Origin of the sequence: Variovorax sp. 350MFTsu5.1 (assembly GCF_048302515.1) — a bacterium.
Lineage (GTDB): Bacteria > Pseudomonadota > Gammaproteobacteria > Burkholderiales > Burkholderiaceae_C > Variovorax > Variovorax guangxiensis.
Genome location: NZ_CP157620.1, coordinates 4,399,410 through 4,851,988 on the forward strand (window position 1 = coordinate 4,399,410; position 452,579 = coordinate 4,851,988).

A 452,579-nucleotide genomic window follows, 5' to 3' on the forward strand; every position below is an offset into this window, starting at 1 on the left:
CCAGCGCAGGCCGATGGCCGGCAGCGCGAAGAAGAAAAAGAACAGCTGCACGAGGAAGGGCGTGTTGCGGATCACCTCGATGTAGGCATTGATGATGAAGCGCAGCCAGCCCGGCCCCGAGGTCTTGCCCCAGGCGCAGAAGATGGCCACCACCAGCCCCAGCACCGTGGCGACCAGCGAGAGCTGGATCGTGATCCACGTGCCCTTGAGCAGCAGCGGCCAGGCGGCGAAGACGGCGTCGAATTGAAACTGGTAGTTCATGGTGGGCGGACCCTGAAGCTGCGCGGCGCGGACGCGCGCAGACCCTGAAAGCAATGCTTGCAGCTTATATGAAACCGGTTTCAGGATTTCATAGGGATTCCCCTAGATGGTCGTTTTGTCCCACCTTCTGCCTACTTCAATTCCATGCTGAACCCACCCACGGCCGACATGCCCGCAGAGGCGAATGAGCTCTCCCCCGGTACGGCTGCGCCCACCGTGCGGCACTTCAGGCAGGCGCTGCTGTGGCCCCTGCGGCTGATGCCGGCACCGCACGCCGGGCACCATCACGCGCCCTGGCACGTGCTGCGCGAGATGGGCAACGCATCGCCCTGGCGTGAGGAAGTCGACGAATACACGGGCGACAGCAGCCGCTTCCATGAGCGGCACTACAACGAGTTCGTGAGCTTCCTGCCATACGTGCAGCGCTTCCTGTACGGCGAAGGCCGCTCGCGCGGCGGCGGCACGACCGGCGACGGCGACTCGCCGATGCGCATCTTCCGCCGCCACGACGTGGCCGCCGTGCGCCTCGTGTCGAAGCCGGGCGATGCGCCGGTCACGCTCGACGTGATCCATTGCGACCTGTACTTCTTCTTCGACGTCGACGTGGTGATGCTCAACCTCGAAGTCGGCGCGAACGACCTGAGCCTCGCGCAGGCGCAGGACATCCTCTACCGCTTCGGCCGCGCCTACCCCTCGGGCTGGGAGGCCGACGGCTCGGCACTGCACTGCATGACCAGCGTCGAGTGGCTGGGCGCCGACGGCCGCGTGCTCGCGAGCTCCGACGCGCAGCAGCGCGAGGCCTTCCTCTCGCACGTCGCCCAGCACCGCGCGCCGCGCATCGCGGCGCACTGGGCCTACCTGATGCAGCCGCTGGTGAGCGACCATTCCGAAGACGCGGGCGTGCTGCGCTACCGGCAGATCGAGTACTACCGCATGCCGGTGATGGCCTACCTGTCGCTGGACGATCCGCGCCGCCTCACGCGCGACGACTTCGTGCGGCTCGCGCTCGTCACGGGTGCGGGCTCCTCCGACGCACACCTGCCCTACGCGGAGCACCATCTCGCCGACTTCGAGCACAAGTACTGCTACGACCGCTTCTGGGTGAACGCGGGCGCCGCGCCCAACACGCGCTACCTATGCAACGGCCACGCGCTCATCGTGGTGGGCGACGCGCGCTCCGAGTTCTTCTGCTGCCGCGACCGCGGCGTGCTCGCGCAGTTCAGGCACCAGCACTTCCTGCTGTTCCTCATCGCGCACTTCCAGAAGGCCTCGCTGCTGATGTTCTCCGACCAACTGGTGGAAGCACTCAAGCGGCTGGACATCCGCAGCACGCCCAGCGTGAAGCAGTTCAAGCGCGCCATCCGCGCGAGCTTCGAGCGCTTCTTGCGCTTCACGCACCGCTACTGGTTCCACGAGATATCGGAGCAGGCGCAGGTGCGCGCCCTCTCCCACATGTGCGCCACGCACCTCGGGCTCGATCCGCTCTACGACGAGGTCAAGGCGCGCATCGCCGACATGAACACGTACCTCGACGCCGACAGCCTGCGCCGCCAGGCCGCCACGGTGGTGCGGCTCACCGTGGTCACCCTCTTCGGCCTCATCGGCACCATCACCACCGGCTTCCTCGGCATGAACCTGCTGGCCGAAGCCGAGGCACCGCTGTGGCGCAAGGCCGTGTGGTTCGGAGTGGTGTTCGTCGCGACGACCTGGCTCACCATCTACACGATGGTGAAGTCGCAGCGCCTGTCGGACTTCATCGATGCGCTGTCGAACGACAGGCTCGGGTTCAGGGGCAAGCTGGCGGCGCTGGCGAAGGTGTGGCGGCCCGGGGCGGATTGACTGATTTCCCCAGAGCATCGCGCAGAGCACTGATCGTGCTGTCCGCAGCGTCGATTCGCCGTTGCAGCTCCTCATTGACCAGGCGGAACAGCGCGCCGAATTTGGATCGCGTCGGGTAGATCTCCTCGCGCTCGTTCACCTCCATCGGAACGACTAGCTTTTCGAGGCACACATAGGCGCTGTGCACCTGGCGAATGCCCTCGACGTCGTCGCCGGCCTGCAGGGCAGCCGACTCGGCATTTGCATTTGAATAGGGAGGAACCGACTTCGGCGTTGGGCCAGTATCGGTTTTCGGCGCGTGCTTGAGCACGCGAGCAGACTTGGTCACGGACGACCTCCAGAGGTTGCGATTTGCAGAAACCGCCGCACCCGCTGCTAAACGAGGCGGCAGCTCGGACGGGTTAGCAGACCGGGCAACCTCTTGCGAGAAACCGGCAGGGCGCGAGCCCTCCCATCCGAGCCGCCAAAACCGGAAGCACGAATGACAAAGCCGCAGGTCCTGCGGGGAAACTGCGGCTTGCGTCGCAGAGATTGCTTCGGGCTGCTAAACCCGATCACGCCTTGCTCGGCGTGACGGGCGCAGTATAGCCACGCAGCTAGCTCACGGCCGTGTAGGTCAGCATGGGTGTTCATGGTGGCGAACTGGCTCACGGTTCCCCCAGAATCGACGCATGCGCATTGCCATCGTCTCCGACATCCACGGAAACCTTCCCGCACTCGAAGCCGTCATCGAGGACATCGGCCGCCGCAGCGTCGATACCGTCGTCAACCTCGGCGACAGCCTCTCCGGCCCGCTGATGCCGCTGGAAACCGCACGTTTCCTGATGGCGCAGGACTGGATTCATCTCGCGGGCAACCACGAGCGCCAGGTGCTCACCCTTCCTGCCGGCAAACGCGGCGCGTCCGACGAGTTCGCGCACGCGCGACTAGGCTCTCAGGAGTTCGCTTGGATGGCTTCGCTCGAACACAGCCTGCGACTGAACCCCGACGTGCTGCTGTGCCACGGCACGCCGGACAGCGACCTGCACTACTTCCTGGAGACGGTCGAGCCAACGCTGCTTCGACCTGCCACGATGCCCGAGATCGATGCGAGGCTCGGCACGGTCGATGCGCAAGTGCGGCTCGTCGCCTGCGGGCACACGCATGTGCCGCGCGTGGTTCGCGCTTCTGGCGGGCAGTTGATCGTCAATCCGGGCAGCGTCGGGCTGCAGGCTTATGACGACATCCACCCGCATCCGCACGTCGTCGAGACGGGCTCGCCCGATGCGCGCTATGCCATCGTCGAGCGGCTGGCGAACGAAAGCTGGGCTGCGACGCTGATCTCGGTGCCCTACGACCACGCGAGCATGGCGGCGCTCGCGATGACCAATGGCAGGCCGGACTGGGCCGGCGCACTCGCCACTGGCCGGATGCCCTCAGGCCGTTGACGCTAAGCGCGGAATACATGCCGACTCGGCGGGCAAAGAAAAACCCGCCGAAGCGGGTCGATTGCGTCGCAGAGGTTGCTTCGGGCTGCCAGACCCGATCACGCCTCATTCGGCGCGACGGGCGCAGTACAGCCACGCAGTTCGCTCACGGGCCGAGTGCTACCAGCCGCGAAGCCTTTCATTGGCAGCTGAAATTCTCGGCCTTCTCGATGTCGCCCGTGCCCTTGTAGCGCGCAACCTTCGGGTAGGCGCAGAGGGGCCGTGTGCGGGTTGGCGACCAGGCCGCAGGCACATCCCCGTTCACGCCACCCACGTTGCCTGCACCGCGCGCCGAAGCGACGACGGAATCGGCGGCCTCGCCCTTCTCCACCCAGTTGACGAGCGGCGCGAGCATGTCGAACTGGTCGGTGGTCGGGCCGCCAGCGCAGTGGTTCATTCCGGGCACCCGATAGAAGCGTGCGAAGTTGGACGCATCGCCGCCGTTGGCCGCGGCCAGCTGGTCATACCAGTGCTGCGTGTCGTCGCTCGAGAAGATGGGGTCGCTCGTCCCGTGGTAGGCCATGACCTTGGCGCCGCGCTTCTTCAGGCGGCTCAGATCGGTGGGGTTCGGCGGCGTCATGAACGAAAGAGAGTTCTCGGTGTAGAGCCCGTCGGTCGCGGTGATCTTGGAGAGGATCGAATCGATGTTGGCCGTGAGCGTGAAGTTGGGGCCGTTGAAGCCGGACGGGTTCTCGGGCGGCACCTGCCAGACGAAGGCGACCGCGCCCGAGTCGAGGTTCAATGAATTCGAGAACTTCCACGATGACCAGCCGGTGGTGTTCAGGCCTGCATCGAAGGGAAAGCTCGCATAGATCTTCTTTCCGCCGCCGTCGAGCGCACCCGCGAAGAGCTGCCCGATGCGAAGCTTCTGGTCGGCCGAGAGGCATGTGCCATCGCGCGAGCCGCTGCAGGTGGGAACGTCGCGGTCCAGAGAGAAGGCCGCCTGGCATGCGCCGGTGTCCTGCACGAGGCCGTCGGTCGTGCCGTCGAGGGCATCGCACTTGGCCAGGACTGCATTGGAGACCAGGGTGCGTTCGGCCAGCGTGAAGCCCGTGCCAGGGTCGCCCGGGGTGGTTGCCAGGGCGTTGTAGTTCTGGGCGCCGACGATGTTGGCTGAGGCGGCAAGGGGGAGCCGGAAGCCGGGGTCGCCCACCAGGAAGCCGTCGTAGTCGTCCGCATAGCGCGACATGGCAACCATGGTGTGGCGCCCGCCGTTGGAGCAGCCGCCGATGTAGGAGCGGTCCGGGCCCTTGCCGTAGGCCGATGCGATCAACGCCTTCGCCATCGGCGTGAGCTTGCCGACCGCCTGGTAGCCGTAGTCGAGGCGGGCCTGCGGATCGATGCCGAAGAACGGCGTGGGCGCCGCGTGCCCCGCGTCGGAGCTGATCACGGCGAAGCCCTTGTTCAGCGCGTTGTCCAGTACGCCGCCTCCGCCGACCGGCCCGGTGGCGGTGCCGATGCTGCCGTCGAGCCCTCCGTTGGCTTGATAGAAATACCGCCCGTTCCAGTTCACCGGCAAACGCATCTCGAAGCCGATCGCATAGCTCTGGCCATCGACCGGGCTCGTGCGCTGATACATCGATCCGCGCACCTGGCAATGCGCCCCCACCGGCTTGCCCGCGACGCTCAAGGTGCCGGCTGCGATCGAATTGGCTGCGGAGATGGTCGTGTTGGCAAAGGTGAAGCCGGCGAGCGAGGCGCAATCGCCGAGCGTCGCGCCGGTGGCCGCGCCGAGCACCGGCAGCGTCTCGACGGGCGGCGCCGGATTGTCGGGAGGAGGCGTCACGGGATTGCCATTGCCGGCAGGCGGGGTGACTGTCGAAGTGCCGGTCGTCGGGAACGCGCCGACGAAGCCGCCGCCACCACTTCCTCCGCCACAGGCGGTCAGCAATGAAGCGACAAAGATCAGGGATGCGGGGGTCTTCAAGAATGTCTCCTTCGACGCCTGGACGCGGCGCCTATAGTTAATCTACTTAACTATGAAAGATAACCAGTTATGGTTTTCCATTAAGCAGTTTTCACTCCCAAGACGCCACTCCGATCCAGTTAGATCAGACAGTGAATCACCTGGAGGGAGAACGACAATGCCCGGAATGCCCAAGAACAGAAGCAATCCGGTAGACGCCACACCCGCCGGCCGGCTGGTCGAGGCGTCTTTGCATCACGTGCTCGGCTATCAGCTCGCACAGGCGACGATCGTCACCGGCGCTGTGTTCGCCGAGCGAGTGGGAACGCCTTTCGACCTGCGCCCGGTCGAGTTCACGGTGCTGTGCCTGATCCACGAAAACCCCGACGTGTCGGCCGCCCGCCTGGCGAAGGCACTCGCGGTCACGGCGCCCAACATCGCGGCATGGCTCGAACGGCTCGAGAGGCGAGAGTTGATCCGCCGCACTCCGCACGCCACGGACCGCAGGGCCCAGCACCTTCGCACCACCCCGACCGGCGCCACCCTTGCGAGCAGCGCGACACGGTCGGTCATCGAAGGCGAGCAGCTGGCGCTCGGCAACCTCTCCAAGGGCGAGCAAATGATCCTGATCGAGCTGCTGCACAAGGTTGCCGTGTCACGCAGCGCGTGAGCGTTCAGGCAACGCGCACGCGCCCCGTGCGCTTCGTGCAGGCTGTGTTCTTCAGTCGCCGAACGCGACTTCCGCGCTGGCGATTGCGCGGATCGGCACGCCGAAGCTCGTGATGTCCGACAGCGTGGCGTTGTGATGCTCGCGGATCTTCGCGCCGGTGGCGTGCGGCTTGTCGTGCGAAGTGTGCGCATCGGCCGCGAGCACCACGTGGTAGCCCAGCGCGGCGGCGCGGCGCACGGTCGTGTCGACGCAGAACTCCGACGAGTAGCCGCAGACCACCACGCGTTTCACGCCGTGCCCGGAGAGCCAGGCTTCCAGCGGCGTGCGCAGGAAGGAGTCGGGCGTGGTCTTGCGGATGCGCGCGTCGCGCGAGTCGGTGTTCAACGCGCTCGCGAGCTGCCAGCGCTCCGAGTCGAATTCGAGGTCGATCGCGTTCTCGTGCTGGATGAAGGCCACCGGCACGCCGGCAGCGCGGGCGCGTTCGGTGAGCGCGTTGATGCGCTGCATCACCTCGTGGGCCTCATGGGGGCGCGGCGGGTCGTCGCAAAGGCCACGCTGGACATCGATGACGAGAACGGCAGTTTTCATGGGCTGCGGAATCGGCGGGTTCTTGACCGCGCGATTGTGCCCGGCCCCGCCTGACCGGCGCCCTACTGCCGAACGCCTTATTCCCAGGCGCTCACCTCCAGCCGCACCTTGCCGCTGATGCCGGGCGCGGCAGGCGCCGCTCCAAGGCTCGACAGCGGCACCACGAACTGCAGCTTGCCGCTCGCCAGTTGCTTCGGGCTCATGGGCAGCGAGGCGCGGCCGGCGGTGTCGGTCTGCCAACCGTACTTGACGTTCCAGTTCTGCGCCGGGTCTTCGGGCTGGGGCGGCGCGATCTCGATGATCAGCGTGTCGCGAAAGAGCGAACTGCCTTCGTAGTGGCCGTCGAGCCAGAACTTGTTGTTGACCTGGTAGTCGGGTACGCGCACGCCCAGCGTCATCGCGTAGGCCAGCGTGGGCCTGTCCTGCTTCACGCGGGCCCGGTTGGCGAGGAACACGGTCGAGAGGTAGATGGAGCGGCGGTCGGCCTTGGCTGGGTCGGTGAGCTCCTTGTGCGTGCGGCAGGCGGGCGAGTCTTCCTCGGCAATGCGGCGGCTCAGGTACCAGCGCTTGCCTCGAGGTGCGGCCAGCAGTTCGACCTGGTAGAGCGCATCGACGTCGGCGTCCTTTGGCAGGTCGGGCGGCAGCGTGACGCCGTCGACGTCGAACCACAGGTCGACGCGCACATCGCCGAACAGGAAGCGCGTGAGGTTCTGGTAGGCCTCCTCGGAATTGACGATGCCGAAGTAGCCCGAGTGCGAGCGGTAGGTGTAGGCAGTGGCCACCGGCTGCGTCTTGCCGGCGTCGTCGACGGCCCAGAGCGATGCGTTCTCGATGCGCACGAGCCCGTCGCTGCCGTGGCCCGCGAACATGCGCGAGAGGCCCTTGGCGGTCTCGTAGTCGCCGCGGTTCGTGCCGACCATGCAGAAGAAGCGCTCGGGGGGAAAGGCCGCCGCAGGCAGGTAGTCCATGCGGCCGTTGACCGGTGCCGTGGCCAGGAACTCGGACATCTTCTCCCGGTTGAAGGTGTTCATCTCGTTCAGCGTGAGCCAGGCCGGCACGTTGATGCCGCCCATGTCGATGCCGTTGTGGGGCGTGGCGTAGGTAAACACCTTGTCGACGCAAGCGCGCGCGGCCGCGTCGCCGAGCGCGGGGTTCTGCAGGAAGGCGCGAACCACCAGCCCGCCCATGGAATGCGCGACGAGGTAGCAGCGGAAGTCGTCGGGCGCGAAGCCCGAGGGGCCCTCGCGCTGCACCACTAGGTCACGCACGCGCAAGATGAGCTGGCTCAGGCCCTGCGCGTAGATCTTGACGTCCTTCGCCTTGCCGTCGCCCAGCAGTTCGGAGCCCGAGTCGTAGTAGCGGTAGATGATGACCGAGGCCGAGGGAATGCCGTCGACGTCGTTGCCGTTCGCGTCGGGCGAAGGCTTCCAGTCGGGGTCGAGGATGTCCAGGCCGTTCTGGTAGACGCTCTGGTACTGGAAGTCGGCCAGCAGCCGCACCATCGGCGATTCGAATACGAACTTTTGCGCCGGCGCTTCCTTCTTCACGGTGGCGCGATACACGGTGGAGCCGATGTTGAAGCCGCAGAACGGATCGGCCGCGGTCTCGTCGCGCTCCGACTCGGTCATGGCGTAGCCGCGCACGTAGATGATGGGATAGCGGTTGGTGCTCATGGATCTTCAGCCTCCTCAACTCCGGTGAAACCGATGAAGTCCGGCAGTGTGCCGGGCTCGCGCCGCGCCCGCCATACGGCGCATGGCATAGAGCCCCGAATGCCCCTCCTGCCCGAATGTTTCTATCGCTGAAACCATTGAAACACGCGCCTTCGATAGTCTCCATCCATCCCACAAACACAATCCAGAAGGCTCTCCCATGGCTGAAGACCCCGGCTCGCAAGGCTCCTACCTGCCCCAACTCCTGCGCCGCGGCACCGCGCTCGCCGCAGCCGGCTGCGCCTTCGTGGCGGGCTGCAGCGCCGCTGGCGGCGGCGAGACGCGCTACGAGAATTCGCCGCAATTCAAGGACGGCGGCTTCCACAACATGGCCAACCCCGACCTGCCCGCGCAGGCCAGCGCATGGCGCATCTGGTCGCGCTTCATCGTGGGCAGCAAGGTCGACACCGTCCCGGTCGACCCCATCCCCGTGAAGCCGCTGGACAAGCCCACCCTCGACGCGCTCGACACGAAGACCAACCACGTGGTGCGCCTGGGCCATTCGTCGCACCTGCTGAAGCTGCAGGGCAAGTACTGGCTGATCGACCCGGTGTTCAGCGACCGCGCGTCGCCCGTGCAGTGGGCCGGGCCGAAGCGCTTCCACAAGACGCCGATTGCGCTGGAGGACCTGCCGCCCATCGAGGGCGTGATCCTCTCGCACGACCACTATGACCACCTCGACGTGGCGACCATCGAGTACCTCGCGAAGGACGTGAAGCGCTACTTCGTGCCGCTGGGCGTGCGCTCCCGGCTGCTGGCAATGGGCGTGCCGGCCGATCGCGTGACCGAGCTCGACTGGTGGCAGTCGGCCGAACACGACGGCGTGAAGCTCACAGCCACGCCCGCGCAGCACTTCTCGGGCCGCACGCTCGGCGACCGCGACCGCACGCTGTGGGCCTCGTGGGTGGTGCAAAGCGGCGACCAGCGCATCTTCTACAGCGGCGACTCGGGCTACTTCCCGGGCTTCAAGCAGATCGGCGAGCGCTTCGGCGGCTTCGACATCGCACTGATGGAAAACGGCGCCTACGACAGCATGTGGCCCGCCGTGCACATGACGCCCGAACAGAGCGTGCAGGCCTTCGAGGACCTGCGCGGCAAGGTGTTCTTCTCGGTGCACAACAGCACCTTCGACCTCGCCTTCCACAACTGGCACGACCCGCTGGACCGCATCGCAGCCCTTACGGAGGCCAGGAAGATCGAGCTGGCCACGCCGGCGATCGGCGAAGTGGTGACGGTGGGAGCGGCGCGGACCAATACGCGGTGGTGGGTCGGCCTGCGATAGCAGCGATTCACCGCGAATGCGGCCGTCGCAGCTACCTCCACAGAGGTTCTGCCGCAAGAGCAAACCGAGAGTGCGATGCTCTATAGTTCGGCCGCCATGCCCGCCTCCCTCTCACCGATCAAGCCAGCGAAGACCCGTGATCGCGACGTGCGGTCGCTCGTGCTGAGAACCGTGCTGGCCGATCATGCCAACGATGCGAATGCCCGAATCGTTCAGGAACTCGGCCTGGAACATGGCGCATGCCGTGTCGACATTGCGGTCGTGAATGGTTACTTGCACGGGTTCGAACTGAAGAGCGACGCAGACAACCTTTCAAGATTACCCAAACAGGTCGAAGCCTATTCCCGCGCGCTCGACAGAGCCACTCTTGTCGTGGGCACTGCACATTTGTCGGAAGCTCAGGCCTTGATCCCGTCATGGTGGGGAATCAAGGTCGTTCATATGGGCAGCAAAGGTGTCTTGAAGCTTGAGACGCATCGGAGATTGCGCAACAACCCCGACCCTTCGCTCTTTCACATGGCACATCTGATGTGGAGACACGAAGTGGTCGAGGTACTGAAGGCAAATGGCGCCACCTCAAAGGAAATGAGCCTGAATCGCGCCGGTCTGTATCGCTTGCTGGTTGATTCCTTTCAACCAGGCGACGTCCGGCGAAAAATCAGGGAGGCGCTGAAGTCCCGTGAAAACTGGCGACGTCCCGAACAGCCTTCGTAACGTGGTGGTTTGTGGCAACCGAGGGCCAGGTCGAAGGGCCACCCGTTCCCTCCGAACCTAGCGCGCAGCCATGAATGTAGGCATCTCCCCATGAATAGCCAGGCCCCGTGAAATACGGGGGATTTGCATTGATGATGCCTTGGCACATGGCTTGATATTGCCCTCTTCCGAAGCGCTTGACCTGCTTCCCCACGTGCACGATCCATTCATCGCTCAACGTGTATTTGATCTTGGCATTCGGATCTACCATGCGCGGATCGAGTTCTCCCGTATTCGGACTCGATGTGGCGTAGTCTCCGAAAGTGGGCTTTCTCGCGGAAGCTGCGAGTTGCCGAACAAGCTCCTTGTATGCGAGCCATTCGCTTCTGGGAGTCCGTCCGTGCGGGCGATATTGATCGGCACCGAGTGCTCTAGGAAATGACGTACCGACCAAGGTGAGAGTGCGCCAGGGCGTCACTGAAACCTGCGAAAGACAGGTCGACCACGTCGATACCTGAATTGGCAGGACCTCAGAAATTGAGGCCTCAAGGTCGACGACAAGGTCAACGTAGCGGACCGGGATGGCGAGAGCCTGAATCAGTGACTGAAGAGTTGATTGAAGCCCTGGTCCGAAATCATCCCGTTCCAGTCGGACGCAGACTCCGTTTTGCGTCGAGCCAACGATGAATTGGACAGCCCCCAGATAAGCGGGATGCCTTTGCAGGCCAATCACGGGAATCGCCGAACAGCCAGCCTGCTTTGCCTGCAGGAAGATGTGCTGCATATGGTGCACCCCCGTCGAAAGTACGCTTGCACCATCCAGATAGGGACTGTCGATAAAACAGGTCCGGGTGCCCCATTTGGAGAACAGCTTTTCCCCAAAGCCCGCCAAATGATCGTCGAGCGAGCGCAGAGGGGCTTCCGTTTCGAAATTCCATCCTTCGGTTGGTATTTCGAAAAGAGGCGTAACCCAGTCCTTGACGAGCTCTCCCAGCCGCATGAGAGCCTGGTATTCACCCATGCGCCACTTAAGCACAGGCACGTAGTGATTGTGATCGAACATTTTCTTCTCCCTTGCCGAAATTGGCGGACCAATCTTAGAGAGAAAAATATTCAAAAAGGGAAGTATGGCGTTCAGTCTCGCAAATAGCACTTCGTGGAAAGATTGCGATGCGATTCTCTATTCACCGATCACTCTGAACAGCGAGCTTCAGCCACCGCGCTCCTTGCGCTCGCGGGCGCGCCGCACCTGGCGCGTCTCGTTGGCCTGCGAGGCGATGCGGTCCTTCTCGCGCTTCTTCAGCATGCGCTTCTCGCGCATGCGCCGGCCCAGCACGTAGCTGCCGATGCCGGTGACCACGGCGATGAAGACGCCGATGACGCTGATGTCGATGCCGCCCATGGCTATTGCACTCGCACGATGCTGGTCGGCTTGAAGCCCAGGTCGGCCGCCTTGCCCTTGCGTGCGCGGCTGCCGCGTGCGTTGTTGAGCGTGCGGATCTCCAGCGTTTCCTCGCGCTCCTTGCCGCCTCGGCCGATGCCTTCGATCTTCACGCTGCGCGTGTAGGCGGCCGCACCTGCCAGGGTGTCCTTGGGCTCAAGGTCGATCAGCGTGAGGCCGCGGCCGCCCTTGGGCAGGCTCTTGAGTTCGGCGATATCGAAGGTCAGGATGCGCCCGCCCGTCGAGGCACAGGCCACGTGCGTGGCGGCCGGCATCGGCTCGGCGCCGCTCGCGCCGCCCACCAGCGAGGGCCGGCACAGCTGCTCGCCCTCGCCCACGTCGACGAAGGCCTTGCCGCCGCGCTGGCGCGACATCATGTTCTCGACCGTGGCGATGAAGCCGTAGCCGCCGGTGTTGGCCAGCAGCAGGCTCGCGCCGACCGGGCCCGCGAAGAAGTGCGTGACGTGCGTGCCGGCATCCAGGTCGATGAGCGTGGTCACTGGCTGGCCATCGCCGCGACCGCCGGGCAGCGAGGCCACGGACACGGTGTAGACGCGCACGCTCTTGTCCTTGGCGCTGCCGAAGACCAGCAGCGTGTCGACGCTGCGGCACTCGAAGGCGCCGTAGAGCGAGTCGCCCGACTTGAAGCTGTACTCCGGCGCCGAGCCGTTTGCGCCGCCGGCCGCCTTCTCGCTGGCCCAGCCCTTCTGCGCACGGACCCAGCCCTTCTGCGACACGATCACGGTGACGGGCTCGTCGACGACCTTCACCTCGGCCACGGCGCGCTTCTCGGCCTGGATCAGCGTGCGGCGCGGATCTTCGAAACTCTTGGCGTCGGCTTCGATTTCCTTCACCAGCAGGCGGCGCAGCGCGGCGGGGCTGGCGAGGATGTCTTCGAGCTTCTTCTGCTCGTCGCGCAGATTGGAGAGTTCCTGCTCGATCTTGATGGCCTCGAGCCGCGCGAGCTGGCGCAGCCGGATTTCGAGGATGTCCTCGGCCTGGCGTTCGCTGAGATTGAAGCGAGCGATCAGTGCCGCCTTCGGGTCTTCCGCCGCGCGGATGATCGCGATCACCTCGTCGATGTTCAGCAGCACCAGCTGCCGGCCTTCGAGGATGTGGATGCGGTCCTGCACCTTGCCCAGGCGGAAGCGCGAGCGCTTCTCGACGGTGATCTCGCGGAAGGCGATCCACTCGTTGAGCATCTGGCGCAGCGACTTCTGCGTGGGCTTGCCGTCGATGCCGACCATCGTGAGGTTGATCGGCGAGGAGGTTTCCAGCGAGGTCTGCGCGAGCAGCGTGGTGATGAACTCTTCCTGGCTGATGCGCGAGGTCTTGGGCTCGAACACCAGGCGCACGGGGGCGTCCTTGCTCGATTCGTCGCGCACCACGTCGAGCACCGACAGCATCGAGGCCTTGAGCTGCGTCTGCTCCGCACTCAGCGCCTTCTTGCCGGCCTTGACCTTGGGGTTGGTGATTTCCTCGATTTCCTCGAGCACACGCTGCGAGCTCACGCCCGGCGGCAGCTCGTTGACCACCAGCTGCCACTGGCCGCGCGCCAGCTCTTCGATCTTCCAGCGCGCGCGCACCTTGAGCGAGCCGCGGCCGGTACGGTAGGCGTCGGCGATGTCGGCCGGGCTGCTGATGATCTGGGCGCCGCCCGGATAGTCGGGGCCGGGCACGATGGCGAAGAGTTCTTCCTCGCTGAGCTTGCCGTTCGACTTGATCAGCGCCACGCAGGCGTCGGCGATCTCGCGCAGGTTGTGGCTCGGGATCTCGGTGGCCAGGCCGACCGCGATGCCGCTCGCGCCATTGAGCAGCGTGAACGGCAGCCGCGCGGGCAGCAGTCGCGGTTCTTCGGTGCTGCCGTCGTAGTTGGGAATGAAGTCGACCGTGCCTTCGTCGATCTCGTCGAGCAGCAGGCTGGTGATGCGCGCCAGGCGCGCTTCGGTGTAGCGCATGGCGGCGGCGCCGTCGCCGTCGCGGCTGCCGAAGTTGCCCTGGCCGTCGACCAGCGGGTAGCGCTGCGAGAAGTCTTGTGCCATGCGCACCAGCGCGTCGTACGCAGCCTGGTCGCTGTGCGGGTGGAAGCGGCCGAGCACGTCGCCGACCACGCGCGCGCTCTTCACGGGCTTGGCGCCCACAGTGCCGTTGGTGCCGCCGAAGCCCAGGCCCATGCGCGACATCGAATACAGGATGCGGCGCTGCACCGGCTTCTGGCCGTCGGACACATCGGGCAGCGCGCGGCCCTTGACCACGCTCAGCGCGTATTCGAGGTAGGCGGTCTGGGCGTAGTCGGCGAGGGTCAGGGTCGTGTCGCCGTCGGTGGGACCCTGGAGATCGAGCGGAGGTTGGGAATCCATGAAAGAGCTGGTGAGAAAAACTTTTGTTGTTGCCGGCTGCGCGTTCAGCCGAGCGTAAAGGCCTCGTGGACCGCGGACTGTACGGCGCCGCCGAGCACCGCGCCGCCGCCGGCCACGTAGATCCAGTCGCCGATGACGGCCGCACCCACGGCGTGGCGCGGCGTGGTCATCGGGGCGTGTCGCTGCCAGGTGTCGTCGACGGGGTTGTAGCTTTCCATCTGGCCGAACACCTTCGCCTGGCGCGGTACGCCGTCGACGAGGATGCCGCCCTCCCCGCCCATGGCGAAGAAGCGGCCGCGGTACACCACGAGCCCGTGGCCCGAGCGCGCGGTGGGCAGCGGCGAGCGCAGCTCCCAGGTGTCGCGCGCGGGCAGGTAGACGTGGTGCAGGTCGGTGTTGTATTCGAAGGTGTTGAAGCGCCCGCCGATCAGGTGGATCCGGCCGCCGTGCGACACGCAGCCCACGTGGTCGCGCGCGCCGGGCAGCGGTTTACGAGTCGACCAGCGGTCGGCCTTCGGGTCGTAGACCTCGTGCCAACCCACGCTGGCGCGCTCCGCGGCGGGCTCGGACGCGCCGCCGATCAGGTGCAGCGCGCCGTCGAGCATCACGGCGGCTGCAGCGCCACGCGGACGCGGCAGCGGCGCGATGGCGCTCCAGCGGTTGGCGGCGATGTCGTAGACGTAGGCGTTGGTGTCGGAGCGCCGGTTCTGCTCGACGAAACCGCCCAGCGCGTAGACGCGCCCGCCATCGGCGGTCACCGCGACGTGGTTGGCACCGCGCGGCAGCGGCGCGCCGTCGAGCCAGCGGTCGGCCTTGGGGTCGTAGATGTGGTGGTAGTCGCGGTTGACCTTGCCTTCGCCATAGCCGCCGACCACGTGCATGCGGCCCATCGCGGCAGTGGCCCAGGCCATCTCGCTGCGCGGGATCGGCAATGCGGCGCGCGGCTCCCAGCGGCCCTGCGGCCCGGGCGGCGCGGGGCTGTCGGTGAAGCGCTGGGCCTCCTGCTCGGGCGTCATGTGGTGCGGCACGCCGCCCTGCAGGCGCGCATAGGGCTCGGCCGAGGAAGGCACGGCCGGCAGCGTGTCATGCGTGGCCGGATGCTGCGCGCGTGCGCTGCCCGCCACCATGCCGGCAGCGGTCGCGAGAACGAAGCTTCGACGATCCATGGCCTCCTCCCTCCTCCGGTCGATCAGGACATCGGCGTGCCCGGCGGCGCATCGGCCGCGCCCGTGGGCGCCGCCGACGGCTCGGGGATGTCGGGCATGGCCGGCATGTTGCGCGGCGAATCCGACGGCATGTTGCCGCGGCCGAGCGCGCCGCCCTGCGGCACGGTCAGCTCCATGCGGATGCGCCCCGGCGTCTTGCCGCCGCGCACGGCGCCGCTCCCACCGCCCGAAGCCACCGAAGGCTTGAGGTACGCGTACAGCTGCAGCACGGTCTGCACGTAGTTCTGCGTTTCCTTGTAGTTCGGGATCTTGTTGCCCGCGCGCTGCACCGCGCCCTCGCCGGCGTTGTAGGCGGCCAGCGCGAGCTCGATCTGCCCCGGGAACATCGCGATCAGGTCCCGCAAGTAGCGCGAGCCGGCGGCGATGTTGATGCGCGGGTCGAACAGCTTCTTCTCGATGGTCGCGCGCTTGTCCGCCGACACGCCATAGCGCTGGGCGGTGGCCGGCATCAGCTGCATCAGGCCCATCGCGCCCTTGGGCGAAACGGCCTGCGCATCGAAGCCCGACTCAGTGGCGACCAGTGCCTGCAGCAGTTCGTAGTCGATCGCGTGCTTGCTCGCCGCGTCGCGCAGCGCCGACTTGGCGGTCTTGTAGCTGGGCGAGGCCTCGAACATCGCCAGCAGGCTCTGCGAGGCCGGCGGCACCTTGCCGTCGAGCTTGCCCACGCCGCGGCCCAGCGGGGCGATGCCGTTGGCGGTGTCGAAGCTCTGGCCGCCGCGGAAGAAGATCTGGTAGCGCTCGTCGAGCTTCTCGGAGGCGAAGTGCGCGTTGCCCTTGCTGTCGATGTAGCCGTAGATGTCGGTGGCGTGCGCCGGCGCTTGCTGCATGCAAAACAGCAGGACGACCAATGGCAACAAGCGCTTCAAAACCGACATGCGTGCTAGTGGAGGAGAAGGAAAAATCAGACGTCGATATCGACGTCATCGGCGCGCAACTCCATGAGCTCGCGCCGCGCCGCCGCTTCGCCCTTGCCCATCAGCTTGGTGATTTCGCCCTGGGTAGACGTGAAATCGAAGCGGCCCAATTGGACCTGCATCAGGCGCCGGGTGTCAGGATTGAGCGTGGTTTCCCACAATTGTTCCGCGCTCATTTCGCCCAGGCCCTTGAAGCGGCTGATGCTCCAGGCGCCTTCGCGCACGCCGTCCTTGCGGAGCTTGTCGAGCGTGGCGGTCAGTTCGCCTTCGTCCAGAGCATAGACCTTGGAGGCCGGTTTCTTGCCGCGCGCGGGGGCATCGACCCGGAACAATGGCGGCTTCGCGACATACACATGGCCGGCTTCGATGAGTTTCGGAAAGTGCCGGAAGAAAAGCGTGAGCAGCAGCACCTGGATGTGGGAGCCGTCCACGTCGGCGTCGCTCAGGATGCAGATCTTGCCGTAGCGCAGGCCGCTGAGATCGGGCGAATCGCCGGGGCCGTGCGGGTCGACCCCGATGGCGACCGAGATGTCGTGGATTTCGGTGTTGGCGAAGAGCCGGTCGCGCTCCACCTCCCAGGTGTTGAGCACCTTGCCGCGCAGCGGCAGGATGGCCTGGCTTTCCTTGTCGCGGCCCATCTTGGCGCTGCCGCCGGCGGAGTCGCCCTCCACCAGGAAGACTTCGTTGTGGCTGGTGTCCTTGCTCTCGCAATCGGTCAGCTTGCCGGGCAACACGGCCACACCGGAACCCTTGCGCTTCTCGACCTTCTGGCCGGCGCGCTGGCGGGTCTGGGCCGCCTTGATGGCCAGTTCGGCCAGCTTGCGACCGTAGTCGACGTGCTGGTTGAGCCACAGTTCCAGCGCGGGGCGCACGAAGCTGGACACGAGGCGCACCGCGTCGCGCGAATTCAGGCGCTCCTTGATCTGGCCCTGGAACTGCGGGTCGAGCACCTTGGCGCTCAGCACGTACGAAGCGCGCGCGAACACGTCCTCGGGCAGCAGCTTCACGCCCTTGGGCAGCAGCGAGTGCAACTCGATGAAGCTCTTCACCGCATTGAACAGGCCGTCGCGCAGGCCGCTTTCGTGCGTGCCGCCCGCGCTGGTGGGAATCAGGTTGACGTAGCTCTCGCGCACCGGCTGGCCTTCCTCGGTGAAGGCGACGGCCCAGTCGGCACCCTCGCCTTCGGCGAAGTTGTCGGCGTTCTTGTCGGCATGGCCGCTGCCTTCGAACAGCGGAATGACCGGGTCGCTGCTGAGCGTCTGCATCAGGTAGTCGCTCAGGCCGCCCTTGTAGAGCCACTGCTGCGTTTCCTTGGTCTTCTCGTTGACGAGCGTGACGCTCACGCCGGGCATCAGCACGGCCTTGCTGCGCAGCAGGTGGGTGAGTTCGCCCATGGGCAGTGCGGCGGTCTCGAAGTACTTGGCGTCGGGCCAGGCGCGAACCGTGGTGCCCTGCTTGCGCTCGCCGGATTCGAGCTTGCGGACCTCCAGCGCCTCGATCACGTCGCCGCCGCTGAAGGCCAGCTTCGCGACCGAGCCCTCGCGGTGCGTGGCCACCTCGAGCCGCTTCGACAGCGCGTTGGTCACCGACACGCCCACGCCATGCAGGCCGCCCGAGAAGCTGTAGGCGCCGCCCGAGCCCTTGTCGAACTTGCCGCCGGCATGCAGCCGGGTGTAGACCAGTTCGACCACGGGCGCCTTCTCTTCCGGATGCAGGCCGAAGGGGATGCCCCGGCCATCGTCTTCAACACTGACCGAGCCGTCGGTGTGCAGCGTGACCTTGATCTTCTTGCCGTGGCCCGCCAGCGCCTCGTCGGCGGCGTTGTCGAGCACTTCCTGGATGATGTGCAGCGGGTTGTCGGTGCGGGTGTACATGCCCGGGCGCTGCTTGACGGGCTCGAGGCCCTTGAGCACGCGGATGGAGCCTTCCGAATAGCCGGAGGAGGCGGACGATGAGCTGGGGGAAGTCTTGGGGGGAGTCGCCATGGGGGCGGATTGTAGTCAGTCGCGGTTCAAACAACTGGATGCCCATACAGCAGCGGCTTTGATGCGTCCACCGCATCGAAATGCGCCCGATAAATCATCAATGGCTTTGGCCGGCGTGCCACCTGCTGGAGCAGGCGAATAGTTACATTCGAAGTCATGCAATCCCCAGCCGCCCCCGCCCTCTCGGTCAAGCAAGTACTTTTCTGCGGGGCGATGATCGTCACGCTGTCGATGGGCATACGCCACGGCTTCGGCCTGTGGCTGCAGCCGATCACGCAGGCGCAGGACTGGAGCCGGCAGACCTTCTCGTTCGCGCTGGCAGTGCAGAACCTCTCCTGGGGCATCTTCGGCGTGTTCGCGGGCATGCTGGCCGACAGGTTCGGCGCGTTCCGGGTGCTGATCGGCGGCTCGCTCCTCTATGCGCTGGGGCTGTTCGGCATGGCGCATTCGCCGACGCCGCTGCTCTTCACGCTGAGCGCGGGCATCCTGATCGGCGCGGCGCAGGCGGGCTCCACCTACGCGGTGATCTACGGCGTGATCGGACGGCAGATTCCGGCCGAACGGCGCTCCTGGGCCATGGGCGTGGCGGCCGCCGCCGGCTCGTTCGGGCAGTTCCTGATGGCACCCATCGAGGGCCGGCTGATCGGCAGCCTGGGCTGGCAGACCGCGCTCGCGGTGGTGGCGGCACTGGCGCTGGTGATCGTTCCCCTGGCCTTCGGGCTGCGCGAGCCGAAGACGGCGGCGCTGGCCGGCCACCGCGAGCAGTCGGTGATGCAGGCGGTGGGCGAGGCCTTCCGCTACCCGAGCTTCGGCCTGCTGATGGCGGGCTACTTCGTCTGCGGCTTCCAGCTGGCCTTCATCGGCATCCACATGCCGACCTACCTGCGCGACCGCAGCCTGCCGGCCGAGGTGGCGGGCTACGCGCTGGCGCTGATCGGCCTGTTCAACGTGTTCGGCACCTACACGGTGGGGCTGCTGGGGCAGAAGCTGGCCAAGCGGAAGATCCTGGCGGCCATCTACTTCGCGCGGGCAGTGTCGATCGCGCTCTTCCTGATGGCGCCGATCTCGCCGATGAGCGTGTACCTCTTCTCCGCGGCGATGGGCTTCCTGTGGCTGTCCACGGTACCGGCCACCAACGCCATCGTGGCGGGCATCTTCGGCGTGGCGCATCTTTCGATGCTCAGCGGCTTCGTGTTCCTGAGCCACCAGGTCGGCTCCTTCCTGGGCGTGTGGCTCGGGGGCTACCTGTACGACACCACGGGCAGCTACGACGTCGTCTGGTACATCGCGATCGCGCTGGGCGTGTTCGCGGCGGTGGTCAACCTGCCGGTGAAGGAAAGCGCCATTCCGCGCGGTCCGCAGCCGGTAGGCGCCGCGGGCTGATCCGCAGCCGGTTGCGTGTAAAACAGGGCCATGACTCCCCGGATGCGACATCACATCGTCCACGCAGGCTGGCTGGCCGCCGCGCTGGCGGTGCTGGGCGGCGTGTTCGCGCTGTACGTGCATCCGGACTTCCTGGTGACGCTGGTCGACCAGATCTGGTCCTGCTTCTGAGCCTCATTGCTATGAAAGAAATAGCGCCGATGCACGGCCTGGGTGCACCTTCCGAATGGATCGTCCGGTGGTCGCACCTGCTTGCGACCGGCGCGTCGGTGCTGGACGTGGCCTGCGGCGCCGGGCGGCACATGAAGTGGTTCGCCGGACGCGGGCACGCGGTCACCGGCGTCGACCGCTCTCCCGAGGCTGTCGAGGCGGCAAGCGCGTTCGGCAAGGTGATCGAGGCCGACATCGAATCCGGCTCCTGGCCCTTCTCCGGCCGGGCCTTCGGTGCCGTGGTCGTCACCAACTACCTCTGGCGCCCGCGCATGGCCGACATCGTTGCCGCCGTGGCGCCGGGCGGCGTGCTGCTCTACGAGACCTTCGCCACGGGCAACGAAACCGTCGGCAAGCCCTCGCGGCCCGACTTCCTGCTGGAGCCGGGCGAACTGCTGACGGCCTGCGCCGGACTGAGCGTGGTGGCCTACGAGGACGGGTTCATCGCGCAACCGGAGCGCTTCGTGCAGCGCATCGCGGCCGTTCGCCCGCCCGCGGCCGATTCCGGTCTGCCGGCGCGCCGCTTCCTTAAGGGAAACTAAGGGGCCCGGGTCCGCTGTCTGGCGGGGCGCCGGAGTAAGTAGAATCGGCGCTTTCGTCCACCGACAAAGAGATTCCCCTTGGAGCAACTGACAGGCAGCATCGTCGCGCTCGTCACGCCGATGCACGACGACGGCAGTGTCGACTACCCCGCCCTGCGGCGACTCATCGACTGGCACATCGAAGAAGGCACCGACTGCCTGGGCGTGGTCGGCACCACCGGCGAATCGCCGACGGTCGATGTCGAGGAGCACTGCGAAATCATCCGCGTCTCGGTCGAGCAGGCCAAGGGCCGCGTGCCCGTGATGGCCGGCTGCGGCGCGAACTCCACCAAGGAAGCCATCGAGCTCGCCAAGTTCGCCAAGGGCGTGGGCGCCGACTCGCAGCTCCAGGTCGTGCCCTACTACAACAAGCCCACGCAAGAGGGCCAGTACCAGCACTTCAAGGCCATCGCCGAGTCCGTGGGCGACCTGCCCATCGTGCTGTACAACGTGCCCGGCCGCACCGTCGCCGATATGGCGCACGACACCGTGCTGCGCCTGGCGCAGGTGCCCGGCATCATCGGCATCAAGGAAGCCACCGGCAACATCGAGCGGGCCCAGTGGCTCATCCGCGAAGTGCCGAAGAACTTCGCCGTCTATTCCGGCGACGACCCGACCGCGGTCGCGCTCATGCTCTGCGGCGGCCAGGGCAACATCAGCGTCACGGCCAACATCGCGCCGCGCAAGATGCACGAGCTGTGCGTCGCTGCGCTGGCTGGCGACGTGAAGCGCGCCATGCAGATCCAGTTCGAGCTCATGCCGCTGCATCGCAACCTGTTCGTGGAGCCCAACCCGATCCCGCTGAAGTGGGCGATGGCGAGGCTCGGCCTGTGCGGCGGTACGCTGCGCCTGCCGCTCACCGAACTCGGCGAAGCGAGCCGCCCGGCGGTCGAGGGCGCCCTGCGCGCCACCGGCCTGCTCAAGGGCTGAACGCCTCTTCCAGCACGTCCCGGACCTGCCTTTCCCCCGGCCGCAGCAAGGTTAAGCAACCTTTTGCCCGAACCGCGCTCAGAGATGGCGGCGGGCACTGCGGCCCCTAGATTGACCGAACCATTCCAACAAGGAAGACGACGTTGAAGAACCTTTCGCGACTTGCTCTGCTGGCCCTCGTTGCCAGCCTCGCCGCCTGCTCCGTGCTCGAGAGCGACAAGATCGACTACAAGAGCGCCGGCAAGGCCCCGACGCTCGAAGTCCCACCCGATCTCTCCCAGCTTTCGCGCGACAACCGCTACGCCATCCCCGGCGGTGCCGTGAGCGCCAACTCGTACCAAGCAGGCATCGCCAACGCCCCGGGCATTCCCACCGCGGTGGCCAACATCGGCGACGTGCGCATGGAGCGCTCGGGCACGCAGCGCTGGATCGTGGTCAATCGCACGCCCGACCAGCTCTGGGACCCGGTGAAGGACTTCTGGCAGGAAAACGGCTTCCTGCTGACCACCGACCAGCGCAACCTGGGCATCATGGAAACCGACTGGGCCGAGAACCGCGCCAAGCTGCCGCAGGACATCATCCGCGGCACGCTGGGCAAGCTGGTCGACTCGGTCTACTCCACCGGCGAGCTCGACCGCTTCCGCACCCGCCTGGAGCGCACCACCACCGGCACCGAGATCTTCATCAGCCATCGCGGCATGCAGGAGGTCTACAACAACTCCCGCCAGGACCAGACCGTGTGGCAGCCGCGCCCCAGCGATCCTGAGCTCGAGACCGAATTCCTGCGCCGCCTGATGGTCAAGCTCGGCGTGTCGCAGGAGCAGTCGAAGATCCTGGCCGCGACCACCGCGACGCCCAAGACCGCCACCATCGCCAAGGTCGGCAACCAGCCGGTCGTGCAGATCAGCGAAGGCTTCGACCGCGCATGGCGCCGCGTCGGCCTCGCGCTCGATCGCACCGGTTTCACCGTGGAAGACCGCGACCGCAGCGCCGGCGTCTACTACGTGCGCTACGTGCCGCCGAACCCCGACAAGAAGGAGCCCGGCTTCTTCGGCAAGCTGTTCGGTGGCTCGAGCAAGGCCGAGGCGCCCGCGAAGTTCCGCATCTCGGTCAAGAGCCAGGGCGAATCGACCACGGTGTCGGTGCTCAACGAAGCCGGCGCACCCGAAACCTCGGTCAACGCCGAGCGCATCGTCAAGGTCATCGCCGACGACCTGAGATAACCCGCATGCTCCGCTTCCGAAGCCTCGGCAGCGGCAGCACGGGCAACGCCGCGCTGGTCGAGACGACCAGCGCCGGCCGCACCTCCCGCCTCCTCGTCGACTGCGGCTTCGGCCTCAAGCAGCTCGACCTGCGCCTGGCCCAGGCAGGCCTTGCAGCCAGCGACATCGACGCGGTCTTCGTGACCCACGAGCACGGCGACCACATCGGCTGCGCCCATTCGCTGTCGCGGCGCAATCGCATTCCCGTCTGGATGAGCGAAGGCACGTGGCTCGCCACCGGTGGGCGCGACTTCGAGGGCCTGCTGCACCTCGCGCGCGACGATGCCGAGTTCACGGTCGGCGACCTCTGCGTGCAGCCCTTCACCGTTCCGCACGATGCGCGCGAACCGCTGCAATTGCGCTGTACCGACGGCAATCGCACGCTGGGCGTGCTGACCGACCTGGGCCATGCAACGACGCACGTGCTGACCCGGCTGGCCGGCGTGCATTCGCTGCTGCTGGAGTTCAACCATGACAGCGAGTTGCTCGCGAACTCGAGCTACCCGCCCTTCCTCAAGCACCGCGTGGGCGGCAACTACGGGCACCTGTCGAACACCGCCGCGGCCGAGATCGCACGCGCGCTGCTGCACGACGGCCTGCGGCATGTGGTCGCGGCGCACCTGAGCGAGCAGAACAACCGGCCCGAGATCGTGCGGCGCCTCATGGCCGAAGCGCTGGGCGGCAACGAGTCGGAGATGCTGACGGCCACGGCCAGCGCAGGCTCGCCCTGGCTCGACGTCTGAGCGCCAGGGCCCTCACGCTCTCCTAAGAAAAAAAGCCGCCTCATGGCGGCTTTTTCATGGCTGATGCAGCGCTTGCTGCTTACTGCTTCGGCGCTTCATTCTTCTTCGCGGCCTCGGTGGCTGCGTTCGCGGCATCGAGCGCCGACTGCGAGCCCGAAGAAGGCGCGGACGACGACGAGGACGATGCGCCCGGATCAGCCGATGGCGCGGGAGCGGGAGCAGCGGGCGCGGGTGCGGGTTCAGTCACGGGCGCAGGAGGCGGCGTCACTACAGCCGGCGCTGCATCCTCCTTCTTGCCGCAGGCGACGAGCGCGGCAGCGGCAATCAGAGAGGCGATCAGGACGGACGATGACTTCTTCATGGAATCTCCTTTGGCAATGAAGGTCTGGAACGAAAAAATTCTAGACCTGCATATCCGCCTGAATATGTCTCGCGGCCGCATTCGCGGCATTGGCTTACAAGCCGAGTGTCGATGCCGGAAACGCGGGCCGGCCCATGCGCCAGCACTCTTCGATGGCCTCGCGCAATTCGCTGCGCGCGCGTGCGTCTGCGCCGCTCACGCCCCTGCTTCGTTCTGGGTCGATTCGATGCGCGAACCATGAGGGCGTCCAGATGGCGCTCGGCACTTCCATGCCCGATGCCTTGCCTGCGGCCCTGCATTCGATGATGTGGTCCCACATGCGGCGCCATGCGACGAAGCGCGCATGGCCGCGTTCGAGAATGTCGTAGCGCTGCGCGAGCAGGATCAGGCGGCGGCCGCTCGCGGCCCAGGCCTGCAATGCCTCGATGGTCGCGCGCTCGCCGAGGGGCCAGTCGGCGAAATCGGGGTCGCTGAAGACGATCTCCTTCCAGCCTTCGCGCGCCGCGGCCGAGAGTGCGTTGCGCAGGAGCACGTCGAAGGCCTCCCGGCCATCGAAGCGGCCCTCGGGCAATGACGGGCCGGGCGCTTCATCCGGCATGGAGCCACCCTGCTTCGCACCACTCGCCCAGCAGCGCAAGAGCGCCTTCGCTCGCTCGCGAGAGTTCACGCGCGCCGAGCTCGCGGCGGTCGGCCAGCTTGCGCATCAGCGTCGCATCGGCGCCGCCCGCGCGAAAGCTCTCGCCGTTGATGTAGATGTGTCGCGCGTCGTAGAGCATGCGCGTGCGGCGGTCGAGCTTCACGTGCTGCATGGCCGCTGGTGCCTCACCGCTTTCATCGAACCAGACGTTGGCCTTGGGCTCGGTGAGCGACTCGCCAAGGGCACGGTCGATGGCATCGGCATCGCGCAGCGCCGCCTCGATGGCTTTGCGCGCGAAACCCTGCAGGGCCGCGGGCATCGCGGCGGGCGCATCGACGGCGGGCTGCGTCGGATCGCGGTACCGCGCGAGTTCGGCCGGGCCCGCGTCTTCCAGGTCTTCCGCATAGGCCTGCGCCATGCGCGCCAGCAGGTCGGCACCCAGCTCGCCCAGGGCCGACGAGCGCAGGCCGATGGAATACGTCATGCAGTCGCCGCCCACGGCCACGCCGTCGTGGGCGTATCGCGGAGGCAGGTAGAGCATGTCGCCGGGCTCGAGCACGAAGCTCTGCTCGGGCTCGAAGTTCTCGAGGATCTTCAGCGGCAGGCCCTGCTGCAGCCGCAGGTCGCTCTGCTTGCCGATGGACCAGCGCCGGCGCCCGTGCGCCTGCAGCAGGAACACGTCGTAGCTGTCGAAGTGCGCGCCGACGCCACCGGTATCGCTCGCGTAGCTGATCATGAGGTCGTCGAGGCGCGCGTCGGGCAGGAAGCGGAACTGCCGCATCAGCTCGTGCACGCCCTCGTGGTGCAGGTCGACGCCCTGCACCAGCAGCGTCCATGCCGGCTGCTTCAGCGACGGCAGGGCGCGGCGGGCAAGGGGGCCGTGCTTGAGCGACCAGCCGGCCTTGCCGTGGCGGATGAGGCGCGATTCGACGTCCTCACGCTCGGCCAGGGCGAACAACTCGGAACGCTCGATCGGTGGCACCATCGCGGGTATCGCCTGCCGCACGAGCAAGGGTTTTTTCTGCCAATGCCGCCGCATGAACTGCGCGGCGCTCAGGCCGCCCAGCAGGGGCAGCGGTTTGTTGATCTCCATGGGAGAATTCTGCAATGGAAATCTCTGAACAATGCGTGGTCGGCCTGACCTGGACGATGAAAGACACGCTCGGCGACGTGCTTGATGTGCTCGACGAGCCTGTCGAATTCCTGGTCGGCGGCGACGATCTCTTCGACGTGATCGAAGCGGCCCTGCAGGGCCATGAACCCGGCGCCCGGGTGCAACTGCAGATCGAGCCCGAACAGGGCTTCGGCGACTTCAACGACCAGTTGCTCTTCCTGGAGCCCCGCTCGCTCTTCCCCGAAGGCACCGAGGAAGGCATGACCTTCGACGGCTCCGCACTGCCCAAGGGCGTGAATGCCGACATTCCGAAGGACACGATCTACACCGTGGCCGAGATCTATCCCGACCACCTGGTGCTCGACGGCAACCATCCGCTGGCGGGCATCGCGATCCGGCTCGACATCACCGTGCGTTCCGTGCGCGAGGCTACCGAGGAAGAAGTGGGACGCGGCACGGCGGGCACGGGCTTTTTCAAGGTCGCTCCGATGGCGCCGGGCAACCAGACGCTGCACTGACGCGCCGAATCCGGCCGGAGGCTGCGCATACGAAAAAAGCCGGGCGATGCCCGGCTTTTTCACGTCTGAAACAAGCGCGGCTTACATCCGCGAGATCTGGCCGTTGTCGATGCGCACGCGGTCGCCGATGCGCAGGTCGCCGGGGCTCTGCACGTCGAAGGCGCGATAGCCGCCGCGGTCGGTCTGCACCGAGACGCGGTACATCTCGTAGACGCGCGGACCGTTCTGCTGCGCCTCGATGGTGTTGCCCAGCAGGGCACCGCCCACGATGCCCAGCGCGGTCGCCGCGGCACGGCCATTGCCCCGGCCGAACTGGTTGCCCACCACGCCGCCGATGACGCCACCGGCGACGGCACCGCCGCCCGTGGTGCCGGTGCCGGCGGTTTCGCTGCGCAGCACCTCGATGTTGGCCACGTGGCCGTACTCGACGTAGGAAGCTTCCTGGTAGGGAATGGCCTGCGGAGGCGCCTGGTAGGGATAGCGCGAGGTCTGGTAGACCGGCGCCGGTGCCACGCACGCCGTGAGCGTGGCCACGGCCAGCACGGAAGCGGTGACGGAAACAAAGCGCATTGAGATCTTCATGTTGGAGGCTCCTCGGAAAGAACGATGCAAGGATGATGAATGCATGCACCCTGCGTGTGCCTGACTAACGCCGCAGCATCGGCCGCGATGACGCCGTTCACACACTGAAACCTTCGAGGCCGTACGGCCCGGGCTGGTTCCGCTCTTTACCGCCCGGACACTCAGCCGATCTTCAGGATTCGCTCAATGTTTGCCGGTGGAGCCGTAGCCGCCCTCGCCTCGTTGCGTGGGTGCAAATTCTGTGACCACTCGAAACTGCGCCTGCACCACCGGCACGATTACCAGCTGCGCCAGCCGCTCCATCGGGTTCAGCACGAAGGGCGTGTCGCTGCGGTTCCAGGCGCTGATCTTCAGCTCGCCCTGGTAGTCGCTGTCGATCAGGCCGACGAGGTTGCCCAGCACGATGCCGTGCTTGTGGCCCAGCCCCGAGCGCGGAAGGATCAGCGCCGCATAGGCCGGGTCGGCCAGATGGATGGCGATGCCGGTGCCCACCAGCTGCCAGCCGTTGGGCTCCAGCGTGATGGGGGCATCGAGGCAGGCTCGCAGGTCGAGGCCGGCGCTTCCGGGGGTGGCGTATGCGGGCAGTTGATCCACCATGCGCGGATCGAGGATGCGGACGTCGACTTTCACTAGTTATTGCCTTGCTTTTGTTGCTGTTCTCTTTGCTTTCGGGCCGCTTCTTCCAGCACCTGCTGCCACTTGGCAACGCCGGGTGTGAGCTTCAGGCCCTTCAATTTCCTGCCGAACCAGGCGGCCAGCGCCGCCAGGACGATCAGCACGCCGAACGGCACGCCCGCGGCCCAGAGCACGAGGAACGCCACCGCGCCGAAGATGCCCAGCACCTTGAGCAGCGCCGGATCGAAGGAGCCAGGCTGCTTCCTGGGCACTTCGCCGTTGGGGAGCTCGGCGCGCTGCATCGCGGCGGTGACGGGCCCCTGCGCCTGCGGACCGGAGGTCGGCGTCATGCCGATGTCCAACCCGTGCTCGCCGGGCGCTGCGGCGGTCCGCTTCGGCAGCGCCGCCTGCGCGGACAGCCGCTCCACATAGCGGGCGAAATCGCCATTCGGCGGTGTGTTCCATTGGGGATTCATCAGACCCTCCAGTCGGGAAGACGCGCTGCGATCTCGGTCATGAGCTCGCGCGCCAGCGTGAGCTTGGGGGCGCGCGGGAGCTCGCGCACGCCGTTGGCGTCCACCAGCAGCAGCGCGTTGTCGTCCCGGCCGAAGGTCAGCGGGCCGATGTTGCCCACCAGCAGCGGGATGCCCTTGCGCTCGCGCTTGGCCTTGGCGTGTTCGGCGAGGTTCTCGCTCTCGGCGGCGAAGCCCACGCAGAAGAGCTTCTTCGACTGCGCCCGCTCGCTCTTCGCGACGGAAAGGAGGATGTCCGGGTTTTCGGTGAAGTTCAGCACCGGCGTCCTGCCGCTGCCGTCCTTCTTGATCTTCTGCTCGCTCTGGCTGGCTGGGCGCCAGTCGGCAACTGCAGCCGTAGCTACGAAAATGCTAGCACTCTGGGCTGCGCGGGTGGTCGCTTCGAGCATGTCCAGTGCGGAGAGCACGTCGACGCGCGTCACGCCGCGCGGCGTGGGCAGGTGCACGGGCCCGGCCACCAGCGTGACTTCGGCGCCCGCCTCGCGGGCCGCGCGAGCAATGGCAAAGCCCATCTTGCCCGACGAATGATTGGTGATGCCGCGGATCGGGTCGAGCGCCTCGAAGGTCGGGCCGGCCGTGACCAGCAACTTCTGCCCCGCCAGCAGCTTGGGGCTGAAGAAGGCGGTGACGTCCTCCAGCAGCTGCGCCGGCTCCAGCATGCGGCCGTCGCCGGTCTCGCCGCAGGCCTGCCAGCCGTTGCCCACGCCCAGCACCGTCGCGCCGTCGGCCGCAACCTGCATGAGGTTGCGCTGCGTGGCCGGATGGGCCCACATCTCGCGATTCATGGCTGGCGCGATCAACAGCGGGATGCGGTCCATCGGGCGGGCCAGGCACATCAGGCTCAGCAGGTCGTCGGAGCGGCCCTGCACCAGCCGGGCGATGAAGTCGGCGCTGCAGGGCGCCAGCACGATCGCGTCGGCCTCGCGGCTCAGATTGATGTGCGGCATGTTGTTAGGCTCGCGCGTGTCCCACTGCGAGGTGTAGACGGTGCGCCCCGAGAGCGCCTGCATGGTCACGGGCGTGATGAACTGCTCGGCCGCCTCGGTCATCACGACCTGGACGGTCGCGCCCGCCTTGACGAACAGCCGGCACAGCTCGGCCGACTTGTAGCAGGCGATGCCTCCGGTGAGACCGAGGACGATGTGTTTGCCGGCGAGATCTTGCATGGGCTGTATTGTTGCTCACATGCCATCCGACCCGCGCCAACAAGCCCTTGGCGGAAGGTGTCGCGAAGGGCACACCTATAATCGCAATTTCCCACTGCCCGGATTGCAAAGTCCGGAACTGGCATGACCAAATTTGTCTTCGTCACCGGTGGTGTCGTTTCTTCCCTTGGCAAGGGAATCGCCTCCGCCTCGCTCGCCGCGATCCTCGAATCGCGCGGCCTCCAAGTCACCCTCATCAAGCTCGATCCGTACATCAATGTCGACCCCGGCACGATGTCGCCCTTCCAGCATGGGGAAGTGTTCGTCACCGATGACGGCGCGGAGACCGACCTCGACCTCGGGCACTACGAGCGCTTCATCAACACGCGGATGCGCAAGGCCAACAACTTCACGACCGGCCAGATCTACAAGACCGTGCTCGAGAAGGAACGCCGCGGCGACTACCTCGGCAAGACGGTGCAGGTGATCCCGCACATCACCAACGAGATCCAGGAATACATCAAGCGCGGCGCCGGCATCGGCACGGCGCACGAGGTGGACGTGGCCATCGTCGAGATCGGCGGCACCGTGGGCGACATCGAGTCGCTGCCCTTCCTGGAGGCCGTTCGCCAGATGAGCCTGCGCATGGGCCCGAACAACTCGGCCTTCGTGCACCTGAGCTACGTGCCCTGGATCGCCGCCGCCGGCGAGCTCAAGACCAAGCCCACCCAGCACACGGCGCAGAAGCTGCGCGAGATCGGCATCCAGGCCGACGCCCTGCTGTGCCGTGCCGACCGCCGCATCCCCGACGACGAGCGCGCCAAGATCTCGCTGTTCTCGAACGTGCCCGAATGGGGCGTCATCTCGATGTGGGACGTGGACACCATCTACAAGGTGCCCCGCATGCTGCACGAGCAGGGCCTGGACGGCCTGATCTGCGACAAGCTGCGCATCAACACCCCGCCCGCCAAGCTGCAGCGCTGGGACGAGTTGGTCTACGAGGTCGAGCATCCGCAGAAGGAAGTCTCGATCGCCATGGTCGGCAAGTACGTCGACCTGTCGGACAGCTACAAGTCGCTCAACGAGGCGCTGCGCCATGCCGGCATGAAGAACCATGCCCGCGTGAAGATCGACTACATCGACTCCGAGACCATCTCGCCGCAGGACGTCTCGCGCCTGGCCAAGTACGACGCCATCCTGGTGCCCGGCGGCTTCGGCCAGCGCGGCGTGGAAGGCAAGATCTCGGCCGCGCGCTTCGCCCGCGAGGGCAAGGTGCCCTACCTCGGCATCTGCCTGGGCATGCAGGTGGCCACCATCGAATACGCCCGCCACGTGGCCGGCCTGAAGAACGCCAACAGCACCGAGTTCGACCCCGAGACGCCCACCCCCGTGATCGCGCTGATCACCGAGTGGAAGGACGCCGACGGCACCGTGAAGATCCGCGACGAGAAGTCCGACCTCGGCGGCACCATGCGCCTGGGCGCGCAGAGCTCCGACGTGGCGCCGGGCACGCTGGCCCACAGCATCTACGGCGACGTGGTCACTGAACGCCACCGCCACCGCTACGAAGCCAACGTGAACTACCTCGACGAGCTGCGCAAGGCCGGCCTCGTGATCTCCGCCCTCACCCAGCGCGAGCACCTGACCGAAATCGTCGAGCTGCCGCAGGACGTGCACCCGTGGTTCATGGGCGTGCAGTTCCACCCCGAGTTCAAGTCGACTCCGTGGGGCGGCCACCCGCTCTTCAACGCCTTCATCAAGGCCGCGCTCGAGCACAAGGAAAAGGGTTCGGGCAGCACCAACAAGACGCTGAAGGCGGTTGCATGAGCGCCGCGCCGGGCCGCCCCAAGCAAGCTCGCACCGCAGTGCGGAGCACGGAGGTATTCGAATGAGCAGCGGCTACGTCATCGCACATGTCGAGGTCACGAACCCGACGCAGTACGAGGAATACAAGAAGTGGTCGACCGTCGCCATGCAGGCGCACGGCGCCGAGGTGTGCGTGCGCGGCGGCCAGGTGCAGCCGCTGGAGGGCGACTGGAAGCCCACGCGCATCGTCATCCTCAAGTTCCCCAGCTTCGAGAAGGCGAAGGCCTTCTACGAGACGCCCGAGTACCTCAAGGCGCGCGAGGCGCGTGCCGGCGCCGCGATCATGAACATGATCGCCGTCGAGGGCCTCTGATCTCCTGCCCCGTTTCCCCATCTATTCATCCGCCCAAAGAGACCAGAAAGAGAAAGACAGAAGATGAGTGCAATCGTTGACATCGTCGGCCGCGAAATTCTCGACAGCCGAGGCAACCCCACCGTCGAATGCGACGTGCTGCTCGAGTCGGGCACCATGGGCCGCGCGGCCGTGCCCTCGGGCGCATCGACCGGCTCGCGCGAAGCCATCGAGCTGCGCGACGGCGACAAGAGCCGCTATCTCGGCAAGGGCGTGCTGAAGGCCGTCGAGAACATCAACACCGAGATCTCGGAAGCCGTGCTCGGCCTGGACGCCAGCGAGCAGGCCTTCCTCGATCGCACGATGATCGACCTCGACGGCACCGACAACAAGGGCCGCCTGGGCGCCAACGCCACCCTCGCCGTCTCGATGGCCGTGGCCCGCGCTGCTGCGGAAGAATCGGGCCTGCCGCTGTACCGCTACTTCGGCGGCATGGGCGGCATGCAGCTGCCGGTGCCGATGATGAACGTCATCAACGGCGGCGCGCACGCCAACAACAGCCTCGACCTGCAGGAATTCATGATCATCCCCGTGGGCGCCAAGAGCTTCCGCGAGGCCGTGCGCTATGGCGCCGAAGTGTTCCACGCACTCAAGAAAATCCTGGGCGACCGCGGCATCAGTACGGCAGTGGGCGACGAAGGCGGCTTCGCTCCCAGCGTCGAGAGCCACGAAGCAGCCATCCAGCTGATCCTCGAAGCCATCGACAAGGCCGGCTACACCGCCGGCGAACAGATCGCCCTGGGCCTGGACTGCGCGGCCAGCGAGTTCTACAAGGACGGCAAGTACGTGTTGTCGGGCGAGAACCTGTCGCTCACGGCCGAGAGCTGGACCGACATGCTCGCGACCTGGGTCGACAAGTACCCGATCATCAGCATCGAGGACGGCATGCACGAAGGCGACTGGGACGGCTGGAAGCTGCTCACCGAACGCCTGGGCAAGCGCGTGCAGCTGGTGGGCGACGACCTTTTCGTCACCAACACCAAGATCCTGCAGGAAGGCATCGAGAAGGGCATCGCCAACTCGATCCTGATCAAGATCAACCAGATCGGCACGCTGACCGAGACCTTCGCCGCCATCGAGATGGCCAAGCGCGCGGGCTACACCGCCGTGATCTCGCACCGCTCGGGCGAAACGGAAGACAGCACCATCGCCGACATCGCCGTGGGCACCAACGCCGGCCAGATCAAGACCGGCTCGCTCTCGCGTTCGGACCGCATCGCCAAGTACAACCAGCTGCTGCGCATCGAGGAAGACCTGGGCGACATCGCCGTCTACCCCGGCCGCGGCGCGTTCTACAACCTGAAGTAACGCCGGACGCCACGCGGCATGCGCGCCCGCCTCGTTCCACCGATCGTCCTGCTGCTCCTGCTGGCCATCCTGCAGTGGCAGCTGTGGAACGGGCGCGGCAGCGTGCGCGACGTGGCCCAGCTGCGGACCAAGCTGGCCGACCAGAAGGAAGCCAACGCCAAGGCCGCGCTGAACAACGAGCGCCTGAGCTCCGAGGTCAACGACCTCAAGGACGGGCTGGAGATGGTCGAGGAGCGCGCGCGCGCGGAACTCGGCATGGTCAAGCCGAACGAGGTCTTCGTGCAAATTGCGCACTGACCTCGGCCATTCTTTCCCCTCTCCCTTTCCTCTTCTTTCTTCGCCTCAGAGCCGATGACCGAGCTTCTCTCGGCCCCCGCGTTCATGCTCTGGGGCTCTCCCGTGAGCTGGCTCGAGCTCGTCGCGTCGACGCTGGCGCTCGCCATGGTGGGCTGCAACATGCGCGAGATCCACTGGGGATGGCCGCTGGCCATCGTCAGCTCTGTGCTTTACGTGGCGGTTTTCGCCAAGGCGCGCATCTACGGCGACGCCTCGCTGCAGGTCTTCTTCGCGCTCGTCGCCCTTTGGGGATGGGCGCAGTGGCTGCGTGGCCACCGGGCCGACGGCAGCGCGCTGCGCGTCAGCCGGCTTTCTTCGCGCGGCGTCGCGCTCACGCTGCTGGCCTGCGCAGTGGCATGGCCGGCGGTCGCCCTCTTCCTGCGCCGCTTCACCGACACCGACGTGCCCTGGTGGGACGGCTTCGCCACCGGCCTGAGCCTGGTCGGGCAGTTCCTGCTCGGGCGCAAGTTCATCGAAAATTGGCTGATCTGGCTGGCAGTGAACGTGGTGAGCGTGGGCCTCTTCATCCACAAGGGCCTGTGGCTCACGGTGGGCCTGTATGCGGTGTTCGCCGTGCTCAGCGTGGCCGGCTACCTTGCCTGGCGCCAGCGCATGCCGTCCAGCGCCGCAGCGGCCGTGCGCGCATGACCCCCGTGCTGCCGACGGGCTGCGTCATCGCCCTCGTGGGTGCCGAAAGCACCGGCAAGACCGAGCTGGCCCGCGCCATCGCGCAGCGCCTGCAGGACCGCGGCGTGCCGACCACCCTGGTGAGCGAGTACCTGCGCGAATGGTGCGAGCGCGAAGGCCGCACGCCGCGCCCCGACGAGCAGCAGGCCATCGCCGACGAGCAGACCCGCCGCATAGCGCTCGCAGCCGCCACCGGCGTGGTGGTGGCCGACACCACCGCGCTCATGACGGCCGTCTACAGCGAGCAGCTCTTCGCGGACACCTCCCTCTACGACAGTGCGCTGGCCGCCCAGCGGCGCTACGCCATCACGCTGCTGACCGCGCTCGACCTGCCCTGGGTGGCCGACGACATGCGCGACGGCCCGCATGCGCAGCAGCCGACCGACACGCTCGTGCGCGCCGCGCTCGCGGGCGCGAAGCTCTCGTATGCCGTGGTGCACGGCAGCGGCGGCGAGCGGCTTGCCAACGCCTGGAACGCCGTCGTTTCCATCGCAGGCAACGAGGGCCGGCCGCGCACGCGCGCCAGGTCCGACGCGAAACCCGCCTCCTGGTCGTGGCCTTGCGAGAAATGCTCCGATCCGGAATGCGAACATAGGCTCTTCAGCGATCTCATCGCACGCCGCGAGTAGCGGCCCTCCCTTTCCCATTACCGGAGACCCGATGCCCCTTTCGACCGCCGCGCGCATCGCGCTTCTTCCTTCCGCTCTGGCCGCCCTGCTGCTGTCGGCCACCGGCCCGGTCCACGCGGCACCTGTCGCGGCCACCGTCGAGAACGGCACCACCACCACCGCCTGCGCCGAGGAAGACAACGTCTCGCTGACCCTGCGCGGCGAAGGCATCCGCCACATGCGCATCGAGGCGCTGCAGCCCGACTACCTCGACAAGATCGGCAACGACGTCACCGCACCCGACTTCTCGGGCTGCAACTTCGACGGCGGCGAGCATCCCACCGACCCGGCCTATCGCTTCCGCAAGCGCACCGTGGTGCTGATGGACAACGCCCGGTGGCGCATCGTCGGCATGACCCTGCCGAGCTTCTGGCGCCCGCAGCGGGTGCCCGTGCAGGTGGGCAAGCGCAAGGACCGCGGCTTCCACCTGCTGCAGGTTTTCAGGAAGGAGAACGGCAAGCCGCTCGAAGCCATCGTGCTCTATCCGTCGGATGGCTACTGGCGCATCAAGCCGCTGCCCGAGGCGCGCTTCGGCGACGGGGTGTACGGCTCGTCCTTCCTGCTCGGCCCGGTCGAGGCCGCCGCGCGGCCGGTGGTGAACATCGCGTCGATCCGCATCGTGCCGCGCCCGCTGGCCATCCACGTGCGCTTCACCGACGGCGGCAGTGCCGCGGTGAAGGTCGAGGAGATCAGCCGCGCGCGCACCGCGCTCGACGTGACGCTGTCGAAGCCCACCGCGAACGCCCAGCCCTTCGCGGTGCTGCGCTCGATGTACGTCACGCCCGACAACGCCGACGTGAGCGAAGTGCGCTGGCAGGCATCGCCCCAGGCGGCGCAGCAGGTGCTGCCGCTGCCGGAAGTGAAGAGCCTCCAGGCCACGCAGGTGCGCTTTGGCCGCAGCCTGCCGTCGAAGCACAACACGAGCGCGCCGGACATCTCGTTCGGCGGGTTCGACGATGCGGCACGCTAGCCCGCGCGCCGCACTTCGCCCGGCGTGACGCCGAGCACACGCCGCATGCAGCGCGCCATGTGGCTCTGGTGCGAGAAGCCGCTCTCCAGCGCCACGAGGCTCGCCGGCATCTCGCTGCGCAGCAGCAGGCCGCGCGCACGGTCGACGCGGCGGTGCACCACATACTCGTGCACCGGCAGGCCGATGGAGCGCTTGAACTGCGTCTTCAGGTGCGAGGCGCTGAGGCCTGCGATACCGGCCAGCGCGGCCAGCGAGAGATCGCCGTCCAGGTGTGCTTCGATGTACTCGGTCACGCGGCGCAGCTGCGGCCGCGTCAGCTCCTGTGCCGATGCCGTGCCTGCGGCGGCCTCCTGCCCCGCGAGCAGCTGCACCGCGAGCGCGGTGCCCAGGCTGTCGGTGTAGAGCCTGCCGTTGGGAAAGCCAGCGCGGCGCTCCGCGTCGAGCGCCCAAGCGACGTGCTCGATCCGCGCGTCACGGAACTGGTGGCGCTGGTCGAGCACGGCCCGCTCGGGCGGCAGGCCCATCTCGTCGGCTGTGCGGCTCAGCAGCGAAGGCGGCATGCGCACCACGACCGAGGTGCTCGGCGCTTCCTCGTGCCAGACGTCGGAGATGCCGGCCGGCAGGATGTCGAGGTCGCCGCGCGTGTAGAGGAAGCTGTGCAGCCTGCAAGCCCCGGCCACCGGACCGCCGGTGTGTAGCTTGATGCGATGGTCGGGCAGCGCGTCGTAGCCGACCACGCCGCCGGGCGTCTGCCGCAGGTCCACCTGCAGGCGGGTGTCCGTATCGGTTTTGCTCATCGGAACATTATCGAGCGCCGCCTTGCACGGCGCTGTCCGTTCGTGCTCCGGCGCGGCCGAACGTGCGCGACCGCAAGAGCACCGATCCGGATCATTCGCAGCCTTGAACTTCATCCATTGCAAGGCACGCGAATCATCATGACGAACGACATCTACGGCGGTAAAAAGGCCGTCATCACCGGCGGAACCATCGGCATGGGCCTGGCCACCGCACAGGCGCTGCTCGCGGGCGGCGCCGAAGTGCTGGTGACCGGGCGCAACCCCGCGAACCTCGAAGCTGCGCGGCGCACGCTCGGCGCGGGCGCCCACGTGCTGGCGTCCGACGCCGCCTCGCTGGCCGACATCGACACGCTGGCGGCCACGGTGCGCGAGCGCTTCGGCCGCATCGATCTGCTGCACATCAACGCCGGCATCTCCACGCTGGAGCCCTTCGAACAGGTGACGGAGGCCGGCTACGACCGCGCCTTCGCCATCAACACCAAGGGTCCGTTCTTCACCGTGCAGCGCCTGGCGCCGCTGATCCGCGAGGGCGGCGCCATCGTGGTCACTTCATCGATCGCGGACGAAGGCGGCATGCATGGCATGAGCGTCTACAGCGCCACCAAGGCCGCGCTGCGCTCCTTCGCCTCGGGCTTCGCGGCGGAGCTGATGGCGCGGCGCATCCGCGTGAACGTGGTGAGCCCGGGCTTCATCGACACGCCCACGCTGGGCGTGGCCGATGCGACGCCGGAGGAACGCGCCGAATTCATCCGGCTGGGCGACCAGATCACGCCGATGCGGCGCCACGGCACCGCCGACGAAGTGGCCCGCGCGGTGCTGTTCTTCGCCTTCGAGGCGACCTTCACGACCGGCGCGCGGCTCACCGTCGACGGCGGGCTGGGCCAGAAGCTGACGCCGGCCGCGGCCTGACTGCACCTGATCGACACGAAAACATGGAACGGAGAACGACATGACCGACGTATCCCTCATCGGCCTCGGCCCCATGGGCATCGCGCTCGCGCACGCACTGCAACCGAAATACACGCTGACGCTCTGGAACCGCACCGCCGGGCGCGCCCACCCGCTGCTGAACCAGGGCACCCTGCTCGCCACGGATGCGCGCAGCGCCGCCGAGGCGAGCCCCATCGTGCTGATGTGCGTGGCCGACTACGCCGCGGCCCGCTCGATCCTCGCCCAGCCCGGCGCGATGCAGGCCCTGCGCGGCAAGGTGCTGGTGCAGCTGAGCACCGGCACGCCGCAGGACGCGCGCGACGCCTGGGCCGCCGCGGACGGCGTGGCCTACCTCGATGGCGCCCTGCTCGCCACGCCCGGCCAGATCGGCCGGCCCGACACGCCGCTCTTCATTTCGGGCGAGGAGCGCGCGCTGGCCATCTGCCGCCCGGTGCTCGAAACCATCGCCGGCCGCCTCATGTACATGGGCGAGCCGGTCGGCAACGCCGCGGCCTGGGACCTCGCGACGCTGTCGTGCATGTTCGGCGCGATGAGCGGCTTCTTCCACGGCGCTCGCATCTGCGAGGCCGAAAGGCTGGGCGTGGGCGAGTTCGGCCGGATGATCGGTGCGATATCGCCGGTGCTGGGGGAGATGATCCGCGCCGAGGGCGATGCCATCGAGGCCGGGAGCTACGGCGAGCCCCAGAGCTCGATGGCCACCTGCGCGGGCTCCGGCCGGCTGTTCGTGAAGCAGGCGCGCGAGGCCGGCCTGGACGGGAGCTTTCCGGCTTTCCTGGCCGGCATGTTCGACCGCGCGCTGGCGGCCGGTTTCGCGCACGAGCGCCTCGCCGCGATGATCAAGGTGCTGCGCTGACTGAAAAAGAGGCGGCGACGGTGCCGCCTACTGCACGACGGAGCTGCCCGGAACCCGGTCGCCCACCGGCGTGAAGATCTGCGCGGCGTCGACAGCATCGAAGCGGTACTGCTTGCCGCAGAAGTCGCAGCCCACCTCGATGTTGCCGCGCTCGGCGAGGATGCTCTCGGCCTCCTGCTCGCCGAGGCCGCGGATCATCTGCGCCACGCGCTCGCGGCCGCATGTGCAGGCGAAGCGCGGTCCGAGCATGCCGGCCTGCGGCTCGAAGCGCAGCAGCTTCTCTTCCCAGAACAGGCGGCGCAGGATGGTCTCGACATCGAGCGTGAGCAGTTCGTCGCGCGTGAGGCTCGACGCGAGGATGGAGATGCGGTTGTAGTCCTCGTTACGGCCGATCTGGTCTTCGTTGGCCTGATCGTGGTCCTTGTCGGCGGTGCCTTCGAGGTTGCCCTCGCCCTTCACCGGCAGGCGCTGGATCAGCAGGCCCGCGGCCACCTTGTCGTCGGCGGCCAGCACCAGCGTGGTGTCGAGCTGTTCGCTTTGCAGCATGTAGTGCTGAAGCACGTCGCTGAGCTTGCCGAGCTTCTCGCCGTCGTCGCCGAAGAGCGGCACGACGCCCTGGTAGGGGGTGGTGCCCGGCAGCTTGTCCTTGGGGTCGAGCGTGATGGCGCAGCGGCCCTTGTTGTTCACGTTGACCATGTCGGGCAGGTGCGCGTCGGCCGGCAGCTCGCCCATCACCTTGGCGGTCGCGCGCAGGCTCAGGTCGGGCTTGGACTCGGCCACCGCCACCTTGACGGGGCCGTCGCCGAAGATCTGCAGGATCAGCGCACCGTTGAACTTGATGTTGGCCTGCATCAGCGTGGCAGCCGCCGTCATCTCGCCGAGCAGTTCGACCACCGGCTCCGGATAGGCGCCGGTGGCGGTATTGGAGGCGCGCCGCGCGAGGATCTCCTGCCACGCGTCCGTCAGGCGCACGATCATGCCGCGCACCGGCAGGCCATCGAACAGGAATTTGTGCAGCTCGCTCAAAACGTCTTCTTTCTGTGTGTGTGCCTGCGACCGGGATGGTCAGGCGATCTTCTTCAACCCTTTGGCAAAGCGCCGGGCGTTTTTCACGTAGTTCTCCGCGCCCTGGCGCAGCTTGGCGGCGGCCTCGTCGTCGAGGGTGCGCACCACCTTGGCGGGCGAGCCCATGATGAGCGAGTTGTCGGGAAACTCCTTGCCCTCGGTCACCACGCTGCCGGCGCCAACGATCGAGTTGCGGCCGATCCTCGCGTTATTCAAGACCACCGCCTGAATGCCGACCAGCGTGTTGTCGCCGATGGTGCAGCCATGCAGCATCACCTGGTGGCCGACGGTCACGTTGTCGCCGACGGTCAGGGGGCAGCCGATGTCGGCGTGCAGCACCGACAGGTCCTGGATGTTGCTGTTGCGCCCGATGCTCAGCGTCTCGGTGTCGCCTCGCAGCACCGCGCCGAACCACACGTTGGCGTTCTCCGCCAGCCTGACGTTGCCCATCACCTCCGCGGTGTCGGCCACCCATGCACCTTCGCCCACCTGGGGTGCCACGCCGTCGAGTTCGTAGAGCGCCATTGTTCCGGTCCCTGCAAGGTCAAAACCTAGAATTGTAGGGATGCACCCCCGATTGAGCGCGCTGGCCGCGCTTCGCCTTACAGACCCCGATGAAAAGGTGGCCGCCACCCGTGCCATCCCGCTGGACGGCGCTACCGAATCCATAGCAGCCCAGGCGATCCGCACGCCCGGCGACGATCTCGGCGTGCCGGGCCGCCCCGAGCGCCCGCTGCGCGTGGCCGCCACCGCCGTGCAGAAGCGCTCGCCCTTCACCACCGAGGGACGCGCGGCGCTGGTCCATTCGATCTGCCACATCGAGTTCAACGCCATCAACCTCGCGCTCGACGCCGTCTGGCGCTACGACGGCATGCCCCAGGCCTACTACCGCGACTGGCTGCGCGTGGCCCATGAAGAGGCGCTGCACTTCACCCTTCTGCACGCGCACCTGCAGGACATGGGCTGGCGCTATGGCGACTTCCCCGGCCACGACGGCCTGTGGAACATGTGCGAGAAGACCAAGGACGACGTGCTCGCCCGCATGGCGCTGGTGCCGCGCACGCTGGAGGCGCGCGGGCTCGACGCCACGCCGCTCATCCAGGGCAAGCTCAAGCGCGTGAACACACCCGATGCGCTGCGCGCGGTGGAGATCCTCGACATCATCCTGCGCGACGAGGTGGGCCACGTGGCCATCGGCAACCACTGGTACCGCTGGCTGTGCGAGCGCGAGGGCATCGACCCGGAAGCGGCCTACCCCGGGCTCGTGGCGCGCTACGACGCGCCGCGGCACAAGCCGCCGTTCAACTTCGAGGCGCGCGGGCGTGCGGGCTTCAGCGCGGAAGAGTTGCGCCAGCTCTCGCAGACGCAGGACAAGGCCTGAGGCCGCCGCTCTTCTTTCCTCTTCGGCTCAGGCCGGACGCGCCTGCACCACCAGCTTCGGCATGAAATGCTGGAGCACGTCGCCATGCTGGTTGAGCGTCTGGCAGCGCATCGCCACCATCGCGCGGCCGGGTTTGGAGCGCGAGGGCACGATGTCGACGACCTCGCCCTCCACATGCAGCACGTCGCCGGGCCGCGTCGGCTTGGGCCACTGCAGTTCGCCGCCCGAGCCGATGATTCCGTCGGCCAGCGGAAGGCCGCTTTCGACCAGCAGCTTCATCGTGAGCGCAGCCGTGTGCCAGCCGCTCGCCGCGAGGCCGCCGAAGAATGTGCTCTTGGCAGCCTCTTCGTCGGTATGAAAGGGCTGCGGATCGAATTGCTGCGCGAAGGCCTTGATCTGCGCCGCGTCGAGCGCGTGCTCCGCGCTCTTGAAACGGTCGCCGACCTTCAGGTCTTCGAGATACAGCTTGGCCATGGGGTCTCCTTTGTCGTGGGTGGCGATCGCCATTCTCGCGGGCGGCGCGGCCTTCAGACGCGCTCGAGGATCGTCGCGATGCCCTGCCCTCCGCCGATGCACTGGGTGGCCAGCGCGTAGCGGCCGTTCTCGCGTGCCAGCAGCGACGCCGCCTTGCCGGTGATGCGCGCACCGGTCGCGCCCAGCGGATGGCCGATCGACAGCCCGCCGCCATCGAGGTTGATCTTCGCCGGATCGAGCCCGAGGTCGCGGATGCAGGCCAGCGCCTGCGAGGAGAAGGCTTCGTTGATCTCGATCACGTCGAGGTCGGCCGCGCTCAGGCCCGCGCGCGCCAGCGCCTTGCGCGTGGCGGGGATCGGGCCGATGCCCATGATCGCCGGGTCGACGCCCACGGTGGCGAACGAGCGGATGCGCGCCAGCGCCTTCAGGCCGTGCTTCGCCGCGAATTCGTCGCTGGTGACGAGCACTGCGGCCGCGCCGTCGGTCAGCGGAGAAGAGGTGCCTGCCGTCACCACGCCGTCAGGGCGGAACGCGGGCTTGAGGTTCGCCAGTGCCTCGGCGGAAGTGGTCGGACGGATGCAGCCATCGGCATCGATCACGTCGCCCGAAGCCAGGCGCACCGGCACGATCTCGCCGGCAAGCCGCCCCTGCGAACGCGCCTCGGCCGCCTTGCGATGCGACTCCACCGCGAAGGCCTCCTGGTCGGCGCGGCTCACGTTCCAGCGCTGCGCCACGTTCTCGGCGGTCTCGCCCATCGAGATATAGGCGTCGGTGTTCTCCTTGAGCTCCGGGCTCGGTGAGAAGTTGAAGCCGCCCTGCGGCACCATCGTCATCGACTCCACGCCCACGCACAGGAACGCATCGCCCATGCCCGCCTCGATCTGCGCGGCGGCGATGTGCACGGCCTGCATCGACGAGCCGCAGAAGCGGTTGACCGTCATGCCGCCCACCTCGTGCGGAAGGCCGGCCAGCAACCCGACGATGCGCGCGAGGTTGTTGCCCTGCGAGGCCTCGGGGTAGGCGCAACCGAGGATGACGTCTTCGAGCAGCGCGGGGTCGAGGTCGGTGCGCTGCAGCAGGCCGCGCACCACGCCGGCGGCCAGCGTGTCGGGGCGCACCTCGGCGAGCGCGCCTTTCTTCGCGAAGTGGAACGGGGAACGGGCGTAGGCGGAAATGACGGCTTTCATGAATGCTCTCCAGCAGATTGACTACCTTCCAATCGGTAGGCTTCGAGGTCGAAAAATAAGCACGCCGAAGCGTGCCTGCACGGGGCCGGGCGCTCAGCCCGGCAAGGAACTCCTGAGTTGGGCGATGGCCTCGTCGAAGTCGTCGACGCGGCCCGTCATGCGCGCCGACAGCAGCGCGCCCTGGCAAACGGAAAAGACGTAGGCGGCCAGCGAAGCCACCGACGCGCCGGTCTTGCGCTCCGTCATCAGCGCGCCCAGCACCCCGGTGAGCCACGTCACCTGCGTGTTGCGCAGCTCCTGCACGGCAAGGCGAAGCTCGTCGTTGATGACGCCCCAGCCGGGAGCCACCGCCCCCGCGGGACACATGCCCGAGCCGGCCCTGAGCGTGTTGCGGTACATGCGGAAATACGATTCGAGCGCGTCCTTCGGGTCGCGCGCCCGGGCGGCGTCCCAGTCCTTGAAGCCCTGCGTGGCCGCGCGGATCACCGCGACGCCCAGCGCCTCCTTGGTCGGGAAGTGGTGGTACAGGCTGGCCTTGCGCACGCCGACCGCGTCGGCCACGTCCTGGAAGCTGAAGCCCAGGTAGGAACGGGTTTCGATGAAGCCGCGCGCCACCGCGAGGATCTGCTCGCGGGTGCTGCCAGCGGCGAGTGCTGTGGCGTTGGTCATCTACCTACTATAAGGTAGGCAAGGCCAAGCCACAAGCCGGAGTGTCATCCAGGCGTCAGCGCGCCTTTGCGGTTTTTCAATCGGCCTTGATGCCCGCCGCCTTGACGATGCGCCCGTTGCTCTCGAACTCGCTGGCGATTTCCTTCGCGAACGCGGCCGGGGTGCCGCCGGTCGGCACGTTGTCGGTGGCCGTGAGCTTGGCGCGCAGCTCGGGGGTGGCCAGCGCCTTGTTGATCTCGGCGTTGTACTTCGCGACCAGCGCCGGCGGCGTGGCCGCCGGCGCGAACACGCCGAACAGCGAATTGATGTTCGCCGCCTTGTAGCCCAGTTCACCCAGCGTGGGCACCTGCGGGAGGCTGTCGAGCCGGGCTGGGGCACCCACCGCCAGCGGGCGCAGCTTGCCCGACTGGATGTGCGAGGAGAGCGTCGGGCTAGCGTTGGTCGAAAGAATCTCGAACTGCCCGCCGATCGCGTCGTTGAGCTGCTGGCCGCCGCCCTTGTAAGGCACATGCGTGATGTCCACGCTCGCCGCCGCGCGCAGCTGCTCCAGCACGATGTGGCCCAGCGAGGCCGGCCCCGAGGTAGCCCAGCGCACCGCGCCCGGATGCGCCTTGGCATCGTCGATGAGAGCGCGGAAGTCCTTCGCCTTGCTCGCCGGCGTGGCGATCAGCAGCACCGGCGAATACATCACGCTGGCCACCGGCGCCACGTCCTTCAGCGGATCGAAGGGCAGCTTGCCCAGGTGCGGGCTCAGCACCAGCGGGCTGATGGCCGAGAAGCCCAGCGTCGCACCGTCGGGCGCGGCCTTGGCGACGGCGTCCATGCCGATGGCCCCGCTCGCGCCCGCGCGGTTGTCGACGATCACCGTGACGCCCATCTGGGCCGCGAGCCGGTCGCCCAGCGCACGCGCGACCACGTCGCTGACGCCGCCCGCCGGATAGGCGACGATGAGGCGCACGGTCTTGGGCACGGCCTGCGCGAAGGCGCCGGATGCGGCGCACAGCGCGGCGGCGGCGAGGAGTCGGGTCGCCGTGCGGCGCGAGGGCTTCGGGGAAGCGAGGAAATTCATGGTGTCGTGTGTGGCAGCCCTGGTCGTCTGCCTGCTTGCGTGATGGATGGCGTCAGTCCAGTTGCAGCTTGCGCTCCTTGATCAGCCTGGACCACTTCTCATTGTCCGCCTTCACGAAAGCCGCGAACTCGGCCGGCCCGAGCGAATGCACCTCGGCGCCCGCCGTCGCGAACTTGGCCTTGATCTCGGGCTGCGCCAGCGCCCTGGCCAGCTCGCTGGAGAGCCGGTCGACGACTTCCTTCGGCATGTTCGCCGGCCCGACCAGCCCCTGGAAGCCGACCGACTCCATGCCCGCCAGCCCCAGTTCCTTGACCGTCGGCACGTCGGGCAGCTGCGGATCGCGCGCCGGGCCGGTCACCGCCAGCGCCTTGAGCTTGCCGCCCTTCACCTGCGGCAGCAGCACGCTGCCCGCGTCGATGAGGATCTGCGTCTGCCCGCCGATCAGGTCCTGCACCGCGGGGGCGCTGCCCTTGTACGGCACGTGCGTCATGTCGAGGCCGGTCACCTGGTTCATCAGCTCGCCGTTGAGGTGCGTGGAGGTGCCGTTGCCGCCCGAGGCGAAGTTGACCTTGCCCGGCTGGCCCTTGGCCCAGGCGACGAACTCCTTGAGGTTCTTCGCCGGATGGTCGGGCCGCGTCACCGCGATGTAGCTGCCCTGGCTGATCTGGCCGATGTAGGTGAACTGCCTGATCGGGTCGTAGGGCGGCTTGCTCTGCAGGTACGGCGCGATGGCGAAGGGCCCCGTGTTGGCCAGCAGCAGCGTGTACCCGTCGGCAGGCTGGCGCGTGAGCTCGGTGGCCGCGATCATGCCGCTCGCGCCGGGCTTGTAGTCGACCACGAGCTGCTGCTTGAGCGCCTCCTGCAGCGGCACCTGCACCGTGCGCGCAGCGAAGTCGATGCCACCGCCGGGCGGATAACCGACGATCAGGCGGATGGGCTTGGCGCCCGGAAAGGCCTGGGCGGCGGCGAGGCCGGCGGCTGCGGCCATTGCAAGGCCGAGCCCAAGGCCGGCGCAGAGTCTGTTGAATTTCACGTTCCGTCTCCTCTTGTCGATGATTGATTTTCCAGCAGCCGCCGCAGCGTCAGCGCGTTGCCCGTGGCCTCGCCGCCGGCCGTGTTGTCGAACACGCACCAGCACTGCGCACCCTCCTCTTTCGCGCGCTGCAGCCGCCGGGCGAGGCGCGCGAGCAGTTCCTCGTCGTAGGCGGACCAGTAGCGCCGCGGCGAACCGTGCAGCCGCAGATAGACAAGGCCCGACCAGCCGCCGGGGGCCGCGGCTTCGTCGAACAGCACCGGGTCCGCGAGCACGCGGGCCACTTCGAAATCCGACAGGAGCCCGTCGGCCTGCGGCGTGAACCAGCTGCGATGGCGCGGCTCCAGCACCACCGCGCCCCGGTGCCTGTGCCGCAGCGCGGTGAAGAAGCCGCGCACCGCTGCAGCATCGAACGCCAGGCTGGGCGGCAACTGCACGACCAGCGCACCCAGCTTGCTGCCGAGGCCCTCGACCTGCGCGGTAAACGCCTCGAAAGCCGGCATCGCACCGACCAGCCGGCGTTCGTGTGTCACCGTCTTGGGCAGCTTGACCGCGAAGCGAAACCCTTCGGGCGTGCTCGCGGCCCAGCGCTCGTAGGTCTCGCGCCGGTGCGGCCGGTAGAACGAGGAGTCGATCTCGACCGCGTCGAAGCGCTGCGCATAGCGTTCCAGGTGCGAGCCCTCGGCCGGAAACACCGGCCACAGCGCGCGCGGCAGGCTCCATCCGGCGCAGCCGATGCGCCAGTCCTGCGAAGGCTCAGCCGCGCGGATGGTGCTGCGCATGCAGCTGCTTCAGGCGCTCGCGCGCCACGTGCGTGTAGATGGTCGTCGTCGAGATGTCGGCATGCCCCAGCAGCAGTTGCACCGCGCGCAGGTCGACGCCGTGGTTCAGCAGGTGCGTGGCGAAGGCGTGGCGCAGCGTGTGCGGCGACAGCGGAACGTGGATGCCAGCCGCGGTCGCGTGCTTCTTCACGATGATCCAGAACATCACGCGCGTCATGCCCGAGCCGCGCGCCGTGACGAACAGGTCGGGCGTCTGCTGGCCGTCGAGGATGGCGGGGCGCGAATCCTCCAGGTAGCGCTCGATCCAGCGCCTCGCCTCGGCGCCGAAGGGCACCAGCCGCTCCTTGCTGCCCTTGCCGAGCACGCGCAGGACGCCGTCGTTGAGGCTCATGTCGGTGGCCTTGAGCGCCACCAGCTCGCTCACGCGCAGGCCGCTGGCGTACATCAGCTCCAGCATCGCGCGGTCGCGCAGGCCCAGCGGCGAATCGACGTCAGGCGCGCCCAGCAGGTCGTCGACCTGCTTTTCGGAAAGCGTCTTGACGGCCCTCGGCATCTGCCGCGCCGGCATGAGCCGGATGCTCGGATCGGCCGCGATACGCCGCTCGCGCAGCGCCCAGCGGTAGTAGCGCTTGAACACCGTGAGCCGGCGGTTCGCCGACGTGGCCTTGCCCTTGGTCGACAGGCGCGCGCCCATGTAGGCCTGCAGGTCGGTCTCCTTCGCGGTGTCGAGCGCGGTGCCGCTGCGCTGCGCGCCGAGCCACTGCGCGAACAGCGTCAGGTCGCGGCGATAGGCGGCCAGCGTGTTTTTCGAGAGTCCATCCTCCAGCCACAGTGCGTCGATGAAGTCGTCGATCTCGGGTGTGGTCTGCGTGGCTGCCTCTGTGCTCATGCCTTGCAAGATAACAAAAAGAAAAAGCCGCCCGGCATGCGGGCGGCTTCCCTGGTGCGAGGAGCGATCCTCAGTCGAGCTTCAGGTTCTGCTTCTTCACGACCTGCTTGTACACGTCGTACTCGGCCTTGATCTGCGCGGCGAACTGGTCGGGCGTGTTCGCCACGATCAGCGAGCCCGTGTCCTCGATGCGCTTGCGCACCGCCGGCTCTTCCACCGCCTTCTTCACGCCGGCGCTGATCTTCTCGACCACTTCCTTGGGCAGGCCCTTCGGGCCGAGGATGCCGTAGTAGGCCATGCGGTTCACCGGCTCCAGGCCCACTTCCTTGAAGGTGGGCACGTTGGGCAGCGCGGCCAGGCGCTGCGGCGCGGACACCACGATGGGAATCAGCCGGCCGCTCTGGATGAAGGGCATGGCCGAGGGGATGTTGTCGAACATGATCGGCACCTGGCCGGCCACCACGTCGTTGAGCGCCGGGCCCGCGCCGCGGTACGGGATGTGCGTGACGAAGGTGTTGGTCAGGCTCTTGTAGAGCTCCATCAGCAGGTGGCCGATGCCGCCCGTGCCCGACGAGGCGTACGAGTACTTGCCGGGGTTCTTCTTCAGCTCGGCCACGAACTCTGCGTAGTTCTTGGCCGGGAAGCTGGGGTTGACCGCGATGATGTTCGGCGTGGCCGCGATGTTGATGATCGGCGTGAAGTCGTTGATCGGGTCGTACGGCGTCTTCGGGTTGATGGCCGGGTTGGCCGCCGTGCTCGACACCGTGGCGATGCCCAGCTTGTAGCCGTCGGGCGTGGCACGGGCGGTTTCGGCCGCGCCCACGATGCCGCCGCCGCCAGCGCGGTTGATCACCACCACCGGCTGGCCCAGCACCTTGCCCAGCGGATCGGAAATCACGCGCGCCACGATGTCCGTCGTGCCGCCCGGTGCGAACGGTACGCTCAGTTCGACGGGCTTGTTGGGATAACCCTGCGCAAAGCTCTGACCCGCCACTGCAATCAGTGCCGCGGCTCCCACCATCGCGCTCCATTGACGACGTTGCATCAAAAACTCCTTGTTCTGCTGTATGTCGAAAAAACGAAGCCCGGATGCTAGCGGCTCGGGGGCCGTATCCGTGCTCTGGATTACCCATGGTCAAGCGGGTTTATCCTCGAAGCGGTGAATTACGCGCAGCTGCTCTTCCCCGACTTCTCCCTCATCGCCATCGGCTGGCTCCTGTGCCGCTACACAGCCCTCGACCGCCGCGTGTGGGACCAGGTCGAGAGCCTTGTTTACTACTTTCTATTTCCTGTGCTGCTGTTCCACTCGATCGTGCGCAGCCCGCTCGACTTCGGGGCGACATCGAGCCTGCTCACCGCAGGTGTCGGCGTGGGCGTGTGCGGCATCGTGCTGGCCTATGCCCTGCCCTTCGTTCCGGGCCTGCGCACGCACATCGACCGGCGCGACCACGCGGCGAGCGCGCAGATTGCCTTTCGCTTCAACTCGTTCATCTGCCTGGCGCTGGCGGAACGGCTCGGAGGCTCCGAGGGGCTGCTGCTGATCGCGGTGCTGATCGGCGTGTGCGTGCCGATCTTCAACATCGCGGCCGTGTGGCCGATGACGCGGCATGCGCAGACGGGGTTCGTGCGGCAGCTGGTGCGCAATCCGCTGATCGTTGCGACCGTGGCGGGGTTGCTGGCCAATGTGCTGGGGCTTACCGTGCCCACTTGGGCCACGCCTACGTTGACACGGATCGGGGCTGCTTCGCTGGCGCTTGGGCTGCTGGCTGCGGGGGCGGGGATGAAGTTCTCCACCTTGGGCACGGGCAAGGTGCTGGCCGTGTCGGTGCTGGTCATCCGGCATCTGTTGCTGCCGTTGGTGGCCTGGGTGCTGGCTCGTGCGCTTCGGCTCGATGCTGCGCAGGGGGCTGTGCTGATGGCTTTCTCTGCTGTGCCTACTGCTTCCAGCGCTTATGTGCTGGCTGCTCGCATGGGGTACAACGGGCCTTATGTGGCTGGGTTGGTGACTTTGTCTACCTTGCTGGGGGTTGCCAGCTTGCCGTTTGCTTTGACTTTGCCTCGGTGAGGGCTGTTGGGTGTTTGCTTCCCGGGGCCGGGTCTCGGCCCCGGGGAAGGAATCGCTCAGCTACGAGAAAGCAAAGCCGGAACAGCAGAAGCCAACAGCGCAACCCCGGAAGCAGTCAACAACCCCAAAACAATCTTCCGAAACGCAACCTCACTGATCCCGATATAAAGCCGCGCCCCCAATAACACAGGCACAGCCACCGCCACCGCCACCACCCCCAGCAAAGGCAAGAGAGAACGCCCGATATTCCCGCTGAACAGGTGGATGCCGAACGCCACCAGCAACATCGACAGATTGAAGTTCTGGATCACCGCCCGCTGCGTATCCCGCTGAAACCCGCGCAACGTGCACCACAGCGTGGGAATGGTCCCCGAGAACCCGCCGATGCCGGCCATCGCACCGCCGATGGCCCCTGCAACCCCATCGGCGACGCGCCCGCCGAACGAAAGCTTCGGCAGGTGCTGCGACATCAGCATCGCCGGGCACCACAGCACCAACAGTAGCCCGAGGCACAGCTTGAAGACGACGAGATCCAGATGCGGCAGCAGCCAGACGCCGAAGGGCACGCCCACCAGTCCGCCAAGCAGGAAAGGCCAGAGAACGCTCTTGTCGAAGGAACGTCGCACGGTGACCGCGGCGATCACCTGCCCCGTCATCGCGCCGAAGAGCGCGAGCAAGGCGGCGAGCCGGGGCTCCAGCGTCCAGGCCCAGACGGACATCGCCACCATGCCGAACGCAAAGCCGGAGAGGCCCTGCACGAAACCCGCCAGCACGGCGCCGACGATCACATAGACATACAGGGCTTGCATGCGGCCGATGATATCGGCCGGGGTTCTTCAGCTTCAGGCCGGCACGAGCGCCGTGCGCCGCACCCGGCGCACGTTGAACGCGCTGGCGATGAGCACGCCCTGCACCAGCGCCAGCCCCACGATCACGCTCGTGTACTGGCCGTGATCCATCAGCCGGCCGAACACCAGCGGCGCCACGGCCTGCCCGATGTCGAGGCCGGCGTAGACCACGCCGTAGACACGGCCGGTGGCGTTGGGCGGCGTCGACTTCTTCACCAGCAGGTCGCGCGAAGGCCCGGCGACGCCCGAGACGAAACCCATCGCACCAAAGAGTGCCGGCACGATGACCGGCGGGAAGTCGGCAAAGGCCAGCAGCAGCGCCAGCGCGGCGGCCAGGCCGAAGCCCACGCCCACGATGCGCTCGCAGCGCGACGGATCGGATGCCAGGAAACCGCCAGCCACCATGCCCACCGCGCTCGCCACCATGTAGACAGTGAGGCACACGGCCACCAGCGCCACGGGCACCGCGTGAAGGTGCCCCGCGGCCACGGGCGCGAAGGTCTGCACCACGCTGATGACCACGGCATAGAAGAAGAAGAAACCGAAGCACATCCACACGGCCGGGATGCGCAGGAAGTCGAACTCGCCGCCGGCGGGCGAGGACTCGCCCTGTCCAGTGGCCTTGTGCACGGCCGCGGCGTCGAGCGACAGCACGCTGCGGTAGATCCACAGCACCAGCAGCACGACCAGGGCAACCGCGCCCGCCGAAGCCAGCGCCACGCGCCACGAGAAGGCAATGGCGATCGGCACCACGAAGGCCGGCGCCAGCGCCCAGCCCAGGCTGCCGGTGATGCCGTGCACGCTGTAGGCATGGCCCAGGCGCGTGGGCGCGACCTTGCGGTTGAACAGCGTGTAGTCCACCGGGTGGAACACGCCGTTGCCGATGCCGCCGACCACGGCGCACACCAGCAGCATCCAGTAGCTCTGCGCCAGGGCATAGCCGAAAGCCGCCAGCCCCAGCGCCCCGAGCCCCACGAAGAGCACCGGCCGCGGACCCAGCTTGTCGACGATGAAGCCCGAAGCCGCCTGCACGATGCACGAGACCACGAAGAACACCGTGAGCACCGCGCCCAGCTCGACATAACTCACGTTGAACGCGTCCTTCAGCCACGGGAACAGCGGCGCCAGGATGAGCTGGCTGAAGTGGCTGACCGCGTGGGCCAGGCCGACCAGCCCGATCAGCTTGGCGTCGGTGCCCAAGGTATTGGAAGAAGGCGGGGAAGCGGGGGCAGAAGCGGCGCTCGCGGGCGAGTTGGAAGACATGGATTGCTACAAAAAAACGGGGCAGGCACCGATGCTATGCGCCGGGGAAGCGGCAGAATGGCGATACAGCGACAACATTTGTCGAAACCATGCCAAGCGCCGCCTCACCCCCCTCCAGGAGCGCCGCGACCGCCGCCAGGCTGCGCGGGCCCACCCCGATCAACAGCGTTGCCTCCCTCACGCCGCACCTGTACGCGCCCGACGCGGTGCGGCCGTTGCGCGCCAAGGAGCACTTCCTGAGCGCCGACACGCTGGTCGAGCTGCACGAGCACCCGTGGCCACAGCTCACCTTTTCCACCCGCGGCGTGATCCGCCTGAGCACGCAGGACGGCAGCTACATCGTCCCGCCCTCTCGCGCGCTCTGGGTGCCCGCCAACATGCCGCACAGCATCACGCTGATCGAAGATGCCGAACTGCGCACCGTCTACCTGCACGCCTGGATCGCGCCCTCCTGGGAGAAATGCGAGGTGCTCGAGATCAGCCCGCTGTTGCGCGCATTGATGCTGGCGCTCGACACCACGCCCGACGGCCTGCCGCCGGCAGACGTGCACGCTCCGCAGCGCGAGCGGATGATCGCGCCGCTCCTGGTCGACGAGCTGGAGCGTGCCACGCAGATCCGCATCGACGTGCCGCTGCCCACCGACAAGCGCCTGCGCCAGCTCTGCGAGACGCTGCTGCGCAACCCGGCCGACCGCGCCACGCTGGCCGAGCGCGCCGCCGCCATCGGCGCCAGCGAGCGCACGGTGGCGCGCCTGTTCCGCGACCAGCTCGGCATGAGCTGGCAGCAATGGCGCCAGCAGGCCGTGATGGCGCACGCGCTGCCGCTGCTGGCGCGCGGCATGGCGGTGAGCCAGGTGGCTGCCGCCAGCGGCTACGCCACCGACAGCGCCTTCTGCGCGATGTTCAAGGCCGCCACCGGCCGCTCGCCCACCTCGTTCCAGCACCGCAAGCGGCCCGCGCCCGCCTGAGCGGCGCGCCCCGGGCAACCGGGGTATCGAGGAATGGATGCTTCACGTCGCTCTGGCAAGATCGGCGCCCGACAAGCAACACCATGCACTCACCGATCCCCCTGCATCTGGCGCCCGGCGCCCAAGCTTCCACCTGGACCGCCGACATCTGGCTGCGCGTGCGCCGGCATTTCCTGCTGAAGGCGGTCGGCACCACGGTCTTCACCTGGCTCTTCTTCATCGGCTACTTCCACCTGCTGCGCAATCCGTCCTTTCCGGTCGAGGTGATGCCGCTGACGCCGCTGGACCGCCTGCTGCCCTTCCAGCCCTACCTTCTGGGGCCGTACCTCTCGCTGTGGGTGTACGTGGGCATCGCGCCAGGGCTGCAACTGACCTTCCGCGAGCTGGTGGTCTACGGGCTGTGGATCGGCGGGCTGTGCATCACCGGCCTGGGCATCTTCTACTTCTGGCCGACCCAGATACCCCCTTTGGCCATCGATGCCTCCGGCTACCCAGGCTTCACGATGCTGCAGGGCGTGGACGCGGCCGGCAACGCCTGCCCTTCGATGCACGTGGCGGTGGCCATCTTCACGGCCATCCGCATCGAGGACGTGCTGAGCGAAACCCGCACCCCCGCCGGGTGGCGGGTGCTGAACTGGGCCTGGTTCGCCGCCATCGCCTATTCGACGCTGGCGGTCAAGCAGCACGTGGCGCTGGACGTGGCCGCCGGGGCGCTGCTGGGTATGGCTTTCGCCCTGCCCTCGATGCGCTGGAGGCCGGGCGCCCGGCAGCGGGACGATGTCCCTCACTTGGGAGCGGATATCATCCGTAAACACTGACCACTCACCACTGGCCGACGAGGAAGGGATCGATTGACTCAAGGACCGCACAGGGCGGCGATCGATCGGCGGCACACGACGACAGGCATTGCACGATGAGTTCGCTGAAGGAATTGCAGGACCTGATCCACGAGAAGTACGGCATCGAACCGTCGAAGCTCGACCCCCACGCCTCGATGCGTGAAACCGGCGGACTCGATTCGCTGGCCTTGGCCGAATTTCTGTTCGCCATCGAAGACCACTTCGGCATCGTCATGCCCGACGAGGACGCGAGCATCGACACCCTGGCCGAACTGTCCGTGCTGGTCGACAAGGTCAGGGCCGAGAAGGCCGCGTCGGCGTCGTGAACCACGAAGTCGCCGTCACCGGGCTGGGCGTCGTGGCGCCGCACGGCGACGAGCCCGGCGCACTGTTCCAGGCCCTGCTGCAGGGCCGGTCGGCCATACAGCCCGTTTTCCCTGAACTGCCCAAGCCGGCGGCGGCGGCCACCGTAGCCTTCGACGAGACCCGCTGGTTCACCAAGCTGCAGCTCGCCGGCGTCGACCGCGTGAGCCAGCTGGCCGTGGCCGCCGCCGACATGGCGATGCGCGACGCGGGCCTCGCCGTGTCCGACGCCGACCCCGAGCGCGTGGGCGTCTTCTCCGGCTGCGGCATGGGCGGCGCCGCCGCGCTCGAGGCGGCCTATCGCGGCAACGGCCGCGTCTCCCCGCTCACCATCCCCGCCTTCATGCCCAATGCGCCGGCCGCCCACGTGGCGATGCGCCAGGGCGTGAAGGGCCCGGTGCTCACCTATTCGGTCGCCTGCGCCTCCTCTTCTGCCGCGATCGCCGAGGCCGCCAAGGCCGTGCAGCGCGGCGAGGTCGACATCGCCATCGCCGGCGGCAGCGAGGCGCTGATCGTGCCGGGGGTGGTGGTGGCCTGGCAGGCGATGCAGACGCTGGCCGGCTTCCAGCCCGGCGAAGCGGCTGGCGCGGTGCGGCCCTTCGCCACCGACCGCAGCGGCTTCGCCCTGGGCGAAGGCGCGGCCTTCCTCGTTCTCGAATCCGCCGAGCGCGCTCGCGCACGCAACGCCCGCAGCTATGCCACGCTGGCCGGCTGGGGCCTCAGCAGCGACGCCACCCATCTCACCAAGCCCGACGCTCCAGGACAGGCCCGCGCGCTGCGCGCCGCCCTGCGCCAGGCGGGGCTGCAGCCGCGCGACGTGGGCTACTGCAACGCGCACGGCACGGCCACGCGCATTGGCGACGTGGTCGAGCGCAACGCGCTGGCCGAGGTGTGGGGCGATGACTTCGACTCTCTGCGCGTGAGCTCGACCAAGGCGCTGCATGGCCACATGCTGGGCGCGGCCGGCGCCATCGAGGCACTCATCACCGTGATGGCGCTGCAGCAGCGGCAACTGCCGCCCAGCGCCAACTGCCGCGAGATCGATCCGGAATGCCGGATGAACCTCGTCATGCAGGACGACACCGCGGCACCGGCGCTCGAAGCCGCCATCAGCAATTCCTTCGCCTTCGGCGGCACGAACTCGGTGCTGCTCTTCCGCCGGGCCTAGGCGGCCTTCAGCTCACGCGGCGCGGCCTGCGCGGCCGCCGCGCACAGCCATGCCACGAAGGCGCCGACCAGCGCGTCGTCCGTGCGGCTGGGCGCCACGAAAACGCTGTAGCCCCGGCTCGACGGTGCTCTGTGCGGACAGGCCAGCACCAGCTCGCCCGAACGCAGCTCGCGCTCGACGAAGTAGTCGGGCACGAGCCCCACGCCCAGATCGGCGCGCACGGCCGCGACCAGCGAGGAGAACAGGTCGAAGCGGTGCCCCGCCACCAGGTTCTCCGGCGCGCGCAGATGCGGGGTCTGGCCGAACCACTCTTCCCACGCCCCCATGCGCGTGCGCAGCTGCAGCAACGGCGCCGTGCGGAAGTCGCCGCGCGCCATGGCCGGCCGCCCCTTCGCGTTGGGCGAGCACACGGCAACGCAGGATTCGCCCATGAGCGGCAGCGCGTTTGCGCCCGGCCATACCGCATCGTCGTACTGCACGCCCACGTCGAAAGGCTGGTCTTCCATGTAGAGATGCGTGGGGAACACCTGCAGATGCAGGCTGCAGCCCGGGTTCTGCCCGATGAACTCCGGCAGGCGCGGCGTGAGCCAACCCTCGGCGAGCACCGGCACGGCGCCCACCAGCAGGCGCAGGCCGTCTGTGCGCTGCGCCATGGCTTCGAGCGTGTGGTTCTGCAGCCGCAGCAGGTCGCCCGAGATCTGCCCGTGATAGCGCCGGCCGGCCTCGGTGAGCTCGGTGCCGCGCGCGGTGCGCTGTACCAGCCGCACGCCGATCTGCGTCTCCAGCTGGCGCAGCTGCTGGCTCACCGCGCTGTGCGTGAGGCACAGCTCCTCCGCGGCCTTGCCGACGCCGTGGTGGCGGGCCACCGCGTCGAAGATCAGCAGCGCGCGGGTGCTCGGAATATGGCGGCGCATGAGGGCTTCGTTAGAAAAACTGACAACGCGGCAGATTAAACCAGAGCACGCGCCTAACACAGCCATAAGAATCGCTGACGACGGCGTTGCACCGGCGGCGCCGATCTCGATCTGGCCCGCTTCAAAAAAAGGACACCTTCCATGCTCCGCACCGCCTCGCTACGCCTCGCCCCCCTAGTCCTCGCCCTTGCCTCGGCCGCTGCTGGCTTCGCGCACGCCCAGGGCGGCAGCGTCGCAGCCACGCCCACGCAGGTGCGGCCCGAGGTGGACAAGGCCTACACCCAGCTGATGGCGTCACCCGCCATCCAGAAGCTGCTGGAAGCGGTCAAGGCCGACCACGACCGCTCGGTGGAAGACCTGAAGATGCTCACCGAGATCGAAGCGCCGCCCTTCAAGGAACAGAAGCGCGCCGAAGCCTTCCTCGCACGCATGAAGGCGCTGGGCCTCGCCGACGCGAAGATCGACGCCGAAGGCAACGTGGTCGGCCTGCGCAAGGGCACGGGCAACGGGCCCAAGCTGCTGATCTCGGCCCACCTCGACACCGTGTTCCCCGTCGGCACCGACGTGAAGGTGAAGGAGCGCGACGGCAAGCTCTACGCGCCCGGCATTTCCGACGACACGCGCGGCCTCGCGGTGCTGCTGTCGTGGCTCAAGGTGCTAAACGACAACAAGATCCAGACGGTGGGCGACCTGCTCTTCGTCGGCAACGTGGGAGAGGAAGAGCTCGGCAACCTGCGCGGCATCAAGGCGATCTTTCGCGACAACCTCGACATCGACGGCATGGTCGGCCTGGAGCCCGCGCCCGATGGCTCGGTGCTGATGCTGGGCACCGGCAGCCATCGCTACGAAGTGACTTTCAAGGGCCCCGGCGGCCACAGCTACGGCGCCTTCGGCCAGGTACCCAGCGCCATCCACGGCATGGGCCGCGCCATCGCGAAGATCGCCGACATCCGCACGCCGAGCTTCCCGAAGACGACCTTCACCGTCGGCACGGTCGGTGGCGGCACTTCGGTCAACACCATCGCGCCGGACGCACGCATGGCGGTGGACATCCGCTCCGACGAAATGGCGCCGCTGCTCGAGACCGAGAAGAAGATCCTCGCCGCCATCGACGAAGCCGTGGCCGAGGAAAACAAGCGCTGGAACGTCAACACGCTGAGCGTGAGCACCAAGCTCATCGGCGACCGTCCGGGCGGCCGCACGCAGTCGAACACGGTGATCGTCGAGGCCGCCACGCGCTCGAACGCGGCCTTCGGCCACAAGACGCTGCTGACGGGCGCGAGCACGGACGCCAACGTGCCGATGTCGCTGGGCATCCCGGCCATCATCATCGGCGGCGGCGGCAAGACCGGCGGCTTCCACGCGCTGTCGGAGTGGATCGACGTGACCGATGGCTGGAAGGGTGCGCAGAACTCGCTGGTGACGGTGCTGGGCCTGGTTGGCGTGCAAGGCACCAGTGCGCCGCTGCTCGAAAAGCGCCCACCGCGCACGAAGTAAGAGCGCGCGTGCAACCGGGGCTTCGCCCCCGGCGTCTCCGTTATGCTGATGGCCGCTTTCCACCACGCGTACCGACAGGAGGACGACATGCACGCCCGTTCAACCCTCATCGCCCTGGCGCTGCTCGCCGCGGGCGCCTCGGCGCAGGCCAACAACCTGCTCGACCAGCTCAAGGAAAAGGCCGGCGAAGCCGCCACCGCCGATTCGCAAGGCAGCGGCGGCAGCACGGGCGGATCGGCGCTCGGCAACCTGGGCACCAGCCTCGGCTTCAAGATGCCCGCCATCGGTTCCAGCACCATGGGCAACGCGGCCGGTGTGCTGCAGTACTGCGTGAAGAACAACTACCTGGGCGGCGACGCGGCCTCGGTGAAGGACAAGCTGCTCGCCAGGATCACCGGCCAGAAGAAGCAGGAGACCGGCTTCGCCAGCGGCGCCAAGGGCCTGCTGCAAGGCGGCGACGGCAAGTCGCTGAACTTCAAGGGGCTGTCGTCGAAGGTCAAGGAAAAGGCCTGCGACTACGTGCTGAAAAGCGCGACATCGTTGATCTGACCCGGCTCCACATTCCGCATCGCTTTCGCGCGGCGCACCGCGCATGTGCCTGCAGTTCTCTCCAGTGCGCCCGCAAACATCCATGACCCCGGCTGCCCCCTCTCCCTCCCTGCGCCAGCGCCTCTCCCGCTGGGTTCCGTGCCTCGCCTGGCCCCGCCCTTCCGCCGCGCTGCTGCGCAACGAGGCGATGGCCGGCATCACCGTGGCGCTGATGGTCATCCCGCAGGGCGTGGCCTATGCGGCGCTGGCGGGCATGCCACTGGTCACGGGCGTCTACGCGGCGCTGTTCCCGGCGCTGATCGCGGTGATGTTCAGTTCCTCGCAACGGCTGTCGGTGGGGCCGACGGCTCTCACCAGCCTGCTGGTGGGTGCCTCGCTCGCGCCGCTGGCGGTGGCGGGCAGCGCCGAGTGGGTGGCGATGGCGGTGTGGCTCACGCTGATGTCGGGCGCGATCCAGATCGTGCTGGGCGCCGGGCGCTTCGGCTGGCTGCTGCGGCTGGTGAATTCGCCGGTGCTCATCGGCTTCACACAGGGCGCGGCAGTGCTGATCGCGATCTCGCAGCTGCCTGCCCTGCTGGGCTTCACGGGGCGGACCATTCCGCAGGTGCTGCAGGGCGGGCCATTGCCCGACCTGGTGGCCATCGCCTTCGGGCTGGGCAGCATCGCGGTGCTGTGGCTGGGCAAGCGCCTGCTGCCGCGCTTTCCGACAACGATGGCGCTGGTGGCCGGCGCGGCGGCCATCAGCTGGCTGGCCGACTACGCGCTGCGCGGCGGCGCGGTGGTGGGCACGCTGCCTTCGGGCCTGCCTTCTTTCTACTGGCCGGGCCTGCTGCCGCTCGGCACCTTCAGCGCGCTGGTGCTGCCGGCACTGATGATCACGCTGGTGAGCTTCCTGGAAACCGCGTCGAGCGCCAAGGTCGACAACGCGCGCGCCGGCACGCTGTGGAACGAAAACCAGGACCTGATCGGCCAGGGCCTGGCCAAGCTGGCCTCGGGTTTCACGGGCGCCTTTCCCACGAGTTCGTCGTTCTCGCGCTCGGCGATCACGCTGTACGCCGGCGCGCAGACCGGCTGGGCGACGCTCTTCAGCGTGGTCGTGGTGGCCGGCGCGCTGCTGTGGCTGATGCCGCTGCTCTATCACGTGCCGCAGGCGGTGCTGGCGGCGGTGGTGGTCACGGCCATCCTCGGGCTGGTGAAGCCGGCGAGCTTCACCGCGCTGTGGCGCATCTCGCGCATCGAGGCGGGCATCGCCTTCGGCACCTTCGTGCTGACGATCGCGACCGCGCCCAGCATCTACTGGGGCGTGCTCGGCGGCTTGCTGGCGGCGCTGGCGCACTACATGTACCGGCACCTGCATCCGCGCATCATCGAGGTGGGCCTGCACCCCGACGGCAGCCTGCGCGACCGCAACCTCTGGAAGCTGCCGCCGCTGGCACCGAACCTCTATGCGCTACGCATGGACGCCGAACTCGACTTCGCATCCGCCTCCACGCTCGAACGCGCGCTCACGGTGGCGCTGGCCGAGCGGCCCCACCTCACCGACGTGTGCCTGTTCGCGCAGCCGATCAACCGCATCGACATCACCGGCGCCGAGGTGTTCGGCTCGATCCGCCGGATGATGGAATCCAAGGGCATCCGCCTGCACCTGAGCGGCATGAAGCTGCCCGCGATGCAGGTGCTGGAAAGCGCCGGCCTGCTGGCGCCGGGGCCGATGCTCTTCAGCTACCGCACCGACGGCGAGGCGCTCGCGGCGCTGATGCCGCGCGTCGAGGTGCCCGCGCAGCAGGAAGCCGCCGCCTGACGCGCCAGCCCCTATGAAGACCACCATCGAAGAACTCGTCGCGTTCCGCACGGTGGTGGACACGGGCTCGATCACTGCCGCGTCGGAGCAGCTCTCGCAGACCGTCTCGGGCATCAGCCGCGCCCTGAGCCGGCTCGAGCAGAAGCTCGACACCACCCTGCTTCGCCGCACCACGCGCAGGCTCGAGCTCACCGAGGAAGGCGCGGCCTTCCTGCAGCGCACGCGCGCCATCCTCGATGCCATCGACGACGCCGAAGAGCACATGGCCGCGCGCCGCGAGCAGCCCGCGGGCCGGCTGCGCGTGAACGCGGCCTCGCCCTTCATGCTCCACGCCATCGTGCCGCTGGTGCCGGAGTTCCGCCGGCTCTATCCGCAGATCAGCCTAGAGCTGGACACCGACGACCTGCCCATCGACCTGCTGGAGCGCCGCACAGACGTGGCGATCCGCATCGGCCCGCTGCGCGACTCCACGCTGCACGCACGGCCGCTGGGCACGCACCGGCTGCGCGTGCTCGCGAGCCCGGCATACCTCGAAGCGCACGGCAAGCCGCGCAAGGTGGCCGACCTGGCCGAACACACGCTGCTGGGCTTCACGCAGCCCGAGTCGCTGAACCGCTGGCCGCTGCGCGGCGTGCATGGCGACGAGTGGAACATCGCGCCCTCGCTGGTGGCGTCCAGCGGCGAGACGCTACGACAGCTCGCGCTGGCGGGCGTGGGCATCGCCTGCCTGTCGGACTTCATGACGGGCATCGACCGCGCCAGCGGCGCGCTGGTGCAGGTGCTGGCGAAGGAGACGGCCGACGTGCGCCAGCCGGTGAATGCCGTGTACTACCGCAACACGCAGTTGTCGGCGCGCATCACGTCGTTCCTGGATTTCCTGTCCCAGCGCATGGGCGGCTGAGCGCGGCCGCTCATTGCGGCTGCCTGGGCACGAAGCGCTCGACCGAGGCCGACCTGATCTCGTAGCCGCTCACGCCCATGTCCGCCGACGAATAGCGCGCGGCCTTCAGCGTGCCGCTGACGTACACCGTGTCCATCGCGTGCAGCCCTTTCACGGCCGAGGCCGCGACCACGTGCACGATCTGGTTGGCTGGCGGCGGGGGCGTGTGGATGCAGGCGCCGAAGTACGGCACCAGCAGGAACTCGCGGATGCCCTCCTGCGTGTTGTCCAGCGGAACGACGAAGCCGGCGAGCTTGCCCGGCTTGCCGTCGAGCGCCACGTTGACCGGAGCGTTGTCCCAGACGGCGCGCATCTCGTCGAGCATCTGGATCGCGCGGGGATCGTTGTCGCGCAGGGCTTCGAGGCTGATGTTGCGGTAGCGCCTGGTCGGGTCCCAGCTCTTGGGAATCAGTTCTTCCCACTTGAGTTCGGGGGCTGCGGCGGTGCGTGCTTCCGGTTGCGCTGCGGCTCCCGGGCCGCATCCGCTCAGGAGCGCCGCGGCCGGTGCCAGCAGGAACGCGGCCAGCACGGCGCGCGGAAAGAGCCTTCTCATGAGTGCGATTGTCCTCGGGAGATGTTTCAGGACCGTAAAGCAGGGCCTTTTGCACTCAATTCATCCGAGATTGCGCGAATTCGCTGCGAACCATCAGAATGCCGCACCACGACACGAGGAGATCCGCATGGCACCGACAGGATGGCTGGGACTCACGTCCCTGGGCACCGTTCACACCGCGATCAGCCTGATCGCCGTCGCCGCGGGGCTGGCGGCCCTGTTCCGCTGCAAGGAAATCACGATGCGCACCGGCCTCGGCCGGCTCTTCGTGTGGACCACCGTGCTGACCTGTCTCACCGGCTTCGGCATCTTCCAGCACGGCGGCTTCGGCAAGCCGCATGCGCTGGGCATCATCACGCTGGCTGCGCTGGCAGTGGGCGCACTCGCCGGCCGGGGCTTGTTCTTCGGGAAGTGGGCGCGTTACGTCGAGGCCATCGCGTTCTCTGCGAGCTTTCTCTTCCACTGGATTCCGGCCTTCACCGAAACGCTCACGCGCCTGCCGCTCGGCGCCCCGCTGCTGCCGAACGCCGATGCGCCGGAGCTCAAGGCGATCACCGGCGTGCTGCTGGTGCTGTACCTGATCGGCGTGGGCCTGCAGATCCGCAGGCTGCGCGGCGGCACCGGAGGGATCAGTCCCGCACCGGTCCGCGCAGGCTCTTGATCTGCGAGCGCTGGCTCTTGCCTTCGAGCCGGCGCTGCTTCGAACCGTAGGTGGGCCTGGTCGCCCGCCGCACGCGCGGCGCGACGGCCACGCTGTCGACCACCGCCTGCAGCCGCGCGAGCGCGTCTGCGCGGTTCATCTCCTGGGTGCGGTGCTGCTGTGCCTTGAGCACGAACACGCCTTCCTGGGTGATGCGGCTGTCGCGCAGCGCGAGCAGCCTTTCTTTCACATCGGACGGCAGCGAACTGGCGTGGATGTCGTAGCGCAGATGCACCGCGCTCGAGACCTTGTTGACGTTCTGTCCGCCCGCGCCCTGCGCCCGGATGGCGCTGAAGTCGACCTCGCCGGGATCGATCAGGACAGACGGGCGGAGCATGCGATCAGACCCGCTCGAAGATGGCCGCGATGCCCTGCCCGCCCCCGATGCACATCGTGACCAGCGCATAGCGCCCCTGCACCCGCTGCAGCTCGGCGATGGCCTTGGTCGTGATGATCGCGCCCGTCGCACCCACCGGATGCCCCAGCGAGATGCCAGAGCCGTTCGGGTTGACCTTGGCAGGATCGAAACCGAGCTCTTTGATGACCGCGCAAGCCTGCGCCGCGAAGGCCTCGTTCGACTCGATGACGTCGAGGTCGCTCACCTTCAGGCCCGTACGCTCCAGCACCTTGCGCGTGGCCGGCACCGGGCCGATGCCCATGTACGCGGGCTCCACGCCGGCATGCGCATAGCCCACCAGCCGCGCCAGGGGCTTGAGCCCCAGCGCCTTCACACGGCCGCCTTCGGCCAACACCACGGCGGCCGCGCCGTCGTTGATGCCCGAGGCATTGCCGGCGGTGACGAGGCCGTCCTTCTTGAACGCGGGCTTCATCTTCGACAGCGTCTCGACGGTGGTGTCGGCGCGCACGTGCTCGTCGGTGTCGAAGAGCACCACGCCCTTGCGCGTCTTGACCTCGACAGGAACGATCTGCTCCTTGAAGCGGCCCGCGGCAATGGCGGCTGCCGCACGCTGCTGGCTGACAACGGCCAGCTCGTCCTGCTGCTCGCGCGTGATGCCGTAGCGCGCGGCCACGTTCTCGGCGGTGATGCCCATGTGGATCTTCTCCCACGGGTCGTGGAGGATGCCGAGCATGTAGTCGACGAGCTGCACGTCGCCCATGCGCGCGCCGTAGCGCGCGGCGGTGTCGAAGTACGGGCCCCGGCTCATCGACTCCGAGCCGCCGCCGATGGCGATGTCGCAGTCGCCCAGCGAGATGGCCTGCGCCGCCGACACGATGGCCTGCAGGCCCGAGCCGCAGAGGCGATTCACGTTGAAGGCCGGCGTCTCGATGGGGCAGCCCGCGTCGATGGCCGCCACGCGGCTCAGGTAGGCGTCCTTGACGTCGGTGGGGATCACATTGCCCATGACCACGTGGCCGATGGCGTCGGCCGCGACGCCGCTGCGCTCGATGGCGGCCTTGACAGCGGTGGTGGCAAGCTGGGTGTTGGGCACGTCCTTCAGCGAGCCGCCGAAGGTGCCGATGGCGGTGCGGGCGGTGCCGACCACGAAGATGTCGCGCGAAGTCATGGAATGTCTCTCCTGGATGAAAGCAGAAAGCCGCGGCTGGCGAGCCGCGGCTCCAGGAGGACGATTCTGACGGCGAACGGCGCGACCGGCTGTCGCGCCTGAAATAGCGCCGGCGGGCCGCCGGTCAGCCGCGCGGGGAGACCGATTTCGGCGAAACGTCGGTCACGTCGCTGACGCTGCCGCGGATGCGCACGGGGCGCTCCACCGACTCGCCGCGGGCACGGGCGTTCGCCACGTCGGCAGCCGTCGGTTGCGAGGGCTGTGCCGCATTGCGAAATCGGTCGAAGCCGGAGCGCGGGTTGAAACGCATGACCCACGGCGTCACGGGCTTGCCCGTGAGACGCCCCCAGGCGTAGCGAACACCCCACACAGCCGCCAGCAGCATGACCGCCACGGCCAGGCTGGCCGCGAAGACCAGCCCCAGGAGCAGAAGAATGACGCGTATTACGAAGTTCATCATCCGACTTTAGGCCGAAGCGGCCGCCGTTGGTTCCCCCGCCTTGCGGAAGGAGAACTGGCCCGGCGACTGGATCGGGTCGGTCGTGACCTCGATCGTGTCCTTCGGCCCGAAGCTTCCGTCCAGCAGCAGCTTCGACAGCGGGTTCTCGATGCGCTGCTGGATCGCGCGCTTGAGCGGTCGCGCGCCGAACACCGGGTCGAAGCCGACCTTGGCGATCTCCGCCAGCGCAGCCGGCGAAACCTCCAGGCCCAGGTCCATCTTCGCGAGCCGCGCCTGCAGCACCTTGAGCTGGATCGCGGCGATCGACTCGATGTTCTTCGCGTCGAGCGCGTGGAACACGACCGTCTCGTCGATGCGGTTCAGGAACTCGGGGCGGAAGTAGTTCTTCAGCTCGTCCCACACCGCTTCCTTGATCTCTTCCGAGGGCTTGCCCACCATGGCCTGGATGATGGGCGAGCCGATGTTGCTCGTCATCACGATCACGGTGTTCTTGAAGTCCACGGTGCGGCCCTGGCCGTCGGTCAGGCGTCCATCGTCGAGCACCTGCAGCAGCACGTTGAACACGTCGGGGTGGGCCTTCTCGACTTCGTCGAGCAGCACCACGCTGTAGGGCTTGCGGCGAACGGCTTCAGTGAGGTAGCCGCCCTCCTCGTAGCCCACGTAGCCCGGCGGCGCGCCGATCAGGCGGGCGACCGAGTGCTTCTCCATGAACTCGCTCATGTCGATGCGGATCAGGTGCTCTTCGCTGTCGAACAGGAAGCCCGCGAGCGCCTTGCACAGCTCGGTCTTGCCCACGCCCGTGGGGCCGAGGAACAGGAACGAGCCGGTCGGGCGGTTCGGATCGGACAGGCCCGAGCGCGAGCGGCGGATGGCGTTGGCCACCGCGCCGATGGCCTCGTCCTGGCCGACCACGCGCTCGTGCAGCTTGTCCTCCATCACAAGCAGCTTGTCGCGCTCGCCCTGCATCAGCTTGGCAACCGGAATGCCGGTGGCGCGCGCCACGACCTCGGCGATCTCCTCGGAGCCGACCTGGGTGCGCAGCAGCGTGGGCGCACTCGACTTGCCCTTGCTAGCCTCGCTGGCCTCGGCCTCTTTCAGGCGCTTCTCGAGCGCCGGCAGCTGGCCGTACTGCAGCTCGGCGACCTTGTTGAAGTCGCCCTTGCGCTTCCATTCCTCGATCTGGAACTTGATCTTGTCCACGTCCTCGCGCACCTGCGCACTGCCCTGGGCCTGGGCCTTCTCGGCCTGCCAGATCTCGTCGTAGTCGGCGATCTCCTTCTGCAGCTTCTCGATCTCGCCCTCGATCAGGCCCAGGCGCTTCTGCGAAGCCTCGTCCTTCTCGCGGCGCACGGCCTCGCGTTCGATCTGCAGCTGGATCAGGCGGCGGTCGAGCCGGTCCATGACCTCGGGCTTGGAGTCCATCTCGATCTTGATCTTGGCCGCTGCCTCGTCGATCAGGTCGATGGCCTTGTCGGGCAGGAAGCGGTCGGTGATGTAGCGGTCGCTCAATTCGGCCGCGGCCACGATGGCCGGGTCGGTGATCTGCACGCCGTGGTGCACCTCGTACTTCTCCTGCAGGCCGCGCAGGATGGCGATGGTCGCCTCCACGCTGGGCTCGCCCACGATGATCTTCTGGAAGCGGCGCTCCAGGGCGGCATCTTTCTCGATGTACTTGCGGTACTCGTCGAGCGTGGTGGCGCCCACGCAGTGCAGCTCGCCGCGCGCGAGCGCCGGCTTGAGCATGTTGCCCGCGTCCATGGCGCCCTCGGCCTTGCCGGCGCCCACCATGGTGTGCAGCTCGTCGATGAAGACGATGGTCTGGCCCTCGTCCTTGGCGAGCTCGTTCAGAACGCTCTTCAGGCGCTCCTCGAATTCGCCGCGGAACTTGGCGCCCGCCAGCAGCGCTGCCATGTCGAGCGACAGCACACGCTTGCCCTTGAGCGAGTCGGGCACTTCGCCCGAGACGATGCGCTGCGCCAGGCCTTCGACGATGGCGGTCTTGCCCACGCCGGGTTCGCCGATGAGCACGGGATTGTTCTTGGTGCGGCGCTGCAGCACCTGGATGGCGCGGCGGATTTCCTCGTCGCGGCCGATGACCGGGTCGAGCTTGCCCAGCCGGGCGCGTTCGGTGAGGTCGAGGGTGTATTTCTTGAGGGCTTCGCGCTGGCCTTCGGCGTCGGCGCTGTTCACGCCCTGCCCGCCGCGCACGGCGTCGATGGCCGATTCGAGCGACTTGCGGCTCAGGCCGTTTTCCTTCGCGATCTTGCCGACGTCGGCCTTGCTGTCGGCCAGTGCCAGCAGGAAGAGTTCACCGGCGATGAACTGGTCATTGCGCTTGATGGCTTCCTTCTCGGTGGCCTGCAGCAGCTTGCCGAGCTCGGGGCCGACCTGCACGATGTCGTGGCCCTGCACCTGAGGCAGTTTCTTGATGGCGGCCTCGGCCGCCTGCGTCAGGCCGGGGACGTTGACGCCGGCACGCTCCAGCAGGGCGCGCGGGCCGTCGTCCTGGCGCAGCATCGCGACCAGCAGGTGGGCCGGTTCGATGTAGGCGTTGTCGTTGCCCAGCGCCAGGGACTGTGCGTCGCCCAGCGCTTCCTGAAATTTGGTGGTGAGTTTGTCTTGTCGCATGGTGGTATTCCTGCATCCAAAATAGGGCTGTTCGGGCACGATTCAAGGTTGCCGGTCCTTCCGGCGCTTCCCGCCGCTGCGGGCACGGGTATTGCACCGGACCCGGCCTCTCCCGCCCGTAGGCATTTCTCTCTCTCGAATGGAGTCGATCATGGTTTTTTCAATGCGCGTTCAACCGGTGCGCCGGGCGATCAGCGTGGGTCTCTTTATGGCTGCAGCGGGGCTTTGCAGCCTTGCGCAGGCGCAAAGCGGTACGCCCGTGCGCCTGCTGGTGGGCTTCCCCGCCGGTGCCGGCACAGACGCCATCGCCCGCACGCTGGGCGAAAAGCTCAAGGACGTGCTGGGCGTGCCGGTGGTGGTCGAGAACCGCGCCGGCGCGGGCGGCCAGATCGCCGCGACGGTGCTGAAGTCTTCCCCGGCCGACGGCCACACGCTGTTCCTGTCGCACGACCACACCATCTCGATCCTGCCGCAGGTGGTGAAGAACCCGGGCTTCAACCCCGCCACCGACTTCGTGCCCGTGGCCGGCTTCGCCACCTTCGCCAACGTGCTGGCCGTCTCGGGCGGCACGCCGGCCAAGAGCATCGACGAATACGTGAAGTGGGTCCGCACCCAGAAGGGCGGCAAGGAGACCATCGGTATCCCCGCGCCGGCATCGATCCCCGAGTTCCTGGTGAAGATGATCTCGGACAAGTACAAGATCGACGTGCAGCCCGCCCCCTACCGCGGCAGCGCGCCCATGACGGCCGACATGCTGGGCAACCAGATCACCGCGGGCATCGCCTCGGTGCCGGACTTCATCGAGAACCACAAGGCCGGCAAGGTCCGCATCGTGGCGTCCATCGGCGCCAAGCGCCAGGCCGTGCTCCCGAACGTGCCGACCTTCACCGAGCTGGGCTTCTCGAACCTGGAAGACCTGCCCTACTACGGCATCTTCGCGCCGGTGGGCACGCCGCAGCCGATCATCGACAAGTACGGCGATGCGCTGCAGAAGGTGCTGGCCATGCCCGACGTGAAGCAGAAGCTCACGACGATGGGCCTGACGGTGGGCTACGAGCCCCAGGGCCAGTTCGCCGGCCGCGTGCGTACGTACACGCAGACCTGGGAAAAGATCATCCAGTCGAGCGGCTTCAAGCCACTCTGAAGTCTTGCTCCCTCTCCCCTCGGGGAGAGGGTTGGGGTGAGGGCCAGCGGCCTTCGCAAGAAGAGCAAGTCGTCGAACGAGTGCTGCTGCCCTCACCCTAACCTTCTCCCAGAGGGAGAGGGAACAGATTCAAGTCAGGCGTTCGGGGCGCTGATGCCCCAGCGCGCCAGGGCCGCGTCGTCGGCCACGCGCGCATCGACCCAGCGGGCGCCTTCGGGCGTCTGCTCCTTCTTCCAGAAGGGCGCCTGGGTCTTGAGGTAGTCCATCAGGAACTCGCAGGCCTCGAAGCTCTGGCCGCGGTGGGCCGACACCACCGCCACCATCATGATCTGGTCTTCCGGCTGCAGCAGGCCAACGCGGTGGATCACGCGCGCGCCCAGGATGTCGAAGCGGCGATGCGCCTCGTCGATCATGGCCTCGATGGCCTTCTCGGTCATGCCGGGGTAGTGCTCCAGCTCCATCGACGAGACGCTGCTGCCGTCGTTGCGGTCTCGCACGGTGCCCACGAAGCTGCAGACGGCGCCCACGCGTTTGTCGCCGGCACGCAACGCGGCGACTTCCCGCGAGAGGTCGAAATCGTTCGTCTGGATCGAAACACGGGCAAGGCTCATGTCCGAATTGTGTCATCGCGATAGACTCTGCCGATGCCCTGCCTTGCCACGCCCACGCTCTTCCCGGTGCCTTCGCGCATCGAAGACCGCCGCGCCGGCCAAGGCAGCAGCAACGACAAAGCCAAAAAACCAAAGCTCGTCTGACCGGAGCCGAGGTTCCGTCGTCGGATGAGCGACGGAACCTGCAGAAGGCTTTGGCCCCTCACTGGGTTGCGCGCGCATCGGACGATGGTTCTTTCCATCGGTCGATTCCTGAAAGGAAGCCCCGCGTGCCTCATCAACAACAGAACCCCGCCACCCCCGATTTCTCCGGCTTCTGGGTGGCCCTCGTCACGCCGTTCCGCGACGGCGCGGTCGACCATACCGCTCTCTCCGCCCTGGTCCGCCGCCTCGCCAGCGAAGGCGTGACCGGCTTCGTGCCCTGCGGCTCCACCGGCGAGGCCGCCGCGCTCGACGAAGCCGAGCAACTGGCGGTGCTCGACACCGTGCTGGCAGCAGCCGGCGGTTTGCCGGTCGTCATGGGCATCTCGGGCTACCACCTGGGCAAGGCCACCGCGTGGGCCCGCAAGCTCTCGGAGCGCCCGATCGCGGGCCTTCTGGTGGCCGCGCCCCACTACGTGCGCCCCTCCCAAGCCGGTTTGCTCGAGTGGTTCCGCGCCATCGCCGACGCCAGCTCGGTGCCCGTGCTGGTCTACGACATCCCCTACCGCACCGGCGTCACCATCACCCGCGAGACGATGCTGGCGCTGGCCGCGCACCCCCGCATTCGCGGCATCAAGGACTGCGGCGGTGACATGGGCAAGACACGCGCGGTGATCGCCGACGGCCGGCTGCAGGTGCTGACGGGCGAGGACCACCAGATCTTCGGCACCATGGCCGAAGGCGGCGCGGGTGCCATCGCGGCCAGCGGCAACGTGCAGACGCCGCGCTTCGTGCGCCTGGTGCGCCTGCTGGCGGAGAACCGCCTGGCCGAGGCGCGCGCCGAATGGCAGCCGCTGCAGCCGCTGGTGGAAATGCTCTTCGCCGAACCCAACCCGGGCCCCTTGAAGGCGCTCCTGGCGCACAAGGGCGAGATGGCCGACGAACTGCGCTCGCCGATGACCCGGGCCTCCGACGGCCTGCGCGAGCGCCTCGTGGCGCTGGACGCGCGCCTCAGCCGCCCGTGACCGGCGGGAAGAACGCGACCTCGCAGCCTTCGCTCAGGGCTGCGGCTTCGTCGCTCATGGCCTGGTCGAGCGCCATGCGCACCGCCTTGCCGCGCGCCAGTGCGGTGGCGTAGGCGCCGCCCCTGGCGACGAGCTCGTCGCGCAGGGCCGCAAGCGTCTCGGCTCGCGTCTCGACGGCTTCGCCGCTGCTGGAAAGCGCCTCGCGCACCGAGGCGAAATAACGGACCTGGACTTTCATGCGGCTCAACCCAGCAGCGATGCGAAGGGAATGAATTCGACGAGCTCGCCCGACTTGATCGTCCTGCCCGCAGGGTTGTCGACCACGCCGTCGCCCCAGACCATCGAGGTGAGCACGCCCGAGCTCTGGTTGGCGAACAGGTCGAGGCCGCCGGCCGCGTTGCGGCGCACGCGCAGGAACTCGCGGCGCTTGTCGGCGCGGGGCCAGTCGAAGTCGGCGCGAATCTGCACCGCCTCTGGTGCGACGCGCGTAGCGCCCTGCAGCGTCAGCAGGAAGGGGCGCACCAGCATCAGGAAGGTGAGGAAGCTCGACACCGGATTGCCCGGCAGCCCCGTCACGTGGCAGGCGCCCTGCCCGCTGCTGCGCGCGATGGAGCCGTAGGCGAAGGGCTTGCCCGGCTTCATCGACAGCGACCACAGCTGCAGCTCGCCCAGCGCCTGCAGCGCGGCGCGGATGTGGTCTTCCTCGCCCACCGAAACGCCGCCGGTCGTGATGATCAGGTCGCTCGCCTCGGCCGCGTCGCGCAGTGCGACGACGGTGGCTTCGCGGTTGTCGGGCACGATGCCCAGGTCGTTCACCTCGCAGCCCAGCCGGTGCAGCAGGGCCCGCATGAAGAAGCGGTTGGAGTTGTAGATGGCGCCGGGCTTCATCGCATCGGGCGCGACCTCGCCGGGCATCACCAGCTCATCGCCGGTGGAGAGCATCGCCACGCGCGGCTTGCGCGCGACCTGCAGGCGGTCGAAGCCGACGCTGGCGGCAAGGCCCAGTGCGGCGGGCGTCAGGCGCTCGCCCTTCCGAAGCACCACGTCGCCGGCGGCCACGTCCTCGCCCGCGCGGCGAATCCACTGGCCGGCCGCCGGCACGATGGCGATGCGCACCGAGCCCAGGCTGCCTTCCTGCGGCACAGCTGCCGTGTCTTCCTGCATCACGACGGCGTCGGCGCCCTCGGGAATCTGCGCGCCGGTGAAGATGCGCGCCGCGGTGCCGGGCGCGAGCAGCGTGCCGACGGTGCCGGCGGGAATGCGCTGCGCCACCTTCAGCTCGGCGCCGGGCGCGGCGCAGTCGGCCACGCGCACGGCGTAGCCGTCCATCGCGCTGTTGTCGCGCGGCGGCACCGTGAGGCCGGAGACGAGGTCCTGCGCGAGCACACGGCCATCGGCGTCGAAGGTGCCGACACTTTCGGTGGGCAGCACCGGCTGCGCCTTCGCAAGCAGCACCGCGATCGCCTCGTCCAGGGGCATCAGCGGCGGGCGCGAGGAAGAGCCGGCGAAGGGAACGGGTGAATCAGCCATGGTGATCGGGGTTGTATTCGAAGCGCTCACCGCTGTCGATCAACCACTTCGCAATGGCCTCGGCGTCGTTGAGGTCGAAGAGCGGCCGCCCGGTGGGCAGCGGCAGGCTGGCCGGCGCATCGGTGGCCACGGCGACGACGAAGGGATCGTCGGGGTACAGCACGGGCCGCACCGGCTCGCTCGCCTCGGGCTCGCGCCAGATCTCGATCTTGAGCACGTCGCTGTGCCGGAATCCCTCGACCAGCACCCAGTCGGCCACCGGGTGCACCTCGGCCAGCAGCTGGTGCACGCTGAGCTCGACCGGCGCCTCGAACTCGCGCATCACTGCAAGCCGCTTGTCGGAGGCGACGACCACCTCGAAGGCGCCCGCTTCGCGGTGACGGTACGTGTCTTTGCCGGGATGGTCGATGTCGAACTTGTGATGCGCATGCTTGACGACCGACACGCGCTGGCCCAGCCGCTTCAGCGCGGGAATGAGGCGCTCGAGCAGCGTGGTCTTGCCCGCGCCGGAGTAGCCGGCGAAACCGACGACCTTCATGCGCAGCCCTCGCCGTGGTCAGTCACAGTGTTCCGCGATGTAGGCCTTGACCGCTTCCGCGTCGGCCGGCAGCTTGACGACGCGCTTGGGCAGCGCCTCGATGCCTTCGAACTTCTTCGGGCGCGCGGGCTCCTCGCCCAGCGCCTCGACCAGCGTGGCCGCGAACTTGATGGGCAGCGCGGTCTCGAGCACCACCATCGGCACGCCGGGGCTGAGCTGCTCGCGCGCGGCCTTGAGGCCGTCTGCGGTGTGCGGATCGACCAGGGTGGCGAACCGCTTGTCTGTGTCGCGGATGGTGGCCAGGCGATCGGCATGCGTGCTGCGGCCGCTGCGGAAGCCGAAGCGCGCGGCGGCCTGCGCGAATGCGGGATCGGCGCTCAGGTCGAAGCTGCCGTTCAGGCCCAGGTCGTCCACGAAGAGCTTGCGCAGTTTGGCCGTATCGCGCCCGCCCAGGTCGAACACGAAGCGCTCGAAGTTGCTGGCCTTGCTGATGTCCATCGACGGGCTGGAAGTCTCGTGCGTGTCGACCGCGCCGCGCACGCGGTACACGCCGGTGCGGAAGAACTCGTCGAGCACGTCGTTCTCGTTGGTGGCGACCACCAGCGTGTGGATCGGCAGGCCCATCATGCGCGCCACGTGGCCCGCGCAGACGTTGCCGAAGTTGCCCGAGGGCACGGTGAAGCTCACCGGCTTGTCGTTGGCCGCCGTGGCCTGGAAGTAGCCCGCGAAGTAATAGACGACCTGCGCCAGCAGCCGCGCCCAGTTGATCGAGTTGACCGTGCCGATGCGGTACTTGCGCTTGAAGGCCAGGTCGTTCGACACGGCCTTGACGATGTCCTGGCAGTCGTCGAACACGCCGGTGATGGCGATGTTGTGGATGTTCGCGTCCTGCAGGCTGAACATCTGCGCCTGCTGGAACGGGCTCATGCGGCCGTCGGGCGAGGTCATGAAGACGCGCACGCCCTTCTTGCCGCGCATGGCGTACTCGGCCGCGCTGCCGGTGTCGCCGCTGGTGGCGCCCAGGATGTTGAGCTCGGCGCCGCGGCGGGCCAGTTCGTACTCGAACAGGTTGCCCAGCAACTGCATCGCCATGTCCTTGAAGGCCAGCGTGGGGCCGTTGGACAGGGCCTCGAGGTACACGCCGTCTTCCAGCTCGCGCAGCGGCACGATCTCGTCGGTGCCGAACACTTCGGCCGTGTAGGTCTTCGCGCAGATCGCCTTCAGGTCGGCCGGCGGAATGTCGTCGATGTACAGCGAGAGGATCTCGAAGGCCAGCTCGGCGTACGACAGCTTGCGCCACTTGGCAAGCGTGGCGGTGTCGATCTGCGGGTATTGCTCGGGCAGGTAGAGGCCGCCATCGGGCGCGAGGCCTTCGAGCAGGATTTCGCAGAAGCGCTTGCGGTCGGGGTGGCCGCGGGTGCTCAGGTAATTCACTTCAACTCTTCCTTGCGGATGCGCACGATGGGTTCGAGCACGGTCGGCAGCGCCTGCAGCTCGGCCAGGACGTCGTCGACCGTGCCCTCGCGCGCGTCGTGCGTGAGGATGATCAGGTCGGTCTGCGTGGAGCCCTCGCCGCCCACCTCGTCGGCTTCGCGCTGCAGCACGGCGTCGATGCTGATGCCGGCGGTGGCAAGCAGGCCCGTCACCTTGGCGAGCACGCCGGCCTGGTCGGCCACGCGCAGGCGCAGGTAGTAGCTGGTGACGACTTCCGACATCGGCAGCACCTGCAGGTCGCTCAGCGCATCGGGGTGGAAGGCCAGGTGCGGCACGCGGTGCGCGGCATCGGCCGTGTGCAGGCGGGTGATGTCGACCAGGTCGGCGATCACCGCGCTGGCGGTCGGCTCGCTGCCGGCGCCCTTGCCGTAGTAGAGCGTGGTGCCCACTGCGTCGCCATGCACCACCACCGCGTTCATCGCGCCTTCGACATTCGCCAGCAGACGCTTCGACGGGACGAGCGAGGGATGCACGCGCAGCTCGATGCCCTTGGCGGTGCGCTTGGTGACGCCCAAGAGCTTGATGCGGTAGCCGAGCTGCTCGGCGTACTTGATGTCCTGCGCGGCCAGCTTGGTGATGCCCTCGATGTGGGCCTTGTCGAACTGCACCGGGATGCCGAAGGCCAGCGCGCTCATCAGCGTGACCTTGTGGCCTGCGTCCACGCCTTCGATGTCGAAGGTCGGATCGGCTTCGGCGTAGCCCAGGCGCTGCGCTTCCTTGAGCACGGTCGCGAAGTCCAGGCCCTTGTCGCGCATCTCCGAGAGGATGAAGTTGGTGGTGCCGTTGATGATGCCGGCCAGCCACTGGATGCTGTTGGCCGTGAGGCCTTCGCGCAGCGCCTTGATGATCGGGATGCCCCCGGCCACCGCGGCCTCGAAGGCCACCATCACGCCCTTGGCATGCGCGGCCGCGAAGATCTCGGTGCCGTGCACCGCCAGCAGCGCCTTGTTGGCCGTGACCACGTGCTTGCCGGCCGCGATGGCCTCGAGCACGAGCTGCCTGGCGATGCCGTAGCCGCCGATCAGCTCGATGACGATGTCGATCTCGGGGTTGGCGATGACTTCGCGCGCATCGCTCACCACCTTCACGCCCTCGCCTGCCACTTCGCGGGCGCGGGCGGTGTCGAGGTCGGCCACCATGGCGATCTCGATGCCGCGGCCGGCGCGGCGCTTGATTTCTTCCTGGTTGCGCTGGAGCACCTTGAAGGTGCCGCTGCCGACCGTGCCTGCGCCGAGCAGGCCTACTTGGATGGGTTTCATTGGGAGAGTCGCACTCATGGCGTTCAGGGTTTGGATGGGGTGGCGGACGGCTCGGAGAGCTCCACGCGGGTGACGTAGCGCGGCAGGCTCCAGGCACCGCCCGCGAAGCCGCGGCACATGCCGTCGCCCGCGGCGGCGGTGCGCACGAAGCCCTTGCCGTCGAAGCTCCAGGTCTCGCTCGACCAGCAGTCGCCGATGCCGCGGCCCTTCATGGAGGAAGTGACGCTGCCGTCCTTCTCGTCGAAATCGCCGTTGGCTTCGATGGCGACAGGCGCATAGGGCGGCTTGTCGTTGGCGATCCAGAGCAGGCTGGAGTAGTTGTAGGCGCCCATGCCGCAGCCGAAGGACAGCAGCACCTTGCGATCGGTCAGGCGCGTGACGTTCAGCGACTTGGCGTTGAAGTCTTCGTGGTTGTTGCAATCGTCCTTGGCGTCGGACTGCTTCAGCGACGGGAAGATGCGCGCGGCCAGCGCGTCGTCGCCGGGCCTGGCCTTCGGCGGCACGACGGCCTTCACGACCGGCGCCGGCACGGGCGGCAGCACCGATGATTCGGGCTTGCTGCCGCGGCGCACCAGCGCGCCCGGCGTGCCGACGCGGCCCTGGACCTCGTCCATCTTCAGCAGCACGGCATTGAGGCCGGAGAGCGAAAGAACCCACTTCTGCCCGCCGCGGTCCGTGAGCGTGGCGTCGTCGTTCCTGAGCAGTTCGGGGAGCACTGCGCGGACCTGGTCCTGGTCGAGGCTGGCGGCGCTGTCCTTGAGACCGGACAAGGTGGCCTTGCCGACCTTGAAGCGCACCGGACCCTTGGCAGGCTTCTCGCCGCCGGTCTGCAGTTCGATCTCGACGGATGTGTCCGGGCCCGCCTTGCGCGTGATGAGCATCGACACCGGCTCCGTGATGTCCGCGCCTTCAGACTGGTAGCCGGCGGCACGGCAGGTACGCGTGTTGTCGCAGGCCAGTTCCCAGTCGTTGTGCGAGAACGAGACGCCCTCCTTGCCGGCCGCACCAGCGGCTCCAGCGGCTCCAGCGGCGCCAGCGGCTCCAGCGGAAAGCGCGGCGAACGACAGCGCCGCGGCGGCAGCGATGCGGACGAGGTTCATTGGCGCGACTTGCGGCGCAGTCGGTACTGCTCCAGGAACTTCGCGATGCGGTTGATGGCCTCGCGCAGGTCGTCCTCGTGGGGCAGGAACACGATGCGGAAGTGGTCGGGCGTCGCCCAGTTGAAGCCGGTGCCCTGAACCAGCATCACGCGGGTTTCTTTCAGCAGCTCGAGGAAGAACTGACGGTCGTCCTCGATGGGATAGACCTCCGGATCGAGCTTGGGGAACATGTAGAGCGCAGCGCTCGGCTTGACACAGCTCACGCCCGGAATGGCAGTGATCAGTTCGTAGGCCAGGTCGCGCTGGCGGCGCAGGCGGCCGCCCTCGCACACGAGGTCGTTGATGCTCTGGTAGCCGCCGAGCGCCGTCTGGATGGCCCACTGGCCCGGCACGTTGGCGCAAAGGCGCATGTTCGAGAGCATGTTCAGGCCCTCGATGTAGTCCTGCGCGCTGCGCTTGTCGCCCGACACCACCAGCCAGCCGGCGCGGTAGCCGCACGAGCGGTAGCTCTTGGACAGCGAATTGAAGGTGAGCGTGAGCACGTCGGTCGACAGGCTGGCGATGGCGGTGTGCTTCACGCCGTCGTACAGCACCTTGTCGTAGACCTCGTCGGCGAAGATCACGAGGCCGTGCTCGCGCGCGATGGCCACGATGCTCTTGAGCAGGTCGTCGGAATACAGCGCGCCCGTCGGGTTGTTCGGGTTGATGACCACGATGCCCTTGGTGCGCGGCGTGATCTTGGCGCGGATGTCGTCGAGATTCGGCATCCAGCCGTTGGCCTCGTCGCACAGGTAATGCACCGGGGTGCCGCCGGAGAGGCTGGTGGAGGCGGTCCACAGCGGGTAGTCGGGGGCCGGAAGCAACAACTCGTCGCCGTCGTTGAGCAGCGCGTTGGTCGACATGGCGATCAGCTCGCTGGCGCCGTTGCCGAGGTAGATGTCGTCGAGGGTGACGCCCGCGACGCCCTGCTTCTGCGTCTCGTGCATCACCGCCTTGCGTGCCGCGAAGACGCCCTTGCTGTCGGAGTAGCCGGCCGAGGTGGGCAGGTTGCGGATCATGTCCTGCTGGATTTCCTCGGGAGCATCGAAACCGAACACGGCCAGGTTGCCGATGTTGAGCTTGATGATCTTCTGGCCGTCTTCTTCCATCTGCTTGGCGGCGTCCATGATCGGGCCGCGGATGTCGTAGAGGACGTTGGCCAGCTTGGCCGATTTCTTGAGCTGCTTCAAAGGGCCCTCCCGGGCGCGGGTTAGAGTTTGCTTACGCGGAATCAAAGGCCCTTGCGAGCCCCGTGGCACTAGGGAAAACCTATAATTTGACCACAGTTCCCAGTGCCCAGATGAAGCTACAGCCAGACAAATCCGACGCTCAGTCTCTCACCGCACACGGTCCCGGCTGGGTGGCGATCAACAACGAAAAGGTCGAGGGCAGCGTGGTGGTCGGCTCGCGCGGCGAGCGCTTCGAATGGAATTGTTCGAGCTTCGACCAGATCGGCCCCGAACATTTCGCGCAATTGGCATCGCTGGGCGCCGAATTGATCATCTTCGGCAGCGGAAACCGGATCCGCTTCCCCCAGCCAGTCTGGCTCAAGCCGCTGATGGCCCAGCGCACCGGCGTGGAGACCATGGACACCGCGGCAGCCTGCCGGACCTACAACATCCTGGCCGGCGAAGGCAGGCACGTGATCGCCGCCCTCCTCGTGGAGAGCCCCGTGGGTGGCTGATGGGGGGTGTTTTCGGGGTAAAATACCGGGTTGCGAACAGGCCGGCTACCCCAAAGTTAGCAACGACCAATCCTCCACTCTTTGAGCAAGCCCGGTGCGAAACGGGGCGAGAGGGCTCAGGAGCGGAATCTAACGGAGAAAACAAGTTTCATGGCGATCGTTGTCAACAAACCCATTCCTGAATTCGACGCCAACGCCACGGGCGGCATCAAGGTCTCGAATACCTCGCATCTCGGCCACGTGCTGGTCATGTATTTTTACCCGAAAGATAACACTCCGGGCTGCACCACCGAAGCGATGCAGTTCCGCGACCGTTACAAGGATTTCGAGAAAGCCGGCGCCACGGTCTTCGGCGTGTCCCGCGACAACATGAAGTCGCACGACGAATTCAAGGCCAAGCTCGAGCTGCCCTTCGAGCTCATCGCCGACACCGAGGAAAAGATGTGCCACATGTTCGGCGTGGTCAAGAACAAGATCATGTACGGCAAGAAGGTCAAGGGCATCGAGCGCAGCACCTTCCTGATCGGCGCCGACGGCATCCTGAAGGCCGAATGGCGCGGGCTCAAGGTCCCCGGCCATGTCGACGACGTGCTCAAGGCCGTCAAGGCCCTCAAGAAGGCTGCCTGAGAGCCTTCCGGCGAGCCGGCGGCGCGCTTTTCCGCTGTGGCGTGGGAAATGCCCCACGCGGTGCGTAAAGAGCTCCCGGCGCGTCATCCGCGGTGTGCATAATGGCCTCATGCCGTTGAGCTCCACGACCGCATCCTCCGAACAAAGCCGCCTTGGTCTTCAGGCGGCTTTTTCGTTTTCTGGTTCCCACTTCCTGCGAGCGATCTGACACATGCCACTGCCCCCCGCCCCCACGAAACGCGCTGCATTGCTCTCCCCGGACGCACTCGATGCGCCCGCCCGGTCCTCGCACCGGGGCTCGCGCCGTTCCGGTGATTCGCGCGCCGACGAAGCCGCGGCGCGCAGCCCGCAGCCGCTGGAACTGTTCGACAGCGTCGGCGCCGAGAGCGCCGGCGGTGCTGCCGCCGTGCGCCCTGCCCGCCGGACCAGGTCGAAAGCAACGCCCCCCCCCGTGAGCGCACCGACGCCCCAGGCACTCATCCAGGTCGAGACCAAGGCCCCGGTCGCCGAACCCGCTGCGGCTCCTGCAGTGGCAGCGGCGCCGCAGGCCCCTGCACGCGCCAAGCGCAGCAAATCCACCGGCCCGGCCAAGCTGTTCGTGCTCGACACCAACGTGCTGCTGCACGATCCGATGTGCCTCTTCCGCTTCGAAGAGCACGACATCTTCCTGCCGATGATCGTGCTGGAGGAGCTCGACGGCCACAAGAAGGGCACGACCGAAGTCGCCCGCAACGGCCGCCAGACCAGCCGCACGCTCGACGCCCTGGCCGCCGCCCAGGACGCCGACATCGACAAGGGCCTGAAGCTCGACACCACCGGCCACCGCGAAGCCGGCGGCCGCCTGTTCTTCCAGACCGCCCCGCTCGACTATTCGCTGCCGATGAGCCTGCCCCAGGGCAAGGCCGACAACCAGATCCTCGGCGTGGTGCACGCGCTGCGCGACGAGTACGCCAAGGACCGTCCGGGCCAACCCAGGCGGGAAGTCGTGCTGGTGTCGAAGGACATCAACATGCGCGTCAAGGCGCGCGCGCTGGGCCTGGCCGCCGACGACTACCAGAACGACAAGACGCTGGAAGACGGCGACCTGCTCTACGCCGGCTCGCTCGCCCTGCCCGCCGACTTCTGGACTCGCCAGAGCAAGACCGTCGAGAGCTGGCAAAGCGGCAGCAGCACCTTCTACCGGATCAGCGGCCCGCTGGTGCCCAACCTGTACATCAACCAGTTCGTGTACTTCGAGGCTCCGGGCGAACCGAGCATGTACGCCCGCGTCACCGAGATCCGCGACAAGACCGCGGTGCTCAAGACGCTGAAGGACTACAGCTCCGGCAAGAACGCCGTGTGGGGCGTGAACACGCGCAACCGCGAGCAGAACTTCGCGATGAACCTGCTGATGGACCCGGAGATCGACTTCGTCACGCTGACCGGCACCGCCGGCACCGGCAAGACCCTGATGGCGCTGGCCTCCGGCCTCACGCAGGTGCTGGACGACCGCCGCTACACCGAGATCATCATGACCCGCGCCACCGTGAGCGTGGGCGAGGACATCGGCTTCCTGCCCGGCACCGAAGAGGAAAAGATGGGCCCCTGGATGGGTGCGCTCGACGACAACCTCGAGTTCCTGGCCAAGGGTGACGGCGGCGGCGCCGGCGAGTGGGGCCGCGCGGCCACCAACGAGTTGATCCGCAGCCGCATCAAGGTCAAGAGCATGAACTTCATGCGCGGGCGCACCTTCCTCAACAAGTACGTGATCATCGACGAGGCACAGAACCTCACGCCCAAGCAGATGAAGACGCTGATCACCCGCGCCGGCCCCGGCACGAAGATCATCTGCATGGGCAACCTCGCGCAGATCGATACGCCGTACCTCACTGAAGGCTCCTCGGGCCTGACCTTCGCGGTCGACAAGTTCAAGGGCTGGCCGCACGGCGGGCATATCACGCTGGCGCGCGGCGAACGCTCGCGCCTGGCCGACTTCGCCAGCGACGTGCTCTGACCCTCCGGGGGGCAGCGCCCCGGACAAGCCCGCGCACGCTCCCCGAGCAGCGCGGGCTTTTTTCATCCGTGGTGACAGGCTACTGACAAGACGCTGTCAGTAGGGCGCCAGCACCATCCGGGCTCCTTCCAACGCAACGAAAGAAAGAGAGTCCCGAATGCAGAACGCCATCACCTGGTTCGAAATCCCTGTCGCCGACATCGATCGCGCACAGGCCTTCTACGAAACCGTGCTCGCCCGCAAGCTGCGCCGCGAAGACTTCGGCGGCGAGACGCTGGCCATCTTCCCGCACGACAAGCCCGCCACCGGCGGCGCGCTGCAGGCAGGCGCCAATGCCAGCGCACGCGCCGGCACGGGCATCCGCATCTACCTCGACTGCAATCCAAGCATCGATGCCGTGCTGGCGCGGATCGAAGCCGCCGGCGGGCAGATCGTGTCGCCCAAAGCGGCGCTGCCGCCCGGCCTTGGCTTCATCGCCCACCTGCGCGACACCGAAGGCAACGAAGTCGGCCTGCATTCGCTGGAGTGACTCGCGATGGCGCAACGCAACTGGATCGCCGTGGCCAGCGCCGAGCACGCGCGGCGCGGGCGCGACCACCGGCCGCTGGGCTTCATGCAGGTCGGCCACGGCAAGCACGCGCCGCTCAAGCGGCTTTCGGCGGGCGACCGCGTCGCCTACTATTCGCCGGCCACCATGTTCGGCGGCACGGACAGGCTGCAGAGCTTCGTGTCGATCGGCATCGTGCAGCCGGGCGAGCCCTACGAATTCGACATGGGCAACGGCTTCGTGCCTTGGCGGCGCGACGTGGTCTACGCCGCCGGGCACGAGGCGCCGATCGCCCCGCTGATCGAGCGGCTGGCCTTCATCGAGAACCCCAGGCAGTGGGGCTACAAGTTCCGCTTCGGCATGTTCGACATCAGCGACGCCGACATGAAGCTGATCGCACAGGCCATGAAGGCCGACCTGAAAACACTATCGCTTTGAGGAGAGAAAGCACATGGAACCAGTCCGCCAACGCCAGGATGCATTCCGCGTCTCGGGCCTCACCATCCGCACCACCAACCGCGAGGAACGCGACCCTGCAACCGCCCGCCTCGGCCAGTTGTGGGGCCGATTCTTCGGCGAGGAAACCTATGCATCGACGCCACAGCGCACCGCCGACATGCGCATCTTCAGCGTGTACACGGCCTACGAATCGGACGAGGACGGCGCGTTCGACGTCACGGCGGGCGTCGCCGTGTCGGGCGGCGAGAACAGCCTCGCCGTGGAAGCCGGCGACTACCTGGTCTTCAACGGCGAAGGGCAGATGCCGCAGATGGTGATCGCCACGTGGGAGCGCATCTGGCAGTATTTCGAGGCGCACCCGGAAATCGCACGCCGCTATCGCAGCGACTTCGAGGCCTACGAAGGGCCGGACAAGGTGGCGATCCACATCGGAGTTTCATGAGCATCACCCCCAAGAGCCGGCGCGACCCGCCCGCACGCCACCCTCGCCCGCTCGCCAGGGCCTGCTGATGCGCCGCGCCGACCGCCTCTTCCAGCTCGTGCAGCTCATCCGCGGGCGCCGGCTGACCACGGCCGCGTTCCTGGCGCAGCGCCTCGAGGTGTCGGAGCGCACGGTGTACCGCGACATCGCAGACCTGCAGCACCAGGGCGTGCCCATCGAGGGCGAGGCTGGCGTGGGCTACCGGCTGGGCGCGGGCTTCGAGCTGCCGCCGCTGATGTTCACGCAGGACGAGGCCGCGGCGCTGGTCGCTGCAGCCCGGCTCGCGCAGAGCTGGGTCGATCCGGCGCTGGCGCGCGACATCGAGACCGGGCTCGGCAAGATCCTGTCGGTGCTGCCACCCGCGGCGCGCGTCTCGGCCGAGGCGCTGGCGCTCTACGCGCCCGGACTGGGCCTGGACGACACCCTCCGCGCGCGGCTGCAGACGCTGCGCGAGGCGACCCAGTCGCACAACAAGCTGCGGCTGCACTACCGCGACGTCTCGGGCGACGCCAGCGAGCGCACGGTGCGCCCGCTGGGCTGCTTCTATTGGGGCAAGGTCTGGACGCTCTCGACCTGGTGCGAGCTGCGCGACGATTTCCGGGGCTTCCGGCTGGATCGCATGGACGCGATCGAGGTGCTGCCCGACCGCTTTCGAGACGAGCCGGGCAAGACGCTGGCCGACCTTCTGCGGCAGGTCAATGCCGAGACGGCGCATGGCAAGGTGGTGCCGCAGAAGCCGGACGGCCAGCCGTCGTGGTCCAGCAGCAACAGCGGCAGCGGTAGCGCGGCCAGCTGACTTAGGCGCCGCCGGGTCAGTACTCGTCGTTGTTGCTGTAGCCGACCAGGTTCTCGAACTTGGTCAGCGGCTTCAGGAAGGCCAGCTTGACGGTGCCGGTGGGGCCGTTACGGTGCTTGCTGATGATCACCTCGGCCACGCCCGGCTCCTTCGACTCCTTGTTGTAGTAGTCGTCGCGGTAGATGAACATGATGATGTCCGCGTCCTGCTCGATGGCGCCGGATTCGCGCAGGTCGCTCATCATGGGACGCTTGTCGGTACGGCTTTCCACGCCGCGGCTGAGCTGCGACAGTGCGATCACCGGGCACTTCAGCTCCTTGGCGAGCATCTTCAGGCCGCGCGAGATTTCGCCCACGGCCGTGGCCCGGTTCTCGTCGCCTGAACTGCTGGTGGACATCAGCTGCAGGTAGTCGACCACGATCAGGCCGAGCCGCCCGTACTGGCGCGCAAGGCGGCGCGCATTGGCCCGCAACTCGCTGGTGGAAAGGCCCGGGGTCTCGTCGATGTGCAGCGACACGGTGCGCAGCTTCTCGATGGCCTCGGTCAGACGCGGCCACTCCTCGTCGGTGAGCTTGCCGGTGCGAAGGTGGCCCTGGTCGATGCGGCCGATGGAGCCCACGATACGCACCGCCAGCTGGGCGGCGCCCATTTCCATGGAGAACACGGCCACCGGCAGGCCTTCGTCGAGCGCCACGTGCTCGGCGATGTTGATCGCGAGCGAGGTCTTGCCCATCGAGGGACGCGCGGCCAGCACGATCATGTCGCCCGGCTGCAGGCCGGAAGTCATCTTGTCGAAGTCGTTGAAGCCGGTGCGAACGCCCGTGATGTCGTTCGGGTTCTCGGCCATCTCGGTCACGCGGTCGAGCAGGTCGACCACCAGGGCATCCATGCTCTGGAAGCCCTGCTTCATCCGCGTGCCTTCTTCGCCGATGTTGAAGATCTTCTGTTCGGCCTCGTCGAGGATCTTGTCGACCGCCTTGCCCTGCGGATTGAAGGCGTTGGTCGCGATCTCGTCGCTGGCGGAAACCAGCTTGCGCAGGATGGAGCGCTCGCGAACGATCTCGGCGTAGCGGCGGATGTTGCTCGCGCTGGGCACGTACTGCGCGAGCGAGTTCAGGTACACCAGCCCGCCGATCTCGTCGGCCTTGCCGAGGTTCTGCAACTGCTCGTAGACCGTGATCACGTCCGCCGGCTTGCTGGCGTTGATCAGCCCGCCGATGGCCGCGTAGATCAGCTTGTGTTCGTGGCGGTAGAAGTCGCCGTCGACCAGCAGGTCGCCCATGCGGTCCCAGGCGCCGTTGTCGAGCAGCAGGCCGCCGAGCACGCTCGATTCGGCCTCGATGGAGTGAGGCGGAATGCGCAGTTGGGCGACTTGGCGGTCGGCCGACGGATCATTGTCGGCATAGGAGAAAACGGCGGACATGGGGCCTTGAAAGTTAACAAAGCATGCTACGCGCGCTGCGGCCGCGACGCCATGCATAACGCTGTGTACGTGCTGTGCAAAACCCTGTGGACAGTCACTGAACAAGCCTTGAAGAACAAAAACAAAAGCCGCCCGAAGGCGGCTTTTGCGCAGCGCACGAGGCGCTGTGGACGATCAGGCGGTTTCGCCGTAGACCGTCACGGTGATGTCGACCACCACGTCAGTGTGCAGGGCCACGCTCACGGTGCTGTCGCCGACGATCTTGATCGGACCGTTGGGCAGGCGCACTTGCGACTTCGCAACCTTGTAGCCCTGCTTGCCCAGCTCTTCAGCGATGTCGCCGTTGGTGACCGAGCCGAACAGACGGCCGTCCACGCCAGCCTTTTGCGTCAGCTTGATGGTCGTGCCACCGAGCTTTTCGCCTTGAGCTTGCGATTCGGCCAGCTTGGCGGCCGCAGCCTTTTCGAGCTCGGCGCGCTTGGCTTCGAATTCGGCCTTGTTGGCAGCGGTGGCGCGGCGGGCGCGGCCCGACGGAATCAGGAAGTTGCGTGCGTAGCCGTCCTTGACCTTGACGATGTCGCCCAGGGCACCGACGTTGACAACCTTGTCCAGAAGAATGATTTGCATGGTGTCGACTCCTTAGACGCGGTGCTGGTCGCTGTACGGCACCATGGCCAGGAAGCGTGCGCGCTTGATGGCGGTATTCAGCTGGCGCTGGTAGATCGCGCGGGTGCCGGTCAGGCGCGCGGGGATGATCTTGCCGTTTTCGCTGATGAAGTCACGCAGCGTGTCGATGTCCTTGTAGTCGATTTCCTCGACGCCAGCGACGGTGAAGCGGCAGAAGCGCTTGCGCTTGAACAGCAGCGACTGGGTGTTGCGCTTCGGGCGCTTGTCTTTGTTGAATTTCTTGAACGTGGCCATTTCGGGACCTCTTGTCGAAAATTAATCTTGCTGAAAATCCTGGATGTGCAGGACCGGATGCTTGCCGTTGCCCGGTGTCGCGAGGAAGCCCTGAAAACGCCAGAGACTTCCCATCGACTGTCTTGCGAGCCGTTCGGCGATGGCACCGAAGGCAACGGCCTTGAGGGCCGTCTTCACCTGCCTGGGCTTTCCTGCCTCCTGGAGCGTCGACTCGTGTTCGAGCTTCAGGTCTAGGGCGGGCAAGCCGGCTGGCGTGAATCGCAGGTTTCCGAGTTCGGCAACGGAGGCGGTCAGCAGCAGCTGGTTGACCCCGGTTGCCGCAGCGGCGGCAGTCACGCCATCAGTTGTTGTTGGCGGCGTACTCGGCCTGCTGGGCCTTGCGGGCCTCTTCGCGCTCGACCGTCTTCATCATCGACGAAGGACCGGTTTCGGCCTTCTTCTTCTGGACGGTCAGGTGACGCAGCACGGCGTCGTTGAACTTGAACGCGTGTTCGAGTTCGCCCATCACGGTCTGCTCAGCTTCGATGTTGACGCACAGGTAGTGGGCCTTGTTGAGCTTGTTGATCTGGTAGGCCAGCTGACGGCGGCCCCAGTCTTCGACGCGGTGGACCTTGCCGCCGCCGGCCGTGATCAGGCCCTTGTAGCGCTCCAGCATGGCCGGAACTTGTTCGCTCTGATCCGGGTGGATCAGCAAAATGATTTCGTAGTGACGCATGGCACTCCTTGTGGATTCTTCCGAGGAAGAGGAAAAGCCACCTGCAGCGTCGGGCGCAGTGTGGCAAGGCAAAGCCGGCGATTATAGCCCTGTCGGAAGCGATCCGGCAAGACTCTCAGTCGTTGAGCGCCTTGTCGAGCGCCGCGGCCTTCTCGGGCCCGACGGCGGCGCGGATCTTCGGGGCCAGCGCCAGCAGGTCTTCGTAGCTGGTCGTGCCCTCGACCTGCAGGTTGAGCCGGAAGCCCTTCAGGCCGAGGCTGCCGGTCAGCTGGGTCGCGATCGGGTAGGCGTCCTTGTAGCGCTGCTGCCTGCTGCGCCCGGAGGAGCCCTGGGCGGGCGCCGCTGCAGCGGCCGCCGCCTCTGCGGGAGCCGTCGCGCTGCCCGCCACAGGCTCCAGCACGCCCAGGCCGACCATCTGGTCGATGTCTTCGCGCACGATGCCCATGCCCGCGGCCAGCACGTCATCGACCGATCTTTTGCCGTCGAACAGGATGAACGCCGAGCGCTGCCGCGGCGACAGCGGGATCGAGCGGTCTTTCAGCGCCTGGTGGCCTGCTTCAGTCTTGACGAGGATCATGGTGTTCTTCCCTTCCGGGATACGCCCGTGAGTCCCGCCAGTCTGGCATCAAATAAGCAATTTGTTGCAATATCACCCACGGTTCGCGGGAATCCCCCCATGGGGATTTCCGCAATCCGGGCGCTCCGCGCGCCTCAGCGCTTGGCGAGCTGCTGCCAGGTGTCGATCACGCTGTCGGGATTCAGCGAGATCGATTCGATGCCCTGCTCCGCCAGCCACAGCGCGAAGTCGGGATGGTCGCTGGGGCCCTGGCCGCAGATGCCGACGTACTTGCCCTGCGACTTGCAGGCCTTGATGGCGCGGCTCAGCATGGCCTTGACGGCCGGGTCGCGCTCGTCGAAGTCGGCGGCCAGCAGCTCCAGGCCCGAGTCGCGGTCCAGGCCCAGGGTGAGCTGGGTGAGGTCGTTCGAGCCGATCGAGAAGCCGTCGAAGTACGCCAGGAACTCGTCGGCCAGCACGGCGTTGCTCGGCACCTCGCACATCATGATCAGCTTGAGCTCGTTCTCGCCGCGCTTCAGGCCATGCTCGGCCAGCAGGCCGGTCACGCGCTCGGCCTGGCCAAGGGTGCGCACGAAGGGCACCATGATCTGCACGTTGGTCAGGCCCATGTCGTTGCGCACGCGCCTGAGGGCCTCGCATTCCATGGCGAAGGCCTCGCCGAAGTCGGCGCTCAGGTAGCGCGCGGCGCCGCGAAAGCCCAGCATCGGGTTCTCTTCCTCGGGTTCGTAGCGGCTGCCGCCGATCAGCTTGCGGTACTCGTTCGACTTGAAGTCCGACAGTCGCACGATCACCTTCTTCGGCCAGAAGGCCGCGGCAATGGTCGCGATGCCCTCTGCCACCTTGTCGACGTAGAAGGCGCGCGGCGAGGCGTGGCCGCGGGCCACCGACTCGACGGCCTTCTTCAGGTCGTTGTCGACGTTCGGGTAGTCGAGGATCGCCTTCGGGTGCACGCCAATGTTGTTGTTGATGATGAACTCCAGGCGCGCGAGGCCCACGCCGTGGTTCGGCAGTTGCGCGAAGTCGAAGGCGAGCTGGGGGTTGCCCACGTTCATCATCAGCTGGATGTCGATCTCGGGCATCACGCCGCGCTGCACTTCGGTCACCTCGGTCTCGAGCAGGCCGTCGTAGATGAAGCCGGTATCGCCCTCGGCGCAGCTCACCGTGACCAGCGTGCCGTCCTTCAGCAGGTCGGTGGCGTCGCCGCAGCCGACCACGGCCGGAATGCCCAGTTCGCGCGCAATGATGGCCGCATGGCAGGTGCGCCCGCCGCGGTTGGTGACGATCGCCGAAGCACGCTTCATCACCGGTTCCCAGTTGGGGTCGGTCATGTCGGTGACGAGCACGTCGCCGGCCTGCACCTGGTCCATCTCGCTGATGCTGTGCACCAGCCGAACCGGGCCGGTACCGATCTTCTGGCCGATGGCGCGGCCTTCGGCCAGCACCGCGCCCTTGCCCAGCAGCTTGTAGCGCTGCTCGGCCTTGCCCTGCTGCTGGCTCTTCACCGTCTCGGGACGCGCCTGCAGGATGTAGAGCTGACCGTCGGTACCGTCCTTGCCCCACTCGATGTCCATCGGCCGGCCGTAGTGCTCCTCGATCACCAGCGCGTACCTGGCGAGTTGCTCGACCTCGGCATCGGTCAGCGAGTAGCGGTTGCGCTGCTCGGCCTTCACGTCGGTGGTCTTGACCAGCTTGCCGGTGGCCTTCTTCTCCTCGGGCGTGGCGAACTCCATCTGGATCAGCTTGGAGCCGAGGTTGCGGCGGATCACGGCCTTCTTGCCGGCCTTCAGGGTCGGCTTGTGCACGTAGAACTCGTCGGGATTCACGGCGCCCTGCACCACCGTCTCGCCCAGGCCGTAGCTGGAGGTGATGAAGACCACGTCCTCGAAGCCCGATTCGGTGTCGATGGTGAACATCACGCCGGCGGCGCCGAGGTCGGAGCGCACCATGCGCTGCACGCCGGCCGACAGCGCGACCACGTCGTGCTCGAAGCCCTTGTGCACGCGGTAACTGATGGCGCGGTCGTTGTAGAGGGAGGCGAACACCTCCTTCATCTTGTGCAGCACGTCGTCGATGCCGACCACGTTCAGGAAGGTTTCCTGCTGGCCCGCGAAGGAGGCGTCGGGCAGGTCTTCGGCGGTGGCCGAAGAACGCACGGCGAACGAGGCGGACGGGTTGCCGGCGCTCAGCGTGGCGAAGGCGTCGGTGATGGCCTTCTGCAGGTCGGCCGGGAACGGCTGGGCCTCGACCATGCCGCGGATCTCGGCACCGGCGGCGGCCAGCGCTCGCACGTCGTCGACGTTCAGGGCGGCCAGGCGCTTGCTGATCTTGTCGGCCAGGCCGTCGTGGGCCAGGAACTGGCGGAATGCGTGCGCCGTGGTCGCGAAACCGGTAGGCACCCGCACACCCTGCGGCAGCTGCGAGATCATTTCGCCGAGGCTGGCGTTCTTGCCGCCAACCGCCTCGACGTCGGTCATTCTCAGGTTTTCAAACGGTACGACCAGGGCGGTCGCGTCGAAAAGTGCAGACATGGGAAAGCTCCAGAAGTTGAAACCGGTGCCGCATGCAGACGGCGCAGCACGATCGTTCTCGTTGCTTTGGGTGCGGGCGCGGCGTGCATGGAGAGAATTGGGTTGGGAAAGCGGATTCCCGATAATGGCCCTCATTGTAGGCGGGGCAAGGTGGTCCGCGCCGCAGGACAAGGCCGCATGACTATTCCTTCACGCACCGTTTTCTTCATTTCCGACGGCACCGGCATCACCGCCGAGACCTTCGGCAACGCCGTTCTGGCCCAGTTCGAGATGAAGCCGCGCCACGTGCGGCTGCCCTTCACCGACACGGTCGACAAGGCCCACCAGGCGGTGCGGCAGATAAACCACACCGCCGAGATAGAGGGCGTCAGGCCCATCGTCTTCACGACGCTGGCCAACATGGACGTGCTGGAGGTGATCGAGACCGGCTGCAAGGGCATGCTGCTGGACATGTTCGGCACCTTCGTGCGCCCCCTGGAAATCGAGCTGGCCGCGAAGTCGAACCATCGCATCGGCCGCTTCAGCGACGTCAGCAAGAGCAAGGAATACAACGACCGAATCGCCGCCATCGACTTCAGCCTGCAGCACGACGACGGCCAGAGCAACCGCGACCTGGAAGGCGCCGACGTGATCCTGGTGGGCGTGAGCCGCAGCGGCAAGACGCCGACCTCGCTCTACCTGGCGATGCAGCACGGCCTGAAGGCGGCCAACTACCCGCTGATTCCGGAGGATTTCGACCGCCGCCAGCTGCCGCCGGCCCTGATTCCGCATCGCAAGAAGATCTTCGGCCTGACCATCCAGCCCGAGCGGCTCAGCGAGATCCGCAACGAGCGCCGCCCGAATTCGCGCTACGCCAGCATCGAGAACTGCCGCCACGAGGTCGCCGAGGCCGAGGCGATGATGCGGCGCGCGGGCATCCGCTGGCTCTCGACCACCACCAAGTCGATCGAGGAAATCGCCACAACGATCCTGCAGGAGTTGCGGCCGGAGCGGCTCGTCTACTGATATCGCTATCTTTTAGATAGCAAAAAGCGCCCCGCCGGGGCGCTTTTTGCGCTTTGCATCGCCGGAATGGCGGCTTACGCAGGAGCCGACGTGCGGATCAGGTGGTCGAACGCACCCAGCGCAGCCTTCGCGCCATCGCCGGCCGCGATGATGATCTGCTTGAACGGCACCGTGGTCGCATCGCCCGCCGCGAACACGCCCGGCACCGAGGTCTGGCCGCGCGCGTCGACGATGATCTCGCCGTGCTTCGACAGCTCGACCGTGCCCTTGAGCCAGTCGGTGTTGGGCACCAGGCCGATCTGGATGAACACGCCTTCGAGCTCGACCTTCTTCGACTCGCCCGTCGCACGGTCCTTGTAGATCAGGCCGTTGACCTTCTGGTCGCCGGTGATCTCGGTGGTCTGCGCGTTGGTGAACACGTCGACGTTCTTCAGGCTCTTGAGCTTGCGCTGCAGCACGGCGTCGGCGCGCAGTTGCGTGTCGAACTCGATCAGCGTGACGTGGCCGACGATGCCGGCGAGGTCGATGGCTGCCTCGACACCCGAGTTGCCGCCGCCGATCACCGCCACGCGCTTGCCCTTGAAGAGAGGACCGTCGCAGTGCGGGCAGTAGGCCACGCCCTTGTTCTTGAACTCGTGCTCGCCGGGCACGTTGATGTTGCGCCAGCGCGCGCCGGTCGAAATGATGACCGACTTGCTCTTGAGCGAGGCGCCGCTCTCGAGCTGCACTTCGATCAGGCCGTCGCCCGGCACGAGCGCCTTGGCGCGCTGCAGGTTCATGATGTCGACGTCGTAGTCGCGCACGTGCTCTTCGAGCGCATGGGCGAACTTCGGCCCCTCGGTTTCCTTGATCGAGATGAAGTTCTCGATGCCCATGGTGTCGAGCACCTGGCCGCCGAAACGCTCGGAGGCCACGCCGGTGCGGATGCCCTTGCGCGCCGCGTACACGGCCGCTGCCGCGCCGGCGGGGCCGCCGCCGACGATCAGCACGTCGAACGGGTCTTTGCCGGCGATCTTCTTCGCTTCGCGTTCGACGCCGCTGTTGTCGATCTTGGCGAGGATTTCCTCCAGGCTCATGCGGCCCTGGCCGAACTCGGTGCCGTTGAGGAATACGGTCGGCACGGCCATGATCTGGCGTTCCTTGACTTCGTCCTGGAAAGTGCCGCCTTCGATCATCGTGGTGCGGATGCGCGGGTTCTGCACGGCCATGAGGTTCAGGGCCTGGACCACGTCGGGGCAGTTGTGGCAGGTGAGCGAGACGTAGATCTCGAACTCGAAGTCGCCGTCGAGTGCCTTGATCTGGTCGAGCACGACCTGCTCGACCTTCGGGGGATAGCCGCCGATCTGCAGCAGGGCGAGGATCAGCGAGGTGAATTCATGGCCCATCGGCAGGCCGGCAAAGCGCGGGCCGTGGTTTTCGCTCGGGCGGTTGACCGAGAACGAGGGCTTGCGGTGGTTGTCGTCGCGACTTTCGGTCAGCCTGACCAGCGGGGACGATTCGGCAACGTCCTTCAGCAGCGACAGCATCTCGCCCGAGGCCTTGCTGTCGTCGAGCGAGGCGACGATCTCGATCGGCTGCGTGGCGCGCTCGAGGTAACTCTTCAATTGGGCTTTGGTGTTTGCGTCGAGCATGAGGGACTCTCTTTCGATAACGTAAAACTATCAAATGGGGCTGAAAAAGCCCGGGGGCCTATGAGCGCCCGGGCTTTCGCGCGGGTGACGCTCAGATCTTGCCGACGAGGTCCAGCGACGGGGCGATCGTCTTGTCGCCTTCATTCCACTTGGCCGGGCAGACTTCGTTCGGGTGGGCGGCGGTGTAGACCGCTGCCTTCAGCTTGCGCAGCGTTTCCTTCACGTCGCGGGCGATTTCGTTGGAGTGCACTTCGGCGGTCTTGATGATGCCTTCGGGGTTGATCACGAAGGTGCCGCGCAGCGCCAGGCCTTCTTCGGGGATGTGCACGCCGAAGGCGTTGGTCAGCACATGGGTCGGGTCGCCGACCAGCGGGAACTTGGCCTTGCCGACGGCGGGCGAGGTGTCGTGCCAGACCTTGTGCGAGAAGTGCGTGTCGGTGGTCACGATATAGACCTCGGCGCCCAGCTTCTGGAACTCGGCGTAGTTGTCGGCCGCGTCCTCGACTTCGGTCGGGCAGTTGAAGGTGAAAGCCGCCGGCATGAAGATCAGTACGGACCACTTGCCCTTGAGCGACTCGTCGGAAACTTCGATGAACTTGCCGTTGAGGTAGGCCTGGGTCTTGAAGGGCTGAACTTGGGTATTGATCAGGGACATGTTGATTCCTTGGATGCTGCGGATGAACAAAGATAAGGGCGAGCCATGAGTATAACTACCAATCCTCCAATATTCATAGCTATCACCTATTAAAAGTATTGGGACTCGCTATGTTTTCGATGAGTGCGAAATACGCCTGACACACCATCAATACGAACGTGTATCACCATCACACGCATGCAGACCGGCGCAGCATGGGATTGCTTGCAAGCGCTCCTTTCCGCCTCTGACAATCACCGCTTTCAGAACAAGGAAAAAGCCATGAAGGGCGACGCAAAAGTCATCGAACACCTGCAGGCTCAGCTCAAGAACGAGCTGACCGCGATCAACCAGTACTTCCTGCACTACCGCATGCTCAAGCACTGGGGCCTGGACAAGCTGGCGAAGAAGGAATACGAGGAATCGATCGGCGAGATGAAGCATGCCGACAAGCTCATGGACCGCATCTTCATGCTCGACGGCCTGCCGAACCTGCAGGACCTCGGCAAGCTGAACATCGGCGAAGACGTGCCCGAACTGCTGCGCTGCGACCTCGGTGCCGAGACCGGCGCGCAGGCCACCATCAAGGACGGCATCGCGCATTGCGAATCGGTGCGCGACTATGTCTCGCGCGACCTGCTCCAGGAGATCCTGGACGACACCGAGGAGCACATCGACTTCCTCGAAACCCAGATCGACCTGATCGACAAGGTCGGCCTGCAGAACTACCTGCAGTCGCAGATGGGCGAGCTCGAATAAGGCCGGCTTCGCTGCCGCCAGCAAAACGGGACTTCGGTCCCGTTTTTTATTGCTTTACGTAACTTAACCCGCCACGAATAACAGTCATTCTCATTCGCACGGATAGAATCCGCGCCTTCGATGACTGCGATCCGCCCCGACAACCGCCGCCGTGCCTATTGGCTCAAGACCCTGCACGAATGGCATTGGGTGAGCTCGGCCATCTGCCTCATTGGCATGATCCTGTTCAGCGTGACGGGATTCACCCTCAACCACGCCAGCCAGATCGAGGCCAAGCCGGTCGTCACCCGGCTGAACGGCTCGATCGACGAGGCGCTGCGCGCCCAGCTCGAAAAGCAGCTGCCCGCCGCCAAGGCCCTCAAGGGCAAGGCTCCCCTGCCCCCAGAACTCCAGGCCTGGGTGCAGAAGCACTGGGACATCTCCACCGCCAGCCGCGAGGCCGAGTGGTCCGACGACGAAATCTACCTGTCGCTGCCCCGCCCCGGCGGCGACGCATGGCTGCGCCTGAGCCTGTCCGACGGCGAGATCGAGTACGAGCGCACCGATCGCGGCTGGCTCTCCTACTTCAACGATCTCCACAAAGGCCGCAACACCGGCGCCGCGTGGAGCTGGTTCATCGACATCTTCGCGGGCGCGGCCCTGGTCTTCTCGGTCACCGGCCTCTTCATTCTCAAGATGCATGCGGGCAACCGGCCGTTCACCTGGCCGATGGTCGGCATGGGGCTGGTGGTGCCCGTGCTGCTCGCGCTGCTGTTCATTCACTGATTTCGTTCATCAATTCATCCAGATCCAGGAAAGAGGTTTCCCGTGCACGTTCGCTACTCACTCGCGCCGCTGGCCATGTCGGCGCTGTTCGCGGCTCCGGCCTTCGCGTCGGGGCTGGCCGTCAATATCGAGATCCCACGGCTGAACGTCTCCGAGTACCACCGTCCCTACGTGGCAACCTGGATCGAGCGCGCGGACAACACCGTCGCCGGCACGCTGGCCGTGTGGTACGACGTGCGCACCAAAACCAACAACCCGGAGGGCGAAGGCACCAAGTGGCTGAAGGACATGCGCCAGTGGTGGCGACGCGGCGGCCGCGAGCTCTCGGTGCCGGTCGACGGCGTGACGGGGGCGACCAAGCCTGCCGGCAAGCACCAGTTGAGCTTCACCGAAGGCACGGCGCCCATGCCCAGGCTCGCGCCCGGCGCATACAAGCTCGTGGTGGAGGCCGCGCGCGAAGTCGGCGGCCGCGAAGTCGTGAGCATTCCCTTCCAGTGGCCCCCGACGGCAGCGGCGCAGCCGACCGCCACGGGCAAGGAAGAACTCGGCGAGATCAGGCTCGAACTCAAGCCTTGATCTCTTCTGTCCTCCAACGACCAGCCCGCCGCATCACAAAAGGAACCGCCATGACCCGCTTCAACCTGCGCCTCGCCTCCCTCGCCATCGCCCTCTTGGGTGCCGCATCGCTCGCCCAGGCGCACAACGCCTGGCTGCTGCCATCGTCCACCGTGTTCTCCAAGGCCGACACCGTGACGGTCGATGCCGCCGTGTCCAACGACCTGTTCGTCGCCAACCACGCGCCGCTGCGCCTCGACGGCCTGCAGATCACAGCGCCCGACGGCAGCACCGTCAAGCCGGAGACCGAAGCCAAGCTCAAGTTGCGCAACGTGTTCGACGTGAGCGTCGCGCAGGCTGGCACCTACCGCATCGCCGTGATCAACGCCGGAGCTTTCGCGAGTTGGAAGGACAAGGCCACGGGCCAGACCAAGCGAGCGCGCGGCACGGCCGAGACCATCGGCAAGGAAATTCCGGCAGATGCGCAGGACGTGAGCGTCACCCAGTCGTCGGGCCGCATCGAGACCTTCGTGACCGTCGGCAAGCCTTCCGCGCTCAAGCCGGTCGGCCAGGGCCTGGAGCTGATCGCCGCCGGCAGCCCGACCGATCTGGTCAAGGGCGAGAAAGCCACCTTCACGCTGAACCTCGATGGGCAGCCCGCCAAGGGGCTCGAGGTGACGGTGACCGCGGGCAACACGCAGTACCGCGACAAGCTCGAGGAAATCAAGCTCAAGACCGACGACAAGGGCCAGTTCAGCGTGACATGGCCGACCGCCGGCATGTACTGGCTCGACGCCAGCACCAAGGACAACAAGACCACGGTGCCGCAGGCCAGGGAGCGCCGCCTGAGCTACGCGGCCACGCTCGAAGTGATGCCCTGAGGCTGCGATAGAGCGAGCTTCTCCCTTGGGCCTTTCGTTCAGCACCTGGCGCGCTGGCGGCTACGCCAACGCGGCCGTTCCACGCCCCGCCGATCCCGCGACGCTCCAGCAACTGGGCGGCGAGACCATGGGTACCACCTGGTCGCTGCGCTTCGACAATCCGCGAATGCTGCCGCTGGCGCGGGTAAGGGAGGCCGTGGAATCAGCGCTCGGCCGCGTGATCGCGCAAATGAGCCACTGGGAGCCGGACTCGGACATCAGCCGGTTCAACCATGCTCAGGCCAGGTCCCGCCATGTGCTGCCGGCGGAATTCGCCACCGTGATGCGATGCGCTTTCCGGTGGGCAGCGGCAAGCGGCGGCGCGATCGACCCGAGCGTGGGTCCGCTGGTCGCGTGCTGGGGCTTCGGGCCGGAAGCGGAACAGGCGGGCCTGCCCGGCGAGGCCGCGCTGGCCGAAGCGCGCGGGCGCGTCGGCTGGTCCCGGCTGGCGTTCGACGAAGCGGAAGGCTCGCTCCTGCAGCCCGGGGGCGCAACGCTCGATCTCTCGGGCATCGCGAAAGGGTTCGCGGTGGACCACGGCATCGAAGCCCTGCGCACACTGGATATCGCCGACGCGCTTCTCGAAATCGGCGGAGAACTGCGGGGCATTGGCAAACGCCCTGGAGGACACCCCTGGCAAGTGCTCGTCGACGGCGATCCTTCCGGCGCGCGCCGCGTGGCGCTCGCGGACATGGCCATCGCCACATCGGGCGACCGATGGCATCGGCGCTCGCACGAGGGACGCCACTGGTCGCACACCATCGATCCGCGAACCGGAGAGCCGGTCGCGCACCCGCTGGCCAGCGTCACCGTGCTTCACGCGGAGTGCATGCAGGCCGATGCGCTCGCCACCGTGCTGACGGTGCTCGGGCCGGAAGAAGGATTCGACTTCGCGCAGCGGCACGAGATCGCCGCGCTGTTCGTGAGCCACGGCGATCCGGCACCAGAGGCGAAGACCACGCGCGCCTGGCCCGCAGCGGCCGCTGCATGAGCGACTTCGCCTGGCGCGCACTGGGCGCGGGTTCCACCGTCGCGGCGTATGCAGCGCTCTGTGCGTCGATCTACCTGCGCGAGCGCAGCCGCAAGGCCGAAGCCGCGCGCGACTCGGCGGCGTTATCGGCAGGCAGCGGCGAAGCTCCTGTTCTCGTGCTGTTCGCCAGCCAGACCGGCCAGGCCGAAGCCATCGCGTGGCAGACCGCTCGGCAGCTGAGTGCGGCGAATACGCCGGCGCGCGCGATGGAGCTGAACGCGCTCGATGCATCGACGCTGGCAGCCGCCCCGCGCGCGCTCTTCATCGCGAGCACCTATGGCGAAGGCGATGCGCCGGACGGCGCCAGCGTGTTCGTCGAACGGGTGATGAATTCATCGCCGGCACTGTCTTCGCTGAGCTACGCCGTACTGGCGCTCGGCGACCGCCAGTACGCCAACTTCTGCGGCTTCGGTCGTGCGCTCGACGAGTGGCTGCAGGCCGCGGGCGCCAGGCGCGAATTCGATCGCATCGAAGTCGACAACAGCGACCCGGCCGCGCTAGGCGCATGGCATGCGCATTGGGGAGACCCGCCCGCATCCGCAGGCGATGCCGAAGGCGCGGGTTTCGCTCCATGGCGGCTCGTCTCGCGCGAGCATCTCAACCCGGGCAGCGCGGGCTGGCCGGTCTTCCATCTCGGGCTGGTGCCTCAGGCCGGCGGACCGCTGCCGTACTGGGCCTCGGGCGATCTTGCGCAGGTGGTCGTCGCGAGCGACCCGAAACGCCCGCGCGACTACTCCATCGCCTCGGTGCATGCCGACGGCGAATTGCAGTTGCTCGTGCGGCAGGAGCGGCATCCGGACGGCACGCTCGGCGCGGCCTCGGGACTGCTCACGTCCACCCTGGGTATCGGCGACACGGTTGCGCTGCGCGTGCGGGAGCATCGAAGCTTCCGCCTCGACGGCAACGAAGCACGGCCGCTGATTCTCATCGGCAACGGCACAGGCATCGCCGGGTTGCGCGCGCACCTTCGCACGTGTGCAGCCATGGGCAGGCACGACAACTGGCTGGTGTTCGGGGAGCGCCAGGTGGCGCACGACTTCCTCTATCGCGATGAGATCGAGGCATGGCAGGCCAACGGAACGCTGAAGCGCCTGGACATGGTGTTCTCGCGCGACCAGGCCGATCGCTTCTACGTGCAGCACCGGCTGCTGCAGTCGGCGGACACCGTGCTGCAGTGGCTGCGCGATGGCGCCGCCATCTACGTCTGCGGCAGCCTTCAAGGAATGGCCTCGGGCGTGGATGCGGCGTTGCGCCAGATCGCGGGTGAGGCGCAGCTCATCGAACTCGCGGTCAGCGGCCGCTATCGGCGAGACGTCTACTGAAGAAGGCCAACTGCTTCGCTCGCGTTGTTGGGCCGCAACGAAACTGACACAACTTTCGGCTTAGTTTCGCTCGGATGTCAATTTTAATATTGAGAACCAATATCATTCGCAGCGATTTGCGAACATTCGCAAATCGACTCACCCAGCCAGTCCTCCCTCGTGTTTCTCCAAGGAATCCAGGTCGTGCGGACACCGCCAGTCGAGTCCTGACGCCCGCCCTTTTCGGAGAGAACTTCATGGCCTACATCAAGAGCCGCAAACACCCTGTTGCGCGTGCCGTTCCACATCTTTCTGGCGCCGCCGCCGCAACGCTGATGGCCATTGCGGCTCCCGGCGCCCTGGCCCAATCGGGTGGGGCGCTGCCTGAAGTGCGCGTGCAGGACTCCGCAGTCACCGACTACAAGGCCGACAACTCGGCCAACCCCAAGTTCACCGCTCCTCTCGTGAACACGCCCCAGACCATCCAGGTCATCAAGGAACAGATCATTCGCGACCAGGGCGCGACCACGCTGACCGAGGCGCTTCGCAACACCCCCGGCGTGGGCACTTTCTTCCTCGGCGAGAACGGCAACACCAATACCGGCGACGCTGTCTTCATGCGCGGCTTCGACAGCTCCAGCGCGATCTTCGTCGACGGCATCCGCGACCTGGGCTCGGTCTCGCGCGACATCTTCAACATCGACCAGGTCGAGGTCGTGAAGGGCCCGTCGGGCACCGACGTGGGCCGCACCTCGCCCACCGGCTACATCAACCTCGTCACCAAGAAGCCGTCGATGGAAGACAGCTTCCTCGGCTCGCTGAGCTTCGGCAGCGCCGACTTCAAGCGTGGCAGCGTCGACTGGAACAAGTCGCTGAGCGGTGCCAACGGCATCGGAGCGGCTTTCCGCCTCAATGCAGTGAGCGAAGACGGCGGCGTGGCCGGCCGCGACTTCGTCAAGAACAAGCGCTGGGCGATCGCGCCTTCTCTCGCCCTCGGCCTGAACAGCCCGACGCGCATCTTCCTCGACTACCTGCACGTCAAGCAGAACAACGTCCCCGACGGCGGCGTGCCCACCATCGGCCTGCCGGGCTACACCACGCCCGATGCCACCGCGATCAACCGCGGCCTGGCCCGCCGCACCTACCTGAACTACGCACCGCGCGTCGATTCGAGCAACTTCTACGGCACCAGCTCGGACTTCGACAACGTGACGGCCGACATGTTCACCGCGCGCATCGAGCACGACCTCACGCCCGACATCACCATCCGCAACACCACGCGCTACGGCAAGACGTCGCAGGACTACATGCTGACGTCGTTCATGGGCGGCGGACTGACCTCGACGAACGGCGTCGGCACCCTGCCCGCCGTGAATTCCGGCTTCATCAACACCGTCATCCCGACGATCCCCGCAAGCTGGACGATCACGCGCAACCTGCCCACCAACAAGGACCAGGAAAACACGATCTTCACCAACCAGACGAGCGTGTCGGCCAAGTTCAACACGGGCAGCATCAGCCACTCGTTCAACGGCGGCATCGAATTCATCCGCGAGAAGCAGACCGCCAGCAACTTCTACGCACCGGGCTACGCGAGCGTGGGCACCACCCTCGCCGCGGCCGGGTCGTGGCCCGCTGCCAACCTGTACAACCCGAACCCGTACGTTGCCGGCTACAACCGCATCGCCAACGGCACCGGCTCGGAGGGCAGCACCGACACCATCGGCCTGTACGCCTTCGACACGCTGAAGTTCAACGAGCAATGGCAGCTCACCGCCGGCCTGCGCTACGACCACTACTCGACCACGTACAACGCCACTGCGCTGACGCTGGCGCGCACCGGCAACGGCCCGCAGACGTCGACGGTCACGCCGACCAACCTGAAGCTGTCGGACAACCTGCTCTCCGGCAAGATCGGCCTGGTCTACAAGCCGACGGAGAACAGCAGCGTCTACGCGGCCTACGGTACCGCCGCGCAGCCCCCGGGCGGCGCCAACTTCCAGCTGGCCGCCGGCGGCACCGGCAACAGCGCCGGGCGCACCGACTTCCTTCCGCAGAAGGCCAAGACCTACGAACTCGGCACCAAGTGGGACGTGCTGAACAAGCGCGTGGCCCTGACGGCGGCGCTGTATCGCACCGACGTGAGCAACGAGGTCGTGCAGGACTCCGTCACGCAGCAGTACTTCCAGACCGGCAAGAAGCGCGTGCAGGGCGTGGAACTCGGTGTGTCGGGCGCGCTGACCGACAACTGGGGCGTGAGTTCGGGCTTCACCACCATGAACACCCGTGTGCTGAGCGGCCCCTCAGTGCTGGCGGACGGCTCGACCGCGCTCGCCTACACGCCGAAGAAGGCCTTCACGCTCTGGACCACCTACCAGTTCCCGTTCGGCCTCACGCTGGGCGGCGGCGCGCGCTACAACGGCAAGCTGCAGCGCGGCACCGACGGCGCGGTGGGCACGCCAGCATATGTCGACTCGTACTGGGTGTTCGACGCGATGGCTTCCTATCGCATCAACAAGAACATCGACATCCAGTTGAACGTGTACAACCTGTTCAACAAGGACTACGTGGCGGCCATCAACAAGAGCGGCTACCGCTACACGCCGGGCATCCCCCGATCGGCCAAGATCACCGCGAACTTCGCGTTCTGACGGTCCTTCTCGCGTGCACCGGGCCAACCCGGTGCGGTGCGACACTCGAGCCCCGGCCCGCGCCGGGGCTTTTCTCATTGCGGAGTTCCTGAAAATGATGCTGCATGTGCCCGAAGTGCTGAGCCCCGAGCAGGCGCGCGAGATGCGCGCCGCACTCGACGCCGCGCAATGGACCGATGGACGCGAAACGGTGGGGGCGCAAGGGGCGCAGGTCAAGCGCAACCGCCAGCTGCCGGAGCATTCTCCTGTAGGCAAGGAGTTGGGCAGCATCGTGCTGGCGGCACTGGCGCGGAACCCGCTCTTCTTCTCGGCCGCTCTTCCATCGCGTTTCGTGCCGCCGCTTTTCAATCGCTACGAGGGAGGCGAGCACTACGGCGTCCATGTCGACGGCGCGGTGCGAGCCTTGCCTGGCACCGGGCAGCAATTGCGCACCGACCTGTCTTGCACCCTCTTCCTGTGCGATCCGGAAGACTACGAGGGGGGAGAGCTGGAGGTGATCGACACTTACGGTTCGCACGAGGTGAAGCTTCCGGCGGGAGACCTCATCCTTTATCCGGCGAGCAGCCTTCACCGGGTGCATCCGGTGACTCGCGGTGCGCGGATCTGCTCCTTCTTCTGGCTGCAGAGCATGGTCCGCAGCGATCAGCAGCGCGGGATGCTTTTCGAGCTCGACCAGAACATCCAGAAGCTTCGTGCACGCCTCGGCGAATGCGAGGAAACCGTGGCGCTGACAGGGCACTACCACAACCTGCTGCGGCTCTGGTCGGAGGTCTGACGCCAGGAAGCCGGGTGTTGCATGAATCAGTAACACATAGTTATTGTGAATGCGATGGATTCTTATTTATAATCACCCACATCCAACAGCCAGCCAACTGCCGCTTTCACCGCCATGATCGTTTGTGTCTGCCGCCGAGTCTCCGACCGCGAAATCGCACGCCATGTGCGCGCCGGGATGACTTTCGACGAAGTGCAATTCGAGCTTGGCGTCGCCACCCAGTGTGGCCAATGTGAAGGTTGCGCGCGCGATATCGTCGCGCAGTGCAGCGCTTCGCACCCGGTTGCCGCATTGAATTGCGAATCGGGTCCGAGAGCGATCCAGCTTGCCAACTCCATCAAGGAAAGCAAAGCATGGAACTCGTCTCGGCACTCGGCGGCAGCCTGATCTTCGTCGCAGGCTCGGTCTGGTGGATCTTTCGCAAGTAGCGCCTGTGGCGTCTTCGTAGCGGTTTTGCTGCAATCGGGGCACCTTTGGGGGTGCCCGCATTCGAATGGTTGATCGTGTCTGACCGCTTCGCCCCCCCTCCTTCCCTCTTCGGCCTTTCGCGCAATGTCGTCATTGCCGGCGGGGTCGTCCTGTTTCACGCCGCCGCGCTCTGGGCGCTCCAGAGCGGGTTGCTGCGCCGTGCCGCCGAAGTGGTGATCCCCGTGGAGATCATCAGCCAGCTCGTCGAACCGCCCAAGCCGGCGCCACCTCCGCCGCCCCCACCTCCTCCGCCGGAGAAAAAGGTGGCCAAGGTGCCACCGCCCCCGCGGCCCCAGGCGATCCGGGAGCCCAAACCGACGCCCGCGCCGAACGCCCCCACGGGCAGCGTCGAGCCGCCTCCGCCTCCAGCGCCCATTCCGCCACCCGCTCCGGAGCCGCCGCCGGCGCCGCCCCCCGCACCGCCGGCGCCCAAGCTGGTCGAGATCAGCGAAGGCCAGACGCAATACGTGCGCGAACCGCGCGTCGTGTTCCCTGCAATGAGCAGGCGCCTGGGCGAATCCGGCGTCGTGGTCATCGCGGTGTATTTCAACAGCGCGGGCATTCCCAAGCGGGCGGAAATCTTCAAGTCCAGCGGTTACGAGCGGCTCGACCAGGCCGCGCGCGAAGCGTTGATGTCTTCGCAAGTGACGCCATTCAAGCAACCGGGGGCCAACGAGGCCACGGTCTACATGCTGAAGGCGCCAATCCGGTTCAATCTTTCCCAGTAATTTTTTGGAGTAGTACGCATGGATTCTCAATTCGGCTTGATGAACGTCTGGAATCAGGGCGATTTCGTCACGAAGGCCGTGGCAGTGCTGCTGATCGGCATGTCGCTCGCGTCGTGGATCGTCATCATCGTCAAGGCGCTCGACGTCATCCGTTACAAGCGTCTGGCCAAGCACTCGCAGGACTTCTGGCACAGCGAAGACTTCGCCACCGCCCTGAACAAGCTGGGCAAGGACGACAGCAACCCCTTCCGCGCACTCGCCCTCGAAGGCCGCGAGGCAGCCGCGCACCACCGCAACACCAAGGCCCACCTGCACGATGCGCTGGATGTGAGCGACTGGATCACGCGCGCCCTGCGCAACGGCATCGACGCCTTCACCGCCCGCCTGCAGACCGGCCTGGCGATCCTGGCTTCGGTCGGCTCCACGGCTCCATTCATCGGGCTGTTCGGCACCGTCTGGGGCATCTACCACGCGCTCATGAGCATCGGCTCGGCCGGCCAGGCGACCATCGACAAGGTGGCCGGTCCGATCGGCGAAGCGCTGATCATGACGGCCCTCGGCCTTGCCGTCGCCATTCCGGCAGTGCTGGGCTACAACGCGCTGGTTCGCGGCAACAAGTTCGTGCTGACCAAGCTCAACGCCTTCGCCCATGACCTGCACGCCTACTTCGTGACCGGCGCGCGTGTGCAAAGCGGCGGCAGCGACGCCATCGTCGTTCCGCTCAAGAAGGGCTGAGCATCATGGCCTTCGGAACACAAGACGAACCCGATGAGGTGATGAACGAGATCAACATGACGCCGCTGGTCGACGTCATGCTGGTGCTGCTCATCATCTTCATCATCACGGTGCCGGTGATGAAGCATGCAGTCAACATCGACCTGCCGCGCGCCACCAGCGAGCCGGAACAACCCAAACCGCAGAACATCCTGTTCAGCGTGACTGCCGACGGCGCCTACTACTGGAACGAGCAGAAGATCGACGACAGCGAGTTGCCCGGTCGCTTGGCCGCAGAAGCCGCCAAGGAGCCGCAGCCCGAGCTCCACATTCGCGGCGACAAGGCTGTTCGCTACGAGCGAGTGGCCAAGGCGATGTCGGAAGCCCGCGAAGCCGGCGTGCGCAAGATCGGTTTTGTCACGGAACCCGACCCCAAGTGAGCTGAAAGAAAGAGAGCAAGCAAAAAAAGTTGATCGCGGCGATTGACTTCTATTTGCGAATCATTATCATTCACTCATCGCTTCGATAAGGGAACCACAGATGCCAGCCACACCGAATGCCTTTTCTGTTCTGAACCATCCTTCGCTCGACCAGTCGGGTGGCGGCCATGCGTCGATCCAGGCAACGCGTCCGGTGCCGATGCTCGAAAGCACGGAGCTTCTGAAAGGAAACAAGACCATCGGCATCATGCACAACGGCTCCCTCTATCGGCTGCAAGCCACCAAACTCGGCAAGCTGATCCTGACCAAGTAAGTCATCCAGCCCGCCCTTCGCGCAAGTTTCATCGTGGGGCGACTCAAGGAGATTCATCTCCGAAGGGTCGTTTTTTGCTAGCCAACGGTTCGCCGACTAGCCAAGCTTTTTTTCCACGCTGAAGCAGCCCAAACAAAAACGCCGACCTCGAAGTCGGCGTTTTGCTTTGTGCGGAGAAAACTCAGAGGCCCAGAGCCGCGATGCCGGCCTTGGCGACCTGCGCGTCTTCATTCGACTTCACGCCGCTCACGCCGACTGCGCCGATCACGTGGCCGTCCTTCACGATCGGCACGCCGCCTTCGAGCAGGCCCTGCACTTCAGGCGCCGTCAGGAACGCGGTGCGGCCGCCGTTGATGATGTCCTCGTAGACCTTGCTTTCGCGTCGCCCCATGGCTGCCGTGTGGGCCTTGGCGGGAGCGATGTGCGAAGACAGCGCCGCCGCGCCGTCCAGGCGCTGCAGCCAGAGCAGGTTGCCGGCGTCGTCCGAGATCGCGATGGTCACTGCCCAGTTGTTCTTGAGAGCCTCGGCTTCGGCCGCTGCGGCGATGGTCTTGACGTCGGCGAGTTCGAGGAATGACTTGGTCTTCATGATGGATGAGCTCAGTTTGCGTGAAACCCGAGAGCATAACGGCCACGGCGCCAGGGGCGCCTCCAGGGCTTGGGAACACCCCGCATACGGTTTTTCCGGTACCCCCTCTTGCGGCCCCCTAGAATGCGCCCAACTGCGTCATGCAGCAACCACAGGAGCTCCGGCCATGAACGACCGCGTTACCACCCTAGACACTTCTTCCGGCTACGGCCAGCCATTGGCGCAGGCCGAGCGCCAGCGCGTGCTGCGCAATACCTACTGGCTTCTCGCACTGAGCCTGCTGCCCACCGTGCTGGGCGCCTGGGTCGGCGTCAGCACCGGCATCACCCGCTCGCTCACCGGTGGCCTGGGCCTTATCGTCTTCCTCGGCGGTGCCTTCGGCTTCATGTTCGCCATCGAGAAGACCAAGAACTCCGCGGCCGGCGTGCCCGTGCTGCTGGCATTCACGTTCTTCATGGGCCTGATGCTGTCGCGCCTGATCGCGATGGTGCTCGGCTTCAAGAACGGGTCCGAACTCATCATGACGGCATTCGGCGGCACCGCTGGCGTGTTCTTCGTGATGGCCTCGCTGGCCACCGTCATCAAGCGCGACCTGTCGGGCATGGGCAAGTTCCTGTTCGTCGGCGCAATGGTTCTGATGATCGGCGCGATCATCAACGTGTTCGTCGGCTCGACCACCGGCATGCTGGTCATCTCGGTTGCCGCCATCGGCATCTTCTCGGCCTACATGCTCTATGACCTGAAGCAGATCATGGACGGCGGCGAAACCAACTACATCAGCGCCACGCTCGCCCTGTACCTCGACCTGTTCAATGTGTTCCAGAGCCTGCTGGCACTGCTGGGCATCTTCGGCGGCGAGCGCGACTGAGCGACGCACACGCGTCCAACGAAAAGGGCCCCTCTGGGCCCTTTTTCATTCCAACTCGAAAACCGCTATCGACTCCACGTGCGCCGTGTGCGGGAACATGTTGACCACCCCCGCATGGGTGCAGCGATAGCCCGCCTGATGCACCAGCAGCCCCGCATCGCGCGCGAGCGTCGATGGGTTGCAGCTTACGTACACGATGCGCTTCGGCGGCGTCCAGCCGTCGGTGCGCAGCTCGGGCTGCTGATGAAGATCGGCGATGGCCTTGGCCAGCGCGAATGCGCCTTCGCGCGGCGGATCGACCAGCCACTTGTCGGCGCCGCCGTCGGCCACCAGCATCTCCGGCGTCATTTCGAACAGGTTGCGCGCCACGAACGTCGCAGGCGACAACTCGCGGCGAGCCGACGTGGCTGGCTGATTCCTCTTGAAGTTGTCGGTCGCGCGCGCCACCAGCGTGTCGCTGCCTTCGATACCCAGCACCTCGCGCGCCTTGCTGGCCAGCGGCAGGGTGAAGTTGCCGAGGCCGCAGAACCAGTCGATCACGCGCTCGTCAGGCTGAACGTCGAGCAGGCGCAACGCCTTGCCCACCAGCGCCCGGTTGATGTGCGGATTGACCTGCGTGAAATCGGTGGGCTTGAACGGCATCGTCACACCGAACTCCGGCAACCGGTACGCCAGCGGCGTGCCCCCCTCTTCCAGCAGCTTCACGGTGTCCGGCCCCTTGGGCTGCAGCCACCACTGGACGCCTTCGTTCTTCTCCGCAAAGGCCTTCAATCGGTCGATGTCCGCGCGCGAAAGTGGCTCCAGGTGGCGCAACACCAAAGCGATCGTGCCGAGCCGCGTGGAATCGGGCGCGTCGCCGCAGGCCAGCTCGATCTGCGGGCAGGTGTCGCGCGCATCCATCGAGCCGATCAGCTCGCGCAACGGCATCAGCATCTCGCTGACCTGCTTCGGCAGCACCGGGCAAACCTGCATGTCGGCCAGATAGCGGCTCTTGCGCTCGTGGAACCCGATCAGCACCGTGCCCTTCTTGACCACATGGCGCACCGACAGCCGCGCACGATAGCGGTAGTGCCAGGCCGGCCCCTCGAGCGGCCGCAGCAGGTTCTCGGGCTTGACCTTGCCAAGGTGCCAGAGGTTGTCCTCCAGCGCGCGCTGCTTCACTGCCACCTGGGCGGCTGCATCGAGGTGCTGCATCTTGCAGCCGCCGCAGGCACCCGTATGCAGGCCGAAATGCGGGCAGCCCGGGCGCACCCGCTGCGACGATTCGCGGCGGATGGCAGTGACCGTGCCCTGTTCCCAGTTGTTCTTGCGGCGGTGGACGTTGAACCGCACTTCCTCGAACGGCAGCGCGCCTTCGATGAACACGACCATGCCGTCGGCCTTGTGCGCCACGCCCTGCGCATCGAGGTCGAGGGACTCGACCTTCAGCCATTCTTCGCCTGGATTCGCGGGGACTTTCTTTTCTTCGATGGATTCCGTCATCCCCCGATTGTCTCAGCGTGGCCGGATACCCCTAGAACAGCGCGTCGCGCCCCACGCCGGAGCGGGCGAGCTGGCGCCGCATCTTGGCCAGCGCCTCGTTCTGGATCTGCCGCACACGCTCCCGCGTGAGCCCCAGGCGCACGCTCAGCACCTCCAGCGTTTCGGGCTCGCGGTCGTGGAGGCCGTAGCGGCCCTCCAGCACTTCGCGCTCGCGTGCGTCGAGGGCCTGCACCCACTGGTCGAGCAGGCGCTCCACCTCGCGTGTGTGCGCCACGTCGGTCGGGCTGCCCTGCTCGTCCTCGGAGGCCACAGTGTCGGCCAGCGTGAACCCCTCGTCTCCCCGAGCGTCGCCAGCGTCCAGCGAGCGCGGGGCTTCGGACAGCGCCAGCAGCTCGGCCACGGACTGAACATCGCGCCCCAGCAGCGCCGCGATGTCTTCCACCCGAACGCCGTCCGGCCGATGCACGAGAAATTCGGCGTCGCCTTCGAGCGTTCGGCGGGCCTTCAGCACTTGTTGCAGCTCGCGCACCACGTGCACCGGCAGGCGGATCGCGCGCGCCTGCGTCATGACCGCACGCTCCACCGACTGGCGGATCCACCAGGTCGCATAAGTCGAAAAGCGGAAGCCGCGCTCGGGCTCGAACTTGGTGATGGCGTGCATCAGGCCCAGATTGCCCTCCTCGATCAGATCGGACAGCGGCACGCCCCGCCCCAGATAGGCCTTGGCGATGTTGACCACAAGCCGCAGGTTGTGCTCGATCATCGACTGCCGCGCGGCGAAGTCACCGGCACGCGCGGCGCATGCGGTCTGGTATTCCTCGGCAGGCGTGAAGAGCTCGGTGCGGCGCACCTGGCGCAGGTAGATGGTCAGCGCGTCGGCGCCTTCGCCGCCGACCAGCTCACCCACGGCGCCCATGGCGCTGTTCGTCGGCAGCGGAGCGTCTGCAGCCGACGCGTCCACGTCGTCTTCGGGAACGTGCGCACTCTCGCCGGCAGGCTCGGGATGGCCGTTGCCCGAAGGCATGCTGCCCCTGCCCGCCGACCCGCGCACAGGCAACTGCGTGCGGCGGGGGCGGGAGTCAGCCATGGCATCACCGGCTGGGCAGGTAGCGCGAGGGATCGACGGGCTTGCCCTGGCGGCGGATCTCGAAATGCAGCTTCACGCGATCGGCATCGCTGTTGCCCATTTCGGCGATCTTCTGGCCCTTCTGAACCGACTGGTCTTCCTTCACGAGCAGCGTCTGGTTGTGCGCGTAGGCCGTGAGGTAGGTGTTGTTGTGCTTCAGGATGATCAGGTTGCCATAGCCGCGCAGGCCCGCGCCCGCATAGACAACGCGCCCGTCAGCGGCTGCAAGCACCGGATCGCCCGCCTTGCCGGCGATGTCGTAGCCCTTGTTCTTCGCTTCGTCGAAGCCGGCGATCAACGAACCGCTCGCCGGCCAGATCCAGCCCACGTCTTCGTCACCCGAACCGCCGCTGGCGGGGCTGGCCGGCGAAGCCGTGACCGGAGCCGACGGCTTGGTCGCGCCGCTGGACGGCGTGGACGGCACCACCACGGGCTGCGGCGGGACCGGCTTCGTGACCGCGCCTTCGGAAGGCGTTGCGGGCGCGGCCGCGACGGCAGTGCCCGAGCCGGTGGGCGGGATCACACGCAGCACCTGGCCGACTTCGATCAGATCGGGGTTGTCGAGATTGTTCCAGCGGACGATGTCCTGCCAGCGCTGGCCGGTCTCGGCGCCGATGCGGCGGATGGTGTCGCCGGGGCGCACTGCGTAGTAGCCGGGCTTGCCGTAGTTCTCGATGCCGGCAAGCGGCCTGCCATTGGCGTCGGTGGTGATCGGTGGGCCGCCGGGCACAGTCGCGGCTGGCGCGCGCGTCATGGTGCCGCGGTCTTCGACTGGTGCCGGCCCGCGAGGTGTGGAACAGCCCGCGATCACGAGCACAAAGGCCAACGTGACGCCAGCGAACCAACTCCGATTGCCAAAACCCTGCATTTGTTATTCCTTCAAGCGATACCGGATTTTAGGGGGACAAAGTGAACAGCCTCAAGAACGAGGCGCTCCAGTCCACGGGGAGTCTTGTCGATGACGACAAGGGCCTGGCCACCCTTCGCGGAATGCGTTGGCGCCACGATGCGGCCGCCCACCGCCAGCTGCTCGATCCACGCCTCGGGCACGGCCTCGCCACCTGCAGCGGCGATGATGCCGGCATAGGGCGCACCCTTGGCGTAGCCGATCATTCCGTCGCCCAATATCAGGTGGACGGTTGCGAGCCGGAAGGGCCGCAGGTTGGCGCGCGCCCGCTCATGCAAACCGCGCAGGCGCTCGATGCTGTAGACTTCGGTCGCCACATGATTCAGCACTGCAGCCTGGTAGCCGCAGCCAGTGCCGATCTCGAGCACCCTGCCGAGCTTGCCCTCGGGCTTTCCCGCCAGGGCAGGAGCGCCCATGAGCAGTTCGATCATGCGAGCCACCACGTTGGGCTTGGAAATGGTCTGCCCCAGTCCGATGGGCAGGCTGGTGTCCTCATAGGCCTGGTTGACCAGAGCGCTGTCGACGAAGCGGTGGCGCTCCACTGCGCCCATCGCGCGCAACACGCGCGCATCGGAAATGCCCTGCGCCGCGAGCTTCTGCACCATGCGCGCCCGCACGGCGTCGGACGCCATCGAAGGCGTGGACGGCACCACAGGCTTGACCGGCGCGGCGGGCATACGCCCGCGCGTGGCGGCCGAGGCGGTGGGTGTCAGGCGAACAGGAAAACCGGGCCGCTGGGTGGCCATGTCAGTTGCCGAGACGGGCCACCGTCTCGCGCCATTGGCCAAGGTTGGCGTGATCGGTCAGGTCGATCTGCAGCGGCGTCAGCGCGATGTGGCCGGCCGCGGTGGCGTGGAAGTCGGTGCCTTCGCCGCTGTCCTTGGCGCCGCCGGCACCGGCGATCCAGTACATCGTCTCGCCGCGCGGGCTGTCCTGCGTGATCACCTTCTCGGCCGCATGGCGCCTGCCAAGGCGGCAGACCTTGACGGGCTTCAGTTCGTCGAACGGCAGGTTCGGCACGTTCACGTTGAGCAAAAAGGCTCCACCTTCGTGCATGCGCTCGCGCTCGATCTGCTGCACCAGACGCCGCGCCACCTGGCCGGCCGCATCCACGTGGGCCCAGCCCTTCTCGATCTGCGAGAAGGCAATGGCGGGAATGCCGAACAGGTAGGCCTCCATCGCCGCGCCGACGGTGCCCGAATAGATGGTGTCGTCGCCCATGTTGGCGCCGTTGTTGATGCCGGATACCACCAGATCGGGCCGGTAGTCGAGCAGGCCCTTGAGGGCGATGTGCACGCAGTCGGCCGGCGTGCCCGTCACGTAGCGGAAACCGTTGTGCGCCTCGCGCACGTAGAGCGGCGCCGCCAGGGTCAGCGCGTTCGACTTGGCGCTGTTGTTGTGTTCGGGTGCGACAACCTCGACTTCGGCAATGTCCTTGAGCGCGTCGTGCAGAGCGACGATGCCCGGCGCCTGGAAGCCGTCGTCATTGGAAATAAGTATCTTCATGGTGCTTCTGGATGCACCGGATTGTAGGCGTCGGGTGCGTCGCAGCAGGGACAAGCCCGCCCTGCCGCGACCCCTATCATGCCCGCAGTCATTGCCCCAACATTACCTGTCTGAAGGAGACCCCTGGCATGCACGCATGGCTTTGCGAAAACCCCGTCGGCGTCGACGCGCTGACCTGGAAGGAACTGCCCACCCCCACGCCGGGCCCGGGCCAGGTGCTCATCGAGATCAAGGCGGCGAGCCTGAACTTTCCTGATCTGCTGATCGTGCAGAACAAGTACCAGATGAAGCCGTCGCTGCCCTTCGTTCCGGGCTCCGAGTACGCGGGCGTCATCCAGGCGGTGGGCGAAGGCGTCACGCACCTGAAGGTCGGGCAGAACGTGGCGTGCCTCTCCGGCACGGGTGGCTTCGCCACCCACACTCTGGCACCCGCGGCGCTGTGCATGCCGCTGCCCGAGGGCTTCAGCCATGTAGACGCGGCCGCGTTCATCATGATCTACGCCACCTCCTGGCATGCGCTGATGGACCGCGCTCAACTGAAGGCCGGCGAAACCGTGCTGGTGCTCGGCGCTGCCGGCGGCGTGGGCACCGCGGCCATCCAGATCGCGAAGGCCGCCGGCGCCAAGGTGATCGCTGCCGCCTCCACGGACGAGAAATGCGAGCTCTGCCGCTCCATCGGCGCCGACGCAACGATCAACTACACGACGCACGCCCTGCCCAACGGTTTTCGCGATGCCATCAAGGCCGCGACCGACGGCAAAGGGCCGGATGTCATTTACGACCCCGTCGGCGGCGATTTTGCGGAGCCGGCCTTTCGCTCCATCGGATGGCGCGGCCGTTATTTGGTCGTCGGTTTTGCGTCGGGCCCGATTCCGTCTCTGCCATTGAATCTGACGCTGCTGAAAGGCGCCTCGCTGGTCGGCGTGTTCTGGGGCGATTTCGCCAAGCGCGAGCCCAAGGCCAATGCGCAGATGATGGCCGAATTGGCGCAGTGGTACGGCCAGGGAAAGATCAAGCCAGTGATCGACAGCACGATGCCGATGGCCGAATTGAAGGCCGCGTACACCCACATGGGTTCGCGCGGCGTCAAAGGAAAACTGGTGATGGTGAACTGAGCGCACCGCCTTTCTGCGCTTCTTGCGCCCCAATAAAAAAGCCCGCATGAGCGGGCTTTTTTATTGGGCATCTGCCCAGCGAAAACAGGGGCACTTACTTGATCTCGTAATCGGAAAGAGACTTGCCCGCAGCCAACGCCTCGGTCACCCAGCGCGGCTTGCGGCCACGGCCGCCAGACCAGGTTTCGCCGGTCGGGCTGCGGTATTTGGCGGCGGCCTTGGCCGGAGCGGCGCTTGCACCGCGCTTGGCGGAACCAGCAGCGCGGCCGGTCAGTTTCAGATCGGTGGCCGTCAAACCGTATTCGGCGATCTTCCGGCGCACCTCTTCGATCACGCCGGCGCGTTCCTGGTTGCGCAGGTCTTCGGCCTGCTTGCGCAATTGCGCAATCTGCTCGTCGTGCTTCTTGATCTGGGAATTGATATCGGCGAGGGTCGAAGCCATTCTTGGACTCCTGAAATTGAAAACGGGGCGATTTTAATTCAGTTTACATTTGACACAAGTGCCTTAACGAGTGAAAAAACGGCGCCGCATTGCATTAGTGCAACAACTCGCAACATAAAGCGATGGGCGCCGGTGAGCGGCCTATAGCTGGGCAAGAGAGAAAAAGAGGCTTCGGCGCGAAGGGACCGCAGAAGATGCGGGGACCGAAAAAGACAACGCCGGGACAAACCCGGCGTTTTTGTTCCTTTGAATGTGCTATTGCGCAATAGCACAAAGGAGATATTTTGGGGTGGCTGATGGGACTCGAACCCACGACGACCAGAATCACAATCTGGGACTCTACCAGCTGAGCTACAGCCACCACAGAGCCTACGATTGTAGCGTTAAAAATCGCGGTTTTGACGGCGCAATGCACAAAGAGCCCGAAAGAGCAGCATTTCACCCCGCAATCGCCGATCCGCCCGGTGGCACGGCACCCGGAATCCTGATCGATCCATCGGATCTTTCGTGAGTACCGACCAGCAGTCCGCTGGCGACGGCATGTTCGCGCAAGCCGTCGACGACTTCGTCTCTTCCGGGCGTTTCGGAGAACTCGGGACGACTTGCCAACGCAAACAGCTGGAACGCATACCGATGCACTCCATGCCCAGGTGGCGGATCGGGCGGCAGCCAAGCCGCCTGCAAGGCCGAATTGCGTCCGACATGCAGCCCCTCTGCGCCCTCGTTTCCCTGGCTTGGAATCGCTCCTTCTGCCAGAGCCCCACTCTGCGGCTCCAGGTCCACCACGATGGCATGCACCAGCGGATTCGGCGTGGGCGAATCGGCGTCCTCCACGATCAGCAGCAACGATGTCGTGCCCACAGGCAGACCACTCCACTGAAGCGGAGGCGAGACACCTTCTCCATCGGCGGTGCAGCGCTGCGGCAGCGGCGCATGGTCGGCGAACGCCATGCTGGCGAGTTCGATCGATCCCAGTCCCTCGCGCATTCCGAGCGTATTGAAGACGATGTTGTCCAGACCGGCACGCACGCCCTGCAGGGCCTGCCCAATGACTTCGGGTAGTTTTTCCAGCATGCGAACGGTGTACCGCCGCGCCAGTGGCGAATCTGTAGGACGCCGCGCAGCACCTGCGTCACGAAGTCGGGCACAAGTTCTCGGGCGCAGCGCCCGCTGCGCGGCGGCATCGGCCGGCACGCACAGCGCTCCGCTATCATGAATGCGCCCCTTGCGCAGGGGCATGGCTTACGGCCAGTTCCACCACTTCACCACACCAAAGGAATATCTTCATGAGCATCGTCTGGACTATCCTGATCGGGTTCGTCGTGGGTCTTGTGGCGCGGGCAGTCAAGCCGGGCGACGACTCCGCTGGCTTCATCGTCACCACCATCATCGGCATCGCCGGCTCGCTGATCGTCACCTACGTCGGCCAGTCGCTGGGCTGGTACACCGCGGGCCAGGGGGCTGGCTTCATCGCCTCCGTGCTGGGCGCGATCGTGTTGCTCTTCATCTACGGAATGATCAAGCGCAAGAGCTGATCGATAAAGGAAAGAAGGCCGTGCCGCCTCGTGCGCACGGCCGCCCAGCGATGCCCCGCAAAGCGCGCGCCAAGCATCATGTGTATGTGGTCGAGCTGGACGACCGCGTATGGAACAACGGCCGCTTCAGGCGCGCCAACCCCGACTACCAGCTCGGCAAACCCTTCGTCTACGTCGGCATGACCGGCCTGGACCCGGACATCCGTTTCGACAAGCACAAGGCCGGCATCCAGGCCAACAGCTTCGTGCAGGAGTTCGGCCTGCACCTGCTGCCCGCGCTCTACGAGCGCTACAACCCCATGACCTACGAGGACGCCCGGCTGATGGAAGTCGACCTCGGCATCGCGCTGCGCAAGGCCGGCTACGGCGTCTGGCAGGCCTGAGGCTCAGCCTGGCAATCAGGCGCCAGCTCTTCAGGAGTAGGTGACCCAGTCCTCATACGCCGGCCCATCCAGATGCGGCAGCGTGTTGTACGTGACGAGCATGTGCCGCTTCGGCGTGAAGGCGAACTCCGTCACCGAGGTATTGCGGATGCGCAGGTTGAGCTCGATCGTCGTCTCCGCGCTCGTGCCCAGCACATGACCCACCGCCGTGCTGATCGGCCCACCGCTCGACACCACCAGCACCTTCGCGCCGTGGTGCCTGTCGCGCACGTGGTCGAGCGCCGTCGTCACACCCGCGAGAAAGTCGACATAGCTCGGCATGCCTACCGGCGAAGTCCTGCCCTGCATCCAGGCGCCCAGGCCTTCGCGCAGCAGACGGAAGTGATGGCGGTACATCTCGGGCGTATCGGGCTTCTGCAGCTTGCCTTCGTGGATGGTGGCGATGACCGCCTCGCTGTCGTATTCGTTGAGGCCGGGCCACGGCAGCACGTCGTCGCGCTCCAGGCCGAGCCCCTTGGCGATGCCTTCCCAGGTCTGGCGATGGCGCCTGAGCGTGCCCGTGATGACGGCATCGAATTTCATGCCGCGCTCGCGCCAGTATTCGCCGAGGCGAACAGCCTGCCGATGCCCGAGTTCGCTCAGGTTGTCATAGTCGGCAGCGCCGAAGCTGGCCTGCCCGTGGCGCACGAGGTAGAGGGTTCCCATGGGCGGAATTCTGGCAAGAAGCGAAGGTGTGGGTTGTCCCTCGTGCGACCTGTTCGCGCGGCGAAGAAAAAGGCCCGAGCCATTGGCCCGGGCCTTGTCTGCTCGTTCGCGGGGAGCGAAGCGCGTATCAGCGGCCCGCTGCAACCGGCAGCGTATCCGCCGGCTTCGGCACCAGGATCTCCGCCTTGAAGCGGTCCTTCAGCAGGTTGTAATAGGCAGCGTCTTCAGCGGCGGCCACGGACTGGCCGACCTGCGCCTGCTCCTGCTTCGCGAGCTCGGCCGGCGGCGGCGTGCGCGGAACCACCTTGGTCACGCGCACCACCGTGTAGCCCTGCGCGCCCAGGTCCACGCCAACGAGCACGGGCAGCTTGGAGGCGTCGGCACGCAACGCGGCGTCGATGACCGGCAGCGGCTGCGATTGCGCATCGCGGCGCGACACCGTCACGGGCGCGCCGAAGGTCGCGCCATCGGCCTTCGCAGTCCACGCGGCGAGCTTCGCTTCGCCTTCGGCCTTGGCCAGCACGGCGGCGCGCTCGGAGACGAGCTGCGCGCGGATCTTGTCCTTCACGTCAGCCAGCGGCACCGGATGCGCCGCCGTGTACTTCGTCACGCGGCCCGACGCGAGCTGGCTCGGGCCGACTTCGATCGCCTCGGTGTTCTGCTTGCGCTCGAGCGAGTCGGCAGCGAACAGCGCGCTCAGGAAGTTGCGGTTCGCCAGCGGGCCGTTGGTGCCCGGCGCGGGCGTTCGCGCGACATTGTCGGCCGTGCGGATCGTGAGCTTCAGCTTCTCGGCCGCCGGCTTGAGGCTGTCGGGCGTCTGGTAGACCGCGTCGGTGAAGGTCTCGGCGGCCTTCGCGAATTCCTGCGTGGCCTGCTGCGAGCGCATGTCGTTCTCGATGGTCGCGCGCACCTGCTCGAAGGGCGGGATCACTGCCGGCTTGATGTCGGTCAGGTGGATGATGTGATAGCCGAATTCCGTTTCGACCACGCCGCTGATCTCGCCCTTCTTGAGCGCGAACATCGCGTCTTCGAAAGGCTTGACCATCGCGCCCTTCGTCACGAAGTCGAGATCGCCGCCCTTCTCCGCCGAACCCGGGTCCTGCGAATTCTTGCGCGCCACTTCGGCGAAGGTGTTGGGAGCCTTCTTCACTTCGGCCAGCAGTTGCTCGGCCTTCGCCTTGGCCTTCTCGCGGTCGGCAGCGGATGCGCTGGCCGGCGCGGTGATCAGGATGTGGCTCGCGCGGCGCTCTTCCTTCGTGCCGAAGCGCGAAGCGTTCTGCTCGTAGTAGGTCTTGAGATCCGCCTCGTTCACGACGACGTTCTTCTTGGCCGCGTCGAGATCGAGCACCAGGTACTCGATGCTGGCCTGCTCGGGCGCCTGGAACTGCGCCGTGTGATCCTTGTAGTAGGTCTCGATGTCGGCATCGCTCACCGTCACCTTCGAGGCGAAGGCATCGGGCGCGAAGCGGGCGACCTGGATCTCGCGAGTGTCGTAGAAGGCGTTGATGGTGGTCGCGGCCAGCGCGGGCGGCGTGAAGGCCGTGGCCGAGATGCCCAGCAACACCTGCTGCGTCGCCATGTCGGCGCGCACGGAGGCTTCGTATTGCTCGGGCGTGCGGCCGGTCACGCGCTGGAAGCTTTCGCGGTCGAACTTGCCGTCGGGCGTGCGGAAGGTGGCGAGGCCCGGGTCCTGCGCGAAGATGCGCGAGAGGCGCTCTTCGGACACCGTCATGTTGGCCTTGGCCGCCGCAGCAGCCAGCACGCGGTCGCGCACCATGCGCTCCAGCGTGGCATAGCGCATGGCGTCGGACTCGAGGAGCGTCGGGTCGACGTTGGGCGACTGCTGGCGGATGCGGTCCGTCTCGACGCGGTGCTGCTGATCCCACTCGGGCTTGGTGATGTCGTGCCCTTCGATGCGCGCGACCTTCTCGTCGCGACCGAAGCCCTGATAGCGCTCGACGCCGAACAACACGAACGACGGAATGATCAGCAAGAACAAGATGATCATCACGATCTTGTTGTACTTGCGGAAGGTATCAAACATGCTTGAACACTCTTTTTCGACAGCAGTCGGACGGCAATAAAAAAGGCGAACTTGTGGTTCGCCTTTGCATCGGGTGGTGGTGGGTGCTGAGGGGCTCGAACCCCCGACCTACGCCTTGTAAGGGCGCCGCTCTACCAACTGAGCTAAGCACCCCACCGGAAAACTCTCCGAGTCTAACGCCTCAGTTCAGCGCGTCTTTCAGCGCCTTGCCGGGACGGAACTTCGGGATCTTGGCGGCCTTGATTTTAATCGCGTCGCCGGTGCGGGGATTTCGGCCGGTGCGGGCCGCGCGTTTGCCTACTGCGAAAGTGCCGAAACCGACGAGCGAAACGGAACCGCCCTTCTTGAGCGTGGTACGAATGGCGCCGATGGTGGATTCGAGCGCGCGGGTCGCTGCGGCTTTGGAAATGTCGGCGTTCTTTGCGATGTGCTCAATCAGTTCGGTCTTGTTCACAAGGGCCCCTTGTAGAAGAAAAAGTTGGTCGGCTTTCGTCAGCTGCGACCTGGCCGCAAACGGTGCGACACAAGAACCTGGCAGGCCTGACGCCTCGGCAGCGCGCTGCCAGCGAGGATTACAACCACTGGTCTGCAGGGTGTCAATAAGACGCGAGGCCATGCAGAGCAGCGGAGCGCGCGATTTTAGGGGCGTTTCGTGAAGTCCTTTTTCAAAGGCTCTCAAAGCGCATCGGCAATGGCCTTGCCCAGGTCGGCGGTGCTGGCAGTGCCACCGATGTCGGGGGTGCGCGGTGCTCCGCTTTGGGGCGCGAGCACCTTCTCGATGGTCGACAGGATGGCGTCGTGCGCCTGCTTGTGGCCCAGGAATTCCAGCATCATCGCGCCGCACCAGATCTGCCCGATCGGGTTGGCGATGCCCTTGCCGGCGATGTCCGGCGCCGAGCCGTGCACCGGTTCGAACAGCGACGGCATGGTGCGGTCGGGGTTGAGGTTGGCGCTCGGCGCGATGCCGATGGTGCCGGTGCAGGCCGGCCCGAGGTCGGACAGGATGTCGCCGAACAGGTTGCTCGCCACCACCACGTCGAAGAAGTCGGGCCGCTGCACGAAATGCGCGGTGAGGATGTCGATGTGGAACTTGTCGAGCTTGATGCCGGGGTAGTTCCTGCCCATCTCGGCCACGCGCTCGTCCCAGTAGGGCATGGTGATCGAGATGCCGTTCGACTTGGTGGCGCTGGTCAGGTGCTTCTTGGGCCGAGACTGCGCGAGCTCGAACGCGAACTTCAGCACCCGGTCGACGCCCACGCGCGACATCACCGTCTCCTGCACCACGATCTCGCGCGGCGTGCCCTGGTACATGCGCCCGCCGATGCTGGAGTATTCGCCCTCGGTGTTCTCGCGCACGATGTACATGTCGATCTCGCCGGGCTCGCGCGGCGTGCCGTCGCGGCGCACCACCGGCGCGACGATGCCGGGCATCAGGCGCGCCGGACGCAGGTTGATGTACTGGTCGAACTCGCGGCGGAACATCAGCAGCGAGCCCCAGAGCGACACGTGGTCCGGAATCTTCTCGGGCCAGCCCACCGCGCCGAAGAAGATGGCGTCGTGGCCGCCGATCTGGTCCTTCCAGTTGTCTGGCAGCATCCGGCCATGCTTCTCGTAGTAGTCCCAGCTCGAGAAGTCGAAGTGGTCGAACTTCAGGTCGATGCCGAATTTGCGCGCCGCAGCATCGAGCACGCGCAGCCCTTCGGGCATGGTTTCCTTGCCGATGCCGTCGCCGGCGATGACTGCGATTCTGTGGGTGCTCATGGAGTGTCTCCTGCGTGTGCGTGTTGCGAAGATGGAAGAAGAGGAAAGAAGGCCAGGGCCTCGGCGAGCAGCTCGTCCGGGGCCTCCTCGGGAACATAGTGGCCGCAAGGCAGGGCCAAGCCTGACACATCGGCGGCGCGCTCGCGCCACAGCGCCAGTACGTCGAAGGCCTTGCCGACCGCGCCGTGCTCACCCCACAGCACGCGCAAGGGCTGCCTCAGCTGCAGCCCGGCGGCGATGTCGGCCCGGTCGTGCACGAGATCGATGGTGGCGGAGGCGCGATAGTCCTCGCAGATGGATTCGGCGGTGCCGGCAATGGCGGCGCAGCGCTCGTATTCGGCCAGCACTTGCGGCGCGAAGGGCGCGAGGCCGGCGTGCCGACCGCCCATCACACTGCGCACGTAGCGCACCGGGTCGGATGCGATCAGCGCCTCGGGCAGCGGCGGCGGCTGGATCAGGAAGAACCAGTGCCAGTAGGCCTTGGCGAATGCTTCCGAGGTCCGCTCGTACATGGCGAGCGTGGGCGCGATGTCGAGCAGCAGCATGCGCTCGACCGCCTCGGGATGGTCCATCGCAAGCCGGTGCGCAACGCGAGCACCGCGGTCGTGCGCCAGGACGCCGAAGCGCTCGAAGCCGTGGTGCCGCATGGCCGCGAGCGCGTCGAGCGCCATCTCGCGCTTGCTGTAGACCGCATGCTCGGCATCCGCCGCCGGCCGGCCCGAATCGCCATAGCCGCGCAGGTCGACCGCCACCACCGTGAACCGCTCGGCCAGCGCCGGCGCCACGCGGTGCCAGATCGCATGCGTCTGCGGATGGCCGTGGAGCAGCAGCAAGGGAGCCCCCTGCCCCCCGGTGCGTCCGTGAATGCGCACGCCGTTGCGCTCGATATCGAAAGTGGGGAAGGAAAGAAAGGAAGTGGCCGTCACGGCGACGATTGTGCGTTGCGCCCCTCCTGCCATCAAGCAACAATCGGCCAATTCATACTTTCCGATCTGGCATGAATCAACCTTCGATGGAACGAAGCGACCTGGCGCTTGTGCTCGCGATCCGCGACCAGGGCAGCCTCGCGGGCGCGGCTGCCACGCTCGACGTGGTGCCATCCGTCGTCACCAAGCGGCTGGGCGCGCTGGAGGCTCGCCTGGGCCAGCGCCTGTTCGAGCGCACCACGCGGCGCCTCAGCGCCACGGCCGAGGGCGAGGCCATCTGCCTGCATGCGCGGGCCCTGCTCGAAGGGTTCGCCGCGCTGGAGAGCGAGCTTGGCGAACGGCAGAACGAGCTGACCGGCACGCTCCGGCTGGCTGCCACCTTCGGCTTCGGCAGGCTCTGGCTGGGCCCGGCGCTGGCCGCCTTCCAGGCGCGGCATCCGGCGCTGCAGATAGAGCTGGTGCTCACCGAGCAACTGCCCGATCTCGGCGCCGAGGGCTACGACGGCGCGGTGTGGCTCTGGGCCGTGCAGCAGCGCCACGCTGCCGACTGGGTCTCGCGGCGCATCGCGCGCAACCAGCGCGTGCTGGCCGCCTCGCCCGACTACCTGAAGCGCCGCGGCACGCCCGCCACCATCGAGGCGCTGTCCTCGCACGACTGCCTGGTCGCCCGCGAGAACGGCGACGCCGGCGGCCAGCGCCAGCACGCGGTCTGGAGCCTGCGCCACGCGCGCGACGGCAGCACTGCGCGCGTGCGCGTGCAGGGGCCGCTGGCCAGCAATTCGGGCGAGATGGTGCGCGACTGGTGCATGGCCGGGCACGGCATCATGCTGCGCAGCCTATGGGACATCGCACCGCAGCTCGCGAGCGGCGAGCTCGTGCGCCTGCTGCCGCAGTACGCGATGGCGGAGGCCGACATCCACTGGATCGCGCCCTGGCGGCCGAAGACACCGCGCCGCGTGCGCCTGCTGGTCGATCACATCGTCGAGCAGTTCCGCAGCGAGCCCTGGAAGCCGGGCAAGGCCGAATCACGCTAGATATAAGAAAGGAAGGCAGCTCAGCGGCTGCCGCTTCGCACCACGAGGCTCACCCCCACGGCGGTAAGCCCGATGCCCAGCACCGTCACCAGCGTGATCGGCTCGGCGAACAGCAGCCACGCCATCACTGCCGTACAGGGCGGCACCAGATAGAGCAGGCTGGTGACGGCGGTGGCCGTTCCACGCTGGATCAGCATGTAGAGCAGCGAGCTGCCACCCAGCGACAGCGCCAGCACCGACCAGGCCATCGCGCCGCCGGAATGCAGGTTCCACTGGATGCTGTCCGTCTCCAGCGCCGCGAACGGCAGGGTGACGAGCACGGCAGCCGCCATCTGCACGGCGCTCGCGCTGCGCACGTCGCAGGGCGCGACGAAGCGCTTCTGGTATAGCGTGCCCGCGGTGATCGACAGCAGCGCCATCAGCGCGAGCGACATCGTCTCCACGCTGACCTCGCCGCCCTGCCCCAGCTTGCGCAGCACAACCAGTACCAGGCCGGCGAAGCCCAATCCCAGCCCGACCCACTGGCGCCCCGTGATTCGCCCGCCGGTGAAGGAGAGCCACACGGCCGTCAGCACCGGCTGGATGCCGACCAGCAGCGCCACCAGCCCCGCGCCCATGCCTTCGCGCACTGCGGCCCAGACGCCGCCGAGATAGCCCGCCTGCATCAGGATGCCGGTGACGGCCAGATGCGCCCACTGGGCCCGCTGCTTCGGCCATTCGACCCGCGCCAGCGCGACCCACGCGGCGAAGCAGGCCAGCGACAGCGCGAAGCGCACGGCGAGGAACTTGAGGGGTGGCGCATACGGCATGCCGTAGCGCGCGACGATGAAACCCGTGCTCCAGATCAGCACGAAGACCGCGGGCATCGCCCGCAGCCAGCCCGCGCCGCGGGCCGGGGTTGCCGATGTCATTTGATTATTTGGTTCGGGCCCGGATTTCCGGAATGGCCTTCTGCAGGTAATACACCATCGACCAGATGGTGAGCACGGCCGAGATCCAGATCAGCCACTGGCCCCAGACGCCGGTGTCGATCACCTTGAACAGGCGCCCGTCATAGAGCAGGAAGGGAATGGCGATCATCTGCACTGTCGTCTTGACCTTGCCGATCATGTGCACCGCCACGCTCTTGCTGGCGCCGATCTGCGCCATCCATTCGCGCAGCGCCGAGATGGCGATCTCGCGGCCGATGATGATGAGCGCCACGAACACGTCGGCCCGGTTCAGGTGCACCAGCACCAGGAGCGACGCGCACACCAGGAACTTGTCGGCCACCGGATCGAGAAAGGCCCCGAAGGCCGAGGTCTGGTTGAGCCGGCGGGCCAGGAAGCCGTCGAGCCAGTCGGTGGCGGCGAAGACGATGAACATGACCGTGGCGATCAGGTTGCGCATCGGCTCGGCCATCGGCAGGTAGAACACACCGACGATCAAAGGGATCGCGACGATGCGCGTCCAGGTCATGATGGTCGGCAGGGTCCAGAACATCGCTTGATTGTGTCATGGCCGCGCCACCCCCTCGCGGGGGTCAGGCGCTCAATGCAACGCCTTGTAGATTTCTTCCGCCAGGTCGGAGGCGATGCCCTCGACCGAGGCGATGTCCTCGATACTCGCCGCCGCCACGCCCCGGATGCCGCCGAAGCGCTGCAGCAGGCGCGCGCGCCGCTTCGGCCCTATGCCAGGGATGTCTTCGAGCTGGCTGCCGCCGACGCGCACCTTCGCGCGCTTGGCCCGCATGCCGGTGATGGCGAAGCGGTGCGCCTCGTCGCGGATCTGGGCCACCAGCATCAGCGCGGCCGAGTCCTTGCCGAGGTAGACCTTCTCGCGGCCGTCGGCGAACACCAGCTCTTCAAGGCCTACCTTGCGGCCCTCGCCCTTCTCGACCCCCACGATCAGCGACAGCGGCAGGCCCAGTTCGCCGAACACCTCGCGCGCCATCGACACCTGCCCCTTGCCGCCGTCGACCAGCACCAGGTCGGGCATGCGGGCGGTGCGCGGCTTGGGCGGCGCCTCGCTGCCGTCGCTTTCGGCATCGCCCGGAGGCAGGGCGTCGGTCTCGGCGGCCATGGCCTCGGCCAGCTTGCCATAGCGGCGGTGCAGCACCTGGCGCATGGCGGCGTAGTCGTCGCCGGGCGTGATGCCCTCGATGTTGTAGCGGCGGTACTCCTTGTTCTGCATGGCGTGGTGCTCGAACACCACGCAGGAGGCCTGCGTCGCCTCGCCCGCGGTGTGCGAGATGTCGAAGCATTCGACGCGGAAGTTGTCGAGGTCGTCCGAAGCCAGCTCCAGCGCGTCGGCCAGCGCGCGCGTGCGCGCCTGCTGCGAGCCCTCTTCGGCCAGCAGCCGGGCCAGCTGAAGCTTGGCGTTGGTCTCGGCCATTTCCAGCCAGTGGCGGCGCTGCTCGCGCGGCTGGAACACCGCCGTCACGCGCGAGCCGGCCTGCTGCGAGATGGCCTCGATCAGCTCCCGGCTCACCTGCTCGCTCAGCACCAGCGTGGCAGGCACGGGCACGTCGATGTAGTGCTGGGCGATGAAGGCCTCCAGCACCTGCACCTCGACCGGATCCGCGACGGCGGGCGGCGCGCCCTCTTCGTCGTCGAGCTCGCCGTGATGGATCTGCGCCGCGTCTTCCACGTGCACCGGGAAGTACGGCCGGTCGCCAAGATGCCGCCCGCCGCGCACCATCGCGAGGTTCACGCAGGCCTTTCCGCCCTGCACCTTCACCGCGAGGATGTCGACGTCCTTGTCGGATGCGATCTCGATGGACTGCTGGTGCAGCACGCGCGAGATGGCCGACATCTGGTTGCGCAGATCGGCCGCCTGCTCGAATTCGAGCTTCTCGGCATGCGCCGTCATGCGCTGCTCGAGCTTGGAGAGCACGAGCTGCGTGTCACCCATCAGGAAGGCTTCGGCGCTGGCCACGTCCTGCGCATAGGCCTCGGGGCCGATGTGGCCCACGCAGGGCCCGCTGCAGCGCTTGATCTGGTACAGCAGGCAGGGCCGCGTGCGGTTGGCGTACACCGTGTCCTCGCAGGTGCGCAGGCGGAACACCTTCTGCAGCAGCTGGATGGATTCCTTCACCGCCCATGCGCTCGGATACGGCCCGAAATAGCGGTGCTTCTTGTCGACCGCGCCGCGGTAGTAGGCCAGCCGCGGAAACTGGTGCGAGGCGATCTTCAGGTAGGGGTAGCTCTTGTCGTCGCGAAACAGGATGTTGTAGCGCGGCTTGAGCGTCTTGATGAGATTGTTCTCGAGCAGCAGCGCCTCGGCCTCGGAGCGCACCACCGTGGTTTCCATGCGCACGATCTTCGAGATCATGTGCCCGATGCGCGTGCCGCCGTGGTTCTTCTGGAAGTAATTGGCGACCCGCTTCTTCAGGTTGCGCGCCTTGCCCACGTAGAGCACCGCCCCGGCCGCGTCGAAATAGCGGTACACGCCGGGCAGTTGCGGCAGGGCCGCGACTTCGCTGAGCAGTTGTTCGGAATGCACGTCTGACATGGCGGCTATTGTGGCGCGCGCCATGCGGCCCCGGCGGCCGCCTGCGCGCAAACCCCGACACCGACTGGAACGGAATGTGCTGAAGATAGGGCACGGGCGCGAGGAGCGCCCGTGGTTTTCACACATACCTACTCGGGAAATCTCATGACTCAAAACAACAACAGACGCGCCGTCTGGTGCGCGCTCACGCCCGTCGCTCTCTCGCTGAGCCTGGCGGCCTGCGGGGGCGGCTCCAACAACAACGATGCGCAGAACACGGCGGCCGCCCTCGCGGTCATCGCCGCGATCAACGCAGCGAACCAACCGGCTCCGGCCGCACCTGATAACGGCTGCCTCATCCCAAGCGGCAGCTCGTCCGTGGTGGTCGGCTCCGGCGACGCCGGCGACCCCGCAGCCCCCGAGCCTGCATCGGGCTACGTGCCCGGGCACAAGCTGGTCTACGCCAAGAACTACATGGTGGTCGCGAACCATCCGCTGGCCACCCGCGCAGGCTGCGACGTGCTGAAGGCCGGCGGCAGCGCCGTCGACGCGGCGGTAGCCGTCCAGGCGGTACTGGGCCTGGTCGAACCGCAGTCCAGCGGCCTGGGCGGCGGCGCCTTCATGCTGCACTATGACGCGGCGACGAAGAAGGTACAGGCCTACGATGGCCGCGAGACCGCACCGGCTGCCGCCAACGAGAACTACCTGCGCTACATCGACCCGACCGGCGCCGACACAACCCCGCCCAAGCCCGGCGGCGCGCGTGCCAGCGGGCGCTCCATCGGCACGCCGGGCGCGGTGCGCATGCTCGACATCGCCTACCAGGACCACGGCAAGCTGCCGTGGAAAGACCTCTTCAGCTACGGCATCACGCTGGCATCGGACGGTTTCCAGATCGGTGGACGCATGGCCGCTGCCATCTCGTCGTCGGCCACCAGCCTCAAGCGCGACGCCGAGGCCACGGCCTACTTCTTCAACGCCGACGGGTCACCGAAGACGCTGGGCACGAAGCTGCAGAACCCGGCCTATGCGAAGACGCTGAACGCCATCGCCACGCAAGGCGCCAACGCCTTCTATACGGGCAGCATCGCGCAAGGCATGGTCGACAAGATCGGCATCACGACCGCCGCGAACGACGGCTCGGCCATCACGCCCGGCATGACCACCATGGCCGACCTGGCCAACTACAAGGCCAAGCGGCGCGACCCGGTCTGCGGTACCTATCGCGATTACTACGTGTGCAGCATGTCGCCGCCGTCATCGGGCGGCATCGCGGTGGTGGCCAGCCTGGGCATCCTCGAGACTTTCAACATGAGCCTGTACAAGCCGACGGCCATCGACATCGAAGGCGGCAAGCCGACCGTGATGGGCGTGCATCTGGTGAGCGAGGCCGAGCGCCTGGCCTATGCCGACCGCGACAAGTACGTGGCCGACACCGACTTCGTGCCGCTGCCGGGTAACTCGGTCGACACCATGATCAACAAGCCCTACCTGCAGAGCCGCGCCAGCCTCATCAGCCTGTCTAAGAGCATGGGCCTCGCGCAGGCCGGCAACCTGGGCTCGGTTCCGCTGGGCATCGACAAGACCGAGGAACACGGCACCACGCACTTCACCATCGTGGACAAGAATGGCAACGTGGTCGTGATGACTACCACGGTGGAAAGCACGCTGGGCTCGTTCCACATGACGCAGGGCTTCATGCTGAACAACCAGCTCACCGACTTCTCGGCCAACCCCGACGACACCAGCGTGACTCCGAGCGTCAAGGTCGCCAACCGCGTCGCCCCCGGCAAGCGTCCGCGCAGCACGATGGCTCCCACGCTTGTGTTCAGGAAGAACGCCGACGGCAGCATGGGCGAGTTCGTCATGGGCACCGGCTCGCCAGGCGGCGGCACGATCATCCAGTACGTCGTGAAGACACTGGTGGGCGCGCTCGACTGGGGCCTCGATGCGCAACAGGCCACGTCGCTGGTCGACTTCGGCGCCACCAACTCTCCCGCCAGCGCCGGTACCAGCTACAGCGCCACCAACGTGGGCGGCGAGCATCCCAACGTGAACACCGGCAACAACGGCAACGACGACCCGCTGATCGTGGGACTGCGTGCCCTGGGTCACACGGTGAACTTCGGCGCCCAGTCCAGCGGTGTCAGCACCGTCATCCGCACGAACGTCGGCGGCAAGACGGTGCTGACCGGCGGCGCCGACCCGCGGCGCGAAGGCATCGTGCTGGGCGACACCTTCACGCCCTGAACGGGCCGCGTACTACGCCCTACTTCGCGAGTTCGCTGACCAGCCGGTACAGGAACTCGCGCCCGTCGTACAGGCGCTGGATCTCTATGCGCTCGTCCAGCCCGTGCGAGCGCGCGTCGGAGGGCTCCACGAACAGGCCGCTCACGCCGTACATCGGGATGCCGGCGTTGCGCATGAAGCGGCTGTCGGTGGCGCCGGTGCTCATCGCGGGTATCACCGGCACGCCGGGCCACATCTGCTGGGTGATCGATTCCACCGTCTTGACCAGGTCGCCGTTCAGCGGCGAGGCCGGGCTGCGCAGCGGCTTGCCCATGTTGCGCACCACGATCTTGTCGTTGCCCACGACCTGGGTCAGTTGGCGCTCGACTTCTTCCGGGTCGTCGTGCGGCAGGATGCGGCAGTTGACCGTGGCCTTGGCCGACTGCGGCAGCGCGTTCTCGGCATGGCCGGCCTGCACCATCGTCGCCACGCAGGTAGTGCGGAACTGGGCGTTGTAGGCCGGGTTGGCCGACATGCGCTCGATCACCGACGCATCGGGGTTGCCGCTGCCCACGGCGCGCATGTCCTCGGCGAGCTGGCCAGTGGCAAAGGGTGCGCTGCGCGCGAAGTAGGTCTTGGTGACGTCGGCGAGCTTCACCGGAAAGCTGTAGTTGCCCAGCCGCTCCAGCGCGCCCGAGAGTGCGTAGATCGGGTTGGTCTTGGTCGGCACCGAGCTGTGGCCACCCACGTCGCGCGCCTCCAGCATGTAGGTGGTGTACATCTTCTCGGCCACCTGCATGCGGTGCAGGTTGGGCTTGCCGCCGCGCAGCTCGCCGCCGCCGCCTTCGTTGATGCCGAACTCGGCCTGCAACAGCTCGGGCTTGTTGTTGATGAGCCAGAAGGCGCCGTTGCTCAGCGCGTCGCCGCGTTCCTCGTCGGCGGTCAGCGCGAGGATGACGTCGCGCTTCGGCCTGAAGCCTTCCTGCTTGAGCTGCCCCACCACGGAGACCAGCGCCGCGGCCATGGCCTTGTCGTCGATGGCGCCGCGCGCGGTGAAGTAACCGCCGGTCTCCTGCAGCTTGAACGGGTCGGTCTTCCAGTCCTCGCGCCGGGCCTCGACCACGTCGATGTGCGCCAGCAGCAGCAACGGCTTCTTGCTGCCGTCGCCCTTGAAGCGCAGCACCATGTTGCCCTTCTTGGGGAAGGGTTCGAATATCTGGATGTCGCCGGGGGCGAAGCCCGCCTCGATCAGACGCTTTTCCATGGCCCACGCCGCCGCGGTGTTGTCGCCGACCGAGTGGGTGGTGTTGATCTCGATCAACTCCTTGTAGATGTCGTGGAAGCGCTGCTGCTGCGGCGTGAGCGACTGCGGCGTCTGCGGCTGCGCCGAAGCGGCTGTCATGCCGCAGATACCGCAAAGGGCCAGCGAGACGGCGAGCACGGACTTGGCGGCACGGAAGGTCTGCATCCTCATGGGTTCTCTCTCTCTCCGGTGGTTGTCGTCCGGGCAGCATAGCAAGCGCGGCGTGCGAACACGGGCACACTCGCGACCATGCAATACAGCCAATCGAAGCAGTGGGACATCTTCTGCAAGGTCATCGACAACCACGGCGACCTGGGCGTCTGCTGGCGGCTTGCCCGCCAGCTGGCCGCCCTCGGCGAGCGCGTGCGGCTATGGATCGACGATGCGACGGCGCTGGGCTGGATGGCGCCGTCGGGCCACGACGGCGTGCAAGTGATCGACTGGCTCGATCCCTCGGCGCTGCGGGCGGCCGTGGCGCAGCCAGCGCCCGACGTGCTGATCGAAGGCTTCGGCTGCGACCCGGCGCCGGAGCTGGTCGCCCGTTTCGCCGAGCGACCGGGCATTGCCTGGATCAACCTCGAATACCTGTCTGCGGAGCCGTACGTGGAGCGGCTGCACGGCCTGCCCTCGCCGGTGTTCAAGGGCCCCGGCTCCGGACTGACAAAGCGCTTCTTCTATCCCGGCTTCACGAGCGCCACCGGCGGACTGCTTCGCGAGCCCGACCTGATGGAGCGCAGGTCGCGCTTCGATCGCGCATCCTGGCTGTCGGCACGACAGATCCCTTGGCGGCAGGACGAACGCCTCGTCTCCCTCTTCTGCTACGAGCCCCCCGCGCTGGCCGGACTGCTGGCTCGCCTCGCCGAAAGCAGGCAGCCCACTCGCCTGCTGGTAACGGCCGGCCGTGCCGCGCAGGCGGTCCAGGCTCTGCAGGGAAGCGCGCCGCTGCTCCATGGCCGCGGCGCGCTATCAATTTCATACCTGCCCTATCTCACCCAGCCCGACTTCGACCACCTGTTGTGGGCCTGCGACCTGAACTTCGTGCGTGGCGAGGATTCGCTGGTGCGCGCGCTCTGGGCCGGAGCGCCGCTGATCTGGCAGATCTATCCGCAGGACGACGACGCCCACCATGAAAAGCTGAACGCCTGGCTCGACTGGCTAGGCGCACCGCCCTCGCTGAGGCTTTTCCACCACGCGTGGAACGGCTTTGGCGACGCAGCCCTCCCCGAGCCGGAAATGCACGGCCCGTGGCTGGAAACAGCCCGGGACGCCCGCGCGCGGCTGCTCGCGCAGGACGACCTGATTACCAAATTGCGGAAATTCGTCACCCAAAAAAGCTAAAATAGTGGGCTTTGCGGATTTCGGCCCGGGTTTCATCGATCCGGAATGTCTTCCGCTAAACCTGCCGCGGGACATGTACCGCGGGGCCAGCCGAACGGCAAACCAAAGCCCCGCGCACCGAGCGGCCAACATCCAGAGACCCTGTTATGAAAATCGCTCAAGAAATCCGCGCCGGCAACGTCATCATGCACGGCAAGGACCCGATGGTCGTCCTCAAGACCGAATACAGCCGCGGCGGCCGCAACTCCGCCACCGTGCGCATGAAGATGAAGAGCCTGATCGCCAACTTCAACACCGAAGTGGTCTTCAAGGCCGACGACAAGATCGACCAGATCGTGCTCGACAAGAAGGAGTGCACCTACTCGTACTTCGCAGACCCCATGTACGTCTGCATGGACACTGAATACAACCAGTACGAAGTCGAAGCCGAGAACATGGGCGACGCCCTGAACTACCTCGAAGACGGCATGGCCGTCGAAGTGGTGTTCTACGAAGGCAAGGCAATCTCGGTGGAACTGCCGACCAGCGTCGAGCGCGAAATCACCTGGACCGAGCCAGCCGTCAAGGGCGACACCTCGGGCAAGGTCATGAAGCCCGCCAAGATCGCCACCGGCTTCGAAGTGCCGGTTCCGCTCTTCGTCTCGCAAGGCGACCGCATCGAAATCGACACGCGCACCGGCGAATACCGCAAGCGCGTCTGAGTCCCGGCTTCGCCGGCTGACCACCACCCCGAAAAGGCTCCGCAAGGAGCCTTTTTCGTTTCCGGGCATGATGGTTGCGACGCTGCACAATCACCCGGACAACCTGTCCGCTTTCTCCATGAACAACACGCACAACCTTCACGACAAGCGCCTGGCCGATGCCTGGGCCACGCTCCAGGCCCATGCGGACCAGGGCCTTCCGCTCGACCCCGATCCTTCGCGCATCGCCTTCGCCGACCCCGAATTCCTGCTGCGCCGCGAGACGCGCGGCATCCGCATGCAGCTCGAGCTGATGAAGCCCGACATCGAGCAGCGCGCCCATGGCATCGAGAACACCGTGGTGGTGTTCGGCAGTGCGCGCTTTCGCAGCGAGGAAGACGCAGCGGCCATGATCGCGCAGGCCGAACTCAGCGGCGACACGGCCGCGTCCGAGCGCTGGCGCCGGCTGGCGCGCAACTCGCACTACTACGAGAAGGCGCGCGCCTTCGGCAAGCTGGTGGCCCAGTACAGCAACGACAGGGAGCCGCAGGACAAGCTCTTCATCTGCACCGGCGGCGGCCCCGGCATCATGCAGGCGGCCAACCGCGGTGCGCACGAAGGCGGCGGGCTTTCGGTGGGCCTGGCCATCGCGCTGCCGATGGAAGAGGAAGCCAACCCGTACGTCACGCCGGCGCTGAGCTTCAAGTTCCACTACTTCGCCATCCGCAAGATGCACTTCATGATGCGTGCGAAGGCGCTGGTGGCGTTCCCGGGCGGCTTCGGCACGCTCGACGAACTGTTCGAGGTGATCACGCTGGTACAGACCAAGAAGTCGAAGCCGGTGCCGATCGTGCTCTTCGGCTCCGACTACTGGAAGCGGCTGATCGACTTCGACTTCCTCGTCGACGAGGGCGTGATCTCGCCGGGCGACGTGAAGCTCTTCGAATACGTCGATGCGCCCGAGGATGCCTGGAGCGCGATCAAGCGTTTCTACAAGCTCTGAACGACGCCTGAAGCCGCCGCTTCATCGCCTCGGTCGATGCATCAATCGGCGCTGTCGTCCTCATCCTCCGCCGGATGCAGCGCCTGCTCGAAGAACCTCGTGAGCGCCCGCGCGCGGCGCTTGCGCTCCGAAGCGCCGGTCTGCCCGGTCGCCACGGCATCGTCGGCCACGCCGTGCAGCGCATTGAAGAGGATCACGGCCGTGAGCGTCGCATCCTCCACGTCCCAGAAGCCGGCGCCATCGCCCTGCTTCAGCAAGCCCGCCAACTGCGCGATGACGGCGTTGTCGTTGCGCATGCGGCGGTCTTCGGGGCGGTATTCGTGGAAGACGACGTCGTGCAGTGCGACGTTGTCGAGGTAGATCTCGAGCCCCGTCTCCACCCAGGCCTTCAGCCGGGCGTGATAGTTGCCCGGCCGTTGGCGGTCCATGGCCTCCTGCAGCCGCTCGCAGAAGATGTCGACGAAGCGCTGCTGCAAGGCGCCGAGCAGCGCCTCCTTCGACGGAAAGTACAGATAGAAGGTGCCCTTGGCCACCTGCGCGCCGGCGGCGATGTCATCGATGCTCGTGGCGGCGATGCCCTTGTCGATGAAGAGGCGCTGGGCCGCCTCCATCAGCGCGGCGGCGCGCGTCTCGGGGGCCTTGGTGCGCCGGCGCTGAGAGAGCTCGCCATCGGTGCCGGGGGGATTCGTGGCGGTGTCGCCGCTCGGGGTCATCTATCGTCGCCTTCGGGTCGTTGATGAAGGCCTGGATACTGACTTCGGGTCAGTAGATTGTCAAAGGGATGGGAAGTACTCGTGTCCCGGATGTGGATTACGAGCCACGCGCCCGCCGGGTCAAATCTTCAGGCCCCAGGTCGCTCTCGCTCCGATCGCCACCACGCCTCCCACCACCCAGAACACACCGGCGATGCCGATCAGCGCGCCGAGCGAGCCGAACAGCATCGGCATCGCCACGCTCGACGCGTTGATGGTCATCAGCCGCAGCCCCAGTGCCTCGCCGTGCCGTGTGTGCGGCGTGATCTGGTGGAGCATGCTCATCACCATCGGCTGCACCGCGCCCAGGGCGAAGCCGAGCACCACAGAGCAGATGCCCATGGTCCAGGCCGAATCCAGCAGCGGATACACCGCGAACACCAGCGCCGTGACCGCTGTCGAGGTCAGGATCACGTTGCGTTCCGAGGCGCGCGAGGCGATCACCGGCAGCACCACGCGGATCACCGCCGCCGCGATGGCGAAGGCGCCGAGGATCGAACCGATCACCGAGGCGCTGATGCCGCGGTCGTGGCCCAGGATCGGCAGCACGAAGGCATGCACGTCCCAGCTTGACGACTGCAGCCAGTTCACGAACAGGAGGCGCCGGAACATCGGCTCGCGCAGCAGGTCCCAGGCGCGCGTCGGCTTGGCCCCCGCCACCGGCGGCACGGGCGGCTGCTCGTGGGCTCCGCGCGCGAGCAGCCAGCAGAGAACGGGCAGCGCCGCCATCACGCCGAAGGAGATGCGAAACGCCAGCATGTCGGCGGGCGCGCGGCCCGCGTGGTCGATCAGCATCCCCGCCAGGAAGGGCCCGACGAAGTTGGCCACCGCAGGCGCGATGGCCAGCCAGCTGAACACGCGCTTGAGCTGCGTCGGGTTGGTGGCCGAGCGGCCCACGTGCCGCTGCAGCGCGATCACCGTCGCGCCGGTGGCGCCGCCGGTCAGCAGCGCCGCGAGGCACATCACCGGGAACACCGGGAAGATCACCACCAGGCCCGCACCCACGACCGCGGCGACCACAGACAGCCACAGCGGCCGCTTGAAGCCGTGCCGGTCGGCAAAGCGACCCGCCGGCAGCGCGAGGAAGACCTGGGTCAGCGCGAACAGCGAGATCAGCACGCCGACGGCGGCTGCGCTGTAGCCCTGTTGAAGCGCCAGCAGCGGCGTGGCGAGCCGCATGCCGGCCATGGTCGCGTGCAGGCACACCTGGGCGCCGATCACACGCAGCAGTTCAGAACCTTTCACGGGGAGTTCTCGCCCTCTTCTTTCTCGTTGTTGTCGGCTTCGGTGCCGGAGGTGGTGGGCGGCAACAGCGCCTGGGCCTGTGCCTCTGGCAGTGCCTCCACCTTGCGCAGCGCCAGGCGCATCTGCCGGGCGCGCGTGTCGGCCTTGTCGATGGTGTCGGAGGCCTTGGCCACCTGCTCCTTGATGCGGGCGACCCACTCGCCGTAGCGCTCGAATTCGGTCTTGACCGCGCCCAGCACCTTCCAGACCTCGGAGGCCTGCCGCTCCAGCGCGAGCGTGCGAAAACCCATGTGCAGGCTGTTGAGCATCGCGAGCAAGGTGGTGGGGCCGGCCAGCGTCACGCGGTGCTGGCGCTGCAGCGCGTCCATCAGGCCGGGCCGGCGCAGCACCTCGGCGTAGAGGCTTTCCACGGGCAGGAACAGGATCGCGAAATCGGTGGTGTGCGGTGCCGCAAGGTAGTTGTCGGCGATGGACTTCGCTTCGGTGCGGATGCGCGCCTCCAATGCCTTCGCCGCGAGTTCGACGCCCGCCGCATCGGCGCGCTCGTGCGCGTCGATGAGCCGCTCGTAGTCGTCGCGCGGAAACTTGGCATCGATGGGCAGCCACACCGGCGCGCCATCGTCGCCGCGGCCGGGAAAGCGGATGGCGAAGTCCACGCGCTGCCCGCTGCGCGGCTTGGTCTCGACTTGCCTGGCGTACTGCTCGGGCGTGAGCACCTGCTCGAGAAGCGCTTCCAGCTGCACTTCGCCGAACATGCCGCGCGTCTTCACGTTGGTCAGCACGCGCTGCAGGCTGCCGACGCCCACGGCCAGCGTCTGCATCTCGCCCAGGCCCTTGTGCACCTGCTCGAGCCGGTCGGCCACCTGCCTGAAACTTTCGCCAAGGCGCGCTTCGAGCGTGGTCTGCAGCTTCTCGTCGACGGTCTTGCGCATCTCGTCGAGCTTGGCGGCGTTGGTCTGCTGCAGCTGCGCGAGCTGCGCCTCCATGGTCGCGCGCACTTCCGACAGGCGCCGCGCGTTCGATTCGCTCAGCCCCTGCAGCTGGTTGTTGAGCGTGTCCGCCAGCGTCTTCTGCAGCGACGCGAGCTGCAGCGCGAAGGCGTCGAGCTGCGCGTTCTGCGTGCGCGTGGCCTCGGCGCCCTGCTGCACCAGTGCCCGCTGGAAGGTGGCGAAGGCCTGCGCGGTTTCCTGCCGAGCACCGCGCGAGCTCTCGCCGATGTCGTTGCGCAGCTCACGCTCGGTGCGCTCGTTGGCCGCGCCCAGCGTGGCCAGCATGCGCGACACCTCGCTGAGGTCGGGCGGAGGCTGCCGGCGGGCCAGCAGCCAGATCACCAGCACGAGCTGGATGGCCGCGAGCACGGCCAGTCCGACGAGGATCAGCGAGGAGTCCAAGGTCCGGTTGCGCTCCTGCTGCTTACTTGCTTGCCGCCGGAACCGGCGTCACGGGCGTCAGCGGTCCCTTGCCGCCGAAGTACGCGATCAGGTTGTCGGCGGCGAGATCGGCCATGGCGCGGCGCGTGGGCACGGTGGCGCTGGCGATGTGCGGCGTCAGCACCACGTTGGGCACGGTCAGCAGGTCGGGATGGACCTTGGGCTCGCCCTCGAACACATCGAGGCCGGCCGCGGCGATGCGCTTCTCGCGCAGCGCGATGGCCAGAGCGGCGTCGTCGACGATGCCGCCGCGCGCGATGTTGACCAGCGTGGCGGTCGGCTTCATCAGCGCGATCTCGGCCGCGCCGATGGTGTGGTGCGACGCCGCCGAATACGGCACCACCAGCACCACGTGGTCGGCCGTCTTCAGCAGCTCTTCCTTGCTCACGTAGCTGGCCTTGCATTCGGCCTCCAGCGCCGCGTCGAGCCTGGAGCGGTTGTGATAGACCACCTTCATGCCGAAGCCGTGCGCGCCGCGCTTCGCGATGCCCTGGCCGATGCGGCCCATGCCGATGATGCCGAGCGTGGAGCCGTGAATGTCGGAGCCCGCGAACATGTCGTAGCTCCACTTCTGCCACTTGCCCGCGCGCAGGAAGTGTTCGCTCTCGGAGATGCGGCGCGCTGTGGCCATCAGCAGCGCGAAGCCGAAGTCGGCCGTGGTCTCGGTCAGCACGTCGGGCGCGTTGGTGCCGAGCACGCCGTGCGCGGCCATCGCGTCGACGTCGAAGTTGTTGTAGCCCACGGCCATGTTGGCGCAGATCTTCAGGTCGGGGCAGGCGTCGAGCACCGCGGCGTCGATTCGCTCGCTGCCGGTGGTGAAGGCGCCCTGCTTGCCCTGCAGCTTCGCGATCAGCTGTTCCTTGCTCCAGCTCTCGTCGGTCTGGTTCGACTCGACCTCGAAATGCTGCAACAGGCGCTCGATGGTCTCGGGAAAGATCGCGCGCGCGACCAGGATCTTGGGCTTGCTCATGATTTGTTTGTCTCTCAGCGGAAGAAGAGGAAGGTGGACAGGACGAACAGCGGAACCAGGATGGCGCACGACCACGCCATGTAGCCGAAGAAGCTCGGCATGCGCACGCCGCGGCTCTCGGCGATGGCCTTGACCATGAGGTTGGGTGCGTTGCCGATGTAGGTGTTGGCGCCCATGAACACGGCGCCGGCGGAGATGGCGGCGAGCGTGCTCGCGTAGGTGGTCATCAGCGCCGCCGGGTCGCCGCCCGCGGTGTTGAAGAACACCAGGTAGGTCGGCGCGTTGTCCAGGAAGGAACTCAGCACGCCCGTGGCCCAGAAGTACGCCGCCGGATCGGGCTGGCCGTCGGCGCGCGTCACCGCCGAGACGATGGCGCCGAAGGGCCCCTGCGTACCAGCCTTCAGCATCGCGATCACCGGGATGATGGTCAGGAAGATGCCCGCGAAGAGCTTGGCCACCTCGGCCATCGGGCCCCATTCGAACTGGTTGTCGGCGTGCACCTTGGGCGAGGTCAGCTTGTACGAGACCACTGCGATCGCGATCAGCCCGATGTCGCGCACCAGCCCCGGCAGGCCGACCTCGGTGCCGAACACGTCGAAGACCACCGGCGACTTCCAGAAGCCGCTCAGCAGCACCAGCGCGACCACGCCGCCCAGCAGCCAGAAGTTGGCGGCGCCGTCGAACCCGATGCGGGGCGTGTCGGGCGTGGGGTCGACCGGCAGCACGCCTTCCTTGCGGTAGTAGTGGCGGTCGATCGCATAGAAGAGCGCCAGCAGCAAGCCGACGATGAAGAGCGTCTCGGGCAGGATGTGCTGCACGGTCCAGAAGAAGCCCACGCCCTTCAGGAAGCCGAGGAACAGCGGCGGATCGCCCAGCGGCGTGAGCGAGCCGCCGGCGTTCGACACGATGAAGATGAAGAACACGATCACGTGCGCCTTGTGCAGGCGGTTGTCGTTGGCGCGTATCAGCGGCCTGATCAGCAGCATCGAAGCGCCCGTGGTGCCCATGAAGCTCGCAAGCACCGCGCCGATGGCGAGGATCGCTGTGTTGAGCCCCGGCGCACCGTGCAGGTTGCCCCGGATGTGGATGCCGCCCGCCACGGTGAAGAGCGCCGTCAGCAGGATGATGAACGGGATGTACTCCGCCACCAGCGCATGCACGAACTGCCCGCCGGCCAGCGGCAGGCCGAAGATCGTGGCGAAGGGCACCAGGAACGCCAGCGCCCAGGCCGCCGAGACCTTGCCGTAGTGGTGATGCCAGAAGGAAGGCGCGAGCAGCGGCAGCAGCGCGATCGACAGCAGGATGCCCGCGAAAGGCACACCCCACAGCGGAGAGAGGCTGCCGCCGTCGAATTCAGCGGCCGAGGCCAGTGCGGGGAACAGGAGCAGGAATGGCAGCGCGGCCGCCTTGGGTGGGGTCTTCTTTTGCATGGGGCCGTACCGTACCAGACGGGTCAGTACAGCTTTCAGGCCGGGGGTTGTTCGATCTCGAACACCTGGCGCAGGTAGGCCAGGTACTTCTCGTCCTCGCACATGTTCTTGGACGGCGTGTCCGACAGCTTGGCCACCGGCTGGCCGTTGCACTCGATCATCTTGATGACGATCTGCAGCGGCTCGTAGCCCAGGTCGTTGGTGAGGTTGGTGCCGATGCCGAAGGCCAGCTGGCAGCGGCCGCGGAACTGCTGGTAGAGCTCGATGGTGCGCGGCACCGTGAGGCCGTCGCTGAAGATCAGCGTCTTGGTGCGCGGGTCGACCCGGTTGGCGATGTAATGCGCCAGCATGCGCTCGCCCCAGACGAACGGGTCGCCGCTGTCGTGGCGCGCGCCGTCGAAGAGCTTGCAGAAGTACAGGTCGAAGTCGCGCAGGAAGGCGCTCATGCCGTACACGTCGGACAGCGCGATGCCCAGGTCGCCGCGGTACTCGCGCGCCCAGCTCTCGAAGCCGAAGATCTGGCTGTCGCGCAACCGCGGGCCCAGTGCCTGACAGGCCTGCAGGTACTCGTGTGCCATGGTGCCCAGCGGGATCATGCCCAGCTTCATCGCGTACAGCACGTTGCTGGTGCCCGCCAGCTGCGGCAGCCGCGCGCCCGGCTGCGACTGCACCGGCGGCGAGGTGACGGCGCCCAGCCGCGCGGCCGAAGTGCGCAGCACTTCTTCGTGCCAGTCCTTGGAGAAGCGGCGGCGCGTGCCGTAGTCGGCGATCTTCAGGTCGCCGAGGCCGGCCTCCTGCAGCTGTGCCAGCTTGGTCTCGAGCCGGCGGCGGCCTTCCTCGAAGTCGGGCTTCTTCTGCGTGTTGCGGAAGTAGACCTCGTTGACGATGGCCAGCACCGGGATCTCGAACAGGATGGTGTGCAGCCAGGGCCCCTTGATGCGGATCTCGAGCTCGCCCGAGGGCTGGGGAATGATGTTGATGTACTTCTCGTTGAGCCTGAAGAGCCCGAGGAAGTCGACGAAGTCGCTCTTGATGAAGCGCATGGAGCGCAGGTAGGCGAGCTCTGCGTCGCGGAACTGCAGCGAGCACAGGCTGCGCACCTCTTCGCGGATCTGCCCGGCGAACTGGGCGAGGTCGACGCCCGGGTTGCGGCACTTGAAGCGGTACTCGACCCTTGCCCCGGGGAAGTGATGCAGGACCACCTGCATCATCGTGAACTTGTAGAGGTCGGTGTCGAGCAGGCTGTGGATGATCATGGTGCTGGGCGCGTTGTCTCAAACTTTCGGCGGCCGTTCGATTATCACGGGACGCGTCGGCCTCTGCCTACGGGGGGCGAACAGCACGTCCTACCGACGCGGCGAATCCTCGCGGCGACATTGTTTTCACGGCGGCGGACAAGCCCCGCCGGCTCAACAGTCCCAAAGGAGATTCGCATGAACAAGGACACCATCGAAGGCAACTGGAAACAGCTCAAGGGCAAGGTCAAGGAGCAATGGGGCAAGCTGACCGACGACGACTTCGACGTCATCGCCGGCAAGCGCGACCAGTTGCTCGGCCGCATCCAGGAACGCCACGGCATCAGCCGCGACGAAGCCGAGAAGCAGGTCAAGGACTGGGAATCGCGTGACGGCCGCTCGCCGGACGCGCTCTGGTTCGAGCGCAACTGAGCGCCGCCGGGCATTCCCTGGCATCCCTGCCGAATCCGATCCATCCAATCCCCGAAGGAGAACATCCCATGAAAAAGCACCTTCTCATGCTGGCCCTCGCATCCACCTGCTTCGTGGCCACCCAGGCCAGCGCAATGACCAAGGACGAATACAAGGTCGCCAAGGAAAAGATCGAGGCCGACTACAAGGTCGCCAAGACCCAGTGCGACACGATGAAGGACAACGCCAAGGACGTCTGCATGAAGGAAGCCAAGGGCAAGGAAGACGTTGCCAAGGCCGAGCTGGAGCAGCAATACCAGCCCAGCGACAGCCACGCCCGCAAGGTGGCCGAGGAAAAGGTGAAGGCCGCCTACGAAGTCGCGAAGGAAAAGTGCGACGACCAGAAGGGCGAAGCCAAGACCGCCTGCGAGAAGCAGGCCAAGGCTGACGAAGCCCAGGGCAAGGCCGAGATCAACGCCATGAAGAAGAAGATGTAAGGTCTTCGTTCGAGCCCAGTGAAAACGGCGCCCCGGGGCGCCGTTTTCCTTTGCGGAAACGGCTTCAGGAGTCTCGAGACTTGAGCGAATCGACCACCTGCTGGAGAGCCTCGGGCAGCGGCACCGGGCGCTGGGTGGAGCGATCCACGTAGACGTGCACGAAGTGGCCCTGCGCCGCCGCGGTGTCGCAGCCCTCGGCGAACAGGGCGATCTCGTAGCGCACGCTGGAGCGGCCCGCCTGCGCCACCCGCACGCCCGCCTCCACCGTCTGCGGGAAGGCGATCGGCGCGAAGTAGTTGCACTGGGTCTCCACCACGAAGCCGATGGTCTTGCCATGGTGGATGTCGAGCGCGCCGCGCTCGATGAGCAGGGCGTTCACCGCCGTATCGAACCAGCTGTAGTAGACGACGTTGTTGACGTGGCCGTACATGTCGTTGTCGGCCCAGCGCGTCGGGATGCTGCGGAATGCGCGATAGCCGTTGCGCGAGTGGGGAGTGGGTCTGGTGGTCGGTGCGCTCATCGCGCGGCATTCTGCCAGCAGCTTTTGCGGCGGAAGGCAACCTTGGTGACCGGTACTCAGCCAGCCGGCAACCGCTGCGCAGCCGAATTTAGAAGGCCGCTTCTAAATTGCTGCATGGCAGCAAAAACCCCTTGATCGCAGAAACCAGCTGCCTATACTTGAGCCCATGCTGCACCGCAACATTGACGGCGAGACAGCGCAACGTGAACCGACCACTCAATCATCCCTTCTGGAGATCCCAAATGGCCCTGACCGCTGACCAAATCCTCGCCGCTCAAAAAGCAAACCTCGAAACCCTGTTCGGCCTGACCACCAAGGCTTTCGAAGGCGTCGAGAAGCTCGTCGAACTGAACGTGACCGCCTCGAAGGCCGCCCTGGCCGAAGCCCAGAACACCGCCCAGGCCGCCCTGAGCGTGAAGGACGCGCAAGAGCTGCTCACGCTGCAAGCCAGCCTGTTCCAGCCCCTGGCCGAGAAGACCGCCGCCTACAGCCGTCACCTGTACGACATCGCCCAAGGCACCGGCGCCGAGTTCACCAAGGCTTTCGAAGCCAAGGCCACCGAAGCCCAGCAAGCCTTCGTCGGCCTGGTCGACAGCGCTTCCAAGAACGCTCCCGCCGGTTCGGAAACCGCCGTTGCCGTCCTGAAGAGCGCCGTGGCCGCCGCCAACAACGCTTTCGAATCGGTTCAGAAGGCCGTCAAGCAAGCTTCGGACGTCGCCGAAGCCAACTTCAACGCCGTGTCGAGCCAGGCCGTCGCCGCTGCCAAGACCGCTACCGCCTCGCGCAAGCGCTAAGCAAGCGACCGACCACCACCAGTTGTCTCCTTGGGTCCTCACGGATCCAATTCAGGGGCCTCATCTCCGGATGAGGCCCTTTTTTTCGTCCTGCGAGCGTCTTCGATAATGGCGGGCTTATCCCAGGAGACTTCTTATGCAGATCGACGGCAAGGTTTTTATCGTGACCGGTGGCGCTTCGGGCCTCGGCGAGGGCACGGCGCGCATGCTGGCCGCCAACGGCGGCAAGGTGGTGATCGCCGACATGCAGGTTGAAAAGGGCGAAGCCGTTGCCAAGGAAATCGGCGGCGTGTTCGTCAAGTGCGACGTGAGCCAGGAGGCCGACGGCCAGGCTGTAGTCGCCGCGGCGCTCAAGCTGGGCAAGCTGGTCGGCCTCGTCAACTGCGCCGGCATCGCTCCGGCCGAGAAGACCGTGGGCAAGAACGGCCCGCACGCGCTGGCCACCTTCAGCAAGACCGTCACGGTCAACCTGATCGGCAGCTTCAACATGATCCGGCTCGCGTCCGACGCCATGAGCAGGAACGAGCCCGAATCCACCGGCGAGCGCGGCGTGCTGATTTCGACCGCCTCCGTAGCCGCCTACGACGGCCAGATCGGCCAAGCCGCCTACAGCGCCTCCAAGGGCGGCGTGGTTGGCATGACCCTGCCCATCGCCCGCGACCTCGCGCGCAGCGGCATCCGCAACATGACCATCGCGCCCGGCATCTTCGGTACGCCCATGCTTTTCGGCATGCCGCAGGAAGTGCAGGACGCACTGGCCGCCAGCGTGCCCTTCCCTTCGCGCCTGGGCACGCCCGAGGACTACGCCAAGCTGGCCAAGCACATCATCGAGAACGACATGCTCAACGGCGAGGTGATCCGCCTGGACGGAGCGATTCGACTGGCTCCCCGCTGAGCCTTTCGGATTCCGGCACCCTGGTGGTGCCGGTGCGGTCCAGACGCTCGTAGTTCGCGATCACCTGGGCCCCGAGCAGCACCAGCGTGGCGGCGATCTCCAGGCTCAGCAGCACCACGATGGCCGTGGTGAGCGAGCCGTAGACCACGTTCACCTGCGAGAGCGTCGAGAAATACCAGATCAGCACGCGCCGCGTGGCCTCCCACAGCAGCGCGGCCGTCACCCCGCCCAGCAGCGCATGGCGCAGCGACATGCGCCCGGCCGGCATCACGAGGTAGAGCGAGGTCAGCATGAAGATCTCGCCGCCCAGTCCCAGCAGGTAAAGCAGCAGCCCCGATACGCCCGACAGCGACCAGCTGCGCCCCAGCAGGTCGACGCTCTCCTGCCCCACCAGCTGCAGCGCCCCCGACACCAGCGTGACCAGCAGCAGCCCCACGCACAGGCACAGGATGTAGATGTAGGGCATGGTCACCGACACCAGGAAATGGCGCTTGTGATCAGCCTTGCGGTGGTGAAAGATCACCGCCATCGCGCTTTCGAGCACGCTGAAGGCCAGCGAGCTGAAGAAGATCATCGTCACCAGCAGCACCGGCCCCAGCACGTCGCGATGGTCCAGGAAGCTCGAAAGCTCCGCCACGATGGCCTTCGACTGCCCCGGCAGCAGCCATTCGAGGTACCGCCCGATGGTGCGCAGCAGCTCGGCCTGCTCGATGACGTGCGACAGCGCGATCACGCTCACGATCAGCAGCGGCACGATGGACAGCAGCGCGTAGTACGCCACGGCACCAGCGAGCAGCAGGCCCTGGTTGGCGCGGAATTCCTTGAGGGCTTCCCAGATGAACCTCAGGGGGTGGCGCAGCAGCGGCGCGACGTGTTGCAGGGGTTTGGGCGTCGTCATGCGTGAATCCGGTCGCTTTCAGTATGCCGCCCGGCAGTGAACGTTCGGCTGCTTGCGTATGATTTGCCGCTCTTCGCCTACATGACCATCCCCGCTTCATTCATCCAGGAACTCATCGCGCGCGCCGATGTGGTCGAGGTCGTCGGCCGCTATGTGCAGCTCAAGAAGGCCGGCGCCAATTTCATGGGCCTGTGCCCGTTCCACGGCGAGAAATCGCCCTCCTTCTCCGTCAGCCCGACCAAGCAGTTCTATCACTGCTTCGGCTGCGGAGCGCACGGCAACGCCATCGGCTTCCTGATCGAACATGGGGGCATGGGCTTCGTCGAGGCGGTCCACGACCTGGCCGGCCAGTACGGCCTGCAGGTGCCCGAGGACGACGTCTCCCCCGCAGAGCGCGCCCGCGCCGCCAGCCAGCGCCAGAAGCAGGCCACGCTGACCGATGTGCTCGAGAAGGCCGGCGACGCCTACCGCAAGCACCTGCGGCAGGCGCCCGGCGCCATCGAGTACCTGAAGGGCCGGGGCGTTTCGGGCGAGATCGCCAGGCAGTTCGGCATCGGCTATGCGCCGGCCGGCTGGCGCGCTCTGGCCAGCGTGTTCCCCGACTACGACGATCCGCTGCTCGCCGAGAGCGGGCTGGTGATCGTCAACAACGAGGAAGGCAAGCTCAGCGAGGAAGAAGCCAAGCGCTACGACCGCTTCCGCGACCGCGTGATGTTCCCGATCCGCAACGTGAAGGGCGAATGCATCGGCTTCGGCGGCCGCGTGCTGGGCGACGAGAAGCCCAAGTACCTGAATTCGCCCGAAACACCCGTGTTCAGCAAGGGCCGCGAGCTCTACGGCCTCTACGAAGCCCGCGCTGCCTTCCGCGACAAGGGCTATGCGCTGGTCACCGAGGGCTACATGGACGTGGTGGCGCTGGCGCAGCTCGGGTTTCCGAACGCGGTGGCCACGCTGGGCACGGCCTGCACCACGGACCACGTGCAGAAGCTATTCCGCTTCACCGAGTCGGTGGTGTTCAGCTTCGACGGCGACGCCGCCGGCCGCCGCGCCGCGCGCAAGGCGCTCGACGGCGCCCTGCCCTATGCCACCGACGTACGCAGCATCAAGTTCCTGTTCCTGCCGGCGGAGCACGATCCCGACAGCTTCATCCGCGAGCACGGCGCCGAGGCCTTCGCCCGCTTCGTCAACGAGGCCACGCCGCTGTCGCGCTTCATGATCGAGGCCGCCCGCGAAGGCTGCGACCTGACCACCGCCGAGGGCCGCGCCCACATGACGAGCAACGTGCGCCCGCTCTGGAGCGCCATGCCCGACGGCGCGCTCAAGCGGCAGTTGCTGAGCGAAATCGCGACACTGGTGCAACTGGACGCGCCGGCGCTGTCGGAGCTGTGGGCCTCCACACCCGGTCCGCGCAAGGCCGGCGGCGGGCCCGCGCAGCAGCAGCAGCGTCGCCACGACGAGCCTCCGAACTACGGCGACGGTGGCGCGGACGACTACTACCCCGACATGCCGCCGCCACAGGACTACGAACCTGCGCGCTACGAAAACGATAGCAAACCCAAGTTCCAGCAGCGCAAGTTCACGGGCAAGGGCGGCAAGCGCTGGGGCGGCAAGTTCGAGGAGCCGATCGAGCCCCTGCGCGGCCGCGGCACGCCGCCCAGCCGGCCGGACGTGGCGGTGCGGCTGCTGCTGTCGAACATGGCGCAGTGGGAGGCGCTGTCGCACGAGCTCCACGTGATGCTGTGCGACCTGCCGGGCCAGCACGGCGCCCTCTTCACGTGGCTCGACAGCCAGTTGCACGAGCACGGCGTCCAGCCCTGGGCGGCCCTGCGCGAAGGCCTGCGCGGGCTCGAATTCGAGCCGCTGGCCGAGCGGCTGATGTCCGTCGCCGAAGCCGGGCCCGTTCCCGAGGGAGAAGAAGCGCAACACCTGGCCGATGCCGCCCGGGAGCTTGCCAGCGTGCTCGACTTCATGCTCGAGGAACTCTTGAAAAAGCAGGAAAACGAGGCAATTGCGGCTTTCGGGAAAGACCCGGACGCGCCGAACCGTTTCAGGGCAATTCAGGCAAGGCGGCTCGAATTGCGCACCAGATTGCGCTCCTCGGGCTCAGAAATTGCTTGAAATTTGCGCAACACGCTATAATGTAGGGCTTCGCAATTGGCGAAATATAGGCAAGAGCGACAGCAGCACCTCCGGGCCGACCCCTAGCGCAATGCACTCCAACGGTAGATTCCGGCGGAAAGGGTCAATAACCGCAAGGACTGCACACCAAATGTTCGCCCGACATCTTGCCTGTTGAGGAATCACTTCCTCTTTCCCATTTGTTTCCAGTCCGTGCCTGTGCACGGGCTTGGTGGCGCCGTCCGCATGACGGTGCGCCTGTGATTCCGCTTGTCTTTTCTTGCCGTAACGAGGTCGTATGCCCAGTTCAAAGAAGCCTGCTCCTTCACTTGCAAAAAGCGTCGCCACCAAGCCCGCAGCAGAAAAACCGTTGAAAGCCGGTGCGAAACCGGCAACCAAGACGGCCGCCGCCGCATCCAAATCGGCCGCCGCTACGAAAGTGAAAACCGTGCCCACGAAATCGACCTCCCTCGAAGATCCCAAGAAGGCCGCCGCCCCGGCCGCCAAGAAGGTCGGCCGCCCGCCCAAGGCTGCCGGAACCGTGTCGGCCACCACCGGCGCCAAGCGCGGCCGCAAGCCCAAGGCCGACAAGGAAGCCCCCGAGAGCGACATCGACCTGTCGGACATCGAGGACGACCTGGCGGGTGACGAGCCCGCGGCTGCGGCGACCGAAGAGAAGGTCAAGCCGCTTCGCATGAAGATCAGCAAGGCGAAGGAACGCGCCTTGATGAAGGAGTTCGGTCTCGACGAGACCGTGCTCTCCGAAGAAGACCTGGCCAAGCGCCGCTCGCGCCTGAAGACCCTGATCACGCTGGGCAAGACCCGCGGCTACCTCACGCACGGCGAAATCTCCGACCACCTTCCCGACAAGCTGGTCGACGCCGAGACCATGGAAGTCGTGGTCACCATGCTCAACGACATGGGCGTGGCGGTGTACGAGCAGACGCCCGACGCCGAGACCCTGCTGCTGAACAACACCGCGCCCACTGCCACCACGGTGGAAGAAGCCGAGGAAGAAGCCGAAGCCGCGCTCTCCACGGTGGACAGCGAATTCGGCCGCACCACCGACCCGGTGCGCATGTACATGCGCGAGATGGGCACGGTCGAGCTGCTGACGCGCGAAGGCGAAATCGAGATCGCCAAGCGTATCGAAGGCGGCCTGATGGCCATGATGGAGGCCATCTCGGCCTCCCCCGCCACCATCGCCGAGATCCTGCGCCTGGCCGGCGAGATCCGTGAAGGCAAGGTCGTCATCTCGACCATCGTCGACGGCTTCTCCAACCCCAACGAGGCCGACGACTACGTTGCCGAGGAAGACTTCGACGAATTCGACGAGGAAGACGACGACGACGGCAAGGGCGGCTCCAAGGCGCTCACCAAGAAGCTGGAAGAGCTCAAGAACGAGGCCCTCTCGCGCTTCGACCGCATCGCCGAGCTGTTCGAGAAGATCCACAAGATCTACGAGAAGGAAGGCTACGGCACGCCGGCGTACGCCAAGGCCCAGCAGGCCGTGTCCGACGAACTGATGACCATCCGCTTCACCGCGCGCACCATCGAGAAGCTGTGCGACCTGGTGCGCACGCAGGTGGACGACGTGCGCAAGAAGGAACGCGAGCTGCGCCGCATCATCGTGGACAAGTGCGGCTTCCCGCAGGACGAGTTCATCCGCGACTTCAGCGGCTACGACAAGAACGGCAACCGCATCGCCTCCAACCTGCTGAACCTGAAGTGGGTCGAGAAGCAGGCCGCCGCCGGCAAGCCCTGGAGCTCGGTGCTCGCGCGCAACATTCCGCCGGTGCAGGAACTGCAGCAGAAGCTTGCCGACATCCAGTCGCGCGTGGTGGTGCCGCTGTCGGAGCTCAAGGACATCAACAAGCGCATGAACGAGGGCGAATCGTCCTCGCGCGACGCCAAGAAGGAAATGATCGAGGCCAACCTGCGCCTCGTGATCTCCATCGCCAAGAAGTACACGAACCGCGGCCTGCAGTTCCTCGACCTGATCCAGGAAGGCAACATCGGCCTGATGAAGGCGGTCGACAAGTTCGAATACCGTCGCGGCTACAAATTCTCGACCTACGCGACGTGGTGGATCCGCCAGGCCATCACCCGCTCGATCGCCGACCAGGCGCGCACCATCCGCATCCCGGTGCACATGATCGAGACGATCAACAAGATGAACCGCATCTCGCGCCAGCATCTGCAGGAGTTCGGCTTCGAGCCCGACGCCGGCATCCTGGCCGCCAAGATGGAGATCCCGGAAGACAAGATCCGCAAGATCATGAAGATCGCGAAGGAGCCGATCTCGATGGAAACCCCCATCGGCGACGACGACGATTCGCACCTGGGCGACTTCATCGAGGACAGCAGCAACACGGCCCCCATCGAGGCCGCGATGCAGGCCGGCCTGCGCGACGTGGTCAAGGACATCCTCGACAGCCTCACGCCGCGCGAAGCCAAGGTGCTGCGCATGCGCTTCGGCATCGAGATGAGCACGGACCACACGCTGGAAGAAGTCGGCAAGCAGTTCGACGTGACCCGCGAGCGCATCCGCCAGATCGAGGCGAAGGCCCTGCGCAAGCTCAAGCATCCGTCGCGTTCGGACAAGCTGCGCAGCTTTATTGATACGCTCTGATCCGGTCTCCCGGTATTTCCCCGACGAGGAGGCGCCCGCAAGGGCGCTTTCTTTTTTGGTACTCGCAAGACTCGCATAAGAAGAATGGAGCAAACCTCACCATGAATCCCGATGCAGACAAACTCTGGCAGGCCCCGCGCTGGGCGCTTGCCGTGCTGCTCGCCGTGCTGGGCATGCTCGGGCCCTTCTCCATCGACACCTACATCCCGGCCTTCTCGGGCATCGCGCAGTCCATCGGCGCGACGCCGGCCGAGATGCAGCAGACGCTGTCGGCCTACCTTTTCGGCTTCGCGTTCATGAACCTGTTCCACGGCGCGCTGTCCGACAGCTTCGGCCGCCGCCCCGTCGTGCTGTGGGGGCTGGCGGTGTTCACGCTGGCCTCGCTGGGCTGCGCGCTCTCGCAGAACATCACGCAGCTGGTGCTGTTCCGGGGGCTGCAGGGCCTGTCGACCGGTGCCGGCATCGTGGTCTCGCGCGCGGTGATCCGTGACATGTTCCCGCCGGCCGAGGCACAGCGGGTGATGAGCCAGGTCACGATCTATTTCGGCGTGGCTCCGGCCATCGCGCCCATCGTGGGCGGCTTCCTCTTCGTGCACGCGGGCTGGCACGCGGTGTTCTGGTTCCTGGTGGCGGTGGGCGTGGCGCTGTTCGCGGCCAACTACAAGCTGCTGCCGGAGACGCTGCACAAGGACCACCGCCAGCCCTTCCAGGTGCGCCACCTGATGCGCGGCTACTGGAGCCTGTGCTCCGACCCGCGCTTTCTGCTGCTGGCCTTCGCCAGCGGCGTGCCCTTCAATGGCATGTTCCTCTACGTGCTGGCCGCGCCCGCCTTCCTGGGCGACCACCTCGCGCTGCAGCCGCAGCAGTTCTTCTGGTTCTTCCTGCTGACCATCGGCGGCATCATGCTCGGCGCGCGCGCCAGCGGGCGCATGGCCGGCAAGGTGGCGCCCAAGCGGCAGATCCGCGACGGCTTCGTGATCATGCTGGCCACCTCTGTGGTCAACGTGGTGGCCAACACCTTCTTCCACGCACACGTGGCCTGGGCGCTTTGGCCGCTGGCGGTGTTCGCCTTCGGCTGGGCGCTGATGGTGCCGGTGGTCACGCTGCTGGTGCTCGACCTGCACCCCGAGCGCCGCGGCATGGCCTCGTCGCTGCAGGCGGTGATCGGCTCCACCGCCAACGGCATCGTGGCCGGCGCGGTGGCGCCGCTGGTGATGCACTCCACGCTCGCGCTGGCGCTGACCTCCATGGGCATGCTCGCCATCGGGCTGGTCGCCTGGGTGTGGCTGCACGGCCGCTGGCCGGACATCGGGCGCAAGGTGGCGCACGAGGGCTGAGCACATGCGCTTCGCAGCCCTCCTCACCCACGCGCGCGCCTGGCTGCCGGGCCCCACCACCGTCGACGCGCGCGAGCGGCTGCGCGCCGTCCTGGGCGCGGGCATCGGCCTGCTGGTGGCCGCGTTGCTGTCGCACTGGCTGGCCGGGCCGCTGCACGCCTCGGTCTGGCTGATCGCGCCGCTGGGCGCCAGCGCCGTGCTGGTTTTCGCGGTGCCGGCGAGTCCGCTCGCGCAGCCCTGGTCGGTGATCGGCGGCAACACGCTGTCGGCGGTGGTCGGCATCGCGGCGGCCAACTGGATTCCCCAACCCGAGCTGGCCGCCGCCGTCGCGGTGGCGGGCGCCATCGGCCTGATGTTCAGCGCGCGCTGCCTGCACCCGCCCGGCGGCGCGGCAGCGCTGCTGGCGGTGCTGACCCACACCACGCATTTCTCGTCGGCCCTCTTTCCCTTCTTCACCAACTCGCTGCTGCTGGTGCTGGCCGGCGTGGCCTACAACACGCTGACCGGGCGGCGCTATCCGCACGTGCAGGTCGCCGCGCGCCCGCCGGGCTCCGATGCGCGCTTCAGCCAGGCCGACATCGACGCCGTGCTCGCCCGCTACAACCAGGTGCTGGACATCAGCCGCGACGACCTCGAATCGCTGATCCGGGAGACCGAGCTGGAGTCGTACAAGCGCCGGCTGGGCACGCTGAGCTGCGCGGACATCATGTCCAACGTGCCGATCTCGGTGGAGTTCGGCACACCGCTGCAGGAAGCCTGGGCGCTGATGCACGAGCGCCGCATCAAGGCCCTGCCCGTCACCGACCGCACGCGCCGCGTGGTGGGCATCGTCACGCAGGCCGACTTCTTCCGCCAGCTCGACCTGCAGCACCACGAAGGCATCGCCGCCAAGCTGCGCGACCTGATCCGCGCCACCCGCACCGTGATGTCGAGCAAGCCCGAAGTGGTGGGCCAGATCATGACGCGCCAGGTGCGCGTGGCCAGCGCCGACCGGCCCGTGGTCGACCTGGTGCCGCTGTTCTCCGAGGGCGGCCACCACCACATTCCCATCATCGACGACGAAAAGCGGCTGGCCGGCATGATCACCCAGTCGGACTTCGTGCGCGCCCTCTACCGCGCCGTGCGGCCCGAACCCAACTGAAGCGAAAGGAGCACGCGCATGGCGTGGATCGTGTTGTTCATCGCGGGCCTGCTCGAAACGGGCTGGGCCATCGGCCTCAAGTACACCGAGGGGTTCACGAAGCTCTGGCCCTCGGTGGGCACCGCGATCTCGATGGTGCTCAGCGTGGTGCTGCTGGGCTGGGCGATGCGCTCGCTGCCCGTGGGCACGGCCTACGCGGTGTGGACCGGCATCGGCGCGGTGGGCACCGTGGCCCTGGGCATCGTGCTGTTCGGCGAGCCTGCCAACGCAGCGCGGCTCGTGTGCGTCGCGCTGATCGTGGCCGGCATCATCGGGCTCAAGTTCACGAGCCAGGGTTGAGTTCTTCTTCCCTTCCTGCCTACTCGACCGTCACGTTCGCCTTCTTCACCAGCGCCGCGTAGCGGGCCGCCTCGCTGCGGAAATAGCCGGCGGCCTGCTCGGGCGTGGTGGGCCTGACGACATTGCCCTGCTTGTCCATCGCCTCGCGCACCTCGGCGCTGGAAAAAGCCGCGACCACGGCGGCATGGATGCGGGCGACGTCCGCCGGCTGCATCTTCGCCGGCCCGATCAGCGCGAACCAGCCCTCGACCGCGTAGTTCGGCAGCCCCTGCTCGGCGATGGTCGGAATGTCCGGCGCGGCCGGCGAGCGCTGCGCGCCGCACAGGCCGATGGCGCGCAGCGCGCCGCTCTTGATGTGCGACTGCACCGCCGGCAGCGCCACCACGCCCAGCTCGACCTGGCCGCCGATCATGTCCGTCATCATCGGCCCGGTGCCCTTGTACGGAATGTGCCGCGCCTTCACACCAGCCTCATCCATGAACATCTCGCCCGCCAGATGGATGATGGTGCCGTTGCCCGACGAGGCGTAGTTGTAGGCGCCCGGCTTCGCGCGCAGCAGCGCAACCAGCTCGGGCACGTTCTTCGCCGGCAGCTTCGGGTTGGCCAGCAGCACCAGGGGCGTCGCGCCCACCACGCTGATCGGCGTGATGTCGTTGATCGCGTCGAAGGGCATCTTCCTGAAAACCGCCGGGTTGATGACGTGGTTGTTCGACACCATGCCCAGCGTGAGCCCGTCCGGCGCCGCCTTGACGATGGCCGCCGCGCCGGTGATGCCGCCCGCACCCGGCAGGTTGTCGATCACCACCGGCTGGCCGAAGGCCTTGCCCAGCGCGGGCGCGGCGGCGCGCGCGATGGTGTCGACGCCCGAGCCCGCGCTGATCGGCAGGATCAGGCGGATGGGCTTGTCCGAACCCTGCGCGAACGCGGGGCATGCGGCCAGCGCGGCTGCGCTGGCGCCGAGGCCGAGCACCGCGCGGCGGTTCATCTTCAGGGGAGGCGTGTTCGTCATGGTCTTGTCTCTCTTCTTTATGTTTCTGGAAAGGCGCCTTGCTCAGGCCACCGCCGACTCCGCATGCATCGCGTCGACCTGCTCGCGTGCATAGCCAAGTTCGGCCAGCAGTTCGCGGGTGTGCTCGCCCAGGGTCGGCGGATGCAGCCGCACGCCCAGGCGCTCGCCACCCAGCGTGATCGGGAACAGCGTGGTCTGCGCCATCTCTCCGGCGCGCTCGCCGTCGGGCAGGCGGATGTCGGCAAGGCCGCCCGTGGCCCTCAGGTGCGGATCGGCGTAGAGGTCCTCGGGCCGCGTGATCGGCGCGAAAGGCAGGCCCTTCGCCTCGAAGATCGCCGACAGCTCCGCCGCCGAACGCTGCGCGAGGCGCTGGCGCAGGTCGGCCAGCAGCGTGGGGCGCATGCGCACGCGGTCGTTGTTGGTGGCCAGCGTGGGGTCGGCCTTCAGGTCGTCGAAGCCGAGTGCATCGCAGAAGGTCTTCCACTGCGCGTCGCTCACCGCGGCCAGGAAGATCTGCTCGCCGTCCTTCACGGTGAACACGTCGTACAGCGCCCAGGCCGAGATGCGCTCGGGCATCGGCGCGGCCGCCTGGCCGGTGATGGCGTACTGCAGCATGTGCTGGCCGACGAGGAACACGTTGTTCTCGAACAGCGCCGACTTCACCTCCTGCCCCTTGCCGGTCTGCATGCGCTGCATCAGAGCGGCGATCGCGCCGATGGCGCCGAACATGCCGCCCATGATGTCGTTCACGCTGGTGCCCGCGCGCAGCGGATCGCCGGGGCGGCCCGTCATGTAGGCGAGGCCGCCCATCATCTGCACCACCTCGTCGAGCGCGGTGCGGTGCTCGTAGGGGCCGGGCAGGAAACCCGCATGGTCCACGTACACGAGGCGCGGGTTGAGCTTGCCGAGCGCGGCGTAGCCCAGGCCGTACTTGTCCATGGTGCCGGGCTTGAAGTTCTGCGCGACCACGTCGGCGCTCACGCACAGCCGCAGCGCTGCCTCGAGCCCCTGCGGATTGCGCAGGTCGAGCGCAATGCTCTTCTTGTTGCGGTTGAACATCGGGAAGAAGCCCGCGCCCGCGCCCAGCAGGTGCCGCGTGCGGTCGCCCTCGATGGGTTCGACCTTGATGACTTCCGCGCCCAGGTCGGCCAGCACCATGCCGCAGGTCGGCCCCATCACCATGTGCGTGAACTCGACCACGCGGATGCCCGCGAGCGGCAGGCGTTTGGCTTGCGTATCGCTCGTGCTCATGCCGCAACGCCGTCCGTGGCCGTGAAAGTCTTCGGGAAACCCGCGCGCCACACCGTGCCCTGCAGCGTCTCGCCTTCGAGCCAGCCCGCCACGCGCCTGCGCAGGTCGAGCAGCTTCGGCAGGTCGACGCCGGTGACCACGCCCATGCTTTCCAGCATGAAGACAAGGTCCTCCGTGTCGACGTTGCCGCTGGCGCCGGGCGCATGCGGACAGCCGCCGATGCCGGCGAGGCAGGCGTCGAAGCGCGTGATGCCGACTTCGAGCGCCGCATAGGCGTTCGCGAGCCCCAAGCCGCGCGTGTCGTGGAAATGGCCGCACCACAGCCGGTCGCCCGCGATGCGCAGGGCGCGCTCGAACAGGCTGCGCACCATTGCCGGATCAGCGTAGCCCACGGTGTCGGCGAGGCTCACGCGGTCGGCGCCGGCGTCGAGCAGCGCCTGCATCAGCCGCAGCACTTCTTCGGGATCGACGTGGCCCTGGAGCGTGCAGCCGAAGGCGGTGCCCACGCCGCCGTCGATGAGCGTCTTCGAGCCCGCGGCGTCGCGCGCCGCGCGGATGCGGCCGACCTCGGCGACCACCTCGTCGGGCGTCTTGCGCAGGTTGGCGAGGCTGTGCGCGTGGCTGGCCGACAGCGGCACCACCATCAGGTCGGCGCCGCCCTCGATGGCCCGCTCGGCGCCCTTGAGGTTGGGCACCAGCACCGAGGCGAAGAGCCCCGGCAGCGTCTTCGCGTAGGCCAGCAGCTCGGCCGTGTCGGCCAGTTGCGGCAGCAGGCGCGCCGGCACGAAGGAGCCGACCTCGATCTCGCGCTGGCCGGCGGCGTGCGCGTCGCGGATCCATTCGAGCTTGTTTTCGGTGGAAAGCACTCGCGCGATGCTCTGGAGGCCGTCGCGCAGGCCCACTTCGCGGACGACCGCGCGCGGCGGCAGGAAGGCGTGAATCAAGTCTTGTCTCCGTGGTGATGCTGGGTGATCCAGGCTAGGGCACCGATGGTAGGAGTTCCAATTCGATCCAGAAGGTATATTTTGGAAGCCATCCGATTCCAGAATGGAACATCATGAGAGACCTCGACCTGACCACCCTGCGGCTCTTCGTGGCCGTCTGCGAAACGCGCAGCATTGCGCGCGCTGGCGAACAGGCCGCCATCGTCGGCTCGGCCATCAGCAAGCGGCTGGCCCAGCTGGAGGAAACCGTCGGCACGCCGCTGCTGCTGCGCAAGCGCCGGGGCGTGGTGCCCACGCCTGCCGGGGAGACGCTGCTGGAGCACGCCCGCGCGATGCTCGGCAGCGTGAACCGCATCGAGCGCGACATGGCGGCGTATGCGGGCGGCGTGCGCGGGCACGTGCGCATCCTCGCCTCGGCATCGGTCATGGCCGAGTCGCTGGCCGAGGACGTGGCCGACTTCCTGCAGGACCCGGCGCACCGCAACATCCGCGTGGACATGGAAGAGCGCGTGAGCCCCGAGATCGTGCGCGGCATTCGCGAGGGCAGCGCCTCCATCGGCCTGTGCTGGGACGCGGCCGACCTCGAGGGCCTGGAGCGTCGCGACTACCGCTGCGACCACCTCGCCATCGTGGCGCACCCCTCGCACCCGGTGGCGCAGCGCGAGAGCGTGCGCTTCGAGCAGGTGCTCGACCATGAATTCGTCGGCATGCCGGCGCTGAGCGCCGTGCAGCTGATGCTGGCCCGCGAGGCCGCCGTGGCGGGCAAGCCGCTGGTCTACCGGGTGCTGGTGTCCAACTTCGATGCTGCGCTGCGCGTGGTGCGCGCCGGGCTGGCGATCAGCGTGGTGCCGGCGGAGGTCGCGCGCCCCTTCGCCGAAGCCTTCGGGCTGCGGCTGATGCCGTTGACGGACGCCTGGGCGCGGCGGCGCTTCGCGATCTGCTTCCGGGGCGACACGGAACTGTCGCCCTCTGCGCAGCTGCTGGTGGCGCATCTGGAACGCCGTGCCACGGACTGATTCGACCGGATTAAGAAACTATTCGTTGTGGATCGTCGAGTTTTTGTTTCGATTCGCGCAACCTAATATTCGAGGCATTCAGCGCTGTCACCCATCCACACACGCATAGAAAGTCCGTTTTCATGTTCCGCAGAGCCCTACTCTCCTCCGCCCTCGCCGTCACCTTCGGTCTCGCCGCGCCGCTCGCCGCCCAGGCCGCCCAGCCGCTCAAGCTCGACGTGTACAACCCCGGCGCGAAATCGATGTTCCCCGTCTCCTCGGAGATCGTCACCGGCCAGACCGACGCGGTGCTCATCGACGCCCAGTTCCAGCGCAACGACGCCGAGGCGCTGGTGCAGAAGATCAAGGCCACGGGCAAGAAGCTCACCACGGTCTACATCAGCCACAGCGACCCCGACTACTACTTCGGCCTCGACGTGATCCAGGCCGCCTTCCCCGACGCGAAGATCGTCGCCACGCCGCAGACCGTGGCCGCCATCCAGGCCTCCAAGGATGGCAAGCTCGCGCACTGGGGCCCGGTCCTGAAGGACAACGCGCCCAAGGCACTGGTGGTGCCGCAGCCGCTGGCCGGCGACAGCATCGAGCTCGAGGGCCGCAAGATCCAGGTCGTAGGCCTCGACGGCCCCACGCCCGAACGCAGCTTCGCGTGGATTCCCTCGCTGAAGGCCGTGGTCGGCGGCATCCCCGTCTCGGCAAACATCCACGTGTGGGTCGCCGACACGCAGACGCCCGAGTCGCGCCGCGACTGGATCAAGACGCTGGGCCGCATCGAGGCGCTGCACCCGAAGACCGTGGTGCCCGGCCACTACCTGCCGAACGCGAACGGCAGCGCACCCTACTCGCTCGCTTCGGTGAAGTTCACGCGCGATTACCTGAAGGCCTTCGAAGTCGAAGCCGCCAAGGCCAAGGACTCGGGCGCGCTCATCGCCGCGATGAAGAAGCGCTACCCGAAGCTGGAAGACGCCTCGTCGCTGGAACTCGGCGCGAAGGTCATCAAGGGAGAAATGAAATGGCCGCAATGAACGACGCACGAGGCGCAGGCGCGACGCTGCACTACATCTTCGACCCTCTGTGCGGCTGGTGCTACGCCGCCGCGCCACTGGTCGATGCGGCGCGCGAGATGCCGGGCCTGAAGGTCGAGTTCCACGGCGGCGGCATGATGACCGGCGCCAACCGGCGACCGATCACGCCGCAGTGGCGCGACTACGTGCTGCCGCACGACCACCGCATCGCCGAGATGACCGGCCAGCCCTTCGGCGAACGCTACTTCGAGGGACTGCTGCGCGACACCGGCGCGGTGATGGATTCCGAACCGCCGACCACCGCCGTCCTCGCGGCCGAGTCGCTGCGCCCGGGCGGTGGGCTGGACATGATCCACGCCCTGCAGCGCGCGCACTACGTCGATGGCCGCCGCATCGCCGATGTGAAAGTGCTGAAGGCGATCGCCGCCGAACTCGGCTTCGACGCACAGGCCTTCGCATCGGCTTTCGAGCGCCAGTCGGGCGAAGCCACCTCGCGCCACATCGCCGAGAGCCGCCAATTCCTGCAGCGCGCGGGCGGCCAGGGCTTTCCGACCTTCGTGCTGGTGCAGCCCGACGGCAGCGCCGGCCGCGTCGACATCGGTCCCTGGCTCGGTCGTGCGGACGAATGGAAGGCGCAGCTTGCGAACGTGGCCGGGGCATCGAAGCCGGCCCCGGCAGCCACGGACGCCTCGGCGCCGGCCTGCGGGCCCGACGGCTGCGCCATCTGAGAGAAAAAGCTTCCGGCTATCTCGCCACGCCCAGCAGCCGGTCGAGCACCTGCGGCTGGGAGCGCAGCGAAGCGGCACTGTCCGTGTGCACGATGGTGCCGTGATCGAGCACCACCGCCTCGTCGGAAATCGCGAGGATCGCCTGCGGGTGCTGCTCCACGATGATCGCGGACAGGCCTTCGTCCTGCGTGATGCGGCGGATGGCGCGCAGCAGCTCTTCCACGATGATCGGCGCCAGCCCTTCGAGCGGCTCGTCGAGCAGCAGCAGCCTCGGGTTGAGCACCAGCGCGCGGCCCACGGCCAGCATCTGCTGCTCGCCGCCCGAGAGCTGCGTGCCCAGGTTGGTCTTGCGCTCGGCGAGGCGCGGGAACATCTCGTACACGCGCTGGGGTGTCCACTTGCCCGGCCGCTCCACCGCAGTGAGGTTCTCGTGCACGGTGAGCGACTTGAAGATGTTGCGCTCCTGCGGCACCCAGCCGATGCCGGCCGCCGCGCGCTGGTGCGGCGCGAGCTTGTGCAGCGCCTGCCCGCCCAGCGTGATGCTGCCGCCGTGCTGGCGCGTCGCGCCCGCGAGCGTGTTGATCAGCGTGGTCTTGCCCGTGCCGTTGCGGCCCAGGAGCGCCAGCGTCTGGCCCTCGCCGAGCGTGAAGGCCACGTCGTGCAGCACCACGGCCTCGCCGTAGCCCGCGCTCAGGTTTTCTATTCTCAGCAGCTCAGACATGGGCAGCCTCCGTTGCCGTGCCATGGCCCAGATAGACCTCCTTCACCTTCGGATCGTTGGCGATGGTCTCGGGGTCGCCCTCGGTCAGCAGGGTGCCGTTGACCAGCACCGTCATGCGGTCGGCGAAGCTGAACACCAGGTCCATGTCGTGCTCGATCAGCAGCACCGACACGTCGGCCGGCAGCGCGGCCACGGTCTGCAGTAGTTCCTCGCGCTCGCCGGCGGGCACGCCGGCCACGGGCTCGTCGAGCAGAAGCACGCGCGGCTCGCAGGCCAGCGCGATGGCGATTTCGAGCAGCCGGCGCTTGCCGTAGGCCAGGTGCTTCACCTGCTGCTGCGCCACGTCGCTCAGGTGGAACTGCTCCAGCAGTTGAGCCGCGCGCTCGGCGATGGCCTTGCTCGAGCCCAGCGGCTTCCACCATTGCGCGCCCGCGCCCTGGTGCTGCGACACCACCAGCGCGAGCGTCTCCAGCGGCGTCATGGAGTCGAAGAGCTGGTTGATCTGGAAGGTGCGCACCAGCCCGCGCGCCACGCGCCTGTGGGGCGCGAGCCGGGTGATGTCCTCGCCCATCAGCGTGATGCGGCCCTCGGTGGGCGTGAGCACGCCGGTGAGCTGGTTGATGAGCGTGGTCTTGCCCGCGCCGTTGGGGCCGATGAGCGCATGACGCGCGCCGCGCCTGAGCTCCATCGACACGTTGTTGGTGGCGGTGATGCCGCCGAAGCGCATCACCAGGCCGTGGGTGGAAAGCACGGTGTCGCTCATGCCGCACCGCCTTTCTTGCCGCCTGCGCCGATCCAGGTCCAGGGCTTGAGCAGCCTGTCGCGCCCGACCAGCACCAGCAGCACCAGGATCAGGCCGATCCAGAACATCCAGTACTGCGGCGTCACGGCCGACAGCCAGGTCTGCAGCAGCTTGAACACGATGGCGCCCGCCACGCCGCCATAGAGCCAGCCCACGCCGCCGATGACCAGCATCAGCAGCACGTCGGCCGAACGGTCGAAGGCCAGCACGTCGAGCGAGGCGAAGCCGGTGGTCTGCGCGAGCAGTGCGCCGGCCGCGCCGGCGATGCCGGCCGCCACGGTGTAGATCACCACCAGCCGCGACACCACCGGGATGCCGATGGCCATGGCGCGCAGCCTGTTGTCGCGGATCGCCTTGAGCGTGGCGCCGAAGGGCGAATGCACGAGGCGGCGCATGAGCAGGAACAGCACCAGCATCACCGCCAGCGAATACCAGGCGGCCGTGCGGCCGTAGAGGTCGAACTCGAACATGCCGAGCACCGGCCCCATCACCACGCCCTGCAGGCCGTCGGCGCCGCCGGTGAGCCAGTCGAGCTTGTTGGCGAGTTCGAGCAGCAGCAGCGCCGTGCCCAGCGTGACCATCAGCCGCGTGAGGTCGCTGCCGCGCAGGATCGTCACGCTCGCCACCATGCCCAGCAGCGCGGCCAGCACGGTTGCGAACAGCAGGCCCACGGTCGGGTCGGGCATCACAAGCTTGGCGAACAGCGCAGCCGCATACGCACCGAAGCCGAAGAAGGCCGCATGGCCCAGCGAGACGATGCCGGTGTAGCCCAGGATCAGGTCGAGCGACATCGCGAACAGCGCGACGATGGCTATCTCGTTGACCAGCAGCGAGTGCGAGGGCATCACGAGCGGCAGCGCGAAGGCCGCGGCCCAGACGACGAATTCGAGCGGGCGCCAGCGCGCCTTGCGCAGCAGGGCCGACTGGAAATCGGCGACGACGGGAAGAGGCGTGCTCATTCAGCGTCCTCCCTTGCGCGTGAAGAGGCCTTGCGGGCGCCACATCAGGATCAGGATCATCAGCAGGTAGACGGTGAACGCGCCCATCTTCGGAATGAAGTACTTGCCCGCCACGTCGGCGATGCCCAGCAGCAGCGCCGCCGCGAGCGGCCCGGTGATCGACGAGGTGCCGCCGACCGACACCACGATCAGGAAATAGATCATGTACTTGAGCGGGAAGGTCGGATCGAGCCCCAGGATCTCGGCGCCCAGCGCGCCGCCCAGCCCCGCGAGCCCCGAGCCCACCGCGAAGGTCAGCAGGAACACGACGTTCACGTTGATGCCCAGCCCCGCCGCCACGCGCGGGTCGTCGACCGCTGCGCGAAGCCGGCTGCCGAAGCGCGTCTTCGACAAGATCAGCTGCAGCACCACCGTGAGCACCGCGCACACGCCGATGATGAAGAGCCGGTAGTGCCCCATGCCCAGCAGCAGCGCGCCGTCGCCGATCTCGGTGCGCCCGCGCAGCCACTCGGGCAGCTGCACGTTCTGCTGCGAAGAGCCCACGAAGTAGTCGACCGCCGCCACCGCCATGAAAGCCAGGCCGATGGAAAACAGCACCTGGTCGAGATGCGGCTTGCCGTACATCGGCCGGTAGAGCGTGCGCTCCAGCACCGCGCCGGCCAGCGCGACGACGATGAAAGCGAGCGGCAGGCACGCAAGGAACGGCACGCCGGCCTTCTGCATCGCGAACACCGTGAGATAACCGCCCGCCATGGCGAAGGCGCCGTGCGCGAGGTTGATGAAGTTCATCAGCCCGAGCGTCACGGCCAGGCCGACGGCGAGCACGAACAGCAGCATGCCGTAGGCGATGCCGTCGAAAAGAATGGTGAGCATGCGAGGGTCTTCGATGCAGTCGCGAAAGCGGACAGCCGAACGCAGAAGGAAGACAAAAACTACGCGAAAGTCGCAGAGAAAACCATCTTTGGTTTCCTTCTGCGACTTTCGCGGAACCTTCGCGACTTCTGCGTTCGGCTGCCCGATCCCGTATTACTTGGCTTTGCCCGGGTCCTTGACGCCCTTGATCACGTCGAATTCGACGTTATAGAGCTGCCCGTCCTTCTTCTCGACCTTGCGCAGGTACACGTCCTGCACGATGTCGCGCGTCTGCGCGTCGATCAGCACCTGGCCGCGCGGGCTCTCGAAGACTTGGCCCTTCATGGCAGCCAGCAGCGCCTCGCCGCCGCCCTGGCCCTTGGTGGCCTTGAGCGCTTCATAGATGACGCGCATGCCGTCATAGCCGCCCACGGCCATGAAGTTGGGACGCATCTTGGGGTTGGCCTTCTCGAAGGCCTCGACGAACTTCTTGTTCAGCGCCGAGGGGTGCGCGGCCGAGTAGTGATGCGAGGTGACCACGCCCAGCGCGCCGTCGCCCATGTCGTTGAGCTGGTCGTCGTCGGTCACGTCGCCGGTGGCGATCATGCGGATGCCGGCCTTGTCCATGCCGCGCTCCAGGAACTGCTTCATCACCGCGGCGCCGGCGCCCGAGGGCACGAAGACGAAGAGCGCGTCGGGCTTCACGTCGCGCACCTTCTGCAGGAAGGGGGCGAAGTCGGGGTTGCGCAGCGGCACGCGCAGCTTGTCGAGCACCTTGCCGCCGTTGAGCTGGAAGCGCTCGGTGAAGAACTTCTCGGCGTCGTTGCCGGGGCCGTAGTCGGCCACCAGCGTCACCACGGTCTTCACGCCGTTCTTCGGCGCCCAGTCGCCCATGGCCACCGACACCTGCGGCAGCGTGAAGCTCGAACGGACGATGTAGGGCGATGCCTCGGTGATGCTCGACGTGGCGGCGGCCATCACGACCTCGGGCGTCTTCGACTGGGTGGCGATGGGCGCCACGGCGAGTGCCAGGGGCGTCAGGCCGAAGCCGGCCAGCACGTTGACCTTGTCGTTCACCACCAGCTCCTGAGCCAGGCGCTTGGTCACGTCGGGCAGGCCGGTGTCGTCCTTGACGATCAGTTCCACCTTCTTGCCGGCCACGGTGTCGCCGTTCTGGGCCATGTACAGGCGCGCGGCGGCTTCGATCTGGCGGCCCGTGGAGGCCGACTGGCCCGTCATCGGAAGGATCAGGCCGATCTTGAACTTGTTGTCCTGGGCACTGGCCAGCGACATCGAAAGTGCAAGAGCCGACAGGGCGGCGGTCTGGATGAGATGGCGTCTTTGCATGTGTTTTCCTTAGAGGGGCGGAACGCGAACCGGGGCTATTTTCAACACTTTGCAACATCCGGCGCAGCAGGCAATCACCTAGCCGGCCACAGTCGCTGACCTTTGTTGCGCGATTGACAAATGAACTGCGCGATCATCGCGCAAGGCAGTCTTCGGCCCGTCACGGGCCGCTTTCATCAGCTGTCGGCGCGGTAGGCGGAATCGAGGGTGAGCGTGCCCACGGCGCGCGACACGCAGGCGCAGATGCGGGTGGTCGATTTCTTCTCGTGCTCGCTGAGGAACACGTCGCGGTGGTCGACCTCGCCGTCGACGGCGATCACGTCCATGGCGCACAGGCCGCATTCGCCGCGCCTGCAGTCCGAGAGCGTCTGCACGCCCGCCGCATCGAGCGCATCGAGCAGCGTGCAGTCGGCAGGCACGGTGATGGTCAGGTCGTGGCGCGGAATGCGCACCTCGAAGGACTGCGTGGCCAGCCGGCCGCTGCTGCCGAAGGTCTCGAAACGCAGGTCGGCGATGGGACGGCCCGCCGCCTGCCAGGCGCGCTTGAGGGCCTCGAGCATCGGCACCGGGCCGCAGGTGTAGAGCTGGGCGCCGGGCGGCAGCGCGGCGATGGCGGCTGCGAAGTCGATGGGTGCTGCACCCTCGTGGGCTTCGACGCCTTCGTCTCCCAGCGCCTCGCGCAGGTGCGGGAGGTAGCCGAACTCGTCGGCGTTGCGAGCGCCGTAGAGCATCTTCACCGGCACGCCGGTGCGCTTCGCATGCGCGGCCAGCCGCTGCGCCATCAGCACCAGCGGGGTGATGCCGATGCCGCCGGCCACCAGCAGGTAGCCCGGGGCCGACAGGTCGAGCGGAAAGTGGTTCTGCGGCGCGCTCACCTGCAGGCGATCGCCCACCGCAAGCCGCCACATCGCGAGCGAGCCTCCGCGGCCGTCGTCCAGGCGCTTGACGGCGATGCGCCAGCAGCGGCCGTCGCCCTCGCCCACCAGCGAGTAAGAGCGCGTCTGCACCCTGCCCTGCGCCGTGAGCACCTGCACCTGGAGGTGGGCGCCGGGTTCATGGGGCGCGGCGAATCCGCTCTCGGGGCGCAGTTCGAACTCGCGCACGGTGGGCGTCACGTCGCGCAGAGCGACGACCTGCGCCTGCATCCATTGAAGATCGCTTTTCATCGGGGAACACCAAGGGAGAAAAAGAAAGAAGCAGGAATAGGAAGGGAAATCAGCCGCGCCGGCGGATCAGCTGCACGCCCGGCAGCGGACGCTGCTCGGCGGTGGGCGTGCCGTGCAACGCTTCGCGCAGGTTGCGCCGCGCGATGCGGCTGTGTTCGCGCATCAGCGCCTCGGCGCGCGAGCCCTCGCCGGACTCGATGGCATCGAGCACCTGCACGTGCTGGTCCTGCGCTACCACGAGCATGTCGCGCGCGGCCGGCGAATTGGCCTGCACCACGACGAAGCCCGAGGGCGAGGCGAAAGGCAGGTTGATCACGCGCTCCAGCTGCTGCGCGATGACGGGGCTGGCCGCCATCTCGCACAGCAGCGCGTGGAAGCGCTCGTTGTGCGTCACGTAGCGCGAGAAGGCGGCGTCGTCGAGCGCGGGCTCGCGCAGCAGTTCGTCGATGCGCTGCAGGCAGGCGCGCGCCTCGCGCAGCACCACCGGCGCGGCGCCGCGCTCGGCCGCGAGCCGGGCCACCAGGCCTTCGAGCGTGCCGCGCAGTTCGATGGCGTCGGCCACGTCGCGTTCGGAGAAGGTGCGCACCGCATAGCCGCCGTTGGGCAGCGCCTCGAGCAGGCCTTCCTGTTCGAGCCGCATCAGCGCGGTGCGCACCGGCGTGCGCGACACGCCGAGCTGCTCGGAGATCGCCACCTCGGCGATGCGCGCGCCGCCGGGCAGCTCGCCCGCGAGGATCATCTCGCGCAGCCGCAGCTGTGCCTTCACGGCCTGCGAGCTGCCGCTGTCGCCGGGCTCGGCGGCAGCGGAGACGGCCGCGACCTTCACACGGCTCACGCGGCCTCCTTCTCGGCCGGCCGGATCGGGATCGCCGCGCGCGCGGGCCTCTCCTTCTCGACCATGCGGTCGATCAGCTTGCGCGCCCACATCGAGCCGGCGTCGATGTTGAGGTTGTAGAACTGGTGGTCGGGGTGCTCGTCGATGGCCTTCTGCTGCGCCTCGAGCACGAGTTCGTCCTCGCGGAAGATGCCGGCGACGCCTTCGCGCAGCTCGTGCGTCAGGCGCTGCTCTCCCAGGCAGTAGTTGCGCGCGAAGGCCCAGAAGTACAGGCAGGTCTTGTCGGTCTCGGGCGTGATGGTGTTGAGCACGTAGCCGTTGACGCCCTTGCTGCGGTCGCCCGGGTTTCCGTCGGAGGGCACCGCGCCGCTGCCGGCCTCGGCCACGCCGACGTCGATGTTCACCGTGCACGGGCCTTCGAATCGGATGATCTGCCAGCGGTCGACCTTGCCGGTGTAGCCGCGCGCATGCCTGATCTGGCCGCCCCAGAACGGCGGCGGATCGATGTTCTCCATCCACCGCGTGACGGTGGCAGAGCGGTCGCCGTGCGTGGCGACGAAGGGCGCCTCGGCCACTTCGCGGTTGCCGATGGAGGAGCCGTGCACGAAGGTCTCGTGCGTCAGGTCCATGAGGTTGTCGACCACGAGGCGGTAGTCGCAGTGGACCCGGATCATCTTGCCGTCGCCGGCCCAGGCCGGGTCGTCGTTCCAGTGCATGTCGGGGATGAGCGCCGGGTCGGCCTTGGCCGGGTCGCCGGGCCAGATCCACACGAAGCGGTGCTTCTCCGCCACCGGGAAGCTGCGCACGCAGGCCGAGGGGTTCAGCGTTTCCTGGCTGGGCATGTGCGTGCAGCGGCCCTGGCTGTTGTACACGAGGCCGTGGTAGCCGCAGACCACCTCGTCGCCTTCGAGCCGGCCCAGCGACAGCGGCATCAGGCGGTGCCAGCAGGCGTCTTCGAGCGCGGCCACCTGGCCGTCGGTGCGGCGAAAGAGCACCATTTTCTGGTTGCAGATGGTGCGTGGCAGCAGCGCGTGGCGCACTTCGACGTCGTAGGCGGCGGCATACCAGGCGTTCAGGGGGAAGGCAGTCGTGGGCGTTTTCATGAATACCCAATGTATACATAAATGGCGAAATTTCCAGCGAAATTGAGCAATTCGAGGGTAAACACCGAGTTCACTGTATACAGTCATTAACGTTTCTCAGGCGCTACGATGTTCCGTTCGTTCCTCCCAAAGATCACGACGGAGTCATCCATGTCACAGCACGCCGCCTTGCCTGCCCGCTACGACCACGTGGGCAGTTTCCTGCGTCCCAAGTACCTTCTCGAAGCCCGTGAGCAGAATGCCAAGGGCGAAATCACGCCCGAGCAGCTTCGCCTCGTCGAGGACAAGGCGATCACCGAGATCGTCAGGTTCCAGGAAGACATCGGCCTGAAAAGCATCACCGACGGCGAATTCCGCCGCACCTACTTCCACATCGACTTCCTCGACCAGCTCGGCGGCGTGAAGACCGACATCCCGGTCACCATCCGCAAGCCCGACGGCACCGAGGAGCTGGCCCCACCGGCGATGCGCGTGATCGACAAGGTCCGCCACGTCAAGGACATCCAGCTGGCCGACTTCCAGTACCTCAAGAGCCAGGTCTCGGCGGGCCGCACGCCGAAGGTGACGATCCCCTCGCCGACCATGCTGCACTTCCGCGGCGGCCGCGCGGGCATCAGCAAGGACGCCTACCCCGAGCTCGATCCGACCTTCTACGACGACGTGGCCAAGGCCTACGGCGACGAACTGCGCTCGCTGGCCGCCGCCGGCTGCACCTACGTGCAGATGGACGACACCAACCTCGCCTACCTGTGCGACGAGCACATGCGCGAGGCCGCCCGCAAGCGCGGCGACGACCCCAACGAACTGCCGCACCGCTACGCCGCCTTCATCAACAAGGTGGTGGCGCAGAAGCCGCCGGGCATGCTGCTGGCCATGCACCTGTGCCGCGGCAACTTCAAGAGCACGCACGCCGCCGCCGGCAACTACGAGCCCGTGGCGGAAGCGCTGCTCAAGGAGATGGACCTCGACGCCTACTTCATGGAATACGACGACGCCCGCTCGGGCGACTTCAAGCCGCTGCGCTACCTGCCCAAGGGCAAGACGGTGGTGCTCGGCCTCGTGACCACCAAGTTCGGCGAGATGGAGGACAAGGACGAACTCAAGCGCCGCATCGAGGACGCCGCCAAGTACGCCTCGCTCGACCAGCTCGCGCTGTCGCCTCAGTGCGGCTTTTCCAGCACCGTGCACGGCAACAACATCGCGGTGGAAGCGCAGCGCAACAAGCTGCGCCTGGTGGTCGAGACGGCGCAGGAGGTCTGGGGCTCGACCTGAGACCGGCTTTCTGTTGAAGTCGGGGGATGAAAAGACTCGCCCCCAGGCTTCGCGGACTTCGTGTCGCTTCGCCCGCCCCCTCGCCGGGGGCAACACCAGTGGCCCGGCAAAGCCGGTTCCTCGGTGTTCCTCGAACAGGCCGGCCCGGCTTCATGCGAAGCGGGTCAGGCGACGCAATGGAGGAAGCGCAATGACGCGAATCTATTCAGGCCCCCTCAGCATGTTCGGCGCCAAGGTCGAGATCGCGGCACGCGAGAAAGGCGTGCCCTTCGAACTGGTCATGGTGCCCTTCATCGAAGGCGACCACTATGAGCCCAAGCACCCCGAGGTGCTCCGGGTCAACCCGGTCAAGCAGCAGGTGCCGGTGCTGGTCGACGACGAGGTCTCGCTCTTCGATTCGACGCAGATCTTCGAGTACCTGGAAGACCGCCATCCCAGCCCCGCGCTGTGGCCCAAGGGCATTGCCGATCGGGCCCGTGCGCGGCAGCTGGAGCAGAAGTCCGACGAGGTCTTCTTCCCGAACGTGATCAAGCTCTTCGGCCTGCAGGAGGCCATGCAGAGCGCTCCCGCGATCGCGGCCTGTGCCGGTTGCGCGCGCTTCTACGAGGAGATGGAAGGCCTGCTCGCCACGCGCGAGTACCTGGCCGGCCCCTACTCCTTCGCCGACATCGCCTTCTACATGGCCTGCGTGTTCGCCGACCGCAAGGGCGCGGGCATGACCGAGGCCACGCCGCGCCTGCTGGCATGGCGCACGCGCGTGGGCGACCGGCCCGCGGTTCGCGCGTCGGTCGATCCGATGATGCGCTTCCTAGCCTCGCAGGGACGGGGCGTGCCGGCCTTCCTGCAGCGCTGAAGGGACACTGAAGGCACCGCGCCAGGCGCTGAGGCATCATCCCAGTCCATGCCGACCAAAGAGTTCGACTGGCTGCCTTCTCCCTCGCAGCACTTTCTCGTCGTCACTTTCGCGCTGCTGGTCTATGTGCTGACCACGCGCGCGCGCCGCGAGCAGCGCGCTCCCACCACCGCCATCGCCTGGGTCATGGGGCTGGTGCTGATGCCCTATTTCATCCTGCCGATGTACCTGCTGTTCGGCCAGCGCAAGTTGCGCCCGGCGGGCTCGCCCCGGCCGCCGCGCTCGGTGCCGCCGGGCCACTGGGCCGCCGACCTGATCGAGAGCTTCGGCCTCGCGCCGCCGGGGCGCAGCGCGATCCGCATGCATGCCGACGGCGAGGCCGCGCGCGAGGCGCTGTGGGAGGTGATCGACGGCGCGCGCGAGCGCATCGACGTGTGCACCTTCATCATCGGCGACGACCCGCTGGGCCACGCGGTGCTGGAGCGGCTCGCGCAGCGGGCGCGCGAGGGCATCAAGGTGCGGGTGCTGCTCGACGGCTTCGGCGCGCTTTCGCTGCCGCGCCATCACTTCGACCGGCTGCGCGCGGCGGGCGGCGAGGTGGCGGTGTTCCGCCCCTTCTTCAGCCTGCGCCGCATCGGGCCGCGCAACCTGCGCAACCACCGCAAGTTCACCATCGCCGACGACGGCTGGCTGTGGTCGGGCGGACGCAACCTCGCCGGCGAGTACTTCACCGGCAACGACGAGCATCCAGAGGCCTGGCGCGATCTTTCCTTCGACCTGCGCGGCAGCGTGGCGGCCGCGGCGGCGCGCCAGTTCGACCACGATTGGGCCTCGGTGCGCAGCCGCAAGGCGCGAGCCATCACCGCGCCCGATGCGGAAGGCCCTGGCACGGCCATGGCGCAGTTCCTGCCGAGCGGCCCCGACCAGACGGAAGACACGGCGCATGCACTGCTGATCGACGCCTGCTTCCGCGCCGAGCACCGCATCCTCGCCATCACGCCCTACTTCGTGCCCGGCGACGGCCTGCGCGATGCCCTGCGGCTGGCCGCGCGCCGCGGCGTGCAGGTGACCATCGCGATGCCCGCCCGCTCCAACCACCGGCTGGCCGACTTCGTGCGCGCACGCGCCATGCGCGACCTCGCGCGCGCGGGCGTGAGCTTTCGCATGCTGCCCTTCATGGCCCACGCCAAGGCGGTGGTGGTCGACGAAGAGCTCGCGATGTGCGGATCGATCAACCTCGACCTGCGCAGCCTGCTGCTCAACCACGAGGCGGCGGTCGTGTTCTACGGGCAGGACCACATCGAATGGCTGGCCGAGTGGATCGAAACCACGGCTTCGGCCGGCGAGCCCTATCGCGCGCGGCGCCCGGGGCTGCTGCGCGACGTGGCCGAGGGGCTGCTGCTCACCGTTGCTTTCCAGCTCTAGGCGCCCGAGGGCCGGAGCGGGGTCTGTAATCCAAGATGTACAGATGCAACAAATCTGAAACCAATTGAACAAGCACACTAAAATACCCACCGGTTTCGGGGATTGACAAACCTTCACGTCCCGCCGGGTCATCACCGGACGGGCACCGGCGGATCTCCCGGCACCCCCTGCCTGGCGGGGTAGCCCGCTCGGGCGCGGCCCTTCACCGGGCCCCGCCGGAGCGCCGTTCGTGGAGTCTTGCGCCCCGGTCCCCGGGGAAAACCGATGCGAGCTTTCTTCTCGCTGCGCGCCCTGGCGAATCTGGCGAACCCGGCCCTGATGCTGGCGACAACGCTTTTCGCACTGTCCGGAATCCCGTCGACCGCCTTCGCCGCCATGGACGAGATCGGCCGGGCCGCCCCGAGCACCCATCGCCTGAAGTTCATCGTCGATCCGGAACTGGCCGCCGACATCGGCCCCGCTGAAGCCGGCCGCCGGCTCGCGCAGTACGTGGCCGACGTCAACACCGTGTTCACGCGCGAGACGGTGCGCAGCTTCTCCTTCGACCCCGCCGCCGACCTGCAGTTGACCGCGCCCGCCAACGCGCCGCAGTGCAGCTACAGCGGGTTGGTCAATGGCGAGGTGGTGGTGTGCGTCTCGAAGTCCACCCGCGGCTACAGCCACGGCGGGCTTTCCACGAGCTGGACCTTCCCGCAGAAGGGCGTGGCCTGGAACCTGAACTGGATCGCCATCCACGACCCGCTGCGCCTGACGCGCGCCCCCACGCCGGGCGCGCCCGAGTCCACCGAGAAGGACTACCTCGCCCGCCAGCTCAAGACCCTGCTGCACGAGCTGGAGCACGTGTTCGGCGCGGGCTCGGGCGAGTACTACAACAGCGTCGCGGTGACCGACACCACCGGCGTCGCGCCCGTCACCGACCTCGCGCTGGCCAGCGACAGCGACCGCTACTGGTGGAGCCGCCAGCACTGGCGGCTCGACCCGCTGCTGGGCACCGTCTTCGAGCAGCGCCGCGACCCGGCCTCCAACCGCGTCGCCACGCTGGAGATGATCCGCTTCACCGCCGGCACCAAGGCCAACATCGACACCGACTGGACCGACTGGCCCAAGCTCGGCAGTTCGAAATTCATGGCGGGCACCGCAGCCACGCAGGTGCGCGTCACCGACCGCGACACCGGCGCCGCCCTGCCCGGCGCACAGGTGTCGGTGTGGCGCAACCCAGGCCCCGGCAAGCCGCTGGTGATGTTGTCGACCGGCGTGGCCGACGCCTCGGGCCGCTACCAGTTCGACTGGGACTGCGGCTTCAGTTGCTTCGCCGTAGGCAAGACCACGCTGCTGGTGAAGGCGCGCTCGGCCAACCGCGCGCCCGGCGCGACCTGGTTCACCATCTTCGATGCCTTCGAGCAGAAGGCGGTGCACGGGCAGACGATGTTCACCATCGACCTCGCTCTCGGCAGCCCCGACACCACTGCGCCCACCGTGTCGGTGGCGGCGCCGTCGATGGCCACGGTGGGGCAGCTCACCGTCATCGCGCCCGCGGTGGTCGACAACGCGAGCATCGTCGGCGTGAAGGTGGTGGGCCGCGACAGCATTCCGATCTGCACTTTCACCGCCCCGCCCTACACCTGCAGCTGGACGCCGAGTGCGCCCGGCGTGCAGACCATCCGCGTGATCGCGCTCGATGCGGCTGGCAATTCGGCTGTGGCGTCGGCTAATGTGATAGTCAACGCGCCTTCGGACATCGTGCCGCCGGCCGTGGCGCTGGCGGTGCCGCCCAGCGTGCCGGTGGGCGTGCCCGCAAGGCTTTCCGCCAACGCATCCGACAACGTGGGCGTGGCCGAGCTGAAGTTCGTCGTCGACGGCAGGACCGCCTGCACGCTGCGCGCCGCGCCGTATGTCTGCGCATGGACGCCGAAGCGCCCCGGCGCCGCGAACATCGAAGTGCGCGCCATGGACGCGGCGGGGAACATCGCCAGCACCTCCGCCGGCATGCGCATCGAGGGCCTGCGCGCCGAAGACCTCTGAAGCGGCTCAGTCCCGGTTGGTGAAGCTCGCGTTGCCCAGCCCGGTGCCGATAGTGAGCACGCCCCAGTGCCGCACGTCGCGCATGAAGGGCAGCTCGCTCAGGCCCTGCACCACCGCGTCGTTGTGCATCAGCACCAGCGTCGGGCCCGAACCCATCATCGGCATGCGGCGCCACAGCTGGCTGGGCAGGTGGAAGGCGTGGCCTTCCCAGTCGCCCGGCAGGTTCTGCGCGCCGCGCGCAATGGAGCCGTCGGGGCGGATCAGGCCCGGGCAGCCGATGCCGATGAAGGGCGCGAGCCGGATCTTCTTGCGCTCGCTGTAGAGGATCATGTCCTCGAGCATGCAGGCGATGTGATCGACCATGCCGCCGCGGTTGGGGCCTTCGTCGGCATGGCGCCACTTCTCGCGCCGCACCACCTTCGCGAGCGAGAAGTCGGGTGCCTTGCGGTGGCGCGTCTTCACGATGCCGCAGCGCACGTTGGTGCCGCCTATGTCCACGGCAAGGATCGCGTCGTGCCCCTTCAGCATGGCCGGCGGCACCAGATGCACCCAGCCGATCAGGCCGCCGTCGTCCACGTCGTGCGAGAGGCGCGCGATCTGCACGTGCACGCCCAGCTCCTCGAGGATGGCGCCGGTCTGCAGAATGGCGCGCTCGCCCACGTCGCTCTCTGGAAAGCCGCCCCCGATCACGATGCGCTGCACCTTCTTCCACGAGGGCTGGCGCATGAAGCGCTGGATGACCTGGGCCAGCTCCTGCGCGAACTCCTCGATGGCCACGTGCATCAGGTCGGTGGCTTCCGACGCCTTCTTCTCCTGCAGCACGCGGTCGAGTTCCTTCTTGCCGAGATCGCGCGAATGCGAGTTGCCCAGCGGATCCTTGCCCTTGCGGCGGCGGCGCTTGCGCCAGTGTTCGAGCAGTTCGCGGAAGGCTGTCTGGCTGGCCTGGTCGCCGACGAAGCCGTCCTTGTCGCGCAGCTGGAGGCTGTAGCCGTCCACCTGCAGGCCGGGCAGTTCGCGCAGGCCGTGGACGTCGGGGCCGGGCAGCTGGGCATCCTTCGCGGCCTGGGTCTTGGGGGTCTTTTTCTTCATCGCGGATCACTGTGATCCCGAACGGCCGCCAGCCCCATCGGCACCGCACACCAGGGCGTGTAGGAGATCGACGGGTACGCGCAGCGGGAGCTTGTCTATACACTGGCCCGGATGCACCTGCCCCGCAGCCTCCTGCGCGCCGCCCTGCTCTTCGCCCTCGCCTGGATTGCCCTGTGCGGCATCGCGCGGGCGGCGGACGAGACGTTGCGCGTCGGCTCCAAGCGCTTCACCGAGTCATACATCCTCGCCGAGCTGCTGGCGCAGACGGCGGCGCCACACACGGCCACGCCACCCGTCGTGCGGCAGGGGCTGGGCAACACGGCCATCGTGTACGAGGCGCTGCGATCCGGCGCCATCGACCTCTACGCCGAGTACACCGGCACCATCGCGCTCGAGATCCTCAAGGGCGCGCCGGCAGGCACGCGCGAGGAGATGAACGCCGCGCTCGCGCCGATGGGCCTGGGCGTGGCGATACCGCTGGGTTTCAACGACGGCTATGCGCTCGCGGTGCGCGCCGCCGACGCCGACCGGCTGGGCCTGCGCACGCTGAGCGACCTCGCGAAGCACCCGGAGCTGAAATTCGGCCTGTCGAACGAATTCATTGGCCGCGCCGACGGCTGGAAGGGCCTGGCCGGGCGCTACGGCTTCACGCAGACGCCCACCGGCCTGGACCACGGCCTGGCCTACGACTCGGTGGCCGCGAAGCAGATCGACGTGATCGACATCTACACCACCGACGCCAAGATCGACCACCTCGGCCTGCGCGTGCTGGAAGACGACAGGAAATACTTTCCGCGCTACGACGCCGTGGTGCTCTACAAGCTCGACCTGCCCAAGCGGCTGCCCAAGGCCTGGGCCGCGCTGAAGACGCTCGAAGGCAAGGTCGACGAGCACGCAATGATCGCGATGAATGCGCGCGCCGAACTGCAGGGCGTGCCCTTCGACGTGATCGCGCGCGACTTCCTGGCGAGCGCGGGCGGCAAGGACGCGAAAGCGCAGCCGAAGGAAGAACGCCGGGGCTTCACGGCCAAGCTGTTCGGCCCCGACCTGTGGAAGCTCGCGCGCCAGCACCTGCTGCTGGTGGCGCTGTCGGTGGGCATCGCCATCCTCGTCGGCGTGCCGATCGCGATCCTGGTGTTTCCGCACATGCGGCTGCGCGCGGTGGTGCTGGGATTCGCCAGCCTGCTGCAGACGGTGCCTTCGCTGGCGCTGCTGGCCGTGCTGATCTCGATGCTGGGCGCCATCGGCGCGCTGCCGGCGCTGATCGCGCTCACGCTCTACTCGCTGCTGCCGATCATGCGCAACACGGTGACAGGCCTGGCCGAGGTGCCCAACGGCCTGCGGCTGGCCGGCACCGCGCTGGGCATGACGCCGCCGCAGAGCCTTCAGCTGGTGCTGCTGCCGCTCGCGCTGCCCACGCTGCTGGCGGGCGTGCGCACGGCCACGGCGATCGCCATCGGCACCGCGACCATCGCGGCCTTCATTGGCGCGGGCGGCTTCGGAGAACGCATCGTCACCGGCCTGGCCCTCAACGACCGCGAACTGCTGGTGGCAGGCGCACTGCCGGCGGCGGCACTGGCCCTGCTGAGCGAAGGCGTCTTCGAACTAGTCGAATACCTCATGCGCAGGCGCCGCCGGGCACCGCCATCGTCGATGCCAACTTGACGCCGTCGCGAAGACGGGAGCGGACAGCCGAACGCAGAAGAAATACAAAGCTACGCGAAAGTCGCAAAAGAACCCGAATACCATTTTTTGGTATTCCTTTCGCGCCCTCTGCGTCCGGCTGCCCGCTCCCGATCCCGATCCCGATCCCGATCCCCGATGCTCAGGCCAGCGTGTAAGCCGTCTTCACCGTCGTGAAGAACTCCTGCGCATAGCGGCCCTGCTCGCGCGGACCATAGCTCGAGCCCTTCCGGCCGCCGAATGGCACGTGGTAGTCCACACCCGCCGTCGGCAGGTTGACCATCACCATGCCGGCCTGGCTGTGGCGCTTGAAGTGCGTGGCGTACTTCAGCGAGGTGGTGGCAATGCCGGCCGAGAGGCCGAACTCGGTGTCGTTGGCCGTGGCCAGTGCCTCCTCGTAGTTCTTCACGCGGATCACGCTGGCCACCGGGCCGAAGATCTCTTCCTTGTTGATGCGCATCGTGGCGGCCGATTCGCTGAAGAGGGCCGGCGACATGTAGTAACCGTCGGTCTCCAGCTTCAGCAGCTCGCCGCCCGCGGCCAGCGTGGCGCCTTCGCTCTTGCCGATGGCGACGTATTCCATGTCCTGGTCGAGCTGCGACTTCGACGAGACCGGGCCCATGTCGGTGCCCTGCGCGAGCGCGTCGCCCACCTTGATCTTCGCCATGCGTTCCTTCATGGCGGCGATGAACTTCGGATAGATGCCTTCGGTGACGATCAGCCGGCTCGACGCGGTGCAGCGCTGGCCGGTCGAGTAGAAGGCGCTCTGCACGCTGAGCTCCACGGCCTGCGCGAGGTCGGCGTCGTCGAGCACCACCTGCGGGTTCTTGCCGCCCATCTCGAGTTGCACCTTCTTGTGGTTGGTGACGCACTGCACCGCGATGTTGCGGCCCACGCCCACCGAGCCGGTGAAGCTGATCGCATGGATGCCGGGGTGGTTGACCAGCGCATTGCCGATCACGCTGCCGCGTCCCATCACCAGGTTGAACACGCCGGCCGGAATGCCCGAGCGGCTGATGATCTCCGCGATCGCCCACGCGCAGCCCGGCACGAGGTCGGCGGGCTTGAGCACCACGCAGTTGCCGAAGGCCAGCGCGGGCGCGATCTTCCAGGCCGGAATGGCGATGGGGAAGTTCCACGGCGTGATGAGGCCCACCACGCCCACCGGCTCGCGCGTGATCTCCACGCCGATGTTCGGCCGCACCGAAGGCAGCACCTCGCCCGACAGGCGCAGGCACTCGCCCGCGAAGAACTTGAAGATGTAGCCCGCGCGCGCGGCCTCGCCGATGCCCTCGGCCTTGGTCTTGCCCTCCTCGCGCGCCAGCAGCGTGCCCAGCTCTTCCTTGCGCGCGAGGATCTCGTTGCCGATCTTGTCGAGCGCGTCGGAGCGCGCCTGCACGCTGCCCGTGGCCCAGGCCGGGAAGGCCGCCGTGGCGGCGGCCACGGCGGCATCGACGTGCGATGCATCGCCCTGCGTGTACTGGCCGATCACGTCGGACAGGTTGCTCGGATTGACGTTGGGGCTGTAGCCGGCGCCTGCACGCCATTCGCCGCCGATGAGGTTGTCGAAGTTCTGCATCTTGGGTTCCTTGCTGCTCGATGGATGAAAAAAGAAAGAAAGAAGCCGGAGCGAGGGCTCCGGCTGCGGGATGTGAGAAACGGAGCCTACGCCTCTACCTGATCATGCAGGGTTTCTTGTTGTCGAAAGTCCATCCCGGGATCAGGTACTGCATCGCCTGTGCATCGTTGCGCGCCCCAAGGCCGTGCTTCAGGTACAGCTGGTGCGCCTTTTCGACCGCATCCATGTCGAGCTCCACGCCCAGGCCGCCGCGCGTTGGCACTTTCACGAAGCCGTCCTCGATCTTCAGCGGCGCCTTCGTCAGATGCTGGCCGTCCTGCCAGATCCAGTGCGTGTCGATGGCCGTCACCTTGCCCGGCGCGGCCGCCGCCACGTGCGTGAACATCGCGAGCGACACGTCGAAGTGATTGTTGGAGTGCGAGCCCCAGGTCAGGCCCCAGGCCTGGCACAGCTGCGCCACGCGCACCGAGCCCTGCAGGGTCCAGAAATGCGGGTCGGCCAGCGGGATGTCGACCGACTGCAGCGACAGGCTGTGCACCATCTCGCGCCAGTCGGTGGCGACCATGTTGGTGGCGGTGGGCAGGCCGGTGGCGCGGCGGAACTCGGCCATCACCTCTCGGCCCGAGAACACGCCCTCGGCGCCGCACGGGTCTTCGGCATAGGCCATCACGCCGTGCAGGTCGCGGCACAGGCGAATGGCGTCCTGCAGCAGCCAGCCGCCGTTGGGGTCGAGCGTGACGCGGGCCTTGGGAAAGCGCTCGTGCAGCGCGCGGATGGCTTCGACTTCTTCCTCGCCGCGCAGCACGCCGCCCTTGAGCTTGAAGTCGGTGAAGCCATAGCGTGCGTGCGTGGCCTCGCCCAGGCGCACGATGGCCTCGGGGGTCATGGCCTCCTCGTGGCGAAGACGGAACCAGTCATTGTCGGCGCCGGGGTCGCTCTCGTAGGGCAGGTCGGTCTTCCTGCGGTCGCCCACGTAGAAGAGGTAGCCAAGCATCTGCACCGCGTCGCGCTGCTGGCCTTCGCCGAGCAGCGCCGCCACGGGCACTTCGAGGAACTGGCCCAGCAGGTCGAGCAGCGCGGCCTCGACTGCCGTGACCGCGTGGATGGTCACGCGCAGGTCGAAGGTCTGCAGGCCGCGCCCGCCGCTGTCGCGCCCGGCGAAGGCGCTGCGCATGCTGTTGAGAATGGCGTTGTGCCGGCCGATGGGCTGGCCGACGATGAGGTCGCGCGCATCCTCCAGCGTCTGGCGGATCTTCTCGCCGCCGGGCACTTCGCCCACGCCGGTGTGGCCGGCGCTGTCGGTCAGGATCAGCAGATTGCGCGTGAAGAACGGGCCGTGCGCGCCGCTCAGGTTCATCAGCATGCTGTCGTGGCCCGCGACGGGGACCACGCGCATGCCGGTGACGACGGGGGCGCCTGACGGCGACGAAGTGGAATCTGAAAGCGTCATCGTTGAATCAATCCAAAACCTTTGCTGCCCCATTCGGGGAACACCGCGGAACCGGCTTTGCCGGGCCGCAGGTGTTGCCCCCGGCGAGGGGGTTGGCGAAGCGACACGAAGTGCGCGAAGCCTGGGGGAGTGCCATTAATCCGCGGTGATGTGGCGGGCTTCGATCAATGTCTTCCATCGCGTCCATTCGCGCAACTGGAAGGCGGTGAATTCCTCGGGCGTGCTGGCGACGATCTCCAGGCCCTGGTCGAGCATGCGCTTCTTCGTCTCCGGGTCCTGCATCGCCGCGATGACGGCGTCGCTCAGCTTCTTCTTCACCGCGGGCGGCAGGCCCTTGGGCGCGGCCATGCCCTGCCATGAATAGACCTCGGCGCCCTTCACGCCGGCTTCGGCCAGCGTGGGCACGTCGGGCAGCACCGGCGAGCGCTTGTCGCCCGTGACGGCGATGGCGCGCAGCTTGCCGCCGCGGATGTGCGGCAGCACGGCATTGACGTTCTGGAACGAGAAGTCGACCTGGTTGCCCAGCAGGTCGTTGACCGCCGGCGCGCCGCCCTTGTAGGGAACGTGCACGCCTTCGGTCTTCGTCTGCTGCCAGAAGAGCTCGGCCGAAAGATGGTCGGACGAGCCGTTGCCCGAACTCGCGAACGAGACCTTGCCCGGCGTCTTGCGCAGCAGCGCCAGCACGTCGGCCACGGTGTGTTCGGGTCGCGCGGCGTTCGCGACGAGCACGTTGGGCGCCTGAACGGGCACGCTGATGTAGTCGAAGTCCTTGGTCGCGTCGTAGGGCACGCTCTTCTGCAGGTGCGGGGTGACGACGAAGGCGCCGAGAGAGGAGACCAGCAGCGTGTAGCCGTCGGGCGCGGCGCGCTTGACCTGGCCGGTGCCGATGGTGCCGGTGGCGCCGGGCCGGTTGTCGACGACGAAGCTGCCGCCGAGCTTGGTCTGCAGTTGCAGCGCGATGGTGCGCGCGACCATGTCGGTGGAGCCGCCCGCCGGGAACGGCACGATGATGGTCACGGGCTTCTGCTGGGGCCATGCATCGGCTTGCGCCGAGGCAGGCAGCGGCAACAACGCGACCGAGGCGGCCGCGAGGGCGGCCCCGAGAAGGACTCTCTTCTTCATTCGGACTAGATCCTCACGGCCTGACGGGCCAGCAGCTTCCAGCTGCCGCCCTGCTTCTGCCAGACGCCGAGGATCTTCAGCGCCACCTTGCCGGGCTTGCCCGAATCGTTGGTGTCGGCCGTGAGCGTGTGGCGCACGATGGCGGTGTTGCCGTCGACCACCTTCACGGTCTGGTCGGTGATGGCGATGGTCACGAAGTCGGACTTGCCGTCGAGCAGGTCGGCGATGAAGCTGGTCTTGGTGTCGACCTTGCCGCCGGAGTGGCCGTAGCTGAGGTCGTCGGCCACCAGCGCGCCGAGCGCGGGGCCGGTGGGGTCGATCATCGCGATGCGCAGGCGCTCGGCGGCGGCGGCCACCTCGGGCGCGGCCGACGCGGCATTGCCCGAGGGCATCACCGAGCAGGCCGAGAACAGGGCCGCCGAGGCGGCGACCAGGAAGAGCTTCTTGAGGAACATGGCGTCTTGTCTCCGCTGTTGTGATGAGGGTCGGTTCGTCCGCCGGGTGCCGGCTTACTGCGGACCGAGCGAGTCGATCAGCGCCTTGAGCTGCTCCATCTCGGCGGGCTTCAGGTCGGTGAGCGGTGCGCGCACGGGGCCGGCGTCGTGGCCGACGATCTTCGCGCCGGCCTTCACGATGCTCACCGCGTAGCCCGGCACGCGGTTGCGCAGCTCGAGGTACGGCATGAAGAAGTTCTTCAGCAGGCGGTGCTGGGTCGGCAGGTCGTCGGCGGCGACGGCCTTGTAGAAGTCCATGGCGGTCTTCGGAATGAAGTTGAAGACGGCCGACGAATACACCGGCGTGCCCATCGCCTTGTAGGCGGCGGCATAGACCTCCGCGGTGGGCAGGCCGCCCAGGTAGGCGAAGCGGTCGCCCATCTTCTGGTAGATGGCGACCATGGCCTCGATGTCGCCCACGCCGTCCTTGAAGCCGACGAGGTTGGGATTGCGCTCGGCCAGCGCGACCAGCGTGTCGGGCTTCAGGCGGCTGGTGGCGCGGTTGTAGACGATCACGCCGAACTTCACGCTCTTGCACACGGCCTCGACGTGCGCGGCCAGGCCTTCCTGACCGGCTTCGGTGAGGTAGTGCGGCAGCAGCAGGATGCCGTGCGCGCCGGCCTTCTCGGCGGCCTGGGCGCACTGGATGGCGAAGCGCGTGGGGCCGCCGGCGCCCGCGATGATCGGCACCACGCCGCGGCAGGTGTCGACCGCGGTCTGGATGATGCCGGGGTACTCGTCGCCGGTCAGCGAGAAGAACTCGCCCGTGCCGCCGGCCGCGAACAGCGCGCTGGCGCCGTAGGGAGCCAGCCATTCGAGGCGCTGCTGGTAGCCCTTCTTGTTGAAGTCGCCGTTGCTGTCGAAGTCGGTCAACGGGAACGAGAGCAGGCCGGAGCCCATGATGGTCTTGAGTTCTTGCGGGTTCATCGGGAAGAGTCCAGTGAAGATTTGGGAAAGGAAAAAGATGGATGAGGCCGGTCAGTCGAGCCTGACGTTCGCCTCTTTGATGACCTGCGCCCAGCGCGCGCGCTCCTTGGCGAAGAACTGGTCCTGCTCGGGCGCGGTCATGGTCACGACCTCGGCGCCCTGCCCCGCGAGGCGGGCGCGGATGTCGGCGGTGCGGATGATGCGCACCAGCTCGCGGTTGAGCCGGTTGATGATCGCGTCGGGCACGCCGCGCGCGGCGACCATCCCCTGCCAGGTGCCCGACTCGTAGCCGGGAGCGCCCTGCTCCGCGATGGTCGGCACGCTGCCGATCAGCGGCATGCGCGTGGCCTTGGACACGGCGATCAGCTTGAGCTTGCCGGCCTGCACCTGCGGGTAGGTGGCGAGCATGCCGTTCATGAGCACCTGCGTCTGGCCCGAGACGGTGTCGAGCACGGCCTGCACGCCGCCCTTGTAGGGCACGTACTCCCACTTGGCGCCGATGCGGCGCTGCAGCTCGATGCCCGCGAGGTGCGCGGTGCTGCCGCTGGCGGTAACGGCGAAGTTGAGATCGCTTTTCTTCGAGAGCTCGACCAGTTCCTTCAGCGTGTTCGCCTGCACCGAAGGGTGCACCACCAGCAGGTGCGGCGAATAGGCCAGCATGGAAACGCTGCGCAGGTCCTTCGACGGATCGAAAGGCAGCTTGGGGTAGAGCGACGGGCTGATGGCCAGCGCGCCCAGGTCGCACAGCATCAGCGTGTAGCCGTCGGCCGGCGCCTTGGCCAGCAGGTCGGCGCCGAGGTTGCCGTTGGCGCCTGCCTTGTTGTCGATGACGACGGGCTGGCCCAGCGCCTCGGACAACGGCTGGCTGATGGCCCGCGCGATGATGTCGGACGAACCGCCCGGCGGGTACGGAACGATGATCCGGATCGGCTTCGAGGGCCAGTTGCCGGTGCCGCCCTGCGCGCCGGCCGCGGCCTGCGCGAAGGAGCGCGCCGGCAGGCTGGCGGCCAGGGTGGTTGCCAGTGCGGCGCCGAGTGCGCCGCGTCGGGAGATGGTCATGCTGCCTCCAGTTGTTCGATGGTCGTCATGGCCTTGCGCGCGACGAGCCGCACAAGTTATCAGTCATCGTACAACTAGAGAGATGACTTGTCCAGCATGGCGGACAAGAAAAATATCAGTGAGAGGAAGCGCCGTCGGTCGACGGCACGGCCGCATCGGCGGCACCTGCCGCGGATGCATCGGCTTTCGCCTTCTGCTGCGCCGCCTCCTGCGCCATGCGCAGCCGCTCTCGGCTGTTGGTCAGGTGGATGCGCATCGCGGCGCGCGCCGACTCGGGGTCGCGCCGCGCGATGGCCGCGTAGATCTCTTCGTGCTCGCGGTTGACGCGGCTCAGGTAAGGCGCCCCGCCCTCGTGCGTGCGGATGGCGCTGATGCGCGTGCGCGGAATGAGCGTGGTGCCCAGGTGCCGCATGATGTCCGCGAAGTACGGGTTGCCGGTCGACTCGGCGATCTGCAGGTGGAAGCGGAAGTCGGGCCCCACCGTGTCGCCCGCCGCCACCACGTTGCGCTCGAAGTCGTCGAGCGCCTGGCGCATGGCCACCAGCTGCTCGTCGGTGCGGCGGCTGGCGGCGAGGCCGGCCGATTCGGTCTCCAGGCTGATGCGCAGCTCCAGCACGGCGAGCACGTCGACCGACGCGGCGATCTCGCCCGGATCGAGGCGGAACACCCCGCCGGTGCGCGGCTGCAGCACGAAGGTGCCGACGCCGTGCAGCGTCTCGACCAGTCCCGCTGCCTGCAGCTTCGACAGCGCCTCGCGCACCACGGTGCGGCTCACGCCGTAGGCCTGCATGATGGCCGACTCGGTCGGCAGCTTGTCGCCCGGCCGCAGCGACTGGCTGCGGATCTTCTCGCCCAGGTCTTCCACCAGCCCGTGCGCGAGGCCGCGCGCGCGCTGGCGCGGACGCCCCACGAAGGAAGAAGCCGAAGAGCCCGCCTCCGCCGGAGCGTCCGACACCAAGGGATTACCCGCAGTCGTCTGAACCATGGCCACGATGATAATCTCCAAACTAGTTGTACGACAACAGATAACTTATCACTCAACTCCCAAGCGTCGCGGGCTTGTCCGCCAGCGGCCTTCGGTTTCCACGGCACCGAAATGCAGCGCCTTTTCGACCTAGCGACCTCGACCTTGCTTCACCGGCATCGTACCGGTCGCTTCCGCGAAACCGCCGCGACGGCGGCCCCTCGGAAACCATGACTCCTGCATGCAAGGACGGCCAACCATGACAGACAACAACAAGATGAACCGCCTCCTGCTGACCGGCGCGGCCGGCGGCCTCGGCAAGGTGCTGCGCGAGCGGCTCAAGCCCTATGCGAACGTGCTGCGCCTGTCCGACATCGCCTCGCTGGCACCGGCCACCGGCGCGAACGAGGAAACCGTGCCCTGCGACCTCTCGGACAAGGCCGCGGTGCATGCGCTGGTGGAAGGCTGCGACGCCATCGTCCACCTGGGCGGCGTGTCGGTGGAGCGGCCGTTCGAGGAAATCCTCGAAGCCAACATCAAGGGCGTGTTCCACATCTACGAGGCCGCGCGCCGCCATGGCGTGAAGCGCGTGGTGTTCGCGAGCTCGAACCACGTGATCGGCTTCTACAAGCAGAGCGAGCACATCGACGCCCATGCCGCACGCCGGCCAGACGGCTACTACGGCCTGTCGAAGTCCTTCGGCGAAGACGTGGCGCAGTTCTACTTCGACCGCTGGGGCATCGAGACGGTGAGCATCCGCATCGGCTCCTCCTTCCCCGAGCCGGCCAACCGCCGGATGATGAGCACCTGGCTGAGCTACCGCGACCTGACCGCGCTGATCGAGAAGTCGCTCTTCACCCCCGGCGTGAAGCACACGGTGGTCTACGGCATGTCGAACAATCGCGACGTGTGGTGGGACAACAGCGCCGCCGCGCACCTGGGCTTCGTGCCGCAGGACAGCTCCGAAGTGTTCCGCGACAAGGTCGAGCAGCAGCCTCCGGTGGCACCGACCGACCCCAACGCCATCTACCAGGGCGGCGCCTTCACTGCACAGGGGCCATTCGGCGATTGAGGCGATGCAAGCTGAACTCGTCCTCGACGCTCGCAACGGCACCGGCGAGAGCCCGGTGTGGCATGCCGCCGAGCAGGCGCTGTACTGGGTCGATATTCCCGCGCGCACGCTGAACCGCTGGCATGCGGGCGAAGGCCACGCGCAGTGGAAGGCCGATGAAATGATCGCCTGCATCGCGCCGCGCGCCGACGCGCCCGGCGAGTGGATCGCCGGCATGGAAAGCGGCCTCTTCTCGCTGAAGCCGCAGGCCGACGGCACGCTGGCCTGCGCGCCGCTCGCTTCCGTCGACCACGCCGCGCCCGCCATGCGCTTCAACGACGGCCGCTGCGACCGCCAGGGCCGCTTCTGGGCCGGCACCATGCTGCTGGACATGGCGGCTGGCGCACGCGTCGGCCGACTCTACAGCTACGCCAGCGGCAGCGCGAAGGCCGACCAGCGCCTCGACGACTTCATCGTGCCCAACGGCCTGGCCTTCAGCCCCGACGGCCGCACGATGTACATCTCGGATTCGCACCCCACGGTGCAGGCCGTCTGGGCCTTCGACTACGACATCGCCACCGGCACGCCAGGCAACCGCCGCCTCTTCGTCGACATGAAGCCCCTGCCCGGCCGCCCCGACGGCGCCGCCATGGACACCGACGGCTGCTACTGGATCTGCGGCAACGACGCGGGCCTGGTGCACCGCTTCACTCCCGACGGCCGGCTCGACCGCTCGCTCGAAGTGCCGGTGAAGAAACCCGCCATGTGCGCCTTCGGCGGCGCGGGCCTCGACACCCTGTTCGTCACCTCGATCCGGCCCGGCGGCATCGACCTGTCGGACCAGCCGCTGGCCGGCGGCGTGTTCGCGCTGCGGCCCGGCGCGCAGGGCGTGCCCGAGCCGGCCTTCGGCAGCTGACCCCCTTTTTCAACAACCACCAAACCAGAGGACGAGACAAATGAAATTCGCCAAGAAGACCCTGATCGCAATTTCCGCGTGCGCAGCAGCCGCGCTGACCACCATGGCTGCACACGCCACCGAGTTCCGTTCGGCCGACATCCACCCCGACGACTACCCCACCGTGACCGCGGTGAAGTTCATGAGCGAGCGCCTGAAGGCGCTGTCGGGCGGCAAGCACAGCATCAAGGTGTTCAACAACAGTGCGCTCGGCAGCGAGAAGGACACGATCGAGCAGGCCAAGATCGGCGCGCTGCAGATGGTGCGCGTGAACATCGCGCCCATGAACAACATCTGCCCCGAGACGCAGGTGCCGACCATGCCCTTCCTGTTCCGATCGGTCGACCACCTGCACAAGGTGCTGGACGGCCCGATCGGCGAAGAGATTCTGAAGTCGTGCGAGAAGCAGGGCTTCGTGGGCCTGGCCTACTACGACAGCGGCGCGCGCTCGATGTTCACCGCCAAGAAGCCGGTGCGCAGCTTCGCCGACATGAAGGGCCTGAAGGTGCGCGTGCAGCAGTCCGACCTGTGGGTGTCGATGCTCGAGGCCATGGGCGCCAACGCCACGCCCATGCCCATGGGCGAGGTCTACACGGGCCTGAAGACCGGCCTGATCGACGCCGCCGAGAACAACTACCCCACCTATGAAAGCGCGCGCGCCTTCGAAGTGGCCAAGTACTACAGCAAGACCGAGCACTCGATGGCGCCCGAGATGCTGCTGTTCTCCAAGCGCGTGTGGGACAAGCTCTCCGCCGAGGAGCAGGGCTGGATCCGCCAGGCCGCCAAGGAGTCGGTGCCCTACATGCGCAAGCAGTGGGAAGAGCGCGAAGTGAAGTCGCTGGCCACGGTGAAGGCCGGCGGCGCCGAGATCATCGAGGTCGACAAGGCCCCGTTCCAGGCGGCGATGAAGCCGGTGTACGACAAGTTCATCACCGACGCGAAGCTCAAGGACCTCGTGAAGCGCGTGCAAGAGACGAAGTAAGCGAACCGCCCTGCTGAACCAACTCCTTCCCCCTCTGGGGGAAGGCCGGGATGGGGGCACGACGGCGCTGGCATAGGGACGCCGCTAGCCCCCACCCCTGCCCTCCCCCAGAGGGGGAGGGAGAAACAGAGAAAAACCTTCATGTACACCAAACTCTGCCGCACGCTCGCCCGTGCCTGCATGTGGTTGGGCATCCTCGGTCTCGTGGCGGTCATCTGCGCCGTGAGCTGGCAGGTGTTCGGCCGCTACGTGCTCAACAACACCCCCACCTGGGCCGAAAGCCTCGCGCTGCTGCTGGTGCTCTACGTCACCATGCTCGGCGTGGCCGTGGGCGTGCGCGACGCGGGCCACATCGGGCTCGAATCCTTCCTCGTGCTCGCGCCCGACTGGCTGCGGCTGAAGATGGAATACCTTATCCACGCGCTGATCCTGCTGTTCGGCCTGGCCATGGCCTGGAACTGCGCCGAGCTGGCCGGTTCGGTTTGGGAATACCGGCTGCCCACGCTGTGGATCTCCGAGGGCTGGAAGTACGTGCCGGCCTCGGTCGCGGGCGTGCTGATCGTCCTCTTCTCCATCGAACACATCATCGCCCTGGCCCAAGGCCGCGAAGTGGAACCCGCCTGGGGATAACGAATGCACACCCCCAGGCTTCGCGCACTTCGTGTCGCTTCTCCAACCCCCTTGCAGGGGGCAATGCCTGCGGCCCGGCAAAGCCGGTTCCGCGGCATTCCCCGAACAGTCCATAGCGCCCCCACCACCGGCGAGGCGGCCAGATCATGACCATTCCCCTTTTGATTCTCTGCCTCTCGTTCACGCTCTTCCTCCTGCTGGGCGTGCCGGTGGCTTTCTCCATCGGCCTGTCGGCCCTGGCCACGCTGCTGTATGAAGGCCTGCCGCTGGCGGTCGGCTTCCAGCAGATGACCTCGGGCATGGGCATCTTCTCGTTCCTCGCCATCCCGTTCTTCATCTTCGCCGGCGAGCTGATGCTCTACGGCGGCATCGCGGACCGCATCGTCAACCTGGCGCGCGACCTCGTGGGCCACGTGCGCGGTGGCCTCGGCATGTCGAACGTGGTGGCCTGCACGCTGTTCGGCGGCGTCTCGGGCTCGCCCGTGGCGGACGTCTCGGCCATGGGCGCCGTGATGATCCCGATGATGAAGAAGGAGGGCTATCACGCCGACTACGCGGTCAACGTGACGACCCACGCGGCACTGGTCGGCGCGCTGATGCCGACCAGCCACAACCTCATCATCTATTCGCTGGCCGCGGGCGGAAAGGTGTCGATCGCGGCGCTGATCCTCGCGGCGCTGCTGCCGGCGGCGGTGCTCACCGTCAGCAACCTGGCGGCCGCCTACCTGGTGGCAGTCAAGCGCGGCTACCCCGCCGGCACCTTCCCGGGCTGGGCCATCGTGGCGCGCTCGTTCGCGGCGGCGCTGCCGGGCCTGTTCGTGGTGCTGCTGATCCTGGGCGGCATCCTGTCGGGCATCTTCACGGCCACCGAGTCGGCGGCGGTGGCTGTGCTCTACGCGCTGGCCCTCACGATCTTCGTGTACCGCACGCTGAAGTGGGAGCACTTCGTCAAGGCGGCCTCGAAGGCTGTGCGCACCACCGGCGTGATCCTGCTGCTGATCGGCATCTCCAGCACCTTCGGCTACCTCATCAGCCTGTACGGCGTGGCCGAGCTCACGGGACAGATGCTGTCGCAGGTCACGAGCACGCCGTGGGTGATCTTCCTGCTCATCAACATCATCCTGTTCGTGCTGGGCACCTTCCTGGACATGGCCGCCACCATCCTGCTGTGCACGCCGATCTTCCTGCCCATCGCGCAGCAGTACGGCATGACCTCCGTGCAGTTCGGCATCGTGATGCTCATCAACTGCGCGCTGGGCCTGAACACGCCGCCCGTGGGCACGACCCAGTTCGTCGGCTGCGCGATCGGCGGGGTGTCGGTGGGAACGGTGATGCGCACCATCTGGCCGTTCTACGGGGCGCTGATCTTCGCGCTCGGCGTGGTCACCTTCGTGCCCGCGTTCTCCACATGGCTTCCCAGCATGTTCATGGTGGTGAAATGACGCACACCCCCAGTCTTCGCGCACTTCGTGTCGCGCGCGCCTTCCCCCTTGCAGGGGGCAACACCTGCGGCCGGCAAGTCCGGTTCCGCGGTGTTCCACGAAAAGACCGCGCTTTTTCTGTCGCCTTCGAAGCCTGATATGTCCGAGACCGAAAGACCTCCGCTCTACATCCGCATCCACGCCGCGGACAACGTGGCCATCGTCGCCAACGACGGCGGGCTGAAGGCCGGCGCGGAGTTCGCCGACGGCCTTCGGCTGGTGGACAACGTGCCCCAGGGCCACAAGCTCGCGCTGGTCGACCTCGCCGAAGGCGATGCCATCCGCCGCTACGACGTGGTGATCGGCTACGCACAGAAGGCGCTGCCGCGCGGCAGCTGGGTGCACGAGCGCGTGATGCGGATGCCGACCGCGCCCGAGCTCGACGGCCTTCCCATCGCCACGGTCAAGCCCCCTGCCCTGCCGCCGCTGGAGGGCTACACCTTCGAGGGCTACCGCAACGCCGACGGCTCGGTGGGCACGCGCAACATCCTGGCCATCACGCAGACGGTGCAGTGCGTGGCCGGCGTCACCGAGTTCGCGGTGCAGCGCATCAAGGCCGAGCTGCTGCCGAAGTACCCCAACGTCGACGACGTGGTGGCGCTGGAGCACACCTACGGCTGCGGCGTGGCCATCGACGCGCCCGACGCCGTCGTGCCGATCCGCACGCTGCGCAACATCAGCCTCAACCCCAACTTCGGCGGCGAGGTGATGGTGGTGAGCCTGGGCTGCGAGAAGCTGCAGCCCGAGCGGCTGCTGCCGCCGGGCAGCATTCCCATCGCCGACCAGCGTGCCGGCACCACGCCCGATACCGCGCTCGACGTGGTCTGCCTGCAGGACGACGCGCACGTCGGCTTCATGTCGATGATCGATTCGGTCATGCGCCAGGCCGAGGAGCACCTCGCCCGGCTCAACGCGCGCAAACGCGAGACCGTGCCCGCCAGCGAGCTGGTGGTGGGCGTGCAGTGCGGCGGCAGCGATGCCTTCTCGGGCGTCACCGCCAACCCGGCGGTGGGCTTCTGCACCGACCTGCTGGTGCGCGCGGGCGCCACGGTGATGTTCTCCGAGACCACCGAGGTGCGCGACGGCATCGACCAGCTCACCTCGCGCGCGTCCACGCCCGAGGTGGCCGAAGCCATGATCCGCGAGATGGCCTGGTACGACGCCTACCTGAAGAAGGGCATGGTCGACCGCAGCGCCAACACCACGCCGGGCAACAAGAAGGGCGGGCTCTCCAACATCGTCGAGAAGGCGATGGGCTCCATCGTCAAGTCGGGTTCGGCGCCCATCACCGGCGTGCTCGCGCCCGGCGAGAAGGCGAAGCAGAAGGGCCTGATCTACACGGCCACACCCGCCAGCGACTTCATCTGCGGCACGCTGCAACTGGCCGCCGGCATCAACCTGCACGTGTTCACCACCGGCCGCGGCACGCCCTACGGACTGGCCGAGGTGCCGGTGATCAAGGTCGCCACCCGCAGCGACCTCGCGCGCCGCTGGCACGACCTGATGGACGTAAACGCGGGCCGCATCGCCGACGGCGAGGCCACCATCGAGGACATCGGCTGGGAAATGTTCCGCCTGATGCTCGACGTGGCCAGCGGACGGAAGAAGACCTGGGCCGAGCACTGGAAGCTGCACAACGCGCTGGTGCTTTTCAACCCCGCGCCCGTGACCTGAGCAAGGCGCTGCGCGACGCGCGGGTTCACGTCTTTCTGATTTCCTTTCTAAGACCTGTCTCTTCATCAACGGAGCCCCTCATGGAAGACCTCAAGGACAAGACAGCCCTCGTCACCGGCGCCAGCACCGGCATCGGCGCGGCGGTGGCCATCGCCTTCGCCGCGCGCGGCATGCGCGTGGCGGTGCACTACAACAGCTCCGCCGACGCGGCGAACCAGGTGGTCGACACCATCCGCGCGGCCGGCGGCACCGCCTTCGCACTGAAGGCCGACGTGCGCGACACGGGCGCGATCCGCGAGTGCGTGAAGCAGGCCTCGTCGCAGTTCGGCGGCCGCATCGACGTGCTGGTGAACAACGCGGGCAGCCTGGTCAAGCGCGTGCCCATCGCCGAGTTCGACGATGCACTCTTCGACGAAGTGCTGCACATCAACGCGCGCTCGGTGCTCGCTTTCTGCCGCGAGGTGGTTCCGCTGATGCGCAAGAGCGGCGGCGGCAACATCATCAACGTGACCTCTGTCGCGGCACGCACCGGCGGCGGGCCTTCGGCCTATCTGTACGCGGGCTCGAAGGGCTTCGTGAGCACGGCAACGCACGGGCTGGCGAAGGAGCTGGTGGGCGACCGCATCCGCGTGAACGCGGTGGCGCCGGGCGTCATCCAGACGCCCTTCCAGGACCGCTTCTCCACGCCCGCGATGCTGGAGAACTTCCGCGCCGGCATTCCGATGGGCCGCATCGGCACGCCGGATGAATGCGTGGGCGCATTCCTCTACCTCGCATCGGAACAACTCTCGGGCTACGTCACCGGGCAGGTGATCGAGGTGAACGGCGGGCAGTACATGCCCTGACGCGCACCCACACCTTTCAACACTTCAACGCTCAACCACAACAACGGAGACAAGGATCATGAAACGCAAGCAGTTCATTCGCGGCATCGCCGCCCTCTCGGCCACGGCCGCCCTCTCGCTCGGGCTGGCGGCACCGGCCGCCGCACAGGCCGATTTTCCGAACCGCACCATCGAACTGCTCGTGCCCTACCAGCCCGGCGGCGGCACCGACGGCCTGGCGCGTGCCTTCTCGGAAGCGAGCCGCAAGCACATCTCGCAGAGCATCGTGATCGTCAACCGTCCCGGCGCGGGGGGCGCCATCGGCTGGACCGAGGTGATCAACTCCAAGCCCGACGGCTACAAGCTCGCCGTGCTCACGGTCGAGCTGCTGACGCTGCCGCACCTGGGGCTGGCCAAGTTCAACTACGACGACTTCCAGCCGATCGCTCAGCTCAACGCCGATCCGGCCGCGATCACGGTGAAGGCCGACGCGCCGTGGAACACCATCGAGGAGTTCCTGGCCGCCGCGAAGAAATCGCCGGAGAGCGTGCGCGTGGGCAACTCGGGCAACGGCTCGATCTGGCACCTTGCCGCCGCCGCGCTGGAAGACAAGACCGGCGCCAAGTTCGGCCACATCCCGTTCCAGGGCGCGGCACCCGCGGTGCTGGCGCTGCTGGGCGGCCACATCGAGGCCGTGGCGGTGAGCCCGGCCGAGGTGACGACGCACGTGCAGGGCGGCAAGCTAAAGGTGCTGATGGTGATGGCCGACAAGCGCGTGAAGGGCTTCGAGAAGGTGCCCACAGCCAAGGAGCGCGGCATCGACCTGTCGATCGGCACCTGGCGCGGCCTGGGCGCGCCGAAGAACACGCCGCCCGAAGTGATGGCGAAGCTGCGCGAGATCACCGCGAAGACCGCCGCCGAACCGCTGATGCACGAGGTGATGGACAAGCAGAACCTGGGCTATGTCTACACCGACGGCGCGGTGTTCAAGGAAACGCTGGCGAAGGACAACGTGTACTTCAAGCAGCTCATCACCAAACTCAACATCAAGCCCTGAGCCCCGGCCATGAAGAAGACGACCATCGCATCGCTGCTGTGGCTGGCCGCGGCGGTACCCGCATCGGCCGCCACCTGGGTCTACGTGTCGAACGCCGACAGCCAGGAAATCTCGGTGCTCGAGCTCGACAGGAGCCAGGGAGCGCTCAAGCCGGTGCAGACGCTGAACGTGGGCGGCACGGTGATGCCGATGGTGGTGAGCCGCGACAAGCGCGTGCTGTACGCCGCGCTGCGCTCGCAGCCGTTTCGCGTGGCCGCGCTGTCGATCGACGGCGCCAGCGGCAGGCTGCGGAAGCTGGGCGAGGCGCCGCTGGCCGACAGCATGGCCAACATCGACCTCGACACGAGCGGCAAGTGGCTGTTCGCGGCCTCCTACCAGGGCGGCAAGATCACGGTCAACGCGGTGGGCAAGGACGGCACGGTGGGGCCGATCCACCAGCTGATCCAGACGGCGCCCAACGCGCACGCCATCCACGCCGACGCGAGCAACCGCTTCGTGCTCGCCACCAGCCTGGGCGGCGACAACGTGTCGAGCTGGCGCTTCGACGCGGAGAAAGGCCTGCTCTCGCCCAACGATCCGCCGCTGACCACCACCGCCGCGAAGTCGGGCCCGCGCCACTTCGTGTGGGACAAGGCGCAGCGTCACGTCTACCTGCTGGACGAGCTCGACGCCGCGCTGCACGTGTTCGCCTGGGACGCCGCGCGCGGCACGCTCAGGCTCGAACAGAGCACCACCACCCTGCCCGCCGGTTTCACCGGCAAGCCCTGGGCCGCCGACCTGCACCTGACGCCGAACGGGCGCTTCCTCTACGCGTCGGAGCGCACCTCGAGCACGCTCTCGACATTCAAGGTCGACGCCGCTACGGGGCAGCTGCAGCCGCTGGGCCAGACGCCGACCGAGAAGGGGCCGCGCGGCTTCGCCATCGATTCCACCGGCCGCTACCTGATCGCGGCGGGACAGGAATCGAACGGCATCTCCCTCTACGCCATCGACGCCGACACCGGCGCGCTGGGCACGCCCCAGCACCTGGAGGTGGGCAAGAACCCGAACTGGATCGAGATCATCGACCTGCCCTGAAGGGCAGCCGGCGCCAACTGACAACCCAAGGAGACTTCGCATGCAACGCCGCACACTCATCCGCACCGCCCTCGCCTCTTCGGTCGCCGCCGCGCTTCCGGCGGCATTCGCCCAGGGCAGCAGCAACTGGCCCACGGGCAAGCCGATCACCTACCTCGTGCCCTTTCCGGCGGGCGGCACCACCGACGTGCTGGGCCGGCTGATAGGACAGAAGCTGGGCCCCGCGCTGGGCACCACGGTGATCATCGACAACAAGGGCGGCGCCGGCGGCAGCGTGGGCTCCGAGATCGGCTCGCGCGCCGCGCCCGACGGCTTCACGCTGGTGGGCGGCACGATCAGCTCGCACGCGATCAACGTGAGCCTGTACCCCAAGCTCGGCTACGACCCGCAGAAGTCGTTCGCGCCGGTGACGCTGATCGGCACCAACCCGGTGGTGCTGGTGGTGAACCAGGCGAGCCCCTACAAGACGCTGAAGGACGTGATCGCCGCGAGCAAGGGCAAGGCGGGCGGGCTCTCGTCGGCCTCGGCCGGCACGGGCACCTCGCAGCACCTGGCGCTGGAACTGCTGGCCTACAAGTCGGGCGTGAAGTTCACGCACATCCCGTACAAGGGCAGCGGCCCGGCGATCCAGGACGTGATCGGCGGGCAGGTCGACATGATGTTCGACACCACGGTGGTGGCCGGCCCGCACATCCAGAGCGGCAAGCTGCGCGCGATCGCGGTCACCTCGTCGAAGCGGCTGGCCTCGATGCCCGACGTGCCAACGGTGGCCGAGTCGGGCGTGCCGGGCCTGCAGGACTTCGAGGTGGTGTCGTGGCAGGCGATCTTCGTGCCCGCGCACACGCCCGCGCCGGTGGTCGACCGGCTGCACACCGAGATCCGCAAGATCCTCGCGACGCCGGAGATGCAGGACAAGCTCAAGGGCCTCGGCATGGAGCCGGCCGACCTGAGCACGGTGCAGATCGCGGCCTTCCAGAAGGCCGAGGTGGAGAAGTGGGCGCAGGTGATCAAGGCTGCGGGAATCAAGCCCGACTGATCCGGCGCGATCGGCGGGGTCGGCCGGAAGAACCAAGGGAAGCTTCCTACGTCCCGGGCGAAAAGCCCTTTATAGAATGCCCCTCCGATCCGCTTTCCAGATCATTCCCACGTGTCCGACCGCTCCGCCGTACTGCCCCAATACCTGTTTCCCAAGCAGGCCCTGACCAATTTCGCCGGCTGGGTCGCGGGCAAGGAGCGGGGCGCCGTGACGACGTGGATCATCCGGCGCTTCGTGGCCAAGTACGGCGTGGACATGGGCGAGGCGCTCGAGTCGGACATCAGCCACTACAAGAGCTTCAACCAGTTCTTCACGCGCGAGCTCAAGCCCGGCGCCCGGCCCATCGCCCAGGCCGACCTGATCTGCCCCGTGGACGGCGCGATCAGCCAGTTCGGCGCGATCGAAGGCGACCAGATCTTCCAGGCCAAGGGCCACAACTACACGACCACCGCACTGGTGGGCGGCGACGCCACCCTGGCCGCGAAGTTCGCGCACGGCAGCTTCGCCACGCTCTACCTGAGCCCGAAGGACTACCACCGCATCCACATGCCCTGCGACGGGCGGCTGGTGCGCATGATCCACGTGCCGGGCGACCTGTTCTCGGTGAACCCGACGACGGCGCGCGGCGTGCCCGGCCTCTTCGCGCGCAACGAGCGCGTGGTGTGCGTCTTCGAATCGGCGCGCGGGCCCTTCGTGCTGGTGCTGGTGGGCGCCACCATCGTCGGCAGCATGGCCACCGTGTGGCATGGGGTGGTCAATCCGCCGCGCGTGGGCGAGCTGCGCGAGTGGCACTACACCGACCAGCAGATCGACATCCGCAAGGGCGACGAGATGGGCCGGTTCTTGCTGGGCTCCACCGTCGTCATGCTATTCCCGGCGCCCGCGCTGGCTTTCAACCCGCAGTGGTCGCCCGGCCGTGCGATCCGGTTGGGCGAAGCCATGGCCGAATACACCAATTTGTGAGGCTTTGTCTCACAAGCCGCATCCAGCTTGCCTTGACAGCTACAAAACTAGTAGCATCCTCATCGATTGCGCTATAGTCGCCGCCCAACGAGACGGTTCATAACCAACCACAAGAACGCGAGGCATCGCCCTGTCCCCGCAGGTCGACGGCCCGCCCAGCTTCGAGGAGATGATGTCGATGAGTACCAAGGAAAACGCAGCCATCAGCCAGCTGCTCGCCCTGCTCGAAGCCCGTTATGCGCTGCGCGTGCTCTGGGCCCTGCGCGACGGCCATGCGCAGACCTTCCGCCTGCTGCAGGACAGCGTCGGCGGCATCACCCCCAACACGCTCAACACCCGCATCAAGGAACTGCGCGAGGCCGGCCTCGTGGGCCATGGCAGCGACGGCTACAGCCTCACGCTCAGCGGGCAGGACCTGCTCAAGCGCCTGTCCGACCTGCAGGCCTTCGCCGGCAAATGGCAGCTCGGCCAGCAGAAGAAGGCTGCGGCAACTGCGCCGGCCGCAACCGCCTCCGCCGCTCCCGCCATGGCTCCCGCTGCGCCCCCGGCAGCGCCCTCTCCCGAACCTCCTCCGGCGCCTGCGCCTACACCCGCGCCGTCCGGCGACGACAGCAGCCACGGCTGACGGACGGCGGGGCCGCCCGCCGGGCCTCGGTAAACTCCGCGCCTTCGATCCACGGATCTCACATCGACGCAAGGAGCGTTTCCCATGCCCACCACTCCCTCCGGCCTGCAATACGAAGACACCGAAGTCGGCACCGGCGCCGAAGCCAAGGCCGGCCAGCACGTGCACGTGCACTACACCGGCTGGCTCTACAACGACGGCGTGCAAGGCGCCAAGTTCGACTCCAGCCGCGACCGCAACGACCCCTTCGCGTTCTCGCTGGGCGCGGGCCAGGTCATCAAGGGCTGGGACGAAGGCGTGGCCGGCATGAAGATCGGCGGCAAGCGCACGCTGATCATTCCCGCATCGCTGGGCTATGGCGCTCGCGGCGCGGGCGGCGTGATCCCCCCCAATGCCACCCTGAAGTTCGACGTCGAACTGCTCGACGCCCACTGAGCCTCCCAGCTGACGGCTCCAAGGCCCGGTTTCGGGCCTTTTTCGTGTCTCGGAGGTCGTTTCGACCCCATTTTTTCGCTTGAAATGCCTTCGGCCAGCCCCATGTGGCTGGCTATCGTTTGTTTTCCGGCACGTGCCGGTTCTTTGAAAAATGTCTGACCCGCAACAATCCGCACAGAATTCTCAAATGCTGCAAGGCGAGCCCAGCCCCGAAGAACTGGAGGCAGCGCAAGCCGCCAACGAAGCCGAGGCGCTCGATGCCCTGGCCGTCGCCCAGGGCGAACTCGCCGCGCTGCAGACCAAGAATGCCGAGCTTGCCGATCAGTACCTGCGCGCCCAGGCGGACGTGCAGAACGCCCGCCGCCGCGCGGACGAGGAAGTCAGCAAGGCCCGCAAGTTCGCCGTCGAGGCCTTCGCCGAAAGCCTGCTACCGGTCACCGACAGCCTGGAAGCCGGCCTGGCCGTCAAGGACGCCACGCCCGAGCAGATTCGCGAAGGCGCCGAAGCCACGCTGCGCCAGCTCAAGAGCGCGCTCGAACGCAACAAGGTGATCGAAGTGGCCCCCGCGCCCGGCACGAAGTTCGACCCGCACCAGCACCAGGCCATCTCGATGGTCCCCGCCGACCAGGAACCCAACACCGTGGTCACCGTGCTGCAGAAGGGCTACACCATCAACGACCGCGTGCTGCGCCCGGCGCTGGTCACGGTCAGCGCCCCGAAGTGACCCGCCGTTCGGCGACGCACAAGATTCCCACAGGAAATCCCCGCTTCATGCCTTGAATCGCGACGGGTTATCCACAAGTTCATAACAACATATTTTTCAGGCTTTCAGGAGTAAGAACATGGCAAAGATCATCGGCATCGACCTCGGCACCACCAACTCGTGCGTGTCGATCATGGAAGGCAACACCACGCGTGTGATCGAGAACTCGGAAGGTGCGCGCACCACGCCGTCGATCGTCGCGTACCAGGAAGACGGTGAAGTGCTGGTCGGTGCCTCGGCCAAGCGCCAGGCCGTGACCAACCCCAAGAACACGCTGTACGCGATCAAGCGCCTGATCGGGCGCAAGTTCGAGGAAAAGGAAGTCCAGAAGGACATCGACCTGATGCCCTACACCATCGCCAAGGCCGACAACGGCGACGCATGGGTGGAAGTGCGCGGCAAGAAGATCGCCCCGCAGCAGGTCAGCGCCGACATCCTGCGTAAGATGAAGAAGACCGCCGAAGACTACCTCGGCGAGACCGTCAGCGAAGCCGTGATCACGGTGCCCGCCTACTTCAACGACGCCCAGCGCCAGGCCACCAAGGACGCCGGCCGCATCGCGGGCCTCGACGTCAAGCGCATCATCAACGAGCCCACCGCCGCTGCCCTGGCCTTCGGCCTGGACAAGCAGGACAAGGCCGACCGCAAGATCGCCGTGTACGACCTCGGCGGCGGTACCTTCGACGTGTCGATCATCGAAATCGCCGACGTCGACGGCGAGAAGCAGTTCGAAGTGCTTTCGACCAACGGCGACACCTTCCTGGGCGGCGAAGACTTCGACCAGCGCATCATCGACTACATCATCGGCGAGTTCAAAAAGGAACAGGGCGTCGACCTGAGCAAGGACGTGCTGGCACTGCAGCGCCTGAAGGAAGCCGCTGAAAAGGCCAAGATCGAGCTGTCGAACAGCGCGCAGACCGACATCAACCTGCCGTACATCACGGCCGATGCATCGGGTCCGAAGCACCTGAACATCAAGCTGACCCGCGCCAAGCTGGAGAGCCTGGTCGACGAGCTGATCGAGCGCACCATCGCTCCCTGCCGCCTGGCCATCAAGGACGCCGGCATCAGCGTGGGCGACATCAACGACGTGATCCTGGTCGGCGGCATGACCCGCATGCCCAAGGTGCAGGAGAAGGTGAAGGCCTTCTTCGGCAAGGAACCGCGCAAGGACGTGAACCCCGACGAGGCCGTGGCCGTCGGCGCCGCCATCCAGGGCCAGGTGCTCTCGGGCGACCGCAAGGACGTGCTGCTGCTGGACGTGACCCCGCTGTCGCTGGGCATCGAGACCATGGGCGGCGTCATGACCAAGATGATCGCCAAGAACACCACGATCCCGACGAAGTTCGCGCAGACCTTCTCGACCGCAGAGGACAACCAGCCGGCGGTGACCATCAAGGTGTTCCAGGGTGAACGCGACATCGCCGCAGGCAACAAGCTGCTGGGCGAATTCAATCTGGAAGGCATTCCGCCGGCATCGCGCGGCACGCCGCAGATCGAGGTGAGCTTCGACATCGACGCCAACGGCATCCTGCACGTCGGCGCCAAGGACAAGGGCACCGGCAAGGAAAACAAGATCACCATCAAGGCGAGCTCGGGCCTGTCGGAAGACGAGATCCAGAAGATGGTGAAGGATGCCGAGCTGAACGCCGCCGACGACAAGAAGAAGCTCGAGATCGTTCAGGCGCGCAACCAGGGCGAAGCCATGATGCACAGCGTGAAGAAGTCGCTGGGCGAACACGGCGCCAGCCTCGAAGCCGCCGAGAAGGAAGCGATCGAGACCGCGATCAAGAACCTGGAAGAAGCCCTCAAGGGCGAGGACAAGGCCGCGATCGAGGAAAAGACGAACGCGCTGATGACCGCAAGCCAGAAGCTCGGCGAGAAGATGTATGCCGAATCGCAGGCCGCGGCCGGCGCCTCGGCAGCCTCCGGTGCCGCTGGCGCGGAAGCTGCATCGCACGCCCAGGCCGACGACAACGTGGTCGACGCCGAAGTGAAGGAAGTCAAGAAGGGCTGATCTCCAGCCCGCCGACCAAGGCTGGAACACCTGCAAGGGTGCTCCAGCCTTTCTCGCTTCAAGTCACCCGAGTTCCCGCTGCTTCCCTGATCTCCCGATCGACCTGCCATGGCCACCAAACGCGACTACTACGAAACCCTCGGCGTCCCCAAGAACGCCAGCGAAGAAGAAATCAAGAAGGCTTATCGCAAGCTCGCGATGAAGCACCACCCGGACCGCAATCACGGCGACACCGCGAAGGAGGCCGAGGCCAAGTTCAAGGAGGTCAAGGAAGCCTACGAAATGCTGTCCGACGGCCAGAAGCGCGCGGCCTACGACCAGTACGGCCATGCCGGCGTCGACCCGAACATGCGCGGCCCGGGCGCGGAAGGCTTCGGGGGCTTCGCTGAAGCCTTCGGCGACATCTTCGGCGACGTGTTCGGCGGCGGACGCCGTGGCGGCGGCCGGCAGGTCTTCCGCGGCAGCGACCTGAGCTACGCGATGGAGATCACGCTCGAGGAAGCAGCCGAGGGCAAGTCCACCGAGATCCGCATCCCCACCTGGGACGAATGCGAGACCTGCCACGGCTCGGGCGCGAAACCCGGCACCAAGCCCATCACCTGCACCACCTGCCACGGCGCGGGCGCGGTGCAGATGCGCCAGGGCTTCTTCAGCGTGCAGCAGACCTGCCCCACCTGCCACGGCAGCGGCAAGATCATTCCCGAGCCCTGCACCGCGTGCCATGGCCAGGGCAAGATCAAGCGCAACAAGACGCTCGAAGTGAAGATCCGCGCCGGCATCGACGACGGCCAGCGCATGCGCGTGACCGGCAGCGGCGAGCCCGGCGTCAATGGCGGCCCTCCGGGCGACCTGTACATCGAGATCCGACTGAAGAAGCACGACATCTTCGAGCGCGACGGCGACAACCTGCACTGCGTGGTACCGGTGAGCGTGACCACGGCCGCGCTCGGCGGCGAGATCAACGTGCCCACACTGAAGGGCGCGGCGGCCATCGACATTCCCGAAGGCACGCAGAGCGGCAAGCAGTTCCGCCTGCGCGGCAAGGGCATCAAGGGCGTGAACTCGAGCTACCCGGGTGACCTGTACTGCCACGTGCGTGTGGAGACGCCGGTGAAGCTCACCGAGTACCAGCGCAAGCTGCTGAAGGACCTCGACGATTCGCTCAAGAAGGGTGGAGAGAAGCACAGCCCCACCGACAAGGGCTGGTTCGACAAGGCGAAGGAATTCTTCAGCTGATCGTCCTGTACACGCCGGGCCTGCCGCTGCGCAGGAGACCGGCGTCGTGCTTCGGGCCGGCTGCCATGGCCGGCTTCGGCACGCTCAAGCCCCGCTGAAAGGCTGGCCCTGTCTACTTGAGGTTGAACAGCGAACCGGGGCCGCTTCGCTGAACACGGGGGCTCGAAAGCAGCCTCCCCGCTATCCCCACCTATCCCTGGAGCAGACCGGTCACCTTGAACTGGTGCGCCGGTCGCTGCCCCTCGTCGCACCGAGGCGGTGCATCCGCACCAGGAGGATCAGGCCGACCCTGTCCCGGGCGCGATACCGACACCGACTCACGCGAGTCACCTATCCGAAGGTGGCTCAGGGTTTGCTTTTATATTTTTTTGGGTTGAGCAATAAACCGAACGGCAGATCGCGCGTTATTGCAACAGGAACGCCTGTTTTTTGAGCCTCGAAGCTCAATAGGCGATTTTTCCCGGAGAAAAGGCAAAAACGGACGATGGCCATTCGGCATAGGTGTTTTCACCCGGAGAGAATCAAGAAAGCGAGCCTTTGAATTTACCTGAAATCTGGAAATTTGTTCCTTGCTTTTTGTGGAACTTTACTTGGCGTCGTGGTTCTGAATTAACAAATGATTTGCCGGGTTCAATCTTTGCTTTATGCTGATTGTTAGCAGATTGTTGTAAGGGAGTTTTCCACGGCATGCAGCCATGGGCAGGCACACCTTTAAATGTTGCGCAAGGCCTTTGCTGCACGCCATCGGGCCAAAAGCCCACCGACCTGAAGGAGGCGTGACCATGGATGTGATCAGCAACTTTGCCGCCCGCTACGAGCGCACCCGCGAGGAAGTCATCTCGCTGCAGGATTACCTGGACACCTGCAAGCGTGATCCCATGGCGTACGCCACTGCCTCCGAGCGCATGCTCAAGGCCATCGGAGAGCCCCAGCTGGTCGACACCCGCAACGACCCCCGCCTTTCGCGCATCTTCGCGAACAAGGTCATCAAGATCTATCCGGCATTCAAGGAGTTCTATGGCATGGAAGACGCCATAGAACAAGTGGTGTCCTATTTCCGCCACGCCGCGCAGGGGCTGGAAGAAAAGAAGCAAATCCTTTACCTGCTGGGCCCGGTGGGCGGCGGCAAGAGCTCCATCGCGGAGCGCCTGAAGCAGCTCATGGAGCACGTGCCCTTCTATGCCATCCAGGGCTCGCCGGTGAACGAATCGCCGCTGGGCCTCTTCAGCGCGGTCGAGGACGGCGAGATCCTTGAAAAGGAATACGGCATCCCGAGCCGCTACCTGAATCGAATTCTCTCTCCCTGGGCCGTCAAGCGGCTCGAGGAGTACGGCGGCGACATCCGCCAGTTCAAGGTGGTCAAGCGCTTTCCCTCGGTGCTGCGGCAGATCGCGGTCGCCAAGACCGAGCCCGGCGACGAGAACAACCAGGACATCTCCTCGCTGGTCGGCAAGGTCGACATCCGCAAGCTTGAGACCTTCGCCCAGGACGACCCCGACGCCTACTCCTACTCCGGTGGCCTGTGCCTGGCCAACCAGGGCCTGCTGGAGTTCGTGGAAATGTTCAAGGCGCCCATCAAGGTGCTGCACCCGCTGTTGACGGCCACCCAGGAAGGCAACTTCAAGGGTACCGAAGGCTTCGGCGCCATACCCTTCGACGGCATCGTGCTCGCGCACAGCAACGAGAGCGAGTGGAAGGCTTTCCGCAACAACAAGAACAACGAGGCTTTCCTCGACCGGATCTACATCGTCAAGGTGCCCTACTGCCTGCGGGCCTCGGAAGAGATCAAGATCTACGAGAAACTGGTGCGCAACTCCTCGCTCGCCAACGCTCCCTGCGCCCCCGGAACGCTGCGCATGATGGCCCAACTCTCGGTGCTCACCCGCCTGAAGGAGCCGGAGAATTCCAGCACCTTCAGCAAGATGCAGGTGTACGACGGCGAGAACCTCAAGGACACCGACCCCAAGGCCAAGTCGATCCAGGAGTACCGCGACTACGCGGGCGTCGACGAAGGCATGAGCGGCGTTTCCACGCGCTTCGCGTTCAAGATCATCTCCAAGGTCTTCAACTTCGACAGCTCCGAGGTGGCCGCCAACCCGGTGCACCTGATGTACGTGCTCGAGCAGCAGATCGAGCGCGAGCAGTTCCCGCCGGAAGTCGAACAGAAGTACATCAGCTACATCAAGGAGCTTCTGGCGCCGCGCTATGCGGAGTTCATCGGCAAGGAGATCCAGACCGCCTACCTCGAGAGCTACAGCGAGTACGGCCAGAACATCTTCGACCGCTACGTCACCTACGCCGACTACTGGATCCAGGACCAGGAGTTCCGCGACGTGGACACCGGCGAAGTCTTCGATCGCGCCTCGCTCAACGCCGAACTCGAGAAGATCGAGCGGCCCGCGGGCATCGGCAACCCGAAGGACTTCCGCAACGAGATCGTCAACTTCGTGCTGCGCGCGCGGGCCGGCAACGCGGGGCGCAACCCGGCGTGGACCAGCTACGAGAAGCTGCGCTCGGTGATCGAGAAGAAGATGTTCTCCAACACCGAAGAGCTGCTGCCGGTGATCAGCTTCAACACCAAGAGCAGCGCCGACGAGCAGAAGAAGCACGAGGACTTCGTGACCCGCATGGTCGAGAAGGGCTATACGGCCAAGCAGGTGCGCCTGCTGTGCGAGTGGTATCTGCGGGTGCGTAAAAGCTCATAGAAAAACGGCCCTTCCGATCGTTCTCTCTTTGCAAGGAGCGTTGACAACATCGTGGCCATCCTGCAGCAGATCATCGACCGCCGCCTGTCGGGCAAGAACAAGTCCATCGGCAACCGCGAGCGCTTCCTCAGGCGCTACAAGGGGCAGATCCAGGAAGCGGTGAGGCGCGCCGTCAGCGGCCGCAACATCCGCGAACTGGAGCAGGGCGAAGATGTGACGCTGCCGCGCCACGACGTGTCGGAGCCCGTGTTCGGCCACGCCCGCGGCGGCGACCGCGAGTACGTCCACCCCGGCAACCAGGAGTACCTGAAGGGCGACCGCATCAAGCGGCCTGAAGGCGGCGGCGGAGGCGGCTCCGGCAGCGGAGAGGCCAGCGACAGCGGCGAAGGCGAGGACGATTTCGTCTTCCGTCTCACGCGCGAGGAGTTCATGCGCGTCTTCTTCGACGACCTCGCGCTGCCGCACCTCATCCGCACGCAGATCGCCGATGTGCCCGAGTGGAAGAGCCACCGCGCCGGCTTCACCAGCGACGGCTCGCCCAACAACCTGCACGTGGTGCGCTCGATGCGCGGCGCCCTCGCCCGCCGCATCGCGCTGGGCGGCGAGCCGCGCAAGGAGCTCAAGCGGCTGGAGGCGCACCTCGAAAGCCTGCGCAAGCATCCGCAGGTCGAGCAGCCCTTCATCCAGAAGGAAATCCGCGAGACGGAAGAGCGCATCGCCGAAGTGCGCCGCACCATGCGGCACGTGCCCTACATCGACCCCATCGACCTGCGCTACCGCAACCGCGTGAAGACACCGGTGCCCAGCGCCAAGGCCGTGATGTTCTGTCTCATGGACGTGTCGGGCTCGATGGACGAGGCGCGCAAGGACATGGCCAAGCGCTTCTTCATGCTGCTGTACATGTTCCTCACGCGGCACTACGAGAAAATCGACCTGGTCTTCCTGCGCCACCACACGCAGGCGCAGGAAGTGACGGAGGAAGAGTTCTTCCACGCCACGGAAACCGGCGGCACGGTGGTGTCCAGCGCGCTGGTGCTGATGGACGAGATCATCAAGGCGCGCTACCCCAGCGGCGAATGGAACGTGTACGGCGCGCAGGCCAGCGACGGCGACAACTGGCACCAGGACAGCGGCCGCTGCCGCGAACTGCTGGTCGAGAACATCCTGCCGGTCGTGCGCTACTACGCCTACGTGCAGGTGGCCGAGACCGAGCAGAACCTGTGGCAGGAATACCAGCAGCTCGAAGGCGTGGAGCCCAACTTCGCGATGCGCAAGGTGTCCGACGCACAAGACATCTACCCGGTCTTCCGCGACCTGTTCAAGAAGGAAGGGGTCACGTCATGAACACCGCCATCACCGCCCCTCCTCCGGCCACCAGCCTCCCTCGACTGGACCGCCTGCCCAGCCCTTCGGACTGGACCTTCGAACTCATCGAGACCTACCACTCGGAAATCGCCAAGACGGCCCGGGGCTACGGCCTGGACGTGTACGCGAACCAGCTCGAAGTCATCACGGCCGAGCAGATGATGGACGCCTACGCCAGCGTGGGCATGCCCATGATCTACCGGCACTGGTCGTACGGAAAGCAGTTCATCTCGACCGAGAAGAACTACAAGCGCGGCCATATGGGGCTGGCCTACGAGATCGTCATCAACTCCGACCCCTGCATCGCCTACCTGATGGAGGAGAACACCATGGCCATGCAGGCCCTGGTGATCGCGCATGCGGCCTACGGGCACAACAGCTTCTTCAAGGGCAACTACCTGTTCCGGATGTGGACCGACGCCTCGTCCATCATCGACTACCTGGTGTACGCGCGGCACTACATCGCCGAGTGCGAGGAGCGCCACGGCCTGGACGCGGTGGAAGAGCTGCTCGACTCCTGCCATGCGTTGATGAACTACGGCGTCGACCGCTATCGCCGCCCGCAGAAGCGCTCGCTGGCACAGGAAGCCGCCCAGCGCGCCGAACGCGAGCGCCACATGCAGCAGCAGGTGAACGACCTCTGGCGCACGCTGCCGCGCAAGAGCGAGCAGGCGGCCGAGGCCGACGCTGCCAAGCGCTTTCCGTTGGAGCCGCAGGAGAACCTGCTCTACTTCATCGAGAAGAACGCCGCGCTGCTGGAGCCGTGGCAGCGCGAGGTGGTGCGCATCGTGCGCAAGATCGCGCAGTACTTCTACCCGCAGCGCCAGACCCAGGTCATGAACGAAGGCTGGGCCACCTTCTGGCACTACACGCTGCTCAACACCATGTACGACCGCGGACAGCTCGCCGACGGCTTCATGATGGAATGGCTCAGCTCCCACACGGGCGTGATCTTCCAGCCGCCGGTGGGCCACCGCGCCTACAGCGGCATCAACCCGTACGCGCTGGGCTTCGCGATGTACACCGACCTGCGGCGCATCTGCGAGAAGCCCACCGAGGAAGACCGCCGCTGGTTCCCCGACTTCGCGGGCACCGACTGGCTGCGCACGCTCGACTACGCGATGCGCAACTTCAAGGACGAGAGCTTCATCGGCCAGTTCCTGAGTCCGAAGACGATGCGCGACTTCCGCTTCTTCGCGATCCGCGACTTCCAGAGCGAGTCGGAACTGGAGGTATCGGCCATCCACGACGACAGCGGCTACCACGCGCTGCGCGAGTCGCTCTCACGTCAGTACGACATGGGAAGCCGCGAGCCCGACATCCAGGTGTGGAACGTGGCCATGCGCGGCGACCGCTCGCTGACGCTGCGCCATACGCAGCGCAACAACCTGCCGCTGCACGACACGGCCGAAGAAGTGCTCAAGCACGTCGCCCGGCTCTGGGGCTTCGACGTGCACCTGGAGAGCATCGACAGCCAGGGCCGCATCAGCCGCAGCTGGAAGGCCTCGGCGCCCAAACAACTCTACTGAGCGCGCCGCGGGCTCGGGTCAGGCCGCCAGCGCCGTGATGGCGAGGATGTAGCCCTTCACGCCCAGCCCCACGATGATGCCCTTCGCCGCCGGCGAGATGTACGAGTGGTGGCGGAACTCCTCGCGCGCATGCACGTTCGAGATGTGCAGTTCGATCAGCGGCACGCTCGCGCCCTTGATGGCGTCGTGCAGCGCGATCGAGGTGTGGGTGTAGGCGCCGGGGTTCATCACCACGCCGATCATGTTGCCCGCCGCCACTTCGCGGCCGGCCTCCTGGATCCAGTCGATCAGCACGCCTTCATGGTTCGACTGGCGGCATTCGATCTCGACGCCGAACTTCGCGCCGGTTTCCTTGCACAGGCGCTCGACATCGGCCAGCGTGTCGCGTCCGTACTGTTCGGGCTCGCGCGTGCCGAGCAGGTTGAGGTTGGGGCCGTTGAGGACGAGGATCTTCTTCATGATGGTTGTCTGGGGGAATCTGGCGAACGGAGGCCGATTATGGTCTCGCGGCCGTCCTGCGCCTGCGCGCGGCGGACGAGCCGACGTAGTAGTTGTACGAGTCGATGTCGACCACGCAGCGCGCCATCAGATCGACGAAGGAGCGCAGCTTCCGCCCCATGTAGCGCTGCCGCTGGTAGGCGCAGTAGATGCGCCGCGGCTCCGGCTGCCACTGCGGCAGCACCGGCACCAGCACGCCCTGCTCCAGTTCGGGCCGCACGAAGAAGGCGGGCAGCAGCGCGATGCCCAGGCCGTCGATGCAGAAGGTCTTCATCACCCAGTGGTCGTTGGTCTCGAAGGCCGGCTCGGGGCCGAACGCGAAGCTGGCCGCGCCCGACACCAGCAGCACCTGCGAGCGCTCCGAAGGCTCCTTCATCACGATGGACTGGTGCGCCACCAGCTCATCGGGTGACGAGGGCACCCCGTGCCGCGCCAGGTACTGCGGGCTCGCATACAGCCCGTAGCTCAGCCGCCCCAGCAGCCGAGCCACGAGGTTCGGCGCATCGGGCGGCTCGGAGCACACGTAGCAGTCGACGTCGTCGATCCGAGGCGCATGGAAGCCGCTCGCCACGTCGAGTTGGCAGCGCACGTCCGGATGCTCCTCGAGGAACAGCTTGACCACATGGCAGACGAAGGAGGTGCTGAACTGCGTGTCCGACAGCAGCGAGAGGCTGCCCGACACGCCCGTCGTCAGCGCGTGGACCTCGGTGCTGGCCTCTTCGAGCCGGCCCTTCACCTCGTCGAGCAGCCCTTCGCCGCGCACAAGAAACGCGCGGCCGGCCTCGGTGAGCGAGATGCGGCGCGGGCTGCGCAGCAGCAGTTGCGCACCCAGCAGCTCCTCCAGCCGCGTGAGCTGCCGGCTCAGGGTGGCCTTGGAAACGCCGGAGAGGCTTTCGGCCTTGGTGAGGCTGCCGCTCCTGGCGATCAGCACGAAAGCCTCGACCAGGGCGAGATCGATGCGGCTCATGCGGCCCAGCGTTGCAGGAATGAAAAGCAGCGTCTCTTCATGTGACTTTCATCGGTGCGGCGGAAGCGGTACGGTATCACCGGCGAACAGTTCGCTTCCCACGATCCCTCCATGAACACTCCACAACACACGGCCGCGTGGCGCCCCGTGGCACGCTCAGCCGACCTGCGCCCGGGCGCCAACATCGTCGCCGGCTTCGCCGAAGGCCAGGAACTTGCGCTCTGGCGCGCCGCCGACGGCACCGCCCAAGCCTGGGAAAACCGCTGCCCCCACCGCAGCGTGCGCTTCACGCTCGGGCAGGTCATCGACAACCGCCTGGCCTGCGCTTACCACGGCTGGCAGTACGAGGCCGGCAGCGGGCAGTGCACCAGCATTCCGGCGCACCCCGCCATGCAGGCGCCGCGCAACGTCTGCGCGAAGACCTTCGGCACGGCGGAGGCGGCCGGGATGCTGTGGGTGAATCTTTCGCCCGAGGCTGCGCCGGTTCCAGACGAACTGCGCGATGCCGTTCCCACCGGCTGGCACTTCTGCCGCACGCTGACGGTTCGCGCGCCCGCCCAGGCCGCTCGTGAAGCGCTGGAGAGCCACGGCATGGCCAGGGTTTCCTCCTCCTGGCGGGGCCGGCTCGGCGGCACGGAAACCGTCGCCCTCGTCCTCGACGCCCAGCCCCGGCTCGCCTTCATCCACCTGTGGACGGAAGCAGCCTCCGGTTCGGCCGCCATGAAAGCCTTGCACGCAGCTGCCCGCCAGCTGCGCACCGAAATCGAAGCCCTGCCCCAGGGTTGAAAGAAGAGAAACCCATGCCCTTCGTCACCGACGATCCCAACATGCTCGACGACTGGCTGGTCGTCGGTCCCGCGCCGGCGCCAACGGCCTCGCGCGAAACCCGGCTGCTCGGCGAAACCGTGCGGCTGTCGACCGATGCCGACGGCACTCACCGCTGCAGCCTCGGCGACACCCCGCTCGCCGTGCAATCCAGCTACGGCTATCTCTGGGTCTGCCCGAGCGGCCGCCCCGCCCGCCCGCTGTTCGACTTTCCCGAATACGGCGAACCGGGCCGCCGCCGCGTCGACTGCGGCGGCATCGGCGTCGCGGTGTCGGGCCTGCGGGTGATCGAGAACTTCCTGGACATGGCGCACTTTCCCTTCGTGCATGCCGACTACCTCGGCAAGGTGCCGCACACCGAGGTCGCGCAGTACCAGGTGCAGGTGGAGCCCGCCACCGGCGAGATCTGGGCCACCGACTGCCGCTTCTGGCAGCCTCGCGCCTCCGCCGCGCACGACGCCTCGGGCAGCGAGGTGCTCTACAAGTACCGCGTGATGCAGCCCTTCTCGGCCATGCTCTACAAGAGCAGCTTCCGCGCGGGCGAGCTCGATGCGATCGGCATCTTCCTGCAGCCGGTCGACGAGGAACACGTGATCGCCCACACCCTGCTGGCCTGCTACGACGACCACTCCACCGACGCCGAGCTCATCGCCTTCCAGCACACCATCTTCGGGCAGGACAAGCCCATCCTGGAGAACCACGCCTTCAAGCGCATGCCGCTCGAAGGCCGCGCCGAGACGCCCACGCGCGGCGATACCTCCTCCGTCACCTACCGGCGATGGCTGCGCGAGCGCGGCATGCGCTTCGGCGTGAGGGCCGCGGCATGAGCACGGCGACACTGAAGCTCTACGACTACCCGCTCTCGGGCAACTGCTTCAAGGTGAGGCAGATGCTGGCCTGGCTGGGCGTGGCGTACCAGGCGGTGCCGGTCGATTTCTTTCCCGGCCGCGAGCACAGGTCGGCCGCGTTCCTCGCCAACGTCAATCCACTGGGCCAGCTGCCGGTGATCGACGACGACGGCTTCGTGCTGCGCGACGCGCAGGCCATCCTGGTCTACCTCGCGAGCCGCCACGACCCGCAGGGCCGCTGGTATCCCGCCGACGCGAAGCTGCGCGGCGAAGTCGCCCAGTGGCTCGCCACCGCCGACGAGATCACCCGAACCGCCTCGGCCGCGCGGCTGCACGATGCGCTCGGCTATCACCACCTCGACATCGATGCCTGCCGCGCGGGCGCGCGCGCCGTATTCCGCGTGCTCGACGACCACCTCGCCGAGCGAGCCACCGAAGGCTTGCGCTGGCTCGCGTCGGCGCCGGAGGCCACCGTTGCCGACCTCGCCTGTTTTCCCTACGTGGCGCTCGCGGGCGAAGGCGGCATCTCGCTCGACGAGTTTCCCGCGCTGCGAAACTGGGTCTGGGATTTCCGCCACCTGCCGGGGTTCATCGGCATGTCGGGTATCTTCCCTGCTGGCCCTGCCTGAGAATCCTCTCCCATCACCGCTTCCGAGACCGAACATCATGAAGACCAAAGCCGCCGTCGCCTGGAAATCAGGCGCCCCGCTCACCATCGAAACCGTGGACCTCGAAGGCCCGAAGTTCGGCGAAGTGCTCGTCGAGATCAAGGCCACCGGCATCTGCCACACCGACTACTACACTCTCTCGGGCGCCGACCCCGAGGGCATCTTTCCCGCCATCCTGGGCCATGAGGGCGCGGGCATCGTGGTGGACGTCGGCCCCGGCGTCACCACGCTGAAGAAGGGCGACCACGTCATTCCGCTGTACACGCCCGAATGCCGCCAGTGCAAGTTCTGCCTGAGCCGCAAGACCAACCTGTGCCAGCTCATCCGCGGCACGCAGGGCAAGGGCCTGATGCCCGACGGCACCAGCCGCTTCAGCCTCGACGGCAAGCCCATCGCCCACTACATGGGTACCAGCACCTTCAGCAACTACACGGTCGCGCCCGAGATCTCGCTGGCCAAGATCCGCGAGGACGCACCGTTCGACAAGGTCTGCTACATCGGCTGCGGCGTGACCACCGGCATCGGCGCGGTGATCTTCACGGCCAAGGTGGAAGCCGGCGCCAACGTGGTGGTGTTCGGCCTCGGCGGCATCGGCCTGAACGTGATCCAGGGCGCGAAGATGGTGGGCGCCGACAAGATCATCGGCATCGACCTGAACCCCGAGCGCGAGGCCATGGCCCGCAAGTTCGGCATGACGCACTTCATCAACCCCAAGGACACGGAGAACGTGGTCGATGCCATCGTGCAGCTCACCGACGGCGGCGCCGACTACAGCTTCGAGTGCATCGGCAACACCAAGGTGATGCGCCAGGCGCTGGAGTGCACGCACAAGGGCTGGGGCCGCAGCATCATCATCGGCGTGGCCGAGGCCGGTGCCGAGATCAGCACCCGCCCGTTCCAGCTGGTCACCGGCCGCAAGTGGGAAGGCTCGGCTTTCGGCGGCGCGCGCGGCCGCACCGACGTGCCGAAGATCGTCGATTGGTACATGGAAGGCAAGATCGACATCGACAGCCTGATCACGCACACGATGCCGCTGGAGAAGATCAACGACGGCTTCGACCTGATGAAGCGCGGCGAATCCATCCGCGGCGTGGTGATTTACTAACCCCCAGTCTTCGCGCACTTCGTGTCGCTGCGCCAACCCCCTTGCAGGGGGCAACACCTGCGGCCCGGCAAAGCCGGTTCCGCGGTGGCCTCGGACTCACCCCCAGGCTTCGCGCACTTCGTGTCGCTGCGCCAACCCCCTTCAGGGGGCAACAGCTGCGGCCCGGCAGAGCCGGTTCCGCGGTGTTCCTGGAACAGGCACCAGTTCATTACTAAAAGGTGGTCTCGTGACGGAAAGAATGGAACCCCTGCGCAGGGTCGAGGCGGGCGTCCTCGAAGTCGCCTATTACGAAGCCGGCCCCGCCGACGGCCCGCCGGTGCTGCTGATGCACGGCTTCCCATACGACATCCATACGTATGCCGAAGTCGCGCCCATGCTGGCCGACGCCGGCTGCCGCGTGATCGTGCCGTACCTGCGCGGCTACGGCGCCACGCGCTTTCTGAGCGAGGCCACGCCGCGCTCGGGCGAGCAGGCCGCGCTGGGCGCCGACCTGCTCGCGCTGCTCGACGCGCTGAAGATCGAGCGCGCCGTGCTGGCCGGCTACGACTGGGGCGGCCGCGCGGCCTGCGTGGTCGCGGCGCTGTGGCCCGAGCGCTGCGCGGGGCTGGTGTCCCTCAACAGCTACAACATCCAGAACATCGCCAAGGCGATGGAACCCGACACGCCCGACAACGAGCACAGCCTCTGGTACCAGTACTACTTCCACAGCGAACGCGGCCGCGCCGGCCTCCAGAAAGACCGCAAGGCGTTCACGAAGCTGCTGTGGAAGCTGTGGTCGCCCACCTGGAAGTTCGACGACGCCACCTTCGAGCGCAGTGCCGCCGCCTTCGACCACCCCGACTTCGTGGACGTGGTGATCCAGTCGTACCGCCACCGCTTCGGCCTGGTGCCGGGTGACCCGGCTTACGCCGACATCGAGCGCCGCCTCGCGGCCCAGCCGACGATCACCGTGCCCGCCATCACCTTCGACGGCATCGACGACGGCGTGCGCCCGCCGGCCGATGCCTCCGCCCACGCCAACCGCTTCGGCGGCCCGCGCTCGCACCGGCTGGTGCCCGGGGCCGGCCACAACCTGCCGCAGGAAGCGCCACGCACCTTCGCCGACGCCGTGCTCGAGCTCGTGCCGGCACTGCGCAGCAACGACAAGAACCCCCAATGACCGACAACACCCCCAAGCTGCTTTCCGAGCACCGCGCCTTCGGCGGCCTGCAGCGCTTCGTCGAGCACCATTCGCTCGAGATCGGCCTGCCGATGCGCTTCTCGGTCTACCTGCCGCCGCAGGCCGCGTACGAGCGCGTGCCCGCCCTGCTCTACCTCGCGGGCCTGACCTGCAACGAGGAAACCTTCGCCATCAAGGCCGGCGCGCAGCGCATGGCGGCCAGCCTGGGCATCGCGCTGATCGCGCCCGACACCAGTCCGCGCGGCCCGGAGGTGGAAGGCATTCCCGGCGCCAGGGACAACTGGGACTTCGGCATCGGCGCCGGCTTCTATCTCGACGCGCTGGCCGAGCCCTGGGCCACGCACTGGCGCATGGAAAGCTGGATCGTGCAGGAGCTGCTGCCCCTGGTGGCCAGGCACTTCCCGATCGACGGCGAGCGCATCGGCATCTTCGGCCACTCGATGGGCGGGCACGGCGCGCTCACGCTGGCGCTTCGGCATCCGGGGCGCTTCAGGTCGCTGTCGGCCTTCGCGCCGATCTGCGCGCCCACGCAGTGCCCATGGGGCGAGAAGGCCTTCGCGGGCTACCTGGGCGAGCCCGGCGCCGACCGCGCGCAGTGGCTGGCGCACGATGCCAGCGCGCTCATGAAGTCGCAGGTCACGGCGCCGTATCCGCAGGGCATCCTCATCGACCAGGGCCTGGACGACAAATTCCTGGCCGAGCAGCTGCATCCCGAGGCCTTCGAGGCCGCCTGCTTCGCCGCCGGCCAGCCGCTCACGCTGCGCCGCCACGCGGGCTACGACCACGGCTACTACTTCATCCAGAGCTTCATGGCGGACCACATCGCGCACCACGCGCAGACTCTGCGGGCCTCCAGCTAGAGCACGGCCCATCGACCGCGGCGGCGCCGCGCCGTATCATGAAACGCATCATGTCCGCCGCCCAAACTCCGGTCTTCCACCTGCGGTCGCGCGAAGGCGGCGCCGAGGAGAACATGGTGCTGGCGGGCATCTGGCGGCGCGCCTGGATTTCCGCCAACCGCGACGTGCCGCACATCGAGCCCATCGCCCACTGGCTGCATCGCGTGCATACCGAGTTCGGGCCGCCCGCCGACGTGGTGCTGGCCGAGCGCGAAGGCCAGGTGCTGGCCTTCATGGTGCTGCTCGTGAGGCGCGAGTACGTGGCCCAGCTCTTCGTCGAGCCTCATCTGCGCAACCAGGGCCTGGGCAAGGCGCTGCTCGACGAGGCCTGCGTGCGCATTCCCGGCGGCTGGCGGCTGCACGTGGCGGCCGGCAACACCTCGGCGCAGCGCTTCTACGAACGCTACGGGCTGGAGCGCGGCGCGACCGACCGCCACCCCACGAGCGGCCGCGAGCGCATCGCCTACCATTGGTCGCCCTCGCGCCCGCCGTGGCGCATCGCCTGAGCGGCCGATTTCCTTCCTTCTTCGCTTCCCCATGCGCATCGACCACATCGCACTCTGGACCACCGATCTCGAACGCTGCAAGCGCTTCTACGTCGACTACTTCGGCGCCACCGCGGGCGCGGGCTACGTCAACCCGGCCAAGGGCTTCGCCTCCTGCTTCCTGAGCCTGGGCGACGGCGCGCGCATCGAGGCCATGACCACCAGCACGCTCGCGCCCGTGCCTGCCGACCCCGGCGCGCAGCGCATGGGCTGGACGCACCTCGCGATCAGCGTGGGCTCAGACGCCGCCGTGGACGAACTGACGCAACGCCTGAAGGCCGACGGCTATCCGCTGCTCGACGGCCCGCGCCGCACCGGCGACGGCTATTACGAGAGCGTGGTGCTCGACCCGGACGGCAACCGCATCGAGATCACTGCATGAGCGCCGCGCCGGGCCGTTCAAGGCAAGCTCGCGCCGCAGAGCGAAGAACGAAGGCACGCCGATGAGCGAGTTCGTCCAAAGCCTGCACGAGATCTTCGAGCGCCTGGGCCGCATCGAAACCAGGCGCATGTTCGGCGGCCACGGCGTCTGGCACGAGGGTCGCATGATCGCGCTGGTCGCAAACGAAACGCTCTACCTCAAGTCCGATGCGGAAAGCGCCGCGCACTTCGACAGGCTGAACCTGCAGCCCTTCACCTACATGCGCCAGGGCAAGGCGATGCCGATGTCCTACCGGCTCGCCCCGGCGGACCTCTTCGAGGACCGCGAGGAGGCTGCCCGCTGGGGGCGGCTCGCCTACGAGGCGGCACTGCGCTCGGGCCAGCCGCCGAAGCCGAAGAAACCGAAGAAAGCGCCGGCCGCAAAGAAGGTCGCCGCAAAGAAGACAGCCGCGAAGAAAGCCTCCGTGAAGAAGAAAAAGCCGACCGCGAAAGCGGCCTCCCGGTGAACGAGCGCCGCAACAACCCCGCGCTCCCGCCCCTGCCCGAGCGCGAACAGATCGCGCTGCTCGACCCCTTCGAAACCCTGACCGCCGCGAACGTCGTGGTCGTCTCCACGCTGCAGGAGGCCGAGCGCGCCGCCGCCACGCTGCTGGCGGCCGGCATCGCGGGCTTCGACACCGAATCGAAGCCCACCTTCGCGAAGAACGAAGTGTCGGGCGGCCCGCACGTGGTGCAGTTCGCCACGCGCGATGCGGCCTGGCTGTTCCAGCTGCACCGCACCGAGTGCAATCCGGTGGTGGCCGCGCTGATCGCCTCGACCGAGCTGCGCAAGGTCGGCTTCGGCCTGTCGGGCGACCTGACGCTGATCCGCAACCGGCTGAACATCGAGCCGAAGGCCGTGTTCGACATCAACGACGAGTTCCGCCGGCGCGGCTACCGCAGGTCGGTGGGCGTGAAGGCGGCGGTGGCGCTGGTGTTCGGACGCCGCTTCGTCAAGTCGCGCAAGGCGACCACCTCGAACTGGGCCAACCGGCAGCTCACCGAGGCGCAGGTCCGCTATGCGGCGAACGACGCCTGGGCGTCGATCCGCGTGTACGACGCGCTCTTCGGCGGCGGCGCCTGATCCGAAGGGCTCAGTCGCGTCCGGCCTCGATGATGGCCTGGGCGAGCCGCTTCGGGTTCGAGAAGAACATCTCGTGGCTGCCCGGGCACTCCACCAGGCGGAACAGGCCGAGCCGCTCCGACAGGCGCGGGTGCCACGGCAGGCCGTGCGGCATCGCGGTGTCCTGCTGGCAGTTCAGGTACGACTTGCCCAGCACCAGCGCGGCCAGCGGCTGGCTCAGGCGGATCTTGTCCGTGAAGGTGCGGTACGGATGGGGGTTGAGCTTCTCGTATGCGGCCTGCGCGGTCGCGAGGTCGGCGTCGTTGATGAAGGCCTCGCGCCAGATCTCGAAGGGCAGCGTCACCGCGTTGCCGTTGGCCGCGGCGACGGCATCGAACATCGTCACGTAGTGCGGCGGCACCATGTCGTTGAGCGATTCGCCGTCCAGCGGCACGAAGGCGTTGATGTACACCAGCCGCTTGAGCCGGTGGGCGATGCGGTCGGCCACGCCGGAAATCACCATGCCGCCGTAGCTGTGGCCCACGAGGCGCACCTGCGTCAGGTCCTTCTCCTCGATGTAGCGCACGGCGGAGGCGATGGCGTCTTCGAGGCCGGTGCTGGAACGGTCGTCGCCGGGGTTGTTGCCCGCCAGCGTGGGGCAGTACACGGTGTGGCCGGCCGCGCGCACGCCGTCGGCCACGGCTTCGATCTCGGCACCTGTATGCCACGCGCCGTGGACCAGGACATAGGTATCGGACATGGGAAGTCTCTTTCGTTGTTTCGATGCAGAGGGACTTTAGGAACAGGGCGATGCCGCGAATGGCCGATGCCTGCCACGCGGATGGCCGGTTCGCGCCAGTTCAGCGCCGGCGCCGCAGTTCGCCGGGTGTGGCGCCCAGGTGCGCACGGCATTGGCGAACAAAGTGTGATGCATCGGCCAGGCCCACGCGATACCCGATTTGGGCGATGCCCAGACGGTCGAAACGTGCATCGGCCAGCATGCGGCGCGCGGCCGCCATGCGGAAACCGGCGAGCGCGGCGGCGAAGGTTGTGGGCTCCTGTGCGCTGCCTTCGCCGGCGGCCAGGCAGCGGTGCAGGCTGCGTTCGGAAATGCCCAGCCCGCGCGCCACGCTCGCCGCGGTGAGCCCGCACTCGGCGTGCCGCTCGCGCGTGGCGTCGAGCACGCGGCGGCGCAGCGCCGCCCTGCCCTTGTCCGGCGCATCCGCGGCGCCGCTTCCCGTGGCCAGGGCCAGCAGGCTGCCGAGCTGGTCGCTCAGCAGCTCGGCGGGCATCGGGGGCTTCGCCGCCAGCTCGGGCGTCAGCTGCCGAACGAAGCCGCTGAGCACGCCGCCCCAGCCCGATTGCCCGTCGATGCGCCGCGCCACCTGGTCGCCGGCATCGGGAATCCAGGCATCGACCCAGGCGGTGGGCAGCTCGATCGAGATGGTGTCGGCCGACTGCAGCAGGTGGAATTCGTAGAGCCGGCGCGAATCGACCAGCACCGCGTCGCCCGGGAGAAGCCGCGCCGAGCGGCCGTCCTGCACCGCCACCCAGGCCGAATCGGCCTTGCACAGCAGGTAGAAGTAGTTGTTGCGGCTGTGGGCGATGGCCCGGCGCGTGCGGTAGACGTCCTGCGCGCTGCCGCGCACTTGGTTGACCACGATGGGGCCCAGCGGCGCCGATTCGAGCGTGGCGCCGAAGCTGCCGGCTTTGGGGCTCGTCACGTCCATCTCCAGGAAGCCCTCGCAGACGGCGCCCACCCAGTAGTCGAGCCGCTGCGAGGGCGGCACGGCGTCGGTGGACCAGCGGTGGATGGCGTCGTGGCTCATGGGGGAATGAACATAGCCAAGGCGGACCCGCTTGCCAATCGGGTTTAGACCGCCTCCGACGCCCCGCCGGGCGCCACATCGGCACAATGGCCCTCGAATCAAACCGGTGCGCGGGGCGCCGCCCCGCCTGCACATACACGAAGGAAGGACACCACAGGCCATGAGCAACAAGCAAAGCGACTTCGGACTGATCGGCCTGGCCGTGATGGGCCAGAACCTCGTTCTGAACGTGGAAAGCCGCGGCTTCCAGGTCAGCGTCTACAACCGCACCGAGGCCACCACCGAGGCCTTCATCTCCGCCAACCCGGGCAAGAAGCTGGTCGGCGCGAAGACGCTGGAAGAGTTCGTGCAGAGCCTGGCGAAGCCCCGCAAGATCCAGATCATGGTCAAGGCCGGCGCGCCGGTCGACCAGGTGATCGAGCAGCTCATTCCCCTGCTGGACAAGGACGACATCGTCATCGACGGCGGCAACAGCCTCTATACCGACACCGAGCGCCGCGACGCATACCTCGCATCGAAGGGCCTGCGCTTCATCGGCGCGGGCGTGTCGGGCGGCGAGGAAGGCGCGCGCAAGGGGCCGTCGATCATGCCGGGCGGGCCGCTTTCCACCTGGGAGGTGATGAAGCCGATCTTCGAGAGCATCTCGGCCAAGGTGGACGGCGAACCCTGCGTCATCCACATCGGCCCCGGCGGCGCGGGCCACTACGTGAAGATGGTGCACAACGGCATCGAGTACGGCGACATGCAGCTCATCTGCGAGGCCTACAGCCTGTTCAAGGCCGCCGGCTTCAGCACCGACGAGATGGCCGCCATCTTCAACGAGTGGAACGAGGGGGAACTGCAGAGCTACCTGATCCAGATCACCGCCAAGGCGCTCGAGCAGAAAGACCCGGAGACGGGCAAGCCGATCGTCGACGTGATCCTCGACAAGGCCGGCCAGAAGGGCACGGGCCAGTGGACGCTGATCAACGCGGCCGAGAACGCGGTGGTCATCAGCACCATCAACGCCGCCGTGGAAGCGCGCGTGCTCTCGTCGCAGAAGAAGGCGCGCGTGGCCGCCAGCAGGCAGCTGCAGGGGCCGAAGATCGAACTGTCGGTGGAGAAGAAGGCGCTGGTGGCCAAGGTGCACGACGCGCTCTACGCCTCCAAAGTCATCAGCTACACGCAGGGCTTCGACCTCATCAAGACCATGGGCGACAAGAAGGAATGGAAGCTCGACCTGGGCGGCATCGCTTCCATCTGGCGCGGCGGCTGCATCATCCGCGCGCGCTTCCTCAACCGCATCACCGACGCCTTCCGCACCGACCCGGCGCTGGCCAACCTGATGCTCGACCCGTTCTTCAAGGACCTGCTCAACCGCACCCAGCAGAACTGGCGCGAAGTGGTGGCGCTGGCGGTGAGCAACGGCATCCCGGTGCCGGCCTTCAGCGCCTCGCTGGCCTACTACGACAGCTACCGCACCGAGCGCCTGCCGGCCAACCTGCTGCAGGCGCAGCGCGACTTCTTCGGCGCCCACACCTACGAGCGCGTGGACAAGCCCGAAGGCCAGTTCTTCCACACCGACTGGCCTGAAGTCATCGGCTGAACACCGTGTGACCCCATGCCGGCCCTCGACTACCCCAGCCACCTGGTCGAGGACTGGCAACTGCCCGACGGCACCCCGGTGCGCATCCGCCCGATCCGCGCCGAAGATCTCGCGATGCACACCGCCTTCGTGAACGGCCTCTCGAAGGAAACCGGCTACCGGCGCCTGCTCTCGCCGCGAACGCCGCAGCCCGACGAGCTGTGGCGCATGACGCACATCGACTACGACCGGGAGCTGGCGCTCATCGCGACCACCATGGCCGACGGCGCCGAGCAGCAGATGGGCGTGGCGCGCTACGTGCGGGGCGAGACGCCGGAGACGGCGCAGGTCGCCGAGTTCGCCATCGTCATCGCCGACGCCTGGCAGCACCGCGGCCTGGCGTCCAAGCTCATGCGCAAGCTGATCGACGCCGCCAGGGCGGCCGGCGTGAGGCAGCTGGCCGACATCACCCTCTACGACAACACCGCCATGCTGGCGCTGGCGCGCAAGCTGGGCTTCAGCGTGCAGCGCGATCCGGGCAACCCGAACGTGACGCGGCTGCGGCTCGCGCTGGACCCGGCCGCCTGAGCTTCGGCCGGCCGGCGGCCGAACCTTCCCCCTTCCTTCGCCCTGGGCGCCCGGCCCCGGCCTGCTGCCGCACGCCCGCACGTGGCCTTTTGGTAAAGCGCCACACTCGTTCGCGGGCGCCTGCAAACCCAAATCCACTTCCTTATGATGCAAAACCTTTTTCCGCCGGAAGCAGAGAGCCTTCGCCATGGTCCAGCTCGCATTGCGTCGTCCGTACACATTCATCGTCATGGCGATGCTGATCGTGCTGGCCACGCCCTTCGTGCTGGCGCGCATGGCGACCGACATCTTCCCGGAAATCAACATCCCGGTGGTCAGCATCATCTGGAACTACACCGGCCTGCCGGCCCAGGAGATGGGCCAGCGCATCTCGGGCCAGGTGGAGCGCGGGCTGACCACCACGGTGAGCGACATCGAGCACATCGAATCGCAGTCGCTGGCGGGCGTGGCCATCATCAAGGTGTTCTTCCAGCCCACGGCCAACATCGAGATGGCGATCTCGCAGGTGGTGGCCTCGATGCAGGCGCAGGTGCGGCAGCTGCCGCCGGGCATCACGCCGCCGCTGGTCATCAAGTACTCGGCCTCCAGCGTGCCGGTGATCCAGCTGGCTCTGTCGAGCCCCACGCGCTCTGAAAACTCACTCTTCGACGCCACCGTCAACCAGCTGCGGCCGCAGCTCATCACCGTGCCGGGCGCGGCCATTCCCTTTCCCTACGGCGGCAAGAACCGGCTGATCTCGGTCGACCTCGACACCCAGGCGCTGCAGGCGCGCGGCCTCTCGCCGGCCGACGTGGTGAACGCGGTGAACACGCAGAACCTGATCCTTCCCTCGGGCACGGCCAAGTTCGGCGCTACCGAATACAACGTGAGGATGAACGGCTCGCCCGATGCCATCGCGGGCCTGAACGACCTGCCGATCCGCACGGTGAACGGCGCCACCACCTACCTGCGCGACGTGGCCTACGTGCGCGACGGCTTCTCGCCGCAGACCAACGTGGTGCGCCAGGACGGCGTGCGCGGCGTGCTGCTGTCGGTGCTGAAGAACGGCGGCGCCTCCACGCTGGACATCGTGTCGAACATCCGCGCGATGCTGCCCATCGCCGCCCAGACGATGCCGGAGGACATCAAGATCACGCCGCTGTTCGACCAGTCGGTATTCGTGAAGGCCGCCGTCAAGGGCGTGGTGTTCGAGGCCATCCTGGCGGCCGCGCTCACGGCCGCGATGGTGCTGATCTTCCTGGGCAACTGGCGCAGCACGCTGATCATCGGGCTGACCATTCCGCTGTCGATCCTGGCCTCGATCCTGGTGCTCTACGCGCTGGGCGAAACGCTCAACCTCATGACGCTGGGCGGCCTCGCGCTGTCGGTGGGCATCCTGGTCGACCAGGCGATCGTGACCATCGAGAACATCGAGCGGCACCTGCACATGGGCACGCCGTTGAAGGAAGCCATCGAGATCGGCGCGGGCGAGATCGGCTCGGCGGCCTTCGTGTCCACGCTGTGCATCTGCATCGTGTTCGTGCCGATGTTCTTCCTCTCGGGCGTGGCGCGCTTCCTGTTCGTGCCGCTGGCCGAAGCGGTGGTGTTCGCCATGATCGCGTCCTACCTGCTGTCGCGCACGCTGGTGCCGACGCTGGTGATGCTGCTGATGGGTGGTTCGCATTCGGCGCCAGCCGCTCAACAGGTAGAAGGCGCCAGGCAGAGCGCCCTGCAGCGCCTGTACCGCGCCTTCGACCGCCGCTTCGAGCGCGTGCGCCGCGCCTACACGCTGGTGCTGTCGGCGGTGCTTTCCAAGCGTGCCGGCTTCATCGGCCTCTTCCTGGGCTTCTGCCTGCTGTCGTGCCTGCTCTACCCCGCGCTGGGTCGCGACTTCTTCCCGACGGTGGATGCCGGCCAGATCCGCCTGCACCTGCGCGCGCCCACCGGCACGCGCATCGAGGAAACCGCGCGCCTCACCGACCGCGTAGAGGCCGCCATCCGCGAGCTGGTGCCACCCGACCAGCTGGAGACCATCCTCGACAACCTGGGCGTGCCCAACAGCGGTATCAACCTCTCGTACAGCAACGCCGGCACCATCGGCACCTTCGACGGCGAGCTGCTGCTGTCGCTGAAGGAAGGCCACAAGCCCACCGAGCAGTTCGTGTCGCTGCTGCGCGCGGAGCTGCCCAAGCGCTTTCCGGGCATCGAGTTCTTCTTCCAGCCGGCGGACATCGTCACGCAGATCCTGAACTTCGGCCTGCCCGCGGCCATCGACGTGCAGTTCAGCGGCAACGACATGGCGGGCAACGCGGCGCGCGCGGCCGAGCTGACCAAGGCGATCCGCCAGATCCCCGGCGCGGTCGACGCCCACGTGCACCAGCGCCTGGACGGCCCCGCGCTGAGCCTGCAGATGGACCGCACCCGGCTGCAGCAATACGGCCTGACCGCCGCCAACGTGGGGCAGAACGTGCTCATCGCACTGTCGGGCAGCTCGCAGACGGCGCCCGCCTTCTGGCTGAACCCGGCCAACGGCGTGGTCTACAGCATCGCGGTGCAGTCGCCGCAGTACGTGGTCGACTCGCTGGATTCGCTGCTGAACATCCCGGTGGGCGCCAGCGGCACGCCGGCGGCGGGCGGTTCGCAGCAGCTGCTGGGCAACCTGGTCGACGCGCAGGCCGCGCGCCAGCCGGCCGTGATGTCGCGCTACAACATCGCGCCGGTGATCGACGTCTACGTGAGCGTGCAGGGCACCGACCTCGCCAGCGTGGCCTCGAAGGTGCAGAAGCTGGTCGACGAAATGCGGCCCACGCTGCCGCGCGGCAGCCGCGTCGAGATCCGCGGGCAGGTGCAGACGATGCAGTCGTCCTTCATCGGCCTGGGCGTGGGGCTGGCGATGGCCATCGTGCTGGTGTACCTGCTGATCGTGGTCACCTTCCAGTCGTGGCTGGACGCGGCCATCATCATCACCGCCCTGCCGGCCGCGCTCGCGGGCATCGCGTGGATGCTGTTCATCACCGGCACCACGCTGAGCGTGCCCGCGCTGACGGGCGCGATCATGACCATGGGCGTGGCCACGGCCAACTCCATCCTGCTGGTGTCCTTCGCGCGCGAGCGGCTGGCCGCCGGCATTCCGCCGCTGTCGGCCGCGCTGGAAGCGGGTGCCACCCGCATCCGGCCGGTGCTGATGACGGCGCTGGCGATGATCATCGGCATGATCCCGATGGCGCTGGGCCTGGGCGAAGGCGCCGAGCAGAACGCGCCGCTTGGCCGCGCGGTGATCGGCGGCCTGGTCTTCGCCACGGTGTCGACATTGTTTTTCGTGCCCGCCGTGTTCGCGGGAGTGCACAGTCGGCTTGCGCACCGCCGGGCGGCGCGCGAGGCCGCGCAGCAGCAACAGCAACAACCGCCAGCGGGCACGGTCGCCCCCCAGGAGAACTGAAACCTGATGACCCCCACGCTCATTCACTTCGTGTATTCGCTGCCCCCCGAGGGGGCCGCAGCTCGCCTTGGGAGCGGCCCGGCGCCGAGCTGGTCATGACGGAGCAACGCCATTCGGCATTGGCCATCCACCCCATCGCCGTCGAGGAAGGCGATGGCGAGCAGCTGCTGCGCCGCCGGCAGATCGTGCGGCGCACGCGCTGGCTGGTGCTGATCGTGCTGGTGCTGCTGGCGCTGGGCGCGGCGCGCACCGTGTTCGTGCGCATCGCCAACGCCCGCGCGCTGGAGGCCGGCACCGCCGAGCGCGCGAAGCAGTACGTGCAGACCGCCCTGCCCCGCATGCCCACCGCGGGCCAGACGCTCTCTTTGCCCGGCACGCTGCAGGGCTTCGTGCAGTCGCCCATCTCGGCGCGCGCCAGCGGCTACCTCAAGCGCTGGACCAGGGACATCGGCAGCCGCGTCGAAAAGGGCGAGCTGCTCGCCGAGATCGAGACGCCCGAGATCGACCAGCAGCTCTCGCAGGCCGTCGCCGCCCGCGCGCAGGCCGCCTCGGGGCTGGAACTGGCGCGCAGCACGGCAGATCGCTGGGAAGCGCTGCGCAAGAAGGACGTGGTTTCGCAGCAGGACCTGGACGAGCGCCGCAGCGCCGTCGCGCAGGCCACCTCCAACGTGGCAGCGGCCGATGCCAACGTGCAGCGCCTCAAGCAGACCGAGGGCTTCAAGCGCGTGGTGGCGCCGTTCGCGGGCGTGATCACGCGGCGCAACGTCGACGTTGGCGACCTGATCGACGCCGGCGCGGGCGGCGGCGCCGGGCGCGCGCTCTTCATGCTGGCGCAGACCGATCCGCTGCGGGTGTATGTCAACGTGCCGCAGGCCTACGCGCAGCTGGTGAAGGCCGGCCAGCCGGTGGTGGTGACGCAGGCCGAGCTGCGCGGCCAGGCCTTCAAGGGCGAAGTGGCGCGAACCTCGGGCGCTATCGACACGACCACGCGGATGATGCAGGTCGAGGTCTCGCTGCCCAACAAGGACGGCGCGCTGCTGCCGGGCGCCTATGTGCAGGTATCGCTGCCGCTGGCCGCGAGCCGCACGCTCACCGTGCCGGCGAACGCGCTGCTGTTCCGCGCCGAGGGCACGCGCATCGCGGTGGTCGATGCACAGGGCCGCGTCGGCCTGCGCGCTGTGACGCTGGGGCGCAACTACGGCGAGAACGTGGAAGTGATCGACGGGCTCCAAGGCACCGACCGCATGGTGCTGAACCCCTCCGACTCGCTGGCCGAAGGCGACATCGTGGCTGTCGCGCCCGATCAGCCTCCTGCCAAGGCGGCGCCTGCCGGGGCGAAGAAGGAGCCGGCGTGACGCTGGCGCGACTGCCCTGCGCGGCCGCCTGCGCCGCACTGCTCATGCTCGCAGCCGGCTGCGCCGTCGGCCCCGACTACAAGACGCCCGACACACCCCTGCCCGTGAGCTGGAAGCTCGAGGAGCCGTGGCGCGTGAGCACGCCCAGCGACAGCGCCGACAAGGGCCCGTGGTGGAAGCGTTTCGACGACGCCACGCTCGACACGCTGCAGGCGCAGGCCCTGGCCGGCAGCCCCACGCTGGCCATCGCCAACGCGCGGCTGGCGCAGGCACGCGCCACGCTGGCCGCCACTTCGGCCAGCCGCTATCCGCAGCTCGGCCTGGGCGCGCGCGCCTCGCGCCTGAAGATCTCGGCCAACCGGCCGCTCACCAACTACGCCACCGCCAATTCGTCGACGGTGCAGAACGACTTCGCCGTTTCGCTGAACGCCAGCTACGAACTCGACCTTGCGGGCCGCGTGCAGCGTACCGTCGAGGGCGCGGCTGCCTCCGCCGAGCAATCGGCTGCCGACCTCGCCAACACCAGGCTGCTGCTGAGCGCCGAACTCGCCAGCAACTACTTCAACCTGCGCTCCACCGACATCGAGCTCGACGTGCTCTCGCGCTCCATCGGCCTGCAGCGCCGCGCGCTGGAACTGGTGACGGCGCGCCACGACCTGGGCGCGGTATCGGGCCTCGATGTGGCGCAGCAGCAGGCGCTGCTGGAAACCACGCTCACGCAAGTCGACGTGCTGAAGAAGCAGCGCGCCCAGTACGAACACGCGCTGGCCACGCTCACCGGCACGCCCGCGCCCAACTTCTCGCTGCCGGTGGACCTGCGCGAAATCAAGCCGCCCGCGGTGCCGCTGGGCGTGCCCTCCGAAATCCTCCAGCGCCGGCCCGACGTGGCTTCGGCCGAACGCGCGATGGCCGCGGCCAATGCGCAGATCGGCGTGGCCACGGCCGCCTTCTATCCCAGCTTCGTCATCTCGCCCACCGTGGGCGTGGACAGCCGCCTGATCGAGACGCTCTTCAACGGCCCCAGCCTGCTGTGGTCGGTGGGCGTGTCGGCCACGCAGGTGCTGTTCGACGGCGGGCGCATCCGCGCGAACGTCGACTTCGCCAAGGCCGGCTACGACGTCACCGTCGGCAACTACCGCCGCACCGTGCTCACGGCGATGCAGGAGGTGGAAGACGGCATCACCGGTCTCTCGGCGCTCGACAGCGCCACCACGCAGGCGCAGTCGGCCGTGACGGCTGCACGGCGCGTGCTCGACATGGCGACCAGCCGCTACGAGGGCGGCGCATCGACGTACCTCGACGTGATCACCGCGCAGCAGTCGCTGCTGACGGTGGAGCGGCAGGCCGCGCAGTTGCAGGGGCAGCGGCTGCTGACATCGGTGTTCCTGGTGAAGGCGCTCGGTGGCGACTGGTGCGGCGCCGACACGGCAGGCGCGCCGTCGAGCTGCCCCGCCCTCGATCGGACCGCCAAGGCCGGCTGATCGACGCGCGGCTCAGCCGGCAGGAGCCCCCACGGAAGCCGAACCCCAGTCCTGGCTGGCGGCAAGCTTCTCCATCGCCATCTCGACGAAGGCCGACACCGCATGCGGAATGTGGTGGCGGCTGGCGTAGATCACGCTCAGGCCACGCCCCGCCCGCCTGTAATGCGGCAGCACCGGCACCAGCCGGCCGGCGGCGACGTCGGACGCCACCAGGATCGACGGCAGCGCGGCAATGCCCAGCCCCGCGCACGCGGCCTTGCGCAGAACGTCCTGCATGTTGCTGACGAAGCGGCCCCGCACGCGCACGTCCTGCTCCGCGCCGTCGGCGTCCAGCAGGCGCCAGGTGGCGTAGCTACCCGCGTCGGGCGGCGGCGTCACGCAGTGGTGTTCGCCCAGCTCATGCAGGCTGGCAGGCTGGCCGTGCGCGGCCACGTAGCCCGGGCTTGCGAAAAGGCCACCGTAGCTGGCGAATATCCTGCGCGTCGCGCTACCCGCATCCCGCAGCGGGCCGCCGCGAAAGGCGACGTCGATGCGCTCGGCGACGAGGTCGGCCGCCGCGTCGCTCAGGACGAAGTCGATCCGTACGCGCGGATTCGCGGCGAGGAAGCCGGACACCCACTCCATCGGGAAGAAGTCGAAGAAATTGCTGGGCGCGGCCACCCGCACCGCCCCGCTCGGCTCCTGGCTGCCCGCGAGCTGCAGTTGCCCGGCGGCCATGAGCTCGTCGACCGCGGGCAGGCATCGCTCGAGAAAATCCTGCCCGCCGCTGGTCAGCGCCAGCTTGCGGGTCGAACGCTGCAGCAGGCGGGTGCCCAGGTGCGCCTCCAGCTGCCGCACCCGCCGGCTCAGGGTGGCGGAAGGCATGCGCAGGTGCCGCGCGGCTTCGGCAAAACTGCCCAGCCGCGCCACCTGCACGAACATGGCGACTTCATTGAGATCCAGCACCGGAGACTGCCTGCGGCTTTCTCAGAAGTCCATCAGCTTGTCGACTTCCTGCGTCTTGCGGCGCGCGAGTGCGAGGTTGGCGCGCTGCTTGTCGAGCACCACGTAGAGGAAGAGTCCCTCCTTCACCGACGAGGGCCGAAGGATGTGGTACTGCCTGCCGAGGGTGATGAGCATGTCCTCGATCACGTCGCTCAGGCCCAGCGCGCGCATGGTCTTGAGCTTGGCCCGCACCACCTCCGTGTTGCCCGCCGCGGCGATCTCCATGTCCACGCCCGAACCCACGCTGCCGAGGATCATGCCGCTGCCGGCGTCGACGACGGCAGCGCACATGGCCCCGTCGATGGTGAGGATGTCTTCGAGCGTGTGCTTGATGGAAGCCAAGTTTTTCTCCGGAAAAGTCGTTGAAGTCGAGTGAGGGGGTCGCTGCGTACGGGAAGAGACCCGCGCGCCACGCAGACGCGCGCGAGGAAATCGGTCGTCACACCTCGGCGAGTGCCTTGGCGAGCTGGGCGGCGCGGTACGCCACCATCGCGGGAACGGCGCTGTCTCGCGCCAGCACGTTGATCACGAGGTCGGCATCGCGGCGATGCACGCTGTGGAACACCGCGAAGCCCGAGTCGGTGAGCACCATCACGCTCTCGCGGCGGCCGAGGCGGGCCTCCTGCGACACCACGTCGCCGATCGCCACGATGGAGCTGCCCATGGCGGCCACGCGCGCCGGGTCTGCGTCGCCGGCGGACGCGGAGGCCACGTCGAAGCCGTCCGCGGTGGCGACCACCACCGCCGTCACGCCGCTCAGCTCTTCGACCAGCTTGCGCGCTTCGCGCTGCGCGTGCGCCGTGGCAGTCCTGGACAGGCCGTGTCTGGTGCTCACTCTTCGTCTCCCCGCATGTCGGCTTCGAGTTGCATGAGCAGCGTGTCGATCAGCACAAGCACATCGCTCCTGCGGCGCACGTCCACATCGAGAACGGGAAACACCCGGCCGGTGGATGCGAGCCGGTCGGCATAGTCGTCGAGGGTGGGCACGGCGTGGGACTGCATCCGCCCCACGCCCACGACGCAGGGCAGTGTCCGCAGATGCTCGGCGAATCCGTCCAGGTACACGCACAGGTCGGCCAGCGGATCGGGCCGCGAGTTGTCCATCAGCACGATCAGGCCCAGCGCGTTCCTCGCGAGGATCTTCCAGAGAAAGTCGAAACGGGCCTGACCGGGCGTACCGAACAGGCGAACGATGTCGCCGTTGTCCAGCGTGAGCTGGCCGTAGTCCAGCCCGACCGTGGTGCGGGCCTTGTCGATGGACGCGTCGGAATTGCGCACGTCGGTCACGACCGGCGCGACCTCGCTCACGAGGCCGATGGCCGTCGTCTTGCCAGCGCCCACGGAGCCCGTGACGAGGATCTTGTGCTCCCTCATGGCGCGCGCAGGCCCAGCCGGCGGCGGATGCGTTCGATGAAGCTGCGCGCGAGATCGCCGCCGCGCAGCGATCTGTCGCTGCGGGATATGGCCGGCGGCAGCGCTTGGGCCACACGCAGCTCCAGCACGCCTGCCTTGCGCAGCTCGTGCAGGAAGGCCACGCACTGGGAGAAAGGCAGCTGGCTGAGGTCGGCCAGCTCGGTCGCGTTCAGTGCGCGCCGCGACAGCAGGCTCGCCATGCGGATGTTGTCGAGGTCGTTGCGCAGCAGCATGGCCGGCGGCCAGCGGCGCAGCATGAAATGCTCCGCGTCGGACACCTCGACTTCCAGCGCTGTCTGCTCGTGCAGCGTGAGGCCGCCGGGCTGCGCCTCGCGCAGCGCGTGCTCGATGCTGCGCAGCCACTGCTGCAGCCTGTCGGCACGGATCGGCCGCTCCATGGTGCCGGGCTGCCACCCCGCGTTCATGCTGGTGAGCCTGAGCACGGCGGCGGCCATGCTGCCGGCCAGCCCGGGATATTCATGCTCCGCAGAAGAGCCGTCGACCAGCAGCGCGTCGTAAGGCGGCGCGTCGACCAGCTGCCAGGCGAAGCCGGGCTGGCCCGCAGAGAGCCTCATGATCGTGCGGATCAGGACCGCCTCTGCCATGGGCAGTTTGTGGATGCCGAGCCTCAGCATGGATGTGTCCCCTGCGCCGCGACCATGCCTGGTCAGTTCGTCGAGGCCGTGTCGCGCCAGCCTTGGAGGCACGGCGCAAAGATGCGGTCCAGCGCGCCGGCGGCCGCCTGTTGAAAGCGTTGCATGCCGATGTGGGCCGCCACGAAGCCGTCCGGACCACCAAGGGGTCGTCCGCTCACCAGCTCGCTCTTGCAGCGGGGCAGCAAGGCGGATGCGGCAACGGCCAAACAAGCCAGAAGGACCGCCGATTCGATCAGCGTGAACCCCCTGGTGACGCGCGAAAGCCGTTGTTCTGCCTGTTGGTTTTCTGCACCCGTCGACCTTTTATTCAACCCGTTCCCCTTGCTGTAACCTGAAGCATCCATTTCCCTATGCGGAAATGATGAAAATGAATGAGTTTTTTCGTGCGCTCGCAATGCAGACATGCCGAATTGCATGTCCATCAAAAGGATTCGTGACAATTGTTTACGGAATCTGTTGTGCTGCGCTAGCACACAAAATGAGTTTCAGCCGATCAGCTTTCGATGCAATCCGCACGATCTGGCCGAATCAATTGCACCAAATTAAGGCAGATTGCCCGCATGTGGTGCATCTGCAATCAGCAGATATGAGCAACACCCGTTTGGGCGCCGGTATTCAGCGGCAGACCGACGAATCGAGATGCGGCTCCAGCCGGCGTTCACTCGTCTCGGCTGGAGGAGGCATCCACTCCTGCAGGCTGAGCTTTTCAACCGCCATGTTCACGAACGCCGTGACCGCAAGCGGTCGCTGCTGGCGACTCGGGTAGACCACGCTCATGCCGCGTCCTGCCCGCACGTATTGAGGCAGCACCGGCACCAGCCGGCCCGCCGCCACTTCGGACGAGGTCAGGATCGCCGGCAGGGCGACGATGCCCAGCCCGGCGCAGGCGGCCTCGCGCAGCGCTACGTGCGTGTTGCTGCTGAAGCGCCCCCGAACCCGCACGTCTTCTTCGCAGTCGTCGGGGCCTTTCAGCCGCCATGTGGCGAAGCTGCCCGTCGCTGGCGGCTGGGTAACGCATTCGTGCTCGCTCAATTCGCGCAGATCGCGAGGCGCGCCGTTCGCCGCAAGATAGGCCGGGCTGGCAAGGAGGCCTCCGTAGCTCGTGAAGATGCGGCGCGCCACGTAACTCGAATCCTCGAGAGCCCCGATGTGGAACGCGACGTCGATTCGATCGGCGATGAGGTCGGCCTGCAGGTCGCTGAGGACGAAGTCGATCTGCACCGCCGGGTGCGCGGCCAGGAAGGCCGACACCCAGCCCATGTCGAAGTACTCGAAGAAGCTGGCCGAAGCCGCCACCCGGATCGCGCCACTGGGCTCCTTGTTGCCCGCCACGTGCGACTGCCCGGCCTCTATCAGTTCTTCCACCGCAGGGCCGCAGCGCTCGTGGAAGGTCTGGCCCGCGCTCGTCAGCGTGAGCTTGCGGGTGGAGCGCTGCATCAGGCGGGTGCCCAGCCGCGTCTCGAGCTGCTGGATGCGCCGGCTCACTGTGGCCGAGGGCATGCGCAGGTGCCGCGCGGCCTCCGCGAAGCTGCCCAGGCGCGCCACCTGGACAAACATGGCGACTTCGTTCAGATCGAGCAAGAGATTCCTTTCCTGGATGACTGCTGCAAAAAGCCTGCTTCTATCAATTTCGCTATTGCTATCAATCGATATTCAAATCGAGATCAATTCAGCCCGAATAGCGGTGCGATATGCCGAACCCGCGCAAAAGCGCGGCGGCCAATACTGAGCACCGGCTGACTTTCCGCAATTGGCGGACGCCCTATGGAAAAATGCCGCGAATCTCAATGACATTGCGGCAATATTCATTGCCCGGCTGTTTATAAATATCGACAGACGATTGATCTAATCCATCACCCACCGTCGAGGTCGGTTGGCCGGCGGATGACCTCGACTTCGGATCGCCCATGCAAGTTTTCACCGATGCCCAGGCGCTGCGCTCGCCGCGCTGCCTGGACGACCTGCTCCTGTACCGCCTCTCCCGGGCCATTCGTCCGGGCAGCGGCATGGCGACGCGCCTCGTCGAAGGAGGCTTCGGCATCACGCACCGCGAGTGGGGAATGATCGGCATGCTTGCGCAGATCGGCGAGATCACCTCCTCCGCCTTCGCCGAGCGCCTGCACCTCGACCGCGTGCGCACCTCGCGCGGCCTGCGCAGCCTTGCGGAGAAGAAGCTGGTGGAACGCCGGCGCGACGCCGAGGACGGCCGCGAGGTGCACGTGCGGCTGAGCGCGGCGGGCCGCGAACTGTGCGATTCGGTCTTTCCGAGGATCGCGCGCCTGAACATGGACCTGCTCGAAGCCATCGACGAAGAGCATCTCGACGTCTTCCTCACGTGCCTGCGCCGGCTCGAGCTGCGCGGCAAGGAACTGAGCGCGCTGGGCACGGTGCCGGAAAAGGCGGACCGGCGCTCGGGCGGCACGCGCCACAGGTGGCCGGGCCGCAGCGCCTGAGCAGGCCCGAAGCGCGATCGCCAGGAAATCGTCGGAAATTTGACAGTTCCGGCGCCGAACGGTGCCTACCATCCGGCACCACATGAACACCGACACCAAAGACAACCGCTCCGTCCGGCGCGCCCTGCTGACCGGCGGCGCGCTGCTGGCCGGCGCTGCAGCCACAGGCGCCGGCTACGTTCTCACCCACTCCGACCAGCCCATCGCCATGGACGACTTCTCCAATCTGCCCAGCGCCATGCGCACCCTCGAACGCTTGCGCACCGCACCGCTGCGCACCCGCTCGGGCTGGGACCTGGCGCAGGTGCTGCACCACAGCGCGCAGAGCGTCGAATACTCGCTCGACGGCTTCCCCCAGCTCAAACCCGCGTGGTTCCGCGGCTCGCTGGGCAGCATGGCATTCGCGGTGTTCTCGGCGCGCGGCCGAATGAGCCACGGGCTCGAAGAGCCCATTCCCGGCGCACCGGCGATCGCGTCAGGCCAGCCGCTCGATGCCGCGGTGGAGCACCTGATGAGCGCGCTGGGCCGCTTCGAACGCCACGGCAACGCGCTCGCGCCGCACTTCGCCTACGGGGCGCTGAGCAAGTCGGAGTACACCCGGGCGCATCTCATGCACCTGGCGAATCACTGGGAGTTGGTGGACGCCGGCTGACGCGCGCTTCGAGGGCTTCGCGCCCGATGCGGGTTCGCGTTCCGGCGACAACCTCTTCGTTGCGGATCTCGCCGTTGCCGGTGACGTCCTGCTCGTCGGCCTCGTCGAGGCGGCGGCGGCGGGGGTGGCGGCTGGCTCGACAGTGCACGGTCATGCATGCACCGGCAGGTATTCTTCGGCCATCGAAGAACCGAAGGAGACGGCGGACATGTACACGGAACAAGGCGGCGAAGGCGCGGACCTGCTTCTCTTGCTGCACGGAATGGGCGCGACGGGCGCCGTGTGGTCGCCCCTGTGCGCCGATGCCGGCACCCGCTGGAAAGGCCGCTGGTTCGCACTCGACCTGCCCGGCCATGGCGGCTCCGGCACGCAGGACTCCTACGCCATCGGCCAGCACGCGGCGAGCGTCGCGCGCGCCGTGCTGCCGCATCTGCAGCCAGAAGGGCGCCTCGTGGTGCTCGGGCATTCGCTGGGCGGCGTGATCGGCCTCGCGCTCGCCACGGACTGGTTCGGCCTCCTGCCGCATCGCGTCTTCGCGGCCGGCATCAAGATCGCTTGGAGCGACGAGGAAGTGCGCCGCATGGACTCGCTGGCGCTGCAGCCCGCGAAGCTGTTCGCCACCGAAGAGGAAGCGCGCGAGCGTTACCTGAAGGTGTCGGGCCTCGCCGCGGTTGCCGGTGCGCCGGCATCGGTGTCAGCGCGAGGCATCGCGCACGGCGACGGCGGCTGGCGCCTTGCGATGGACCCGCGCGCCAACGCGGTGGGCAAGCCGCCGCTATCGGAGCTGATGGCGCTCGCGCGCTGCCCCGTTCATCTCGCGCGCGGAGGCAACGATGCGATGGTGACGCTGGAGCAGACCCGCTCGCTCGACGCCGAAGCGCGCGACCTCGGGCCGTATGGGCACAACGTGATGGTCGAGGCGCCCGCGCAAGTCTGGGACTGGATGGCTTCCTTCAGCTGACGCGCAGCTCTTCGATCCTGCGGATCGGTACGGCCACTTCGGCCACTTCGGCGGCACGCGCCCTCAGCTGGCCGCACCCGCCGTCGATGTCCTGCCCCGCCGACTGCCGCAGCTTCGTCAGGATGCCGCGCTCGTGCAGCGTGCGGGCAATCTGCTCGCAGCGTTCCCAGGACGGTCGGTTGAAGTCGACGCCATCCACCGCGTTGAACGGAATCATGTTCAGCACGCCCCACTTACCCGAGAGCAGCCGGACGATGCCGTCGATCTCGTCCTGCCCATCGTTGACGCCTTCCAGCAGCGTCCACTGGTACTGGATGGGGTAGCCGGTGGCCCGCGCGTAGCGTTCGCCCGCGGCGACCAGTTCTTCCGGCGTCATGTTGGGCGCGCGCGGAAGCAGCTTCCTGCGCAGCCCGGCCTTGGTGGTGTGCAGAGAGAGCGCCAGCGCGGGCCTGACGCGCTCCCCGGCCAGTCTCTCGAACACGCGCGGATCGCCCACGGTGGAGAACACGAGGTTCTTGTGGCCGACATTGCCCACGGTGCCGAGCAGCTCGATGGCCTCCAGCACGTTGTCCATGTTGTGCGCGGGCTCGCCCATGCCCATGAAGACCACCTTGCGCACCGGCCTGCGCATGCGCGCGAGCGCGACCTGGGCAATGATCTCGGCGCTTCCCACCTGCCGCAGCAGGCCGTCGCGGCCCGTCATGCAGAACTGGCAGCCGACGGCGCAGCCCACCTGCGACGACACGCAGAGGCCGTCGCGCGGCAGCAGCACGCTTTCGACGGTCTGGCCGTCGGCGAGCGCGACCAGCAGCCGCTCGGAACCATCGGCGCCCGGATGCGCCGCGACCACGCGCGCCAGCCCCGCAAGCTCGGCTTCGATGGCTGGCAGTGCCTCCATCAACGGCGCGGGAAAGAAGCTCGCGGGCAGGCGCCTGCCGCTGTTCCTGGGCAGGGCGTGGGACCACAGCCGCAGGATGCGCTGCTCATGGCTGGGGCCGGCTCCGGCTTTTCGCAGCCGCTCTTTCAGTTCGTGGATTCGCATGCGCCCTCTGGGGCTGGAAGCTTCCCGTGCCTGCCGGCTGCCCTTTTTGCAGCAGCGCCGAACGCACGGGAGGATGGTCGACAAGCCCCGGATTGTGCACGGCGCCGGCCGCCTCAGCCCTGCGACTGCAGCCTCATGGCCCGGCGGCGGCTGCTGGCGATCATGGCCGAGCCCGCAAGGCACAGCACCGCGAGCAGGGCCAGCGCGGCGCTGGTGCCGCGGGTGAAGATGGCCACGTCGAGGCCGGAAAGCCCCGCGCCTGCGTTGCCTAGAACGCTGCGCTGCGAGCCTGGCGAAAGCCGCGCCAGCGCCACGCTGAGCGCCAGCGCGGTGCCCACCATGATTCCGGTGTTCTGCAGTGTCGAGCGCACGCCGTTGGCGATGCCCCTGCGCTGCGGCGTCACTGTCTGCAGGATCGACGCGTTGTTCGGCGTCACGAAGCTGCCGATGCCGAGGCCCAGCCCCCAGAAGCACAGCGACAGCGGCACCGCGCCGATCTCCGGCCGCAGCAGCGTGGCCAGCATCGCCAGCGCGCCTGCCGCGAGCAGCATGCCGCCCACGCACACCGCCTCGGGACTGAAGCGCCGGATCAGCATGCCCGCCACGGGTGCGGCCATCAGCATGCCGAATGCGACCGGGGCCACCCGCAGGCCCGCCTGCGAGGGCTCCAGCCCCGCGCAGGCCTGCAGATACAGCGCCACCAGCACCAGCGGCGCGGCCTGCGCCATCGACAGCAGCAGGATGCCCGCGTAGGCGCTGCGGCGCGCCGGGTCACCGAACAGCGAGGGATCGACCAGCGGGCTCGATGCGCGCACCTGGACCCTGCAGAACAGCGCAATGGCGCCAAGCCCCGTGAACATGAACGCCCACACCGGCGTGCTCGTCCAGCCGCGCGTGCCCGCCATCGAGAGCGCGTAGGTCACGCATCCGATGCCGACGAAGGAAAGCGCCGCGCCCGCAAGGTCGAAGCGCTCGGACCGCACGGCTGCGCCCACTGGCAGCACCTTCCACGACAGGGCCAGCACGCACAGCCCCAGCGGCACGTTGAGCATGAAGAGCACACGCCAGCCCCACCACGACACGACGAAGCCGCCGGCCAGCGGGCCCACGACCTGCGCCAGCGCCGCGACCATGGCGAGCACGCCGAGCGCCAGCCCCATCCTGCGGCGGCCGAAGGCATCACTCACCAGCGCGCTGGCATTGGCCATGACGCCGGCCGCGCCCACCGCCTGGCAGATGCGTGCCGCCAGCATCAGCCCGGCGTCGGGCGCGAAGGCGCATGCCGCGCAGGCGGCCACGAATAGGCACAGCCCCGCGAGGAAGAGCCTGCGCCGCCCCCACAGGTCTGCCAGCCGCCCGAAGCTGAGGATGCAGACGGTGCTGACCAGCATGTACGACAGCAGGATCCAGCTCGCCTGCGTGGGCGAAGCATGCAGGCTGCGCGCCACTGCCGGCAGCGCGACGTTGAGCGCGCTGAGGTTGAGAAAGCACAGCAACGCCCCGGCGCTGGCGGCTGCGAGCACCGCCCAGCCAGCCCTGTCGTCCGCACCCTCGCTGCCCACACTGCCGGTAGTCACTTGCGTTCAGTCTTCGCTCTTGAAGCCCGAGGCCTCGACGATGGGGCGCCAGTACGCGCGGTCCGAGGCCATGATCCGCTTCACTTCCGCGCCGGGCAGCCCCGTGGGCTCGAGGCCCATGCGGTCGACCTGCCCGCGCACCTGCGGGCTGCGCATTGCGGAGAGAAAGGCCGACTCCAGCTTCGCGACCACGTCCTTCGGCGTGCCGGCAGGCACGAACGCGGCGTAGGCGGCATTGGCGCGGTCGAAGGCGTCGTAGCCCGACTCCTTGATCGTCGGAACATCGGGCAGCCAGCTCAGCCGTTTCGTGCCCGCCACGCCCAGGATGCGCAGCTTGCCCGCGCGATGCAGTTCGAGCTGGCTGGCCAGCGCGTCGGCACCCAGCGGCACGTGGTCGCCGACGATGTCGGTGGCCAGCGGCGCGCCGCCCCGGTAGGTGACGGGCGTGAGCGGCACGCCGATGGCCTTCGACAACTGAAGCAGGCTGAAGTGCAGGCCGCCGCCGAGGTTGGTGAGGCCGACGCTGCCGCCGGAAGGGTTCTTGCGCACCCATGCGACGTATTCCGCGAGCGTTTTGAACGGCTGGTTCGCGCCCGCGGAGATCACGCTGGGCACGTTCGCCAGGTGCGCGAGGGGAACGAAGTCCTTGTCGACGTCGTAGTTCAGCCGCGCGTAGGTCATCGGAAAGAGCACGAACGGCGGCGTGGCCCCGAGCAGGATGGTTCGGCCGTCGGGCTTCGCAGCCTTCACCGCCTCGATGGAGATGCGGGTGGAAGCGCCGGGACGGTTCTCCACCAGCACGGGCTCCTTCAGCGTGGTGCGCAGGTCCTCGGCCAGCGAACGCGCGAGGCTGTCGAGCGCGCCGCCCGGCGGAAAGCCGATGATCAGCCGGATCGGCGTGGCGCTGTCGGCATGCGCGGCCGCGCCGGCCAGGGCGATCGAGGCGCCCAGCAGAAGTGTCTTGAGGAACGAGGCCATGGTGGGAGTACCTGCGGAGTTGGGAACGGGTGGAGGGCCGGCTCAGAAGGCCAGCACGGGCAATGCGTTCGCCGGCCTGTGCGCGGCCTCGAAGCCGGCCGCGGCCTGCAGCAGCTGCTGGTCTTCGCGGAAGCGGCCGACCAGCTGCATGCCGATGGGCAGGCCGTCGCGTCCGGCGCCGCAGGGCAGGCTGATGGCGGGATGGCCCGTGAGGTTGAAAGGCATCGTCCACGGGAACCAGTTCGGCCTCAGGTCGGCATAGGACTGGCCGTCGATCTCGATGCTTCCGAACAGGTCCTGGTCGATAGGCAGCGCCGTGCGCGAAAGGGTCGGCGTGAAGATGAAGTCGTGCGTCTCCAGTTGGGCCTGCACCCGGCGAAAGAGCGCGGTCCTGGCGAACATGGCCTGCTGGAAGGCGACGCCGTCGACGTGCTGCGCCAGCGCGAGCTGCTGCAGCAGCGAGGGGCTGAGCTTCTCGCCGTGCGCCTCGGCCAGCGGAGCGAAGCGGCCGCGCCAGCTGGTGTGGTTGATCACGCGCCACACCGGCTCGACGTCATAGCCCTCGTCGGGCATCTCCTCCAGTTGCGCCCCCATCGAGCGCAGCGTGGCGAGCGCGGCCTCGAAGGCGGCGGCGACGTCGGCGGAAACCGGGCGCCCTTCCAGCGTCGCACGGTACAGGACGCGCTTTCCGCGCAGGTCGGAGGCGGGCCGCAGCGCGTCGAAGTAAGGCTGCGCGGGCACGCCCAGCGACCACGGGTCGCAGCCGTGCGCGCCGGTCATGGCCTGCAGCATGAGCGCGGTGTCGGCCACGTCGCGCGTGGTGGGCGTCACGTAGGTGTAGTTGCCGAAGGCGTCCTGCACCTGGCTGTGCGGAACCACGCCCAGGCTCTGCTTCAGGCCCACAACGCCGTTGCAGGCGGCGGGAATGCGGGTGGAGCCGCCGCCGTCGGTGGCGATGGCCAGGGGCGCGACGCCCGCCGCCATGGAGGCGGCCGCGCCTCCACTGGAGCCGCCGCTGGTGCGCGTGGCGTCCCATGCGTTGCGGGTGCTGCCGAAGAGGGGCGCATCGGTCATGCACTTGGCACCGAACTCGGACGAGGTGGTCTTGCCGATCAGGATGCCGCCGGCCTGGCGAATGCGCGCCACGGCCAGCGCGTCCTGCGAAGGAACGTGGTCGCGGTGCAGCACCGAGCCGTAGGTGGTCCTGACGTCCGCGGTGTCGACGATGTCCTTCGCCGTGAAGGGCAGGCCGTGCAGCAGGCCCTGCGCCTCGCCCTTCATCAGGGCCGCCTCCGCCTTCCTGGCCTCTTCCATGGCCTGCTCGTGGCATAGGGTGACGAAGCAGTTCAGCAGCGGCTGCACCGCATCGGCGCGGCGCAGCACCTCGGCGACGATCTCCACCGGCGAGAGCTTGCGTTGCGCGACGAGGGAGCGCAGTGTCACGGCAGACATTTCGCAGATCTCGGACTTCGGAAGACGGGGATACTTTTGCATGCGCAAATGATTGATGCGCCCCCAAAGCCAGTCCAATACTGTTTTCTCGAAAAGGCATATGACCAGCGTATGGCAGCACCAGACTTCAGAACGCTCCGCTACTTCGTGGCCGTTGCCGAGGAACGCAGCGTGGGCAAGGCCGCAAGGCGGCTCAACATGGCGCAGCCACCGCTGTCGGTGCACATCCGGAACCTGGAAGCCTCGGTGGGAACGCCCCTGTTCCAGCGCACGGCGCGCGGCATGGAGATCACCGATGCCGGCAATGCGCTCTTCAGGCGCGCGAAGGAAGCCCTGCTGCTGGCCAACGAGGGCTTCGACGCCGCGCGGGCCATAGGCTCGGGCAGCAGGGGCCGGCTCACCGTCGGAACCATGGTGGTGCTCTCTTACCTGGTGCTGCCCCGCCTGGAGAATGCGCTGCGCGCGAAGCTGCCCGACGTGGAGATCCAGTACGTGGAGCTCAACGCGGTGAACAACATCTCGGCCGTCACCGATTCCGACGTGTCGGTGGCGATCTGCATTCCGCCCATCGCGCAGGCCGGCATCTCGGTCGAGCGCATCGGCACCCAGCCGCTGATGCTGGCGGTGCGCGCGGATTCGCCGCTGGCGCGCATGGCCAGCGTTCCGCTGCAGCGGCTCGAGGGCGTGCCGCTCATCGGGCTGCCGGTGCCCGAGGGCGATCTCGACAAGTCGGTGGTGGCCTCGATGCTGCGGCGGCACGGCGTCGGCATGCCCGTCGCGCAGCGGGTCGAGACCATGGTGTCGGCGCTGGCACTGGTGCTCGCGGGCCAGGGCGTGGCCATCCTGCCCGCATGCGCGCGGATCGGCCGGCCGCCGGGCGTGGTGTTCAGGCCGCTGCGCAACGTCGACGCGAAGATGGAGATCGCCGCCTGCTGGCGCAGCGACTGGGACAGCCCGCTGATCCAGCCCTTCCTGGCGTGCGCGCGGGCCTCGGTGCGACAGGCGGCCTAGCTAGGGCCTGTTCACACTATTTCCGGGGTCGCGTTGGTGCTTCAAGGGGCTGGCTGCAAGGCGCCCGTGCGCAGCAAGGCTGAAGCCTTGCAAGCGCGGGCAACGCCGCAGACGGCCCCTTGGAGCACCAACCCTGCGGGAAGGGCAGCCAGGGCGGGCCACTCGGCGTTGCGTTCCTAGCGTGTGCGCATGCACACGCGTCGTCACGCGCCTTGATTGGCCCGCCCTGGCTGCCCTTCGCGACCCCGGAAATAGTGTGAACAGGCCCTAGAACAGGCTGCCCTGCCCCGCCACGCCCGGCGGGCGGAACGCGGAAATCTCGAGCGGAATGCGCTCCCGGTTGTAGCCCAGGCGGTTCGTCGCCTTCTGGAAGCGCTGGTGGATCAGGTCGGCCCACAGGCCCGAGCCTTTCATGCGCGTGGCGAAGTCGGCGTCGTAGTCCTTGCCGCCGCGCATCTCGTGGATGCGCGCCATGATGCGGTCGGCGCGCTGCGGGTAGTGCAGCGCCAGCCACTCCTTGAAGAGCGGAGCCACTTCCCACGGCAGGCGGACCACCGTGTAGAAGGCGCTGCGCGCGCCGGCCTCCCATGCGGCTTCGAGCACCTGTTCCATGTCTTCGGTCACGAAGGGAATCTGCGGCGCCACGCTCACGCCCACCGGCACGCCGGCCTCGGTGAGCGTGCGGATCGTGCGAAGCCGGCGGTGCGGCGCGGCGGCACGCGGCTCCAGCTTGCGGGCGAGGTCGCCGTCGAGCGTGGTCACGGTGATGTACACGGCCGCCAGGTGGTCGGCCGCCATGGGCGCGATCAGGTCGAGATCGCGCTCGACGGCGCTCGACTTGGTGACCAGCGCGAACGGGTGCCGCGCCTCGCCCAGCAGCTCGATCACCGAGCGCGTCAGCCGCAGTTCGCGCTCGATGGGCTGGTAGCAGTCGGTGGCGGTGCCGATGGCGATGTAGCTGGGCCGGTAGCTCTTGCGCCCGAGCTCGGTGCGCAGCACCTCGGCGATGTTGCGCTTGGCGATCAGCTTGGTCTCGAAGTCGAGGCCGGGCGACAGGTTGAGGTAGCTGTGCGTGGGCCGCGCGAAGCAGTAGATGCAGCCGTGCTCGCAGCCCCGGTAGGGGTTGAGGGAGCGGTCGAAGTAGATGTCGGGCGAGTCGTTCTCGTTGAGGGCCGACTTCACGTCCTCGAAGCGCACCTCGGTGGCCAGGGGCTGCAGCGTCTCGGCCTCGGCCGCGCCTTCTTCCAGCGTGCCCCAGCCGTCGTCGAAGGCGTCGCGCTCGTCCTTGGAGAAACGGTGTGCGATGTGCGTGGCCGCGCCGCGGCCCTTGATGGCGTGGATGGGAATGAAGGCGGCTGGCATGGTCGGCGACTCCTTGGTAACTCGATTTACTGTTTATTCATACAGTATTCCACTGATTCACCGTCATTGCCGATTTTTTAATTTCTTTCTTGACAGAAATTTCGAGAATCCTAAACTCGGCGCCATGGAACTCACCGACATCCAACGCAAGTTCGTCCTGCACTGGGGCGAAATGGGCTCGCTGTGGGGCGTCAACCGCACCGTCTCGCAGATCCACGCCCTGCTCTTCGCCTACGGCAAGCCCATGAACGCCGAGGAGTTGTGCGACACGCTCGGCGTGGCCCGCTCCAACATCAGCAACAGCCTGAAGGAACTGCAGGCCTGGAACCTGGTCCGCATCACCCACACGCTGGGCGACCGGCGCGACTATTTCGAGACCAGCGTCGACGTGTGGGAGCTGTTCCGCACCGTGGTGCGCGAGCGCAAGGAGCGCGAGTTCGACCCCACGGTGCGCGTGCTGCGAGAGCTGGTGTCCAGCCCCGACTTCCAGAAGGAGCCCGCCGACGCGCAGGACCGCATCCGCTCCACGATGGAGCTCATGGAGAAGCTGGCCACCTGGGCCGACGAGATGCTGCGGCTGTCGCCCGGCACGCTCGACAAGGTGATGACGCTGGGTGCCAGCGTGCAGAAGTTCGTTCGCGGCGATTCGTCGCAAGGCGGCAAGGGTGACAAGGGCGAAGACCCGGACGCGCACCACGCCAGCCTTCCCATGATCTGAGTCTCTTTTTTTGCCCAATAGTTTCTGTTTTGACAGAAATATCGAGAACAAAGAACGCCATGAGCCACATCGCAACACCTGTCTACCCGCTCACGATCTATTTCGATGCAAGCTGCGCGATCTGCTCCGCCGAAATGGGCGCCCTCAAGGCACGCGACGCTGCCGGCCGGCTTCAACTGGTCGACTGCTCGCCCATCGGCTTCACCGGCGGCCCGGCACCGCGCGAGGCGCTGATGGCGGCCATCCACGTCTCCAGCGCCGACGGCAAGGTGCACGTCGGCGTGCCGGCCATCCGCATCTGCCGCGCGGCGGTGGGCCTGTCCAGCGGCGGCCTGCTGCTCGACCTGCCGCTGGTCGCGCCGCTGGCCGATTGCGCCTATGCGCTGCTGGCACGCAACCGCTACCGCGTTCCGCGCTGGCTGGCCGCCAGGCTGGCGGGGCGCGTCGCCCCTTCATGCGATGACGGCAACTGCCGCATCTGAAGAAGAAACAACCACACGAGGGAACCCACCATGCCCACCGTCTTCCAGCCCGACTTCCGCATGCCGCGCGGAACTGTCGAGCACACCGGCGCCCCCATCACCGCCGAGGACACGCAGGACTACTTCACCGAGGTCGCGACCGACTACAGCGCCTGGAGCCCCAGCTACAACATGCACTTCGGATTCTGGCGCGCGGGGCTGAACCCGCTGCGACGCGAGGGCATGCTGGTCGAGATGAACCGCATGGTCGGCCGTGCGCTGCGCCTCGACGATGCACCCCGCCGCTGCGTGATCGACATGGGCTGCGGCGCCGGCGCCACCGCGCGCACGCTGGTCGGCGACCACGCATCGCTCTATGCCATCACCGTGACCAACGTCGCCGTGCAGAACCGCATCGCCGCGAAGCTCGATGCCGCGGCCGGTGTGGCCGACCGCATGGCCCACATCGAAGCCGACTACACCCGCACCGGTCTGCCTGCGGCCCAAGCCGACGGTGCGTGGGCTGTAGAAAGCGCCTGCTATGCCGGCGGCACCGACAAGGCCGACTTCATCCGCGAGGCCGCGCGACTGCTCAAGCCCGGGGCGCGCCTCGCGGTGGTCGACGGCTTCCTGCTGCGCCGCAACCCCGGCCGGCTCGCAAGCTGGCTGCACCGCCTGTGGGCTGACAGCTGGGCCGTGCCCACGCTGGCCGTGCGCGAAGACTTCGTTGCCGCATTGCACGAGAACGGCTTCGAAGACGTCGAAGTGAAGTCACTGCGCTGGCGCGTCGCGCCCAGCGCGCTGCACATCCCCGTTCTGGCCACCCGCTTCACGCTGGCCGAACTCTGGAAGGCGCGCGGCAAGCTGAGCCCGTGGCGGCGCAAGCACATCGTGGCCAGCTACTGCGCACTGGCGCTGGGCATGTTCTGGCGCGACTTCGACTACTGCATGGTCACCGCCACGCGCCGCGCCGACTGAGCACGACACGAATACAGACAGAAAGAGGAGAAGAGGCTTTTCATGCAAAACGTCCCCGAAGAAAGCAGGCTCGCCGAGATGGCACCCGTCGAACCGCAGGAAGCACAGCCCAGGCCCGTTCGCGGCATGCCCTTCGGCTGGTTCTGGCCGATGGCCATCGGTGCCGCGGTCGCGCTGGTGCTGCGCCTGTTCTTCAGCAGCGCGCCCGGCAAGCCCTACTCGGCCATGCTGGCTTCGTTCGTCTACTTCGTGCCCGCGGTGTGCGGCGCGGTCACGGTGTACATGGCCGAGCGCATCGAGCGCCGCAGCTGGGGCTACTACATCTGGGCGCCGTGGGTGGCGACCTCGCTCTTCGTCGGCGGCACGCTGCTGGTGTTCATCGAAGGGCTGATCTGCGCGATCGTCATCGTGCCGCTGTTCGCCACCATGGGCAGCGTCGGCGGGCTGGCGATGGGCATCGTGTGCCGCGTCACCAACTGGCCGAAGCAGGCCGTCTACAGCTTCGCGATGCTGCCGCTGGTGCTCGGCGCCATCGAGCCCCAGTTGCCCAACCCCGACCAGTTCTCCAGCACCTCGCGCACGCTCTTCATCGCCGCGCCGGCCGAACGCGTTTGGCACGAGCTCAACGCCGCGAGCGACATCCGCCCAGCCGAGGTCGGCGACGCATGGGCCTACCGCATCGGCGTGCCGATGCCGGTGTCGGGCATTACCGTCGACACACCCGAGGGCCGCGTGCGCCAGGTGCAGTGGCAGAAGAACGTGCACTTCGAGGAAGTCATCACCGAGTGGCAGCCCAACCGCCTGCTGAAGTGGCGCTTCCGCTTCTCGCCCGATTCCTTCCCGGCCGGCGCGCTCGACGACCACGTGATGATCGGCGGCCACTACTTCGACCTGCGCGACGCCACCTACACGCTGACGCCGCGCGACGGCGGCACCGAGCTGCGCGTGGCAGTGTCGTGGCGGCTGAGCACCAGCTTCAACTGGTATGCCGACCGTGTCATGCATCTGCTGCTGAACGATGCCTCGGAGAACATCCTGCGCTTCTACAAGGCGCGCAGCGAGGCCGCGACAGCAGCTGCTGCAGGATGACAACGATGCAACCCGTCTTCCAGCAGGCGCTCGGCCCCGCCTGGGACCGACTAGGCGAGGTCATCCGCCGCCACTACACGATGAGGCCGTTCTCCGACGACCATGTCTGCGTGCGCGGCACCATGGACGAGGTCTGGCACGCGCCGTGGGCCGCGCTGCTGATGCCCTTCGGCCGGCTGTTCGGCGCGCTGGTGCCGCACCAGGGCAAGGAAGTGCCCATCGAGGTGCACTACCGCTGCCGCCCCGACAACGCCACGCTCCACTGGGACCGCGTCTTCCACTTTCCCGGCAGGCCGCTCTTCCACTTCCGCTCGCACATGGAGCACGACGCGGCCCATGGCAGCGAGGTGACCGAGTACGTGCGCTTCGGCATCGGCATGCGCCTCGCGGTGAGCGCGGAAGAAGGCGCGGTGGTGTTCCGCGACCTGGGCTACGTCTGGCGCGTCGCGGGGCTGCGCATTCCGCTGCCGCTCGGCCTGTTCATGGGTACGGCCTATGTGGAGGAACGGCCCGATCCGGCCGACGCCGACCGCTTCACCATGAAGATGCTGCTGCGCCACCGCTGGTTCGGCGACGTGTTCCGCTACAGCGGGCGCTTCCACCTCGGCCCGCGAACAGGATCACAATGAGCGCACCATGCCTCGCCGCCCAGAAAACCTCTACGCCCAGTACCACGCCCACGTCTATTTCGGCCCCGACACGCTCGCGCAGGCCAAGGCCCTCTGCGAACGCGCGGGCCGTGAGCTGATGGTGGTGGTCGGCCGCGTGCACGAGCGGCTGGTGGGCCCGCATCCGCACTGGAGCTGCCAGCTCGCCTTCGACGCCGCCGAGTTCGACCAAGTCATCGAATGGCTGGAAGCCAACCGCAACGGGCTCGACGTGTTCGTGCACGGCGTGACGGGCGACGACCTCGCCGACCACACGACGCACGCCATGTGGCTGGGCGAGGAAAGCGAGCTCGACCTGCGGATGTTCCGCCGCTAGGCCGTCTCTTCGGTACCCGCGCCGTGCACCTTGAAGAAGGTGGCGCCCTCCACCTTCTGCCCGATGGCCTTCTCGTAGGCCTCGCGCACCTCGTCGGGCTGCCCGGCCTGGCCGAAGAAGTCCTTCAGGTACGGCCCCAGCAGCGGATGCGCCGCCAGCTCCCTGAGCGGCAGGCCGTTGATCATCTCGTCTCGGCAGGCCGAAGGCAGGAACACGTTGCGGTTCTTCTCCGGATCGCGGATCAGCCCCTTGGGCTCGTGGGCCGGGTCGGCCTGCATCGCCTCCAGCTCCTCGAAGAAGCGGCGCCGCATCATCACGATGCCCTTGTCGCTCTGGCCCAGCTTCTCGCGCGTGCGGTCGGTGATGGCGCCCTGCCCCACCCACACCACGAAGTCCTGGTTGGCGACATGGCTGGTGATCCAGCGGCCCGTCGCCAGGTCCTTGATGGGTCCGTACCAGGAGGGAATGCGCCCCTGCACGTAAGGCTCCTGTTCGTTCGGCACACGGCTCAGCACCCACAGCACGCTCAGCGTGTTGTGGTCGTCGATGGGCACGCGCCATTCGAAGTGGTGGCCCAGGAAGAAGCCGTTGGGCCACAGCGTGACGCGGCCGGTGGTCCACATCACGTTGTCCTCGCGCTCGCCGCCGCGCAGGCGCCTGTAGACGAAACCGTGCTCGAACTCCTCGAAGGCAAGCTTCAGGTGCGTGGGCACATAGGGCCCCTCGTCGCCCTGCAGGCGCGTGGTCCAGTTGTTGTGGGTCCACTCGAAGTGCACCGGGTCGATGGAGTTCTCCTGGCACTGGAACCAGTTGCACGGAATCTCGGCGAACACCGCCTGCGCGAAGCCGTTCGCGCAGTTGAAGAGTTCCCAGTCTGGCAGCAGCGGCGCGGGCTGCGGGCCCATGTAGGCCCAGAGCAGACCGGCCTTCTCCTGCACCGGGTAGGCCTTGATCTTCGTGTTCCTGCGCATGCGCGCGCCGGGGTCCAGAGTTTCCTCGAAGGGCTGGTGCACGCACTGGCCGCTCTGGTCGTACTGCCAGCCGTGGTAGCTGCAGCGCAGGCCGCATTGCTCGACGTAGCCGTAGGACATGTCGGCGTTGCGGTGCGGGCAGCGGCGATCGACCAGGCCGTAGTTGCCGCTCAGGTCCTTGTAGAGCACCAGGTCCTCGCCGAGGATGCGCAGCGGCTTCACCGCCTTGTCGTCGAACTCGCTCGCGCCCGCGATCGGGTGCCAGTAGCGGCGCAGGTAGTCGCCCATCGGCTTGTCCGGGCCTACTTCGGTCAGCAGGCGGTTCTTCTCTTCGCTCAACATCGAATGGTCTCCTTGTCGCTTGTCTTCAATCGGCGCGGATGCCGAACTCGCGCACCAGCCTGCCGAAGCGCTGGTCGTCGTCCGATATCTGCTTGGCCAGCACGGCCGGCGCTCCGCCCACGGGTTCGATGCCTAGCGCGGCCATCCTTGCCTGCACGTCGGGCATCTTCAGGATCTCGTTGAAGTGCCTGTTGAGCGCCTGCACCACGTCGGCGGGCATCGCCTTCGGGCCGAGCAGGCCCATCCAAGCGCTCACGTCCACGTCCTTGAAGCCCAGTTCGATGAAGGTGGGCACCTCGGGCATCAGCTTCGTGCGCTGGCGTTCCGCGACGGCGAGCGGAAGCAGCTTGCCGGTGGCGATGTGGCCCGCCACCGCGCCGGGCGTGATCCAGCCCACGCTGACGTGGCCGCCCAGCGTGTCGTTCACCACCGGCGCCACGCCGCGATACGGCGCGTGCGTGGCCGAGATGCCGGCGTCCTTGTTCAGCAATTCGCCCGCGATGTGCATCGGCGAGCCCGCGCCCGGCGTGCCGTAGGTGACGGTCTTGCCGGCCTTCGCCCCGGCCACGAGCTGCGCGACGCTCTGGATGCCGCTCGCGGGCGAGGTCACCAGCAGCAGCGGGATGTTGCCGGTCTTCACGATGGGGGTGAAGTCCTTCACCACGTCGTGCGCCACGCCGGGGCCGGCCTTCAGCACATGCTGCGCGATGGGAAAGGTGCTGGGCGTGAAGAGCAGCGTGTAGCCATCGGCGGGCGCCTTCGCGACCCATACGTTGCCGATCATGCCGCTCGCGCCGGGCCGGTTGTCGACCAGCACCGGCTGCCCGGTGCGCTGCGAGAGCTTCTCTGCGTAGGTGCGCGCGATGGCGTCGGTGTCGCCGCCCGCCGGGTAGGCCACGACGATGGTGATGGGCTTGGAGGGCCATGCCTGCGCCACGGCCGCGGTGGCGGCGCATAGCGAAAGAACGGCTGCTGCAGCGGCTCGGGCCGCGTTTCGGTGGTGAAACAACATGCTCTTTTCCTTCTCGGTGGGACGACGTTGGGGTCGAACGCACTGTAGAAACGAGGCTGCGCGGCCAGAAGATATAGTTTCACTGAGTGAACCTTTTTTCTGGAGGCCGGCATGTCCGACACCATGGGCACGCAGAGCGTGAAGTCGATCGACGCGCTGCGCCGCGGGCTCGACGTGATGCTGGCCATCCAGCGCTCCTCGGCCGTGACGCTGCAGGAGCTGCACCGGCAGACCGGCGTGTCGAAGGCCACGCTGCTGCGCATCCTCAAGACGCTGCAGCAGGCGGGCTGGGTGGAACGCAGCGAGCACGACAAGCGCTACGTGCCCGCGTCGGCCACCGGCCAGTCGGGGCCCGTGGCGGCATGGCGCACGCGGCTTTCGGCGCTTGCTGCCCCTGCACGCGCCACGCTGCAGCGGCTGGTGCCGTGGCCCATCGACCTGGGCGTGCGCGACGGCACGGCGATGCTCATCCTCGACACCGACCGGCCGCGCAACGGCCTTGCGGTCAACTACCGCGCGCTGGGCTTCCGGCCGCCGATGCTGCTGTCGTCGCTCGGCCGCTGCTACCTGTCGTTCTGCCCCGAGGAAGAGCGGCGCGAAATCCTCGCCGCACTGGCGCGCTCGCCGAACGATTTCGACCGCAGCGCGCGGCGCCCCGAGAACATCCGCCGCATGGTGGCGCATGCGCGCGACCTGGGATACGTGGCGCGCGACCCGACCTCGACCAGCCTGGATTCGCCCGACCGCTTCGGCGCGGTGTCGGTGCCGCTGCGGCAAGAAGATCGGGTGGTGGGCTGCCTCAGCTGCGCGTGGCTGCCGGCGGTGAAGAGCGAGCGCGAGATCGTGTCCGCGTACCTGGCCGACATGCAGCAGGCCGCGCAGAGCATCGAACGCAAGCTGGCGCAGGCCGGCTTCGGGCCGCCGCCTCCAACGAATGCATGAAGTGCGAAGCCGGGCCGGCGCTCAGAACTCCGCGTCGAGCTCGTCGATCTCGTCGGGCTCCTGCTTCGCGGCAGCCACCCATTCCTTCATGGCCGGCAGCTCCATCACGCGCTTGCAGTAGGCGGCGCAGGCGCTGTCGAGCGCCACGTCGTAGCTCAGGAAGCGCGTGACCACCGGCGCGTACATCGCGTCGGCCATGCCCGGCTGGCTGCCGAAGAGAAACGGGCCGCCGTAGGCCTTGAGGCACTCGCGCCAGATGGCGACGATGCGGTCGATGTCGGCCTGCGCGCGCGACCACACCTTGAAGTTCTTGAAATGGGCCTTGATGTTCATCGGCAGCGCGCCGCGCATCGAGGCGAAGCCCGAGTGCATCTCGCCGCAGATGGCCCTGCAGTGGGCACGGGCCGCGATGTCGGAGGGCAGCAGGCCGGCCTTGGGCTTGATCTCGTTGAGGTACTCGCCGATGGCCAGCGTGTCCCACACCTTCACGCCGCCGTGCTGCAGCGAGGGCACCAGCATCGACGACGACAGCAGCAGCATCTCGGCCTTCATGGCCGGGTCGTCGGGCGGGATCACCTTCTCGCTGAAGTCCAGCCCCGCCAGCCTGCACATCAGCCAGCCGCGCAGCGCCCACGCGCCGTAGTTCTTGCTGCTGATGGTGAGTACGGGTTTGGCCATCTCGGAGCTCTCCTTGGGCGTTGCGCCTTTGCCCGTGCCGCGTGCAAGCCCCATGCCATGCGGCTGGCCCGCAACTTGCCTGCGCGATGCCCATGCTGTACCGGGCCTACCAGAACCAAGCCGACCTGCTCTCCCCGGCGCGGCTCGCGGCGCAGTACATGGCCAAGGCGCTGTGGAAGGAAGGCACCGAGCGCACCATGATGCGGCGCATGGCCGCCCAGTTCGAGGTGTTCTCGCGCATGCGGCTGACCCACACCCGGCCCGACTACGGCATACACAGCGTGGTTTCCGACGGCACCGAGGTGGCCGTGCACGAGGAGAAAACCCTCGTCTCCCCCTTCGGCACCCTGCTGCACTTCCGCAAGGACACCGATGCGGTGCATCCGCCCGTGCTGCTGGCCGCACCGTTGTCGGGCCATTTCGCCACGCTGCTGCGCGAAACGGTGCGCACACTGCTGCGCGACCACGACGTGTACCTGACCGACTGGCACAACGCGCGCGACGTGCCGCTGTGGCACGGCGGCTTCGGGCTGGACGACTACACGCTGCAGCTCATCCGCTTCCTGGAGGCCGTGGGCCCGGGCGTGCACATGGTGGCGGTGTGCCAGCCGTGCGTGGCCGCCCTGGCCGCCACTGCGCTGATGGCCGAGGACGGCAACCCCGCCACGCCCCGCAGCCTGACGCTGATGGCGGGCCCGGTCGACTGCCGCATCAACCCCACGGCGGTGAACAAGCTCGCGACCGACCGGCCCATCGACTGGTTCCGGCGCAACCTCATCAGCCACGTGCCCTGGCCGCATGCCGGCATGATGCGGCGCGTGTACCCCGGCTTCCTGCAGCTGTCGGCCTTCATGAGCATGAACCCGGAGCGCCACAAGAAGCAGTTCCAGGACATGTACAGCCACCTGGTCGAGGGCGACATCGAGAAGGCCCGCACCATCGGCACCTTCTACGACGAGTACCTGGCCGTGAACGACCTGCCGGCCGAGTTCTACCTGGAGACCGTGGAGCGCGTGTTCCAGACCTACGACCTGCCGCTGGGCAGACTCACCGTGGGCGAGCGCACCGTGAACCCGGCCGCCATCCGCCGCACGGCGCTGCTCACTGTGGAAGGCGAGCGTGACGACATCTGCTCCGTGGGGCAGACGGTGGCGGCGCAAGACCTGTGCACCGGCATCCGGCCCTACATGAAGGCGCATCACCTGCAGGCCGGCGTCGGACACTACGGCGTGTTCAGCGGCAGCAAGTGGAATGCGCAGATCTATCCGCGCGTGCGCGAGACGATCCATGCGGCAGCCGAGCTGAACGGCTGAGAGAGCAAAAACAATCTGGCAAGGGCCGTGAGGCCTTTGTTTGCCCTTGTGCGCCGGTCTTCCTACACTCGGCCGCCATGCAACGCCAGCCCTTGATCCGCAGCACGCCGCGCGCAGTCTTCACTGCGCGGACCGCCGCGGGGTCGCACCAGACCCTCGCAGATCTCTGAGCCCGGCGGTCAGCCTCTTCCTTCCCCCTTCTTCAGCACATCTTCATCGACCGCCGGGCCCAAGCCCCGCGCGGTAGCGCGCCCATGCGGGCGCTCCGCGCTTTCCCTCGCTGATTCATTCGCCTGTCGCCAGCCGCTTCACCACGGCCGGCGATGGGCCTCGTCATGCGGAAAGAACACGGACGATGAACAACAACATCCAATCGATCCTGGCGGTCACCGACCTGTCGGCGCACGGCCTGCGCACGGTGGTGCGCGCGGCCTCCATCGCGGCGGCGCACGGCGCGCTGCTGAAGATCATGTACGCGCCCGCGGCCTTCGCGGGCCCAGCCGATGCCGATACGGCAGGCGGCCTTGGCGCGGTGTGCCTTGAGGTGGCCGAGCGCTTCGGCATCCTCGTCAAGAAGATCGACGGCACGCGCGGGCGGCTCGAGGACACCGCGCTCGAGGCGCGCTGGTGCGATCTCGTGGTGATCGGCGACGAGCCCGACCGCTCGCTCGCAGCCTTCTTCCGGGGCCAGCCGGCCGAGCGGCTGCTGCGGGCAGCGCAGCGGCCGGTGCTGGTCGTGCGGCTCGACGCGCAGGCCGGCAGCTACCGGCGCATGCTCGTGGCCGTCGACCTGATGGAGGAATCGCGCCCGCTGGTCGACCTGGCCTGCGCCTTCGACGCGCAGGCCGACGTCGAACTTTTCCACGCCTTCACGCCCATGCACGAAGGCAGGCTGCGCTACGCGGACGTGTCCGCGCACGTGATCGATGCCTACCGCCACACCTGCGCCCGCCATGCGCGCGAACGCATGCTGTGGCTGTCGGATGCGTCGAGCGCGCGCCGCAACCGCGTGGTCTCGTCGGTCGGCCGCGGCGACCCGGCGCGGCAGGCGGCCGTCCAGCAACAGTACAGCGGAGCCGACCTGCTGGTGGTCGGCAAGCGCAGACGTTCGGCGCTGACGGATTTCCTGCTCGGCAGCGTGGCGCTGCGCGTGCTGCGCTGGTCCACGGGCGACGTGCTCGTGGTGCCTCATGGCATGCAGGCACCGAGTTCCACGGCGGCGGTTCGGCAGAGTGCGGCATGACATCGCTGGCACTGCCATTCGCGTTCTCCTTCCCCTCGCTGCCGGACTGGCGCCCCAGGCCGGCCGAGCTGCGCATCGACGTCGATCCGGGCAAGGCCACGCTCGCGCCCGTCCACGAACGCATGCGCGCCCTGCGAGACCGCCTGCAGGACATGCCGGGCCTCGTGCTCGATGACCCCGGCTTGCGCGCACGCTGTCGCGAAGCCGACGGCGAGCTGTACGTCTACATCGAGGACCTGCGCAGTGACAGGCTGGTCGGTTACACCGTTTTCAACCGGCTGATCGAACTGAGCCGCAGGGCGGAGCGCCACATCCGCGCACCGCATTCGCAATACGACCCGGCCTGGCAGCGGCGCGGGCTGGCTTCCGCCGTCTACCGCTGGGCGCTGGACCGGGGCCTCTGCCTCATGAGCGGCGCGCGGCAGTCGCCGGGCGCGCATGCGCTCTGGCAGAGCCTGTCGAGCCGCTACGAGGCGGGCTTCGCCGACCTGCGGAACAAGCAGCTGAGCTACCTGGGCCGCGAGGTCGAGGGTGAAACGCTCGCCGGGCTGCACACGCGCATGTTCCTGCTCGGCGAAGGCTGGACGCTGGAGCGCTTCCGCCTCGAGACGCAGATGGCTTAGCGCCGCCTCCGCGCGCCCTTGCCGCTCACGCGCCGTACCGCCGCTTCGCCGGCCTGCGGCAGCCGCTCGCGCAGGAATGCGATGAGCTCCTGCGCCACCACATTGCGCATCGGCCCTGGCAGGTAGGCCAGCACCACGCGCCGCTCGACGCGCGGCTTCAGCAGCGGCACCACAGCCAGTTCGGGGTCCCGCAGCGACGAGGTGTACAGGCGCGGCATCAGCCCCAGCGCCTGTCCGCCGCGCACCAGCGCATAGAGCGTCTCGGAGTAGCTCACGCGGTACGGCTGCGGACCCTGGGCGAACTGCGCACGCGCCGGGTTGCCCAGCGCGGGCATGCTGCCACTTTCGAAGAGAACCAGCCGCTCCTTGCCGATGGCCTCCCAGCTCGCGTCGCCGGCCGCCGCCAGCGGGTGGTCGCGCCGCACCACCAGCACCAGCGGATCGCGGAACAGGTCGATGCAGGTCAGCCCGCCCGGCGGCTCGGTGATGGCGGCCACCGCCATGTCGATCTGGCCGCTGCGCAGTTCGGACAGCAGCGTGTTCGAAGGGGCGTCGCGCCAGGACAGCTCCACCTCGCGCCGGCCTTCCGTCTGCAGGAACTCGCTGGCGGCGGCCGCCACGCGCGCGCTGGCCGAGGGGATCACGCCGACGCGCACATAGGCCCGGCCGCGCTGCACGGTGCTTTCGATGTCGCGCAGCGCCACCTCGAAGGTGTTGACCAGGAAGTCGGTACGCGCCAGCACCTCGGCGCCCACGGGCGTGAGTTCAAGCCGGTGGGTGGAGCGGGTGAGCAGTTCGGCGCCGAGCAGTTTCTCCATCTGCTTGATGGCGTTGCTCAGGGCCGGCTGCGTGATGGCCAGCCGCCGCGCCGCCCGGCCGAACTGGCCTTCTTCCACCAGCACCGAGAAGAACTGGAGCTGGCGCAGCGTGAGCGCGCGCAGGGGCAAGGCGGCCATGGCGAACCTCGGTTATTGATTCAGTGAATCAAATTATAGAAATTCAAAATTTTCTTTATGGGCGAACCGTTACTAGACTGCCGCCATGATCAGCCCCACCCACGCGCCCCTCACGCTGGAGGCGATGCTGCACGCGATGCCCAAGGCCGAGCTGCACTGCCACCTGTTCGGCACCGTGCGCCACGAAACCTTCAAGCAGTTCAACCGCCGCGCCGGCTCGCCGCTGGCTGACGATGAGATCGAGGGCTTCTACACACGCGGCGAGAAGCCCGTCGGAGTGCTGCGGGTGCTGCGCGCGCTCGACGCCCAGCTGGTGCGCAGCCCCGGCGACCTCTATCAGCTCACGTTCGAATACCTGCAGGACGCAGCCGCCCACAACGTGCGCCATGCGGAGTTCTTCTGGAATCCGACCGGCACGGTGCATGAGTCGGGCATCGCCTACCCGCTCGCGCAGGGCGCCATCGTGCGTGCCATCCACGATGCGAAGCAGGAGTTCGGCATCTCGGGCCGTCTCATCGCCGCCATCGACCGCGAGGCCAGCCCCGAGGCGGCCGTGGAGATGGTCGAATGGGTGAAGGCCAACCGCTGCGATGAGGTGATCGGCATCGGCATCGACTACCGCGAGAACGACCGTCCGCCGGAACTGTTCGCCCGGGCCTATGCCGAGGCGAAGAAGGCCGGCCTGAAGACCACCGCGCACGCAGGCGAGTTCGGCATGCCCTGGACCAACGTGCGCACCGCGCTCGACGAACTGCAGGTCGACCGCATCGACCACGGCTACACGGTGATCGACCAGCCCGACTACGCACGCCGCTGCGCCGAGCGCGGCGTGATCTTCACCGTCGTGCCCACCAACTCCTACTACCTGCGCACGCTGCCGCCCGAGCGCTGGGCGCTGGACCACCCCATCCGCCGCATGCCCGGCCTGGGCCTGCGCATCCACCCCAACACCGACGACCCGACGCTGCACAAGGTCACGCCCACGCAGGCCTGGCTGATGATGGTGCGCGACTTCGGCTTCGGCCTGGACGACCTGCGCGGCTTCATGCTCAATGGCCTCGACGGCGCATGGATCGACGAGGCGCAGCGCCGCGAATGGCGCACGCAATGGAGCGCCGGGTTCGACGCGCTGCGCGCCCGGCTCGACACCGAACCCGCCCCCACCAACCACGAATGACCCACGCCATGAACAAGCCCCGCCGCCTGCTCCTCGCCGCTGCGCTCTGCGCCGCCCTTCCCACCGCCGCCCTCGCACAGGCGGCATGGCCCGCCGCCAAGCCCATCACGCTGATCGTGCCCTTCACGGCCGGCGGCAGCGTGGACGTGAACGCGCGCCTGGTAGCCCAGCGCCTCGGCGAGCGGCTCAAGCAGTCGGTGGTGGTCGAGAACGTGGCCGGCGCGGGCGGCGCCATCGGCGTGGCCAAGGCGGTGAACGCGGCGCCCGACGGCTACACGCTGGTGGCGGGCCCCGACAGTGCCATCGCCATCGGCAAGCTGGTGAACCCCTCGGCCTTCCGCTTCGACCCGCTGAAAGACCTCGCCCCGGTGGGCATGCTCAACACCGCGCCGATGGTGCTGGTAGCGCGACCCGGCCTGGAGGCCCAGACCTTCTCCGACTTCGTGAAGCTCGCGAAGGCCAAACCCGGCAAGTACAACTACGCGACCTCGGGCGTGGGCACGGTGTTGCAGCTGGCGATGGAACTGCTGAAGGAGCGCAGCGGTATCTTCGTCACCCACGTGCCCTACCGCGGCGGCGCGCAGATCGCCACCGACGTGATCGGCGAGCAGGTCGACCTGGCGATGCTGGTGAGCACCAGCGCGATTCCGCACGTGAACGGCAAGCGGCTGAAGGCGCTGGGCATCACCGGCACCAAGCGGCTGTCCGCGCTGCCCAACGTGCCCACCTTCGACGAGATGCCCGGCCTCAAGGGCTTCGACATGGTGAGCTGGACCGGTATCTTCGCGCCCGCCAAGACGCCGCCGGCCGTGGTCGCGCACATCAACCAGGAGCTCAACGCGGTGCTGCAGGAAGAAGCCGTGCGCGCCAAGCTGGTGGAGCAAGGTGCGCTGCCGGGCAGCGGTACGCCGGAGTCGTTCGCGAAGTTCGTGCAGGCCGAATACGCGCGCAACCAGAAGATCGTGCAGACCGCAAACATCAAGGAGTGAGCGCGTGACCAGGAAGCCCATGCTGTCCCGCCGCACCCTGCTGCTGGGTGCATCCGCCGCCGGCCTTGCCGGCATGGCATGGGCCCAGAGCCCGAGCCCCGCCGAACTGGCACAGGCGCTCGCAGGCACACCCGCCACCCGGCTGCCTGCCGTGGCCGGCAAGCGCCAGGTCATCATCGACACCGACCCCGGCCAGGACGATGCGGTCGCCCTGCTGATGGCCATGGCCGCCACCGACCGGCTCGACATCAAGGCGCTGACGGTGAGTGTGGGTAACTTGCCGCTGACGGTGACCGAGAAGAACGCGCGCATCGTGCGCGACTGGGCCAACCGGCCCGAGATTCCGGTCTACGCCGGCTACCCTCGTCCGCTGGTGCGCGAGTCCATCTTTGCCGACGACGTGCACGGCAAGACCGGCATGGAAGGCCCGACGCTGCACGAGCCGCGCGGCCCGCTGATGCCCACCCACGCTGTGCAGTACATCATCGAGACTCTGCGCGCTGCGCCGCCGAAGAGCATCACGCTGGTGGGCCTTGGACCGCTCACCAACTTCGCGGCGGCGCTCAATTCGGCGCCCGACATCAAGCTCGCCATCGCCGAGATCGTGGTGATGGACGGCTCCTGGGGCGTGGGCGGCAACATCACGCCGGCCGCCACCTTCAACGTGTATGCCGACCCGGAGGCCGCCTCGATCGTGTTCCGCAGCGGCGTGCCGGTGACGGCCATGTCGCACGACGCGGCGCGCCGCGTGCTGCTGACGCCCGAGCGCATCGCGCCCTTCCGCGCCATGGGCAACAACGCCGGCAAGGTGGTGGCGGACATCTTCGATTCGATGATGGCCTACGGCCTGCGCCGCCGGGGCGTGGCGGTGGGGCCGATCTACGACCCGTGCGTGATCGCCTACCTGCTGAAGCCCGAGCTCTTCAAGGGCGCGAAGGTGAGCGTGGATGTGGAGACCAAGGGCGAGTTCACGACCGGCGCGACGGTGGTCGACTTCCGTGGCTACAACCGCCGCACGCCCAACACGCTGTGGATCAGCGAGGCTGATACCGAGGGCTTCTACTCCCTGCTGCAGGCGCAGATCGCGCGCCTGCCCTGATGCGGTAAGAAAGGCCGGAGACGCTCAGCCGGCCTTCTCGTCTTCCTCGGGCCAGTCGCGGATATAGGCCTTGAGCATCTTGTTCTCGAAGTTCTGGCTGTCCACCACGGCCTTGGCCACGTCGTAGAAGCTGATCACGCCCATCAACATGCGCTTGTCCATCACGGGCATGTAGCGCGCGTGGCGCTCCAGCATGATGCGGCGGATCTCGTCGAGGTCGGTTTCGAGCGTGCAGGTGACGGGGGCGTCGTCCATGACCTTGCGGACCTGCATGGTGCCGACCTGGCCTCCGTTGCCGACGATGGCCACGATCACCTCGCGGAAGGTGAGCATGCCGACCAGGTCGCCGTGCTCCATGACCACCAGCGAACCGATGTCCTTTTCCGCCATCGTCTTGGCGGCTTCTGCCAGCAGGTCGTCTGGCGTGATGGTGAAGAGCGTATTGCCCTTGACGCGAAGGATGTCGCTGACTTTCATCGTTTTGCTCCTCTGGGAACTCAATCTCGGCTATCTCGGCGGGCGTGCCGTTTTTGAATATAGCCCACAATCGACGCCGACCTGAGCGCCCCTGTCGCGCACGCATGAATTGCAGACGTAACGGGGCATTGCCAGGAGACAACAGCTCAGACACGAGAAAGGCCCTCATGCCCGGATATTCCGACCCCGGTTTCGACACCCTCGCGCTGCACGCCGGCGCCGCGCCCGACCCCGCCACCGGCGCGCGGGCGGTGCCGATCCACCTGACCACCTCCTTCGTCTTCGAATCCAGCGACCACGCCGCCGCCCTCTTCAACCTGGAGCGCGCCGGCCACGTGTATTCGCGCATCAGCAACCCGACCAACGCGGTGCTGGAGCAGCGCGTGTCGGCGCTCGAAGGCGGCATCGGCGCCATCGCCACCGCCAGCGGGCAGGCCGCGCTGCACCTGTCGGTGGCCACGCTGATGGGCGCGGGCTCGCACATCGTGGCCAGCACGGCGCTGTACGGCGGCTCGCAGAACCTGCTGCACTACACGATGCGCCGCTTCGGCATCGAGACCACCTTCGTGAAGCCCGGCGACCTCGACGGCTGGCGCGCCGCGGTGCGCCCCGAGACCAAGCTCTTCTTCGGCGAGACGGTGGGCAACCCGGGGCTGGACGTGCTCGACATCCCCGCCGTGGCCGACATCGCCCACGAGGCGGGCGTGCCGCTGCTGGTCGATTCCACGCTCACCTCGCCCTACCTGATCAAGCCCTTCGACTGGGGCGCCGACCTGGTCTATCACTCGGCCACCAAGTTCCTGTCGGGCCACGGCACGGTGATCGGCGGCGTGGTGGTCGACGGCGGCAGCTTCGACTGGGAGAAATCCGGCAAATTCGCCGAGCTGACGCAGGCCTACGACGGCTTCCACAACATGGTCTTCAGCGAGGAAAGCACCGTCGGCGCCTTCCTGCTGCGCGCCCGCCGCGAGGGCCTGCGCGACTTCGGCGCCTCGATGAGCCCGCACACGGCATGGCTGATCCTGCAGGGCATCGAGACGCTGCCGCTGCGCATGGAGCGGCACATCGACAGCACGCAGAAGGTGGTCGAATTCCTCGCGAACCACCCCTTCGTGTCGCGCGTGGGGCATCCGCTGATCGAATCGCACCCGAGCCATGCGCTCGCGCAGAAGCTGCTGCGCCACGGCGCGCGCGGCGCGGGTGCGGTGTTCAGCTTCGACATCAAGGGCAGCCGCGCGCAGGGCAAGGCCTTCATCGAGACGCTGAAGATCTTCAGCCACCTGGCCAACGTGGGCGACTGCCGCAGCCTGGTGATCCATCCCGCGAGCACCACGCACTTCCGCATGACCGACGAGGCGCTCGCGGGCGCGGGCATCTCTCAGGGCACGATCCGCCTGTCGATCGGCCTGGAAGACCCGGCCGACCTGATCGACGACCTCAAGCGCGCCCTGAAAGCCGCGGAAAAGGCAGGTGCCTGAGATGAACTACACCGTCAACGGCCACACCACCTACTGCTACACCGGCGGCAAGCCCTTCGATGCGGCAAAGCCCACGGTCGTCTTCATCCACGGCGTGCTCAACGACCACAGCGTGTGGATCCTGCAGAGCCGCTGGTTCGCCAACCACGGCTGGAACGTGCTCGCAGTCGACCTGCCCGGCCACTGCAAGAGCGAAGGCCCGCCGCCGGCCAGCGTGGAGGAGGCTGCGCAGTTCGTGATCGCGCTGCTCGACGCGGCCGGCGTGCAGAAGGCCGCGCTGGTCGGCCACAGCTTCGGCTCGCTGATCGCGCTGGAGGCGGCCTCGCGCGCGCCGCAGCGCATCACGCAACTCGCGATGGTCGGCACGGCCTACCCGATGGCGGTGTCGCCCGCGCTGCTCGAAAGCTCGGTGAGCGATCCGCAGCGCGCCATCGCCATGGTCAACACCTTCTCGCACTCGCTGCTGGCGCCACCGCCCTCCTCGCTCGGCCCGGGCACCTGGCTTTACGGCAGCTCGCGCGCGCTGATGCGCCGCGTGCTCGCGAGCAACCGCGAGGCGAACGTGTTCCACATCGGCTTCAAGGCCTGCAACGACTACGCCAACGGCGAGGCCGCCATCGAGAAGGTGCAGTGCCCGGTGCTGTTCCTGCTTGGCGACGCCGACCAGATGACGCCGCCGCGCGCCACCAAGGCGCTGGTGGGCAAGGCGCGCAACGCGAAAGTGGTGACGGTGCACGCGGGCCACGCGCTGATGAGCGAGGCGCCCGACGAGGTGCTGTTCGCGCTGCGCGACTTCCTGAACGCCTGAGCTTCCGGGGACCTGACCTACTCCGCCACGATCCCCGCGCGATGCGCAAGGGCGCGGTAGCGCGAGATCTCGCCTTCCATCTGCGTACGGAAGGCCGCCGCGCCGATGGCCACCGGCTCCATGCCCTGCGCACGCAGCTGGGCCTGCAGCGCCGGGTGGCCCATGGTCGCGACGACCGTGCGGGCGAGCTTGTCGATCACCGGCGCCGGCGTGCGCGCAGGGGCGGCGAAGCCGTACCAGGCGTCGAAGGTAGCCTCGGGCAGTCCCTGCTCGGCCAGCGTGCGCACCTCGGGCAGCATGCTGGAGCGCGTCGCCCCCACGATGCCCAGCGCGCGCAGCTTGCCCGCGCGCACGTGCGGCGCCACGGCGGCCACGGTATCGATGGCGATCTCGACCTCGCCGCCGATCACCGCCAGCGAGCTCTGGCTGCTGCCCTTGTACGGAATGTCCTGCAGCTGGATGCCCGCGGCCAGCGCGAACAGTTCGCCCGACAGGTGCGGCCCCGAGCCCGAGCCGAAAGTGGCGTAGCGGATGCTCTTCGGCTTGGCCTTGGCCGCCGCGACGAGTTCGGGCAGCGATTGCCAGGGCTGGCCCTTGCCCACCACCAGCACCAGGGGCGTGCGCGCCACGATGGCGATGGGCGCGAGGTCGCGCACCGTGTCGTAGGGCAGCCTGGCGCGCAGGGCCGGGTTCACGCTGAAGCTGGTCGAGCCCGACAGCAGCAGCGTGTAGCCGTCGGGCGCGGCCTTGGCGACCGCGTCGGTGCCGATGATGGTGGACGCGCCGGGCTTGTTGTCGATCACGATGGGCTGGCCGAGCTGCTCCGACAGCGTCTGCCCCATGGCCCGCGCCACCAGGTCGGTGCCGCCGCCCGGCGGGAATGGCACGACCAGCTTGATCGGACGTTCGGGCCAGCCCCCCTGGGCGAAGACGGGCGAATGTGCGCCCAGCACGGCGGAAGCGGAAAGCAGCAGGCCGAAGCGGCGACGGGAGATGTCGATGTCCATGGTGCGTGGTGTCAGGAGAGAGTGGAAGCGGATTGCGAAAGCCGGCCGGCAGCCCAGGGCGCGAGGCCCGGCTCGCCCAGGTCCCAGTACAGGCCGGCCATGATCTGCAGGCCCTCTCGCGCCAGCGGCGCGAGCAGGTGCTCGTTGGGCGCGTGCTGCGCGCAGGCGGGGTACGAATGCGGCACCCACAGCGTGGGCAGCCCGAGCAGGTCGGCGAAGACGTCGTTGGGCAGCGAGCCGGCGAGGTTGGGCAGCAGGTCCAGGCGCTGGCCGCTGCTTTCCTCGATGGAACGGCGCGCCCAGCCCACCCAGGGGTTCTCGACGTCGAGCCGCGTGGCCGCGCCGGTCAGCGTGACCTCCACCTCGACCTGACCGAAGCCGTGCGCATCGAGGTGCGCGCGCACGATCTCCTGCAGGTCCTGCCAGGGCGTGCCGACCACGAAGCGCAGCTGGCAGTGCGCCACGGCCTCGGAGGGAATCGCGTTGACGGGCCGCTGCGGCGAGCCCGCGCCGAGCGCCAGCACCTCGATGGTGTTCCAGGCCACCAGCCGTTCGGCCGGGCTCAAACCGGGCTCGCCCCAGTCCTCGTCGACCTCGGGGTCGTCCGCGCCGCCACCGATGGCGATGCTGGCCAGCGCATCCCGCACCGCCTGGGTCACCGGCGGCGGGCGCAGCGCCTCGACGAGGATGCGCCCGCGCGCATCGACCAGCGAGGCCACCGCATGGCTGACGACCGTGCCCGGATTGACCAGGACGCCGCCCCAGTTGCCCGAGTGATAGCCGCGCGGCCGGGCGCGCAGCCGCAGGCTGAAGTTGACCGCGCCGCGCGAGCCGAGGAAGAGCGTGGGCCGCGTGGCGCTTACGCGCGGGCCGTCGCTGGCGATGAACAGGTCTGCGCGCAGCTTGTCGCGCTGCTGCTCGCACACCGCGTGCAGGCCGGGCGAGGCGGCTTCCTCGCCCATTTCGATGAGCCAGGTCACGTTGTAGCCCAGGCGGCCGCCACGGGCTTCCAGCGCCGCCGCGAGGCCGCCCAGGTTGATGCTGTGCTGGCCCTTGTTGTCGGCCGTGCCGCGCCCGTACCAGCGTTCGCCGCGTGCCGTCAGCGCCCAGGGGGCCAGGCCCTCTTCCCAGTGCGCGTCCTGCCCGCTGACCACGTCGCCGTGGCCGTAGGTCATCACCGTGGGCAGGGACGCATCCTCGACGCGGCGCGCGATGAGGAAGGGGCCTCCGCCGGGCACCGGGTTGGCGACCACCTCGCAGGCGAAGCCGAGTGCGGCGAGGGGCGGGATCATCTCCTCGCGCAGGTAGGCCTCCAGCGCGGGCGTGGCGGCGCCGGTGTCGCTCTCGGTGCGGAAGGCGACGCGGCGCTGGAGGTCGGCGAAGAAGCCGCCTGCGTCGAAATAGGCGGCTGCGGCGACGAGGCTGTCTGAACGTGGCATGAAAGGGGTCCTTGTCTCTCTGTGTCTTCCCGTGTGACGGTAGAGCAAGTACAAGGCCTGAAGGCCGATGCTTCCAGCATCGTTTTGGCAAGCTACCATTGCCTTGAAGGCAACACCCAAGGCCCTGCCATGACGCTCCCCCTGCTCAGCATCCCGATGCGGCACTTCCTCGAAGTGGCGCGCAGCGGCTCGGTCAACCAGGCGGCCGCGCGCCTCTTCGTGGCCTCGTCGGCGGTCAGCCGGCAGATCGCCAAGCTCGAGGACAGCCTGGGTACGCCGCTCTTCGAACGGCATGCGCGCGGCATGGCGCTCACGGCCGCCGGCGAGCGGCTGGCGGCGCACTTGCGCAATGCACAACTCGACATCGAACAGGTGGTCGAGCAGGTACGCGACCTCGGCGGGCAGAGCGCGCGGCGCATCCGCATGGCCTGCACGGAAGGCTTCGCAGGGCACTTCATGCCGCTGGTGATGCGCAGCTTCGAGTCGGCGAACCCGGGCTGCCAGCTGGAGCTGCACGTGGGCTCGCCCGATGGCGTGAGCGCGCTGCTGGCGCGCGGCGAGACCGACATCGCGCTCAAGTACGTGGTCGCGCCCGAGCCCGGCCTGAAGATCGAGCACTCGGCCACCGCGCCGGTGTACGCCGTGCTGCGGCCCGACCATCCGCTGGCGCGGCAGCGCGTGGTGTCGGTTGCCGACGCGGTGCGCTATCCGCTGGCCGTGGGCGACAAGGGCGTGACCGCGCGCCAGCTCTTCGACCAGGCCTGCAGCCTGCAGGGGCTGCAGTACCGCGCGCTCTTCGTGAGCAATTTCTCCTCGGTGCTGCTGCCGCTGCTGCGCACGCCCGATGTGATGCTCTCGGGCCTGCTCACGGTGATGCACCTGATCGACGAAGGCACGGTGGTGGCGCGGCCCTTCGCGGAGGCACCGCTGCAGCAGCGACAGCTGCAGGTGCTGGCGCTCGAAGGCCGCACGCTGCCGCCGCTGGCGCAGGACTTCGTTCGGCACCTGGTCACGGCCATCGCCAGCGCGGGGCGCCGCAAGCTGGGGCGCGCGCAGGCTTCCGGCGCAACGAAGAAAGAGGTCAGCCCAGGGCGTTGATATCCGCCGGGTCGAGGATCGGCTTGGCCGCGCCCTTGCGCGCCACGGCCAGCATCGCGCGGCCCAGCTTCTCGGTGGTGGTCACCCGGTTCGGCCAGAGGCGGAAGGCCAGCCCGAGCACGGGCTTGAGCACGACGATGGCCGCGTCGTAGACCGGCGTTTTGGAACGGATGCCGTGCAGCGGCTGGATCATGCCGGGGCGGAACATGTAGGCCGCCTTGAACGGCAGGCGCAGCAGGGCATTCTCGGTCGCGCCCTTCACGCGCGCCCACATGCTGCTGCCGCGCTCGCTGCTGTCGGTGCCCGCGCCCGTCACGTAGGTGAAGGTCATGCCCGGGTTGAGCCGCGCGAGCACGGTGGCTGCCGCCAGCGTGAGGTCGTAGGTGATGCGTTTGTACTCGGGCTCCTTCATGCCCACCGAGGACACGCCGAGGCAGAAGAAGCAGGCGTCTAAGCCCTGCAGCTGCGATTCGATGTCGCCGTAGTCGTACATGTCCTTGTGGACCAGGTCGCGCAGCTTCGGGTTCTGCTGCCCTGTTGGGTTGCGGCCGACCGCGACGACGCTTTCCACGTCGGGCGCCAGCAGGCACTCGCGCAGCACGCCCTGCCCCACCATGCCGGTGGCGCCGAAGATCAGGACTTTCATCGGAAGGCTCCGGTCAGTTAGACCGTGAAGACGGCGGGCTTCTTGTTCAGCACCGCCAGCAGCAGGTCGACGTCGAGGCTGGAAGGCTGCGGCGGCTGAAGCGCCGAGAGCATGCGCGAGAGCGTCTCGGCATGCGGCAGGAGCGGGCCCAGGAAGCGCGTGCCGTCGGAGCCGGCGACCAGCAGGGTCGGGAAGGTCTCGACGTCGAAAGCATCGGCGATGTCGGCGTGGTCTTCGATGTCGACCCAGGCGAAGCGGAACTGCGGATGCGCGCGCGCCACTTCCTCGAGCAGCGGCCGGTAGTCGCGGCAGGTGCCGCACCACTCGGCGCAGAGGCAGACGACCCAGGGCGCATCGCTGCCTGCCGAGCCGGCGGATTCAGGGGTGCTTGGAAGGCTTGGAAGAGCGCTCAAGGCTGATGCGTCGGTGGTGTGATCGGAAGACCGGGTGGTACGGCCGGGAGGTCGTGGCTATTATGGACAAAGCCCTCCCGCAGGGTACAGGAGACTCGCACGATGAACACCACGACTGCCCCCGCATCTGCCGTCGATCCGCGCCAGTTCAAGAGCTTCGCGGAGTTCTACCCCTTCTACCTGACCGAGCACGCCAACATCACCTGCCGGCGGCTGCATTTCGCCGGTTCGACCATCTCGCTGCTGTGCCTGGTGGCGCTGATAGTCACGCTCAATCCGTTGTGGCTGCTGGCGGGCCTCGTGGCGGGCTACGGCTTCGCGTGGGTCGGGCACTTCGGCTTCGAGAAGAACAAGCCGGCCTCGTTCAAGCGGCCGCTCTATTCCTTCATGGGCGACTGGGCCATGTACCGGGACATCTGGCTGGGGCGAGTAAAGATCTAGATCAGGAGCACGTCGCCCAGCCTCAGGGAGCGCAGCGGGCCTTTCTGCCAGAGGTCTTCGAGCGGCTCGGCCTGCGGCATCAGCAACTCTTTCAGCAGCGGCTCGATGGGCGTCGACGGGTCGGCCAGCAGCACGTAGCGCGGGTCCTCGTTGGCGGGCTCTTCCGCCAGGGGCGCAATCCAGTCGAGCGCCACCAGCGTCTCGAGCACCGGCGCCAGCTGCAGCGCATCCACGCGCATGCGCGTCACCAGTTCGGTCGCGCCCATGCCCTTGGCAGGCGTGGCCTGCGCTCGGGCCAGGTGCTGCAGCGTTTCCATGGCCAGTTGCATGGGCCAGCCGGCGGTGCCGCCGCGCCGCGCGACGCCCGTCAGCAGGCTGGGCAGGTAGGCGGCGATGACCGCGCCCAGAAGCACGATCACCCAGGCCACGTAGATCCACACCAGCAGGATCGGCACCGTCGCGAAGGCGCCGTACAGCACCGAGTACGTCGGCACCAGGCTCAGGTAATAACCCAGCACGCGCTTGGCGATCTCGATGGCCGCCGCCACGAAGATGCCTCCGGCCCACGCATGCGACCAGCGCACGTTGGTGTTGGGCACGTAGTGGTATAGCGAAGCCATGCCGACCGCGAGCAGCATGAACTCGAAGGTGTCGAAGAACAGCTTCACGATGCCGCGCCCCACCACGTCGCTGGTGGCTGCGACCACGTAGGAAGTGGTGGAGAGGCTCACCGCGAGGATGATCGGCCCCAGCGTGATGGCCGCCCAATAGATGAGCACCCGCTGCGCGAACGGCCGCGGCGTGCGCACACGCCAGATGTTGTTGAGCGTCTTGTCGATGGTGAGGATCAGTGCGATGGCGGTGATCAGCAGCACGATCAGGCCCGCGATGCCCAGCCCGCTGGCCTTGCTCGCGAACTGGTTCAGGTAGCCCAGCACCTGCCGCGCGATGTTGTCTGGAATCAGGCTTTCGATGAGCCAGCGCTGCAGCCGGCCCTGCATCTTCGCGAACATCGGGAACACGGTGAACAGGGCCAGCGCCACCGTGAAGAAGGGCACCATCGCGATGGTGGTGGTGAAGGTCAGGCTGCTGGCCGTGAGGCCGAGCCGGTCTTCCCGGAAGCGCTCGCCCAGCACCGCTGCCGTGTTGCGCCACGGGAAGCGCGAAAGATCCCTCCAGAGTTGCCGACGATTCATGGCCGGTATCATGCCATCCGCTCTTTTCGCAGCGTTCCCGCCACCCGTGTCCGACACCCCGCCTCCTCCATCTTCCGTTCGCGCCACCCGCTGGGCCGCCGTGGGCAGCGTCGTCGGCCTCATCGTGCTCGGCCTGGCCTGGGAACTGTGGCTCGCGCCCTTGCGGCCCGGCGGCTCGCTGATGGCACTGAAGGTGCTGCCGCTGGTCATTCCGCTCGCCGGGCTCTGGAAGAACCGCATGTACACCTACCGCTGGGTCAGCCTGATGATCTGGCTCTATTTCACCGAGGGCGTGGTGCGCGCCTGGAGCGACACCAGCGGCGTGAGCCAGGTGCTCGCGCTCGTCGAGGTCCTGCTGTGCCTCGTGCTCTTCGCCGCCTGCGCCTGGCATGTGCGGCTTCGCCTGCGCCACGCCAAGAACGCTGCCCGCCAACTGGAGGCTTCCGCCCAATGACTTCTTCCACCGACCTGATCGAACAACTGCGCGCCATCGTCGGCGCATCGCATGTGCTCAACGAGGGCGACCTCACCGCCTACGAGCAGGACTGGCGCAAGCGCTCGCGCGGCAAGTCGCTGGCCGTGGTGCGGCCGGCCAACACGCAGCAGGTGGCCGACGTGGTCAAGGCCTGCGCCGCGGCCGGCACGGCGGTGATTCCGCAGGGCGGCAACACCGGCCTCGCGGTCGGCTCCATTCCCGACGACAGCGGCACGCAGGTGGTGCTGAGCCTGCAGCGGCTGAACGCGATCCGCACCATCGACGCCGCCAACCTCACCATGACGGTGGAGGCCGGATGCATCCTGCAGACGCTGCAGGAAACCGCCGAGAAGGCCGGCTACCTGTTCCCGCTGAGCCTCGCGGCCGAGGGCAGCTGCACCATCGGCGGCAACCTCGCCACCAACGCGGGCGGCACGCAGGTGGTGCGCTACGGCAACACGCGCGAGCTGTGCCTGGGCCTGGAGGTGGTCACGCCGCAGGGCGAGATCTGGGAAGGCACCAGCGGCCTGCGCAAGGACAACACCGGCTACGACCTGCGCGACCTCTTCGTCGGCAGCGAGGGCACGCTGGGCATCATCACCGCCGCCACCATGAAGCTCTATCCGCTGCCGGCGGCGCAGCTCACGGCCTGGGCCGCGGTCCCCTCGCTGGACCACGCGGTGACGCTGCTGGGCCTTGCCCACAAGCACCTGGGCTCGGGCCTCACCGGCTTCGAGGTGATGGGCCGCTTCGCACTGAGCCTGGTCGACAAGCACATGCCGCAGTTGCGCGTGCCCTTCATCGCCGACGAGGCCGTCCCTTATTGCGTGCTGCTGGAGAACTCCGACAGCGAATCCGAAGACCACGCCCGCTCGCGCTTCGAGGCACTGCTCGAAACCGCCTTCGAGGACGGCTGCGTGACCGACGCGGTGGTGGCCGAGAACCTCACGCAGGCGCACCAGCTGTGGCACATCCGCGAGAGCATCCCGCTCGCGCAGGCCGAGGAAGGGCTGAACATCAAGCACGACATCTCCATTCCGGTGTCGCGCATCCCGGCCTTCGTCGAGGAAACCGACGCGCTGCTGGCGCGCGAGATCGCCGGCGTGCGGCTGGTCAATTTCGGCCACCTGGGCGACGGCAACCTGCACTACAACGTTCAGGCGCCGGAGAACGTCGATGCCAAGGCCTTCCTGAAGAACGAGGAAGAGCGCATCAACACGCTGGTGTACGACGCGGTCGAGAAGTTCGGCGGCTCGTTCTCGGCCGAGCACGGCGTCGGCTCGCTCAAGGTCGACAAGCTCGAGAAGCACAAGTCGCCGGTGGCGCTGGAGATGATGCGGGCGATCAAGCGCGGGCTCGACCCCAAGAACATCCTGAACCCCGGGCGGGTGATCCGGGTCTAGCCTCGCCTATCGGACCTGGAGCTTGACGGACGCGGCCCGCGCCGTGTTCGCCCTCTGCATGCTGGTCGCGGCCGGCAGTGCGTCGTCGCAGCGCGCGCAGTCCGCCTTCATGCAACCCAGATGCACCGTGACCGGTCCACCGGCGCTGAGGCCATGCGCCTGCGCCGCACGCATCAGCCCCTGGTGCAGCGCTTCGTCGACCACCTCGACGCTGGCGTTGCAGCCGCCGCAGCTCAGCCGCACAGTGACTTCGAGCGCCTGCGGCCGCCGCAGGCGATGCACCGCACGCACGCCACCCAGGCTGCGCTCCCATTCGCGCTGGATGAGGCCGGCCTGCTCCAGCTCCTTGATCACGCGGTAGACGCTGGCAAGGCCGGTGGCGGTGCCGCGCGCGAGCATGCGGCGGAACACTTCTTCGCCGCCCAGCCACTCGGAACCGCTCTCGGCCAGCGTCTGCAGCACGCACAGGCGGATGACCGTGGGCCGTATGCCCATGCTGCGCAGTTGCACAGAGAAGCCCTCGTTCGCGGGCGCCGCCGCGTACTGCATTGCTGCCGAAACTGCCACTGGCTCGTCCGCCCCTGATCTGCCTTGTCTGACTGCGCTCAGGCCGCCAGGCCCTGCGCCGGCGTGGCCGTGACCTGCGCGACGCGCCCGGCCTTCATCTGCACGATGCGGTCGGCCACGTGGAAATAGCGGTCGTCGTGCGAGATGACGACCAGCGAGTGCCCCTTGGCACGCAGTTCGGGCAGCAGCTCTGTGTAGAAGAGATGGCGGAAGGTCGGGTCCTGGTCGGCCGCCCATTCGTCGAACACCAGCACCGGGCGGCCTTCGAGGTAGGCGTGCACCAGCGCGAGCCGCTTGCGCTGGCCGGTCGACAGGTCGGTGGTGCTGAAGGCGCCGTCCTTCACCGAGACCTTGTGTGCGATTTCCAGCCGCTGCAAGTAGGGCAGCGCGGTCTCGGGCAGCGCCTGGTGGCCGCCTTCCTCGCCCGCGACAAGGTCCTCGAACAGGTAGAAGTCGGAGAACACGGTGGTGAAGAGCTGGCGGTAGTCGTCGCGCGTCTCGGGCGTGACGGGCCTGCCGTCGAGCACCACTTCGCCCTGCTGCGGCGCGTACAGGCCCAGCAGCAGCTTGATGAGCGTGGTCTTGCCCGAGCCGTTGTCGCCGACGATGAAGACGATCTCGCTGCGGCCGATGCACAGGTCGACAGGGCCGAGCACGAAGGCGTCGCCGCCCTCGGGCGCATCGAAGGCGTAGCGCACGCCGCGCAGCTCGATGGCGTCGCGCAGCGGAGGCGAGGCAGGCGGCGAGTCGAGGTGCAGGTGCGGCTCCGGCGTGGCGAAGCGCGCCGACAAGTCGGCGATGCGCCCGAAGGCCACCTTGGCGCGGCCCAGGTGCGGAAGCGCGCCCACGATCTGGTCGATGGGCCCCTTGATGAACAGCAGCACCAGCACGAAGCCGCTGAGCACAACGGGATCGGTCGTGCGCCACGCGGCCCAGCCGAGTATCAGCGCGATCAGCAGGAAGAACAGCGCCGAACCGAAGGAGGTGGCGAGCACGAAGGTGTTGATCGCGCGGCGGTTGATGTCGCGGATCGCATCGACGGTCTGGGCGATCTGCCCCTCGTACACCCTGGCGCGGCGGGCGCGGTGCATGCGCAGCTCCTTGGCGCCCTCGCTGATGCCGCGATAGGCCTTGTGCAGGAGCTCTTCCTTTTCGCGCGACTGGAAGAAGCCCGCGATGCCGCGCCCGTGGGCCCAGCTCTGGATGGCCACGCCGATCAGCATGGCCATCACCAGCAGGCCGAACAGCGCCGGCGACAGCCACGCGAGGTAGCCGAGGCAGCCCAGCGCGATGGCCAGCGAGATCATGGTGGCGGCCAGCATGAAGGCCACGTCGCTGATCATGTCCACGTCCTGCGTGAGAACGGGCATCAGGCGGTGCATGCGGTAGCGCTCCAGTGCGTCGATGGGCGCCGCAAGAATCTTCAGTGCCAGGTCTTTTCGCACCTGGGCGACCAGCCGCTGGCCCACGACGTTGTTCGACATGTCCGAGAGCGCGCGGCCGACCAGCGCCACCACGCACAGCCCGATGAAGGTCAGGAGCAGTCCGCCGGCCATGCCGCCGGGCCGGCTGAGCACCTCGTTGATGGTCGCCAGCAGCGACACGGTGGCTGCGCCGGCGGCGATGCCGGTAACGGCCGAGAGCAGGATCCAGGGAGCGAAGGGTTTCAGCAGCCGGAGCAGATCGGTGGCCTTGGCGCTGGCGGGTTGGGTTTGCATGCCGGTATGACGCTGCGGCGGCCGGAATGTTTAGCCGGCGGCCGGCCCGCCGCTTGCTGCTTACTGCAAGGTCGGCTCCTGGCACGACTCGTCGCCGGGCGCGGACCCGACCATGACCGCGCCGGCCAGGGCCCACAGGGTCAGGGCATCGTCGAGCGCGCGCACGTGCCGGGCATCGCGCCCCAGCCACAGGACCAGCTTCTCCGCGCGCTCGAGCGACGGCGCATCGTGCAGCTCGCGAAAGAGCCGCCAGGCCTCGCTGAAAGCCGGATCGGAAGGAACGTGGTGACGGGAGTTCATCGCATCTGGACGCCTGGACTGCTGTGGATGCGTGGATAGACGCGACCCGCCGTCGGATGTTTAGCGCATGTCATCTCCACGTCGCAATTTCGTGAACTATTGCGCCGCACTAAACCTTCGGGCGGCTCGTCCGTCTCCTGTTGGATGAGCACGACTTGCGCGGCCACGCCCGGTCTTTTCTTCCGATGATTCCCCTGCTGGCGCCGATCTTCCGGGGCGAGTGGGCGGTCTACGGCGAAACGCTGGCCTGCGCGCCGCAGCCGCCCGCGGGCGCCGTGCAGGTGGCCGAGCTGATCGCCAGGCCGGAGCTTCTTGCCGTGCTGCTGCAGCAGCACGCCCGCCACCGCCGTGTGCGCAGGCCCGACCTGCGGCCGGTGGCCTCGGCCTGGAGCATGCACTACCTGAATGCCCTGCTGCCCCCGGTGGCCGCGGCGGCCAGCCTGCTTCAGCATGAATTTCCGATGGCGCCGGAGCGGGTGTGGATCAGCTTCGAAGACGGCGCCGTGCCGCAGCGCTTTCACATCACGCACGAAGGGCACGCGCGCCCCGGCACCGACACCGCAGCGCGCTATACGGCGCTGCTCTTCGAGCACCTCGGGCCGCTCTTCGCGCAGCTGACCCGACTCACGCGCATCGCGCCCAAGATCTTGTGGGGCAATGCCGCGCGCTACCTGGAGCCCGTACTCCAGCAGGGCCTGCTGCTCAGCGGCCACGCTCCCTCCATCGCGAAGGACCTGGACCACCTGCTGCACCAGCCGCGCTGGGGCTGCGCCGACAACCCGTTGTTCGCGGTGCAGCGCAAGGTCGTGCGAATGCAGTCCGGCACGCCGGCCGCGGTCACGCTGCACCGGCAGTGCTGTCTTTATTACCTGCTGCCCGAAGAGGGCTACTGCGGTGCGTGTCCGCTGGCGCCGGAGTTCCGCAAGGCGCGGGACCGCGCCTAAACAAACAGCCGCGCAGTGCGTCTTTTGCGGATAAGCATCCGTTCATGGATGCAACCGCGACATCCACCATGCCATTGCATCCCGACCTGGAAGCCTTCCTCGAACTTGCCGCCATCGCCGAGGAGGACGGACGCCCCCCGATGTGCGACATGTCGCCCGCGCAGGCGCGCGCCAGCTACGACCAGTCGACGCTGGCGCTCGACGGCGTGGGCCCCGACCTGCCCGTGGAGGACATCGGCTTGCGCGCCCGCGACGGCGCGCCGCTGCGCGCGCGGCTGTATCGCGGCGCAGCCACTGATGCACCGCTGCCCACCCTGCTCTACTTCCACGGCGGCGGCTATGTCGTCGGCGGGCTGGACTCGCACGACGCCCTGTGCCGCACGCTGGCAAAAAACGCCGCGTGCGCGGTGCTGGCGGTCGACTACCGCCTCGCGCCCGAGCACAAGTTCCCCACCGCCTTCCACGATGCCGAAGATGCCGCCCAGTGGCTCGCGGTGCACGGCGGCTCGCTCGGCCTGGACACCTCCCGCGTGGCCTTCGGCGGTGACAGCGTCGGCGGCACGCTGGCCACGGCGCTGACGATCGCCGCGCGCGATGCCGGGCGCCCGCAGCCGCTGCTGCAGCTGCTGCTGTATCCCTGCACCAGCATCCGGCAGGACAGCGACTCGCACCGGCGCTACGCCAAGGGGCACCTGCTCGAGCAGCGCACGCTGCAATGGATGTTCGGCCACTACCTGCGCAGCGACGAAGACCGCCTCGACTGGCGCTTCGCCCCGCTCGCCGCGAAGGATCTCTGCGGCCTCGCGCCCGCGCACCTCGTGCTGGCGGAATACGACCCGTTGGTGGACGAAGGCAGGGCCTACGCCGCGCGCCTGCAGGAGGCCGGCGTGCGCACGCATTTGGCCGTGCACGAGGGCATGGTTCATGACTTCGCGCGGCTGAGCCAGGTGGTGGACGAAGCCGATGCGCTGCGCGGCTCGCTCGCGCAGGTACTGGCCGAGGCCTTCCGGCGGCCGGCGCCGGCAGCCGCCGCGGCCGCCACCACGCCTTCGGCCATCGGCGCATGGGTCTTCCACGCGCACCCCGACGGCCAGCCGCTCGAAGTGCGGCTCGACGCGGCGAAGCTTTCGGTCGGCCCGCAAGGCGGCAGCGAGCGGACCAGCCGCTGGACGCTGCGCGAGCAGGCCGGCACGTTGCGTCTGGAATGGCCGCTCGACGCGGGCACGGAGCCTGAGGAAACCCATCTGCTGGCGGCCATCGAAGCCGTCTTCGTGCGCCATCCGGAATGCAAGGCGCTGCCGTTGCAGGTGCCGTCGCCGTGCATTGCCCGGCTGGTCGGCGCAGGGGCGGTCGGCCTTGCCGACGGGCAATTGCCGAGCGTGGTGCGCGAGACCTTCTGGCAATTGCCGCGCGTGTGGCAGCGCAATCCGCGCGAGCCCTTCGCGCAGCGCCATGTGATGAGCCAGGGCAAGCGGCATCCGCTGCGGCCCGCCAAGCCCGTCGGCACGGTCTACCAGCGCCACATTCCGTGGCTGTCGCAGACGCTGACGCTCGACACCGTCGACATCGAACGCGACCTCCCCGCCTTCAACCGCTGGATGAACGACCCCGTGGTCGCGCACTTCTGGGAAGAACAGGGCGATCTCGCGAAGCATCGCGCGTACCTGGACGCCATCGCGGCCGACCCGCGCGTCACGGGGCTGATCGGCCGGCTCGACGGCGAAGCCTTCGGCTACTTCGAGGTGTACTGGGCCAAGGAAGACCGCATCGCGCCCTTCTACGACGCAGGCGACCACGACCGCGGCTGGCACGCCCTGATCGGCGAAGAGCGCTTTCGCGGCAAGCCCTTCCTCACGGCGTGGATGCCGTCGGTGTCGCACTACCTCTTCCTGGACGACTGCCGCACGCAGCGCATCGTGATCGAGCCGCGCGCGGACAACCACAAGATGATCAAGAGCCTTGGCCGCTGTGGCTATGCGCACGTGAAGGAGTTCGACTTTCCGCACAAGCGGGCCATGCTGGGCATGCTGCTGCGCGAACGCTTCTTCGGCGAGGCTCTCTGGATTCCCCAAGGGGAGTCGACCATTTCGCCAACTTCGGCCGAGCGCGCCGAACTTCCCACCGAGGACCCCTCATATGCAAATCCATGACCTGATCGGCGTCGGCTTCGGCCCGTCCAACATCGCCCTGGCGATCGCCCTCGACGAGAAGCGCCACCACGGCCAGTTCGTGGACGCGCTGTTCATCGAGAAGCAGCCGGGCTTCGTCTGGCACAAGAACATGCTGCTGGACAACGCGCACATGCAGATCTCCTTCATCAAGGACCTGGCGACGCTGCGCAACCCCGCGAGCCGCTTCACCTTTTTGAACTACCTGCACGAGAAGCACCGCCTGCAGGATTTCGTCAACCTCAAGACCTTCTTCCCGAGCCGCCATGAGTTCAACGACTACCTGGGCTGGGCCGCGGCGCAATTCGAGGATCGCTGCGCCTACGGCGAGGCCGTGTTCGAAGTGGTGCCCGAGATGCGCGGCACCGAGGTGCAGATGCTGCGCGTGCGCTCGCGCCAGGCCGATGGCACGGTGCGCGAGCGGCTGGCACGCAACCTGGTGGTGAGCGTGGGCGGCGTGCCGAACATTCCGGCGCGCTTCCAACCCTTCAGGGACGACGTGCGCGTGTTCCATTCGAGCAGCTACCTGGAGGCGATCGCGAAGCATCCCGACGCCAAACGCATCGCCATCGTCGGCGCAGGCCAGAGCGCGGCGGAGATATTCATGGACCTGCAGAGCCATCCGAACAAGCCGGCGGTGGACCTGATCATGCGGGCGCGTTCGATCAAGCCCTCGGACGACAGCCCCTTCGTCAACGAGATCTTCAACGCCGACTTCACCGACTTCGTTTTCAACCGCTCCGGGCCCGAGCGCGCCGAGCTGCTGGAGGAGTTCTGGCACACCAACTACGCGGCGCCCGACCTGGAGCTGATCCAGCAGATCTTCAACGTGTTCTATCGCCAGCGCGTGGCGGGCGTGGCGCGCCACAGCTTCCTGCGCCGCCACGAGGTGACCGCGGTGCGCGCCGCGGCGGACGGCGTCCACCTGTCGCTGCACGACCTCAACAGCGGGGAGCGCGGCAACCAGGCCTACGACGCGGTGATCCTCGCCACGGGCTACGCGCGCGACGCGCACCGGACGCTGCTCGATCCGCTCGCGCCCTATCTGGGCGACTTCACGGTGGACCGCCACTACCGGCTGCAGGGCACGCCGGAGCTCAAGCCGGGCATCTTCCTGCAGGGCGCCTGCGAGACCAGCCACGGGCTGAGCGACACGCTGCTGTCGGTCACGGCGATCCGCTCGGACGAGATCGGTCAAGCGCTGCTGAACGCGAACCCGCGCCCGCTGCAGCAGCAGGCGCAGGCGGCGGAACGCGCGTCGCGCGCCACTGCAGTCATCTGACATCGGAAAGACGCGGCTCGGTGACTCGGTGATACACTTAATAAGAATAGTTCTTATTAACCCCATCCCCCGGGGTCACCGAAACGCAAAGCCATCGCCGCCATCTCGTTGCTTCCTGAAGGAGGCGGCGATCTCGCGGGCATGACGGGCGTCCGGTTCCGGGGCCCATCGTCGATGCTTGCGAGAAGGCTGCCGGATGCGCGACCTCGTCCAGGAACTTGTAGCTCACTATGCGGACTTGCGCCGACAGCTCACTCGCGACCTGAGGGACCCCCATTACGCGGCGGACATCGCGCAGTCGAGCTTCGAGCGCGTCTACGCGCAGGCGACGAAGGCGCCCGGCGCCGCGCGCATCGACATTTCGCCCGATGACGCGAAGGACAGCGGCAGCGGTGGCATCGAGTCGCCTCGCGCCCTGCTCTTTCGCGTGGCGCGCAATCTCTGCATCGACGAGGCGCGCCGCCGCAAGGTGGCCCAGGAATGGGTGGGCTCGCACGCCACCATCGGCTCCAGCCTCGTGGCGCCCTCCAGCGAATTCCTCCTGGCGCAGCAGCGCGTGCTGGCGCGGGTGGTCGAAACCATGGAGAAGCTTCCGCCCCGGCGGCGCGAAGTGTTCCTGTTGTTCCGGGCCTACGGCCACACGCGTGCCGAGATCGCGAAGCAGCTCGACATCACAGAGATGGCCGTGGCCAAGCACCTGCTGCGCGCCACCATCGACTGCTCGCGAGTGTTCGCCGAGCTGCGCACCGAGCTGATCGAACCGCCGCACGTTCAAAGCCGCGCGGGCTTCGACGCCGCGCTGGCCGAAGACTTCTCGTGAGCGGCGGCATGGCAATGGGCGCACCGCGCGAACGGCTGATCGAGCGCGCGCTCGCGCTGATCGTGGAAGGCGAGGTCGCGCCGGGGGAAGCCGCGCAGAACGCCCGCGCGGCCATGAACCAGTGGCGCAACAGATCGCCCGAGCACGCCGCGGCGCTGCTCGAAGCGCGACACCGCTGGGACATGCTCGGCGGCATGGCCGGCGACCTGCGCGCGCACTTCGACACACCGGCCGCCGGCATGGCGGCGGCCGCTGCGGCAACCTCCGCCCGTTCGCCCCAGCGCCGAAAGCTGCTGCTTTCCATCGTGGGGCTGGTGGGCGGCGGCCTCGTCGCGGGCCGTGGCGTGCAGTGGTACTGGCAGCAGCCCGTATTTCGCTCCGCCTACAACACCCGCACCGCGCAGATGCTGAAGGTGACGCTGCCCGACGGCGCCGCCGACGCATCGGGCAGCCAGCTCGACATCGCGCCCCGGAGCGCCATCGAGGTCACGCTGTACCGCGGGCAGCGGATCGTCGACATGGCGCGCGGCGAGGTGCGCTTCGAAGTGGCGCACGACTCACAGCGCCCCTTTCGGGTGCGCACGCGCGATGCTGTCATCGAGGTCGTCGGCACCGTCTTCACCGTGCGTGACCGCGGCGGGCCGGTCACCGTGGGGGTGGAGCAGGGGCATGTCCGCGTGCAGGTGCGTGCCCGCCAGAACGCCGAGGCATCCATACCGTCCGCCGAGGTCATCGACCTGCACGCCGGCGAACTCGTCGAAGTGCTGGACGGCCACGCCGATGTCGTGCGGCAGTCCGACACCCGCGCCCTCTCGGCGTGGCGAGACGGCTGGCTCGTATTCGACAACACGCCGCTGAGCGAGGCCCTCGCGGCGGTCAACAGCTACCGAATCCGCCCCATCGTCAGCGCCGACGCGCGCATCGACGCCCTGCGCCTGTCCGGCCGCTTCCGCACCAATGACTCCGTGGGTCTGGTCGAAGTGCTGCCGACGATCCTCCCGGTGATCGCCGCCCCCCACCCTGACGGCAGCGTGGAACTGCGCAAGCGCTGAAAAAAGAGGCAGCACCAGCCTCACGGCGTGCCCGGGGCCGAACAGTGTGTCTCTGTTTGGCGAGTTCAAACGTCTTACTTTGAGAAACGCCAAGGCTGCTGTTTTTTGCGAGCCATGGCGTCCAAAAGTACGAATACGTCGCATTTACTTGACCTGGAGCCCTGACCCATGCGTTCTTCGCCTCGCCATCGCCTTCTGAGCGCCGCACTCGCCGCCGCCTTCGGAACCACCTTCGCCAGCTGGAGCAGCCTTGCTTCCGCCCAGGCGTCCGAGCAGGCGGCCGCGCCGACCTTCGACATCCGCGTGCCCGCGCAGCCGCTGGCGGCGGCACTGAACGAGCTGTCGCGGCAGACGGGTGCGCAGGTGTTCGCTGCCGGCGACATGGTGACGGGCATCAGCGCGCCCGCGGTATCCGGCAGGCTGACGCTGCAGCAGGCGCTGGACCGGCTGCTCGCCAGCAGCGGCCTCGTCGCGGTGCGCAACGGCGCCTCGCAGGTCACGATCCAGCGCGCTTCGACCGCCACGGCCGGCACCTCGCTGCCACCGGTGACAGTCCAGGCCACGGCCGACGGCACCACCGAAGGCACGGGCTCCTACGCAGCCCGCTCCGCTTCGACCTCCACGCGCATGGACCTGTCCCTGCGCGAGACCCCCCAGTCCGTGAGCGTGATCGGCCGCCAGCAGATCGAAGACCAGAACCTGGTCACGCTCGACGACGTGCTGCGCCAGACCCCCGGGATCGTGGCCGACCGGCTCGACGAACGGGTGCAGTTCACGTCCCGCGGCTTCACGCTGGGCACCATGATCGACGGCATCCCCACCTTCGCCTTCAACACCGTGGCGGGCGAGGTCAGCATGCTCAGCACCGCCATCTACGACCGCGTGGAAGTGCTGCGCGGCTCGGCAGGCCTCCTCAACGGCGTGGGCTCGCCCGGCGGCGCGATCAACCTGGTGCGAAAGCGCCCGACCACCGAGTTCTCGGGCCACGTGACCGGCGGCATCGGCTCCTGGAACCGCTACTCCGGCGAAGTCGACGTGGGCGGCCCGCTCAATGCCGCGGGAACGCTGCGCGGACGCTTCGTGGCTTCGCGCACCGCGGGAGACAGCTTCATCGAATCGAAGAAGACCGCGGAAGACGTGCTGTACGGCATCCTGGAGGCAGACCTCTCCCCCACCACCACGCTGGCCGTCGGCGTCGAGCACCAGAAGACCGCCACCGACGGCGCCAACTACGGCCAGGCCCCGCTCTTCTTCAGCGACGGCACGCGCACCCGTCTGCCGCGCTCCTTCAACTCCAGCGCGCCCTGGAGCTACTGGAACATGTACTCGGACAAGGTCTTCGCCAACCTCGATCAGCAGCTGGGCGGCAGCTGGCGCCTGAAGCTCGACGCGAGCTACCTGAAGAGCAAGCGCAAGCGCGCCTCGGGCGACCTCAATACCTTCTACCCCGTCGATGCGACGGGCGACTCCACCATCGACATCCGGGACAACCCGGCGACATCGAGGAATACCTCCTTCGACGCCCACCTGCGCGGCCCCTTCGAGGCCTTCGGGCGCAAGCACGAGGCGGTCCTCGGGTTCAGCTACAACGATTACGACTACGCCATAGACACCAACCTGGCAGCGCCCACCGTCTTCGATACCCGGCCGCTCAACTTCTACACGCTGCAGTCGTTCCCCGCAGTCACATCCTTCCCCTACAAGTCGTACACGCTGTCGGGCCAGACCTCCGAGAAGTCGGTCTACGCCTCGACGCGTCTGCGCCTGGCCGACCCGCTGTCGGTGATCGTGGGAGCTCGGGGTACCTGGTACAAGAACGACGCGCTCAACCGCAACCAGGTGGCCGGCACGCTGACCAGGGTTCCCGGCTCGCACGAGAGCGGTGTCGTCACACCCTATGCCGGCATCGTGTACGACCTCAGCAAGGAGTTCTCCGTGTACGGCAGCTACACCGACATCTTCATGCCCAACACCGAGCGCGACAGCGCCAACAATGTGATCCCGCCGCAGCGCGGCAAGAACTACGAGCTCGGCATCAAGGGCGAGCACTTCGCAGGCAAGCTCAACACCAGCCTCGCGGTCTTCCGCACCAAGCAGACCAATCTGCCCGTGGAAGACACCAGCGCAGGCCTGCTGCCCGACGGCAGCGTTCCCTACCGGTCCGTGCCCGGCGCACGCAGCAGGGGCTTCGAACTGACCGCCTCGGGCGAGCTGGCACCCGGCTGGCAAATGCAGGCGGGCTACACCTACCACGTCAAGCGCGACAACAAGGGCGTGCGGCTCGATCCCACCTACCCCAACCGCCTGTTCCGCGTAAGCACCAGCTACCGCCTGCCTGGCGACTGGAGCAAGCTCACCGTCGGCGGCAGCGTGAGCTACCAGAGCAGCATCTATTACGACGAGGCTTCCGGACTCGGCCGTGCGACGCAGGGTGGCCTCACGCTCATCGGCCTGATGGCGCGCTACGAGTTCGACAAGAAGCTGAGCGCCTCGCTCAACATCGAGAACCTGACCGACAAGCGTTATTACAGCGGGCTCGGCGGCTACAACGGCTACACCTACGGCCGCCCGCGCAACGTCTGGCTGAAGCTCACCTACAAGCTCTGATTGCTGTCACGCAGCGCCGGCGCCAGCCGGTGCCAGCAAAAAGGCCGGCCCCGTTTCGGGAGCCGGCCTTTTTTGTTGCCTGCCTTCCGCCTACCGGCCAGCCTGCGCCACCGCGACGCAGTGGTCGACGATCTCCTCCAGCGCCTCGCGGTAGAAGCCGATCAGCTTCTCCACCGTCGCCTCGTCGTACATCGCCCGGCTGAAAATCCAGCTCATCGAGAGCTGCCCTTCGTACACGTTGCCGGCGATCTCCAGCCAGTTGGCCAGCGGAGCCTCCTCGTCGTGGACCGGCCCCGGATGCTCCACTGCCGGCTTGAACATCGCATCGTCCCCGCCCAGGCTGCGGTCGAACTGACCCAGGTAGTTGAAGGTGATGCGCGCCTGTGCCGGACCCAGCGAGGCACCCTGCGGCCGCAGGTGCTTGAGCACGCCATGCCCGATGCCGCGACGCGGCACGTCCATGCGCTGCTGCTTCGTCGAGAGAATCAGCGACTCGACCGGCGAACTGCCCTCGCGCAGCCGCACCGGATAGACACTCGTGAACCAGCCCAGCGTGCGGCTCAGGTCGAGCCCTGCGGCATCGGCCTCGCGCCCGTGGCCTTCCAGCTGGACCAGCGTCTGCGACTCGCCGCTCCAGCGCCAGACCGTCCTCGACAGCGCCGCCAGCAGCAGATCGTCGATGGACGTGCCGTACGCCGAGGGCGCCACGCGCAACAGCTGGGCCGTGCGTTCGCTGTCCAGGCGCATGCGCTGCGTCAGCGCGTCGCGATCGACCAGCGCGTCGATCGGCCGGTCCCTCGGAATGTCGACCACCGGCTGCAGCTGCGTCTGCCAGTAGGCAAGTTCATCGTCCAGTTCCGTCCCCTGCGCCAGGGCCTGGAGATGCTCGGCCCAGGCCTTGAAGGAGGCCGTCTTGCCGGGCAGCTGCACCGCGCGGCCTTCGCTGAGTTGCCCGTAGACCGCCTGCAGGTCTCCCAGCAGCACGCGCCACGACACGCCGTCGACCACCAGGTGATGCACCACCAGCAGCAACCGCGCACTGCCGTCGGCATGGCGCATGTGCACCACGCGCCACGCCGGCCCCTTGGACAAATCGAGGCTGCGCTGCGCCGCGTCCGCCACCAGGCTGATCTCCTGCGCATCGGCGACCTCGCGGCTCCACAGCAGGTCGCGCGGCTCCGCTTGCGCGCTGTAGCGCTGCCGCCAGCGTCCGTTGGCCTGCTGTTCGAAACGCAGTCGCAGCGCGTCGTGATGTGCTGCCAGGGCGTCGAGCGCCTGCAGCAGCAACGATTCGTCCAGCGGCTTCGCCGCCTCCAGCATCAGCGCCTGGTTGAAGTGATGGCGCCGCGGAATGGGCGTGTCGAAGAACCAGGCCTGGATCGGAATGAGCGGCAGCGTGCCCTGCGCCTCGACCACGGCCTGTGCCGGCTCTGTCGGCTGCACGAGCGCGGCATCGGCAAGCTGCTCCACCAGCGCCTCGATGGTCGGATGGCGCATCAGGTCGCGCAGGCGCAGCTGGAACCCCAGATCGGCGTGCCGCACCTTGGAGATCACCTGCAGGCTCAGGATCGAGTCGCCACCCAGCTCGAAGAAGTTGTCCGAGATGCCCACCGACTCCACGCCCAGCACCTCGGCCCAGATGGCGGCGAGCCTGCGCTCCCTGTCGTTGCGCGGCGCCTTGATCTCGCGCTGCGCGTCCACACCCGGCTCGGGCAACGCGTGGCGGTCCAGCTTGCCGCTGATCAGCCGCGGCAGCGCATCCAGCACGATCAGGTGCGCGGGCACCATGTGCTCCGGCAGGCGCCGGCGCAACTGCTGCAGGGCCTGCTGCGACAGCTGCGCGCGCGGCCCGCTCGGCATGGGCACGATGTAGCCGACGAGCTGTCGGCCCGAGGGCCCTTCGTGCAGCTGCACCGCGGCCTCCAGCACGCCCGGAACCTCGCGCAGCTGCGCTTCGATCTCGCCCAGTTCGATGCGGAAGCCGCGGATCTTCACCTGCTGGTCGGCGCGCCCGATGTAGGCGATGTTTCCGTCCTCGCGCCACCGCACCAGGTCGCCGGTGCGGTACAGGCGGCCGCCGCTGCCCGTGTTGTCGAAGGGGTCGGCGACGAAGCGCTCCGCCGTCAGTGCGCTGCGCCCCAGATAGCCGCGCGCCAGGCCGTAGCCGCCGATATAGAGCTCGCCGACGCTGCCGCGCGCAACCGGCCGCAGCTGCGCATCGAGCACATGGACCGTGCGTTCGCCCACCGGCCGCCCGATGGGCGCATAGGCCTCATCGAAGCCACGGTCCGCGCTGGTCTTCCAGATCAGCGGCGTGACCACGGTTTCCGTCGGCCCGTAGCCGTTGATGAGCGTGCGCGGCCGCAGCGACTGGCGCACCTTGTCGTAGGCGGCCCGGGGCATCGCCTCGCCGCCGAACACGTATAGCTCAACCGGAGGTGCCTCGCCCAGCGCCTGCGCCCAATCGGCCAGCTGGCTCAGGTAGGCCGGCGGGAAAGCCGCGTTGGTCACGCCGTAGCGATACAGCGCGTCGCAGGTCTGCTCCGCCGTCCACAGCTCGTTGTCGCGCAGCGCCAGGCTCGCGCCCACGGTGAGCGCCGTCAGCCAGCGCTCATGAGCCCCGTCGAACGAGAAGGACATGAAGTGCAGCTCGCAGGAGCGCGCCACCATCCCGTAGATCTCCGCCGTGGCCTGGCAATGCATGCTGAGCGGCCCGTGCGACACCGCCACGCCCTTGGGCTGGCCCGTCGAGCCGGAGGTGTAGATCACGTAGGCCAGCTGGTCCTGATGAACCGCGACCTCCGGATCGTGAGCGGGCCAGCCGGCCAGCTCCGCTTCGTCCAGCACCAGCGTGTCGGCCATCGAGGGCAGGCGCGGCAGCACGGCGCGCTGCGTGAGCATCAGCCGCGCACCGCTGTCCTTGCACATGAAATGCAGGCGGTCCTGCGGATAGTCCGGGTCGAGCGGCAGGTACGCGGCGCCAGCCTTGAGCACGGCGAGCAGCGCGACGATGGTCTCCAGCGAACGCTGCAGCGACACCGCAACGACCGCATTGCCACGCACGCCGCGCTCGATCAGCGCGTGCGCCAGGCGATTCGCGCGTGCATTGAGATCCGCATAGCTCAGCTCGGCATCGCCCATCAGCAGCGCGATCGCCTCGGGCTGCAGGCGCGCCTGCTGCTCGATGAGCTGGTGCACCGGCGTGCGCAGGAAACCGTGGCGCCCGCTGCGGCCCAGGCGCGCGATCTCGGACTGCTGCGCCGAGGTCAGCGTGTCGAGGTCGCGCAGCGCCTGCGAGCTGTCCTGGCTCATCCTGTCCATCAGGCCGAAGAGCTGCTGCGAGAGGGCCTGCACGTCCGCTTCCTTGAATCGCTCGCGCAGATACTTGAGCTTGATCGTCAGCACCTCGCCCAAGTGGACTTCCACGTCCATCGGATAGTGGGTGACGTCGACCGACTCGGCCTGCTCGAACTTCAGGCCCTGGTCCGCGCGGCCGGCGAGCGTCTGGTCGATCGGGTAGTTCTCGAACACGACGATGCTGTCGAACAGCCCCTGGCCGCCGCCCTGCCCGGCCCAGCGCTGGATCTCGTGCAGCGGCGTGTACTCGTGCTCGCGCGAGGCCAGGTTCTGCGCCTGCAGTTCGCGCAGCCAGTCCCCCAACCGCTGCGCCGGCGCGGCGTCGACGACCACGGGCAGCGTGTTGATGAAGAGGCCCAACATCCGGTCGGCCCCCACCAGCCCCGCGGGCCGGCCCGCCACCGTGGCGCCGAAGACGACCGTTTGCTGCGCGGCGTAGCGCGACAGCAGCAGCGACCATGCGCCCTGCACGAGCGTGTTCAGCGTCACGCGCTCGCGGCGGGCGAAGGCCTGCAGGGCCTGCGTGCCTGCCGCATCCAGCGCGGCACCGACTTCGCCGTGGCCTTCGCCGTTGGCTGGCGGCTCGAGAGCCGTGCCGAGCAGCGTCGGCGCATCGATCTTCTGCAGCCGGCCGCGCCAGTAGGCCTCGCCCTCCTTCGCCGGACGGGCGGCCAGCCAGGCGATGTAGTCGCGGTAGCTGCACGCCGGCTCTTCCGTCGCCACGCCGTCGTAGGCCTGCAGCACCTCGCCGAACAGGCGAGACATGCTCCAGCCGTCCAGCAGCAGGTGGTGACAGCTCCAGATGAAGCGATGGCGCTGGTCGTCGATGCGGATCGCGGCAAGCCGCATCAGCGGAGGCGCCGTCAAATCGAAGGCGGCCTGCTGCTCCAGTGCCAGCGCCCCGATCGCCTGCGCCTGGTCGGCTCGCCCGCGCCAGTCGTGCACGGCCATCGGCAGTTCCACCGACCTGGCCACCCACTGCAGCGGAGGCTGGGCCATGCTCAGGAAGCCCGTGCGCAGCACATCGTGGCGTTGCACCACCTGCTGCCACGCACCCCTGAAGCGCTGCACCTCCAGCCCCTGCACGTCGATGCGCAGCTGCGTCACGTACGCCGTGCCACCCCCGTCGTACTCGCTGTGGAACAGCATGCCCTGCTGCATCGGCGACAGCGGATACAGGTCCTGCACCTTCTGCGCCTCCGATGGCAGTACATCCAGCAAGGCGTCCAGCTGCGCCTGCGTCAGCGCCGCCAGCGCGAAGTCCGAGGGCGTCACGCCCGAGGCTGCGCCGGTGCAGTGCGCCACCAGCGCCTGCAGCTCCTCGCGCAGCCGGTGCGTCCACGCCCGCACGTCCTCTTCCCGATGGCGCTCGCGCCCGTAGCTCACCGCCAGGCTCAGCTCTCCCTCGTACACCCGCGCGTTGATCGCGAACTCGTGCGCCTGCGGCGCATCCCCTCCCATCGCCTGGCCACCGCCTTGCGCCGCCGGGCGCCACAGCGCCTGCTCGTCGAAGCTGCCGTCGAACTGGCCCAGGTAGTTGAAGACCACCTGCGCCCTGGGCAGCACCTCGATGGCCTGCCGCTGCGCGTCGCTGCCCAGGTGCTGGAACACGCCGTGCCCCAGCCCCTTGTTGGGCACCTGGCGCAGCTGCTCCTTCACGCGCTTGAGCGCATCGCCGATCTCGCCCCGCGGCGCCAGCGCCACCGGGTACACGCTGGTGAACCAGCCCACGGTGCGGCTGAGGTCCATGCCCTCGAAGATGTCCTCGCGCCCGTGGCCTTCGAGGTCGACGAGCACGCTGGCCTGGCCGCTCCAGCCGCACAGGGCGCGCGCCAGCGCGGTCAGCAGCAGGTCGTTGACCTGGGTGCGGTAGGCGGCTGGGGCGTCCTTGAGCAGGCGCTGGGTGGTGGCTGCGTCCAGGGTGACGTTCACGCTGGCCTGCTCGCTCGCGCGGCGGCTGCCCCGGGGGTTGGCGCATGGCAGACCGGTCTGGACTTCGCCCAGGGCCTGCTGCCAGTAGGCCAGCTCTTCAGCGTTGGCCTGCGCGTAGCCTTGCAAGGCCTGCGCCCAGTCGCGGTAGCTGCTGCTGCGCGCGGGCAGCTCGACGCTTCGGCCCGCGAGGCTGGCGCGGTAGGCGCGGTAGGCGCTCTGCAGATCTTCCAGCAGGATGCGCCAGGACACGCCATCGACCACCAGGTGGTGGATGGCCAGCAGCAGCAGCCAGCGGCCGTCTTCGACTTCGATGAGCAGCGCCCGCATCAATGGGCCTCGCTCCAGGTCGAGGCTGCGCTGGGCTTCGTCGCACAGCGCTTCGATGCCGGCATCGTCCTTCGCGCGGCGCACCCACAGCAACTCCTGCAGTTCCGGCTCCGCAACGGGTTCGTAGCGCTGGGTCCACTGGCCCTGCGCCTGCTGGCTGTAGCGCAGCCGCAGGCCGTCGTGGTGCCGCACCAGCGCGACCAGCGCCTGGCGCAGCGCCTTCATGTCCAGCGGCTCGCGGCTTTGCAGCAGCACCGACTGGTTCCAGTGGTGGCGCGCCGCCATCTCCATGCCGAAGAACTCGGCCTGGATCGGCAGCAGCGGCACTTCGCCTTCGGCCGGCCCGCGCACCTGCGCCGCGGCCGCCTCCTGGTCGAGTGCCTGCACCACGCCGGCGAGCTGGGCGATGCTCTGGCGCTCGAACATCTGCCTCGGGGTGAGCTGCCAGCCCGCGCGACGCGCCTGCGCGACGATCTGCAGGCTGAGGATGGAGTCGCCTCCGAGCTCGAAGAAGTTGTCGTGGCGCCCCACCTGCTGCAGCCCCAGCACCTGGGCCCACACCTGCGCCAGCGCCTGCTCCGCTTCGCCCTGCGGCGCCTCGTAGTCGTGCGCCGCGGCGTACTCCGGCTCCGGCAGCGCCTTGCGGTCGACCTTGCCGTTGGCGTTCAGCGGCAGTGCCTCCAGCACCACGAGGGCACCGGGCACCATGTACTCCGGCAGCACCGCGCCGAGCTGTTCGCGCAAGGCTGCCGCCTCCAGCGCCGGCTGGCCTTCGTGGCCGCAGACGTAGCCCACCAGGCGGGCTCCGCTGGGGCCCTCCTGCGCCACCACCACCGCCTCGCGCACGCCCGGCTGCGCCAGCAGCTGCGCCTCGATCTCGCCGAGCTCGATGCGGAAGCCCCGCACCTTGACCTGGTGGTCCAGCCGGCCGAGGTATTCCAGCTGGCCGTCCTCGCGCCAGCGAACCAGGTCGCCCGTGCGGTACAGCCGCCCGCCGGCCTCATCGAACGGGTCCGCCACGAAGCGCTGGGCCGTCAGGCCGCTCCTGTTCAGGTAGCCGCGCGCAAGGCCCGCGCCCGACACAAACAACTCACCGGCGCATCCCACCGGCACCCGATGCAGGTCGGGGTCGAGCACATGCATGCCGAGGTCCGGAATGTTCACGCCGACCGGGCTGCGCGGCACCTCGAGATCGAGCGCCGTGATGGGCCGGTAGGTTACGTGGACAGTGGTCTCCGTGATGCCGTACATGTTGATCAGCCGCGGCTGCGCATCGCCGAAACGTTCGATCCACGGACGCAGGCTCTGCGGCTCCAGCGCCTCGCCGCCGAAGATCACATGCTTCAGCGACAGGCCGCCTTCCTCGTAGAGTCCGCGTGCCGTCATCAGCTGACGGAAAGCCGAGGGCGTCTGGTTCAGCACCGTGACCCGCTGCTCGCGCAGCAGGGCCAGGAAGTCGTCTGGCGAGCGGCTGATCCAGAAAGGAACGACCACGAGCCGGCCGCCATGGCACAGCGCACCGAAGATTTCCCAGACCGAGAAGTCGAAGGCATACGAGTGGAACAGGGTCCACACGTCGTCCGCGCCGAAATGGAACCAGTCCTGCGTCGAGCCCAGCAGCCGCACCACCTGGCGATGGCACAGCTGGGCGCCCTTGGGCTTGCCGGTCGAGCCGGAGGTATAGATGACGTAGGCCAGCTGGTCCGCGTGCTGCGCGACGGCCGGATCGTGATCGGGCACCGACTGCAGCTCGAGCGTGTCCAGCGCCAGGACCTGCACGCCCGGTCCGCTGGGCGGCAGGCCGGGCTGCACCTCGCTGTGCGTCAGCAGCAGCGCGATGCCGCTGTCTTCCATCATGTGGGCCAGGCGATCGGCCGGATAGGCCGGGTCCAGCGGCACATAGGCTGCGCCGGCCTTCAGGATGGCCAGAAGGGCCACCACCATCTCGATGCCGCGCTCCACCGCAAGGCCAACGCGGGCCTCCGGCCGTACGCCGAGTTCGATGAGCCGATGCGCCAGGCGGTTCGCGCGTGCATTGAGCTCCGCATAGCCGAGCCTGTGTTCGCCGAAGACCAGCGCCACGGCCTGCGGACGCGCGCGGGCCTGCTGCTCGAAGAGGCCGTGCAGCGAAGCATCGCGCGGCACGGCCGGCTGCTCGCGTTCGGCTCCCCAGGACTGCAAGGTCTGGAGCGTCGCCGGATCGAGCAGCTCGAGTCGATCCAGGCACCCGGCCTTCGCATCGACCAGCTGCAGCAACAGGTGCCGCATGCGGTCGGCGATGGCACTTGCCGTCTGCTCGCCGAAGCTGTCGCGCATGAAGCCGAACTGCAGCCCCAGCGTGTCGGCCTGGCGCACGACCAGGGTCATCGGGTAGTTGCTCTCCTCGCTGTGCGCGATCTCGCCGAAGCTCAGGCCGCCGGGCGAGCTCGCCTTCAGCGCCTGGTCGACCGGGTAGTTCTCGAACACGACGATGCTGTCGAACAGCCCCTGGCCGCCGCCCTGCCCGGCCCAGCGCTGGATCTCGTGCAGCGGCGTGTGCTCGTGCTCGCGCGAGGCCAGGTTCTGCGCCTGCAACGCGCGCAGCCAGTCGCCCACGGGCCGGCCGGCCTCGATGCCGACGATCATCGGCAGGGTGTTGATGAACAGGCCCAGCACCTGGTCGGCACCGCGCAGTTCGGCCGGGCGACCGGCTACCGTGACGCCGAAGCTCACGGTGCGCTGGCCGGAGTGACGGGCCAGCAGCAGCGCCCAGGCCGCCTGAACCAGCGTGTTCACCGTGATGCGCTCGGCCCGCGCGAAGGCTTGCAGGCGTTGGGTTTCCGAAGTGTCCAGGGTGCGGATGCACCGGCCGTGCCCCGGCTGCGCTTCCACCGGCCTGGGCAGCACCTGGCTCAGGTGCGTCGGCGTATCGAGGCGAGCGAGCTGGCCGCGCCAGTAGGCCTCGTGGGCCACGGCATCCTGTGCCTGCAGCCACTCGATGTAGTCGCGATAGCGGCCGGCCTGCGGCGGCAGGGCAGCTCCTGCGTAGGCGCTCAGCACTTCGCCCATCAGCCGCGACAGGCTCCAGCCGTCGAGCAGCAGGTGGTGGGCGGTCCAGACCAGATGGTGGCTGTCCTGCCCGGTACGGATCGCGAGCAGCCTGGCCAGGGGCGGCTGAACGAGGTCGAAGCCGCGCGCGAGATCTTCGCTCGCCCAGTCGTCCAGCGACTGGCGCAGGTTCGGCTCGGCGCGCGCATCGCGCTCCAGCCAGGGTGTTTCCACCGACCTGGCCACCCACTGAAGCGGAGGCTGGGCCATGCTCAGGAAGCCCGTGCGCAGCACGTCATGGCGTTGCACCACCTGCTGCCACGCACTCCTGAAGCGCTGCACCTCCAGCCCCTGCACGTCGATGCGCAGCTGCGTCACGTACGCCGTGCCGCCCCCGTCGTACACACTGTGGAACAGCATGCCCTGCTGCATCGGCGACAGCGGATACAGGTCCTGCACCTTCTGCGCCTCCGATGGCAGTACATCCAGCAAGGCATCCAGCTGCGCCTGCGTCAGCGCCGCCAGCGCGAAGTCCGAGGGCGTCACGCCCGAGGCTCCACCGGTGCAGTGCGCCACCAGCGCCTGCAGCTCCTCGCGCAGCCGGTGCGTCCACGCCCGCACGTCCTCTTCCCGATGCCGCTCGCGCCCGTAGCTCACCGCCAGGCTCAGCTCTCCCTCGTACACCCGCGCGTTGATCGCGAACTCGTGCGCCTGCGGCGCATCCCCTCCCATCGCCTGGCCACCGCCTTGCGCCGCCGGGCGCCACAGCGCCTGCTCGTCGAAGCTGCCGTCGAACTGGCCCAGGTAGTTGAAGACCACCTGCGCCCTGGGCAGCACCTCGATGGCCTGCCGCTGCGCGTCGCTGCCCAGGTGCTGGAACACGCCGTGCCCCAGCCCCTTGTTGGGCACCTGGCGCAGCTGCTCCTTCACGCGCTTGAGCGCATCGCCGATCTCGCCCCGCGGCGCCAGCGCCACCGGGTACACGCTGGTGAACCAGCCCACGGTGCGGCTGAGGTCCATGCCCTCGAAGATGTCCTCGCGCCCGTGGCCTTCGAGGTCGACGAGCACGCTGGCCTGGCCGCTCCAGCCGCACAGGGCGCGCGCCAGCGCGGTCAGCAGCAGGTCGTTGACCTGGGTGCGGTAGGCGGCTGGGGCGTCCTTGAGCAGGCGCTGGGTGGTGGCTGCGTCCAGGGTGACGTTCACGCTGGCCTGCTCGCTCGCGCGGCGGCTGCCCTGGGGGTTGGCGCATGGCAAGGAGGCCGTCTCTGCATGGCCCAGGGCCTGCTGCCAGTAGGCCAGCTCGCCGGCATTGGCCTGTGCGTAGCCTTGCAGGGCCTGCGCCCAGTCGCGGTAGCTGCTGCTGCGCGCGGGCAGCTCGGCGCTTCGGCCCGCGAGGCTGGCGCGATAGGCGCTCTGCAGATCTTCCAGCAGGATGCGCCAGGACACGCCGTCGACCACCAGGTGGTGGATGGCCAGCAGCAGCAGCCAGCGGCCGTCTTCGACTTGGACGACCAGGGCTCTCATCAAGGGGCCTCGCTCCAGGTCGAGGCTGCGCTGGGCTTCGTCGCACAGCGCTTCGATGCCGGCTTCGTCCTTCGCGCGGCGCACCCACAGCAGTTCCTGCAGTTGCGCTTCGGGAACGGGTTCGTAGCGCTGGGTCCACTGGCCCTGCGCCTGCTGGCTGTAGCGCAGCCGCAGGCCGTCGTGGTGCTGCACCAGCGCGACCAGCGCCTGGCGCAGCGCCTTCATGTCCAGCGGCTCGCGGCTTTGCAGCAGCACCGACTGGTTCCAGTGGTGGCGCGCCGCCATCTCCATGCCGAAGAACTCGGCCTGGATCGGCAGCAGTGGCACTTCGCCTTCGGCCGGCCCGCGCACCTGCGCTGCGACCGCCTCCTGGTCCAGCGCCTGCACCACGCCGGCGAGCTGGGCGATGCTCTGGCGCTCGAACATCTGCCTCGGGGTGAGCTGCCAGCCCGCGCGACGCGCCTGCGCGACGATCTGCAGGCTGAGGATGGAGTCGCCTCCGAGCTCGAAGAAGTTGTCGTGGCGCCCCACCTGCTGCAGCCCCAGCACCTGGGCCCACACCTGCGCCAGCGCCTGCTCCGCTTCGCCCTGCGGCGCCTCGTAGTCGTGCGCCGCGGCGTACTCCGGCTCCGGCAGCGCCTTGCGGTCGACCTTGCCGTTGGCGTTCAGCGGCAGTGCCTCCAGCACCACGAGGGCACCGGGCACCATGTACTCCGGCAGCACCGCGCCGAGCTGTTCGCGCAAGGCTGCCGCCTCCAGCGCCGGCTGGCCTTCGTGGCCGCAGACGTAGCCCACCAGGCGGGCTCCGCTGGGGCCCTCCTGCGCCACCACCACCGCCTCGCGCACGCCCGGCTGCGCCAGCAGCTGCGCCTCGATCTCGCCGAGCTCGATGCGGAAGCCCCGCACCTTGACCTGGTGGTCCAGCCGCCCGAGGTATTCCAGCTGGCCGTCCTCGCGCCAGCGAACCAGGTCGCCCGTGCGGTACAGCCGGCCGCCGGCCTCATCGAACGGGTCCGCCACGAAGCGCTGCGCCGTCAGGCCGCTCCTGTTCAGGTAGCCACGCGCAAGGCCCGCTCCGCCCAGATACAGCTCGCCCGCCATGCCGGCCGGCACCAGATTCAGGTCGCCATCGAGCACCACTGCAGTGCGGTCGCCCACAGGCGAGCCGATCGGCATGTAGGCCGCATCGAAGCCCTCGCCCGCATGCGCCTTGGCGATGGTCGGCGTGATCACTGTCTCGGTCGGCCCGTAGCCGTTGATGATCCGCGGCGGCCGCAGGTTCGACATCACGCGGTCGAAAGCGGCGCGAGAAGTCGCTTCGCCGCCCACGGTGTAGGAGCGCAGCGAAGGCACGCGCCCCTCTTCGCCCATGCCCTCGGCCAGCTGCCGCAGATAGCTGGGCGTGAAGCAGGCGATGGTGATGCCATGACGGCTCATCTCCTCATGGCTGCGTTCCACCGACCACAGCTCCTCGTCGCGCGGCATCAGCGCCGAGCCGAAGGCCAGGGGCGTCCAGATGCGCTCGTGCGCACCATCGAAATTGATGGACGCGAACTGCAGCTCGCGGTCCTGCGGCGTCATGCCGTAGACCTTGCCGATGGCCAGGATGTGCATGCCCAGCGGCCCGTGCGCGACGGCGACGCCCTTGGGCTGTCCGGTCGAGCCCGAGGTGTAGATGACATAGGCCAGGTGTTCGCCGCTCAGCGCGACGTCGGGGCAGTCTTCGCGACCAGTTTCCAGCGCCTGTGCATCGAGCAGCAGCGTGGGGAGTTCGCGCATCGCGGCCGGCAGGCGCCCGCGCACATGGGCCTGCGTGAGCAGCATGCAGATGCCGCTGTCGGCTGCCATGAATTCCAGCCGCTCCGCGGGATAACCGGGGTCGAGCGGCACATAGGCGCCGCCCGCCTTGAGCACGCCGAGCAATGCCACCACCATCTCGATGGAGCGCTCAACCGCCAGGCCCACCCGGCTTTCCGGCCGCACGCCGAGCGCGATCAGCCGATGGGCCAGCCGGTTGGCGCGGGCATCGAGTTCGGCGTAGCTGAGCTCGGTGTCGCCCATGATCAGGGCCGTGGCCTCGGGACGCGCGCGCGCCTGCCTTTCGACCAGCCGGTGCACGAAGGCTTCTTCCTGCCCCTGTTCGGCGGAATTCCACTCTCCCGTTCCCCAGCGCTGCAACTGCAGGCGCTCGGCTTCGTCGAGCAATTCGACCTCGCGCAGGGTCTTGCCAGGGTGGCTCACCAGATGCTGCAGCATCGCGACGAAATGCGTCGCCAGCCGCTCGACGGTCCGAGGTTCGAACACCGCCTTGGCGTAGGTGAAGACGAAGCCGAAGCCACCGTCGGATTCCTCCAGCGTATCGAGCGCCAGTTCGAAGGGTGCCGTCTGCTCGTCGATCTCGTAGGGCTCCAGCGCGAGCCCGGGCAGTTGCCCCAGCGCGCCCAAGTTCTGCTGCTGATGGTTGAAGATCACCTGGAACAGCGGTGGCTGGCCAAGGCTGCGCTGCGGCGCGAGCGCATCGACCAGCTGCTCGAAGGGCAGGTCCTGATGGGCCTGCGCGTCCAGCGCAGCCTGACGTGCCTGCGCGAGGAGCTGGGCCAGCGTCGTGTGGCCGTCCATCGTGTTGCGCAGCACCTGCGTGTTGACGAACAGGCCCACCACGCCGGCAACCTCGGTCCGGTCGCGGTTGGCGACCGGCACGCCGAGGCGGATGTCGGTCTGGCCGCTGTAGCGGTGCAGCAGGCCCTGGAACGCTGCCATCAGCAGCATGAAGGGCGTGGCCTTTTGCGCGGTGGCGCTGCGCCGCAGTTCGCGCGCCAGCGCCTCGGGCAAGGCGGCACGGTGGCGGGCCACGCGATACGGCCCCTGCGCGGGGCGCGGATGGTCGCCCGGCAGCTGCAGCAGAGGTTGCGCGCCGCCGAGTTGCGCCTTCCAGTAGTCGAGCTGCCGGTCGCGCTCCCCCGCATCGAGCCAGTTGCGCTGCCATGCGGCGTAGTCGGCATAGCTCAGCGTCGGCGTGGCAGGCTCCGGTGCGGTGCCCGTGGCGTGCGCGTGATAGAGCTGACCGAATTCGTCGATGAGGATCTGCATCGACCAGCCGTCGGCCACGATGTGATGCAGCACCATGACCAGGATCTGCTCGTCGTCGGCCAGACGGATCAGGCCCACGCGCAGCAGCGGGCCGGCGGCCAGGTCGAAGGCTTCGCCGGCCATGCGGCTTGCCTCCTCCTGCGCCCGGCCGGCGCGCGACTGCCCAGGCTCGGCGCGCAGGTCGACCTGGCGCAGATCGGGCATCGACCCGGCATGCACGACCTGCTCGGCCACGCCTTCGGCGCTGGCTCGGAAAGTGGTCCGCAGCGATTCATGCCGCGCCACCAGCGCGGCCAGGCTGGCTTCCAGGGCCTGCTGGTCGAGCCGCCCCTTCAGCCTCAGCGCGGCGGTGATGTGATGCGCCGCGCTGGCGGGCTCCATCTGCCACACGAACCACTGCCGGGCCTGCGCGTACGACAGCGGCAGCACCGCCCCCCTGGGCCGCGGCACGATGGGAAGCCGGCCGAAGTCGATGCCCTGCTGCCGCAACGCCGCGATGAATTCCTTCTGCTTTTCCGGCGGCAGCTCGGCAAAGCGTTGTGCGATCAATGTGCTGCGTGCGTTCACTTAGGCTCCCAGACTTTCCAACAATGCATCCATGCGATCCAGCTCCGAGCCATCCTGCTCGGCGTGCGCGGCCTGTGCGCGGCCTTCCGCCGCCAGGACTTCGGCACAGGCCGCGAGGCTCGGGCATTCGAAATAGCGCTGCAGCGGCAGGTCGACGCCCAGACGCGCCTTGACCAGCTGCCGCAACTTCAAGGCGGCCAGCGAATGGCCTCCGAGCTCGAAGAAGTTGTCGTGGCGCCCCACCTGCTGCAGCCCCAGCACCTGGGCCCACACCTGCGCCAGCGCCTGCTCCGCTTCGCCCTGCGGCGCCTCGTAGTCGTGCGACGCGGCGTACTCCGGCTCCGGCAGCGCCTTGCGGTCGACCTTGCCGTTGGCGTTCAGCGGCAGCGCCTCCAACACCACGAGGGCACCGGGCACCATGTACTCCGGCAGCACCGCGCCGAGCTGTTCGCGCAAGGCTGCCGCCTCCAGCGCCGGCTGGCCTTCGTGGCCGCAGACGTAGCCCACCAGGCGGGCTCCGCTGGGGCCCTCCTGCGCCACCACCACCGCCTCGCGAACGCCCGGCTGCGCCAGCAGCTGCGCCTCGATCTCGCCGAGCTCGATGCGGAAGCCCCGCACCTTGACCTGGTGGTCCAGCCGCCCGAGGTATTCCAGCTGGCCGTCCTCGCGCCAGCGAACCAGGTCGCCCGTGCGGTACAGCCGGCCGCCGGCTGCATCGAACGGGTCCGCCACGAAGCGCTGGGCCGTCATGTCGCTGCGATTCAGATAACCGCGCGCAAGCACCTCCGCGCCCACATACAGCTCGCCGATCGCGCCCAGCGGCGCTTTGCGCAGGCTGCCGTCCAGCACCAGCAGGCGCGCGCTGGAAGCCGGCCGCCCGATGGGCGGCAGCCCCTCGCCGTCGGCGAGCTCGACGACGAACTCGCTGACCACGTGGGTCTCGGTGGGGCCGTACTGGTTGAGCAGGCGACACTGCGGCTCGCGCTGCAGCCAGGCGATCAACGCGGGCGTGAGCTTGAGTTGCTCGCCCGCCGTGACGATCTCCTTCAGTGCCGGCAGCCGCGTGCCTTGGGCCAGGGAGGCTTCGGCAAGATGCTGCAGCACGGAGAAGGTCAGGAACACGCGCTCCACCGACTGCTCGCGCATCAGCGTCTCGAGTTCGACCATGTCGAGCCGCTGCGCCTCGGTGCTCTGCACCAGGCAGCCGCCCGAGGCCAGGCCGCTGAGCATTTCCTGGAACGCCACGTCGAAGCACGGCGATGCGTACAGCAGGGTGCGACGCGAGCCGGGAATGCACGCCAGCTGCCAGGCGATCAGCCGCGCCACCGCTTCGTGCCGCATCGCCACGCCCTTGGGACGCCCGGTGGAGCCCGAGGTGTACAGCACGTACGCCAGGTGGTCTCCATGGAGCGGCACGACCGGGTCATCCCCGGGCTCGCCGCTCACGTCGTCCGTGTCGAAGGACAGCAGGCGCACGCCCGGCCGGGACGGAATCCGCACCGCGAGGGCATCGCGGGTCAGCACCCAGGCGACGCCGCTGTCTTCCACCATGTAGGCCAGGCGATCGGACGGGAAGGACGGGTCCAGCGGCACATAGGCCGCACCCGCCTTCAGCACAGCCAGCAAGCCCACCACCGTTTCGACGGAACGGTCGACCGCGATCGCCACCCGGTCCTCCGGCCTCACGCCGAGCCGGATCAGGCGATGCGCCCACTGGTTGGCCAGCCGGTTCAGGGCCGCATGGCTGAGCCGCCGCTCGCCGGCGACCAGCGCCGGAGCCTCGGGATTCAGCCTTGCCTGGCGCTCGACCAGCCGGTGCACAGGCTCCGGCGAATGTGCCCTGAAGTCGCCGCGTTCGAAGCGCGCCAGTTGCTCCAGCTCGCACGGTTCGATCAGCGGCAGCTGCGCCAGCGGGCGCTCGCCGCTGTCCTCGGCCAGGGCCAGCAGCAGTGCTCGCAGCTGGCTCGCGAGGCGCTCGATGGTCGCCTCGTCGCACAGCTCCTGCGCGTAGAGCCAGTCCAGCTGCAGCGTGTCGCCCTGGTGGACCAGCAGGCTCAGCGGATAGGAGGTGTCGGCCTGCGTGCGCACCGGCCCGAACACCAGTCCGCCCGGCGAAGCCTCCTTCAGCACCTTGTCGACCGGGTAGTTCTCGAACACCATCAGGCTGTCGAACAGGCCCTGCCCAGCACCGCCCGCCCAGGCCTGGATCTCATGCAGCGGCGTGTGCTCGTGCTCGCGCGCGGCCACCTGGCTGGCCTGCAGTTCGCGCAGCCACTCGCCCACGGGCTGCCCGGGTCGCAGCGGCACGACCACCGGCAAGGTGTTGATGAACAGCCCGAGCATCTGCTCGGCACCGCGCAGATCGGCAGGACGGGTGGCGGCGGTGGCGCCGAACACGACGGTGCCCTGGCCCGTATGGCTGCCCAGCAGCAACGCCCATGCGGCCTGCATCAGCGTGTTGAAAGTCACCCGCTCGCGCCGCGCGGCCTGTTGCAGGCGCTGCGTGGCAGAGGCATCGAGCAGGCTGCGATGGCGCGCCTTGCCCGTCTTTGCAAGGGCAGGAGGGCGCAGTGCGGACAGCAGCCGCGTCGGTGCCTCCAGCGTACCCATGGTCGCGCGCCAGTAGCGCTCGCCGGCCTGCGGATCGCGCGCGCCCAGCCAGGCGATGTAGTCGCGGTAGCGCCCTGGCGCCTGGGACGGTGGCTGCCCGCCGTAGCGGTGCAGCACCTCGGCCATCAGTTGCGCGGCGCTCCAGCCGTCCAGCAGAAGATGGTGATGCGTCCAGATCAGGTGATGACGGCGCTCGCCGGTGCGCGCCAGCAGCAGCCGCATCAGCGGCGGCCGCGAGAGATCGAAGCCCTGCTCCTGCTGCTCGCGGGCCAGCGCCTGCAGCGCCGCACCGAGGTCGGTGCGCTCGCGCAGGTCGTGCTCGATCCAGGGCATTGCCGTGCCCGCGCTGGCGGCCACCCATTGCAGCGGCGCTTCGCCATGCACGAGGAAGCCGCTGCGCAGGATCTCGCTGCGTTGCAGGGCCGCCTCCCAGGCAGCGCGAAGGCGTGCCGGATCGAGGTTCTCCACATCCACCGCGAGCTGGTTGACATAGCTGCCGTCCTGCGGTTCGAGCAGGCCGTGGAACAGCATGCCCTGCTGCATCGGAGACAGCGGATACAGATCCTCCAGCTCGGCGACCGCCACCGGCAAGGCATCGAGTTGCGGCTGGCCGAGGCCGGCCAGCGGAAAGTCCGATGGCGTCACGCCGCGTGCGCCCGCAGTGCAATGCGCGATGAGCGCATGGAGTTCGTCCTCGAAGCGCTTCACCCACCCTTGCACCGTCTGCCGCTCATGCCGCGCGCGGCTGTAGCTCACGGTGATGGTGAGTTCTCCGCCGGACACCTGGCCGTTGACCGTGAACTCGTGCAGCAGCGGTGCCGCTTCATCCATCGACACGCCCGGACTCTCTTCGGCCTGCCGCCAGGGCGAGCCGGCGCCGAAGCCGCTGTCGATCTGCCCCAGGTAGTTGAAGACGAGCTGCGGCGCCGGCAAGGCCCTCAGGGCCTGGCGCTGCGCTTCACTGCCGAGGTGCTTCAGCGCACCATGGCCAAGCCCCTTGAGAGGAATGCCTCGCAGGCTTTCCTTCATCCGCCTGAGCGCCTCGCCCGGCTCGCCCGAGGTATCGAGCAGCACCGGGAACAGGCTGGTGAACCAGCCCGTGGTGCGCGACAGGTCGACGCCACCGGGCAGGTCCTCGCGGCCGTGGCCCTCCAGCATGACCTGCAGCCGCTCGTGTCCGCTCCAGGCGCACAGCGCCCGGCCCAAAGCCGTGACCAGCACGTCGTTGACCTGCGTGCGATAGGCCGCAGGCGCCTCCTTGAGCAGCGCGTGCGTGCTGGCCCGGTCGAGGCGCAGCTCGATGCTGCCGCGCTCGGCCTGCGTGCTCGTGCCCTCGGGATGCTCGCAGGGCAACGCCACGGGCACCTCGGCCAGCGTGCGCCAATAGGCAAGCTCCCCGTCGCCGGATGCGGCGGCGTACTCCTGAAGGGCCAGTGCCCAGTCCCTGACGCTGCCGGTCCTGGCGGGCAGCGCGACGGTCTCGCCCGCGCGCAATCGCGCATAGGCTTGCCCCAGGTCCTCGAGCAGGATGCGCCACGACACGCCATCGATGACAAGGTGATGTGCCGCGAGCAGCAGTCGCCATGAGCCGTCGCCGAGCTTGATGGCCAGCGGGCGCAGCAAGGGCCCGCGCTCCAGGTCAAGGCTGCGCTGGGCTTCGTCGCACAGTGCCTCGACCGCGGCCGCGTCTTTCGCCTCGCGCACCCACAGCAGCTCCTGGTGCCAGCCTGCCGGCAGCGGCTCGTAGGCCTGCCGCCACGCATCCGCGGCATCCTTGCAGAATCGCAGCCTGAAGGCATCGTGATGTTCCATGGCGGCCACCAGCGCCCCCTGAAGTGCGGGCAGGTCCAGCGGCTCGCGGCTTTGCAGCAGCAAGGACTGGTTCCAGTGATGACGCTCGGGCATCGCCGCCTCGAAGAACTCGGCCTGGAGCGGCAGCAGCGGCACCGCGCCGTTCTCCACGCTGTCCTTCGCGCCGTGGCCGGTCGACGGCGAAGCCGCGGCATCCACCGCTTCGGCCACCTCCGCGAGTTCCGCGATGGTCTGGCGATCGAACATCTGTCTTGGCGTGAGCTTCCATCCGGCCGTACGCAGGCGCGCCACGATCTGCAGGCTCAGGATGGAATCGCCGCCGAGGACGAAGAAGTTGTCGCGCCGCCCCACCCGCTGCACGCGCAGCAGTTCGGACCAGATCGCGGCCAACGCCTGCTCGACCACGCCGCAAGGTGCTTCATAGGCGTCGGTCGCGACCGACTCGGGCTCCGGCAGCGCCTTGCGGTCGATCTTGCCGTTGGCATTGAGCGGCAGCGTGTCCAGCACGAGCAGCGCGCCGGGCACCATGTAGTCCGGCAGCGCGGCGGCAAGGCGCTCGCGCAGCACTGCTGCATCCAGCGCCTCGCCTGTTCGCGCCGAAACATAGCCCACCAGCCGCATGCCAGCGGGACCGGCTGCCGCCACCACCACCGCCTCGCGCACCCCCGGCTGCGCCAGCAGCTGCGCCTCGATCTCCCCGAGCTCGATGCGCAGGCCCCTGATCTTCACCTGATGGTCGATGCGACCCAGGTATTCGAGCTCGCCGTCCTCCCTCCAGCGCACCAGGTCGCCCGTGCGGTACAGCCGCTCTCCGGCATCGCCGAACGGATCGGCGACGAAGCGCTCGGCGCTCAGGCCTGCCTTGTCCAGGTAGCCCCGCGCCAGGCCGATGCCTCCGAGGTACAGCTCGCCCGGCAAACCCTGCGCCGCGAGGTTCAGGCCATCGTCGAGCACATAGGTCTTCGTGCCCGCGATCGGGCGGCCGATGGCGACGTGGTTGCGCCCGTCGGGCCTGCACGTCCAGTGCGTGACGTCGATGGCCGCTTCCGTTGGGCCGTACAGGTTGTACAGGCCCGCGCCGGGCAGCCGCTCGAACACCCTGGCCTGCGCCTCTGCCGGCAGGGCCTCGCCGCTGCACACGATGCGCGTCAGGCTGGTGCAGGCCTCGATGCCCTCATGGGCCACGAAGGCCTGCAGCATGGAAGGCACGAAGTGAACGGTCGTCACGCCGTGACGGCGGATCAGCTCGACGAGCTTCGCCGGCTCGCGATGGTCGCCCGGTCGGGCCACCACCAGGCGCGCGCCCTGCATCAGCGGCCAGAAGAACTCCCACACCGACACGTCGAAGCTGAAGGGGGTCTTCTGCAGCACGGTGTCGGCTTCGCCCAGCGAATAGGCGTCCTGCATCCACGCGAGGCGGTTGTACAGCGACAGGTGGCGGTTGGCCGCGCCCTTGGGCCGGCCGGTGGAGCCGGAGGTGTAGATGACGTAGGCGAGATGCTCGCCGTGCAGGGGCACGCCGGGGTCGGCGCTCGGGCCTTCCTCGAGGTCGAGCCGGTCCAGCTCGATGCTCTGCACGCCCTCGCGAAGCGGAATGCCCGGCACCACATGGCTCTGGGTGAGCAGCAGCGCGACGCCGCTGTCCTCGAGCATGTAGGCGATGCGGTCACTGGGGTATTCGGGGTCGATGGGCACGTAGGCGCCGCCGGCCTTGAGGATGGCCAGCAGGCCCACCACCATCTCGATGCTGCGCTCGACGGCGATGCCGACCTTGGTGTCGGGCTTCACACCCAGCGCGATCAGGCGGTGCGCGAGGCGGTTCGCCTTCGCGTCGAGTTGCGCGTAGCTCAGCGAGACATCGCCGAACACCAGCGCCACCGCGCCGGGGTTGCGTTGCGCCTGCCTGCCGATCAGCCTGTGCACCGGCTCCGCATAGGCGCGGTGCGGCAGGCTGGCGCTCTGGCGCATCAGTCCGGCGCGTTCTTCCTCGCCCGTCAGCACGAGATTCGCGAGCACGCAGTCAGGGTCGAATGCCAGCGTCTGCAGCACGCGCTGGTAGCTGTCGACCAGCCGCTGCGCGGTGCGCGCCTCGAACAGGTCGGTGTTGTATTCGAGCCGGCCGCGCACGCCCCGCGGGTCGATGTAGAAGTCCAGCGACAGGTCGAACTTGGCGCCCGCGTCGTCGAACTCTTCCAGCTCGGCCTGCACGCCCTCGAAATCGAGCGCCACGGCCTCGCCGGACATCTGCACGCCGAACATCACCTGGAACAGCGGGCTGCGTGCCGGGTCGCGCCGGTCCTTGCGGTTCGCGAGCAGCACTTCGAAGGGCAGGTCGGCGTTGTCCAGCGCGGCCAGCGCGTCGGCCCTCACCTGGCGGCAGACCTCGCGCAGGCTCTGCCGAGGCGAGAGCCGCGCGCGGAACACCTGCGTGGTCACGAAGAAGCCCAGCAGCTCGCTCACTTCCTCGTGGTGCCGGCCGGCGTTGGGCACGCCGACGGCGAAGTCGCCCTGCCCGCTCAGGCGCGACAGCAGCACCTGCCATGCCCCGAGCAGCGCGACGAAGGGCGTGCATTTCTCGGCGCGGCAGAACTTCTGCACCGCCAGTACCAGCGCCGGCGGCAGCTCGAAGCCCAGCGCGGTGCCGGCGAATGTCTTCTGCGCGGGACGCGCGCGGTCGGTCGGCAGGTCGAGCGACGGAACCTCGGGGCCGAGGTGCCGGTTCCAGTGCTCGAGCTGGCGCGCCAGAGCGCCGCCCTGCACGCTCGCGCGCTGCCACACGGCGTAGTCGGCGTACTGCACGGGCAGCGGCGGCAATGCGACGGCAGCACCGCCGCTGCGCAGCGCGAGCCGGTAGGCCCGCGCCAGGTCGCCGGCGAGGATCGGGTTCGACCACGCATCGGAGACCACGTGATGCAGGCACACGGCCAGCACATGGCGCCGGTCGCCCAGCTTCACCAGCCGCGCGACCAGCGCGGGCGCGGCGCCCAGGTCGAACACATGCGAGGCGGTGCGGCGCACGGCCTCGTCCAGCGGCTGCTTCTGCGCTTCGGGCGAAAGCGCCGAGAGATCGATGCGCTCCAGCGCGAAGGGCGCCGATGCCTGCACCCACTGCATCGGCACGCCGTCCTGCTCGAAGAAGGCGGTGCGCAGGATGGCGTGGCGCGCGATCAGCGCCTGGAACGCACGCTCAAGCGCATCGGCGTCGAGCGCGCCGCCCAGGCGGAAGACGCGCGGAAGGTTGTAGGCCGTGAGGCCGGGTTCGAGCTTCTGCAGAAAGCAGAGTTGCTCCTGCGCGTAGGAAAGCGCGACGGCGTCGCCATCGCGCACCGTGCTGACGATACCGATGCTCATGCAGCCTCGCTTGCTTCTGCCGTCGCCTCTTCGGACTGCCGAAGAGCCTGCGCCCGCTGCTCGAGCCCCTCGGCATCGCCGCTGGCCTCGCGCAGTACCACGGCGAGCGCGGCCGGCGTCGGGTGGTCGAACACCGCGCCCGCCGCGATCTCCACCTGCAGCTGCTTGCGGATGCGCGCCACCAGCTTGATGACCTGCAGCGAATGGCCGCCGAGTTCGAAGAAGTCTTCATCCGCGCCGATGGGGCCGCTGCCCAGCAGCGAGGCCATGCCGTCGGCCAGCACGGCTTCGAGCGCGTCGCGCGGCTCGGTGCGCACGCGGCGATCGGCTGCGGCGGGTTCCTTCGCCGCCAGCGCGGCCAGCGCGAGGCGGTCGATCTTTCCGTTGGGCAGGCGCTCGAAGGCATCCACCGCCTTGAAGCCGGCCGGCACCATGTGCGCAGGCAACAGCGCGGCGAGCTGCTCGCGCAATGCGCGACCATCGAGCGCCGCATCGTCTGCAACGAAAAAGGCACTCAGCGTCGTCGCGCCCGCGGCGTCCTGCACCGCCAGCACCACCGCCTGCCGCACGCCCGGCTGCGCCAGCAGCACCGCCTCGACCTCGGCGGGCTCCACGCGGAAGCCCTGGATCTTCACCTGATGGTCCGCGCGCCCCACGAGGCGGATGCCGCCTTCGGGCAGCACGTGCGCCAGGTCGCCGGTGCGGTAGAGCCGCTCGCCCGGTTTGAACGGATCGGCGACGAAGGCCTCGCCCCCCTCGCTCGCTTTGCGGTTCAGGTAGCCGCGGCACAGCTGCGCGCCGCCGACGTAGAGCTCGCCCATGCCGCCCGCCGGCACGAGGCGCAGCGAAGCATCGAGCACATGCACGCGGTTGTTGGCCAGCACCTGAGTCAAAGGCAGTTGCGCCGGCAGTTGCCCGCCCGCGGGCACGGCATGCACCATCACGCCGACCGTGGTCTCGGTCGGCCCGTAGTGGTTGTAGATGGCGCACTGCGGCGCGAGCCGCGCGATGCGCTCGACCAGCGCGCGCGGCGCGGCCTCTCCGCCCAGCACCAGCGTGCGCGGCAGGCTGGGCGTCTCGCATTCGAGCAGCGCCTCCAGGTGCGAGGGCACGATCTTGATCGCGTCGATCGCATGCGCGGCCATGAAGCGAGCGAAGGCTTCCGCGTCCCTGGTTTCGTGCTCGCCCGCGACGACGAGGCATGCGCCGTTGAAGAAGGCGCCGAAAAGCGCGGTGTTGCCCAGGTCGGCCACCACCGAGCTCGTGAGCGCCCAGCGGTGGCATTCATCGAGCTTCATCGCGGCCGAGGCGGCTGCCACGTAGTTCAGCAGCTGGCCCTGCTCGATGGCGACGCCCTTGGGCTTGCCGGTGGAGCCGGAGGTGTAGAGCACATAGGCCAGGTCCTGCGGCGCGATGCGGTGCGCCGGGGCCTCGCCGGGCAGGCCGTCGAGCGCGGCCGGCAGCGCATCGAGCACCAGCGCAGGCTGCGCGTCGGCGAGCACGGCGGCGCTGCGCGTCTCGGGCCAGCCGGGCTCCAGCGGCAGGTAGGCCGCCCCCGCGCGCCAGGCGGCGAACATCGCCACCGGCAGGTCGAGCGACCGCGGCAGGTTGAGCGCGACGATGGCGCCCGGCTTCACGCCCTGCGCGACGAGCCAGTGCGCGAGGCGATTGACGCGGGCATCCAGCTCGCGGTAGCTCAGTCGTTGACCACCGCCTTCGAGGGCGGGGGCCTCGGGCGTCGTCTTCGCCCAGTGCGCGATGCGATCGGCCACGGTCTGCGTGCCCAAATCGATGCGCACATCGTTCTGCGCGAGCAGCAGCGCCTGCTCCTTCGCGCCGACCAGCGGCAGCGAGCCCGCAGGCGCATCGGGCTGCGCGGCCACGGCCTCCAGCAGTGTGGCGAACTGCATCAGCAGCCGCTGGAGCGCGGCGCGGCTGTAGCGGGCCGCGTCGGCGTGCAGCGACAGCACCGTGCCTTCGGCACTCCATGCGGCCTGCAGCGCGAGCTCGAAGCACCGCATCGGACCGGGCAGGCCGGCCAGCGTCCATTGCGTGCCGGTGCCATGGCGGCGGCCTGCCTCGTGCGAGGCGAAACCGACGACGGTGTGCGCGGCAAGCGGCGGCGTATCGACGGGCCAGTATTCCTGCACGTCGACGTGCGCGGCCATGGTGCCCTGCAGCCGGGCGATCCAGCTCGCGAAGGACTCATCGGCGGCCACGTCGACCACGACGGGCAGCACCTTGTCGAACAGGCCGACCGCGCCCTGCATCGGCTCGTAGTCGCGCCGGCAATCGTGCTGCCAGCCGCCGACGAAGCGGCCCGCGCCGCCGTCCAGCCGCGCGAGCAGCAGCCACCACACGCCCTGCAGCAGGGTCTCGGGCTCGACGCCGAGCGCGTCCGCGCGTTCGGGCACGCGCGCCGAGAGCGCCGCATCGATGGCAGCGCCGGCCTCGTGGCGCGTCGTTGACGCTCCGGCGCCATCGAGCCGCGCGTGCAGGCGCGGCGGCGCGAGCGTGGCGGCGTCCGCCGCGAAGCGCTGCCAGTAGGCGCAGCCCTCCGCGGCGTCCTCGCCTTCGACGAGATCCTGCCGCCATTCGACGAAACGCGCGTACTGAAAGATGTCTTCCGGATCGAGGCTGCCCTCGCCCAGATAGGCCATGGCGATCTGGTCGAAGAGGTTCCGCAGGCTCTCGCGGTCGGCGGCCAGCGGGTTCACCGACAGCGCGAGCGTGTGCCGCGCCTCCCCCGTGCGCACGAGGCCGACGCTGGCGAGTTCGCCGCGCTCCATGGCCAGCGGCTCGCGATTGATGGCGTCGAGCCATGCGGCGACCGCCTCGCCGGAGGCGTTGGGCATGTCGGCGGACTGCCACTTCAGCGGCGGCATTTCGTCGTGGTACTGCAGCCGCGGGCCCCGGTAGCCCGGCACCTGCCTGATGGACGCGCACAGCGCGCCGTGCGCGCGCAGCACGCTCTCCACCGCGATGCGCAGGCGCGCGATGTCAAGCGGGCCCTCGATGCCGGCCAGCATCGGCAGGCGGGGCGCTCCGGCGGGCACGAGGCGTTGCTCGGGGCTGAGCGCGAAGGTGGTTTCGGCGTTGTCAGTCGTCACGGTTGTCACGCTCATGCCCCCTGCTCGTCGGCCATGCGGGCGTCCGTCGCCGCCTGCGCGGCGCCTGCCAGCGCGGCGCGGTCGAACATCGCGCCCATCGCCACCACGATCTTGCGCGGCCCTTCGTACGGGTCGCGCGCATGGGCCGCGAGCATGTTGTCGAGCATGACGATGTCGCCCTGCTGCCAGTCGAAGCGCACCGCGCATTCCTCGTAGACGCGGCCGACCACGGCCATGGTCTCGTCGGCGATGGGCGAGCCGTCGCCATAGGTCACGTTGCGCGGCAGGCGGTCGATGCCGCCCATGGCCAGCAGGTCCTCGCGCACCTGCGCCTCGAGGCAGGCCACGTGGTGCAGCTGGATCTGGTTGAAGAACACCTTCTCGCCCGTGAGCGGATGGCGGATCACCGCCGGGCAGCGGGTGCGCGTCTGCAGCGTGTCGCTGTCGAGCCAGCGCCAGGCGATGCCGGCGTCGGCGAGGCGGGCTTCCACGTCCTCGCGGCGCTCGGTCTTGTAGAAGTCCTGCCAGCTCACGTCCAGGCCCGGCGTGAAGGTGCGCACGTACAGCAGCTCCTTGCGCTCGAACTCGGCCACCATGTCGGCCGGCAGGCGGCGCAGCATCTCGCGGCAGTCGACGATGGGCGTGGCCCCGCCCACCGGCGAGGGCAGCTCGCAGAAGAACCACTGCTTGCGCGGCCAGCGGTCGAGGTGCGAGCTCTCGTTGTGGTACAGGATCATCTGCCGCTCGGGGTACGGCGTGGAGCGGTAGGTCTTCTTGCCGCCCTCCTTCTTGGGCAGGTCGCCGTAGCTGCCGTACAGCTCGGGCTCGATGGCCTCGGCGAAGGCCTCGAAGTCCTGCGGCGTCTTCAGGCCGAAGTTGCGGAACAGGATGCCGCCGTGCCTGGCCACCAGCATCTCGATGTAGTCGGCCTGGCTCTTCGCCCAGGCCACGGTGTCGAGGTCGGTGGTGGTGGCCTGCAGCACGATGGGGAACTCGGCGCCCGGCTTGAGGAAGGAGGTCTGGACCACGGGGCGCGCGGCGGCGCGAGGGGCCTCGGTGCCGGGCGCGGCCCTGGCGAGTTTCCCAAGCTTGCCGAGCTTGTCCATCTTGTTGCTGCTGCCGGCTGCGGGTCGGGTGGTGGTGTTCATGTCGATTCGCTCCTGCGAAGGGGTGGTGGCCGGCGCATCGATGGCCAGGCCCGGTGTTGCGACGATCCGCTCCAGCAGCGCGTGCCACGAAGCGGCGTACTTCTCGACGGTTTCCCGCCGGTACAGGTCTGTGGCGTACACCCACTCGACGGTGAGCGCGCCGGCCTGCTGCCTGGCGAACACCGCCAGGTCGAACTTGGATTCGTTCATCTGCTGGGGCAGCACCTCGACCTCGGCGCCTTCGATGGCGAACCGGATCTCCGGTGTGTTCTGCAGGACGAAGAGCACCTGCACCAACGGATTGCGGTCGCGCGCGCGGCGTGCGCCCGCGAGTTCCACGATCTGGTCGAAGGGCACGTCCTGGTGGTCCATGGCGGCGAGCGTCTGTCGCTTCGTCCGCGCGAGCCATTGACTGAAATCCGCCGGCCGGCCTTCCATTCGCGAACGCACCGGCACCACGTTGACGAAGAAGCCCAGCAGCTGCTCCAGGTCCGGATGACCGCGTCCCGCCACGTCGGTGCCGATGACGACGTCGTCGGCGCCCGAGGCCTGGTGGAAGAACAGGAAGAAGGAGGACAGCAGCAGCGTGAAGAGCGAGGCGTCGGACTCGCGCGCGAGGCTGCCCAGCGCCTGCGACAGGGCCGGCGAAAGCTCCAGCACCACCGAGCTGCCGGCGTGCGACGCTGTGGCCGGGCGCCGGTGGTCGGGCTTCAGGCTCGAGACCTGGGGCGCGTCGCGCAGGTAGTCGCGCCAGAACCCGGCCTTGGCACCGAAGGCTGGCGAGGCCAGCGCGCGCTCGTACCACGCGGCGTAGTCCACGTACTGCACCGGCAGCGGCGCGAGCGCCAGCGGCTGGCGACGCAGCGCGCGCTCGTAGAACTCGCCGAGCTCGCGTGCGAACACCGCGATCGACCAGCCGTCGAACACGATGTGGTGCACCACGAGGATCAGCACATGCTCGCGCTCGCCGAGGCGCGCGACGGTGGCCTTGATCAGCGGGCCCTCGGCCAGCACGAAGGGCATGCGCACGAGTTCATCGAAGAGTTCGGCGTAGCGGCGTTCGCGCTCGGCCTTGTCGGCGCCGGGAACGTCGATGACCGGAATGTCCAGGCACACGCGGTCGCGGATCACCGCCACGGGCTCGCCCTCGCCGTCCTCGGCGAACACGGTGCGCAGCACTTCGTGGCGCGCGACGATGGCGTCGATGGCAGCACGCAGCGCGCCGACGTCCAGCTCGCCGTGCAGGGCCAGGCCGGCCGACATGTTGTAGGCCGCGCGGCCCGAGACGTTGGCGGCATCGGTGAGGCGGTCGACCAGCCACAGCCGGCGCTGCATCGGCGACAGCGGCAGCGCGCCGTCGCGCGGCACGGTCGGAATCTCTCTCGAGGCGGCGCTGCCCGGGTTCGCCGCGACATCCTGCGCAGGCATGTGCGCCATCAGCCCCGCGATGGTCGGCGCCTTGAAGAACTCGCTGGGGTGCAGCTCGACGGCGTAGGCCTTGCGGATGCGCGACAGCAGCTGGATGGCCACCAGCGAATCGCCGCCGAGCTCGAACAGGTTGTCGTCCATGCCGATGGGCGCGATGCCCAGCCGCTCGGTCCAAAGCGCGGCCAGCGCGTTCGCGAGCTCGCCTTCAGGTGCGACGAAAGGCGTCTGCAGCGCGGGGCGCGGATGGCTTGCGCCGCCCGCCGTGGGCTGGGCGCCTTCGGCATCGAGCAGGTCGAGCATGCCGTTGTCCAGCGGGCCGAGGCGCTCGGCGAGGTCGGTGGTCGAGATCACGGTCTGCGGCCGCAGCGGGCCGTTGACGATGCGCTCGAAGGTGCGCGCGCCCTCGGGGCCGTCCATGCCGATGCCCTCGGGCACCACCATGTTCTGGGCCATGCCGAGGCCGCGCCAGGCGTCCCAGTTGACCGAGAAGACCGGATAGCCGCCGCTGCGCGCATGCGCGACGGCCACGGCGTCGAGATACGCGTTGGCCGCGGCGTAGTCGCTCATGCCCAGGCCGCCGGCCACGCTGGAGATGGAGGAGCAGAACTGCACGAAGTCCAGCGGCTGGCCGCGCACCGCGTCCAGCAGCACGCGGGTGCCTCGCACCTTGGTGGAGAACACGGTGTCGACCTGCGCGCGCGTGCGCTGGGCCATGATGCCGCCGCCCGCGTCGCCCGCCGCGTGGACGATGCCGTGCAGCGCGCCGAAGCGCGCGTTCGCAAGCGCGAGCGCGGCCTGCACCTGTGCCGGGTCGGACACGTCGGCCGACAGGGTCAGCACCTGCGCGCCCAGCGATTCGAGTTCGAGCAGCTGGCGCAAGCGCGCTCTCTGCGCCTCGTTCTGGTTTGCGTCGCCGGCCAGCGTGCTCCACGCCGCGCGTTCGGGCATGGCCGTGCGGCCGAGCAGCACCAGCCTGGCCTGCCAGTGCTGCGCCAGATGCTTCGCGATGGCGAGGCCGACGCCGCCCAGGCCGCCGGTGACGAGGTACACGCCCTCCCGGCGCAGGCGCAGCCGTGCGGCGGCCGGCAGCGGCGCGGGTTCGTAAGTCCTGGCCCAGCGATGCGCGCCGCGATACGCCAGCAGCGGCTCGCCGGCCTCGTCGCGCAGTGCGGCAGCTTCGGCGGCGACCTGTTCGACGAGCAGGTTCTCGGCCTCGCTTTCGGGCGCGGGCAGCATCACGTCGATCACGCGGCAGCGGATGCGCGGGCATTCCTGGCCGATCACCTTGGCCATGGCCGGCAGCGTGGCCTTCTCGGGGCACAGCGCCTCGGCGCCGGTGATGTCCTCGATCTGGTTGGCCACGATGGCGATGGGCAGCATGGCGGCGCTGGCCGCGGTGGTGCGCGTGTCCAGCGCCTGCACCAGTGCCAGCAGGCTGAAGAAGCCGCGCTCCAGCAGCTCGGCCTGAGGGCCGGCGGCAGGCACCTCGTCGAGGCACCAGAGATGGTGGATGGCGGTGACGGCGCCGAAGTCGGCTTCGACCTCGCGCAGCAGCCGCGCGTGGTCGGCCTGCTCGCCGGGGCGCAGCGCCCATTCGTCGCGGCCGTTGCGCGCGAAGGACCCGCCGCGCTGCGCGATGGCCACGGCATGGCCCTGCGAGCGCAGGTGCCGCGCGAGATGGCCGGTGAAGCCGCGGCCGTCGCCGTACAGCAGCACGCAGCCCGCGGCGGGCTCGCTCGCCGGTGCCGGCATCGGCGCCTCGATGCGCTTCCATGCCGGCACGTAGAACGCGTCCAGCGGCTTCCTGCCCGGCGATTTCGCCGATGCGCCATCGGGTGCGTCGACCCAGTAGCGGCGGCGCTGGAACGGGTAGGCCGGCAGCGGCACGCGGCGGCGCGGCTGGCCCGCGTGGCAGGCGGCCCAGTCGATGTCCACGCCCGCGAGCCAGAGGCCGGCGAGCGCCTGCGCGATCTGCTGCGCGTTGCGCGCCCGCTGCTGCGGATGCGCCTGGCTGGCGAGCACGGCGGCCGCCGACGCGGCCCTCGGGTGCTGGCGCGCGAGGCCCGCGAGCGTTTCGCCGGGGCCCACTTCGAGCACCACGCGCCCAGGCACGTCGAGCAGCGTGCGCAGGCCATCCACGAACTGCACCGTGCCGCGCAGGTGCTGCGCCCAGTAGCCCGGGCTCATGGCCTGTTCGGCCGTGACGAGCCGGCCGGTGACGTTGGAGACGAAGGGGATCTTCGGCGCCTGCCGCGGCACCGAGGCGATGAGCCGCTCGAGTTCGCCGAGCAGCGGCTGCGTCATCGCCGAATGCGAGGCGATGGACACATGCAGGCGGCGCGGCAGGTGGCCCTGCGCGCGCAGCTTCTCCTCGGTCGCCTCGATGGCACCGATGGGGCCTGAGAGCACGCTCAGCTGCTCGCCGTTGGCGGCGGCGAGGTCGCAGCCGTCCTGCAGGAAAGGCGCGAGCTCGGCCTGCGAGAGCGGCACCGCCGTCATCGCGCCGGGCTGCATCGACTGCAGCAGCCGGCCGCGCAGGGCCGCCACGCGCAGCGCGTCTTCGAGCCTGAACACGCCCGCCAAGCAGGCGGCCACGTATTCGCCGAGGCTGTGGCCCATCATCACCGCGGGACGCACGCCACGGCGCATCCACCAATGCGCCATTGCATATTCGATGACGAACAAGGCGGGCTGCGCCAGGGCGATGCTGAAGAGGCGCGCATCGGCGTCGGCCTCCGCGCCCGGCGCGGGGAACAGCAGCTCGCGCAGGTCGAAGCCCAGTTCGGGGCGCAGCAGCTCGCAGCAGCGGTCGACGTCATCGCGGAAGGCGGTGTCGCCGCGGTACAGCTCCAGGCCCATGTTGGCATGCTGGGTGCCGCCGCCGGGAAACAGGAACGCCACTTCGGACGGCTCTTCGGGCGCCGGCGCCGAGGCGGTGACGACGCCCTCGCCCGAGGCCAGCATGCGCGCGGCCGCCGATGCCTCGTTTGCCACCACGGCGCTGCGATGCGCGAAGGCGCGGCGGCCCGACTGCAGCGTGTGCGCGATGTCGGTCAGCGCGAGCTCCGGATGCGCCTCGATGTGCGCGCCCAGCCTTTGCGCGGCCTGCCGCGTGGCGGCAGCGCTCATGGCCGACAGCGGCAGCACCTGCCAGCCGCTCTCCTTGACCTGCTCGGCGATGGCGGGAGCTTCTTCGAGCACCACGTGCACGTTGGTGCCGCCGATGCCGAAGGAGCTGACGCCAGCCCGGCGCGGCGCATCGCCCTTCGGCCAGGGCCTGGCCTCGGTGTTCACGTAGAACGGGCTGTTCGCGAAGTCGATCTGCGGGTTGGGCTGCTCGAAATGCAGGCTGGGCGGCAGCGTCCTGTGGCGCAGCGCCATCGCCGCCTTGATGAGGCCGGCCACGCCGGCCGCGGCGTCGAGGTGGCCGATGTTGGTCTTCACCGAGCCGATGGCGCAGCTGCCCTTTTCGGTTGCGCCGCCGCTGGCGAAGGCCTGCGTGAGCGCGGCCATCTCGATCGGATCGCCGAGCGTGGTGCCGGTGCCGTGCGCCTCGACGTAGCCGACGGTGGCGGCGGGAACGTCGGCCACCATCTGCGCCGCGCGGATCGCGCTGGCCTGCCCCTGCACGCTGGGCGCGGTGAAGCCGATCTTGTCGGAGCCGTCGTTGTTGGAGGCGCTGCCCTTGATGACCGCGTGAATGGTGTCGCCGTCGCGCAGCGCCTCGGCCAGCCGCTTGAGCACCACGATGCCCGCGCCGCTGCCGATGACGGTGCCCGCGGCCTTCGCGTCGAAGGCGCGGCAGTGGCCGTCGGGCGAGAGGATGGCGCCGCTCTGGTAGCGGTAGCCGCCTTCCTGCAGCAGGTTGAGCCACACGCCGCCGGCCAGCGCCATGTCGCAGTCGTGGCTCAGCAGCGCCTGGCAGGCCATGTGCACCGCCACCAGCGAGGTGGAGCATTCGGTCTGCACGCTGACGGCCGGGCCGCGCAGGTCGAGCTTGTAGGCCACGCGCGTGCACAGCGAGCCGGCGGAGTTGCCGCTCATCAGGCCCAGCATGTCGGCGATGCCGGTGCCGGCGTCCACGCCGAAGGCGGGCAGCAGGTGCCGCATGAGGTAGAGGTTGGGGCCGTCGCCCGCGTAGACGCCGACCGAGGCGCCGCCCTTGCCCGCCCCCGCCTGCCAGCCGGCGCTTTCCAGCGCCTCCCAGGCGCATTCGAGGAAGATGCGCTGCTGCGGATCGAGGTGCTCGGCCTCGCGCGGCGAATAGCCGAAGAAGCCCGCGTCGAACTGGTCGAAGCCCTCGAACAGCACACCGGCCTTCACGTAGTCGGGGTCGGCCAGGGTGCGCTCGGGCACGCCGCGCGCGCGTAGCTGCTCGTCGCTGAAGACGGTGACCGACTCCACGCCGTCGCGGATGTTGCGCCAGAAGGCGTCGACGTCCGGCGCGCCCGGGAAGCGGCCGGCCATGCCGACGATGGCGATCTCGATGCCCGTGTATTCGGGCGCAGGTGTCTGGTCTTGCATCAGAGGCTTCTTTCGGTGGGTCGGCGGCGCTGCAGCAGGGCCGCGCGCTGGCGCTGGGCGCGTGCCTGCTCGTCGTCGGCGAGCTCGCCGCCGGACGCGGCTGGCGCGGCGCCGCGCTGTCCCTGTTCGATGCGCCGCGCGAGCGCGCCGACGGTCGGGTACTTGAAGAGATCGACCACGGTGAGGCCCGGCTTGAGCCTGTCTTCCATCAGCCGGTGCATGCGGATCACGAGCAGCGAGTTGCCGCCGAGGTCGAAGAAGTTGTCGTTCATGCCGACCTTCGCGACCTTGAGCAGCTCGGCCCAGATCGCAGCCAGCGTCTCTGCCACGTCGCCCTGCGGCGCCTCGTAGGCATGGCCGCCCTGCCCCCCGGCAGCCACGGGCGCGGGCAGCGCACGGCGGTCGATCTTGCCGCCCGCGGTGAGCGGAAAGCTCTCGAGCGCCACGATGGCCGCGGGCACCATGTAGTCGGGCAGCGCGCGCGCCAGCCGCTCCCTGAGCGCGGCGGTGTCGATCTGCGCGGCGGGCGCGGGCGAGACGTAGGCGGCGAGCGAAGGGCCTGCCGCGGCCTCGTGCACGAGCACCAGCGCCTCGCGCACCGCCGGGTGCTCGCGCAGACGGGCCTCGATCTCGCCGAGCTCGATGCGGAAGCCGCGGAGCTTCACCTGGTGGTCGAGCCGGCCGAGGTATTCGAGCTGGCCGTCGTCGCGCCAGCGCACGAGGTCGCCGGTGCGATAGAGCCTGCCGCCCGCGTCGCCGAGCGGGTCGGCGACGAAGCGCTCGGCCGTGAGCGCCGCGCGGCCGAGATAGCCGCGCGCCAGCCCCTCGCCGCCGAGGTACAGCTCGCCGGCGACGCCCTGCGGCACCGGCTGCATGTCGGCGTCGAGCACATGGGCCGTGCGGTTGCCCACGGGGCGGCCGATGGGCGCGTAGCCCTGCACGTCGTCGCGCGCCGAACCGTTCCACGCTGTGGGCGTGATGACGGCCTCCGTCGGGCCGTAGGCATTGACGATCCGTTCGGGCCGCAGCACGCGGCGGATCAGCGCCAGGTCTTCGCCGGTCCAGGCCTCGCCGCCGAAGAGCGCGAGGCGCACGGCATGCGCGAACGGCGGCTGGCCCTGCATCAGCTGGCGGACATAGGCCGGCGGCAGGTCGACCACGCTCACGCAGTGGCGCTGCAGCAGCGCGTCGAGTTCGCCCGCGAGCGAGCACCACTGCGACTGCACCACGAGGGCCGCGCCCGTCGCGAGCGGCAGCAGGCACTGCTCGATGGCCGCATCGACGTGCGGCAGCGCGAACAACAGCGAGCGGTCTTCGGCGCGCATGCCGCAGGTGCGTGCCATCGCCTGGATGTGCATGGCCAGCGCACCATGCGGCACGGCCACGCCCTTGGGCCGGCCGGTAGTGCCCGAGGTGTAGATGAGGTAGGCGAGCTGGCCGTCGTGCAGGCCGATTTCGGGGCCGGAGGAGGCTTCGCCGCGCAGTTGCTCTTCGTCGAACAGCACGGTGGCGATGCCTCGCTGCACTTCCGCATCCGCAGTGCTGGCCAGCAGCAGCCCGGCGCCGCTGTCTTCCAGCAACTGCGCAATTCGCTGCGTGGGATGCGTGGGGTCCAGCGGCAGGTAGGTGGCGCCGGCCTTGAGTACGCCAAGCAGGCCCACGACGCGGTCTGCGGCCGATTCGATGGCCACCGCGACGACAGTGCCGGGAACTGCGCCCTGGCGGATCAGCCTGTGGGCGACGCGGTTGGCGCGTTCGTTCAGGGCCGCGTAGCTCCACTGGGCGTCGCCGTCGATCAGCGCGACGGCGGCAGGGGTCGCGCGTGCATGCACCTCGAACAGGCGGTGCACGGGCAGTGGCTTCGGCGATTGCCGCTCGCCCGTCGCCCAGTCGCGCAGCTGGCGCTGCTGTGCCTCGTCGAGCCATTGCACGTCGCCAAGGGCCTGGGCGGAATCCGACGCCAGCGCCTCCAGCAGCGCGCGGTAGTGCGCAGCGATGCGCTCGATGCTGGCGGGCTCGAACAGCTCGGCCGCGTAGGTGAACACGGCGCCGGTGCTTCCGTCGGCGCGCTCGCGGATGTCGAGCACGAGTTCGAACTGCGCGGCGCCCTCCTCCATGCGGCGCTCGCGGGCTTCCAGCCCGGGCAGCGCGCGCAGCGTGTCCGCGTCCTCGCGCAGGTGGTTGAGCATCACCTGGAACAGCGGGCTGTGGCTCAGGCTGCGCTGCGGCTGCAGGGCTTCGACCAGCTGCTCGAAAGGCAGGTCCTGGTGGGCCTGTGCGCCGAGCGCGGCTTCTCGGACCTGCGCCAGCAGCTGCGCGAGACTCATGCGGCCGCTCACCGAGGCGCGCAGCACCTGAGTGTTGACGAAGAAGCCGATCAGCCCCGCTGTCTCGCTGCGGTGGCGGTTGGCCACCGGCACGCCGACGCGCACCTCCTGCTGGCCGGTGTAGCGGTGCAGCAGCGCCTGGAAGCCGGCCAACAGCGCCATGAAGAAAGTCGCGCCCTGCGCCTGCGCCGCGGCGCGCAGCCGCTCGACGATGGTGGCGTCGAATTCGAAGGCATGGCTCGCGGCGCGGTAGCTCGCCACCGCCTGGCGCGGATGGTCGGTGGGCAGGGCCAGCACGGGATGCTCGTCGCCGAGCTGAGCACGCCAGTAGGCAAGCTGGCGTGCGGCCTCGCCTGCGGCGAGCCAGTCGCGCTGCCAGAGGGCGTAGTCGGCGTACTGGATCGGCATCGGCTCGAACCGAGGGGCCTCGCCCTTCGCGCGGGCCGCATAGCCTGCGCCGAGTTCGCCGACCAGCACCTGCATGGATGCGCCGTCGGACACGATGTGGTGCGCGACGACGGCGAGCAGATGGCGCGCGTCGTCGATGCGGATCAGCGCGGCGCGCAGCAGCGGGCCTTCGCCGAGGTCGAAGGGCTCGGCGTGGACGCGGCTCGCGCGCCCGATCGCCGCAGCTTCGCGCTCGTGTGCCGGCAGATCGCGCAGGTCGACGTGCCGCAGCGAGAACTGCGACACAGGCTGAAGCCACTGGCTCACGCTTGCGTCCGCCGCCGCGCGGAACACGGTGCGCAGGCTTTCGTGGCGGGCCACGATGTCGTCGAACGCAGCACCGAGCGCTTCGGCATGCAGCGGGCCCGACAGATCCAGCGCCACGCCGACGTGGTACGCGGTGCTCTTCGGATCGAGCTGCCACAGGAACCACTGGCGCTCCTGCGCGTGCGAGAGCGCGAGCGGGCCGGCGCGGCGCTCCCCCGGCAGCACGGGGATCGCGCTGCGCGGGCTGCGCCGGCCGCTCGCGAGCACCCGGCGCACTTCGGCCGAGAGTTCGCCCAGCCGGGGCTGTTCGAAAAGCATGCGCGCGGGGAAGTCGATTTCCCAGCGGTCGGCGATGCGGGCCGCGACCTGCGTGGCGGCGAGCGAATTACCGCCGCGGATGAAGAAGTGATCGCCGCGCGCGAGCGCGGGCTGCTGCGCGCCGCGGCGCAGCACTTCGTTCCAGATGGAGGCGACGGCCTGCTCCAGTTCGTCGAGCGCCGGCTGCGCCACAGGCGCATTCGCCGTCGCCGCCGGGCCACCGAGCACGAATTCGCCATGCGCGTACATCGCGTATGCGTCGGCCGTGCGGTCGATCCAGCCTTGCCGGCAGGCGCCGCGCTGCAGCTTGCCGCTGGTGGTCTTGGGCATGCCGCCGGGGTTGAGCAGCATCACCACGGACAGCGGCTCGCCGAACTGCTCGCTCACGGCCGCGCTCAGCGTTTCGACCAGCGCCTCGGGTCTGACCAGCTTCTGCGTGCTGCGCGAGACCTCGGCCGCGAGGCCGATGCCCTCGCCGCTCGGCCCATCGACTGCGAAGGCGGCCACGCGGCCCTTGCGCACGATGTCGATCTCGGATTCGATCATCCGCTCGATGTCCTGCGGGTACAGGTTGTGGCCGCGCACGATGATCATGTCCTTGATGCGCCCGGCCACGTAGAGCTCGCCCTCGTGCACGAAGCCGAGGTCGCCGGTGCGCAGCCAGGTGGCGCCGTCGTGCTCGACGAAGGTGTTGCGCGACACATCCGGCTTGTTCCAGTAGCCGCTGCCGATGCTGGGCCCCGTGGCCCAGATCTCGCCGATGCCACTCGCGTCGCGCACGGCCAGCGAAACCGGGTCGACGATGCGCACGGCATGGCCGGAGACGGCCATGCCGCAGCCGACGAGCGTGGTGCTTTCTTCGGATTCGGCTTGGCTTTCGACAACGCCGCGCGCGAGGCTGCGGCTCGAGAAGCCCTGGGCGACCATGCCCGCGCCGCGCCGGCCCCCGGCAACGAAGAGAGTCGATTCGGCGAGGCCGTAACACGGATACACCGCACCGGCGGCGAAGCCCGCTGGCGCGAACTGCGTCCTGAATTGGCGCAGCGTGTCGGCGCGCACCGGCTCGGCGCCGGAGAAGGCAAGAGTCCAGCTCGACAGGTCGAGCTTGCGCAGTTGCGCTTCCGAAACTCTTTCGAGGCACAGGCGGTAGGCGAAGTCGGGCCCGCCGCTGATGGTCGCGCGGTGGCGCGAGATGGCTTCGAGCCAGCGCACGGGCCGCTCGAGGAAATAGCGCGGCGACATCAGCACGACGGGAATGCCGCGATGCAGCGGCTGCAGCAGGCCGCCGATCAGGCCCATGTCGTGGTTCAGCGGCAGCCAGCTCGCAAAGGTGTCGTCCAGCCCGACGGAAAGGCCCTCCTCGATCGCGCGCATGTTCGCCATGAGGTTGGCGTGCGTGACCATGACGCCCTTGGGCGCGGAGGTCGAGCCGGAGGTGTATTGCAGGAAGGCAATGTCGGAAGCGGCCGGCGCGTGCGGCGCCCAGCGGTCGGCATCCTCGGTGCCGATCTCGTCGACGGCGATCAGCGGCACGTCGGCAAAGGCTTCGGCCACGCTGGCGATGGACGCCCGGATGGCGGCATGCGTCAGCACGCAACAGGCGCCGGCATCGGCCGCGATGCCCTCCAGCTTGCCGAGATGCCGCTTGCGCGTCGATTCGGGCGGGAACACGGGCACGGCGATGAGGCCGGCGTAGAGGCAGGCGAAGAAGCTGACGACGTAGTCATCGCTGTTGTCGAGCATGATCAGCGCGCGCTCGCAAAGGCCATAGGACTGCTGCAGCCGCGCCGCGAGGCCGCGCACGCGCTCGTCGAGCCGGCTGTAGCTGATGGGGGTGTCGAGGGGGGCGCCGTCGCGGTCGGTGACGGCGATCAGCGCGGTGTCGCCGGGCCGCCGCGCAGCCAGATCGCGCAGGTGGCTCACGAAGTCCACGGGGTGCATCGGGTTCACATCGGTTCCTTGAATTGCCGGGCCCGCGCGGCGGCGCAGCCCGGCGGCAGCAGGTCAGGCAAGGGCACGGGCACGAGGCGCATGGACTTCCGCTCCCGCCGCCAGCCCGGCCAGGCGCTGCACCAGCGCCTCGAGCACGCGGGCCTCCTGCTGCCGGATGAAGAAATGGCCGCCGTCGAACCAGTCGAGCGTGAAGCCGGCGCGGGAGGTCTCGGCGGACCAGGCCTCCATGCGCCAGGGCTCGATGTCGTCCTGCCGGCCGGAGAAGGCGTGCAGGGAAAGAGGCAGCGGCGCATTGCCAGCATGCGCGAAGCTCTCGCACACGCGGTAGTCGGCGGCCAGGGTGTCGAGCGTCATGCGCAGCAGCTCGGGGCTGTCGAAGAGCTCCTCCGGTGTGCCGCCCTGCTTGCGCAGGTCGCCGACGAGGGCCGCGTCGTCATTCATGTCGACGAAGCGGTCGGGGTCGCGCTGCGAAGGCGCGGCGCTGCCGGACACGAGCAGCGCGCGCGGCAAGGGCCGGCCATCGGCACGAAGGCGCTGCGCGACGCCCCACGCCAGCAGGGCGCCCATGCTGTGGCCGAAGAGCGCGAAGTTGCCGCGCAGCGCGGCATCGTGCTCGGCGCACAGGAGCGAGACTAGCGATTCGAAGTCTTCGACGAAGTCCTCGCCCAGGCGGCTGCCGCGGCCGGGCAGCTCCATCGGCACGACTTCGATCCAGTGCGGCAGCAGCCGCCGCCAGCGCAGGTACATGGTGGCGCTGGCGCCTGCGCATGGCAGGCACAACAGGGAAAGGGGCGCCTGCATTCGCTCTTCTTCGGATGGCTTCAGGCTGCGGCGGGAGCGCTCTTGCTGCCTTCCTGCTGCGCCATCCAGTCGCGCAGCGACCTGGGGCGCATGTCGGTCCAGGTTTTCTCTACGTACTCGAGCACGGTCTTCTTGTCGCCCTGGACGCCTTCGACGGCCTTCCAGCCGCCGGGCACGGCCTTCCATTGCGGCCAGATCGAGTATTGCTCTTCGTGGTTGACGAGAACGATGAAGGTCTCGTCCTCACGGTCGAAGCAGCTGGTAGACATGTGCGGTCCTCTTGGGGTAGTTGAGATCGGCGGCGAGGCGAAGGCGCCTGCCCTTGCGATACATGACGGGGACGGAGGCCGCGTGTTTAGGGTCGGGAGACACTCGTTGCGCAGGCGCGCGCGGCTGCGGCCGCGAGGGCTCGCGGCGCGGAAAGGGAAGGAAGAAGGAGAAAGGAAAGAAGGCCGCGGCTAGCGCGCGGCGGAGTCGCCCGGAGCGTCGTCGGGCGGGGGAACGTCGTTGGCAGGCGGAACGAGGCCCACGAGCAGCCAGAGGCGGGCCGCCTCTTCGTATGCCTTGCGGTGAAGAGGATCGGCGGCGAGCCATTGCGCGAGCTCCCTGCCCGCCGCCTCGCCGAGGCCGCCGCGCTCATGCTGGCGGCGCACCCAGGTCCATGCGATCTGCCAGACCGGGTCGTGGTCCTTGTCCTGCTTTGTCATCGGCGACATCGTATCGCCGACGGGAAGGCGGAAAAATCAGCCGCCCTGGACGAGGTAACGGCAGCTTTCGAGGGCGGCGTCGGCGTCCTTGATCATGAAGTTCACCAGCGTGGCGGAGCAGCCGAGACGCACGCCGATCTCCCGTTGCGTCATGCCGCTGAGGCGGTTGAGCTCGAAGGCCAGGCGGGTGCGCGCGGGCAGCGCTTCTAGCACGCGGTCGATCGCGGCCAGCGCCTGGCGGCCGTCGAGTACGCGGTCGGGCGCGTCGTTGCTGGGCGGGCTGACCAGTTCGACGTCTTCGCAGTAGGTGCGATAGGTGGCCTCGACGGAGTTGTGGCGGTGGTAGTCGAAAGCCACGTTGCGCACCACCTGGCAGCAGTAGCCGAGGGGCTTGCGCACGTCGCGCACGCAGGCGCCGTCGGCGAGCTTGAGGTAGGCGTCCTGCAGCACTTCGTCGGCGAGATCCGCGGTACGGACGATTTTTTGCGCAACGCGCTGGAGCTGGGCACGGTTTGCGATGAAGACCTCTCCCAGCGTGGGCTCGGCTGGCTGAAGCGACATGTCCATGGGTACTCCTGAAGTATTCAATTCGAGATAATGCAAATAAGAACTATTACTATCTTTAGACAAGAAAAGGCCCGCTTTCGCAGTTGCTCCTCCCTTTATCTCTTACCCATTAAGACGTTTGAACGGCCGAAACCGAGACAGCCTTCAACGCTCGCCGGAGGGCCCGGCGGGGCCACCTAAAATGCCGCCCCTAGCCCGATTCCGCACCCATGAACATCGTCGTCAACGAAGAACTCAAAGCCTATATCGATCCCATGACGCCGGAGGAACACGAGGCGCTGGAACGGAGCATCCTGGCCGAGGGCTGCCGCGATGCATTGGTGCTGTGGGGCGATGTGCTGGTGGACGGCCACAACCGCTACGGCATCTGCCAGAAGCACGGCCTGCCCTTCAAGACGGTGCAGAACCCGCGCTTCAAGACCATCGAGGACGTGCACCTCTGGATGATCGACCAGCACCTGGGCCGGCGCAGCATCTCCGACTACCTGCGCGGCGTGCTCGCGCTGAGAAAGAAGGACATCGTCGACCAGCAGCGCAGCCGCCTGGCCACGGCGACCGAGCCGGCCTCCTCCGCCCTTGCCCCTGCCTCTTCCTCGGACGATCCCCCGTTCGATGCCGATCCGCCCGCCGATGCCACGGGTGAAGAAGCCGCCGCGGCAGTTCCCCTCCCCCCGCCCGCTCCGCTCAACAGCCGCGAAGCCATCGCCAGAGCAGCCCGCCTGAGCAGCAGCCAGGTCGGCATGATCGAGAAGATCCAGAAGCAGGCCGCGCCGGAACTGGTGGCCGCTGTCAAGTCGGGCGTGATTTCGATCAACACCGCGGCCGCCGTGGCCACGCTGCCGGCCGAAGAACAGGTCTCGGCCGCGAACGCGGGCAAGGATGAACTCAAGCAGGCTGCAAAACGCGTGCGCGAGTCGAAGAAGAAGCCACGTGCGGAAACGGCCGAGCAATCTTCGGACGACGACGCGAGCCCGGATACGGTGCAGGCGCTGCAACAGCGCGTGGCCGAACTCACGGCCGAGAACGAATCACTGCGCAGGCAGGTTGCCGAGCTGCAGGCCCAACTGGATCACTGAGAGCCTGCAGCCGGCTGGATGAGGAAGGCAGTTCCTACGGCTGGATCTCGCTGATCTTCGCGCCCGACAGCGAAACGCCCGCTTCCAGCCCCACGTTGGTCATCACGAAACCCACCACGGGCTGGCGCAGCGTGTTGGTGTCGATGCTGCCGTTGGCGCCGATGGTCGCGAGCGCCACCGTGGCGTCGGCGCCGGCCGTCCAACCCTTGCTGCTGCGGAACTTGTCGAGCGCGGCCTGGGTGTTGAACAGGTAGATCACTGCCTTCGACTGCGCGCCGGCCTGGAAGCCCACCGACCCGGCGGTGGTGCTGTAGTAGGACTGCGTGCGCCCGTTCACGCGCAGGGCGCCCCGGCCGTACTCGGCGCCCACGCCCATGCTGGCGCCCACCACGGCGGGAAACACCAGCACGCCGCTGGACTTGACGACCAGATCGCGCGAGCCCTTCACCGAATCGTAGAGCTTGGACAGCGAAGCATCGACCTGCGCATCGATGGAGGCGCGCGAAGACGCGCTGCTGGCCTGGTCCTGCGGCCGCGTGGTCGTGCACCCGACGAAGGCCAGGCTGCACGCCGCCACGAGGGACGAAAGCGCCAGCGTCCGGAAGTTCATGGCTTTTTTCATGACGGAATCCTTCCTTTGAAAAGAACATGGATCGGCAATGAGATCTCCGCCCGTGGGCGGATTCGCCCATGCTAAGACCGTCAAAACCGGGCAAATCGAGTTGAAGGCATCGGCCTACGCGAGGTCACGGCATCGATGAACCTTCGCGGCGCACCCGCGGCCGGCGCGCAATGTTCGTGCAATGGTGATTCGTAGCATCGCGGCTGTGGTGCGGATGGCTGCGCACGGCCCTCCGCGATCTGACATCCGAACCGACATCGCGCCCCATGACATTCGACCTCGCAGCAAGAAGGCTGCTGCGCCAATCGCGCGCCGGCAGCGTCCGCCGACCTGAACTGCCGGACGCGCTGCGCGGCTTCGTGCTGTTCCTCATGCCGATGCTCGGCCTGCTCGGAGCGTCGGCACTCGAATTCGCCGTGTCGTCGGCTGCGCTGCTTTCGCTGCTCTTGGGCATGAGCTTCGCGATGCGGGCGGATCGGCCTGGCAAGAAGCCGGCGGCCTTGCGCGTGCTCGCGCGGCGCATGCTGCTGGAGTCCGTCGCCTATCGACGGCTGTGGGTTCGGCTGCTGAAGTCGGCCGCGGTCACCGGCATCATCGCGGCCCTGCTGCTGCAGCGACTCGCACCGCTGGCAGCAGCCCTCTTCATCTGCTGCATGGCGGCCTTCGTTCTGCTGTTCCAGCAGGCGCGCTGGCGGCAATGGCTGCGCAAGCTCGCGCCCATGGGCTGCGCCGCACTGACGAACTGGCTGCTGCAAGTGCTGGCCGCAACGGTACTGTTCCATGCGCTGGAGCCGCGTTTCGGGCTCCTGCTGGGGGTTGCCATGCCCTTCGCCGCACTGCCGGCGCTGCAGGCGGTGCTCAGCTGCCGATGGCTGGCCCGCACTCGCAGAGTTCCGGTCGTGCCGGTTTGGCACGGCCTGGTATCTGAAGGACAGGCCGGCTGAGCGCGGCCTGTCCTCGCATTCACCACCCGCCTGTCAAGGCACGACCGTGATGCGGTCGGTCGCCGGCGGCGTCAGCGGACTGTTGGCCTTGATGTAGGCCTCCAGGGCATCCACGTCCTGGTCGCCGCCCAGCGTGTCCGTCCCCTGGTTGAAGACGGTGAAGTTGTCGCCGCCGGTGGCCAGGAAGCTGTTCATGGTCACGCGGTAGCTGGTGCCATCGGTCATCGCGGTGCCGTTGAGCGACATGTTGCTGATGCGCGATCCGGCAGGCTGCGACAGGTTGTAGGTGTAGCTGAAGCCGTTGGAGGGCAGCAGCACCTTGGGCGCGCTCGTGGTGTTGGAACCGCTGTTGAACTGCTGCTCGAGCACCGCCTTGATCTGCGCGCCGGTCATGGTCTTCACCACCAGGCTGTTGCCGAAGGGCTGCACGGCGAAGATCTGGCCGTAGGTCACGCTGCCGTCGCCGGCGGGCGCGAGGTCGGCACGCACGCCGCCCGGGTTCATGAAGGCGATCTGCGCGGCGCCCTTGCCGGCGGGGGTGGTCGCGGCGAGTTGCGCATCGGCGATCAGGTTGCCCAGCACGCTTTCCTTCGACGCGGTCTGCGTGCGCGTGGCAGTGGCGGTCAGCGAGCCCACCACGCGCTGCACCAGCGGCCCGGCGATCGCGAGGTACTGGCTGATGAGCGCAGCCACTTCCTGGTTCTTGCCGAAGACGGGGTACTGGTCGGTCAGCGCGACAGTGGTCGAGCCGCTGGTGTAGGCCTCGCCCTGCACGATCACGTTGTCGGCGCTCTTGGCCGTCACCTTGCGGGTCTTGGTGTCGATGGTGAGGTTGATGTCGGTCAGCAGCGTGCCGTACTGGCCGGCGCTGGTCAGCAGGAAGGGCTTGGCGGGGTTGGACTTGGCGTAGTCGCAGATGTAGGAGCGGTGCGTGTGTCCCGAGATCACCACGTCGACCGACGCGTCCAGCTTGTTGAGGATCGGCAGGATGTCGCCGCTCAGGCCGGCGCAGCTCTTGTCGTTGTAGCCCACGGTGGTGGTGCCGCCTTCGTGGATGACGACGACGATGGCATCGGCGCCCTGCGACTTCAGCTGGGGAATCAGCGCGTTGGCCGTATCGGCTTCGTCCTTGAAGCTCAGGCCGGCAACACCGGCGGGCGTCACGATGTTCGGCGTGCCCTTCAGCGTCATGCCGATGAAGGCCACCTTCACCGTGGCGCCGTCCTTCGTGAAGCTCTTCATGCCGGTGGCGGGAAACAGCGTGTTGCCGTCGGTCTTCACCGTGTTGGCCGCGAGAAAGCCGAAGTTGGCGCCCGGGAAGCTCTTGTTCACGCGGCAGGGCTCGAGCGCGGTGTTCTTCGCGCAGCCGCCGTTCTTCATGCGCAGCAGCTCAGTCTGGCCCTTGTCGAACTCGTGGTTGCCGACCGCGTTGAAGTCGATCTTCATCGCGTTGACGGCTTCGATGGTCGATTCGTCGAGGAAGAGTGCCGAGACCAGCGGCGACGCGCCGATCATGTCGCCGGCCGACACCACGGCGTTGTTCGGATTCTTTGCCTTCAGCGATGTGATGGCGGAAGCCATGTAGGCCGCGCCGCCGGCGGGCACCGCCACCGTGCCGCCCGCCTTCGCCGGCGCGTTGATCGACAGCTTCGGCGGCTCGAGGTTGCCGTGCAGGTCGTTGAAGGCGATGAGCTTGACGTCGATGGTGCCCGGCGCGGCGGGCGCCGGAGCCGGTGCAGGCGGATTGCTCGCCGTGGGAGGCGGCACGAAGGGAATGAAATTGTTCGAGTTGCCGCTGCCGCCGCAGGCGGTCAGGGTGGCCACCACCACGCCGGCAAGGGCGAAGTGCTTCAACGATGCATGCATGGAAACCTCTCTCCTTGTTTGGTAACGCAGCGGATGCTGGCCACCGCGCATGACGAGGCCGTGAAGGCCCTGCCGTGGCGTGAGGAGATCGGCAGCCGTTTCAGGGCAACTGGACGATGCGGATCGCAACGCCGGGGCCGAAGGCGGCCTGCAGGAGCGCCTTCGCCTCCATGCTGCGCTGGTCGGTCGGCGACTGCACGGCGAGCCAGCCTTCGGTGGGGCGCCGCTGCAGGTGCCAGCCTTCCTGTCCGAGCTGGATGAGCCGGGCCAGCGCCGCAGCGTCCGCCACCGGCGGCGCGGCGGGCGTGATGTCGAGCCAGTCGGTGACCTGTTCGCTCTCGCCGCCCAGGCGGGCTGCGGCGCCTTGCGCAAGCACTTGCTGCGTAGCTGCGTCTTGCACCGTGCCCTGAAGCACGATGCCGCCGCCGTGCCAGCGGATCTCGAGCGACGAAGCCGACTCGGCCGCACTGGCTTGCGGTTCACCGGCGGCCCCAACGCGCCAAGCGATACCCATTGCCAGGATGGCAAGGCCGGCGATCGCTGCAAGAAGAATGCTGGTGCGCTTCGTCATTCGAGGCGCGAGGGTGCCACGCCGCGCATGACGCAGGTGTGACGATCGGCTGCAGTCGACGGACAGCCATTCGGCCTACACGGTTAAGCGCATGCCGGCGCATCCGCGGATCACCGGATTCCGATACGCTTGAGTTCCGTCCCCCGCATTCCCCAACACCCCGAGGAACGAACATGGCAGCCAATGCGAAAGTCACAGGAAATGTCGAATACCGGGCCGGCGATGGCCCCCTGATCCTCATTCCCCAAGGCCCCATCGAAATCCAGTTGGCGCCCGACAGCGCCGTGCTGAGCTGGGGCGATGCCGGCAGCATGCAGACGACGGCGATACCGATCGCCGAGTACCAGCGCTACCTGAACGAGGGCGTGATCCAGCCCGACTGAAATGTGCCGGCGGCAGCCAAGCCGACCGACCAATAAAAAACGGCCCCGAGGGGCCGTTTCTTATGGAGCATCCTCGACACACGGCCGGGATACCTGCGTCACCGCTTCTTTCTTACTTCTTCTTGGCAGCCACGGCCTTCTTGGCGGGAGCGGCGGCCTTCTTCGCTGCGGGCTTGGCAGCCACAGCCTTGCTGTCGGCCTTGCGCTTTGCAGCCTTGGGGTCCACGGCGGCCTTGAAGGCTGCGCCCGGCACGAACTTCGGCACCTTCTGTGCGGCGATCTTGATCTTGGTGCCGGCGCTGGGGTTGAAGCCCGAGCGTGCGGCGCGCGCCACTTGCTTGAAAGTACCGAAGCCGACGATCTGGACGGGGTCGTCCTTCTTCACGGCGGCGACGATCGAGCTGGTGATGGTCTCGAGGACGCGCGCGGCTTCTGCCTTGCTGAGGTTATGGGCGGCGGCGATTTTTTCGACGAGTTCGATGCGGTTCAACTGAGTTCCTAATAAGTTTGATTTCGCCATGTTGCCTATGGCGGCGCAGCACGAATCACGCTGCAAGCGGGCGGGAGTTTATTCGACTGCGAGGGGCCAGATGTAACGCGGTCGCTTCCAGCTGTCGTTGATTCGCCTCATTCGGCACCCGTGAGGGGGTTGATGGTGCGTGCGGGCACACGCAGCGGGGATTTGCACGCGCGATAAAGCGAACTCGTCAGGATGAGCAAGACTTGGTTCCGCAACCAGATTCGTCGAGGAAATTTGATGGCGTCGCATCTGCGGAACCCAATGCCCCTCTTGCGCAAGGTCATCGGTGGCAAGGTTATGTTCGCTGCGAAGCTATGCATTGAGCACGCGTGTGCCTCGCTGCTCTCCCACGGTATCTGCGTCGTTGGCCGATGCGAAGGTTTGCATCTTCGGATCGCACTGAAGGCATTCCATAGTTTTGTTCGACGGGCCGATCCTCCCTGCGGCGCGTACTCCCTCTACGTCACGGACCCGAGCACGTGACATGTCGCGCGGTGCTCCAACAGAACACACTCGACTCAGTTGAATGAAGAGAGAAAAGAGAGGGGAGAGAGAACGCCAGAAAGTGAAAAGCCCCTGCAGCTTTCGACTGCAAGGGCTTCTGACTGGCGGAGTGGACGGGACTCGAACCCGCGACCCCCGGCGTGACAGGCCGGTATTCTAACCAACTGAACTACCACTCCTGGTAGACAACGTTCGCTCCTTGCGGAACCGAGTGTTGACGACTCGTGCCTGCTTCACTGAAGTGAAACTGGCGACCCTACGGGGATTCGAACCCCGGTAGCCACCGTGAAAGGGTGGTGTCCTAGGCCTCTAGACGATAGGGTCAAAACCTTGGACGTGCTGCGATCAGCATCTCTAACCATCTCGACACTCTGGTGGAGGTAAGCGGGATCGAACCGCTGACCTCTTGCATGCCATGCAAGCGCTCTCCCAGCTGAGCTATACCCCCGTGTGGGTGTCGAGCCTCAGATTATAGCCTGAATTTCAGGCCTTTTTCAATCGTTCGATAACTTTTTCGCGGGAAAAAATTTCGAGGACTGAATCCAAGGACGGTGTTTGCGGTGTTCCCATCACAAGCACTCGTACTGGCATCGCTAACACCGGCATCTTCAATGCGTGTGTCGCGAGGACTTCCTTGATCATAACTGCGATCGAGGCCTTATCCCACGCGACCGTCATCATTTTTTCTGCAAGCGTTGCGATTGCGGGCTTCACTGCATCGGTGATGTGCTGCGCGCGATCGGCTTCGGTTACGGTGATGTCCGCATAGAACGCAGCAGCCCAGTCGGCCAGCGCGACTGTCGTCTCGCAACGGTCCTTGAAGAGCGCGCAGATCCCGGGCAGGCGCTCGTCCGCAACGATGCCGCGCTTGTGCAGCTGCGCTGCAACGAGCGGTGCGAGTTCATCGCCGCTCTTCGCCTTGATGTACTGCGCGTTGACCCACGCGAGCTTCGCCGCATCCCACTGCGCGGGGCTCTTCGACAGATGCGAACCGTCGAACCAGCTCACCATCTGCTCGCGCGTGAAGAGCTCGTCGTCGCCGTGGCTCCAGCCGAGGCGCGCGAGGTAGTTGAGCATCGCTTCCGGCAGGTAGCCGTTGTCTTCGTAGGCAGTGACGCTCACTGCGCCGCGGCGCTTCGAGAGCTTCTGTCCGTCGTCGCCGAGGATCACCGGCACGTGGCCGAACTCGGGCAGCGGCGCACCCAGCGCGCGGAAGATGTTGATCTGCCACGGCGTGTTGTTGATGTGCTCGTCGCCGCGGAACACGTGCGTGATGTTCATGTCCCAGTCGTCGACCACCACCGCGAAGTTGTAGGTCGGCACACCGTCGGGCCGCAGGATGATCAGGTCGTCGATCTCACGGTTGTTGATGGTGATCTCGCCCTTCACGAGGTCGTTCCACGTCACGTCGCCTACGGGAGGATTGCAGAAGCGCACCACCGGCGGCACGCCTTCGGGCACGGGCGGCAGCACCTTGCCCGGCTCGGGACGCCAGCGGCGGTCGTACAGCGTCTTCTCTCCGCGCGCGCGTTGCGCCTCACGCATCTCCTCGAGTTCCGCAGGCGTGCAATAGCAGTAGTAGGCGGTGCCCGCCGCGAGCATCTGCGCGATCACTTCGCGGTAGCGCTCCAGGCGCTGCATCTGGTAGATCGGGCCTTCGTCGTATTCGAGGCCGAGCCAGTGCATCGACGCGAGGATCTGGTCGGTCGAGTCCTGCGTGGAGCGGGCCACGTCGGTGTCCTCGATGCGCAGCACGAACTCGCCGCCGTAGTGGCGCGCATAGGCCCACGAGTAGAGGGCCGTGCGAGCCGTGCCCAGGTGAAGAAAGCCCGTGGGGGATGGTGCGATGCGGGTGCGTACTTTGCCGGTCATTTCGTTATCGTGGATTCAGGGTGCTCAGGCCGCGCGCGATGTCGGCCTTGATGTCTTCGACATGCTCGAGGCCGACCGCGAGGCGGATCAGCCCTTGGCCGATGCCCGCGGCCTGGCGCTGCGCCTCTGTCAGGCGGCCATGCGAGGTGGTGCCGGGGTGCGTGATGATGGTCTTCACGTCGCCCAGGTTGGTGGCACGGCTCACGACGCGCGTGCTGTTCATGACGTGGAAGGCATTGGCACGTGCCGTCTCGGGCGAGTCGCCGACCACGTCGAAGGACACCACCGCCCCGCCCTGCCCCGACTGTTGCTGCATGGCCAGCTCGTGCTGCGCATGCGAAGCCAGCCCCGGGTAGTACACGCGCGAGATGCCCGGCTGCTTCTCGAGCCACTGCGCGATCTCCATCGCGTTGGCGCAATGCGCCTTCATGCGGATGCCGAGCGTCTCGATGCCCTTGAGCACGACCCACGCGTTGAACGGCGCCAGCGCCATGCCGGCGGTGCGCACGATGGGGCCGAACACGTCGACGATGAGCTTCGAGGGACCGCAGATCGCACCTGCCATCACGCGGCCCTGCCCGTCGAGGTGCTTGGTGCCCGAGTGGATGACGAGGTCGGCCCCCAGCTCCGCCGGACGCTGCAGGATCGGCGTGCAGAAGCAGTTGTCGACCGCCAGCAGCGCGCCCGCCGCATGCGCCACGTCGGCCAGCGCACGGATGTCGCAGACCTCCGTGAGCGGATTGGTCGGCGTCTCGGCGAACAGCAGCCTGGTGTTCGGCTTCACGGCCGCACGCCATTCGGCCACGTCGGTCTGCGACACGAAGGTGGTCTCGACGCCGAACTTGGCGAATTCCTTGCCGAACAGGTTCAGCGTGGAGCCGAACACCGAGCGCGAGCACACCACATGGTCGCCGGCCTTCAGCAGGCCCATGCACATCATGAGGATCGCGCCCATGCCGGTCGATGCGCCGATCGCCGCCTCGGTGCCTTCGAGCGCCGCGATGCGCTGCTCGAAGCTGGTCACGGTCGGGTTCGAGGTGCGCGAGTAGGTGAAGCCAGGCTCGGTGCCCGCGAAGCGGCGCATCGAGGTTTCGGCGTCAGGCTGCACGAAGCCGCTGGTCAGGAAGAGCGCGTCGGAGTGCTCGCCGTACTGGCTCGGCGCGAGACCGGTGCGCAGCGCGAGCGTCTCGGGGTGCAGCCCGGGCGGCAGTGTTCTTTCGTCGTCGGTCACTTCGTCTGCTCTCTCACTCGCTGTGATTGGGAAGCGCGAGGCGCGAGGAATCCTCTTCGGTCTCCTCGATGCGTGGACGGTTGCCGTTCATGCGGGTGATGGCGTCGGTATCGATGTCGCCGGTCACGTACACGCCGTCGAAACAGGAGGCGTCGAAACCATCGAGCTTGCCGTTCAGTGAACCGATGGCGCGCTTCATTGCATCGACATCCTGGTAGATCAGCGCGTCGCAACCGATCAGTTCGCGGATTTCCTCAACGGTGCGGTCGTGCGCAACCAGCTCGTCCTTGGTCGGCATGTCGATGCCGTAGACGTTGGGATAGCGCACCGGCGGCGCGGCGCTGGCCAGGTAGACCTTGCGGGCGCCGGCGTCGCGCGCCATCTGCACGATTTCGCGGCTGGTGGTGCCGCGCACGATGGAGTCGTCGACCAGCAGCACGTTGCGGCCCTTGAATTCGCTGCCGATCACGTTGAGCTTCTGGCGCACCGACTTCTTGCGCACGCCCTGCCCCGGCATGATGAAGGTGCGGCCGACGTAGCGGTTCTTCACGAAGCCTTCGCGGTACGGCACGCCCAGCAGGTGCGCGAGCTGCGTGGCGCTCGGGCGGCTCGACTCGGGGATCGGGATGATCACGTCGATCTGGTTCGGCGGCACGGTCGACACGACGCGCTTGGCCAGCGTCTCGCCCAGGTTCAGGCGCGCCTGGTAGACCGAGATGCCGTCGAGCACGGAGTCCGGACGGGCCAGGTAGACGAATTCGAATATGCAAGGGTTCAGCGTCGGCGACTCGGCGCACTGCATCGAATGCACCTTGCCCTCGAGGTCGATGAACACGGCCTCGCCCGGGTTGATGTTGCGCTCGAAGGTATGGCCCGAGCCTTCCAGCGCGACCGATTCGCTCGCCACCATCACGGTGCCGTCGGCGCTGCGGCCCATGCACAGGGGACGGATGCCGTACGGGTCGCGGAAGGCCAGCAGGCCATGGCCGGCGATGAGCGACACCACGGCATACGAGCCGCGCAGGCGCTTGTGCATGCTCTTCACGGCGGCGAACACCTCGGCCGGATGCAGCGGCACGCCGCGCGAGGCGCGCTCGAGCTCGTGCGCCAGCACGTTGAGCAGCACTTCGGAGTCGCTCTCGGTGTTGGTGTGGCGGTGGTCGGTGGAGAACAGCTCCGAGCGCAGCGCGTGGGCGTTGGTCAGGTTGCCGTTGTGCACCAGCACGATGCCGAAGGGCGCGTTCACGTAGAAGGGCTGGGCCTCTTCCTCGCTGTAGGCGTTGCCGGCGGTGGGGTAGCGAACCTGGCCCAGGCCCACGCTGCCCGGCAGCGCGCGCATGTTGCGCGTGCGGAACACGTCGCGGACCATGCCCTTGGCCTTGTGCATGAAGAACTTGCGTTCCTGCAGCGTGACGATGCCTGCGGCATCCTGGCCGCGGTGCTGCAGGAGCAGCAGCGCGTCATAGAGCAGCTGATTGACGGGTGCGTTGCTGACAACGCCGACGATTCCACACATGAACGATTCCCTTAGGGCAGGTAGCTGGCCAACTTTTCAGGCAGGGAGGGCTTGAGGCCCTGCAATGCCGCATCGAGAACAATGGCGCTGCGCGATTCGTGCCACCAGGCACTGTCGCTCAACACCAGCAAATGGACAACGACGGCGAACACGAGCAGGGCCACCACGCCCCGCGCCGCGCCGAACGCCGCGCCCAGAATCCGGTCCACCGGCCGCAGACCCACGACCGTGATCAACTTGCGCGTGAGCGCTGCCACCAGCCCCACGCCGAACACCACCGCCACGAACACCAGCACGAAGGCCAGCGGGTAGCGCCACGCTCCCTGCGGGTCACCGAACGGCAGCCATGCCGCCACGTCCGACGCCAGCCACTGGGCTGCAATGAAGGCGGCCACCCATCCGATCAGCGAAATCACCTCGAACACCAGCCCGCGCACCAGGCCGAAAAGCATCGACACCCCGATGAGCGCGACGGCGATCCAGTCGAGCAAGGCCACGGCAACGGCTGGCGACGACTCTTACAACGTGAGGATCGCTGCCGACAAAGACAAGCCCTTGACCTTATCGGCCGCGCGGTCGGCCTCGGCACGCGAGCTGAAGGGGCCGACACGCACACGCGTGCGTTCGCCGTCGGCAGTCTTCGCCACGTGCACATAGGTCTTGAGACCGGCCCTCTCGAGCTTCTGGCGCACTTCGCGCGCCTTGTCGGCGTCGGCGAAGGCGCCGACCTGCACCACGAAGCGGCCGCCCTCGTCGGCAGCGGCGGGCTTGGCGGCGGCCGCGGTGACGGGCTTGCCCTCGAGCAGCGCGCGGGCGCGGGCGCCGTCGTCCACGGCGGCGGGTTTCGGCTTGGCTTCGGGCTTGGGTTCCGGCTTCGGCTTGGGCTCCGGTTTCGGTTCCGGCTTGTGCTCGGGCTTGGGTTCGGGCTTCGGCTCAGGTTTGGTTTCTGGCTTGGGGTCCGGCTTGCGCTCGGGCGCCGGGGCCTGCGTGGAACTGGCGACCGGCTTGCCCGGGTCGATCTCGGTGCCGTCCGCGGCTTCGGTGATCATGCCGCTCGATGACGAGGCGGATGCCACGCGCGAGCTGCCGTTGTCGGGGGCGGCAGGCGTCGTGTTGCTGCTGGTGGCGGGCGCCGGCGTTGCCGGCACGGGCAGCGGCTTGACCTTGTTGCGGTCCGGAATCTCGATGGGGATGTCGACCGACACCGGCCGCGGCTGGGTATCGAACAGCAGCGGGAAGCCGATCACGCCGAGCAGTACCAGCACCGCCGCGCCGAGCAGCCGGTGGCGCGCACGCCGACGCATGGTTTCGACACTTTCCGCTGGGACCGCGGCTGGGGCGCCTCGTCCTTCGTTGCCTTGCGGGCCGCGCGTGCGGAACTTGAAAAACGCCATGAAGTTCGATCCCTGGAGGAGTGCAGCGAGGTGGTGCCAGAAGGTGCGTACAACCCGACGATCAGCCGCCCGGCGACAGGTGTTTGGCTTGCAGCCGGGGAGTGCCGTTTTCGAGGACACCACCCACGGTGAAGAACGATCCGAAGACCACGATTCTATCAGCGGGCCCTGCCTGCCCGATGGCCGCGCGCAGCGCCTCCATCGGCCCTGCATGCACGCTGCCGGAGGCGTCGGTGCGCGTGTTCTGCGCCTGCCAGGTGGCCAGCAGGTCGGCCGCCTTGGCGGCGCGCGGCGTAGGCAGGTCGGTGAAGTACCAGCGGTCGATCAGCGGCCCGATGCGCGCGAGGATCGGGGCCAGGTCCTTGTCCGCCATCACGCCGAAAACGCCGTGCGTGGTGGGGTAGAAACCCATCGCGTCGAGGTTCTCGGCCAGCGCGGCCACGGCGTGCGCGTTGTGCGCCACGTCGAGCACCAGCGCGGGCTCGCCCGGCACGATCTGGAAGCGGCCCGGCAGCTCGACCATCGCGAGCCCGTTGCGCACCGCCTGCGCCGTGATCGGCAGTTGTGGCCGCAGCGCCTCGAGCGCCGCCAGCACGCCGGCCGCATTGATGAGCTGGTTGGCGCCGCGCAGGGCCGGATAGGCCAGCCCGCTGTAGCGCCGCCCGCGGCCCGACCAGCCCCACTGCTGCTTGTCGCCCGCAACGTTGAAGTCGGTTCCGAAGCGCCAGAGGTCGGCGCCGATCGAGTTGGCATGGTCGATCACGCTCTGCGGCGGCACCGGGTCGCTCACGATGGCCGGCTTGCCCGGGCGCATGATGCCGGCCTTCTCGAAGCCGATGCTCTCGCGGTCGGGGCCGAGGTATTCCATGTGGTCGAGGTCGATGCTGGTGATCACTGCGCAGTCGGTGTCGATGATGTTGACCGCGTCGAGCCGGCCGCCCAGGCCCACCTCGAGGATCGCCACGTCGGGCTTTTCCACGGTCATGCAGTGCAGGATGCCGAGCGTGGTGAATTCGAAGTAGGTCAGCGGCATGTCGCCGCGCGCCTTTTCCACCACCTCGAAGCTTGCTATCAGTTTCGAAGCATCGACAGCCTCGCCCTGCAACCGCAGGCGCTCCTCGAAGCGCACCAGGTGCGGCGAGGTGAACACCGCCGTGCGGTAGCCCGCGTGCGTCAGGATCGATTCGAGCATGGCGCAGGTCGAGCCCTTGCCGTTGGTGCCCGCCACCGTGATCACGGGGCAGGCGAAGCGCAGGCCGAGGCGCTGCGCCATCTCTTTGGCGCGTTCGAGTCCGAGCTCGATGTTCTTGGGATGGAGCCGCTCGGCGCGCTCGAGCCAGTCGTTCAGGGTTTCCATGGAGGCGGGCATTGTCGCCGACCCGTCGGCCGGGGCATCATCGCGGCCATGACAACCCTCTACGGCATTCCGAATTGCGACACCGTCAAGCGCGCCCGCGCCTGGCTCGACGAACACGGCATTGAATACACCTTCCACGACTTCAAGAAACAGGGCGTTCCCGAGGCAGAGCTCGACCAGTGGCTGAAGAAGCCCGGCTGGGAAGCCCTGGTCAACCGCAAGGGCACCACCTGGCGCAAACTGGACGACGCCACCCGCGAGGGCGTGGTCGACGCCGTTTCCGCCCGCGCCGTGCTGCTGGCCAATCCCAGCCTGATCAAGCGGCCGGTGGTCAACTGGGGGCCCCAAAAGCCCGTTACGGCGGGATTCGACGCCGACGCCTGGGCTGTCAACGCCGTGTAAACCCCGGAACCCGGCCTGCCGCCCGGCGTCGAACCTCGATCCGCAGGAGAGACACACCATGAACAATCGCACTTTTCGCACTCTCGCAGGCATTTCAGTCGCCGGCATGCTGGCCGCCGGCACCGGCCTCGTTCATGCGCAGCAGAACCAGGTGGTCCAGGCCCGGGTGATCTCCGCCACCCCGATACGCGAAACGACCGGCAGCGACGTGAACTACAACGTCACGTACGAATACAACGGCCGGCAGTACACCACCCGCATGAACACCCGGCCCGGAGCGACCATTCCGATCCAGGCCGGCGCGTATGGCGTGACGGGCGTGGCGGGCGTGACGACCTCCCCGGTGACACCGCAGCCGCAGCTGCAGGCCTACCCGGTCGAGGCCAACAACGGCGGCAGCTACGCCCCGCAGTCCGGTGGCTCGCCATGGGACAGCGTGGTTCCCGAGCCCGGCGTCGTCGTCTCCAGCGCCCCCGCGCCGGTCTACCAGCCGGCGCCCGTGTACACCGCTCCCGCCCCCGTCTACGTGGAGCCGGCCTATACGTACCCCTACGCCTATCCCTACGTCTACCCGCCGGTCGGCATCTCGCTGAACCTCGGCTATTCGCGAGGCTGGGGCGGCGGCTACTACCGCGGCTACGGCTATCGCGGCTGGGGTGGCTATCGCGGCGGCTGGCACCGTTGAGGCGAGGGCTGGTGGGCCGCCGCCCCCGAGCCCCTAAAATCGAGGACTTTTCCAACCCTTGACGGGTGCGCCGCAGGTGCGGTGCGTCCTCGATTCGCCGGCCGCCAAAGCGCCGGCGCCACCCAATGACGACGACTACCGACACTCTGAACAGCGCCGCAGTGGCCACCAAGGCCAATGTGTATTTCGACGGCAAGTGCGTGAGCCACAGCCTCACGCTGGCGGACGGCACCAAGAAATCGGTCGGCGTGATCCTGCCGTCCACCCTCACCTTCAACACCGGCGCTCCCGAGATCATGGAAGGCACCGCCGGCAGTTGCGAATACCAGCTCGCGGGCACCGACGAATGGATCGCCTCGGGCCCCGGCCAGAAGTTCAACGTGCCCGGCAACTCGAGCTTCAAGATCCGCGTGACGGGCGAGCCCTACAGCTACATCTGTCATTTTGGGTAAACCCCCAGGCTTCGCGCACTTCGTGTCGCTTCTCCCACCCCCTTGCAGGGGGCGATACCGATGGCCCGGCAAAGCCGGTTCCACGGTATCCCGGGCAAAGAGCCGCGCCACGAAAGCCATGAGCCATTGAACCGCGCCACCACCAACGGAACTCCCAACATGTCGACCATCCTCCAAAACGTTCCCGCCGGCCAGAAGGTCGGCATCGCCTTCTCCGGCGGCCTGGACACCAGCGCGGCGCTCCACTGGATGCGCAACAAGGGCGCGATCCCCTACGCCTACACCGCCAACCTCGGCCAGCCCGACGAGCCCGACTACGACGAGATCCCCCGCAAGGCGATGCTCTACGGCGCAGAGAACGCCCGCCTGATCGACTGCCGCGCGCAGCTGGCCAACGAAGGCATCGCCGCCCTGCAGGCCGGCGCATTCCACGTCACCACCGCCGGCGTCACCTACTTCAACACCACGCCGCTGGGCCGCGCCGTCACCGGCACCATGCTCGTGTCGGCCATGAAGGAAGACGACGTCCACATCTGGGGCGACGGCAGCACCTACAAGGGCAACGACATCGAGCGCTTCTACCGCTACGGCCTGCTGACCAACCCCGCCCTCAAGATCTACAAGCCCTGGCTCGACCAGGTCTTCATCGACGAGCTGGGCGGCCGCGCCGAGATGTCGGCGTTCATGCAGAAGGCCGGCTTCGCCTACAAGATGTCGGCCGAGAAGGCCTACTCCACCGACTCCAACATGCTCGGCGCCACGCACGAAGCCAAGGATCTGGAGCACCTGAACAGCGGCATCACCATCGTGCAGCCCATCATGGGCGTGGCCTTCTGGAAGGACGAGGTCGAGGTCAAGCGCGAGACCGTGTCGGTGCGCTTCGAGGAAGGCGTGCCGGTCGCGCTGAACGGCGTGCGCTACTCGAACCTGGTCGAGCTGATCCTCGAAGCCAACCGCATCGGCGGCCGCCACGGCCTGGGCATGAGCGACCAGATCGAGAACCGCATCATCGAGGCCAAGAGCCGCGGCATCTACGAGGCTCCCGGCCTTGCGCTGCTGTTCATCGCCTACGAGCGCCTGGTCACCGGCATCCACAACGAAGACACCATCGAGCAGTACCGCGAGAACGGCCGCAAGCTGGGCCGCCTGCTCTACCAGGGCCGCTGGTTCGACCCGCAGGCCATCATGCTGCGCGAGACGGCCCAGCGCTGGGTGGCGCGCGCCATCACGGGCGAGGTGACGGTCGAGCTGCGCCGCGGCAACGACTACTCGATCATGAACACCGAGTCGGCCAACCTCACCTACAAGCCCGAGCGCCTGAGCATGGAGAAGGTCGAAGGCGCGTTCACGCCGCTGGACCGCATCGGCCAGCTGACGATGCGCAACCTCGACATCGCCGACACGCGCGAGAAGCTGGGCATCTACACCCAGACCGGCCTGCTGTCGTCGACCGAAGGCGCCGCGCTGCCGAAGCTGGCGAACGACGGCGACGCGGGCTGATCGACGGCGATCAAAGCCTCCAATGACAACGGGCCCCTCGGGGCCCGTTTTTCACGGGTGATGTGCAAGGTTCAGTCCCCGCCGCCTCCACCGCAGCCGCCTCCACACCCGCCACCGCCATCGGACGAGCCTCCGTCGCCGGAGCCGCCATCACCGCTGCTGCTCGACGACTCGCTCCCGCCGAAGCCGCCTGCGTCGCCCGAGCTGCCGCTGTCCGACGAAGAATCGCCGAAGCTGGTGCCGCAATGGGCATCCGAGCCGATGTGCCGCTCGACCGCCCGGCAGTCGGGTATGTAGTGAAAGCCGCCTTCGATGGCGAATTTGATGTCCAGCGCGAACAGCAGCGGCAGCCGCGCGGGCTTGCGCGGATCGATGCTCTCTTCCTTGCAGGCCCAGTACCAGGTGCGGCGCAGGCCGTCGTTGCGCTTGGGGTCCCGGCCAAGCACTTCGGCAGGGCTGTGGTGCAGCATGCCGCCGAAGGCCGCCTTGCACCAGTTCTGGTAGCCCTGCGTGTGCAGGATGAACTCGTGCCAGGCCGTGTCGACCACCTTCGAGGGCATGGCCACGAACTTGCGGTCGCTGCGCAGGTGCGCCATGAAGAACTGGCGCAGGCCGCGCAGCACCAGTTCGGCGTCGCGCCGGCTGAGTTGCGGATGCGCCTCGCACAGCTTGCCGACCAGGAAGGGCGGCAGCCGCGCCTCGCGGATGAACTGGCGCCGCAGGCTGGTCTCGAGGAACTTGAGCACCGCCGCGAACAGCAGCGCGAACACGATCACCGCCACCATCGAGCCCCAGCGCCGCGTTCCGAGGAAGAGCGCCAGCAGCGCGACCACGAGCACTGCCCGGCGGGCCCAGACGAGGGCACCGATGCGGCGGCGGAAATTCAGGTGCAGGAAGTCGAGGTCCATGCTGGCGTGGCGTCAGCTCAGACGACGACCGGCTCCGGCTCCAGCCGGATGCCGAAACGCTCGTACACGCTGGTCTGGATCGCCTTGGCGAGCGTCATCACCTCGCCGCCCGTCACCGGGTTCTCGCGGCCGCCGCGGTTGACCAGCACCAGCGCCTGCCGCTCGTACACGCCGGCATTGCCCACCGACTTGCCCTTCCAGCCGCAGGCGTCGATGAGCCAGCCGGCCGCCAGCTTGATGCTGCCGTCGTCCATCGGGTAGTGAACGATCTTCGGGTCGCGCGCGATGATGTCCGCGCACTGCTCGGGCGTGACCGTCGGGTTCTTGAAGAAGCTGCCGGCGTTGCCCAGCACGCGCCAGTCGGGCAGCTTGGCGCGGCGGATGGCGCAGATCCAGTCGAAGATGTCCTGTGCGCTCGGCGTGAAGTTGCCCGTCTCCTCCATCTTGCGCTCCAGGTCGAGGTAGCCGACCACCGGTTTCCAGGGCTTGGGCAGGCGAAAGCGCACCCGGGTGATCACCGCCCTGCCCGCCAGGCCGAAATCGTTCGGACCGCTGCGCACATGCTTGAAGACCGAGTCGCGGTAGCCGAAGGCGCATTGGGCCGCATCGAGGGTGAAGCTGCGGCCGGTTTCGAGGTCGAAGGCGTCGAGCGACTCGAAGCGGTCCTGCAGTTCGACACCGTAGGCGCCGATGTTCTGCACCGGCGAGCCGCCCACCGTGCCGGGAATCAGCGCCAGGTTCTCCAGCCCCGGATAGCCGTTGCGCACCATCCACTCGACGGCGTCGTGCCAGGTTTCGCCCGCGCCTGCCTCCACGATCCAGGCGCGCGGGGTTTCTTCCAGCAGCCGCAGGCCCTTGATCTCGACCTTCAGCACCAGCGACTTGACGTCGCCCGTCAGCACGATGTTGCTGCCGCCGCCCAGCACGAAACGGGGCGCGTCGCGCCATGCCGGATCGTCGCGCAGCGCGGCCAGGTCGGCCTCGCCGGCAATGCGCGCCAGGTGCTGCGCGCGCGCGACGATGCCGAAGCTGTTGTAGGGCTGCAGCGGGACGTTGGACTCCACGATCATGGGAGAATTGTCGCATCTGCACCCGTGAAGAATTCAGGAGAGAGTCCATGCCGTCCTTCGATACCGTCTGCGAACCCAACCTTCCCGAGGTGAAGAACGCAGTCGAGAACACCGCCAAGGAAATCGCCACGCGTTTCGATTTCAAGGGCACGGCCGCCGCCGTCGAGCTCAAGGACAAGGAAATCACCATGATCGGCGACGCCGAGTTCCAGCTCGTGCAAGTCGAAGACATCCTTCGCAACAAGCTCACCAAGCGCAGCGTCGACGTGCGCTTCCTCGACAAGGGCGACGTCCAGAAGATGGGCGGCGACAAGGTCAAGCAGGTCATCAAGATCAAGAACGGCATCGAGAGCGAGCAGGCCAAGAAGATCACCCGCATCATCAAGGACAGCAAGCTCAAGGTTCAGGCCGCGATCCAGGGCGACGCGGTGCGCGTCACCGGCGCCAAGCGCGACGACCTGCAGGCAGCCATGGCGCTGATCAAGAAGGACGTGCCCGACATGCCGCTCACCTTCAACAACTTCAGGGACTGATCTAGGTACTCCCCCAGGCTTGCCCACTTCGTGTGGCCGCCAACCCCCTCGCCGGGGGCAATACCGGCGGACCGGCAGAGCCGGTTCCGCGGTATTCCTGGTCTATCAAGTCGAACAACCGACGCTGGAGCAGCAAGCCTCGTATGAAACATCTTCTCGTCGCAGCGCAGCTGTTCGCTGCCGCCGCCGTGGCGCATGCGGCCGGCTCGGTCACGCTGACGGGCAGCATCGGCAGCCGCGCGATCCTGATCGTGAACGGCAATCCGCCCAAGACAGTGGCGATCGGCGAGAGCTACCAGGGCGTGAAGCTGGTATCTCTGCAGGCCGAGCAGGCCGTGGTCGAGATGGAGGGCAAGCGCGTCAACCTGCGCATGGACACGCCGGTGAGCATCGGCGGTGGTGGCGGGTCGGGCGGGGGCGGGAGCCGCGTGGTGCTGTCGGCCGACAGCCGCGGGCACTTCATGACGCAGGGCGCCATCAACGGCCGGCCGGTCACCTTCATGCTCGACACGGGTGCGACGGCCATCGCGCTGTCGGCTGACGACGCCCAGCGCATCGGCCTGGACTACAGCAAGGGCCAGCGCGTGCTGATGAACACCGCCAACGGCACGGCTACCGGCTACAAGCTGCGCCTGCAGTCGGTGCGCGTGGGCGACGTGGAGGTATACGACATCGACGCCATCGTCTCGCAGCAGGCCATGCCCTTCGTGCTGCTGGGCAACAGCTTCATCAACCGCTTCTCGATGCGGCGCGACGCGGACCAGATGGTCCTCGAAAAACGCTATTGAGCTAGGGCCAGGGCCTGTTCAGGCCTGCGCGGCCGTCACCACGATCTCGATCTTGTAGGCCGTGTTGGCCATTTTGGCCTGCACGGTGGCGCGCGGCGGCGTGTTGCCGGCCGGGATCCAGGCGTCCCACACCTCGTTCATGGCGGTGATGTCGTCGATGTCGGCCAGGAAGATCTGCGTCATGAGAATGCGCGACTTGTCGCTGCCGGCCTCGGCCAGCAGGCGGTCGACCATGCCGAGCACCTGCGCGGTCTGGCCGCGGATGTCCTGCGTGGTGTCGTCGGGCACCTGGCCCGCAAGGTAGACGGTGCCGTTGTGCACGGCCGTCTCCGACAGGCGCGGGCCGACGTGGTAGCGGGTGATGGAAGCCATGGAACGTGTTCTTTCTTCGGTTCAGGTTGGTTTCTTCTTGGAGCCGAGCTTCGACTCCGTGCCGGCAGCGAGCCGGCGGATGTTCTCGCGGTGCCGCCAGATCAGCAGCAGGCTCATGACGATGATCGCGACCAGCGCCGTGCGGTCCAGCGGCCACGCGATGCCGCCGCCGATCAGGTAGTAGGCCGGCGCGAAGAAGGCGGCCACCAGCGAGGACAGCGACGAATAGCGGAAGAAGATCGCGATGATCAGCCAGGTGGCGCCGGTGGCCAGCCCCAGCCAGGGCGCGATGCCCACCAGCACGCCGGCGGCCGTGGCCACGCCCTTGCCGCCCTGGAAGCCGAAGAACACCGGGTACAGGTGGCCGAGGAACGCGGCCACGCCGGCCACGGCTGCAACGCCCTCTCCCAGCCCCCACTGCGCGCCGAACTGGTGGATGAGGAACACGGGCACCCAGCCCTTGAGCGCATCCAGCAGCAGCGTGGCGAGCGCCGCGCCCTTGTTGCCCGAACGCAGCACGTTGGTGGCGCCGGGGTTCTTGCTGCCGTAGCTGCGCGGGTCGGCCATGCCGAGCGCCTTGCTCACGATGACCGCGAACGAAAGCGAGCCGATCAGGTACGACGCCACGATGGCAATGATGGAAGGCAAGGTGAAGCTCAAGACGGCACTCCGCGGGGGATGATGGTTGTTGTTGTGTGTTCGGCGTATCGGATCAGGCGACCGGCGCCTCGGGCGGCGATTGGATCACGACGTACTGCTTGCGAAACTCGAAGCCCCGGTCGGGCCACTGCGCCGCGTAGGCGCGCAGCGCATCGGCGCCGGCGGGCCAGTCCTCGCCGTTGATGCGGCAGTCGGCCTGCACTTCGCCCTCGGCGTCTCGCGCGGCATAGAGCCGCACGCCGTAGAGGCCGTCCGACTCGATCTGCGGCTTGAAGGCATCCCAGGTGTTGGTGAAGAGGCAGCAGGGGCAGAACGGATGTTCTTCCTCCTCGGCCGCCTCCTTCGCATGTTGGTGCGCGACCGGTCCGAAGAGCACGCGCCGCTCGCGGGCCGGGCGGCCTTCGGCCTCCTTCGCTTCCCAGTTCATCTGCATCGAAGTGCAGTGGCTCAGGCTTGCCGCGTCGGCGGACAGCGCATCGAGGAACACGACCAGATCGACCTGCGCCCAGAGGTCGAAGCCCCGGGTCAGGGAAGCGGCGATGTCGGCGCCCACCGAATGCTGGAACTCAAAGAGGCCCTTGGGCAGCAACTCGGCATGCGCCACCTCGATGGTGCTGCTGGTGCGCACGCTGCCGTCGCTGTTGGCCCAGTAGCTGGTGATCTGCGGCCAGAGCCACAGGCCACTGCCGGGCAGCCGCAACCAGCCTTCGCGCTCGCGCACCGGCTCGTGGCCACGTGCCTCCAGCGTTTCGAGCAGCAGTTCGGTGAGGTCGAAAACCTCGGTCCAGTCCTTCTTGCCATCGTTGAACTCGACTTCGAACGACGGCCCGCCGCCTTCGTTGGCGGGACAGAGCGGAGGAAAGAAGTCTGGGGAGGACGAGGACGGTGATGTCGCCATGGCGGCGGCTATTCTGCCAGCGCGCATTGCACGGGCTTCGCGCCCAGCAGCGCCACGCACACCTGCGGATCGATGCCGATCAGGTAGCCGCGCCGCCCGCCGTTGAGCACGATGCGCGGCAGCTCCAGGATGCTCGACTCCACGTAAACCGGCATCTCGCGCCGCGTACCGAAGGGCGAGGTGCCGCCCACCATGTAGCCGCTGTGCCGCTGCGCCACCTCGGGCTTGCAGGGCTCCACCGACTTGGCGCCGATCTGACGCGCCAGATTCTTGGTCGACACCGTGCGGTTGCCGTGCATCAGCACGATCAGCGGCCTGGCGTCCTGGTCCTGCATCACCAGCGTCTTGATGACGGTGAACGGGTCCAGCCCCAGCATCTCGGCGCCGCGCTGCGCGCCGCCGTGCTCGACGTATTCGTAAGGGTGCTCGGTGAAGGCGATCTTGTACGCGCGCAGCAGTTGCGTGGCGGGTGTCTCGGAGGTGTGGACGCTTTTCTTGGCCATCTGGGTGGCAACTTCCGGTTCAGGATGACTTCAGGAAATCCGGTGTACCGCAGCAAGAATCTGCCGCACCACATCGAATTCCGGTCGAGCCATGCAGCATACGCCAGCCCCGGAGGGCGCGATTCCGTTCCCCACGCTGCGCCGCCCCGCCCTCACTGCGCTCGTGCTGGCGGTCGCGGCCATGCACGCGGCGGTGCTCTGGCTGCTTGTGATGGCGACGAAGCCGCATGGGCGCACTGCCGGTGCAGCGAAACGCATCGTCGTGGAAATGGTGCGCACTGAGCCTCCGACGAAAGCGGATCCGGCGCCACGCAAGAAGGCGGCATCGCCTGCCTCCACTTCATCGCCGCGCCCGGCCGCCAGGCGGCCGCCGCAATCCGTTCGAGCCAAGGCGAACGCCGCTCCCGAGGCTCCGGCCGACACATCGCCCCCATCGCAAGCAGCAAGCGTTGCACCCGCGCCGCCGCCGATCCTCCACTCGGAAAGCATGCGCCGCGCCCTGCGCGACATCGCCCGCGAACGCTCCTTCGCCGACCGAGCCGCCGAGGATCTCAACGGCAGCCCGCGCTCGGGCTTCGACTCCAGCCTCAGCGCGGGCGTCGCAGGCGCCGCGCGCGGGGACTGCAGGAAGGGCGAGTTCAAGGGCGGCGGCATGGGCCTGCTGAGCCTGCCCGCGCTCGCGCTGGCTGCCGCGAACGGCGAATGCGCCCGCTGACGGATCAGGGAACGGAACTCAGGCAGCCGGATCGCGGATTTCCCAGCGGATCTTGTCGACCTCGGCCAGGATTTCGGGCGACAGCGTCGTGCCGTACACGTCCAGGTCTTCCTCCAGCTGGGCCAGCGAGGTCACGCCGATGATCGTGCTCGCCACCTGCCACTTGGTGTAGCAGAAGGCCAGCGCCAGCTGCGTGGGCGTCAGGCCGTTGTCGCGGGCGAGCTGGTTGTAGCGCCTGGCCGCGCGCAGCGAATCGGGGCGGCCCCAGCGCTGCTTGCGCACCGATTCGTAGCTCGAGATGCGCGCGCCCTTGGGCGCGTCGGGGCCCTCGATGCCGCTCTGGTCGTACTTGCCGGTGAGCAGGCCGAAGGCCAGCGGCGAATACGCCAGCAGCGACACGCCCAGCCGGTGCATGGTTTCGTCCAACCCGTTCTCGTAGCCGCGGCTGATGAGGCTGTACACGTTCTGCACCGTCGCCACGCGCGGCAGGCCGTGCTGTTCGGCCAGCCGCACGAATTCGTGCACGCCGTAAGGCGTTTCGTTCGACAGGCCGATGGCGCGCACCTTGCCCGCCTTCACCAGCTTGCCCAGCGCTTCGAGCTGCTCGTGGATCGGCGTCTTCGAGGTTTCCTTGGCCGGGTCGTAATAGATGTTGCCGAAGAGCGGCACATGGCGCTCGGGCCAGTGGATCTGGTAGAGGTCGATGACATCGGTGCGCAGCCGCTTCAGGCTGGCGTTGCACGAGGCTTCGATGTCGGCCGCCGTCATGCCGCTGCCTTCGCGCACCCACGGCATGCCGCGCGAGGGGCCGGCCACCTTGGTCGCGACCACCAGCTTCTGGCGCACGCCGGGGTTGGCGGCGAACCAGTTGCCGATGATGGTCTCGGTGACGCTGTAGGTTTCCTTGCGCGTGGGCACCGAGTACATCTCGGCGGTGTCGATGAAGTCGACGCCCCGCTCCAGCGAGCGGCTCAGGATGGCGTGGGAAGTGGGCTCGTCGACCTGTTCGCCGAAGGTCATCGTGCCGAGGCAGATCGGGGTGACGTGCAGGTCGCTCTGACCGAGTTGGATCTTTTTCATGCGCGGGATGCTACCGCCCCGGTCTCAGGCCCGCCGGCCGCCGCGCCAAAACCCGAGCGCCGCGCGGCCTGCCGGCCGGCCGCTGCCTGTCCTGTGGCGGACTGCGTCAGTACAAAGGCCTCCTTATCATCGACGCCCATGTACCAAGCCCTCCGCCCCTCCCGCAGCGAATTCGTGCCCGTGCGCAACCTCAGCTACCACGTGCGGCTGTGGGGCCAGCCTTCCGACAAACGCCCGCCGCTGGTGCTGGTGCACGGCTGGATGGACGTGGCGGCGTCGTGGCAGTTCGTGGTCGACGCGATGGAGGAAGACCGCTTCATCATCGCCCCCGACTGGCGCGGCTTCGGCCTCACCGACGGCGGCGGCGTCGACAACTACTGGCTCGCCGACTACCTCGCGGACCTCGAATGGCTGCTCGACCACTACGCCGGCGAAGGTGAAAGCGCCCGGCAGATCGACCTCGTGGGCCACAGCATGGGCGGCAACGTCGCGATGCACTACGCCGGCGTGCGGCCGCAGCGCATCCGGCGCCTGGTCAACCTCGAAGGCTTCGGCATGCCCGCGCGCAAGCCCGATGAAGCGCCCGCGCGCTACGGCCAGTGGATCGACGAGCTCAAGCGCCTGCACCGCGGCGAAATGGCGCTGGCCGGCTACTCGGCCGTGGACGGCGTGGCCCGCCGCCTCATGAAGACCAATCCGCGCCTGACGCCCGACAAGGCCGCCTGGCTCGCAAGCCACTGGTCGGTGAACCACGCCCAGCCCGACGGCAGCGAGCGCTGGCAGATCCTGGGCGAGGCGGCACACAAGATCGTCAACGCGCACATCTTCCGTGTCGACGAGACGCTGGCGCTCTACTCGCGCATCACCGCGCCGCTGTTGATGGTCGAGGCATCGGACGACAGCCTGCACGGCTGGTGGAAGAACCGCTACACGCTCGACGAATTCCACGAACGGCTGAAGTCGGTCGGCAACGTGCGCATCGAGCGGCTCGAGGATGCAGGGCACATGCTGCACCACGACCAGCCGCGGATCGTCGCGCGGATGATCGAGGAGTTTCTCGCGGCCTGATCAGCCGCGCCGGGGCTCGCTGTCCAGGCTGGCCATCTGCGCAGCCGCATAGCGGTCGCCGGCAGCGGAGCCCTTCGGCACCGCGCGCTCGATGGCGGCGAAGTCGTCGGCTCCCAGCTTCACGCTCGACGCGCCGAGTGCCTCGTCGAGCCGCGTGCGCCGCCGCGCGCCGATCAGCGGGACGATGTCGTCGCCTTGCGCCGCCACCCATGCGATGGCGATCTGCGCGACGCTCACGCCCTTTGCGTCGGCGATCTTGCGCAGCGCCTCGACAAGCGCAAGGTTGCGCTCCACGTTCTCGCCCTGGAAGCGCGGGCTGTGCGCGCGGAAGTCCTTTTCGCCCGCGCTGTCCTTCGTCCAGTGCCCGCTGATGAGGCCGCGCGACAGCACGCCGTAGGCGGTGATGCCGATGCCCAGCTCGCGGCAGGTGGCGAGGATTTCGTCCTCGATGCCGCGCGAGATCAGCGAATACTCGATCTGCAGGTCGCACACCGGATGCACGGCCGCCGCCTTGCGGATGGTCTGCGGGCCCACTTCCGACAGGCCGATGTGGCGCACGTAGCCCGCCTTCACCAGGTCGGCGATGGCGCCGATGGTCTCCTCGATCGGCACGTTGGGGTCGAGCCGCGCCGGCCGGTAGATGTCGATGTGGTCCACGCCCAGGCGCTGCAGCGAGTAGGTCGCGAAGTTCTTCACCGCCGCCGACCGCGCGTCGTAGCCCACCCAGCCGCCGGCCGGGTCGCGCATGGCGCCGAACTTGACGCTGACCAGCGCCGCGTCGCGCTGCGAGGGCTTCAGGCCCTTCAGCGCCTCGCCGATCAGCATCTCGTTGTGGCCGCTGCCGTAGAAATCGCCGGTATCGAGCAGCGTGATGCCCGCGTCCATGGCGGCGTGGATGGTGGCGATGCTTTCGGCGCGGTCGGAGGGGCCGTACATGCCCGACATGCCCATGCAGCCGAGGCCGATGGCGGAAACTTTGGGGCCGGTTGCACCGAGTTGGAGTGTGTTCATCGAAGCGTTCCTTTCAGAGGGGCCGGACGCGATGGCGAGCGGCATGGCGGTAGTCTGGAAGCAAAGATGCCGTTCGATAATCCGTCCAGCCCTGCACGGGTTGTGCGGGAAAACGCACAATCGCGCCATGAACGAACCAGAGCTCTCCGACCTGGGCGCCTTCGTGGCCGTCACCCGCGCGCGCAGTTTCCGGGGCGCTGCCGCACTGCGCGGCGTGTCGCCCTCCTCGCTCAGCGAGGCCATGCGCAGGCTCGAGGCGCAGCTGGGCGTGCGCCTGCTGAACCGCACCACGCGCAGCGTGACGCCCACCGAAGCGGGCCAGCGCCTGCTCGACCGCATCTCGCCCGCGCTGGACGACATCGCCGGTGCGCTCGACACGCTCAACAGCTTTCGCGACAGCCCCACCGGCACCCTGCGCCTGAACGTGCCGACCATCGTGGCGCAGCGCGTGCTGCCGCCGCTTGCCAGCCGCTTCCTTCGCACGCACCCGGGCATCACGCTGGAGATCACGACCAACGACACCTTCATCGACGTGCTCGCGGCGGGCTTCGACGCCGGCATCCGCTACGACGAGAGCATCGCCCGCGACATGATCGCCGTGCCCCTGGGCCCGCGCACGCAGCGCTTCGTGGCCGCGGCATCGCCGGGCTACCTCGCCCAGCACGGCGTGCCCAGGCACCCGACCGACCTGCTGCGCCACGCCTGCATCGGCCACCGCTTTCCCAGCGGCGTGCTCGCGGCCTGGGGCTTCGTGCGAAAGGGCAAGACGGTGAAGATCACGCCGAGCGGACCGCTGATCGCGTCGGCGCTCGACCTGGAGCTGCACGCCGCCGAGTCGGGCCTCGGCGTGATCTACACCTTCGACGAGTACCTGCGCCCCTCCATCGACCGGGGCACGCTCGCGCCGGTGCTGGAGGACTGGTGGCAAAGCTTCTCGGGGCCGTTCCTGTACTACCCGAGCCGCACACACATGCCGGCGCCGCTGCGGGCTTTCGTCGATTTCCTGAAGGGCGAAGGCCAGTCCGGCTGATGCCCGCCGGATATTTGCCCAGCGGATAACCAAGCGCGCGAATCTTTGTTCGCGCGGCGCCCGCCGCGTCCTAGAGTGCGCAGCTCCCTTTGCCGTCCCCTGGAGTTGTCGTCATGCCTTCCTCTTCGCGCGCGCCGTCGTGGCTGCGCCGCTTCGCCCCGCTGCTCGGCAGCCTCGCCCTGAGCCTGGCGGCGCAGCTTTCCGCCCACGCCGCCGACCTGCGCGTGGGCTTCATGCCCGGCCCGTACCGCGATGCCTTCACGAACGGCATCGAGCCCCAGCTGAAGAAGCTGGGCTACACCGTCAAGTACGTCGAGTTCAGCCAGGGCGTGCAGCCCAACGACGCGGTGGAGCGCGGGCAGATCGACGCCAACATCTTCCAGCACACGCTGTACCTCAACGCCACCAACAAGCAGCAGGGCTTCGACCTCGTGCCGGTGGTGCATGTGCCGACGCCGCCGATGGGCCTGTACTCGCAGCGCCACAAGTCGCTCGACACCGTGCCCGACGGCGCAACGGTCACGCTGCCATCCGACCCGGTGAACGCGGCGCGCGCGCTCAACATCCTCGCGGGCATCGGCTGGGTGACGCTCAAGCCGGGCGTGAGCCCGATCTCGGTGTCGGAGCGCGACATCGTGGCCAACCCCAAGCGCCTGAAGCTGGTGCCGCTCGAAGCCGCGCAGGCCCCGCGCTCGCTGGCCGATGCCGACATCGCCGCCGTGCAGGGCAACTTCGCCATCGCCTCGGGCCTGAAGCTCACCGAGGCGCTGAAGCTGGAAAACATGACGCTGCCCTACGTGAACGTGGTCGCCGTCAAGCGCAGCAACGAGAGCGCGAAATTCGCGCAGGACATCGCGGCGGCCTACCAGTCGGCCGAGTTCCAGCGCTTCTTCAGGGCCAACCCGGCATGGGCCGGCTACCGGCTGCCCGACTACTTCTCGCAATGAGCCTTTCGAACAACAAGACCGCGCCGCGGCAGCTGCACCTCAACGTCAACATCCTGCATTCGGGCTTCGTGCCCTCGGCGTGGCGCCTGCCGCAGAGCGATCCGTGGGCCTTCGCAGACATCCAGCACTACATCCGCACCGCGCAGATCGCCGAGGCCAGCAAGCTCGACGCGGTGTTCCTCGCGGACAACGCGGCCATCGTCGACCAGATCCACTTCCGCCCGATCACCGCGCTGGAGCCCACCGTGCTGCTGGCCTGCGTGGCCGCCGCCACCACGCACATCGGCCTGATCGCCACCGCCTCGACCAGCTACAACGAGCCCTACAACATCGCACGCCGCTTCGCCACGCTCGACCATGTGAGCAGTGGCCGCGCCGGCTGGAACGTGGTGACCACGGCCGACCTGCCCTCGGCGCGCAACTTCGGCCTCGACGCCACACCCGACCACGCGAAACGCTACGCGCGCGCCTCCGAGTTCACCGACGTGGTGAAGGCGCTGTGGGACAGCTGGGAAGACGACGCCTTCGTCGGCAACAAGGCCTCCGGCAGCTTCATCGACACGGCCAAGGTGCACGCCATCGCGCATCGCGGCGAGCACTTCGCGGTACAGGGCCCGCTTAACCTTCCGCGCTCGCCGCAGGGCCACCCGGTGCTGGTGCAGGCCGGAGCCTCGGCCGACGGACGCGAGCTGGCCTCACGCCACGCGGAAGCGGTGTTCTCCGCCTCGCAGTCCTTCGAGGAATCGCTGGCCTATGCCCGCGCACTGAAGACCCGCGCCGCCGAACTGGGCCGGGGCCCCGACGCGGTGAAGGTGCTCGCAGGCCTGACCACCATCGTCGGCGCCACCGAAGCCGGGGCGCGCCGCCGCCGCGACGAACTGGTCGACCTGATCCCGTGGGACTACAGCCTCACGCGCATCGCCGGCACGCTGGGCATCACGCCCGACCGGCTGAAGCTCGACGAGCGCCTGCCCGACAACCTGCCGCTGCCCGCCAATGGCAACGGCAACCACACCTTCTTCAACGCGGTGGTCGCGGCCGGCCGCACACACGGCTACACGGTGCGCCAGCTGATCCGCGAACTCGCGGGCGGCGGGGGGCACCGCGTGATCGTCGGCACGCCGGAGCAGATCGCGGACGACATCGAGCGCTGGTTCAGGGCCGGCGCGGCGGACGGCTTCAACCTGATGCCTGACGCGCTGCCGCACGGGCTGCAGGATTTCGTCGACGGGGTGGTGCCGATCCTGCAGAAGCGCGGGATCTTCCGCACGGAATACGAGGGGCGCACGCTGCGCGATCACCTGGGGCTGGCACGGCCTGCCGGGCGGACGGCGCAGCGGCTGGCCGCCTGAATAGATAAAGGTAAAGGGCGCAAAGAAAAAAGGCCGCGGTTCACGCGGCCTCTTGTTCTTCTTGCGTCATCACTCCTCGTCGGCGTCGTTGCCCGTGAGCGACAGCACTTCCTCGACGAAGGCTTCGAACAACGGCAGCGACGCCGGCAGCCCCTCCAGCGACTCAGCCTCGCCCGCATCGAAGAAATGCGGCCTGCCCGCCGGCACCGAAGCCCACTCGCCCGCCTCCAGAAGCAGGCCGAGGTAGCCGTCATCGGTCGGCAGATAGAAGAGCCCCGCGCTCTCGAGCACGCGCTGCCCCTTCTTCCTGCCGCGCCCCCAACTCACGCCCTGCCCGGCCAGGCGTTCGGTGATCCAGCCGTCGCACACGTGTGTGTCGCGCCAGCTTCCCTGGGCATCGAATACGGCCAGAACGGGCATGGGGAGTCCTTTTCTCGAAGAAGGATGAAGGAAAGGAAGGATTACTGCAGGAAACCGGGCTTGGCGTAACCCTGGAATTTGCTGTCAACCACCGCCTTGAACTCCTTCGAGCGGTAGGCATCGGCGATGTCCTTGGCCCACTGGGTGTTCTTGTCGGCGGTCTTCACGGCGACCACATTCAGGTAGTAGTCGGGCGTCTTTTCGAGCACCACGGCCTCGGTGAGCTTCAGGCCCGAGGAGATCGCGAAGTTGCCGTTGACGATGGCGTACTCGGTGTCGCCGAGCGAGCGCGGCAGCTGGGCGGCTTCGAGCGGAATGAACTTCAGCTTCTTCGGGTTCTCGGCCACGTCCTTCTCGGTGGCGCGCAGCGGGTCGATGCCGGTCTTCAGCGTGAGCAGCTTGTTCTGCTCCAGCAGCACCAGCGCGCGGGCCAGGTTGCTCGGGTCGTTCGGCAGCGTCACGCGGTCGCCTTCCTTCACATCGGCCAGCGTCTTGCGTTTGGTCGAGTACACGCCCATCGGCGCGATCGGGCCCTGCACCAGTTCGGCAAGGTCGAGCTTCTGGTCGGCCGCGAACTTCTTCAGGTAGACCTGATGCTGGAAGAAGTTGGCGTCCAGCGAGCCCTGGGCCAGCGCGAGGTTGGGCTGCACGTAGTCGTTGAACTCGACCAGCTTCACCTTGTAGCCCTTCTTCTCGAGGATGGGCACGATGCCCTGCTTGAGCTGGTCGGCGTTGGAGCCGGCGGTACCGCCGATCACCAGGTTCTTCTTGGCGGGGTCTTGCGCATGGGCCTGCAGCGAGAGGCCGCCCAGGGAAAGGGCTGCCAGCGACAGGGCGAGAACGGAACGGCGCAGGAAAACGGTCTTCATGAGATTGGAAAAGCTGGAAGGAAAAAAGTGAGAGATCAACGCTTGTCGAGCCTGCGTGCCGTGGCGTTGCCGGCGAATTGCAGGATCTGTACCAGCACCACGAGCAGCGCCACGGTGAGCACCATCACGTCGGTCTGGAAACGGTAGTAGCCGTAGCGGATGGCCAGGTCGCCGATGCCACCGCCGCCCACCACGCCGGCCACCGCCGAGTAGGAAAGGAAGCTCACGGCGAGCACGGTCAGCGCCAGCACCAGGCCCGAACGGGCCTCCACCAGCAGCACGCGCCAGACGATCTGCAGCTCGGTCGCGCCCATGGCGTGGGCGGCTTCGATCACGCCGCGCGGCACTTCGCGCAGGCACTGGTCGACCAGCCGCGCCAGGTAGGGAATGGCCGCGAACGACAGCGGCACCGCGGCCGCCAGCGGCCCGATGGAGGTGCCCGCGATCACCCGCGTGAACGGCACCAGCGCCACCAGCAGGATGATGAAAGGGAACGAGCGCACCGTGTTCACCAGCCAGTTGAGCACCAGGAACGCCGGCTTGTTCTCCAGCGACTGGCCCGGCCCCAGCAGGAACAGCAGGATGCCCAGCGGCCCGCCGATCAGCACGGCCGCCGAGAGGCCGATGGCCAGCATCATGAAGGTCTGGCCGGTAGCGACCCACAGCTCGGGGAGGATGGGGGCGATGTTCTCAAACATAGGCCAGCTCCTGCGCTCCGAATTGGGCCGACGGCTGCGCCGGGCGCGATTCGCGCGCCTCGCGCTCGCGGCGGCGCACCAGCTCGTCGATCTCGCGGCCCAGCGCGGTCTTGCGCTCGGCCTCGCCGGCCGCATCGACCGCGAACTGCTCCACCAGCCGGCCCTTCTCGAGGATGGCCACGTTGCGGCACAGCACCTCCACCACCGAAAGCTCGTGCGTGACGATCACGATGGTCACGCCGATCTTCTGGTTGATGTCGCGCAGCGTCTCCAGCAGCGAGCGCGTGGTTTCGGAATCGAGCGCCGAGGTGGGCTCGTCGCACAGCAGCACCTGCGGGCGCGGCGCCAGCGCGCGGGCGATGGCCACGCGCTGCTTCTGCCCGCCGGAGAGCTGGGCCGGGTAGGTGTCGATCTTCTCCGCCAGGCCGACCAGGGCCAGGCACTCGCGCACGCGGGCGTCGATCTCGGCCTTGGAATGGCGGCCGTGGATCTTCAGCGGGAAGGCCACGTTGTCGAACACCGTGGCGTTCTGCAGCAGGTTGAACTGCTGGAAGATCATGCCGATGTTCTGGCGCGTGTCGCGCAACTCGCTGCGCGAGAGCGTGGTGAGGTCTCGCCCGCCGACGAAGACGCGGCCCGCGTCGGGCCGCTCCAGCAGGTTGATGAGGCGCAGCAGCGTCGACTTGCCGGCGCCGCTCTTGCCGATCAGGCCGAACACGTCGCCCTGCTGGATGTCGAGCGACAGCGAATGCACGGCGTCGAACGCTTCGCCGCTGGGCAAGGCGAAGGATTTCTGCACCGATTGGAGACGGATGACTGGCGCCGCGTGATCGCCGCGGCCCTGGTCAGGCGTAGGGTGGGTCATGGAGAAGAAGCGCGGCCCGCGCGGGTGGCGCAGGTCGCGTAGGTTCGAAAAAAGGTGCCGAGTATGAAAAGAAACGCAGCGAAAGGGAACGAACAAAAAGGATGCTGTTTATACGAATAGGCACATAAGAAAAGTCTGTGACGGGCGCGACACGCCATATCGATATGCAGATTGGTTCGTTCCCTTCCGCGGCCGGCAATGCCACATTCGCGCCTTCGTTTTTTTCGATCCGCGCAAGCACATGCATACCAATTTCCGCCGCCGCACCTTCGCCCTCGCCACCCTGGCTGCCGCCCTCTTCGCAGGCTCCGGCGCCTTCGCGCAGGACAAGAACAACATCAAGGTCGGCGTCTCCGTCGGCAACGGCGAGCAGATCTTCGAAGTGGTCAAGAAGGTCGCCGCCAAGGACGGCCTGAACATCCAGGTGGTCGTGTTCAACGACTACCAGCTGCCCAACGCCGCCCTGGCCTCGGGCGACCTCGACGCCAACGCCTTCCAGCACCAGCCCTTCCTGGACAACCAGAACAAGGCGCGCGGCTTCGACATCGTGCCGGTGGGCCTGACCATCACCGCGCCGCTGGGCTTCTACTCGCGCAAGATCAAGTCCATCGACCAGCTGCCCGACGGCGCCACGGTCGGCATCCAGAACGACCCGTCCAACGGCAACCGCGCCCTGCTGCTGCTGCAGTCGGCCGGTCTCATCACGCTGAAGCCGGAGGCGGTGAAGAACAACACGGCCACGCCGCTGGACGTGGTCACCAACCCGAAAAAGCTGAAGCTGGTGGCGCTCGACGCTGCCCAGCTGCCGCGCTCGCTGGACGACCTGACCATCGCCTCCATCAACAACGACTACGCCGAGAAGGCCGGCCTGTCTCTGAACAAGGATGCGGTGATCAAGGAATCGCCCAAGAGCCCCTACGCCAACCTGATCGCCGTTCGCCGCGCCGACAAGGACAAGCCCTGGGCGAAGCGCCTCGTGGCGGCCTACCAGTCGCCCGAGGTGAAGAGCTTCATCGAGACGCAGTTCAAGGGCTCGCTGGTTCCGGCGTTCTGACGACTCTTGCGCCCTCCCCCGCTGGGGGAGGGCCGGGGGTGGGGCAAGCGGCGCTCGCATGGGACGCCCTGCCCGCCCCATCCCAGCCTTCCCCCAGAGGGGGAAGGAGCAATACGGGGGCCTCCTCGGTGGAAGACCGGAGCATGAGAAAATGCCCGGTTTCCCCGAACACAGTCAGGACACCCCATGGACGCAGAACAGATCAACCAAATCGGCGCGATGCTCGCGGACCTGAGCGCCCGCACGGTCGATTTACGGAGGTATCTTTGACTACGATGCCAAGGCCGAACGTCTGAGGACGGTCAACGCATCGCTCGAAGATCCCAACGTCTGGAACGACCCGAAGAAGGCCCAGGAGCTGGGCAAGGAAAAGAAGTCGCTCGACGACGTGGTCGTCACGCTCGACCGGCTCACCAGCGGCCTGTCGGACAACACCGAGCTGTACGAGATGTCGAAGGAAGACGGTGACATCGCCGGCCTGCAGGCCATCTCCGATGACGCCGCCACGCTCGAAGCCGACATCAAGCAGCTCGAGTTCCGCCGGATGTTCAACAACCCGGCCGACCCGCTGAACGCCTTCATCGACATCCAGGCCGGCGCCGGCGGCACCGAGGCCTGCGACTGGGCCAGCATGCTGCTGCGCCAGTACACCAAGTACGCCGAGCGCAAGGGCTTCAAGGCCCAGCTGGAAGACGAAACCCCCGGCGACACCGCCGGCATCAAGAGCGCCACGATCAAAGTGGAAGGCGATTACGCCTTCGGCCTGCTGCGCACCGAGACCGGCGTGCACCGCCTGGTGCGTAAGTCGCCCTTCGACTCCTCGGGCGGACGTCACACCAGCTTCGCCAGCATCTTCGTGTACCCGGAGATCGACGACTCCATCGAGATCGAGATCAACCCGGCCGACGTGCGCACCGACACCTTCCGCGCCAGCGGCGCCGGCGGCCAGCACATCAACAAGACCGACTCGGCCGTGCGCCTGACGCACATCCCGACCGGCATCGTGGTCCAGTGCCAGGACGGCCGCAGCCAGCACAGCAACCGCGACGTGGCCTGGAAGCGCCTGCGTTCGCGCCTGTACGACCACGAGATGCGCAAGCGCCAGGAAGAACAGCAGAAGCTCGAAGACAGCAAGACCGACGTGGGCTGGGGCCACCAGATCCGCAGCTACGTGCTGGACAACAGCCGCATCAAGGACCTGCGCACCAACGTCGAAGTCTCGGCCACGCAGAAGGTGCTCGACGGCGACCTCGACGTGTTCATCGAGGCCTCCCTCAAGCAAGGCGTGTGATACCGATGAGCCTGCAAAGCCTGAAGGGCGGCAAGGTCGAAGCCTTCATCTTCGACATGGACGGCACCATGATCGACTCCATGCCCTGGCATGCGCGGTCGTGGGTCGAGTTTGCGCAGAACCACGGTGTGAAGCTCGACGTGAGCGAGATCCTCGCGCGCACCACCGGCCGCACCGGCACGGAGAGCATGCGCGAATTGTTCGAGCGCGAGCTTTCCGACGACGAGTGCCAGGCCATGGTGCACGAGAAGGAAGAGATCTACCGAGCCCTTTTCCACGACAACTTCACCGAAGTCGCAGGCTTCACGGCCTTTGCCAAGGCAGCGGTTGCACACGGCCTGAAGGTGGCGGTCGGCACGGCCGGCGACAGGCACAACATCGAGTTCGCCATGTCGCGCCTGAAGATGGACCCGCTGCCGCTGGCCATCGTGGGCGGCGACGAGGGCTTCTCGGGCAAGCCCACGCCCGCCATCTTCCTGGAGGCCGCGCGCCGCATCGGCGTTGCGCCCGAGCGCTGCATCGTCTTCGAAGACGCGCCCTTCGGCATCGAAGCCGCCCGCCGCGGCGGCATGCGCGCCGTGGCCGTGTGCAGCACCCATTCCGCCGCCGAGCTTGCCGGCCCCCATGTGATCGCCGCGGTTCGCGACTACGACGAACTCGCCCATTCAAATTTTCTGGAGACCCTCGATGCTGCAGCGTGACGCCCAAGGGCAACCCATCGCCATCCGCCGCGAAGACTACGCGGCCCCGGCCTATTGGATCGACACCGTCGACCTCACCTTCGACCTCGACCCCGCCAAGACCCGCGTGCTCAACCGCATGCAGATGCGCCGCAACCCCGAGGTGCCGGTGCAGCCGCTGCGCCTGGACGGCGACGAGCTGAACCTGGCGCGCGTGCTGGTCAACGGCCAGGGCGCCTCGTTCCGCATGGAGGGTGAGCAGCTCGTCATCGACGGCCTGCCCGACAGCTTCGAGCTCGAGATCTTCACCACCTGCTGCCCCATCAAGAACACCAAGCTGATGGGCCTGTTCGTGAGCGAGGACACCTTCTTCACGCAGTGCGAGGCCGAGGGCTTCCGCCGCATCACCTATTTCCTCGACCGTCCGGACGTGATGGCGAGCTACACCGTCACCCTGCGTGCCTCGAAGGCGGCCTACCCGGTGCTGCTGTCGAACGGCAACCTCGTCGAACAGGGCGAGCTGCCCGAGGGCCGCCATTTCGCCAAGTGGGTCGACCCGTTCAAGAAGCCCAGCTACCTGTTCGCGCTGGTGGCGGGCAAGCTGGTGGCGCGCGAGCAGCGCATCAAGGCGCGCAGCGGCAAGGAGCACCTGCTGCAGGTGTACGTGCGCGCCGGCGACCTCGACAAGACCGAGCACGCGATGAACTCGCTCATCAACTCGGTGCTGTGGGACGAGGCCCGCTTCGGCCTGCCGCTGGACCTGGACCGCTTCATGATCGTTGCCACCAGCGACTTCAACATGGGCGCCATGGAGAACAAGGGCCTGAACATCTTCAACACGAAGTACGTTCTGGCCAACCAGGCCACCGCCACCGACGCCGACTACAGCAACATCGAGAGCGTGGTCGGCCACGAGTACTTCCACAACTGGAGCGGCGACCGCGTGACCTGCCGCGACTGGTTCCAGCTGTCGCTGAAGGAAGGCCTCACCGTCTTCCGCGACCAGGAATTCAGCCAGGACCTGTGCGCCGACGCATCGGCGCGCGCCGTCAAGCGCATCGAAGACGTTCGCGTGCTGCGCACCGCCCAGTTCCCCGAGGACGCGGGCCCCATGGCCCACCCGGTGCGCCCCGACAGCTACATCGAGATCAGCAACTTCTACACCGTCACCATCTACGAGAAGGGTGCCGAGGTGGTGCGCATGATGCAGACGCTGGTCGGTCGCAAGGGCTTCGAGAAGGGCATCACGCTCTACTTCGAGCGCCACGACGGCCAGGCCGTGACTTGCGACGACTTCGCGCAGGCCATCGCCGACGCCAACCCCGAATCGGAACTCGCCCGCCTGCTGCCCCAGTTCAAGCGCTGGTACAGCCAGGCCGGCACGCCGCGTCTTGCCGCCCACGGCGTGTACGACGCGCAGAACCGCAGCTACACCCTGAGCGTGGTGCAGAGCTGCCCGCCCACGCCGGGCCAGCCGACCAAGGAACCCTTCGTCATTCCGCTGAACGTGGGCCTGCTCGACGCGAGCAGCGGCCGCGAGCTGCCGCTGCAGCTGGAAGGCGAGAGCGAAGCAACGCACGGCACGCGCACCGTGGTGCTGTCGCGCGCCGGTGAGCAGATCACCTTCACGGGCCTCGACGCGGAGCCGGTGCCGTCCATCCTGCGCGGCTTCAGCGCGCCGGTGATCCTCGACTTCGAGTACACCGACGCCCAGCTGCTCACCCTTCTGGCCAACGACCCCGACCCGTTCAACCGCTGGGAAGCCGGCCAGCGCCTGGGCCTTCGCGCCGCGCTGAACGGCATTGCCGCGCTGGCCACCGACACCACGCCGGTGCTGAACGACGCCTACATCGACGCCATGCGCAGCGTGCTGCGCAACCCGCAGCTCGACGCCGCCTTCAAGGAACTGGTGCTCACGCTGCCCTCGGAAACCTACATCGCCGAGCAGCTCGACGTGGTCGACCCGCAGCGCGTGCATCTGGTGCGCGAAGCCATGCGCGCCCAGCTGGCCACCGCCCTTTTTGCCGACTGGCAGTGGGCCTATGAAGAGCACCACGACACCGGCGCCTACAGCCCCGACCCGACCTCGTCGGGCCGCCGCGCGTTGGCCGGCATGGCGCTGAACTTCCTGTGCCTGGCGGCGCGCGCCTCTGGCGACGTGGTGTGGCCTGGCAAGACGCTGCAGCGCTTCAAGGACGCGGGCAACATGACCGACCGCTTCAACGCGCTCAACGCGCTGGTGTCGTCGGGCCACACGCTGGCGGCACAGGCGCTCGCGCGCTTCCACGCCATCTTCAAGGACGAGGCGCTGGTCATCGACAAGTGGTTCTCGCTGCAGGCCGGCGCACCCGACCGCGGCGGCGACATCCTGCCGCTGGTGAAGCAGCTGATGAAGCACCCCGACTTCTCGCTGAAGAACCCGAACCGCGCGCGCAGCGTGATCTTCAGCTACTGCAGCGCCAACCCCGGCGCCTTCCACCGCCCCGACGCAGCCGGCTACGTGTTCTGGAGCGAACGCGTGATCGAGCTCGACGCCATCAACCCGCAGGTTGCCGCCCGCCTCGCGCGCGCGCTCGACCGCTGGAGCAAGCTGGCCGAGCCCTACCGCAGCGCCGCGCGCGAGGCGATCGCCCGCGTGGCGGCCAAGCCGGACCTGAGCAAGGACACCCACGAAGTGGTGACCCGCGCTCTTGCTGGCAACTGAAGCAGAAACCCGAACCCGGAAAACACATGGCTCAAAAGATTTCCCTCACCCGCTACCTCGTCGAACAACAGCGCGCCGACGGCCTCATTCCCGGCCAGCTGCGCCTGCTGCTCGAAGTGGTCGCGCGCGCCTGCAAGAGCATCAGCCAGGCCGTCAACAAGGGCGCGCTGGGCGGCGTGCTCGGCACGGCCGAGAGCGAGAACGTGCAGGGCGAGATCCAGAAGAAGCTGGACATCATCGCCAACGAAGTGCTCATCGAGGCCAACGAATGGGGCGGCCACCTCGCGGCCATGGCCAGCGAGGAAATGGACAGCATCTACGTGGTGCCCAACCGCTACCCCCAGGGTGAATACCTGCTCATGTTCGACCCGCTCGACGGCAGCAGCAACATCGACGTGAACGTCAGCATCGGCACCATCTTCAGCGTGCTGAAGAAGCCCGACGACCACCCCGGCGTGCAGGAAGCCGACTTCCTGCAGGCAGGCACACAGCAGGTGGCCGCCGGCTACTGCATCTACGGCCCGCAGACCACCCTGGTGCTGACCGTGGGCAACGGCGTGGCCATGTTCACCCTCGACCGCGAACAGGGCAGCTTCGTGCTGACGCAGGAAGACATCCAGATTCCGCCCGACACCAAGGAATTCGCGATCAACATGAGCAACATGCGCCACTGGGACGAGCCCGTGAAGCGCTACATCGACGAATGCCTGGCCGGCAAGGAAGGCCCGCGCGGCAAGGACTTCAACATGCGCTGGATCGCCAGCATGGTGGCCGACGTGCACCGCATCCTGATGCGCGGCGGCGTCTTCATGTACCCCTGGGACAAGCGCGAGCCCGAAAAGGCCGGCAAGCTGCGCCTGATGTACGAGGCCAACCCCATGAGCTGGCTGGTCGAGCAGGCCGGCGGCGCCGCCACCAACGGCAAGCAGCGAATCCTGGACCTGCAGCCCACCAAACTGCACGAGCGCGTGAGCGTGATGTTGGGTTCTAGAAACGAAGTTGAGCGTTTGACGCAGTACCACGCCGAGAAGGCCTGATTTCTTGGCTATAATCTGAGGCTTCGCCGGTGTAGCTCAGTCGGTAGAGCAGCTCATTCGTAATGAGAAGGTCGGGTGTTCGATTCATCTCTCCGGCACCAAATCAAAAGCCCCGCTATTTTTTCGATAGCGGGGCTTTTTGTTTGTTATTAACACTGAGGGGCGCAGCCGTTTGCAATCACTCCGGCCCTGCTGATTCAATCGCCCGAAGCTTTTCGGTCAACGTCAAATTCTTTACGCGAGCGTGTTCGCCGTAATGCACCTCCCGATGACATGCGGGACAAAGGGCGGCGACAAACCGCGGATGGTCAGGGCCACCGTCAGACACCCGCGTGGTGTGGTGCGGCTCCAAGTAAGGAGCCCCTCCGCTTCGATGAAATGGTGCAGGCTGATCGCAAAGCTCGCATTTACCGGCTGCACGCAGAAGCACGTAATCCCGCACCGCGCGGCTGCGTTCGTAAACGGTGCGCCATCCGCAATCAATGACGGCCGTGTAGGCGTCATGCGCTCATGGAGTTGAATGTCAGTCGCAGAACGCTGCGAGCCCCATGCCCTGTGCCTTCGCCTGGGTCAAGATCGCGTGTATCGACTTGAAGGCCGCGATCTGCGCGTGTTGGGCGCCAGCTTCAGGGGCGTTGGCGGTGAATACCTCGAGCATGGTCACGACCTGCTCGGCGCGCAGCAGCGAATCGTCGAAGTAGTCGAGGTTTACGCCTTTCCGGACACATCTGTCGAAGAGAGCCGCGATTGAGCAATGCGCATCCAGATCGACAGAGCCCGCAAGCTCAAGGCCACGCGGGTCTTTCGGCAAGTGCCTGCAGGTCGATTCGACGAAGTAGAGGTCGAGCATCCGGCACTCTATCGAGGCATCCGCTTCGCCAGTTCGGCGCAGGTCAGGCCCAGGCCGTCGGCGTGCGTTGCCAACGGCATGCCAAGCTCATTTTCCAGGCTCTCGAGCCATTGGAAGAAGCCGACGGTGTGCGCTTCGTCGGCCTCGGTCATCTCGAAGATTCCGTTGCTTGCATGCGATCGCTGGACGAGCTCGATGAGCGAGATGAACGAAGCCAGATCCGTCGCGATGTCGGTGGTGTCCAGCGCGCGTATAGCGCGGATCAGGCCCAGCTCTTCCTGCAGCGGCATCACGGTCGGCTGCGCCGTCCAATACGCCAACAGTTTGCCGAGGGCCGTCGTGGTCATGGCACCACCGTGTACTTGAGATCCCTGTGCTTGACCTTGACTACCGAGTTCGTGAAGACGATCTCGTGACTGAGAAAGCCGTCCTCGAGCACCAGCATTTCATCGATGAGCCAATCGCCGTGGGAGCGGTCGCCAGCGGGCCAATCGCTCTTTGTTTTCTCGACCGCATAAGACTGCACGTCGCGATAGTGCAGCGTGATGCGATTCCCATGCGCTCCGGCCAGTTGCATCTCGATGTCATTCGCCCGGAAGTCGCCGTCCTCGAACTCTCGTACGAGCAACTGCTCCAGCCTGGCATCGTGCGGGCATCGCTCGTCCCGATGCTCATAGTGCCACGCTGCCCTCATGAATTCGAGAGCGTCCGTCGGCACCAGGCTGCTTACCTGCCGTACATAGGCCGGATAAGCGGAGCTGTCCATGGAGTAGCCGTCGCTGGTTTCACTGAACTTGATAATTTTCATGGTGCTTGATCAACATCCTGAAAGCCCGCTCTTGCGCACGCGCTCTGAATACTCTCTGGCCGCTACGCGGCTGTTGGGTGTTCCCAGAGCAGGCAGTTTTCCTATCTTTCTCAATTCGTCGACGGCGATGCCGTTCAGCACGTTGGATACCTTCGGCGTGACCTTCACTTCGGTGCCGACAGTACCGTGCTTGTTGAAGAAGCCGTCCGGTCCGTAGATACCAGCTTCGGTTCCGTTGGGTTTGTACACGTGTATCTCGAAAGACGAACCAGTACTCGTGTTGAATCGGTCGATTCTTGCCCTGTAGCCATCGGGCAAGGACAAAGGTGCCTTGGGCGCCCAGCCCCACGGGTCGATCCACGACACAGGATTGGGCGCATAGCTGTGCAGATTGTTCCCGCCGGCAAGGCCGATAGGGTCCGGGCTGATGAAGCGGCCAATATCGGGGTCATAGAACCGGAAGATGTTGTAGTGCAGGCCGATGTCGCGGTCCAGATACTGGCCCTGGAATCGCATGTTCTGCTCGACTTTTGGCAGTGCCTTGTCCGCAGGAGAGGCGGCGCGGCCATCGAGCAAAGTGGACCCCCACTGCTCGGCCACAGCGCCGCCCCACGTGCGATAGCTCGCTCGCCAGCATATCCGGCCGGACTGATCCGTCAGCTCCTCAGGCAGGCCGGCCTGATCCGTGTGAAGGTGGAAGATGTTCGCAGGTGCAGCGGCACCAGCCTCGCCAGTGGCGGCATCGAGCCGCGCCAGCGGCATGTAACTGTCAGGCTCGTAAACGTGGCTTGTTACTTGCGAGCCGCGCCGCTCCTCGATCAGCCGCATTCCCTCCCAGACAAACCGCGTACTGCCGAACGCATCGTGCTTGGCCACGCGCCGCCCGATCGCGTCGTAGTCGAAGCGCGTGACCTGCGTGGTGGCTTCGGGCGTGCCCGGGCGCCGCGTGGTGTGCACGGCCACGAGGCGGCTTTCGTCGTCCCACTCGAAGCGCTGGTCGGTGTGCCTGCCCGACAGCTTGCGCACCAGCCGGCCGTGGCCGTCGTAGCTGTAGCGCTTGTCCTCGAAAACGCGCACGAGGTTGTCGCGCACGTAGCCGGGCGCGGTTGATGCGTCGAGCAGGTTGCCTGCGGGGTCGTAGGCAAAGCGCTCGCTGTTGGCCGCGCCGCGCACGCTTTCTTCGATGCGGCCGGTTGCGTCGTATCGGTGCCCCGTCGTGCCCTGGAGCGAATGGCGGCTCTGCCGCAGCTCGCCCACGGGGTCGTAGCTGTATTCCTTCATCAGCCCGTCGAGAAGGCGGGCCCCGGGGGTGCCCGCGGCGTCGATGGCCTGGCGCCAACCCGGGTCTTGCGTGGTGAATGCCGCGTCCAGTCCGCCGGGACGGCACCAGGACGCGGCCCGCCGGCCCAGCGGATCCAGTGCAAAGCGCGTGTGCAGTGCGCCCTGGCTTCGCGCCACTTCGCGGTGCAGGTCGTCGCGCTCGATGTCGCTGATCAGCTGGTGCACCACGGATGCGTCGCCATGCTGCTGCGACAAGTTGACCTGATGCAGGTGCCCGGAGCCGTAGTACAGATAGTTCAGCGCGCGCTGCACGCCCGGTTGCGACGCGATGGCGGGCAGAACGGTCTGCGTGCGCTTGCCGAGTTCGTCGTGCGCGTGGCGCAGGGTGTGGGTCTCGCCGGTGAGCTCGTCGATGGCCGTTTCTTCAACGAGCAGCCCGAGCTTGTCGTAGACGAATGTGGTGCGATGCAGCGCGCGCGGCTCGCCAGCCGTACCGGGTTGCGGCGCTTCCAGCTTCGTTGCTTCGGTCAGGCGGTCCAGTTGGTCGTAGCTGTAGCGGTAGCAGTGGCGCCCGGTGCGCTTCTCGACGAGGCGGCCCACGGCGTCGCGCAGCAGTTCGGTACGCAGGGGTCCGGCCGGGCGATGCGGTTCGGCGCCTTCATGCAGTGCGAGGTCGTCGTCGCCGATGCCCGGTACATGGGTGATGCGCACCGGCCAGCCGTTGGCGTCGTATTCCACCTGCACGCGCGTGCCGCCCACGCGGCGCTCTTCGACCACGCGGTCGGCGGCGTCCCGCACGAATTCGAAGTGCAGGCCGTTCTCGTTGACGATCGCCTGCAGGCGCTGGGCGCCGTCGTAGTGCCAGGCGATGCGGCGCCCCTCGGCGTCCTGCCTCGCCAGCGGCTGGCCGCGCAGGCCGAGCGCGAAATGCGTGCTGCGGCTCAGCGCATCGGTGGCGGCGACGATGCGGCCGGCCGCATCGCGGCGCAACGACTGGTGGCTCTGGTCGGGCTGCGACACCGACAGCAGCCGCCCCATGGCGTCGTGCGTCAATCGCGTGCGCTGGCCCATGGCATCGGTCACGGTCTGCAGGTGGCCCCAGCCGTCGTATGCGTAGCGCGTGGACTTGCCGGAGCAGTCGGTCAGCGAAAGCAGCTGCGCGCAATCGTTCCACGTCATGCGGTTGGTGCCGCCCTTGCCGTCGGTCACCACGATCGGCAGGCCCCGCCTGTCGTAGGCGTACTCGGTGGTGTGGCCCAGCGGGTCGGTCTCGCGCACCATGTTGCCCTGGTCGCTGTAGGCGTAGGTCCAGGTGCTGCCGTCCGCGAGGGTCTGCCGCCAGGGCTCGCCGAACTCGGTCCAGCCGGTGCTCTGCGTGCGGCCCAGCGCATCGGTGCGGCTGGCCATGAAGCCCATGGGGTCGTAGGTGCAGCGCGTGGTGGCACCGCCGGGCTCGGTGATGGCGACGAGTTGGCGCAACTCGTTGTACTGCGCGTGCCATTGGCGGCCCGCCGCATCGACGTAGTCGGTGACCTGTTGGTCGGCATTCCAGTGCCAGGCGTACTCGCGTCCGAGCTGGTCGACGACCAGTGTTTGGCCCAGCGCCAGCGCGTCGTCCGCGGCAGGCGGCACGCGCCGGACGGTGTAGCTCTCGCCGTCGTTGGTCCAGTGGCGGACCACGTGGGCTTTGCCGCCCTGGCCGCGCCACTCGTAGCGGCATTCCAGCCCTGCGGCGTCGGCATGGAAGTCCATGAGGCCCTGGGCGTCGTAGCCGAAGCGGCGCACCACCGCGCCGTTGCGGTCGGTCACCTCGAGCAGCCTGCCTTCGGCGTCGTGCCTGTAGGTCACCAGCAGTCCCGGCAGCTCGCCGGGTGCGCCGGCGGCCAGGCGCACCGCGCCCACCCGGCGGCTCTCGCCCGCGTACTCGAACGCCAGCAGCCGGCCGGTGCTGTCGGTCAGCTCGACCAGCCGGCCCAGCGCGTCGTGGCGCAGGTCGATGAAGTTGCCGTTGCGGTCTTCCAGCCGCGCGAGCTTCAGCGTCCGGGCGCGCGACTCGCCTTCGATCGGCGGCTCGAACAGGAAGAACAACCCGCCCGGCACGTGGATGAAGTAATGGCCGCCTTCGGTGCGGCACAGGTCGAGCCCGTCGCGCAGGCTGTACTGCCGCGTGCCGGGCTCGATGTCGGGCAGCACCATCGGCCGGCCCTGCTCGTCGATGAGCGTGACCACGGGCTGGCCTTCGTCGTCGCTGCCCAGCCGCAGTTCCATCGAATAGGGCAGGCTCCAGCCCTGCCCCAGCGGGCCGTCGGGGCGCAGGTCGTGGCTGCTGTAGAAGCGCTGCCATGCGATGGGCAACGGCCCCGGCAGGCTGAAGTCGAGCTCGCTCTCGCCGCCCAGGAACTTGCCGCCCGTGGCCGCATGCACCGGATTGCCGAAGGAACTGACCATGCCGTGGATGCCCATGCCAAGCCCCACCGCTCCTTCGATCAGGCAAGGCAGCGCGTTCTTGCCCTGCCGCGCGAGCTTGGGCAGGCAGCGCAGGCCGCGGTAGATCATGACCAGGTTGAAGATGGTCACCAGCACCTTGGAGATGAGCGGCACCTCGTCGGCCACCTCGCGCACGCGCGCTGTCGGCCCGCCGATGAAGACCGTGGGCGCCCCGTCGCTCACCTTGGCGCCGCACTCGGTGTGGTCGTCCTTGCGCGAGGCCACGCCCATGTTGATGAACACGGTCTCCGCGCCCTCGGCAAGAAGAATCTGCGGCGAGTCGTTCTTGCAACTCACCGTGTCCATGGGAGCGTCGGGCGAGGCCCGCGCCGCGCCCAGGGCCTTGCCGCCGATGAACACGTCCGACGATCCGCTGGTGATCATCCCGGTCACGGTGAGCGTCTCGGGCACCAGCGCATCGGCGATCGACTCGCCCAGGCTCGCGCCGACGTAGCCGCCGGCCATGCGCGCACCCACGACCACCGCGCCCGCCACCAGCGGCCCAGCGAGGCCGCCGGTGCCGACCACCGCAGCCGCCGCCACGCCCACTGCGAAGCCCACGGCGATGCCGCCGATCAGTCCGCCCGCGAACTTGGCCCAGAAGCGCGCGTGCGCGTTGGTGTGGGCAATGGGGTCGTGCAGGCGTGCAGCTGGTTGGCCGTCCATGGCGCCTCAGGCCCTCGGCTGGAAACTCTCGAGCACGCGCCGCCACAGCGCGATCGCCTCGGCATCGAAGGGCACGGGGCTGCTGGCTGTGAGGATCAGCACGCTCCTGCCGCCCGGGTCCTGCGGCAGCAGGAACACGGCCTGGCGTTGATGCAGCGCCTGGCCGTTCTGCTTGAACTGCGTAGCGAGTTCGATGGCATGCAGGCTCGCGATGGCCGGGCCTACGGCAATGTCGGTGCGCGACACCTCCTTGAGTTGGCTCACCTGACGCGTCAGGTCGTTCATCTGCCGCGTGACGAACTGCGCCAGGGTTTCCTGCGTTCGCAGCGCGTCGCGGCTCACGATGAGCGTGGTGCCCGACCCGTCGGGCATCGCGAGGACGTTCATCGAGCGGTCGATGCGGCCGTCTTCGGGGATGTCGAACTGGCCTTCGTTGAGGTGGTAGCGCATGCGTTGATCCGGTTCCCCTCAGGGCGAAGGACTCGGTGAGTTGGATGGCGGCGAGGACGCGGCTCCAGCGCCTTGCCCGACTGCAGTTCGCAGCTTCTCTCGAAGCTGCACGATTCGCGAGTGGAGAACATCTCGTTCAAGGCTTGCCGCAACCGCTTCACGGCCTTGCGCGGCTTCATCGGCGGCGAGCACCAACGTCATTCCGCTCGAATCGATGGCGTCGGGAGACAGGTATCGATCGCCGATGTTCTGCAGGCCGAGCGCAAGATGGCGGCGCGCGGCAGTCCAATCCTGCCGTGCGATCGCCTCGTCGCAGACGCGGAGAATCGTTTCGGCGGTATGTGCGAGGGCTTCTTCGTCGGTCATGGGAGCTACGGCCATACGCGATTGAGGACGCCACCACTGCCCTGGTAGTAGGCCAGCTTCAGCTTCTCGGCCGTCTCGCGCGCGGCGATGCGCGTGGCCGTGGGAAAGCTCGTCTGGCCCGTTCCCTGTTTCATCAACTCCGCGATCCTCGCGTTCTGCGCGGCATTGAGCAGCTTCGAATCGACGGATGCCGGCGTCTGGGCGGTGCGCATGTACATGAACTGGTCAGCACCGCTCTGGGCGAGGATGACGTTGTGCTGCTTGTTGATGAGATAGCCCGCATCGCCACCACTCAGGGAGACACCGGTGTAAGGGCCTTTCGGATGAGAGTGAAAGACGCCCAGCACCTCCTGGTCGCGGGAAACCGACAGGTTCGGCACGGCATGGTCCGACGCCCCCGCGACGGGATTGACGAGCGCAATGTTCCCTTGCCCATTCGCTACAAGCGTGTTGGCCTGCTCCTGGGCCACTCCGTTCGGGAAGCTCTTGTTCCACTGCCTCGTGAAGTCATTGTTGAACTCCGTGAAGTTCACCTGCGCGGGCGTCAGGTTCGGCGAGGGGGGCACCGCGAGGTTGGCTGCGGTGACAGGCGGCTCTTCCGCCGGGGTCGGAGCGAAGGCGGGTTGAGCTTGCGCTTTTGCCGCGGACGCTTGAGGAGCCGGTGCGGTCCCGCTGGCCGCGGGGACGGCGACCCCTTCTTCCTCCGGAGGAGCCAGTCCCTCGGGCGCATCGCAATTCAGGAAGATCTTCCCGCCCCGCTGATCCAGGTTGTCCGTGAAGTTCACCAGCCCCTTCACTCCGTTGATCTTCACGGTCCCATCCGCCAGCAGCACGATCGACGACTTGCCGCAGATCAGCGAGATGCTTGTCTTCGCGGTGACGAACACGTCCTGCTCCGCCGCTTGGATCACCACCGACTTCTGCCCGGTGAGGTTCGCGTTGGCCGCGGTGGAGGTGACGGAGGCGTCGGTCTTCGACACCAGGTTGATCGCACCGGCACCGGCGTGCGAGACGATGTCGCCGTCGGACACCACGTTGATCTGCCCGCCCTCGCTCACCTGCGTGAGCATGCCCTTGGCGGCGAGCTGCGTGAGCTGGGCGCCGGTGGTCATGGTCAGCGCCGAGACGGAGCGCATCGACACGCTCTGCCCCGAGCTCACCACGATGGGCCGGGGGCTGATCATCGTCTGGCCCTCGGGGCTCACGATGGAGACCACCGGCTTGTCGATCTTGCGCGAGAGGTCGAGCATCTGCTGCGCGTCTGCCATGGCCGGATCGGGGTCGTCCGAGACGCCGGCCTCGGGCGATCCGCCGGCCGCCAGCGCGGCGACGGCCTGCGACACGCCGCCGAGCGACTGCACGCCCTGCACCAGCCCCGAGAGCGTCTGGTTCTTGCCCTGGGCCATGGCGCTCACGAGCGATTTCGTTGCGGCCACGGCCTGCCCCGCCGCCTGCATGAGCGCGTTGCTCTGCGCGAGCGTGGCGCCCATCTGCTCGTGGCCATCGGGGTTGTCGCGCGAGGTCTTCTGCGCGAAGTCCTGCGTGTAGGTGGTCAGCAGGAGGCCCTTGTCGGCGCGGATGGAGCCCCACTCGTTGGTGCGCAGCTCGAAGCCGTAGCTGCGCTGCACACCCGAGCCCTGGTTCATCAGATAGCCCATGTGCAGATGGGTATTGCCGTGGTCGGTCGACAGCTCGATGTGCTCGGTGCCGCGGCTGTCCTCGAAGCGCAGCATGTGCTTGCCGCCGCCGCCCTTGCTCCAGTGGGTCTGGAAGCCGGTCTGGGTCTTGTGGCGCGGCAGCTCCCACGGTGGCATCTGCGCGGCGTTGTAGACGCAGCCGGTGACGATCGGATGGTCGGGGTCGCCGTTGAGGAAATCGACGATCACCTCCTGGCCGATGCGCGGGATGTGCATCGCGCCGTAGTTGCTGCCGGCCCAGGTCTGCGAGACGCGGATCCAGCACGAGGAGTTCTCGTCGCGCTTGCCGTAGCGGTCCCAGTGGAACTGCACCTTGATGCGGCCGTACTGGTCGGTGTGGATCTCCTCCCCCGCCGGGCCGACCACCACCGCGGTCTGCGGCCCGGTGGTGCGCGGCCTCGGCGTGACGCGCGCGGGGCGGTACGGCGCACTGTCGGGCAGCACCTCGAAGCTCTGGCGGTAGCTGGTGCTGCTGGTCGACTCGCTGTAGGCGGCGTCCGCCGCGCCGACCACGCGCAGCGCGTTCTCCTGGAAGTCGTACGTCACGGCCTCGATCAGGTAGCGCCGGTTCTCCTGCGCGTTCGGGTGGCGCGCCAGCTCGAAGAGATAGCCGGGCGCCATGTGGCGCAGGTTGCCCTCGGCACTCACCAGCTCGCGGCGCCCCGCGAGCTGCTCCAGCCGCAGGCGCGCGTAGTTCTCGCCGTCGGCCAGCTCGGTGTAGCCGCCGGGCCAGTCGTAGATCTCGAAGCTGTCGCGGCTGTGGCCGGCCGGCTGCTGGCGCACGGTGTCTATCTCGGCGTTCGGCTTCCTGAAGTCGTAGTCGTCGGCCGCGAAGTTGCCCGATGCGATGTCCTCCGAATGGCTCCAGCTGTCGATGAAGTCCTGCTCGAGGATCTGCGCGGCGAGCACGCCCGCGTGATAGGGCACCCTCACCGGACCGGCGGACAGGTCGGTGTGCGAATCGGCACCGTCGCACAGCACCAGCTGATGGCTGCCCTGCGCATGCGAGAAGAAGTAGTAGATGCCCTCCTGCTCCATGAGCCGGCTGGCGAAGTTGAAGTCGCTCTCCGAGTACTGCACGCAGTAGTCCCAGGTGCGGTAGCTGCCGGTGAGCCGCGCGTCGATGGCGAAGCCGTAGGGCGCGAGCACCTCCTGCAGGATCTGCGGGGCGGTCTTGAACTGGAATATCCTGAAATCGGAGCGACGGGTGGCGTACCACAGCCAGGGGCGCAGCGTGGCCTCGTACACGCACATGTCGCCGTCGTCCTTGCCGATGTAGGCGAAGCGCGTGACCTGCCCGCTCAGGAAGCGGCTGCCGGCGCCGCCGAGTTCGGTGGCGAGGTTCACCTCGATGCTCATGTCCTCGCCCAGCATGCTCCGGGGCTGGATGTTGGGCATGTCGCTGATGAGCCGCACGCGGTGCTCGAACAGCGCGGAAATGCGCTCCTGCCCCGTCATCGAGCGGAACTTCAGGCGCTCGCCCAGCGCGCTGTGGGCGATGAAACTGCGGGTCATTCCTGGAAAGCTCCCTGGTAAATGAACCCGGCGCGGGCCGCCCAAGCGGCAAACCGCGCCGGGCAAAGGGAGTTCAGGCCTCCTTGTTTTCCTTGATGTTCCAGGCCAGCACCGTCTCGGCGCCCTTGCCGCCCTTGTCGGTCTGCTCCCAGTACTGCTGCTTCACCTTCGCGGCCTGGAACGAGTACTGCACGAACACCGCGTCCGAGCCCTGTTCGGCGGTGTACTGCACCGAGGTCACCAGCACTTCTTCGAGCGTGACGCGCGTGTACTCGATCTGCGAGCCGCCGGCCTTGCACACCGACACTTCCACCTTGCCCAGGTGCTTGCCGCTCGCGCAGTTCTTCATCACCGAAGGCGCCGCCTTGTCGATGCGCGCCAGCACCTGCAGGTCGTTGAAGCTGGCCTTGCCGACACCGCCGCCACCACCGCTGACCATGTTGCCGGGCTGCGTGGCACCCCATGCGAACGACTTGATGTCCGTCCACTCCTTGTGGTTCGAATCCTTCGATTCGCCGTTCGCGCCCTCGACGCGCATGAACATGTCTACTGCCATGAGATCAACTCCCTCGAAATTGCGTGCCCGCCCGGGGGCACATTGGAACCAGCCGCCCTCCCGGCAGGAGGACGGCAACGAATCGGAAGGCTCGGCCGGCGCTGGTGACACAGCGACGGTGGCCTTTTTCCGAAGCACAACGCTTCAGCGCACGAACATTAATCGAGGGGTTCGTGCGCAACCAGTGCCGAACGGCATGCGCAAAAAGAACTACCAAAGCCGGCGTTTGGTTCCCGGGATCACATCCTGTACTGTTGCGGGCGCATCGTCCCCACATACCGTCCCATCCATCCAGGAGCCCGCATGGCGTCGTCCACACCCGCTGCCCACCCGCACTACGACCGCCTGATCGCCGCAGCGCGCGGCCTGCCCTCGCTGCGGGTCGCGGTGGTGCACCCTGCCAACGCGGCCTCTCTGGAAGCAGCGCTGGCGTCGGCGTCGCTGGGCCTGATCGTGCCGACGCTCGTGGGCCCTCGCGCGAAGATCGAGGCAGCCGCGCAAGAGACCGGCATCGACCTGTCCAGGATCGCGATCGTCGACGCGCCTCACAGCCATGCCGCCGCAGATGCGGCCGTGGCCATGGCGCTGCGCGGCGAGGTCGACGCACTGATGAAGGGCAGCCTCCACACCGACGAGCTCATGGGTGCCGTGGTGCGCCGCGAAGGCGGGCTGCGCACCTCGCGGCGCATCAGCCACTGCTTCGTGATGGACATTCCGGGCCATGCGCAGCCGCTGATCATTTCGGACGCGGCCATCAACATCGCGCCCACTCTCGAGGAGAAGGCCGACATCGTGCAGAACGCGATCGATCTTGCGCACGCGCTGCACATGCCGGCCGTGCGCGTCGCGATTCTTTCCGCGACGGAGACGGTCAACGCCAAGGTGCCTTCCACGCTCGACGCCGCGGTGCTTTGCAAGATGGCCGATCGCGGCCAGATCACCGGCGCGGTGCTCGACGGCCCGCTGGCCATGGACAACGCCATCGACGCCGAGGCGGCGCGCATCAAGGGCATCGTCTCGCCGGTGGCGGGGCGCGCCAACGTGCTCATCGTGCCCGACCTCGACGCGGGCAACATGCTCGCGAAGAGCCTGACCTTCCTCGGCGGCGCCTATGCCGCGGGCATCGTGCTGGGGACGAAGGTGCCGGTGATCCTCACGAGCCGGGCCGATTCGGAACCGGCCCGGCTCGCCTCGTGCGCCGTCGCGTCCATGCTCGCGAAAGCGGGGCGCGACAAGCTCATCAAGGCGGTGGGCTGAGCCCGGCGCTCAGCGCGCGCCGGCCACGATCGCGATTCCCCTGATCTGCCCCGCGGACGGCGCCCGCTCGGGCTTCGGATAGCGCGCCGGCGCGAAGCGGTGCAGCAGCTCGGACTCCTGCATCTTCGCGGCTTCGAAGTTCGCGAGCTTGACGTGGCCGAAGCCGCGAATGGACAGCGGCAGCGCCGCGATGCGCGCAGCCGTCGCCTGGTTGCCTGCCGAGAGCTCGCCCGCCATCGCTTCGAGCAGGCCGTCGAAATGCGAGATCAGCTCGCGCTCCATGCGCCGCTCCGCGGTGCGTCCGAAGATGTCGAAGGCCGTGCCGCGCAGCCGCTTGCCATGCGCCAGCCAGCGCATCGCGGGCAACATCCAGCTTCCAATGCGGATCTTGGCGGGCGCCTTGCCGTGCGCGCCACGCGAGAGCACCGGCGGGGCCATGTGGAATTCGAGCTTCAGCTCGCCTTCGAACTGCTCGTTGAGCTTCTGCAGGAAGGCGCCGTCGGTGTAGAGCCGCGCCACTTCGTATTCGTCCTTGTAGCTCATGAGCTTCAGCAGGCTGCGCGCCGCGTTGCGCGTGAAGGGCAGGCTCGCGTCGCCCCCCTGCAGTGTGGCCTCGCGCTCGCGCAGGCTGCGGATGCGAGCCTCGAAGCGGTCCGCCCATGCGGCGTTCTGGTAGCCCGTGAGGTGGCGGCGTGCGTCGGCGATCAGCGCGTCGAGCGGTCGCTCGTCGAGCGAAGAAGCCTGCGCATCGGCAGGCGCCGCGCGCAGAGCGTCCAGCGCCTCGGGGTTGCCGGCCGCGAGCCGCCCCAGCGAAAAGGCCGACTGGTTCGCGGCCACCGCCACGCCGTTGAGCTCGATCGCATGCATCAGCGCCTCCAGGCTCAGCGGCACCAGCCCGCGCTGCCACGCGTAGCCGGCCGCGACGATGTTCGCCGCCAGCGTGTCGCCGAGGAACTCCTCGGCCAGGCTCTGAGCGTCGAAGGTCTCGACCTGCTCGTCGCCAGCCACGAAGCGCATCTTCTCCAGCAGAAGGTCGACGTGCAGGTCGGCATCGGGGTTGCGCAGCGACTCGGCCACCGGAATCTCGTGCACGTTCGCGAGCACCCGCGTGCGTCCGTGGCGCACGGTCTGCAGCGCGTCGGCCGATGCGCCCACCACCACATCGCAGGCGAGGATGGCGTCGGCCTGCTGCGTGTCGATGCGCACCTGGTGCAGCCGCTCGCGCGAATCGGCCAGGCGCACGAAGCTCAGCACCGAGCCGCCCTTCTGCGCGAAGCCCATGAAGTCGAGCACGCTCGCGGCCTTGCCTTCGAGGTGCGCGGCCATGGCGATCACCGCGCCCACGGTCACCACGCCGGTGCCGCCCACGCCGGTCACGAGCAGGTCATACGGAGCGGTCCAGGCGTGCTCCGCCGGGTACGGCAGCGCGGCCACGCAGTGCAGGAAGGCATCGCGCCCCGAGGCGAGCGCACCGCTCTTGCGGCGCAGCTTGCCGCCCGTGACGCCCACGAAGCTGGGGCAGAAGCCCTTGGCGCAGGAGTAGTCCTTGTTGCAGCTGGTCTGGTCGATCTTGCGCTTGCGGCCCATCGGCGTCTCGTGCGGCAGTACGGCCACGCAGTTGCTCTGTACGGTGCAGTCGCCGCAGCCCTCGCACACGGCCTCGTTGATGAACAGGCGCTTCGGCGGATCCGCCAGCTCGCCCTTCTTGCGGCGGCGGCGCTTCTCGGCGGCGCAGGTCTGCTCGTAGATGAGCACCGTCACGCCCGCCATCTCTCGCAGGCGGCGCTGCACCTCGTCGAGCGCGGCGCGGTCGTGGAACTCGGTGCCGCTCGGAAAGCGGTCCTTGATGGCGTCGTACTTGCCGATGGCGTCGCTCACCACCACCACCTTGCTCACGCCTTCCGACTCGACCTGCCGCGCGATGGCGTCCACGCTGATGACGCCGTCGACCGGCTGCCCGCCGGTCATGGCCACCGCGTCGTTGAACAGGATCTTGTAGGTGAGCGTGGCCTTGGCCGCTACCGCCTGGCGGATCGCGAGGTAGCCCGAGTGATAGTAGGTGCCGTCGCCCAGGTTCTGGAAGACGTGCGGCGTCTTCGTGAACATGGCGTGCGAGATCCAGTCCACGCCCTCGCCGCCCATCTGGATGAGGCCCGCGGTGCTGCGGTCCATCCAGTTCGCCATGAAGTGACAGCCGATGCCGGCGCGCGCGGTCGAGCCCTCGGGCACCTTGGTGCTGGTGTTGTGCGGGCAGCCGGCGCAGAAGTACGGCAGGCGCTTGACCGCGTCGCTCGCGTTGGCCAGCAACTCGGGCGGCGTGAAGTCGCGCACATGCTGCAGGTGGTCGCCCAGGTCGTGGTTGTCGGGGAAGTGCACGGCCAGCCAGTGCGCGACCAGCTCGATGAGCCGCGAGGGCCGCAGCTCGCCCAGCGCCGACACCAGCGGCTGGCCTTCGCGGTCGTGCTTGCCCACGAGCACGGGGCGCGCATCGGGCGGCGCGTTGTAGAAAATGTCGCGCAGCTGCGTCTCGACCACCGCGCCCTTCTCCTCGACGATGAGGATCTCTTCCAGCCCCTGCGCGAAGGCCTTGATGCGCGTCTGCTCCACCGGAAAGCTCAAGCCCACCTTGTAGAGCCGCACGCCCGCGCGGGCCAGCTGCTCGGGCGAAAGCTCGAGCCGGCGCAGCACTTCCATGAGGTCGTGGTGCGCCTTGCCGCAGGTGACGATGCCGACCTTCGCGTGCTCGCTGACGATCACGTGGCGGTCGATGCTGTTGCGCCTGGTGAATGCGGCGACGGCTGCGAGCTTGTCTTCGAGCCGCGACTCGATGCGCAGCGAAGGCAGGTCGGGCCAGCGGTAGTGCAGGCCGTCCGGCGGCGCATGGTGACCGGTGGCGGCGCTCACCGCATCGGCGTCTTCCCATGCGCTGACGCGGGCATTGATCGCGTCCAGGTCCACGGTGCCCGCGCTCTCCACCACTTCGGACAGCGCCGCCATGCCGACCCACGCGCCCGAATAGCGCGAGAGCTCGTAGCCGTACAGACCGAACTCCAGGTACTCGGCCACGCTGGAAGGCTGCAGGATGGGCATGCGCCACGCCATGAAGGCGTGGTCGCTCTGGTGCGGCATCGACGACGAAACGCAGCCGTGGTCGTCGCCCGCCACCACAAGCACGCCGCCGTGCGGCGAAGAGCCATACGCATTGCCGTGCTTGAGCGCATCGCCCGCACGGTCGACGCCGGGACCCTTGCCGTACCACATGGCGAACACGCCATCGACGGTGCGCGCCGGGTCCGATTCCACGCGCTGCGTGCCCAGCACCTGCGTGGCAGCGAGCTCCTCGTTCACGGCCGGCACGAAGCGGATGCCCGTCTGCTTGAAGCGCTCGCCGGCCTTCCAGATCGCCTGGTCGACCATGCCCAGCGGGGAGCCGCGATAGCCGCTGATGAAACCCTGGGTGTGCAGGCCGCGCTGCGCATCGCGCCGGCCCTGCATCACGAGCACGCGGATCAGCGCCTGCGTGCCGGTCAGGAAAACCGAGCCGGATTCGGCCCAGATGTTGTCGGAGAGTTGGTAGCCGGGCCGTCTTATCGCGGTGGCATTGAGTGGGGCATTCATGCCCGGAATTGTTCTGCCGCCTTCCGAGGGAGTGCTTCTTCAATGCACTAGCGCAGACCCTTGTTTGAAGAAGAATTCACCTGAAAACAAGACAAAAAGAAGGTTCTATTTTTTATTTCTTCAGATCCCGAGAAAACACCAGTCTCCCGGCGCTACCTTATCTTCCGGCGCCCGCGTGCCGCGCCCGGAACTCGCCCGGCGTCATGCCTTCGAGCCGCCGGAAGTGGCGGTTGAAATTCGAGAGGTTGTTGAAGCCCACCTCGTAGCAGATGCTGCTCACGTGCTGGCGCGTGGAGGTCAGCAGGCCGCAGGCCTTCGCCAGGCGCAGGCCGATGATGAAGTCGGTGAAGGTCTTCCCGGTCGCGCGGCGGAAACTGCGCGACAGCGAGGTCCGGCTGGTGCCCACGAGCGCGCTGACTTCCGAAAGCGACAGCGGCTGTGCGTAGTTGTTCCGGATGTGATGCAGCGCTCTCTGCACGTGCAGCGTGCGGCCCGGCCCGGCGGCATCGGCATGCTCGGGGATTCGGGCCAGCAGCCGGAAGTCGGTCCACTGCGAGAGCTCATTCAGCACGGCGGTGAATGCCGAAAACCGTGCCAGCCCGTGCAGCGTCGAAAGGCGCCTCAGCTTGGTCAGCGTCTCCGCACCCAGGCCGACGAAATGCACGCCCTGGCGCGCGCGCGAAAGAAGCGGCCCGACGTCCGACAGCTCCGGGAATATCGCCGCGCCGCGGCGCAGCGGCTCGTCGCTGAAGCGCAGCACCAGCCCGTCATCCGGCTCCGCTCGATACGCCAGCCTCAGTGTCCGTGGCAGCAGGGGCCCGAGCAGCACGACCGCGCCGGGTGCGAGCGTATGCGTCTCTTCGCTCGCGCCGCTGCCGATGCGCAGGCATGCCGGGGCGCTTCCGATCAGGTGCAGTTCGTGGTCGTGAAGGCAGTTGCGGGAGTCGAAGCTTCGCCCCGCGAACGGGCTCGGCTCCTCGCAGAGAACGGTGGCATTGGCGTCGGACATTCGATTGCGATCCACAAGGCCTCGTGGCGATGGCGCGGCGGCCGCATCTGCGGTCAGTCGCGCGAGCGCATCGCGAAGAAGCCCCCGGCCACCAGGATGAACGCCCCGATGATCACCTTCTGCCAGGTGCTGGGCACCCCGGCCAGGATCAGCACGTTGTTGATCAGCGTGACCAGCACCACGCCCAGCAGCGTGCCGCCCACGGTGCCGCTGCCGCCGGTGATGCGCGCGCCGCCGAGGATCACGGCCGCGATCACGTCCAGCTCGTTGCCCACCAAGTCGAAAGGGTTTGCCAGACGCGTGCTCGACACGTGCACGATGCCAGCCAGCCCCGACAGGAAGCCCGCATACGCGAACACGAAGACGTGCACCGTGCGCAGGTTGTAGCCCAGCCGCTCGGCGATCTGCAGGCTGCCGCCGATGGCGTACACCGCCCGGCCGATCAGCGTGCGATTCAGCAGCCACCACGTCAGCACGGCCGCGAACACCAGCACCAGCACGGTTGCCGGCAGCACCACGTGCAGGCCCTGCGGCGTGTCGAAGCGCCACAGCGCCAGCTTGCCGAAGGCATCCATCGGCGCCGGCACGTTCATGAAGAACACGGTTCCCACGAAGGTCAGCAGGATGCCGCGGTACAGGTACTGCGTGCCGATGGTCACGATCAGCGAAGGTGCCTTCAGCCAGTGCACCAGCAGCCCGTTGATCACGCCCAGCAGCGCGCCGCTCGCCGCGCCTGCGACCAGCAGCAGCGCGATGGGCGCTTCCGGAAAATAGTTGAGCACCAGCTTGGTGATGCTGTACATGGTGAGCGCGGCGATGGCCGCGAACGAAACGTCGATGCCGCCGGCCGCCAGCACGATCAGCACGCCCAGCGCAAACAGGCCCAGCACCGTGCAGGCGCGCACGATGTCGAACAGCACCGGCAGCTGGAAGAAGCTCGGGTTGATGGCGCCCACCGCCAGGCTGGCCAGCACGATCAGCGCCAGTGTGAAGACCGAGGGGCGCTGCGCGAGCCAGCTGCGCAGTGACGCCCTCGCGTGCGGCGCGGGTGGGGTCGGCGTGGCCGGCGCGGATTGCGCTTGCATGGTGGAAGCCGTCATGAGAATGCGGGGGATGGGGTATCGGAAACCAGCGCGTGGTAGAGATCGCTCTCGGCGAGCCCCTGCGCGGCGAAGTCGTTGGCGATGCGGCCCTTGCGCATCAGCAGGATGCGGTCGCAGTTCTGCAGCAGTTCCTGCAGGTCGTCGCTCACCAGGATCACGCCCAGGCCCTGCTCGGCCAGCCGCTGCACGATGCGGTAGATGGTGTCCTTGGAGCCCACGTCCACGCCCACGGTGGGGCCGTGCAATATCAGCACGCGCGGCCCGATGGCCAGCCAGCGCCCGATGAGCACGCGCTGCTGGTTGCCGCCCGAGAGCGACTGCACCGGACGGTCGACGTCGGGCGTGGCGATCTGCAGGTCGGCCACGGTGCGCTCCGCCAGCGCCTGGCACTGGGTTGTATCGAGCGCGCCGAAGCGCCCGCGCAGGCGGTTGAGCACCGCCGTGACGATGTTGTCGCGGATCGGCTTGTCGAGGAACAGGCCCTCGCTGAGCCGGTCTTCGGGCACGTAGCCGATGCCCTGGCGGATGCCGTCGGTGGGCGTATTCAGCGCGATCTCCTTCGCGTCGAGCAGCACGCGTCCGCGGTCGGCGGCCTGCACGCCGGCCAGCGCCAGCGCGAGCTCGTTGCGGCCGGAGTCGAGCAAGCCGGTCACGCCGAGGATCTCGCCCTTGCGCAGCGTGAAGCTCACGTCGCTGAACTGCGCGCCGCGGCCCAGGCCTTCGACCTTCAGCAGTTCGTCGCCGCCGTGTGTGCCGTGGCGGTAGCGCTCGCCGTCGAGGTGCTTGCCGGTCATCCAGTGCGCGATCTCGGCCTTGGTGAAGTCGCGGATCGGGCCCTGCGCCACCTTCGTTCCGTCGCGGAACACGATGGCCTGGCCGCCCATGGCCATGCACTCGTCGAGCTTGTGGCTCACGAAGAGCACGGCCACGCCCTGCTCGCGCAGCGCCTCCACCACGCGAACGAGGTTGTCCACCTCCTTCTGCGTGAGCGAGGTGGTGGGCTCATCCATGATGACCATGCGCGCGCGCGTGGCCACCGCGCGCGCGATGGCCACGAGCTGCCGCGTGGCGATGGGCATCTCGTCCACGCGCCGCGCGAGGAAGGCCGCGTCGGTCGGCAGCTTCACCGCCTCCAGCGCGCGCGCGGCCGTGGCCGCCAGCGCCTTGCGGTCGAAGCGCCGCGCCAGCCTGCCGCCGGTTGCAACCAGCTGCTCGCTGAGCGCGACGTTCTCGGCCACGCTCATGTTCGGCAGCAGCGACAGGTCCTGGTAGACCGTCTCGATGCCGAGGCTGAGCGCCTGCAGCGGCGACAGCGAGTCGTACGGCTGCCCGTCGATCACGATGCGCCCCTGGCTCGGCGGCTGCGCGCCCGAGATGATCTTGATCAGCGTGCTCTTGCCGCAGCCGTTCTCGCCGAGCAGGTGGTAGATCTCGCCGGCCTCGATGCGCAGGTCGATGCCGCGCAGCGCGTGCACGCCCGCGAAGCGCTTGTGCACGTCCTGCACTTCGAGGAACACCCGGCGCCCGGCCGGTGTGTCGGCCGGGCTTGCTTGCGTGGAAGGCGCGGTCAGGGTCATGGCTGCAAGGCGGTCAGAACGAATACTTCTTGTAGTTCTGCTTGTCGACCTCGACCCAGGCCTGGCCCGTGACGATGATGCCCACGCCCGGGCCCTTCTTCACCGAGACCTTGTTGTAGCCGGGCACGCCCATGTCGGTGCCGTCAGTGATGGTCTTGCCGTCCAGCAGCATCTTGGCCGCCTTGTTCATGACGATGCCGGCGTCCTTCGGGTCCCAGAAGGCGATGCCGCCGACCGCGCCCGACTCGAGGAACTTGGCCGCCTCGCTCGGCAGGCCGGTGCCGAAGACGCAGATCTTGCCCGCCAGGCCGGCTTCTTCCACGGCACGGCCGATGCCCAGCACGTCGAGCGACGACGAGCCCTGGAAGCCCTTCAGGTCGGGGTGCTTGCGCAGCATTTCCTTGGCCTTGCCGTAGGCCTTCTCGGCGTCGTTGAGCGACTCGTTCTTGGCGTCGACCAGCTGCATCTTGGGGTACTTCTTCGCGTTGGCCGCGCCGCCGTCGGCCCACTGCACTTGCGACTGGCTGCCCAGCGATCCGACCAGCGAGGTCCACTTGCCCTGCTGGCCCATGCAGGCGGCAAGGCGCTCGTTGATGCGCGCGCCGTAGGCGGTGTTGTCGAAGGCCTCGATGTCGACCATGGTGTTCTTCTGGTTGTCTGCCTCGTGCGTGACGACCTTGATGCCTCGTTCCATCGCGCGCTTGAGCACCGGCTCCAGCGTGGGCGGGTCCATCGACACCACCGCGATCGCGTCGACCTTCTTGGCCACCAGGTCTTCCACCAGGCGCTGCTGCTGCGCGGCGTCGGACTGGGCCGGGCCGATCTGGCGCGTGGCCACGCCCGGCGTGCTGCTGCCGAACTCCTTCACGCCCACTTCCATGCGGTTGAACCAGCTGATGCCGGTGATCTTCACCACGGTGACGATGTCCTGCGGCTTGCCCTGCGCATGCAGCGCCGAGGCGAAGGCGACGGTGCCCAGTGCGAGCACGGTGCAGGCGATCTTGGTTTTCTTCAGCATGTTCGTTTGTCTCCTAGCCCTCGGTGGTTCTCTGCGTCGCGCCAGGAGGGGGCTGATGCGGCGGTGCGCTGGTGCGCGAAACGGAGATGAAGCTGCGCAGGTCGGCCAGGCTGAAGCGCGCCGATGCCAGGAAGAACAGCAGCAGCAGGCCCCAGGCGCAGTCGCGGAAGAAGTTGGAAATGCCCAGCAGGTTGAAGGTGCTCGACAGCAGCTGCAGCGCCACGGCCGAGAAGAACAGGCACACCATGCGCCCGTAGCCGCCCTGCGGCCGCACGCCCGCCATCACGGTGATGAGGATGGCGATCAGCAGGTAGGAGTTGCCGTAGTCCGACTTCACGCTGGCCGTGCGGCCCGCGATGATCACGCCCGCCACCGCCGCCAGCACGCCGCACAGCGCGTAGGTGGCGATCAGCATGCGGCCCTGCGGAATGCCCGCGTAGCGCGCCGCCTTGGCGTTGGTGCCCAGCAGGAAGAGCCGGATGCCGAACGGGCTCTGCTTGAGCAGCCAGCCCACGGCCAGCAGCATGGCGACGAAGATCGCGAACGGAATCGGCACGCCCAGCACGTTCTCGTTGCCGATGGCCGAAAGCGGCTCCGCATTGCCCACGCGCAGGCTGGAACCGCCCGTGAGCACCACGGCCAGGCCGGTGTAGAGCAGTTGCGTGCCCAGCGTGCACAGAATGGGCGTGAGGCCGGCGCGCGCAATCAGCACGCCGTTGAGCAGCCCGCCTACCAGCCCCGTCGCGAGCGCGACCGCGGCAAAGGCTCCGGTATAGGCCCACGGCGCAGCATCGGCATCGATCAGCATCGGCGCCAGCGTGGCCGCCACCACGCCCGAGAGATTGGCCAGCGCCACGCCCGAGAGGTCGATGCCGCCGTTGCCGGAGATCATGGACAGCGCCACACCCATGGCCAGCAGGCCGAGCTCGGGCAGCTGGCCGCCCATCGACTGGAAGTTGTAGACGTCGAGGAACTCGCCCTTCGACAGCACCGTGGCGACCACGAGGATCGCGACGTTGATGCCGACCAGGAAGTTGAGCTCGCGGTCTGAAAACCTGAATTTCACGGAAGGCTCCTTTGCGGCTCGCGTTCTCAGGCTGCGGCCCGGCCCAGCAGCGCATCGACCTCGGCACGCGTGGGCATCGAAGGCGCGGTGCCGGCGCGCGTGACCGAGATGGCTGCCACGGCCGAGCCGAAGCGAGCGGCTTCCAGCGGAGACGCGCCCTCGGCCAACGCGGCCGCGAAGCCGCCGTTGAACGCATCGCCAGCGCCGGCCGTTTCCTTCACCGCGCCGGCATGGAACACGGGCAGGTGCACCGACTCGCTCGCGCTATGCAGCAGCGCGCCCTTGTCGCCGAGCGTGATGAGCGCGCAGCCCACGCCCTTGGAGAGGAAGAAGTCGCCCGCGCGGCGTGCGTCCTCGACGGTCTCGACGGCGATGCCGCTCAGCGCAGCGGCTTCGTGCTCGTTCGGCGTGATGAAGTCGCACAGCGGGTACACGGCATCGTCGAACGGCAGCGCGGGCGCGGGGTTGAACACCGTCACCGTGCCGGCAGCGCGCGCAAGCTCCAGGCCGCGCTGCGCGGCACCGGCGGGCTGCTCCAGCTGCGTGACGAACACCCGCGCGCCGCGAATGGCGTCGGCGGCCGCATCCACGTCCGCCGAGTCGATGAGCGCCGCGGCGCCAGGCACCACGATGATGGCGTTGTCGCCCGTGACCTCGTGCACGTAGATGAAGGCCGCGCCGGTCGGCTGCGTCGTCACCTGCGGCACGCGCGGCGTGATGCCCTCCTCGGCCCAGAGTGCGAGCGCATTGGCGCCGAAGGCGTCCTGCCCGAGCTTGGAGATGAAGGTCACCTGCGCGCCGGCGCGCGCCGCCGCCACCGACTGGTTCGAGCCCTTGCCGCCGGGCCCCATGGCGAAGCCGGAGCCGGCGATGGTCTGGCCCACGCCCGGAAGGTCGGCCGCACGGAAGGCGAGGTCGGCCACGAAGATGCCGAGCACGGCGACGCCGCGCTGCTGGTGCGAAGAAGCCGTGCTCATCGCGATCAGGCCTCGGGGGCGATCACGCCCTTCTTGAACACGAAGCAGCCGTAGAAGCGGCGCTCGCCGGTGGCGATCACGCAGTAGGCGCGGCGCGCGGCTTCATAGAAGGCGAAGCGCTCGATGGAGCCCATCGGACGCGGGCGCCCTTCGGCCGCGTCGATCTCGCGCTGCATCTCCTGCTGCACGGGCGGGATCTCATTGGGCGCCCCCATGATCTCCATGCGCCTCGCCGGATCTTCCACCGCGTTGTCCAGCGGCAGCACCGAAAGAATGGCGCGCGCCGCCTCGGTGGTGCCCACGCCGTCGATGCGCAGCAGCCGGCCCAGCGAGGTCTGGCGGGCGACCGAGTCGGCCGGGAAATTGGCGTCGCACAGCACCAGCTCGTCGCCGTGGCCCATCGCGCGCAAGGCGTAGAGCACGTCTGCGTTGAGCAGCGGATGGATGGACTTCAGCATTCGGTCTCCTGAATTGGTATGGCTTTCGCGGCTGCGATCTTAGATAAAGAAAACGTTTGCGCAAACGTTTGCTTCTCGGGGATTTCCCTTGGTTTCGATAACAGGCACAACGGCTGCCCGTTCATTCGCCATAGGGAATCCAGATGTTCTTGACCTGCGTGGCGTGCCGCAGGAACACCGCGCCTTCGCCCGATGCCGGGTCGTGCCAGTCGGTGGCCAGGCCATGGTCGACCAGCGTGCGCTTGAGGTTGCCGACCGAAAGCCGCTCGGCATCGCGCGACAGCTCCTTCGCGCCGAAGACCCAGAGCGCGTCGACGTCGTCGTGCTCTGCCAGCGTGCGCACGAGGCCCGCGGCCGGGCCGGTCACGATGTTGACGACGCCGCCCGGCAGGTCGGAGGTTTCGAGCACCTGGTAGAAGTCGGTGGCGACCAGCGCGTGCTTCTCGCCCGGCACGATGACCGTGCGGTTGCCCATGGCGAGGTTCGGCGCCAGCAGGCTCACGAAGGACAGCAATGGCGCCTCGTCGGGGCAGACCACACCCACCACGCCGATCGCCTCGACCGTGGCCAGCGCTACGCCGCGCAGCGGCGGCACATGCACCGTGCCCTCGTACTTGTCGGCCCAGGCCCCGTAGGCGAAGAGGCGGCTCACCGATGCATCGACCTCGGCCTGCGCGGCCTTCGCTGCGACGCCGGTGAGGCTCGCGATGCGCACGGCGAACTCGCCTGCGCGCGCCGAGAGGTTCTCCGCGAGGTAGTACAGCGCCTGCGCGCGGCGATGCGGCGTCGCGCTCGACCAGCCCGCGGCCGAGCGCGCGGCGGCGACGGCATTGCGGATGTCCTTGCGGTTGCCCGTGCCCACCTCGCCTGCGCGCTGCCCGTTGGCGGCGAAGACGCTGCTGGAGAGTTCGCCATCGGGCCGCACCTGCTTGCCGCCGATGAAGAGCTTGGCGGTGCGGTCGATGGCGGGCAATGCGAGCGCAGATTCGTTCTTCGCATCCGCAGCCTCGTTCGCAGCGACACTCGCTGCAGCAGAACGCGGCTTGCGCTGCGCCCATGCACACGGCTTCAGGTATTCGTAGCAGCCCTCTCGCCCGCCCTCGCGGCCGTAGCCCGATTCGCGGTAACCCCCGAAGCCCACGCCAGCGTCGAACAGGTTGGTCGCATTGACCCACACCACGCCGGCCTGCAGCTGCGGCGCGATGCCCAGCGCGAGGCCGATGGTCTCGCTCCACACGCTGGCCGCGAGCCCGTAGCGCGTGTTGTTCGCCAGCGCGACGGCTTCGTCTGGCGTGCGGAAGGTCATCGTCACCAGCACGGGGCCGAAGATCTCCTCGGTCGCGACGGTGGATGCCGGCTGCACGCCCGTCAGCAGCGTCGGTGGAAAGAAGCTGCCGCCCGGCGGCAGCGCGCCCGGCGCCTGGTAGCAGGTCGCGCCCTCGCGCACGCCGGTGGCCACGAGCGAGCGCACGCGCTCGAGCTGCGTGGAGTCGATCAGGCTGCCCATGTCGATCGCCTTGTCCAGCGGCGGGCCCACGCGCAGGGTCTGCATGCGGCGCTTGAGCCGCGCGATGAAATCGTCGGCGATGCCTTCCTGCAGCAGCAGCCGCGAACCGGCGCAGCACACCTGGCCCTGGTTGAACCAGATCGCGTCGACCACGCCTTCGACAGCGGCGTCGATGTCCGCGTCGTCGAACACGATGAAAGGCGACTTGCCGCCCAGCTCCAGCGTGAGCGACTTGCCCGTGCCCGCCGTCGCGGTGCGAATCAACCGCCCCACTTCCGTCGAGCCGGTGAAAGCGATCTTGTCCACGCCCTCGTGCGCGACCAGTGCAGCGCCGGTGGCGCCGTCGCCCGTCACCACGTTGAGCACGCCGCGCGGCAGGCCCGCCTGCGCCGCGAGCTCGGCGAAGAGCAAGGCACTCAGCGGCGTGAACTCGGCGGGCTTCAGCACCACGGTGTTGCCCAGCGCGAGCGCGGGCGCGATCTTCCACGCGAGCATCAGCAGCGGGAAGTTCCACGGAATGATCTGGCCGACCACGCCCAGCGGCACCTGGTCGGCGAACTCGCGCTCCTGCAGCTGCGCCCAGCCGGCATGGTGATAGAAGTGGCGCGCGGCCAGCGGCACGTCGAGGTCGCGCGTCTCGCGGATCGGCTTGCCGTTGTCGAGTGCCTCGACCACCGCGAGCAGGCGCGCATGGCGCTGCACCATGCGGGCGAGCGCATACAGATGCCGCGCACGGCCATGGCCGCCGAGCGCGAACCAGCCCGGCTGCGCGGCGCGCGCGGCCGCCACCGCGGCGTCCACGTCCTTCGCCGAACCTTGCGCGATGCGCGCCAGGCGCTGGCCGGTGGCCGGCTCGGCCGTGTCGAAGTGCGCGCCCTCGGCAGCGAGCGTGAAGCGTCCGTCGATGAAGTGGCCGAAGCCTTCGGTATGGCGCGCTAGCCATTCGCGCGCGTCGGTATCGCTCTCGGGCGCGGGGCCGTAGTCCATGGTGTCGAAATAGCGTGCGACGTTGTTGTTGTTGCTGCTGCTCATCGGGCTCATCCGATCGGGTGGCGGTTGTAGGCCGAGTAGCGGCCGGTGACGTGGTGCTCCAGCTGGCGCTCGATGTCGGCCAGCAGCGTGGAGGCGCCGATGCGGAACAGGTCGGGCTCGAGCCAGTCGCGGCCCAGTTCCTCCTTCATGAGCACCTGGTAGTCGAGCGCCGTCTTCGCGGTGGAGACGCCGCCCGCGGGCTTGTAGCCCACGCGCAGGCCGGTGCGGGCCTCGTACTGGCGGATCATCCGCAGCATCGCGAGCGTGACCAGCGGCGTGGCGTTCACGCCTTCCTTGCCGGTGGAGGTCTTGATGAAATCGGCGCCGGCCATCATGCAGACCATCGAGGCCTTCGCGACGTTGCGCAGCGTCTTGAGCTCGCCCGTCGCGAGGATCGCCTTCACGTGCGCCTCGCCCGCCGCGCGGCGGAAGTCGAGCATCTCGTCGTAGAGCTTCTTCCACTGGCCGGCGAGCACGTGCTCGCGGGTGATGACGATGTCGATCTCCGAAGCGCCGTCGCGCACCGAGGCCTCGATCTCCTTGAGCTTGAGCTCGTGCGGAATCAGCCCCGCCGGAAAGCCCGTGGATACCGCCGCCACCGGAATGCCGCTGCCTGCCAGCGCCTCGACCGCCGTGGAGACGAAGCGGTGATAGACGCACACAGCACCCGTGTGCAGCTTGCGGTCGGCAAACCCGAGTGCGGCCAGCAGGTCGGGGCGAACCGGCGTCACGGCCTTGGCGCAGAGCCGCTTCACGCGCTCTGCCGTGTCGTCGCCGCTGAGCGTGGTGAGATCGATGCAGGTGATGGCCTTGAGCAGCCAGCCGGCCTGTGAGTCCTTCTTGACCGAGCGGCGGCCGGGCAGCGTGGCCACGCGGCGCTCGGCGGCAGAGAGGTTGAAGCGGATGCCGTCGATCCAGCCGAGGTCGAAGGGCTGGGCGGTGTTGCGCGCGGCAGCGGGGTGGGTCTGCGCCGGCGTCCCGGCGGGCGCCTGGGGCGCGGCCGCAGGCGAAGCCGGGCGCGAGCGCACCGCGCCGCTGGGGCGAACGAGGGAAGTGGAAGTCATGGATGGGCGAGCGCCGTGGCGCGCAAGGGCCGCGACTGCGGCGGGACGGCTGGGTACATGTCTTTTGTCTCCGGGCCTCATCGCATCGCATTGCATCGCGGCAGGCCTTGGTGTTCGTGTTGGGATAAATGTTATTACAACAACATTTAAATGCGCAATATGTTTTTCAAACAACATTGAAACGACATGCGATGCCCGATACTCCAGAGCGTGGACCTGAGGAAACGAACATGAGAAGAACCGCCGGAGCCGAGGCCCGGGCCGTGCGCCTGGCCAGGATGCAGGAACTCGTCGAGGCCGGCGGCCCGCTGCCGATCAAGCAGGCGGCGCAGCAACTCGATGTGACGGAAATGACCATCCGCCGCGACCTGGCGTCGGCGGAATCTCCCCTCTCCGCCCTCGGCGGCTACGTGCTCGCGACCACGCTGCCGGGCGCCGAACGCTACTCGCTCGACGAGGCCAGCGACCAGCATGCGGCCAACAAGCGCCTGGCCTGCGAGCGCGCCGCCGGGCTGGTGCAGCCGCACGACAGCCTCTTCATCGACTGCGGCACCACCATGGTCCATTTCGCCGAGGCGCTGCCGCCCGAAATGCCTTTGAGCGTCGTGTGTTATTCCACGAACATCGCGCAGGTGCTGAGCCGCCGCCCGAAGACGCAGCTGATGCTGCTGGGCGGGCTCTACCACCCCTCCTCGGCCACCTTCTTCTCGGACGAGGGCCTGCAGTACCTTGCCAGGCTGGGCGTGAACAAGGCCTTCATCTCGGCGGGCGGCATCGACCTGGAGCGCGGCGCGAGCTGCTCCAACTTCCACGAGGTGCCGGTGAAGCAGGCGGCAATCCGCAGCGCATCGCAGAGCTTTCTGATCGTCGACGAAAGCAAGCTCGGCACGCTGCGGCCGGCCTTCTTCAGCCCGCTCGACGCCTTCGCGCGCATCGTGGTCGGCGGCTCGCCCGAGGCCTCGCTGAAGAAGCAGTTCAAGGACCTGCCGCTGGAATTCGCGCGCGCCGCCGACGCATAGGCGCTGCATTGCCCTGACGCATCGATCGGGGAGAATCGCGACGACGGAGGGGATCGGCACTCGATCCCCCTCTGAACCCCATCACTACACGCGACTGCGCGATGAATGCCGGCACCGTTTCCCTCGACGAGCACTGCCTCAAGATCCTCTCCGCGCTGCAGCACGACGGCCGCCAGACCGTGCAGCAGATCTCCGAGGCCGTCGGCCTCTCGCCCACGCCCTGCTGGAAGCGCATCAAGGACATGGAAGCCGCCGGCGTCATCCGCGGCTACACCACGCTGGTCGACCCCGAGCTCGTGGGCCTGCACGTATCGGCCGTCGCCGAGGTGAACCTCGACCGCCACAGCGAGGCGATGGTGCAGCGCTTCGAGGAAGCCGTGGCCGCGAGCCCGCAGATCATCCGCTGCGTGTCGGCCACCGGGCCGGCCGACTACATCCTCAACGTGACCGTGCCCGACATGAAGCACTACGAGCGCTTCCTGCACGAGGTGCTGTTCAGCCTGCCCGGCGTGACGCACGTGCGCTCGAGCATCGTGCTGCGCGAGATCAAGTCTGAAACAGCGCTGCCGTTGGACCACCTGCTGCCGGGCACGCCGCGCGCGACCGGCTCGCGGCGCGGCGCCGGATGAACTGAGCTCTCCCAGAGGCTTCTTCGAAAGCGGGGCGTGCCTGTAGCAAGCACTGAACACTCCCGCCGGCCTCCAGCGACATCGTCAGAAGTCGGCCGTTTCTCGAGAGTCTGTAATAGACCGTAATGGAACGGCATGCAATCGAGCACCAAGATGCCCGGACCTCCATACTCACACAAGGAATATGTGATGGTCCCGTCTACTTCGGGCAATTGCAGCCACCATGCGAGATAAGTACTCGTTTGTTCCTGATCCCGTCGCACCGCCCAGCCACCACGGCCGGCGTGATGAAATCTCGGCGCTGTTCGGTATCAACAAGAACATGCGGAAGCGCCACTCGACCGAGGCGGCCAACGCACTGGCGCAGAACCTTGCTGTAGCCGCAGACTTCAATGCGATTCATACCGCGCTACACACCTATGAGAAGGCGCATCTGAACGGTGGCGGCAACTGGCCGCGACTCAAAGGCGCGCTATTGCTCCGCTATCGCGGAGTACTCGATTTCGTGGACAACCTCCCTCATTCGTCAGATTGCTTCATGCGGGTCGGAGGTATCAGGGCCAAGGTTGGTACCGTCTTCTTCGGCGAAGGCCGCTTCCATCTCATCGGCCGCCCGCTGCTCGCACATAACGACGTCTACCATCGCCACGGTGACAACAATGTTCCCCCTCGTCACTACATTTCGCTCACCACCTCGGCCACGCACGTCAAGCGTTTCGTCACCCGCGGCCTGAGCGCATTCGATGCCATGGCCATCACGCAGGGGCGACCGCTGCGCTCCGTGCTCGGCACCGTGAATGCCCAGCTCACCGAGGTCGGGGGAGCCTTCATGCACGGCGTGGGCGCGGGAATCGCGCTGACTGAAGCCCAGCAGATCCTGACTCATACACGCGGCTGGGGCGGCAACAAGCGCTACATTTCCACCGGCGTCTCCAACAGACCCGCGCTGTCCACGCGCGGAATACCTTTCGTCAGCATGTACGGTGTAGTGACGGTGGATCTCGCGCTCGTGCCGGCCGCGACCATCTTCGATGTGCACCGCCACGACGTGGCTTCGGCCTGGCTGGGCTTGCCGGCGACCGACGTTCTGAACAACGGCCATCACACCAATACCGGCGACATCGCCGAACAACAATATCTGGGCCTGCGCGACACCATCCGCACACGCGAACTCCTGATCAAAGGCAGCATCCCCATCGCGGCCTTGCATCGCACTTCGGCCGGCCGCGTCTTGCTAGGATTGGGGTCCACCACCAACCTGATGCACGATGGTCATGCCAGGCGCAGGGTCAACGGCTTCGGCGATGGCGGTACCGAGCATCTGATCAGCACGCTGGCGCCGGGAATACGCGGCACCATCGTCGGACAGGATCACATGAGCTTTCGCGACCCACACACCAATCTGCGCTGGCACTTCCTTGAGTTCAATGCCCCGGGTGCGGTCGTTGCCGCCCAATTGGTGCTGCAGCCCCTGCTCGCCGGCCGGAACATGGTTGCATTCGAAAAGTTCACCCCCATCCGGCCGCCGGGCATGGTGTAGCTCTCGACAGGGCTTTCCATTGTCATACCGCACGCCCGCGCCTTCGCCTGACGCCTCTTTTGCCCGCCTGGTACTGGATTCCGACGTGCCGGAAGTACCGCGCCTGCAATCGTCCTGGCAACCGACAGGAGCCTTCACCACCTCCGGCAGCGCGCAGTTTTCGATGGCCGGCTGGCAACAACTGCACGCCACCGTCATCCAGAGGCAACCAGCGACCTTCGTGGTGGTGGATCTCCGCAAGGAATCGCACGGATTCATCAACGGCGCCGCTATCAGTTGGTACGCGGCGGGCAGCAACTGGGGCTGTGCAGGTCTTTCCCCGGCCGATGCCGAGGAACTGGAACGTTTGCGCTTGACCATCGTCTCGAACTCACCGGAAGTCACGGTGACAACCAAGACGCAGGTGCAGCTCGGCGCACCAGGTGGCGAGACGTGGCAGGTAGAGCAAGTCTGCAGCGAGAAGCGTCTCGTTGAGGACGACGACGTGCGGTATGTGCGTCTGCCCGTGGATGATCATTGCGCACCCGATGCTGCGGCGTTGAACGCCCTGGTCGAGCTGTTCGACTCCCTGCCTGCCGGCAGCCATCTTCACTTTCATTGTCGCGGTGGAAAAGGCCGGACAGCCACGGCCCTCGCCTTGCTTGATATTCATCAGCATGCCGGCTCCACGCCCTTTGCACAGATCATCGAACGCCAGGCGATATCGACTGGCTATGCATTGGATGGGCATGTGCACGACACGCGACAACCCAAGTTCCCTCACTTGCGGGCTCGGCTGGAAATATTGAAGCAGTTTCATGCGGATCGCGCGTCCAGGTGACGGAACTGGACGTAGAAAAGAATGGCGGCATCGCAGCCACAACGACAACACGAACATGAACCTGCCGTTTCGCCTCGCGCTCGCCGCGCTCATCCTTTCGATGGGCACCTCGGCCCTCGCAGCAACGCCGGCCACGCCGCCGGCCGCAACGCAGACCGCAGCCAAGCCCGTCCCAGGTACGCCGGTGCCCGCAGGATCTCCGCAGCAGACCGGCCCCATCCGCTTCCAGTTCGCCATCTACTACGCCAAGACACCGGCCACCGACCCCATGGCCGCGCTGCGCGGCGCACTCGGCAAGAGCGGCGGCAGCCCGAAGCTCCTGGCGTCGATGCCGACGCCCTCCTCCGTCAGCGCGCCCGTGGTCTTCGCGAACTGGAACACCACCACCGTGCTGAAGGAATACCGCGCGCCCGACATGGAGTCGCTGCAGCGCTTCGGCCGCGGCATCTCGCGCGAGCAGGCGGAAGCGCTGCAGAAGGCGGACAAGGCGCTGATCCTCGATTTCGCGCACCCCTCGCAGCAGTCGTCCGCCGCCATGCAGAAGGCGCTGCAGGTCACGCTGCAGGTCGCGCGCGACACCGGCGGCCTGCTGTGGGACGAGGAGACGCGTGAAGTCTTCTCGCCCGACGAATGGCAGAAGCGGCGCATCGACAGCTGGGCCAACGGCCTGCCCGACGTGTCGCAGCACATGACCATCCACGCTTACCGCAGCGGCGAGATGGTGCGGGCCATCACGCTCGGCATGGGCAAGTTCGGCCTGCCCGACGTGGTGGTGAGCGATTTCTCGTGGTCGAGCAACCGGCCCATGGGCAGCCTGCTCAATGCCTTCTCCCAGGCGATGGCCGAGGGCATCACGCTGGCGAAGCCCGGCCAGTTCGACATGGACCTGCGCGCGCTCAAGCATGCGGCCGCGCGCGACCCGCTGCTTTCGGGTCTGAAACCCAACGCCGCCGCGGTGGCAAGGCTCTCGCTCGTCAACGGCACCTGGGAAAGCGGCGATCCGCAGAACAGGCTCTACGAGATCCGCTTCGACCGCTACAAGGGCCCCGACCGCTACGCGCAGCAGAATGCCCTGCTGAGCTCGGTGTTCGGCGCCGACGAAGACCCGGTCACCCGCCTGAAGCACAACGACGAGCTGCTCGCCGCCAGCAAGGCCGCCACCGCGCAGCTCCCCAAGCTGCGCGATGCCTTTGCCAAGGGCCTGCAGCCCGGCGAATACATCCTCGTGAAGGCCCCGTTCACCACGGCCGCGGGCGGCAACGAATGGATGTGGGTGGAAGTCGCGCGCTGGAACGGCGATGCCATCGAGGGCTTGCTGAAGAACGAGCCTGTCGACGTCCAGGGCCTCCACGCCGGCCAGATGGTGAAGGTCTCGCAGGCCAAGGTCTTCGACTACATCCGCATCTATCCGGATGGCCGCCGGGAAGGCAACGAGACGTCGAAGATCATCGCGCGCATGCAGGGCGCGAAGAAGTAGCAGTAGCGGCAGCAACAGCAGCCGGCTGCCCGCCGGGAATGAAGACGGTGAACGCGCATCCCCGTCCGCCCGGCGCCTGCGCGAGCCCGATGGTGCCGCCCATGCGCTGGCAGGCTTGACGCGCTATCGACAGCCCCAGCCCCGTGCCCTGCGCGAGGGTGGCCGAGCCGCGACGGAAACGCTCGAACACCAGCTCGTGCTCCTCGACCGGAATGCCGGGCCCGCTGTCGACCACCGAAAGAACCAGCCCCTGCGCCTCGCGCCGCAGCGTCACCACCACCTGCCCGCCGGCTTCCACGTACTTCACCGCGTTGTCGAGCAGGTTGCGCAGCACCGACTCGAACAGCGGCACGGGCAGTTCGAAGACCAGGCTGTCGGAGGATTCGAGCATCAGCTCCAGCCGGCGCTGGTCGGCGTCCCTGGCGGCCTGCGCGAGATGCCGCCGAGTGAGCTCCGCCACGTCGACGAACTGCGTCCCGGGGCGCTCCGCGCCGTCCATGGTGGCCAGCTCCAGCAGCTGCTGGATAAGGTGCGAGCCGCGCGCGATGGCGTGCGCCAGGTGCTGCGCCGCCTCCTGCCGCTCCTGCGGATCGGTCGAGCGCGACAGCACGTGGGCCTGCGCGCCGATCACCGCCAGCGGCGTGCGCAGCTCGTGCGCCGCGTCGTTCACGAAGGAGCGCTCGCGCTCGACCTTGCCCCGCAGTTGCGCAAGCAGCCCCTCGAGCGCCTTCAACAATGGCTCGAGCTCGGCGTACTTCGGATCGAAGCCCAGCGGCGACAGGTCTTCCGCGCTGCGCAGCTTGATGCGCTCGCCCAGTTGCCGCAGTGGCTTGATGCCCTGCGCGGCGGCGATCCACACCGGCGCGAGCACGAAGGGAAACGCGATCAGGAAAGGCAGGAAGAGCGAGCTGCCGAAGAGGCCGATCAGCCACGGTATGCCCGAATGCGGCTCGCCCAGCCACACCCGCCAGCGCTCGCTGCTGCCTTCGTACAGCCAGTAGCGCTGGCCGCCCAGCGTCACGTCGACCATCTTGTCGTGCTCGCCGCTCAGCACGAGGCCCTCGACCTCGGGGGAGACGTACAGCAGACGGCCCTCGTGGTTCTTGAGCTGGAAGACCACGTTGCCGGGCAGGTCGCCTTCGAGGCGGCGCAGCTCGTTGATGATCCGCCCCATCGCGTCCATCACGCCGGCGGCGACTTCGTCGTTCTCGATGCCGGCCAGCGCGGTGTTGATCTCCCGGCCGGCGCGCGCCACGCTCGAGTCAGTGTTCATGTTCATGCTGAAGCTCATGAACATGTAGATCACCAGCGCGCCCCATGCCAGCGAGAAGGCGATCAGCACCGACAGCGCCACGCGCCGCACCAGGCTGCGGCGCAACAGCCACATCATGAGGCGAGCATGTAGCCGACGCCGCGCACGGTCTTGATCCGCTCCGCGCCGATCTTGCGGCGCAGGTTCGACACGTGCACTTCGATGGCGCCGAAGTCCACCGGCTCGCCCAGCGGATCGAGCCGCTGCGAGAGCGTGCCCTTCGGGATCACCGCGCCGGGCTCGCGGGCAAGTTCCAGCACCAGCTGGAACTCGCGCGGCGACAGGTCCAGCGCCACGCCGCCCAGCCGCGCGACATGGCTGCGCGGCTCGATCTCCAGTTCGCCGAAGGACCACACGTCGCTGGCCTGGTGCGCATAGCGCCGGCGCACGGCATGGATGCGCGCCACCAGCTCGGGCGTGGCGAAGGGCTTGACCACGTAGTCGTCGGCGCCGCCGTCCAGGCCCGCAAGCCGGTCTTCGAGGGCGCAGCGCGCGGTGATGACCACGATGGGCACCGTCACGCCCGAACGGCGCCAGCGCGACAGCAGCTGCAGGCCCGAGCCGTCGGGCAGGCTCACGTCGAGCAGCACGCAGCCGCAGGCATCGCCGTCGAAGGAGCGCGGGGCGTCGGCGATGCGGCGCAGCCACTCGATGCTGAAGCCCTCGGCCTTCAGCGCCTGCGAGAGGGCTCGGCCCAGGTCCAGGTCGTCTTCGATGAGCAGGAGGTGCATCGCCCGGATTGTCCGGCGGGAACCTTAAGCATTGCCAAAGGTTCGGAGGCGAACAATGATGCGGTCTTCCCTCGCCTTCCTCGCCTTCCTTCTTCCTGGTCTCCCCGGTCTTCCGGGCCGCCGTCCGCGCGCACCGGTGGCAGCCCGAGCAAAACGGAGTCGTACAGAGTGAACACCGCCTTCGCAACCCTGCTCGTCGCCGCCGCGCTCCTGTCGGCCTGCGGCAACCAAGATGCCGGCCCGCAGCCGGCCGCCCCCGGCCTGCAACAGCGCGCCGACGCCGTCACGGGCCGCGTCACGGCGTCGGATGGCGACTTCGAAGGCGCGGGCCTGGCTGGCGCCAGGGTGCTCTTTCCGGTGGGCGCCGACGCGAAGGCGATGACGGCCGTGATCGCCGCGCGCCTGGTCGAGCGCGGCTCCCTGCGCTGGAACACGCGCATCGCCGAGGCCCTGCCCGAACTGCGCCGCCTGATGCTGCCCGCCTACCGCAACGTGACGCTCGAAGACCTGCTCGCGCACCGCGCCGGTCTGCCCGCCTTCACCACCGAAGAAGAGTTCAGCCGCTTCCTTTCCGTTCTCCCCGAGGCCGTGCCTGCCGGCGCGCTGCCCACCACCGACGCCGGGCGCCGCCTCTTCTTCGCGCGCTGGCTGGTGCGCCAGCCGCCCGCGGCCGACAGCACCGGCTTCCGCTATTCGAACGCAGGCTACGCGCTGGCCACCACCATGATGGAACGCGCCACCGGCCTGAGCTACCGCGCGATGTTCGAGCAGGAACTGGCCCGCCCGCTCGCCATCGCCGGCACCTGGCGCGAAGCCGATGCACGCGGCCCCGCCAGCCCGCAGGCCTGGCTCGACGCGATCATGCCGGCCGGCCGCTTCGCCACCACGGCGTCGACCTACGCCGGCTGGCTGCGCTGGCACCTGCGCGCATTGCAGGGCGACCAAACACCCCTGCCCTCCAGCTACGTGGCGCGCCTGCGCGGACTCGCCCCCGGCGGCTACGCACTCGGATGGACAGGCGCGCTCGTGCAAGGCCGCCCGGTGCTGCGGCACGCACGCGGCGGCGCTGAAGCCTCGCTGGCCGAGACGCAGTCCGACGCGGTGGTCGACACCGACGGCGGCAGCGCGAGCTTCGCGCTCTCGCTCGCCGGCCAGCGCGAAGGCGGCGTGCGTGCTTCGGCGGTGCTTGACCGGCTCATGGCCGGGCTGAACGGCCTGAACGGCCTGAACGGCGATGAGCCCACCGCCAAGCCGCTCTTCGCGCAACTGCGCTGCAGGCTCAGCCGCTGCAGCTTCGTGATGCGACTGCGGCGCATCGCCTGGGTGCAGGCGCTGCTGCGCTGATCCAGACCGATCTGGCGCAAACTGGAGGCCCGCCCGATCACCGAGGAGCCCCCGATGCGCATCCGCGAACTCGCCACCGGCCTGCAGTTTCCCGAAGGCCCGATCGCCATGGACGACGGCTCCGTGCTGCTGGTGGAGATCGCGCGCGGCACGCTCACGCGCGTGCGCGCCGACGGCCTCGTGCAGGTGGTGGCCGACCTGGGCGGCGGGCCCAACGGCGCGGCCATCGGGCCCGATGGCGCTGTCTACGTCTGCAACAACGGCGGCTTCAGGTGGCACACCGAGGCGGACGGCTGCATGCGGCCCGTCGGGCAGGCCGAGGACTACTCGGGTGGACGCATCGAGCGCGTGAACCTCGCGACCGGCCGTGCCGAGCGCCTCTACGACACGGTGGATGGCGGCGCCCTGTGCGGGCCCAACGACATCGTGTTCGATGCTCATGGCGGCTTCTACTTCACCGACCTGGGCAAGGTGCGCGAGCGCGACATGGACCGCGGCGGCCTCTTCTACGGCCACGCCGACGGCAGCACCGCCAGCGTGATCGCGCGGCCGGTGATGACGCCCAACGGCATCGCGCTCTCGCCCGACGGCGGCACGCTCTACTACGCCGAGACCGAGGGCGCGCGCGTCTGGGCCTTCGACATCACGGCACCCGGCCGGGTGCGCAAGGACGGCTGGCCCTCGCCGCACGGCGGCCGCATGCTCTGCGCCTCGCCGGGCGGGCACTACCAGCGCTTCGATTCGATGGCGGTGGATGCGCTCGGCAATCTCTGCGTGGCGACGCTGCTGCACGGCGGCATCAGCATCGTGGCGCCCGACGGCGGCGCGGTCGAGCACGTGCCGCTGCCCGACCGCTACACAACCAACATCTGCTTCGGAGGACGAGACCGGCGCACGGCCTATGTCACGCTCTCGGGCAGCGGGCGGCTGATCGCCATCGACGACTGGCCCACGCCCGGCCTCGCGCTGAACTTCGAAGCCTAGGAAACCACCTGGTAGTACAGGTTCTGCGGATGCCGGGCCTGCGCGAAGAAGAACCAGCGCTCGGCCAGCAGCCCCGGCGCCTGCACCAGCGCCGCGAGCAGCCACGGCAACGTTCCTGCGCCGGCGATGCCCCACGCCAGCAACAGCGCCGGCAGTACGAAGGCCAGCAGCTGGAAGCCCAGCTTCATGTTGTCCAGCGCCGCAAGCGAGGCGCCATGGAAGAACTCGCGCGTGTTGAACGAGCCGGCCGACATGCCCATCGACTTCTGCACCAGCTTCTGCGTGCGGATGCCGGTGGCCGACTGAAGTGTCGACTTGTGGCGGATGCCCGCGTTGCGCCGCAGCGCCGTGCCGCGCGCCGCCCATGCCGCCAGCGTGGCGACGAGCGCATAGGGCCCGAACGCGTGCACGAGGCGCGCCTCGCCGGCCAGCGCCGCCATCGCGCAGGCCAGCACCAGACCGGACGACAGCCCGATCAGCGTGAAGTTGAGAATGGTCAGCGGATGCGCCCATTCCTCGATGAAGCGCAGGCAGGCGTAGATCATCGCGGTGCAGTACCAGAGCAGCACCGCGCCGCACAGCGCGAGCACGGGCAGCAACCATGACCACGGCGCGCCTACGCCCAGCCGCAGCGACAGCCACCACAGCGCCACCAGTGCGATGAAGGCCGGCAGCACGATCACCTCGCGCGACATCCACGAGGTGCGCCACATCAGCACCGCGCGCCACGCGCGCGTCTTGCGGCCCAGGTGCATGAACGAGGCGGCCAGTCCGGCCACCAGCAGCACCTCGGCCACGCCCAGCGCCAGGGCCAGGAAGCCCGGCGCGAGTTCGAGCCCGAAGAGCACGGCCAGCGCGAGCGCGAACACCAGCCCCTGCGCGGCGCCGGCCAGCGTGGTGAAGAAAAGAATCGAGAACGCCGGATGCATGCGGCCTACTCCTGTTCCGAAGGCGTGATCCGCCTCGGCAGATAGCGATTGGCCGGGTTGGTCTCCCACTCGGGCATGAGCTGGTAGCCGCCGCGCTCGCGGATCGCCTTCGACACGTCGGACTCAGGGTCCTTCACGTCGCCGAAGAGCCGCGCGCCGGTCGGGCAGGCCTTCACGCAGGCGGGCTTGCGGTCTTCCTTGGGCAGTTGCTCGTCATGGATGCGGTCCACGCACAGCGTGCACTTGGTCATGACCTGGCGCTCCTCGTCGAGCTCGCGCGCGCCGTAGGGGCAGGCCCATGCGCAGTACTTGCAGCCGATGCACTTGTCGTAGTCGACGAGCACGATGCCGTCTTCCTTGCGCTTGTAGCTCGCGCCCGTGGGGCACACCGGCACGCATGGCGGGTCTTCGCAGTGCAGGCAGCTCTTGGGAAAGTGGATGGTCTCGGTGACCGGGAATGCGCCGGCCTCGTAGGTCTGCACGCGGTTGAAGAAGGTGCCGGTAGGGTCGGCCGCGTAGGGCCGCTCGTCGGCCAGCGGTCCGGCGCTGCCGGAGGTGTTCCATTGCTTGCACGAGGTCACGCAGGCATGGCAGCCCACGCAGACGTTGAGGTCGATGACCAGCGCCAGTTGCTTGGCGAGGGTTTCGCCGGGCTCGGCACGAGCTGTGCCGGTATTGCTCCCTCTCCCGCTTGCGGGAGAGGGTTGGGGTGAGGGTGCAACGGCTTTCATCACCCCACCGCTTCCAACTCCAACGGTGCCGCCCTCACCCCAGCCCTCTCCCGCAAGCGGGAGAGGGGGCAAAACCGGAGCCGGCGCCATCAGGTCCTTGAGCCATTGCATCATTTCCTGTTCCTCCCCGCGAAGTAGGTCAGCACGCTCACCGCCTTGCCCAGCACGCCGGGCACCGCCGGCATGCTCGCGACCTGCGGATAGCTCTCCTCGGGCTCCCCCGGATCGGCCGGCCGTATGCGCACCCGCACGTCGTACCAGCCGGCCTGCCCGGTGATCGGGTCGGAGTTGCTGATGGTCCCGCTCGCGGTGCCCGCGCAGGGCAACTCCTCGCTGATGAGGTGATTGAGCAGGAAGCCCTTGCGCGCCTCGTCCGCGCCCGGCGCGAGCTGCCATGCGCCGTCGGCCTTGCCGATGGCGTTCCAGGTCCACACGGTGCCCGGCTCCACCGCCTCGCTGTGGCGCAGCATGCAGCGCACCTTGCCCCAACGGCTCTCGACCCAGCACCAGCCGCCGTCGGCGATGCCCGCGGCCTGCGCCGTCACCGGGTTCACGTGCAGGTAGTTGTGGCTGTGGATCTGCCGCAGCCATGCGTTCTGCGAGTCCCACGAGTGGTACATGGCCATGGGCCGTTGCGTGAGCGCGTTGAGCGGAAACGCATCGAGGTCGGTCGCGGCCTCTTCGAGCGGCGGATACCAGAAGGGCAGCGGATCGAAATACTTGTCGATGCGCTCGCACAGCGCCTCGGGCGGCTGCCGCCCCGCGCTCTTGCCCTGCGCCGCGAGCCTGAAGGTCTGCAGCGTGTCGGAGTAGAGCGCCAGCTGCACCGGGTCGTTGCGCTGGCGCCAGCCCTTGTCCTTCGCGAAGTCGAGGTACTCGCGATTCCAGTTGCGCATGTAGTGCATGCCCTCGGGCATGTGGTACTGGAACACGCAGTTGTTCTTCTCGTAGGCCTCCCACTGCTTCGGGTTGGGCGCGCCGCGCAGGTGCTCGGTGCCGTCCTTGCCGCGCCATCCCATGAGAAAGCCGATGCCCGGCTGCGGCTCGAAGTTGACGATGAAGTCGGGGTAGCCGCTGTACTTGCGCCCACCCTCGGGCGTGGTGAAGGCCGGAAACTTCAGCCGCGAGGCCAGCTCGATCAGCACCTCCTGGAAGGGCTTGCACTGCCCCGTGGGCGGCACCACCGGGATGCGCACCGAATCTACCGGCCCGTCGAACTCCGAGATGGGCCTGTCGAGCATGCCCATCACGTCGTGGCGCTCCAGGTAGGTGGTGTCGGGCAGCACGAGGTCGGCGAATGCCACGGTCTCGCTCTGGAAGGCGTCGCACACCACCAGGAAGGGGATCATGTGCTCGCCCTTCTCGTCCTTGCGGTTGAGCATCTCGCGCACCGCCATGGTGTTCATGCTGGAGTTCCAGGCCATGTTGGCCATGAAGATCAGCAGCGTGTCGATGCGGTACGGGTCGCCCTTCACCGCATTGGTAATCACGTTGTGCATGAGCCCGTGCGCCGACAGCGGGTGCTCCCACGAGAAAGCGTGGTCGATGCGGATCGGCGAACCGTCGGGGTTGATCGCCAGTTCGTCGGGACTGGCCGGAAAGCCCAGCGGCGCGGCATTGAGCGGCGTGTTCGGCTGGATCATTCCGGGGTCGTTGAAGGCCCTGTAGTTCGGCACGATGTGGCGCGGGTACGGCGCCTTGTGCCTGAAGCCGCCCGGCGCGTCGATGGTGCCGAGCACGCTCATCAGCACCGCGAGCGCGCGCACCGTCTGGAAGCCGTTGGAATGCGCAGCCAGCCCGCGCATCGCATGGAAGGCCACGGGCCGGGCCTGTGTGGTCTCGTGCCGCTTGCCCCATGCGTCGGTCCATGGAATGGGCAGCTCGAAGGCCTGCTTGAGCGCGGTCTCGCCCATCTCGCGCGCCAGCTTGCGGATGCGTGCCGCGTCGATGCCGGTGATGGCCTGCGCCCACTCGGGCGTGCAGCTTGCGACGCGCTCGCGCAGCAGTTGGAACGAAGGCGCGACGCGCGTGCCGTCGGCCAGCGTGTAGTGGCCTTCGAGCGCGGGATCACAGCCGTCGGCGATGCCTTCGGGGTACGCGGGCTTCACGCTGCCGCTGGCCTTGTCCCACACCAGCTTGTTGTGCGGGTTGCGGCCGTCGCCCGGCGGGCCTCGCTCGGGATCGAAGGCGAACAGGCCCTCGCGCTCGCAGTCGTCGAGCACCACCAGCTGCGGCGCGTTGGTGAAGCGCTTGAGGAACGCGTGGTCCACCAGCTCGTTGCAGATGAGCTCGTGCAACAGCGCCATGAAGAGCGCGCCGTCGGTGCCGGGCTTGATCGGAATCCACTCGTCGGCGATGGCCGAGTAGCCGGTGCGCACCGTGTTGATGGAGATGAAGCGCCCGCCCGCCCGCTTGAACTTGCTGATGGCGATCTTCATCGGGTTGCTGTGATGGTCCTCTGCCGTGCCGATCATCACGAAGAGCTTTGCGCGCTCCAGGTCGGGCCCGCCGAACTCCCAGAAGCTGCCGCCGATGGTGTAGATCATTCCCGCGGCCATGTTCACCGAGCAGAAGCCGCCATGCGCCGCGTAGTTGGGCGTGCCGAACTGCCGCGCGAAGAGGCCCGTGAGCGCCTGCATCTGGTCGCGCCCGGTGAAGAGCGCGAACTTCTTCGGATCGGTGGCGCGGATCTTCGCGAGCCGCTCGGTCAGCATATCGAAGGCGCGCTCCCAGCTGATGGGCTCGAACTCGCCCGCTCCGCGCTCGCTGCCGGCCTTGCGCAGCAGCGGCTGCGTGATGCGCGCGGGAGACACCTGCTTCATGATCCCCGAAGAGCCCTTGGCACAGATCACGCCCTGGTTCAGCGGGTGGTTCGGGTTGCCGTCGATGTAGCGCACCTCGGGGCCCTTCTCGCCCTCCCGCAGGTGCACGCGAATGCCGCAGCGGCAGGCGCACATGTAGCAGGTGGTGGTCTTGACCGTGGTGTCGGCCGTGGGCGTGGGCGCCACCAGCGGGTCGTGCACGGGCTCGCGAGACAGGAAGCTGAACACTTGGCGGTCCTTTGTTTTCAGGCGGGGTCCGCTCGATGGTATGCAGCCTCGATCAAACGAAAAAGCAGAGAATATCGCTCGCCATGACCGGAAAAACTGATCAGCAGCAGGGCACCGCATCGAGCTCCCGCCTGCGCCTGAACCTGCGCCAACTCGAAGTGTTCGTCGCCACCGCGCGCGAAGGCAGCACCCGCGCCGCGGCCGACCGCATCGCGCGTTCGCAGTCGGCTGCCAGCAGCGCCCTGGCCGACCTGGAGTCTTCGGTGGGCGTGCAGCTCTTCGACCGGCTCGGGCGCCGGCTGGTGCTCAACGAGAACGGCCGTGCCTTGCTGCCCAAGGCACAGGCGCTGCTGGACCAAGCCGCGGAAGTCGAGGCGCTCTTCAGCGGCGAGCATGCGGCGCCGCTGCGCGTGGCGGCCAGCTTCACCATCGGCGAGTACCTGCTGCCGGAGCGGGTGTCGACCTGGACGGCGCTGCATCCGCAAAGCCAGGTGCACCTGCACATCGCGAACACGCACGACGTGATCGAGGCGGTGGCCGGCTTCGACGTGGACGTGGGCTTCATCGAAGGCCCGCAGACGCACCCCGACCTCGTGGTGCGGCCCTGGCGCGAAGACGAACTGGTGATCGTCGCTGCGCCCGGCCACGAGCTGGCGGGCCGCGTCGCCACGCACAGGCAGCTCTCGCAGGCCACCTGGGTGCTGCGCGAGCATGGCTCGGGCACGCGGCAGGTGACGGACGCATGGCTGATCCAGAATCTGGAACAGGTGCACGTGGGCTTCGAACTGGGCAGCACCGAGGCCATCAAGCGCGTGGTGGCTTCGGGCACCGGGCTCGCGTGCCTCTCGCGCTACACGGTGGCGCAGGCGCTGGAAGACGGGCATCTGGTGGAGCTGCGCACGAGGCTGCCGGCCGGCGTGCGGCGGCTGGCGACGGTGATGCACCGCGACAAGCTGCTGGGCCGCGCGACGGCGGACTTTTTGCGCCACTGCGGCGCCATCGTGCCGCGCCGCTAGAAGTCTTCAGCCGGCGGCTCGCAGCACACGCGCCGTGTGCCTGGCGATCACGGCTTCTTCATCGGTGCGCAGCACCCACGCGCTGACGGGACTCTCGGCCGTAGTCAGCCGCGCGGCACCGCTGCGGTTCGCGGCGGCATCGACATTCACGCCCAGCCACTCGCAGTCTTCGAGAATGCGTTCGCGCAACGCCGCGCCGTTCTCGCCGATGCCGCCGGTGAACACGATGGCATCGACGCCGCGCAGCGCCGCCGCGAGGCTGCCCATGTGCCGCACCACCTGCTCGGCGAAGTGGCCGATGGCCTCGGCGGCGGCAGGTTCAGCCGAGGCCTCCAGCACGCGCATGTCGCTGGACACGCCCGAGATGCCGAGCAGCCCCGACTGGCGGAACAGCAGCGCCTCGACCTCGTCGGCCGACATGCCGCGCGAGCGCATCAGGTAGAGCACGACGGCCGCGTCGAGTTGGCCGCAGCGCGTGCCCATGGTCAGCCCGTCGAGCGGCGAGAAGGTCATCGTCGTCGCGACCGATCGGCCTTGCGCGATGGCGCACATCGAGGCGCCGTTGCCCAGGTGCGCGACGATCACGCGCCGCTGCGCGAGCTCGGGCGCGATACGGGCGAACTGCGCGACGATGGATTCGTAGGAAAGGCCGTGGAAGCCGTAGCGACGCACGCCCGCGTCGTGCAGCTCGCGCGGCAGCGCGAAGCGCCGGTTGACCTCGGGCTGCACCGCGTGGAAGGCGGTGTCGAAGCAGGCGACCTGCGGCACACCCTCGAATGCGGCCATCGCCGCGCGCACACCCGCAAGGTTGTGCGGCTGGTGCAGCGGCGCCAGCGGTTCCAGTTTCGCCAGCGCGTCGAGCACGCCGGCATCGATGCGCACCGGCGCCACGAAGTCAGCGCCGCCATGCACGATGCGATGGCCCACGGCCGCGATGCGCCCTCCTCCCGACTGCTTCGCGTGCCAATCGAGCAGCGCCGCAAGCGCCCCCTGGTGCGAAGCCTGTGCGCCTTCGAGCGGCGCGTCGTGCAAGGCCTGCCCGTCGGCATCTCGCACACGAAGCCGCGCCTTCAGGCCCGCGCCCAGCCCATCGGCCTGCCCCGACCAGCGCGCCGCCGGCAGCGCGGCGTCGCCATCGCCGGCCGCGTCGAACAGCGCGACCTTGATGGAAGACGAACCCGCGTTGAGCGTCAGCAGCGAACCGGTCATGGGGTGGCTTGAGTTCAGACGTAGTCCTTGTACTTGTCGAGGAATCGTACCGGCTTGGACAGCGCATCGCGGCGGAACGGGTCGCCCAGCTCGCGGGTGCACATGATCTCGATCACGCAGGTCTTGCCTTCGTTCATCTGCATGTCGATGGCCTTCTTCAGCGCCGGTCCCACGTCCTCGAGCCTGTCGACCACGATGCCCTCTGCGCCCATGGCCTTGGCGATGCCCGCGAAGCTCTCGCTCTCGAGCTCGCCGGCGACGAAGCGGCGGTTGTAGAAGTCGACCTGGTTCTTCTTCTCCGCGCCCCACTGGCGGTTGTGGAAGACCACCGCCGTCACCGGGATGTCGTGGCGCACGGCCGTCATGATCTCGACCATGCTCATGCCCCAGGCGCCGTCGCCGGCATAGGCCACGGCCGGGCGGTCGGGCGCCGCGCACTTGGCACCGATCATGGTCGGCAGCGAGTAGCCGCAGTTGCCGAAGCTCATCGGCGCGAAGAAGCTGCGCGGCTCCTCGAAGCGCAGGTAGCTGTTGGCGATGGCGTTGATGTTGCCGATGTCGGTGGAGACCATCACGCGCGGCGGCATGGCCTTCTCGAGTTCGCGCAGCACCTGGCGCGGGTGCAGGTAGCTGCCGCCGGTGGGCGTCTTCTCGCCTTTCGCTTCCTCGATGGCGTCGAGGCTGAACTGGTCGCGCTCGTGGGTCCACTCGTCGAGCTCTTTCTCCCACGCGGCCTTCTCGGCCTTGATCTTCTCGGCGCGTTCGGCCTTGGTGGAATCGCAGGCCAGTGTCTTGCCCTGCAGGCGCTTGAGCAGTTCCTTGGCCGTGGCCTTGGCGTCGCCGTGGATGCCCACGGTGATCTTCTTCACCAGGCCCAGGTTGGTGTGGTCGGCCTCGACCTGGATGATCTTCGCCTCCTTCGGCCAGTAGTCCATGCCGTGCTGCGGCAGCGTGCCGAAGGGGCCCATGCGCGAACCGAGCGCGAGCACCACGTCGGCCTGCGCGATCAGCTTCATCGCGGCCTTGGAGCCCTGGTAACCCAGCGGGCCGGCCCACAGCGGGTGGCTCGCGGGAAAGGAGTCGTTGCGCAGGTAGCCGTTGGCCACCGGCGCGCCCAGGCGCTCGGCGAGGGCCTTGCACTCCTCCACCGCGTCGCCCATGACCACGCCGCCGCCCGAGAGGATCACCGGGAATTTTGCGGAGGCCAGCAACTCGACCGCCGCATTCAGGCTGTTCTCGCCGCCCGCGCCACGCTCCACGCGCATCGGCTTCGGGATCTCGCACTGGATCTCGCCGTAGAAGTAGTCGCGCGGAATGTTCAGCTGAGTCGGGCCCATCTCGGAGATGGCGCGGTCGAAGCAGCGCGCGGTGTACTCGGCCATGCGCTTGGGGTTGTTGACGTGGCCCTGGTACTTGGTGAACTCCTGGAACATCGGTAGCTGGTTGGCTTCCTGGAAGCCGCCGAGGCCCATGCCCATGGTGCCGGTCTCGGGCGTGATCATCACAACAGGGCTGTGCGCCCAGTAGGCGGCCGCGACGGCCGTCACGCAGTTGCTGATGCCGGGGCCGTTCTGGCCGATGACGAGGCCGTGGCGGCCCGACACGCGCGCATAGCCGTCGGCCATGTGGGCGCCGCCCTGCTCGTGCACCACCGGGATCAGGCGGATGCCCGCGGGCGCGAAGATGTCCATCGCGTCCATGAAGGCCGAGCCCATGATGCCGAAGATGTCGGTCACGCCATTGGCGACCATGGTCTCGACGAAAGCCTCGGAGGGCGTCATCTTCTGCACGCCCTTGACGGCTTCGCGTGCGGGGGCTGCGGCTTGCTTCTGGCTCATGGGAGGCGTCTCCTGGAAGGATGAATGGGCGGGTTTCGCTCTAAAAGTCGGAACGGCTTGTTCCGGAATTCATTCCGGCGGAATATAGGACGGCATCGGCATCGCGTCAAACAATTTACAAAAATCGGAACGTCTTGTCTCTTTTTTTGTAAAACACCTATGATTCGCGCCATGAAGATCGTCAAAGGGCTTTCCGTGGACGCCGCCGAACCGGCCGGCTCGGGTGGTGACTCGCCCACCATGCGCCTGTTCGCGCTGCTCGAAGTCATGGCCGCGAAAGACCAGCGCTATTCGCTGCAGGGCCTGGTGGAAGAAACCGGCCTGCCCAAACCGACCTTGCACCGCATGCTGCAGCAGCTGGAAGGAGCGGGGCTGCTGCAGCGCGAAGGCGACGGCCGGCACTACGGCATCGGCACGCGGCTGCGGCGGCTGGCCGAGAACCTGCTGCTCAACGACAGCCTGCACGGCGCGCGCCACACGGTGCTGCGCCAGCTGGTGGAAGAGATCGGCGAGAGCTGCAACCTCACCGCGCTCTCGGGCAGCGAGGTCGTGTACCTCGACCGCGTGGAGACCGCCGCGCCGCTGCGCTTCTACCTGCACTCAGGTTCGCGCGTGCCTGTGCACTGCTCGGCCAGCGGCAAGATCTTTCTCTCGCAGATGAGCGCGGCGCAGCGCCGCCGGCTGCTGTCTCATGCGCCGCTCGAAACCTACACGCCCCGCACGCTGACCGACCCCGAGGCGCTGGAAAAGGAAGTACAGCGCGTACGCAAGGACGGCTACGCCATCGACCACGAGGAGTTCCTGCCCGGCCTGCTGTGCATCGCCACGCCGGTGCCCTCGGGCGACGACGCCCCCTCCAACCTCTGCATCGCGGTGCAGGCGCCGGTGATGCGGCTCGACGCGGCCAAGGCGAAGACGCTGCTGCCCGCATTGCAGCGTGCCGCTCAGGCACTGAGCCGCATCGACGCCGACGCGGCCTCCGACCGCGCGCAGGCCTGAACACACCTCTTTCGCAGGAACCGCCATGACCGACACCGCCGACCTTCGACCCGACCGGATGCTCAGCGTGCGCGAGGTGTTCGGCATCGACTCCGACCTGCGCGTGCCTGCATTCAGCGAGCGCGACGACCACGTGCCCGAGGTCGACGCGGTCTACCGCTTCAACACCGACGTGACGCTCGCCATCCTTGCGGGCTTCATGCGCGACCGGCGCGTGATGGTGCAGGGCCTGCACGGCACCGGCAAGTCGACCCACATCGAGCAGGTGGCGGCGCGGCTGAACTGGCCCTGCGTGCGCCTGAACCTCGACGGCCACATCAGCCGGCTCGACCTGGTGGGAAAAGACGCGGTGGTGCTGCGCGAAGGCAAGCAGGTCACCGAGTTCCAGCAAGGCATCGTGCCCTGGGCGCTGCAGCGGCCGGTGGCGCTGATCTTCGACGAGTACGACGCGGGCCGGCCCGACGTGATGTTCGTCATCCAGCGCATCCTGGAGCGCGACGGCAAGTTCACGCTGATGGACCAGAACCGGGTGCTGCGCCCGCATCCCTTCTTCCGCCTCTTCGCCACCGCCAACACCGTGGGCCTGGGCAACCTCAATGGCCTCTACCACGGCGCGCAGCGGCTCAACCACGCGCAGATCGACCGCTGGAACATCGTAGCCTCGCTCGACTACCTGCCGGCCGCGGAAGAGATCGCCATCGTGCAGGCGCGCGTGCCTTCGCTGGCCGACGAGGCGGGCACGAAGCTGGTCGCATCGATGGTGGCCGTGGCCGACCTCACGCGAAAGGGCTTCGCGGCCGGCGACCTCTCGACGCTGATGTCGCCGCGCACCGTCATCACCTGGGCCGAGAACATCGAGATATTCAAGGACCCGGCGCTGGCCTTCCGCCTTTCCTTCGTCAACAAGTGCGACGACGCCGAACGCCCGCTGGTGGCCGAGTACTTCCAGCGCTGCTTCGACCGCGAGCTGAAGGAATCGCACCAGCTCTCGGCGGGCCCGCGCGAATGACCGCCGGCCCCGCGAGCGCGATGCAGCGCCGCGTGCGGCAGGAAGAACTCGTCGCCGAGCTCTGCGCGGGTGTGGTGCGCGCATTCAGCGGCGAGCGCGACCTGCACTTTCGCGGACGGCGCCTGCACCGCGGCCGCATGGCGCTGCCCTGGTTCGCGCCGCACCTGCATCCCTCGCCCGACACCGACGACTTCGCGTCCTTCCGTGGCGTGGCCGACGGGCTCGCGCTGCGGCTCACCGCATCGGATGCGGCGCTGCACCAGAGCCTGCGCCCCGAGGAGCCGGTGGAGCGCATGCTGTTCGAGATGCTGGAGCAGTTCCGCGCCGAGGCGATGGCGCCAGAGGTCATGGTGGGCATGCGGCACAACCTGCGGCATCGGCACGAGCAGTGGTCGCTCGCCTTTCATCACTCCGGGCTGACCGACACCGCGCGCGGCCTGCTGCTGTATGCCGTGGCGCAGATCTGCCGTGCGCGTGTCAACGGCGAACAGGTCGTCGAGGAAACCGAGGACATGCTCGAAGCCACGCGCTTCGCGCTCGCACCGCTGATCGGCCACGCGCTGGCCGGCCTGCGCAAGGACCGTGCCGACCAGGCGGCCTATGCGGTGCACGCCCGCGCCATCGCGCGCATCGTTGCCGCGATGCTGCACGAGGCCGGCGACGGAGACAGCGAAGCCGCGCGCGATGCCCACGTGGACGACAAGCGCAGCGTTTTCTCGCTGGTGGCCGACACGGACCAGGAGATCGTCGAGCGCTTCACCACCGCCGAATCGGGCCGCAGCGAGGTGCTCGAAGGCGCTGGCGGTGCCTACCGCATCTTCACCGACGCCTACGACCGCGAACACGATGCCGCCACGCTCGCACGCAAGGAAGTGCTCGCAGGCCATCGCGAGAAGCTCGACCGCCGCATCGCCGCGCAGGGCGTGAACATCGCCCGCCTCGCGCGCGAGCTGCGCGCACTGCTAGCCGAGCCCGAACGCGACGGTTGGGACGGTGCGCAGGAGGAAGGCCTCGTCGATGGCCGCCGCCTTGCGCAGCTCGTGGCCTCGCCCACCGAGCGCCGCCTGTTCCGCACCGAGCGCATGGAGCCGCTGGCCGATTGCATCGTCACCTTCCTCATCGACTGCTCGGGTTCGATGAAGGAGCACGCCGAATCGGTGGCGATGATGGTCGACGTGTTCGCGCGCGCACTCGAACAGGCTGGCGTGGCCTGCGAGGTGCTGGGCTTCACCACCGGCGCGTGGAACGGTGGACGCCCGCAGCGCGAGTGGGTGCGCGCGGGCAGGCCGCCGCATCCGGGGCGGCTCAACGAGCGCTGCCACATCGTCTTCAAGGCCGCGGCCACGCCATGGCGACGCGCGCGCCCCGCGATGGCGGCGCTGCTCAAGGCGGACCTGTTCCGCGAAGGCATCGACGGCGAGGCGGTCGACTGGGCCTGCATGCGGCTGCGCCAGCGCGGCGAGGCGCGCAAGCTGCTGATGGTGATCTCCGATGGCTCGCCGATGGACAGCGCCACGCACCTCGCCAACGACGCGCACTACCTCGACCACCACCTGCGCGACGTGGTCGCGCGCCAGGAACAGCGCGGCGACATCGAGATCGCCGGCATCGGCGTGGGCCTCGACCTGAGCCCCTGCTACAGCCGCAGCCATGTGCTCGATCTGGCGAACCCGAGCGGCAACACCATCTTCCGCGAGGTGATCGGGCTCATGGCGGGACGCCATCGCCGCTGAGGCATTTAGAACTACATCCAAGTCCCTGATTGACAAGGGGCACCAGGCGTTCTTACATTGCGTTTCACATCCGAGAACGCTGTTCCAATATTTGGAACAACAAGGAAAGCCAAGCCTCATGGACTCCACGCTTGCCAAGGGCCTCGCCGCCATCGAATGGATGGTGCGCCAGCAGCGCGACTGCCGCGTCACCGAACTGGCGCAGGCATTCGGCATGGCGCGCAGCAACGCGCACCGCACGCTGCAGACGCTGGTCGAATGCGGCTGGGCCGTGCAGGACCCGGGCACGAGCACCTACCGGCCCAGCCTCAGGCTCTTCGAACTCGGGGCGATGGTTTCCGAGGCATCCGACATCGGGTCGCTGCTGCGCCCTCATCTCGCGCAGCTCGCGCAGGCCACGGGCGAGACCATCCACCTCGCGGTGCTCGACGGCGCGGAGATCGTCTACCTCGACAAGTTCGACAGCCCCCTGCCGGTGGCCGCCTACTCGCGCATCGGCGGTCGCGCGGCGGCGTACTGCGTGGCTTCGGGCAAGGCGCTGCTCGCCGCGGCAGGCCTGAGCGTGCCGGCGCTGCAGGAGTGCCTGGGCACGCTGGAGCCGCACACGAAGAACAGCATCACCGACTTCGGCACCCTTTTCAACGAACTGGAACGCTCCCGCGCCCGCGGTTATGCAGAAAACCGCGAGGAATGGCGCATCGGCGTTTGCGGCCTCGGCGTGCCCGTGCTCAATGCACGCGGCGAGGCCGTGGCGGCCGTCGGCATGAGCGTGCCCTCGATCCGCTTCGCGCGCACGCAGGCGCGCGGGCTGGCCGATCACCTGATGGCCTGCGCGCGCGATGCCAGCGTCACGCTGGGCTATCGCGTGGGCGCCGCACCGGCCGGGCCGTCGCCGATGTCCATCACAAAGAGAAGGAGACCCGAATGAAGTTGTTCTTCGCCCCCTGGCATCGCGCCGGGATGCTGGCTCTCGCCGCGCTCGCTGCCTTCGCCTCGCCGCTTGCCGCGCAGGCGGACAACGGCAGCGACTACCCCAACAAGCCGATCCGCCTCGTCGTGCCCTACCCGCCCGGCGGCGGCACCGACGTGATCGCGCGCATCGTGCAGGAGCGCTTCTCGGCGTTGCTGGGCCAGCAGGTGCTCATCGACAACCGCGGCGGCGCGGCGGGCTCCATCGGTACCGAGCTGGTGGCGAAGTCGCCGCCGGACGGCTACACGGTGCTGTTCACGCTCTCGTCACACACCATCAACCCGGCCATCTACGCGAAGCTGAGCTTCGACACCGCGAAGGACTTCGCACCCGTGGGCATGGTCGCCTCGCTGCCGCAGATCCTGGTGGCCAACACGCAGTTTCCGGCGAACACGGTGGCGGAACTGGTCGCGCTGGCGAAGGCCAAGCCCGACAGCATCTCCTTCGCATCGGTGGGCAACGGCTCGCCAGGCCACCTGGCCGGCGAGCTCCTGAAGCTGCGCACCGGCACGCAGATGACGCACGTGCCGTACCGCGGCGGCGGCCCGGCCGTGACCGACGTGATGGGGGGGCAGGTGCCGCTGCTGTGGGTGTCGATTCCGGCGGCCGCGCAGTTCGTGAAGGCCGGCAAGCTCAAGGCGCTCGCGGTATCGACCACCAGGCGCAGCGCGGCCTTTCCCGACGTGCCGACGATGCAGGAGGCCGGCATCGCCGACTTCGACGTCGACTCCTGGTACGCCGTGTTCGTGCCCGCGAAGACGCCCAAGCCCGCCATCGACAGGCTCAACCGCGTGATCAACACCGTCGTCAAGGAAGCCGAGATTCGCGACAAGCTGCTCGCACAGGGCAGCGAAGGCGTGGGCGGCACGCCGGAGCAACTGGGCAAGGTCGTGACCGCCGAACTCGTGCGCTGGCAGAAGCTCGCCAGGGAAGCAAACATCAAGGTGGATTGATCCACGCAGGCCCCATGGAACACCCGAACACCCCCTCTTCCCCCATCGCCGAATTGGTGGCGCGCGCCCGCGCCGCGCAGCGCATCTACGAGACCTGGTCGCAGGCGCAGGTCGACACCGCCGTGGTCGCGGCGGGCTGGGCCATCATCGAGCCGGCACGCAACCGCGAGCTGGCCGAGCTGGCCGTGGCCGACACCGGCGTGGGCAACGTCGAGGACAAGGTGCGCAAGAACCACCGCAAGACCTTCGGCCTGCTGCGCGACCTGCACGATGCACGCTCGGTGGGCGTGATCGCCGAAGACCCGGCGCGCGGCATCGTCGAGATCGCGCGGCCCGTGGGCGTGGTGTGCGCCATCACGCCATCGACCAACCCGGGCGCGACGCCGGCCAACAAGATCATCAATGCGCTCAAAGGGCGCAACGCGGTCATCGTCGCGCCTTCGCCCAAAGGCTGGTCGACGGCGGCGCGGCTCATCGAGTTCATCCACGCGCAGTTCGACCGCATCGGCGCACCGCGCGACCTGGTGCAGCTGCTGCCCGCGCCGGTCAACAAGCAGTCGACCGCCGAGCTGATGCGGCTGTGCGACCTGGTGGTGGCCACCGGCTCGCAGGCCAACGTGCGCGCGGCGTACGCGAGCGGCACGCCGGCCTTCGGCGTGGGCGCGGGCAACGTGGCGGGCATCGTCGACGAGACGGCGGACGTAGAGGCCGCGGCCGATCGCATCGTGCGCTCCAAGACCTTCGACAACGCGACCAGCTGCTCGTCGGAGAACAGCCTCGTCGTCGTCGACGCGGTGCGCGCGAAGATGCTCTCGGCGCTGAAGGACCGCGGCGCCGTCATGCTCGCCGACGCGCAGAAGGCCGCGCTGCAGAAGCTGATGTGGCCCGAGGGCAAGCTCTCGGCCGCCGTCATCGGACAGTCGGCGCGCGTCATCGCCGAGCGCGCGGCCGAGGTCGATGGAGCCAACCGCGCGGCGTGGCAGGCGATTGCCGAGGCCGATCCGCGCATCCTCATGGTGGCCGAGGACGGCGTGGGCCACGACCATCCGTTCTCCGGCGAAAAGCTGAGCCCGGTGCTCGCGGTGTACGCCGCGCGCGACTTCGACGAGGCCGCCGCCACCGTGGCGCGCATCTATTCGTACGAAGGCGCCGGCCACTCCGTGGGCCTTCACAGCGCGGTGCCCGAGCGCGCACTCTCGCTAGGCCTCACGTTGCCGGTCTCGCGCGTCATCGTCGACCAGGCGCACTGCATCGCCACCGGCGGCAGCTTCGACAACGGGCTGCCCTTCTCGCTCTCGATGGGCTGCGGCACCTGGGGCAGGAACAACTTCTCGGACAACATGAACTACCGGCACTACCTGAACATCACGCGCGTGTCGCGGCCGATTCCCGAGGTGGTGCCGAGCGAGGAAGACATCTTCGGCGCCTTCTTCGCCAGCCACGGCGCGAAGTGAACATGACGGCGGCCGCGACCACGGTGCATGCGCTGATCGAGCGCCAGGCACGAGAGCAGCCGCACGCGGTCTACGCGCGCGCCACCGAATCGGAACAGCACATCGCCTACGGCGAACTCGCGCGCGCGTGCCGCCGCGTCTCGGCCGTGCTGCGCGGGCTCGGCATGCAGCCGGGAGACACGGTCTCGGTCGTCATGCCCAACGGCCTGCAGACGCTGCGGCTGCTGCTGGGCGCGATGCACGGCGGCTTTCGCGTGAACCCGGTCAACCTGCTGTCTCAGCCCGAGCAGATGCACTACGTGCTCTCGCATTCCGACTGCCGCCTGGTCTGCGTCGCGCCCGAGTGGGAATCGCGCGTGCGCGGAATCGTCGAAGCCTTCGACCGGCCGGTGGAGCTGATCGTGGTCGACCCCGAGGGCGATGCGCTGCCCGGCGAGGAAGAAGCCGCCGCGGACGTGCCGCCGCCCTCGCCCGACGCGGTTGCGCTGCTGATGTACACCTCGGGCACAACCGGCAACCCCAAGGGCGTGATGCTCACGCAGCGCAATCTCGCCGCCAATGCGCACGCCATCAGCGAGGAGCACGGGCTGCGACCGTCCGACCGCGTGCTGGCGGTACTGCCGCTGTATCACATCAACGCCTTCACCGTGACCATGCTCGCGCCGCTGGCGCACGGCGGCAGCCTCGCGATGCCGCCGAAGTTCTCGGCCGGCCGCTTCTGGGAACAGGCCGCGCAGACGCAGTGCAGCTGGATCAACGTGGTGCCCACCATGATCTCGTACCTGCTCGAAGGCCCGAAGCCGCCGCTCGCGCAGACGCTGTCGATCCGCTTCTGCCGCTCGGCCTCGGCCGCGCTGCCGCCGGAGCACCTGCGCGCCTTCGAGCAGATGTTCGGCATCGGCATCGTCGAGACCATGGGGCTCACCGAGACGGCAGCGCCTTCTTTCTCGAACCCCATGGACCCGGCCGCGCGCAAGCTCGGCTCGGTCGGCCGCGCCTCGGGCTGCATGGCCGGCGTGGTCGACGCGCAGCTCGCGGCCGTGCCCGACGGCACCACCGGCGAACTCGTCATTCGCGGACCGAACGTGATGCTCGGCTACTACAAGAACGAAGAAGCCACGCGCGCAAGCTTCACGCCCGACGGCTGGCTGCGTACCGGCGACCTCGGCCACCGCGACGAGGACGGCTTCTTCTTCGTTACCGGCCGCATCAAGGAACTCATCATCAAGGGCGGCGAGAACATCGCGCCGCGCGAGATCGATGAGGCCCTGCTGAAGCACCCCGCCGTGCTCGAGGCCGCCTCGGTGGGCGTGCCCGACCGCCACTACGGCCAGGAGATCGGCGTGTGCATCGTGCTGCGCGAAGGCTGCGCCTGCACCGAGGAAGAACTGCGCGAGTTCGCCGCCACCGCGCTCGGCCGCTACAAATCGCCCGGCCACTACCGCTTCGTACAGGACCTGCCGCGAGGCCCTTCCGGAAAGGTGCAGCGACTGAAGCTGATGCCGCTCTTCGAGGCATGACGGCTGCCGAACTGCTGGTGCCGCCGCTGGCGCCAGCAACGCTGGCCTACAGCCTCTGCGTGGTGTTCGCGGCCGGCATCGTGCGCGGCTTCGCGGGCTTCGGCTTCTCGGCCATCACCGTGGCGGGCATGTCACTGGTGATCTCACCCGCGCTCGTGGTGCCCGCGATCTTCATGCTGGAGATCCTCGCCAGCCTGAGCCAGCTGCGCGGCATCGCGCGCGACGTCGACCTGGCATGGCTGGGCTGGCTGATGCTCGGCAACCTGATCTGCATTCCGCTCGGCGTGGCGCTGCTCGCGTGGTTGCCCGAGACGCCGCTGCGCCTGCTGATCGGCATTCTTCTGATGGCCGCCGCCCTGTTGCTGCGCAGCGGCGCGCATGTCGCGCTGGAGCCCACGCGCGGTCTGCGACTGGCCGCCGGGCTGGCCTCGGGCTTCATCAACGGCGTGGCGGCCATCGGCGGCATCGCGGTCGCGGTGCTGCTGAGCACGGCGAAGATGGCGCCCGCCGCGCTGCGCGCCACGCTGATCGCGCTGCTGCTCTTCAGCGACGTGGTGTCGCTCATCAGCGCTGCGCTGATGCCCTCGTCGACGCACGCATCGGGCAACCTGCTGGGACCGGACACGCTCAAGTGGGCGCTGTGGCTGGCGCCTGCGATGCTGGCGGGCATCTGGTGGGGGCAGCGCTCTTTCAAGGGTGTGTCGCCGGAGCAGTTCAGGCGGCTGGTGTTGAATCTGCTGATCGGGCTGGCGGCGATGAGCGTGGTGCGGTCGGTGGCCGGGCTGGTGTGGTGAAGACTGTCGGCAGTCAGGCCGGCGGCGCCATCAGCCCCGCGTCATACGCCTCGCAATAGAGCCCCCAATCCTCCACCACCTGCGCCGCACACTCATGCGCCGCATCCAGCAAGTCCCCGCGCCACGACTTCGCCGAAGCCCCGAAGTCGATCAGCGCATCCGCGATGGCCGAGCCCTGGCGGCCAGAGCTGCGCAGTTGCGCCCAGGCCATGAGCTGGCCCATCTCGGCGATCACGCCGCGGATGTCGGCGAGGCGCGCGCGGTTCACGTCGAGCATCACGCGGTCTTCGCTGGGTTGGAGGCCGCGCAGCACGTACGAAGACTTGCGGCCGACGATGGGATGCAGGAAGGCCATCGACACGGCCTGCATGCGGCGCTGCAGGCCGACCACGCGGTGCGCCTCCGAAGGCCATTCGGGCTGCTTCGTTTTCTTCAGGTGCGGCACGAGCGACGACGGCAGCGCCTGCTTCAGGTCGAGCAGGAAGTTGGCGTCGGGCGAGCCCTTGCCTTCGATCAGCACGATGTAGCGCTCCACGCCGAGGCTGCCGGTGCCGGCGATGCGTCGGGCCACGTCGAGCACCTTGAAGAAGCCGGGGTTGGGCTGCGAGGCGGCGAAGTTGTCGATGAGCCTGGTGACCCGCTCGCGCTGCGCCTCGGTGGCCTGCAGCGCGTGCTTGCCGTCGCAGCGGATGGAGCGCCTGCGGCCCTTGCGGTCGCTGCGCCGGTCGAGGAACGCGGGGCGGGTGCGTGCCTTGAGGGTGTCGAGCAGGTCCCTGACGAGACCGCCTGCGGTGTCGCGCTCGATCCAGCGGGCCTTGCCCAGCACGAGCGCGCCGGCATAGGCATCGAGGAAGGTCCTGCACAGGGCATCTGCATCGGCGGTGCTCTTGCACAGGCCCTCGCCCGCCACCAGGATGCTGGAGAGGAAGCGCACCAGCTCCCACGTCACCGGCGCGAGCGCGGCTTCGTCGAAGTCGTTGAGGTCGAAGTAGACGAGCCGGTTGTCGCCCTTGTAGCTGCCGAAGTTCTCCAGGTGCGCGTCGCCGCACAGCCATGCAGTGGGGGCCTTGGAGAAGAGCGCGCCGGCCGGCAGGCGGTCGTAGAACAGGTGGCAGGTGCCGCGCAGGAAGACGAAGGGGCTGGAGCGCAGGTTGGCGTATTTCATCGCCAATCGTTCCGGATCGCGCCCGGCGTTGAAGCTGCGGATGGTCTTGGCGGCGTTGGGCATGCGTTTCGTCTTTCTTCCTCTTGCGCGGGTCGCGAGCGGCGGATTCTGTGGCCGCTCGCCCACTCGAAGCTGACGAAGCTGCGAGGCTGAAGAGGCCGAAGTCAGAGCAGCCCGGCCATCTTCTGCGCCGCCGCCTTCAGCGCATCGATGCGTCCGATCGCGTCGTCCATCGACATCCGCGCCGTGGGCGCATGCACGGCCAGCGCAGCGCGCACCGCGCCGGCCGCATCGCGCACCGGCACGGCCACCGCCACGAGGCCGGCGATGAATTCCTCGCGGTCGCAGGAGTAGCCCTGCTTCGCGATCGCCTCGCACTCGGCGCGCAGCGCGGCTGCCTTGACGATGGTGTTGGGCGTCATGCGCTCCAGCGGCAGTCCGTCGATGAACGCATCGCGCTCCTTTGCCTGCATCTGCGCCAGGAAGAGCTTGCCGCTGGCCGTGCAGTGCAGCGGCACGTGCGAGCCCACGTCGAGCGTCAGGCGCAGCGGCCATTGCGCCTCGACGCGGTCGAGGTAGAGCACCTGCGCGCCGTCGAGGGTGGTGAGGTTGCAGGTCTCGCCGACCTGGCGCACCAGCGCCGACAGCACCTCGTGCCGCATCCCGCGCACCACGCCGTGGTTGAGCGTGTCGAAGGCCAGCCGGCGCAGCGCGGGGCCGACGGTGAAGGAGCGCTCGTCCACGTCGCGCGCCAGGAAGCCGGTTGCCAGCAACTGCGTGCAGATGCGGTGCGCCGTGCCCTTGGGCAGGCCGAGCTGCGCGGCCAGGTCGGCCAGCGTGAGCGCGCGGCCTTCGCTGGCGAGCAGCGCCAGCAGGCGCAGGCTGCGCTCGGCGGAGGAACCGGAGACACCGGCGGACTCCGCGTCGTCCTGGAGGGGCGCTGCGGCGGGAATCACTGCGGCGGATGCGCGCGCGGAACGTGGCATGCGGATAAACCTTGTGAAGAAAAGAAGTCGGTCCGGAAAGGTATGGCCATGGACGCAGCCTGGCCACGGCGATTGTTCCACTGCCCGGCCCCGCTATCTCCTGGCCCCATTCAGCGCATGCAGTGCGGCAAAGGCAGGCGCATTCGGCTGGGCTCCCAAAAGAATGTCCGGGAATTTTTTTCGTAAACAAATTCGATGAATTTGTGATCAAAAAAAAGGCCGCGCATGGCCTCAAGAACCTGGAATCCCGACCGAAAAGAAAAGCACGGAATTCGCGCGATTGAAGAGCGCCCAATTCCGACGGCGCTTATTGCGATCCAGCTTTTTCCTACCCTGACACCGGACCCATGAAAAATATCTCGACCCGGAAACTGCTCGCCGGGACTTTCACGATCCTCGCGCTGCTGGTGCTGCTTGTGAGCCTGCTGGCACTGCGTTCACTGAATGCGGCCGACCACCGGTTCTCCAGCTACGTCGCCGGCATCGCGCACCGCAAGGCGCTGACGGCCGAGATCGGCATCGCCGCCAGCCGGAGGGCCATCGGCGTGCGCGAAATGGTGCTCGTGCAATCGGCGGCGGAGCGCGATCGGGCCAAGGCGATGGCGGTCGACAGCAACGAGAAGCTGCAATCCGCGCTGAAGCAACTCAAGAAGGCGCTCGACACGGAAAGCGATGTGACGCAGCGCGAACGGGCCATCTTCGAAAAGATGGAAAAGACCGAAAGGGAATACCTGCCCATTGCCCTTTCCATCGTCGAACTCGCCGCCGCCGGAAAACGCGAGGAGGCGATCGAAAGAATGAATACCGCGTGCAGGCCGTTGCTCCTGCAGCTGCTGCTCGCCTCGGTCGAATACGCGGACTACAACGCGGAAATATCGCAAAAGGATGTCGAGGCTTCCGCGGCGGCCTATTCAAGGCAGCTGACGCTGCTGCTCGCGCTGAGTTGCTTCGCGGTGCTGGCGGCGGTGGCGCTCGGCGTCTTCATTGCGCGCCGTCTCTTCTCGGCGCTCGGCGGCGAGCCAGCCATGCTCAGCGTGGCGGCCCACAGGGTAGCCGACGGCGACCTGAGCGAGATCGACGGCGCGCACGAGGCGCCGCAGGGCAGCGTGCTGGCATCCATGGTCGCCATGCGGCGCCAGCTGGTCGCGCTGATCGGGCAGGTCCGCTCCTGTGCCGACAGCATCGCCGTCGCGAGCGCGGAGATCGCCCAGGGCAACAACGACCTTTCCCGCCGGACGGAGGCCGAGGCCTCTTCCCTTCAGGAAACCGCGGCCTCCATGGAAGAACTCAACGCCGCCGTCAGGCGCAACGCCGCCAGCGCGACCGAAGCCAACAGGCTCGCCCACGGCGCGAGCAGCGTGGCGATGCGCGGCGGCGAAGTCGTGGTGCAGGTCGTGGAGACGATGAAGAGCATCAACGACGGCAGCAAGCGGATCGCGGACATCATCGGCGTGATCGACGGCATCGCGTTCCAGACCAACATCCTTGCGCTGAACGCCGCCGTGGAGGCCGCGCGCGCGGGCGAGAAGGGCCGGGGCTTCGCGGTGGTCGCCTCCGAAGTGCGCAGCCTCGCGGGACGCTCGGCCGACGCCGCGAAGGAGATCAAGGCGCTGATCGGCGCGAGCGTCGATCGCGTCGAGGCCGGCTCGGCGCTGGTCGACCGCGCGGGCGCCACCATGGCGGAAGTCGTCGATTCCATCAGGCGGGTCGCAACCATCGTCGGCGAGATCAGCACGGCCAGCGCCGAGCAAAGCGCCGGTGTCGCGCAGGTCAACGCAGCCGTGACGCAGCTGGACCAGGCCACGCAGCAGAACGCGGCGCTGGTCGAACAGAGCGCGGCCGCGGCGCAGAGCATGAACATCCAGGTCGGGCAGCTGATGCAGGCGGTCTCGGCCTTCCGGGTCGGCAAGCCGCATCCCGGCGCCGTTGCCGAGCGCGCCGCCGAGCCGGTGCTTCGGCTCTCGGCGGATAGCGCACTGGCTTAGGAATCGGAAGGCCCGCCCCGCCACCACCCGGCTCGGCATGCGGGTAAACGTTAAAAACGGAACATTGCGTTCCGAAAATCAATGACCTAGGATCGGTTCGAACAAGGGCGCTCGCCCTTCCAGAACTTCCCCCGGGACCATTGCATGCCTGAAGAAGAGTTCGACTACATCGTCGTCGGCGCGGGTTCCGCCGGCTGCGTGCTGGCCGGCCGGCTCAGCGAAGACCCGGCCACGCGGGTGCTGCTGCTCGAAGCCGGCCCGGCGGACCGGTCGCTGTGGATCCACCTGCCCATCGGCTACGGCAAGACGATGTGGAGCCCCACCTACAACTGGCGCTTCGAGACCGACCCCGACCCGAACATGAACGGCCGGCGCATCTACTGGCCGCGCGGCAAGACCCTGGGCGGCTCCAGCTCGATCAACGGCCTGATCTACATCCGCGGCCAGCGCGAGGACTACGACCACTGGGCCGCGCTGGGCAACGCCGGCTGGGGCTACGACGATGTGCTGCCTTACTTCATTCGCTCCGAAGGCAACGAGCGCGGCGGCGACGCCTTCCATGGTGGCGAGGGGCCGCTGAAGGTTTCGGACATCGCGGCGAAGCACGAACTCATAGAAGCCTTCATCGACGGCGCCGTGCAGACCGGCGTGCCGCGCACGAAGGACTTCAACGGCGCCGCGCAGGAAGGCGCCGGCTACTACCAGCTCACCACGCACAAGGGCTGGCGCTGCAGCACTGCCAAGGCCTACCTGACGCCGGCGGTGAAGCGGCGGCCCAACCTGCGCATCGAGACCGAGGCGATGGCCGGGCGGCTGCTGTTCGATGGCAGGCGCGCCACGGGCATCGCCTACCGCCAGCGCGGCGAACTGAAGACCGCGCGCTGCCGCGCAGAGGTGCTGCTGTCGGCCGGCTCTCTGCAGTCGCCGCAGTTGCTGCAGCTCTCGGGCATCGGGCCGCGCGCGCTGCTCGATCGCTTCGGCATTCCGGTGGTGCAGGAGCTGCCCGGCGTCGGCGAGAACCTGCAGGACCACCTCCAGATCCGCCTGGGCTACGAATGCACCAAGCCCATCACCACCAACGACCAGCTCAACTCCTGGTTCGGACAGATGGGCATGGGCCTCGAATGGCTGCTGCACCGCACCGGCCCGCTGGCGGTGGGCATCAACCAGGGCGGCTGCTTCATGCGCGCGCTGAAGGATGCCGAGGGCCGGCCGGTGGCGGCCACGCCCGACATCCAGTTCCACGTGGCCACGCTCTCGGCCGACATGGCGGGTGGCAAGGTGCATCCGTACTCGGGCTTCACGATGTCGGTGTGCCAGTTGCGGCCCGAGTCGCGCGGCCACGTGCGCATCCGCTCGCTCGACGCGGCCGAGCCCCCCGAGATGCAGCCCAACTACCTTTCGACCGAACTCGACCGCGCGACCACCGTGGCCGGCGTGAAGGCCGCGCGCGCCATCGCCGAATCGCCCGCGATGCGCCCCTACGTCAAGCGCGAGGTGAAGCCCGGCCCCGGCGCGGCGAGCGACGCCGACCTGCTGGAGTTCTGCCGCAACAACGGCGCCACCATCTTCCACCCCACCGGCACCTGCCGCATGGGCGCCGATGCGCTCGCGGTGGTCGACGCGCGCCTGCGCGTGCACGGCGTGGCGGGGCTGCGCGTGATCGACTGCTCGGCGATGCCGACGCTGGTGTCGGGCAATACCAACGCGCCCGCCGTGATGATGGCCGAGAAGGCCGTCGACCTGATCAGAGAGGACGCGAGAGCGGCAGCCGCCGCGCAGTGAGTTCCCGCATCGAACGAACCCCACGGTCCGCAGAGACCGCCACGACAACCTCATCGGAGACAGACATGAGCGCAAGCGACGAGAAAGCGATTCGCAGGGTGGTGGTTTCGGCCCTGGTGGGCGCCACCATCGAGTGGTACGACTTCTTCCTGTACGGCGTGGTGGCCGGCATCGTGTTCAACAAGCTCTACTTCCCGGGCAGCGACCCGGTGGTGTCGACCCTGCTGGCCTACACGACCTTCGCGGTGGGCTTCGTCACGCGGCCGCTGGGCGGCGTGATCTTCGGCCACTTCGGCGACAAGATCGGCCGCAAGAGCATGCTCATCATCACGCTGATGATCATGGGCGTGGCCACCTTCCTCATCGGCCTGGTGCCGACCTACGCGCAGATCGGCATCGCGGCGCCGCTGCTTTTGTTGCTCCTGCGCGTGGCGCAGGGCATCGGGCTGGGTGGCGAATGGGGCGGCGCGGTGCTCATCGCCTACGAGTACGCGCCGAAGGAGAAGCGCGGCTTCTACGCCTCGCTGCCGCAGATCGGGCTGGCCATCGGCCTGTGCATGGCCTCGGGCGTGGTGGCGCTGCTGTCGTGGCTGCTCACCGACGAGCAGTTCCTCTCGTGGGGCTGGCGCATCGCCTTCCTGATCTCGGGCGCGATGGTGATGGTGGGCATGTACATCCGCCTGCACGTGAAGGAAACGCCGGAGTTCGCGGCCGTGAAGGCGCGCAACGCCGAGCTGCGCATTCCCTTCATGGACATGCTGCGCCGCTATCCCGGCAACGTGCTGAAGGGCATGGGCGCGCGCTACATCGACGGGGTGTTCTTCAACATCTTCGGCGTGTTCTCCATCAACTACCTCACGAGCACCATCAAGATCAACCGCACCGAGGCGCTGCTGGGCGTGATGGCCGCGGCGGTGGTGATGTGCTTCGCCATTCCCTTCTTCGGGCGCATGTCCGACCGGCTGGGGCGCCCGCGCGTGTACATGTGGGGTTCGCTCATCACGGCCGTGTCGGCGTTCCCGGGCTTCTGGCTCATGACGCACAGCGGCGGCAACGTGCTGCTGGTGTGGCTGTCGATCATCATTCCCTTCGGCATCCTGTACGCCTCGGTGTACGGACCGGAGGCCGCCCTCTTCTGCGACCTGTTCGACGCGAAGGTGCGCTACACGGGCATCAGCTTCGTCTACCAGTTCTCGGGCATCTTCGCCTCGGGCATCACGCCGATCATCGCGACGGCGCTGCTGAAGTCGGGCGGCGGCGAGCCATGGCAGATCTGCCTGTACGTGCTGTTCGCGGGCGTGGTGTCGGCGGCGTGCGCGTGGATGATCGGGCGCGGCGCCTCACCTGCGGATGCACCGGCGGCGGCAGCCTCGCGCTGAGGGCCACGCAAACCTTTCAGAGCGCGCTGCCTATGCCGAGCGCGCGCATCACGGCCGCGGTGCGCGTCTCCACGCCCAGCTTCACGTACACGTGCTCCAGGTGCTTGTGCACCGTGCGGGGGCTGATCTGGAGCAGGGCGGCGATCTCGGCGTCGGTCTTGCCGCGCGCCAGCCAGTGCATGACCTCGCCTTCGCGCGGCGTGAGGGCCGGAGTGCGCTTTTGCGGCGAGACGGCGCGCGCTGATACCTCCGCGCAGGTCAACCGGTACAGCAACGCCACCGCGACCACATGCTCCAGCCCCGCGCGGCGATAGTGCTCGGCCTGCATAGAGGCGCGGCGGAACTCTCGCCGGCCCGGTGCCTTCGCGGCGTTGCGCCGGATTGCATGCACGCCGTGATGCCGCACGGGCGACTGCCCGGATTCCAGCTGTTCCAGCAGGCGGAGTGCGCTCGCGCAGTCGCCGCGCGTGAGATGCGTCATGGCATGCCCCTTTCTTCGTGCATACGCATTGCTGCGTATGGCGCCCGTACGCATCGGGACGGAGGATCGCCCTTCGTCCCTCTGCCGCGAGCCCAGTATAGGCAGGCAAGGGACGCGCGAGCCGTCCGCCGGCGAAGGGGAAACACATGGCTATCGACGAAACAAGGCTTAACGCGTTCATGGGTAACTTCGTCCATGACATCGGCGCCGTGATGCACGCCGCAACCATCGTCGTGGGCGACCAGCTCGGCCTGTACAAGGAAATGGCGAAAGGACCGGGCACCGTGGAAGAGCTGGCCAAACGCACCGAGACCGATCCGCGCTACCTGCGCGAATGGCTCTCGGCACAGGCCGCCAGCGGCTATGTGGAGTACGACCCGAAGAGCGAGCGCTTCTCGCTCACCGAAGAGCAGGCCTTCGCGCTCGCCGAGGAAGGCAGCCCGGCCTTCGTGCCCGGCGCGTTCCAGATCGCCGTGGCGCAGTTCAAGGCCGTACCCAAGATGGTCCAGGCCATGCGCACCGGCCTGGGCATCGGCTGGCACGAGCACGACCCCGCCCTCTTCCACGGCACGGAGCGCTTCTTCAGGCCGGGCTATGCGGCCAACCTGGTGAGCCAGTGGATACCGGCGCTCGAAGGCGTTTCCGCCGCGCTCGAACGCGGCGCGCGCGTGGCCGACGTGGGCTGCGGACACGGCGCCTCCACGCTGCTGATGGCGCAGGCCTACCCCGAGTCGAGCTTCGTCGGCTTCGACTACCACGCCCCCTCGATCGAGCGTGCGCGCGAGACGGCGCGCAAGGCAGGCATCGACGATCCGAAGCGCCTGAGCTTCGAGGTCGCAAGCGCGAAGGACTTCCCGGGCAAGGACTACGACCTTGTCGCTTTCTTCGACTGCCTGCACGACATGGGCGACCCGGTGGGAGCGGCGGCGCACGTGCGCGGCAGCCTGAAGCCGCAGGGCACCTGGATGCTGGTGGAGCCCTTCGCCAACGACCGGCTGGAAGACAACATGAACCCGGTGGGGCGCGTGTTCTATTCGGCCTCGAACTTCATCTGCACACCCGCCTCGCGCTCGCAGGAAGTGGGACTGTGCCTTGGCGCGCAGGCCGGCGAGGCGCGGCTTCGCGACGTGGCTTCCAAGGGCGGCTTCGCGCATTTCCGCCGCGCCAGCGAGACGCCCTTCAACCTGATCTTCGAAGCACGTCCGTGAGGACATCCAAGGAGCTGCCGCCATGTCACGCCAATACATCGACTGCCGCGAATACCCGAGCACCATGAACTGCAGCGTCGCGCTCAGCGCCGACAGCGAGAGCGAGTTGCTCGATGCCGCCGTGCAGCACGCCGTGACCGTTCACGGCCACACCGACACACCCGAGCTTCGCAAGCAGCTCGCGAGCATGTTCAAGACCGGCACGCCGCCGCTGCAGGCGCCTGCCGCGCAGAAGTTGCCCGCCTGACAGCTGAGCCGGCCGCGGCGGTCGCTGCGCCGCCGGCCGGTCCCTGACTCTTGGCTGACCGATGGCCGGCTGGCCACGGGGTATCGCCGCATCTACACTGCGGCCATGAAGAGAACAGGGGAAGCACAGCGCTGCCTGCAGCCCGTGGTGGAGCTGCGGAAGGAAGTTTCGTCCTACGCCTACTCCGTTCGCGCGCCCCGCTCCAGGGGCGTGATACCTCCCAGCTCGTACCGCAACGGCGGCTTCGCCACGCTGGCCGAATGCCTCGGCGACGTGGCGCGCGCAATGGGCGGCGACTTCTCGCGCATATACGTGCGGCTCGAGGGCTTGTGCGTCGGCGAGCGCGACATCGTGGAGTTGCGCCGCGACCCCGAGAGGGTCGCCGTCGAACTGAAGGCCGGACTCGAGGCCGAACTGAAGGCGAAGGCCGCCTTCGAGGTCAGGGCCGAGAGCGTGTCCGAGCCCGGCGAAGGCTGATCGCGATAACCAGCCCCATCGCCGCGGCGCCGCAGCCGGCAAGGAACACGCCGCCGTACCCAGCCCTGTCCGCGAGCAGCCCGGCCAGCGGGCCCGTCAGCCCGTAGGCGACGTCCTGGAAGGCGGAGAACCCGCCCAGCGCCGTGCCGCGCAGATGAGGCTGCACCAGATGCACGACCTCTCGCCCCATGGACGGAAAGATCATCGAGCAGCCGAGCCCCGTGAGGAACGCGCCGACAAGGGCAACCACAGGATCGGAAGCGCTCCAGATCAGCGCCTGACCCACCGTCTCGACCGCAAGCGAGCCGATGGCCACGGGCAGTCCGCCCACGCGGTCCGGCAGGTGGCCGAAGAGCACGCGCACCAGCACGAAGCCGCCGCCAAAGGCCGTCAGGCCCAGCCCGGCGTAGCGCCAGTGCTGGTCGAGGAAATGCAGCGTGAAGAACGCGCCGATCGCCGCGAAGCCGATGCCCTGCAGGCACACGATGGTGCCGTGCGGCCAGACCTGGCCGATCACGCGCCAGAACGGCGGCCGCTCGGCGCCCGGATGCGCGGGCACGCCGGCCATGCGCCAGATCGCGAGCATGCCGAGGCAGGGCAGGATCACGCCGACGCTCATCACGCCGGCGTATCCGAAGCGCTGCTGCAGCGCGAGGCCGATCGGCCCGCCGACCGCCAGCGCGCCGTAGATGGCGGCGCCCACCAGCGCCAGCACCTTGCCCGAGCGCACCGGGCCGACGAGCCCGATGCCCCAGCCGATGATGCCGACGCCGACCAGGCTTTCGCCGAGGCCGACCAGCAGCCGGCCCGCCAGCAGGACGAGGTAGGCCGTCCACGGCGACTGCACCAGCAGGCCCGCGACCAGCGAGACCAGCGCGCCGCTCACATAAAAGACCAGCCCGCGCGACACCGCGGCCTTGGCCCCGGCGCGGTCGGACCGCGTGCCGGCATGGGCCCGGCTCAGCACGGTGGCGAGAAAGGCAATGCCGACGCCGAGCCCGGCCCACACGTTGCCCAGCCCGAGCTGCCCCGTCACGAAGATCGGAACGACGGGCAGTGACATGCCGACGCAGAGATAGGAAATGAAGAGGATGGCCGTCAGCAGCAGCAAACGGCCCTGCGCGGGGTCGCGCGTCGATGATGGTGGGGATGACGATGAAGTCGTGGCCCGTGTCGATGGAGAAGTCATGGTGTCGTCCAGGTTCGTGGTGTTCTCCCGGCCGACCGGAGCGCGCATGCGAACGCACCCCGACCGGCAAGGGTCGTGGAGTGCGTTGGTTGACGTCAGACGCTTACGGCCAGTGCGACTGGCACTGCGGACACCGTGGCGTCCGCGTTGGAGTGGTGGCGGTAGTCAGCCGGGCTGCTCGATGCCGCTCGACAGACGAAGGCCGGCCGGTTTCATGCGAGCCGCATCGACAGTTCGACGTCATCGCCGAAGGGCGTGGACATGTAGCCCGAGGCGGGCGAGCGCACATGCGCGAGGTACTCGGGGCAGTAGTCGGCGTTGTCGGCGACGACGAATGCGCCGGGCCTCAGGCGGCTTTCGACCAGCGCGAGGATCTCCGGGTAGAGGGCCTTGGCGCCGTCGAGCAGCAGCAGGTCGATCGACCCGGGCAAGTCGGCTGCGAGCGTGCGCAGCGCGTCGCCCTCGCGAATCTCGACCAGGTCGGCGAGGCCGCCAGCCTCGAGGTTGCGGCGGGCGCGCGCCACCTTGGAGGGCTCGAACTCGGTGGTGACGACGCGGCCGCCGCCGTTGTCGCGCAGGGCGGCGGCGAGGTGCAGCGTCGAGATGCCGAAGGAAGTGCCGAACTCGACGATGTTCCGCGCGCCGCCGCTGCGCGCCAGCATGTAGAGCAGCAGGCCGGTCTCGCGCGAGACGGGCAGCGGAACGTCCTTGAGCCGCGCGTAGAGATCGATGTAACCGGTCTTGCTGCGCATCAGCTTCGAGCGCTCTTCGTCGGACAGGCCGGCGATCGCCGCGCTCATCGCGGGCGATGCCTCGGCGGCCTCGGCGAACAGGCGCTCCAGCAGGGGCGCCAGTGGTTTGTTGGTGAGGGTTGTCACAGGGGTTCTTCGTGTCCGAGTGAAGGTTGGCCAATAATATGAAGGAACATTCACATTTCCTATTCGCGTTGCGAACCCCGTCCATGGCCGACCGTCAGAACCCGCCGATCTCCTCCCGAAGAAAGCCCAAGCAGGCCCGCTCCAACGACCTCGTCGCGGCCATCCTCGAGGCAGCCCTTCAGGTTCTGGAGAAGGAAGGCGCGCAGCGCTTCACCACCACGCGCGTGGCCGAGAGGGCCGGCGTCAGCGTCGGGTCGGTGTATCAGTACTTCCCCAACAAGGCGTCGATCCTCTTCCGGCTGCAAAGCGACGAGTGGAAGCAAACGAGCGACATGCTCTGCGGCATCCTCGAAGACGCGCAGCGCCCGCCGCTGGAGCGGCTGCGCATGCTGGTGCACGCCTTCGTGCGGTCGGAGTGCGAGGAAGCCGGAATGCGCGTGGCGCTCAACGACGCCGCCCCGCTCTACCGCGATGCGCCCGAGGCGCACGAGGCACGCGCCGCCGGCGACCGCATCATGCAGACCTTCATGCGCGAGGCCTTGCCCGACGCCGGCGAAGCCACGCGGGCGCTGGCGGCCGACCTGATCACGACCACGTTCAGCTCGGTGGGCAAGCAGTTCTCGGAGAGTCCGCGCACCGACGCGGAGATCAAGATCTATTCGGACGCCATGGCCGACATGTTCTGCGCCTACCTCCAGAGCCTCGGGCACGGCCAGCAGAAGAAGCGCCCTCGCCGACTGGCAGGCCTCTAGCCCTCGCCCCTTTGTCTTTGTATTTCGCGCGAAACACTGCTTACCTCTTGATGCAGTTCAGGGTATGCCTGCGCCACACGGCGTCACGCCCGTAGCGCGCTGAGCCTCAACCGGCGGTGCAGGCGCGCACTGCCCGCACCCGCCTCGGCAGCCATCGGCCCCCGCCTGGGTACCCGCTTCCGGGCATATCGCCCGCCGCAACGCGTACTTACATTTTTGGCTTGCAAATCGAAAACGACGGCATGTGCAGGCGGGGGACAGACTCGCGCCCGCACGCGGGAGCCTGCCCGTTCAGGCGACGAACGAACAAGTTGGGAAGCCATGAACAAGGTTTTTCGGACCCTCTGGAATCAAGCCCGCGGCACCTGGGTCGCCGCACCCGAGACCTCGCGCGGCCATGCGCGCTCGGCGCAACAGCCGGCCGAGGCGATGGCCATTGCCTTCGCGCTCGCCCCTGCCTTCGCGGCGCTGCTGCTGGGTGCCGGCCCGGCGCTGGCGGCGGGCGGCGCGGGCGGCCAGCCCGCCAACGACACCTCGCTGCACGCCGGCTCGGGCGGTGCCGACGGCAGTGGCGGCAGCGGCGGGCTCAACGACACCACGGTGAATGCGAGCGGCGGCGCCGGCGGATCGTCGACCGACGCGGGTCCGACGGCCGGCTCCGCAGCCAACATCGGCTCCTTCGCCGGCGCCACCGCCGGCACGGGCGGCGCGGCGGGCGCGGGCAGCAACGTCGTCAGCCCCGGCGTGCTGCAGGGCGACAACGGCGCGGCCGGCCAGTCGCAGACCGGCGACTTCAGCAACGGAAACGGCTACGGCGGCGGCGGCGGCGGCGGCTTCCAGGGCGCGTCCATCGGCAGTGGCGTCACCACCTCTTCCGACAGCTACACGGGCGGCGCTGGCGGCGCGGGCGGCAACGGCTACTGGGCGGCCGGTGGAGGCGGTGCGGGAGGCTACGGCTCCATCCTCATCGGGCCGACCGGCAACTACACCGCCACCGGCAGCTCGACCGGCGGCGCCGGCGGCAAGGGCGGCGACGCCTTCTCGCAAGCCGGTGGCGGCGGCAGCGGCGGCGCCGGCTTCTTCCTGAATGCGACGACCTCGGGCATCGTCTTCACCAACAACGGCGTCGTCGCCGGCGGTGCCGGCGGCGCGGGCGGCTCCGAGCTGCTGCCGGCGCGCAGCAACGCGTCGGGCGGCGGCGGCGGCGCCGGCGGCAGCGGCATCACGCTGGCGGGCAGCGCGGTCTCGGTGACCAACACGGGGGCGGTCAGCGGCGGCGCCGGTGGCGCGGGGGGGGCCGGTGGCGGCGGCGCGGGCGGAACCGGCTCACCGGGCGCCGGCGGCGATGGCGGCATCGGCCTGCGGGCGACGGGCGCCAGCACGACGATCACCAACAGCGGCTCCATCACCGGCGGCAACGGCGGCGTCGGCGGCGCCAGCAGCAACGGGGGCGCGAGCGGCGCCAACGGCGCGGGCGGAGTGGGCGTGTCGGGCGCCAACCTCGGCATCGTGCACAGCGGCAGCATTACCGGCGGCATGGGCGGCGACGGCGTCACCCGCGCGGCGGCCGTGGAGTTCACCGGCGGCAGCAACAGCCTGACGCTGAACGCCGGCGCGGCGCTGACGGGCGCCGTGGCCATCGACGGCGGCGCCACCGCCAGCATCGTCGCGGGCGCCGATGGCCTGAGCCTGAGCAGCCCGCTGCTGCTGGGCGGCACCGGCACCATCGACACCAACGGGCACGACATGGGCTGGTCGGGCCCCGTCTCCGGAACCGCCGGCCTGGTGAAGACTGGCGCGGGCACGCTGACGCTGTCGGGCGCCAACGTCTACACCGGCGCTACCAGCGTCAACGCCGGCACCCTGCGCGCCGGAGCGGCCAATGCGCTCAGCAACGCGAGCGCATTCACGGTCGCGTCGGGCGCCACGCTGGACCTCGCCGGCCAGAGCCAGACCATCGCGTCGATGGCCAATGGCGGCACCGTCTCGCTCGTCGGCTCCGCGCCGGGCACCACGCTCACCGTGACCGGCCCGTGGGTCGGCAACGGCGGCACCTTGCGCCTGGGCACCGCGCTGGGCGACAGCAGCAGCGCGAGCGACCGGCTGGTGCTCAGCGGCGCGACCGCCATCGCCAGCGGCACGACCAACGTGCAGATCACCAACCTCGGCGGACTTGGCGCGCTGACCACCGGCAATGGCATCGAGGTCGTCAGCGCGATCAACGGCGCCACCACCACCGCGCAGACCACGAAGAACGCCTTTGCGCTGGCGGGCGGCCACGTCGATGCCGGCGCCTACGAGTACCGGCTGTACGCCGCCGACGCGAGCGGCGCGGGCGAGAACTGGTATCTGCGCTCCAGCGCCGTGGTCACGCCTCCCGCCAACGGCGGCGGAGGCGGAAGCACCGGCGGCACCGGTAGCGGCGGCGGCACCGGCGGGGGCGTGAGCGTGCCCACCTACCGCACCGAAGTGCCGCTGTACGCCGCGCTGCCCGAGCAGTTCCGCCAGGCCAACCTGTCGATGCTCGGCAGCATGCGCCAGCGCTTCGGCGACGACGGCCCGCCCGGCAGCAACGACGCCGGCCCGGCCATGCAGGACCGGAGCTACCGCCAGGTCTGGGCCCGCATCGTCAGCACCGACCGCACCATCAGCCAGGGCGGCACCGTGAACCCCACCAGCAAGGGACGCCTCACCGGCTTCCAGGCCGGCACCGATCTCTGGGCCGACGCCCACTGGCGCGCCGGCGTCTACCTCGGCGAACTCAACGGCGACATGCGCGTGAACGGCTTCGCGCGCGGCATCGTCAACTACGCGGCCGGCTCCAACGACCTGCGCAGCCAGTACCTGGGCGCCTACGCCACCTGGAAGAACGACAGCGGCCTGTACGTCGACGGCGTGCTGCAGGCCGGGCGCCATCACTACACGGCATCGCCCGCGCTGAGCTATTCCAGCTCCGGCAAGGGCAGCAGCCTGCTGGCCTCCATCGAGGTCGGCCAGTCATTCGCCATCGCGCCGGGCTGGACCATCGAGCCGCAGCTGCAACTGGTGCACCAGCGCATCAGCCTGGGCGACGGCGGCATCGCCGCCGCGCTGGTGCAGCAGCACAGCCACAGCGGCTGGATGGCGCGCGCCGGCGTGCGGGTGAAGGGGGAGATCGCCACCTCCGCCGGCCTGCTGCAGCCCTATGTGCGCTTCAACGTCTACCGCAACGGCAGCGGCACCGACACCGCCCGCTTCATCGGACCCGCGGCCTACACCGACATCGCCACGCGCACCGGCGGCACCAGCACCGAACTGGCGGCGGGCGCCACGCTGCAGCTCACGCAGAACGCGAGCCTGTACGCGGAGCTGGGCAAGCTCTGGGCCTCGGGCGGCGGCGTGCGCACGAAGAGCAGCGGCATCGAGGGCAGCGTGGGCGTGAAGTTCCGCTGGTAATGCACGGACGCGGCGGCGCGCTCAACGCCGCCCGCCCTCGTCCTCGCGAACCATCTCGACGACCGACAGCACCGCCTCGATCACCGCCTCCGGGTCGTCGAACTGGATGTCGTGGCTGGAGTTCGGCAGCGACAGGTGCCTGCCGCGCGAAGACCACTCCGCTTCTTCCATGTGGAGCTGCTGCCAGATGGCCAGCACCTCGCGGCCCTGTGCGGGCGTGATCTTCATTCCCCGGAGCTCGGCCTCGGTGTACGGCGCCATCGCGGTGAGCACCACCAGCGCACGCCTGCCCAGGTCGCGGAAGGCGCCCGCCTCGGCGAGCATGGCATCGGTCGCGTCGCTCTCCGCCATCTGCGTGACCATCGACTTCGGCGCGTAGGCCCGGACCGCCCGCGCATCGCGCTCGCTCTGGTTCGGCGCACGGGGCAGCAGCCTCGGGGCCGCCGCCCTCAGCAGGCCGGTCCACGCGAGCGACACCGCGACGCGCGAACGCAGCGAGCGGGTTTCCGTCATGTAGGCCGCGACGCGCGCCACCTGGTCTGGATGCGACGGGTCCACCAGAACCAGCCCCGCCACCTCGTCGCCGAAGTACCGCGTGAAGGTCGTGGCGAACAGTCCACCCAGCGACTGCCCGACCAGCACGAAAGGCCCGCGCTCTCCCGCTCGCGCCAGCGCCTCGTGAAGATCGCTTGCCACCTGCTTCGCGCTGATCGGCGCACCCGACGGGTCGCTCCACATCAGCCCCGCGCGGCTGTAGGCGCACGCCCGCGTGCGCGCCGCGATGGCCGGCTGCACCGCCGACCAGCTCAGCGAGCCATCGACGCTGAGCCCGGCCTCGAACACGACCGTGGGCGAACCGGAGCCCCGGCAGTCGAGCTGGATGCGGCGCCCGCCGCCGACATCGACCATCTTTCCCGGCGCGGGGAAGTCCCGCTGCGCCCGGTAGCGGCCGACCTGCTCGTACACCACGCCCGCGAGGACGGCCAGCGCGAGAAGTGCCGTGCTCCAGAAGACGATGCGCATCATCACCAAGGAAGATCTGTTCGACGAAGGCTTCACCGCGGCCATGGTGCCACCGCCAGGCGGCCAAGGCCACCGGCTAACGCTTCGAGCGATCGCCGCGCACCGGCCCCGGCACGAAGGCGTTGGTGCGCGCCATGTAGTCGAGATAGGCGGGGCGGCGCTCGCCGATGTCGCTTTCGAGCATGCGCACACCCGAGACCTTCAGCAGCAGCCAGGTCATGAGCAGTGGCGACACGATGCTCCACGCCCCGCCCCACCCCGCGCCGCCGATGGCCATGAGCCAGATGCCCCACCATGTGCAGGCCTCGCCGAAGTAGTTGGGATGCCGCGTGTAGCGCCACAGGCCGCGGTCCATCACCTGGCCACGGTTCGCGGGGTCGGCCTTGAAGCGCGCCATCTGCGCGTCGCCGATGGCTTCGAAGAGGATGCCGAAGAGCGCCAGCGCGCCGCCGATCGCATCGAGCGGACCGAGCGGCCGCGCAGCCGCCATGCCCGGAAGGAAAGGCGCCGACACGATCCAAGCCAGCACCGCCTGCAGCGCGAACACCAGATACAGGCTCCTGAAGCCGAAGTTCGGCTGGTTGCGCGCGCGTATCGCCTGGTATCGGCGGTCTTCGCCATGCCCCCAGTTGCGCCACGTGACGTAGATGCACAGCCGCAGCGCCCAAGCGGTGCCCAGTACCGCCATGCACAGTCCGCGCGCGGTCTGCGCGGGCAGCAGCAGGAAGTACACGAGGCCGGCACCCGCAATGAAGACCGACCACATCCGGTCGACGAGGCTCGCGTCATGCCGTGCGAGGCTCACGGCCCAGGTCGGCAGCGCCAGCGATGCGGTCCACGCCAGGCCCGCAAGAGCGACCACGGTCATGCCGCTGCTCATGCGCGGCACTCGAAGAGATGGCGGCCTACCGGGCGGCGCTTCCGGTGGTCGAAGCAGGAGAACGGCAGCAGCCCCCTCCCGGCCCGGCGGATGGCGAATGCGATGTCCTGCGGCATGTGCGTCTGGTCTTTCCTCTGGGGACACGCGCGGGGGCGTGCATGGACAGGTGTACGCGGCGAATCGGGTTTTGGATGAGCCTCGGCTAAAGTCGGCCACGACCTTACCCACATCCCGAAGACATGCGTGACGTTCTCTACTACTCGTTGATGCTCCTGCTGGGCTTCGCCTGGTACAGGTTCGGGCAGAACCTGCTGCGCAAGGGCAACCGCGACGAGAACGACGAGCTCACCAAGGGAATCGTGGGGCCCGTGGGCTTCCTGATGGCTGGCGGCATCGCCTGCTACCTCTTCTTCGGCGTGCTGCGCGCGCTGGTCCGGGCAGAGGTGCCATGCATCGGCAAGGGCTGTGCGGGACAGCTCTATACCCTGGCGGCCAATCCCGGCGAATTCTGGGCCAACGTGCTCTTCATGGTGTGGATGGTGCTCGCCCTGGGTTACGCGCTGTACGTGACGCTCAGGATCTGGTTCAGGGTCTAGGGCGCGATTGCCGGTGCGCCATCGGTCGAACGGGTCACCTGCGTGACCTCGCACCGACACCGGCTACGGCGGCAACCCCAGCTGAAAGGGCGGTAACATTTTCCGGTGCTCCGCCGCCCACCCTGGTCGGAGCACCATGAGAACAGCAGGAACTCCGGGGTGTCACCGCAAATGGAGCCCCCTGATGTGGAGCATCCTGGCCGATCTTTTCGTCGGCATCTTCGATTTCGTTGCCGACGTCTTCCTGTTCCGGCGTCTGCGCCACAAGCGCGGCCACCGTGACCGCGGCCTTGCCGAAGACACGCTGGCGGTCGCCCGGTTCGACTTCGTCACCCTCGTTTTCATCGGCCTTGTCTGCGCCGGATTGATGCTGCTCCTGGCACTCGGATTTGGCTTGCCGGCCGGCTGGAGCGTCGGGATCGGTCTCGCCGTCGGCGTCGTGTGGGGAATGTGGCGATATTTCCGGCTGGTTCGCGAGCGATGAGCGGGGCCGGCGCCCGGCTTGAACCAAATATCGTTGGCTCGCTGCGCAACAAAGCCTCAGAATGCGTCGCGCCTATCTGGTCCTCGACAGTGGAGCTCCGACATGAAGAATCGCCTTGCGCTGGTATTGGCCCTGTTGATTGCCGTGCTGTGCACAGCCAATGCCGGAGCACAACCGGCCTTCCCGAGCAGCTTCAAGACCCGGACCGTCACCCTGGCGGATGGCGCGAGCATCTTTGTCCGCTCCGGCGGTGCCGGCCCCGCCGTGGTGCTCATCCACGGGTTCGGCGACACGGGCGACATGTGGGCCCCGCTGGCGCAAGAGCTCGCGAAGACGCACCTGGTGATCGTGCCGGACCTCCGCGGCATGGGGAAATCGTCGAAGGCCACCAGTGGCTACGACAAGAAGTCGCAGGCTGCCGACATACGCGCGGTCGTGACTGCCCTGAAGCAGGACCAGAGCGCCGTCGTCGGGCATGACATCGGCACGATGGTCGCCTATGCGTATGCGGCCAGCTACCCCGACAAGGTCGACAAGCTCGTCGTGATGGACGCGCCCGTGCCCGGCGTCGCGCCATGGGACCAGATCATCCTGTGGCCCGCGTTGTGGCACTTCAACGCCGGCGGCCGCGATTTCGAGCGACTGGTCGCCGGCAGGGAGCGCATCTATCTCGACCGGTTCTGGAACGAGTTTGCCGGCACGCCTTCGAAGATCGACGAGGCGACGCGGCGGCACTACGCCAGGCTCTATGCGCAGCCGGGCGCGATGCGCGCCGCCTTCGCGCAGTTCAACACCATCGCCAGCAACGACGTTGCCGACAACATCGCGTTCTCCAAGACCAGGCTCGCCATGCCGGTGCTCGCCATTGGCGGAGAGAAGTCCTTCGGCGACAACATGGCGATCGTCATGCGCAATGCGGCAACCAATGTGCGCGGAGAAGTCGTGCCAGGTGCAGGACACTGGTTGATGGAAGAGAGTACCGGCGTTACGGTCGGGTTGATCAGCAAATTCCTGGCCGCTTCGCAGTAGCGCCGTCTGCGCACCCCTGCTGACGGACGCCGGTTTCAGAGAAGAGACGACACCACCTCCCGGCAGGTGCGGCACATCCTGCGGGGCCCCAGGTCGTCGATACGCTGATCCTCGCCGTACTGACGCGGCTGGCCGGCGAGTGGCGGATCAAGGCGCTAGAGAACGTGATGCTGGCGAATCCCGCACGGGGGAAGCGATGCCGCGACCGACACAGGCTCAGTAGGACCCCGGCGGCGGCGTGTGCCTCATTCGCCGCGACGTGGCCATGCTGATGAAGCGCGCACGCGCAGCGCCGAGCCGGGCACGGCCGGCACCGACGAAACCGCCGATGGCCGACTTCACCGCATCCGCTACCGGCGACTCCCGCGGGTATGAGGGCGACAGGCCGCACTTGCGCATCAGCCGGTTCACCTGGTGGATGCGGGCCACCTCGCGCGTGGCGGCGGTGTAGAAGGTCACGCCGATCGAGATCGACAGGCGATCGCCGGCGCCGGTCCCGCCGACCTCCGAGCGGGTCATGTGGGGCGAGGTGCTGGGGAAGTAGATGGCATCGCCCGGCCGCGCGTCGAACTCCAGCCCCAGCGGCATGAACGCTTCGCTGAAGCGCACCTTCTTCAGCGACTGCGTGACGATGAAATCCTCCACGGCGTCGGCCGGCACGATGCCGCGGTCGCGGTGGTCCCACACGTTGAGGATCTTGTGGCCGTGCAGCTGCAGCCAGAAGTTGTTCTCGCGGTCGATGTGAAAGGGCGTGACGGAAGGCGGCGCCGAGAAGAACACGAAGCCGTTCACCCTGAAGATGTCCGGCTGCTCGCGCTCCACGAGCGCGCGCATGGAGTTCACCACCGACATCAGCAAGGCCTGGTAGCGGGGAACGACTTCGATGTTGTAGAAGGCGCACGACGAGCCCGGCTCCTCCATGCGCTCGAAGAACTCGTCGATGCTGCGCCCGCCCGGCGGCCTGCCCTCGTGCGAGAGCGCCGAGGAGATCGTTCTCTTCGGGTCCATGAACCTGCACTGGTCCACCTTCGAGAGCTCCATGCCGAGCTTCACGAGTTCGGGCACCTGGAACAGCGGATGCTCGTGGAAGTTGTGGTGCATCGGCGTGATGCGCTGGGTCGAGAACCCCTCGGGGTCGTCGGTCCAGACCCGATATGTCGCCGGCCCCGAAGTCCCGACGGAATTCATGCTGGTCAAGCGCATGGCAGCACCTCCGGAACGCTTTCCGGACTCCAGCCCCCGAACGAAGGCGAGGCCGCAGCCCACGAGCAGAAGTAGTACTTTGGAGTTCAATACTGGAGCGGGTTTATGAACACTCCCTGACCACTCCCATGCGCTTTCGCAGGCTTCATCCACAGCCGCAAAAAGGAGGTCCCGTGGTTCTTCGCGCCGTTGCCTGCGCCAGGGCATCGCCATCGAAATCGACGGCTGCGCGCGCGACGGCTCCAGCATCTTCAACAGGTTCGATGCCGCATCGCGAGGCCCTTCCCCCGGGCTGCGCGCCGCCCCCACCGCGAGCCGGGGCGGCGACGGCACCTGGCTGCGCCGCTCAGGCCGAAGCCGTTTCCCGATGGTTCGCCACGGCGCGGCGCCCGCGCTTGACGGAATACATGGCCTCGTCGGCCAGCCGCAGCGCTTGCGCCGCGGAGCTGGTGCGCGGGTCGATGGCGACCACGCCGACGCTCGCGCCGCGGTAGTCGAGCGTGGCGCCCTGCAGCCGCAGTTCGCCCACGGTGCTTTCGCCCAGCCGCTCGGCGAGCGAACGCGCCGCGGCGTTCGGCGCCTGGTCGAAGGCGGGGCCGGCGCCGATCACCACGAACTCGTCGCCGCCGTTGCGCGCCAGCATGTCGCCCGCGCGCAGCGAGGCCGACATGCGGGCGGTCATGGCGACGAGAAACTCGTCGCCGATGTCGTGGCCGTGGGTGTCGTTGATCTTCTTGAAGCCGTCCATGTCGATGAAGCCGACCAGCACGCTGGTGCCGTCGCGCTCGGCCTGCGCCATCAGCCTGCGCAGGCCGTCGACTAGCGTGCGGCGGTTCGGCAGGCCCGTGAGCGCGTCGGTGGACGCGAGGGTGACGACTTCGGCATGGGCCTTCTCCAGCTTCCTGTAGAGCAGCTCGCGCTCCACCTGCTGGCCGATCAGCCGCGCGAACAGCTGCAGCACGGGCTCGGCATGCGGCGCCAGGGGCTGCTGCGTCGAGCTCGCGGCGCACAGGGTGCCGAACAGGTCGCCGCCCTCGGTCTTGACCGGCGTGCTTACGTACGTCTGGATGCCGAGCTCCTTTGCCGCGTCGGAATCGCCCCAGCAGCTGGCGACGTCGCCGGTGTAGGTGCGGCCCTCTTCCATGGCGCGCTTGCAAAGCGTGTCGGCCCAAGGCACGGTGAGGCCCTCTGGAATGCTCAGCTGCCGCACATTGCGCGAGAAGAGGATGTGCTGCTGTCCCTTGTCGAGGTCGATGGTGGTGAGGTAGGTCGACTCCAGCCCGGTCACCGCGCCGAGCATCTCGAGCATCGGACGGGTCAGGTCTTCCAGCGTCCGGGCCGAAGCCACCGAGTCGGAGAGTTGTTCGATCAGAGATTCCATGGCCGGCATTTTGACGGCGAAGCGGCCCCGGCAGCGGTTCCCCGGTCGCCAGGAGGCTTTCGGGCCGCGTGGCGCCCCCGGAATCACGGGTTTATGCTTGCGCCGGCCTCGGGCCGCCCGGCCTCCACAGATCTCGAAACAACAGGAAACTCATGTTTGACCATGTCAAATTCGGCGTGAGCGACTACGCGGCGAGCAAGGCGTTTTTCTTAAGGGCACTCGAACCGCTCGGCGTCGCCGTCGTTTCCGAGGGCGTACCGAGCTACGGCGTCGAACTCGCCTCGAAGAGCAAGGCCTCGCTGTGCCTGTTCCAGACCGAAGAGAAGCCGGCGCACCTTCACCTCGCGTTCAAGGCCGAGACCCGCCAGCAGGTCGACGCGTTTTATCGCGCGGCGCTGGAGGCGGGAGGCAGGGACAACGGACCGCCCGGCCTGCGCCCGCAATACCACGCGAACTACTACGCGGCCTTCGTCATCGGCCCGGACGGGCACAACATCGAAGCGGTCTGCAACGAGCCCCAGGCCTGACCCGGGAGCTCAGCGCGTCACGCGCGACCAGGCCTCGTAAAGGTCCTCGCCCTCGTCGCGCACCGGCAGCGCGCGCACGGGCATCTCGCGCTGTTCGATGGGCCGCGCGATCTCCAGGTAGCCGCGCTCGGCCGACAGGTCGTGCGGCTCGCCGTCCTCGTTGGAGTAGGCGTAGTAGACCTCCTTCACTCCCGCCAGGTACATCGCCGTGAGGCACATCGGGCACGGATAGCCGCTGGCGTACACCACGCTGCCCGACAGGTCAGTGCCGCCCTGCGCCTTGACGGCGATGCGCACGGCCTGCATCTCGGCATGGGCCGTGGGGTCGCACAGGGCATCGACCTCGTTGACCGCGTGGGCCAGCACCTTGCCGTCGCGCACCAGCACGGCGCCGAAGGGCCAGGTCCTGCGCTCGCGCACGTTGCGCATGGCCAGGCGGATGGCGTCGACCATGTATTTCTCTGCGTTGGGTTCGGATTGGAGTTGGGGTTGGGTCATCGCTAGGGGCTCCGGCGGCAGTCAGCTGCCGCGATACGTTGAAAAGAACCAGGGCGCGCACAGCATCGGCACGTGGTAGTGCTGTGCGGCGTCGAAGATGGAGAAGCGAACGGGCACCACGTCCGAGAGCCCGTCGGCGGCCTTGAAGTGGTCGCCGACGTGAAAGCGCAGTTCGAAGTGGCCGGCACGCGCGTCCTTGGCCGAGAGCATGGGCGCGTCGGTGCGGCCGTCGGCGTTGGTGCGGGTGCCGTTCAGGCGCGTGGGCGGAGTGGTCGCCATGTCGTAGAGCTCCACCTGCAGGCCGGCCAGGGGCCTTCCGTTGGTGATGTCGAGCACGTGGGTCGAGATGCCGGTCATGTCGTGTCCTTTCGTGAATCCGGTGAGCTCAGCTGCCGCGTGAATAGGTGTAGCTCCAGGGGCCGAACTGGATAGGCAGGTGGATGCGTTCGGCGACGTTGGCCACGCGGATGCGCACCGGCAGCCTGGTCAGGAAGGGCGGCATGGGCAGCACAGCCTTCCTGCTGGCGAAGTAGTCGTCCACGTGCAGCAGCAGCTCGTAGTCGCCGGCCTGGTAGCTGTCGCCGATCAGCAGCGGTTCTTCGGAGCGGCCGTTGCCGTTCATGACGACGCTGCGCAGCGGCCTGTAGCTGCCGCCTTCCAGCCGCGAGAAATCGATGCGCAGGCCGGTGGCGGCCGCGCCGTGGAAGGTGTCCAGCGCATGCACCGTCAGGCGCGGGCTCGCGCCATGCAGCACGATGGGGCCGCTGGCCTGGGCCGGGCCGGCCGGCGCGGCGTTCGGCTGTTGTTGCGCGAGTGCTCCACGTGCGGTCAGCGCCGCGGCACCCAGCGCCAGCCCCGAGAGCGCGAACTGCCTGCGCGCGGGTTGGGATACGACTTGATTCGCCATGCTGTTGTCTCCTGTCGTTGTTGCCTTTTTCGGGCGATGGAAGGCCTCGCCGGTGCATGGGATGCACCAGCCGGCGGGAACGGGAACGTGTCCGTCGGGAAGAGAGGGGAAAGGCGCCTTCAGCCGTCCAGCAGCGCGTGGATGCGCCCCCGGGTGATGAGCCCGATCTGGTCGAGCGCGGCGCGGTGCTCGGCCTGCGTGCTCGCCTCGGCGCGCGCGCGCATTGCCTCGAAGATCTGCTGCTTGGTGTTGCGGCGCACGGCGATGATGAAGGGGAAGCCGTGGCGCTCGCGGTACGCGCGGTTCAGCCGTTGCATCTCGTCCAGCTCTTCGCGGCTGAGCGCGTCGAGCCCGGCGCTGCGCTGCTCGCCGACGGATTCGGTGGTCATCGTGCCGGCCTGGGCTTCGCGGCCGGCCAGTTCGGGGTGGCCGCAGAGGAAAGCGATGCGGCGCTCGTGCGGCGCCTCGCGCACCACGTCGAGCATTGCGGCATGCAGCGCGTCGGTGTCCGCGAAGGGCCTGCGAGCCCACGCGGCCTGCGCAACCCAGGGAGAGTTCTCGAAAGTGGGCCCGACGGCGGCGACGAAGGCGTCGCGGTCCATGGCGTTGAGCGCGGCCAGGTCCAAGCGGGTGGCTGTGAGGGTCATTGGTTGTTCTCTTTCATGACTGCTTGCGATGCGAAGGCACGCAGGCCAGGATCAGCAGGGTGGCGCAGACCTCGACCGCCGCCACCACGTACAGGCCGGGCGAGAGGCTGCCGGTGGATGTCTTGATGAGCCCCAGCATCCAGGGCGCGCCGAAGCCGGCCAGGTTGGCGATGGAGTTGATCAGCGCCACACCGCCGGCTGCAGCGGTGCCGGCCAGGAAGCGGTTGGGCATCTGCCAGAACACCGGAATGGCGCTCATGGTGCCGACGATGGCCAGCGTGAGCCCAACAAGCACAGCCAGCGCGCTGTGCCCCAGGAAGAGAGCCACGACCAGCAGCGAGGCAGCGCCCAGCGCGGCGGCCAGGGCGCAGTGCCAGCGCGATTCCTGCTGCCTGTCGGAGTGGAAGCCGTTCCAGATCATGCCGGCCGCGCCGCACAGGTAGGCCACGGCCATGATCCAGCCCACCGTCACCGGGCTGGTGAAGCCCACTTCCTTGACCAGCGTGGGGCCGTAGAAGGTCAGCGAGGAATTGGCCGCGATGATGCAGAAGAAGATCAGGATCAGCAGCCAGATGCGCCCGCTCCTGAGCGAAGCCAGCATGCTGTGCTCGCGCTGGCCCAGCGAGCGGCCGTCGCGCTCGAGGTCTTCATGCACCAGTTGGCGTTCGCGCGCCGTGAGCCATCGGGCCTGCTCGGGCCTGTCGGTCAGGTAGAAGTACGTGACGAAGCCTGCGATGACCGAGGGAATGCCTTCGAGCAGCAGCACCCATTGCCAGCCCGACCAGCCGTTCACGCCGTGCATGCCGGTCATGATGGCGCCGGCCAGCGGCCCGCCGATCACGCCCGCGAAGGCCGAGGCCGACATGAACATGCCGAAGGCCTTGGCCCGCCGGTCGTTGGGGAACCAGTAGGTCAGGTACAGGATGATGCCGGGGTAGAAGCCGGCCTCGAACACGCCCAGAAGGAAACGCAGGAAATAGAACATCTCCGGCGTCTTCACGAACATCGTGGCGATGGAGGTCAGGCCCCAGCCGATGGTGATGCGCATGATGGTCTTCTTGGCCCCGATGCGCTGCAGCAGCAGGTTGCTGGGCACCTCGAAGAAGAAATAGCCCAGGAAGAAAATGCCCGCGCCCAGGCCGTACATCGCCTCGCTCCACTTGAGCTCATCGAGCATGGTCAGCTTGATGAAGCCAATGTTGACCCGGTCGATCCAGGCCAGCACCCACAGCAGCATCAGGAAGGGAATGAGCCGCCAGATGATCTTGCGGTAGACCCCGTCCAGCTCGGACGGGGTGTCGGAAGGCCGGGCGGGTGCGGCCGCCGTGGTTGTCGATGTCATGCTTTGTCTCCAGGTCCTTGGTGTGGGGCTTCGCGATCGGCTCCATCGCCGAGAAGGAACGCCGCCTGCCGGGGCACTGTAGGCACAATGGTCCCGCCGCGCGCACGGCGCGCGGAATGTGCGGCATAAACCAGAGCGATAGGTCGCGCCCCGCGAGGGTGCGCCATCCGGTCGAACCCCTAGACACATGACGAGAAGCCAGGACCTTGTCGACATCCATCTGCTGCGCGTGCTGGCGGTGCTGGTGGCCGAGCGCAGCGTTTCTCGCGCGGCTGTCCGCATGAACCAGACGCAGCCGGCCGTCAGCGCGGCCCTGCGGCGCCTGCGCGACGCCTTCGGCGATCCGATCCTGGTGCGCGAGCGCGGCGGCATGGTGCCCACCGCCCGCGCGCTGCAGCTGCGCGACAGCGCGCGCGAGGTGCTCGGAGAAATCGACCGCATGCTGGCCGGCCCCGAGCGCTTCGAGCCCGGCTCCAGCACCATGACCTTCACCATCGCCACGCCGGACTACCTGGCCGCGAGCTTCATGGCCGAGGCGGTGGCGCGCTTTCGCGCCGAGGCGCCGCAGGCACGCTTGCTGATCCACCCCCTCACCCCCGGCTACGACTACGAGCGCGCGCTGGCGCAGGGCGAGCTCGACATCGTCATCGGCAACTGGCCGCTGCCGCCGGAGCGCATGCACCTGTCGCTGCTGATCGAGGACGACCTGGTCTGCATGATGAGCCCGACCAATCCGCTGGCCGCGCCGGGCGCGATGACGCTGCAGCGCTACCTGGCGGCCGCCCATGTCGTGCCCACGCCCTTCGCCAAGTCGCACCGCGCGGTCGTCGACAGCCACCTCGCCGGGCTCAGGCAGACCCGCGACGCACGCGTCTTCGTGCCCTACTACGCAATGGCCCCCTACCTCGTGGCCGAGAGCGACCTCGTCTTCACCACCGCGCGCCACTTCGCCGAGCAGTTCACGCGCAGCCTGCCGGTGGTGAACCTGCCCGCGCCCGAAGGATTTCCGCGCATGCGCTTCTACCAGCTGTGGCACGAGCGCTCGCAGCACCAGGGCGCGCATCGCTGGCTGCGCGGGCTGCTGTCGACGGTGGGTAGGCACCTGGCGCAGTCGGCGCCCGGTGCGACGACCGAGCCCGCTGCGGACTAGGTTTCGCCTTCCGCAAGGCCCCGGCACAGCTCCAGCACCATGCCGCGCAGCCATCGGTGCGCGGGATCGCGGTCCATGCGCGGATGCCACATCTGCGAGATGGTGATCTGCTCCGTGTGAATCGGCAGCGGGAACGAGCGCAGCGTGCTCTGCGCCCTCAGGCGTTCGAAGTACGAGGCCGGTACCAAGGCCACGAGATCGGTCGCCGCCGCGATCGACAAAGCAGCACCGAAGCTCGGCACCGTGACCGCGACGTTGCGCGCCAGCCCCATCGCCGCGAGAGCCACGTCCGCCGGCCCTTCCTTGCGGCCGTGGCGCGACATGACCACGTGGTCGCAGGCGGCATAGCGCTCGGGCGTGATCCCGGCCTCGGCCAGCAGCGGGTGGCCTTCGCGCACCGCGGCGATGAAGCGGTCCCGATAGAGCGCCTGGACGCGCACCTCCGGCCCCGCCGAGTCGCCCAGCACGCCGACGTCGAGATCGATCAGGCCTTCGCGCAGCGGGCGCACGTCCTTGTCGGGCTTGGGCGCGAAGCGCAGGCGAACGCCGGGCGCCTCCTTCGCGACACGGGCCACCAGCACATGCGCGAAGGCCTCGATGAAGCCGTCGTTGGCCCGTATGGTGAAGAGGCGCTGCAGCGTGCGCGGGTCCAGGCTCGCGTCGGCGGGTTGCAGGACCGCGTGCGACTCCTGCACCAAGTCTCTCACGCGATCGCGCAGCGCCAGCGCATGCGGCGTGGGCACCATCCCGCGCCCAGCGCGCACCAGCAGTTGATCGCCTGTGGCCTCCCGCAGCCGCGCCAGCGTGCGGCTCATGGCCGATTCGCTCAGGCCCATGCGCTCGGCGGCCTTCGCCACGTTGCCTTCTGAAAGCAGTGCGTTCAGCGCGGTCAGCAGGTTGAGATCGGCGTCTTGCATGCCCGACGCTAGCACAGGCGCGCGGATCCAGGCAGGCGCCGCATGCAGGAACAACCTGCGCGCCACGCTCTGGGCCGGCGCGTCTTCGCGACCTATTCTGGGCCGACGCAATCGAGCGTCTTCCATCAAGGCCACTCCCATGCTTCTCTCACCTTCACTCCGCTCCAGCACTTCTTCCATCGGGACCGAGGCAGCGAACGATATCGACGGCCTGCCGATGCCCCGGCGCATCGCGGCCGTCGCCGCCATCCTCGGCGCGGGCACCCTGGTGGTGCTCGACGGCGCGATCGCCAACGTGGCGCTGCCGAGCATCTCCCGGCAACTGCAGGCGACGCCTGCCGATGCGGTCTGGATCATCACGGCGTACCAGCTCGCGGTCGTGATGTTCCTGCTGCCTGCTTCCGCCGTCGGCGCGCGACTCGGCTATCACCGAGTGTTCGCCGGCGGCGTCGCGCTGTTCACCGCGGCGTCGGTGCTGTGCGCGCTTTCTCCGTCGCTGCCATGGCTGGTCGCCGCGCGATGCCTGCAAGGGCTGGGCGCGGCGGCAGTGATGCCGCTCGGCCTGGCGCTGCTGCGCTTCACCTATCCACGCCGGCTGCTGGCGAGCGCGATAGGCTGGAACGCACTCGCCATTGCGGGCGCCACGGCGGCGGGGCCTTCCATCGGCGCATTCATTCTTTCGGCGGCGAGCTGGCCGTGGCTCTTCGCGGTGAACCTGCCCATCGGCCTCCTCGTGCTCGCCGCTTGCACGAAGCTGCCGCGCCCCGAGTCGACGAAGGACAGCATCGACCTCTGGAGCATTGCGCTCAACGCGATCATGTTCGCCGCCTTCGTGCTCGGCAGCGACCGGCTGCCGTCGAGCCTGCCGCACGGCGGCGCGCTGCTCGGCGTGGCGATCGCCTCGATGGTCCTGCTGGTGCGCCGCGAGATGGCGAAGAAGGCGCCGCTGGTCCCGCTCGACCTGCTGCGCGTGCACTCGTTCCGCATCTCCGTCATCGCTTCGGTCTGCTGCTTCACCGGCCAGATGGCGAGCTACGTGGCACTGCCCTTCTACATCCAGCACGAACTCGGCCAGAGCACAACTGCCACCGGCCTGCTGATGACGCCCTGGCCATTGGCGGTGATGCTGGCCGCGCCGCTGTCGGCACGCATGGCGCAGCGGGTGCCGACCGCATGGCTCTGCGCGGCGGGAAGCGCGTTTCTCGCAACCGGGCTGGCGCTGTGCGCGCTGTGGCCCATACACGGCGACCCGGCCTTGCCGATCGCGCTCTTCACCAGCCTCGCCGGCTTCGGCTTCGGCCTCTTCCAGACGCCCAACAACCAGAACATGCTGCTCTCGGCGCCCAAGGAACGCTGCGGCGCGGCCGGTGGAGCGCAAGGAACCGCGCGGCTCACCGGGCTGACGCTCGGGAGCCTGGCGATGAGCCTGGTGTTCGGGGTACTGCCTTCACACAGTGCCGTGCACCTGGGGCTCACGATAGCGGCGCTGGCTGCCCTGGCGGGGAGCGTGGTGAGCCTGCTCAGGAGCCCTGCAAGGCCGCGGCTCTCGTGAACAGGAAGCCCTAGGCAGGCAGTTGCAGCAGCGGCAGGTGCCAGCCGCCGTAGATGCCACCCACGCGCAGCGCCACGATCAGCACCACGCCCGCATGGAAGGCCCAGCGCCTGCTCGCTCCCGCGGCCTGGAGCAGCAGATAGGCGGCGATGCCCGCGATGGCGGCAGAACCATAGATGCCGCTGCTCAGCAGCAGCGGAACATGCGCGGTGAACACATCGCGCATCAGGCCGCCGGCTGCACCGGTCATGGTGCCGACCAGTGTCACGATGACCGCCGGCAGCCGCCGCTCTTCGGCGATCTGCGCCCCGGTGATCGCGAAGAGCCCCAGTCCCAGCGCATCGGCCAATGCCAGCGCGTGCTCCGGTATCGGTACGAAGTGCACCCACGCGATGCTCGCCGCGGTCGCCGCGAGGATCACGTAGACATGGCGCACGTCACTGATCCAGAACACCGGATGGCGGTTGAGCAGCAGGTCGCGCAGGGTTCCGCCACCCACCGCGGTGACGGAGGCGATCACCAGCACGCCCAGCCAGTCGAGTCCCGCGCGGCCTGCGGCCAGCACGCCGCTGACCGCGAACACGGCAACGCCGGAGAGATCGAACAGATACAGCAGCATGGCTTCCGCAGATGCGGGAGTCGGCGCCCTGCCTGGCTCTTCTCGCTCGGAATGTTCCATCGGTCGGTGTGAAGAGAAGGTTTGGAAGATCGGTGCCCGGCATTCTGCATGCGAGTGCCGGGCACGTTCCCGAGGACAGGCCGGACCCGCCTTCCAAAGCCCGCTTCCACCCGGAGACTGCGATCTCCGGTGGTCATGTTGACAAATGTGAACTGGCACACATTCGCCGTCCGAAAGCGAATGCGGCCTCCTACTGCAATCCGTAGTATTCATTTTGTTTCACAACTGTTCTACGGAGCTTGCACGTGATGGCCTGCAGACCCTCGTTCCACCGAACGTACGAGCCGCTGAATGCGGTTCGCGGGTCCGCCGCACGAACGCGTGGCCCCGCTGAGCCGAAGGCCACGTCCATGCCGTACACCTAGCCGTTCCCGCGTGCCGCGCCGAAGTTCTCGCGCGAACCGCACGCCCTCTCTCCCGTGACCCGATAGCCGATCGCCGGCACTCCTCGAAGGGGTGCGTGTCGCGTGATGCCTTCGCTCGTCCGGTGATTTCCTGTCTTCCGTCTTGATCCTGCGCCGCGGCGCGGGATGGAGAAGTGCTGCCGCAAGAAGCGCGGCCTCTTTCTTCTCTCTTCACCGGGTTCGAGCAAAAGAAATTCGATCGAGGACGCAAATGGCCGCTCTCTCATCACCGACCGCCTGGCCTGCAGGCACGCACCGGCCCGCCGCCTGGGCGCAGCGCACGCCCGCAGGAAGCCGCGTTCACGGCGCACATGGCCCGCATGCCGAGCCCGTGGCCCGGAACTCCACCGCGGCTGCGGAACGCATCGCCGCTCGCAGGGCCTGCGCCTTCGTGTTCATCGCGAACCTGCCGCATCTGGTCGAGGCCTACGGGCAGGACTTCGCGTCCGCCACGAGCCTCGAAGTGCAGCGCCGGCTGTGCGCCAACTTCATCTCGCTGCCCTCGTCCGACATGGCCCGGCTGCGTGACGACTGCTTCCTGCTGTGGGAGAACGAGGCATTCGATTGCGCGGCTCACGGCATGCGCGATCGAGGTGACGCGCCGCATGCCTCCCGCCCCATCGAGACGCTGCTCGCGGTGCTCGGCGCCGAGCCCGTGCGGGCCGGCGGCATCGCCGCGCTGGTGCAGCTGCATGCCGACTGGATCGACGTGCGCTCGCCGCAGCAGCTCGGCGCCTCCGAGATCGAGCTCACTCTGTGGACCGCGCAGCCCTTCCCCGACTCGCGCGAGAGCCGAGCCGACGGCTGGCGCCAGCTCTACCGCGCCGACATGGACGTGGCCGTGCGCGTGAGCGAAGCACTGCGTGCCGAAGACCTCTCGTTCTCGTGGCAACCGGTGGTGCACCCGGGCAGCGTGGCCACCACTCTCTACCGCGCCGGCCGTGCGCGCATCGCGCCGAGCCACGGCGAAGCGGCCTCGCTCCTGCCCGAAGTGTTCATGCCCTGCCTGCAGCGACTGGGGCTCACGCGCGCCTTCGATCGCACCGTGATGCGACGCGCCGTGGCCGCGCTGCGGCTGCAGCCTTCGGCGCATATCGGCGTGAGCATCTCGGCGCAGGGCATCCAGGTCGACCACTGGTGGGCCTCGCTGCTCGCGGTGCTCGACAGGGAGCCCGAGCTGGCCTCGCGGCTCGTGATCGAGATCGCGGACAGCGCCGCGCTGCCCGACCTCGAGGCGGCGCACGACTTCTGCGTGCAGCTGCAGCTGCGCGGCTGCCGCATCGCCATCCGCGACTTCGGCAGCGGCACCGACAACCTCGCGGCCGTGCAGGCATGCGGGCCCGACATCGTGAAGCTCGACGCGGCCCTGCTGCGCCGCGCGCGCGACAACGAGTTCGGCCGGGAATGCCTGCGCGGAATGCTCGCGATGTGCGCGCACTTCGCGCCGCACGTGGTGGTCGACGGCGTGGAGCGCGACGACGACGTGCACATCGCATCGCACGCCGGCGCGCAATGGCTGCAAGGCTACGGCATCGGCCGCGACGGAGGCAGGCCATGAGCATTCCCGCCGACATGCAGCTGCGCCTCGCGCGCCTGAGCACCGACCTGCTGCAGATGCAGCGCGCCGTGCTGGAACTCATGCAGGAGTGCGGCCCGCAGGACCCCGAGGCCAGCGAGCACGACCTCATCGCCGCCGCGCAGTACCGCGCGCTCGAAGCCGCATTGCACGCGCCCGGGGCGGCTTCGCCATCGCGCAACGAAGCAACCAACGAGGGCGGCGAGCTGCTCGCATGGCCCGGCTTTCCTCAACCCGTGCAACGGGCGATGCGCGCATGAGCTTCAGGCGTTCACACCCGGTTCCCGTCTTTCCCATTTCCCTACGCAGGACTCCCATGCCAATCCAATTTGCCCTGGCCCCCAGCGGCGCGTCGCCCTCCTTCGCCGCGCGCTCTCTTTCCTCGAACGCCGCACGCGCCGCGCTGTGCATGCTGCTCGCCGTCGCGGCCGCGTGCGCCTCTGCCAACAACGTCGGCGAGAACAGCGCCTGGCAGTTCCAGACCTCCGCCGACAAGGCCAACCAGGCGGCGGTGCAGGACATGATCCAGCGCAAGAAGGCCGGCTCGTACGGCGCGGCCAACTACACGACCAACAACTACGTCGGCAAGCAATACAACTGCGACGTCACCTCGACCGCGCAGGGCAACCAGGGCACCAACAGCACCACCGCCAACTCGCCCGGCACCAGCGGCGCGTCGGCCAATTCCACCGGCAACTCGAGCACGGGCGTCGGCGGCACCGGCACGGTGAGCACGGGCCAAGCCAACAGCGGCGCCGTGGGCTCCGCGGTGATCGGCTCCACCACCAGCAACGTGCAGGGCTGGTCGAGCCAGGCCCTGAACTCCAACCAGACCAACACCGGCAGCCAGAGCGCAAGCATCAGCGGCAGCACGGCCTGCGCCTTCGGCGCACTCAACTGACCACCCAACCGACAGGGAAGAAAAAGGAATGACCGCATTCAAGTCGATCCGCGCGTTGCCGCTCGGAAAAAAAGCCGCATCGCGCGGACTGGTTGCAGCCGCAGCCGTCATGAGCCTGGCCGGCTGCGTCGTCGCGCCGCAGCAGCAGATGGCGCCGAAGGAAGCGCCCGTGGTGCTCGGCCCCGCCGTGCGCGAGAACGTCACGCCCATGGAGGCGGTGCTCGCCTGCTTCGGCGATCACGTGGCGTCCGCGATGACCGCAACGCAGCGCCCGCCCATCGTCATCACCGTGGGCGACGTGAAGGACTACACCGGCAAGTACAGCATCAACGAAGGCAACGCCATCACGCAGGGCGGCGCGCTCATGGTGTATTCGGCGCTGGGCAAGCTCGGCGGCGCGGTGCAGGTGGCCGAGCGCTTCGACCCGGTGATCGCCGAGCGCGAACTCGGCTATGCCGACCGCCGCCAGCTCGGCGACGGCCGCACCCATCAGCTCGCGGGCCCGAACGGCGGCCAGACGGTGCCATGGCTGCCGTACTTCGGCGGCTCGATCAACAAGTCCGACTACTTCATCGTCGGCGGCATCACCGAGCTCAACTACAACATCAACTCCGGCGGCGCCGAGATCGGCGTGAACCAGGTGGGCGTGAAGGCGCGCACCTTCAGCCAGTCGGTAGGCATCGACCTGCGCATCGTCGACACCAAGACGCTGATGATCGTGAAGACGATCAGCCTGACGAAGCAATTCAACGGCTACGAAGTCGGCTTCAACGTCTTCCGCTTCTTCGGCAGCAAGCTCTACGACATCGACGTGGGCGCCAAGGGCCAGGAACCGGTGCAGATGGGCGTGCGCGCGGCGCTCGAGGAAGGCGTGGTGCGCCTGGTGGCTGCCGTGTCCAAGGTCGATCCGAACCCGTGCCTGGGCATGCGCATGACGGGCGAGCTGACCCTCACGCCCGCCGAGCAGATGCGCAAGGTGCCCAACCCGCTAGTCGACGCCTCGGGCGCGCCGGTGCAGCAGGGCGAGGCCGTCAACGCGGCCAGCCAGACGGGCGCGAGCCTCACGGGCTCCAGCCTGCAGATTCCCTTCGAGTTCGGCGCGGCCGCGCTCACTGGCGGCACGCTGAACCTCATCGACCAGATCGCGGCGGCCGCGGCCAAGGCCCCCACCGAGGTGGTGCTGGTGGCGCGCGACACCGAGAACTGGGACTCCGGCAAGCGCGACCTGCTGACCGACCAGCGCATCGGCGTGGTCACCACCGCGCTCGCATCGCGCGGCCTCGCGCCCGGCGGCATCAGCGTCACATGGCGTCCAGACAAGGCCGACACGTCGATCCACCGCGACGGCCCCGGCCTGCAGGAGATCGCCAAGCTCCGCGTCCAGGGCGCGGGGAGGGGTGGGCCGGCCCGTCCGGTCCGTGAGGAGAACGCAACCGGAGGAAAGTAAGTCACCGAGAGGCACCACGAAGTCTTCAATCCCAGGACGACGCGACGTCCGTCATTTCGCTTTTCATCGAACCAGTCTTTTTTCCAGATTCATCAAAGGAAGAACCATGCAGAAGAACCGCAAGAACCCGCGCGGCCGCGCCAACGGCGCGCCGCTCAGCAGCATCGGCCTGGCCGTGCTGGCCACGCTCGTGGCCGGCGGCGCGCAAGCGGCCGACACGACGGTCTCCACCATTCCCACGGTGGCCGTCAACACCACGGCCTACCAGAGCGTGCAGTCGGTGCAGGACAAGACGCAGCCCGTGACGGCCACAGCCGCCGGCAGCGTCATCGACGTCACCACCGCAGGCCCGCAGACCGGCGGCAGCAACACCGTCACGCAGAACAGCGTGAAGGCCAGCGCCACGGCCAACGCATTCACCAACGCTGTCGACCTGTCGCTCGCGGGCGGCAGCGGGCAGGTGCCGGCCGAAGGTGCGGCCTCGCTCGGCGTGCAGACCAACAGCGGCGTGGTCTCCAGCAGCGCCACCGGCAACACGGTGAAGGTCGATCTCGACGGCTTCTCCGGCGGCGGCGCGGCCAACACCGCCAACACCATCTCGGCGAGCACCACCATCAACAGCGGCTCGTCGACCATCTCCGGCACGGTGCCGGTGGACTACGCCTCGACCAGCCCCGGCTCGGTGACGCTGAGCTACTCGCCTGCCGGCTCCAGCAGCGCGGCGCACGGCAGCCTGGTCGCGACCTCGGTGCAGCAGGGTACCGGCGGGGCTTCCTCCGCCTCGGCCAGCGGCAACACGGTGACGCTCACGCTGACCGCCGACGGCGAAAACAGCGTTGTCGCCGCACCGGCGCTCGACGGCAACACGGTATCCGCCACGCTCAAGGGCAACACCGCCAACAGCGCCATCAGCGTGCAGTCGGGCGGCGCGCCGGCCTTCACCGGCTCGGCCGTCGTCTCCAACCAGCAGGTGAACCAGTCGGCCACGCCGGTCACGCACTCGGCTTCGGCCAACGGCGACAGTGTGACCGCCTCCATCGGCGGCAACGCCACAGGCGACACCAATACGCTGAAGGGCTCGCTCTCGGTCCAGGGCAACACCATCTCCAGCGCCGCCACGGGCAATGAAGCCCTCGGCGCCACCGCCGGCACGGCCGGCAACCGCATCGTGCTGGCCGACGGCGTGTCGGTCTCAGGCTCGGGCGGCGCGACGGCCAACACCGGCGCCTACAACGGCGGCAGCCTGTCGAGCACGCTTGCCGCCGACCTCGCCGTGTCGAGCAGCCAGGGCAACGTGGGCGTGTCGCTCTCCGCCGCCACGCAGGGTTCGGGCGTCATCGCCGCCGTGCAGTCGGTGGACGGCGGCGCGATCACCGTAGCGAACAACGCTGCCACCGCCTCGGCCACCGGCAACGCAGCGTCGAACGCGATCCTCAGCGGCAAGGATGCCGCCGCGTTCACCGCGACCGCCGCGCTGGCCAACCAGCAGAGCAACTACAACGGCGGCGTGAGCGCCCTCTCGAGCCTGGGCGTCATCGGCGCGATGACCGGCTCCGAGGATGGCACCAACAACGCCAGCGCCGTCTCGGTCACGGGCAACCGCTCGGCCGCCACCGCCTATGGCAACAACGCCAGCCAGAGCCTCGCGCTCGCGGCCAACACGCTGCCGCTTTCGGGTTCCACCGCCGTGCTGTCGGGCGGCAGCCTGCCCGACGGCAACGTCACCGCATCCGGCGCGGCCACCGTGACGAACCTGCAGGGCAACTACTCGGCACCGGTCTCGGCGCAGACGGTGGGTTCCGTCGTCGGCCTGATGGGCGACTCGCGCGGCACCGGCGGCGACACCATCCACGGCAGCAGCTTCACCGTGGGCGGCAACACACAGGAAGCGGTGGCCGTGAGCAACAGCGCCGGCAATGCGCTGTCGCTGACCGGCACCACCGTCGGCTCCGGCGCGGGCGTGGTCAACGTGCAGGTGACCGACGGCGGCTCGCCGGTCGGCGCCCTGCTCGCGGGCTCCACCGCCGCGGCCTACCTCGGCACGCACGCCACCGACAGCACCGTGGCGCTCACCAACAACCTGCAGCGCGCCGTGGCCTACGGCAACTCGGCGGCCAACAGCCTGAACGTGACGGCCAACAGCGCCACCGTGGCTCCCTCCGAGGCGCCCGCCTCGGTCGCAGTGCCCGCAGCCGGCTCGGCCGGTGTCACCGCAGCCTACGGCCTGCTGAGCAACCAGACCGCTGCCGGCGCCGTGAGCGCGGTGGCCGACGGCACGGGCTTCCTGCCCGTGGGCGCGCAGACGGTGCTGATCGAAGGCAACGTCACCCGCAGCAGCGTGTCGAACCAGGGCAACGCCTTCGTCGCCGCCGCCTACGGCAACGACGCGACCAACGCCGCCAAGCTGGCGCTGGGCACCGGAGCCACCGTGGCCGGCGCGGCATCGGTGGGCAACCTCACCAGCGTGCAGAACGCCGCCGGCTCGGTCGTCACGGCGACCGCCTCGGGCGGCAACGTGGTGAACACGGCCATCGAGGACGACGTGGCCGCATCCACGGTCGCGACCTCGGGCAACCAGCTGCAGGCACTGGCCTACGGCAACCGCGCGAGCGGCAACACCCTCGACGTGTCGGGCAACACGCTGGCCACCGTCAGCGCACAGCCGCGCGCCGTGAGCAACGTCGGCACGGCCATCGCCGATGCGGCCTTCAGCGTGCAGAGCGTGCAGAACGCCGCGGGCAGCCTCACTGCCTCCCTGCGCTCCGAAGACGCCCCGGGCGCGACCGCTTCGCAGATCCGCACCCGGATCGGCGGCGACGTGACGGGCTCCAGCGTGGCATCGAACGGCAACGGCGCCAGCGCGACCGCAACGGCCAACAGCGCCGCCAACGGCCTGACGCTCGCGGGCAACGGCCTGTCGACCTCCAGCGCGGTGCAGAACGTGCAGAACAGCAGCGCTTCGGTGCAGGCACTCGCGGGCCAGGCCGGCACGCCGGGCACGCCTGCCTCGCCTGCCACGCCGTTCACGTACAGCGCTCATGTGCTGGACCCTGATGCCCTTGGCGGCAGCACACTCGGCGGCAACACGACCATCACCAGCGGCACGCTGGGCGTACTTCAGTCGAGCCTGACTTCGCAGGAGATCGCCTATCTGACCTCGAACGGTTGGACGGTCGGCACCGGCGCGAACACCGGCCTGCTCACGGCACCGGCGAGCATCCTGGGCACGGTGACCACCGCCACCTACGACAACCTGCGCAACGCACAGTCGGTCCCGTTCGGCGCCACCATCCCCGGCACGTCGGCCGTCGCCGCCATCCCGAACCAGGGCGGCGTCACGGTCGCGGTGGGAGGCAACGTCACGGGCTCGCAGCTTGCCGTCAACGGCAACAGCAGCAGCGCCGCCGTCACCGGCAACAGCGCCACCAACAGCGCCTCGGTCACCGGCAACACCATCGCCTCGGGCGGTGCCGCGACCACGGCCAGCGCGGGCAGCCTTGCGCTCGGTGCGACCGGTGCGCAGGCCGACCACACGGTATCGAACCTGCAGCAGGTCACGGGCGGCGCAACGCTGTCGACCAGCGTCTACGGCACCTATGCCATCGACGCGACCGCCGGCGCGGCCATCTCCGCCTCGACGCTGAGCGTGTCCGACAACAGCCAGCGCGGCAGCGCGGTGGCGAACACGGCCACCAACAGCCTGAGCCTGAGCGGCACCAACGTCTCGAGCACAACGGCCCTGTCGTCGGCGCAGTCGGGCAACGCGGCCGTCTCGGCGGCTTCCGACCTGGAGCTGTACGCACCGGGCGCGGTGTCGGCCTCGTCGGTGGACCTGTCACGCAACAAGAACGTGTCATTGGGCGTGATCAACGATGTCGCCAACACGCTAAGCGTGAAGGCCTCCAACGCGACGCCGGCCGGCGCCACCGCCAACGCGCAGCTGGTGGCAGGCACCGCCACGGGCGACAACGTGCTGAACAACGCGCAGTCGGCCACCACCTCGGTGAGCAGCGCCGCGACGACGCGCCTGTACAACCAGGACCAGACGGCCTCGGCCACGACGGGCCTGGCCAACAGCACCGCGACGATCGCCGGCAACAGCACGACCGCCGAGGCCTCGGCCAACCGCGCCGACAACAGCGTGGCGCTCAACGGCGCCGCGGTGCTGGGCGCGAGCGCCGGCCTGAACAACACGCAGACCAGCAGCGCGGCCGTGTCGGCCAACGCCTCGACCTCCGCCACGTTCAAGCTCGAAGGCACCTCGCCAGCAACGGCCGCGGCGCTGAACAGCGGCATCACCATCGACGGCAACAGCACCACGGCGCTGGCACGCGGCAACGCAGCCAGCAACGCGCTGAACGTGTCGGCAGGCAGCGGCTACGCCGCGGCATCGCCGGTCGCGGGCAGCTCGGCCGGTGGCGCGATGCAGGCCACGCAGGCCACGGCGGCATTGCTCAACACGCAGGGCAACACGGGTAACGTGACGGCCAGCGCGAGCGGCACGTACCAGGTCGCGCTCAACGGCGTGACCGCCGGCACGGCGCCCGGCATCACGAACGGCACCGCCGCGCTGACGAACAACACCGTCGCCGCGCAGGCCTACGGCAACTCGGCCACCAACGCGGTGACCGTGGCTGCCACGGCGGCCAACCGTCCGACGGTCGCGGTGGGCAACTACCAGACCAACAGCGGCGCCATCACCGCGACCGCCACCGCCGTGAACTACGGCGTGGGCGTGACCGGTGCGGCCGCCGGCAGCACGCTGCGCGCGGCAGGCAACCAGGTGACGGCGACCGCGGTGGGCAACTCCGCCGTGTCGACGATCGCCTCGGCCCGCTGAGCGTCGCCCCCCTTGCCCCGGCCGGTGCGCTGCGCGCCCTGCCGGGGCTTTTTCCGCCCGCCTCCGGGCCGGGCATTCGCGCGAACCATGTACCTCCATCCCCTCATCACCAACGTGCCGCCGGCGGAGCGAGCGGCGCTCGTCCAGAGCTGCGAGCTGCGCTCGTTCAGGCGCAACGAGATCGTGCTGGAGGCCGACACCTGGACCGACCGCATCTATTGCGTGGCCAGCGGGCTGCTGCGTGTCGTCGCCCACGGCAGGGGCAGCGCGCAGGCCAGCGACGTCACCACCGATTTCATCCGCCAGGACGACTTCTTCCTGAGCCCCTCATTCACCGAAGACCGCTACCAGGCCATGCAGACGCTGGTCGCCGCGCTGCCTTCGGCCGTCTACCTGGTGCCCGTGGCCGCCATCCGCCGCATCTGCGGTGCGCACCCCGAAGTGGCCATCGGCCTGCTCGGGCTTGCGATGAAGCGCATGAGCGTCATCCGCAGCCAGCTGCGCCGCATCTCCGCGCTCTCGGCCGAGGACCTGGTGGGGCGTGTGCTGCACCAGCTCACGCTGCTGGCGCCCGCTGGCACTGGCGGCTACGACAAGCGCATCACCCAATCGGTGATCGCCTCTTATTCGGGACTGTCGCGCGAGGTGGTCAACAAGACCATGCGCGACATGGAGAGCCGCGGCCTCGTGCGGCGCGACGAGCACGGCGTGCATGTGCAGCCCGACTTCGCCGCAACCGACTTCGGCGGCCTGCTGCCGCTGGAGCAGAACCTGTCTTCGGTCGAGCCGCGACAGCACGACCCGATGCTGCCGCCGGAATTCTTCGACCTGCCACGCACGCGGCGCGAAGCCGAACCCGGCAAGGATTGAGAACGTGCGCCCGGCGGCGAATGCGAACGCCGGGCTTTCCTTCAGGCGAAGTCGGTCGTCGCGAAATCGTTGGCGACGTGCACGCCGTCATCGTCGCGGCGCACCAGGCCACGCAGTTCGAAGTCGCGCATGGTCTTGTTGACCACCTCGCGCGAAAGCCCCGAATAAGAGGCGATCACCGATTGGGTGATGCGCTTGTCATAACCTTGCTCGCCCGCCGGCGCGAGCCGCGTGAGCTGCTGCAGCACGCGAAGCACCGAGTCTTCGGCCGTGTGCACGGAGATGCGGTGGACCTGCCCCCGCAGCGTGCTCATGCGCTTCATCGCAAGGCCCAGCAGGCCGAGCGCCACTTCCGGATGTCTCTTGCAGAGGCTGCGCATCTCCCCGACCGGAATCAGGTACACCGACGAAGGCAGTGCGGCAACCAGCGTCTTCTTCGAGCAGTAGCTGTCTTCCTGCATCGACAGATGGAAGAAGAAGTCGTTGGGTCCGATGAACTCCGTGGTCATCTCCGTGTCGCCGCGCTGGTTCAACGAGACCACGCGCAGCAAGCCGCTCGCCACGCAGTAGATCTGGTCGGTCGAATCGCCGGCGGCCAACACGACTTCGTTGCGCTTGTAGGAATGCAGGCGGGTGGACTCGCCGAGCTTGGTGCGCTCCGCCAGCGGCAGACTCGCCATCAGGGGATGTAGGTACATCATCGAATGGTGCTTCCCAAGGCCGCTTCGAGGGAACACACAAACATGGGAGGCCGTGCATCCGATCCGCTCAGGCAGGCTGCGCAAATGTATGCATAACATGCACCGCTGCGCATCGCGACGCAGCAGGCCGCGCTGCTCCATGTCGCGCATGGTCTTGTTGACCACCTCGCGCGACAGGCCCGAGTACGAGGCGATCATCGATCGCGAGATGCGCTTGTCGTAGCCGCCCTCGCGCACGCGCGCCAGTTGCGTGAGCTGGCGCAGCACGCCCCGTTAAACAGCACGGCTCCCGCAGCGAGGCTTTCCAGGCGCCGGCCGCCTGACCAGCATTCGAACCGATGCGCTGCTGGAGCCTGTTCGGGGACTGCGAGACTCTTTGCACCGGAATGTGATGCGCAGCACATCTGCGCCCCGAAAGCAGGTGCGCGAGGGCAAGGCGATTAATACCATCGACTTCGCTCTCCGGCGCCCCGGACAAGACAACGATCCGCCAGCCGCAGGCCAGTGCAGCCTTCCACCACTTTTCATGATGCAGTCCCTCCACGCCCCAGAGGAAATCGCCGTGCCCATGCACCCAGGCCACTCCGCCCACGCCATGGCGGTGGCCGGAGCCCTGTGCGAACTGTTCACCCAGGCCAGCGAAGTTCAGCTGGCGTTCCTGCTGCGCTCCATCGAGACGGGCGACGCACCGGCCGCGGCCCGCGCCGCGCAGGGCATCCTTGGCGCCATCGCGTCTTCGGCGGCCCGATGCGAACCAGCGTCCGACGCCCCCGCCGCCCCGCTGTCGTCGCGCGAGCTCAAGGTGCTGTGCATGATCGCGGGCGGCTCGACCAACCGCCAGATCGCGGACGCGACGCATCGCTCCATCAACACCATCGAGGCGCAGGTGAAGAGCATGTACCGCAAGCTCGGCGTGCGTTCGCGCACGCAGGCCGTGCGGGAGGCAATGCAGCGAGGACTGCTGATGTGGCGCGACGAGGGCGCGCCGGTCGCCGTGGTTCGCACGCAGAGTTCAGCGCTCTGCTGAGGAGCCTGCAGGCAGCCACGCCCGCTCTCTCGCAACGGCCCTTTCAAGCGGAGGGCAAACAGGCAAGCTATATTGCCCGCTCCCAACCAAAACGAGAGAAGCCGACATGGCAAAAGCCTACTGGGTCAGCGCATACCGCGCCATCAAGAACGCCGACAAGCTCGCGGCATACGCAAAGCTGGCAGCCCCGGCAATCACCGCAGGCGGGGGCCGCTTCCTGGCACGCGGCCTGCCCACGAAGGTCTACGAGTACGGCCTGTCGGAGCGCACCGTTCTGATCGAATTCGACAGCATCGAGCAGGCCACGGCCACGCATGACAGCCCCGAATACCAGGCGGCGCTTGCTGCGCTGGGTGATGGCGCCGAGCGGGATCTGCGGGTTGTCGAGGGACTGTGATCGGCCTCTGAGCTGCTGAAGTCTTGAGGGCGTCGAGTACGCCCTGCAGTCGGACATCGTGCTCGGCCCTCGCTGAGCCTCCACATCCGGCCACCGCCGGGAGACAACCCCATGCAACCGACCGGAACCCTGCGCGGCATCGCCGCAATGCTGCTGGCCTGCGCCTTCTTTGCCTGCATGGACGCCATGCTCAAGACCCTGGCGGGGCACTATCCGCCGCTGCAGGTGATGGCGCTGCGCGGCCTCACCGCCCTGCCCCTGGTGTGCATGTACATCGCCTGGCGGCGCGAGATGGGCGGCGTTTTCAACCGCAAGCTGCGCTGGCGCCTGCATCTTCTGCGCGCCGTGCTGAACATGACGATGCTCGTGCTCTTCGTCCATGGCCTTAAGACCCTGGGCCTGGCAGAGGCCTACACGCTCACCTTCATCGCGCCGCTGCTGATGGTGCTCATCGCGGTGCCGATGCTGGGCGAATCGATACTGCCGCGGCACTGGGTCGCCATCGGGCTGGGCTTCACAGGCGTGGTGATCGCGCTGCGGCCCGAGCAGGGAGCCTTCCTTTCGACGGGTGCGCTGGCGATCCTCGTGGCCGCGGTCTGCTATGCGCTGTCGAACATGCTGGGCCGGCTCATCAGCCGTACCGAGCCGAGCGCCGCGCTGGTCTTCTGGACGACGATCGGCATGGCCGTGGGCGGAGGCCTGCTTTCGGCGCCGCAGTGGGTGCCGATCCAGCCCCAGCACACGTGGGTGCTCGCCGGCCTGGCCATGAGTGGCTTCCTGGGCCAGCTGGCCATCGCCGAGGCTTTCCGCCATGGCCAGGCCGCCGCCATCGCCCCCTTCGAATACAGCGCGCTCGCATGGGCGCTCTTGATCGACTGGCTGTTCTGGCAGACCGCGCCTGACACCTGGACGCTGGGCGGCGGCGCATTGATCATCGCGAGCGGGCTGTGGCTGGCGCGAAGCGAGGCGCCGAAGTCCGCGCGGGAGAATCAGCAGGCAGCCTGAGCCGATAACGTATCAGGGCGCGACGCGGCTCAGGAACATGTGCGTGGCGCGCTCGCCCGCCACCTGCCGTTCGCAGCGGTAGCCCAGCGCCGGCAGATCCAGGCCCGCGAACAGTGCCTCGCCCTTGCCAAGCAGTACCGGTCGCACTGCAAGGTGCAGTTCGTCGATCAGCCCTGCCTTCAGGTATTCGCGCACGGTGGCCACGCCGCCTCCCACGCGCACATCGCGCCCGCCCGCGGCGGCCCGCGCCTGCGTCAGCGCATCATCAATGCCGCCGGTGACGAAGTGGAAGGTGGTACCGCCCTTCATCGTCAGCGGCGCACGGGGATGGTGAGTCAGCACGAATACGGGCACGTGGTAAGGCGGCTCATCGCCCCACCAGCCTTTCCAGCTTTCGTCGGGCCAGGGGCCGCGCACCGGGCCGAACATGTTGCGCCCGAGGATCCAGGCGCCCATCTCGGCGAAGCCCTGTTCGGCGATCTCGTTGTCGATGCCGGTCTCGCCATTGGCCTCACCCGTCTTCTGCATCTGTTGCCAGACGCGCGTGGGAAAGAACCAGTCCATGAGTTCCGGCCCGCGGACACCCAGTGGGTGCTCCAGGCTCTGATCGGGGCCGGCCGCGAAGCCGTCCAGCGAAACACCGAAGCTGCGCACAAGCAATCGGGACATGGGGTCGTCTCCTGCAAAAAGCGGAGCGACAGTTTAGACCTCGCAAGCCGAGAGCAGATTTCCCGGGCGAAGGGGCGAGAGTGAGCCCCCTGTCCGCTCTCTGATGGACAACAATCGGCCAGCAACTCAGGACTTCATACCCTCGCACTCGCAGCCATGGCTCACCTACCAATCTCCGCTTCCGATGAAGACCTCATCAAGTTCGCAGACGAATGGGCAAGGCTCCTCGAAGCCGAAGACTACGCGGCAGCCTTCGGATTCACCGCGCAGGAACCATCGATGCAATGGACGCCGGAACTGATCCAGCAGGTCATCAAGTCGTACGGCGAATGCAGCGCCTGACCTGCCCCCTCTTGCCATGCCATTCATAACGAGGAAGTCCGGGGTTGCAAGATTAATTGATCTCGGTGGTGTTTGAGCTGGGCCGAGCTGCATCGCCAGCGCGCTGGCGATGCAGCTCGGCGAACTTGGCTGGCGGCATGCGATTGCAACTGCTGTGCGGCCTGACCTCGTTGTAGTCCTGCCGCCAGGCGGTGATGGCCGACCTGGCCTGCACCAGCGTCTCGAACCACTGCTCGTTCAGGCACTCGTCCCTGAATTTGCCGTTGAAGCTCTCGATGTAGCCGTTCTGCATGGGTCGCCCGGGCTCGATAAGGATGTGGCGGATGCCATGGGTCTGGGCCCAACCCATGAAGGCGCGACTGGTGAACTCGGGGCCGTTGTCCGTGCGCACGGCCAGCGGATAGCCTCTGAAGACCGCCGCCTGGTCCAGCAGCCGCGTCACGTACTGCCCAGAGATGCCCCAGTCCACCGAGATGCTCACGCACTCGCGGCTGAAGTCGTCGGCCACCGTCAGGCACTTGATGCGCCGCCCGGTGCTCAGGCTGTCGCTGACGAAGTCCATGCTCCAGACCTCATTGACCGTCCTGGCCAGTTGCAGCGGCACGCGCTCGCTGACGGGCCGCTTGGCCTTCTTGCGCTTGCGCACGGCCAGGTTGGCCGCGCTGTAGAGCCGGTAGACCTTCTTGTGGTTCACGCCGGGGAAATGCGGGCGCAGCATGTCGTGGATGCGCCGATAGCCGAAGCGCCGGCGCACATGCGCGATCTCGACGATCTTGCTGCTGAGCTCCTGGGTCATGGCATCGATCTCAGGTGGGTTGCGCCAACTGTCGCGTGAGAGCCCCACAAGCCTGCACGCCCGTCGCTCGCTCAGATCGCATTGCTCGATCATGGTGGCGATGGCGGCACGCTTGGCCTGTGGGGCTAACGCTTTACCCCGAAGGCGGTGTTCAGCGCGTGGATGTCCAGGTGGGCTTCGGCCAACAGCTTTTTGAGCTTGTTGTTCTCCGCCTCCAGTTCACGCAGTCGCCTCGCATCGGGCACCTCCATGCCACCGTACTTGGCTCGCCACTTGTAGAAGGTGGCGTCGCTGAAGCCGCCCTTGCGGCACAGCTCCTTGATCGGCAGGCCGGCCTCGGCCTGCTTGATGAAACCGATGATCTGCTCCTCGGTGTATCTGCTCTTTCTCATGTCCGTCATTCTCCAAGTTGACGGACTTCGCTGCCATTACGCTGGTACGGCCGGGAGGGGGCAGGTCACGCCGGCCAGAAGGTCACGCTGAACGGCGAACCCACCGACATCCACCAGCGAAAGGAAGTCACGCGCTGGCAGGATGACGGCCATGGCAGCATCGGCGAGATATGGTACGACCTGAACATCGACGGATATGCCTCCGACCTCACCGCGACCTTCTACATCGAAGAAGGCCTGGATGGGCTGACGGTGCGGTTGAACGACATTCACGTCATGTAGTTTCCGTTCGGCCATCGGCAGACCCGTACGGCCACCACACAACTCGCTCTTCGCTTTTCATCCACCAATGAACCTGCCGAATTTCGACCGCGACGCGGCGCGCGACCTGATGAAGGAGAAAGCCGGCGCGCCTTTCTCCGCGTTCGATGTGGCCACCCGCGCCCATCACCGCCAGGACAGGCAATTTCACGCGGAGGCAGCCCTGCTCTTCTGCCTTGCAGCCGAAAGAGCCGATGCCGAGCATCGCGCGGATCAGTCCAGGCCCAATCAGGCGATGAACCATCTCGTGCGGGCGGGCATCGCGTTCAACCGCGCAGCGGAGATCGAGACCGCGGAACCATTGCTGCGCCAGGCCATCGCCTTCGATTGGGCCGGAAACGGACTTTCGAACGACAGGCACATGGTCGAGTGGGCCTTCTACCAGCTGCTGCTGAATGCCCGGCAAGAGCCGGAGCGCTTTGCGCAACTGTTCGATGAAGCCGTGTCGCGATGCGCCGAAGTCGACCGGGACTACACGGTGATCCACCCGCATCAGGAAGAACTGCTGGAGATCGCCATCGGCATGGAGCATCGTCCCATCGTCGAACGGCTCGCCACAAAGATCGCGGAACGCCGCCCGGCCAAGAAGGCGACCAAGGAATTGCTGACGCGGGCCAAGGCACTGCTCGCGAACTCCAACTGATCGATGAAGGGAGTGGGAGACATGGCAGTCAAGCGAATGGACAACATCCTGATCGTTGTCGATGACCTGGAAGCGGTGAAGGCATTCTTCGTCGAACTCGGTCTCGAGCTCGAGGGCCAGACCACGGTCGAAGGGCCTTCCGTCGGCAGCCTCATAGGGCTTGGAGACGTTCGCGCCACCCTTGCGATGCTCCGGACTCCGGATGGGCAAGGAATCGAACTGGACAAGTTCCACACGCCGGATGCGGTGCGGTTCGGCCCCGTGAATGCGCCGGTGAACACGCTGGGCCTTCGCCGCATCATGTTCGGCGTGGACGACATCGACGCCGTCGTTGCCCGGATGCAGGCCCATGGCGCGGAAATCATCGGTCAGATGCAGTACGGGGAGTCGTACCGGCTCGCATACATTCGCGGGCCCGAGGGCATCATCGTCGGGCTTGCCGAGCAGCTAGGCTGACAGCGGGCGAGAGGAAAAATGCCCCCGCCGTCTGACAGGCAGACGGCAGGGGCAAAAGCGGCGTCAGCCTTTCAGCCGAGCACCTCGGTCACGATGCCGGCGCCAACGGTCTTGCCGCCCTCGCGCATCGCGAATCGCATGCCGTTCTCGATGGCCACGGGCTTGTTCAGCTCGAAGCCGATCTGTGCCTGGGCACCCGGCTCGACCACACCGCTCTCGGTGTCGACGCGGATGACACCCGTAACGTCGGTCGTGCCGAAGAAGAACTGCGGCTGGTAGCCGGAGCCGAACGGAGTGTGGCGACCACCTTCTTCCTTGCTGAGGACGAAGATCTGGGCACGCCCCGTCCGGTATGGCTTCAGCGCACCGGGCTTCACCACGACCTGGCCTCGCACGACATCGTCGCGCTTGACCCCGCGCAGCAGCAACCCGACGTTCATGCCGGCCCGCGCCTCGGCAACGTCCTTGTGGAAGGACTGCACGCCGGTGACGATCACCTGCTCGTCGCCTTCCGATCTGAGCCCGACGATCTCCAGGCTGTCGCCGACGCGGATCACACCGCGCTCGACACGACCGCTGACCACGGTGCCGCGGCCCGTGATGGTGTGCACGCCTTCGACGGGCATCATGAACGGCCCGTCGTAGTCGCGCATCGGATCGGGAATGCGCGAGTCCAGCGCGTCGACGAGCTCAACGATGCACCGCACGTCAGGCCCCTCGAGCTCGCCGCGTTCGGCGGCGGCCAGGGCCTTCAGCGCACTGCCGAAGACGAAGCGGGCTTCGTCGTAGCCGTGTGCAGCCAGCAGCGCGCCGATCTCCATTTCGATCAACTGCTCGATGTCGGCACGGTCGGTCTCGGCGACGAGGTCCATCTTGTTCACGAACACCACCATGTGGCCGACGTTCACCTGGCGCGCCAGCAGCACATGCTCGATGGTCTGCCGCGCGGCGCCTTCGGTACCGTCCACCAGCAGGATCGCACCGTCCATCTGCGAGGCGCCGGTGATCATGTTCTTGATGTAGTCGGCGTGTCCGGGGCAGTCGATGTGCGCGTAGTGGCGGATGTCCGACTCGTACTCGACGTGCGAGGCGTTGATCGTGATGCCGCGTTCGCGCTCTTCCTTCGCGTTGTCGATCTGCCCGTAGGACAGCGCACGGCCGCCGATGCGTGCGGCCTGCACGAAGGTAAGAGCAGCCGTCAGAGTCGTCTTGCCATGGTCGACATGACCGATGGTTCCGACATTCACATGAACCTTGTTCATCATGGTTTTCTCCAGTTTGAGAGTGATAGACCGATCCGATCCGCTGGCCAGGCGAAGCAGTCGGCGGGGTTGTCGGCGCGCGCGCCAG

Annotated in this window: 410 protein-coding genes, 6 tRNA genes and 3 pseudogenes (1 of these 419 only partly in view); 209 read left to right on the plus strand and 210 right to left on the minus strand. The window is 67.8% G+C overall.

Annotation, left to right across the window (positions count from 1 at the left end; translation table 11 throughout):
- On the minus strand, positions 1–261 hold the beginning of the coding sequence (locus tag ABL843_RS19990; RefSeq protein ID WP_126021763.1) for an amino acid ABC transporter permease. 411 nt of this gene lie to the left of the window's left edge; only the first 261 of its 672 coding nucleotides appear in the window; its start codon is at positions 259–261; its stop codon lies beyond the left edge, outside the window.
- Positions 262–405: 144 nt separating this feature from the next.
- Between ABL843_RS19990 and ABL843_RS19995 the strand changes: the two genes are divergently transcribed.
- Positions 406–2,100, plus strand: coding sequence for a hypothetical protein (locus tag ABL843_RS19995; RefSeq protein ID WP_418117028.1), 1,695 nt, complete (start codon positions 406–408; stop codon positions 2,098–2,100).
- Here the strand turns inward: ABL843_RS19995 and ABL843_RS20000 are convergent.
- Positions 2,048–2,428 carry a hypothetical protein gene (locus ABL843_RS20000; RefSeq protein ID WP_418117029.1) on the minus strand — a complete coding sequence of 127 codons (381 nt, stop codon included), beginning with the start codon at positions 2,426–2,428 and terminating at the stop codon, positions 2,048–2,050. The two genes, ABL843_RS19995 and ABL843_RS20000, sit on opposite strands and share 53 nt — an antisense overlap.
- A 343-nt stretch (positions 2,429–2,771) precedes the next feature.
- Here ABL843_RS20000 and ABL843_RS20005 point away from each other — a divergent pair, with 343 nt between their 5' ends.
- Positions 2,772–3,527 (plus strand): metallophosphoesterase family protein, encoded by a 756-nt coding sequence (locus ABL843_RS20005; RefSeq protein ID WP_418117030.1) that lies wholly within the window; start codon positions 2,772–2,774, stop codon positions 3,525–3,527.
- A 178-nt stretch (positions 3,528–3,705) separates the two neighbouring features.
- On the opposite strand, the gene ABL843_RS20010 is transcribed toward ABL843_RS20005, so the two are convergent.
- Positions 3,706–5,352 (minus strand): tannase/feruloyl esterase family alpha/beta hydrolase, encoded by a 1,647-nt coding sequence (locus ABL843_RS20010; protein ID WP_418120495.1) that lies wholly within the window; start codon positions 5,350–5,352, stop codon positions 3,706–3,708.
- A 307-nt stretch (positions 5,353–5,659) separates the two neighbouring features.
- On the opposite strand from ABL843_RS20010, the gene ABL843_RS20015 reads away from it, so the two are divergent.
- Positions 5,660–6,142 carry a MarR family winged helix-turn-helix transcriptional regulator gene (locus tag ABL843_RS20015; protein WP_418117031.1) on the plus strand — a complete coding sequence of 161 codons (483 nt, stop codon included), beginning with the start codon at positions 5,660–5,662 and terminating at the stop codon, positions 6,140–6,142.
- A 51-nt stretch (positions 6,143–6,193) separates the two neighbouring features.
- On the opposite strand, the gene ABL843_RS20020 is transcribed toward ABL843_RS20015, so the two are convergent.
- The gene (locus ABL843_RS20020; protein WP_418117032.1) at positions 6,194–6,730 is read right to left on the minus strand and encodes a cysteine hydrolase family protein; all 537 of its coding nucleotides are present in this window, start codon (positions 6,728–6,730) and stop codon (positions 6,194–6,196) included.
- A gap of 77 nt (positions 6,731–6,807) precedes the next feature.
- Positions 6,808–8,403 carry an esterase/lipase family protein gene (locus ABL843_RS20025; RefSeq protein WP_418117033.1) on the minus strand — a complete coding sequence of 532 codons (1,596 nt, stop codon included), beginning with the start codon at positions 8,401–8,403 and terminating at the stop codon, positions 6,808–6,810.
- 199 nt (positions 8,404–8,602) lie between these two features.
- On the opposite strand from ABL843_RS20025, the gene ABL843_RS20030 reads away from it, so the two are divergent.
- Both ABL843_RS20030 and ABL843_RS20035 read left to right on the plus strand, forming a co-directional pair.
- Positions 8,603–9,724, plus strand: a complete 1,122-nt coding sequence (locus ABL843_RS20030; RefSeq protein ID WP_418117034.1) for an MBL fold metallo-hydrolase — start codon at positions 8,603–8,605, stop codon at positions 9,722–9,724.
- A 96-nt stretch (positions 9,725–9,820) separates the two neighbouring features.
- Positions 9,821–10,438, plus strand: coding sequence for a sce7726 family protein (locus ABL843_RS20035; protein ID WP_418117035.1), 618 nt, complete (start codon positions 9,821–9,823; stop codon positions 10,436–10,438).
- Here ABL843_RS20035 and ABL843_RS20040 read toward each other — a convergent pair.
- From ABL843_RS20040 to ABL843_RS20065, 6 genes are all read right to left on the minus strand, one after another.
- Positions 10,383–11,480: a beta family protein gene (locus tag ABL843_RS20040; RefSeq protein ID WP_418117036.1), complete on the minus strand. Its 1,098-nt coding sequence runs from the start codon at positions 11,478–11,480 to the stop codon at positions 10,383–10,385. The two genes, ABL843_RS20035 and ABL843_RS20040, sit on opposite strands and share 56 nt — an antisense overlap.
- Positions 11,481–11,627: 147 nt before the next feature.
- On the minus strand, positions 11,628–11,819 hold the full coding sequence (locus tag ABL843_RS20045) for a hypothetical protein (protein WP_369661636.1): 192 nt from the start codon (positions 11,817–11,819) through the stop codon (positions 11,628–11,630).
- A 2-nt stretch (positions 11,820–11,821) separates the two neighbouring features.
- Positions 11,822–14,218 carry a DNA topoisomerase IV subunit A gene (gene parC / locus ABL843_RS20050; RefSeq protein WP_418117037.1) on the minus strand — a complete coding sequence of 799 codons (2,397 nt, stop codon included), beginning with the start codon at positions 14,216–14,218 and terminating at the stop codon, positions 11,822–11,824.
- Between the two features lie 44 nt (positions 14,219–14,262).
- Positions 14,263–15,384 (minus strand): Kelch repeat-containing protein, encoded by a 1,122-nt coding sequence (locus ABL843_RS20055; protein ID WP_418117039.1) that lies wholly within the window; start codon positions 15,382–15,384, stop codon positions 14,263–14,265.
- Between the two features lie 23 nt (positions 15,385–15,407).
- Positions 15,408–16,319 (minus strand): lytic transglycosylase domain-containing protein, encoded by a 912-nt coding sequence (locus ABL843_RS20060; protein WP_418117040.1) that lies wholly within the window; start codon positions 16,317–16,319, stop codon positions 15,408–15,410.
- A 26-nt stretch (positions 16,320–16,345) separates the two neighbouring features.
- The gene (locus ABL843_RS20065) at positions 16,346–18,343 is read right to left on the minus strand and encodes a DNA topoisomerase IV subunit B (RefSeq protein ID WP_126021753.1); all 1,998 of its coding nucleotides are present in this window, start codon (positions 18,341–18,343) and stop codon (positions 16,346–16,348) included.
- 156 nt (positions 18,344–18,499) lie between these two features.
- On the opposite strand from ABL843_RS20065, the gene ABL843_RS20070 reads away from it, so the two are divergent.
- From ABL843_RS20070 to ABL843_RS20095, 6 genes are all read left to right on the plus strand, one after another.
- Complete coding sequence (locus ABL843_RS20070; protein WP_418117042.1) at positions 18,500–19,726, plus strand: MFS transporter; 1,227 nt, start codon at positions 18,500–18,502, stop codon at positions 19,724–19,726.
- A gap of 42 nt (positions 19,727–19,768) precedes the next feature.
- On the plus strand, positions 19,769–19,897 hold the full coding sequence (locus ABL843_RS20075; RefSeq protein WP_256099218.1) for a hypothetical protein: 129 nt from the start codon (positions 19,769–19,771) through the stop codon (positions 19,895–19,897).
- An 11-nt stretch (positions 19,898–19,908) separates the two neighbouring features.
- On the plus strand, positions 19,909–20,478 hold the full coding sequence (locus tag ABL843_RS20080) for a class I SAM-dependent methyltransferase (RefSeq protein ID WP_418117043.1): 570 nt from the start codon (positions 19,909–19,911) through the stop codon (positions 20,476–20,478).
- Positions 20,479–20,598: 120 nt separating this feature from the next.
- A complete protein-coding gene (gene dapA, locus ABL843_RS20085; protein WP_418120496.1) occupies positions 20,599–21,447 on the plus strand; it encodes a 4-hydroxy-tetrahydrodipicolinate synthase in 849 nt (282 codons plus the stop codon).
- A gap of 143 nt (positions 21,448–21,590) precedes the next feature.
- On the plus strand, positions 21,591–22,670 hold the full coding sequence (bamC, locus tag ABL843_RS20090; protein WP_418117044.1) for an outer membrane protein assembly factor BamC: 1,080 nt from the start codon (positions 21,591–21,593) through the stop codon (positions 22,668–22,670).
- Between the two features lie 5 nt (positions 22,671–22,675).
- Complete coding sequence (locus ABL843_RS20095; protein ID WP_418117045.1) at positions 22,676–23,452, plus strand: MBL fold metallo-hydrolase; 777 nt, start codon at positions 22,676–22,678, stop codon at positions 23,450–23,452.
- 79 nt (positions 23,453–23,531) lie between these two features.
- Here the strand turns inward: ABL843_RS20095 and ABL843_RS20100 are convergent, their stop codons facing one another.
- The 3 genes from ABL843_RS20100 to ABL843_RS20110 form a co-directional block, all read right to left on the minus strand.
- Positions 23,532–23,813, minus strand: a complete 282-nt coding sequence (locus ABL843_RS20100) for a hypothetical protein (RefSeq protein ID WP_418117046.1) — start codon at positions 23,811–23,813, stop codon at positions 23,532–23,534.
- A 94-nt stretch (positions 23,814–23,907) separates the two neighbouring features.
- A complete protein-coding gene (locus tag ABL843_RS20105) occupies positions 23,908–24,411 on the minus strand; it encodes a hypothetical protein (protein ID WP_418117047.1) in 504 nt (167 codons plus the stop codon).
- Positions 24,401–25,543, minus strand: a complete 1,143-nt coding sequence (locus tag ABL843_RS20110) for a JmjC domain-containing protein (protein WP_418117048.1) — start codon at positions 25,541–25,543, stop codon at positions 24,401–24,403. The genes ABL843_RS20105 and ABL843_RS20110 overlap by 11 nt, the downstream gene beginning before the upstream one ends.
- Positions 25,544–25,557: 14 nt before the next feature.
- On the opposite strand from ABL843_RS20110, the gene ABL843_RS20115 reads away from it, so the two are divergent.
- The gene (locus tag ABL843_RS20115; protein WP_369661627.1) at positions 25,558–26,082 is read left to right on the plus strand and encodes an FKBP-type peptidyl-prolyl cis-trans isomerase; all 525 of its coding nucleotides are present in this window, start codon (positions 25,558–25,560) and stop codon (positions 26,080–26,082) included.
- A gap of 81 nt (positions 26,083–26,163) precedes the next feature.
- On the opposite strand, the gene ABL843_RS20120 is transcribed toward ABL843_RS20115, so the two are convergent.
- The 4 genes from ABL843_RS20120 to coaBC all read right to left on the minus strand — a co-directional run bounded on the left by ABL843_RS20120 (position 26,164) and on the right by coaBC (position 28,978).
- Entirely contained in the window at positions 26,164–26,664 is a 501-nt protein-coding gene (locus ABL843_RS20120) for a glycine zipper 2TM domain-containing protein (RefSeq protein ID WP_126021744.1), read from the minus strand.
- A 183-nt stretch (positions 26,665–26,847) separates the two neighbouring features.
- Positions 26,848–27,294, minus strand: a complete 447-nt coding sequence (gene dut / locus ABL843_RS20125) for a dUTP diphosphatase (RefSeq protein ID WP_019655978.1) — start codon at positions 27,292–27,294, stop codon at positions 26,848–26,850.
- Positions 27,294–27,755, minus strand: a complete 462-nt coding sequence (locus ABL843_RS20130) for a hypothetical protein (RefSeq protein WP_369661626.1) — start codon at positions 27,753–27,755, stop codon at positions 27,294–27,296. The genes dut and ABL843_RS20130 overlap by 1 nt, the downstream gene beginning before the upstream one ends.
- Entirely contained in the window at positions 27,755–28,978 is a 1,224-nt protein-coding gene (coaBC, locus tag ABL843_RS20135) for a bifunctional phosphopantothenoylcysteine decarboxylase/phosphopantothenate--cysteine ligase CoaBC (RefSeq protein WP_418117049.1), read from the minus strand. Before coaBC ends, ABL843_RS20130 begins: the two co-directional genes overlap by 1 nt.
- Positions 28,979–29,101: 123 nt before the next feature.
- Between coaBC and ABL843_RS20140 the strand changes: the two genes are divergently transcribed.
- The 7 genes from ABL843_RS20140 to ABL843_RS20170 all read left to right on the plus strand — a co-directional run bounded on the left by ABL843_RS20140 (position 29,102) and on the right by ABL843_RS20170 (position 35,144).
- Positions 29,102–30,784 carry a CTP synthase gene (locus tag ABL843_RS20140; RefSeq protein WP_184641301.1) on the plus strand — a complete coding sequence of 561 codons (1,683 nt, stop codon included), beginning with the start codon at positions 29,102–29,104 and terminating at the stop codon, positions 30,782–30,784.
- 61 nt (positions 30,785–30,845) lie between these two features.
- Complete coding sequence (locus ABL843_RS20145; protein WP_176668178.1) at positions 30,846–31,136, plus strand: DUF1330 domain-containing protein; 291 nt, start codon at positions 30,846–30,848, stop codon at positions 31,134–31,136.
- Positions 31,137–31,199: 63 nt separating this feature from the next.
- On the plus strand, positions 31,200–32,483 hold the full coding sequence (eno, locus tag ABL843_RS20150; RefSeq protein ID WP_019655973.1) for a phosphopyruvate hydratase: 1,284 nt from the start codon (positions 31,200–31,202) through the stop codon (positions 32,481–32,483).
- Positions 32,484–32,501: 18 nt separating this feature from the next.
- A complete protein-coding gene (ftsB, locus tag ABL843_RS20155; protein WP_093203189.1) occupies positions 32,502–32,780 on the plus strand; it encodes a cell division protein FtsB in 279 nt (92 codons plus the stop codon).
- Positions 32,781–32,834: 54 nt separating this feature from the next.
- Complete coding sequence (pnuC, locus tag ABL843_RS20160; RefSeq protein WP_418117050.1) at positions 32,835–33,467, plus strand: nicotinamide riboside transporter PnuC; 633 nt, start codon at positions 32,835–32,837, stop codon at positions 33,465–33,467.
- Positions 33,464–34,135 (plus strand): AAA family ATPase, encoded by a 672-nt coding sequence (locus ABL843_RS20165; protein ID WP_418117051.1) that lies wholly within the window; start codon positions 33,464–33,466, stop codon positions 34,133–34,135. Before pnuC ends, ABL843_RS20165 begins: the two co-directional genes overlap by 4 nt.
- Before the next feature lie 31 nt (positions 34,136–34,166).
- The gene (locus ABL843_RS20170; RefSeq protein WP_418117052.1) at positions 34,167–35,144 is read left to right on the plus strand and encodes a hypothetical protein; all 978 of its coding nucleotides are present in this window, start codon (positions 34,167–34,169) and stop codon (positions 35,142–35,144) included.
- On the opposite strand, the gene ABL843_RS20175 is transcribed toward ABL843_RS20170, so the two are convergent.
- Complete coding sequence (locus tag ABL843_RS20175; RefSeq protein ID WP_418117053.1) at positions 35,141–35,941, minus strand: helix-turn-helix domain-containing protein; 801 nt, start codon at positions 35,939–35,941, stop codon at positions 35,141–35,143. The genes ABL843_RS20170 and ABL843_RS20175 overlap by 4 nt on opposite strands.
- A 138-nt stretch (positions 35,942–36,079) precedes the next feature.
- On the opposite strand from ABL843_RS20175, the gene ABL843_RS20180 reads away from it, so the two are divergent.
- Both ABL843_RS20180 and ABL843_RS20185 read left to right on the plus strand, forming a co-directional pair.
- On the plus strand, positions 36,080–36,850 hold the full coding sequence (locus tag ABL843_RS20180; RefSeq protein ID WP_418117054.1) for an SDR family oxidoreductase: 771 nt from the start codon (positions 36,080–36,082) through the stop codon (positions 36,848–36,850).
- Positions 36,851–36,890: 40 nt separating this feature from the next.
- The gene (locus tag ABL843_RS20185; protein WP_418117055.1) at positions 36,891–37,745 is read left to right on the plus strand and encodes an NAD(P)-dependent oxidoreductase; all 855 of its coding nucleotides are present in this window, start codon (positions 36,891–36,893) and stop codon (positions 37,743–37,745) included.
- A 27-nt stretch (positions 37,746–37,772) separates the two neighbouring features.
- Here the strand turns inward: ABL843_RS20185 and ABL843_RS20190 are convergent, their stop codons facing one another.
- Together ABL843_RS20190 and ABL843_RS20195 are read right to left on the minus strand one after the other, a co-directional pair.
- Entirely contained in the window at positions 37,773–38,771 is a 999-nt protein-coding gene (locus tag ABL843_RS20190) for an Hsp33 family molecular chaperone HslO (protein ID WP_418117056.1), read from the minus strand.
- A 39-nt stretch (positions 38,772–38,810) separates the two neighbouring features.
- A complete protein-coding gene (locus tag ABL843_RS20195) occupies positions 38,811–39,335 on the minus strand; it encodes a gamma carbonic anhydrase family protein (protein ID WP_418117057.1) in 525 nt (174 codons plus the stop codon).
- Positions 39,336–39,375: 40 nt separating this feature from the next.
- On the opposite strand from ABL843_RS20195, the gene ABL843_RS20200 reads away from it, so the two are divergent.
- On the plus strand, positions 39,376–40,191 hold the full coding sequence (locus ABL843_RS20200) for a ferritin-like domain-containing protein (RefSeq protein ID WP_418117058.1): 816 nt from the start codon (positions 39,376–39,378) through the stop codon (positions 40,189–40,191).
- 27 nt (positions 40,192–40,218) lie between these two features.
- On the opposite strand, the gene ABL843_RS20205 is transcribed toward ABL843_RS20200, so the two are convergent.
- From ABL843_RS20205 to ABL843_RS20240, 8 genes are all read right to left on the minus strand, one after another.
- Entirely contained in the window at positions 40,219–40,665 is a 447-nt protein-coding gene (locus ABL843_RS20205) for a MaoC family dehydratase (RefSeq protein ID WP_126025841.1), read from the minus strand.
- Positions 40,666–40,718: 53 nt separating this feature from the next.
- A complete protein-coding gene (locus tag ABL843_RS20210) occupies positions 40,719–41,852 on the minus strand; it encodes a thiolase family protein (protein ID WP_184641310.1) in 1,134 nt (377 codons plus the stop codon).
- A gap of 93 nt (positions 41,853–41,945) precedes the next feature.
- Positions 41,946–42,521, minus strand: coding sequence for a TetR/AcrR family transcriptional regulator (locus ABL843_RS20215; protein WP_418117059.1), 576 nt, complete (start codon positions 42,519–42,521; stop codon positions 41,946–41,948).
- Positions 42,522–42,597: 76 nt separating this feature from the next.
- Positions 42,598–43,590 (minus strand): Bug family tripartite tricarboxylate transporter substrate binding protein, encoded by a 993-nt coding sequence (locus ABL843_RS20220; RefSeq protein ID WP_369661615.1) that lies wholly within the window; start codon positions 43,588–43,590, stop codon positions 42,598–42,600.
- A 52-nt stretch (positions 43,591–43,642) separates the two neighbouring features.
- Positions 43,643–44,623: a Bug family tripartite tricarboxylate transporter substrate binding protein gene (locus ABL843_RS20225; protein WP_418117060.1), complete on the minus strand. Its 981-nt coding sequence runs from the start codon at positions 44,621–44,623 to the stop codon at positions 43,643–43,645.
- Positions 44,620–45,405 carry a DUF72 domain-containing protein gene (locus ABL843_RS20230; RefSeq protein ID WP_418117061.1) on the minus strand — a complete coding sequence of 262 codons (786 nt, stop codon included), beginning with the start codon at positions 45,403–45,405 and terminating at the stop codon, positions 44,620–44,622. Before ABL843_RS20230 ends, ABL843_RS20225 begins: the two co-directional genes overlap by 4 nt.
- Positions 45,380–46,294 carry a site-specific tyrosine recombinase XerD gene (xerD, locus tag ABL843_RS20235; RefSeq protein ID WP_418117062.1) on the minus strand — a complete coding sequence of 305 codons (915 nt, stop codon included), beginning with the start codon at positions 46,292–46,294 and terminating at the stop codon, positions 45,380–45,382. Before xerD ends, ABL843_RS20230 begins: the two co-directional genes overlap by 26 nt.
- 70 nt (positions 46,295–46,364) lie before the next feature.
- On the minus strand, positions 46,365–47,339 hold the full coding sequence (locus tag ABL843_RS20240) for a tripartite tricarboxylate transporter substrate binding protein BugE (protein WP_184641314.1): 975 nt from the start codon (positions 47,337–47,339) through the stop codon (positions 46,365–46,367).
- 114 nt (positions 47,340–47,453) lie between these two features.
- On the opposite strand from ABL843_RS20240, the gene ABL843_RS20245 reads away from it, so the two are divergent.
- Positions 47,454–48,359, plus strand: coding sequence for an AEC family transporter (locus tag ABL843_RS20245; RefSeq protein ID WP_418117063.1), 906 nt, complete (start codon positions 47,454–47,456; stop codon positions 48,357–48,359).
- A gap of 56 nt (positions 48,360–48,415) precedes the next feature.
- Here ABL843_RS20245 and ABL843_RS20250 read toward each other — a convergent pair whose 3' ends face one another.
- Positions 48,416–49,168, minus strand: coding sequence for a sulfite exporter TauE/SafE family protein (locus ABL843_RS20250; RefSeq protein WP_418117064.1), 753 nt, complete (start codon positions 49,166–49,168; stop codon positions 48,416–48,418).
- A 33-nt stretch (positions 49,169–49,201) separates the two neighbouring features.
- Entirely contained in the window at positions 49,202–50,470 is a 1,269-nt protein-coding gene (locus tag ABL843_RS20255) for an MFS transporter (protein ID WP_126025850.1), read from the minus strand.
- An 89-nt stretch (positions 50,471–50,559) separates the two neighbouring features.
- Between ABL843_RS20255 and ABL843_RS20260 the strand changes: the two genes are divergently transcribed.
- The 4 genes from ABL843_RS20260 to ABL843_RS20275 all read left to right on the plus strand — a co-directional run bounded on the left by ABL843_RS20260 (position 50,560) and on the right by ABL843_RS20275 (position 53,808).
- Positions 50,560–51,438, plus strand: a complete 879-nt coding sequence (locus tag ABL843_RS20260; RefSeq protein WP_184641316.1) for an AraC family transcriptional regulator — start codon at positions 50,560–50,562, stop codon at positions 51,436–51,438.
- An 83-nt stretch (positions 51,439–51,521) separates the two neighbouring features.
- Positions 51,522–52,256, plus strand: a complete 735-nt coding sequence (locus ABL843_RS20265) for a phosphatase PAP2 family protein (RefSeq protein WP_418117065.1) — start codon at positions 51,522–51,524, stop codon at positions 52,254–52,256.
- Positions 52,257–52,351: 95 nt separating this feature from the next.
- Positions 52,352–52,603 (plus strand): acyl carrier protein, encoded by a 252-nt coding sequence (locus ABL843_RS20270; protein WP_126025852.1) that lies wholly within the window; start codon positions 52,352–52,354, stop codon positions 52,601–52,603.
- A complete protein-coding gene (locus ABL843_RS20275) occupies positions 52,600–53,808 on the plus strand; it encodes a beta-ketoacyl-[acyl-carrier-protein] synthase family protein (RefSeq protein ID WP_418117066.1) in 1,209 nt (402 codons plus the stop codon). The genes ABL843_RS20270 and ABL843_RS20275 overlap by 4 nt, the downstream gene beginning before the upstream one ends.
- On the opposite strand, the gene ABL843_RS20280 is transcribed toward ABL843_RS20275, so the two are convergent.
- Positions 53,805–54,722 carry a LysR substrate-binding domain-containing protein gene (locus ABL843_RS20280; RefSeq protein WP_418117067.1) on the minus strand — a complete coding sequence of 306 codons (918 nt, stop codon included), beginning with the start codon at positions 54,720–54,722 and terminating at the stop codon, positions 53,805–53,807. The two genes, ABL843_RS20275 and ABL843_RS20280, sit on opposite strands and share 4 nt — an antisense overlap.
- Positions 54,723–54,863: 141 nt before the next feature.
- Here ABL843_RS20280 and ABL843_RS20285 point away from each other — a divergent pair, with 141 nt between their 5' ends.
- The 4 genes from ABL843_RS20285 (at position 54,864) to ABL843_RS20300 (ending at position 59,470) form a co-directional block, all read left to right on the plus strand.
- Positions 54,864–56,219, plus strand: coding sequence for a M20/M25/M40 family metallo-hydrolase (locus ABL843_RS20285; protein ID WP_418117068.1), 1,356 nt, complete (start codon positions 54,864–54,866; stop codon positions 56,217–56,219).
- A gap of 87 nt (positions 56,220–56,306) precedes the next feature.
- Positions 56,307–56,768: a DUF2501 domain-containing protein gene (locus ABL843_RS20290; protein WP_418117069.1), complete on the plus strand. Its 462-nt coding sequence runs from the start codon at positions 56,307–56,309 to the stop codon at positions 56,766–56,768.
- A gap of 82 nt (positions 56,769–56,850) precedes the next feature.
- Positions 56,851–58,569, plus strand: a complete 1,719-nt coding sequence (locus tag ABL843_RS20295) for a SulP family inorganic anion transporter (protein ID WP_418117070.1) — start codon at positions 56,851–56,853, stop codon at positions 58,567–58,569.
- A gap of 13 nt (positions 58,570–58,582) precedes the next feature.
- Positions 58,583–59,470, plus strand: a complete 888-nt coding sequence (locus tag ABL843_RS20300; protein WP_126025858.1) for a LysR substrate-binding domain-containing protein — start codon at positions 58,583–58,585, stop codon at positions 59,468–59,470.
- Between the two features lie 10 nt (positions 59,471–59,480).
- On the opposite strand, the gene ABL843_RS20305 is transcribed toward ABL843_RS20300, so the two are convergent.
- The gene (locus ABL843_RS20305) at positions 59,481–60,062 is read right to left on the minus strand and encodes a DUF3299 domain-containing protein (RefSeq protein WP_418117071.1); all 582 of its coding nucleotides are present in this window, start codon (positions 60,060–60,062) and stop codon (positions 59,481–59,483) included.
- Positions 60,063–60,189: 127 nt separating this feature from the next.
- Between ABL843_RS20305 and ABL843_RS20310 the strand changes: the two genes are divergently transcribed.
- Entirely contained in the window at positions 60,190–60,723 is a 534-nt protein-coding gene (locus tag ABL843_RS20310; protein ID WP_418117072.1) for a hypothetical protein, read from the plus strand.
- On the opposite strand, the gene arfB is transcribed toward ABL843_RS20310, so the two are convergent.
- From arfB to clpB, 4 genes are all read right to left on the minus strand, one after another.
- Positions 60,692–61,099 carry an alternative ribosome rescue aminoacyl-tRNA hydrolase ArfB gene (gene arfB, locus ABL843_RS20315; RefSeq protein ID WP_418117073.1) on the minus strand — a complete coding sequence of 136 codons (408 nt, stop codon included), beginning with the start codon at positions 61,097–61,099 and terminating at the stop codon, positions 60,692–60,694. The two genes, ABL843_RS20310 and arfB, sit on opposite strands and share 32 nt — an antisense overlap.
- A gap of 4 nt (positions 61,100–61,103) precedes the next feature.
- Positions 61,104–62,288 carry an acetyl-CoA C-acyltransferase family protein gene (locus ABL843_RS20320; RefSeq protein ID WP_418117074.1) on the minus strand — a complete coding sequence of 395 codons (1,185 nt, stop codon included), beginning with the start codon at positions 62,286–62,288 and terminating at the stop codon, positions 61,104–61,106.
- Positions 62,289–62,412: 124 nt separating this feature from the next.
- Positions 62,413–62,745, minus strand: a complete 333-nt coding sequence (locus tag ABL843_RS20325; RefSeq protein WP_240650854.1) for a hypothetical protein — start codon at positions 62,743–62,745, stop codon at positions 62,413–62,415.
- Between the two features lie 9 nt (positions 62,746–62,754).
- On the minus strand, positions 62,755–65,376 hold the full coding sequence (clpB, locus tag ABL843_RS20330; protein WP_418117075.1) for an ATP-dependent chaperone ClpB: 2,622 nt from the start codon (positions 65,374–65,376) through the stop codon (positions 62,755–62,757).
- A 151-nt stretch (positions 65,377–65,527) separates the two neighbouring features.
- Between clpB and ABL843_RS20335 the strand changes: the two genes are divergently transcribed.
- Complete coding sequence (locus ABL843_RS20335; protein ID WP_184641328.1) at positions 65,528–66,520, plus strand: Bug family tripartite tricarboxylate transporter substrate binding protein; 993 nt, start codon at positions 65,528–65,530, stop codon at positions 66,518–66,520.
- 134 nt (positions 66,521–66,654) lie between these two features.
- Here ABL843_RS20335 and ABL843_RS20340 read toward each other — a convergent pair whose 3' ends face one another.
- Positions 66,655–67,131, minus strand: coding sequence for a molybdenum cofactor biosynthesis protein MoaE (locus ABL843_RS20340; RefSeq protein WP_126025866.1), 477 nt, complete (start codon positions 67,129–67,131; stop codon positions 66,655–66,657).
- Positions 67,132–67,400: 269 nt separating this feature from the next.
- Between ABL843_RS20340 and dapA (ABL843_RS20345) the strand changes: the two genes are divergently transcribed.
- The gene (gene dapA / locus ABL843_RS20345) at positions 67,401–68,297 is read left to right on the plus strand and encodes a 4-hydroxy-tetrahydrodipicolinate synthase (RefSeq protein ID WP_418117076.1); all 897 of its coding nucleotides are present in this window, start codon (positions 67,401–67,403) and stop codon (positions 68,295–68,297) included.
- Here dapA (ABL843_RS20345) and moaD read toward each other — a convergent pair.
- From moaD to ABL843_RS20380, 7 genes are read right to left on the minus strand one after another with little or no spacing between them, the layout of a single operon-like run.
- Positions 68,284–68,535, minus strand: a complete 252-nt coding sequence (gene moaD / locus ABL843_RS20350; protein WP_418117077.1) for a molybdopterin converting factor subunit 1 — start codon at positions 68,533–68,535, stop codon at positions 68,284–68,286. The genes dapA (ABL843_RS20345) and moaD overlap by 14 nt on opposite strands.
- Before the next feature lie 5 nt (positions 68,536–68,540).
- Positions 68,541–69,827: a gephyrin-like molybdotransferase Glp gene (gene glp, locus ABL843_RS20355; protein WP_418117078.1), complete on the minus strand. Its 1,287-nt coding sequence runs from the start codon at positions 69,825–69,827 to the stop codon at positions 68,541–68,543.
- Positions 69,820–70,365: a molybdopterin-guanine dinucleotide biosynthesis protein B gene (gene mobB, locus ABL843_RS20360; protein WP_418117079.1), complete on the minus strand. Its 546-nt coding sequence runs from the start codon at positions 70,363–70,365 to the stop codon at positions 69,820–69,822. Before mobB ends, glp begins: the two co-directional genes overlap by 8 nt.
- Positions 70,366–70,383: 18 nt before the next feature.
- The gene (thrC, locus tag ABL843_RS20365; protein ID WP_418117080.1) at positions 70,384–71,799 is read right to left on the minus strand and encodes a threonine synthase; all 1,416 of its coding nucleotides are present in this window, start codon (positions 71,797–71,799) and stop codon (positions 70,384–70,386) included.
- Complete coding sequence (locus tag ABL843_RS20370) at positions 71,796–73,118, minus strand: homoserine dehydrogenase (RefSeq protein ID WP_369661595.1); 1,323 nt, start codon at positions 73,116–73,118, stop codon at positions 71,796–71,798. Before ABL843_RS20370 ends, thrC begins: the two co-directional genes overlap by 4 nt.
- Before the next feature lie 23 nt (positions 73,119–73,141).
- Positions 73,142–74,218, minus strand: coding sequence for a DUF1176 domain-containing protein (locus tag ABL843_RS20375; RefSeq protein ID WP_418117081.1), 1,077 nt, complete (start codon positions 74,216–74,218; stop codon positions 73,142–73,144).
- Positions 74,215–75,447 carry a pyridoxal phosphate-dependent aminotransferase gene (locus tag ABL843_RS20380; RefSeq protein ID WP_418117082.1) on the minus strand — a complete coding sequence of 411 codons (1,233 nt, stop codon included), beginning with the start codon at positions 75,445–75,447 and terminating at the stop codon, positions 74,215–74,217. Before ABL843_RS20380 ends, ABL843_RS20375 begins: the two co-directional genes overlap by 4 nt.
- Positions 75,448–75,557: 110 nt before the next feature.
- Here ABL843_RS20380 and ABL843_RS20385 point away from each other — a divergent pair, with 110 nt between their 5' ends.
- The 7 genes from ABL843_RS20385 to ABL843_RS20415 all read left to right on the plus strand — a co-directional run bounded on the left by ABL843_RS20385 (position 75,558) and on the right by ABL843_RS20415 (position 80,844).
- Positions 75,558–75,941, plus strand: a complete 384-nt coding sequence (locus ABL843_RS20385) for an Mth938-like domain-containing protein (RefSeq protein WP_126025875.1) — start codon at positions 75,558–75,560, stop codon at positions 75,939–75,941.
- A gap of 150 nt (positions 75,942–76,091) precedes the next feature.
- Complete coding sequence (locus ABL843_RS20390; protein WP_019655927.1) at positions 76,092–76,568, plus strand: peroxiredoxin; 477 nt, start codon at positions 76,092–76,094, stop codon at positions 76,566–76,568.
- Between the two features lie 211 nt (positions 76,569–76,779).
- Positions 76,780–78,561, plus strand: coding sequence for a PhoH family protein (locus ABL843_RS20395; RefSeq protein ID WP_418117083.1), 1,782 nt, complete (start codon positions 76,780–76,782; stop codon positions 78,559–78,561).
- 157 nt (positions 78,562–78,718) lie between these two features.
- Positions 78,719–79,090 (plus strand): VOC family protein, encoded by a 372-nt coding sequence (locus tag ABL843_RS20400; RefSeq protein WP_184641338.1) that lies wholly within the window; start codon positions 78,719–78,721, stop codon positions 79,088–79,090.
- Positions 79,091–79,096: 6 nt separating this feature from the next.
- Complete coding sequence (locus ABL843_RS20405) at positions 79,097–79,546, plus strand: EVE domain-containing protein (protein WP_418117084.1); 450 nt, start codon at positions 79,097–79,099, stop codon at positions 79,544–79,546.
- A 13-nt stretch (positions 79,547–79,559) separates the two neighbouring features.
- Positions 79,560–80,009 carry a GyrI-like domain-containing protein gene (locus tag ABL843_RS20410; RefSeq protein WP_184641340.1) on the plus strand — a complete coding sequence of 150 codons (450 nt, stop codon included), beginning with the start codon at positions 79,560–79,562 and terminating at the stop codon, positions 80,007–80,009.
- Positions 80,010–80,076: 67 nt separating this feature from the next.
- Positions 80,077–80,844, plus strand: coding sequence for a helix-turn-helix transcriptional regulator (locus tag ABL843_RS20415; protein WP_418117085.1), 768 nt, complete (start codon positions 80,077–80,079; stop codon positions 80,842–80,844).
- Between the two features lie 16 nt (positions 80,845–80,860).
- Here ABL843_RS20415 and dnaB read toward each other — a convergent pair whose 3' ends face one another.
- The 7 genes from dnaB to ppsA all read right to left on the minus strand — a co-directional run bounded on the left by dnaB (position 80,861) and on the right by ppsA (position 87,008).
- On the minus strand, positions 80,861–82,267 hold the full coding sequence (gene dnaB, locus ABL843_RS20420; protein ID WP_093203332.1) for a replicative DNA helicase: 1,407 nt from the start codon (positions 82,265–82,267) through the stop codon (positions 80,861–80,863).
- A 174-nt stretch (positions 82,268–82,441) separates the two neighbouring features.
- A complete protein-coding gene (gene rplI, locus ABL843_RS20425) occupies positions 82,442–82,894 on the minus strand; it encodes a 50S ribosomal protein L9 (protein ID WP_126025881.1) in 453 nt (150 codons plus the stop codon).
- 12 nt (positions 82,895–82,906) lie between these two features.
- A complete protein-coding gene (gene rpsR, locus ABL843_RS20430; RefSeq protein WP_007830781.1) occupies positions 82,907–83,188 on the minus strand; it encodes a 30S ribosomal protein S18 in 282 nt (93 codons plus the stop codon).
- Positions 83,189–83,209: 21 nt separating this feature from the next.
- Positions 83,210–83,524 carry a primosomal replication protein N gene (priB, locus tag ABL843_RS20435; RefSeq protein ID WP_126025882.1) on the minus strand — a complete coding sequence of 105 codons (315 nt, stop codon included), beginning with the start codon at positions 83,522–83,524 and terminating at the stop codon, positions 83,210–83,212.
- 4 nt (positions 83,525–83,528) lie between these two features.
- Positions 83,529–83,903 (minus strand): 30S ribosomal protein S6, encoded by a 375-nt coding sequence (gene rpsF, locus ABL843_RS20440; RefSeq protein ID WP_019655917.1) that lies wholly within the window; start codon positions 83,901–83,903, stop codon positions 83,529–83,531.
- A gap of 115 nt (positions 83,904–84,018) precedes the next feature.
- Positions 84,019–84,480: a hypothetical protein gene (locus tag ABL843_RS20445; protein WP_126025883.1), complete on the minus strand. Its 462-nt coding sequence runs from the start codon at positions 84,478–84,480 to the stop codon at positions 84,019–84,021.
- Between the two features lie 134 nt (positions 84,481–84,614).
- Positions 84,615–87,008 (minus strand): phosphoenolpyruvate synthase, encoded by a 2,394-nt coding sequence (gene ppsA / locus ABL843_RS20450; protein WP_418117086.1) that lies wholly within the window; start codon positions 87,006–87,008, stop codon positions 84,615–84,617.
- Between the two features lie 183 nt (positions 87,009–87,191).
- On the opposite strand from ppsA, the gene ABL843_RS20455 reads away from it, so the two are divergent.
- Positions 87,192–88,013 carry a pyruvate, water dikinase regulatory protein gene (locus ABL843_RS20455; RefSeq protein WP_418120497.1) on the plus strand — a complete coding sequence of 274 codons (822 nt, stop codon included), beginning with the start codon at positions 87,192–87,194 and terminating at the stop codon, positions 88,011–88,013.
- A 74-nt stretch (positions 88,014–88,087) separates the two neighbouring features.
- On the opposite strand, the gene ahpF is transcribed toward ABL843_RS20455, so the two are convergent.
- Positions 88,088–89,644, minus strand: a complete 1,557-nt coding sequence (gene ahpF / locus ABL843_RS20460; protein ID WP_418117087.1) for an alkyl hydroperoxide reductase subunit F — start codon at positions 89,642–89,644, stop codon at positions 88,088–88,090.
- 91 nt (positions 89,645–89,735) lie between these two features.
- On the minus strand, positions 89,736–90,299 hold the full coding sequence (ahpC, locus tag ABL843_RS20465) for an alkyl hydroperoxide reductase subunit C (RefSeq protein ID WP_126025886.1): 564 nt from the start codon (positions 90,297–90,299) through the stop codon (positions 89,736–89,738).
- Between the two features lie 261 nt (positions 90,300–90,560).
- On the opposite strand from ahpC, the gene bfr reads away from it, so the two are divergent.
- The 13 genes from bfr (at position 90,561) to hemP (ending at position 101,697) form a co-directional block, all read left to right on the plus strand.
- A complete protein-coding gene (bfr, locus tag ABL843_RS20470) occupies positions 90,561–91,037 on the plus strand; it encodes a bacterioferritin (protein ID WP_126025887.1) in 477 nt (158 codons plus the stop codon).
- 120 nt (positions 91,038–91,157) lie between these two features.
- Positions 91,158–91,802 (plus strand): PepSY-associated TM helix domain-containing protein, encoded by a 645-nt coding sequence (locus ABL843_RS20475; protein ID WP_369661586.1) that lies wholly within the window; start codon positions 91,158–91,160, stop codon positions 91,800–91,802.
- A 75-nt stretch (positions 91,803–91,877) separates the two neighbouring features.
- Positions 91,878–92,378, plus strand: a complete 501-nt coding sequence (locus ABL843_RS20480) for a DUF2271 domain-containing protein (protein WP_221297725.1) — start codon at positions 91,878–91,880, stop codon at positions 92,376–92,378.
- Positions 92,379–92,428: 50 nt separating this feature from the next.
- Positions 92,429–93,238 (plus strand): DUF4198 domain-containing protein, encoded by an 810-nt coding sequence (locus ABL843_RS20485; protein WP_418117088.1) that lies wholly within the window; start codon positions 92,429–92,431, stop codon positions 93,236–93,238.
- Between the two features lie 25 nt (positions 93,239–93,263).
- A complete protein-coding gene (locus ABL843_RS20490) occupies positions 93,264–94,268 on the plus strand; it encodes an FAD:protein FMN transferase (RefSeq protein WP_418117089.1) in 1,005 nt (334 codons plus the stop codon).
- A complete protein-coding gene (locus ABL843_RS20495; RefSeq protein WP_418117090.1) occupies positions 94,265–95,629 on the plus strand; it encodes a sulfite reductase subunit alpha in 1,365 nt (454 codons plus the stop codon). Before ABL843_RS20490 ends, ABL843_RS20495 begins: the two co-directional genes overlap by 4 nt.
- Before the next feature lie 236 nt (positions 95,630–95,865).
- The gene (locus tag ABL843_RS20500) at positions 95,866–98,259 is read left to right on the plus strand and encodes a catecholate siderophore receptor Fiu (protein WP_418117091.1); all 2,394 of its coding nucleotides are present in this window, start codon (positions 95,866–95,868) and stop codon (positions 98,257–98,259) included.
- A 94-nt stretch (positions 98,260–98,353) separates the two neighbouring features.
- Positions 98,354–99,034 (plus strand): Fe2+-dependent dioxygenase, encoded by a 681-nt coding sequence (locus ABL843_RS20505; protein ID WP_184641349.1) that lies wholly within the window; start codon positions 98,354–98,356, stop codon positions 99,032–99,034.
- Positions 99,035–99,148: 114 nt separating this feature from the next.
- Entirely contained in the window at positions 99,149–99,421 is a 273-nt protein-coding gene (locus tag ABL843_RS20510) for a (2Fe-2S)-binding protein (protein WP_126025895.1), read from the plus strand.
- A 116-nt stretch (positions 99,422–99,537) separates the two neighbouring features.
- The gene (locus ABL843_RS20515; protein WP_311737056.1) at positions 99,538–100,230 is read left to right on the plus strand and encodes an energy transducer TonB; all 693 of its coding nucleotides are present in this window, start codon (positions 99,538–99,540) and stop codon (positions 100,228–100,230) included.
- A gap of 18 nt (positions 100,231–100,248) precedes the next feature.
- A complete protein-coding gene (locus ABL843_RS20520) occupies positions 100,249–100,965 on the plus strand; it encodes a MotA/TolQ/ExbB proton channel family protein (RefSeq protein ID WP_126025897.1) in 717 nt (238 codons plus the stop codon).
- A 5-nt stretch (positions 100,966–100,970) separates the two neighbouring features.
- Positions 100,971–101,384: an ExbD/TolR family protein gene (locus ABL843_RS20525; protein ID WP_126025898.1), complete on the plus strand. Its 414-nt coding sequence runs from the start codon at positions 100,971–100,973 to the stop codon at positions 101,382–101,384.
- Positions 101,385–101,484: 100 nt separating this feature from the next.
- A complete protein-coding gene (hemP, locus tag ABL843_RS20530) occupies positions 101,485–101,697 on the plus strand; it encodes a hemin uptake protein HemP (RefSeq protein ID WP_418117092.1) in 213 nt (70 codons plus the stop codon).
- Positions 101,698–101,878: 181 nt separating this feature from the next.
- Here the strand turns inward: hemP and ABL843_RS20535 are convergent, their stop codons facing one another.
- Entirely contained in the window at positions 101,879–102,286 is a 408-nt protein-coding gene (locus tag ABL843_RS20535; protein WP_418117093.1) for a GlcG/HbpS family heme-binding protein, read from the minus strand.
- A gap of 166 nt (positions 102,287–102,452) precedes the next feature.
- On the opposite strand from ABL843_RS20535, the gene ABL843_RS20540 reads away from it, so the two are divergent.
- Positions 102,453–103,154 carry a Bax inhibitor-1/YccA family protein gene (locus tag ABL843_RS20540; protein ID WP_126025899.1) on the plus strand — a complete coding sequence of 234 codons (702 nt, stop codon included), beginning with the start codon at positions 102,453–102,455 and terminating at the stop codon, positions 103,152–103,154.
- Positions 103,155–103,199: 45 nt separating this feature from the next.
- Here the strand turns inward: ABL843_RS20540 and rlmD are convergent, their stop codons facing one another.
- From rlmD to surE, 5 genes are read right to left on the minus strand one after another with little or no spacing between them, the layout of a single operon-like run.
- Positions 103,200–104,636 (minus strand): 23S rRNA (uracil(1939)-C(5))-methyltransferase RlmD, encoded by a 1,437-nt coding sequence (gene rlmD, locus ABL843_RS20545; protein ID WP_418117094.1) that lies wholly within the window; start codon positions 104,634–104,636, stop codon positions 103,200–103,202.
- A 31-nt stretch (positions 104,637–104,667) separates the two neighbouring features.
- Positions 104,668–105,723: a sigma-70 family RNA polymerase sigma factor gene (locus ABL843_RS20550; protein ID WP_418117095.1), complete on the minus strand. Its 1,056-nt coding sequence runs from the start codon at positions 105,721–105,723 to the stop codon at positions 104,668–104,670.
- A gap of 4 nt (positions 105,724–105,727) precedes the next feature.
- Positions 105,728–106,630, minus strand: a complete 903-nt coding sequence (locus tag ABL843_RS20555; RefSeq protein ID WP_369661579.1) for a peptidoglycan DD-metalloendopeptidase family protein — start codon at positions 106,628–106,630, stop codon at positions 105,728–105,730.
- An 11-nt stretch (positions 106,631–106,641) separates the two neighbouring features.
- Positions 106,642–107,415 (minus strand): protein-L-isoaspartate(D-aspartate) O-methyltransferase, encoded by a 774-nt coding sequence (locus ABL843_RS20560; RefSeq protein WP_369661578.1) that lies wholly within the window; start codon positions 107,413–107,415, stop codon positions 106,642–106,644.
- Position 107,416: 1 nt separating this feature from the next.
- Positions 107,417–108,175, minus strand: a complete 759-nt coding sequence (gene surE / locus ABL843_RS20565; RefSeq protein WP_126024945.1) for a 5'/3'-nucleotidase SurE — start codon at positions 108,173–108,175, stop codon at positions 107,417–107,419.
- A gap of 128 nt (positions 108,176–108,303) precedes the next feature.
- On the opposite strand from surE, the gene ABL843_RS20570 reads away from it, so the two are divergent.
- Entirely contained in the window at positions 108,304–109,290 is a 987-nt protein-coding gene (locus ABL843_RS20570) for an NADPH:quinone oxidoreductase family protein (protein ID WP_418120498.1), read from the plus strand.
- A 94-nt stretch (positions 109,291–109,384) separates the two neighbouring features.
- Here the strand turns inward: ABL843_RS20570 and ABL843_RS20575 are convergent, their stop codons facing one another.
- The 3 genes from ABL843_RS20575 to ABL843_RS20585 all read right to left on the minus strand — a co-directional run bounded on the left by ABL843_RS20575 (position 109,385) and on the right by ABL843_RS20585 (position 110,971).
- Positions 109,385–109,732, minus strand: coding sequence for an H-NS family nucleoid-associated regulatory protein (locus tag ABL843_RS20575; RefSeq protein ID WP_418117096.1), 348 nt, complete (start codon positions 109,730–109,732; stop codon positions 109,385–109,387).
- 285 nt (positions 109,733–110,017) lie between these two features.
- Positions 110,018–110,093: transfer RNA gene (locus ABL843_RS20580), tRNA-His, on the minus strand.
- Positions 110,094–110,170: 77 nt separating this feature from the next.
- The gene (locus ABL843_RS20585; protein WP_418117097.1) at positions 110,171–110,971 is read right to left on the minus strand and encodes a YbhB/YbcL family Raf kinase inhibitor-like protein; all 801 of its coding nucleotides are present in this window, start codon (positions 110,969–110,971) and stop codon (positions 110,171–110,173) included.
- A 47-nt stretch (positions 110,972–111,018) separates the two neighbouring features.
- On the opposite strand from ABL843_RS20585, the gene ABL843_RS20590 reads away from it, so the two are divergent.
- The gene (locus ABL843_RS20590; RefSeq protein ID WP_019655888.1) at positions 111,019–111,267 is read left to right on the plus strand and encodes a GlsB/YeaQ/YmgE family stress response membrane protein; all 249 of its coding nucleotides are present in this window, start codon (positions 111,019–111,021) and stop codon (positions 111,265–111,267) included.
- Between the two features lie 50 nt (positions 111,268–111,317).
- Complete coding sequence (locus ABL843_RS20595; RefSeq protein ID WP_126472778.1) at positions 111,318–111,650, plus strand: hypothetical protein; 333 nt, start codon at positions 111,318–111,320, stop codon at positions 111,648–111,650.
- A gap of 30 nt (positions 111,651–111,680) precedes the next feature.
- Here the strand turns inward: ABL843_RS20595 and ABL843_RS20600 are convergent, their stop codons facing one another.
- From ABL843_RS20600 to ABL843_RS20625, 6 genes are all read right to left on the minus strand, one after another.
- Positions 111,681–112,355: a histidine phosphatase family protein gene (locus ABL843_RS20600; protein ID WP_126024942.1), complete on the minus strand. Its 675-nt coding sequence runs from the start codon at positions 112,353–112,355 to the stop codon at positions 111,681–111,683.
- A 127-nt stretch (positions 112,356–112,482) separates the two neighbouring features.
- Positions 112,483–114,399: a SurA N-terminal domain-containing protein gene (locus ABL843_RS20605; protein ID WP_418117098.1), complete on the minus strand. Its 1,917-nt coding sequence runs from the start codon at positions 114,397–114,399 to the stop codon at positions 112,483–112,485.
- Between the two features lie 77 nt (positions 114,400–114,476).
- A tRNA-Val gene (locus tag ABL843_RS20610) sits at positions 114,477–114,552 on the minus strand.
- A gap of 28 nt (positions 114,553–114,580) precedes the next feature.
- Positions 114,581–114,853, minus strand: coding sequence for an HU family DNA-binding protein (locus tag ABL843_RS20615; protein WP_007830705.1), 273 nt, complete (start codon positions 114,851–114,853; stop codon positions 114,581–114,583).
- A gap of 221 nt (positions 114,854–115,074) precedes the next feature.
- On the minus strand, positions 115,075–116,160 hold the full coding sequence (locus ABL843_RS20620) for a tartrate dehydrogenase (protein ID WP_418117099.1): 1,086 nt from the start codon (positions 116,158–116,160) through the stop codon (positions 115,075–115,077).
- Complete coding sequence (locus ABL843_RS20625; protein WP_418117101.1) at positions 116,157–117,119, minus strand: alpha/beta fold hydrolase; 963 nt, start codon at positions 117,117–117,119, stop codon at positions 116,157–116,159. Before ABL843_RS20625 ends, ABL843_RS20620 begins: the two co-directional genes overlap by 4 nt.
- 53 nt (positions 117,120–117,172) lie before the next feature.
- On the opposite strand from ABL843_RS20625, the gene ABL843_RS20630 reads away from it, so the two are divergent.
- A complete protein-coding gene (locus ABL843_RS20630) occupies positions 117,173–118,120 on the plus strand; it encodes a LysR substrate-binding domain-containing protein (RefSeq protein WP_418117102.1) in 948 nt (315 codons plus the stop codon).
- 20 nt (positions 118,121–118,140) lie between these two features.
- On the opposite strand, the gene ABL843_RS20635 is transcribed toward ABL843_RS20630, so the two are convergent.
- Genes ABL843_RS20635 through uvrC form a run of 3 tightly spaced genes read right to left on the minus strand, consistent with a single transcriptional unit; the run spans position 118,141 to position 121,612 of the window.
- Entirely contained in the window at positions 118,141–119,031 is an 891-nt protein-coding gene (locus tag ABL843_RS20635) for a DMT family transporter (RefSeq protein ID WP_418117103.1), read from the minus strand.
- A gap of 4 nt (positions 119,032–119,035) precedes the next feature.
- Positions 119,036–119,602: a CDP-diacylglycerol--glycerol-3-phosphate 3-phosphatidyltransferase gene (gene pgsA / locus ABL843_RS20640; RefSeq protein ID WP_093051202.1), complete on the minus strand. Its 567-nt coding sequence runs from the start codon at positions 119,600–119,602 to the stop codon at positions 119,036–119,038.
- Between the two features lie 48 nt (positions 119,603–119,650).
- On the minus strand, positions 119,651–121,612 hold the full coding sequence (uvrC, locus tag ABL843_RS20645) for an excinuclease ABC subunit UvrC (RefSeq protein WP_126024936.1): 1,962 nt from the start codon (positions 121,610–121,612) through the stop codon (positions 119,651–119,653).
- Between the two features lie 144 nt (positions 121,613–121,756).
- Between uvrC and ABL843_RS20650 the strand changes: the two genes are divergently transcribed.
- Positions 121,757–123,841 carry a gamma-glutamyltransferase family protein gene (locus ABL843_RS20650; RefSeq protein WP_418117104.1) on the plus strand — a complete coding sequence of 695 codons (2,085 nt, stop codon included), beginning with the start codon at positions 121,757–121,759 and terminating at the stop codon, positions 123,839–123,841.
- Between the two features lie 19 nt (positions 123,842–123,860).
- Here ABL843_RS20650 and ABL843_RS20655 read toward each other — a convergent pair whose 3' ends face one another.
- On the minus strand, positions 123,861–125,294 hold the full coding sequence (locus tag ABL843_RS20655) for a M20/M25/M40 family metallo-hydrolase (RefSeq protein WP_418117105.1): 1,434 nt from the start codon (positions 125,292–125,294) through the stop codon (positions 123,861–123,863).
- 78 nt (positions 125,295–125,372) lie between these two features.
- Here ABL843_RS20655 and earP point away from each other — a divergent pair, with 78 nt between their 5' ends.
- From earP to ABL843_RS20670, 3 genes are all read left to right on the plus strand, one after another.
- A complete protein-coding gene (gene earP, locus ABL843_RS20660; protein ID WP_418117106.1) occupies positions 125,373–126,461 on the plus strand; it encodes an elongation factor P maturation arginine rhamnosyltransferase EarP in 1,089 nt (362 codons plus the stop codon).
- A 146-nt stretch (positions 126,462–126,607) separates the two neighbouring features.
- The gene (gene efp / locus ABL843_RS20665) at positions 126,608–127,162 is read left to right on the plus strand and encodes an elongation factor P (protein WP_126024932.1); all 555 of its coding nucleotides are present in this window, start codon (positions 126,608–126,610) and stop codon (positions 127,160–127,162) included.
- 118 nt (positions 127,163–127,280) lie between these two features.
- Entirely contained in the window at positions 127,281–128,144 is an 864-nt protein-coding gene (locus tag ABL843_RS20670; RefSeq protein WP_126024931.1) for a TIGR00730 family Rossman fold protein, read from the plus strand.
- Positions 128,145–128,185: 41 nt separating this feature from the next.
- Here ABL843_RS20670 and ABL843_RS20675 read toward each other — a convergent pair whose 3' ends face one another.
- The 6 genes from ABL843_RS20675 to pncB all read right to left on the minus strand — a co-directional run bounded on the left by ABL843_RS20675 (position 128,186) and on the right by pncB (position 135,227).
- Positions 128,186–128,857, minus strand: a complete 672-nt coding sequence (locus tag ABL843_RS20675) for a TetR/AcrR family transcriptional regulator (protein ID WP_184641364.1) — start codon at positions 128,855–128,857, stop codon at positions 128,186–128,188.
- 120 nt (positions 128,858–128,977) lie between these two features.
- Complete coding sequence (locus tag ABL843_RS20680) at positions 128,978–130,141, minus strand: MFS transporter (RefSeq protein ID WP_418117107.1); 1,164 nt, start codon at positions 130,139–130,141, stop codon at positions 128,978–128,980.
- Positions 130,138–131,532, minus strand: a complete 1,395-nt coding sequence (locus ABL843_RS20685) for a DNA recombination protein RmuC (protein ID WP_126024928.1) — start codon at positions 131,530–131,532, stop codon at positions 130,138–130,140. The genes ABL843_RS20680 and ABL843_RS20685 overlap by 4 nt, the downstream gene beginning before the upstream one ends.
- Before the next feature lie 22 nt (positions 131,533–131,554).
- Entirely contained in the window at positions 131,555–132,541 is a 987-nt protein-coding gene (locus ABL843_RS20690) for a 2-hydroxyacid dehydrogenase (protein WP_418117108.1), read from the minus strand.
- A gap of 14 nt (positions 132,542–132,555) precedes the next feature.
- Complete coding sequence (locus ABL843_RS20695; RefSeq protein ID WP_418117109.1) at positions 132,556–133,971, minus strand: sodium:proton antiporter; 1,416 nt, start codon at positions 133,969–133,971, stop codon at positions 132,556–132,558.
- Positions 133,972–134,006: 35 nt separating this feature from the next.
- Positions 134,007–135,227, minus strand: a complete 1,221-nt coding sequence (pncB, locus tag ABL843_RS20700) for a nicotinate phosphoribosyltransferase (protein WP_418117110.1) — start codon at positions 135,225–135,227, stop codon at positions 134,007–134,009.
- Between the two features lie 177 nt (positions 135,228–135,404).
- Between pncB and ABL843_RS20705 the strand changes: the two genes are divergently transcribed.
- The gene (locus tag ABL843_RS20705) at positions 135,405–135,638 is read left to right on the plus strand and encodes a CsbD family protein (protein WP_126024924.1); all 234 of its coding nucleotides are present in this window, start codon (positions 135,405–135,407) and stop codon (positions 135,636–135,638) included.
- Positions 135,639–135,706: 68 nt separating this feature from the next.
- Entirely contained in the window at positions 135,707–136,114 is a 408-nt protein-coding gene (locus ABL843_RS20710; protein ID WP_126024923.1) for a hypothetical protein, read from the plus strand.
- Between the two features lie 64 nt (positions 136,115–136,178).
- Here the strand turns inward: ABL843_RS20710 and ABL843_RS20715 are convergent, their stop codons facing one another.
- Positions 136,179–136,634 carry an acyl-CoA thioesterase gene (locus ABL843_RS20715; RefSeq protein WP_418117111.1) on the minus strand — a complete coding sequence of 152 codons (456 nt, stop codon included), beginning with the start codon at positions 136,632–136,634 and terminating at the stop codon, positions 136,179–136,181.
- Between the two features lie 242 nt (positions 136,635–136,876).
- Here ABL843_RS20715 and ABL843_RS20720 point away from each other — a divergent pair, with 242 nt between their 5' ends.
- Positions 136,877–137,428, plus strand: coding sequence for a phasin family protein (locus ABL843_RS20720; RefSeq protein WP_019655862.1), 552 nt, complete (start codon positions 136,877–136,879; stop codon positions 137,426–137,428).
- A 136-nt stretch (positions 137,429–137,564) separates the two neighbouring features.
- On the plus strand, positions 137,565–138,323 hold the full coding sequence (locus ABL843_RS20725) for a 3-hydroxyacyl-CoA dehydrogenase (protein WP_418117112.1): 759 nt from the start codon (positions 137,565–137,567) through the stop codon (positions 138,321–138,323).
- On the opposite strand, the gene ABL843_RS20730 is transcribed toward ABL843_RS20725, so the two are convergent.
- On the minus strand, positions 138,271–139,221 hold the full coding sequence (locus ABL843_RS20730; RefSeq protein WP_418117113.1) for a YihY/virulence factor BrkB family protein: 951 nt from the start codon (positions 139,219–139,221) through the stop codon (positions 138,271–138,273). The two genes, ABL843_RS20725 and ABL843_RS20730, sit on opposite strands and share 53 nt — an antisense overlap.
- Positions 139,222–139,302: 81 nt before the next feature.
- Between ABL843_RS20730 and dnaG the strand changes: the two genes are divergently transcribed.
- Positions 139,303–141,339, plus strand: coding sequence for a DNA primase (gene dnaG, locus ABL843_RS20735; protein WP_418117114.1), 2,037 nt, complete (start codon positions 139,303–139,305; stop codon positions 141,337–141,339).
- Positions 141,340–141,354: 15 nt separating this feature from the next.
- On the opposite strand, the gene ABL843_RS20740 is transcribed toward dnaG, so the two are convergent.
- The gene (locus tag ABL843_RS20740) at positions 141,355–141,795 is read right to left on the minus strand and encodes a hypothetical protein (protein WP_240650804.1); all 441 of its coding nucleotides are present in this window, start codon (positions 141,793–141,795) and stop codon (positions 141,355–141,357) included.
- Between ABL843_RS20740 and rpoD the strand changes: the two genes are divergently transcribed.
- From rpoD to sugE, 4 genes are all read left to right on the plus strand, one after another.
- On the plus strand, positions 141,788–143,971 hold the full coding sequence (gene rpoD, locus ABL843_RS20745; RefSeq protein ID WP_418117115.1) for an RNA polymerase sigma factor RpoD: 2,184 nt from the start codon (positions 141,788–141,790) through the stop codon (positions 143,969–143,971). The genes ABL843_RS20740 and rpoD overlap by 8 nt on opposite strands.
- A gap of 101 nt (positions 143,972–144,072) precedes the next feature.
- Entirely contained in the window at positions 144,073–145,308 is a 1,236-nt protein-coding gene (locus tag ABL843_RS20750; protein WP_126024917.1) for a multidrug effflux MFS transporter, read from the plus strand.
- A gap of 4 nt (positions 145,309–145,312) precedes the next feature.
- A complete protein-coding gene (locus ABL843_RS20755; protein WP_418117116.1) occupies positions 145,313–146,449 on the plus strand; it encodes an HPP family protein in 1,137 nt (378 codons plus the stop codon).
- A gap of 18 nt (positions 146,450–146,467) precedes the next feature.
- Positions 146,468–146,788 (plus strand): quaternary ammonium compound efflux SMR transporter SugE, encoded by a 321-nt coding sequence (sugE, locus tag ABL843_RS20760; RefSeq protein ID WP_126024915.1) that lies wholly within the window; start codon positions 146,468–146,470, stop codon positions 146,786–146,788.
- A 19-nt stretch (positions 146,789–146,807) separates the two neighbouring features.
- Here the strand turns inward: sugE and ABL843_RS20765 are convergent, their stop codons facing one another.
- Genes ABL843_RS20765 through ABL843_RS20775 form a run of 3 tightly spaced genes read right to left on the minus strand, consistent with a single transcriptional unit; the run spans position 146,808 to position 149,992 of the window.
- Entirely contained in the window at positions 146,808–147,797 is a 990-nt protein-coding gene (locus ABL843_RS20765; protein WP_260319430.1) for a tripartite tricarboxylate transporter substrate binding protein, read from the minus strand.
- A gap of 42 nt (positions 147,798–147,839) precedes the next feature.
- A complete protein-coding gene (locus ABL843_RS20770) occupies positions 147,840–149,048 on the minus strand; it encodes a CaiB/BaiF CoA transferase family protein (protein ID WP_418117117.1) in 1,209 nt (402 codons plus the stop codon).
- Positions 149,045–149,992, minus strand: a complete 948-nt coding sequence (locus ABL843_RS20775) for a hydroxymethylglutaryl-CoA lyase (RefSeq protein WP_418117118.1) — start codon at positions 149,990–149,992, stop codon at positions 149,045–149,047. The genes ABL843_RS20770 and ABL843_RS20775 overlap by 4 nt, the downstream gene beginning before the upstream one ends.
- 113 nt (positions 149,993–150,105) lie before the next feature.
- Here ABL843_RS20775 and ABL843_RS20780 point away from each other — a divergent pair, with 113 nt between their 5' ends.
- The 3 genes and pseudogenes from ABL843_RS20780 (at position 150,106) to ABL843_RS20790 (ending at position 152,758) form a co-directional block, all read left to right on the plus strand.
- Positions 150,106–151,008, plus strand: a complete 903-nt coding sequence (locus ABL843_RS20780; RefSeq protein ID WP_126024911.1) for a LysR family transcriptional regulator — start codon at positions 150,106–150,108, stop codon at positions 151,006–151,008.
- A gap of 122 nt (positions 151,009–151,130) precedes the next feature.
- Positions 151,131–152,024, plus strand: a pseudogene (locus tag ABL843_RS20785) (MBL fold metallo-hydrolase); the annotation flags it as partial.
- A complete protein-coding gene (locus ABL843_RS20790) occupies positions 152,018–152,758 on the plus strand; it encodes a DsbA family protein (protein ID WP_418117119.1) in 741 nt (246 codons plus the stop codon). The pseudogene ABL843_RS20785 and the gene ABL843_RS20790, both read left to right, overlap by 7 nt.
- 16 nt (positions 152,759–152,774) lie before the next feature.
- Here the strand turns inward: ABL843_RS20790 and ABL843_RS20795 are convergent, their stop codons facing one another.
- The 8 genes from ABL843_RS20795 to ABL843_RS20830 all read right to left on the minus strand — a co-directional run bounded on the left by ABL843_RS20795 (position 152,775) and on the right by ABL843_RS20830 (position 160,543).
- On the minus strand, positions 152,775–153,479 hold the full coding sequence (locus tag ABL843_RS20795) for an ABC transporter ATP-binding protein (RefSeq protein ID WP_184641378.1): 705 nt from the start codon (positions 153,477–153,479) through the stop codon (positions 152,775–152,777).
- Positions 153,472–154,242 (minus strand): ABC transporter ATP-binding protein, encoded by a 771-nt coding sequence (locus ABL843_RS20800; protein WP_418117121.1) that lies wholly within the window; start codon positions 154,240–154,242, stop codon positions 153,472–153,474. Before ABL843_RS20800 ends, ABL843_RS20795 begins: the two co-directional genes overlap by 8 nt.
- The gene (locus ABL843_RS20805; RefSeq protein WP_126024906.1) at positions 154,239–155,240 is read right to left on the minus strand and encodes a branched-chain amino acid ABC transporter permease; all 1,002 of its coding nucleotides are present in this window, start codon (positions 155,238–155,240) and stop codon (positions 154,239–154,241) included. Before ABL843_RS20805 ends, ABL843_RS20800 begins: the two co-directional genes overlap by 4 nt.
- Positions 155,241–156,113 carry a branched-chain amino acid ABC transporter permease gene (locus ABL843_RS20810; protein WP_184641381.1) on the minus strand — a complete coding sequence of 291 codons (873 nt, stop codon included), beginning with the start codon at positions 156,111–156,113 and terminating at the stop codon, positions 155,241–155,243. It abuts the gene before it with no gap.
- Between the two features lie 153 nt (positions 156,114–156,266).
- Positions 156,267–157,439 carry an ABC transporter substrate-binding protein gene (locus tag ABL843_RS20815; RefSeq protein WP_184641382.1) on the minus strand — a complete coding sequence of 391 codons (1,173 nt, stop codon included), beginning with the start codon at positions 157,437–157,439 and terminating at the stop codon, positions 156,267–156,269.
- Positions 157,440–157,615: 176 nt separating this feature from the next.
- Positions 157,616–158,605 carry a PDR/VanB family oxidoreductase gene (locus ABL843_RS20820; protein WP_126024903.1) on the minus strand — a complete coding sequence of 330 codons (990 nt, stop codon included), beginning with the start codon at positions 158,603–158,605 and terminating at the stop codon, positions 157,616–157,618.
- Positions 158,606–158,654: 49 nt separating this feature from the next.
- Positions 158,655–159,431: a GntR family transcriptional regulator gene (locus ABL843_RS20825; RefSeq protein ID WP_126024956.1), complete on the minus strand. Its 777-nt coding sequence runs from the start codon at positions 159,429–159,431 to the stop codon at positions 158,655–158,657.
- A gap of 5 nt (positions 159,432–159,436) precedes the next feature.
- A complete protein-coding gene (locus tag ABL843_RS20830) occupies positions 159,437–160,543 on the minus strand; it encodes an aromatic ring-hydroxylating dioxygenase subunit alpha (protein WP_184641384.1) in 1,107 nt (368 codons plus the stop codon).
- Positions 160,544–160,693: 150 nt separating this feature from the next.
- Between ABL843_RS20830 and ABL843_RS20835 the strand changes: the two genes are divergently transcribed.
- From ABL843_RS20835 to ABL843_RS20850, 4 genes are all read left to right on the plus strand, one after another.
- Positions 160,694–161,815, plus strand: a complete 1,122-nt coding sequence (locus tag ABL843_RS20835) for a 5-methyltetrahydropteroyltriglutamate--homocysteine S-methyltransferase (protein ID WP_184641385.1) — start codon at positions 160,694–160,696, stop codon at positions 161,813–161,815.
- A 190-nt stretch (positions 161,816–162,005) separates the two neighbouring features.
- Positions 162,006–162,668: a glutathione S-transferase family protein gene (locus ABL843_RS20840; RefSeq protein WP_418117124.1), complete on the plus strand. Its 663-nt coding sequence runs from the start codon at positions 162,006–162,008 to the stop codon at positions 162,666–162,668.
- 48 nt (positions 162,669–162,716) lie between these two features.
- Positions 162,717–164,093 (plus strand): phospholipase D-like domain-containing protein, encoded by a 1,377-nt coding sequence (locus ABL843_RS20845; protein WP_184641387.1) that lies wholly within the window; start codon positions 162,717–162,719, stop codon positions 164,091–164,093.
- A 264-nt stretch (positions 164,094–164,357) separates the two neighbouring features.
- On the plus strand, positions 164,358–166,115 hold the full coding sequence (locus tag ABL843_RS20850; RefSeq protein WP_418117125.1) for an Ig-like domain-containing protein: 1,758 nt from the start codon (positions 164,358–164,360) through the stop codon (positions 166,113–166,115).
- A gap of 6 nt (positions 166,116–166,121) precedes the next feature.
- Here the strand turns inward: ABL843_RS20850 and ABL843_RS20855 are convergent, their stop codons facing one another.
- Positions 166,122–167,204 carry an ROK family protein gene (locus ABL843_RS20855; protein ID WP_418117127.1) on the minus strand — a complete coding sequence of 361 codons (1,083 nt, stop codon included), beginning with the start codon at positions 167,202–167,204 and terminating at the stop codon, positions 166,122–166,124.
- Positions 167,205–167,315: 111 nt separating this feature from the next.
- Here ABL843_RS20855 and ABL843_RS20860 point away from each other — a divergent pair, with 111 nt between their 5' ends.
- On the plus strand, positions 167,316–168,869 hold the full coding sequence (locus ABL843_RS20860; RefSeq protein WP_418117128.1) for a glycine betaine ABC transporter substrate-binding protein: 1,554 nt from the start codon (positions 167,316–167,318) through the stop codon (positions 168,867–168,869).
- 160 nt (positions 168,870–169,029) lie between these two features.
- On the opposite strand, the gene ABL843_RS20865 is transcribed toward ABL843_RS20860, so the two are convergent.
- From ABL843_RS20865 to ABL843_RS20895, 7 genes are all read right to left on the minus strand, one after another.
- A complete protein-coding gene (locus tag ABL843_RS20865) occupies positions 169,030–170,466 on the minus strand; it encodes an aldehyde dehydrogenase family protein (RefSeq protein ID WP_369661547.1) in 1,437 nt (478 codons plus the stop codon).
- 94 nt (positions 170,467–170,560) lie between these two features.
- The gene (gudD, locus tag ABL843_RS20870) at positions 170,561–171,916 is read right to left on the minus strand and encodes a glucarate dehydratase (protein ID WP_418117130.1); all 1,356 of its coding nucleotides are present in this window, start codon (positions 171,914–171,916) and stop codon (positions 170,561–170,563) included.
- Positions 171,917–172,051: 135 nt separating this feature from the next.
- Positions 172,052–173,038 (minus strand): Bug family tripartite tricarboxylate transporter substrate binding protein, encoded by a 987-nt coding sequence (locus tag ABL843_RS20875; RefSeq protein WP_126024893.1) that lies wholly within the window; start codon positions 173,036–173,038, stop codon positions 172,052–172,054.
- Positions 173,039–173,043: 5 nt separating this feature from the next.
- On the minus strand, positions 173,044–173,493 hold the full coding sequence (locus ABL843_RS20880; RefSeq protein WP_126024892.1) for a nuclear transport factor 2 family protein: 450 nt from the start codon (positions 173,491–173,493) through the stop codon (positions 173,044–173,046).
- A gap of 54 nt (positions 173,494–173,547) precedes the next feature.
- Entirely contained in the window at positions 173,548–174,459 is a 912-nt protein-coding gene (kdgD, locus tag ABL843_RS20885) for a 5-dehydro-4-deoxyglucarate dehydratase (RefSeq protein ID WP_418117132.1), read from the minus strand.
- Between the two features lie 51 nt (positions 174,460–174,510).
- A complete protein-coding gene (locus ABL843_RS20890; protein WP_126024890.1) occupies positions 174,511–175,518 on the minus strand; it encodes a Bug family tripartite tricarboxylate transporter substrate binding protein in 1,008 nt (335 codons plus the stop codon).
- A gap of 115 nt (positions 175,519–175,633) precedes the next feature.
- A complete protein-coding gene (locus ABL843_RS20895; protein ID WP_126024889.1) occupies positions 175,634–176,503 on the minus strand; it encodes a FadR/GntR family transcriptional regulator in 870 nt (289 codons plus the stop codon).
- Positions 176,504–176,741: 238 nt separating this feature from the next.
- On the opposite strand from ABL843_RS20895, the gene ABL843_RS20900 reads away from it, so the two are divergent.
- The 19 genes from ABL843_RS20900 to ABL843_RS20990 all read left to right on the plus strand — a co-directional run bounded on the left by ABL843_RS20900 (position 176,742) and on the right by ABL843_RS20990 (position 198,887).
- Positions 176,742–177,554, plus strand: a complete 813-nt coding sequence (locus ABL843_RS20900) for an NAD-dependent epimerase/dehydratase family protein (protein ID WP_418117134.1) — start codon at positions 176,742–176,744, stop codon at positions 177,552–177,554.
- Positions 177,555–177,558: 4 nt separating this feature from the next.
- Positions 177,559–178,449 carry an SMP-30/gluconolactonase/LRE family protein gene (locus ABL843_RS20905; RefSeq protein WP_418117136.1) on the plus strand — a complete coding sequence of 297 codons (891 nt, stop codon included), beginning with the start codon at positions 177,559–177,561 and terminating at the stop codon, positions 178,447–178,449.
- Positions 178,450–178,489: 40 nt separating this feature from the next.
- Positions 178,490–179,470 carry a TRAP transporter substrate-binding protein gene (locus tag ABL843_RS20910; RefSeq protein ID WP_126024886.1) on the plus strand — a complete coding sequence of 327 codons (981 nt, stop codon included), beginning with the start codon at positions 178,490–178,492 and terminating at the stop codon, positions 179,468–179,470.
- Positions 179,471–179,611: 141 nt separating this feature from the next.
- Positions 179,612–180,100 carry a TRAP transporter small permease gene (locus tag ABL843_RS20915; RefSeq protein WP_126024885.1) on the plus strand — a complete coding sequence of 163 codons (489 nt, stop codon included), beginning with the start codon at positions 179,612–179,614 and terminating at the stop codon, positions 180,098–180,100.
- A 146-nt stretch (positions 180,101–180,246) separates the two neighbouring features.
- A complete protein-coding gene (locus ABL843_RS20920; RefSeq protein WP_126024884.1) occupies positions 180,247–181,542 on the plus strand; it encodes a TRAP transporter large permease in 1,296 nt (431 codons plus the stop codon).
- Positions 181,543–181,680: 138 nt separating this feature from the next.
- On the plus strand, positions 181,681–183,255 hold the full coding sequence (gene garD / locus ABL843_RS20925; protein WP_418117137.1) for a galactarate dehydratase: 1,575 nt from the start codon (positions 181,681–181,683) through the stop codon (positions 183,253–183,255).
- A gap of 80 nt (positions 183,256–183,335) precedes the next feature.
- Positions 183,336–184,100, plus strand: a complete 765-nt coding sequence (locus ABL843_RS20930; RefSeq protein ID WP_369661540.1) for an SDR family NAD(P)-dependent oxidoreductase — start codon at positions 183,336–183,338, stop codon at positions 184,098–184,100.
- Between the two features lie 58 nt (positions 184,101–184,158).
- On the plus strand, positions 184,159–185,136 hold the full coding sequence (locus tag ABL843_RS20935) for a tripartite tricarboxylate transporter substrate binding protein (RefSeq protein ID WP_369661539.1): 978 nt from the start codon (positions 184,159–184,161) through the stop codon (positions 185,134–185,136).
- Between the two features lie 9 nt (positions 185,137–185,145).
- The gene (locus tag ABL843_RS20940; RefSeq protein WP_418117138.1) at positions 185,146–186,213 is read left to right on the plus strand and encodes a lactonase family protein; all 1,068 of its coding nucleotides are present in this window, start codon (positions 185,146–185,148) and stop codon (positions 186,211–186,213) included.
- A 40-nt stretch (positions 186,214–186,253) separates the two neighbouring features.
- Positions 186,254–187,249, plus strand: a complete 996-nt coding sequence (locus ABL843_RS20945; RefSeq protein ID WP_418117139.1) for a Bug family tripartite tricarboxylate transporter substrate binding protein — start codon at positions 186,254–186,256, stop codon at positions 187,247–187,249.
- A 111-nt stretch (positions 187,250–187,360) separates the two neighbouring features.
- A complete protein-coding gene (gene asd / locus ABL843_RS20950; RefSeq protein ID WP_369661537.1) occupies positions 187,361–188,212 on the plus strand; it encodes an archaetidylserine decarboxylase in 852 nt (283 codons plus the stop codon).
- Between the two features lie 178 nt (positions 188,213–188,390).
- On the plus strand, positions 188,391–188,837 hold the full coding sequence (locus tag ABL843_RS20955) for a winged helix-turn-helix transcriptional regulator (RefSeq protein WP_418117140.1): 447 nt from the start codon (positions 188,391–188,393) through the stop codon (positions 188,835–188,837).
- Between the two features lie 84 nt (positions 188,838–188,921).
- Positions 188,922–189,272 (plus strand): FKBP-type peptidyl-prolyl cis-trans isomerase, encoded by a 351-nt coding sequence (locus ABL843_RS20960; RefSeq protein ID WP_013540334.1) that lies wholly within the window; start codon positions 188,922–188,924, stop codon positions 189,270–189,272.
- Between the two features lie 187 nt (positions 189,273–189,459).
- Positions 189,460–189,996, plus strand: a complete 537-nt coding sequence (gene grpE, locus ABL843_RS20965) for a nucleotide exchange factor GrpE (protein WP_240650802.1) — start codon at positions 189,460–189,462, stop codon at positions 189,994–189,996.
- A gap of 118 nt (positions 189,997–190,114) precedes the next feature.
- Complete coding sequence (dnaK, locus tag ABL843_RS20970; RefSeq protein ID WP_418117141.1) at positions 190,115–192,052, plus strand: molecular chaperone DnaK; 1,938 nt, start codon at positions 190,115–190,117, stop codon at positions 192,050–192,052.
- 108 nt (positions 192,053–192,160) lie between these two features.
- Positions 192,161–193,288: a molecular chaperone DnaJ gene (gene dnaJ, locus ABL843_RS20975; RefSeq protein WP_418117142.1), complete on the plus strand. Its 1,128-nt coding sequence runs from the start codon at positions 192,161–192,163 to the stop codon at positions 193,286–193,288.
- Positions 193,289–194,070: 782 nt separating this feature from the next.
- Complete coding sequence (locus ABL843_RS20980) at positions 194,071–195,993, plus strand: PrkA family serine protein kinase (protein ID WP_126024873.1); 1,923 nt, start codon at positions 194,071–194,073, stop codon at positions 195,991–195,993.
- Positions 195,994–196,044: 51 nt separating this feature from the next.
- Positions 196,045–197,337: a YeaH/YhbH family protein gene (locus tag ABL843_RS20985; protein ID WP_184641403.1), complete on the plus strand. Its 1,293-nt coding sequence runs from the start codon at positions 196,045–196,047 to the stop codon at positions 197,335–197,337.
- Entirely contained in the window at positions 197,334–198,887 is a 1,554-nt protein-coding gene (locus tag ABL843_RS20990) for a SpoVR family protein (RefSeq protein ID WP_418117143.1), read from the plus strand. The genes ABL843_RS20985 and ABL843_RS20990 overlap by 4 nt, the downstream gene beginning before the upstream one ends.
- Positions 198,888–198,905: 18 nt before the next feature.
- On the opposite strand, the gene aroQ is transcribed toward ABL843_RS20990, so the two are convergent.
- Positions 198,906–199,346, minus strand: a complete 441-nt coding sequence (gene aroQ / locus ABL843_RS20995) for a type II 3-dehydroquinate dehydratase (protein WP_126024870.1) — start codon at positions 199,344–199,346, stop codon at positions 198,906–198,908.
- 37 nt (positions 199,347–199,383) lie between these two features.
- Entirely contained in the window at positions 199,384–200,352 is a 969-nt protein-coding gene (locus ABL843_RS21000; protein WP_418117144.1) for a LysR family transcriptional regulator, read from the minus strand.
- A 111-nt stretch (positions 200,353–200,463) separates the two neighbouring features.
- Between ABL843_RS21000 and ABL843_RS21005 the strand changes: the two genes are divergently transcribed.
- The 10 genes from ABL843_RS21005 (at position 200,464) to ABL843_RS21050 (ending at position 207,926) form a co-directional block, all read left to right on the plus strand.
- The gene (locus ABL843_RS21005) at positions 200,464–201,138 is read left to right on the plus strand and encodes a Rieske 2Fe-2S domain-containing protein (RefSeq protein ID WP_418117145.1); all 675 of its coding nucleotides are present in this window, start codon (positions 200,464–200,466) and stop codon (positions 201,136–201,138) included.
- 14 nt (positions 201,139–201,152) lie between these two features.
- Positions 201,153–202,004, plus strand: a complete 852-nt coding sequence (locus ABL843_RS21010) for an aromatic ring-hydroxylating dioxygenase subunit alpha (protein ID WP_418117146.1) — start codon at positions 201,153–201,155, stop codon at positions 202,002–202,004.
- Complete coding sequence (locus ABL843_RS21015; RefSeq protein WP_418117147.1) at positions 202,001–202,654, plus strand: glutathione S-transferase family protein; 654 nt, start codon at positions 202,001–202,003, stop codon at positions 202,652–202,654. Before ABL843_RS21010 ends, ABL843_RS21015 begins: the two co-directional genes overlap by 4 nt.
- Before the next feature lie 37 nt (positions 202,655–202,691).
- A complete protein-coding gene (locus ABL843_RS21020) occupies positions 202,692–203,798 on the plus strand; it encodes an S-(hydroxymethyl)glutathione dehydrogenase/class III alcohol dehydrogenase (protein ID WP_126024865.1) in 1,107 nt (368 codons plus the stop codon).
- Between the two features lie 238 nt (positions 203,799–204,036).
- Complete coding sequence (locus ABL843_RS21025; RefSeq protein WP_418117149.1) at positions 204,037–204,957, plus strand: alpha/beta fold hydrolase; 921 nt, start codon at positions 204,037–204,039, stop codon at positions 204,955–204,957.
- Positions 204,954–205,838 carry an S-formylglutathione hydrolase gene (fghA, locus tag ABL843_RS21030; RefSeq protein WP_418117150.1) on the plus strand — a complete coding sequence of 295 codons (885 nt, stop codon included), beginning with the start codon at positions 204,954–204,956 and terminating at the stop codon, positions 205,836–205,838. The genes ABL843_RS21025 and fghA overlap by 4 nt, the downstream gene beginning before the upstream one ends.
- A gap of 50 nt (positions 205,839–205,888) precedes the next feature.
- Complete coding sequence (locus ABL843_RS21035; RefSeq protein WP_418117151.1) at positions 205,889–206,383, plus strand: GNAT family N-acetyltransferase; 495 nt, start codon at positions 205,889–205,891, stop codon at positions 206,381–206,383.
- 31 nt (positions 206,384–206,414) lie between these two features.
- Complete coding sequence (locus ABL843_RS21040) at positions 206,415–206,804, plus strand: VOC family protein (RefSeq protein ID WP_418117152.1); 390 nt, start codon at positions 206,415–206,417, stop codon at positions 206,802–206,804.
- A 61-nt stretch (positions 206,805–206,865) separates the two neighbouring features.
- A complete protein-coding gene (locus ABL843_RS21045) occupies positions 206,866–207,309 on the plus strand; it encodes a TfoX/Sxy family protein (RefSeq protein ID WP_418117153.1) in 444 nt (147 codons plus the stop codon).
- Positions 207,306–207,926, plus strand: coding sequence for a 3'-5' exonuclease (locus ABL843_RS21050; protein ID WP_418117154.1), 621 nt, complete (start codon positions 207,306–207,308; stop codon positions 207,924–207,926). Before ABL843_RS21045 ends, ABL843_RS21050 begins: the two co-directional genes overlap by 4 nt.
- A 10-nt stretch (positions 207,927–207,936) precedes the next feature.
- On the opposite strand, the gene ABL843_RS21055 is transcribed toward ABL843_RS21050, so the two are convergent.
- Both ABL843_RS21055 and ABL843_RS21060 read right to left on the minus strand, forming a co-directional pair.
- Positions 207,937–208,665, minus strand: a complete 729-nt coding sequence (locus ABL843_RS21055; RefSeq protein ID WP_418117156.1) for an alpha/beta fold hydrolase — start codon at positions 208,663–208,665, stop codon at positions 207,937–207,939.
- Between the two features lie 100 nt (positions 208,666–208,765).
- Positions 208,766–209,734 carry a helix-turn-helix domain-containing protein gene (locus ABL843_RS21060; protein WP_418117157.1) on the minus strand — a complete coding sequence of 323 codons (969 nt, stop codon included), beginning with the start codon at positions 209,732–209,734 and terminating at the stop codon, positions 208,766–208,768.
- A gap of 160 nt (positions 209,735–209,894) precedes the next feature.
- Between ABL843_RS21060 and gnd the strand changes: the two genes are divergently transcribed.
- The 5 genes from gnd to ABL843_RS21085 all read left to right on the plus strand — a co-directional run bounded on the left by gnd (position 209,895) and on the right by ABL843_RS21085 (position 218,140).
- Positions 209,895–211,319, plus strand: coding sequence for a decarboxylating NADP(+)-dependent phosphogluconate dehydrogenase (gene gnd / locus ABL843_RS21065; protein WP_418117158.1), 1,425 nt, complete (start codon positions 209,895–209,897; stop codon positions 211,317–211,319).
- Between the two features lie 15 nt (positions 211,320–211,334).
- Positions 211,335–211,886 (plus strand): GNAT family N-acetyltransferase, encoded by a 552-nt coding sequence (locus ABL843_RS21070; RefSeq protein ID WP_184641416.1) that lies wholly within the window; start codon positions 211,335–211,337, stop codon positions 211,884–211,886.
- A 187-nt stretch (positions 211,887–212,073) separates the two neighbouring features.
- Positions 212,074–215,304 (plus strand): efflux RND transporter permease subunit, encoded by a 3,231-nt coding sequence (locus tag ABL843_RS21075; RefSeq protein ID WP_418117159.1) that lies wholly within the window; start codon positions 212,074–212,076, stop codon positions 215,302–215,304.
- A 95-nt stretch (positions 215,305–215,399) separates the two neighbouring features.
- Positions 215,400–216,659 carry an efflux RND transporter periplasmic adaptor subunit gene (locus ABL843_RS21080; protein ID WP_369661523.1) on the plus strand — a complete coding sequence of 420 codons (1,260 nt, stop codon included), beginning with the start codon at positions 215,400–215,402 and terminating at the stop codon, positions 216,657–216,659.
- A 44-nt stretch (positions 216,660–216,703) separates the two neighbouring features.
- Positions 216,704–218,140, plus strand: coding sequence for an efflux transporter outer membrane subunit (locus ABL843_RS21085; protein ID WP_418120499.1), 1,437 nt, complete (start codon positions 216,704–216,706; stop codon positions 218,138–218,140).
- A gap of 12 nt (positions 218,141–218,152) precedes the next feature.
- Here ABL843_RS21085 and ABL843_RS21090 read toward each other — a convergent pair whose 3' ends face one another.
- The 7 genes from ABL843_RS21090 to ABL843_RS21120 form a co-directional block, all read right to left on the minus strand.
- Entirely contained in the window at positions 218,153–219,085 is a 933-nt protein-coding gene (locus tag ABL843_RS21090; protein WP_418117161.1) for a LysR family transcriptional regulator, read from the minus strand.
- 21 nt (positions 219,086–219,106) lie between these two features.
- Positions 219,107–219,466, minus strand: coding sequence for a hypothetical protein (locus tag ABL843_RS21095; protein ID WP_418117162.1), 360 nt, complete (start codon positions 219,464–219,466; stop codon positions 219,107–219,109).
- 97 nt (positions 219,467–219,563) lie between these two features.
- Positions 219,564–219,959: a roadblock/LC7 domain-containing protein gene (locus tag ABL843_RS21100; protein WP_418117163.1), complete on the minus strand. Its 396-nt coding sequence runs from the start codon at positions 219,957–219,959 to the stop codon at positions 219,564–219,566.
- The gene (locus tag ABL843_RS21105) at positions 219,956–220,498 is read right to left on the minus strand and encodes a GTP-binding protein (protein WP_418117164.1); all 543 of its coding nucleotides are present in this window, start codon (positions 220,496–220,498) and stop codon (positions 219,956–219,958) included. Before ABL843_RS21105 ends, ABL843_RS21100 begins: the two co-directional genes overlap by 4 nt.
- Positions 220,495–221,172 (minus strand): hypothetical protein, encoded by a 678-nt coding sequence (locus tag ABL843_RS21110; protein ID WP_418117165.1) that lies wholly within the window; start codon positions 221,170–221,172, stop codon positions 220,495–220,497. The genes ABL843_RS21105 and ABL843_RS21110 overlap by 4 nt, the downstream gene beginning before the upstream one ends.
- Before the next feature lie 32 nt (positions 221,173–221,204).
- On the minus strand, positions 221,205–221,615 hold the full coding sequence (locus ABL843_RS21115; protein ID WP_369661514.1) for a type II secretion system protein: 411 nt from the start codon (positions 221,613–221,615) through the stop codon (positions 221,205–221,207).
- A gap of 193 nt (positions 221,616–221,808) precedes the next feature.
- Positions 221,809–222,774 carry a LysR substrate-binding domain-containing protein gene (locus tag ABL843_RS21120; protein WP_418117167.1) on the minus strand — a complete coding sequence of 322 codons (966 nt, stop codon included), beginning with the start codon at positions 222,772–222,774 and terminating at the stop codon, positions 221,809–221,811.
- Positions 222,775–223,100: 326 nt separating this feature from the next.
- Here ABL843_RS21120 and ABL843_RS21125 point away from each other — a divergent pair, with 326 nt between their 5' ends.
- The 3 genes from ABL843_RS21125 (at position 223,101) to ABL843_RS21135 (ending at position 225,259) form a co-directional block, all read left to right on the plus strand.
- Positions 223,101–223,646, plus strand: coding sequence for a MarR family winged helix-turn-helix transcriptional regulator (locus ABL843_RS21125; RefSeq protein WP_184641425.1), 546 nt, complete (start codon positions 223,101–223,103; stop codon positions 223,644–223,646).
- An 82-nt stretch (positions 223,647–223,728) separates the two neighbouring features.
- A complete protein-coding gene (locus ABL843_RS21130) occupies positions 223,729–224,298 on the plus strand; it encodes a DUF1569 domain-containing protein (RefSeq protein ID WP_418117168.1) in 570 nt (189 codons plus the stop codon).
- A gap of 208 nt (positions 224,299–224,506) precedes the next feature.
- Entirely contained in the window at positions 224,507–225,259 is a 753-nt protein-coding gene (locus tag ABL843_RS21135; protein ID WP_418117169.1) for an alpha/beta fold hydrolase, read from the plus strand.
- On the opposite strand, the gene ABL843_RS21140 is transcribed toward ABL843_RS21135, so the two are convergent.
- The 4 genes from ABL843_RS21140 to ABL843_RS21155 all read right to left on the minus strand — a co-directional run bounded on the left by ABL843_RS21140 (position 225,252) and on the right by ABL843_RS21155 (position 230,308).
- The gene (locus ABL843_RS21140; RefSeq protein ID WP_418117170.1) at positions 225,252–226,301 is read right to left on the minus strand and encodes an RNA methyltransferase; all 1,050 of its coding nucleotides are present in this window, start codon (positions 226,299–226,301) and stop codon (positions 225,252–225,254) included. The genes ABL843_RS21135 and ABL843_RS21140 overlap by 8 nt on opposite strands.
- Before the next feature lie 113 nt (positions 226,302–226,414).
- Positions 226,415–227,878 carry an MFS transporter gene (locus ABL843_RS21145; RefSeq protein WP_418117171.1) on the minus strand — a complete coding sequence of 488 codons (1,464 nt, stop codon included), beginning with the start codon at positions 227,876–227,878 and terminating at the stop codon, positions 226,415–226,417.
- Positions 227,879–227,884: 6 nt separating this feature from the next.
- The gene (locus ABL843_RS21150) at positions 227,885–228,856 is read right to left on the minus strand and encodes a tripartite tricarboxylate transporter substrate-binding protein (RefSeq protein WP_126024843.1); all 972 of its coding nucleotides are present in this window, start codon (positions 228,854–228,856) and stop codon (positions 227,885–227,887) included.
- A 42-nt stretch (positions 228,857–228,898) separates the two neighbouring features.
- Positions 228,899–230,308 (minus strand): amidase, encoded by a 1,410-nt coding sequence (locus tag ABL843_RS21155; protein ID WP_418117172.1) that lies wholly within the window; start codon positions 230,306–230,308, stop codon positions 228,899–228,901.
- 111 nt (positions 230,309–230,419) lie between these two features.
- Between ABL843_RS21155 and ABL843_RS21160 the strand changes: the two genes are divergently transcribed.
- Positions 230,420–231,319, plus strand: coding sequence for a LysR family transcriptional regulator (locus ABL843_RS21160; protein WP_418117173.1), 900 nt, complete (start codon positions 230,420–230,422; stop codon positions 231,317–231,319).
- A 267-nt stretch (positions 231,320–231,586) separates the two neighbouring features.
- Here the strand turns inward: ABL843_RS21160 and ABL843_RS21165 are convergent, their stop codons facing one another.
- Entirely contained in the window at positions 231,587–232,681 is a 1,095-nt protein-coding gene (locus ABL843_RS21165) for a PA0069 family radical SAM protein (protein WP_418117174.1), read from the minus strand.
- A gap of 124 nt (positions 232,682–232,805) precedes the next feature.
- Between ABL843_RS21165 and ABL843_RS21170 the strand changes: the two genes are divergently transcribed.
- Genes ABL843_RS21170 through ABL843_RS21195 form a run of 6 tightly spaced genes read left to right on the plus strand, consistent with a single transcriptional unit; the run spans position 232,806 to position 236,911 of the window.
- Positions 232,806–233,399: a GbsR/MarR family transcriptional regulator gene (locus ABL843_RS21170; RefSeq protein WP_369661506.1), complete on the plus strand. Its 594-nt coding sequence runs from the start codon at positions 232,806–232,808 to the stop codon at positions 233,397–233,399.
- Between the two features lie 59 nt (positions 233,400–233,458).
- Entirely contained in the window at positions 233,459–233,881 is a 423-nt protein-coding gene (locus tag ABL843_RS21175; protein WP_418117175.1) for a thiol-disulfide oxidoreductase DCC family protein, read from the plus strand.
- A 30-nt stretch (positions 233,882–233,911) separates the two neighbouring features.
- On the plus strand, positions 233,912–234,838 hold the full coding sequence (locus ABL843_RS21180; RefSeq protein WP_418117176.1) for an SAM-dependent methyltransferase: 927 nt from the start codon (positions 233,912–233,914) through the stop codon (positions 234,836–234,838).
- Between the two features lie 42 nt (positions 234,839–234,880).
- Complete coding sequence (locus ABL843_RS21185; RefSeq protein ID WP_418117177.1) at positions 234,881–235,927, plus strand: SRPBCC domain-containing protein; 1,047 nt, start codon at positions 234,881–234,883, stop codon at positions 235,925–235,927.
- Between the two features lie 5 nt (positions 235,928–235,932).
- Entirely contained in the window at positions 235,933–236,556 is a 624-nt protein-coding gene (locus tag ABL843_RS21190; RefSeq protein WP_369661502.1) for a DUF4166 domain-containing protein, read from the plus strand.
- Positions 236,557–236,563: 7 nt separating this feature from the next.
- Positions 236,564–236,911, plus strand: coding sequence for a DOPA 4,5-dioxygenase family protein (locus ABL843_RS21195; protein WP_418117178.1), 348 nt, complete (start codon positions 236,564–236,566; stop codon positions 236,909–236,911).
- On the opposite strand, the gene ABL843_RS21200 is transcribed toward ABL843_RS21195, so the two are convergent.
- The gene (locus ABL843_RS21200) at positions 236,908–238,224 is read right to left on the minus strand and encodes a Rieske 2Fe-2S domain-containing protein (RefSeq protein ID WP_418117179.1); all 1,317 of its coding nucleotides are present in this window, start codon (positions 238,222–238,224) and stop codon (positions 236,908–236,910) included. The two genes, ABL843_RS21195 and ABL843_RS21200, sit on opposite strands and share 4 nt — an antisense overlap.
- Positions 238,225–238,249: 25 nt before the next feature.
- Entirely contained in the window at positions 238,250–239,236 is a 987-nt protein-coding gene (locus tag ABL843_RS21205) for a tripartite tricarboxylate transporter substrate binding protein (RefSeq protein ID WP_418117180.1), read from the minus strand.
- A gap of 111 nt (positions 239,237–239,347) precedes the next feature.
- Between ABL843_RS21205 and ABL843_RS21210 the strand changes: the two genes are divergently transcribed.
- Positions 239,348–240,178 (plus strand): IclR family transcriptional regulator domain-containing protein, encoded by an 831-nt coding sequence (locus tag ABL843_RS21210; RefSeq protein WP_418117181.1) that lies wholly within the window; start codon positions 239,348–239,350, stop codon positions 240,176–240,178.
- 21 nt (positions 240,179–240,199) lie between these two features.
- Here the strand turns inward: ABL843_RS21210 and ABL843_RS21215 are convergent, their stop codons facing one another.
- Positions 240,200–240,856 (minus strand): glutathione S-transferase, encoded by a 657-nt coding sequence (locus ABL843_RS21215; RefSeq protein WP_184641438.1) that lies wholly within the window; start codon positions 240,854–240,856, stop codon positions 240,200–240,202.
- A gap of 92 nt (positions 240,857–240,948) precedes the next feature.
- On the opposite strand from ABL843_RS21215, the gene ABL843_RS21220 reads away from it, so the two are divergent.
- The 3 genes from ABL843_RS21220 (at position 240,949) to ABL843_RS21230 (ending at position 244,035) form a co-directional block, all read left to right on the plus strand.
- Positions 240,949–242,169: a polyhydroxyalkanoate depolymerase gene (locus tag ABL843_RS21220; RefSeq protein WP_418120500.1), complete on the plus strand. Its 1,221-nt coding sequence runs from the start codon at positions 240,949–240,951 to the stop codon at positions 242,167–242,169.
- A 355-nt stretch (positions 242,170–242,524) separates the two neighbouring features.
- Positions 242,525–243,412, plus strand: a complete 888-nt coding sequence (locus tag ABL843_RS21225) for a universal stress protein (RefSeq protein WP_418117182.1) — start codon at positions 242,525–242,527, stop codon at positions 243,410–243,412.
- The gene (locus ABL843_RS21230; RefSeq protein WP_418117183.1) at positions 243,409–244,035 is read left to right on the plus strand and encodes an N-acetyltransferase; all 627 of its coding nucleotides are present in this window, start codon (positions 243,409–243,411) and stop codon (positions 244,033–244,035) included. The genes ABL843_RS21225 and ABL843_RS21230 overlap by 4 nt, the downstream gene beginning before the upstream one ends.
- On the opposite strand, the gene ABL843_RS21235 is transcribed toward ABL843_RS21230, so the two are convergent.
- Positions 244,032–244,991 carry a LysR family transcriptional regulator gene (locus ABL843_RS21235; RefSeq protein ID WP_418117184.1) on the minus strand — a complete coding sequence of 320 codons (960 nt, stop codon included), beginning with the start codon at positions 244,989–244,991 and terminating at the stop codon, positions 244,032–244,034. The genes ABL843_RS21230 and ABL843_RS21235 overlap by 4 nt on opposite strands.
- A gap of 85 nt (positions 244,992–245,076) precedes the next feature.
- Between ABL843_RS21235 and ABL843_RS21240 the strand changes: the two genes are divergently transcribed.
- From ABL843_RS21240 to ABL843_RS21250, 3 genes are all read left to right on the plus strand, one after another.
- Complete coding sequence (locus tag ABL843_RS21240) at positions 245,077–246,168, plus strand: adenosine deaminase family protein (RefSeq protein WP_418117185.1); 1,092 nt, start codon at positions 245,077–245,079, stop codon at positions 246,166–246,168.
- Positions 246,169–246,176: 8 nt separating this feature from the next.
- Positions 246,177–247,157, plus strand: a complete 981-nt coding sequence (locus ABL843_RS21245; RefSeq protein ID WP_418117186.1) for a Bug family tripartite tricarboxylate transporter substrate binding protein — start codon at positions 246,177–246,179, stop codon at positions 247,155–247,157.
- 73 nt (positions 247,158–247,230) lie between these two features.
- On the plus strand, positions 247,231–248,256 hold the full coding sequence (locus ABL843_RS21250) for a nucleoside hydrolase (RefSeq protein WP_418120501.1): 1,026 nt from the start codon (positions 247,231–247,233) through the stop codon (positions 248,254–248,256).
- 24 nt (positions 248,257–248,280) lie between these two features.
- On the opposite strand, the gene ABL843_RS21255 is transcribed toward ABL843_RS21250, so the two are convergent.
- Positions 248,281–248,733 carry a CBS domain-containing protein gene (locus tag ABL843_RS21255; RefSeq protein WP_126024824.1) on the minus strand — a complete coding sequence of 151 codons (453 nt, stop codon included), beginning with the start codon at positions 248,731–248,733 and terminating at the stop codon, positions 248,281–248,283.
- Positions 248,734–248,900: 167 nt separating this feature from the next.
- Here ABL843_RS21255 and ABL843_RS21260 point away from each other — a divergent pair, with 167 nt between their 5' ends.
- Together ABL843_RS21260 and ABL843_RS21265 are read left to right on the plus strand one after the other, a co-directional pair.
- On the plus strand, positions 248,901–250,211 hold the full coding sequence (locus tag ABL843_RS21260; protein WP_418117187.1) for an O-acetylhomoserine aminocarboxypropyltransferase: 1,311 nt from the start codon (positions 248,901–248,903) through the stop codon (positions 250,209–250,211).
- A gap of 1 nt (position 250,212) precedes the next feature.
- Positions 250,213–251,019 carry an alpha/beta fold hydrolase gene (locus ABL843_RS21265; protein ID WP_418117188.1) on the plus strand — a complete coding sequence of 269 codons (807 nt, stop codon included), beginning with the start codon at positions 250,213–250,215 and terminating at the stop codon, positions 251,017–251,019.
- 17 nt (positions 251,020–251,036) lie between these two features.
- Here ABL843_RS21265 and ABL843_RS21270 read toward each other — a convergent pair whose 3' ends face one another.
- Both ABL843_RS21270 and ABL843_RS21275 read right to left on the minus strand, forming a co-directional pair.
- On the minus strand, positions 251,037–252,026 hold the full coding sequence (locus ABL843_RS21270) for a Bug family tripartite tricarboxylate transporter substrate binding protein (RefSeq protein WP_418117189.1): 990 nt from the start codon (positions 252,024–252,026) through the stop codon (positions 251,037–251,039).
- 11 nt (positions 252,027–252,037) lie between these two features.
- On the minus strand, positions 252,038–253,465 hold the full coding sequence (locus ABL843_RS21275) for a M20 family metallopeptidase (RefSeq protein ID WP_418117190.1): 1,428 nt from the start codon (positions 253,463–253,465) through the stop codon (positions 252,038–252,040).
- 129 nt (positions 253,466–253,594) lie between these two features.
- Between ABL843_RS21275 and ABL843_RS21280 the strand changes: the two genes are divergently transcribed.
- Entirely contained in the window at positions 253,595–254,563 is a 969-nt protein-coding gene (locus tag ABL843_RS21280) for a LysR family transcriptional regulator (RefSeq protein ID WP_418117191.1), read from the plus strand.
- On the opposite strand, the gene ABL843_RS21285 is transcribed toward ABL843_RS21280, so the two are convergent.
- Together ABL843_RS21285 and ABL843_RS21290 are read right to left on the minus strand one after the other, a co-directional pair.
- The gene (locus tag ABL843_RS21285) at positions 254,547–255,209 is read right to left on the minus strand and encodes an NmrA family NAD(P)-binding protein (protein WP_418117193.1); all 663 of its coding nucleotides are present in this window, start codon (positions 255,207–255,209) and stop codon (positions 254,547–254,549) included. The two genes, ABL843_RS21280 and ABL843_RS21285, sit on opposite strands and share 17 nt — an antisense overlap.
- A 17-nt stretch (positions 255,210–255,226) precedes the next feature.
- Positions 255,227–255,622 carry a thioredoxin family protein gene (locus ABL843_RS21290; RefSeq protein WP_418117194.1) on the minus strand — a complete coding sequence of 132 codons (396 nt, stop codon included), beginning with the start codon at positions 255,620–255,622 and terminating at the stop codon, positions 255,227–255,229.
- Positions 255,623–255,724: 102 nt separating this feature from the next.
- Here ABL843_RS21290 and ABL843_RS21295 point away from each other — a divergent pair, with 102 nt between their 5' ends.
- Positions 255,725–256,063, plus strand: coding sequence for an Mpo1-like protein (locus tag ABL843_RS21295; RefSeq protein ID WP_126024817.1), 339 nt, complete (start codon positions 255,725–255,727; stop codon positions 256,061–256,063).
- Here the strand turns inward: ABL843_RS21295 and ABL843_RS21300 are convergent.
- On the minus strand, positions 256,060–257,271 hold the full coding sequence (locus ABL843_RS21300) for a YihY family inner membrane protein (protein WP_184641452.1): 1,212 nt from the start codon (positions 257,269–257,271) through the stop codon (positions 256,060–256,062). The genes ABL843_RS21295 and ABL843_RS21300 overlap by 4 nt on opposite strands.
- Here ABL843_RS21300 and ABL843_RS21305 point away from each other — a divergent pair.
- Together ABL843_RS21305 and ABL843_RS21310 are read left to right on the plus strand one after the other, a co-directional pair.
- Complete coding sequence (locus tag ABL843_RS21305; protein ID WP_418117195.1) at positions 257,270–257,713, plus strand: DUF2069 domain-containing protein; 444 nt, start codon at positions 257,270–257,272, stop codon at positions 257,711–257,713. The genes ABL843_RS21300 and ABL843_RS21305 overlap by 2 nt on opposite strands.
- The gene (locus ABL843_RS21310) at positions 257,710–259,137 is read left to right on the plus strand and encodes an FAD-binding oxidoreductase (RefSeq protein WP_418117196.1); all 1,428 of its coding nucleotides are present in this window, start codon (positions 257,710–257,712) and stop codon (positions 259,135–259,137) included. The genes ABL843_RS21305 and ABL843_RS21310 overlap by 4 nt, the downstream gene beginning before the upstream one ends.
- Before the next feature lie 6 nt (positions 259,138–259,143).
- On the opposite strand, the gene ABL843_RS21315 is transcribed toward ABL843_RS21310, so the two are convergent.
- The 3 genes from ABL843_RS21315 to ABL843_RS21325 are packed head-to-tail and all read right to left on the minus strand — an operon-like array spanning position 259,144 to position 261,722.
- Positions 259,144–259,704 (minus strand): Fur family transcriptional regulator, encoded by a 561-nt coding sequence (locus ABL843_RS21315; protein WP_418117197.1) that lies wholly within the window; start codon positions 259,702–259,704, stop codon positions 259,144–259,146.
- A gap of 38 nt (positions 259,705–259,742) precedes the next feature.
- Positions 259,743–261,422, minus strand: coding sequence for a cyclic peptide export ABC transporter (locus ABL843_RS21320; RefSeq protein ID WP_418117198.1), 1,680 nt, complete (start codon positions 261,420–261,422; stop codon positions 259,743–259,745).
- 60 nt (positions 261,423–261,482) lie between these two features.
- On the minus strand, positions 261,483–261,722 hold the full coding sequence (locus ABL843_RS21325) for a hypothetical protein (protein WP_418117199.1): 240 nt from the start codon (positions 261,720–261,722) through the stop codon (positions 261,483–261,485).
- Between the two features lie 185 nt (positions 261,723–261,907).
- Between ABL843_RS21325 and fhuF the strand changes: the two genes are divergently transcribed.
- The 7 genes and pseudogenes from fhuF to ABL843_RS21360 all read left to right on the plus strand — a co-directional run bounded on the left by fhuF (position 261,908) and on the right by ABL843_RS21360 (position 270,595).
- On the plus strand, positions 261,908–262,666 hold the full coding sequence (gene fhuF / locus ABL843_RS21330) for a siderophore-iron reductase FhuF (RefSeq protein WP_418117200.1): 759 nt from the start codon (positions 261,908–261,910) through the stop codon (positions 262,664–262,666).
- A gap of 68 nt (positions 262,667–262,734) precedes the next feature.
- A pseudogene (locus ABL843_RS21335) lies at positions 262,735–263,700 on the plus strand (alpha/beta hydrolase); the annotation flags it as partial.
- 570 nt (positions 263,701–264,270) lie between these two features.
- Positions 264,271–264,816, plus strand: a pseudogene (locus ABL843_RS21340) (GNAT family N-acetyltransferase); the annotation flags it as partial.
- A complete protein-coding gene (locus tag ABL843_RS21345) occupies positions 264,803–266,116 on the plus strand; it encodes a lysine N(6)-hydroxylase/L-ornithine N(5)-oxygenase family protein (RefSeq protein WP_418117201.1) in 1,314 nt (437 codons plus the stop codon). The pseudogene ABL843_RS21340 and the gene ABL843_RS21345, both read left to right, overlap by 14 nt.
- A gap of 196 nt (positions 266,117–266,312) precedes the next feature.
- Positions 266,313–266,936 carry an RNA polymerase sigma factor gene (locus ABL843_RS21350; RefSeq protein WP_418117202.1) on the plus strand — a complete coding sequence of 208 codons (624 nt, stop codon included), beginning with the start codon at positions 266,313–266,315 and terminating at the stop codon, positions 266,934–266,936.
- 8 nt (positions 266,937–266,944) lie between these two features.
- Complete coding sequence (locus ABL843_RS21355) at positions 266,945–267,988, plus strand: FecR family protein (protein ID WP_418117203.1); 1,044 nt, start codon at positions 266,945–266,947, stop codon at positions 267,986–267,988.
- A 168-nt stretch (positions 267,989–268,156) separates the two neighbouring features.
- The gene (locus ABL843_RS21360) at positions 268,157–270,595 is read left to right on the plus strand and encodes a TonB-dependent siderophore receptor (RefSeq protein ID WP_418117204.1); all 2,439 of its coding nucleotides are present in this window, start codon (positions 268,157–268,159) and stop codon (positions 270,593–270,595) included.
- A gap of 90 nt (positions 270,596–270,685) precedes the next feature.
- Here the strand turns inward: ABL843_RS21360 and ABL843_RS21365 are convergent, their stop codons facing one another.
- The 9 genes from ABL843_RS21365 to ABL843_RS21405 form a co-directional block, all read right to left on the minus strand.
- Entirely contained in the window at positions 270,686–284,419 is a 13,734-nt protein-coding gene (locus ABL843_RS21365) for a non-ribosomal peptide synthase/polyketide synthase (protein WP_418117205.1), read from the minus strand.
- Positions 284,420–292,192, minus strand: coding sequence for an amino acid adenylation domain-containing protein (locus ABL843_RS21370; RefSeq protein ID WP_418117206.1), 7,773 nt, complete (start codon positions 292,190–292,192; stop codon positions 284,420–284,422).
- Positions 292,189–295,302 (minus strand): non-ribosomal peptide synthetase, encoded by a 3,114-nt coding sequence (locus ABL843_RS21375; RefSeq protein ID WP_418117207.1) that lies wholly within the window; start codon positions 295,300–295,302, stop codon positions 292,189–292,191. Before ABL843_RS21375 ends, ABL843_RS21370 begins: the two co-directional genes overlap by 4 nt.
- Positions 295,303–295,313: 11 nt before the next feature.
- Positions 295,314–302,402 carry an SDR family NAD(P)-dependent oxidoreductase gene (locus ABL843_RS21380; RefSeq protein WP_418117208.1) on the minus strand — a complete coding sequence of 2,363 codons (7,089 nt, stop codon included), beginning with the start codon at positions 302,400–302,402 and terminating at the stop codon, positions 295,314–295,316.
- Positions 302,402–307,702, minus strand: coding sequence for an amino acid adenylation domain-containing protein (locus ABL843_RS21385; RefSeq protein ID WP_418120502.1), 5,301 nt, complete (start codon positions 307,700–307,702; stop codon positions 302,402–302,404). The genes ABL843_RS21380 and ABL843_RS21385 overlap by 1 nt, the downstream gene beginning before the upstream one ends.
- A 63-nt stretch (positions 307,703–307,765) precedes the next feature.
- A complete protein-coding gene (locus ABL843_RS21390) occupies positions 307,766–308,515 on the minus strand; it encodes a thioesterase II family protein (protein WP_418117209.1) in 750 nt (249 codons plus the stop codon).
- Positions 308,516–308,535: 20 nt separating this feature from the next.
- A complete protein-coding gene (locus ABL843_RS21395) occupies positions 308,536–308,784 on the minus strand; it encodes an MbtH family protein (protein ID WP_418117210.1) in 249 nt (82 codons plus the stop codon).
- Between the two features lie 189 nt (positions 308,785–308,973).
- Positions 308,974–309,222 carry a FecR/PupR family sigma factor regulator gene (locus tag ABL843_RS21400; protein ID WP_418117211.1) on the minus strand — a complete coding sequence of 83 codons (249 nt, stop codon included), beginning with the start codon at positions 309,220–309,222 and terminating at the stop codon, positions 308,974–308,976.
- A 36-nt stretch (positions 309,223–309,258) separates the two neighbouring features.
- Positions 309,259–309,789: a sigma-70 family RNA polymerase sigma factor gene (locus ABL843_RS21405; RefSeq protein ID WP_126025288.1), complete on the minus strand. Its 531-nt coding sequence runs from the start codon at positions 309,787–309,789 to the stop codon at positions 309,259–309,261.
- 209 nt (positions 309,790–309,998) lie between these two features.
- On the opposite strand from ABL843_RS21405, the gene ABL843_RS21410 reads away from it, so the two are divergent.
- Entirely contained in the window at positions 309,999–310,865 is an 867-nt protein-coding gene (locus ABL843_RS21410; RefSeq protein WP_369661471.1) for a plasmid replication/partition related protein, read from the plus strand.
- Positions 310,866–310,899: 34 nt separating this feature from the next.
- Here ABL843_RS21410 and ABL843_RS21415 read toward each other — a convergent pair whose 3' ends face one another.
- Complete coding sequence (locus tag ABL843_RS21415) at positions 310,900–311,487, minus strand: YSC84-related protein (RefSeq protein ID WP_418117212.1); 588 nt, start codon at positions 311,485–311,487, stop codon at positions 310,900–310,902.
- A gap of 266 nt (positions 311,488–311,753) precedes the next feature.
- Between ABL843_RS21415 and ABL843_RS21420 the strand changes: the two genes are divergently transcribed.
- Positions 311,754–312,431 carry a DUF418 domain-containing protein gene (locus tag ABL843_RS21420; RefSeq protein WP_418117213.1) on the plus strand — a complete coding sequence of 226 codons (678 nt, stop codon included), beginning with the start codon at positions 311,754–311,756 and terminating at the stop codon, positions 312,429–312,431.
- Between the two features lie 33 nt (positions 312,432–312,464).
- Here the strand turns inward: ABL843_RS21420 and ABL843_RS21425 are convergent, their stop codons facing one another.
- Both ABL843_RS21425 and ABL843_RS21430 read right to left on the minus strand, forming a co-directional pair.
- Positions 312,465–314,297, minus strand: coding sequence for a bifunctional metallophosphatase/5'-nucleotidase (locus tag ABL843_RS21425; protein ID WP_418117214.1), 1,833 nt, complete (start codon positions 314,295–314,297; stop codon positions 312,465–312,467).
- 100 nt (positions 314,298–314,397) lie between these two features.
- Complete coding sequence (locus ABL843_RS21430) at positions 314,398–314,868, minus strand: hypothetical protein (protein WP_418117215.1); 471 nt, start codon at positions 314,866–314,868, stop codon at positions 314,398–314,400.
- A gap of 173 nt (positions 314,869–315,041) precedes the next feature.
- Here ABL843_RS21430 and ABL843_RS21435 point away from each other — a divergent pair, with 173 nt between their 5' ends.
- Positions 315,042–315,251, plus strand: a complete 210-nt coding sequence (locus ABL843_RS21435) for a hypothetical protein (protein WP_126025282.1) — start codon at positions 315,042–315,044, stop codon at positions 315,249–315,251.
- Positions 315,252–315,363: 112 nt separating this feature from the next.
- On the opposite strand, the gene ABL843_RS21440 is transcribed toward ABL843_RS21435, so the two are convergent.
- The 10 genes from ABL843_RS21440 to folC form a co-directional block, all read right to left on the minus strand.
- Positions 315,364–315,741, minus strand: coding sequence for an HU family DNA-binding protein (locus ABL843_RS21440; RefSeq protein WP_126025297.1), 378 nt, complete (start codon positions 315,739–315,741; stop codon positions 315,364–315,366).
- A gap of 636 nt (positions 315,742–316,377) precedes the next feature.
- Positions 316,378–316,454 (minus strand) — tRNA-Asp (locus tag ABL843_RS21445).
- 69 nt (positions 316,455–316,523) lie between these two features.
- A tRNA-Glu gene (locus tag ABL843_RS21450) sits at positions 316,524–316,599 on the minus strand.
- A 48-nt stretch (positions 316,600–316,647) separates the two neighbouring features.
- Positions 316,648–316,723, minus strand: a tRNA-Ala gene (locus tag ABL843_RS21455).
- A gap of 35 nt (positions 316,724–316,758) precedes the next feature.
- The gene (gene gltX / locus ABL843_RS21460) at positions 316,759–318,147 is read right to left on the minus strand and encodes a glutamate--tRNA ligase (protein WP_418117216.1); all 1,389 of its coding nucleotides are present in this window, start codon (positions 318,145–318,147) and stop codon (positions 316,759–316,761) included.
- 4 nt (positions 318,148–318,151) lie between these two features.
- Complete coding sequence (locus ABL843_RS21465) at positions 318,152–319,378, minus strand: O-succinylhomoserine sulfhydrylase (RefSeq protein WP_418117217.1); 1,227 nt, start codon at positions 319,376–319,378, stop codon at positions 318,152–318,154.
- 13 nt (positions 319,379–319,391) lie between these two features.
- The gene (gene purF / locus ABL843_RS21470; RefSeq protein ID WP_126025279.1) at positions 319,392–320,894 is read right to left on the minus strand and encodes an amidophosphoribosyltransferase; all 1,503 of its coding nucleotides are present in this window, start codon (positions 320,892–320,894) and stop codon (positions 319,392–319,394) included.
- 11 nt (positions 320,895–320,905) lie between these two features.
- Positions 320,906–321,391 (minus strand): CvpA family protein, encoded by a 486-nt coding sequence (locus ABL843_RS21475; RefSeq protein ID WP_418117218.1) that lies wholly within the window; start codon positions 321,389–321,391, stop codon positions 320,906–320,908.
- Between the two features lie 21 nt (positions 321,392–321,412).
- Positions 321,413–322,288, minus strand: coding sequence for an SPOR domain-containing protein (locus ABL843_RS21480; RefSeq protein ID WP_418117219.1), 876 nt, complete (start codon positions 322,286–322,288; stop codon positions 321,413–321,415).
- A 61-nt stretch (positions 322,289–322,349) separates the two neighbouring features.
- The gene (folC, locus tag ABL843_RS21485; protein ID WP_184641682.1) at positions 322,350–323,657 is read right to left on the minus strand and encodes a bifunctional tetrahydrofolate synthase/dihydrofolate synthase; all 1,308 of its coding nucleotides are present in this window, start codon (positions 323,655–323,657) and stop codon (positions 322,350–322,352) included.
- Between the two features lie 36 nt (positions 323,658–323,693).
- Here folC and ABL843_RS21490 point away from each other — a divergent pair, with 36 nt between their 5' ends.
- The 4 genes from ABL843_RS21490 to argG all read left to right on the plus strand — a co-directional run bounded on the left by ABL843_RS21490 (position 323,694) and on the right by argG (position 326,684).
- Complete coding sequence (locus ABL843_RS21490) at positions 323,694–324,047, plus strand: ArsC family reductase (protein WP_418117220.1); 354 nt, start codon at positions 323,694–323,696, stop codon at positions 324,045–324,047.
- Positions 324,048–324,105: 58 nt separating this feature from the next.
- Entirely contained in the window at positions 324,106–324,732 is a 627-nt protein-coding gene (locus tag ABL843_RS21495) for a hypothetical protein (protein ID WP_418117221.1), read from the plus strand.
- Positions 324,733–324,857: 125 nt separating this feature from the next.
- Entirely contained in the window at positions 324,858–325,184 is a 327-nt protein-coding gene (locus ABL843_RS21500; RefSeq protein WP_126025273.1) for a pyrimidine/purine nucleoside phosphorylase, read from the plus strand.
- 159 nt (positions 325,185–325,343) lie between these two features.
- Complete coding sequence (gene argG / locus ABL843_RS21505) at positions 325,344–326,684, plus strand: argininosuccinate synthase (RefSeq protein WP_418117222.1); 1,341 nt, start codon at positions 325,344–325,346, stop codon at positions 326,682–326,684.
- A 71-nt stretch (positions 326,685–326,755) separates the two neighbouring features.
- On the opposite strand, the gene ABL843_RS21510 is transcribed toward argG, so the two are convergent.
- Both ABL843_RS21510 and murB read right to left on the minus strand, forming a co-directional pair.
- Entirely contained in the window at positions 326,756–327,592 is an 837-nt protein-coding gene (locus ABL843_RS21510) for a glycine-rich domain-containing protein (RefSeq protein WP_418117223.1), read from the minus strand.
- 17 nt (positions 327,593–327,609) lie between these two features.
- On the minus strand, positions 327,610–328,662 hold the full coding sequence (gene murB, locus ABL843_RS21515) for a UDP-N-acetylmuramate dehydrogenase (protein ID WP_369661462.1): 1,053 nt from the start codon (positions 328,660–328,662) through the stop codon (positions 327,610–327,612).
- Between the two features lie 47 nt (positions 328,663–328,709).
- On the opposite strand from murB, the gene ABL843_RS21520 reads away from it, so the two are divergent.
- A complete protein-coding gene (locus tag ABL843_RS21520; protein WP_418117224.1) occupies positions 328,710–329,195 on the plus strand; it encodes a YajQ family cyclic di-GMP-binding protein in 486 nt (161 codons plus the stop codon).
- A 143-nt stretch (positions 329,196–329,338) separates the two neighbouring features.
- Entirely contained in the window at positions 329,339–329,983 is a 645-nt protein-coding gene (locus tag ABL843_RS21525; RefSeq protein ID WP_126025268.1) for a retropepsin-like aspartic protease family protein, read from the plus strand.
- A gap of 18 nt (positions 329,984–330,001) precedes the next feature.
- Here ABL843_RS21525 and ABL843_RS21530 read toward each other — a convergent pair whose 3' ends face one another.
- From ABL843_RS21530 to ABL843_RS21545, 4 genes are read right to left on the minus strand one after another with little or no spacing between them, the layout of a single operon-like run.
- Positions 330,002–330,355, minus strand: coding sequence for a RidA family protein (locus tag ABL843_RS21530; protein WP_418117225.1), 354 nt, complete (start codon positions 330,353–330,355; stop codon positions 330,002–330,004).
- Positions 330,356–330,376: 21 nt separating this feature from the next.
- Positions 330,377–331,015 carry a glycerol-3-phosphate 1-O-acyltransferase PlsY gene (plsY, locus tag ABL843_RS21535; RefSeq protein ID WP_126025266.1) on the minus strand — a complete coding sequence of 213 codons (639 nt, stop codon included), beginning with the start codon at positions 331,013–331,015 and terminating at the stop codon, positions 330,377–330,379.
- A gap of 52 nt (positions 331,016–331,067) precedes the next feature.
- Positions 331,068–331,913 (minus strand): DUF6348 family protein, encoded by an 846-nt coding sequence (locus ABL843_RS21540; protein WP_418117226.1) that lies wholly within the window; start codon positions 331,911–331,913, stop codon positions 331,068–331,070.
- 8 nt (positions 331,914–331,921) lie between these two features.
- Positions 331,922–332,416 carry an aminoacyl-tRNA deacylase gene (locus tag ABL843_RS21545; RefSeq protein ID WP_418117227.1) on the minus strand — a complete coding sequence of 165 codons (495 nt, stop codon included), beginning with the start codon at positions 332,414–332,416 and terminating at the stop codon, positions 331,922–331,924.
- A 91-nt stretch (positions 332,417–332,507) separates the two neighbouring features.
- Here ABL843_RS21545 and ABL843_RS21550 point away from each other — a divergent pair, with 91 nt between their 5' ends.
- Entirely contained in the window at positions 332,508–333,131 is a 624-nt protein-coding gene (locus ABL843_RS21550) for a hypothetical protein (protein ID WP_418117229.1), read from the plus strand.
- Between the two features lie 18 nt (positions 333,132–333,149).
- Here the strand turns inward: ABL843_RS21550 and ABL843_RS21555 are convergent, their stop codons facing one another.
- On the minus strand, positions 333,150–334,211 hold the full coding sequence (locus tag ABL843_RS21555) for an aldo/keto reductase (protein ID WP_418117231.1): 1,062 nt from the start codon (positions 334,209–334,211) through the stop codon (positions 333,150–333,152).
- A gap of 138 nt (positions 334,212–334,349) precedes the next feature.
- Between ABL843_RS21555 and ABL843_RS21560 the strand changes: the two genes are divergently transcribed.
- Positions 334,350–335,279, plus strand: coding sequence for an alpha/beta fold hydrolase (locus ABL843_RS21560; protein WP_418117232.1), 930 nt, complete (start codon positions 334,350–334,352; stop codon positions 335,277–335,279).
- On the opposite strand, the gene ABL843_RS21565 is transcribed toward ABL843_RS21560, so the two are convergent.
- Positions 335,280–336,290 carry an aldo/keto reductase gene (locus ABL843_RS21565; protein WP_418117233.1) on the minus strand — a complete coding sequence of 337 codons (1,011 nt, stop codon included), beginning with the start codon at positions 336,288–336,290 and terminating at the stop codon, positions 335,280–335,282.
- A gap of 127 nt (positions 336,291–336,417) precedes the next feature.
- Here ABL843_RS21565 and ABL843_RS21570 point away from each other — a divergent pair, with 127 nt between their 5' ends.
- The 3 genes from ABL843_RS21570 (at position 336,418) to ABL843_RS21580 (ending at position 339,619) form a co-directional block, all read left to right on the plus strand.
- Positions 336,418–337,320, plus strand: coding sequence for a LysR family transcriptional regulator (locus tag ABL843_RS21570; protein WP_418117234.1), 903 nt, complete (start codon positions 336,418–336,420; stop codon positions 337,318–337,320).
- A 113-nt stretch (positions 337,321–337,433) separates the two neighbouring features.
- Complete coding sequence (locus tag ABL843_RS21575; RefSeq protein WP_418117235.1) at positions 337,434–338,267, plus strand: MetQ/NlpA family ABC transporter substrate-binding protein; 834 nt, start codon at positions 337,434–337,436, stop codon at positions 338,265–338,267.
- A complete protein-coding gene (locus ABL843_RS21580; protein ID WP_418117236.1) occupies positions 338,264–339,619 on the plus strand; it encodes an LLM class flavin-dependent oxidoreductase in 1,356 nt (451 codons plus the stop codon). The genes ABL843_RS21575 and ABL843_RS21580 overlap by 4 nt, the downstream gene beginning before the upstream one ends.
- Positions 339,620–339,688: 69 nt before the next feature.
- On the opposite strand, the gene ABL843_RS21585 is transcribed toward ABL843_RS21580, so the two are convergent.
- Genes ABL843_RS21585 through ABL843_RS21600 form a run of 4 tightly spaced genes read right to left on the minus strand, consistent with a single transcriptional unit; the run spans position 339,689 to position 342,471 of the window.
- Positions 339,689–340,039, minus strand: coding sequence for a hypothetical protein (locus ABL843_RS21585; RefSeq protein ID WP_418117238.1), 351 nt, complete (start codon positions 340,037–340,039; stop codon positions 339,689–339,691).
- A gap of 41 nt (positions 340,040–340,080) precedes the next feature.
- Positions 340,081–340,908, minus strand: a complete 828-nt coding sequence (locus ABL843_RS21590; protein WP_126025252.1) for a MetQ/NlpA family ABC transporter substrate-binding protein — start codon at positions 340,906–340,908, stop codon at positions 340,081–340,083.
- 35 nt (positions 340,909–340,943) lie between these two features.
- Entirely contained in the window at positions 340,944–341,606 is a 663-nt protein-coding gene (locus ABL843_RS21595) for a methionine ABC transporter permease (protein WP_093200265.1), read from the minus strand.
- Positions 341,599–342,471, minus strand: a complete 873-nt coding sequence (locus tag ABL843_RS21600) for a methionine ABC transporter ATP-binding protein (protein WP_184641664.1) — start codon at positions 342,469–342,471, stop codon at positions 341,599–341,601. The genes ABL843_RS21595 and ABL843_RS21600 overlap by 8 nt, the downstream gene beginning before the upstream one ends.
- Before the next feature lie 241 nt (positions 342,472–342,712).
- On the opposite strand from ABL843_RS21600, the gene ABL843_RS21605 reads away from it, so the two are divergent.
- The 6 genes from ABL843_RS21605 to ABL843_RS21630 all read left to right on the plus strand — a co-directional run bounded on the left by ABL843_RS21605 (position 342,713) and on the right by ABL843_RS21630 (position 349,338).
- Entirely contained in the window at positions 342,713–343,525 is an 813-nt protein-coding gene (locus tag ABL843_RS21605; protein ID WP_418117240.1) for a MetQ/NlpA family ABC transporter substrate-binding protein, read from the plus strand.
- Between the two features lie 186 nt (positions 343,526–343,711).
- Positions 343,712–344,816 (plus strand): peptide chain release factor 2 gene (prfB, locus tag ABL843_RS21610; protein ID WP_126025249.1). Its coding sequence is split into 2 segments (ribosomal slippage): positions 343,712–343,792 and positions 343,794–344,816, totalling 1,104 coding nucleotides; the frame shifts between segments, so codons are not numbered across the junction.
- Between the two features lie 5 nt (positions 344,817–344,821).
- Entirely contained in the window at positions 344,822–345,517 is a 696-nt protein-coding gene (locus tag ABL843_RS21615) for an HAD family hydrolase (protein ID WP_418117242.1), read from the plus strand.
- Entirely contained in the window at positions 345,504–348,200 is a 2,697-nt protein-coding gene (gene pepN, locus ABL843_RS21620; RefSeq protein WP_418117243.1) for an aminopeptidase N, read from the plus strand. The genes ABL843_RS21615 and pepN overlap by 14 nt, the downstream gene beginning before the upstream one ends.
- Before the next feature lie 26 nt (positions 348,201–348,226).
- Positions 348,227–349,237, plus strand: a complete 1,011-nt coding sequence (locus ABL843_RS21625) for a class 1 fructose-bisphosphatase (RefSeq protein WP_019658239.1) — start codon at positions 348,227–348,229, stop codon at positions 349,235–349,237.
- Positions 349,238–349,262: 25 nt separating this feature from the next.
- Positions 349,263–349,338: transfer RNA gene (locus ABL843_RS21630), tRNA-Thr, on the plus strand.
- Positions 349,339–349,415: 77 nt separating this feature from the next.
- On the opposite strand, the gene ABL843_RS21635 is transcribed toward ABL843_RS21630, so the two are convergent.
- The 9 genes from ABL843_RS21635 to ABL843_RS21675 all read right to left on the minus strand — a co-directional run bounded on the left by ABL843_RS21635 (position 349,416) and on the right by ABL843_RS21675 (position 359,913).
- Complete coding sequence (locus tag ABL843_RS21635; RefSeq protein WP_418117245.1) at positions 349,416–349,679, minus strand: HNH endonuclease; 264 nt, start codon at positions 349,677–349,679, stop codon at positions 349,416–349,418.
- A gap of 81 nt (positions 349,680–349,760) precedes the next feature.
- Entirely contained in the window at positions 349,761–350,087 is a 327-nt protein-coding gene (locus ABL843_RS21640; RefSeq protein WP_184641657.1) for a hypothetical protein, read from the minus strand.
- Between the two features lie 8 nt (positions 350,088–350,095).
- Entirely contained in the window at positions 350,096–350,434 is a 339-nt protein-coding gene (locus ABL843_RS21645; RefSeq protein ID WP_418117246.1) for a hypothetical protein, read from the minus strand.
- Positions 350,431–350,895 (minus strand): hypothetical protein, encoded by a 465-nt coding sequence (locus tag ABL843_RS21650; RefSeq protein WP_184641655.1) that lies wholly within the window; start codon positions 350,893–350,895, stop codon positions 350,431–350,433. Before ABL843_RS21650 ends, ABL843_RS21645 begins: the two co-directional genes overlap by 4 nt.
- A 9-nt stretch (positions 350,896–350,904) precedes the next feature.
- Positions 350,905–355,329, minus strand: coding sequence for an RHS repeat-associated core domain-containing protein (locus ABL843_RS21655; protein ID WP_418117247.1), 4,425 nt, complete (start codon positions 355,327–355,329; stop codon positions 350,905–350,907).
- A 6-nt stretch (positions 355,330–355,335) separates the two neighbouring features.
- Positions 355,336–355,779 carry a DcrB-related protein gene (locus ABL843_RS21660; protein ID WP_418117248.1) on the minus strand — a complete coding sequence of 148 codons (444 nt, stop codon included), beginning with the start codon at positions 355,777–355,779 and terminating at the stop codon, positions 355,336–355,338.
- A gap of 18 nt (positions 355,780–355,797) precedes the next feature.
- Positions 355,798–356,145, minus strand: coding sequence for a hypothetical protein (locus ABL843_RS21665; protein WP_418117249.1), 348 nt, complete (start codon positions 356,143–356,145; stop codon positions 355,798–355,800).
- 5 nt (positions 356,146–356,150) lie between these two features.
- Positions 356,151–359,357: a type VI secretion system Vgr family protein gene (locus ABL843_RS21670; protein WP_418117250.1), complete on the minus strand. Its 3,207-nt coding sequence runs from the start codon at positions 359,355–359,357 to the stop codon at positions 356,151–356,153.
- Positions 359,358–359,430: 73 nt separating this feature from the next.
- Positions 359,431–359,913 carry an Hcp family type VI secretion system effector gene (locus ABL843_RS21675; protein WP_418117251.1) on the minus strand — a complete coding sequence of 161 codons (483 nt, stop codon included), beginning with the start codon at positions 359,911–359,913 and terminating at the stop codon, positions 359,431–359,433.
- 303 nt (positions 359,914–360,216) lie between these two features.
- Here ABL843_RS21675 and ABL843_RS21680 point away from each other — a divergent pair, with 303 nt between their 5' ends.
- Positions 360,217–361,170: a phosphate acetyltransferase gene (locus ABL843_RS21680; RefSeq protein ID WP_418117252.1), complete on the plus strand. Its 954-nt coding sequence runs from the start codon at positions 360,217–360,219 to the stop codon at positions 361,168–361,170.
- Positions 361,171–361,179: 9 nt separating this feature from the next.
- Here ABL843_RS21680 and ABL843_RS21685 read toward each other — a convergent pair whose 3' ends face one another.
- The 10 genes from ABL843_RS21685 to deoC form a co-directional block, all read right to left on the minus strand.
- Positions 361,180–364,788: an indolepyruvate ferredoxin oxidoreductase family protein gene (locus ABL843_RS21685; RefSeq protein WP_418117253.1), complete on the minus strand. Its 3,609-nt coding sequence runs from the start codon at positions 364,786–364,788 to the stop codon at positions 361,180–361,182.
- 157 nt (positions 364,789–364,945) lie between these two features.
- Complete coding sequence (locus ABL843_RS21690) at positions 364,946–365,797, minus strand: helix-turn-helix domain-containing protein (RefSeq protein WP_418117254.1); 852 nt, start codon at positions 365,795–365,797, stop codon at positions 364,946–364,948.
- Positions 365,798–365,850: 53 nt separating this feature from the next.
- The gene (locus ABL843_RS21695; RefSeq protein ID WP_418117255.1) at positions 365,851–366,897 is read right to left on the minus strand and encodes an ABC transporter permease; all 1,047 of its coding nucleotides are present in this window, start codon (positions 366,895–366,897) and stop codon (positions 365,851–365,853) included.
- Positions 366,894–368,477 (minus strand): sugar ABC transporter ATP-binding protein, encoded by a 1,584-nt coding sequence (locus tag ABL843_RS21700; protein WP_418117257.1) that lies wholly within the window; start codon positions 368,475–368,477, stop codon positions 366,894–366,896. The genes ABL843_RS21695 and ABL843_RS21700 overlap by 4 nt, the downstream gene beginning before the upstream one ends.
- 13 nt (positions 368,478–368,490) lie before the next feature.
- Positions 368,491–369,495: a substrate-binding domain-containing protein gene (locus ABL843_RS21705; protein ID WP_126025227.1), complete on the minus strand. Its 1,005-nt coding sequence runs from the start codon at positions 369,493–369,495 to the stop codon at positions 368,491–368,493.
- Positions 369,496–369,508: 13 nt separating this feature from the next.
- Positions 369,509–370,561 (minus strand): ABC transporter permease, encoded by a 1,053-nt coding sequence (locus ABL843_RS21710; RefSeq protein ID WP_418117258.1) that lies wholly within the window; start codon positions 370,559–370,561, stop codon positions 369,509–369,511.
- A gap of 26 nt (positions 370,562–370,587) precedes the next feature.
- A complete protein-coding gene (locus ABL843_RS21715) occupies positions 370,588–371,538 on the minus strand; it encodes a ribokinase (RefSeq protein ID WP_126025225.1) in 951 nt (316 codons plus the stop codon).
- A 5-nt stretch (positions 371,539–371,543) separates the two neighbouring features.
- Positions 371,544–371,996 (minus strand): RbsD/FucU family protein, encoded by a 453-nt coding sequence (locus tag ABL843_RS21720; RefSeq protein WP_126025224.1) that lies wholly within the window; start codon positions 371,994–371,996, stop codon positions 371,544–371,546.
- A gap of 121 nt (positions 371,997–372,117) precedes the next feature.
- Positions 372,118–374,535, minus strand: a complete 2,418-nt coding sequence (locus tag ABL843_RS21725) for an aldehyde dehydrogenase family protein (protein ID WP_418117259.1) — start codon at positions 374,533–374,535, stop codon at positions 372,118–372,120.
- Positions 374,536–374,540: 5 nt separating this feature from the next.
- Positions 374,541–375,599 carry a deoxyribose-phosphate aldolase gene (gene deoC, locus ABL843_RS21730; RefSeq protein WP_418117260.1) on the minus strand — a complete coding sequence of 353 codons (1,059 nt, stop codon included), beginning with the start codon at positions 375,597–375,599 and terminating at the stop codon, positions 374,541–374,543.
- 230 nt (positions 375,600–375,829) lie between these two features.
- Here deoC and ABL843_RS21735 point away from each other — a divergent pair, with 230 nt between their 5' ends.
- From ABL843_RS21735 to ABL843_RS21755, 5 genes are all read left to right on the plus strand, one after another.
- The gene (locus tag ABL843_RS21735; RefSeq protein WP_418117261.1) at positions 375,830–376,618 is read left to right on the plus strand and encodes a DeoR/GlpR family DNA-binding transcription regulator; all 789 of its coding nucleotides are present in this window, start codon (positions 375,830–375,832) and stop codon (positions 376,616–376,618) included.
- 101 nt (positions 376,619–376,719) lie between these two features.
- Positions 376,720–377,247 carry an Lrp/AsnC family transcriptional regulator gene (locus tag ABL843_RS21740; RefSeq protein ID WP_184641640.1) on the plus strand — a complete coding sequence of 176 codons (528 nt, stop codon included), beginning with the start codon at positions 376,720–376,722 and terminating at the stop codon, positions 377,245–377,247.
- A gap of 223 nt (positions 377,248–377,470) precedes the next feature.
- Positions 377,471–378,787, plus strand: a complete 1,317-nt coding sequence (locus tag ABL843_RS21745; protein WP_418117262.1) for a hypothetical protein — start codon at positions 377,471–377,473, stop codon at positions 378,785–378,787.
- Between the two features lie 19 nt (positions 378,788–378,806).
- Positions 378,807–379,607, plus strand: coding sequence for a hypothetical protein (locus tag ABL843_RS21750; protein WP_418117263.1), 801 nt, complete (start codon positions 378,807–378,809; stop codon positions 379,605–379,607).
- A gap of 55 nt (positions 379,608–379,662) precedes the next feature.
- Positions 379,663–381,084, plus strand: coding sequence for a DUF2314 domain-containing protein (locus tag ABL843_RS21755; RefSeq protein WP_418117264.1), 1,422 nt, complete (start codon positions 379,663–379,665; stop codon positions 381,082–381,084).
- Here the strand turns inward: ABL843_RS21755 and ABL843_RS21760 are convergent.
- Positions 381,053–382,474, minus strand: a complete 1,422-nt coding sequence (locus ABL843_RS21760; protein WP_418117265.1) for a sensor histidine kinase — start codon at positions 382,472–382,474, stop codon at positions 381,053–381,055. The two genes, ABL843_RS21755 and ABL843_RS21760, sit on opposite strands and share 32 nt — an antisense overlap.
- Positions 382,471–383,127, minus strand: coding sequence for a response regulator (locus tag ABL843_RS21765; RefSeq protein WP_418117266.1), 657 nt, complete (start codon positions 383,125–383,127; stop codon positions 382,471–382,473). Before ABL843_RS21765 ends, ABL843_RS21760 begins: the two co-directional genes overlap by 4 nt.
- Positions 383,128–383,295: 168 nt before the next feature.
- Between ABL843_RS21765 and ABL843_RS21770 the strand changes: the two genes are divergently transcribed.
- Together ABL843_RS21770 and ABL843_RS21775 are read left to right on the plus strand one after the other, a co-directional pair.
- Positions 383,296–384,471: a serine hydrolase domain-containing protein gene (locus ABL843_RS21770; RefSeq protein WP_418117267.1), complete on the plus strand. Its 1,176-nt coding sequence runs from the start codon at positions 383,296–383,298 to the stop codon at positions 384,469–384,471.
- Between the two features lie 54 nt (positions 384,472–384,525).
- On the plus strand, positions 384,526–385,455 hold the full coding sequence (locus tag ABL843_RS21775; protein ID WP_418117268.1) for an SMP-30/gluconolactonase/LRE family protein: 930 nt from the start codon (positions 384,526–384,528) through the stop codon (positions 385,453–385,455).
- On the opposite strand, the gene ABL843_RS21780 is transcribed toward ABL843_RS21775, so the two are convergent.
- The 3 genes from ABL843_RS21780 to ABL843_RS21790 form a co-directional block, all read right to left on the minus strand.
- Positions 385,452–386,384, minus strand: a complete 933-nt coding sequence (locus ABL843_RS21780) for a dimethyl sulfoxide reductase anchor subunit family protein (protein WP_418117269.1) — start codon at positions 386,382–386,384, stop codon at positions 385,452–385,454. The genes ABL843_RS21775 and ABL843_RS21780 overlap by 4 nt on opposite strands.
- A 5-nt stretch (positions 386,385–386,389) precedes the next feature.
- Positions 386,390–387,115, minus strand: coding sequence for a 4Fe-4S dicluster domain-containing protein (locus ABL843_RS21785; RefSeq protein ID WP_418117270.1), 726 nt, complete (start codon positions 387,113–387,115; stop codon positions 386,390–386,392).
- A 110-nt stretch (positions 387,116–387,225) separates the two neighbouring features.
- Entirely contained in the window at positions 387,226–390,165 is a 2,940-nt protein-coding gene (locus tag ABL843_RS21790; protein ID WP_418117271.1) for a molybdopterin-dependent oxidoreductase, read from the minus strand.
- Positions 390,166–390,248: 83 nt separating this feature from the next.
- On the opposite strand from ABL843_RS21790, the gene ABL843_RS21795 reads away from it, so the two are divergent.
- Positions 390,249–391,181 (plus strand): LysR family transcriptional regulator, encoded by a 933-nt coding sequence (locus tag ABL843_RS21795; RefSeq protein WP_184641629.1) that lies wholly within the window; start codon positions 390,249–390,251, stop codon positions 391,179–391,181.
- A gap of 6 nt (positions 391,182–391,187) precedes the next feature.
- Here ABL843_RS21795 and ABL843_RS21800 read toward each other — a convergent pair whose 3' ends face one another.
- Positions 391,188–392,390 (minus strand): acetate/propionate family kinase, encoded by a 1,203-nt coding sequence (locus ABL843_RS21800; protein WP_418117272.1) that lies wholly within the window; start codon positions 392,388–392,390, stop codon positions 391,188–391,190.
- 14 nt (positions 392,391–392,404) lie between these two features.
- Positions 392,405–394,228, minus strand: a complete 1,824-nt coding sequence (gene xsc / locus ABL843_RS21805; RefSeq protein ID WP_418117273.1) for a sulfoacetaldehyde acetyltransferase — start codon at positions 394,226–394,228, stop codon at positions 392,405–392,407.
- Between the two features lie 159 nt (positions 394,229–394,387).
- Here xsc and ABL843_RS21810 point away from each other — a divergent pair, with 159 nt between their 5' ends.
- The 8 genes from ABL843_RS21810 (at position 394,388) to ABL843_RS21845 (ending at position 403,660) form a co-directional block, all read left to right on the plus strand.
- Positions 394,388–395,227 (plus strand): IclR family transcriptional regulator, encoded by an 840-nt coding sequence (locus ABL843_RS21810; RefSeq protein ID WP_184641626.1) that lies wholly within the window; start codon positions 394,388–394,390, stop codon positions 395,225–395,227.
- Between the two features lie 25 nt (positions 395,228–395,252).
- Complete coding sequence (locus ABL843_RS21815; protein ID WP_418117274.1) at positions 395,253–396,236, plus strand: AAA family ATPase; 984 nt, start codon at positions 395,253–395,255, stop codon at positions 396,234–396,236.
- Entirely contained in the window at positions 396,233–397,969 is a 1,737-nt protein-coding gene (locus tag ABL843_RS21820; RefSeq protein ID WP_418117275.1) for a cobaltochelatase CobT-related protein, read from the plus strand. Before ABL843_RS21815 ends, ABL843_RS21820 begins: the two co-directional genes overlap by 4 nt.
- A 118-nt stretch (positions 397,970–398,087) precedes the next feature.
- Positions 398,088–398,897: an IclR family transcriptional regulator gene (locus tag ABL843_RS21825; protein ID WP_126025204.1), complete on the plus strand. Its 810-nt coding sequence runs from the start codon at positions 398,088–398,090 to the stop codon at positions 398,895–398,897.
- Positions 398,894–399,892 carry a tripartite tricarboxylate transporter substrate binding protein gene (locus ABL843_RS21830; RefSeq protein ID WP_418117276.1) on the plus strand — a complete coding sequence of 333 codons (999 nt, stop codon included), beginning with the start codon at positions 398,894–398,896 and terminating at the stop codon, positions 399,890–399,892. The genes ABL843_RS21825 and ABL843_RS21830 overlap by 4 nt, the downstream gene beginning before the upstream one ends.
- A gap of 14 nt (positions 399,893–399,906) precedes the next feature.
- Positions 399,907–401,346: an acylating sulfoacetaldehyde dehydrogenase gene (gene sauS, locus ABL843_RS21835; protein WP_418117277.1), complete on the plus strand. Its 1,440-nt coding sequence runs from the start codon at positions 399,907–399,909 to the stop codon at positions 401,344–401,346.
- Positions 401,347–401,348: 2 nt separating this feature from the next.
- The gene (locus ABL843_RS21840) at positions 401,349–402,866 is read left to right on the plus strand and encodes an AMP-binding protein (RefSeq protein WP_418117279.1); all 1,518 of its coding nucleotides are present in this window, start codon (positions 401,349–401,351) and stop codon (positions 402,864–402,866) included.
- Entirely contained in the window at positions 402,863–403,660 is a 798-nt protein-coding gene (locus tag ABL843_RS21845; protein WP_418117280.1) for a sulfite exporter TauE/SafE family protein, read from the plus strand. Before ABL843_RS21840 ends, ABL843_RS21845 begins: the two co-directional genes overlap by 4 nt.
- A gap of 13 nt (positions 403,661–403,673) precedes the next feature.
- Here ABL843_RS21845 and ABL843_RS21850 read toward each other — a convergent pair whose 3' ends face one another.
- Together ABL843_RS21850 and ABL843_RS21855 are read right to left on the minus strand one after the other, a co-directional pair.
- Positions 403,674–404,888: a DUF2252 domain-containing protein gene (locus ABL843_RS21850; RefSeq protein ID WP_418117281.1), complete on the minus strand. Its 1,215-nt coding sequence runs from the start codon at positions 404,886–404,888 to the stop codon at positions 403,674–403,676.
- Between the two features lie 101 nt (positions 404,889–404,989).
- Positions 404,990–405,811, minus strand: a complete 822-nt coding sequence (locus ABL843_RS21855) for an IclR family transcriptional regulator (protein WP_184641619.1) — start codon at positions 405,809–405,811, stop codon at positions 404,990–404,992.
- A gap of 347 nt (positions 405,812–406,158) precedes the next feature.
- Between ABL843_RS21855 and ABL843_RS21860 the strand changes: the two genes are divergently transcribed.
- From ABL843_RS21860 to ABL843_RS21870, 3 genes are all read left to right on the plus strand, one after another.
- Positions 406,159–407,796: a methyl-accepting chemotaxis protein gene (locus tag ABL843_RS21860; RefSeq protein WP_369661402.1), complete on the plus strand. Its 1,638-nt coding sequence runs from the start codon at positions 406,159–406,161 to the stop codon at positions 407,794–407,796.
- Between the two features lie 144 nt (positions 407,797–407,940).
- A complete protein-coding gene (locus ABL843_RS21865) occupies positions 407,941–409,581 on the plus strand; it encodes a GMC family oxidoreductase (RefSeq protein ID WP_369661401.1) in 1,641 nt (546 codons plus the stop codon).
- Positions 409,582–409,646: 65 nt separating this feature from the next.
- Positions 409,647–410,960: an MFS transporter gene (locus ABL843_RS21870; protein ID WP_418117283.1), complete on the plus strand. Its 1,314-nt coding sequence runs from the start codon at positions 409,647–409,649 to the stop codon at positions 410,958–410,960.
- A 16-nt stretch (positions 410,961–410,976) separates the two neighbouring features.
- On the opposite strand, the gene ABL843_RS21875 is transcribed toward ABL843_RS21870, so the two are convergent.
- Positions 410,977–411,441, minus strand: coding sequence for a response regulator transcription factor (locus ABL843_RS21875; RefSeq protein WP_418117284.1), 465 nt, complete (start codon positions 411,439–411,441; stop codon positions 410,977–410,979).
- A 146-nt stretch (positions 411,442–411,587) separates the two neighbouring features.
- On the opposite strand from ABL843_RS21875, the gene ABL843_RS21880 reads away from it, so the two are divergent.
- The 3 genes from ABL843_RS21880 (at position 411,588) to ABL843_RS21890 (ending at position 413,373) form a co-directional block, all read left to right on the plus strand.
- Positions 411,588–412,649 (plus strand): class I SAM-dependent methyltransferase, encoded by a 1,062-nt coding sequence (locus ABL843_RS21880; protein ID WP_126024470.1) that lies wholly within the window; start codon positions 411,588–411,590, stop codon positions 412,647–412,649.
- 22 nt (positions 412,650–412,671) lie between these two features.
- Positions 412,672–412,896, plus strand: a complete 225-nt coding sequence (locus tag ABL843_RS21885; protein WP_126024469.1) for a DUF1059 domain-containing protein — start codon at positions 412,672–412,674, stop codon at positions 412,894–412,896.
- A 105-nt stretch (positions 412,897–413,001) separates the two neighbouring features.
- Complete coding sequence (locus ABL843_RS21890) at positions 413,002–413,373, plus strand: hypothetical protein (RefSeq protein ID WP_126024468.1); 372 nt, start codon at positions 413,002–413,004, stop codon at positions 413,371–413,373.
- On the opposite strand, the gene ABL843_RS21895 is transcribed toward ABL843_RS21890, so the two are convergent.
- Both ABL843_RS21895 and ABL843_RS21900 read right to left on the minus strand, forming a co-directional pair.
- Complete coding sequence (locus ABL843_RS21895) at positions 413,336–414,562, minus strand: MFS transporter (protein ID WP_418117285.1); 1,227 nt, start codon at positions 414,560–414,562, stop codon at positions 413,336–413,338. The genes ABL843_RS21890 and ABL843_RS21895 overlap by 38 nt on opposite strands.
- A 212-nt stretch (positions 414,563–414,774) precedes the next feature.
- The gene (locus ABL843_RS21900; protein ID WP_418117286.1) at positions 414,775–415,440 is read right to left on the minus strand and encodes an O-methyltransferase; all 666 of its coding nucleotides are present in this window, start codon (positions 415,438–415,440) and stop codon (positions 414,775–414,777) included.
- An 83-nt stretch (positions 415,441–415,523) separates the two neighbouring features.
- On the opposite strand from ABL843_RS21900, the gene ABL843_RS21905 reads away from it, so the two are divergent.
- Both ABL843_RS21905 and ABL843_RS21910 read left to right on the plus strand, forming a co-directional pair.
- On the plus strand, positions 415,524–416,192 hold the full coding sequence (locus tag ABL843_RS21905; protein ID WP_418117287.1) for a TetR family transcriptional regulator: 669 nt from the start codon (positions 415,524–415,526) through the stop codon (positions 416,190–416,192).
- A gap of 321 nt (positions 416,193–416,513) precedes the next feature.
- Entirely contained in the window at positions 416,514–419,627 is a 3,114-nt protein-coding gene (locus tag ABL843_RS21910; protein ID WP_418117288.1) for an autotransporter outer membrane beta-barrel domain-containing protein, read from the plus strand.
- A 21-nt stretch (positions 419,628–419,648) separates the two neighbouring features.
- Here ABL843_RS21910 and ABL843_RS21915 read toward each other — a convergent pair whose 3' ends face one another.
- Both ABL843_RS21915 and ABL843_RS21920 read right to left on the minus strand, forming a co-directional pair.
- Positions 419,649–420,653 (minus strand): alpha/beta fold hydrolase, encoded by a 1,005-nt coding sequence (locus ABL843_RS21915; protein ID WP_369661394.1) that lies wholly within the window; start codon positions 420,651–420,653, stop codon positions 419,649–419,651.
- 73 nt (positions 420,654–420,726) lie between these two features.
- On the minus strand, positions 420,727–421,530 hold the full coding sequence (locus ABL843_RS21920) for a DUF1295 domain-containing protein (protein ID WP_369661393.1): 804 nt from the start codon (positions 421,528–421,530) through the stop codon (positions 420,727–420,729).
- Between the two features lie 239 nt (positions 421,531–421,769).
- Between ABL843_RS21920 and ABL843_RS21925 the strand changes: the two genes are divergently transcribed.
- From ABL843_RS21925 to ABL843_RS21935, 3 genes are all read left to right on the plus strand, one after another.
- The gene (locus ABL843_RS21925; protein ID WP_369661392.1) at positions 421,770–422,126 is read left to right on the plus strand and encodes a hypothetical protein; all 357 of its coding nucleotides are present in this window, start codon (positions 421,770–421,772) and stop codon (positions 422,124–422,126) included.
- Between the two features lie 184 nt (positions 422,127–422,310).
- Positions 422,311–422,610 carry a hypothetical protein gene (locus ABL843_RS21930; protein ID WP_369661391.1) on the plus strand — a complete coding sequence of 100 codons (300 nt, stop codon included), beginning with the start codon at positions 422,311–422,313 and terminating at the stop codon, positions 422,608–422,610.
- A gap of 102 nt (positions 422,611–422,712) precedes the next feature.
- Complete coding sequence (locus ABL843_RS21935; RefSeq protein WP_126024460.1) at positions 422,713–423,639, plus strand: alpha/beta fold hydrolase; 927 nt, start codon at positions 422,713–422,715, stop codon at positions 423,637–423,639.
- 216 nt (positions 423,640–423,855) lie between these two features.
- Here the strand turns inward: ABL843_RS21935 and ABL843_RS21940 are convergent, their stop codons facing one another.
- Together ABL843_RS21940 and ABL843_RS21945 are read right to left on the minus strand one after the other, a co-directional pair.
- On the minus strand, positions 423,856–424,842 hold the full coding sequence (locus ABL843_RS21940; RefSeq protein ID WP_418117289.1) for a JmjC domain-containing protein: 987 nt from the start codon (positions 424,840–424,842) through the stop codon (positions 423,856–423,858).
- Between the two features lie 346 nt (positions 424,843–425,188).
- Positions 425,189–426,223, minus strand: coding sequence for a diguanylate cyclase (locus ABL843_RS21945; protein ID WP_418117290.1), 1,035 nt, complete (start codon positions 426,221–426,223; stop codon positions 425,189–425,191).
- A gap of 152 nt (positions 426,224–426,375) precedes the next feature.
- On the opposite strand from ABL843_RS21945, the gene ABL843_RS21950 reads away from it, so the two are divergent.
- Entirely contained in the window at positions 426,376–426,750 is a 375-nt protein-coding gene (locus tag ABL843_RS21950) for a VOC family protein (protein ID WP_418117291.1), read from the plus strand.
- A 9-nt stretch (positions 426,751–426,759) separates the two neighbouring features.
- Here the strand turns inward: ABL843_RS21950 and ABL843_RS21955 are convergent, their stop codons facing one another.
- The 5 genes from ABL843_RS21955 to ABL843_RS21975 form a co-directional block, all read right to left on the minus strand.
- On the minus strand, positions 426,760–427,248 hold the full coding sequence (locus ABL843_RS21955) for a nucleoside deaminase (protein ID WP_418117292.1): 489 nt from the start codon (positions 427,246–427,248) through the stop codon (positions 426,760–426,762).
- 21 nt (positions 427,249–427,269) lie between these two features.
- Positions 427,270–427,605 (minus strand): hydroxyisourate hydrolase, encoded by a 336-nt coding sequence (uraH, locus tag ABL843_RS21960; RefSeq protein ID WP_418117293.1) that lies wholly within the window; start codon positions 427,603–427,605, stop codon positions 427,270–427,272.
- Positions 427,606–427,633: 28 nt separating this feature from the next.
- A complete protein-coding gene (locus ABL843_RS21965) occupies positions 427,634–428,155 on the minus strand; it encodes a hydroxyisourate hydrolase (protein ID WP_126024454.1) in 522 nt (173 codons plus the stop codon).
- Positions 428,156–428,274: 119 nt separating this feature from the next.
- Positions 428,275–428,802 carry a 2-oxo-4-hydroxy-4-carboxy-5-ureidoimidazoline decarboxylase gene (gene uraD, locus ABL843_RS21970; protein WP_418117294.1) on the minus strand — a complete coding sequence of 176 codons (528 nt, stop codon included), beginning with the start codon at positions 428,800–428,802 and terminating at the stop codon, positions 428,275–428,277.
- Positions 428,803–428,815: 13 nt separating this feature from the next.
- Positions 428,816–430,144 carry an MFS transporter gene (locus ABL843_RS21975; protein WP_126024452.1) on the minus strand — a complete coding sequence of 443 codons (1,329 nt, stop codon included), beginning with the start codon at positions 430,142–430,144 and terminating at the stop codon, positions 428,816–428,818.
- Positions 430,145–430,331: 187 nt separating this feature from the next.
- On the opposite strand from ABL843_RS21975, the gene ABL843_RS21980 reads away from it, so the two are divergent.
- Complete coding sequence (locus ABL843_RS21980) at positions 430,332–431,294, plus strand: LysR substrate-binding domain-containing protein (protein ID WP_418117296.1); 963 nt, start codon at positions 430,332–430,334, stop codon at positions 431,292–431,294.
- On the opposite strand, the gene ABL843_RS21985 is transcribed toward ABL843_RS21980, so the two are convergent.
- On the minus strand, positions 431,291–432,211 hold the full coding sequence (locus ABL843_RS21985) for a LysR family transcriptional regulator (protein ID WP_418117297.1): 921 nt from the start codon (positions 432,209–432,211) through the stop codon (positions 431,291–431,293). The genes ABL843_RS21980 and ABL843_RS21985 overlap by 4 nt on opposite strands.
- Before the next feature lie 139 nt (positions 432,212–432,350).
- On the opposite strand from ABL843_RS21985, the gene ABL843_RS21990 reads away from it, so the two are divergent.
- Positions 432,351–433,763: an MFS transporter gene (locus ABL843_RS21990; RefSeq protein WP_418117298.1), complete on the plus strand. Its 1,413-nt coding sequence runs from the start codon at positions 432,351–432,353 to the stop codon at positions 433,761–433,763.
- A gap of 10 nt (positions 433,764–433,773) precedes the next feature.
- Here ABL843_RS21990 and ABL843_RS21995 read toward each other — a convergent pair whose 3' ends face one another.
- On the minus strand, positions 433,774–434,382 hold the full coding sequence (locus ABL843_RS21995; protein WP_418117299.1) for a trimeric intracellular cation channel family protein: 609 nt from the start codon (positions 434,380–434,382) through the stop codon (positions 433,774–433,776).
- Positions 434,383–435,057: 675 nt separating this feature from the next.
- Here ABL843_RS21995 and ABL843_RS22000 point away from each other — a divergent pair.
- The 6 genes from ABL843_RS22000 to ABL843_RS22025 all read left to right on the plus strand — a co-directional run bounded on the left by ABL843_RS22000 (position 435,058) and on the right by ABL843_RS22025 (position 444,480).
- On the plus strand, positions 435,058–436,404 hold the full coding sequence (locus tag ABL843_RS22000; protein WP_418117300.1) for an EAL domain-containing protein: 1,347 nt from the start codon (positions 435,058–435,060) through the stop codon (positions 436,402–436,404).
- Positions 436,401–436,682: a hypothetical protein gene (locus ABL843_RS22005; protein WP_126024446.1), complete on the plus strand. Its 282-nt coding sequence runs from the start codon at positions 436,401–436,403 to the stop codon at positions 436,680–436,682. The genes ABL843_RS22000 and ABL843_RS22005 overlap by 4 nt, the downstream gene beginning before the upstream one ends.
- Positions 436,683–436,738: 56 nt before the next feature.
- Positions 436,739–437,323: a hypothetical protein gene (locus tag ABL843_RS22010; RefSeq protein WP_369661379.1), complete on the plus strand. Its 585-nt coding sequence runs from the start codon at positions 436,739–436,741 to the stop codon at positions 437,321–437,323.
- A gap of 28 nt (positions 437,324–437,351) precedes the next feature.
- Positions 437,352–438,770: a CsgG/HfaB family protein gene (locus ABL843_RS22015; protein WP_418117302.1), complete on the plus strand. Its 1,419-nt coding sequence runs from the start codon at positions 437,352–437,354 to the stop codon at positions 438,768–438,770.
- A gap of 106 nt (positions 438,771–438,876) precedes the next feature.
- Positions 438,877–443,610, plus strand: coding sequence for a beta strand repeat-containing protein (locus ABL843_RS22020; RefSeq protein WP_418117303.1), 4,734 nt, complete (start codon positions 438,877–438,879; stop codon positions 443,608–443,610).
- An 87-nt stretch (positions 443,611–443,697) separates the two neighbouring features.
- Positions 443,698–444,480, plus strand: a complete 783-nt coding sequence (locus tag ABL843_RS22025) for a Crp/Fnr family transcriptional regulator (RefSeq protein ID WP_126024442.1) — start codon at positions 443,698–443,700, stop codon at positions 444,478–444,480.
- A gap of 41 nt (positions 444,481–444,521) precedes the next feature.
- Here ABL843_RS22025 and ABL843_RS22030 read toward each other — a convergent pair whose 3' ends face one another.
- Positions 444,522–445,448 carry a helix-turn-helix domain-containing protein gene (locus ABL843_RS22030; protein ID WP_418117304.1) on the minus strand — a complete coding sequence of 309 codons (927 nt, stop codon included), beginning with the start codon at positions 445,446–445,448 and terminating at the stop codon, positions 444,522–444,524.
- A gap of 301 nt (positions 445,449–445,749) precedes the next feature.
- Between ABL843_RS22030 and ABL843_RS22035 the strand changes: the two genes are divergently transcribed.
- The 3 genes from ABL843_RS22035 (at position 445,750) to ABL843_RS22045 (ending at position 447,610) form a co-directional block, all read left to right on the plus strand.
- Positions 445,750–446,208, plus strand: a complete 459-nt coding sequence (locus ABL843_RS22035; RefSeq protein WP_240650784.1) for a response regulator transcription factor — start codon at positions 445,750–445,752, stop codon at positions 446,206–446,208.
- Between the two features lie 106 nt (positions 446,209–446,314).
- A complete protein-coding gene (locus ABL843_RS22040; protein WP_126024439.1) occupies positions 446,315–446,605 on the plus strand; it encodes a DUF1330 domain-containing protein in 291 nt (96 codons plus the stop codon).
- A gap of 111 nt (positions 446,606–446,716) precedes the next feature.
- Entirely contained in the window at positions 446,717–447,610 is an 894-nt protein-coding gene (locus tag ABL843_RS22045) for a DMT family transporter (protein ID WP_126024438.1), read from the plus strand.
- 12 nt (positions 447,611–447,622) lie between these two features.
- Here ABL843_RS22045 and ABL843_RS22050 read toward each other — a convergent pair whose 3' ends face one another.
- Positions 447,623–448,279 (minus strand): dihydrofolate reductase family protein, encoded by a 657-nt coding sequence (locus ABL843_RS22050; RefSeq protein WP_418117305.1) that lies wholly within the window; start codon positions 448,277–448,279, stop codon positions 447,623–447,625.
- Between the two features lie 156 nt (positions 448,280–448,435).
- Between ABL843_RS22050 and ABL843_RS22055 the strand changes: the two genes are divergently transcribed.
- Entirely contained in the window at positions 448,436–448,621 is a 186-nt protein-coding gene (locus ABL843_RS22055) for a hypothetical protein (protein ID WP_418117306.1), read from the plus strand.
- 52 nt (positions 448,622–448,673) lie between these two features.
- Here the strand turns inward: ABL843_RS22055 and ABL843_RS22060 are convergent.
- Positions 448,674–449,809, minus strand: a protein-coding gene (locus tag ABL843_RS22060; RefSeq protein WP_418116623.1) for an IS3 family transposase whose coding sequence is annotated in 2 segments (ribosomal slippage) — positions 448,674–449,548 and positions 449,548–449,809 — 1,137 coding nt in all. Because the reading frame shifts where the segments join, the coding sequence is not laid out codon by codon here.
- A gap of 108 nt (positions 449,810–449,917) precedes the next feature.
- On the opposite strand from ABL843_RS22060, the gene ABL843_RS22065 reads away from it, so the two are divergent.
- From ABL843_RS22065 to ABL843_RS22075, 3 genes are all read left to right on the plus strand, one after another.
- On the plus strand, positions 449,918–450,091 hold the full coding sequence (locus ABL843_RS22065; RefSeq protein WP_418120503.1) for a DUF7668 domain-containing protein: 174 nt from the start codon (positions 449,918–449,920) through the stop codon (positions 450,089–450,091).
- A 67-nt stretch (positions 450,092–450,158) separates the two neighbouring features.
- Positions 450,159–450,773 carry a hypothetical protein gene (locus ABL843_RS22070; RefSeq protein ID WP_418117307.1) on the plus strand — a complete coding sequence of 205 codons (615 nt, stop codon included), beginning with the start codon at positions 450,159–450,161 and terminating at the stop codon, positions 450,771–450,773.
- A gap of 21 nt (positions 450,774–450,794) precedes the next feature.
- Entirely contained in the window at positions 450,795–451,229 is a 435-nt protein-coding gene (locus ABL843_RS22075) for a VOC family protein (protein WP_418117308.1), read from the plus strand.
- Between the two features lie 71 nt (positions 451,230–451,300).
- Here the strand turns inward: ABL843_RS22075 and tuf are convergent, their stop codons facing one another.
- Positions 451,301–452,494, minus strand: coding sequence for an elongation factor Tu (tuf, locus tag ABL843_RS22080; RefSeq protein WP_369661372.1), 1,194 nt, complete (start codon positions 452,492–452,494; stop codon positions 451,301–451,303).
- Positions 452,495–452,579: the final 85 nt, after the last annotated feature.

Excerpts from the sequence above, each read along its gene's own strand:
- ABL843_RS19995 (WP_418117028.1), top strand. The coding sequence starts at position 406 with ATGCTGAACCCACCCACGGCCGACATGCCCGCAGAGGCGAATGAGCTC.
- ABL843_RS20005 (WP_418117030.1), top strand. The coding sequence starts at position 2,772 with ATGCGCATTGCCATCGTCTCCGACATCCACGGAAACCTTCCCGCACTC.
- ABL843_RS20015 (WP_418117031.1), top strand. The coding sequence starts at position 5,660 with ATGCCCAAGAACAGAAGCAATCCGGTAGACGCCACACCCGCCGGCCGG.
- ABL843_RS20020 (WP_418117032.1), bottom strand. The coding sequence starts at position 6,730 with ATGAAAACTGCCGTTCTCGTCATCGATGTCCAGCGTGGCCTTTGCGAC.
- ABL843_RS20025 (WP_418117033.1), bottom strand. The coding sequence starts at position 8,403 with ATGAGCACCAACCGCTATCCCATCATCTACGTGCGCGGCTACGCCATG.
- ABL843_RS20030 (WP_418117034.1), top strand. The coding sequence starts at position 8,603 with ATGGCTGAAGACCCCGGCTCGCAAGGCTCCTACCTGCCCCAACTCCTG.
- ABL843_RS20035 (WP_418117035.1), top strand. The coding sequence starts at position 9,821 with ATGCCCGCCTCCCTCTCACCGATCAAGCCAGCGAAGACCCGTGATCGC.
- ABL843_RS20040 (WP_418117036.1), bottom strand. The coding sequence starts at position 11,480 with ATGTTCGATCACAATCACTACGTGCCTGTGCTTAAGTGGCGCATGGGT.
- ABL843_RS20045 (WP_369661636.1), bottom strand. The coding sequence starts at position 11,819 with ATGGGCGGCATCGACATCAGCGTCATCGGCGTCTTCATCGCCGTGGTC.
- parC (WP_418117037.1), bottom strand. The coding sequence starts at position 14,218 with ATGGATTCCCAACCTCCGCTCGATCTCCAGGGTCCCACCGACGGCGAC.
- ABL843_RS20055 (WP_418117039.1), bottom strand. The coding sequence starts at position 15,384 with ATGGATCGTCGAAGCTTCGTTCTCGCGACCGCTGCCGGCATGGTGGCG.
- ABL843_RS20060 (WP_418117040.1), bottom strand. The coding sequence starts at position 16,319 with ATGTCGGTTTTGAAGCGCTTGTTGCCATTGGTCGTCCTGCTGTTTTGC.
- ABL843_RS20065 (WP_126021753.1), bottom strand. The coding sequence starts at position 18,343 with ATGGCGACTCCCCCCAAGACTTCCCCCAGCTCATCGTCCGCCTCCTCC.
- ABL843_RS20070 (WP_418117042.1), top strand. The coding sequence starts at position 18,500 with ATGCAATCCCCAGCCGCCCCCGCCCTCTCGGTCAAGCAAGTACTTTTC.
- ABL843_RS20075 (WP_256099218.1), top strand. The coding sequence starts at position 19,769 with ATGCGACATCACATCGTCCACGCAGGCTGGCTGGCCGCCGCGCTGGCG.
- ABL843_RS20080 (WP_418117043.1), top strand. The coding sequence starts at position 19,909 with ATGAAAGAAATAGCGCCGATGCACGGCCTGGGTGCACCTTCCGAATGG.
- dapA (WP_418120496.1), top strand. The coding sequence starts at position 20,599 with ATGCACGACGACGGCAGTGTCGACTACCCCGCCCTGCGGCGACTCATC.
- ABL843_RS20095 (WP_418117045.1), top strand. The coding sequence starts at position 22,676 with ATGCTCCGCTTCCGAAGCCTCGGCAGCGGCAGCACGGGCAACGCCGCG.
- ABL843_RS20100 (WP_418117046.1), bottom strand. The coding sequence starts at position 23,813 with ATGAAGAAGTCATCGTCCGTCCTGATCGCCTCTCTGATTGCCGCTGCC.
- ABL843_RS20105 (WP_418117047.1), bottom strand. The coding sequence starts at position 24,411 with ATGCCGGATGAAGCGCCCGGCCCGTCATTGCCCGAGGGCCGCTTCGAT.
- ABL843_RS20110 (WP_418117048.1), bottom strand. The coding sequence starts at position 25,543 with ATGGAGATCAACAAACCGCTGCCCCTGCTGGGCGGCCTGAGCGCCGCG.
- ABL843_RS20115 (WP_369661627.1), top strand. The coding sequence starts at position 25,558 with ATGGAAATCTCTGAACAATGCGTGGTCGGCCTGACCTGGACGATGAAA.
- ABL843_RS20120 (WP_126021744.1), bottom strand. The coding sequence starts at position 26,664 with ATGAAGATCTCAATGCGCTTTGTTTCCGTCACCGCTTCCGTGCTGGCC.
- ABL843_RS20130 (WP_369661626.1), bottom strand. The coding sequence starts at position 27,755 with ATGAATCCCCAATGGAACACACCGCCGAATGGCGATTTCGCCCGCTAT.
- coaBC (WP_418117049.1), bottom strand. The coding sequence starts at position 28,978 with ATGCAAGATCTCGCCGGCAAACACATCGTCCTCGGTCTCACCGGAGGC.
- ABL843_RS20140 (WP_184641301.1), top strand. The coding sequence starts at position 29,102 with ATGACCAAATTTGTCTTCGTCACCGGTGGTGTCGTTTCTTCCCTTGGC.
- ABL843_RS20145 (WP_176668178.1), top strand. The coding sequence starts at position 30,846 with ATGAGCAGCGGCTACGTCATCGCACATGTCGAGGTCACGAACCCGACG.
- eno (WP_019655973.1), top strand. The coding sequence starts at position 31,200 with ATGAGTGCAATCGTTGACATCGTCGGCCGCGAAATTCTCGACAGCCGA.
- ftsB (WP_093203189.1), top strand. The coding sequence starts at position 32,502 with ATGCGCGCCCGCCTCGTTCCACCGATCGTCCTGCTGCTCCTGCTGGCC.
- pnuC (WP_418117050.1), top strand. The coding sequence starts at position 32,835 with ATGACCGAGCTTCTCTCGGCCCCCGCGTTCATGCTCTGGGGCTCTCCC.
- ABL843_RS20165 (WP_418117051.1), top strand. The coding sequence starts at position 33,464 with ATGACCCCCGTGCTGCCGACGGGCTGCGTCATCGCCCTCGTGGGTGCC.
- ABL843_RS20170 (WP_418117052.1), top strand. The coding sequence starts at position 34,167 with ATGCCCCTTTCGACCGCCGCGCGCATCGCGCTTCTTCCTTCCGCTCTG.
- ABL843_RS20175 (WP_418117053.1), bottom strand. The coding sequence starts at position 35,941 with ATGAGCAAAACCGATACGGACACCCGCCTGCAGGTGGACCTGCGGCAG.
- ABL843_RS20180 (WP_418117054.1), top strand. The coding sequence starts at position 36,080 with ATGACGAACGACATCTACGGCGGTAAAAAGGCCGTCATCACCGGCGGA.
- ABL843_RS20185 (WP_418117055.1), top strand. The coding sequence starts at position 36,891 with ATGACCGACGTATCCCTCATCGGCCTCGGCCCCATGGGCATCGCGCTC.
- ABL843_RS20195 (WP_418117057.1), bottom strand. The coding sequence starts at position 39,335 with ATGGCGCTCTACGAACTCGACGGCGTGGCACCCCAGGTGGGCGAAGGT.
- ABL843_RS20200 (WP_418117058.1), top strand. The coding sequence starts at position 39,376 with ATGCACCCCCGATTGAGCGCGCTGGCCGCGCTTCGCCTTACAGACCCC.
- ABL843_RS20205 (WP_126025841.1), bottom strand. The coding sequence starts at position 40,665 with ATGGCCAAGCTGTATCTCGAAGACCTGAAGGTCGGCGACCGTTTCAAG.
- ABL843_RS20210 (WP_184641310.1), bottom strand. The coding sequence starts at position 41,852 with ATGAAAGCCGTCATTTCCGCCTACGCCCGTTCCCCGTTCCACTTCGCG.
- ABL843_RS20215 (WP_418117059.1), bottom strand. The coding sequence starts at position 42,521 with ATGACCAACGCCACAGCACTCGCCGCTGGCAGCACCCGCGAGCAGATC.
- ABL843_RS20220 (WP_369661615.1), bottom strand. The coding sequence starts at position 43,590 with ATGAATTTCCTCGCTTCCCCGAAGCCCTCGCGCCGCACGGCGACCCGA.
- ABL843_RS20230 (WP_418117061.1), bottom strand. The coding sequence starts at position 45,405 with ATGCGCAGCACCATCCGCGCGGCTGAGCCTTCGCAGGACTGGCGCATC.
- xerD (WP_418117062.1), bottom strand. The coding sequence starts at position 46,294 with ATGAGCACAGAGGCAGCCACGCAGACCACACCCGAGATCGACGACTTC.
- ABL843_RS20240 (WP_184641314.1), bottom strand. The coding sequence starts at position 47,339 with ATGCAACGTCGTCAATGGAGCGCGATGGTGGGAGCCGCGGCACTGATT.
- ABL843_RS20250 (WP_418117064.1), bottom strand. The coding sequence starts at position 49,168 with ATGCAAGCCCTGTATGTCTATGTGATCGTCGGCGCCGTGCTGGCGGGT.
- ABL843_RS20255 (WP_126025850.1), bottom strand. The coding sequence starts at position 50,470 with ATGTCTTCCAACTCGCCCGCGAGCGCCGCTTCTGCCCCCGCTTCCCCG.
- ABL843_RS20260 (WP_184641316.1), top strand. The coding sequence starts at position 50,560 with ATGCCAAGCGCCGCCTCACCCCCCTCCAGGAGCGCCGCGACCGCCGCC.
- ABL843_RS20265 (WP_418117065.1), top strand. The coding sequence starts at position 51,522 with ATGCACTCACCGATCCCCCTGCATCTGGCGCCCGGCGCCCAAGCTTCC.
- ABL843_RS20270 (WP_126025852.1), top strand. The coding sequence starts at position 52,352 with ATGAGTTCGCTGAAGGAATTGCAGGACCTGATCCACGAGAAGTACGGC.
- ABL843_RS20280 (WP_418117067.1), bottom strand. The coding sequence starts at position 54,722 with ATGCGCCGCCATATTCCGAGCACCCGCGCGCTGCTGATCTTCGACGCG.
- ABL843_RS20285 (WP_418117068.1), top strand. The coding sequence starts at position 54,864 with ATGCTCCGCACCGCCTCGCTACGCCTCGCCCCCCTAGTCCTCGCCCTT.
- ABL843_RS20290 (WP_418117069.1), top strand. The coding sequence starts at position 56,307 with ATGCACGCCCGTTCAACCCTCATCGCCCTGGCGCTGCTCGCCGCGGGC.
- ABL843_RS20295 (WP_418117070.1), top strand. The coding sequence starts at position 56,851 with ATGACCCCGGCTGCCCCCTCTCCCTCCCTGCGCCAGCGCCTCTCCCGC.
- ABL843_RS20300 (WP_126025858.1), top strand. The coding sequence starts at position 58,583 with ATGAAGACCACCATCGAAGAACTCGTCGCGTTCCGCACGGTGGTGGAC.
- ABL843_RS20305 (WP_418117071.1), bottom strand. The coding sequence starts at position 60,062 with ATGAGAAGGCTCTTTCCGCGCGCCGTGCTGGCCGCGTTCCTGCTGGCA.
- ABL843_RS20310 (WP_418117072.1), top strand. The coding sequence starts at position 60,190 with ATGGCACCGACAGGATGGCTGGGACTCACGTCCCTGGGCACCGTTCAC.
- arfB (WP_418117073.1), bottom strand. The coding sequence starts at position 61,099 with ATGCTCCGCCCGTCTGTCCTGATCGATCCCGGCGAGGTCGACTTCAGC.
- ABL843_RS20320 (WP_418117074.1), bottom strand. The coding sequence starts at position 62,288 with ATGACTTCGCGCGACATCTTCGTGGTCGGCACCGCCCGCACCGCCATC.
- ABL843_RS20325 (WP_240650854.1), bottom strand. The coding sequence starts at position 62,745 with ATGAACTTCGTAATACGCGTCATTCTTCTGCTCCTGGGGCTGGTCTTC.
- clpB (WP_418117075.1), bottom strand. The coding sequence starts at position 65,376 with ATGCGACAAGACAAACTCACCACCAAATTTCAGGAAGCGCTGGGCGAC.
- ABL843_RS20335 (WP_184641328.1), top strand. The coding sequence starts at position 65,528 with ATGGTTTTTTCAATGCGCGTTCAACCGGTGCGCCGGGCGATCAGCGTG.
- ABL843_RS20340 (WP_126025866.1), bottom strand. The coding sequence starts at position 67,131 with ATGAGCCTTGCCCGTGTTTCGATCCAGACGAACGATTTCGACCTCTCG.
- moaD (WP_418117077.1), bottom strand. The coding sequence starts at position 68,535 with ATGAAAGTCCAGGTCCGTTATTTCGCCTCGGTGCGCGAGGCGCTTTCC.
- glp (WP_418117078.1), bottom strand. The coding sequence starts at position 69,827 with ATGGCTGATTCACCCGTTCCCTTCGCCGGCTCTTCCTCGCGCCCGCCG.
- mobB (WP_418117079.1), bottom strand. The coding sequence starts at position 70,365 with ATGAAGGTCGTCGGTTTCGCCGGCTACTCCGGCGCGGGCAAGACCACG.
- ABL843_RS20370 (WP_369661595.1), bottom strand. The coding sequence starts at position 73,118 with ATGAAACCCATCCAAGTAGGCCTGCTCGGCGCAGGCACGGTCGGCAGC.
- ABL843_RS20375 (WP_418117081.1), bottom strand. The coding sequence starts at position 74,218 with ATGAACCTCGTCCGCATCGCTGCCGCCGCGGCGCTGTCGTTCGCCGCG.
- ABL843_RS20385 (WP_126025875.1), top strand. The coding sequence starts at position 75,558 with ATGAAGCTACAGCCAGACAAATCCGACGCTCAGTCTCTCACCGCACAC.
- ABL843_RS20390 (WP_019655927.1), top strand. The coding sequence starts at position 76,092 with ATGGCGATCGTTGTCAACAAACCCATTCCTGAATTCGACGCCAACGCC.
- ABL843_RS20395 (WP_418117083.1), top strand. The coding sequence starts at position 76,780 with ATGCCACTGCCCCCCGCCCCCACGAAACGCGCTGCATTGCTCTCCCCG.
- ABL843_RS20400 (WP_184641338.1), top strand. The coding sequence starts at position 78,719 with ATGCAGAACGCCATCACCTGGTTCGAAATCCCTGTCGCCGACATCGAT.
- ABL843_RS20405 (WP_418117084.1), top strand. The coding sequence starts at position 79,097 with ATGGCGCAACGCAACTGGATCGCCGTGGCCAGCGCCGAGCACGCGCGG.
- ABL843_RS20410 (WP_184641340.1), top strand. The coding sequence starts at position 79,560 with ATGGAACCAGTCCGCCAACGCCAGGATGCATTCCGCGTCTCGGGCCTC.
- ABL843_RS20415 (WP_418117085.1), top strand. The coding sequence starts at position 80,077 with ATGCGCCGCGCCGACCGCCTCTTCCAGCTCGTGCAGCTCATCCGCGGG.
- dnaB (WP_093203332.1), bottom strand. The coding sequence starts at position 82,267 with ATGTCCGCCGTTTTCTCCTATGCCGACAATGATCCGTCGGCCGACCGC.
- rplI (WP_126025881.1), bottom strand. The coding sequence starts at position 82,894 with ATGCAAATCATTCTTCTGGACAAGGTTGTCAACGTCGGTGCCCTGGGC.
- rpsR (WP_007830781.1), bottom strand. The coding sequence starts at position 83,188 with ATGGCCACGTTCAAGAAATTCAACAAAGACAAGCGCCCGAAGCGCAAC.
- rpsF (WP_019655917.1), bottom strand. The coding sequence starts at position 83,903 with ATGCGTCACTACGAAATCATTTTGCTGATCCACCCGGATCAGAGCGAA.
- ABL843_RS20445 (WP_126025883.1), bottom strand. The coding sequence starts at position 84,480 with ATGATCCTCGTCAAGACTGAAGCAGGCCACCAGGCGCTGAAAGACCGC.
- ppsA (WP_418117086.1), bottom strand. The coding sequence starts at position 87,008 with ATGTCTGCACTTTTCGACGCGACCGCCCTGGTCGTACCGTTTGAAAAC.
- ahpF (WP_418117087.1), bottom strand. The coding sequence starts at position 89,644 with ATGCTCGACGCAAACACCAAAGCCCAATTGAAGAGTTACCTCGAGCGC.
- ahpC (WP_126025886.1), bottom strand. The coding sequence starts at position 90,299 with ATGTCCCTGATCAATACCCAAGTTCAGCCCTTCAAGACCCAGGCCTAC.
- bfr (WP_126025887.1), top strand. The coding sequence starts at position 90,561 with ATGAAGGGCGACGCAAAAGTCATCGAACACCTGCAGGCTCAGCTCAAG.
- ABL843_RS20475 (WP_369661586.1), top strand. The coding sequence starts at position 91,158 with ATGACTGCGATCCGCCCCGACAACCGCCGCCGTGCCTATTGGCTCAAG.
- ABL843_RS20480 (WP_221297725.1), top strand. The coding sequence starts at position 91,878 with ATGTCGGCGCTGTTCGCGGCTCCGGCCTTCGCGTCGGGGCTGGCCGTC.
- ABL843_RS20485 (WP_418117088.1), top strand. The coding sequence starts at position 92,429 with ATGACCCGCTTCAACCTGCGCCTCGCCTCCCTCGCCATCGCCCTCTTG.
- ABL843_RS20495 (WP_418117090.1), top strand. The coding sequence starts at position 94,265 with ATGAGCGACTTCGCCTGGCGCGCACTGGGCGCGGGTTCCACCGTCGCG.
- ABL843_RS20500 (WP_418117091.1), top strand. The coding sequence starts at position 95,866 with ATGGCCTACATCAAGAGCCGCAAACACCCTGTTGCGCGTGCCGTTCCA.
- ABL843_RS20505 (WP_184641349.1), top strand. The coding sequence starts at position 98,354 with ATGATGCTGCATGTGCCCGAAGTGCTGAGCCCCGAGCAGGCGCGCGAG.
- ABL843_RS20510 (WP_126025895.1), top strand. The coding sequence starts at position 99,149 with ATGATCGTTTGTGTCTGCCGCCGAGTCTCCGACCGCGAAATCGCACGC.
- ABL843_RS20520 (WP_126025897.1), top strand. The coding sequence starts at position 100,249 with ATGGATTCTCAATTCGGCTTGATGAACGTCTGGAATCAGGGCGATTTC.
- ABL843_RS20525 (WP_126025898.1), top strand. The coding sequence starts at position 100,971 with ATGGCCTTCGGAACACAAGACGAACCCGATGAGGTGATGAACGAGATC.
- hemP (WP_418117092.1), top strand. The coding sequence starts at position 101,485 with ATGCCAGCCACACCGAATGCCTTTTCTGTTCTGAACCATCCTTCGCTC.
- ABL843_RS20535 (WP_418117093.1), bottom strand. The coding sequence starts at position 102,286 with ATGAAGACCAAGTCATTCCTCGAACTCGCCGACGTCAAGACCATCGCC.
- ABL843_RS20540 (WP_126025899.1), top strand. The coding sequence starts at position 102,453 with ATGAACGACCGCGTTACCACCCTAGACACTTCTTCCGGCTACGGCCAG.
- rlmD (WP_418117094.1), bottom strand. The coding sequence starts at position 104,636 with ATGACGGAATCCATCGAAGAAAAGAAAGTCCCCGCGAATCCAGGCGAA.
- ABL843_RS20550 (WP_418117095.1), bottom strand. The coding sequence starts at position 105,723 with ATGGCTGACTCCCGCCCCCGCCGCACGCAGTTGCCTGTGCGCGGGTCG.
- ABL843_RS20555 (WP_369661579.1), bottom strand. The coding sequence starts at position 106,630 with ATGCAGGGTTTTGGCAATCGGAGTTGGTTCGCTGGCGTCACGTTGGCC.
- ABL843_RS20560 (WP_369661578.1), bottom strand. The coding sequence starts at position 107,415 with ATGGCCACCCAGCGGCCCGGTTTTCCTGTTCGCCTGACACCCACCGCC.
- surE (WP_126024945.1), bottom strand. The coding sequence starts at position 108,175 with ATGAAGATACTTATTTCCAATGACGACGGCTTCCAGGCGCCGGGCATC.
- ABL843_RS20570 (WP_418120498.1), top strand. The coding sequence starts at position 108,304 with ATGCACGCATGGCTTTGCGAAAACCCCGTCGGCGTCGACGCGCTGACC.
- ABL843_RS20575 (WP_418117096.1), bottom strand. The coding sequence starts at position 109,732 with ATGGCTTCGACCCTCGCCGATATCAATTCCCAGATCAAGAAGCACGAC.
- ABL843_RS20585 (WP_418117097.1), bottom strand. The coding sequence starts at position 110,971 with ATGCCCCTGCGCAAGGGGCGCATTCATGATAGCGGAGCGCTGTGCGTG.
- ABL843_RS20590 (WP_019655888.1), top strand. The coding sequence starts at position 111,019 with ATGAGCATCGTCTGGACTATCCTGATCGGGTTCGTCGTGGGTCTTGTG.
- ABL843_RS20595 (WP_126472778.1), top strand. The coding sequence starts at position 111,318 with ATGCCCCGCAAAGCGCGCGCCAAGCATCATGTGTATGTGGTCGAGCTG.
- ABL843_RS20600 (WP_126024942.1), bottom strand. The coding sequence starts at position 112,355 with ATGGGAACCCTCTACCTCGTGCGCCACGGGCAGGCCAGCTTCGGCGCT.
- ABL843_RS20605 (WP_418117098.1), bottom strand. The coding sequence starts at position 114,399 with ATGTTTGATACCTTCCGCAAGTACAACAAGATCGTGATGATCATCTTG.
- ABL843_RS20620 (WP_418117099.1), bottom strand. The coding sequence starts at position 116,160 with ATGAGCACCCACAGAATCGCAGTCATCGCCGGCGACGGCATCGGCAAG.
- ABL843_RS20625 (WP_418117101.1), bottom strand. The coding sequence starts at position 117,119 with ATGGCAGGAGGGGCGCAACGCACAATCGTCGCCGTGACGGCCACTTCC.
- ABL843_RS20630 (WP_418117102.1), top strand. The coding sequence starts at position 117,173 with ATGGAACGAAGCGACCTGGCGCTTGTGCTCGCGATCCGCGACCAGGGC.
- ABL843_RS20635 (WP_418117103.1), bottom strand. The coding sequence starts at position 119,031 with ATGACATCGGCAACCCCGGCCCGCGGCGCGGGCTGGCTGCGGGCGATG.
- pgsA (WP_093051202.1), bottom strand. The coding sequence starts at position 119,602 with ATGTTCTGGACCCTGCCGACCATCATGACCTGGACGCGCATCGTCGCG.
- uvrC (WP_126024936.1), bottom strand. The coding sequence starts at position 121,612 with ATGTCAGACGTGCATTCCGAACAACTGCTCAGCGAAGTCGCGGCCCTG.
- ABL843_RS20650 (WP_418117104.1), top strand. The coding sequence starts at position 121,757 with ATGACTCAAAACAACAACAGACGCGCCGTCTGGTGCGCGCTCACGCCC.
- ABL843_RS20655 (WP_418117105.1), bottom strand. The coding sequence starts at position 125,294 with ATGAGGATGCAGACCTTCCGTGCCGCCAAGTCCGTGCTCGCCGTCTCG.
- earP (WP_418117106.1), top strand. The coding sequence starts at position 125,373 with ATGCAATACAGCCAATCGAAGCAGTGGGACATCTTCTGCAAGGTCATC.
- efp (WP_126024932.1), top strand. The coding sequence starts at position 126,608 with ATGAAAATCGCTCAAGAAATCCGCGCCGGCAACGTCATCATGCACGGC.
- ABL843_RS20670 (WP_126024931.1), top strand. The coding sequence starts at position 127,281 with ATGAACAACACGCACAACCTTCACGACAAGCGCCTGGCCGATGCCTGG.
- ABL843_RS20675 (WP_184641364.1), bottom strand. The coding sequence starts at position 128,857 with ATGACCCCGAGCGGCGACACCGCCACGAATCCCCCCGGCACCGATGGC.
- ABL843_RS20690 (WP_418117108.1), bottom strand. The coding sequence starts at position 132,541 with ATGAGCAAGCCCAAGATCCTGGTCGCGCGCGCGATCTTTCCCGAGACC.
- ABL843_RS20695 (WP_418117109.1), bottom strand. The coding sequence starts at position 133,971 with ATGCAAAAGAAGACCCCACCCAAGGCGGCCGCGCTGCCATTCCTGCTC.
- pncB (WP_418117110.1), bottom strand. The coding sequence starts at position 135,227 with ATGATCATCCACAGCCTGCTCGACACCGACCTCTACAAGTTCACGATG.
- ABL843_RS20705 (WP_126024924.1), top strand. The coding sequence starts at position 135,405 with ATGAACAAGGACACCATCGAAGGCAACTGGAAACAGCTCAAGGGCAAG.
- ABL843_RS20710 (WP_126024923.1), top strand. The coding sequence starts at position 135,707 with ATGAAAAAGCACCTTCTCATGCTGGCCCTCGCATCCACCTGCTTCGTG.
- ABL843_RS20715 (WP_418117111.1), bottom strand. The coding sequence starts at position 136,634 with ATGAGCGCACCGACCACCAGACCCACTCCCCACTCGCGCAACGGCTAT.
- ABL843_RS20720 (WP_019655862.1), top strand. The coding sequence starts at position 136,877 with ATGGCCCTGACCGCTGACCAAATCCTCGCCGCTCAAAAAGCAAACCTC.
- ABL843_RS20725 (WP_418117112.1), top strand. The coding sequence starts at position 137,565 with ATGCAGATCGACGGCAAGGTTTTTATCGTGACCGGTGGCGCTTCGGGC.
- ABL843_RS20730 (WP_418117113.1), bottom strand. The coding sequence starts at position 139,221 with ATGACGACGCCCAAACCCCTGCAACACGTCGCGCCGCTGCTGCGCCAC.
- dnaG (WP_418117114.1), top strand. The coding sequence starts at position 139,303 with ATGACCATCCCCGCTTCATTCATCCAGGAACTCATCGCGCGCGCCGAT.
- ABL843_RS20750 (WP_126024917.1), top strand. The coding sequence starts at position 144,073 with ATGAATCCCGATGCAGACAAACTCTGGCAGGCCCCGCGCTGGGCGCTT.
- ABL843_RS20755 (WP_418117116.1), top strand. The coding sequence starts at position 145,313 with ATGCGCTTCGCAGCCCTCCTCACCCACGCGCGCGCCTGGCTGCCGGGC.
- sugE (WP_126024915.1), top strand. The coding sequence starts at position 146,468 with ATGGCGTGGATCGTGTTGTTCATCGCGGGCCTGCTCGAAACGGGCTGG.
- ABL843_RS20765 (WP_260319430.1), bottom strand. The coding sequence starts at position 147,797 with ATGACGAACACGCCTCCCCTGAAGATGAACCGCCGCGCGGTGCTCGGC.
- ABL843_RS20770 (WP_418117117.1), bottom strand. The coding sequence starts at position 149,048 with ATGAGCACGAGCGATACGCAAGCCAAACGCCTGCCGCTCGCGGGCATC.
- ABL843_RS20780 (WP_126024911.1), top strand. The coding sequence starts at position 150,106 with ATGAGAGACCTCGACCTGACCACCCTGCGGCTCTTCGTGGCCGTCTGC.
- ABL843_RS20790 (WP_418117119.1), top strand. The coding sequence starts at position 152,018 with ATGGCCGCAATGAACGACGCACGAGGCGCAGGCGCGACGCTGCACTAC.
- ABL843_RS20795 (WP_184641378.1), bottom strand. The coding sequence starts at position 153,479 with ATGTCTGAGCTGCTGAGAATAGAAAACCTGAGCGCGGGCTACGGCGAG.
- ABL843_RS20800 (WP_418117121.1), bottom strand. The coding sequence starts at position 154,242 with ATGAGCGACACCGTGCTTTCCACCCACGGCCTGGTGATGCGCTTCGGC.
- ABL843_RS20805 (WP_126024906.1), bottom strand. The coding sequence starts at position 155,240 with ATGAGCACGCCTCTTCCCGTCGTCGCCGATTTCCAGTCGGCCCTGCTG.
- ABL843_RS20810 (WP_184641381.1), bottom strand. The coding sequence starts at position 156,113 with ATGCTCACCATTCTTTTCGACGGCATCGCCTACGGCATGCTGCTGTTC.
- ABL843_RS20815 (WP_184641382.1), bottom strand. The coding sequence starts at position 157,439 with ATGCAAAGACGCCATCTCATCCAGACCGCCGCCCTGTCGGCTCTTGCA.
- ABL843_RS20820 (WP_126024903.1), bottom strand. The coding sequence starts at position 158,605 with ATGAAAAGCGATCTTCAATGGATGCAGGCGCAGGTCGTCGCTCTGCGC.
- ABL843_RS20830 (WP_184641384.1), bottom strand. The coding sequence starts at position 160,543 with ATGAAAACGCCCACGACTGCCTTCCCCCTGAACGCCTGGTATGCCGCC.
- ABL843_RS20835 (WP_184641385.1), top strand. The coding sequence starts at position 160,694 with ATGTCACAGCACGCCGCCTTGCCTGCCCGCTACGACCACGTGGGCAGT.
- ABL843_RS20840 (WP_418117124.1), top strand. The coding sequence starts at position 162,006 with ATGACGCGAATCTATTCAGGCCCCCTCAGCATGTTCGGCGCCAAGGTC.
- ABL843_RS20845 (WP_184641387.1), top strand. The coding sequence starts at position 162,717 with ATGCCGACCAAAGAGTTCGACTGGCTGCCTTCTCCCTCGCAGCACTTT.
- ABL843_RS20850 (WP_418117125.1), top strand. The coding sequence starts at position 164,358 with ATGCGAGCTTTCTTCTCGCTGCGCGCCCTGGCGAATCTGGCGAACCCG.
- ABL843_RS20855 (WP_418117127.1), bottom strand. The coding sequence starts at position 167,204 with ATGAAGAAAAAGACCCCCAAGACCCAGGCCGCGAAGGATGCCCAGCTG.
- ABL843_RS20860 (WP_418117128.1), top strand. The coding sequence starts at position 167,316 with ATGCACCTGCCCCGCAGCCTCCTGCGCGCCGCCCTGCTCTTCGCCCTC.
- ABL843_RS20865 (WP_369661547.1), bottom strand. The coding sequence starts at position 170,466 with ATGCAGAACTTCGACAACCTCATCGGCGGCGAATGGCGTGCAGGCGCC.
- gudD (WP_418117130.1), bottom strand. The coding sequence starts at position 171,916 with ATGACGCTTTCAGATTCCACTTCGTCGCCGTCAGGCGCCCCCGTCGTC.
- ABL843_RS20875 (WP_126024893.1), bottom strand. The coding sequence starts at position 173,038 with ATGAAGAAGAGAGTCCTTCTCGGGGCCGCCCTCGCGGCCGCCTCGGTC.
- ABL843_RS20880 (WP_126024892.1), bottom strand. The coding sequence starts at position 173,493 with ATGTTCCTCAAGAAGCTCTTCCTGGTCGCCGCCTCGGCGGCCCTGTTC.
- kdgD (WP_418117132.1), bottom strand. The coding sequence starts at position 174,459 with ATGAACCCGCAAGAACTCAAGACCATCATGGGCTCCGGCCTGCTCTCG.
- ABL843_RS20890 (WP_126024890.1), bottom strand. The coding sequence starts at position 175,518 with ATGACCATCTCCCGACGCGGCGCACTCGGCGCCGCACTGGCAACCACC.
- ABL843_RS20895 (WP_126024889.1), bottom strand. The coding sequence starts at position 176,503 with ATGGTTCAGACGACTGCGGGTAATCCCTTGGTGTCGGACGCTCCGGCG.
- ABL843_RS20900 (WP_418117134.1), top strand. The coding sequence starts at position 176,742 with ATGACAGACAACAACAAGATGAACCGCCTCCTGCTGACCGGCGCGGCC.
- ABL843_RS20905 (WP_418117136.1), top strand. The coding sequence starts at position 177,559 with ATGCAAGCTGAACTCGTCCTCGACGCTCGCAACGGCACCGGCGAGAGC.
- ABL843_RS20910 (WP_126024886.1), top strand. The coding sequence starts at position 178,490 with ATGAAATTCGCCAAGAAGACCCTGATCGCAATTTCCGCGTGCGCAGCA.
- ABL843_RS20915 (WP_126024885.1), top strand. The coding sequence starts at position 179,612 with ATGTACACCAAACTCTGCCGCACGCTCGCCCGTGCCTGCATGTGGTTG.
- ABL843_RS20920 (WP_126024884.1), top strand. The coding sequence starts at position 180,247 with ATGACCATTCCCCTTTTGATTCTCTGCCTCTCGTTCACGCTCTTCCTC.
- garD (WP_418117137.1), top strand. The coding sequence starts at position 181,681 with ATGTCCGAGACCGAAAGACCTCCGCTCTACATCCGCATCCACGCCGCG.
- ABL843_RS20930 (WP_369661540.1), top strand. The coding sequence starts at position 183,336 with ATGGAAGACCTCAAGGACAAGACAGCCCTCGTCACCGGCGCCAGCACC.
- ABL843_RS20935 (WP_369661539.1), top strand. The coding sequence starts at position 184,159 with ATGAAACGCAAGCAGTTCATTCGCGGCATCGCCGCCCTCTCGGCCACG.
- ABL843_RS20940 (WP_418117138.1), top strand. The coding sequence starts at position 185,146 with ATGAAGAAGACGACCATCGCATCGCTGCTGTGGCTGGCCGCGGCGGTA.
- ABL843_RS20945 (WP_418117139.1), top strand. The coding sequence starts at position 186,254 with ATGCAACGCCGCACACTCATCCGCACCGCCCTCGCCTCTTCGGTCGCC.
- ABL843_RS20955 (WP_418117140.1), top strand. The coding sequence starts at position 188,391 with ATGAGTACCAAGGAAAACGCAGCCATCAGCCAGCTGCTCGCCCTGCTC.
- ABL843_RS20960 (WP_013540334.1), top strand. The coding sequence starts at position 188,922 with ATGCCCACCACTCCCTCCGGCCTGCAATACGAAGACACCGAAGTCGGC.
- grpE (WP_240650802.1), top strand. The coding sequence starts at position 189,460 with ATGCTGCAAGGCGAGCCCAGCCCCGAAGAACTGGAGGCAGCGCAAGCC.
- dnaK (WP_418117141.1), top strand. The coding sequence starts at position 190,115 with ATGGCAAAGATCATCGGCATCGACCTCGGCACCACCAACTCGTGCGTG.
- dnaJ (WP_418117142.1), top strand. The coding sequence starts at position 192,161 with ATGGCCACCAAACGCGACTACTACGAAACCCTCGGCGTCCCCAAGAAC.
- ABL843_RS20980 (WP_126024873.1), top strand. The coding sequence starts at position 194,071 with ATGGATGTGATCAGCAACTTTGCCGCCCGCTACGAGCGCACCCGCGAG.
- ABL843_RS20990 (WP_418117143.1), top strand. The coding sequence starts at position 197,334 with ATGAACACCGCCATCACCGCCCCTCCTCCGGCCACCAGCCTCCCTCGA.
- aroQ (WP_126024870.1), bottom strand. The coding sequence starts at position 199,346 with ATGAAGAAGATCCTCGTCCTCAACGGCCCCAACCTCAACCTGCTCGGC.
- ABL843_RS21000 (WP_418117144.1), bottom strand. The coding sequence starts at position 200,352 with ATGAGCCGCATCGATCTCGCCCTGGTCGAGGCTTTCGTGCTGATCGCC.
- ABL843_RS21005 (WP_418117145.1), top strand. The coding sequence starts at position 200,464 with ATGAACACTCCACAACACACGGCCGCGTGGCGCCCCGTGGCACGCTCA.
- ABL843_RS21010 (WP_418117146.1), top strand. The coding sequence starts at position 201,153 with ATGCCCTTCGTCACCGACGATCCCAACATGCTCGACGACTGGCTGGTC.
- ABL843_RS21015 (WP_418117147.1), top strand. The coding sequence starts at position 202,001 with ATGAGCACGGCGACACTGAAGCTCTACGACTACCCGCTCTCGGGCAAC.
- ABL843_RS21020 (WP_126024865.1), top strand. The coding sequence starts at position 202,692 with ATGAAGACCAAAGCCGCCGTCGCCTGGAAATCAGGCGCCCCGCTCACC.
- ABL843_RS21025 (WP_418117149.1), top strand. The coding sequence starts at position 204,037 with ATGGAACCCCTGCGCAGGGTCGAGGCGGGCGTCCTCGAAGTCGCCTAT.
- fghA (WP_418117150.1), top strand. The coding sequence starts at position 204,954 with ATGACCGACAACACCCCCAAGCTGCTTTCCGAGCACCGCGCCTTCGGC.
- ABL843_RS21035 (WP_418117151.1), top strand. The coding sequence starts at position 205,889 with ATGTCCGCCGCCCAAACTCCGGTCTTCCACCTGCGGTCGCGCGAAGGC.
- ABL843_RS21040 (WP_418117152.1), top strand. The coding sequence starts at position 206,415 with ATGCGCATCGACCACATCGCACTCTGGACCACCGATCTCGAACGCTGC.
- ABL843_RS21045 (WP_418117153.1), top strand. The coding sequence starts at position 206,866 with ATGAGCGAGTTCGTCCAAAGCCTGCACGAGATCTTCGAGCGCCTGGGC.
- ABL843_RS21055 (WP_418117156.1), bottom strand. The coding sequence starts at position 208,665 with ATGTCCGATACCTATGTCCTGGTCCACGGCGCGTGGCATACAGGTGCC.
- ABL843_RS21060 (WP_418117157.1), bottom strand. The coding sequence starts at position 209,734 with ATGAGCCACGACGCCATCCACCGCTGGTCCACCGACGCCGTGCCGCCC.
- gnd (WP_418117158.1), top strand. The coding sequence starts at position 209,895 with ATGAGCAACAAGCAAAGCGACTTCGGACTGATCGGCCTGGCCGTGATG.
- ABL843_RS21070 (WP_184641416.1), top strand. The coding sequence starts at position 211,335 with ATGCCGGCCCTCGACTACCCCAGCCACCTGGTCGAGGACTGGCAACTG.
- ABL843_RS21075 (WP_418117159.1), top strand. The coding sequence starts at position 212,074 with ATGGTCCAGCTCGCATTGCGTCGTCCGTACACATTCATCGTCATGGCG.
- ABL843_RS21080 (WP_369661523.1), top strand. The coding sequence starts at position 215,400 with ATGACGGAGCAACGCCATTCGGCATTGGCCATCCACCCCATCGCCGTC.
- ABL843_RS21085 (WP_418120499.1), top strand. The coding sequence starts at position 216,704 with ATGCTCGCAGCCGGCTGCGCCGTCGGCCCCGACTACAAGACGCCCGAC.
- ABL843_RS21105 (WP_418117164.1), bottom strand. The coding sequence starts at position 220,498 with ATGAGGGAGCACAAGATCCTCGTCACGGGCTCCGTGGGCGCTGGCAAG.
- ABL843_RS21110 (WP_418117165.1), bottom strand. The coding sequence starts at position 221,172 with ATGCTGAGGCTCGGCATCCACAAACTGCCCATGGCAGAGGCGGTCCTG.
- ABL843_RS21115 (WP_369661514.1), bottom strand. The coding sequence starts at position 221,615 with ATGGACATGCAATTCGGCATGTCTGCATTGCGAGCGCACGAAAAAACT.
- ABL843_RS21125 (WP_184641425.1), top strand. The coding sequence starts at position 223,101 with ATGCAAGTTTTCACCGATGCCCAGGCGCTGCGCTCGCCGCGCTGCCTG.
- ABL843_RS21130 (WP_418117168.1), top strand. The coding sequence starts at position 223,729 with ATGAACACCGACACCAAAGACAACCGCTCCGTCCGGCGCGCCCTGCTG.
- ABL843_RS21135 (WP_418117169.1), top strand. The coding sequence starts at position 224,507 with ATGTACACGGAACAAGGCGGCGAAGGCGCGGACCTGCTTCTCTTGCTG.
- ABL843_RS21140 (WP_418117170.1), bottom strand. The coding sequence starts at position 226,301 with ATGCGAATCCACGAACTGAAAGAGCGGCTGCGAAAAGCCGGAGCCGGC.
- ABL843_RS21150 (WP_126024843.1), bottom strand. The coding sequence starts at position 228,856 with ATGGCCTCGTTCCTCAAGACACTTCTGCTGGGCGCCTCGATCGCCCTG.
- ABL843_RS21155 (WP_418117172.1), bottom strand. The coding sequence starts at position 230,308 with ATGTCTGCCGTGACACTGCGCTCCCTCGTCGCGCAACGCAAGCTCTCG.
- ABL843_RS21160 (WP_418117173.1), top strand. The coding sequence starts at position 230,420 with ATGGCAGCACCAGACTTCAGAACGCTCCGCTACTTCGTGGCCGTTGCC.
- ABL843_RS21165 (WP_418117174.1), bottom strand. The coding sequence starts at position 232,681 with ATGCCAGCCGCCTTCATTCCCATCCACGCCATCAAGGGCCGCGGCGCG.
- ABL843_RS21170 (WP_369661506.1), top strand. The coding sequence starts at position 232,806 with ATGGAACTCACCGACATCCAACGCAAGTTCGTCCTGCACTGGGGCGAA.
- ABL843_RS21175 (WP_418117175.1), top strand. The coding sequence starts at position 233,459 with ATGAGCCACATCGCAACACCTGTCTACCCGCTCACGATCTATTTCGAT.
- ABL843_RS21180 (WP_418117176.1), top strand. The coding sequence starts at position 233,912 with ATGCCCACCGTCTTCCAGCCCGACTTCCGCATGCCGCGCGGAACTGTC.
- ABL843_RS21185 (WP_418117177.1), top strand. The coding sequence starts at position 234,881 with ATGCAAAACGTCCCCGAAGAAAGCAGGCTCGCCGAGATGGCACCCGTC.
- ABL843_RS21190 (WP_369661502.1), top strand. The coding sequence starts at position 235,933 with ATGCAACCCGTCTTCCAGCAGGCGCTCGGCCCCGCCTGGGACCGACTA.
- ABL843_RS21195 (WP_418117178.1), top strand. The coding sequence starts at position 236,564 with ATGCCTCGCCGCCCAGAAAACCTCTACGCCCAGTACCACGCCCACGTC.
- ABL843_RS21200 (WP_418117179.1), bottom strand. The coding sequence starts at position 238,224 with ATGTTGAGCGAAGAGAAGAACCGCCTGCTGACCGAAGTAGGCCCGGAC.
- ABL843_RS21205 (WP_418117180.1), bottom strand. The coding sequence starts at position 239,236 with ATGTTGTTTCACCACCGAAACGCGGCCCGAGCCGCTGCAGCAGCCGTT.
- ABL843_RS21210 (WP_418117181.1), top strand. The coding sequence starts at position 239,348 with ATGTCCGACACCATGGGCACGCAGAGCGTGAAGTCGATCGACGCGCTG.
- ABL843_RS21215 (WP_184641438.1), bottom strand. The coding sequence starts at position 240,856 with ATGGCCAAACCCGTACTCACCATCAGCAGCAAGAACTACGGCGCGTGG.
- ABL843_RS21220 (WP_418120500.1), top strand. The coding sequence starts at position 240,949 with ATGCTGTACCGGGCCTACCAGAACCAAGCCGACCTGCTCTCCCCGGCG.
- ABL843_RS21225 (WP_418117182.1), top strand. The coding sequence starts at position 242,525 with ATGAACAACAACATCCAATCGATCCTGGCGGTCACCGACCTGTCGGCG.
- ABL843_RS21230 (WP_418117183.1), top strand. The coding sequence starts at position 243,409 with ATGACATCGCTGGCACTGCCATTCGCGTTCTCCTTCCCCTCGCTGCCG.
- ABL843_RS21235 (WP_418117184.1), bottom strand. The coding sequence starts at position 244,991 with ATGGCCGCCTTGCCCCTGCGCGCGCTCACGCTGCGCCAGCTCCAGTTC.
- ABL843_RS21240 (WP_418117185.1), top strand. The coding sequence starts at position 245,077 with ATGATCAGCCCCACCCACGCGCCCCTCACGCTGGAGGCGATGCTGCAC.
- ABL843_RS21245 (WP_418117186.1), top strand. The coding sequence starts at position 246,177 with ATGAACAAGCCCCGCCGCCTGCTCCTCGCCGCTGCGCTCTGCGCCGCC.
- ABL843_RS21250 (WP_418120501.1), top strand. The coding sequence starts at position 247,231 with ATGGCATGGGCCCAGAGCCCGAGCCCCGCCGAACTGGCACAGGCGCTC.
- ABL843_RS21255 (WP_126024824.1), bottom strand. The coding sequence starts at position 248,733 with ATGAAAGTCAGCGACATCCTTCGCGTCAAGGGCAATACGCTCTTCACC.
- ABL843_RS21260 (WP_418117187.1), top strand. The coding sequence starts at position 248,901 with ATGCCCGGATATTCCGACCCCGGTTTCGACACCCTCGCGCTGCACGCC.
- ABL843_RS21265 (WP_418117188.1), top strand. The coding sequence starts at position 250,213 with ATGAACTACACCGTCAACGGCCACACCACCTACTGCTACACCGGCGGC.
- ABL843_RS21270 (WP_418117189.1), bottom strand. The coding sequence starts at position 252,026 with ATGGACATCGACATCTCCCGTCGCCGCTTCGGCCTGCTGCTTTCCGCT.
- ABL843_RS21275 (WP_418117190.1), bottom strand. The coding sequence starts at position 253,465 with ATGCCACGTTCAGACAGCCTCGTCGCCGCAGCCGCCTATTTCGACGCA.
- ABL843_RS21280 (WP_418117191.1), top strand. The coding sequence starts at position 253,595 with ATGACGCTCCCCCTGCTCAGCATCCCGATGCGGCACTTCCTCGAAGTG.
- ABL843_RS21285 (WP_418117193.1), bottom strand. The coding sequence starts at position 255,209 with ATGAAAGTCCTGATCTTCGGCGCCACCGGCATGGTGGGGCAGGGCGTG.
- ABL843_RS21295 (WP_126024817.1), top strand. The coding sequence starts at position 255,725 with ATGAACACCACGACTGCCCCCGCATCTGCCGTCGATCCGCGCCAGTTC.
- ABL843_RS21305 (WP_418117195.1), top strand. The coding sequence starts at position 257,270 with ATGCCATCCGCTCTTTTCGCAGCGTTCCCGCCACCCGTGTCCGACACC.
- ABL843_RS21300 (WP_184641452.1), bottom strand. The coding sequence starts at position 257,271 with ATGATACCGGCCATGAATCGTCGGCAACTCTGGAGGGATCTTTCGCGC.
- ABL843_RS21310 (WP_418117196.1), top strand. The coding sequence starts at position 257,710 with ATGACTTCTTCCACCGACCTGATCGAACAACTGCGCGCCATCGTCGGC.
- ABL843_RS21320 (WP_418117198.1), bottom strand. The coding sequence starts at position 261,422 with ATGCAAACCCAACCCGCCAGCGCCAAGGCCACCGATCTGCTCCGGCTG.
- ABL843_RS21325 (WP_418117199.1), bottom strand. The coding sequence starts at position 261,722 with ATGAACTCCCGTCACCACGTTCCTTCCGATCCGGCTTTCAGCGAGGCC.
- fhuF (WP_418117200.1), top strand. The coding sequence starts at position 261,908 with ATGATTCCCCTGCTGGCGCCGATCTTCCGGGGCGAGTGGGCGGTCTAC.
- ABL843_RS21345 (WP_418117201.1), top strand. The coding sequence starts at position 264,803 with ATGCAAATCCATGACCTGATCGGCGTCGGCTTCGGCCCGTCCAACATC.
- ABL843_RS21350 (WP_418117202.1), top strand. The coding sequence starts at position 266,313 with ATGCGCGACCTCGTCCAGGAACTTGTAGCTCACTATGCGGACTTGCGC.
- ABL843_RS21355 (WP_418117203.1), top strand. The coding sequence starts at position 266,945 with ATGGCAATGGGCGCACCGCGCGAACGGCTGATCGAGCGCGCGCTCGCG.
- ABL843_RS21360 (WP_418117204.1), top strand. The coding sequence starts at position 268,157 with ATGCGTTCTTCGCCTCGCCATCGCCTTCTGAGCGCCGCACTCGCCGCC.
- ABL843_RS21370 (WP_418117206.1), bottom strand. The coding sequence starts at position 292,192 with ATGAGCATCGGTATCGTCAGCACGGTGCGCGATGGCGACGCCGTCGCG.
- ABL843_RS21380 (WP_418117208.1), bottom strand. The coding sequence starts at position 302,402 with ATGCAAGACCAGACACCTGCGCCCGAATACACGGGCATCGAGATCGCC.
- ABL843_RS21385 (WP_418120502.1), bottom strand. The coding sequence starts at position 307,702 with ATGCACCCCGTGGACTTCGTGAGCCACCTGCGCGATCTGGCTGCGCGG.
- ABL843_RS21390 (WP_418117209.1), bottom strand. The coding sequence starts at position 308,515 with ATGCAGGCGCCCCTTTCCCTGTTGTGCCTGCCATGCGCAGGCGCCAGC.
- ABL843_RS21395 (WP_418117210.1), bottom strand. The coding sequence starts at position 308,784 with ATGTCTACCAGCTGCTTCGACCGTGAGGACGAGACCTTCATCGTTCTC.
- ABL843_RS21400 (WP_418117211.1), bottom strand. The coding sequence starts at position 309,222 with ATGACAAAGCAGGACAAGGACCACGACCCGGTCTGGCAGATCGCATGG.
- ABL843_RS21405 (WP_126025288.1), bottom strand. The coding sequence starts at position 309,789 with ATGGACATGTCGCTTCAGCCAGCCGAGCCCACGCTGGGAGAGGTCTTC.
- ABL843_RS21410 (WP_369661471.1), top strand. The coding sequence starts at position 309,999 with ATGAACATCGTCGTCAACGAAGAACTCAAAGCCTATATCGATCCCATG.
- ABL843_RS21415 (WP_418117212.1), bottom strand. The coding sequence starts at position 311,487 with ATGAAAAAAGCCATGAACTTCCGGACGCTGGCGCTTTCGTCCCTCGTG.
- ABL843_RS21420 (WP_418117213.1), top strand. The coding sequence starts at position 311,754 with ATGACATTCGACCTCGCAGCAAGAAGGCTGCTGCGCCAATCGCGCGCC.
- ABL843_RS21425 (WP_418117214.1), bottom strand. The coding sequence starts at position 314,297 with ATGCATGCATCGTTGAAGCACTTCGCCCTTGCCGGCGTGGTGGTGGCC.
- ABL843_RS21430 (WP_418117215.1), bottom strand. The coding sequence starts at position 314,868 with ATGACGAAGCGCACCAGCATTCTTCTTGCAGCGATCGCCGGCCTTGCC.
- ABL843_RS21435 (WP_126025282.1), top strand. The coding sequence starts at position 315,042 with ATGGCAGCCAATGCGAAAGTCACAGGAAATGTCGAATACCGGGCCGGC.
- gltX (WP_418117216.1), bottom strand. The coding sequence starts at position 318,147 with ATGACCGGCAAAGTACGCACCCGCATCGCACCATCCCCCACGGGCTTT.
- purF (WP_126025279.1), bottom strand. The coding sequence starts at position 320,894 with ATGTGTGGAATCGTCGGCGTTGTCAGCAACGCACCCGTCAATCAGCTG.
- ABL843_RS21480 (WP_418117219.1), bottom strand. The coding sequence starts at position 322,288 with ATGGCGTTTTTCAAGTTCCGCACGCGCGGCCCGCAAGGCAACGAAGGA.
- folC (WP_184641682.1), bottom strand. The coding sequence starts at position 323,657 with ATGCCCGCCTCCATGGAAACCCTGAACGACTGGCTCGAGCGCGCCGAG.
- ABL843_RS21490 (WP_418117220.1), top strand. The coding sequence starts at position 323,694 with ATGACAACCCTCTACGGCATTCCGAATTGCGACACCGTCAAGCGCGCC.
- ABL843_RS21495 (WP_418117221.1), top strand. The coding sequence starts at position 324,106 with ATGAACAATCGCACTTTTCGCACTCTCGCAGGCATTTCAGTCGCCGGC.
- ABL843_RS21500 (WP_126025273.1), top strand. The coding sequence starts at position 324,858 with ATGACGACGACTACCGACACTCTGAACAGCGCCGCAGTGGCCACCAAG.
- argG (WP_418117222.1), top strand. The coding sequence starts at position 325,344 with ATGTCGACCATCCTCCAAAACGTTCCCGCCGGCCAGAAGGTCGGCATC.
- ABL843_RS21510 (WP_418117223.1), bottom strand. The coding sequence starts at position 327,592 with ATGGACCTCGACTTCCTGCACCTGAATTTCCGCCGCCGCATCGGTGCC.
- murB (WP_369661462.1), bottom strand. The coding sequence starts at position 328,662 with ATGATCGTGGAGTCCAACGTCCCGCTGCAGCCCTACAACAGCTTCGGC.
- ABL843_RS21520 (WP_418117224.1), top strand. The coding sequence starts at position 328,710 with ATGCCGTCCTTCGATACCGTCTGCGAACCCAACCTTCCCGAGGTGAAG.
- ABL843_RS21525 (WP_126025268.1), top strand. The coding sequence starts at position 329,339 with ATGAAACATCTTCTCGTCGCAGCGCAGCTGTTCGCTGCCGCCGCCGTG.
- ABL843_RS21530 (WP_418117225.1), bottom strand. The coding sequence starts at position 330,355 with ATGGCTTCCATCACCCGCTACCACGTCGGCCCGCGCCTGTCGGAGACG.
- ABL843_RS21540 (WP_418117226.1), bottom strand. The coding sequence starts at position 331,913 with ATGGCGACATCACCGTCCTCGTCCTCCCCAGACTTCTTTCCTCCGCTC.
- ABL843_RS21545 (WP_418117227.1), bottom strand. The coding sequence starts at position 332,416 with ATGGCCAAGAAAAGCGTCCACACCTCCGAGACACCCGCCACGCAACTG.
- ABL843_RS21550 (WP_418117229.1), top strand. The coding sequence starts at position 332,508 with ATGCAGCATACGCCAGCCCCGGAGGGCGCGATTCCGTTCCCCACGCTG.
- ABL843_RS21555 (WP_418117231.1), bottom strand. The coding sequence starts at position 334,211 with ATGAAAAAGATCCAACTCGGTCAGAGCGACCTGCACGTCACCCCGATC.
- ABL843_RS21560 (WP_418117232.1), top strand. The coding sequence starts at position 334,350 with ATGTACCAAGCCCTCCGCCCCTCCCGCAGCGAATTCGTGCCCGTGCGC.
- ABL843_RS21565 (WP_418117233.1), bottom strand. The coding sequence starts at position 336,290 with ATGAACACACTCCAACTCGGTGCAACCGGCCCCAAAGTTTCCGCCATC.
- ABL843_RS21570 (WP_418117234.1), top strand. The coding sequence starts at position 336,418 with ATGAACGAACCAGAGCTCTCCGACCTGGGCGCCTTCGTGGCCGTCACC.
- ABL843_RS21575 (WP_418117235.1), top strand. The coding sequence starts at position 337,434 with ATGCCTTCCTCTTCGCGCGCGCCGTCGTGGCTGCGCCGCTTCGCCCCG.
- ABL843_RS21580 (WP_418117236.1), top strand. The coding sequence starts at position 338,264 with ATGAGCCTTTCGAACAACAAGACCGCGCCGCGGCAGCTGCACCTCAAC.
- ABL843_RS21585 (WP_418117238.1), bottom strand. The coding sequence starts at position 340,039 with ATGCCCGTTCTGGCCGTATTCGATGCCCAGGGAAGCTGGCGCGACACA.
- ABL843_RS21590 (WP_126025252.1), bottom strand. The coding sequence starts at position 340,908 with ATGAAGACCGTTTTCCTGCGCCGTTCCGTTCTCGCCCTGTCGCTGGCA.
- ABL843_RS21595 (WP_093200265.1), bottom strand. The coding sequence starts at position 341,606 with ATGTTTGAGAACATCGCCCCCATCCTCCCCGAGCTGTGGGTCGCTACC.
- ABL843_RS21600 (WP_184641664.1), bottom strand. The coding sequence starts at position 342,471 with ATGACCCACCCTACGCCTGACCAGGGCCGCGGCGATCACGCGGCGCCA.
- ABL843_RS21605 (WP_418117240.1), top strand. The coding sequence starts at position 342,713 with ATGCATACCAATTTCCGCCGCCGCACCTTCGCCCTCGCCACCCTGGCT.
- ABL843_RS21615 (WP_418117242.1), top strand. The coding sequence starts at position 344,822 with ATGAGCCTGCAAAGCCTGAAGGGCGGCAAGGTCGAAGCCTTCATCTTC.
- pepN (WP_418117243.1), top strand. The coding sequence starts at position 345,504 with ATGCTGCAGCGTGACGCCCAAGGGCAACCCATCGCCATCCGCCGCGAA.
- ABL843_RS21625 (WP_019658239.1), top strand. The coding sequence starts at position 348,227 with ATGGCTCAAAAGATTTCCCTCACCCGCTACCTCGTCGAACAACAGCGC.
- ABL843_RS21640 (WP_184641657.1), bottom strand. The coding sequence starts at position 350,087 with ATGCTCGACCTCTACTTCGTCGAATCGACCTGCAGGCACTTGCCGAAA.
- ABL843_RS21645 (WP_418117246.1), bottom strand. The coding sequence starts at position 350,434 with ATGACCACGACGGCCCTCGGCAAACTGTTGGCGTATTGGACGGCGCAG.
- ABL843_RS21650 (WP_184641655.1), bottom strand. The coding sequence starts at position 350,895 with ATGAAAATTATCAAGTTCAGTGAAACCAGCGACGGCTACTCCATGGAC.
- ABL843_RS21655 (WP_418117247.1), bottom strand. The coding sequence starts at position 355,329 with ATGGACGGCCAACCAGCTGCACGCCTGCACGACCCCATTGCCCACACC.
- ABL843_RS21660 (WP_418117248.1), bottom strand. The coding sequence starts at position 355,779 with ATGCGCTACCACCTCAACGAAGGCCAGTTCGACATCCCCGAAGACGGC.
- ABL843_RS21665 (WP_418117249.1), bottom strand. The coding sequence starts at position 356,145 with ATGACCGACGAAGAAGCCCTCGCACATACCGCCGAAACGATTCTCCGC.
- ABL843_RS21670 (WP_418117250.1), bottom strand. The coding sequence starts at position 359,357 with ATGACCCGCAGTTTCATCGCCCACAGCGCGCTGGGCGAGCGCCTGAAG.
- ABL843_RS21675 (WP_418117251.1), bottom strand. The coding sequence starts at position 359,913 with ATGGCAGTAGACATGTTCATGCGCGTCGAGGGCGCGAACGGCGAATCG.
- ABL843_RS21680 (WP_418117252.1), top strand. The coding sequence starts at position 360,217 with ATGGCGTCGTCCACACCCGCTGCCCACCCGCACTACGACCGCCTGATC.
- ABL843_RS21685 (WP_418117253.1), bottom strand. The coding sequence starts at position 364,788 with ATGAATGCCCCACTCAATGCCACCGCGATAAGACGGCCCGGCTACCAA.
- ABL843_RS21690 (WP_418117254.1), bottom strand. The coding sequence starts at position 365,797 with ATGTCCGACGCCAATGCCACCGTTCTCTGCGAGGAGCCGAGCCCGTTC.
- ABL843_RS21695 (WP_418117255.1), bottom strand. The coding sequence starts at position 366,897 with ATGACGGCTTCCACCATGCAAGCGCAATCCGCGCCGGCCACGCCGACC.
- ABL843_RS21700 (WP_418117257.1), bottom strand. The coding sequence starts at position 368,477 with ATGACCCTGACCGCGCCTTCCACGCAAGCAAGCCCGGCCGACACACCG.
- ABL843_RS21705 (WP_126025227.1), bottom strand. The coding sequence starts at position 369,495 with ATGCTGAAGAAAACCAAGATCGCCTGCACCGTGCTCGCACTGGGCACC.
- ABL843_RS21715 (WP_126025225.1), bottom strand. The coding sequence starts at position 371,538 with ATGAGCACGGCTTCTTCGCACCAGCAGCGCGGCGTCGCCGTGCTCGGC.
- ABL843_RS21720 (WP_126025224.1), bottom strand. The coding sequence starts at position 371,996 with ATGCTGAAGTCCATCCATCCGCTGCTCAACGCAGACGTGCTCTACGCC.
- ABL843_RS21725 (WP_418117259.1), bottom strand. The coding sequence starts at position 374,535 with ATGAGCAGCAGCAACAACAACAACGTCGCACGCTATTTCGACACCATG.
- deoC (WP_418117260.1), bottom strand. The coding sequence starts at position 375,599 with ATGACTTCCACTTCCCTCGTTCGCCCCAGCGGCGCGGTGCGCTCGCGC.
- ABL843_RS21735 (WP_418117261.1), top strand. The coding sequence starts at position 375,830 with ATGAGAAGAACCGCCGGAGCCGAGGCCCGGGCCGTGCGCCTGGCCAGG.
- ABL843_RS21740 (WP_184641640.1), top strand. The coding sequence starts at position 376,720 with ATGAATGCCGGCACCGTTTCCCTCGACGAGCACTGCCTCAAGATCCTC.
- ABL843_RS21745 (WP_418117262.1), top strand. The coding sequence starts at position 377,471 with ATGCGAGATAAGTACTCGTTTGTTCCTGATCCCGTCGCACCGCCCAGC.
- ABL843_RS21755 (WP_418117264.1), top strand. The coding sequence starts at position 379,663 with ATGAACCTGCCGTTTCGCCTCGCGCTCGCCGCGCTCATCCTTTCGATG.
- ABL843_RS21760 (WP_418117265.1), bottom strand. The coding sequence starts at position 382,474 with ATGATGTGGCTGTTGCGCCGCAGCCTGGTGCGGCGCGTGGCGCTGTCG.
- ABL843_RS21765 (WP_418117266.1), bottom strand. The coding sequence starts at position 383,127 with ATGCACCTCCTGCTCATCGAAGACGACCTGGACCTGGGCCGAGCCCTC.
- ABL843_RS21775 (WP_418117268.1), top strand. The coding sequence starts at position 384,526 with ATGCGCATCCGCGAACTCGCCACCGGCCTGCAGTTTCCCGAAGGCCCG.
- ABL843_RS21780 (WP_418117269.1), bottom strand. The coding sequence starts at position 386,384 with ATGCATCCGGCGTTCTCGATTCTTTTCTTCACCACGCTGGCCGGCGCC.
- ABL843_RS21785 (WP_418117270.1), bottom strand. The coding sequence starts at position 387,115 with ATGAAAGCCGTTGCACCCTCACCCCAACCCTCTCCCGCAAGCGGGAGA.
- ABL843_RS21795 (WP_184641629.1), top strand. The coding sequence starts at position 390,249 with ATGACCGGAAAAACTGATCAGCAGCAGGGCACCGCATCGAGCTCCCGC.
- ABL843_RS21800 (WP_418117272.1), bottom strand. The coding sequence starts at position 392,390 with ATGACCGGTTCGCTGCTGACGCTCAACGCGGGTTCGTCTTCCATCAAG.
- xsc (WP_418117273.1), bottom strand. The coding sequence starts at position 394,228 with ATGAGCCAGAAGCAAGCCGCAGCCCCCGCACGCGAAGCCGTCAAGGGC.
- ABL843_RS21810 (WP_184641626.1), top strand. The coding sequence starts at position 394,388 with ATGATTCGCGCCATGAAGATCGTCAAAGGGCTTTCCGTGGACGCCGCC.
- ABL843_RS21815 (WP_418117274.1), top strand. The coding sequence starts at position 395,253 with ATGACCGACACCGCCGACCTTCGACCCGACCGGATGCTCAGCGTGCGC.
- ABL843_RS21820 (WP_418117275.1), top strand. The coding sequence starts at position 396,233 with ATGACCGCCGGCCCCGCGAGCGCGATGCAGCGCCGCGTGCGGCAGGAA.
- ABL843_RS21825 (WP_126025204.1), top strand. The coding sequence starts at position 398,088 with ATGGACTCCACGCTTGCCAAGGGCCTCGCCGCCATCGAATGGATGGTG.
- ABL843_RS21830 (WP_418117276.1), top strand. The coding sequence starts at position 398,894 with ATGAAGTTGTTCTTCGCCCCCTGGCATCGCGCCGGGATGCTGGCTCTC.
- sauS (WP_418117277.1), top strand. The coding sequence starts at position 399,907 with ATGGAACACCCGAACACCCCCTCTTCCCCCATCGCCGAATTGGTGGCG.
- ABL843_RS21840 (WP_418117279.1), top strand. The coding sequence starts at position 401,349 with ATGACGGCGGCCGCGACCACGGTGCATGCGCTGATCGAGCGCCAGGCA.
- ABL843_RS21845 (WP_418117280.1), top strand. The coding sequence starts at position 402,863 with ATGACGGCTGCCGAACTGCTGGTGCCGCCGCTGGCGCCAGCAACGCTG.
- ABL843_RS21850 (WP_418117281.1), bottom strand. The coding sequence starts at position 404,888 with ATGCCCAACGCCGCCAAGACCATCCGCAGCTTCAACGCCGGGCGCGAT.
- ABL843_RS21855 (WP_184641619.1), bottom strand. The coding sequence starts at position 405,811 with ATGCCACGTTCCGCGCGCGCATCCGCCGCAGTGATTCCCGCCGCAGCG.
- ABL843_RS21860 (WP_369661402.1), top strand. The coding sequence starts at position 406,159 with ATGAAAAATATCTCGACCCGGAAACTGCTCGCCGGGACTTTCACGATC.
- ABL843_RS21865 (WP_369661401.1), top strand. The coding sequence starts at position 407,941 with ATGCCTGAAGAAGAGTTCGACTACATCGTCGTCGGCGCGGGTTCCGCC.
- ABL843_RS21870 (WP_418117283.1), top strand. The coding sequence starts at position 409,647 with ATGAGCGCAAGCGACGAGAAAGCGATTCGCAGGGTGGTGGTTTCGGCC.
- ABL843_RS21875 (WP_418117284.1), bottom strand. The coding sequence starts at position 411,441 with ATGACGCATCTCACGCGCGGCGACTGCGCGAGCGCACTCCGCCTGCTG.
- ABL843_RS21880 (WP_126024470.1), top strand. The coding sequence starts at position 411,588 with ATGGCTATCGACGAAACAAGGCTTAACGCGTTCATGGGTAACTTCGTC.
- ABL843_RS21885 (WP_126024469.1), top strand. The coding sequence starts at position 412,672 with ATGTCACGCCAATACATCGACTGCCGCGAATACCCGAGCACCATGAAC.
- ABL843_RS21890 (WP_126024468.1), top strand. The coding sequence starts at position 413,002 with ATGAAGAGAACAGGGGAAGCACAGCGCTGCCTGCAGCCCGTGGTGGAG.
- ABL843_RS21895 (WP_418117285.1), bottom strand. The coding sequence starts at position 414,562 with ATGACTTCTCCATCGACACGGGCCACGACTTCATCGTCATCCCCACCA.
- ABL843_RS21905 (WP_418117287.1), top strand. The coding sequence starts at position 415,524 with ATGGCCGACCGTCAGAACCCGCCGATCTCCTCCCGAAGAAAGCCCAAG.
- ABL843_RS21910 (WP_418117288.1), top strand. The coding sequence starts at position 416,514 with ATGAACAAGGTTTTTCGGACCCTCTGGAATCAAGCCCGCGGCACCTGG.
- ABL843_RS21915 (WP_369661394.1), bottom strand. The coding sequence starts at position 420,653 with ATGATGCGCATCGTCTTCTGGAGCACGGCACTTCTCGCGCTGGCCGTC.
- ABL843_RS21920 (WP_369661393.1), bottom strand. The coding sequence starts at position 421,530 with ATGAGCAGCGGCATGACCGTGGTCGCTCTTGCGGGCCTGGCGTGGACC.
- ABL843_RS21925 (WP_369661392.1), top strand. The coding sequence starts at position 421,770 with ATGCGTGACGTTCTCTACTACTCGTTGATGCTCCTGCTGGGCTTCGCC.
- ABL843_RS21930 (WP_369661391.1), top strand. The coding sequence starts at position 422,311 with ATGTGGAGCATCCTGGCCGATCTTTTCGTCGGCATCTTCGATTTCGTT.
- ABL843_RS21935 (WP_126024460.1), top strand. The coding sequence starts at position 422,713 with ATGAAGAATCGCCTTGCGCTGGTATTGGCCCTGTTGATTGCCGTGCTG.
- ABL843_RS21940 (WP_418117289.1), bottom strand. The coding sequence starts at position 424,842 with ATGCGCTTGACCAGCATGAATTCCGTCGGGACTTCGGGGCCGGCGACA.
- ABL843_RS21945 (WP_418117290.1), bottom strand. The coding sequence starts at position 426,223 with ATGGAATCTCTGATCGAACAACTCTCCGACTCGGTGGCTTCGGCCCGG.
- ABL843_RS21950 (WP_418117291.1), top strand. The coding sequence starts at position 426,376 with ATGTTTGACCATGTCAAATTCGGCGTGAGCGACTACGCGGCGAGCAAG.
- ABL843_RS21955 (WP_418117292.1), bottom strand. The coding sequence starts at position 427,248 with ATGACCCAACCCCAACTCCAATCCGAACCCAACGCAGAGAAATACATG.
- uraH (WP_418117293.1), bottom strand. The coding sequence starts at position 427,605 with ATGACCGGCATCTCGACCCACGTGCTCGACATCACCAACGGAAGGCCC.
- ABL843_RS21965 (WP_126024454.1), bottom strand. The coding sequence starts at position 428,155 with ATGGCGAATCAAGTCGTATCCCAACCCGCGCGCAGGCAGTTCGCGCTC.
- uraD (WP_418117294.1), bottom strand. The coding sequence starts at position 428,802 with ATGACCCTCACAGCCACCCGCTTGGACCTGGCCGCGCTCAACGCCATG.
- ABL843_RS21975 (WP_126024452.1), bottom strand. The coding sequence starts at position 430,144 with ATGACATCGACAACCACGGCGGCCGCACCCGCCCGGCCTTCCGACACC.
- ABL843_RS21980 (WP_418117296.1), top strand. The coding sequence starts at position 430,332 with ATGACGAGAAGCCAGGACCTTGTCGACATCCATCTGCTGCGCGTGCTG.
- ABL843_RS21985 (WP_418117297.1), bottom strand. The coding sequence starts at position 432,211 with ATGCAAGACGCCGATCTCAACCTGCTGACCGCGCTGAACGCACTGCTT.
- ABL843_RS21990 (WP_418117298.1), top strand. The coding sequence starts at position 432,351 with ATGCTTCTCTCACCTTCACTCCGCTCCAGCACTTCTTCCATCGGGACC.
- ABL843_RS21995 (WP_418117299.1), bottom strand. The coding sequence starts at position 434,382 with ATGCTGCTGTATCTGTTCGATCTCTCCGGCGTTGCCGTGTTCGCGGTC.
- ABL843_RS22000 (WP_418117300.1), top strand. The coding sequence starts at position 435,058 with ATGGCCGCTCTCTCATCACCGACCGCCTGGCCTGCAGGCACGCACCGG.
- ABL843_RS22005 (WP_126024446.1), top strand. The coding sequence starts at position 436,401 with ATGAGCATTCCCGCCGACATGCAGCTGCGCCTCGCGCGCCTGAGCACC.
- ABL843_RS22010 (WP_369661379.1), top strand. The coding sequence starts at position 436,739 with ATGCCAATCCAATTTGCCCTGGCCCCCAGCGGCGCGTCGCCCTCCTTC.
- ABL843_RS22015 (WP_418117302.1), top strand. The coding sequence starts at position 437,352 with ATGACCGCATTCAAGTCGATCCGCGCGTTGCCGCTCGGAAAAAAAGCC.
- ABL843_RS22020 (WP_418117303.1), top strand. The coding sequence starts at position 438,877 with ATGCAGAAGAACCGCAAGAACCCGCGCGGCCGCGCCAACGGCGCGCCG.
- ABL843_RS22025 (WP_126024442.1), top strand. The coding sequence starts at position 443,698 with ATGTACCTCCATCCCCTCATCACCAACGTGCCGCCGGCGGAGCGAGCG.
- ABL843_RS22035 (WP_240650784.1), top strand. The coding sequence starts at position 445,750 with ATGCACCCAGGCCACTCCGCCCACGCCATGGCGGTGGCCGGAGCCCTG.
- ABL843_RS22040 (WP_126024439.1), top strand. The coding sequence starts at position 446,315 with ATGGCAAAAGCCTACTGGGTCAGCGCATACCGCGCCATCAAGAACGCC.
- ABL843_RS22045 (WP_126024438.1), top strand. The coding sequence starts at position 446,717 with ATGCAACCGACCGGAACCCTGCGCGGCATCGCCGCAATGCTGCTGGCC.
- ABL843_RS22050 (WP_418117305.1), bottom strand. The coding sequence starts at position 448,279 with ATGTCCCGATTGCTTGTGCGCAGCTTCGGTGTTTCGCTGGACGGCTTC.
- ABL843_RS22055 (WP_418117306.1), top strand. The coding sequence starts at position 448,436 with ATGGCTCACCTACCAATCTCCGCTTCCGATGAAGACCTCATCAAGTTC.
- ABL843_RS22070 (WP_418117307.1), top strand. The coding sequence starts at position 450,159 with ATGAACCTGCCGAATTTCGACCGCGACGCGGCGCGCGACCTGATGAAG.
- ABL843_RS22075 (WP_418117308.1), top strand. The coding sequence starts at position 450,795 with ATGGCAGTCAAGCGAATGGACAACATCCTGATCGTTGTCGATGACCTG.
- tuf (WP_369661372.1), bottom strand. The coding sequence starts at position 452,494 with ATGATGAACAAGGTTCATGTGAATGTCGGAACCATCGGTCATGTCGAC.